This is a genomic window from Streptomyces sp. NBC_01261 (genome assembly GCF_036226385.1).
In the GTDB taxonomy this organism is placed as follows: Bacteria; Actinomycetota; Actinomycetes; order Streptomycetales; family Streptomycetaceae; genus Streptomyces.
Map to the genome: position 1 here is coordinate 10,840,695 of NZ_CP108463.1, position 461,373 is coordinate 11,302,067.

Below are 461,373 nucleotides of genomic sequence, written 5' to 3' on the forward strand. Positions count from 1 at the left end.
ATAGCGATCTCCAATCGGTTTTCGGATTCGTTCTGCCGGTCGAACCGGCGATGAAAATTGAATCAGAGCCGAGACAGTCCGTGCAAGACATTCCCGCGAGATTTGCGGCCACTTTTTCGGTCTGCTATTCAAAGCGAATCAGGGCATGTCTGTGCACCGGCTCCGAATTTTTATCGCCAATATTGCGGGCATGGAGCAGCAGGGCATTCGGTGCCGGTGTCACGCCTCGGGTGAGGCGGGTGATCAGGACACGCCGATGCCGGTCTCCACTCCGTCCAGGGCGTGGCCGCAAGGGCATGAGCGCGTGCTGGGGAGTCGCTTCACGGCGCCGAACAGCACGGGGCGCAGCCGGTCGATGTTCTCGGAGAAGACCCGTAGCACTTCGTCGTGGGTGACGCCCTCGCCCACCTCCACGCCGGCGTCGAGGTCCGTGACGAGGGCGATCGACGTGTAGCAGAGGCCGAGTTCGCGTGCGAGCGAGGCTTCGGGCAGGCCGGTCATGCCGACGATCGAGCCGCCGGCGGCGGCATTCCACCGGGACTCGGCGCGCGTGGAGAAGCGCGGACCCTGGATGACCACGAGCGTCGCGTCCGTACGCGGTTCCCACCCCTCCGCGCGGGCCGCCGCGAGCACGGTCTCGCGGCCCGCAGGGCAGTACGGGTCGGCCATCGGGACGTGCACCACCTGCGGAAGTGCGCCGTCCGGCCGCTCGTGGCCGTCGTAGAAGGTGTGCTCCCGGCCGTAGGTGCGATCCACGACCTGATCGGGCAGGACGAGGGTGCCGGGACCGAAGTCGGGGCGCAGGCCTCCCACGGCGCAGGGCGCCAGGATCTGGCGTACGCCCAGGGAGCGCAGCGCCCAGAGGTTGGCGCGGTAGTTGATGCGGTGGGGCGGGAGGGAGTGCCCGCGGCCGTGCCGGGGGAGGAAGGCGATGGTCCGTCCCGAGTACTCGCCGACGAGCAGCGCGTCACTGGGCGGACCGTAGGGGGTTTCGACTGTCACCTCGGTGACGCCGTCGAGGAAGGAATACAAGCCTGAACCACCGATGACGCCGATCTCGGCGTCGGGCAGATCGGTCATTTCTCGCTCCTAGCGGCAGGGGGTGTCATCGACGACGAACGGCGCCGTCAGGGAGACGTGAATGGCGTGAGGGGTTACGCGGCACGTGACGGTTGAGTCAGCTCGCTCATCACGTCCATCCAATGTCCAAGCACATGGGGAATTCAACCCTGTTCCGTGTTCGAGGTGCAGGCTTCTCGGAATCGGTCAGGTGGGGAATACTCCTACTTAAGGCTGAAGTTGCTGGATCGATGCGCTGGGAGAAGTACTCGGTTGAACGCTCGGCAGTTGAACGTCATGTGGCTCGCCCACAACGAATTGGCCTTCTACGGGATTCCCGCACTGCTCGACCAGGTGCCCGCGATCGGCGGTTATGTGGTCTGCCAGGGCAGCGGAGACGCCGAACGCCGGCTCACCGACGGCGCTGACTTCGACGTGTGCGTCCTGCCACTGAGCAGCTACGGGCCCGCTCTGGGCACGCTGACCCGCAAGAGCGGCGCGCGACTCGTGCTGAGCCTGTCCGACACGGCGGCCCTGCACCCCGGGCTCGCCCACGGTCGCCGCGTGGACGCGTGGCTGTTGGAGCAGTGCATCACCCTGGACGTCCTCAAGGAAACGTTCCGGCAGATGTCGCTACCGACCACGGGGACCGCAGCTCCGCTGCGCACGGAGGCGGAGACCGGCGGCAGGTCGGCGCGCCGCAGCAGCCGGCTCACCGCCAGGGAACTGTCCGTGCTGCGGCTCCTGGTGCAAGGGCTGACCAACCAGCAGATTGCCCGTGCGCTGGGTATCTCCATCCACGGCGTCAAACGGCACCTGTCCAACCTGATGCTGAAGTTCGACTGCTCCAACCGCACCGAGGTCGCGCTGGCCGCGTCCAGGATCTGGGAGTGATCACACCACCCGGCGTCAGACTTTGATCGCCGCGTCGACGTGGTCCCCGCCGAGCGGGCCATGGAGACGTTTCCGGCCCGCGAGGAACGTCAGTTCCATCAGGACGGCCACACCCGTGACCTGGGCACCGCCGGACCGGATCAGGTCGATGGCCGCCTCCGCGGTCCCACCGGTGGCCAGGACGTCGTCGATCACGACCACGCGGTCCTCCGGGGCGAAGGCGTCCTGCTGGATCTCAAGTTCCGCCGTGCCGTACTCCAGCTCGTAGCTCCGTCTGAAGGTGGCGCCCGGCAGCTTGCCGGCCTTGCGCACCGGAACACACCCGATGCCGCACTGCACGGCCACCGGAGCGGCGAGCAGGAACCCGCGCGCCTCCAGTCCGGCCACCTTCGTGGCGCCACGCCTGCGACACATCGCGGACAGCACGTCGACCAGCAGGGACAGCGCCTGCGGATCGGCCAGCAAAGGTGCGATGTCCTTGAAGACGACACCCGGGCGCGGGTAGTCGGGGACATCGCGGATGAAACCCGCCAGCCGGCGGCCGAGCAGGATCTCGGCCGCCTGCCCGTCGACGATCTCGACCGAGCCGGTCGCGGACGGCACCTCTTGTGAGCTCATGTGTTCCTCCGTCAGATCCAGTGAGCGGGGTCGGCGTAGCCGAGACGGTCGGCCACGTGAAGGGTCGCCTTGTCCAGCGCCTGCCCGATCAGGTCGGCGCGGCTCTGCCAGCGGCCCGCACGAGGCTCAGCGGTGGCGACGACAGGGGCGATGCCCCGGTGGACGGCCCGCCGGAAAGCGTTCCGCAGCGGGATGCCGAGCCATCGACTCAACCGCTCGAAGGCCGCGACACGGCGCTCGGCACCACCGATGAAGTCCTCGAACCGCAGGGTCAGACTCTCCGACTTGCCGGACTCGAGGTCGTCGAGCACGGCCTGATGACTGCTGCGCCACTGGAAGGCGCACACGTTGAGCAGAGGGGCATCGGTGAACTGCTGCCAGCCGGGCGGCAGATCGAACTTCCACCACCACCGGTTGTCCTCGCACCGCTCCACATAGTCCGCGATGCCCAGAGGGGTGTTGACGCGGTGTGCGTGGAAGCCGTTGTGCAGCCACCCGTCGTACAGGCCGTTCACCGCGGCCGCCGGATTGCGGGTCAGGTGCAGTATCCGCACACGGGCGTTGGGGAACAGTGCCCGCAGGAATTCCAGCCGGTAGACGTTGCTGGGTGTCTTGATCACCAAGGTGCGCTCGCGCAGGTCGGCCGGCGTCGCTCTGCGCCACGGGCGGGCCAGTACGAAAGGCGGCTCCTCGACCAGCACCGGCCCGGGTGCCTGCGGCGAGGGCGCACCGAACCCCTCCCGGCGCAACAGGTCACGCGGCAGGTCGTAGTACCAGGGGCTGACTGCCAGCCCCTGTCGATGCAGATGCCGCAGCGTCGACAGGGTCACCTCACCTGGGTCCGGCGTCGGAACCCGGCCCAGCAGTTTTCTGGACTGCGCGGCGATCTCCAGCGGATCGATCGGCAGGTGCGGCCACTGGACGGTGAGCCGCCAGGCGACATCCAGCGCCAGCTGCTCGGGGTCCGTCTCGGCGGACGCGGTGCCGGCGTCACAGGCCAGCTCCTGATCGAGCAGCTGCCGCGCGGCCGGCACCAGCGAGTCGAGATGCCTGGCGTCGAGCCTGTCGGAGCCGGTGCCGCTGGCCGGGTGGACGAGGTCCACCAGACGCAGGAACGGATTGATCTCGGCCTGGAGATGGAGCAGGTCCTGCGAGGCGCGCAGTGTCTCGGTGAGCATGCTGGAGCCGCCGCGCGAGCTGGAGGCGATGACCAGCACGGACCTCACCTGGCTGGTGAAGTCCTCCACGGAATGGGCCCGTTCCTGCCTGAGCTGCTTCAGCCGGTCGTGCAACGCCGGCAGGACATCGGGCGCGGGAGCGCCGAGGTGCTCGTCCGTCGCCCGGATCACAGGGGCTTCCTGAGCGAATACACACACCATCGCCATTGGTCCCGGATCGATCCGTCGGGCAGCACCTCGAACGGATGGACGGCGCGGACCTCGGGAGGTGCGTCGTAGAACAACTGCTGGATCTCGCGCCGGTGCGCGGGGGTCGTCTCGTGGGTGTCGATCCACTGGTCGATGGACTCCCACAACAGATGCTCCGTCATCCGCACATCTGTGAAACCCGCTCCGGTCAGCAGGGAGCGGAACTCCTCCTCGCGGAACATCTGGTAGAGCAGCGGCTGCTTCTTCTTGAAGACGCGGTACATCCAGAAGGCGTCCTCGTCGGCGAAGGGCACGATCTGGCCGACGATGAACTGCCCGCCGGGGCGCAGGACCCGGAAGATCTCCGACACGGGACGCTCGGGCTGCGGCAGCAGGTGCAGCACTTCGCGGGTGACCACCAGATCGAAGGAGCCCTCCGGGTACGGCAGGTCGTAGACGGTCCCGCGGTCCACACGATCCAGCCGGGTCGACGCCAGTTCGACCATCTCAGGGGTGAGGTCGAGGCCGACCATCTCACCGACCCGACCCCTGAAGGAGCCGCCCACGACACCGCTGCCGCAGCACACGTCGAGCATCCTGGCGTCGGTCGGCACCTCGCACATCTCGACGTGCTTGCTGAGCAGTTCCTCGTCCGTCAGCCAGGTGCACGAGTCGTGCCAGTTCTTGGACCGGATCCCGAACTGCCGCTGGTAGACGGTGTAGTCGATGTCCAGCTCACGACGCTGGTGGCGGGCGGTTCGGCCGGCCAGGCGGGCGGCGAGCCGGGCCCGGGCGGCGTCCAGCACGCGATGCGCCACCACCCGTCCCAGTTGGTCGTCGCTCTCAAGACGTCGTGTGAACTCGGCCTCCACCGCGTCGTGCACCACACGGTCGACCTCGGCGTTCTGAAGGCGCTTCTTGGTCTGCCCGTCGAACCGCGGAGCGGCCATCCGCAGGGATACAACCGCAGTGAGCCCTTCCAGGACGTCCACGGTGGTGATGCGTTCGCCGGTGCGCGAGTCCAGCAGTCCCTGGGCGGTGGCGTAGCGGTTGATCACTTCGGACAATGCCGCCCGGATACCGTCCACATGGGCTCCGCCCTGGTCGGTGCGTACGCCGTTGACGAAGCTGCGCAACTCCTCGGTGTATCCCTCGGTCCATTGGAAGGCGAGGTCGAACGAGACCGAGGCGTCGTCGGCGAACGACACGACCACCGGCTCGGGGTGGACGGTGGTCGCGCCGGCGTTGAGGTGGTCCAGGAAGCCGCGCACCCCGCTGCTGAAGGCGTAGTGCGTCACCCGTCCGGTGTGCTCGTCCACCAGACGGGCGGTCAGTCCGCTGTGCAGGAAGGCGATCTCCTGGAGCCGCTCGCCCAGTGTCGCGGCGGAGAACTCGACGGTGTCGAAGATTTCCGGATCCGGCCGGAAGGTGATGGTGGTGCCGCGCCGTTCGGTCGGCCCCTGGTCGCTCGGCGCGGCCTTCGGCTCACCGCGTTCGTAGTCCTGGCTGTGGTGCCGCCCCTCGCGCCGCACGTCCACGCGCAGCCATGCGGACAGGGCATTCACGCACGACAGGCCCACGCCGTGCAGACCGGCGGAGTGCACGTAGTTTCCCGCGGTGAACTTGCCGCCGGAGTGGAGGGTGGTGAGCACGACCTCGCAGGCAGGGCGGCCCGAATCGGGATGCGGATCCACGGGGATGCCACGGCCGTCGTCCTCGACGACGCAGGTACCGTCGGCGCGCAGGGTCACCGACAGGGTCGTGCAGTAGCCGGCCTTGTGCTCGTCCACGGCGTTGTCCAGCAGCTCGAACACGAGGTGGTGCAGGCCGTCCGCCGTGGTCGACCCGATGTACATGGACGGGTTGCGGCGTACGGCCTGCAGGCCGGAGAACACGACGATCGACGAGGCGTCGTACCGGTCCGCCACCACCGCGGTCTGCGTGAGGAGATCCTCAGTCATCCGTTCCTCCCGGAGAGGTGAGAAGAGCGGGCTGTGCGCCGGACGCGGTGAGCTGGTCCAACGCGGTCTTGAGACGGCCGGTGTGCCGCTTCTTCAGTGCCGTGAGCGTGCTCAGCCAGCTCGCCGCATCGGCGTGTCCTTCTTCATGGGTGGCCGTCGTCAGCCGGGGATAGAGCTCGCCGGAGTCGTGGAGGGCGCCGACCACGCTGGAGGCCAGGTTCAGCCGCGTGTCGCCGACACCGTCCGTGCGCTCGGGGTCTCCGACCTCGCGCAGCACGTCCAGATGGCCGTGCGCGGCGCAGACGAGGCTGTCGGCCAACTCTGTGAACAGCCGCGCGATCTCCCCGTGCCCCTCGATCTCGGCTGTCTGGGCGAAGTAGGTGTAGCGCACCGCGGAGGCCGCCTCGGCGGCCAGCGCCGCACGCAGTTCACCCGCGAGTGCGTCGGACAGATGCGTCATTGCTCTCCTCGGAAGGGGTGGGCCCGGGTTCCGGCTTGGTGCCCGCCGCCAGCACGAACAACATGTGATCGGTGAACCGGCCGTCGGCCTCACGGACGGCGTGCAGGGAACGGAAGTTCAGGGAGGCGGTGCGGTACACCTCGCGGATCGCCTCACGCCGCCCCTCCTCGATGGCGCCGTTGTCCGACCAGATGTCCACGTCCTCCAGCGACACGTAGGAGCGGGTGTCCGTCCGGTCGCATCCCGCCTTGCGCAGCAGGTCCTCCAGGTCGGAGGGGAGGAAGAAGTGACGCCGTACGGGGTTGCGCAGCCGCAGGATCTCGAAGTACTCCTCGCGGTCGGTCTTGTCGTAGGCGCAGAGGTTGACCACGACGACCCGCCCTCCGGGCCGGACCACCCGGACCATTTCTGCCACCGCGTCCGGCAGATCCATGAACTGGATGCCCTGCCGGCATACGACGACGTCGAAGGTGGAGTCCTCGAAGGGGAGGTGCTCGGCCGGACTGATGACCAGACGGTCGAGATGGGGCGCGGCTTGTTCGGCCATCTCCTCGGTGAGGTCGACGCCGACCAGCTCCGCGACCCGTCCGCTGAACAGACGTGACACCAGGCCGGTGCCGCAGGCCACGTCGAGAACGCGGTGGTGCCGCTCGGGCCGGGCGAGTTCGAGCAGCAGATCGCCCAGGTCGGTGTCGGTGCACCAGGAGCTGGAGCGGTCGTAGGTGGGTGCCCGCAGGGAGAAGTGTTCGGCTACGTCCTTGCGACTGATGGTCAAGAAGAACTCCTCGCGGTCGGCCCCGGGTCTGTCGCACCCTGTCGCGAGCGGGCAGGGCGCGGTCGACCGGGTAAGAACGGTCGTCGGTCGTGTGTTGGGCTGCGCGGCGTCAGAGAGCGGTGCGGCGCGCTGGGAGACGGGGCGCTGTCCCTGTCAGCGGGGCGCGACCGCGTCCCAGGGCCGTCCGGAGACGGAGCCACCGCACGTACACGTCGCGGCGGACCCGTGCGTGGTGGTTGGCGTCCTCGCGCAGGGAGTTCCACTCGATGCGCGCGCGCAGCCAGGCCGAGCGTACGGTCACGGCCAGCGGCGACGGATCCGGTTCGGTGCGGGCCGCGGGGTCGACCGCATAGCCGAGTGACCGTTTCATCGGCCCGGTCACCTTGTCTACCAGCAGCCGTTCGCTGTGGGTCAGTCCCTGCCGGCCGGTGCCGATACGGTCGGTGGCGACCGGCCGGCCGGCCTGCTGCCAGGCTTTCGCCAACCGTGCCGTCCGGCGTGCGTCGGCGGACTTGTGGTGCTCGAACATGGCCGGCTCCGGACGCTCGTCCAGGAAGGCGCAGAGCCGGCCGACCTCCTCCGGCGTACGCGACACCAGGTCCTCGTAGCGCAGCAGGTGCACCACCTCGCTGCCGTAGTCCTCCAACGCCGCCTGGGCGCGCTCCTGCTGGGCCCGCCACAGCTGTGCCATGCGGTACGGGTGGCTGGGGCCGAACACCGCGTGCTTGGCGGAGGAGGCCACGTCGCACGGGTCGCGTACCAGCCACACGAACCGTGCGTCCGGATGGACGGCCAGCACCTCGGCCACGTGATCCACCATGAAGGTGCTCTTGCATCCCCAGCGGGCCTTTCCCGTGGCGATGCGCTGTTCCTCGTAGATGGCAGCCACGATCCCGAACAGCCCCGGTGCGGTGCTGGCCGCGGCCAGCACCCGGTCGGACGCGACCGGGTGCTGCCACGGATGGATGTGCCGACGCAGCAGACCGAGGGCATCGCCCACCGCTCTCGCACGCCCGGCCGGGTCCGACAGGTCTCCGTAGGACCCGGCGACGGGCGTGAGGAACCGCATGAAATGCGGGGGATGAGGGACGGTGATCCGCGAATGGGCGTTGAGGATCAGCCTCAGCAGGTTGGAGCCGGAACGTTCGGTCCCGATGATCAGGATGGGACCGTCTTGGTCGGTCATGCCTCGCCGACACCGGCCAGCGTCGGTGACGTCATCGTCTTGGCGCCGCAGTCCATCAGGCTGCTGCCGGCCTGGGCCACCTCGGGCGTGGCGCACTTGTCGAGGGTGAAGCGGTCCGAGCCGGGCGCCAGCGGGCCGGCCGCCGAGCTGAACTCGCTGCGCCACTGTCGGCCCGCGTAGCTGGTCGAGCGCTCCTGCCCGTCCTCCGGCTGCGGGTGGAAGTACTGGAAGTGCTCGGGGAAGTGACGGAAGTTCATCACCGGGCCCGGCTGGTAGGCGTCGTAGACCCGCTTGTAGGAGTCCCGGCACACCTGCTCCGGCAGTCCGGAGACGTTGAGGAACTCGTCCTCGTGCAGAGCCTGTTCGACCGACAGCCAATTCAGGTGGTCGATCTCGGAGCGGATCGTGCCCGAGGCGATGGCCTGCTTGTAGATCGTGGTGCCGGGCATGGCCGACAGGTACTTCACCCGTGTGACGTGGTTGTACGTCTCGGCGAACTCGACCATGTGGTTGAGCGATTCCTCGCTCTCGTTGGGCAGACCCACGATGAGCAGGGAACCGAAACGCACACCGGCGTCGAAGGTGGTTCGCATCGCGCGCACGGTCAGGTTCTCGCTGCTGCCCTTGCGCGCCTCGCGCAGCACCTCGCTGCCGAGCGACTCCACGCCGTAGAGGATGATGTCGCAGCCGGAGTCGCGCATGGCGTTGATGCGGGGCTCGTCCATGTCGGCGCACCGGGTCAGGCACGTCCAGCGGATGTCGTGGTCCTTGATGACGTCGCAGATCTCAAGCGTCTGTTTGCGGTGCGAGCTGAACGTCAGGTCGACGAAGAACGAGAACTCGATGCCGTACTGGCTCTTCAGCCAGGCCATGTCCCGGTCCATCTTCTCCGGCGATTTCGCCCTGACCTGCGGCGTCGTGCGGTAGCAGAAGGAACAGTCCATCTTGCAGCCGCGGCTGTAGGAAGAGATGATCTGCGGCTGGAGGCCCATCGGGCTGTGGTACTGGGGCCACAGGTCCAGGCGCATGCGGGGCAGCGCGTCGAGGTCCATCATCTGACCGCGGGCCCGGGTGCGTTTGGCCTGGCCCTCCGGGGTGCGGTAGCAGATGCCCCGGATGTTGGGCAGGTCCCGGGACCAGTTGCCGGAGGCGTAGCTCTCCATCAGTTCGAGGATGGTGATCTCGCCCTCGCTGATGACGACGACGTCCGCCGCGGTGTGCTCCATGAAGATGTGCGGCACCGACGTGCACAGGGAGCCGCCCACGATGATGGGCACGTCCGGCTCGGACTCGCGGACCTTCTCCAGCAGCTCCTGGCAGAAGGGAAAGTTGTCCTCGAAGGTGCACAGACCCAGCACGTCGGTCTGCCCGACGATCTGGTCGTAGGCCGATTTCAGCGGGTCGAGGTCGTAGCGGACGTCGACGATGCGTACCGGATAGCCGGCGTTGTGCAGGACGGTCGATATGTAGGTCGCGCCCTCGTACGGCGAGGTGAGGAAGAATTCCCAGCCGCGCGGCATGGTGAACGGGGACGGACCTACGACGAGGGTGAAACGTGGCAGTGACGGGTCCGTGGAGACCGGGGTGGCGTCCTGCTCGCGCATCTGGTTCATGAACTGGTGGTCCACCAGTTCATCGGCGTTCGCGTACAACTCCAGGGCGAGGGATTTGGGTGCCATGAAGCGCTCCTTTGCCAGTCGACTAGAGAGATCTCTCAGCTACTGATGCGTTGGGTGCGGTCGGTTTCGGCCGTGGCGGTGCGCAGATGTGCAGCAATGTGTTGCCAGTACGTGGCGTAGGTGTCGGCGAGGTCGATGATCATGTCGGCGCAGTGCTGCGGGAAGCTGTCGACGAGCCGGTCCCACTGTGGCACGAGCTGTGCTTGAGCGTCGAACAGCCGCAGGAGGGCCCGTCCGGTGTCGGTGAGGCGCAGGGAAGGGTCCTTGCGCAGCACGTGCAGCAGGGTGGCGGGGGTGCGGGGACGCTCGGGCAGACGCAGGACGCGGGATGGTGGGGTGTCCTCCGCGGGGACGGTCCGCGCTGGTGGGGGGTGGGGGGTGTCGGCGAGGTGAGGGGTGGGGAGCGGCTGGGGTTCGGGCGCACGGGGGCCGGTCCGGCGGACACGTTCCGGGAGGGGGTCGCGTCCCGTGCGTAAGCGTTCACTCACGTCGTGGGCGGTGCCCAGGGAGATGCCGGCTTTCGTGGCGACCTCGCGAAGAGGCATGGTGGGGTGGGCGGTGATGAGGTGGCTGGCACGGCGGCGGCCTTCGCCTGCGTCGATGGGACGACTCCGTCCGTCTTGGCCGACGCGGGTGTTCGAGGGGGGAATTTCCGCGGATGAACGCCGGCGGATGGCGGCGACGGTCTTCGGGGACAGCCCGCTGGTGCGGGCTATGGTCCGGTCCGACCAGTGGGGGTGGGAGCGGGCGATACGGGTGGCGGCGGCGGTGCGATCGGCCAGGGACAGGGGAAGTCCGTGGCGGACGTTGTTCTGCACGGACAGGACGAAGGCGTCCTCCTCGGCGCCGTCGAAGTAGCGCACGGCGATCTGGGACTGTCCGCGCAGCCGGGCCACACTGAGTCGGTGCATGCCGTCGATGACCCGCATGGTGGGCCGGTGGACGAGTATGGGGGGCAGTTCGTTCGGGGTCTCCAGCAGTATCCGGAGATGGTCCGGGTCCTCTCCCGACAGTCTGGGACAGGCATCGACGGACAGAGCGTCGACCGGGACCAAGTGCACAGGTTCTTGAGGGATGTGGCGTAGCCGATCTTCCTCAGCTGACATGAGACCTCCGTCCTGAGGGATCCAACGGAACACCCGCTTCCGTCAGGAAGCCTACGAAGCCTCGATCAGTGATCCATCAACGCTCCATCAGCAACCCTGAAGGGAACAGGACGTGCCCAATGTGCTGCTCGTCTCCCTGGACACCGTCCGGGCCGATGTCGCCTACTCCGGGAAGATGCCGGGCATCGAAGGCCTCCGCCGCCGGGGCACCACATTCCGGCAGGCCATCTCCTCTGCGCCGTTGACACCGATAAGCCACGCCAGCGTCTTCACCGGCCTCCAGCCGGCCCGGCACGGCATCCGCCATCTGCTGCGCGAGCAACTTGCCCCGGACGCCGTCCCGTTGGCCGAAAGGCTGCGTGACGCCGGGTACGCCACGGGCGCGGTCGTCTCCTGCCCCGGACTCAACAAGTGGTACGGGATGGACCGGGGATTCGACTTCTACGACGACGAGATCCCCCGGCTGCCGGACGGCAGCGATCCGTTGACCGTGCCGGACGTGAAGATGCGCGGACTGGCCCTGAAGCGGGCCCCCGTGGTGGTGGATCGCGCCATGGACTGGCTGTCGCGGCAAGAGCAGCCGTTCTTCCTCTTCGCCCACTTCTTCGACGCGCACTGGCCCTACGAGCCTCCTGAGGACGTCTGCCCCACGGCCGACAACCCCTACGAGGGCGAGGTCGCCTACAGCGACCACTATCTGGGGAAGATGCTGGCCCGCATGGAGGAGATGGGGCACGACCTCGATGACACGTTGATCGTGTGCTTCTCCGACCACGGCGAGGACCTCGCCGGCTGGTACCCCAACGACCACGCGGGCCCGCTGGGACATCCCTACGAGGAGGGACACGGCTGTCTGCTGTTCGACACCACCCAGCACGTGCCGTTGATCTTCTCCGGCCCGGGACTGCCGCGCGGCGCGGAGACGGACCGGCAGGTCCGTCTGGTGGACATCGCTCCGACCGTGCTGGACATTCTCGGCCTCGACTGTGGAAGCGTGGACGGTGCGTCGCTGACGGAGTTTCTGCGGCCGGAGCCGACCGCTAACTCCCGTCCTGCCTACAGCGAGACCTACTACCCGGAGGAGCGCAGGGCGGACGGGAAGTATCCCGATCTGCTGCCCTTGTCGTCGGTCCGGCTGGACGACGCGCAGGGCGGGCGCCGGAAGGTGATCTGGCAGGTCGGTGGTGACGCCGTGGAGAGCTACGACCTGCGGACCGATCCGTGGGAGCTGGACGGGCACACGCTGGCGACGGGCACGGACGAGACCGTACCCGCCGCGCCGTCGGACTGACACGGGGTCGGCCCGCCGCCGGACGTCAGTCCGACCGCGGCGGGCCGACCGCCGTGTCGTCGCGCCGCAGGATGCCGGTCAGACAGCCGAGCGCGCCGGCCGCCTTGACGTACTCGCCGACCTCGACGTCGAAGACCTCCAGGCCGGCCGACTCCAGCCGACGGCGGGTCGCCGGGCAGCTGGCGGGCATCAGGACTCGGCCGGGTCCAAGCGTCACCAGATTCATCGCGCGCCGCCCGACCACCTCGTCGTCGGGCGGCAGCTCCACCAACTCATAGCCGCGAAGGGTCAGTTGTGTACGCAGCGACGGGCTCAGGGCGGCACTGTGGACCACCGCACGCCTGTGGTCCACGAAGACGACCGAGCCCAGCAGATGCTGCACACCCTCGCCCACCGCCACCACCACGGTGTCGATGCCCTGCGCGGCGAGCACTTCGCGCACGATGCCGATGCCCGTATCGTCGGTGCGCAGTCCTCTGCCCAGCAGGACGGTGTGCTCGTCCACCCAGAGAGCGTCGGCCCCTTCGAAGGCGGCGGTGCCGGTCATCGTGCGCAGCAGGGGAACGCCCAGGGCGGCCAGCGCCGCCGCCGCGTGCCGCTCCTCGCCGGCCCGCTGGGCCGACGCGGGACGGGCCAGGATCGCGCCCTGGGGCGTGGCCATGAAGAGGTCCCGCACGAAGACGATGTTCGGGTCCGCCGTGACAGGCGGGGCGAAGGTGTGCACGCTCACGCCCCGCGCCCGGTAGGCCTCGACCACCGCCGCGAACTGTTCGCGCATACGTCCCGGATCGACGGGTGAGCGCATCAACTGACCGGCGGGGTCCGTGACCGAGGCGATGCTGGCGGGCGGCTCGGACAGCAGGACGTCACGCAACGGCCCCCACTCCGATCGGTAGCCGCAGCCGGTCCACAGAACACCGGCGGCCACCTCCTCCTCGTGGGTGGCCGTGCGCGGGTTCCAGCCGGGGCCGCCGAGGTCGCTCGTGAGACCGGTCCGGGTGACGTCGGGCGAGGCGGCGTCGGCGGCCCCGGTGCGATGTGACGTCATGTCAGACCGAGTAGCCGAGCGCACGCAGCTGACCGCGGATCTCATCGGTGAAGGACACCTGGTCCGGCTCGCGCAGTGCGGTTCGGTAGTCGTCGAGCGCGGCCAGCAGATCGGCCCCGTCGTCCGCGGGGTCGCGACGGGGCACCGACGACTCGTCGAACCGTTCGACCCATGCCATCTCCGTCGACTGCATCTGCTGGAACCACTCGCTGTACTGGCGGGTGAGCCGCACCACGCGCCGGTCCTCCAGATAGGCGGTGTGCCCGACGAGGTAGTGCCGCAGGGCACCCGGCTGCTGCCCGGCGAGCTGCCGCTGCTGGAAGGTGACGAACTCGTTGAGCTCCGAGGTGTACGCCTCGGCGATGGCGGGCGCGTCGCCGCTCAGCTTCTCCGCGCCGCGGACCACCGGGGCCAGGGAGCGGCCGTCGAAGACGCCCGTGGCGGGAGCGGGGATACCCGCCAGGTCCAGGACGGTGGGCGCGATGTCGATGGTGCGGACACGGTTGCGGTGGACTGCGGGGGCGACATCGTCGCCCACGATGATCAACGGTACGCGCAGTACGGCTTCGGCCATCGAGTTGAAGTGGCCGTTGGTGCGCTCGTCGAACTCCTCGCCGTGATCGGCGAAGACCACCAGCAGCATGCGCCGGTCCGCCGCCGCCATCCGCTCGCGCAACCGCTCGACGAAGTGGGCGAAGCGCGACTCCAGGAAGTGCTGCACGCCGTCCAGATAGATCTGGAACAGCCGGTCGTACTGGCCTTCCGCGTGCAGATAGGCGATCGCCCGCTTATAGCGCACGAGCAGTTCGGTGTCCTCGGGGTCGCGGTAGCTCTCCACCAGCAGATCGGTGAAGGGCAGCGACTTGGGCAGCTCGGCCGTCAGCTCGGCGACCTTCTCGCGGTAGGCGTCACCGCCGAAGGCCAGGTTGTGGAAGCCGTACGGTGAGTGGACCGCACCGAAGTGGGCGCAGGCCACGGACTGGTCGGCCTCGATGACGGCCTCGATGAAGGAGTCGTCGTCCTCCACGATGTAGGTGTCGATGTCGCGCGTGTAGCCCAGCTGCGATCCCAGGATGATGGGGAAGTCGGTCTTGAGGACCGTGGCCCGGCCCGCGCGGCGCCCGTAGGTGAAGACGGTGGGGGCGCGCAGCGAGCCGTTGTAGAACTCGTGCAGGCCGTTGTGCAGGGGGTACTGACCGCTGAAGATGGCACCGTGGGCAGCCGCCGTGTAGGGAGCCGCGCTGATCACGTTCGGGAAGTAGGCTCCGCTGCCCGCCAGTTCGTCCAGCACGGTGGTGCGCACCGGCCGAACCCCGCTGTATTTGTGCGGCCACAGCTTCATCGGATTGCACGAGAGCGCGTCACTGCGCAATGTGTCGATGGAAATCAGTACGACGTGGTCGTAAGGGGCGTTCAGTTCCACGGGCATTTTCCTCGACTCCAGTGGGTCCGTGTTGCGGAATGACGCGGAGGTCGTGTTCGACTAGGGAACTTCCTCGGCTGAACACCGTGGCGGCGGATCAATCGTGCTGGGCCGGGTAAACCTCAGGACGGTCCAGCGGGATCTTCAGCCAGGAAATCATCTGACGGAGTTGGTGATACGCCGCGAGCCGCTTCTCGTCGCTGTCGGCCTCCTCGGCCGCGGCGATCGGCTCCCACAGCCGGGGCACCATCACGGGCCCGAGTTCCAGGAGGCCGCCGCTACCGCCCGTAGCCCATTTCGCCAGGACGTAGCGGGCGATGGCGCCCACCGGAATGTCGAGGTTGCGGGACATGCCCCGCACCGTGACCAGCGGGTCCAGCAGGCCGTACGAGGCCACCTCCGTCTTGAAGTTGGCGTGCGGGTCGTCGGCGGGCCAGGTGTCCTTCCAACGCCGCAGGCACACCACTTCGTGCCCTTGGTCGTCGAGCCACACGTCGTGTCCGCCGTTTTCCTCGTCCATGGTCTGCCTCCTCGCAGGGCGTGGGCTTTCCGTCGCTGATTTTCACGGCAGGCTCCATGTCGGGCAACTTCCGTGCGCAGGCGTCGAACGATCTGGACGCGTCGTCGTCGGGCCGAGTAGAACGAGTGCCCGTGGCGCGGTGCCATTCCCACGAGCTTGCTGCGCCAGGTCCCCGCCGAATGCGCCTGCGACGGGCCGGCCGAGAAGGGAACAATTCCTATGACGAGCCGTCACGAATGCGCCGGAGGATCCCGATGACAGCGGCCGTGGACAATTCCAGCGGGCCGACGGACCTCGCCCCTGCCGCTCCGGCGCGCGCGGTGTCCCGCCGGGTCCTGCTCGCCAGCACGGTCGGGAGCGCCATCGAGTGGTACGACTTCTATTTGTACTCGACGGCCTCGGCGCTCGTGCTCGGCCCGTTGTTCTTCCCGAGTCACTCCGCGACCGCGGGCACGCTCGCCTCCTTCGCCACCTATGCCGCGGGGTTCGTCGCCCGGCCGTTCGGCGGGATCATCTTCGGGCACCTCGGCGACCGGATCGGGCGCAAGGCGATGCTGGTGTGCACCCTTCTCATCATGGGAGTGGCCACGTTCCTCGTCGGCGTGCTGCCCACCTATGAACAGGCAGGCATCCTCGCGCCGATCCTGCTGGTGACGCTGCGGGTCGTCCAGGGCATCGGGATCGGCGGCGAATGGGGCGGGGGCGTCCTGATGAGCGGAGAGCACGCGCCCGCCGGACGCCGCGGCCTGTTCGCGAGCTATCCCGCGAGCGGCTTCCCCATCGGCCTGTGCGCCAGCACCGCGATGTTCCAGGCGGTCTCCCGCATGCCGTCCGACGAACTGCTCAGCTGGGGCTGGCGGTTGCCCTTCCTCGCCTCGATCGTCCTCGTGGTGGTGGGCCTGCTCGTCCGCCTCGGAGTCGCCGAGTCCCCGGAGTTCGCACGCCTGCGCAGTGAGGGGAAACAACCCCGTCTCCCGTTGTCCGACGCCGTGCGCCAGGGGCCGTTGCAGGTGGTGCGCGGTGTGTTCGCGGCCCTGGGACTGGCCATGGTCGTCAGCGTCTACACGGTGTATCTGCTGTCCTACGCCTCCTCCGGACCGGTCGCCGACCATCGCTCGGACGTACTCGACGCCCTGCTTGTCGGTGCCCTGGTGGAGGCCTGCGTGCTGCCGGCCGCCGGATGGCTGTCCGACCGCGTGGGGCGCCGTCCGGTCATGCTGTGCGGGTACGGGGTCTGCGCGGTGGTCGGTATCGTCGCCCCGCGCTGGCTGACCAGCGGTGACAGCGTGCTGATGACCCTGACATTCGTCTTGGCCATGGGCCTGGGACACGCTCTCATCTACGGTGCCTTCTCCGCGTTCCTGATCGACATGTTCCCCGTCGGCCACCGCTACTCCGCACTTGCTGTCACATACCAACTCGGCGCCACCATTGCGAGTTTCGGCCCACTGGCGGCCGCGGCCATCGCGGGTTCGCACCGTACGGCGGCGCCGGGCGTGTTCCTGCTGTGGGGGTGCCTGCTGGCCGCGGCCGTGGCAGTGGCCGCCGGCAGGACCCGCCGGGCGGACGCGGACCCGCGCGAACCCATGGGACCCGGCCACGGTGAAGCTTCGCCGCACGCCGGCACGCCGGACGACCAGATACCGGCCCCCGCTCCCGTGGACTAGGTCGTGTCCGCGAAGTCCCGTCTGCCTTTCGAGCTGACAAGAGCACCTCGCGGACACGACCTGGCGAGCGGACTCAAGGGCCCGCCGTCCTCGAACTCCGGCTCACTGTCATCACGCCCAACCGTGGAAAGTAGCGCCGATGTCCCGACCCGTTCTGCGCCTTGCCCTGGAGATCGACGGGGAAGGAGGGCATCCGGCCGCCTGGCGACGGGCCCTCCACCCGCCCGGCGCGCTGCTGACCGGCCGGCGGCTCGTGTCCGTCGCCCGGGCCGCCGAGGCCGCGGGATTCCCGCTGGTCACCCTCGACGACACCCTTGTGCCACCCGGCGAGGGGACCGATGTCGTCGGCCGGCTCGGGGCGGTGGAACGAGCCGCGTACATCGCGGCGTCCACGAGCCTTGTCGGCGTCGTGGCCACGGTCTCCACCACCTACGTGGAACCCTCCTCCCTCGCCTCCCAGCTGGCGTCCGTCGACCATCTCTCCCTGGGCCGGGCCGGATGGCTGGTGAGCACCGAGCGCGACGCCGACGCCGCCCGGACCTGGGGGCTCGTGCGTGTCAGGGGAGAGGCGAACCTGCGCCAGGAGGCGCGGGACGTCGTCCAGGTGGTCCGGGACCTCTGGGACTCGTGGGAGGACGGGGCGGTCGTCCGCGACGCGGCGACCGGCCGCTACCTGGACCGCGAGCGAGTCCACTACGTCGACTTCGAGGGGACGACCTTCAGCGTCAAGGGCCCCTCCATCACCCCTCGGCCACCCCAGGGGCAGCTTGTGGTGATGGCACCCGCACACCTGGCCGACGTCGTGCGACCGGACATCGTCCTGGTCGACGGCCCCACGCCCGCAGACGCCGCGACCGCAGCCCGCGTCGCCCGCGCGCCGCTGGCCTTCGCCGAACTGGACGTGGCCCTGGACACCGACGAGGCGACAGCCGTCGAACGCCGAGCCGATCTGGAGTTCCATGCGCCGTGGCCGGAGCACGGCCGCCTGCGCCACACCGGATCCGCCGACGGCCTGGTCAGGCTGCTGAGCGAGCTCGCCCCCGAGGTGGCCGGCGTCAGGATCCACCCCCTGGTCCTCGACGAGGACCTGCCCGTCCTGGCCGGCCGCGTCGTGCCGGCCCTGGTAGGAGCGGGCATCGCCCACCGGCCGTTGCCCGGCGCCTCCTTGCGCGGCCTGCTGGGTCTGCCCAGGCCCGCCAGCCGATTCGCCGCCCTCCGATCGGAGCCCTCATGACCCGCACCGATCCCACCGACGTCCCACGCCCCGACGCCACCCTGCATTTCGGCGTCTTCTTCGGCGGCCCCAAGCTGGGCGCCGCACCCGGCAGCGGTCCTCCTTCCTCCTGGCGTGCCCACTGGACCGTCTGGACCTTGCCGCAGGGCGCCCCGCCGCTGGACCCGATGACCTTCCGGCACACGGCGGAGCTGGCCGAGCGCGGAATGTTCGACGCCTTCTTCCTCCCCGAAGGACTGCGACTGAGAGAGGTCGACGGGGCGATCCAGGACCTGGAGATGGCCGGACGGCCCGACGCCATCACCCAGTTGTGCGCACTGGCCGCCCACACCAAGCACATCGGCCTGGTCACCACCTCCAACACGACCTTCAGCGAGCCGGCCGACCTCGCCCGCCGGCTGTCCGGCCTCGACCTGCTGTCCGGCGGCCGGGCCGGATGGAACGTCGTCACCAGCGACAGCGCCTGGATCGGCGAGAACTTCCGGCGCGGTGGCTACCTCGACCACGCGGACCGCTACCGTCGTGCCGAGGAATTCCTCGCGGTGTGCCGGGAGTTGTGGGACGCCTGGCCTGACGATGTGCTCTCCCCGAGTCGTGACGCGCCCTCCTGGTCCCGCCGGGACGCCATCGGCCGGGTGCGGTACCGCGGGCAGCACATCGATGTCGACGCGCGTGCGACACTTCCGCGCAGTCCCCAGGGCCACCCGGTCATCTACCAGGCGGGGGCGTCGTCGTCGGGACGTGACTTCGCAGCAAGAAACGCCGATGTGATCTTCTCGCCCTTCGGAACCGACTTCGACGCGGCACTCGACTTCGCACAGGACATCAGGAGCCGTCTGCGCACCGTGGGGCGCTCCGCGGACGACGTGCGCATCATGCCCGGCGTCGAGGTCATCATCGGTGCCACGCCCAAGGAGGCCGAGGAGAAGGCCCGTTGGGTGCGCACGCAGCAAATCACCCCGGCCCTCGCACTACAGATGGCCGGTGCGCTCTGGGGCATGGACCTATCCGACCGTGACCCGGACGGACCGCTGCCCCCAGAAGAGCCCGCAGCCGTGCGGAACCAGGAGCACGTCGCCGAGTGGCGGGCCCTGGCCGAGCGCCACCGCTGGTCCCTGCGCGACACGGCCATCCATCTCGGGCCGCGGACCGACCATGTCGGCACTCCCGCCCAACTCGCCGACCGCTTCGTGCACTTCGCACGGCACGGAGCCGTCGACGGGTTCAACTTCAACCCGTACATGATTCCCGACGGGCTCGACGACATCGTGGAGTTGCTGGTGCCCGAACTCCAGGAGCGCGGTGCCTACCGCAGCGCTTACACCGCCACGACGCTTCGAGGGCATCTGGGGCTCGGGGAGTGAGCGGGCGGGTGTTCGTCTTTGCCAACCCCGACCCCGATGGAGAGGATGACCTTCATGACGACGTCACCCCGTGCCGACGCGGCCCCGGTGCCCACGGCCACGAACGACCGCCTCCCGTGGGAAGAAGTGCCCGAGCGCGTAAGGAGCGCTGTCGAGGACCGGCTCGGTTCACGCGTGGTCACAGCACGCACCCAGTCCGGCGGGTTCTCGCCGGGCGTCGCGGCGCGGGTGCAACTCGCCGACGGCCGACGCGCCTTCATCAAGGCCGTCTCCGCGGACCTCAATCCCGACAGCCCCCGTTTCCACCGTTCCGAAGCCCTGGTCGCCCGGCGTATCCCGCCGCAGGCACCGGTCCCGCAGTTACTGGCCGACGAGGATCTGGACGGATGGGTGGTGCTGGTCTTCGAGGACATCGACGGCGTCATGCCGAGCGAACCATGGCATCTTCCCGATCTGCGCCGCGTGCTGGACGCCACCCTCGACCTGGCCGCCACGCTGGACCCCGCCCCGATCGAGTCACCCACCATCGAGGGACGTTACGGGGACATGTTCGCCGGATTCCGGGCGATGGCCGACGACCCGTGGCCGGACCCGTGGACCCGGCGCCACGCGCGCCGCCTGGCGGAGACGGAAGCCGAGTGGGCACGTGCCTGCGCCGGCAGTGCGCTGGTCCACGCGGACCTCAGGGCCGACAACATCCTGCTGACCGAGGACCGGGTCGTCTTCGTGGACTGGGCCCACGGCGCGGTCGGCGCCTCCTGGTTCGACGTGGTGTTCCTCGCCGGCAGCGTCATCATGCACAACGGCCGCGAGGGTATCGACGTACTCGACGAACACCTCGCCGAACGCGCGGTGGATCCGGAGGCGGTGAACTGTGTGCTCACCGCAGCGACGGGTTTCTTCCTGTACCAGTCCCTCCAGCCTATTCCGCCCAACCTGGCCGGTCTGCGTGACTTCCAGCGGGTCCAGGGCGAAGCGACACTCGGCTGGCTCCGTGAACGCACGGGGTGGTCCTAGACCGGCGCCGCACGCGGGCGGGTGCGCCGGGTTCCGGCTCGGTGCTCAGTCGTAGTAGCGCAGCAGGGTGGGGCTGCTGCGGCGCGCGTACGCCTCCAACAGCCCCTGCTGGCGCGCGATCCGGGCCCGTTCGGCCCGCCGGATCGAGAGCAGGGTCTCCCGTGTCTCCGTCAGGTCGTCATTGATGACGTGGTAGTCGTGCTGGTCGACGAAGTCGAAGTCACGTGCCGCCATCGCACTCCGGAAAGCGAGTTGCTGCTCGTCCTCCGTCCCGCGTGCCGACAGTCTGCGTGCCATCTCGCGGACGCTGGGAGCCATGACGAAGACGCCCACGGTGTGCGCCGGGTAGCGGCGTCGGAGATTGAGGTAGCCCTCCGGCGAGTAGTCCAGGACGACGTCGCGGCCCGCTGCCAGCGCCGCGTCCAGCGGCTCGCGCGGGGTGCCGTAGTACACGCCGGTCGTGGGGTGGATCCACTGCGCGAACCGTCCCTGGTCCGCCATCCGCCTGAAGTCGGCCTCGCTGACGAACTCGTAGACCGTGGTCTCGCCGGTCCGGCGTGCGGCACGCGTGGTCACGGAGGGGACCTGGACCAGATCCGGGTCGGCATCGAGCAGGGCCCGTGCCAGCGTGGTCTTCCCGGTGCCGGACGGTCCCGACAGCACCAACAGGGAACCGGTGACGGGGGTTTGCAACGGCTCGGCGTCATCCACGTACGATCCTCCTTCGACCCGGGCGGCCCGTCTGTGACCGCCGGCGACGCTCAGCCTGGCACGCACGGCAGGATGCAACCACCGCCCTCCGTACCTTGATCGAACATCCGCGGGCTCATCAGGATTGGCCGGTAGCCGTGGTGGCCGCGTGCCCACCGGTCCCGGCCATCGCCGCCGTGGGACGAGACGCCTTCCGCCTATCCGCGACGGGACGAACACTCACATGGACAGCAAGTTCGAAGTTCAGGACGGCGTACTGCTCGGCGGAGCCTGTGACACCGACCGGCTGGTGGAGAGCCTGGCCGATCTGGGTCTGCCGCTGACCGCACACCGGCTGGAGGCGCACCGCACGCTGCTCGTCGGCACCGGACTGTCCGTGCGCCTGGACATGGCCGAGGCAGGCGAATGCGACCCCGTCTGGTGGGCGGCGTCCGCCCTGCGCAGGCGCCTGCGTGAGGTTCCCGACCGCGGGGCGTGCCGGTCGCCCGGTCTGTCCCGGGTCCTGCGCGACGGCGGCTGGCGCAACCCGCGACTCGTCGCGGGCACCGTGCCGGATCCGGCGGGCGTGATGCTGTTCAAGCCCGGTATGGCGATCACGCCGGGACTGCTGAGCGAGATCGCCGAACGGCTGGCTGAGAGTGGTTACGTGGCCGATCGGGCCCGCGTGGTGACCAGTTCCGAGATCCGCAGCCGCGGACTGGCGTCCCGGCACTACCGGCCCGGCATGCGGTTCGCCCGCGACGCGGCCCTCACGTCGCACGAGCGGGCCCGGTTCCTCGCCGTCTACGACAGACCGGGCTCGACCGCGCTGTACGGAGTGCCCGGCCGCGAACTGCCGGTGGCAGCCGCGTACGACGTGATCGAGCGTCGGGGGCTCGCACCGGAGGCACTGGACGACTGGGCGACCCGAAGCGCGCTCCACCACGGGCTCGACAGCGGCAGGTTGGACGGTCCCAACTGCGTCGGCGACTGCCTCCACGTGAACGTCCTGCACGGCGTCGACGGCTGGGCGGGTGGCCCGGTCGCCGTACTCAACCCGCACGTGCCTGGTCTGGTGGCGAGGATGGAGGCACGGGAGACCACCGCCGTCGCGATCCTCGTGCGTGCGCGGTCGGCGACCCCGCTGCCTTGGTGGCGGGTGCGCCGGGAGGTGTGCGGAGTCACCGATCCGGCCAAGGCGCTCCCCGGCAGTCTCCGCGGTGACGCGGCGGCCGGCCTGCTGCCGCTCGCCCGCTTCGACGGGGCTCCTGTCACCAAGGTCAACAACGGCGTGCATCTGAGCAACGGGGCCATGGAGGCCCTGCACGACGCATGGACCTGGTTCGACATCGCACCCGACACGACCGTCGGTGGCCGGGTCCTTTCGGCCGCCGGTCTGTCTGCGCAGGAGTTGCTCACCGAGGCGTTCGTGACGGACACCGACGGCCGACGGCGGGCCGTCAGCGTCCTCACCGACGGCCTGGACCTCACCGATGCCCGGGACGTCCTGGTCGGCGCAGAGTTCGCGCCGAAGTCCTCGTAGGACCTGCTCAGGAGGCTACGACGGTAGAGGAGACGGTGCCGTCGTCGTGCAGCGTCACCTGCCGCACACCCACGATGTGTCCCTCGCCGATCACCGTGTCGTCGCCTGTGTGCCGAAACCCGATGAGGGTGGACGGACACCCCAGGATCTGGACACCGGTGTCCGTCCGCAGCTCGAACGGATCGTGCAGATGGCCGGTCAACAGGGCTTTGACGTAAGGCCGTTCGCGCAGCGCTGCCACCAGTTCCCCGCCACCGACGAGTTGGAAGGCGGGGATGGCGGAAGGGCTCAGCGGGGGGTGGTGCAGGACCAGCACGGTCGGCCGCTCGTCCAGGGCGTCGAGGCGGTTCGTCTCGGCCGCGGTGTCGATGGTGCCGTGGATGTCGCCGGGCCGTGAGGTGTCGATTCCCAAGATCCTCCAGCCTTGTGTTTCGAGCAGGTCGGAGGGAAAGGTCTCGGCCACCGTGTCGGGAACGTCGTGGTTGCCGGGCACAGCCAGGACGGGTGTCCGCAACGGGGCGAGTGCCGCCGCCAGCCGACGACAGGCCGGGGCACTGCCGTCGTCGGCGAGATCGCCACTGACCACGGTGACGTCGGCGTGCACTCCGGTGCGCCGATGCGCTTCCAGGGCTGATCGCAACAGGTGGTCCGGGTCGGTGCGGGCGTTCCCGCTGTGGGCAGCCGTGAGATGTGTGTCGCTGAGCTGAAGCACACGGACGGGCAAGAGGGCTCCTCGGGCGGGGGCGGGATATCAGAGAGGTTGGTGGACCGTGATTATTGGGCCGGCCGGAGCCCGAGCACAATGCGCGTCACATGTGGCCGGATACCGATTGCTCCGGCCGTCGCGCCGCCTTGCTTTGCCTGGAATGGGTCGGTCTTCCCATTCGCATGTGACGCGAACCCGGCGGACGACATGGATTGCCCGCCGGATGAACGCTGCCAAGGCCGGGGCTGCATGTGGTACTTAATTCATCGCACAATCGTGAGTGTTGCGCCTATCGATCTGAGGTGGATTGCGATGCACACCGTCTGTCCTGGTACCGCACACATAATTTACGGGGTAAAAAAATCAGCCTTCTCGCTGTCGATTTCCTCACCAGCCGGCGCACGGAAACAAAATGGATCGGACGATGACGACGACTGGAACAGCACCGGTTCGCGCGGTGCCCGGCGCGGCTCAGGCGCCGGGTAGCTGCGGCAGGGTGTCCAGCAGTCGCGCGATCTGTGCCGCTTCCGGCAGATCTCGTTCGGCGAAGAGCGCTTGGGCTCGTTCCAGATGACGGCGTGCCACGCCGACGTGCCCAAGATCGGCCAGCGTACGGCCGAGCACCGTCAGGGCCTGGGCGAGATCCCGGGCCGCGTCGAGCTCCTCGCACTGGGTGACGGCCCGGGTCGCGAAGTGGACGGCCTCCTGAAGTCTGCCGGTCATTCGCAGGGTTTCGGCCATCCGGTAGAGCGCGTACGTCTCCCGGTCGCGGAGGTCGATGGAACGGCTGACTGTCAGACACTCCCGGTATCGCGCCAGGGCTTCGTCGTAGCGGCGCAGCTCGTGCAGGGCCAGACCCAGCACGTACAGCGCGTAGGCGGTTCCGGCCGCGTCGCCGATGTCATTCAGCAGTTCGAGCGTCGTCTCACAGGCGGTCACCGCGTGGTCGGCCCGCCCGCAAAGGACCTGGGTCAGGGCGGCGTTGACAGTGGTGGCGGCCTCTCCGGAGCGGTGGCCGATGTGACGAGCCAGCGCGATGGCTTCGTTGTAACAGGTCAAAGCCTCGTCGTAGCGCTGTGTGTACTGCATCGCCAGTCCGAGGTCGTTGAGCGCCTGGCGGATGATAACGATGTCGTCAGCTTGCCGCGATGCTTCCACGGCCGCGCGGGCGTGCTGCTCGACTGCGGGTATCCGCCCGTTCTCCAGCGCCAGCGAACTGCACAGCAGTTGGGCGCGGCCGATAGTGCGGGCGTCCGCGGTCGTCTCGGCGGCTCCCAGCAGGGCGAGCGCTGCTTCCTGGAGCTGTCCTGGGGGCAGGTCGCGGTTGAACGGGCTGAGCGCGATGAGCAGATCGACGGCCGTACGCAAGGCGAAAGTGTCGCTGCCCGGAGCCCGTTCGACCAGATGCAGGGCGGCCGTGATGGTCGGGGTCTCGGTGTGGACCCACACACGCGCCGTGTGCACGTTATGGAAACGTTGCCCCACGGTGGTCGAAGGGGCCAGTGTGTCGGCGACCGGGTCGCCCGGGACCGCGTGGAGGAACGCGTTGCACGCTGTGCTCAGCAGGAACTCCAGCAGGCGGTGCAGTGCCTGGTCCCGCTGGTCGTGTTCGTGCAGCTCGTCGGCCAGCCGCTGGGCGAAGACCTGGAGCAGACCGTGGTAGTTGTAGACACCCGGCCGGGGAGACTCCAGCATCGCCGCGTCGACCAGGGATTCGAGGAGGTCCTCGGCGCGCTCGTCCGCCAGTCCCAGCATCGCCGCGGCCGTCGAGAGTCTGATGTCGGGGGCGCCGAGCATCGCCAACAGGCGGAAGGCCTGGGCCTGTTCGGGCGTCAGCTGGCGGTACCCCATCTCGAAGACGGCCCTGACGGCGACACCGCCGACGTGCAGTTCCGCGATTCTGCGCTGCTCGTCGCCGAGACGGGCGGTCAGCGCGGAGACGGTCCATCGTGGCCGGCCCGCGAGCCGAGCGGCCACGATACGGACGGCGAGCGGCAGATAGCCGCAGGCTTCCACGAGTTCCCTCGCCTGTGCGCGTTCCCTGTCCAGACGTTGCTCACCGATGACGGTGCCCAGGAGTTCCAGGGCCTCGGCGGGGGAGAAGGCGTCCAGGTTGAGCTGGAAGCTCAACGGGGCGCCGAAAAGGCGGGGCTGGCTGGTGACGATCACCCCGCACTCCGCGCTCCCCGGCAGCAGGTCCAGCAAATGCCGCGCGTCATGGGCGTTGTCCAGCAGGAACAGCAGCCGCCGGTTGTTGACGACGGATCTGAACAGCTTGCTTCGTTCGTCGAGCGCCTCGGGTATCGCCTCGTTCGGTACCCCGAGGGCCTGGAGGAATCCGCTGAGGACCACGGACGGGTCCGCGGGATCCTCGTGGCTGCCGTGCAGGTCGACGTAGAGCTGTCCGTCGGGATAGGCCTGGCGCACCTGGTGAGCGACGTGCAAGGCCAGCGCCGTCTTGCCGACACCTGCCATGCCGGTGATCGCCACCAGGGGCGGTGTCGGACGGCCCTGTGTCGTGAGCAGGTTGTTCAGCAGGGCCATGTGAACGGACCGGCCGGTGAAGTCCGGCAGATCCGGCGGTAGTTGCGCAGGTACGGGCAGGACGCGGGTCTCGTCCTCGCCGTCGGGGTCCCGTGGGTCGGTGACATCGTCCTCGGGCGTGCCGTGAGCGATGACTTCAAGGGGGCCTTCCCCCTCGGACGCCTGGCCCCGCCGCACCCCGTGAGCCGGCGAGGGCGCGGAACCCAGCAGGGTCGGGTCCGCGTCGAGGATGCGGCGATGGATGGCCAGCAGGTCGGCCCCCGGGTCGACGCCCTGCTCCTCCACCAGACGGCGGCGCAGTTCGGTGAAGACGGCCAGCGCGTCGGTCTGCCTGCCGCCCGCGTACAGCGCTCGCATCAGCAGGCCCTGCGGCTGCTCGCGCAGCGGGTGGGAGGCGATGAGTTCCGTGAGCCCGGGAATGATCATGTGGTGCCGCCCACGTGCGAGCGCCAGGTCGTAACGCTCCTCCAGGATGACCAGCCGCAGCTCCTCCAGCCGTTCGCGCTGGCGCTCGGCGAACGGGCCGGGAACTCCGGTCAGCGGATCGCCGCGCCACATCCGTAACGCGGCACCGAGCAGGTGGTCGGCCTGCTGGTTGTGTCCCTCCGTGCGGGCCCGCAATGCCTCGTTCAGCAGTGACTCGGCCCTTCGCACGTCCAGTGCGGAGCGGGGGACCGTCATCTGGTAGCCGCCTCCGACGGACATCAGCACCCGGGGTCCGACCGGGTCGGGCTCCAGCAGCTTGCGCAATTGCCAGGCGTAGGTGCGTATCGTCGTCACGGCGCGATTGGGCGGTCTATCTCCCCACAGTGCTTCGACCAGTTTGGCCATGGATACGGCGTGCTCGGAATTGAGCAGCAGCATCGACAGCACGGCTTGCTGCTGAGGTGGACCCACGCGGATCTCGACATCGTCTCGGAAAGCTCGAACCGCTCCCAACAGGACAAAGTGAAAATCGTCCGTCAACCCGCTGGCCCTTCTCTGTTCCCCGTTGTTCTGCGGATGTGCTCTTGATCGGAAGGCGGGTGTCTGAGTCGGTTGCGGTCTGGATTGGTCGTCGTTCGTCTACCGGCACGGCCGGCTGGCGGGATGATGTTGCTGAACCCGTCGATCTCCACACGGAAGAGTAGCGTCGAGAATGGCCGTGGCAAATATCCTTGCTGCGATCTATTAAAGGTTCGGTCATCTGTCCTGCGCCAGGCTCGTTGGGGCAAACCTAAGGGCTGGCCTAGGACCGCGCGGGACAATCCGCTCATAGTCTGGCCCGGACAGGAAGATCTTGCGCCGCTGATGCCGAAGGCGAGCAAGGCCCGCCAACTGGTGCGTGGAGCGTGATTGGTGACGGTGGCGTCGAGGCGGGAGAGCCGCCCGAGGCGGGTCGGCGAGGTTGTCTGGCCCTGCGGGATGACGAAAGAGCCCCGGGTCTTCGGGCAGTCGGAGGCGTCGGCTGCCCGTCGTTGATGCCAATTCGAGAGACACCTCTGCCACGTCCTTGGTCGGTGATCCATGGTCGATCGGTTCGCCGAGGCGTCAGACGCCTGGTGCCGATGGTTCGGTTCCGTCGGATGAGGACGGCTGTTTCCGCCGTTTCCAGCCCGGTGCGATCACCGCGTCGGAGGCCTCCTGGAGCCCTGTTCACCGGGCTGAGTACGCGTCAGTTCCGCGGGCTCGTATCCGCGTTGCAGCCTGGAGGCGCGGACCTGGTGCGCAAGGACCGGCCGTGGAGCCGACTGCCGACGAGTGGCTGTGACCGGCACCCGTGGCCAGGGCGGGATTCGCGGATTGGGTCGATGCCGACTCGTCTGGAAGGAGGCGAGGGGGCCCCGGCCGTGCGGGATGGAGTGGGCACGGCTCGGGGATCGTCGCATCGCGATGCGAACCGTGCGGAGACGAAGCACAGGTGGCGAGAGAGCGTCTTGCGTCCGTTGCCGAACGACTGATCGGCTTCACAGCGTGCGCATGCGGGGCGGCAGATGGTCCCAGAGGTTTACGTGCACCACGTGCCATCGGCCGTCCCTCCAATCGACGGCCGTGATACCGCAGTTGTAGAGCGTGGCGCTGAAGGCGTCGCTTCCGGCGATGGTTCTGAGGGCGGTCTTGATGACGCCACCATGGGTGACGGCGAGGACCGGTCGGTGACTTTCCGTGGCCAACCGCACCAGCTCGGTCAGTGCGTCGCCCACCTGCTGCTGAAACGACCGGTATCTTTCGGACGACTCGCCGGTGGGCAGGGTCAACGGACCTGTGGTCCGTGGCAGTTCGTCGGCCACGCGGAACGGAGCCTCGGCGAGTGCCGGCAGTGTGTCCACGGGCAGACCCAGGTCCCGGACAAGGTGATCGGCCGTCTGCCGGGCCCGCTTCAGGGGACTGACCAGTATCGGTCCGACGTCGAACCGGCTTGAGGCGTCGAGCAGTTCACCGCGGGCGCACCAGTCCGCCAAGCGCTGAGACTGCTCCTGTCCGAGCGGGCTGAGGGGCATGTCCAGATCGGCTCCCGGGGCCAGCTGCCACTCGGACTGGCCATGGCGGACGAGATAGATCCGCAGCGCCCGGCCGCCGGTCCGGCTGGTTCCCGCCACTGTCAACGGCCGCCCATCCCCAACGCGGTCCCCGCGCGCTGGTACTTGATGTCCGACGTGATCCGCGTGTCGAAACGGTCACACAATTCGGTGGAGAGCACCTTGATCAGCTGAACCACACGGGGGTCTTGAGCGATCTCCTCGCTGATCCGCGGGTAGATCGCCAACTCCACCTCGCTGACGGGCCGGCGATCACGCTCCTCGGACGGCAGCCGCAGATTCGTGACGAACGCACGGTCGATGCTGCACCGCAGGGCGTCCTGCTGGTCGAGCCAGACGAAGAACGTGTACCGGTAGTCGTCCAGACGCACGGTCGGCACCAGTTCGTTGCGTGGGATGCCGTACTCCCGCTCCAGGAACAGTCCGGGATGGTCGATGTCGGTGCGGGCGAGCAGCCGCCGTACGATCGCCACCGCCTCGGGGGAGTCCGGCGCCGCCTGGATGGTGACCTTCTCCTCGCCGTCGAAGACATAGCGGTGGTCACGCCTGACGTTGTGATCGTCCTGCGCGGCCTTGAAGGCGCAGAACGCGTGGGTGATCTTGTTGCAGGACGTTCGCAGCAGAGCGCCGGTGCGCAGGATCCGGAAGTCCTCGGTGTCGTAGTAGATGGCGGTATTGAGCGGGGGAGCGGTGCGCGCCTCGGCCTTCTCCGCGATCCGCGCTCCGGGGACCAGGTCGCCGATCCTCGCCGTCATGTCGTCGAGCCAGCCGTAGTAGTCGTCGTTGGAGACGGAGTCCATCTCGATCTTCACCGCGAGCTGGTTGAAGACGACGAAGTCTCCGGAGCGCTGGTAGACGGCCTTGTCCTCGGGCATTTTCGGATCGATCACGGCTGGTGCTCCTTCGGATGGGGGGCCGTCGTCGGCCGGTGACCGGGGTGCGATGCGTCGTCCGGCGTCAACTGCTGGGCTGTGGACGGGTCTTGCGCGTCCCTGTCGGTCAGTTCCAGGCCGCGGGCCACTGCCCGGCCCAGCCACTGGCCCGCCACATAGGAGGTGATGACGGACAGCAGGACGAGTACGGTGAAGAAGTTCTGGTCGATGACGCCGGCGGCATAGGTGACCGAGGCCAGGACGATGCCGGGCCCCCCGCGTGCGTTCATCACCACGGCCAGGTTCACGGCTGTGGCCTGCCGTTCACCTGCCAGGCGTGCGCCCAGCCACACACTGAAGGACTTCGCCACGCATGCCAGGGCCAGGAACCAGCAGAAGAACAGCGCGTCGAAGTGGTGGGACAGGTCGAGCTGGAGGCCCACCCGGGCGAAGTAGAGCGGAACGAACACCGCCAGCGCGAAGGAGCGCAGTGTGTCCGTCGCCTCCTGCTCGTCCGTGGCCGCGGTGGACGCCGCACCGGGAGTGATGTCCCCATGGGGGACCGGGATGTTCGCCCGCGAGACGCACATTCCTGATGCCAGGGCACCGAAGACCGGATCGATGCCGAGCCCGCAGCACACGGAGCACAGGACCAGGACGAACACCAGCCGGTGGGCCGGAGAGCTGCGTCGTGCGACGGGGTTCGCGCGGGCGGCCGCCAGACGGGAGTACAGCCCAGGACCCCACCGGCACACGACGGCGAGGAAGACCACGGGAACGACGGCGTAGTACGCGTAGGTCACAGCGGGTGGTGCCGTCCCGTCGCCGACCAGTCGCCACACCGGGACGCCGGAGCCGTCGGACTGCGCGAAACCGAGGACGACGGCCAGCACGGTGTACAGGACGACGTCCTCGGCGATGGCGACCGCCAGCACGATCCGGGCGAACAGTGAACCGAGGATGCCCAGGTCGAGCATGATGCGGGAGATCACGGGCACGCTGGTGACCGCGATCGCCATCCCGAAGACCAGCGTCAGGGTGGCGGGGGAGCCGTTGGGGCCGGACAGACCCGCCAGGTCGGCCATGTGCGCCATGCCCAGCCCGACGGCGAAAGGCAGGGCCAGACCGGTGACGGTGACCATGGTGACCGTGCGCCGTTCGCTGCCGCCGTCCGTGCGGCGGAGATCCGTCCCGGTGAAATGGACGAGGAGCAGCAGGCCGAGGGTGGAGAGACCGCCCAGTGTGTCGGCGACCGGTCCGCGCGTGGGCAGCAGCCAGCGCTGCGCGTCGGGTGCTGCCAGGCCCAGGGCCATCGGGCCGAGGAGCACGCCACCGAGGATCTCTCCGATCACCTGGGGCTGCCGTAGGCGCGCGAAGATCCAGCCGACGGTGTGCGCCGCGATCAGGAGCGCTGCCAGCGCGCACAGCAGGTGGGCGGTGGCGCTGGTCGTGGCCGGCACGCTCACGCCTCGTTCCGGAGCGTGGCCACCGCGAGAGCGGCATGAGCCGTGCGCAGGGCCAGGAGCCCGTCGTCGAACGTCGCTCTGGTGTTGCTGCGGTCATCGTCGTCGAGCCCTGTGTAGGGGTTCATCCTGTCGGGCGCTGCCAGCCGCTGCACCGACCTCGATCCGGTCTTCAACGTCAGTGTCGCCGATCCGTCGGTGGGGTCGGCCGTGACCCGCAGGATTCCCTTGCCGCCGGTGAAGACCAGTTGAAGGGAGCGTTCGGGACAGACCCGGGATGCCATCACCCGGACGCGCGTCGCCCGGCCGAACGCCGTCAGTTCCACCTGTGCCATATCGTCCACCTCGACGACGCTCCGACCGTGCGGGCCGTGCCGTATGTCCGACAACCTGTGCGTCCAGGCCGAACTGACGTCCCATGCGGACACCCCTGTCATCCAGCGCAGCAGATCGAAGAGGTGAGGGGCCAGCTCCATGAGAGCACCGCCCTCGCCGAGGCGCTGCCGCCACGACCAGCGGGTGCCGGGACCGAGATGGGAGTCGTCATGGAGCGCCATGTCCACGGCGAGGATCTCGCCGATGTCCGCGCGCAGGATCCAGGACCGGGCCTCGCGCAGTGCGTCGTTGTGCCGCCACGGGAACGAGGCGTAGGCGCGGGCGCCGCGGAGCTTTGCCAGCTCGGACAGTCGCAGCGCCGTGGTCCGGTCGGCGGCGAGCGGTGTCTCGCAGACCACCCGTAGGTCCCGGTGCAGTGCCAGGGCGACGACCTCTTCATGGGCGCGGGGCGGCGTGGCCACCACGACCATGTCGACGTCCTCCCGCTTGACCAGGGAAAGCGCGTCCGCGGTGACTTCGGCACCGGGATGGTCGGAGGCCAACCGGACGGCGGCCTGCTCATCCGTGTCGTAGGCGACGCCGACGAGGGTGAGGCCGGGGGCCGCCGCGAGCCAGTGGGCGTGCGTCGCCGCTCGCCGGGTACCGATGAGTGCGACGTTCATCGGGCTTGGTCCTCCAGGGTCTGTTCGGTTGCCGCGGCTCGCGGTGGGGATACGCCGGGCCGGTGTCCGACGAGCTGTTCGAGAAAGCGGGCCACGCCGTCCTCGTCGTGGGAAGCGGTCGTCTCGTGCGCCATCGCGAGCACGTCCGGATGCGCGTTGGCCACTGCCACGGACCGTCCGGCCCAGGCGAGCATGGACAGGTCGTTGGGCATGTCACCGAAGGCGATGGTGTCTCGCGCCGCCACACCGAGCCGTCGCGCGAGCCGGCGCAGTGCAGTGGCCTTCGTGACACCGGCCCGGTTCACCTGGCAGAAGGCGGGTGTGGACACCGTCACGGCGCATGCGCGCGGAAGGATCTCTGCCACGGTGGGGCAGTACTCCAGTGCGCTGCCGTCGGCCTGGACGATCAGCTTGGCGAAGCCGCGTCCGTCGAGTTCGTCCAGGAGGGACACGGCGCGCCGGGCACCCACACACAGTTCGGGCGCCAGGACGAAGTCGTCCTCCAGCAGCAGTTCCAATTCGCGCTCGGCGCCCAGCCGGTGGCCGGGCAGGCCATCCCTGAGCGCCGCCACCGCGGCGCGCACGTCACCGCTCGCGATGGGACGGTAGTCGACGACGGTCTCGTGTATGAAGTCGTAGCAGATCGAACCGTCACCGCACACGGCGATGTCCGCGGAGCCCAGGGTCTGGGCGATCCGCCACACATCGCGCACCGGCCGTCCGGTGGCGATGATGAAGATGTGGCCCGCCGCGCGCACGGCGGAGACGGCCGCCCGGGTGCGGGCCGAGACGCGGCCACGCGAGTCGAGCAGGGTGCCGTCGAGGTCGGAGACGATGAGGAGAGGCGTCACCGGGTGGGCTCCTTTGCGGTCCCTGGCACTTCTCCTGCGTCAGGAGTCGGGCGGACGGGGAGATCAACGTCCACGGCGGTCAGTTCTTCATGGCTGTAGGAGAACCGGACGTGGGCGCGGCGGTTCTGCCGTTGCCCGTGCCGGTCTTCGCGCAGGTGGAGCCAGAGCCACCCGGCGTCAGGGTCGAGGGAGATGCCGGCCGTGGGCGAGAACTCGTCGACGGGCGCGAGGGCGTATCCGACGAGCCGCCCTGCGGCGGACGGAGGCAGGTCCTTGATGACGACGTCGGTCACCCAGTCCCGGACGTCGGTGTTCACCTCGATTGTGGTGAGGAGGTCGTCGTACTCCTCAGGCTGCCCGGTGCTCCGCGCACAACGGACGTGCAGGACGCCTGCGTCGTGGTGCCAGTCGACTCTGGGAGATGACGCGGGCGACGCTGCCGGTGTGTGGGGGGAAGGGTGTGTCATGTCCACCTGTTCTCACGTGTGCCGAGTCCATGTCCCGACGTGTCTGTCGCGACCACCGCGTGAAAGGCCTGCCTGTCAGTCGCACAGCCGCTGTGCCTGCGCGTGCAGCAGCAGGAGCAGCGTCTTGGCGTCCGCTGTCTCCTCCCGCTGCACGAGTTCGAGTGCGTGCTCCAGTGCGACCTCGATCACGCGAAGGTCCTCTCCCTCGGCCGCCACTCCGCCCCCGGGGCCGACCCGGTCGCCCGGGTCGTAGCCGGCGACGTACAAGTGCGTGCGTTCTTTGCTGAGTTGGGGTGCCAGGTAGACGCGGAAGACAGGCCTCAGCGCACCAACACGGAAGCCGGTCTCCTCCTCGGCCTCGCGCCGCACGGCTTCGGCCGCGCCCTGGCCGTCCAGCAAGCCCCCTGGGACCTCCAGGAGTTGGCCGTCAGGACGGCCGTGCAGCAGTACGGGAAGCCGGAACTGACTGGTGAGTACGACCGTGCCGCGACGTCGGGAGCACAGCAGGACTCCCGCCCGGTCGCCGCGATGAGCGCTCAGCCTGGTCAGTTGCCGTGGTTCGCCGTCCGAACCTGCTATATCGAGGTGGTACTTGGCAAGGGTCAGCCAGTCGTCGGTCATCGTCTCGACGGCACGCAGGCCCACCCGGGGAGGCTCGGGCGAGCCGTGCGTACCGTCAGGAAGGCCGGGCACCGGCGCGGACGTACAGGGCCTGGCGGATGGCGCGCAGCTTGTCCGCCAGTTCGTCGGGCGTGAACATCACGTTCGCGGACTGGGTGTCGGTCGACGGATAAGCCGTGTTGTAGACATTGGAGAATTCCCGCTCGCGCGGCCCGCGCAGCACGAGCGTGCACGTCATCGATTCCGTGGGCAGCACCACCCGGTGGATTCGGTGATACCGCAGGTGATAGGCGTTGCCCTGCTCCTCCACGGACTCGCCGGTCATTTCCAGCGCCGCCTCGTCGACGAACCGATAGAAATTGGCCTGCGTGGAGACACCTGCCTTCTCCGGGCTGTATCGGTACTGCCGCATGTGTGTCACCGCACCGCCGACCGAAGCGGCGTGCTCCGTGCCGTCGGGCCGGCGTGAGAAGTTCTGCGACACCAGGCGACCCGTCAGAATCGTCGACCAGAAGCTGAAACGGTGGTCGTGTATCAGCTCGCCGCGCAGTTCCTCCTCCGTATAGGGAGGGCGCCACGCGTGCAGAGTGAGCCGATATCCGCCGGGAATTCCCGAGTCGACGAGGACGATCTTGTCGAAGTGATTGACGTGCCGGTAGGAGCGTGCCGCGATCTGTTTCAGCGACTCGTCGTCGTCGAGGTAGCCGGACAGTAGATCACCCATGTACGACGGAGCGCCGAGGCGGCGGACGAGGTCGAGGTTCTCGTCCTTTTGCCGGTCGTCGACGGCCTGCGGCAATGCCTTGAGCAGGTTCTCCAGTCCGCGCGGCCCCAGTCCGTCGAGATCTTTTTCTGAGGTGGCTCGCATACCCATCGCACCTTCTCCTGTCGCAGACCCATCCATGAGGGGTCGTTCGTTCGCGGACGCGCATTCGATTGCCGCAGAGCCCCGGAGATTCCGGCCAGGTAGCGAAATCATCAACCCCGGCGTGAATCGTCAACAAGTGCGCCATGGGTCGGACCGTTGGAGGTGCTCGATCGGCTACCCCTGAAAGAGGCGGCACTTTGGTGTATCTGGCGGGGGTCGGAGCCGAAGCCGATCATTGGCACGCCGCCGGGCGATACGGCCTGGGCAAGCGAAAGGATCCGAGCCTCGTGCCCACCGAGATAGAGCGGAAGTTCACAGCACCGGCCGACGGACCCTTCACGGACGTACCGGCGATCCCGGTCGAACAGGGATATCTGGTGCGGGCGGACGGTGCGCACGTACGGATCAGGAAGAGTGGGGGTGCCCACACGCTCACGGTCAAGAAGGGGCGCGGACTCACGAGGCAGGAATTCGAGATCGATATCAGCACGGACGATTTCGACCTACTGTGGCCCGCGACCGAGGGAGCGCGGGTCACCAAGACCCGTCGCCTCGTCCCTCTGTCCGACGGACGGACCGCCTGTGTCGACGAGTTCGCCGCGCAGTTGGCCGGACTGGTCATGGTGGAGGTCGAGTTCAGCACGGAGGACGAGGCGCGACGGTTTCGCCCGCCGGCCTGGTTCGGCACCGAGGTGACCGAGGACGTCCGGTACTCCAACTCCGTTCTCGTCACCGCCGGACGTCCGGTCACGGACCGCTGACGACCGTTTCCTGCTGTCGCCGACGAGCGGACACAGCGGTTGACCCCTCAATGAAAGGAAGACTCATGCCTGCACCAGGTGTGATCACCCGCGTCACCCGTTCCCGGAGGACAAGGACGGCGTCGCGGCATCTGACTTCACTGGCCGTTGCCGTCGTGACGACCTGCCTGATCTCGGCCGCGCCGGCCTCGGCCCCGACCCCTGGTGCTCCGGGCGTCGGCGACCCCTACTTCCCGGGGCTGGGCAACGGCGGGTACGACGTCGCCCACTACGGGCTGGACATCTCCTTCAACCCTTCCAGCGGCCGTCTCGACGGCCGTGCCACCGTCACCGCCCGCGCTGAACAGGACCTGTCCGCCTTCGACTTGGACCTCCAGCAACTCGACGTCACGTCCGTCACGGTCTCCGACCATCGTGCCGGGTTCACCCGAAACGGCGATGAACTCGTCGTGACCCCGGCGCAACCGCTGCGCGCCGGGCACGACTTCACCGTTGCCGTCGTGTACGGCGGCGTCCCGCAGCCGCGGACGGGCCCGATTCTGAGCGGCTCCGACTACGGCTGGCTCAGAACCTCGGACGGCGTTCTGGTGGCGGGCGAGCCCGACTCCGCGTCCACCTGGTTCCCCGGCAGTGACCACCCCTCGGACAAGGCGACGTTCGACCTGCGGATCACCGCTCCGAAGGCTCTGACCGCCGTGTCCAACGGCCGACTGGTGTCCACCACCCGACACGGCGCCACCACGACCACGCACTGGCGTGAGTCCAAGCCCATGGCGACCTACCTCGCCACCGCGGCCATTGGCAACTTCGACGTCCGCACCGGCCGCACACCGGGGGGCATCCCCGAATACGTGGCCATCGACCCGTCCCTGCCCAACACCAACGGCGTGGACGTGTACGGGCTCACCGCAGCCGTCACGGACTACTGGACCTCGCTCTTCGGCCCCTACCCGTTCGAGGAGACGGGAGCCATCGTCGACAACGTGCCACAGGTCAGCTTCTCCCTGGAACTCCAGACGAAGCCCGCCTACTCGCACGAGCTCTACGACACGACTGTTGTGCACGAACTGGCCCACCAGTGGTTCGGCGACGCGGTCTCGGTCAAGCAGTGGAAGGACATCTGGCTCAACGAGGGCTTCGCGACCTACGCGACCTGGCTCTGGGCCGAGCACCAGGGAACCGCCTCGGCGCACGAGTCCTTCCTGGCCGACTACAACTCCCGCCCCGCCGACTCGGCCTTCTGGCAGACCAAGGTCACCGACCCCCAGCGCGACACCCTCTTCAGCTCGCCCGTCTACCATCGCGGTGCGATGACGTTGCAGGTCCTGCGCGAACGGATCGGGGACCACGCCTTCTTCGCCCTGCTGCGCACCTGGTACCTGACACACCGTTACGGAAACGCGAACACCGCACAGTTCGTGTCGCTGGCCGAGAAGATCTCGGGACAGCGGCTGGACGACCTCTTCAGCACCTGGCTGGACACGCCAGGACGGCCACAACTGGGCTGACCGGCAAACGGGTTGGCGTATCGTACCTGGCCATGCCTATCAGACGCCTCATGTTCATTCTCCGTTCGTGATGTGTTCAAGATCTGTTTACCCTGCGGCGGGGCTCGTGGGAGTTTCCCCGGATGAAAACACCACGCAATGGCATCGAGGATCGGCTCGCCGCAGGCATGACCATGGCCGAACAGCACGAGTACCTCCGCACGAAACTGACCCGCCGCAGCCTGGTCCGCGGGGGTGCGGCGGTGGCCGGCGCCCTGGCCGGACCGGGGCTCGGCCTGGCGCCCGCCGCCGCACACGGGCGGCGGGCCGCCGCCATGCCGCTGCTGTACTCCCCGACCGTGGACGGCGCACTGGTCGCCCCCTTCGGCCGCCACCTCGCCTTCGGTTCCGACGCCCGCACCCAGATGCGGATCTCCTGGCAGGTACCGCTTGCCGTGAAACGTCCGTACATCCGCGTCGGCACCGAACCATGGGAACTGAGCCGCAAGATCGAGGCCGAGGTCCGCGTTCTCCACACCCCCGTACTGACCTCGAAGGCGCCGGCCGTGGACCAGTACTACCTGCACGCGGCGCTGGACGGGCTGCGTCCCGGCACCACGTACTACTACGGCGTCGGCCACGACGGCTTCGACCCCGCCTCGCCCCGCGCCTTCGCCACCATCGGCTCCTTCACCACGGCGCCCCCGGACGGACGCCGGGAGAGGTTCGTCTTCACCGCCTTCGGGGACCAGGGCGTCAGCTATCACGCACTGGCCAACGACAGCCTCATCCTCGCCCAGAACCCGGCCTTCCACCTGCACGCCGGTGACATCTGCTACGCCGACACCTCCGGGTCCGGCAGCACGGAGGACACGTACGACGCCCGTGTGTGGGATCAGTTCCTGGCACAGACCGAGAGCGTCGCCTCCCGAGTGCCCTGGATGGTCACCATGGGGAACCACGATATGGAGGCCTGGTACTCACCCAACGGATACGGCGGCCACGAAGCGCGCTTCAGCATGCCCGACAACGGCGCGCGCGGCGCCGACACTCCCGGCTGCTACTCCTTCGTGTACGGCAACGTCGGCGTCGTCGCGCTGGACGCCAACGACGTCGGCGTGGAGATCCCCGCCAACCGCGGCCTCAGCGGCGGAAGCCAGACCGCCTGGCTGGACCGGCGGTTGAGGTCCTTGCGCGCCCGTCCCGAAGTGGACTTCGTCGTCGCCTTCTTCCACTACTGCGCCTACTGCACGACCGCGCACGCCTCCGACGCCGGCATCCGCGACGAGTGGGTCCCCCTGTTCGAACGGCACGAGGTGGACCTGGTCATCAACGGACACAATCACGTGTACGAGCGCACCGACGCCATCAGGCGGGGCGCGGTCTCGCGGCCTGCCCCTGTCGGCTCCACCGTCAGCCCCGAGCGGGACGGCATCGTGTACGTCACCGCGGGCGGTGCGGGCGCCGGCATCTACACCTTCACGGCACCCGAAAGCTACGAGGGACACGTCCATGACGTGGACAGCATCGACACCTACTGCTGGGTGAGTGAGGACTCCAAGGTGGACGAAACGGTGGAGTGGTCACGCGTGCGCTACTCCGGCTATTGCTTCCTGGCGGTGGAGAGCCGTCCGGCACCCACCGGGGGCGAGGCGGAACTCGTGGTCTCGGCACTGGCGGAGAACGGTGAACGCATCGACCACGTCACCCTGGTACGCACCGTCTCCTGACCGTACGACCCGGTCGACGTCCCCTGGACGGAACCGAGTCGCCGGGGCGCCGACCGTACGGGCGCGGCGCCCCGGCAAGCGTCAACGCAGTGCTTCCTGCACCGCGGGTACCTCCGCGAGAGAACCCCGGCGCGCTGCTCGGCCCAAGGTCAGCGCGATGAGCGCGGCGGTGAGTCCCGCCAGCACGGGAAGGCCGAAGCAGGCGCGCAGACCGCCCTGTTGTACGGCCCAGCCGGCCAAGTAGGCGCCCAGGGCGTTGCCTGCCGTGACGGCGGTGGCCATCCAGGCGAACGCCTCCGTGGCCGTGCCGCTCGGCACGCAGTCGCTTATCACGGTGAAGCCGCACGCCATGATGGGCGACAGGAACAGCCCGGCCCAGGCCGTCAGTACCAGCGCCATGACCGGGTGGGGGATGCTGATGAGGAGGGCGAAGCCCAACGTGCCGCCGGACATCAGCCAGGGCAGCCGCCGCGTCGGGGGAATCCGCCAGCGCAGCAGGCCGTAGCACAGGCCGCCCACCATCGACCCGCCGGCGAAGGTGCCCAGAAGGATGCCGGACAGCCCCGGCCGCCCGACGTGCTCTTCGTAGGCGACCATGCCGATGTTCATCGCTCCGAGTCCGACCCCGACCCCGACCATGGCCAGTACGAAGCGCCGCAGCACGTTCGACCTCAACGGACCTGCCCAGTCGGGCTGTTGAGGTCGCCCGCGCCAGTTGCGCACCACCTGGTGGGGCAGGGCGTACGTCGCGGTTCCGGTGAGCATGAGCACCGCTGTCAGCAGCAACGCCACGCCCCGGCCCGCCAGTTCGCCCACCAGCACGATCAGCAGGGGACCCGCGATGAAGATGATCTCCTGTAGGGCCGCGTCGAGCGCGTAGGCGGTGGCGATCATTTCGGGACCGCTCAGCACCTTGGGCCACAGACTGCGCAGGCACGGTTCCAGTGGCGGTGCCAGCACTCCCGCGAGCGCTACGGCCGCGAGCGCGCCCTGGCGGTTCTCGGCGCCCACGCCGACGAGCAGGGCATACCCGGTGCCGGAGCCCAACGCGCCCGCGCACAGCACCGGCACCTGCCCGAACCGGTCGACGGCCCGGCCCAGCAGCGGCCCGCCGACGGCGAGGGAGAGTTGGAAGACGGCCACCACCAGTCCGATGAAGCCGAATCCGTGGTGATGCGACCTCAGGAAGAGGGTGATACCCAGCGGAGCCATCCCGTTCGGCACTCGGCCGAGGAAATTGGCGGCGAACAGGGACGGCACCCGGGACTGGGCGAAGAATGTCCGATAAGCGGCGAGCATGAGCGCAACTCCTTTCGACGTCATGGAGCTGGACGAGGCAGCAGAAAACGTCGGGTCACCATGTCGGCCCGACGTCCGTGAGAAAAACGTGTGTAGCCGCTGCCCTGTACGTACGGCGGCATTGCTTCAAAGGGAGAGTAAAAGGGAGGGCGGAGAGGAAAGGAAGCTTTCGGCTTTCTCGGGACCGCTGATCGGCTGTTGATGAATTACTGATCGATGCTTCGTACGCTGCTTGACGGAAGCGGGTGTCCGTTGGACGACTCAGGACGGAGGACTTTGTGTCATCTGAGGAAAGCCGGCGACGGTTCGTCCCGTACGAACCGCTTCACGCGGGAGCGGACGAAGTGGTGGTCCACCGGAGCGCGAGCCCGGAAGTCCCTTGCTGTTCGTCCGTGGAGATTCCCCCCTCGAACACCCGCACCGGCCAAGACCCTGGCCCGTCGAAGCCGGTGCGGGGTACGACCTGGACCGGCACCGAACTCTTCTACGGACCGGTGCGCTGATGGACCGCCGGCTGGCCGTACTCGGCCTCGGCGGCAGCACCCGCGAGGGCTCCGGGGCGGAGATGCTGCTGAGCAGGACGCTCGGCGTCGCGCGCGAAGCGGGGATGAGGGCCGAACTGTTCTCCCTCGGCCGCCATGACGTGCCGGTCTTCCGCGAGTCCCTGCTGGTCGATCCGCCTCCGGTGGTGGCGGATCTGCTGGCTGCGGTCCGGGAGGCGGACGCGATCGTCTTCTGTAGCCCCGTCTACCACGGCACACTCACCGGGGCCATGAAGAACGCCGTCGACCACCTCCAGGCACTTGCGGGCGACGAGCGGCCCTGGCTCACCGGGAAGGTCGCCGGACTGATGGCCGTCGGCGGCAATGCCATAGGCGGTGCCAACGCCATCAGCGCGATGGACCACTTCTGCCGCGCCCTTTACGCGACCACCGTGCCGACGGCAGTGGTCGCCGCAGGCGAACCACTGGCTCCCGGCGATCCGCGCTCGGACGGGACGCTGGAGGAGCGAGTGGGACGCATGGTCCGTGAACTCGCCGTACACGCACGGGCGTCGGCGGCCGCGATGGCGGACAGCCTCCGCGGGACGTGACGACTCACCTCGGGGCAGACACGGTCTTGAGCACGTCGGACTCGGTGACCTCCATCGCGCCGGCTCTGAGGATGGCGTCCGTGACCGTCACCAGTTCGGTCACCGGTGCCAGGCCCTGGAGCACGATGATGTCGGCGTCGACCAGGTCCACTCCCGCCCGCCATGACCCGACGGGCATGAGGGGCGCCACTGCGGACAGCTTCTGAACCGGGACCCGCGACGTGATCAGGACACGGGATTTGCCGGGGCCCGCCGCGCTCAACCGGTGCACCACACTGCGGATGTGTTCGCGCTTGCCCTCGTCGGAGAGGGACGCGGGGCAGGCGATGACCTGGGGCGCGCAGGTGCGGATGGTTTGCAGGATTCGAAGCCCGTTGCGCCGTAGGGAGTCACCTGTCTCCACGACGTCTATCACCGCGTCGGCCAGCTCGGGGATCTTGGCCTCGGTGGCCCCGTAGGACCTCACCATGTGTACGGTCAGGCCGATGTCGAGGAAGAACTTCCGCCCCAGGTTGACGTACTCCGACGCCACCCGTGTACCGCTCGCCAACTCCCCGGCGTGCGTTGCCGGGTGCCCCGCCGGAACGGCGAGGACGATCCGCCAGGGCGCGTCCGTCAGCTTGGAGTAGGTGAACGACTCCAGCGTCTCGACCTTCGCCGCCGCCTCCTCGATCCAGTCCGCGCCGGTCAGACCGAAGTCGAATGATCCGCTCTCCACCACGAGTGGGATCTCGCGCGGCTTGTAGAAGGCCACCTCGATGCCGCCGCCGTACTCGATGCTGCCGCGGTAGGTGTGGGGCGAGCTGCGCCGTACCTCCAGACCTGCCGTGGCGAACAGGTCCAGTGTGCGCTCCTCCAGGGAAGAGCCCTTGGGCAGAGCTAGGGAGAGCATGCGTTCTCCTCAGACGTAAAGCAGCCGGTCGATGCCGGTGACGGAAGCCCGCAGCGGGCTGGCGGGCCTGATCTCGATCTGTCCCACGGTCATGTCGTGCGGAAGGTCGATGACCGATGCGACGCAGCGGGCGATCGAGTCGACGGACATCTTGTGCGCGGAGTTGTCGCCGTCCAGGTTGGCGATGGCACCGGGGGAGACCAGACAGGCGCGGACGCCGTGCGGGCGTTCCTCCAGGAGAAGGGTCTCGACGAAGGCGCCCAGTGCCGCCTTGGCCGCGCTGTACGCGGCGCCCCCTTCGAAATAGTGCGTCCCGGCGTGGCTCCCCATGAAGACGAACTGACCGCGGCTGGCTCGTACGGCCGGCAGCAGAAGGCGCGTGAGGTGGAAGTGGGAGCTGAGATTGACTGCCAGGGTGCGTTCCCAGTCGTCGGCGTCCATCGAGGAGATCGGCTCCAGCGCGCGGTCGACGGCGTTGAATACGCAGACGTCCACGCGGCCGGCCTCCGCGAGTACCCGATCGACGGCGAGGCGGATCTGATCGGCGTCCGCGAGGTCGCAGGAGACCTCGTTGAGCCAGCCCTCGCCGAGGGCCGTGCGGTTGAGGCCGAAGACGCGGTATCCACGGGCTTTGAGCTCGGCGGCGATGCTTCTGCCGCTGCCTCGGTTCGCCCCGGTCACCACGGCGACGGGGGCGTCAGCCGAGTTCATCGAGCAGCCTCCGCCAAGCACTGATGATCTCCCCGTGTCCGGCTCCCCTGCGGAAGAGGTCCTTGTCGAGGGAGGAGCCATCGGAATGCCGTAGCCGCATGCAGTCCTGGGACACCTCGGAAATGAGGACGAGTTCCCCATCGGGCGACATGCCGAAGATGAGGCAGAAGTCCCAGACCTCCACGGGACGCAGCCATGAACCGAGCGACTTGTTCACCCTGAGAGCCAGCTGGGCCATCTCGTCCACGGGCAGCTCCAGCGCGCGCAGATAGTCCTCCGCGATCGGCTGGTCCTCAGGGTCGGTCCGGTAGTCGAACTTCACGACGGGCCGTGGCAGCACCTGTTCCGGCGTGAACAGACCGGGGTACTTGACGAGGGTGGATCCCACCGCGCGGTTCTTCACGATCACCTCGAACGGCGGCGCGGGGCAGTACTCGGCCAGATAGCAGATGGGTGACACCCGCCTGGAGAACGCCGTTCGCACACCGTCCGCGGCCAGTCGGGCAGCCGCCCGTTCGTAGAAATCGAGACGTAACGGCCCGGTGTCGGCCACCATTTCATCCCGGTTGAAGGTGAAACTGCGGATGCTCGGAATGATCTCGATCAGGCACAGATCGTCGGGCAGCAGCCACAGTTTCTTGCTCTTGCCCTCGATGTCGGGCTCCCGCCGCTCGCGCAGAGCCAGAAGTTCGTCGTCCGACATGTCTCCCGAGCGCATTCCGGGAACAATGGCGCTGGACATGATTCTCCTTTGAATCGTGAACGTCATCCGGTCTGTTGCTGGAATCGACCGGGTTCCGTGGGCGCTGATCGGGCCCAGCCTCTGGACAGGCAAGAAGGCTGCGCCCTTTTGACGGTCCACGCACTGTCGCGCGGCGTCAAGAGGGAGGGCAGGCGGACGAAAGTGGTAGCCGTTCGTTTACCTCGCCGTCCGGGGTCGCATGTAATATCGTCCGGTGAGCACGGCGCAATTCGACGACCCTAAGCCTTTTATTTCTCCGGTGTATTCGTCGCCGAATCAAGAGGAAAGGCCGTCCTCGAAATCGAGTCGCCGAGCACGGTCCTGAGAACTCCAGCCTCGCCGGAAGACACCTGTCCACCGACTGGATCGAGATGCTGCTGCGATGCCGAAACAGCTTGAGTTCTTCCCCGCCGTGGACATCCGTGACGGGCTGGCCGTCCGCCTCGTCCGTGGCGAGTCGGGTACCGAAACGTCGTACGGCTCCCCTCTGCGAGCGGCGCTCGCCTGGCAGCAGGCCGGCGCCCGATGGCTGCATCTGGTCGACCTGGACGCCGCGTTCGGCACCGGATCCAACCGTGAGCTCATCGCCGAGATCGTCGAAACCGTCGACATCGCGGTGGAGTTGTGCGGCGGCATCCGAGACGACGCCACCCTCGCGGCGGCCCTGGCCACCGGCTGTCGGCGGGTGAACCTGGGGACCGCCGCTCTGGAGCACCCCGCCTGGATCGCCCGCGTCATCGCCGAGCACGGCGACAGGATCGCCGTCAGCCTGGACGTGAGCGGCGGCATCCTCAAGGGCCGCGGCTGGACCAGTGACGGAGGTGACCTGTATCAGACCCTGGCCCGCCTGGATGCGGCCGGCTGCGCGCGTTACGTCGTCACCGACATCGGCCGGGACGGCACCATGACGGGCCCCAACCTCGAACTTCTGAGCGCGGTGTGTGCCGCCACGGACCGGGCGGTCGTCGCGTCGGGGGGCGTGGCGACCCTCGACGACCTGCGCGCCCTGACCGCCCTCACCGCGGAAGGCGTCGAAGGAGTGGTCGTCGGCAAAGCCCTGTACGCGGGTGCGTTCACCCTGCCGCAGGCGCTGGCGGCCATCGGCCAGGTCCGGCCGCCGCAGGTCGGACGCCCGTCTCCGCAACCCTCGCGCTGAGTATCCCGATCCCGTTCGAAACCCACCCAAGAAGGGAAATCTCCCATGGACGTGACTCCGATGCCGCTGAGCGGCAAGGTCCCAGTCATCAGGATGGAGCAGATCGAGCAGGATGTGCTCGACGCCGGACCGGAGATCGCGGATCAGCTCGCGAACTGGGGGTTCATGGCAGCCGAGGTGCCCGGCATCGGCGAGAAGGTCGAGCGCATGATGAGCGAGTTCGCCTCGGCCTGTCTCTCGCCCGAACCCCGGCTCTCGGACTACGAGTTCTCCCGTGTCCCGCAGTTGGCCGCCGGCGGAACGCACGGCTACTTCTCCTACCTCTCGGAGATACCGCGACTGGCCGAGGGAGTGCCCGACCCCAAGGAGTTCATCCACGTCAGCGGTGCCATGCTGGAGGACAGGCCGCCGCACGCCGGAGATGTCCTGAGCGCATTCCCCACGTTCGGGGACGCCGCACGTGACGTCTTCGGCCTGGCCTTCAGGACCATTTCGGGCTTCGGTGAGGTCGTCCGCGGCATCATGCCGCCCGGCACCCCGGAGTTCGAGCTCTCCCGCGACGCCACCAACCTCCGGGTCATCTACTACCGCGATGTGAACGGCCGGGAGGTCCTGGCCCACGAGCACTCCGGAATCCAGATGCTGGGGCTGCAACTGCCGTCCTCCGACCAGGGGTTGCAGTACATCCTGCACGACGGCACCTGGGTCGAGCCGGTCATAGCCAAGACGGACATCGTCCTGTGCAACATCGGCCGCATGCTGACGCACGCCTCCTCGGGCCAGTTCCGGCCCTCCACCCACCGTGTCCACTGCTCGAACACCGGGGGCGACTACACCCGGCTGTCGTCCGTGATGTTCGCCTATCCGCCGCACAAGGCGCGGCAGTGGCAGATGGTGGACGGCGAGCTGATGACGCTGGACGCCACCTGGGGCGACTTCATCGCCAAGCGCTTCGAGGGGCTGGGTGGGCAGCAGGCACAGGGATCGACGGACTGAGGCCGTGCTCGTCGGGCCGGACTGCGGGGGTGAGCGGATGAAGTGGACCGAGGCGAGTGTCGTACCGGTTCGCGTGTTCTCCACGGACGAGGTCTCGGACCTCGTCCGCCGGGACGGCGCGGCGGTTCTCACCGGCGTACCCGACGAACGGACGGCGCTCTCCGCGGGACTGCGCAGCCTGGGCACCAAGGGGGTGAGGATCGGCAGGCAGATCGAGGCGACCCAGCGCAACGAGGCGGCCCAGGCCCGGGCCGTCGCAGAACAGCCGTCCGACGACAAGGGCCGTAAACGGGCATTCACCCTGGCCACGGAGCGCATGCCACCGCACAACGACGGTTACGCCTTCGGTGACTTCGCACCGGACCACCTGTTCCTCTGGTGTGAACGCCCCGCCGCAGTCGGGGGAGATTCCTTCCTCGTCGACACCTCGCGCCTCCTCGATCTCTTCGCGGCCGACCCCGACAACGCCGACATGATCCCGTTCTGCTGGAACGTCGCCGTCGACCACTCGGAGCCGAACTACCCGCAGGACCGCCTCCAGCCCTTGGTGCGTCTGACTCCACGCGGGCGCTTCCAGGGGCGCTACCACCCCTACCTCTCCGCCGCGGACGGACCGACGCGGGAGCGGGACCGGACCTTCGTCCGTCGTTGGGAGCACGCGGTCCTGTCCGCGCGCGACCACGGGCCGATGTTCCGGCTGGAAGCCGGCGACCTGCTCTGCATCGACAACTACCGCATGCTGCACGGCAGGGACTCGCACAACGACCCCCGACGACGGCTGTGCGCGATCTGGGGCTGGAGCACGGATGCCGTGAGTCTTCCCGAGGGCGCCCTGGACATCAACGACCCCTGGGCGGCGGCAGCTTCGTCGACGGGCGCCTGATGAGCACGCTACGTGAACATGAGCAGCTGCCCCGAATGCGCAGCGCTCGCCCATGGATCCTCTACGCGGCCCTCGTCGTGCTCCCCGTGGCGCTCGCCCCGTTGCTGCTTCACCTGGGCAGCGACGTGCTGGACACGCCGGACGCCACGGGGACCGCGCCACGGTCCGCGTCCCTGTTCGATACCGTGCAACGGCTTCTGGTGACGCTGTCCGTGATCCTGGCGAGCTGCCAGTTGACGGGGCGTCTGATGCGCCGCCTGTCCCAGCCGACGGTGATCGGCGAGATCCTCGCCGGCATCCTGCTCGGTCCGTCCTTCCTCGGTCTGTTGTGGCCGGCGGGCTACGACTGGCTGTTGCCCCAGCCGCTGATCGAGCCGCTCAACGCGCTCGCTCAGCTCGGCCTCGTCTTCTTCATGTTCCTGGTCGGCCAGGAGACCGACTTCCGGGGCATCGGCCGACGCGGCAGGAACGTGCTGGTCATCAGCCACGTCGGGGTGGCGGTGCCCCTGCTCGCGGGCATCGCTCTCGCATTCCTGATGTACCGATCGTATGCTCCGGAGAAGATCGGGTTCACTGCGTTCGCGCTGTTCTTCGGTGTGTCGATGAGCATCACGGCGTTTCCCGTCCTGGCCCGCATCGTGACCCACCGCGGTCTCAACGACACCGCCGTCGGAACCACCGCCCTGGCGGGAGCTGCGATCGGCGACGTCACGGCCTGGTGCCTGCTGGCAGTGGTCGTGGCCGTCGTCGAACACTCGTCGTTCACGGGCGTCGCGGTGACGGTGGTCCTCGCCGCATCCTTCGCGCTGGTCATGTGGCTCGCCGTACGACCGGCACTGCTGCGCTGGTCGTACGGTTCTCGGCTCGACGAAAGTGAGCGGGCCGAGGGCGGATCCCCGGACGGGGCGATCCTCCCGGTCCTGTGCTGCGGCATCATGCTCTGCGCCTTCACCACCCAGTGGATCGGCATCCACTCGATCTTCGGCGCGTTCCTGCTGGGTGCGGTGATGCCACGGGGTTCGGAGAAGGTGGAGCGAGCGACCGTCCGTATGCGCGGGATGACCGAGACGCTGCTGCTGCCTCTCTTCTTCGTCTACTCCGGGCTGCGCACGGACTTCGGTCTCTTCGGCGCGAACTGGCGCACGTGGGTGTGGTGTCTGCTGCTCGTGACCGTGGCCGTCGTCGTCAAGTGGGGCAGTACGACGATCGCCGCACTGGCCACGGGGAGCGTCTGGCAGGAGGCACTGTCGCTCGGTGCGCTGATGAACTGCCGTGGCCTGACCGAACTGATTGTCCTCAACGTCGGTCTCGACCTGGGTGTCATCAGCCCGGCCCTGTTCACCATGTTCGTCTTCATGGCCTTCGTCTCCACCGTGATGACGTCCCCGGCACTGTCGTTGATCGAACTCCGTCGGGGACGTGAACGTCCACCGCGTGTGGCACCGTAGAACCGGTCGGCCCACCGCTTACCCCCGTGACGGTGGGCCGACTCTCGTAAGAGACGAAGTCCCCGTCCCTGTCTGCGTGTTGAGCAGGAGCGCGTCGTCGTTGTGGGACGGCCTGGCGCTGCGTCGCAGGGCCGCTTGAGGTCCTAGCGGTCTGGCCGAGGCCTTGGTCCAGCATGCCGGCGCCACTGTCCGCACCCTCGACTACCACCAGCACGAACAGCCAGACCGCTACCGGGAGTTCGACCGTCATCACGCTCGGCCGCGGCCTTCCGGCGAGCGCGCCTTCACGCAGCTGAAGTCCTGGCGAGTGCTCCGGCGAACCTGATATGTCACCCGGCGTCTTGGCACCACCGTCCAGGCCATCCCCACACGCTGGACCTGCGACTGTTCAGGATGAAAGGGATTCACTGGCGATGCTGATTTCGGTTCGTTGCCCGTGCTCGTCGCTCGTGCTTGGCTTGTCCGATGAACTTTCTGCTGACGGCGAGCGGTCTGCGCAACGAGACGCTGCGGGACGCTCTGCGGGACATGCTGGGCAAGCCGTTCCGTTCGGCGAATGTCGTGTTTGTTCCCACGGCGTCGGTTGCCCAGCCCGGCGATCACGGATGGGTCGTCGAGGACATGAACCGGCTGCACCGTCTCGACTGGCGGGAGTTCGACATCCTGGAACTCAACGGGCTGCCGCGGCAGTTGGTGGTCGACCGTCTGCTCCACGCCGACGTCATCTATGCCGAGGGCGGTAACCCGTACCACCTCGCACGCAGCATCACCGCCAACGGTCTGACGGATGTTTTCCTGGAGGTGCTGGAGAGTCGGGTCTACGTAGGGGCCAGTGCCGGGTCGATGATCCTCAGCCGTCATCTCACGAGGCACTCTGCCGACATCTTCGAGGACGCCGCGGACCTGCGGGCACTCGGCGTGACGACGTTGGAACCGCCGTTCGGCCTCTTCGACTGGTACCTCAAGCCGCATCTGGACTCGCCGTACTTTCACGAGCGTGACGACGCCTGGGCCGACCGAATCGCCGCGCGGGCGGACTTCCCGATCTACTTCATCGACGACGAGACTGCTGTTCGTGTGAAGGACGGCAAGGTGGATGTCGTTTCTGAAGGTCGGTGGCGGTTTCATCCGTGACGGTATGTGCGGTGGTGGCCCGGACGTGACTTAGTCCGTGTCTCCCAAGAAGGAACTCATCGCGAGACTCCTGGCGGACACCTGCGAGATCTGCGGAATCAAGGGCAACGTGCAAGTGCACCCCGTCCGTGCCCTCGCCGACCTCGCACATGCCGGATGGCAGCCGTCCGACTGGGCGCGCGTCATGCTTCACCGACGCCGCGAAACCGTCGTGGCCTGCGACACCTGCCACGACCACATCCACTCAGAACGTCCTGCCAAAACAGACACGCAGTAGTCACTGGAGAGCCGGATGACCGGGAAACCGTCATGTCCGGTTCGGCGGGAGGCCGCGCGGAACAGGACCTGTCACGGCGGGCACCTCGCCGCACGGCCGACCCAACCGCCTGGCTGGCCGGATGCCGCCGCCTGCACCGTCGGTACGAACGCGAAGCAGGACACTTCCTCGCCTTCGCCGGAATCGCCGCTGCTCTGATCTGCTACGGCAGACTTGCATGGAACCGCGCTGAGTCCGCGACTCGGCGCTCAGTCCTCGTCCCCGAACGGCAGCGAGTCGAGATCGCCGGTGAAGTCCACCGTCGTCGGGAACATCAACTCCAAGGCGTCGTCGGGGAGTTCCGGCTGGTCCCCGGGCGTGCCCAGTGTCTGCTCCGTCCAGATGCACTTGCCCGTCGGCGTGTAACGGGTGCCCCAGCGCTGGGAGAGGGCGGTGACCAGTTGCAGGCCGCGACCGCCCTCGTCGGTCTCCGTGGCGCGGCGGATACGGGGCATGGTGAGGCTGCCGTCGAAGACCTCGCAGATCAGCTCGGCGCCGTGCAGCAGGCGCAGGCTGACCGGGCCCTTGGCGTGGCGGACGACGTTGCCGACCAGCTCGCTGGCCAGGAGTTCGGTGGTCGGGGTCAGGTCCTCCAGGCCCCAGGTGCGCAGCTGCTCCCGGACGTGACGGCGGGCCTGGCCGGCCGCCCGTGGGTCCTGGGGGAGCGGCCAGGAGGCGATTCTGTCGCTGGTCAGGGCGTGGAGGCGGGCGACCAGGAGCGCGGCGTCGTCGGCCGTCGAGTGCTCGGCGGGGAGCAGACCCGCGGTGAGGGTGTCGCAGAGCTGCTCCAGGTCCGCCTCCGCACCGGACTCGGTCCGGATCGCCGTACTCAGGAGGCGGGCCAGGTCCGCCATGCCCTCGTCCATCTCGCGCTTCGACGACTCGACCAGGCCGTCGGTGTAGAGCACGAGGAGACTTCCCTCCGGCACCTTCAACTCGACCGTCTCGAAAGGGGGTTTCGCCGCGCCGAGGGGCGGATCGGCCGACAGTTCCGGGAAGTGCACGGTGCCGTCCGGGTGGACCACCGCCGGTGGCGGATGACCGGCCCCGGCGATGGAACAGATCTGGGTCGTCGAGTCGTAGAGCGCGTACAGACACGTCACGTACGACTCCTCGCCCATACCGGAGACGAGTTCGTTGAGGTGGCTCATGATCTCGTCGGGCGGCAGTTCCAGGTCGGCGAGGGTGTGCAGCGCGGTGCGCAGGCGGCCCATCGTCGCCGCCTCCGGGAGGCCGTGGCCCATGACGTCGCCGACCACCAGGGCCACCTGGCCACCGGAGAGCGGGATGATGTCGTACCAGTCGCCGCCCACGTCCATGCCCTGGCCCGCGGGAAGGTAGCGGGCGGCCGCGGTGCACGCCGGCAGCTCGGGCAGCGCCCGGGGGAGCAGGCTCCGCTGGAGTTCGCGGGAACGGGTGTGCTCGGCGTCGTAGAGCCGGGCTCGTTCCAGGGCCTGGGCGACGAGGGCGCTGATCGTGGTCAGCAGGGTGCGTTCCTCGTCGGTGAGCCGGCGGGCGCGGTCGAAGGCGACGACGCAGACGCCGAAGGTCTTGCCGGACGCCGTCAGCGGGAGGAACGCCCACGCCTCCTTCTCCGCCCGTTCCGGTCTGGCGGCCAGCTCGGGGTAGTGGGCCGCGTACTCCTCGGCCGAGGAGAGGAACAGCGGCACACCGGAGGCGATCACGTCCCAGCCCGGCTCACCGGGCGTCCGGACGCGGCCGTCGACGGTGGCCAGGAAGTCGTCCGGGTAGCCGTCCGCTCCCACGGTGTGCAGCCGGTCGCCCTCGACGGCCTGCACCAGGAGCCCGGCGGCGGCGAACGGCGGCAGTACCCGGCGGGCCACCGCGGCCACCACGTCCTTCGAGGTCGTCGCCTTGGCGAGGGCGGCCGTCAGTTCACCCATCCGGACCGCGCGTCGGGCCACCGCCAGCTCGGACGCCCGGCGCTCCTCCTCGTGCTGCCGCTTCTCGGTGACATCGGTGAGGTAGAGGGTGACTCCGTCGGGACCCGGGACCAGCCGCAGGTGGTGGCGGCGGCCGGTGCCCTCCAGCTGGGCGTCGAAGCCGACGGGCGTCTCCTCGGCCGCGGCCCTGCGGCAGCGGTCCTCCAGGCCGGGGACGTTCCGTACCGTGGGCAGCTCCCACAGGAGACGCCCGAACAGCTCCTCCTCGGAGAGGCCCAGCGTGCGCTCCGCCTCCAGGTTGGCGAAGGTGATCCGCCACTCGTCGTCCACCGCGAGGAACCCGTCGCTCATGTGGCGCAGGGCCCGGCTGAGCGCGTCCCGGGCGGTCCGGGACTCGTTGCTCTCCCAGCCCACGCCGATCATCCGGAGGGGCTCGCCGTGCTCGTCGTAGGTCGCCCTGGCGCGGGCCCGCGTCCAGCCGTACGTGCCGTCCAGGCGCCGTACCCGGTACTCGGCCTCGAACACGCCGTGCTCGCGGATCGCCCGGTCCACCGCGTCCAGCGTCGGCGCGAGGTCGTCGGGGTGGACGCACGCCATCCAGTTCTCGACCCTGGCGGTGTAGTCCTCGGGTCTGGTGCCGTAGAGCTCCAGGGCCGCCTCGTCCCAGATCAGCTCGCCGCCCCGGATGTCCCAGTCCCACGAGCCGACGCTGACCTCCTTCAGAGCCTGCCGAAGCCGGTCACGGTGGCCGCTCGGCTCGCTCCGGGAAGGCCCGGAGGGCGGGGGCGCCTGCCGCATCCGCTCCTCGGTCCAGGCGACCAGATCCCGGAGGAAGTCCCACTGTCGGGGGGTGGGCCCGCCCTGCTCGCCCATCAGCACCGTGAGCGCGCCGATGCTGCGGTCCCCGCCGGACACCGGTACGGCGGCCAGCCCGGTGCCGGGCCAGGCGAGCTTCTGACCCGCGGTGGCGGGCCGCACCGGCACCCACACGCCATGGCCCTGGCGCACGGCCCGGGCCGGGGCCGTCGGGCCCTCCTGGTCGATGATCTCCCACGGGCGGGTGAGGGCGGGCGGCAGACCGGTCGACGACACCAGCCGCAGCGCGGACATCGGCCCGCGCAGATGAATCGCCCCACCGAGCGCGCCCAGCTCGCCCACGGCGTGCTGCAGTGCCAGCCGGAACACTTCGCTCTCGGTGACGCCGGGGTCCACGGTGCCGAGCAGAGCCAGACGTGCGTTCATACCGTAAATTTTACCGTTCCCGCCTCACATAACGCGGTGCTGCGCAGGACTCCCACCTTTGACTCCCGCTCTCGCACACGGCTCTCAACAGGCAGCGTTCCAGACCGAGTTGCCCCGGCGTACCACCCGTGTTCGCTCGGGTGACAATACTCGGCATCCGGGGGAACGGGGCGTCGTGAACGGGGTATGGAACCCCTTGATCATGTCCGGACGTTGTCACCCCGTCAGGCTCACCCCCGCCCACCCGTCACACAGGAGCGGCATGGACATCGGCGTATTCATCCCCATCGGCAACAACGGTTGGCTCATATCGAAGAGTTCACCCCAGTACCTGCCGAGCTTCGAGCTGAACAAGGCCATCGTGCAGAAGGCCGAGGAGCATGGGCTCGACTTCGCGCTGTCGATGATCAAACTCAAGGGATTCGGCGGCGAGACCGAGTTCTGGGACCACAACCTGGAGTCGTTCACGCTGATGGCGGGCCTGGCCGCCGTGACCGAGCGGATCAAGCTGTACGCCTCCACCCCGATCCTCGTGCTGCCGCCGGCGATCGTCGCCCGCATGGCCACGACGATCGACTCGATCGCCCCGGGCCGCTTCGGCATCAACATCGTCACCGGCTGGGCACCGGGCGAGTACTCCCAGATGGGCCTGTGGCCCGGCGACGAACACTTCGGCAACCGCTACGCCCGCGCCGCCGAGTACGTCACCGTGATGAAGGAGCTGTGGAGCGAGGGCGTCAGCAACTTCAAGGGCGAGTTCTACGAGATGGACGACTGCGTGCTCTCGCCGCGCCCGGCGGACGGGCACATCGACATCGTCGCGGCCGGACAGAGCCCCACGGGCATCCGGTTCGCCGCCGAGCACGCCGAGTACAACTTCATCCTGGGCAGCGGGGTCAACACCCCCCTTGCCCTGTCGGACACCACGGCCTCGCTCGTGGACGCGGCGGAGGGGACGGGCCGGGACGTCGGCGCGCTCTCCCTCTTCATGATCATCGCCGACGAGACCGACGAGGCGGCCCGGGCGAAGTGGCAGGACTACCACGACAACGCCGACCACGCGGCGCTGGCGTACATGGCCGGCGAATCCGCCACCGACACCACCGCCGACGACACCTCCACCGCCCGCACCATCGTGCTGCCCGAGGGCGCGGTCAACCTCAACATGGGCACGCTGGTCGGGTCGTACGAGTCCGTGGCGAAGATGCTCGACGAGGTCGCGGAGGTCGAGGGCACCAAGGGGATCATGCTCGTCTTCGACGACTTCCTCGTGGGCCTGGAGAACTTCGGCACCCGCATCCAGCCGCTGATGAAGTCACGGTCCCTCGCCGAGTGACCGTCGCTCCGGACGGCCCGGGCCCGCGGTGGTGACCGTCGGACGAGGTCCGTGGCGGGTGTTCGCGGCCACCGCCGTGGGGGTGGTGGCCGTGTTCCTGAACATGAGCGGTCTCGCCGTCGCGCTGCCCACGATCACCCGGGAGCTGGGGGCCGAGCCCGGGCAGGCCGACTGGATCCTGCTCGGCTACATGCTGGTCACCACCGCCCTGATCCTCGTCTTCGGCCGGCTCGCCGACATCGTCGGACGCCGCAGCCTGTATCTCGCCGGGCTCGTGGTCTTCACCGCCGGGACCGGGCTCGCGGCGCTCTCCCCGTCGGCCGGGTTCCTGATCGCGGCCCGGGTCGTGCAGGGCGTCGGTGCCGCCGCCGTGATCACCAACAACACGGCCCTGCTGACCGACGTGTTCCCCGCACGGACGCTGGGCCGGGCCCTCGGCTGGAACGTCACCGTGGCCGCCACGGCCCAGGTCGCCGGACCGGTCGTCGGCGGCGCCGCGACCGAACTGCTCGGCTGGCGTGGGCTGTTCGTCGTCTGCGTGCCGATCGGGCTGGTCGCGATCGGTGCGTCGGTCCTGGCCGTTCCGGCGACCGGAGCGCGGGTCGGCCGGGTCCGCGAGCCGTTCGACCTGCCGGGCGCGCTGTTGTCCACGGCGATGCTGACCGCGCTCGTCCTCACCCTGACCCCCGGTGTCACCTCCACCGTCGCCGACTGGCTGCCGTGGGCCTGCGGCGCCGCGACCGTTGTGCTGTTCACGGCCTTCGTCGCCGTGCAGACGCGGCGCTCGCACCCCCTGGTCGACGTGGCGCTGCTGCGCACCCGCGCGATCGCCCTCGTGCTCGCCGCCGTCCTCGCCAACGCGGTCGGCAGCTACGCCGTCGTCCTCCTGGCGTCCCTGCACGAGCAGGCGGTGGGCGGCGCCACGTCCCTGGAGGCGGGGGTGCTGGTGACACCGGTCGCGGCCGGCACGCTGATCACCTCGGCCGCCGCCGGTTCCCTCTTCGACCGCTTCACCCCGCGCACACTGACGACGACAGGCATGGCGGTCACGGCCTGCGGACTGCTGGGCTTCTCGCTGACGCTCTCGACGACGACCGTGCCGTTCCTGGCCGTGGCCCCGTTCCTCTTCCTCGTCGGGGCCGGCACCGGGCTGTTCATGACGCCGAGCACCAGCGCCCTGATGCTCGGCGTACCGGCCGACCGACGCGGCATGGCCAACGGCCTGCGCTCCACCACACAGAACGTGGGCTACCTCCTCAGCACGGCCCTCGCCCTCGCGTTCACGACGACCGGGCTGAGCGAACCGGCCCGCCAGGCCGCGTACGACGGGACACTGAACACCCTGAACGTGCTCGCGTCCGGCGAGTTGGACCGCTTCGTCGCCAACATCCGCGCCACGGGGTTCGTCCTCACGGGCGTCGTCGCGGTCGGGGGAGTGATCTGCCTGGCCTTTCCCACGTCGCTGCGGGCACCCCGTACCGCTGAGGCAGCGGCCGTCAACACCCCACCGGAGTCCGCCACTTCACGAAGGACGACGCCATGACCGGTTCCGCTTCCGCGCAGGAGGACTACGAACGTGCCGGGTTCGACGGACAACTCACCCCCGGCACGTCCCCGGCCCTGATCCTGGTGGACCCCGCCCGCGCCTACATCGACCCGGACTGCCCGCTCTACGCCGGTGTCGAACCGGCGGCCGACGCGATGCGGCTCCTCCTGGCCGACGCCCGCCGGGCCGGTGTCCCGGTGATCGTCACGCGGGTGCTGCTGCGGGCGGACGGCAGCGACGGCGGCCTCTTCCTACGCAAGGTGCCGGTCCTGGGGGTATTCGCGGAGGGCAACCCCTTCGGCGATTTCATCGACGGCCTGTCCCCGGCGCCGCACGAGCTGACCGTGACGAAGCAGTGCCCGAGCGCCTTCTTCGGCACCGAACTGGCCGCCCACCTCACGGCCAACGGCATCGACACCCTGCTCATCGGCGGACTGTCGACGAGCGGCTGCGTCCGGGCCACCGCCATGGACGCGATGCAGCACGGATTCGTACCGATCGTGGTCGAGGAGGCCGTGGGCGACCGTGACCCGGACATCCACGCGGCGAACCTCTTCGACATCAAGCACAAGATCGGCGAGGTGTGGCCGCTCGCGCGGGCTCAGGAGTACCTCGCGTCTCTCGGCTGACCGGTCGTGCGTGTCGTGTACAGCACGCCGCTCGGGTCACGGACGCGCCTTGGGGACGAGAGGTTCGCGGTCGGCCGTGGGCTGGGTCGGCGGGTGCGGGTCGGCCTCGTGTCCGGCGGGAAGGACGGCGTCGGGGACCAGCGGTGACGGCTCGACGCGCAGCAGCCGGGCGATCCCGGCGGGCAGCCACCAGTTGTACTTGCCGAACAGCGAGACCATCGCGGGCACCAGCAGTGCCCGTACGACGGTGGCGTCCAGCAGGATGCCGGCGCCGAGCGCGGTGGCGAGGACCTTGATGTCGGTGCCCGGGGCGGACGCCAGCGCGGCGAAGGCGAAGAACAGGATCAGCGCGGCCGACGTGACCAGCCGCCCGGTGCGGCCCAGACCGTGCTCCACGGCGTACGCGGTGGAACCGGTGCGGTCGTACTCCTCGCGCATCCGGGCCAGGATGAACACCTCGTAGTCCATGGACAGTCCGAACAGGAACGCGAAGATCAGGACCGGCAGCCAGAACGTCAGCGCACCGGTCGCCGCGATCCCGAACACCGCGTTCGAGCCGTGTCCGTCCTGCCAGAACCAGGTGATCATCCCGAACACCGCGGCCACGCTGACCAGGTTCAGCAGCACCGCCTTGAGCGGCAGCAGCAGCGAACGGAACGTGCGGACCAGCAGCACGAAGGTGACCAGCGCGATCAGACCCAGGACGTACGGGAAGTCGTCGAAGACCGCCCGCTGGTAGTCGAGGACGATGGCACCCCGGCCCGTCACGCCGACATACCCGGGCAGGTCCTTCGTCGCGTTCCGGACCGAACTCACCACCGCCACACTGGTGTTGTCCACCGTCTCGCGGGTGGGTACGACGACGACCTCCGTGACGCCGTCCCGTCCGGGCGGGGCCACGACCGCCATCCGGATGCCCGGTACCCGCCGCGCCGCAGCCGCCACGGTGGACGCGTCCGCACCGGACCGGACCAGCAACGGCATCGGTGTCAGTACCCCGCTGCCCACCCCGCCGCCGCCGAGCGCGGCCAGCGTGTCGTGGGCGACGCCGCTGTGGGCCAGGGAGTCGGAACCGGCCTGGCCGATCTGCAGGCCGAACACCGGGACGATCGCCAGCGCGAGCCCCGCGGTGGCCGCAGCGGCGGCGGCCCAGCGATGGCGGACGACACCGCGCGCCCAGGCCGACCAGGCCCGGGAGACATGTGCCTCCTTGCGGATCCTCGGCCGGTCGACCCGCGGACCGACCAGGCTCAACAGGGCCGGAAGCAGGGTGAGGACGACCAGAGTGCTGATCACCGGGATCACCATGCCGCCGAACCCCATGCTGCGGATGAGCGGCACGTCGACCACGACGAGCGCGACCAGGCTGATCGCGACGGTGATCCCGGAGGCGAGCACCGCGTGCCCGGCGGTCGTCACCGCGGTGATCACGGCCTCGTCGTTCGACCGGCCGCGGGCCCGCTCCTCGCGCCAGCGGGAGACCACCAGCAGCGAGTAGTCGATCGCGATGCCCAGCCCGACCAGCGCGATCAGGAACTGCACGACGAACGAGACGTCGGTGAACGTGGTCAGACCGAGGACGACCAGGAACGTCGCCAGGATCGACACACCCGCGATCAGCAGCGGCACCAGGGCGAGGAACGACGCGAACACGAAGGCGAGGACGAGCAGCGCACCCAGCGCGCCGATCAGTGTCTCGCCCAGCACGCTGAGCCCGCCGTCGTCCCCGGCGTCACTGCCGGCCGAGAGCTGGTTGTATCCGGTGACCTCGGCGGTGAGGCCCTGCTGTCGTGCGGCCGCCTTGACGGTACGGTCCACCGTCGGCGCCAACGGGTCGGCGAAACCGGCCGGTTGAGGGCCGTAGACCAGCAGGAAGGTGCTGTGGCCGCCCTCGGTGAGGAAGCCGGGGTCGCCGGTGGTGCCGTAGTCGAGGACGCGGACGCCGGGGATCGTGCGGAGGCGGTTCGCCACGGCGGTGACGTCCGCGCGGTCGATGGGGCGTCCGGCGGGTGCGGTGAGCACCGGCAGGTAGCCCAGGTCGGCGGACACGCCGTAGGAGCGGGCGAGTTGGGCCTGGGTCTCGGAGCCCTCCTGGCCGGGCAGTGAGAAGTCCGACGAGAGCCGGGACTGCAGATGGCCGGCCGCGGTGCCGCCGGCCAGCAGGACGACCAGCCAGAACGCGATCACCCACCAGCGGTGGCGCAGGACGAAGTGCGCGCCTGTGGACACGAGTTGCTCCTCTGGTTTCTTGTCGGCGGTTCGCTCGGTGGGCGGTTCAGCGGGTGGTCTGGAAAGTGGCCATCATCGCCATGTCCTCGTGTTCGAGGTTGTGGCAGTGCAGGAGGTAGCGGCCGGCGTGGTCGTCGAAGCGGATCGCGACGTCGGCGTACTGCTTGGGCCGGAGATCGATGGTGTCCTTCCACCCGTGGTCGCCGGGACCGAGCGGTCCGCCGTTGCGGGAGAGCACCTGGAAGGGCGAGAGGTGGATGTGCACGGGGTGGTAGGCGTCGGTGGCCAGGCGCCAGATCTCCACCTCCCCGAGGCGGGGGGACGCGTCGACGCGACGAGGGTCGAACGCGCGGCCGTTGACGACCCAACCCGCCGCGTCCGTGCCCATGGTGGCGACCTTGCCCTTGCGGAACATCCACGGCCGGGTCGTCGCGGACTTCGTCGACAGGGCCTCGACGGTGGAGAGTTGGGCCGGGATCCGGCTGTCGTCCGTCGCCTTGCGCGCGACGACGAACCGCATGACCCGTGAAGTGCCGCCGCTGCCCGCCCTGTTGGTGAGCGTCACCCGGGTGCCGACCGGGTAGCGGGAGAAGTCGACGATCACGTCGAACCGTTCGGCCGGTGCGATCGGGAGGGTGTTGTGCCGGACCGGTGCCGCCAACAGCCCCTGGTCCGAGCCTATTTGAGTGAACGACGGGCCGCCCGGGGGTACCGGGTCGAGGGCGAGTTCGTAGCGGCGGGCGTTGGAGGCGTTGAGGAGGCGGAACCGGTGGCGGACCGCGTCGACCTCCAACTCCGGCCAGGGCGCCCCGTTCACGAGGATCACGTCACCGGCCGCGCCCGCCATGTGGTCGGCGTCGACACCGGGCATGCTCTTCAGGTCCGGATCCATGGCGGGGTATCGGAACGCGCCGTCCGCGTCGAAGGCGCGGTCCGCGATCATCAACGGGATGTCCCGGTCCCCGCGCGGCAGCGGCAGGGCCTCCTCCTCGTCGTCGCTCACCAGCATGAACCCGGCCAGCCCGCGCCAGACCTGGGGACCGGTGAAGCCCATCCGGTGGTCGTGGTACCAGAGCGTCGCGGCCCGCTGGTCGAGCGGATAGGTGTAGTCGCGGGTGCCGGTACTGGCGGTACCGCCGACGGCCTGTGCCGCGAAGGCCGCACCGCCGGTGACGGGCAGCACGAGGTCGGTCGGGAAACCGTCGCTCTCCGGCGGGGTGTGCCCGCCGTGCAGGTGCACGACGGTCGGTACGGCGAGCTGGTTGCGGTAGCGCAGCACGGTCCCGCGTCCGCGGCGCGCCGCGATCGTCGGCCCCGGGAAGATCCCGTCGTAGCCCATGATCGTCGTGCGCGGACCGGGCAGGATCTCCACGCTCGCCTCCCGCGCTGTGAGGTCGTAGAAGTCCGTGTCCGCGGTGCTCCGCGAGGGCCGTTTCACCGGGGGGACCGGCAGCGGCGTGGTGAACGGTTTCGGTAACGCGGCGGCGGAGGTGAGCGTTCGGCCGCCGAATTCGGCGCCTGTCGTGCCGGCAGTGGCCGCGTCCGATCCCGGCGACTTGCACCCGGCGGTCGTCCCCAGTGCCACGGCGCCGGTGAGCGCGGCCATGGTGCGGAGAAAGCGTCGGCGCTCGGGTCCAGGTAGTTCGGTCATGGCGCAGACGATGGGGGACACGGTCCGTCGTCCACGTCGTCCGGACGCGGTGGATCCGGCGTACTGCGGACGCGGTACACGGGCACCGGGGCCCGTACCGTGCCTGGACGACGTGGCCGTGGCCGGCCCTCCGATAGCGTGCGGCCCATGGCTGACTACCGGTTGTCCCGCTTCCGAGGCCGCGTCACGTCCCACCCGCAGGCCGCCGATGTGGCCTTGGGCCTCCTGGTCGTCACCGTGATCCTGCTCGCGGTCCGCGCCGGGCGCCCGCTGCGCGCGGAGGATCTGGCCTCCGGTGCGACGGCGTTCGCGCTGATCGCCGCCCGGCGCAGGTGGCCGCTGCCGGTCTTCGGGGCGGTCACATTGGTGAGCGCGGCGTTCAATCTGCACGCCGCCCTCGTCGGTCCGTTGCTCGCCGCGAACGTGATCTGCACGTACACCGTCGCCTCCCGGACCGACCGGAGGACCGCCGCGGTGACGGGCGCCGTCACCATCGTGACCGTGTACGTCGCCGTCGTCATCGGCGCCGGCCGGTCCTGGACCGATCCGCAGAACGCCGCGATCGCCGTGTGGGGCGTCCTGGCCGTCGTCGTCGGCGACGCCACCCGCATCCGCCTGGCCAACCTGGACGCCGTCGAGGTACGGGCCCGGCAGGCCGAGCACAGCCGCGACGAGGAGGCCCGCCGCCGGGTCGTGGAGGAGCGGCTGCGCATCGCCCGTGACCTGCACGACGTCGTCGCCCACCACATCGCCGTCATCAACGTGCAGGTCGGCGTCGCCGCCCATCTGCTGCGCGAGCAGCCCGACGCCGCAGAGGAGGCACTGGCCCACGTGCGGCAGGCCACGCGCACCGTACTCGCCGAACTCTCCACCGTGCTGGACGTGTTGCGCTCCGAGGAGCAGGACGCCGAGCACGCCTCCACGACCGAGCCTCCGCCGGGGCTGAGCCGGCTGGCGGCGATGCTGGACTCGCTGGCCGCGGTCGGACTGCGGGTGGAACACCGGCAGGAGGGCGAGGCCCGCCCCCTGCCCTCCGCGGTCGACCTCGCCGCCTACCGCATCGTCCAGGAATCCCTCACCAACGCCCACAAACACGGCAGCGAACCGGCGGCCCGGCTGCGGCTCGACTACACCCCGGCCGGTCTCGGCATCACGGTCGAGAACGCCGCCGGCCGCCCGGTACCGGACGCCGACGGCTGCGGCCACGGCCTCATCGGCCTGCGCGAGCGGGTCAGTTCGGTCGGCGGGCGCGTCCGCACCGGGCGCGACGACGGCCGGTTCACCGTCGACGCCTTCCTTCCCGCCGCACTCGACCGACAGGACACCCCCACGTGACGATCAGAGTGCTGCTCGCCGACGACCAGACACTCATCCGGGCCGGCTTCCGGGTCCTCGTCGACGGCGCGCCGGACCTGGAGGTCGTGGGCGAGGCGACGACCGGTCGCGAGGCGGTCGAACTCGCCGGCAGCACCCGCGCCGACGTGATCCTCATGGACATCCGGATGCCGGACCTCGACGGCATCGAGGCGACCCGGCTGATCACCGCCGACGAAGACCTCGCCGGGGTACGGGTGTTGATCCTCACCACCTTCGAACTCGACGAGAACGTCCTGCGCGCGCTGCACGCCGGCGCGAGCGGATTCCTCAGCAAGAGCGTCGAACCGGCCGACCTCCAGGAAGCCGTGCGGGTCGTCGCCCGAGGGGAGGCCCTGCTGTCGCCCAAGGCCACCCGCGGCCTCATCGCCCGCTTCCTCTCCCAGCCGAACCCGGGCCCACTGCCCAGCCCGGTCCAGCTCGACGCACTCACCGAGCGGGAGCGCGAGATCATGGCCCTGGTCGCCGCCGGGCTCTCCAACGACGAGATAGGGGAGCGGTTGTACGTCTCTCCCCTGACCGCCAAGACCCACATCAACCGGGCGATGATGAAACTGGGCGCCCGCGACCGCGCCCAACTGGTCGTCCTCGCCTACCGGAGCGGCTTGGTGAGCCCGGGCGACCTTCCTGTCGTGTGACGATGGGGCAGATCCGAGGGGGCCTTGTGCGGTGGAATTTCTCATGGCCGGTGTTCCGGCGCTTCGGCAGCGCCTTCGCGATCGGAGTGGCCCTGGCCGCGACCTCCGGGTGCACGGTGCCCGTCGATGCCGTCGCCGGTATCTCCGTGACCGACGACGGCCATCTGCTCGGCATCATGATGGTCTGCGGGCATCACATCGACGGCGCGACCCTCTACGTGGACAGCAGCGACGCCGACAAAGAGGTGACGGTCGGTTCGTGGACCGCCGACCGCTCCCTCACGGCCGGTCTCGCCACCTGGACGCTCGACTCTCCCTCCGCCGGCTGGACCGCGACCAGACCTCTCGAACCGCTCACCGCCAAGACCACCTATGACCTCTACGGCTGGACCGAGGACAACTCATGGTCATCGGGCAACGTCTCCTTCACTGTGACCGACAGAGACCGGCTCACGCCAGGAACGGTCCGCTACGACGACGTCTCGGACAACGGCGACGAATCCGCTGTCACCGTCCCCGTGGCGGAGTTCAAGGCCAAGGCCTGCGAGAACAACTGACGTCACGGCGCCTCACGCCGGCCGGAAACCCACAAGGGCACGATCGGCAACGGGAGTTGAGGGCCTCGGGCATTCACGAGCGGTGCCGTTCCCCGCTGTCGAAGGTACCGGTGGCGGGCCCGATGCGCGGGCGGGAAAACCCCGCGGCGGCCGGTCCGCTCAGTGGAACCGGGCGTGACAGGGGCGCCAGGGGGCGATGACGCTGGGGCGCTCCTGGTGCCGACTGTGGTGGGAGACGTCGTGGAGATGGGCTTGGAGCCGGTGGAGGAAGTCGTCGGCGTCGACGGTCGGTTCCAGTGGGAGTTCCCGCCGCCGGGCGGTACCGGCCCCGACCCCGGTTCGGGTGCTCGCTCCGACTCGGCCACCCTGTCCGTCTGGTACTTCGCCCTGCCGCTCACCTCCGCCCACCGCGGCGGCCACTCCGGCGGCGGTGCCCTCGTGGACGGCGTCGACGGCCAGGAGCGGTACCGGAACGAGGGGACGGTCTACCCGCACTCCGGTCTGGTCGAGATGATCACCTACCAGGAGCGGTACCTCCCCGAACTCTCCTGGAAATACCTCGACTTGAGCCATGTGCCGTGGGACGACGTACGCGCCGCCATCGCCGCGGATCCCCCGGACGTGGCCGCGTTCACCGTCTACACCGCCACCGCACTGTGGGCTTTCATCGTGGCCGCGGAGATCAAGCGCGTGAACCCGGACGCGGTCGTCGTGTTCGGCAACGACCACGCGGGAATCCTCCACCGCGAAATACTCACCGGACACTACGGCCACCGGCTCGTCGATTTCGTCAGCACCGGCAACAACGGCCCCTTCACCATGCTCGGCCTCCTGTACGCCTTACGCGGCCAACTCGACCTGAAACGCGTCCCTTCCCTCGCCTATCGCGAACACCTCGGGGTCATCAACCAGCCCGCTCCCACCTATCCACTCGACCGCCGCATGCTCCCCGACTACACACTCATCGAAGACCAACTGGAGCGGTACTACGACAAGGCGTTCGACGTCTGGTACGCGCACCACTACGACCTGAAGCGCATGGTCACTCTGCCTCTGGACGCCGGTTGTACCTGGGGAACGCGCCCGGGACGCCGGTGCAAACACTGCTCGATCCAGGGGCTCACCCCGAAATTCGCCCGGATGGACACGATCGTTCCCGCACTCGAAAAGGCGGTCGGCGGCCTCGGCGCCAATGTCTACGCCGCCGGTGACTCCACCCTCGGCTTCTCCCGCGCACAGTGGTCCGGCGACATCGGCTACCTCGACGAACTCGCCGAACGCTGCGCCGCCTCACCGGTACTCCGCGACCACCGGTTCCTCCTCGCCTACGGCCTGGTCTTCGAGTTCCTCCAGTCGGCCAAGCTGTGCCAGGGCTTCGTCCGCACCTGGAACGTCGGCCTGGAGGCCTTCGACCCCAAACTCCTCAAGGGCGACTCCAAGGGCATCAACAAAGGACCCGACCGGGTCTACGAGGCACTCGAACTGGCTCAGGAACTGGACTACAAGATCTACGCCTCGGGAATCCTCGGACTGCCCGGTACCACCCGGAAGCAACTCCACGAAGAGGTCGACTCCTGGCTCTCCCTCGCGGAGACCTATCGGGACACCATCACCACGGTCTCGGTCGCCGCACCCGGTGTCATCCCGGGCTCGCGCATGTACTGGGAAAGCTTCCGCACCCACCCCGAAGTACGCGCCGCGCACGGCGAGATCATTCCGGCCCGGCGCCTCACCGAGTTGTACGTCCACGAGAACACCGAGGTCGAACTCGCGGACGTGGAAGCCGCCATCGCCGACGTCGGCCGGGGCGTGATCGCCCTCGGCCGCGAGCGCGGACACATGAAGTTCGGCGGCTACATGCTCGGCGGAGTCGACGACGACGAGGCGGCCGAGCGACGACTGCTCGACGAGATCTGCGCCCAGCTCTGACACGAGCGACGGGCTCACGAGGGCGACGACACCGGTGAAGGCAGGGAACATGACCGCGAACACGACCGTGAATACGGCTCGGACGACGTCCGTACCCGCAGCCTCGACCCCGCGTGTGATCATCGTCGGCGCCGGTGGCGCGGGCCTGGCCGCCGCCGTCGAGGCCGCAGCCGAGGGCGCACACGTCGTCCTCGTCACGAAGGCCCTCTACGAGCACTCCCGGCACCGCTGGGCCTCGGCCGGCGGCTGCACCTGGAAGACCCACGCCTTCAACGCGGCCGTCGCCCCGGACGACAGCGTCGCGGCCCACATCGCGGACACCCTCGCGGGTGGCGCGTACGCGGGCGACGAGGACATCGTACGGACGCTGTGCGAGGGCGCGTTGGGCCTGGTGGAATGGCTGGAAGGCCTCGGGCTGCGATTCGAGAAGAGCAGGGACGGCCGATTCGCCACCCGCCCGTTCGGCGGCAACGGCGCGCCCCGTGCCGTCCACCTGGAGGACCGGCTCGGCTTCCACATCCAGCGTGTGCTCGGCGAACGACTGGCGGGGCTCGTCCAGGAAGGCCACGTCGAGGTCCATTCCGGACTGCGGGCCACGGACATCCTGCTCGACGCCGACGGAGCCGTACGCGGACTGCAGGTGCTGTCCGTCGAGAGCCTCGAAATCCTGGAGATCGCCGCGGACGCGCTGATCCTCGCGGACGGCGGCGGCACCTCGATGTACGCACCGTCGGCCGCCTCGACGGACAAGACCTGCGACGGTCTCGCTCTCGGGCTGCGGGCCGGCGCCGAGGCCATCGACATGGAATACGTCCAGTTCCATCCCACCGGGCTCGCGTCGGACGTACCGACGTACGACGGAATGCCGGTCGAGGAAGCCGTACGGTTCGACGGGGCGACCCTGCTCAACCGTGACGGAGAGCGGTTCATGCTGCGGTACGACCCCCTGGGTGAACAGGCTACCCGGGACAAGGTGTCGCGCGGTGCCTACCGCGAGATCGTGGAGGGGCGCGGTTTCCCGGACGGCACGGTCCAGCTCGATCTCGGTGCCTGCGCGCATCTGATACCGGAGCGCTATCCGGCCCTGTACGAACGTCTCCGCCTGATCAGGCCGGGATTCGGCTCGGCGGACGCGTCGGTACTCGCCGTCCGCCCCACCGCCCATTTCCTGATGGGCGGACTCCGGACCGACAGCACGGCCCGCACCACGATCCCCGGCCTGTACGCCGCGGGCGAGACCGCGGGCGGCGTCCACGGTGCCAACCGCCTCGGCGGGAACGGCCTGTCGGAGGCCCTCGTCTTCGGCCGGATCGCCGGTCGGCACGCGGCGGCCCGCAGCGCCGGTACGGCACTGACGGAAGAGCGCATCCGGGTCACCGGGCCCTACCGTATGGACGTCTCCCCGAGCGGCGCGTGCCCCGAGGCCCTGCTTCAACTCCTGCGGCGTAACATGTACTTGAAGGCCGGCCCGATCCGTACGGCCCGCGACCTCCTGGCGATGACGGAGACGATCGCGGCGCTGGACGAGCGCCGGGAGAGGCTGGACATCGCCTCCGGGCCGCGGGCCGCGGGCCAGGTACAGACGTGTCTCGACCTGGAGAACCTCCTGCTGGCCTCCCGGCTGATCGTCGAGTCCGCGCTGCTCCGCGAGGAGTCGCGCGGGGCGCACCACCGCGAGGACTTTCCCTCGACGGCCGCTCGCATCACCGGCAACGCGGTCGTGCGGGACTCCGGGAAACTCGTCTGGAAGCCCGTTCGCCGGGGTGGGACACGGCCTTCCGACGCCGGCGCGGAGCACCGACGGTGAACCTGGACAACGGGATCAGCGTGGCCGCGATATCCCTCGGCGTCGTGGTCACTCCCGGGCCGAACATGATGTACATGGTCTCGCGGAGCATCGCTCAGGGCCGTCGCGCCGGGGTGGTGTCGTTGGGCGGGGTCGCGGTCGGCGCCCTGGTCTTCGTGGTGGTGACGAACCTCGGCCTGATGGCCGTGCTGCGAACCGTCCCCGTGCTGTACACGTCCTTCAAGATCGTGGGCGCCGCCTATCTGGGCTGGCTCGCCTGGCAGGCCTTCAGGTCGGACGGGGCGTCCGTCTTCGCTCCGCGCGAGATGGCGGACACCTCCACCCGCCGCCTCTTCGCCATGGGGCTGGTCACGAACCTCCTCAACCCCAAGATCGCCCTGCTGTACCTCTCGCTGATCCCGCAGTTCGTGGACACCCGGGCGGGCCACGTCCTCCTCCAGGGCTTCGCCTTCGGTGGCATCCAGGTCGCCGTGAGCGTGTGCGCGAACCTGGTCATCATCATGGCCGCGGGGACCCTGTCGGATTTCCTCGCCGCGCGGCCCGCCTGGCTGCGGGTACAGCGGTACGTCACGGGATCCGCCCTCGGCGCTCTCGCCCTGCTGCTGGCGACGGACCAGTCGCAGGCATGACGAACCGTCAACACCTTCAGCACGGTACGGGCGTGCAGAAGGGCGCAGGGGCGGCCGCACCCCGTGCGCACACCTCCGAACCACCTCCACACGCCCTCCTGTTGGCGACCGGTCACTGATGTGCTCGTCGTCCGTTCAAAGAGGGGGAGAAGGACATGCGTCATCGTCTCGCGCAACGGTTCGCCGTGCTGTGCGCGTCGGCCACTCTGCTCATCGGGGCGGGTCTGGTTGCCGGACCGGCAGCTCAGGCCTCATCGTCATCGCTCAGTGGATGCAGGCAACCGTACGTCTGTTTGTACGAACGCCACGAGGTCATGGTGGGCGCCTACAAAGACGTCACAGGCTACTGGCAGACCTTCAGTCGTACCGACGTCAGGTACGCCTACAACGCCCGGCACCACGGTGTCGCGTACTTCCTCTACAGCAGTGGCTACACCAGCTGTGTCGAACCGGGGCGCCAGGCCTCTCTGCGCATCCAGGGCTACGGCAACGTGACCGGCATCCGTATCGGCACCCGCTCGCGCTGCTACGTCTGACCCGCATTCGATCCTTCGCGCACAGGCTGAGTGCGGCCGGCGCACCGGATCACGGGCGGCCCGAGGAAGGGGGCCGCAACTCCCGAGGCCGTTTCCGCCCTGCCATCATGTTCTGCGGAAGGGGGTCCGCATGGCACAGGACAAACGGCCTTGGGAGCGATCGCGACAGCCGAAAGAGGCCGCCGATCTGCCCCAGACCGAGGACGTCATCGGTGTGTTCCGCTACAAGGGCGCCGACGTCCTCACCATGAGTGACGCACAGGTCCGCGCCTTCTGCCTGGAGCGAGCCAGGTTCTTCCTCTACGAGGCGCAGGTCAAGGCAGCGGACACTCTTGGCGGGCCCGAACTCAACCTCGCAGCCCAGTATGCGGCGATCGCCGAGGCCTTCAGGTCCTCCTCCGTGCCGCCCGGGGGCCAGGCAGACGGGCCCCTTGAGAACTCCCCCTGACCACTGGCACAGGACAACGGTCAGGAGGAAAGCGGACCCTGCATCACCAGCGCGAGGCCCTCTTCCGCGTCGTCGTTCAGGGCGTTGGTGAAGGCCTTGTCGTAGGCGTCGTCGCCGACCGACTCGCGGGCCTGCGACTCCCACAGGTCGCGGACCTCGGAGAGTTCCGGGGTGCCGTGGTTCGGGTGGCCGAGCATGCGCCAGAACGTGTTCCCCGTACCGGAGGTGCGCGCGGCCGCGATGCCGTTGCCCTGGACCGCGTTCGCCCCGGTGAGGAGGTCGAGCGCGAGGGCGATGCCGAGGTTGTCGTTGAGGTTGTGTTTGCTGGTGAGCATGGCCCGGGCATGGAGTTCGGCGTCGTGCGCGCGGCCCTGGAGGAGGTCTATGAAGGCGAGTTGGTGGAACGCGTACGACCGGGCCCAGTGCTCGCCGTACCGGACGCTGAGCCGGCGCAGGGCGATGGCCGCCTCGTAGGCCTCGGTCAGTCGGCCCAGCGCGGAGTGGGCGAAGGTCCGGATCACCATGCAGCACAGCTGCGGCGCGCCCGACGGCGGCGATGTGCCGTGGCCGATCAGCGCCTGGTCGCACACGTCGTACGCGAGCTCGGGACGGCCGGCCATGAGGTGGGTCAGGCCGAGGGTGTGGGCGGCGAAGAGCTCGGACTGCGGGGTGTCGTCCTCGCACGCCGCCTCTGTGCACTCCTCCCCGATACGCAGGGCGGTCGGGTGGTCGCCCTGGAGGGTGAGCGTGATCCCCAGGGCCCAGAGCGCGCGGGTGCGGGACGGGCCCTTGGGGGTGTCGAGGGCCAGGACACGTTCGAGATAGTCGCGGGATTCGTGGAGGTGCCCGCAACAGGGCCAGAACAGGCCCGTCCGTCCGGCCATCTCGACCGCGGCGTCGGGATCCGCCTCGATGAGGTGGTCCAGTGCGGCGCGTACGTCGGCGTGGGTCGCCGAGATCCGCGCGTACCAGGCGACCTGCCGGTCACTGAGCCAACCGGCCTCCGCCTCGGCCAGCATGGCGGCGAAGTGCTCGGCGTGGAGCCGGGCGAGGGCGCCCTCCTCACCGAGTTCCGCGAGCCACATGGCGCCGTACTCGCACAGCGTGTCGAGCATCCGGTAACGCTCGCCCACCTGTTGGAGAACCGACTGGTCGACCAGCCGCTCCATCAGCCACGGGATGTCGTCGGCGATGAGCGGACCGCCCGCGCAGACGGACTGCGCGTCGGCCAGGTCCAGGGGACCGCGGAAGACGGACAGCCTGGCCCACAGCAACCGCTCCAGCGGGGAGCACAGCTCATGGCTCCAGCCGATCGCCGTACGAAGCGCCCGATGCCGTCTGGGCCACACCGTCTCGTCCACGAGCGTGTCCAGCCGTGAACCGAGACGCTCGGCGATCTCCGTGAGGCTGCTCTCCCGCAGCCGCGCGCAGGCGAGTTCGACGGCGAGGGGGATTCCCTCCAGGCGGTGGCAGATGGCGGAGACGGCTTCGGCCGAGCCGGGGGTGTCCAGGGACAGCGCGGGCGCGGTCGTGGCACAACGCTCGCGGAACAGACGTACGGCGTCGCCGTTTCCGCCGTCGTCACCGTCGTCCATGGAGAGCGGAGCCACCTCGATACGGTGCTCGATCCGGACCCCGATGGCCTGTCTGCTGGTGGCGAGGATGGTCAACTGCGGTGCTGCGGCGAGGAGTTCGCTCATCAGCAGCAGACAGGAGGCCAACACGCGTTCGCAGCAGTCGAAGACGAGCAGGATCTGCCGACCGGTCAGCCACTCGCACAACGCCTCGACCGGGGCGCGCGGATTGTGGTCGAGGAGGTCGACCGCGTCGCAGACCGTCGCGGTGAACAACCTGTCGTCGTAGAGGTTGGACAGGTCGACCCACCAGACCCCGTCGGCGTACTGCCCCCGGATCTGCTCCGCGACGCGCAGCGCCAGTCGGCTCTTCCCGACTCCGCCACCACCGGTGAGCGTGACGCATCGCTGCTGCGCCAACGCCGCTCTGACTGTGTCGAGTTCGCTGTCGCGGCCGACAAAGCTGGTCGTCATCACTGGGAGGTTGCCTAACACGCTCCCATCCTGCACGGCCCGGAGGAGGGGCTAAACCCTCTCATCGGAAACGGTCATAAGTGATCGGAGTTGGCAACTATTCGATCGGACGGTTGCGGTGGTCGACAGGGTGAAGTGCTGTGGCGGGTGTATCGATTCGGCGGGGTCCCGGCGGCCTTCGGAAACGGGCGGTTGCGCAGGGCGGAACGGCTCGGCAGTCGCTGAGGAGTACGGACGCGGGCACGGATTTTCGGAGCGTGATTCCTCCATCTTCCGCTGACCGGCGGGCAGTTCCGGCACCTTCCTGCTCGACCGGATCCAGACAGAAGTTCGCCCGCACGACCCGGTCGCCCTCGGTGCGCGCGACGACCATGCCTCTCACCAGAGAGGAGACGGACGCCTGCGGGGCAGAGCAGGGTGAAACCTCCTGCCGTGACCGAGAGTTGGGCGTTAAGCCGCAGCCTTGCCAGTTGGTGAGAATGACCGCGATTCATGTGAAGCGGGCGTTCAAGTACCGCTTCTATCCGACCGAGGAGCTGGCCTTCCTCTCCGAGGTGTCGTCGGTTCCGCTCCAGCAGTGCCTTCGGCACTCGCGGACCGCGTTCACCGGCTTCTTCGCCAAGCGGGCCAAGTACCCGCACTGCAAGTCGCGGAAGGAGTCGCGGAAGTCCGCCGAGTACACCACCTCCGGCTTCCGCTTCCGTGACGGCCGGCCGACTCTGGCGAAGATGTCCGCTCCGCTGGACATCGTGTGGTCCAGGCCTCTGCCTCAAGGCGTGAGCCCTTCGACGGTGACCGTCTCCCAGGACAGCGCGGGACGCTGGTTCGTCTCGCCGCTGTGCGACGATCCGTCCGTCAGGCCTCTGCCCGCCAGCGGCAACGCGGTGGGCATCGACGTCGGCCTCAACCACCTCCTGACCCTCTCGACAGGTGAGAAGATCGCCAACCCCCGCCACGAGCGAAAGGACCGCGTACGGCTGGCCAGGGCCCAGCGGAACCTGGCGAAGAAGGCGAAGGGCTCGGCGAACCCGGCAAAGGCCCGGCGCGAGGTCGCCAGGGTGCACGCCCGCATCGCCGACCGGCGACACGACCTGCTCCGCCAGCTCACCACTCGGCTCGTGCGTGAAAACCAAACGCTCGTGATCGAGGACCTGACCGTACGCAACATGGTCAAGAACCACTCCCTCGCCGGTGCCATCAGCGACGCCGCATGGCACGAGTTCCGGAGCCTCTTGGAGTACAAGGCAGCGTGGTACGGGCGGGCAGTCGTGGTCGTGGACCGCTTCTTCCCCTCCTCCAGGCTGTGCTCCACCTGCGGCACCCTCCAGGAGAAGATGCCGTTGCACGTCCGTACCCGGACATGCGACTGCGGCACGGTCCACGACCGGGACGTGAACGCAGCGAAGAACCTGCTGGCCGCCGGACGGGCGGTTACAGCCTGCGGAGCTGGTGTAAGACCTCAGCGGAGTTCTCCGGGCGGGCAGTCGGCGATGAAACAGGAAGCCTCACGGCGCGAGCCATAAGAATCTCCTCCCATCAGGGAGCGGAACGTCAAGCTCTACCGCCAGATCCTGCCCCTCGGGATCCCCGGCCTGTACTTCAACGGCTACAACTCCTCCTTGTTCAGCCCGCTCAACGCCGAGATCGCCGCCCTGTGGATCGCCACCGACGCCCACCACTGCCGCGGCACCAAGATCATTCCGCTCTCCATGCACAACGCCGACGAGGTGCTCGGCGACCTGGACCTCAACGTCAACCCGCGCGTCCGTGCCGCCCATTGGCTCGGTCCGGTCGGTCCGGCCGCGTACCGACGACTGACTCCGACGCGGCTCAAGCGCCTGGCGTCGATCGAGCCCGGAGACCGGGACCGGCCGAGCGTTCTTCCCGGCGCGGGCATTTCGGCTTCGGGGATGAGCTGAACCCCGGCGAGAGGAACTCGCCGGGGTTCGACGTCGTGCCGGGTCATGGGGACTTGCTGGAGCCGGTCAACCGCACGTCACGGTGATCGGCGTGTGCGCGCTCCGCGCCGGGAGCGTGACGGTCAACGTGCGGGTCGTACTGTCGAAGTGGTAGGCGTGGGAAGGGAGTTGGGACCCTCCCACTCGGACGGTGCTCGGGGCGGTGACGCCGAGGAGGGAGACGGTCCACTGTCGCGTCTTCACCTGGCCGTGGAAGGTTCCGGTCGGAGGGGTGATCGTCACCGTGTGGCGGGTGCCGTTCTCCCGGTACCGGATCTTCGTGACGGCGCTGTGGCCGCGCCCGGTGCGGGCGGTCCCGTCGTCCTCGTAGAGGGTGGAGGAGCCGGAGGCGCCCGCCGCGACGGTGAGCGTGACCTTGGTCAGCGGGGCCTTGTCGTTGCTGGTGACGTCGTTCGAGCGGGTCGGGATGACGGCGCCCGCGCGGACGAACACCGGCATGGTGTCGAGGCCGTCGGTGATGTTCTGGGTGGTGCCGCCGGCGTAGGTCTGCCCGGTGAAGTAGTCGGTCCACTGGCTGCCGGGCGGGAACCACACCGAGGTCGTCGTCGTGGTGCCGGGCGTGGTGACCGGCGCGACGAGCATGTCGGGTCCGTAGAAGTACTCGCTGCCCGAAGTGGCGTACGCCTGCGGCTCGTTGGGGTATTGCAGGTACATCGGGCGGGTGACCGGGACACCGGTCGTGTTGGCCTGCTGCGCGAGGGAGTAGGTGTAAGGCACCAGGTTCTCGCGGAGGTTGAGGAACTTGTCGGCGGAGGCGCGGGCCGCCGTGCCGTACTGCCAGGGCAGGCGGTCGCTGTGGTTGCTGTGCAGGCGGTCGATGGGCTGGAAGGTGCCGAGCTGGACCCAGCGGGCGTACATGTCGTCGGGAAGCTTGCGCGTGGTGCGGGTCGTGCCGTCGGCGGTGTAGGTCTCCGAACCGGTCAGGTTCGTCGTGTCGTTGTGGCCGCCGATGTCATGGCTGATCGCCGACATGCCGGTGGCGGCCGCCTCACCGGGCGTGTAGCCGACCTCGGCCTTCAGGGTGCCCCAGGTGGAGGAGGTGTCGCCGGTGAAGTGGACGGTGGTGCGCTTGTCGGCCCACGGCCCGGTGGGCAGGCCCTGCTGGCCGCTGTAACCGCCCGCCTGGAGCGAGCCGTAGGCACGGGAGACGGCGAAGCCCCGGCCGATGGTCTTGTCGGCGTCCGTGGCGTACTGCTGGTTGATCCACGCGTCCGGGGTGACACCGGGCAGTGAGGACTGGGAGGCGTCGCAGCACCAGTCCAGCCACCAGAAGTCGTTGCCCTGCTGGTCCATGGTCCGGTGCAGGTCCATGTACGCCTTGAGCTGGTCGGGGTCGCCCCAGTCGAAGGTGTAGCAGTCACCGGCACCGCTGCTCGCGGCGGACGCGCAACCCCCCTTGTGCAGCTTGCCCTTGGCGGTCGCCTGGGCCTGTGCGAACTGCGGGTCGCTGCTCAGGATGCTCGGGTGGATGTTGAGCGTGTTGTGCAGCCCCTGGGAGGCGGCCCAGTCGAAGAACCCCTTCGGATCGGGGAACTTGGACTGGTCGATCTCCCAACCGCTCCACGTGTTGGGCGACTTGAAGTCGGTGTCGGTGACGAGGACGTCGAGCGGCACGCCCTCGGCGCGGAAGGCGGGCAGGATCCGGTTCTCGTAGTCGGCGGCGGTGCGGTCGATGTACTCCGAGTACCAGACGCCGTACGCCCATTGGGGAAGCAGTTCGGGCGGCCCGGTGAGGGTGGCCAGGTCGGTCAGCGCCCGCTGGTAGTCGTGGCCGTAGCCGAAGACATAGCCGTCCTGGTACGGCACCCCGCCGCGGGAGGGGCGTTGAGTGACTTGGTGGGTGCCGGTGTCGTACAGGGCGGAGGCGGTGTCGTCGAGGAGGTACCAGCCGTCCTTGTAGAGCAGGCCGGGCGTGGTGGCCGGCGCCCCGTTGTCCCCGTTGACGCCATCGAGGCTGCGGCGGTAGCCGCCGAGCGCCAAGTGGGGTTGCGGAGCCGGGGAGTTGGCCGCCGTGACGGAGACCGTGTCGAGGTTCACGTGACAGCTCGCGGCGTCCGGGCAGCCGACGGTGATGTCGTTGGCCCCGGCCTTGAGGGTGACGGGGACGGAGGCGGTGCTCCAGGTGTCCCAGTTGGCGGTGACGGGCAGCGACAGGGTCCGCGTGGTGCCGCCGGAGGACACCGTCGCCGTACGGGTCTGGTAGAACCCGTCCCGGCCGGTGGCGTTGGCGTAGCGGACCTGCAACGCGTAGGTGCCGTCGGCTGGTACGCCGACCACATGCATCAACGCGCTTGCGCCCTGGTTCAGTTCGGCGAGGAAACCGCTGCCCGAGTACCCGGCGTGATCGGTGGCGGTGATCGTCGTACCCGAGACGCGACCGTCCTCCGCCTCGCAGTTCACACCGTATCCGCAACTCGTGATCGCGGTCGTGGAGGTGGAGGGGAAGCCGCTGCCCTGGTTCACCAGGGCGACGCTGTCGAGGTTGACGTTCCCGGAGTCGGTGGCGGTTCTCGTCAACGTCAACGTGTGGTGTCCGGCGGCGAGTTGGACCGCGCTGCTCGCGAGGCCCCAGGTGTCCCAGTTGGCGGTCGTCGGCAGGCTGAGCGTGCGGCTCGCGCTGCCGTCCACCGTCAGCGTGAGGGTGCGGGTGGTGTTCTGGCCGTCCCCGCCGACGGAGTTGGCGTAGCGTGCGTCGAACGTGTACGTACCCGCTGCGCTGACGTCGACGTCGGCCGACATGGAGGCGCCCGTCCCCTCGAAACCGGCGAGGAACCCGGACCCGGTGTAGCCGGTGTGGTCCGAGGCGGTACCGGCTCCACTGTGGGGCAGTTGCTCGGCCTCGCACAGGGCACCCAGGCCGCAGGTGAGCCGGTGCCACGGACTGGCGTCGACCGCCGAGCCACCGGCCGACAGGTGCACGGAGAGGTTCTGCGCGTCGAACGGCCCTGAATCCACTTGGTACTTGAGCGTGAGCGCGCTCGTGGTGATGGTCAGCCAGCCGTTGGAGGTACTCGATGTGTACGCGGGCGGTGTGAACGCGGTGCGGCCGATCGCGTTGAACGTCGCGCTGTCGGTGAACTTCCCGTCCTGCGCGTACTCGGTGCGGATCAGGGTGGGGGACAGGACCTGGAAGCGTGCGTTGCCCGAAGTCACCGACGCGGAGCGGTGGTTCGCCGCTACGTGCGCCGAGGCCGCTCCGGTGCCGGTCACGAGCATGGCGGCCAGCGTGCTGATGAGGGCGAGGACCGTGACGTGTCTTCGCGGGGTACGTGTGGTGCCTGACGCCGATCGTCTTCTCACGGGCAACTCCGTCCTGGAGTGGGGCCACTTGGGCCCGTGGTGGAGGTGTGCCGTTTCCCGTTCGCGCCTGGTGGAATCTGCTCCTGGCCGACATCGTTGTCAACCCTCGCGGCTGAGGGTTCCTGTGCGTATTGGTTCACCGGGGCGGGTTTCTGGGCGGGATGGGAGCTGTGTGGACTTCTCTGGATGCCGTAGCGGTGAGTTGACGTGCTGTCAGGTTCGGGTGTTGGCGTGTACCGCGGGCTGTGGTGGCTGTCAGGCCGATCGCCGTGATCAGGAGGTCGCCGGTGGCGCGTATTCACCAGACCGGGTGGCGGGCGGTGGCGAGTCCAGGTCTGCCCGGGGCGCGGGTGCGGGCGGTGATGGTCGAGCCGAGGACCGCGACGCCGAGGTTGTCGCTGATCTGGCGGACGGCGGTGGTGATCGCGGCGGACATCCGGCCTGGGCGTGCGGCATGCCGGCTACGGCGGTGCCGGTGATCGGGGCGTTGACCAGTCCGAATCCGATGCCGAGGAGTACGTAGGCGGCGCGCAGGGTCGTCCATGGCGCGGTCGGGGTGGGTGTGGTCAGCGACAGTGCGGCGACGGCGATCAGTATGCCTGCGGCGACCAGTGGCGGGCAGGGCCCGCGCGAGGCAGTGAGGCGTCTCGACAGCGGTGAGGAGGCCGGCGGGAGGTGACGAGGGGGCCTGGTGGCCGAGGTTCAGCGGGCGGCGGCGGTGACGTCCGTGTCGGTGCTGTTCCAGATCGCGTGGATGACCTGGTCGGGGGTCTCCAACTGCGGGGAGTGGCCGGTTTCGGGGAGCAGTTGGAACTGGGCCTGGGGGATCGCGGCGGCGTAGGCGCGTCCGTAGTCGACGTCGACGATCCCGTCGCTCTCGCCCCAGAGCACGAGGGTGGGGATCTCCAGGGAGCCGAGACGTCCGGGGAGGGTGGGGTCGGCCATGGCGGAGCCCGCGTAGACGGCGATCGCGGCCCGGTTGCCCGCGGCGATCGCCCGCGCGGCCGGAGGCAGGGTCGTGGGGTCGATGCGGAACGGCTCGGGATCGTGGAAGGTGAGCCGGAAGACCTCGTCCATGGTCAGGGAGAAGAAGTCGGCCACCGGACGGCCGGGCACCTCGATCCCGACCGCGTCGATCAGGACGATGCCGCTGACGCGCGGCGACTTCAGCAGCGCGATCTCGGCGGTGATCCAGCCGCCGATGGAGTTGCCGATGACGGTGACGTCGGTGAGCGTCAGTTGGTCCAGGAGTGCGCCGTAGAGGGTCGCGAGGCTGGAGACGGTGGTGAGGGCGTCGGGGCGCTCGGTGCCGCCGAAGCCGGGGTGGGTCGGGACCAGTACGCGGACGTCGTGAGCGGCGGCGAACTTCTCGGCGAACCCTGTCACGGACTGTGGGCCGGCGCCGCCGTGCAGCAGCAGGAACGGCTGTCCGTATCCGTATCCGGCCACGGACACCTCGACCGGGCCGACTCCGTCGAGGCTGACGGTGTACTGAGTGGTGGTTGCCACGGGCTGCTCCTGGATTGGCCTGATCGGTTCGGGTGCCGGGTGGGCCGACGGGTTGTGGGTGCGGATGATCAGGCGAAGTCGGTGGACGGCTCGGTGGCGTAGTGGCTCATCGCCTCGATCGTCGCCTCGGGCGTCAGGGGGCGGCCGGCGGCGATCATGTCGCGCAGGTCCCGGAAGTAGTCGACGTACAGGTCCGGGGTGAACGTGTTGAGCAGGACCGTCGTGCCGTCGGTCGGGTTGGCGAAGGTGTGCGGGGCGCCGGGCGGGACCATGACCAGCGTTCCGGCGGGCGCGTCGTACACGGTCTCGCCGACGGTGAACCTGGCCGCGCCGGACACGACGTAGAAGCCCTCGTCGTGCCGGGCGTGCCGGTGCTGCGGTGGACCGTCGGTGTGCGGGGCGAGCGTGATCTCCCCGATGCCGAGGCGGTGATCGGTCGTGGTGCCGTCCTCCAGGATCCGCATCCGGGTGGGGCCGAGCTGGATCGACTCACCGGCGTCCGGGCCGACCACTGAGACGTCTGTCATCTGAGTCTCCAAGGGTGGTAAGAGAGTTAACTGTGTTCGTTGGGGTTGACTCTCATCAATATAGGCGGGTCGACCTGTTCATGCAAGTTCACTCTCATGATGAGAGTTTGGGTTCGGGTGGTGTCCCGGCGTGAGGGGAGTTGTTGCCTTCGGCTCTGCCGTCATGCGGGGCGGAGCGCGCCGGTGCTGGACCGTTGCCTGCTGGAGTCCCGGTTGCGGGTGCGTCGGCCATCGTGACGAACAGACCGTGCCGGCAGGGCAGTTACTCATCCGCCACCTCGGACGGCCCCTGCACTGCACTTCGAGACGATGCCCGACACGAGGGCGAAGTTCTCGTGCTCCGCGGGCCGGTGGGCTCCGTCGAGGTACGTCTACTGGTGGCCCACTCGGACATGATCTACGAAACGGCCGCCAACCTAGAGCCGGCCGAAGGACAGGCCGCGCACAGCACGCTCATCGAACGGGTCAAGGCGGTCGCCAGGCGACGCGTCAACAACGCGGAACGCCAACTGGGCCTGGCGCTGGCCCAGGCCGCGAAGGACCTCGCGGACATCCACCTGACCGACCCCGAACGCTTCGGCACGATTCTGGCCCGCGGACTCAATGCCTTCCGACGCGGCCTGCAACTGACGTTCGCCGCACGGCCGGACGTCGACCGACTATGCCCGTTCGACCACAGCGGCGCGGAACCCACCCGCACAGGGAGTCTGCCGGCAGTGCTTCCTGGCCACCTCCCATCCGAGGGCTACGAGGACCGTGCTCGGCCTCCGTTGCGGCCTGTTGGCCCGGTCGGCGGCGCAGGGTCATCCGTTTCTGGGATGAGACGGTCCGGCCAGCAGTACGGGTTCGATCGCCTCGTAGCGGTGGCGTTCGCGTGCGGTGGCCCTTCGGCCCGACAGGACAGTGCCGAGGATCCCGCAGAGGAAGCCGACCGGGACCGAGACCAGGGCGGTGGTGGTGAAGGGGAACCAGTTGAAGTCTGACTCGGGGAAGGCGGATTGGGGAGAGCCGGAGACGAGGTTGGTGCCGGTCATCAGGATGAGGACGCTGAGGCTGCCGCCGATGAGCGTGCACAGCAGGCCGGCACGGGTGAAGCGCCGCCAGAAGAGGCCGAGGACGAGCGCGGGGGCGATGGCCGAGGCACCGAGGCAGAAGGAGACGATGGCCAGCGGTTGGAGGCTGCGGTGCTGGGCGAGTACGGCCAGTGCGATCACCGGGATGCCCACGGCCAGGGCGGCCAGGCGTGCCAGTGCCATCTCGCGCAGGGGCGGTGTGTTCGTGCGGGCGAGGACGTCGTGAGCCAGGGAGTTGGCGCAGGCCAGCGTCATGCTGGCCACCGATGCCAGCAGGGTCAGGAAGATGGCGGTGGTGACGGTGGTGAACAGCAGGCTCTCCGCGCGGGAGAGGTTCGGTCCGAACGCGGCGCGCGCCCCGAGCAGATAGGCGGTGCTGCCGTGTGGGTCCGCGGCGGCGATCGTCTTGCCGCCGATGAGGGCGGTGGCGCCGACGGCGACGACGGTCATGACCGCGATGAACAGGGCGACCGCGGAGACCGCCCAGGACATCGCGCGGCGCACCTGACGGGTGCTGCCGGCGGTGTACATGCGCATCGTGACGTGCGGCAGGCAGGCGCCGCCCAGCACGATGGCGCACTGGGTGCTCACCATGTCGAGGGCTGGGTGCTGTCCGCCCGCGAACTGCAGGCCGTAGCGCAGGTAGTTCGGACCGGCCCCGCTGTTCTGCGCGGCGGACTGGAAGAGGGTCTCCGGGCTCCAGCCGAAGGTGTGCAGGATGAGTGCGGCGACGACGAGTCCGGAGCCGAGGAGGATGACCGTCTTGAGGATCTGGATCAGGGCGGTGCCGCGCATCCCGCCGATGGCGGCGTACGTGATCATGAGGGCGCCGGCGCCGACGACGCAGCCGGTGCGCATGGTGCTGTCGTTGAAGCCGAGGACGAACGCCAACAGCTGTCCCACGCCGGCGAGTTGGACGACCATCATGGGCACCAGGGCGGCGAGGGTGACCGCGCACGCGGTGATCCGCACCGCGCGGCCGGGCATACGGCGGGCGAGCACGTCGCCCATCGTGAACCGGCCGGTGTGATGCAGGGGTTCGGCCAGCACGAACATCAGGAGCAGCAGCGAGAGCAGGGTGCTCAGGGCCAGTACGACACCGTCGTAGCCGCACAGCGCGATGATGCCACCGACGGTGAGGACGGTGGCCGCGGAGATGTAGTCGCCGGCGATGGCCAGGCCGTTGCGCAGGGGCGACAGCAAGCGGTAGCCGGTGTAGAACTCGTCGAGGTCGTCACGGTCGGGGCCGGTGACCACGCACAGCAGCAGGGTGAGGGTCACGACACTGAAGAACGCCACGAGGGACCAGGACTGCGCGGCGCCCTTGAAGTCCGTCACGGCCGTACCTGCCCGTCGCGGGCGTGATGGGCCCGTCGTACCCGGCGGGCGAGGGGGTCGACGTATCGACGCGCGATTCCCTCGTAGAAGAGCACGGCCAGCCAGGTGACGGGGAGTTGCACCAGGGCCAGGAACAGTCCGGTGGGCAAGCCGCCCGGGGCGGGGCGGGCCATCACCGAGGGGAATTGGACGGTGAGAGTGAGGAAGGCGGCGAAGTAGCCGAGCGCCGCTAACGCGGCGACACGCCGTTGCCAGCGGCAGGCCCGGCGCAGGAGGCGCAGATCGCGGTGCGGTCCGGTCGTCGAACGGGGCAGGGCCACCGGCCGGCGGTCGCCCTGTGGGGCCGAGGCCCACGTGGGCGTGGTGGAGGAGGCGTGACGTCCGGGCCGGTACTGGAGCGGCTGTAACTCGGAGCTGTCGGAAGACATTCCAAGATCTCCTAGTGGGTCGTGGGCCCCAAGAGGTGCGGACCGCGACAGGGCGGGGAATGGTCCGGGTCCTCGCACGCTATGCGGGTGGCGGACCGCGCGCAGGACTTCCGGTGAACTCCCTGGTGAGGAGGACTGCGACGCTCTGACCTCGGATGTTGTGAGTGTGAAGCGTGTGACGGAGTATCACGGGAGTGCCCTGTGGGCCCTGGACGCGTCGAATCGGCCGGCGAGCGCGTGGTGGTGATGGTTGCCCCGCCGGTCACGACGCGGGGTACTCCTGCATGGAGGTTCGGCCGAGGGACGAGCGGGGCCGGCCGGGCCGCAATCGCGGCCGCCCAGCGCGTCGATGCCCGGCTCACGGACGACGAGTCGTTCAGCGCCTGCATCCGCCGCCGACGCCTGGAGGAAGCGGCCGAGGCGCTCACCGCCTCCGGATCGCAGCTCGGCGTCTCCGAGGCCGCCGCGCTCTGGCAGTTCACCGACGGCAGCCACTTCAGCCGCGCGGGACTCGCGGAGCCGGCGTCAGTGCGGCGCATCGGGCAAGGCGACGAGCAACTGCTTGTCCGTCACCACCGCCAGCGACAGGGTGCGATAGCCGACGGACTCGAACAGGATGGTGATCTTGCCGTCGCCCTCGCTCATGACCTCGCCCCGGCCCCACTGGTCGTGGCTGACGCTGACGCCCGGCAGGTAGGCGTGGTCGTCCGTCTCGGCTTGTGCAACGGTCTCCGCCGCCCGGACGGCACCCGCTGTGGTGTCCGAGCGGGCACCGGCGCGGAGCCATCGGCGTTGCCGTGCGGCCGACTTGTCGGGCCGTCCGCCGTCCCCGGACCGCTCGCGCCTCGGACCGCTCGCAGGCTCGGTCACCGGACCCGTGCAGTTGTCGCACGCCCCGCACGGGACGGGGACGGAGTCGCCGAAGTACCCGAGGAGGAACCGCCGCCGGCAGTCGGTCGTCTCGGCGTACCCGCGCATCATGTCGATCCGGGACTGTTCGAGCTTGAGGTGTGTGGCGTGGACGGCGAGGGCGCTCCGCACAACGGCGTCGACCTCGTCGTCCGCGGAGGCGCCGTCGGCGTCGTCCACGCCGGTGAAGCGGCTGCCGTCCCGTCCGGTGCGGACGGCCCCGGTCTCCTCCAGCAGGTTCAGCACGGCGGACAGCGCCGTCGCGCCGAGTTCGCACTCGGCCCGGAGCCGGGTCGCGCTCACGGCGGTAGCCTCGCCGCGCAGGAATTCGGCGACGCGGCGCAGTGCGTCGGCGTCGGGAGCACCGGTGGCGAAGAAGCGTTGCAGGCCGAGATCCTGCGGGCGGTAGGCGAGGATCGCCCTGGCCGGTGCTCCGTCGCGGCCGGCCCGGCCGATCTCCTGGTAGTAGGCGTCGAGCGAGCCGGGGACCGACGCGTGCAGTACGAACCGTACGTTCGCCTTGTCGATGCCCATCCCGAACGCCGAGGTGGCCACGACCACGTCGAGTTCACCGGAGCTGAACCGGTCCTGGGCCTGGCGGCGTTCGGCGGCGGAGAGGCCCGCGTGATAGCTCGCGGCGGCCAGCCCGAGGTCGCTCAACTGCTCGGCGTAACTGTCCGCCGCCTTCCGCGTCCCCGCGTACAGGATTCCCGGCTTCTCCTCGACAGCCGACCGCTCCAGGACGAACCGCTCCTTGGCGGCCACGTCCTGAAAGGCCGACACCTCCAGGCTGATGTTGGGACGGTCGAAGCCGGCGACTATCTCCACCGGGTCGTTCATGCCGAGACGTTCGGCGATGTCCCGCCGTACCGGAGCCGCCGCGTTCGCGGTCAGGGCGAGCACCGGCGGATTGCCGAGCCGTTCGCGCGCGTGGCGCAGCCGCAGGTAGTCCGGCCGGAAGTCGTGCCCCCAGGACGACACGCAGTGCGCCTCGTCCACCACCAGCAGCCGGGGACGGACAGCGGCGAGCCGGTCCGTGACGTCCGGCTTGGCGAGCTGTTCGGGAGCGAGGAAGACCACATCGACCGAGGAGGCGCTGATGCGGGCCCATGCCGTCTCGTTGTCGCTCTTGCGCTGCGCGGAGTTGATGGCGGCGGTGCGCAGCGCGCCGGATCCGAGCAGGCTCTGCATCTGGTCCCGCTGAAGCGCGATCAGTGGCGAGACGACCACGACGGGACCGCCCAGCAGGACCGCGGGCACCTGGTACACGGCGGACTTGCCCGCGCCGGTCGGCATGACGGCGAGCACGTCACGCCCCTTCATCACGGCCTTCATCGCGCTCAGTTGGGCCGGACGCAGGTGCTGCCAGCCGAAGACCCGACGGGCGGTGCCGCGCAGACGACGGGACGTGAGTGCGAACATGGTTCTCCTTGAAAGGGGGCGTCCAACCGCCGTGTGTCTGGCGGCTACCCCCGTTCGCCGGGATATCGCCTCGCGGTGGGGCCGTGTCTCCCAACTCCGTTGGGCACAAGGGGTGTCGCCGATGCGCGTGGACCTCCGGGCGCCGCTTGAACGGGCTCAGGGTTCGATGACGAGCTGCTCGACGAGGTCGTCGCGCAGGGTGAACCGGTAGTGGAGATCGACGGTGCCGCCGGGGAAGTCGCCTTCGAGGTGGTGGGTGGCGATGTAGTGCGCCGCGTCGGTCTCCTGAGCGTGCGTCAGTTCGGTCGTGTACGTGTACTCGCTGGCGGCACGGTCCAGCCACCGCTCGATCGCGGCGCTCCCTCGGTAGGTGTGGCCGTCGTCGATCACGACGGCGTCGTCGGTGAACGTCGTGACCGCGGTGGCGGTGTCGTGGGCACGATGGGCCGCGAGGTAGCGGGTGATGACCTCCGGCAGGTCGTTCGGGGCGATGGTCCGGGGCTGGGTGTCGTGCATGACGCTCCTGTCGGTGACGGTGGGTTCGGGCGGTTGAGCGATGGTGGGGTCAGACGGTGGGTGTGGTGCCGCCGTCGATGACGTGCTCGGCGCCGACGATGGCCGAGGCGCGGTCGGAGACGAGGAAGGCGACGAGTTCGGCCACCTCCTCGGGCCTGTTGGGGCGACCGAGCGGGATGCCTCCCAGGGACTCCATGAGCCGGCCCAGTGCCGCTTCCTGGCTGATCCCGGCTTCGTGGGCGATCCGGGCGACGAGGTGGTCGGCGGAGGGGGTCTGGATGAAGCCGGGCGAGACCGTGTTGACGCGGACGCCGTGCGGGGCGAGCTGGTTGGCCAGGCCCTTGCTGTAGGTGGACAGGGCGGCCTTGGCGGCGGCGTAGGCCAGGGTGCCGTTCCACAGCGGCCGGCGGCGCTGGATGGAGGTGACATGCACGATCGCACCCCGGCCCGTGACGATCATGTGCGGCACGAGCGCGCGGTCAAGGCGGACGGCGGCCAGCAGGTTCGTGTTCAGCTCCGTCGCCCACTCGTCCTCGCCGAGCGAGGCGAACCCGCCGGCCGGCGCATGGGAGCCACCGAGGGTGTGGACCAGGATGTCCACGCCTCCCACGCGGCCGTCCACCTGGGACGCGACATCGGCGGCGCCCTGGGCGGTGGACAGATCGGCGGGGATGAACGTCTTCGCCTCGATGTCGTCGGGGCGGCCGCGGGCGGTGACCAGCACGGTCGCCCCGGCTGCGGAGAGCCGCCGGGCGATCGCGGCTCCCGTGCCCTTGGTGCCCCCGGTGACCAGGGCACGTCGGCCTTCTAGGGATTCGCTCATGGACGGGGATTCGCTGATGGACGTGGTCACGTCGAGTCCGTTCCCGGGCGCGGGCATGCCAGGCGCCACCCCCGTACTAACTGCTAAAATGGAAGCTACTAACTTCGACTTTAGCAGTAACTGAGAGGATGGCCACCGTGGCAAGTCGGATCAGGCTGGAGGACCGGGAGTGCCCGCTGTCCACGACGGTGGAACACGTCGGCGAGTGGTGGACGCTGCTGATCCTCCACGACGCCTTCGACGGCTATACCCGTTTCGACCAGTTCCAGGAGAACCTGGGCATCTCCTCCAGCATGCTCACCACACGGCTGAAGACCCTGGTCGCGGACGGTCTGCTGGAACGCCGGCCCTACCAGACGAATCCGGTGCGCCACGAATACGTACTCACCGAACTCGGGCACTCCCTGCGCCCGGTGATCGTCGCCCTGGCCGCCTGGGGCAACTCCCGCCTCACGGCGGCGGAGCGCAGCATGATCCTCGTTGACGCGGACAGCGGCGAGGAGGTCGAACCCGTCGTCGTCGACGCGAAGTCCGGCCGCCGGCTCGACGACAGTGCCGCCTACGTCTTCACCGCGGGCCCCGCGGCCAGCGACGCGATGCGCGACCGCTACGCGGGGCGTCCGACTGTTCCCGGAGGAGAGGGGTGACCTCCCGGTGGACGTCGAGATCGCGGTGACGGCTCCGTCCCCGGGGCGGACGGCGACGACTTCCCTGGAGGACGGTCACGAGAGCGACTGAGATCACCGAGATCCTGGACCGGCCGATCGGCCGGGAACTGCCGGCGCGTGACGTGCTCCGGCTGGCCTACGTGGCCAAGGACGGCACGCCCCGGAACGTCCCGATCGCGTTCAGCTGGAACGGCTCGGAGATCGTCATGTGTACGACGAAGAACGCCCCGAAGCTCCCGGCTCTGCGGAAGAACCCGACGGTCGCGCTGACGATCGACACCGAGGTGCATCCGCCCAGGATCCTGCTGATCCGGGGCCGGGCGGAGCTGGATGTCGTGGACGGCATCCCGGAGGAGTACCTGCGGATGAACGGCTCCTACGAGATGACGCCCGAGCAGCGGGTCGAGTGGGAGGCCGAGGTCCGCTCGCTCTACGACGGCACGGTCCGCATCGTGATGAAGCCGGCCTGGGTGAAACTGATCGACTTCGAGACGACCCTGCCGAGCGCGGTGGACGAGCTGGTCGAGCGGCGCGCCGAGCGCGAGAACGCCTGATCGGCGCGGGCCGCTCCGAGCACGTGGATCAGCGGGCGATCGAGATCGCGAAGGGCGCGAACCCGCTGGACCGGATGACATGTGGTACGAACAGGATCGCCCCCTCCGTTGCCCGAGCCGTCTCGATCCCGCCGAGGTCCGTGATCCACTCCTGCCGCCACCCGAGGTCCACGAGAAGCCCGCGGACGACCTCCTTGGCCTCCGGGTCGGCGCCGGAGAGGAAGGCGGTGGGCGGCTGAGCGAGCGAGGAGGGCTCGGTCATCACCGAGTGGAGCATCGTGTTGAGCGTCTTGACGACGAGCGTCTCGGGCAGCGCCTCCTGAAGCTGCTCCGCGAGACTCGAACCGGGGTAGAGCAGGTCGGCGGGCAGTCCGTCCGGTCCGTCGACGGTGGCGTTGGAGACATCCACGAGGATCTTGCCCCGCAGCTCCGAGCGCAGCGCGGCGAGCCGCTCCAGCGAGCCTGCGCCGGGGGTGGCGTTGATGACGATGCGCGCCGTTCGTACGGCGTCCGCGGTGGCGTCCGGGGAGCGGGTCACCACGGTCACCTCGTGTCCGGCCCGGGTGAGGGCGGTGGCCAGGCCGCCGCCGACGCGGCCGCTGCCAAGAACGGTGATGTCACTCATGTCGGTCCGGTCCTTCTGTGTCTCGAAAGTGATCAGTGCTCAGTGGTACGTGGGCTCAGTGGTAAGCGGGTTCAGCGGGAGAGCGTGGCGACCGCGTCGGCGTGCACGTCGGGTGCGGCGGCCAGGAAGCTCTCGCTCTCCGGAGTCCAGGGGCGGCCCTCGACGTCGGAGATCCGTCCGCCGGCCTCGGTGACGAGCAGTGCCCCGGGAAGCAGGTCCGCGCGGGCTCCGGCGAACTGCCAGAAGGCCTCGATCCGGCCGGCGGCGACGTTCACCAGGTGCAGGGTGGCGGGCACGGATGTGCGTACCACGAGGGCGTCGACGAGCATCTCGGTGATCGAGGCGCCGACGCGCCGCACGACCTTCTCGTCCTCGTCCGGCCTGGCCTGGCTCGTCGCCACGATGCTCAGACCGAGTTCCGGGGTCCCGGCCACGTGCAGTGCCCGGCCGTCGAGGTGGGCGCCGGCTCCCACGCGTGCGGTGTACGTCTCGCCGGTCATCGGCAGGTGGACCACGGTGAGCGCCGGCTGGTTGTCGCGTACGAGGGTCGCGGTCACCGCCCAGTCCGGCAGGCCGTGCAGATGGTTGACGTTGCCCTCGGCCGGGTCCACCACCCACCATTCGCCGGCCGGGAGGGCGCCGCCCGCCAACTCCTCCTCCACCCAGCGGGCGTCCGGGCGCAGGGCGGTGAGGCGGGGGCGCAGGATGTCGAGGACCGAGTCGTCGTTGGCGGCGAGCGCGTGCATCAGTTCTTCGAAGGTCCGGTAGGGGACGACATCCCCGAAGCGGTCCCGCAGAGCCGCTCCCGCCGCGCGTACGGCGCTCTCGGTCCCCGCGAGCAGGTCGGCGTCGGAGGTGATGGCGGTGTCCTGGATCGATTCGGGCATGGCGGTACTCCTGTCTGAGCAGGGTGGATTGAGGTCGGCCGGGCGAGAACCTGGGTTCTTCCGTGCCCGCACTTCGAAGGTAGGAGAGGCCATCGTTAACAGCAAGTGCATGTAAAGCACGGCTGGGATGACTCCCATGCAACTGAATCTGCTCGCCGCGCTCGACGCTCTGCTGGAGGAAGGCAGCGTGGCCGGCGCCGCCGACCGCCCGCACGTCACCGCCCCCGCGATGAGCCGCAGCCTCGGCCGGATCCGGCGCACGACGGGGGATCAGATCCTGGTGCGCACCGGACGCACGATGACCCCGACGCCGTACGCGATCGCCGTGCGGGAACCGGTGCACGACCTGCTCCAGCAGGTCCGGGGCGTGCTGGCGCCGAGCCGTGAACTCGACCTCGCGACACTCGAACGCACCTTCACGCTCCGCTGGCACGACGCGCTCGTCGCCCTCGGCGGGCCCGCGCTGCTGACCGCCGTGCGCGAGCAGGCACCCGGCGTGCGGCTGCGATTCATCGCGGAATCGAGCGTCGGCACACCGGAGTTGCGTCGCGGCGAGGTCGACCTCGCCGCGAACGCCGACCGCCCGACCGCACCCGAGATCCACGCCGACCGGGTGGCCGAGACCGAGCAGGTCGTCGTCGTACGGCGGGGGCATCCGCTCACCCGGGTGAAGACCGTCACCGCCGCGCGGTACGCCGCGGCGGAGCACATCAGCGTCTCGCGGCGCGACAGGCTCGGAAACATCCTCGACGACGCTCTCGCGCGCCTCGATCTCACGCGACGCGTGGTGGTCACCGCGCCCACGGAAAGCGCCGCGTTCGAGTTCGCGCGGAACTCCGATCTCGTCGTCACCGCCCCCGGGTCCACGGCGCGTTCGGCTGCCGCGGACCTCGGCATGGTCCTGCTCCGGCTCCCGCTCGACCTTCCACCGGCCCCGGTGTACCTGTCATGGCATCAGCGCTACGACACCGACCCCGCGCACATCTGGCTACGAGAGCTGGCACGGACCGCGCTGACCGACGTGGTCGGAGGGGACATGACCGGTAAACGGGACAGAAACTCCCGACCAATCCGAGGTGAATGATTTACCTGCATCAGGTGTACAACCCTTCACCCCCTCCCTGTGTCGAACTGGCGTGCAACGGCGCCGCCGTCGCGGGAGGTCCTGTGGGGGGATTCCATGTCCATGATGGTCCGCTGGTTGTGTGCTGTCCTGCGCGTGCGCGGGAAGGCCGACCTTCTGCTGGTGTTCCTGTTCGGCGCCGGCTTTGCCGCATTGCCGGTTTTCGCGCTGCTGCCGTCCTTGTGGGGCTTCGCCGTCGCGTCCGCCGTGAGCTACCTCGCGGACGAGGCCCTGCACGTCCGGGCACCCCGGTTCGTCCGCAGGCTCGCCGCACTGCAGCTCGACCGCACCCTGCGGTTCGCCTTCCGGACGCTGATGCTGCTCGCCCTGGCCGAGCGGATGGAAGCCCCGGATCGGGTGCTGGTCGCCGGACTCGCCGTCTTCGGCGCCCACTTCGCGCTGATGATGCTGTTCTCGGCGGTGCATCACGCGATCAGTCGGCGGCGGGTGCTGCCGGTGGCCGTGCGCAACCTCGACATGAGCGGGTCCGGCATCCAGAAGCCGCCGCCCGCGTATCTCTACCGGCGTTTCCTGCGCAAGGTGCTGCACCTGGACCTGCCGGCCCACGCGGGGCTGCTGGTGGCGCTCGCGGCCGGGACCTGGTACCCGGCGGCCATCGGCTACACGCTGACGGCCGTGTCGGCGGTGGCGGCCGTAGCGGCCCTGCTGACGGAGTTCCGACGGGCCCGCCGGATGCCGGGAAGGGGCGAGGTGATCGCCGAGGTCAACCGGCAACTGGCCGGATACCGGCCCGAGGTGGCCCTGTACTTCAGCTTCGCGGCGGTGTCCCGGGACTTCATGTACCAGGTCAACATGTGGATCGAGACGCTGGAGCAGCTCGACCGGCGCCCGCTGATCATCCTGCGTGAGCAGGCCTCGTTCCGGTACCTGAGCCGCACACGGATCCCGGTCGTGTGCGTACCCAAGGCCGATGACCTGGCCGAGCTGGAACTCCCGGACGTCCGGGTCGTCCTGTACCCGGGCAACGCCGGCAAGAACGTGCACATGCTGCGCGTCGCCGAGGCCAAGCACGTCTTCATCGGCCACGGCGACAGCGACAAGCTCGCCAGCAGCAACCGTGTCAGCAAGGTGTACGACGAGATCTGGGTGGCCGGACGGGCCGGGCGGGACCGTTACCAGCGGGTGCGGCACGCCATCAGCGACGAGGCGATCGTCGAAGTGGGGCGCCCGCAACTGTCCTCGATACGGCTGCACGCCGACCACCGGCCGGGCCCGCTGCCCGTCGTGCTGTACGCGCCTACCTGGGAGGGCTGGAGCGACGACGACTGCCACACCTCCCTCATCCCGATGGGCGTGCCCCTGGTCGAGGAGCTCCTCGCACAGAACGTACGGATCATCTACAAGCCGCACCCGCTCACGGGCCGCCGCTCTCCCGAGGCCGCCGCCGCGGACCGTGCCGTCCAGGAGCTGCTCAGCAACGACAACGAGCGGCGCGAGAGACCGGAGGCGCAGGCCGCACTCCCCGCCGGTCCGAGACTGCGGGACATCCAGGCCCGGATCGACGAGCTGGCCGGACGGCACGGCGGCGACTACACGCAGCAGACCCGCGACGCTCGTGTTCCCGACCGCGGCGACACGGTCGAGTGGCACACCCTGCACGCCGAGTGGCACCGGCTCTTCTGGGAGAGCCGCGGGCCGGTCCGGCATCAGGTGATCTCCGGCCAGTTGCCCACGCTGTACGAATGCTTCAACCAGGCGGACCTTCTCGTCAGCGACGTCTCCTCGGTGGTCGCCGACTTCGTCGCCAGCCTCAAACCGTACGTTCTGACCAACGCCCGGAATCTGCCGGACGAGGACTTCCGCGCCGCCTACACCACCGCCGGCGGCGCCTATCTCCTCGACCGCGAGTGCACCCGGCTGCCGGAGATCCTTCGCTCGGTCCGCGAGCCGCGCCACGATCCGATGGCGCCGCACCGCGGTGAGTTCAAGGAGTATGTGCTGGGCGCGGACGTCCCGACCTCGATGGAACGCTTCAACACGGCCGTCAACGCCCTGGGCGACAGGGCCGCGGCGGAACGGGGCGAACACCGGGAGGACGGACACCACGGCACCGTCGGGGCTCTGCTGTAGTCGCACGACGGTCGGTTCGTGACCACGTCCACACACTGAGCGTGTCCCCGACTTGTGCGGGCCGAGGAGAGTCTCGGCCCGCACAAGCCGCTTCGCGCGGGGTCAGCCCGCGTAGGCCGCGAACAGTTTGGAGAACTGGTACGGGGTCTGCGGGATGTTCGTGCACTCGCTCAGGCCACCGGTGCAGGCGTTCCCGTCGCGGGTGACGTCCCAGAAACCCAGCTCGCCCAGGTGGTTCTGGCGGGCGAAGGTGAGCACCTGCTGTGCGTCGGCGACGGTGAACACCTCACTGGCGGTGTCGTTCTGGCCGAGCATCGGGGTGAGACCGACCATGGCCCAGGTCTGGGCGGTGGTGAGGTTCGGCCACACCGAGGCGATCTGGGCGCGGGTCGAGGTCGCGGCCTGGATGGCGTACGTGCCCATCTTCCCGGACGGGCTGGGCGCGGCGCTGTCGCCGTAGTCCATGGCCATCAGGTTGACGGTGTCGACGTTCAGGTTGTGCGACTTGGCGGAGGTGAGGACGTAGAGGCCGTCCGAGGTCAGGCCGCTGGGCAGGACCGGGAGGGTGAGCGTGACCTTGAGGTCGCGGCCCTTGGCGCGCTGTGCGGCCTGGACGGCGGCGACGGCCGTCGAGCGCCGGTCGATCGAGGCGTGGTCGACCGTGGCGGCGCCCTCGATGTCGAAGTCCACGCGGTCCAGGGCGTAGGCGTCCACGACCTTCTGGTACTGCGCCTGGAGCGCGGTCGTGCTGGTGCAGGCGAGGGCCAGTTCGGTGCCCGCCTCGCCGCCGAAGGACGGTCGTACGTCACCGCCCATCGCGCGTAGCGAGTCGAAGTCCGTGCGGTCCCAGGCCGTGCCCGGGTCGAAGGAGTTGAACCAGCTCGCGTTGCAGCCGGTCGACCCGGCGGTGATGAAGCCGAGCGAGAACTGGCGCAGTCCGGTGGTCGTGGCGATCTGCGTGAGGTTCGGCGTCGGGTAGGCGCCGAGGTCGATGAAGGGCGCCGCCACGCCGGGCGTGGTGCCGCTGCCCGCGGTCGCGGTGAGCGTCGCGGAGTGCGCCGACTCGTTGTTGGAGTCGTCGAGCGCGGTCACCGAGAAGCCGTGGCTGCTGCCGGCGAGCAGGCCGGCCACCGTGAAGGTGGTGCCGGTGCCGGAGGTGGTGGCGACGACGTTGCCGCCCTCGTAGACCCGGTAGCCGACCACACCGACGTTGTCGGTCGAGGCGTTCCAGCCCAGCGTGACGCTGCCGGGGCCGGTGGCCCGGACGGCGAGACCGGAGGGGGTCGAGGGCGCGACGGTGTCGGCGGGGACGCCGGCGCAGGGGCCGTTGTTGATCAGACAGGCGCTCGGCGCGACGACCGAGCCGCTGTAGCTGAAGTCCATGCCGACCACGGGCGCGGAGTCACCGGGGGCGAGCGGGGCCTCCCAGGTGGGGGAGGTGATGGTGTACTGCGTCCCGCTGTGGGTGAGCGTGCCGTTCCACGAGCTGGTGACGGCCTCGGTGGCGGGCAGGGTGAAGGTGATCGTCCATGAACTGACCGTGTGGGTCGACTTGTTGGTGACCGTGTAGCCGCCCTCGAAGCCGGCACCCCAGGTGGAGGTGATGCCGAAGGAGGCGATCAGACCGGTGTTGTCGGCCGCGTGGGCGGCCGGGGCGGCGGTCGTGGCCATACCGCCGACCATCAGGGCGGCGGTCAGTGCGGCGCGCAGCGACGCATGTCTCATGCGGATGCTCCTCCGTGGGGCGAGGCCGCGCACGGCGTCGCGCCGGTACGCGGATTGCGGTGCCCTGCACGTCCGTCGCACGGTGGAGAGGTGCGGGTGGGGAGGAGCCGTGCGACGTGATCAGGGCGGGGGGTGGCAGGGGGAAACCGTCGAACGGCGAGTCGTGAAGTTAATCGGAAACTTTCCTTACATCTGCCTGCGTAGCGAAGCGTGGCTGGCCCCGTCGGCCGGCGTCAAGAGATCCGGGGACAATTCGTCTAGACCAATTTCGCTTCCGTGGGCGCGAGTTGCCGCCGGAGGCGGTCGCGGACGATGTTCTCGGCGTCCGCCACGATGGTGCTGACCACCGTCTCGCAGCTCTCCACGCTGTCGATGAGGCCCTGCGCCTGACCGGCCCACCACATGCCGCCCTCGACGTCGCCCTCGCCCAGGACCCGCTGCCTGCCGCGTTTCCCGGAGGCGAGTTCGGCGACGTCGGAGAAGGCGGCCCCGGGGCGCGCGCCGATGCGCGCGATGTCCTGCGAGACCACGTTGCGCGCCACCCGGGCGGTGTTGCCGAACTCCCGGAAGACGATCTGGGTGCCGCGCTCGTCGTTCGCGACGATCCGGGCCTTCACGTTCGGGTGGATCGGCGCCTCGTCGGTCGCCTCGAACCGGGTGCCCATGTTGATCGCGCACGCCCCGAGTGCCAGGGCCGCGACGAGCCCGGCGCCGGTGGCGAAGCCGCCGGACGCGATGATCGGGATGCGCAGTCTGCGGGCGGCGGCCGGGATCAGGACGAGGCCGGGGACGTCGTCCTGACCGGGGTGCCCGGCACACTCGAACCCGTCGATGCTGACAGCGTCGACGCCCAGTGCCTCCGCCTTGAGCGCGTGCCGGACGGCGACGGCCTTGTGCACGACCTTCACCCCGGCCCGCCGGAACGCCGGCAGGTGCGGTGCCGGGTTGCTGCCCGCGGTCTCCACGACCCGCACGCCCGAGTCGATGATGACGGCCCGGTAGTCGTCGTACGGCACCGGCTCGATGGTGGGCAGGATGGTGAGGTTGACGCCGAACGGCCTGTCGGTCAGTTCGCGGCAGCGCGCGATCTCCCGTGCGAGCGCTTCAGGGGTGGGCTGGGTCAGCGCGCTGAGGAACCCCAGCGCGCCGGCGTTCGCGACGGCCGAGATCAGCTCGGCGGTGCCCACCGCGAGCATTCCGCCGCACACGATGGGATGTTCGACCCCGAACATCTCCGTGAACTCGTTCCGAAAGGTCATGTCACTCCTGTTGCCGGGCCACGGTCGAAGACGTCACGGGGGGCGGAGCCGTCAGAGGCGCCGCGAGATGATCAGCCGCATGATGTCCGAGGTGCCCTCCTCGATCTCCTCCAGCTTGGCGTCGCGCATCCACTGCTCGACCGGGAACTCGCGCGAGTAACCCCATCCGCCGAGGGTCTGGACGGCGCCCCAGGTCACCGCCATCGAGGTCTCCGAGGCCTGGAGCTTGGCCATGGCGGCGAGCTTGGTGGCATCCGCCCCGGCGTCCATCCGGCGTGCCGCGTGCAGGGTGAGCAGCCACGCGGACTCGATCCGGGTCGCCATGTCGGCCAGCCGGAACGCGACGGCCTGGTGTTCGACGATCGGCTTGCCGAACTGCTTGCGCTCACGGGCGTACGCGAGCGCGTACTCGTAGGCCGCGCGGGCCGCTCCGGTCGCCGCGGCGGCCAGCACGATCCGCGATATGTCGAAGGTCCTCATCAGACCGCGGAAGCCCTGCCCCTCGTCCCCGAGACGGTCGGACTCGGGCACGAAGACCTCGTCGAGGAAGATCTCGCGGCAGACGATGGCGCGCTGGCCCATCTTCCGCATGGGCTCGCCGAACGTCATCCCCTCGGCCCCCCTGCGGAGCAGGAAGGCGGTGACCCCGGAGGAACCCCGGGTGGGGTCGGTCTTGGCGAAGACGACGTACTGGTCGGCCAGGCCCGCGTTGGAGATCCACACCTTCTGCCCGCTGATCGCGTAGCCGCCCTCGACCCGTACGGCCGTGGTGGCGATGGACGCGGCGTCGGAACCCGACTCCGGTTCGGTCGTCGCCAGTGCGGTGAACAGGGGGTTCGGACCGGCGAGCGGACGCAGCCACTCGGCCTTCTGCTCTTCGGTGCCGAGGGCGAGCAGCGGGTCGGCGAAGAACCCGTTGGAGCAGACGAAGTTGCCGATGCCCGGGTCGCCCCAGCACATCTGCTCCTGGACCAGGCACTGGGTCACGACATCGGTGAACCCACCCCCGCCGTACTCCTCGGGCAGCATGAAGTCGGTGATGCCGACCTTGGCCGCGGCCCGGAAGATGTCCAGTGGCGACTCGATGTCACGCTCGTCGACCTCGCGTCCGCGCGGCCGGATCTCGTTGGCGGCGAACTCCCGGCACAGGCCGACGATCGCCCGCTGCTCATCGCTCAGCGGCCAGGGCTCAGTGGACGTGCTCACGTGGTGTCTCCTGCTCCTCGGTGGTTTCCCGGTGGCGGTGCACCCCGGTTGCCTCTTGTGTGGCTTTCGCTACGGCGTACTCGGCACTCGGGACGACGAGCGCGTCCACGGCCAGGGCGCCCTCGGGCCCGACCCGGATCGGGTTGACCTCGATGTCCGCCACGCCGGGGATGGCCACGATCGCCTCGGACACGGCGACGACAGCGTCGATCAGCGCGTCGAGGTCGACCGCGGGCTGTCCCCGCCAGCCGTCCAGCAGTCGGCGCGATCGCAGGCGGTCGAGCATCCCGGCCGCCGTCCGCCCGTCGACGGGTGCCAGTTCCACGGACACGTCGTGCCAGAGTTCGGCGAGGACTCCGCCGTGTCCCACGGTCACGGTCGGACCGAAGTCGCGGTCCCGGCGGGCGCCGATCAGCAGCTCGACGACGCCCGGCCGGGTGTCCTGCTCCTCGACGACGTACTCGCCGGGCCCGAGCCGTTCGTACATCTCGCGGAACACCGCGGTGGCGGTGTCCGGGCCCAACCCCGTTCTGACGGCCCGGTGTTCGCTCTTGTGCTCGATCCAGCCGGCCTTGAGCACCAGCGGCGGTCGCAGGGACGCGCAGGCCGCCGCGAACCCGGCCGTGTCGGTGACCCGTCTTGCCTCGGGCATCGCGATGCCGAGGTCCGTGAGGAACGTCCGGGCCGCCCAGTAGCCGGGCGCCGGAACGGCCGCCCCGATCCGCTCGGCCGCCGGAGCGGGGCGGGGCCGTCCGCCCAGCCGGGTCACGTGGCCGAGCGCGCTCAGGGCCGCGTCGACGGTGTCGAAGACCGGGACGCGGTGCTTCCGCAGGCGGGCGACCGCGGGCGAGGCGGCGCTCATGCTGTGCACGATCAGGGGCACGCGCGCCGCGTCCGTCGATCGGCGTCGGCCGAGGCGGTCGATCACCGCGGACTCGGCGTCCACGAGGCTCGGCGAGTCCTCGCCGTAGCAGCCGAGATATCCCGTCAGGACGATCGAGTCGACCTCGCCGGAGGCGGCCACCAGTTCGGTGACCCGCGCGTAGACCTGGAGGTCCGCTTCTCCCGCGCCCGCGAGGTCCACCGGATTGGACACCGCCGCGGCGGCGGGGAGCAGATCGCGCAGGCGCGCCTGGAGCGGTTCGGTGAAGACCGGCGCCCGCAGACCCCGGTCGGCGGCGAGGTCGGCGGCGATCCCGCCCTGGCCGCCGCTGTCGCTGATGATGGCGACCCGGCGTCCACCGGGCGGCGCGGTCGCGTCCAACACCCGCGCGGCGTCGACGAGTTCGCGCGGCGTCGCCACCCGGAGGGCTCCGGCGGCGCGGCACGCGGCGTCGACGACGTCGAGGGCCGAGGTCATCGAACCCGTATGGGACCGCGCGAGAAGACGGCTGCCCTCGCTGGCACCGGTGGTGAGCAGCAGCGCGTGTTTGCCGGCGCGGCGGAGGGCTTCGAGAGCGGTGACGATCCGTGCTCCGTCGGCGAAGCTCTCCAGGTAGAGCGCCACGGTGCTGGTGTGTTGGTCGGAGACGAGCGATTCGACTACGTCGACGGCTCCCACGTCGAGCTGGTTGCCGACCGAGTAGAAGCGCGACACACCCAGCCCGGCCCGTGCGCCGAGGCCGGCGATCTCGGAACCGAGCTGACCGCTCTGCGAGACGATCGCCAGCCTGCCGGGGGTGAAGTTCCCCCAGGCGAGCCGGAGTTCCGCCGCGGCGTTGAACAGCCCGAGGCTGTTCGGCCCGATCATTCGCGCGCCGAACTCGCGCAGCAGCGCGGCGAGTTCGGCCTCGTCGGCACCGAGTCCCGCCGTGATCGAGAGGAATGCGCGGCACCCCTTGGCGAGCGCGTCCCGGACGACGGGCAGGACGTGTCGCGGCGGCACGCACAGGGCGACGAGGTCGGGGGCCTGTGGCAGGGCGTCCACCGTCGGACGGCAGGACTGACCGAGGACCTGGGCGGCACGGCGGTTGACCAGCCACACCTGTCGCCGGCCGGCACCCGCGAGGGCGCCGGTGGCGAGCCAGTAGCCCCATTTGGCGCGGTCCTCGGTGGCACCGACGACGGCGACGGACGAGGGGTCGACGAAGGCCTGGGGAAAGGACACGGACGATCTCCCGGATGCGGGGCGCGGATGAGGAAATCCCGGGCGGACGGCGGAAGTTCGGGCAGCTGGCCCGGACTCAGGTGCGGGCCGCGACTGCCGGCCGGCGGGCGAAGAACGCGGGGTACAGGCGCCGACAGACCAGGAGGGCGAGCAGTCCCAGCACGACCGTCCCGGTACCGATCACGAACGTGCCGCCGACGCGGGATCCCGAGGAGAACGGGAGGGTCCAGCTCGTACCGCTGTTGACGGGATCCCACGCCTGCACCAGGCTCCAGGCGCCCGCGCCGAGCAGGACGACCCCGCCGATCGCGGGCAGGACCACGGTCAGCCAGAGGTCCGCCGCCCTGGCGCGCGGCCCGGCGCGGTGCACCCAGGCGGAGGTGAGTCCGGTGAGCCCGTAGTAGAACGCGATCAGCACCCCGCAGGCGGACACCGCGTCACCGAGGACGAGTCCGTGGCCGAGGAAGTTCAGCGCGACGTACACCACCGCGCCGACGACGCCGACCGCGATCGTGCCCACGTGCGGGATACGAAAGCGCGGGTGCACCCGGGCCAGTGCGCGGGGGAGCGCGCCCTGGTCGCCCATCGACAGCATCGTGCGGCTGAGGGTCAGTACGGTCGTCTCCGTCGAGGCGGCGGCCGAGGTGAGGACCATGAGGATCAGCAGGTGCCACAGCACCGAGCCGAAACCGCTCGACCCGAACACCGCGGTGCCGAAGCCGTACAGGACGTCACCGGAGTTGTCCGGGTTGTTCAGGCCGATCCCGGAGTCGCCGATGCCGGCGAAGGAGAGCGCGGCGAACGTGGCGAGGAGGTACAGCGCCACCAGCAGCACCGTGGACCAGGTCGCGGCCCGGCCGGGGACGCGGTGCCGGTCGGTGGTCTCCTCGTTGACGGTGAGTGCCGTCTCCCATCCCCAGTAGATGAACAGCATCAGCACCAGCGCGCTGACGAACGCGCTCAGGGAAGCGCCCTCGAACGGGTTGAGCCAGGACAGGCTCGGCCGCCGGGCCCCGGTCGGCGCGGAGCCGCCGTAGGCCTTGACGAGCGCGACGACCGACAGGGCCACGAGCATGCTGAACTCCAGGAACAGCAGGGCTCGTTGGACCGCGGCCGCGATCTCGATACCGCGGTAGCAGATCAGGGTCATCAGCGCGAGCCAGCCGAGGCCGGCCAGCAGGACCCGCCAGTCCGCCGGTGCGGAACCGATGTCCTCCGCGCCCACCAGGAGGAACACGTACTGCCCGGCGACCTGCGCGAGGCTGCCGATCACGAGGACGAACGAGGCGATGATCGCCCAGCCGCCGAGGAAGCCGAGGGTCGGGTTCAGGGAGCGCGTGGCCCAGGTGAAGATCGTGCCGCAGTCCGGATCGCGCTTGTTGAGCGCGGCGTAGCCGAAGGAGACGAACAGGATCGGGACGAAGGCGAGCACCACCACGGCCGGGGCCTGGAAGCCGACGTAGCCGACCACGAAGGCCAGCGTCGCGGTGAGGCTGTAGGCGGGCGCCGCGGACGCCACGGCGAGGATCAGGCTGGTGGCCATGGAGAGCGCGCCGGAGCGCAGACCTTTGTCTGTCTGGGCCTCGCGCACTTGGAGTTGCGAATCCGAGGTCATTGCCACTCCCGATCTATTGGTCTACGGGTACCGACAAGAAAACGCAATGACTGATTGGCGAGTCAGCCTGACTCCAGCCGGGAGTGCTGTCAAGGCTTCGATCGCAATTTTGTGGAGCATCTTGACTGGCGAGTCAATATTGCGACACGGTGTCGGGGTGATGACACCTGACATTTCTGCCGTGGACACCGATGTCGTGGTCGTGGGCGCCGGATACGCGGGACTGACCACCGCGTGGCGGCTGGCCGAGGCCGGCGTCGATGTGGTCGTACTGGAGGCCGCCGACCGCGTGGGCGGCCGTGTGTTCAGCCAGGTGACCGCGTCCGGGGTGCGCGTCGACCACGGAGGCCAGTGGATCGGGCCGAGCCAGCGACGGTTCCACGCGCTGGCGGCCCGGTTCGGCTGCCGGACGTTCCCGACCTGGGAGGCCGGCCGGCACACCGAGATCCGCGCCGACGGCACCCGCGTCGACTACGCGGGCGGCGCACCGGACGCCGGACCCGGCATCGACGAGTACGAACGCGTCACCGCCCTGCTGGACGACCTCGCCCGTACCGTCGACCTCGAACTGCCTTGGTCCACCCCGCGGTTCGCCGAGTTCGACGCCCTGTCGGCCGAGGACTTCTTCCGCGCGCAGACCGACGACGAAGACGCGCTGGCGCGGCTGGCGCTCGCGATCCAGGGCGTGTGGTGCGCCGAACCGCGCGAGATCTCCTTCTTCCACGTGCTGTTCTACCTGGCCTCGGGCGGCGGCTACGAGCAACTGATGGAAACCCGCGGCTGCGCCCAGGACTCCCGGTTCGCCGACGGAGCCGACGCGGTGGCCCACGCGCTCGCGAAGTCGCTGGGCGACAGGGTCCGGCTGGGCGAGCCGGTGCTCTCCCTGCGGCAGACCGCGCACGGGGTGGAGGCGTACACCGGCCGCACCGTCGTCCGCGCGCGGCGGGCCGTGGTCGCCGTACCCCCGGCGGTGACCGACCGCATCGCGTTCGACCCGGTACTGCCCGCCGCACGGCGCGGCTGGGTGCGCCACTCCCCGATGGGACGCGTCGCCAAGGTGCACGCCGTCTACGAGGAACCCTTCTGGCGCGCGGCGGGACGCTCCGGGATCGCGACGCTCTACGGCGACAGCCCGGCCGGCGTCGTCTTCGACAACTCGCCCGAGGACGCCTCGCGCGGCGTACTTGTCGCGTTCGTCTACGGCGACCGGCTCGACCGCTGGTCCGCCGGCACCGACACCGAGCGCCGCCACGCAGTGCTGGCCGCGCTGACCGAGGTCGCCGGACCCCGGGCCGGACAGCCCGTCGACTACGTCGAGAGGATCTGGCCGCGGACCGGCTGGACCGTCGGAGGCTACGAGTGCTTCCTGACCCCGGGCGGCTGGAGCAGGCACGGCAGGGACGGATGGCGTGAGCCGTCCGGGCTCGTCCACTGGGCGGGGACCGAGACCGCCTCGGTGTGGAACGGCTACATCGACGGGGCGATCTCGTCGGGCGAGCGTGCCGCGGCCGAGGTGATCAGCGCCCTGGCGGCCGTCGTCCACCCGGGGTGAACCGCCTTGCCTGACATACTGATCGGGTTATGACCAGCATCGAGGAGCGACCGGTCGAGGCCGCCGACACTCTGCCGGAACGCGTCCGGACGGCGATCCGCGCCGCCGCCGTCTCCCAGCGCGAGCTCGCCCACCGGATCGGAATGGACCCGACCGCCCTGTCCAAGGCACTGCGCGGAAACCGGCGGCTGCGCGACGGGGAGATCGCCGCCATCGCGAAGGCCTGCGGGGTGTCCACGGCGTATCTCGTCGAGGGCGTCGGTCCGGAGCCCGTGCTCCCGCCCGACACCGGACGGGACCGGGCGCAGCCGGTGACGGGACAGGAACGCCGGGAGCAGATCCTGGAGGCCGCGACCGTCCTCATCGCCCGCCGCGGCTACCACAACGTGCGGGTCTCGGACATCGCCCGCTACTGCGGGACCAGCACGGCGACGGTGCACTACCACTTCCCCAGCAAGGAAGCCACGCTGCACGCGGCGCTGGAGTACTACGCCCAACGGTTCCGCACCCGGCTCGACGAGGAGTTCGGCCGGGCGACGTCCGCCCGTGACAAACTGCGCCGCCTCATCGAGGTGCAACTCCCGCTCACCGCCGGGGACATCGACGAATGGTCGGTGTGGATCCAGTTCTGGAACCAGGCGATGCTCGAACCCGGCCTGCGGTCCGCGCAGCGGCGGATCTACTCGGGCTGGTACCGGGTCGTGGTGGACGTGCTGCACGAGTGCCGCTCCGAGGGCCTCGCGCCGGAAGCCGACATCGAGGCCCTCGCCGATCGGTTCACCGCGATGGTCGACGGCCTGGCGATCCAGATCCTCGCCGGCTCGACCGACATGCGGCCCGACCGCATGCGCTCGCTCCTGCTGCGGGCCTTCGAACCCCACCTCGACCTGACCGGCCACCCGGGCACGGCCGGCTGAGGGGTCGGAGGGCCTCGCGGCCGTCGCTCCGTGGGCGCGTGCGCACCCGGACGTCCCCTCCCACGGGCCGTCACCGCAGTCCGCTGTAGGCGGCCATGATGATCTCCATGCCGCGGTTGTCCTCCTGCCGATCCCGGTCGATCATCTGGTTCATCACGTAGGCCACCGTCATCCGTGCGTCGGGGTCGCTCACGACCAGCGAGCCGCCCCATCCGCCCCAGCCGAAGGTGTTGCCGAACTTCCCGAAGCCCGCGGTCCAGGACATCGGCGTCCGCAGCACCCGGTCCTCGCCCCGGAACACCTCCTGCCACGCGGGCTCGCAGCCCCGGGGAGACAGCAGCCGCACGCCACCGGCCGAACCCCGGTTCGCCAGGACCGACTGCACGAGGGCGACGGACCGGGCGTTGCCGAAGCCGTTCACCGCCGGGATCTGCGCACGGCGCCAGGCAACGGAGTTGGCATCCCTGACCCGGACCGTGACACCGGTGTGCTCCCGACGGGTGCCGTCCGGTCCGAGCGGTGCGCCGGCGGCGAACTCGTCGGTCTCCGACGGCGGCGCGATGAGCGGTGCGACGCGGTGGTCGTCGGCGGCGGAGAGCCCGATGTGGAAGTCCGCGCCCAGCGGTCCGGCCACTTCCTCGGCGAAGAAATCACCGAGGCTACGGCCGGTGACGCGGCGGACGATCTCACCGATCAGGAACCCGAAGGTGAGCGCGTGGTACCCGGCGACCGTTCCCGGTTCCCATTCGGGGGCCTGGGCGGCCAGCCCCGCCGTCACGCTCCGCCAGTCGTAGAGGTCCTCGACCGCGGTCGGCCCGGACAGGTCCGGCAGCCCCGCCGTGTGGGACAGCACATGGCGTACCAGCAGACGCTCCTTGCCCGCCGCGGCGAACTCGGGCCAGTAGGCGGCGACGGGCGCGGACAGATCGAGCAGGCCGCGGTCGGCGAGGACGAGCGCGCAGAGGGCGGTCATGTTCTTGGTCGTCGAGTTGACGCCCGTGAGGGTGTCGCGTTCCCAGTCGAGAGTGCGGTCCGCGTCGGCGTACCCGCCCCAGAGGTCGACCACCGGCTCGCCGTCGAGGCGCACGGCGACCGAGGCACCCACGTCGTCCTTGCCGAGCGAAGCCGCGAGGGACTCCTCGATCGCGGCGAACCGCGGCTCGCACAGCCCTTTAACATCAGTCATGTACGCAAGCCTCAGACAACGCCGGGGCCACCCGCCCGACAATTACCGCACGGCTTCTGTCGGGCAGGGTGCGAAGGAATCACCTACACCTGAAGACGGCCCGGCCGCAGCAGCTGCCGCATCGGGGTGCGCATTCCCGCGGGGGAGACTCAGGGAAGTGCGGGGGAGACCCGAGGAAGAGGGACGGATACACGTGCTGGACCGGCTGAACCAGGCGCTGGACCACCTGGAGGCCTGCCTCGACCGGGAGGCCGACGTGGCCGGGGCGGCCCGGATCGCCGCGGTGTCGGAGTACCACTTCCGGCGGATGTTCTCCGCCCTCGCCGGGATGCCCCTCCCCGTCTACGTGCGGCGCCGCAGGATGACGCTCGCCGCGGCCGAGGTGCTGGCCGGTGAACGCACGCTGCTCGATGTCGCGGTGCGCTACGGCTACGGCTCCGGCGAGGCCTTCGCCCGGGCGTTCCGGTCGGTGCACGGAGTAGGCCCGGGCGAGGCCCGGCGCACGGGCGCGCTGCTCACGGCTCAGCCCCGCATGTCCTTCCGCGTCGTCGTCGAAGGCAGTACGACGATGCGGTACCGGATCGTGGGGAAGGACGCGTTCCGGCTCGTCGGCAGGAAGGCCCGGGTCCCGCTGGTGCACGAGGGGGTCAACCCGGCCGCCGCTGCGCATCTGGAAGACCTGGACGAGCGGGCGATCGTACGGATGAAGGAGCTGGCCGGCCGGGAACCGGAGGGGATCCTGTCGGCAGCGGTGTACCTGACCGACAGCCGGGAGGAGGGCGCCGAGGCGGACTACTGGATCGGGGTGGCCACCGGCCCGGAGACGGCCGTAGGGGATCTCGACGCCCTCGACGTGCCGGCCGGCACCTGGGCGGTCTTCGACAACGACGGGCCCTATCCGGGCGCGCTCCAGGAACTGTGGCGCGACGTGTTCACCCAGTGGTTCCCCTCGAACCCGTACACGAGCCGGCCGGGTCCGGAACTCCTGCGGACGCACCTGGTGGAGGTCGGCGAGGAGACCCACTCCCAGCTGTGGATCCCGGTCGAGCGGAACAGCGGCAACGCCACCGCGTGAACACCGGTCCGCCGACCGGCGGGCCGACTGTGACGCAGGCCATGATTCTCGTCGCCCGATCCTGGAATGCGTGTGTGCGTGCCGCGGCTGAAGCACCCGTAGACCCTCTCTGCCCTGAGGGGCGCATCGGGCAACGGTGGTCGGCGCGACGGGCTACAGAAACAGGGCGAACGGGACGCATCACGGTCCTGCCCCCTTCCCCGCTTCCCCCGCATCCGCACCCAAATCGCCGCCCGTGAAAGGTACTTGCGCTCCATGCCACTGGCCCTGCTGGCCCTCGCCCTCGTCGCGTTCGGAATCGGTACGACCGAGTTCGCCACGATGGGACTGCTGCCCCAGATCGCCCACGGCGTCGGCGTGTCCGTGCCGCACGCCGGCAACCTCGTCTCCGCCTACGCGCTCGGTGTCGTCGTCGGGGCGCCCGTCCTGACCGGCATCGGCGCGCGCATCTCCCACAAACGGCTCCTGCTCCTGCTGTCCGCGCTGTTCGTGGTCGGCAACGTGGCCTCCGCTCTCGCCCCGAACTTCGGCCTGCTGTTCGCCGCACGGTTCCTGGCGGGCCTGCCGCACGGAGCGCTGTTCGGGGTGGGCGCCGTCGTGGCCTCCCGGCTGGTCGCCCCGGAGCGGGCTGGGTGGGCCGTGTCGAGGATGTTCCTGGGACTGACCGTCGCCAACATCGTGGGCGTCCCGGCCGGTACCGCCCTGGGGCAGCACCTCGGCTGGCGGTACGCCTACTGCGCGGTCGCCGTCATCGGTCTTGTCGCGCTGGCGGCGCTGGCCGCTTTCGTCCCCCACCAGCCGCGTGGCGGCCAGGCCGGTATCCGGCACGAGCTGCGGGCGATGGGCAACCGGCAGGTCGCCCTGGGCCTGGCCACCGCCGTCGTGGGATTCGGCGGCTTCTTCGCCGTCTACAGCTATCTGGTGCCGATCCTGACCCACGTGACCGGTCTCTCCGACGCCTCCACGACGTGGGTCCTCGCGCTCTACGGCATCGGAATGACGCTGGGCACACTGATCGCGGGCCCGCTCACCGACCGGGCGCTGCGCCCGACGCTGTACGGGGGTCTCTTCCTGCTCGGTGCGACGCTCGTGGCGTTCTACTTCACCGTCCACAGCACCGTGCCCGCCCTGGTGACCCTCGCCTTCATGGGCGCGATGGGCGCCCTGGTCACCACCCCTGTGCAGATGCTGCTCATGGCCAAGGCGAAGAACGCCCCGACGATGGCCGCGGCCTCCAACCACTCCGCCTTCAACCTGGCCAACGCCGGCGGCGCCTGGCTCGGCGGCCTGGCCATCTCCGCCGGCTGGGGCTGGGCCTCACCGGCCCTGGTCGGCGCGACGCTCGCCGCGGCCGGCCTCGGCCTCGCCCTCCTCGCGGGCCTCATGGACCGCGATACCGGCAGCTCCACACTGATCACGTCCTCACCGGTACAGACCCCGTCGGAGCCGGTGTCGACGACGTCCCAAGCGCAGACCGGTAGCGACGCCTGACAGGTGATGCCGGCCTCACCGGACCGAGCGGAGCCGGAGGCGGCGGGGCGGGCAGGTGGGTGGCGACGGCGATTGCTATCTCCCGGTGCTCACCGCGGTGGCGGGCTGCGCGGGCTGGGGCGCGATCAGATCCAACAGCGCCTCTGTGCCGCCCTTCGCGAGCGCGGCACGTTGCCGTGCGGCTCCCGTCCCTTGGTCGAGCAGCTGCTGAACGCCCGAGGTCACCCGGTCGACGTCCCCGAGTTCCTTGAGCGCGGGTGTGAGGCGATCGAGCATGGCGCCCACCACCGAGGCTGCCGGTGAGGACGTGGCGGTACGGGGGTCGACCAGATCCGCGCCCAGGCCGCGGCGCGCCGCGTGCCATCCGGCGGCCTGGAGTATCTCGGGCGAGGGGGTCAGGGCGAGCAGGCTGCGGCGGTCCTCGCGCAGCGCGGTCACCACCAGCGCGCGGGTGAGCCCAGCGAGGGTGACGGCACTCTCGACGTCCAACTGGACATCGGGCGCGCGTACTTCCAACGTCGGGTAGTCGTCGGAGAGTCGGGCATGCCAGTACAGCTGGCCCCGGTCGGACACGACGCCGGTGGCCAGCAGCGCGGTCACCAGCTCTTCGTAGTGCGCGGCGCCGGTGAAGAACGGTGGCGAGCCGCTGATCGGCCAGCGGCCGAAGACCACGGTGCGCCAGCTCGCGAAGCCGGTGTCCCGCCCTTCCCAGAACGGGGAGTTGGCGCCCAGGGCCACCAGCACCGGCAGCCAGGGTCTCAACCGGCCCAGCGCGGCGGCACCGGCCTGCCGGTCGGGCACGGCGACATGGACGTGCATACCGCAGATCAGCTGCTCGTCGACCAGCCGAGCCGCCTCGGCCCGCATGGTCCGGTAGCGCTCCTGTGCGGTGACAGGCACCAGCGGAGCGCCGGCCCGCGGCGCGCCGCCGGTCGCCGCGAGCCGACAGTTCGCGCGGCGGGCGGCGCCGCCCACCGCGCGCCGGAACCGGGTGAGGTGCCCGGCGACCTCATCGAGGTCGGAACACACCGGCGTGGCGACCTCCAGCTGCGCCTGGAGCAGTTCGGTGTCGATGTCCTCCCGCCGCACCCCGGGCTCGTGTCCCGCGGCGGCACGGACCTCGCCGATGCGCGGCGTCGGCAAGCCCGTCGCGCGATCGAGCAGCAGGAACTCTTCTTCGACGCCGAGCGTCACACCTGTCGTCATAGTGGTGGGGTGCCCCCGATCCGCCCCGTCACGTCAGAATCGCGCTCCTGACAGCTCGCTCGTCTTCTACGGCGACGACTCGCCGCGCCGTGCCCATCGGTGTCGAGGCGGGTACGCCGACCCACCCGCGCGCCGCGAAGCCGGTGTCGGCCCGGCGCCGAGGGGAACACCATGCGGCCGCGGTGTCACAGCCCCGTCCGCTTGGGCCCGGCCGCGCCGCCGGGCAGGCGCACACCCTGGGGGACCGTGGCGCGAAGTTCCCTCACCAGGGCGCGTACGACCGCGGATCCTGCCAGTTCGGCGGTGGTGACATAGCCGACCTGCCGTGTCGGGCGGTCGGGACCGAGATCGGCGACGCTGACCGAGGCCGGCGCTCCGGCCAGGGAGAGCGCGGGCATGATCGCCATTCCGTGGCCCGCGCTCACCAAGGACAGCACCGCTCCGTCGTCCTCGGCCTCGACGGTGGCCTTGGGGATCCACTCCTGCGCGGCCCACCAGCCTCGGGTGTGGGAGCCGCAGTTCTCGGCCCAGTCGACCAGCGGCAGCGAACGCGGTGCGGCGTGACCGGGTGCGTGCACCAGGGCATACGGCTCCTCGAAGAGTCCGCTCGCGACCAGTCCCGGTGGAAGCGGCGCGGAGCCGCCCAGCGTGGCGATGGCGATGTCGGCTTTCCCGTCGGCCACTTCGCCGGCGGTACCGCGCCCCACCTCGCGTACGATCCGCACCCGCGGTTCGACGGCGGGATGGCGGGCGCGCAGCCGCTGGAGCACGGGCGGCAGCAGATGGAGAGCCGCGCTGCGGAAGGCCGCGATCCGCAGCGGCCCTTCCGCGGCCTCGGACCGGGCCGCACCGCGCGCCTCGGCGGTCAGGACGTCCAGCAGGCGCAGGATGCGGCGGGCGTGCGCGACGGCCTTCTCTCCGGCGGGAGTCGGGCGGGCGCCCGTCCGGCCGCGCTCGAAGAGGACCGCACCGATCTTGCGTTCACTGCCGCGCACCGAGTGGGAGACCGCGGACTGCGTCAGGCCGAGTGTCCCGGCCGCGGCCGAGAAGCCGCCGGTGTCCGCGACCGCCACCAGGACGCGCAGTTCGTGCGGGGCCGGATCGGAGTCGGTCGTACGGGCCACGGGGTGCTCACCTCGGAGTATGAGAACTGCTCATGGAACGGGCTGTCACATGAGCGCAACCGGCTGCCCACCAGGCACATTCCCGGCCTACGGTCCGGCCATGAACGAGACCGCGCTCACCGTGCACCAGACCGCCCGCCCGCACGGATTCCCCACCGCCGGGCACTTCGCCTTCGTCGAGTCCGCGCTCCCCGAACCGCCGGCAGGCAGCGCGCTTGTGGAGAACCTCTACTGGTCCGTCGACCCCTACCACCGCGAGATGATGGACGACGTACCCGACGGCTTCACGCTCGGCGCACCGCTGGAGGGGCGCGCGATCGGGCGGATCATCGCCTCGCGCACGCCCCGGCTGGCCGAGGGCGAGATCGTGTTCCACCGACGCGGCTGGCGCACGCACGCGGTGGTCACCCCCGAGGAGATCCGGCACCTGCCCCGCTTCGACGGAGTACCGCTGACCGCCTACCTGAGCATCCTCGGCGGAACCGGCCTGACCGCCTATGTGGGCCTGACCAGGATCGCCCGGCTCCAGGAGGGCGAGGACCTGTTCGTGTCGGCCGCCGCGGGCGGGGTCGGTACCGCGACCGGACGGTTCGCCCGGCTGCTCGGCGCCGGACGGCTGGTGGGCAGCGCCGGTTCTGCGGCGAAGGCGGACCATCTCACGCGCGTGGTCGGCTACGACGCCGTCTTCGATTACCACGAGGGGCCGGCCGCCGACCTGCTCCGCAAGGCCGCGCCGGACGGCATCGACGTGTTCGTCGACAACGTCGGCGGCGAGCAACTGGCGGCGGCGATAGGAGAGTTGCGCGAATTCGGACGCGTCGTCCGCATCGGAACGATCAGTCAGTACAACAACCCCGACGCGTCGCCGCCACGGTTCGACCACGCGGACATCGTGGAGAAGAGCCTCCGCATGGAGGGCTTCCTGGTGAGCAACTACCGTGACGTGCAGGACGAGTTGTACGACTTCGCGGTACCGCATCTGCAGAGCGGCCGGCTCGCTCCGGACGAGACGGTCGTCGACGGGTTCGAGCACATCGTGGACGCGTTCCTGGGGATGTTGCGCGGCGGGAACACCGGCAAGATCATCGTGCGGGACCGCACGCAGGTCCCGTCCGTGGGCTGAGGACCCGGTCCGGCGCCGATTTCCTGCATCAGTCCATCGACCTGGCGGCAGCGGACGCGGCGTCATGAGGCGTTCCGCTGTTCCGTGAGCCTGCCCTTGCGCAGATGGAGGACGCGGTCGGACTGCGTGGCCAGTTGCTGGGAGTGGGTGACGACGATGACGCACTTTCCCTGTTCGTGGGCGAGCTCGCGGAAGGTGTCGATGATGCCCTGGGCCGTGTCCTCGTCGAGGTTCCCGGTGGGTTCGTCGGCGAAGAGGATGTCCACGTCGCAGGCCAGGGCGCGGGCGATGGCGACACGCTGCTGCTGGCCGCCGGAGAGCTGCATCACGTTGCGGGTCGCCGTCGCCTTGTCCAGGCCGATCGCTTCCAGCAGGAGCAGGGCACGGCTCCTGCGGCTGCCGGTGGCGGGTTTGGTGCCGGTGATCTCCATGGCGCAGGTGACGTTCTGGAGGGCGGTCATGTAGGTGAGGAGGTTGTACTGCTGGAAGATCGTGGCGGCGTGCTGGTTGCGGTAGCGCCCGAGGCCGAGTGCGGTGAGGTCGCGGCCGTCGAACCTGATGGCGCCCTTCGTGGGGGTGTCGAGGCCGCTGGCGAGGCTGAGCAGAGTGGTCTTGCCGCTGCCGGAGGGTCCCAGGATGGTGTAGAAGGTGCTGCGCTCGAAGTCGTAGTCGATGCTCTTGAGCACGGTGGTCCTGCGGCGCTGGCTGGAGTACGTGTGGCTGACGTCGGTGAGGCGCAGCACGGGCGGGGTGGCGGTGGGGGTGGTCATGGCGGGTCACTTGCCTTTCGTGAGGATGGTGCGGGGGCTCAGCCGCAGCACGGCGCTTGCCGGGATGGCGGTGGCGAGCAGGGCGATGCCGAGGCCGACGAAACCGACCGTGGCGAGGTCCGCCGGATCGAGTGCCACCGTGATCCTGCTGATGGGATCGGCGTTCTCCACGGGCTTGTCGTTCGGGTCGATGCCCTGATCGAGACCGGTGCTGCCGGGGGCCGGGGGCTGCCAGGAGTTCAGTTTCTTCTCGGCGGCCGAGGCTTCCCTGCCGAGCAGCGACTGTCCGGCGCTCTGGGTCAGGGCCGGGGCGAAGAGTGAGCTGACGCCGATGGCGACGGCGGCGACCACAACGATCTCCAGGGCCTGCTGGGTGATGAGCTTGGTCTTCTTCTCGCCCATGGCCAGCAGGACGCCGTACTCCCTGCGGCGCTGCTTGACCGCGAGATTGACCAGGAGGGCCAGGACGGCCGCGCCGGCGACGCCCATGAGCCACATGGCCACGGTGGCCGTGGAGCGGATGCTCTTGAGCGGGCCCGTCATCTGCTGGACGGCCTTGTCGTTCGCGTCGAGCTTGAAACCGTCGAGCGCCGAACCCGCGACCTGCTTCGCCTTGTCCTTGAACGCGCTCTGTTCGTCGGCGTCCTGGAGGAGGAAGCTCGCCTTGCCCACCTGGAGCGTTCCCTTGCCTCCGGACTCAAGTGCGGAGACACCACCCACGGTGCCGTACAGCAGGTTGGCCGGGCTGAGGAAGTTCTCGGGCTCCGGTTCGGTGCTGGGGCGCGGGTCGCGGTAGATGCCGGCCACCGTGAAGCCGACCGTCGTCTTCTCGTCGTTCGACGTCAGAGGGATCGTGTCCCCGACCTTGAGACCGTTCTTGCTGGCCAAACGCTCCTCGATCAGGAGCTTCTTCTTGTCCCGGTCGGCGGCCGTGAGGTGCCGGCCGGACAGGAGGGTGAACTTGCCGCTGCGGAAATCGGGCAGCAGCGAGGAGTCGAGCACACCCGTGGCCGAAGTGGCGCCGGGGCCCATGGTCTGGGTCTTCGGCCCGCCGTCGACCAGCTTGTACCTGCCCTTGAGGAAGGCGCGGTCCCACATCGAGTAGGTGTACTTCTGGACCTGGGGCAGCGCACCGATTTTGTCCACGGTCGCGGCGTCGATGCTCGGCGCCCGCATGCCACCGCCACCGCCCAACCGGCCCATGTCCATCTCCATGGTGATCTCCGCGCCCACGGAGCGTTCGGCCTTCTGCTCGGCCTGGGCCGTCGCGTCGTTGATCAGGACGCCCGCCAGCACCATCACGGAGATGACGAGAAAGGTGGCGAGGGCGATCAGGGTGCGGCCCTTGCGGGCCCACAGGCTGAGCCCGGCGCGTTTGACGAAGTTCATGGGTATCGCTCTCTCGGTCCCTGTCGGTGGATGGAAATGCGGTGAACGGCACGGCTATTCGGGGTCGGTGAGGATGGAGCGGGGATGCAGGCGGAGGATCCCGATGCCCGGGACGACGGTGGAGACCAGGGAGATGCCGAGCCCGATGCCGGCGACCTTGCCGATGGCGGCCGGCTCGACCCGGACCACGACCGGGGCGATCTCGGCGCCCCGTGCCCCGGCCGCCGCGAGCGGCTTGCCGGTCTGGCGGCCGAGAAACGTGTCGCCCACGTGCTGTCCGGCGAGTGAGCCGGCCACGGCGGCGAGCGCTACGGCGGGCAGCGCGACGGCCGCCACCTCCACGGCGTGCTGGCCGACGAGCTTCCACTTCCTCTCGCCCATCGAGAGCAGCACCCCGAGTTCGGCGCGCCGCTCGCGGATCTGCAGCGCCACGACGAGCCCGAGGATCAGTGCCCCGGCGAGGGCGATCACCCAGACGATCAGGCCGGCGAAGGTGCCGACCCGCTGGATCGGGCGGACCTGGTCGCGGTACGCCTTGTCGTTGACGCGGAAGTCGAACCCGCCCTTGCCCAGGAGCCGTTCGGCCTCGGCGTGCAGCTGCTCGGCACGGTCCGGTGAGCCGATCTTGAACACTGTCTCGCTGAGGGTTGCGGTGCCGGTGGTGAGCCGCTGCGCGGCGCGCACCGGCACGTACAGCGTGTTGCCGGGCAGTTCGTGCGGACGCGCCCAACTCGTCGGATCCGGAGTCGGGTCCTGGAAGACACCGACGACCGTGAGCGGCACCGTGCGTCCGCCGTCCTGGGACCGCACCCGGATGGTGTCGCCGGCCTTGAGGTGGTTCCTGTCGGCCAGGCGCTGTTCGATCAGCGCGACGTCGTGGCCCGCGTCCGCGGGGGTGATGCCACGGCCCGCCGTGATCTTCGTCGAGCCGTACGAGAAGGGCAGCAGAAGGTCCGAGTCGCGGACGCCGTTCACGGACAGCGGATCCTTGTCCGCCCCGAGCTTCTTCTTCCCGGCTCCGCCGCCGCCCGGCCGCGGCGCCTTCGACGTCAGCGGTGTGAAGCCTCGCGCACCGGCTCCCACCGGCAGCTCCGGGTTGTAGCGGTGCACCAGGTCCGAGGCGCCGAGCCGGTCGGCCAGGGCCGGAGTGAACCCCTTCTCCCTGACCGTGACGTCGACGCCGACGGTGCGTTGCGCGTCGGCCTCCTGGCGGGCCGCGGCGGCCTTCAGCAGGAAGCCGCCGAGGAGCAGGACGCAGATGACGACGAAGATCGCCAGCAGGGCCGCGGTCCTGGACTTTCTGGCACCAAGGCTCATCCCGGCGCGCTTGACGAAGTTCATGCCGCAGACAGAAGCAGCTCGCCGTTCGCAGCAGGATAAGCGTGTTACAGCGGCATAAGGGCAGGCCCCGCTCCCTGTCCTTATCCGGCTGCGATCGTGACCTTGGTTTCATGAGGACATGAGAGTTCTGGTTGCCGAGGACCACCGTGTGCTCGCCCGCACCATCGCCACCGGTCTGCGCCGCCAGGCCATGGCCGTCGACGTCGCCGCCACCGGCGACGCGGCCGAGCGGATGTGTCTGCTCACCGCCTACGACGTACTGATCCTCGACCGCGATCTGCCTGTCATGAGCGGTGACGAGGTGTGCAGACGGCTGCGCGAACTCCAGGACCCACCGCGGATCATCATGCTGACCGCGGCCGGTGAACTCACCGACAGGATCCACGGCCTCACCGAGCTCGGCGCCGACGACTACCTCGCCAAGCCCTTCGACTTCGCCGAACTCGTAGCCCGTGTACGCGCCTTGAGCCGTCGCGCATCGAAGCCGCCCTCCGCCCTGCTGTGCTTCGGGAGCATCTCCCTGGACAAGGCGCGACGCGAAGTGTCCGTGGACGGCCGCCCGCTGGAACTGACTCCGAAGGAGTTCGCGGTCCTGCACCTGCTGCTCGTGTCCGGCGGTGCGCCGGTGGCGCACGACGAGCTGGTCCGCACCGTCTGGGACGAGCACCTCGACCCGCGCACCAGCGCGGTTCGCGCCACCGTCAGCCGGTTGCGCGGCAAGCTCGGCGACCCGGGCCTGATCGCCGCCGACACGGGGGAGGGGTACCGGCTGTGCGACTGAACCCGCGGGCCCTGTTGAGCGGACTGCCCTTCCGCAGTCGCCTGGCCGCAGCCTTCTCCGGACTCTTCCTGCTCGCCGGCACGGCCCTGCTCGCTTTCGTGGTGCTGCTCGCGCGCTACGGAACGGATCAACAGGTCCAGGGACTGTCGATCACCTACGCCGATGTGCCGAGCAGTCCTACGACGTCCTTCGCGCCGTCGCACCGCACTCGGCCGGATCCCCTCTCCTCGCCCCAGAGCGACAGCGCCATGATCAAGAAGATCGACCAGACCGTGCGGGCCGTACAGAACACCGCGCTGCGGCAGATGGTGCTCTGGTCCGCCGTCGGTCTCCTCGTCATGGCGTTGCTGGCCGGACTGCTCGGCCGGTGGCTCGCGGGACGGGCCCTGCGTCCCGTCGCCTCCATGACCGAAGCCGCCCGCCGCATCAGCGAACAGAACCTGCATCAGCGCCTGGCGCTCAGCGGCCCCGACGACGAACTGCTCCGCCTCGCCGACACCTTCGACACCATGCTCGACCGGCTGGAGAAGGCCTTCGAGAGCCAACGCCGTTTCGTCGCCAACGCCTCCCACGAACTCAAGACGCCTCTCGCCGCCCAGCGCGCCACCCTCCAGGTCGGCCTCGCCGATCCGCTCCCCGAGGGCCTCGCCGAGGTGCGTGAGGACCTGCTCACCACCAACCGGGAAGCCGAGCAGCTGATCAACGCGCTCCTGCTGCTGGCCCGGAGCGACCGAGGGCCGGACGCGACCGAAAGCGTGGATCTGGCGGAAGTAGCCCGGCTGGTGACGGCCGAACTCTCCCTGCAGGCAGCCCAGAACGGTGTGCACCTCGACCTGAGTGCCGACACGCGGCCGGTCGTTCCCGGAGACCCCGTCCTGCTGCGCCACCTGCTGATGAACCTGATCCGCAACGCCATCCAGTACAACCACCCCGACGGCACCGTCCGCGTACGGCTCGACACGGCGACCGTCACGGTGACCAACACGGGCCCCCACGTGTCCGCCCAACGGATCCCCGGCCTGTTCGAACCCTTCCGCCGCCTCGACGCGGACCGCACCGCCACCACCGGCCACGGCCTGGGGCTGTCCATCGCCGCCTCCATCGCCGAGGCACACCACGCCACGCTGACGGCGCGCCCCGGTCCCGAGGGCGGACTCGTTCTCACCGTGCGCTTCCCCTGAGCGTCGCGGGGGAAGTCGTTGAAACGCCGGGCTGCTCCAGTGCGTTGGTACTCTCCGCGACCAGGGCGAGGCGGGGGAGACGATCGTGGGAGCGGAGCTGTCGAGTCCTCCGGGCCGCCGGTTCACCGGAATCGGTTTCGGTGTCCTCTTCGGTGGCCTGACCACAGCGGTGACCATTGCCGCGATCGGGCGGGCATGGGCTACTTGTGACGTCGGCGTCAACGCAGGAGCCAACGGCCTGACCTTGCTGTTTCTTGCGCCTCCCATATGGATCGCCACCACGGTTCCGTGGGTGATCCTGCACAGCACCCTCGGAAGACGTCATCGCAGGGCAGCCCTGATGACGGGGCTCATCCTCACCTTGTGGTTCAGCTGGTTCCTCGTCACGTGGCTCGGGATGCCGGACTCCTACCCCGACCCGTACTGCCCGGGCAACGTCCCGCCCTGGTGGCCGGGCTTCATCCCGGCGTGATCGGCGTGCGCCACGAGAACCCGCTGTGCATGACCGAGAACGTGGGCGCGGACTCTCAGGGCGTCCAGACGCGGTCGGCGTAGTCGAGGAAGTTGCGGCCGAGGATCTTCTCGATGCGTCCGGAGCGGTAGCCGCGCTTCTCCAGGAGGCGGATCAGGTCGCGGAACTGGTCGACGCCCCGCAGGTCCACGACGAAGGGGTAGGTGTCGGCCCGTTCGCCCGCGGCGCCGACGCCGGCCGCGTGCCTGGCGGCGACGTGTTCGGCGAGAGCCGCCCGATAGGCGTCGAGGTCGTCCACGGCGGTGACGCTGCCGTCGGTGCCGATGCCGACGTGGTCCTCGCCGCAGACGTCGACCGCGTGCGCGATGTGGTCCACGACGTCGGTGGCGGTGGCGTGGCCGGTCGGATTGAGGAACGGCATGAAGTAGATGCCGACGAACCCGCCCCGTTCGGCGACCAGGCGGAGTTCCTCGTCCGTCTTGTTGCGCGGGAGGTCGGCCAGGGCACGGCACCCGGTGTGGTTGATCGACACGGGCTGCCGGGAGTGCCGAGCCGCGTCCAGGCAGGTGTTCTCCCCGCTGTGCGAGAGATCGACCATCAGGTGGTGGTCGTTGAGGGCCTCGACGACCTGGTGGCCGAACGGGGTCAGGCCCCGGTTGGCGGTGGCCATGGAGCCGTCGCCGAGGTGGTTGGCCTGGTTGTAGGTGAGCTGGACGACCCGTACGCCCGCCTCCGCGAACCCGGCGACGCGGCTGTCGACGAGGGCGGGGTCCGCACCGACGGCGACGGCGTTCTGGAAGCCGTAGATGACGCCGATCCGCCGCTCGCGGTGGGCGCGCCGGATGTCGTCGGCCGTACGGACCTTGAGCAGGTCGGCCGGGTGTGCGCCGATGATGCCGTCCCAGACCGCGATCTCGTCCAGCGTGTGTTCGTACGGCGGGAGGTCGCCCATGGTGTAGCCGAGGGTGATGTTGACGGCGGTCAGGCCGGAGGCGCGGGCCTCGGCGATCGCCCTTGCGTCGACCGCGAGTTGGGCGCTGTCGGGGTTGAGCTGCGTGGCGGCGGCCTGGGCGGCGGGTGTGTTGGGGTTGTCGAGCTGCCCCAGCGCGTTGACGATCATCGGGTGGGCGGCTCTGGTCACGGGGTGTCCTTGTCGAAGTCGGCGCGGTCGAAGCGGCGGCCGCGTTTCACGGTGAGGGTGATGGAGCGCAGGTTGGCGATGTCCCAGAGCGGGTCCTCGTCCAGGACGGCGAAGTTCGCGAGCTTTCCGGCTTCGACGCTGCCCATGTCCGCCTCGGTGCCGGCGGCCCTGGCGCCGACCAGGGTCGCCGAGCGCAGGACGTCGGCGGCGGACATGCCGCAACGGTCGACGAGGAACGCGAGTTCGCCGTAGAGCGCGGGGAACGGGTCGTCCGGGTCGGTCTCGAAATCCGTGCCGGTGCAGACGCCGACTCCGGCGCGGTGTGCCTGGGCGGTGAGGGTGGCGGCCAACTCGGTGTTGCGGCGGGCTCGTTCGGCGGATTCGGCGGTGTCGCCCCGGAGTTCGTCGCTGGTCCACAGGGACGCGGTGGCGTCGAGGACGGTGCCCCGGCGGCGCATCTCGGCGAAGAGCGCGGCCAGTCGCGGGTCGTCGCCCGCGGCGAAACGGTCGTGGTCCACGGGAGGCTTGGTCTTGTAGCTGCTCAGCGGCTCGGTGGGGTTCTCGAAGGCGAGCAGGGTGACATGGGAGACGCTGTCCACGCCCGCGGCGACCACCTCGCCGGGCGCGGCCGGGAAGACGGTGGCGTGCGCCCAGACGGCGATGCCCTGGCGGTGCGCCTCGGCGGTGACGGCGGCGACGGTCGCGGCGTCCAGGTCGGCGTAGACCTTGATCGCGGCCGCGTGGGTACCACGGGCCAGGGCGACGGCGACGGTGAGGTCGGTGTCGGGGGTGACGGCCTGCATCCAGGGGACGGCACCGGGCGTGGCGCCCCGGGAGACCTCGTGGGTGCGCGGGTCGTCGAAGAAGGACGGTCCGGCCATGAGCGCCGCGTAACGGATGTCGGGTCCGGGGATCTCGCCGACCAGGGTGGCCCGGGCGAGGTCGCCGATCTGCCGCAGGTCGTCGGCCATGTCACGGACGGCGGTGACCCCGCTGTGCACCAGACGCCGGAGCACCGCCTCGGCGACGGGCCGGTCGGGCGGGGTGGCCAGGTGCTGGTGGGTGTCGATCAGGCCGGGGACCACGAACCTGCCGTCGAGGTCGACGCACGGCGCGTCGGCGGCGAGCGGGGGCAACGGATCGCCGTCGGCGACGACGGTATGGATCCGGGCGCCGTCCGTGACGATCGTGGTGTCCGCCCGGGGCCGGTCGCCGGTGCCGTCGAAGAGGGTGGCGCCGCGGTAGACCGTGACGGTTCCGGAGGGCGGTGCGGCCCAGGGGGTCGGGGCACCCGGGGGCAGATCGGTCATGGTCACCTTCAGTCCGCGAGATTCAGTGTTGTTACGCTCTATGTAACATCTGTATCGTGTGATGAAAACGCGGATACTGTACTCCGTGACCGGTGGATCACCGCAAGGACCCGAACCGGACAGGCCGTCACGCCCGGACGCCGTGGTCCGTGGCCGCACCGTGGACGAAAGGGAAGAACCGCTGCCATGCCCGTCGCTCCCCGTACCCCGGCGCCGCCCAGGTCCGCCGTCGACAAGGCGCTGGACCTGGTCGAGGCCGTCTCGCGCGCACCGCACCCGGTGCGGCTGACCGATCTCGCCGCCGAGGTGGGCCTGCACCGTGCCACCGCCTACCGGATCCTGCTGGACCTGGTCCGACGGGGCTGGGTGCTGCGGGCCGGTGACCGTTATCTGCCCGGTGCCGCCGTGCTCCGGATGTCGGCCTCGGCCGCGGGCAACTCACTGACCGCACTGGCCCGTCCGGTGCTGGAACGGCTGTCCGCCGCGACCTCGATGATGGTCAACCTCCAGGTGCTGGAGGAGGGCGGCGCCCGGGTGATCGACGTGGTCAGGCCCGAACGGCTCGCCATGATCAGCCACTTGCGGGGCGAACTGCTGCCGGTACGACGGTTCGCCGGGCCGCTGGCCCTGGTCGCCGCCCTCGAACCGGACGCGAGGACACGGTGGTTGGCCGGACTCGGCGATGAAGCCGCCGACGTGGCACGGGAGTTGGCCGAGGTGGAACGGACCGGTGTCGCCGTGGAGCGCGGTCGTAACGACAAGCTGGTGGCCTCCGTCAGCCGGGCGGTGGTGCCCGACCCCGGGGCCCCGGTGTGCGCACTGACGGTCGTGGGACCGGACGCCGAGTTCGACGGGCCGGAACTGGCCTCAGTGGAGCGGGAGTTGCGCGCGGCGGCGGACGAGCTGGGGACGGCCCTGACCGCCGGTACGGCGGAGGCCGGCCGGTGAGCGGCCTGCTGGTGCTGGACCGTCGGCAGACGGCCGCCGCCCTGCGACCCGACGCCGTCCTCGACGCGGTGGGCCGGGCCCTGGTCTCCGTCGCCCGCGACGAGGTCTCCGTCCCGCCGCGGATCGCCGCACTGACCCCGACCGGCCTGCTGGGCGCGATGCCCGGCTACGTCCCCGGGCTCGGGCTGGCGGCGAAGCTGGTGACCGTGACCGCCGATCCGCGGCACCCCGGACGCGGATTCCACCGGGGACTGGTGGCACTGTTCGACGAACACGACGGGCGGGCACTGGCGCTCGTGGACGGCGAGTCGCTGACCGAGGTCCGCACGGCGGCGGTCGCCACCCGTAGCGCGCTGGCCCTGGCCGTCCGCCCCGGTCTAGGCCGGGTGGCGGTGGTGGGGACAGGTGCCCAGGCCCGCGCCCAGTTGGCGCTGCTCGCGACGGTGCGGCCGGAGGCCGAGGTGACGGTGGCCGGCCGCGATCCGGTACGGGCCGGCGCGGCGGCCTCGTTGTATCCCGGCGCGCGGGTCGCCGCCGGAGTCGAGGAGGCGGTACGCGAGGCCGATGTGGTGTTCTGCTGTACCGGCGCCACCGCCCCCGTCGTCCGACGCGAGTGGCTCGGTCCCGGCGTCCATGTCTCGTCGGTCGGCGGTTCCCAGGGGCCCGAACTGGACCCCGGCACCGTCCGGGACGCGGTCCTGTTCGCCGAGTGGACCGGCGCGGCCACCGCGCCACCACCGGCGGGCGCCCACGAACTCCAGAACCTCGCCCCCGGCAGGACGGTGACCCTCCTCGGGTCCGTCCTCGACGGCGGCCATCCGGGCCGGGGCGGTAACCCCGACGCCCTCACCGTCTTCAAGTCCACCGGCCACGCCGCCCTCGACGTCGCGGCGGTCCGGGTCGCCTATGACGTGGCGCTCGAACGTGGCTGGGGCGTGCACGTGGACCTGTGAGGGACGAGGACCCCGCCCGAAGAACGGCAAGGCCATCCTGTCCCCACGGTCGGGCCGTCGCCGGGTCTCCCTCCGCGGTCGCGCCGCCACTTCAAGTCGCCCTGGTACAGGCGAAGTCAATGCGGATACGGATCTTCATCCCTTGCACGTCATGTGCCGTTGGGGCGGACGTCAACCAGCCCGGCCATGATCGGACGTCTGCGGGCCCGAGCCGCGCGCGTCCTGTCCCAGGGCGAGTGATACGGGCCCCCGGGTGCGTACGGACGGGACCTCCGGTGCGCGCCGACGTGACCGCCGCCGGTACGTGTCCGTGCTGCCGACGTGGCCCTCGCCGGTACGCGCTGCGGCCACCTCCGGTGAGTGGAGTACGAGGAAGATGGAGACCGGATGACCCAGGAGCCCGAGTCCGGCCCGGACGGCTACGAGGAGCAGCTGGAGCGACGCCTCGCCCGGGCCAGGGTCGAACTGGCGGCAGCCGAGCGGGACGCGGCACGCGCGGAGGCCGACATGGCCGGCTTCTCCTCGGCCACGGTCTCCGAGGACGGTTCCGTCGAGGTCACCGTCGGACCCCGGGGCGAACTGAGCGACCTGCGGTTCCTGGGTGACAAGTTCCGTGAGATGTCGAGCGCGGAACTGGGCGCGGCGATCATCGAGGCGGTCGAAACGGGCCGCGCGCAGGCACGACGCGAGGCGGCCCGCCACTTACGGCCGCTCGACACCCCCGGCCCGCAGGTGCCCGAACTTGCCGGACTCGACATCGACTGGGCCCGGTTCGCCGGCCCGTCCGCCCCCGCCCGGAGCAGATCCGCCAGATCCGCCGCACGCAATCGGCTGCACGACGAGATCGCCGACGACGAGGAAGACGGAGGCACCCGATGACCGGCCCGTCCTACACATCGAACCCGGCGGCCATCATCGGTGGCACCCGTGTCATCGAGGACCTCGGCAGGTATGCCGACGAGGTCGGCGCGTCCGCCCATGCCGCCCTGGCCGACACCAGCTGGACCGGCGACGACAGCTACGGGCAGCAGCTCAGGCAGGAGTTCGTCCAGACCCGCGACTCCGTCCTCGCCACCATCGACGCCATCGCCGCGGGCATCTCGGCCGTGGGCGACGGCACGCTCGACAACCTGCGCTCGATCCGCGGCAACCAGGGCGGGATCCTCGACGCCATCCACGAACAACAAGGGCGGACCGGGAGCCGGCCGTAACGTGGCCATCGTCGTCCCGCCCAAGCTCAACTGGCTGTTCTTCATCCTCATCGGGGAAAAGTTCCTGGAGGCCAACGAGGACCACGCCTACGACACCAGCCAGTCGTTCGACCAGCTCCGCCAGCACGTCGGCGCGCTCAAGTCACGGGCGAAACAAGCGGTACTGGCCGTGGGGGAGGGACTCCCCAAGGGAACCGCCGACCAGTTCATCGGGGCGATCAACCAAGTACTGCCCTATCTCGACCAGTTCGAGGCCGACCTGGACAAGGTGACCAAGAACCAGGTCGGCATCGCCATGCAGATCCGCGAGGCGAAGTGGAACATCATCGCCGAACTGGTCCGCCTGTTCATCGAACTCGCGATCCTCGCGGTGATGTCGTTCTTCACCGGCGGCGCCAGCGCCAGCCAGGCGGCGGTGGCACGTGCCCGCAGCCGCGTGTTCATCCTGGAGGTCCTGCTCGAACTCTCGCGCCGCACGCACCTGTTGCCCAGCTTCCTGGAGGCCGCCGAGGAGGCCTTCATGACGCTCGCGGTCCGGCTGGCCATGATGACGGGCGCCCCCAAGGGGCAACGGCCGAAGTCGATCGACTGGGGCGACATCGGTCTCAGCGCCGCGTTCGGCGCCGTCGCGGGGTTCCTCGCGCCGATCTTCGCGAAGACGATGAAGAACGTCACGAACAACCTCAAGAACATCGGTGACCTGGGGAAGAAGTTCGACGACATCAACCTGGTCGGGCCGAAGGCACCGAAGCCGAACACCACCGACCTGAACCTGAAGAACAGGCCGAAGCCCGGTCCCACGCCGAGACCCGGGGCCCACGTCCCCAAATCGACCTCCGTTCCCACGCCCACGCCCACTCCCACCCCCACTCCCCACGGTGACGAGAGCCTCTTCGGCAAGGGGCTCGATCAGAGCGGCGAGTTCATCGCGGACGGCGCTTCGGAGACGTTGGCCGAGTCCCTCGTGATGGGCGCGTTCTTCGGTGACTTCACGCCCAGTTGGCAGACGTTCGTCGGGTCGGGCCTGAGCGAGCGGTTCGAGGCGGGAGCGGAGCACGCGGTCACCAACAGTGCCGACTGGCTCAGAACCTTCGGAAACCCGCCGACGATCTCCACATCGGTCTCCGATACCGGCACCGGCACCGGAGACGCCGCCCACATCGGTCAGAACTCCGGCCCGGGCAAGAGCGGCGACACCAAGTCCGGTGCGGGAAGCGGCCCGCACACGCCCGTGGACGCGGACACCGGCAACCACATCGACACGGACACCGGTACACCTACGAAGGCGCCCCCGGTCCATGTCATCGACCCACCGCCCCACACGTCCGTCCCGGTCGTTCCACCTGTGGTGGGGTCTTCAACGCCGGTCATTCCGCCGGAGGTTGGGGCGTCCACGCCGTCGACAGGCCCCGTGACGGTCACGCCGTCCGCCCCGCCGTCCGTCACCGGTGACAGTGTCACTCCCGCAGCGCCCGTCGCCACGCACGGAAGCAACGGCAACGGCAACGGCACCGAACCTCCGCCGCTGACGCACGACTTGAACACCCCGGAGATTGAGCCGGTCGGAACGACGCGGATCGACCCGCCCACCATCGGGCCCACCGTCCCATCCGCCGTCACCCACAACAACGTTCCCGAGCAGGGGAGTTCGAGCAACGACACGGGCAGCGGCGATCCGACCCCGCACCCTGTCCGAGCCCCGACTCCGACCCGCACCCCGACGACGGACACCGGAACGGATAGCGGCACCGGCAAGGGAAAAGCACTGGCCCCACCAACAACGGACGCCCCGGGACCAGACCCCGGCACCCACCCCGCCCCGCTCGTAGGCGCGGCCCACGACGACCACGCCGACGCCGTACGGTCGTTGCGGCACGCGGTCGACACCGCCGAACGGCTCCGCGTGCGGGTCGAGGCCGGCGAGGGAACGAGCCGCGACGTCACCGCGCTGCACGACGCGGACGACAGGGTGCGGCAGGCGCAGGCGGACCTCTCGCGGACGGAGACGCGGCTGCGCGCATTGGGCGAGGCGCCGCGTTCTCACGCCGACGCCGCGCTGGACCTCGGCTCCGACGCCTCGGCGCAGCCCTCCGCCATCGTCCCCGTGGTGAACCGCTCCGACACCCAACGCCACTGGATCGCCTCGCAGTTGACCGAGGACGACCTGCCCCACGACTTCTCCGCCGCCGGTCTCCCGACCGGCGATGCCGACGTGGACGTAGCCGACCTGTCCGCCACCGGAACAGCCCTCACCGTCGAGCAGCGGACCCAGGCAGTCATGGCGGGCGGCAGACTGTCCCTGCGGGAGGCCGGACTCACCCCCTTGCAGCAGGCCAAGGCGCTGATGCTGGGACCCGGTCCGTGGTCCGGGCACCTCGACACCGCCGCCGCCACGGCCAGCAGGCGTCTGTGGGACGACGCGTTCACGGACTTCGCGCTGAACACGCCAGGGTCGGCTCCTGACACCGCACGCCAGTCGTGGGACACCGCCACCGTGCTCGTGCTGCCCCTGGAACTGCATCCCGTGCTCGCGGACTCGCGGCACGCGATCGAGTCGTACCGAAGCGCGGTACGTCAGGTCGCCGACCTGCTCGCCGCGGGCGGGACGCGTGCGGAGGCGACCTCGCTCGCCGACGGTCTCCGCAGGGGCCTCGGGCTGCCGCAGCGGTTGCGGGGCGGTGCCCCCAAGCCCGGGGAGTCCTCCGACGTTCCGCAGCCAGTGGTCACCGTGAGCGGCGGGACCCCCCTCGTCGCGACGCCGTCCACCACGACCGACTCGACGACCGACGCGACGACCACGATCACGGAGATGCCGTTCGACGGGCGGCTCAAGTCCGGGGACGACAGGTCGACTTCGGTATCTCCGCGCGGTCCGGACGACCCGCCGGAGAAGCCCCGTCGGCAGCGCCCGCCCCGCAAGGGCGCCCCGCCGAACGGCCGTACCCCCCTGCTCGAACCCATCGACGAGGACACCGAGGCCAGATTCACCGCCCCGCCGGTCAAGAAGCCCGCCACGCCGGGGCCGACCTGGGTGGTGCACGACCTGGACTCCCGTCGCCCGCCGCGGGTCGACCTCGACCTGCCCCCCGCGCCGTACAGCGGCGGCGGACCCGCGTCGTTCACCGACGGTGCCCAACTGCCCGTCTACATGGGCGGCATCGGCGGGTTGCTGCGCGGGCTGCCGCGGAACCTGCTGCGCCGGTCCTACGCCCTGGGCCAGGGGGACCGTGTCCTGCGCGGCGCCGACCGCGTGGTCGAGCAGCTCGACCTCAACCTCCGGCAGCCGCCCGGCGTCCGCCCCCGTCCCGCGCGCCCCGGCGGCAACCGCGCCGGCGACGGGCTCCTCGACGACGTACGACACACCCTCGTCCACAACCCGAGCGGCTTCTTCGGCGACGGACAGCAGTTCAACTACCGCACGGTGGACGGCAAGTCGCGGGTTCTCACGGTCACGGCCCGACCGTACGGGCAGTGGGAGAGGTTCACCTTCGGCTACGCCAACCCCGTGAAGATCGACACGATGCAGCGCAACACCGCCCTCACCGGCCGGGTCGCCGTGAACAGCACGTCGGCGTCCCTCGCGCCCACCGCACCGCTCGGACCGGTGAAGACGCTGTTCGCGCCCTGGGGACGGGTCTTCGCGCAGTTCTCCTGGACCAAGCGGGTCGAGTACAACCTGCAGAACCTCGTCGTGAACCAGAACGAGACCCGCACGACCGACGGCTCGCACGCCCATCTCGACGACGTCTGGTACGAGTTCAAGGTCACCGATCCGGCCGGACGCCCCGTGGACCGGACCGGCAAGGCGATCCGGTCCACGTCCGGCACGCGTGGTCAGGTCGCCTTCGGTTTCGCCGTCAGGGACGGGCTGTTCGTGCGCATCGCCGACAGCCTCACCCGGCCCAAGCCCCCCGCCGACCGGCTGCCCCCGCGGATGCGGCTCGACCGCGGCTCCAACTACCGCATGATGAACACGGAGAGCTTCGGCCCCGTCGCACACATCCGGGACTGGGCGCTCCAGCAGATCGGCACCGACACCGACAGCATGGCCGGCAAGCAGATCAACTCGTTCTTCTCCACCGACGGGTTCCACCGCATGAGCCGGGTCATGGCGGCCGGGACGGTCACGTCACCGCCGCTGTTCAAGGACGACGCGGGGCGCGAACCGCTCGGTGTCTTCTCGGTCCGGGTACAGCCCGGCGAGGCCGTCCTCATCAGCGAGACCACCGCCGCCGAACTCCGGGACATCTCCCAGACGACGGTCCGCAACGAGCGCACCACCGGCAGGTCCTCGGGCGTCGACATCGGCGGTGCCCTCGGCCCCGCCTTCCAGCTTCTGGGCATCGACCACGGCAAGTTCGACCTGCGGCTCCTCGCCGGTCTCAACTTCCGCTACGGCGCCTCCCGCAACCGCGCCTCCGTCACGGGCGGAACCGGCGCCGTGAAGTCGGCCGGGCAGGCGAAGGGCGACCCCACGGGCCTCTACCTGGTCCAGAAGACCGTCACGGTCACCGCACCGCCCGACACCAAGGCACCGCTGCCCGACCGCAGGCGCGACGACGCGAGCTCGACACCCGGCAAGCTGCGCAAGAACCCCCCGCGGACCTGGAGCGAGGCACCGCGGACCCGTACGTTCCAGACATGGGCCGTGGAACGGCTCACCCGCACCGAGGCACGCCGCCTCGCCGGGGAGGCGAGCCCCGCGCCGGGCACGCCGCCCAGGGTGCCGCCGTACCTCACGCAGGACTCGCCGGCCACCCTCGGCATGAGCAGGGTCGAGGAGTTCACGTTCGCCGACGGCTCCTACGTACGGGACATCGACGGCGAGGACCGCACGTTCCTCGACCACTTCGGCGACCAGGTCCTCGAAGAGGTCGCGCGCGCCTATCCGGACCTCGTCGCGCCCCTGTCCGAACTCGATCCCGCCCATCCCCGCTGGCGCAACGCCGACCACTTCCAGATGGCGGTCTCCAACACCCTGGAGGTGCTCAACACCCTCGCCTTCCACAGCATGGCGGGCAACCTGGAGACGATGATGACCTCGGGGCTGCGGATCTCCCTGGTCGACTCCCGCCGAGCCACCCGCGCGCACCGCTACGTGTGGGTGGACGCCGCCCTGACCGACCGGCGTTTCGAGGGCACGCAGAAGGACCTGCGGCTGCGGTTCAGCGCACCCGGCAGCGAGAACCTCGGCGGGCGGCAGAACAGCGCGCGCGGCGCGCACATCGGCGCGGAGGGGCTGCTGTCGCTGCGGGACGCGACGACCGACAGCGCGGGCGGCCCACTGCACGCGGGCACCGGTTCCCTGGGCGTGCGCTGGGGCGGCCGTACCGACTCGGAGAGCGGTTACGGGGCCGCCGCCACGCACGAGGCCATGTCGATCGGCACCAAGGGCACCCACCTTTACAGCTACGAGGTCACCCTCACCGCACGGCGCGGCGGCTTCCGCCGGTTCCGCGGCCTGCTGCGCGGTGTCCTCTTCCTCAACCTGCTCGGCACGCGGCCGTTCGTCTTCACCGAGCGGGAGAAGAACCTCATCGGCCCGACCGGTGCGCCGACGCCGGGCGCCAAGGGACCTTCCGTCGGACGGGTGCTGCTCGGCGTGCCCGTCGAGCACACGCCCGCCCGCGACACCGCACGCCCGCACCACCCCCTGCACGGAGTGCCCCTCGCGAGCACCGCGCAGACCGCACGGGACCTGGCGCTCGCCACCCGCGGCCTGTTCGAGCGGGCAGGGCGTCGGGGCCGCGAGGAGTACCGGCGCCACCCGTACCTGACCCTCGCGGTCGTCGCGGACCCTGCCCTCGGCCGGGCCGCCGAGGACGTCCTCAAGGAGTCGTCGGGCAACTCCTGGATGCTGACCCACCAGGGCGCCCCCGTCCACGACGCGGCACTGCGCGTGTTCCAGAGCCAGTTCCTGACCGCGAACTTCGACCAGTCGTCCGCCCCGACCGGCTGGCGCGCCTCCGGGCTGTGGGCGAAGGCCCCCTACCTGGACCGCTCCTCCGTCCTCGCCCACCGCAGCCGCCTGCGCCCCGGGAGCCTCACCGCCGTGACGGGCGCCATCCCGATCGAGGCGGAGACGACCGTCGGCGGTGCCACCCAGGCCTCGGGACGCACCACCAGCACCAGCACGCTGTTCTTCGGCGGCCAGCTCGTCTACCTCCACTCGCACGACACCGGTACCGGGACCACCGGCAACTACGGTCTCGTCGCCAGCCCCTACCGCCTCGACAAGTCCCGCTTCCGGGCCGTCTCCCGGACCGCGCTCGCCGAGATCAACCGCAAGGACCAGGGCCGCCAGGTACTCGTCACCGCCGACGTCGACCACGAGATCGCCGCCACCTCCACCCTCGTCGGTGAACGCGCGACGGGCGTACGGCGGCTGCCCCGTTGGCTCGCCGGCGCGTCCGGACGGCGGGTCCTCGTCAACGACGGCTGGGTCGGGCACGTCCCGGAGAAGAGCGCCTACCGGATGGGACTGCTCCGGGACCGCTGGGGCGACGTACCGCTCTACACCCGGCGCCGGTGGTCGCCCCAACCCTGGCTCCTGGACCATCCGTTCGGCAGTTTCCCGCTCACCGCGCTCGACACCGCGGCCGTACTCAACGACTTCGACCGGCAGTTGAGGCCGCTCGGGCTGACGTCCAGCGACCGGGACACGGTGCACCGGCTGATGTCGGAACGTGTCGTGCGCGCCCTCGGCAAGGAGATGACGGGCGGCAGCTCCTCCGTGCCCGCCCGCGTGGGCCGTTGGGGCTCGTCCTCCGCCAACCTGTGGATCGGCAGTCGCAAGGTACGGGCGCGCGCCGAGCTGATCCCGGTGAAGGTGCCCGTCGGCAGGCCCGCACCGGACGGCAGCGGCTTCGGCGGCCTCGGCCACAGCGTGGAGTTCGAGGAGCACCGGCACGCGGTGGAGACCACGCAGGAGGGCCGCGGTCGCGCCTCCGGCGCCAGCGTCGGCACCACCGTCGCCCAGGGCGCCCACACCGGCAACGACACCGTGCGGATGGCCGGGCCGACGTACGCGGAGGTCGGCTCCACCCAGCAGACCACCGCCCAGAACCAGTCCGAGGGCAGCGTGCGGATCGCCACCGCGACGACGACCCAGGGACACGCCGAGTACGTCACCCGCTACCGGATGCGGCTCACCCTGGAGGTCAGCGACACCCGCGAGCCGAGGACCGGCACCGGCGCCTCCGCCCGGGTGAAGCGGGCCGCGCACCGCACCTGGCGCGGTGTCTCCGGCCGACGCCTGCTGCGCGTCAGCTCCGAGGGCGACGTCGGAGAACTCGTCGAGCACTACCCACTCAGCCTCATGCGCCCCGACCCCGTCGACCCCACCGCCGAACGCGATGACCCGCTGGTCCCGGCCACCCTCGACGCCCCCGGCCCCTCCCGCCGCGTCGCACCGCCCGCCACGACCGGCCCCGGCGGCTGGCTCGACACGCTCCACCCGGACGACAGCATGAAGCCGTTCACCATGCCGCCGGACGGCTTCAAGGTCCGCCGGATCGTCGGCGTCGACCAGCTCCACACAGCCAACTCCCTTGTCCTCGCCTCCGCCTACGACACGTCCTTCCCGCTCACCGACACGGTCGACGACGACCTGATCGCCCGCGCCCAGGACACCCCGCTCACCCGCGCCGGCACCGGGCCCGCCCAGAACCTGGAGGACGGCACCGGCAACGGCGCCCTCAGCGCCTTCTACGACCGCACCCTCGACCCCGGCGGCTACGAGGTGGCCGGCCTGACCGAACGCGGCTTCTTCGGCGGCGCCGACGCCGACCTCCGGCTCTACTCCCGGCCGCGGTTCCGGCAGGCGCGGCTGCTCGCCGTCACCGACGGCATGAAGCACGAGGCACCCAAGCGCCATGTGCAGGGCGGTGGCGCGAGCGCCGGGCGCGTCGGGCAGACCGAGTCGTCGATCGGCGGCGGTCCCGCCACGTCGTCCTCCGCCACCGGCACCAACCAGATGGGCGCCTCGGGACCGGGCGACGTCTCGACCGAGTCCGACACCCTCGCCTCGGCCGGCGACCGCCTCGCGTCGGTGAACGTCAAGCCGAACACCACCCGTACGTTCCTGTTCGCCATCCCCACGACCTGGCTGAGCGTCGCCGCGGTCCACCACCACGTCAAGGACTCCGCGCCGGTGCGGGCGATGCGCAGCCCCTTCGGCAACCCGCAGCGCGCGCCGCAGGCACGCGAGACCGAGACCACCGTCCTGGCCTGGGTCCGCGAGGACGTCGCACGTGAACTGGGCCTCGTAGCGGACGAGGGGTTCCCGCCGGTGGCCGCCAAGGCGTGGGACGCGGTCACCAAGGCCGACAAGGAGTGGACGGCCGCCGACAAGAAGTACTGGGAGCTGCGCCGCGACGAGGGCCCGCGCCGCGAGACCGCGCTCACGGACGCCGAGACCCTGCTGACCACCCTCACCGCCCGCGACCCCGAGACCCTGCCCCAGGTGATCGCCGCACGGGGCGAACTCGCCCGTGTGGAACAGGAGAACGACGGCGCGGAACCCGCGCACGACGGCTGGGCGGAACTCCACGACGCGGAGCGCGACGCCGCACACGACCGTGTGACGGCCCTGCTGCGGGCGGCCGAGGACGAGGTCACCACCGCCCGTACGGCCCGCGACACGGCACTCGGCCAACTGGACGCCTTCACAGCGGAGTTGGGCGAACGACGTGCCTTCGCCGAGGCGCTCGCCGACGAGTACGCACGCGTCCGGGAAGCAGCCGACCGCCTGACCCGCTGGCACCAACTCGCGGCCACACCGGCGGGACGCGCCCAGCTCGGCACCACCCCGGAACCGGACGAGGTCGTCTTCCGGTCCCCACCGGCACCGGGCACCGCGAAGGCACCGGAGACGGAGAAGAAGACCACCGAGACGACCGACAAGACGGCCAGTGACAAGGACGCGGAGAAGAAGGACGCGGAGAAGAAGACCAGCGACACGGACGCGGAGAAGAAGGACGCCGAGAAGAAGACCAGCGACAGGGACGGCGACAAGAAGGACGGCGAGAAGAAGAACGGTGGGGAGCAGGACGAGGCGGCAGGCAACGCCGACCTGCGCCCCGCGTTCAGCCGCCCGCCGTGGGAGACGGACGGCACCCCGGACCCGGCGCTGCGCCGCTTCGACGCGGCCCAGGACCACCGCACCCTCACCGCCACCGATCCCGACGGCCGGAGCTGGGTCTACGACCTGCACGAACCGGACGGCGACGGCAACGGGTTCTTCACGGCGATCCTCGGTGTCGGGGATCGCGACGGGCCGACGGCGGTGTCGGAGACCCGACGCGCCGGACTGGCCGGTCGCGTGGCCCGGAGCGTCGACATGCCCCGGGACGTGGCACTCGACCCGCAAGCGGTGTTCCGTATGGCCGAACTGACCAGCAGGCTCGGCGAGCACTTCCGGCGCGATCCCGCTCTGTCCGGCACCGTCGAGGAGCACGGCGGCCGGCTGCCCGACGCCCTGCTCACCGCCCTCACCCCCGCCCAGCGGCAGAGTCTCGTACGGCTGCACGTGCAGCGGGCCCGCCGTTGGGACGACGCGACGGCGGACCTCGCCGCGGATCTGACGGCGCGTTCCCTCGGGGTGGACATCACGGTCGTGGGGGAGGACGGCAGTTACCGGTTCTTCCCGGGCTCCGCCGATCCGACGGCTGGCCCGCTCCGGCAGGTGACCGTCTACCGGCGCGGTGACAGCTACCTGTCCGCCCGTCCCCGGTCCTCAACACCGGTGCCGGCGCCGCCCGTTCGGGGTGCTGAGCTGCCGGGGGACAAGGACGCCGAGGACACGAAAGGCAAGGGCAGCGACGACAAGGGAGCCAAGGGCGACCAGGACACGAAGAGCAAGGAGAGCCAGGGCAAGGAGACGACGACCAAGGAGACGCAGAGCAAGGACAAGGCCGACTCGGAGACACAGGCCAAGTCGGACACGCAGGCCAAGTCCGTCGGCGACAAGCAGCCGCCGCCCGGCCGGACCGTCCGCGTGGACGGCCGACAGATGACCCTCCAGAACGTCCGCCCCGACGGCAACTGCCTGTTCACCGCCATCATCGCCGGCATCGGCGCCCAGCATCCCGGCCACACCGTGCGGGGCAGAACCGTACGCACGATGACGGTCACCGATCTGCGCAACGACACCGCCGCCTGGTACGGGACGTCCGCCGCCGCCCAACAGCACGCCACGCGGGACCCGTTGGAGACGATCGTCCACGACAGGTACCCGGACCTGCGCAGCCTTCAGCCCCCGCTCGCGCAGCTGGGCCTGCGCAGGAACATCCCGCTGACCTCCGCGCAACAGGCGGGAATCCAGGCGCAGTTGAAGGCCGAGGGGCTGGAGAACGTCACGGGTCCGGTGGCGAACGCCCGAAGCCGCGCGCTGACCGACCAGGCGCACGCGAACAACGTGCGCCAACTGGTCCTGCGTACCCTGCACGGCCCCGCAACGTCGCGGTCGCGGGCGCTGTGGCGGGAGATCCGCAGCCACCTGCCGACCGTCGTGCCCGCCACCCCGGCGCAGACCGTCACGCTGGGGGAGCGTGGGTTGGTCGACCGCGCGATCCGCTCGCCCGAACTGTGGCACACGCCCTTCTACGACGACGTACCCCTGCTGCTCACCCAGTCGCTGGGCATCGACCTCGTCGTCGTCCAGCCCGACGGCCGCGGCGGATCCATCCTGCACCGTCTCTCCGAGGACGCCAACGGGCCTACCGTGTACGTCGCTTACAACGGCGTCGACCACTACGAGACGTTGCTGCCGACGGCCCCGCGGCCCGGTCCGAGCGGTGACCTCACCGCCGGTTTCGGTGACCCCGTGATGCCGAAGCGCGTGAAGGACGAGGAGCGCGACGACGCGGGCGACGTACGGACGAACCCGCTGTGGATCCCTCTCGAAGAGATGGACCCCGACCTGCTCATCACCGGCAACCGCGACGCGGTGTGGCTGTACACGGTGACCGACGACGGCCGTGTGCTGCTCGGCAGCGAGGTCCCTTCGCAGGTGATGGCGCAGGACCGGTTCGACGCACTGCTCGCCGGTGTCCGCACCCGACGCCCCGAGGTGACGGTGGAGTCGCTGCGGGCGGAGATCGACGGCCTCGGGCACACCGGCATCGCCGCCGTGTTCGAGGAGGGCGGTCGTACGCGGCCCGGCGCGAGCCGGGTGTCGGGCGAGTTCCGCTGGAGCGAGAGCCTGCGGTCGTGGACCGTGAACGACAAGTCCGGCCGCTACATGAGCAAGTCGGTACGGCCGGACGTCGACCCCGTGGTCGCGGCCGGCTGGCTGGACAACGTCGCCGCACTCTTCACCGACCGTGTCGGCGTCCAAGTCGCCCCGGACCAGGTGAAGTCGAGCGCCACCAAGGCTCCCGAGCCGAAGCCCGGAGACACCGAAAACCGGTCCGCTTTCGCGTCCTTGCCCATGATGCTGCGTCAGCCCGCAGGCGGCGGCGACTGGTTGCCGTCCGCGCTGGTCGACGCCTTGAAGAAGAAGGGATCCGACCCGTTCGGCCGACCGGGACTCGGGGGTCTTCTCGGGGGACCGGACCCGTCCGACGCGCTGCACCGCTGGACCGAGTTCCGGCTCGCGGCCCCGGACGCCGCGACGAGGGTGCCACGTCTGGCCGCCGCCGACTGGGCTGGTCCGGCGCACACGAGGGTGTCGCTCGACGACCTCGCCGCGGTGGGTGTGACCCCGACACCCGACCAGGCCGCGTTCGCGGCGCTGACCGGCGCGCTCCCGCTCGGCGACCTGACCTTGACGCTCGCACAGCGCTACCGACTGCTGCGCCGCTGGGCGGACCGCGACGACCTTCTCACCGAGATTGCCGCGGGCACGGCAGCGCGGGACCTGGGAATCGTCCTGACGCTGGTGACCGACGACGGGACGGTACGCCGCTTCGAGCCGTGAGGGTCGGCCCCGCCCCGGCCCTGAGCTCACCACGAACTTCCCGGGTCCCGCCGTGCTGACCGGTGCCGGCTACTCGCCGAAATCGGCGATGACCGCACACAGTTCGACGTTCGACGGCGTGGTCGGTGAGCCGTACTGCGAGTCGTTCCGAGGCGGGCAGGACCGCTGTACAGCCGACGAGAACCGTTCGGCGGTGGCTCCGCCAGGTTCGCGGACGTTGGACGGGGTCAGGTCCTCAACGAGGCAAGTGCCGCCGTCACCCGTGCACACGCCTCCGGCGGAGTCGAGGCGTGCGGGGAGAACCGGAGGGAGTCGGCACGGACGGTCGGTGTGACCCCCTCGCCGTGCAGCGCCTTCGCGACGACGGACGGATCGTGCCCCGGCATCGCGAAGGAGAGGACGCCCGCGCGCCGCGCCGGGTCGGCGGGGGACAGGACGCGACCGCCGTGCTCCTCGACGACCTCGGTCAACTCGGCGACCCGCAGGGCGATCGCGGCCTCGATCGCCGCGACCGTGTACCGCTCGACGAGTCCGAGGGCGGCAGCGAACGCGGCGGCCGTCACCGGGCTGAGATTGGTGATCGACCACCGCCGCGCGTCCAGGGCAGGCGCGTGCTCGGTCCCGTCGAAGACACCGACGTCCTCGACACCTGTCCAGCCGGTGAGGACCGGCTCCAGGAACTCCAGGGCACGGTCGGACAGTGCCGCGAAGCCGGTGGCCCATCCCGCGCGCAGCCACTTCTGGCCGCCCGCGATCACCACGTCGGCCGCGTCCCAGGCCATCCGCGCCACCCCGAACGCCTGGATGGCGTCCACGATCAGTAGCCGGTCCGGTCCGATCGCCTCGCGCAGTGCGGCGAGGTCGGCACGGAAGCCGGTGCGGAAGTCGACGGCACTGACGGACACACCGACGACGTCATCGGTCAGCGCGGCGCGGACGAGGTCGGGGGTGACTCCCGCACCGGGCGTGGGATCGAGCCAGCGCGGTGTGGCCCGGCCGAGTTCGGCGCTGCGCCGCCACGGATAGTGGTTGGCCGGGAAGTCGGTGCGCGGTGCGAGGACCACGCCCGCACGGATTCCGAGAGCGGCGTGGAACAGTCCGGTGGACGCGTTCGGGAGCAGCACCGTGTGGCGGCCGTCGGTACCGGCCAGGCGGGCGGCCGTGTCGCGTGCCACTGCTTCCGCGTCCATCAGGCCGTCGACGGTGGTGTGGTCGGCACGAGCGGACTCCTCCATGGCCCGTGCCGTCGCGGCCACCACGTCCCGCGACGGCGGACCGAACCGCGCGAAGTCGAGATATCCCGCAGGCGTGTCGAAGTGGTCTGCGTACGACGTGAGCACGGGGCTCGTCCTTCCGGGAGGGTGCGGGGTCCGCGGGGTTACGGCGGGTGTGTCCGGCGAGGGGCGCCCACTTCCGGTCGGCGCGCACGCGTACCTGCCTGCCCGCACGGTACGTGGCGCGCCTCGCTCGGGCCTGACCGGGGTGAACGGCATCGTCCCCGCATGGCGTGCCGGCGACCGAGCACCTCGGGGACGAGCGGCCGTCGTGGCGAACCGGCTCCCGACGGACGGGGCTGCCCGGCGGACTGCGGCCGGTGAATGGTCTGCGTGAGTCTCGCGTGCTCTCCGCTGCCGACAGGGGACGGGCGGCTGGCTGTGACCGCCGAGTTCGTGTCAGGGAGTGAGCACTTGGATGCGTGCCTGTTGCCGCGGCACCCGGACCTCGGACCGTACAGCGCAGAACCCAGCCCGGACCGCGCGCCGCAGTCCCGACCGACCGCTTGCCGTGTCGGCACAGAACACGGGGCGGTCGTAGCTCCCCGAAAGGGTCTACGACCGCCCCGCGCGCTGGTTGTCGGCCGGGACTCAGTGGCCGGCGGACTCCTCGGGGCGGGCACGGCGCGGCAGGAGGAAGGCGAGCAGGAAGGTCAGCGCGAGCAAGCCGTCGACGATCCAGAGCACGGTCTGCATGACCGAACCGAAACCGCTGCGGAAGGCCGACGAGGCGGTGGCCTCCAGAACGGCGGGTATCCGTGCGCCTGCCTCGGACGCGGTCACCGCGGACCGGGTGTCCTTCGCCAGGAGCGCGCAGGACGCCGGGGTCGCGGCGGGGTCCTTGGCGGTGGCGCGGTCCGAGGCGCACCGGCGCAGGTCGGCGACGACGCGGTCCTGTGTCGCCGGAGCGACGTGTGCCGCGGTCAGCCGGCCGCGCAGATCGTCCGAGCGGTGGTCGACCGCGCCGGCGATCCCGCCGCCCAGCAGACCGAAGAACACGGTGCCGAGGATGGCCACGCCGAAGGCGCCGCCGAGCTGCTGCACCGCGGTCATCGTGCCCGACGCCGAACCGGTCTCGTGCGGCTCGACGCTGGCGAGGACGATGTCGAAGAAGGGCGCCATCAGCAGGCCCATGCCGATGCCGGTGACGAGGAGCGACGGCAGGAGCTGCCAGGGGCCGACGCCGGACCCCACCTGGTCGAGGGTCAGCCAGATGCCGAACACTCCGAGCGCCATGACCACCGTGCCCGCCTGGAGCACGGCGCGTCCGAAGCGGACGACCCCCTGGGCTATCCCGAAGCCGACGATCATGCCGCCGGACCAGGGCACCATCACCAGGCCCGCTTTGAGCGGCGAGTAGCCGAGGCCGATCTGGGTGTAGAGGTTGAACACGAGCATGAAGCCCTGCATGGTCGAGAAGAAGACCAGCCCGAGGACCATGCCGCCGCTGAAGCCGCGCTTGCGGAAGAGGCTCGGGACGACGAGCGGGTCCTGGCCGTTCCTGCTGCGGAACGACTCGTACCGGGCGAAGACGGCGAAGACGGCGATCGACGCGGCCATCATCACGAACGTCCACACGGGCCAGTCGTACTCACGCCCCTGGACCAGCGGGAAGATGAGGAGCAGCGCCGCCAGCGAGACCAGGAGCATGCCGGGGATGTCGAGGCGCGGCTTGGCCTCGGAGCGGGTCTTCGGCAGGTAGCGCAGGGCGCCGAGGATCGCTGCGGCACCCAGCGGCAGGTTGATCAGGAAGATCATGCGCCAGCCGGTGCCGAAGTAGTCCGCGTCCACGAGCCAGCCCGCCAGGATCGGCCCGCACACCGCGGACAGCCCCATGACCGGCCCGAACATGCCGAACGCCTTCTGCGACTCCTTCGGAGGGAACATCTCCTTGATCATGCCGAGGCCCTGCGGCAGCATCACCGCGCCGAACAGGCCCTGCACGATCCGCGCGCCGATCAGCATCTGGGGCGACATGGATATCGCGCAGAGCAGTGAACCCAGCGTGAATCCGGCGGCTCCCACCAGGAACATCCGGCGGCGGCCGTGGATGTCGCCGAGCCGTCCGCCGGTGACGAGCCCGACCGCCATCGACAGGGTGTAGGCGGCGGCCAGCCATTGCAGCGTGGAGGCGCCGCCGCCGAGGTCGGCCCGCATGGAGGGGCCGGCGATGTTCGTGACGACGGCGTCGAGGAGGTCCATCACCTCGGCCGCAAGGATCACGAAGAGCGCGGCCCAGCGCCACCGGTAGGGCGCTGGCGAGTCGATGGGCGTCTCGGTGGACGCGACACCGGTGGTGGACATCGGAACTCCTCGGAAGGGGTCCGCGCGCGGCGAGGATCCGCGAGCGCGGTGGGACGGATGGATGCGACTGCCCGGCTCCCTCTATGGGGGCGGGGGACGCGACCGCACGCCGGAGAACACCGTTCACCCTAACAGAACAGTGCTCACCGCGAGAACGGCGTTCATCAAGATATAGCGCAACTGGGCGCCGCGGACAAGATATATCGCGTTTCTCCGGGTGAACGCTGCTCACCCCGAGAGAACACCGCTCTCCCGGCGCCTAGACTGTCCCCATGACTGACGCGGACGCCGACACCCCCGCACCGCCCCCGCCCTCCCCCTGGGAGCGCGAGCGCCCGGCGCCTGCACGTGTCACCCCGGCCCGAACCCCCCTGTCACGCGAACGGGTCGTCGACGCCGCCTTCACCGTGCTCGACCGTCAGGGGCTCGACGGCCTGTCGATGCGTCAGGTCGCGGCCGAACTCGGAGTCACCGTCTCCGCCCTCTACGCCCACGTCAGCTCCAAGGACGACGTCCTGGAGCTCATGTACGCCCGCCTCTTCGACGACTTCAAGCCGCCCGAGACCGACCCGGAGCGCTGGCAGGAGGAGGTGCGCGAGTACGCCCTCGAAGGGCGGCGGCGCCTTCTGGCGCACCGGGACATGGCCAGGATCTCCATGGCCCACGTCCCCTTCACCGCGGAACTTCTGCCACATGTCGAGGCGCTGCTCGGGGTGTTCCGTACCGCGGGACTGCCCGACCGCATCGCGGCGGAGGCCAGCGACCTCATCTCGACGTACATCGACGGGTTCGTCCTGGAGGAGGGCATGTGGCGGGACCGGGCCGCCCAGCAGAACGCGGACGCCTCCTCGCTCGCCCGCCCCGACTGGCGTGAGATGGCCGACGAGATGCAGAACTACTTCGCGTCCCTTCCCGCCGCGGACTACCCTCACCTGCGCGCCCTGGCCGGAGTCATGGTGACGGACTCCTCCGACGAGCGGTTCGACATCGGCCTGGAGATCATCCTGCGCGGCCTCGCGAGCTATCTGCCGTCCGACCCGGCCTGACCCAACAGGCCGCGTGTCCAGGCCGGTTGGGTCAGGTCTCGTCGTCCGGTACGGATCACGCGGGGCCCGGACCGCGGCTGTGTGGTGCCCTGTCGTGACCGGTGGTCGGTCACCGGTCACGGCAGGGGGGTGGGGGTGGTGGTCAGACGATGATGCGGTCGAGGTTGGGTGCTCCGGCGGTGGGGTTGGAGAACTGGATGGTGTTGGTTCCGGCCTTGAGCTGGACGGTGACGTCCTTGGTGACGACGGTGTTGTAGTCGGGGGTTTCGGGGAAGCTGACGGTCTGCTTGACGCCGTTGACCGTGACGACCGCGGTGCGGGCCTGGCCGACGCTCATGAACGAGACGCTCATGGTGTAGCTGCCCGCCGCCGGCTCGGAGATGTTGCTGAAGGTGGCGGTGCCGCCGTTGCCGAGGTAGCTGAGTTTCTGGCCGCCCGAGCAGTGCGCGCAGTTGGTGACGGTGGTGCCACCGGCCAGGGTTGCCGCCTCGGCCTCGTACGACACGTTCCCGCCACTGGGCGGAGGCGACGTGGGCGGCGGACTCGTCGGAGGAGTCGTACCACCGTTCATGCTCGCCCCGAGGCTGTCCAGGGCCGTCTGGACCAGGGCCTGTGTGTTGGTGTTGAGGTTGGTGTTGGTGCCGTTGACGACCCACTTCGAACCGGAGAACATCACCACGGTCACGCCGTTGTCGACACCGCCGGTGGTTCCGCTGCTGGGTATGCCGAGCAGCTGGGCCGCCTTCACGGACGCCTCGCCCAGCTCGCGGGAGTCGTTGTCCGAGGTGGTCTGACTGTTCGCGGTCTGGGTGTCGCCGAAGATCGAGCCGATGACCTTGCCGTTGTAGAACATCAGCGCGAACTGTCGGCCCGACATGCCACGCTCTTTGTAGTAGAAGTGCGGGCAGGGGGTCTTGCGGTCCCAGCAGTCGTCACCCAGCACATAGAACGGCACGTGATGAGCGCCCAGGGCCTGGCCGTTACTGTCTTCCCAGGTCGTCTCACCCTGATGGTCGGGGTCGGGATCGGAGTCGCTGCCGTCGGTGTCGATGGCCATGCCGGAGGTGTAGGAGTACACGCCCGGGGCGACTTGGTACACGTTCACGTTCTGAGCCCGCGTCATGGTGTTGATGTGGGGCTTGGAGTTGACCTGGTTCGCGGCCGTCGAGTTCTGCTGGACGCCCGCCAGGACCTGGGCGGCGGTGTACGAGGTGGCGGCCGGGGCCGCCTTGGCTGCTGTGGGGGTCGTCGCGGCGTCGGCGTTGCCGACGGCGAACGGGGCGGCGAGCGCGATGGCTGAGGCGGCTGCCACAGCGAGGCGCGTACGGATCGATGACATGGCGGTGTGGGGCCTCCATCGTTCGTTAGTAACGTTTCCTAACAGACGGAAGCAGTAGTGACCGCAGTCACACAATCGTCTCGTTAAGTAGCTTTACTAAGTCCATACCAACAAAGAGGCGCCCGGCTCGCGGTGCCGACGGCGAGTCAATCTTTAGATGTGCAGGTCAAGTAAGGCTTGCGGTAGCGGCGACGACGGCAATCAGGGTGGATGTCGCCCCGGTCCCGATCCAGGCGTCGGTAGTCGGTCAAGTGGCTCTCAGGGGAGGCCGCTTGTCCGCCTCCGGCCACCTCGGCGCGTCCCTGACGGAATCGGTTCCGCACCGAACGACTCTGTTAGGAAACTTTCCATTCCATTGTATTGACGGGTCCCGCCACGGAGAGATTGACTGCGGGCGCTGCCGACGCAACGCCACCACATCCCCCACACCACCGCTTGCGTACGCATCACCTCGACACGGCTCACGGCACTCGAACTGTCCCTGAAAGCTCAGTAGTTGCTGTCGAGCGTCGGCTCCCGCAGCTCTCCCGCGCCGGCGCCCTGCTTCGCGCCGCCCTCCCAGAACACCTGCATGTCACAGCTCCGGTCCTCGACCGGGACCAAGAGCCGGCTTCTCGGGCATGCCCTGTCTCGAACCCAACTGGAGGACATACGTGACATGGTCACGACTTACCAAGGGGCTTGTTGCTTCCGCACTTCCGATTGCAGTGGTGGCGATGGGCATCAACGCGACCGCCAGCGCCAGTCCGCAGGCGGCGAATGCGTTCCCGGCCCACTACGCCGCGCCCTACCTTGAGCTCTCCAGCGGCACTGCCGGTGACATGGCAGCCGACATGAGAGCCACCGGGCTCAACAACTACACGCTGGCCTTCCTCATCCCCAAGTCCGGCTGTACTCCGCAGTGGGAGGCCGGCAACAGCGCACTGGGCGCCTTCACCTCGCAGGTCGGCACCCTCAAGGCGGCTGGCGGCAACGTCATCATCTCCTTCGGCGGAGCGGAAGGCGGGGAACTGGCGCAGACCTGCACGTCCGTCTCGGCACTCACCGCCGCCTACGCCAGCGTGGTCAATACGTACGGCATCACCCGGCTCGACTTCGACATCGAGGGCGACACCCTGGGCAACACCGCGGCCAACACCCGGCGCAACCAGGCCCTCGCCGCCCTCCAGGCCCAGAACCCCAACGTCGAAGTCGACTACACCCTCGCCGTCGACCCGTCCGGCCTGGAGTCCGACACCCTCAACCTGCTCAAGGACGCCAAGAGCAAGGGCGTCAAGGTCAATCTGGTCAACATCATGACCATGGACTTCGGCGACGGCGAGAACGCCCTCAACGACGCGCTGTCCGCGGCCAAGGGCACGGCTGCACAGCTCGCGAGCCTCTACGGCATCTCGACCGCCCAGGCCTACGGACGCATGGGCCTGACCCCGATCGCCGGCAAGAACGACGACGACGAGAACTTCACGCAGGCCAACGCCACCACACTGGAATCCTTCGCCGCCACGAACGGCGTCCAGGAGCTGTCCTTCTGGGAAGTCGACGGCTACGACAAGGGGACCGGGTACGCCTACTCCCGGATCTTCAACAAGATCACCGGTGGTACGACTCCTCCGACGAGTCCGCCGCCCACGTCGCCTCCGCCCAGTGGCGGGAACGTGTCGTACGAGGCCGAGGCGGCAACCCTGGCCGGTGGCACCACCGTCACCAACTGCGCGCACTGCTCGGGCGGCCAGAAACTCAGCTACCTCGGCAACGGCGGCACCGCCACCTTCAGCAACATCTCCGAGCCGGCGGCGGGCAGCTACACCATGAGCGTCTCGTTCATGAGCGTCGGCCAGGCCCGCACCGCGGTCGTCACGGTCAACGGCGTCAAGCAGACCGTCAGCTTCCCCGAAACCCCCGACTACAACACCGTCGTCACCAAGGACGTCACCGTCCAGCTCAAGGCCGGAACCAACACCATCCAGTTCTCCAACCCCACCGCCGGAGCACCCAACCTCGACCGCATCATCGTCTGACCACCACCCCCACCCCCCTGCCGTGACCGGTGACCGACCACCGGTCACGACAGACCACCAGACAAATCCCCACGGTGCCGCTGTCGCGCCGCCGCCCGGCGGTCAGCGGGACTGCAGGACGAAGTCGTACTCGGCGTGCAGGTAGGGGACTTCGAGGGGGCTGCCGTCGGGCGCGGTACCGGCCGGGCGTTCCGTGAACGGGATGATCAGCGCGTCCTTGGTGCCGAAGACGACGTCGGAGTCGAGATAGTCGCTGTCCGCCTGGAACAGATGAGTGATCAGTTTCCGGTAGTCCGGCTCGTCGATCAGGAAGTGGACGTGGGCCGGCCGGTAGTGGCTGATGTCCGTCCGGCGCATCAGGTCGCCGACGGGGCCGTCCATGGGGATGGCGTACCCGCGCGGCGCGATGGTGCGGATGCAGTACGTGCCGTCCTCGCGGGTGCGGTACTTGGCCCGCAGACGTGCCTCGTCGATCTCGGGGATCTGGGCCTCGTAGGCGCCTTCCGCGTCGGCCTGCCACACGTCGAGCACGGCGTCCGCGAGTGGTTTGCCCTCGGTGTCGGTCACCCTGCCGGTGAAGAACAGCGGTGTGCCCGGGATGCCGTCCGACATGTCGAAGCCGTGGGGCGCGGTCGGCGAACCGTCGATGTGGAAGGGGCCGAGCACCGTGGCCGGGGTCGCCTGAGGCGTGAACTCGTTGTTCAACTGGACGACCAGCGTGCTCAGTCCGAGCACGTCGGAGGTGAGGATCAGTTCCTGGCGCTTGTCGTCACTGATCCCGCCGGCCGCGGTCAGCCACTCGATCGCGGTCATCCACTCGTCCTCGGTGAGCCGCACCTCACGCGAGAAGGCGTGCAGATGACGGACCAGCGCGGTCATCAGCTCGGCCAGCCGCGGGGAGTGAGCGGTGGCCCACCGCTCGACGGCCAGCTCGGTGATGTTGTCCTCGTCGACGAACACGGTTGCGGCTCCTTGGTCTGTGTGCGGGTGGATGATCGGACGACGGGCGCGGGGTCAGTCCTCGCGCCGGTCCTTCGTGAGCGGGTCCGGGGTGTACGGCTCGGGCGGCACCGGGGTGTTGTTGAGGTCGACGGACAGGAAGACGTCCTGTGCGACGGGATGGCGCAGTTCCTCGGCGAGTTGGCCGATCAGACCCGCGGTGCGGGCCAACAGCGCGAAGCCGCGCAGCAGTTGGAGGGGCAGGCCGAGGTCCGCGAGGGCGGCGCCGCACACCCCCGCTCCGTTCAGGGGGAGCGTCCGGTGCAGCACCTTCGGGTGCACCCGGCCGATGGCGGCGAACAGGCTCAGGTGCGGGCCGAAAACGCCTTCCTCCTGAGCGATCCGGATCAGTCTCGGCGTACGGGGGTCGCCCTCCTTGTGCACGTGGTGACCCAGTCCGGGGACGAACTCCCCGGCAGCGCGCCGCCGTTCGACCGTGCGCAGCGCGACCGCGTCCCAGCCGGCCTCGTCGGTGGGCAGACCTCCGTCGAGGGACTCCAGTACGTCGTGCAGGAAGCGGCCGGTGTCCTCGGTGACGCCGAGGAAGCGGGAGCCGCCGCCGAGGAGTCCGGCGGCGAGTGCGCCCTGGACCGAGTCCGGAGCGGAGAGGTAGGTCAGGCGGGTGACGATGGCCGTGGGGGTGAAGCCGTGGTCGGCCAGTGCCGCGAGCACGGCCTCGAAGACACGGGTCTCGCCGGGGGAGGGCCGTCGCTGGGTGGCGAGCCAGAACGCGAGTTCACCGAAGCCGACCGAGCCCATGATGTCCTCGGCCAGGTCGTGCCCGAGCAGGGTGATGCTCCGCAGGTCGGAGGCGCCGAGGGCCGTGGGGTAGGCGGGGCGCGGTGTCGGCTCAGACACGGTCGGCCTCCTCCGGTCCGGACAGCCAGGTGCGCAACTCCGCGCCGTGCTCGTCGAGTTCGGGCGGCGGCAGCCGGTACGAGGCGGGGGTGGCCGAGAAGCGGATCGGATGCCGGGTGGTGGGCACCGCGCGGTCCCCCTCGCCCACGGTGACGACCGGGTCGAGTCCGAAGCGGTCGGCCATGGCGAAGCCGCCGTCGATGGTGTTGATCGGTCCACTCGGCACACCGGCCTCCACCAGTGCCTCGAACCACTCGGTGGCGCCGCGTGTCTTCAGCCTCTCGGCCAGCAACGGCCGCAGCAGGTCACGGTGGGCGGTGCGGTCGGCATTGCGTGCGAACCGCGGGTCGTCGGCCACCTCGGGTATGCCGAGGACCTCGCACAGCTTGCGGAACTGGCCGTCGTTGGCGGCCGTCACGATGAGGTCGTTGTCGGCGGTGGGCAGTGGTTCGTAGGGGAAGACGCTGGGGTGGGCGTTGCCCATGCGGTAGGGCACGGTGTCGCCGGCGACGTAGGCCGAGCTGTGGTTGACCAGTCCGGTCAGGGCCGAGGACAGCAGGTTCACCTCGACGAGCTGGCCCGTCCCGGTGGCGTCTCGGTGGCGCAGTGCGGCGAGGATGCCGATCGTGGCGTGGTTGCCGGCCATCACGTCGAACACGGAGATCCCGGCCCGGTAGGGCGGCCCGTCGGGGTCGCCCGTCAGGCTCATGAGCCCCGAGATGGCCTGCACCATGAGGTCGTAGCCGGGGACGTGCCGGCCGGGTCCGGTGCCGAAGCCGGTGATCGACGTGTAGATCAGACCGGGGTTGTCCCGCCGGACCGAGTCGAAGTCCAGTCCGTACTTCGCCATGCCGCCGGGCTTGAGGTTCTCGATCAGGACGTCCGCCCGGCGGGCGAGGTTCCGGGCGACCTCGGCGTCCTCCTCGTCCCGCAGGTCCAGGACGATCGAACGCTTCCCCCGGTTGATCCCGAGGTAGTAGGTCGAGACCTCGTCGCGGGTCGGCGGCACCCAGGCGCGGGTGTCGTCGCCGCCCGGTCCCTCGACCTTGACGACGTCGGCCCCCAGGTCGGCGAGCAGCATCGTGGCGTACGGTCCGGCAAGGATCCGTGAGAAGTCCGCGACCAGCACCCCGGAGAGCGGGCCCGCGGTGCCCGGCGGAGTGGGCTTGGCGCTCTGCGACATGAACCTTGCCTTTCTGTCCGTACACCGGACGAGTGTCCGGACAGTGATTCTCTGTCCCGGGCGACGGAGGCGTCAAGACACGATCGCGCCGGACGGCAGGACCGCGTGGGGTGCGGACTCCAGCCGGGCGAAGTCCAGGCTGATCTCGCCGGCGGCCTGGAGGAGGAGTGGCAGGTGGTCGTCGAGCAGCACCTCCATCGAGGTCTCGGCGGCGTGCGCGTTCACGTTCACGCTCGCGACGACGCGGCCCGAGCCGTCCCGCAGCGGAGCCGCCACCGAACGGATGCCCCTGGCCAGTTGCTCGTCGGTCACCGCCCAGCCCCGCGCGCGCACCTCCCGCAGCTCCGCCTCCCATTCGGCCCGGCCGGGGTGCCACACCGACTCCAGTCCCGAGCGGCTGGGCTCGGCGACGACCCGGGCCGCCTCGTCGGGCGGCAGCGCGGCCAGCAGGACCTTGCCCAGGGAGGTGGGCAGTGCGGGGAATCGGGTGCCGATCTGCACGGCGAGGGTCACGATCTTGGGCACCGAGACCCGGGCGACGTAGACGATGTCCGAGCCGTCGAGCTGCGCGATCGAGCAGGACTCGTTCGTGCGCTCCACCAGCCACTCCAGGTGCGGGCGGGCCACGTCCCACAGTCCCGTCGAACGGACGTAGGCGACGCCGAGGTCCAGTACGCGCGGGGTCAGCACGAAACCGCCGGCCTGCTGGCGTACGTAGCCCAGCTCGGTCAGGGTGAGCAGGATCCGGCGTGCGGTCGGCCTGGCCAGCCCGGTCGCGGTCGCCACGTCGGACAGTGACATCACCGGTTGCCGGGGCCGGAAGGCGGTGATGACCTCCAGCCCCCGGGCCAGCGCCTCGATGAAATCGGGTCCGGTTCCTTCGCGCGGCATGGTGGCTCCTTCTGGTCGCCGTCGGCTTCGCTCACGCGTGTCCGCCCTACGGACACACGTCGAGGGCACTCTACGCAGCAGAACAGGCCTCCGTCGCGATGGCTCGGACGCGGCATCCCGGGGCCGACCGCAGAGCGGACGGCTGGGGGCATTACCGGGCGGAATTCGGAAACCGCGGAGTATTGACACCGGACAACACCCTGACGACGATCGGTCACCTACCGAGAGCCGTCATGCGGACAGTCGTCCGATGTCGAGTGGGAGATTCAGTGATGAGCCAGTCCACGCCATTCCAGCCGGGGCGACCCGTCGTCCTGCGCGGCGGTACCGTCCTGCCCATGGACCGCACACGGCGGGTGCTGAGCGACACCGACGTGCTCGTGACGGGCGACCGGATCGCCGCGGTCGGCCCGCGGCTCGCCGTACCGGAGGGGACCGCCGAGATCGACGCGTCCGACGGCATCGTGATGCCCGGCATGATCGACACGCACCGGCACATGTGGCAGACGGCGATGCGCGGCTACGGCGCCGACTGGACCCTGACCCAGTACTTCGTCTGGTACTACCTCGAACACGGCACAGCCTTCCGGCCCGAGGACGTGCACGCCGGGAACCTCCTGGCCGCCGTCGAGGCGCTGGACGCCGGGGTGACCACGGTCGTCGACTGGTCGCACGGGCTGCAGACGGTCGACCACGCGGACGCGGCGGTGGACGCGCTGCGGGCCGTGCCCGGCCGGTTCGTCCTCGCCTACGGCAACATCCAGCAGGCTCCGGCGGAATGGACCGCGGCACCCCAGTTCCGGGACTTCGTGCGCCGCCGCATCACCGGCGACGACATGCTCGGCTTCCAGATCGCCTTCGACGTCACCGGTGATCCCGCCTTCCCCGAGAAGCCCGCCTTCGAGGTCGCCCGCGACCTGGGTGTCGCCGTCACCACCCACGCCGGAGTCTGGGGCGCCACCAACGACGACGGCATCCGGCTCATGCACGAGCACGGATTCATGACCCCCGAGACGGTCTACGTCCACGCCTCCACCCTGTCGGCCGACTCCTACCACCGCATCGCGGCCACGGGCGGCTCGGTCTCGGTGTCCACGGAGAGCGAGCAGAGCGCCGGCCAGGGCTACCCGACGACCTGGGCGGTCCGCTCCCACGACATCCCCGTCTCCCTGTCGATGGACACGAGCGTGTGGTGGAGCGGAGACCTGTTCTCCGCCATGCGCACCACCCTCGGCGCCGACCGCGCCCGCGAGCACCTGGAGGCCCACGCCCAGGGCGAGACCGTCACCCATTCCGCGCTGCGTGCCGACCAGGTGGTGGAGTGGGCAACGCGCGGCGGTGCCAGGGCACTTGGCCGTGAACACGACCTGGGGAGCATCGAGGAGGGCAAGAAGGCCGACCTCGTCCTGCTGAAGAACGACCACTCACCGGTCTCCTTCCCGCTGCTCAATCCGTACGGCCATGTGGCCTTCCAGGCGCAGCGGGGCGACGTGCACACCGTCATCGTCGACGGCCGGGTGGTCAAGCACGAGCACCGTCTCCTCGACACCGACCTGGCCGCGGTGCGGCGCACCGTCGAGCGGACCGTGGACCATCTGCGGTCGACGATGGGCGAGGAAGCCTGGGCGAAGGGCATGAACCCGGATGTTCCCGAGGCCAAGGTCCTCGACAACCCCTACACGTACACCGACTACCGCAGCACCTCGACCCACGGCAGCTGAGGAGGCGTAGAGGTTCTGCACCGATGAGTTCCGGGCCGGCGGACGGTCCCTAGGGACGTATCCGCCGTCGGCCGTGACACGAGAGGCAGAACCTGATGAGCGATCTGACCGCGCTGCTGGAGAAGTACGTCGCCGAGGGGGCCTTCCCCGGAGCGGTCGCCCTGGTGGACCGCTCCGGTGAGGTGGAGGTCGCGGCCGTGGGATCGACGGAGCCCGCGGGCTCGGCGCCGATGCGGGCCGACACCCTCTTCCGGCTCTCCTCGGTCACCAAGCCCGTGACCGCCGCCGCGGTGCTGGCGCTCGTCGACGACGGCGTGCTCACCCTGGACGCGCCGATCGCGCGCTGGCTGCCGGAACTGGCGTTCCCGAAGGTCGTCCGCACTCCCGCGAGCGAACTGGACGACGTGGTGCCGGCCGCCCGTCCCATCACCGTCGAGGACGTCCTGTCGTCGCGCTCCGGATGGGGCTTCGGGGCCGACTTCACCGCACCCGCCCTTCAGCCCCTGTTCGCGGACGTGGCCGTGTACAACGGAGGTCCGCGGTCGCCGCTGAACCCGGACGAGTGGGTCGCCGCCCTCGCCGACATCCCCTTGCTGCGACAGCCCGGAGAGGCGTTCCTGTACAACGCCGGCTCCGACCTGCAGGGCGTGCTGGTGGCACGTGCCGCCGGGCGCGGGCTGCCGGAGTTCCTGGCCGAGCGGATCTTCGAGCCGCTCGGGATGAAGGACACGGCCTTCTCCGTACCGGCATCGGAACGCGACCGCCTCACCCCCTACTACCTGACAGCCTCTGACGGCACCCACACCTTCGCCGACGCGGCCGACGGCGCATGGTCCACCCCGCCCGCCTTCGCCTCGGGCGCGGGAGGCCTGGTGTCCACCGTCGCCGACTGGCACGCCTTCGGCCGCATGCTGCTGGCCGGCGGCGGCACCGTCCTCTCCCCGGAGTCCGTACGCCTCATGACGACGGATCACCTCACCGCGGACCAGCGCGCCGAGGGCGACCTCTTCCTCCAGGGCCAGGGATGGGGGTACGGCGGTTCGGTCGACGTCACCTCCGCGGAGCGGTGGAACACCCCCGGCCGCTACGGCTGGGTGGGCGGCACCGGCACCGCCGCGCACATCGACCCCTCGACCGACACGGTCACCGTCCTCTTCACCCCCTGCGGCCTGTCCGGTCCCGCCTTCCCCGCGTGGATGTGCGCCGTCTGGACGTACGCCGTGACTGTCTGAGCGTCCCTTCGGATCCTCCTCGGGCCGTTGCGGAGCGGTGTTCGTCCTGCCGTACGGGATCACCATGCCCTTTCAAGACAGGCCGGCCGGACATGCGGGCCGGCCGAGCAGGCAGGTGTGGGGGACGGCCGGGCAGGAGTCCGTGCACATGTCGCGGTCGCCGCGGTCCGGCGGCGAAGATCTCTTTCAAGATCACGACCGTCCGGGGTGCCCGTACGGGGTCCGTGGCATCAGCGACAGAGAGGCCGACCAGTGAACCGACCCCCGTTCTCCCCGGACACCGCCAGGTCGGCCAGGCAGGACCTGGGACTGTCGCCCCATCAGGTGGCGGAACAGATGAACGCCTGCGGAGTGGTCGTGGACATCCCACTGGTCCACGCATGGGAGGCCGGTGAGTACCGCCCCACGGAGGACGAGCTGTTCGCCATCGCGGACGTCCTCTGGTGCCGGACCAAGGACCTGATGGGGATCGAGTCTCCGCGCACCCTGGCGGAACACCGACTGGTACGGCAGTTCAGTACGGACAGACTTGCCCGGTCGATCGGGATGGACACCGCGCGGTACGAGCGCGCCGAGGAGACGAACAGCTGGAGCGGTGACGGACAGCAGACGTCAGCCCTGCTGCGCGTGCTGGACCTCACTCCCCTCCGGCTGGCCCAGGCCACCGGGCGACCCGTTGCACCGCAGCCGGCCGTCCCGAGACAGTCGAGGTCGACATGGAGTCGTGGCGGACCACGCTGACTCCGCCCACCCTGGGGCCAGTTGGAGGGAGCCGTCGTACCGTGCACGAATCCTGGGCTCCGGACCGCGACTGCTCCGGCACCCCCGTCCCCGCCGGAACGGTGACGCAGGCGCTCCGCGCGATGGACATGCCGCTCGACGGCGACGGCGAGGGCTCCTCACCGGCGGACAGTACGACGCCTGTCCGGACGCGGACACCGTGCCCCTGACCGAGGCGCTCAGGATCGCGAGCCACATCGTGCGGACGGGGAACCGGCCGTCCGACGCGACTGGGGTGACGGACCGCTGACGGGGGCGCGGCCCGGACGGAGCCACCGGGACCGCGTCCCCTCGGGCCGGCCTGCGGACTCACGCGTCACGCGAGCCGTGCGAACGCCCTTGGTCGCGCCCGCGGTTCGGGCTACGCGTCGTCCGATCCATGCCCTCCACCGTGCCCCGACTCGTCGTCAGATCCCCGCCCACGGCCGTGACCCGAGCCGTCGTCCGTCCCGTGGCGGGACGGGGTGTCCTCGTCCGCGTGGCGGTCGGGACGGTCCTCGGGCGTGGAGTGGCGGGCTCCGTCGTCGTCCGTGGTCCGGCCGGTCAGGTCGTCGTCGGAGCCGTGACGGCCCCGGTCGTCGTCCGTCCCGTCGGTGGAGCGGCCGTGGTGGTCGACGTCGTCGGCGCGTACGGCGGTGACCTTCCCGGAGGCGGCGGCGACCGTCACCTCGTGCCCGGTGCCGTCCGCGCCCGCGATCTCCACCTCCCAGACGGCCGACCGGCCCATGTCGTCGACCTCGACGGACGTGGCCGTGCCGGGGACCCGGGTCAGTGCGCTGCGTACCGCCGCTGCCAGACCCGTACGGGCCGAGCGTGCGAGCGCGGCCTCGCCGTCGTCGTCGGGCCTGCTGCCGACGACCGTGCCGTCGGCCGTGTCCACGGTGACCTCGTGCCGATCGCCGCCGGCGGCGACGATCTCGACCTTCCAGACGGTCCGCCCGCGATGCTCGTCGAGTTCGACGGCGGTGACCGTACCCGGCAGCGACGCCACCCCCGCGTCGGTGGCCCGCACGAGGCCGATCGCCGTGCCTGTCACGGTGCTCCGGCGGGAGGGGGACGGGGAGTCGTCCGCGCCCTCGGGGTGACGGGTGCCGGAGGTGCCCGGCGAAGTGCCGTGGCGACCGCCGTCGTCGGCGACGGCCACCGCCGTGACGGCCCCCGCGCCACCGAGCACCGCGGTCGCCGCGAGCACGGCCGCCACGGTGCGCCGACGGCCGGTCGGGGAGCCCTGGGAAGCGTTCATCATGCGTGGTCCTTTCCCTCGGTCGCGGCCGGAACGTGCCCCGGAGGAGCACGGCCGGCCCGATGTCGACCACCCTGCGGGAGCGACCCTGAAGCCACGCTGAAGCTTCCTGAAGATCGCTTCAGGGACGGTCTGCGACCCTGTGCCCATGCGCCTGCTGATCGTGGAGGACGAAAGACGCCTCGCCGCCGCCCTCGCCCGCGGCCTGTCCGCCGAGGGGTTCGTCGTCGACGTGGCCCACGACGGGCTCGCCGGTCTCCGTCTGGCGCAGGACCGGGACTACGACCTGATCGTGCTCGACATCATGCTGCCCGGCCTCAACGGCTACCGGATCTGCGCCCGGTTGAGGGCGGAGGGCGACGAGACCCCGATCCTGGTGCTCACCGCGAAGGACGGCGAGTACGACGAGGCGGAGGGCCTCGACACCGGGGCCGACGACTACCTCACCAAACCGTTCTCCTACGTCGTCCTCCAGGCCCGCATCCGCGCACTGCTGCGCCGCCGAAACCGCGCGGGCACCGCCCCCGTCCTGCGCTTCGGGGACCTCTCCGTCGACCAGGCGGCCCGCCGCGTCGAGCGGGCGGGGACCGACATAGCCCTGACCGCGCGGGAGTTCGCGGTTCTGGAGCACCTCGCCCTGCACGCCGGACAGGTGGTGTCGAAGACGGACATCCTCGCCCAGGTCTGGGACTTCGCCTACGACGGCGACCCCAACGTCGTCGAGGTCCACGTGAGCGCCCTGCGCCGCAAGCTCGACACACCCTTCGGCCGACGCACCATCACGACCGTACGGGGCGCCGGATACCGGCTGGAGACCGACGGCGGTCTCCTTGCCTAGGCCGCTCGCCTCCGTCCGCGCCCGTGCCGCGCTCGCCGCGACCCTGGTCGTCTCCTTCGCCCTCGTCGTCACCGGCATCGCCGTGATCGCCGTACTGCGCCACAACCTCACCGACCGGGCGGCCCTGGAGTCCGAGGTCACCGCCCGTACGGTGGCGGGCGCCCAAGCGGCGCTCACCGGGGACTTCACCGCCCTCGATCTTCCCGACGACCGGGACAGACTCGTCCAGGTCGTCGACTCCGGCGGCCGGGTCCTCGCCGCGGGCGACGCGCTGCACGGACGTGGCGCACTCACCGACTTCGCGCCCGCCCCCGCCCCGACCGGCACACCGAGCACCACGCCCACCGGCTCCGGCGTCCCCACCGCCACGGCCACCACCTCGGACGACGACGATGACGACGACAGCGGCGACGACCACGGCGGTGGCCGGGGGAGCGGCAGGGGCAGCGGTCGCGGAGGCGACGAGTCCGACGACACCGGCACCGAGGACACCACGACCGACGACACCGCCACCGGCGCTCCGGCGCGCGGCAAGGTGAGCACCGCCGTGGACCGCGAGACGCTGCCCGTGCGGTTCGACGACCGCAGCCGCGACTACGGCTTCGCCGCCGTCCAGGGAACGACGTACGACGGCCGTACCTACACCGTCTACGCAGGCACCTCGCTCGCCGACGAACAGGCCACTCTCGGCCAGGTCACCCGCACCATGCTCGTCGCCCTGCCGTTCCTCCTGCTCGTCGTGGCGGCCGTGACCTGGCTGGCCACCCGGCGCGCCCTGCGTCCGGTGGAGGGCATCCGCGCCGAGATGGCCGCGATCACCGGCAGCGGCGATCTGACCCGGCGGGTCCCGGTGCCGCGCGCCCGCGACGAGATCGGCCGCCTAGCCCGCACCACCAACCAGACGCTGGCCGCCCTGGAGCAGTCCGTCGAACGCCAGCACCGCTTCGTCGCCGACGCCTCCCACGAACTCCGCAGCCCCATCGCCTCGTTGCGCACCCAGATAGAGGTAGCCGACCAGCACCCCGGGCTCCTGGACACCGGGGACCTCCACCACGACGTCGTACGCCTCCAGCACCTCGCCGCCGACCTGCTGCTGCTCGCCAGGCTCGACGCGGGCGAGCAACCCGCTCACTCCCTCCTCGACCTGACGGCACTGGTAAGGGAGGAGGTCGCCCGGCGCGCCCCGACGGACCGGGTGACGCCCGAGGTGGTGGCCGACGACGAGGCCGTGCCCCAAGTCCTGGGCAGCCGCGGTCAATTGGCCCGCGTCCTCGGCAACCTCCTGGACAACGCCCAGCGGCACACCGCCACCGCGATCACCGTGACGCTGGCCCGCGCGGGCGACGACGTCGTGCTCACCGTCGCCGACGACGGCCACGGCATCGCGCCCGCCGACCGCCCCCGGGTCCTCGAACGCTTCGTCCGCCTCGACGAGGCCCGCAGCCGCGACGACGGCGGGGCCGGCCTCGGACTGGCCATCGCACGGGACGTCGTACGCAACCACAGCGGCGACCTCACCGTCGCCGAGGCCCCGTCGGGCGGCGCGGCCTTCCTGGTCACCCTGCCGCGCGCACCGCACAGCAGCGGCGGCGCCCACACCTGACCCCACCCCCGTACTCCCCACTCCCGTCAGCAGTCGTCCTCTCCGCGTTCGTGCGGGGTGGCGGTGAGCGCGGCACCGGTCGTGGTCAGGTGCCGGGTGAGGAGGTCGGCGGCGGTGTCGGCGTCGCGGGCGAGCGTCGCGTCCTCCAGTCGGGCGTGCTCGGTCGGAGCGTCGCGGTCCGGGTCGCGCTGGGCGGCCCAGCGACGGGCGAGTTCGCTCGCGGTCCACAGCCGGTCGAAAGTCTCCAGCAGGACGGGGTTGCCGCAGCCTTCCAGCAGGGTGCGGTGGAAGACCCGGTGCGCCTCGGCCCAGGCGGCGCTGTAGTGCTCGCCCTCCTCGGGCGCATGCGTAGGGGTGCGGGCCAGTCGGTGGTGTGCGGCTCGCACGCGGCTCTCCCAGTCGAGGTCGCCGTGCTCGATCGACAGGCGCAGTACGACCGGTTCGACGGTCCGGCGGGCCTGGGTGATGTCCTGCCAGCGTTGGTCGGAGAAGGAGGGGACGGCGAAGCCCCGGTTGGGCAGCCGGTCGGCCAGGCCCTCGCCGACCACGCGTACCAGCGCTTCGCGCACTACCGCCAGGCTCACGCCCTGCTCCCGGGCGAGGTCCTGGGGCTTGAGAGCGGCACCGGGGGCGTACCGGCCTCTCATGATCGCGTCCCGCAGGTGTGCGTAGACCTGCTCGGAGAGCATCTGCTTCCCGTGCGGGGCCGGGCTGTGGATCGTCTCGGTCATGGCCTCATCATAGATGAACATCGTAATAATCGATTCTTGGTGTTACTGTCGATTATGTGGTCGGCGAGGCAACACCTCCGGTGTTCGTCCAGCACGTTCGGCTCTGCCCCGACATCGACCGCCATCACCAGCCATCCGACAGCACTGTCCGAGAGGAACGACGCGATGAGCGCCAACAACCCCTTTGCCCGCCTGCCCGAGGCGAAGTCCTTCACGGTCACCAGCACCACCGTCACCGACAGCGCCCCGTTGCCGCCCGAGCAGTACTCCGGCATCTTCGGCGTCCCCGGCGGCCGGGACGCCTCACCGCAGCTGTCCTGGAGCGGCGCCCCCGAAGGCACCAAGAGCTACGCGGTCACCGTCTACGACGCCGATGCCCCCACCGGGTCCGGGTTCTGGCACTGGGCGGTCGCCGACATCCCCGCCACCGTCACCGACCTGGCCGAGGGCGTCGGCGACGACACCGGCTCGGGTCTGCCCGCAGGCGCCTTCCAACTGCCCAACGACGCGCGTGCCGCCCGCTACATCGGCGCCGCCCCGCCGGCCGGCCACGGCCCGCACCGCTACTTCACCGTCGTGCACGCCCTGGACGTCGAGTCCATCGGCGTACCCGCCGACGCCACCCCGGCCTTCCTCGGCTTCACCATGGCCGGCCACATCCTGGGCCGCGCGGTGCTGGTCCCCACCGGCGAAAACCCCGCCTAGACCAGCGGCGCGTGCCAGGTCCATCGGGCTTCGCCGCCTTCAGCCCGGTCGCGTTCACCGTCGACGCGCCGGCCCTGCGCCTCACCCGCGACAGAGCTCCCCGGACCTCTGACGCGCGACCGGATCGCCCGGGGGCCGCGGTGTTCAGCGGTGGGCGCGGAAGAACTCGGTGATGTCGTCGGCGAGGAGTCCGGGCTCCTCGTGGGCGGCGAAGTGTCCGCCGCGGGGCATGCGGGTGTACCGGGCGATGTTGTAGGTGCGCTCGGCCCAACTGCGGGGCGGAAGCGTGAGATCGGCCGGGAACAGGGCCAGCGCGGTGGGCACGTCGACCCGCTCCACTCGCCGGGTCAGCCCTTGGGCGTATTCGTAATAGGGCCGGAAAGACGTGGAGACGGTGTCGGTGAACCAGTACAGCGACGCCTGGGTCAGGAGGAAGTCGTCGCTGAACCGGGACGAGACGTCGCCCCCGCAGTCGCTCCACGCCCGGTACTTCTCCAGAATCCAGCCGAGCAGGCCGGTCGGTGAGTCGGCCAGCCCATAGCTCAACGTCATCGGGCGCGTGCCCTGTTGGTGCAGGTAGCCGCCTTCATGGGCGGACCACGCGGCGACGGAGTCGAGGTACTCCTGCTCCTGTGGGGTGACGCCTGCCTGGTCGTAGGTGACCGGGCTCGCGACGGCCATCAGGTGGATGCCCACGACGGCTTCGGGGTGGGCTTCCGCCAGCCGCGAGGTGATGCCGGCCCCGAGGTCGCCGCCGTGCGCGGCGTAGCGGGTGAAGCCCAGTTCCTCGTGCATGAGCCGGTGCCAGATCTCGTGGGTCTGCGGTGACCGCGTGAGTGAGGGCCGCTGCGGTGAGAAGGCGAAGCCGGGCAGCGAGGGGACGATCACGGTGAACGCGTCGGCGCTGTCGCCGCCGTACCGCGAGGGCGTGGCGAGTCGTCGGGCGAGGGCGGTCAGTTCGAGGAAGGTGCTGGGCCAGCCGTTGGTCAGCACGATGGGCAGCGAGCCGGGGCTTTCGCCGTCGAAGCGCAGGTAGTGGACGGGCGTGCCGTCGATGTCCGCGTGGTGGGAGGGAAGGGCGTTGATGGAGGCTTCCTGGGCACGCCAGTCGTAGTCGTTGGCCCAGTACGTGACGAGGCGTCGCAGCTCGTCGACGTCGGTGCCGGCCTCCCATCCGCCCATGGGCCAAGGCGTGGGCCAGCGAGTGTTGAGGAGCCGTGAGCGCAGGTCGTTCAGCTCGGCTTCGGTGATTGCGAGCGCGGGCGGGGGTGTGCGGTGGGTCATGGGAGCCTCCAGGGTCTGCGGTCTCACAGCGCGGTGCTGCGTGCCGGAGTGCCGGCGCTGGTCTGCGGGGGTGCTCCGGCGGACCGGCGGGTGGCGCCGGCGAGGGCAGCGGCCGACGCCATGAGGATCGTGATGACGAGGAGCGCGTGCCCGATGGTGGACCGGTTGGGGACGAACCCGATGAGCGGCGGTCCGCCGAGGAACCCGCAGTAGCCGATCGAGGTGATGACGCTGACCCGGCCGGCGGCCCGGGCGGGCTCGTCGGCCCCGGCACTCATGCCGACGGGAAAGCCGAGTGCCGCGCCCGCGCCCCACAGGAGCGTTCCGGCGAAGGCCAGGCCGGTGGAGGGCCCGAGCGCGAAGACCGTGACTCCGCAGGCCGTCAGGGCCGCGGCGGCGCGCAGGGCGGTGACCCGTCCGAACCGGTCGAGGACCACCGGCCCGAGCCAGCGGCCGACCGTCAGCGCGGCCAGGAACGAGGTGTACGCCAGCGTGCCGATCGTGGCGGTGGTGTGGTGGCGGTCGATGACCGAGACACCCGCCCAGTTGCTGCCCGCCCCTTCCGCGACCGCGAAGCCCAGCGCGAGGAGCCCCACCGTCACCGTGCGGGGCTCGCTCCACGCGCTCCGGCCCGGCCGGTGGGCCTCGGCTGTCGGTGCCACCGGGCCGGTGTGTGCGCTCGGCTCGGGAAGGAATCTTCGTGCGGCCACGGGAACGGTCCCGGCGATCGCGGCGGCCACGGCGCCCATGTGCACGCTCACCGGGACGTGCAGGGCGACCATCAGGACGCCGACCGCGGCGCCGGCGAACGTACCGAGGCTGAACGCGGCAAAGAAGCGGGACATGACGGGACGGCCGAGGTGCCGCTCGACGGACGCGGCGTGCACGGTCATCGCCACATCCCAGAAACCCGTCGCCGCGCCGAGCAGGAAGAGCCCGGCCACCAGCAAGGGGGTGGAGAGGATGTATCCGACGGCGATGACGCCCAGGCTCGCGCTGACGATCAGGGCCACGCCGGTCACGGCCCGGCGCGGGCCGACGCGAGTGACGACCACCCCCGACAGCGGCAGCACGACCACACCTCCGACGGCGATGGTCAGCAGCAGCAGTGCCAGGGAGGCCGGGTCCAGGTGCAGGTGAGCGCGGACCTGAGGGAGGCGACAGGACCACGTCGCCCCAGCGAGCCCCAGACCGGCGAAGACCGCGTAGGTCGCCTTGGCGCCGACCGCCACTTCACGTGCCGTGGGCGCCTTCCCTACGACAGCAGGCGTGCTCGTCATGCTTCCCACTGGCGGCTCGGACCGAGGGTGCGCGTGATCGCGTCGCGCGTCGTCGCCCGTGACTCCGGCGCGGTCGCCAGCAGGGCGTGCATGATCATTCCCTCAAGGAGGGCGTCCAGGCGGGCGGCACCGGCCGGGTCGGTGAAGCGAGCCAGGACCGTGCGGCTGTCCTGCGTCCATGCCTGGGTCAGGGCGCGCAGTGAGGGGTCACGGAGCGCCGCCAGATGCAGTTCGAAGCCGAGGACCGCACCGCGATGCCGAGAGGGCCCTCCGTGTACGAGTTCGACCAGGGTCTCCACGAAGTCCTCGTGGGTGTCGACTCCGTCGAAGAGCTCCCCGAACACCACGGACTGCTGTTCGGTGTGGCGGGCGAACGCCTGGGCCTGGAGGTCGGCAAGCGTGGTGAAGTGATAGGTGATCGAGCCGAGCGGCACGCCGGCCCGGGCGGCGATGCGCCGGTGCGTCGTGCCGGCCACCCCGTGCTCCGCGATGACATCGAGGGTGGCGTCCAGGATGAGCGCCTTGCGATCGGGATCGTGGCGTCGGGTCCGCCGCCCCCCGGCGCGAGCCTCGTGCCCGCCATCGGCCGGCGCGACTACGGGAGGGCGCACCGACGGGGGTTCTTTGGGCTGCATGCGACGACGGTACAACCGTTAAGAACAGATGTACAAATAGATGTCGACCGGCTCCGGCCCACTGTGGCGCCGAAGCCCGCGACGGCCTTGCGCACAACCGCCGCGTGTCCGCCGGGCAGTTGTTGGCCGTCACCGAGCTGGGCTCGATGGGCGCCGTGGTTCTGGTCGAACGCGGTAGTGGGGGAGTGCTGCCGGGGCGAGCCGGTGGTGGACGTCTCCTCCACCGCCGGCCGGGTCTGCTCCGGGAACGCGTGTGTCCCCAGGGCTCTTTGGCCCCGTGACACTCGCTGACCTGGCCCTGAGGCGGCACAAATCGGTCGCGACGTCTTTGGTATCGTCACGGCACCGGACCACCCAGCACCCCCACGGTCCGCACAACCAAGGCATTCCCAGCCGGTAACACGGGCCTTCGAGCCGTCAGTCCGGCCCCAGTCGCCAGGAGCGAGCGCGTCCGAGGCGGGGCATGCTCTCTCATCCAGAGGCAGACCGTCATGCGCAAGTCCCGGGCCGGCTCCCGCCGCGTCACCGTGCCCCTCTTCGCCGTCCTCACCGCGACGGTTCTCACCGCCGTCGGCTGCGTCGGCTCCGCCGGCCATGCCGACAGCTCGCCGAAGACCCCCGCGGCGAAGGTGTCCACACCGCCCGTCCACGCCGGCGTCGACTACCAGCTCGGTGGCGCCTACACCCCGCCGAAGGGCGTCTCCGTGGTCTCCCGCGACCACACGGCCTCGCCCGCCCCGGGCGCCTACAACATCTGCTACGTCAACGCGTTCCAGGCCCAGCCGGACGCCCAGGGGGACTGGGACGCCGACCTCCTGCTGCGCGACCGCTCCAGGAAGGTCGTCATGGACAAGGACTGGGGCGAGGCGATGCTGGACATCGGCACCCCGGCCAAGCGCGCGCGGATCGCGGCGAAGGTGGACGACTGGATCGACTCGTGCGCCGACAAGGGATTCGACGCCGTCGAGCCGGACAACTACGACAGCTACACCCGCGCCCCGCACGGACTGCTCACCGCGGCCGACGCCGAGGCCTTCCAGACCCTGCTCGCCCGCCACGCGCACGCCCGGCACCTCGCCATCGCGCAGAAGAACACCCTCGAACTCGCCAAGGACCGCAAGCGGGTCGGCCTGGACTTCGCGGTGGTGGAGGAGTGCGGACAGTACGACGAATGCGGGGCCTACGTCGACGCGTTCGGTGACCACGTCATCGTCGTCGAGTACACCGAGAAGGGCATGAGGAAGGCCTGCGCGGGCTGGGGCGACCGGATCAGCATCGTACGGCGGGACCTCGACGTCACCCCGGCCGGCCGCGACGGCTACGTCCGCGAGACCTGCGACCGCTACTGACGGCCGGGCCGGACCGGGAGGCTCACCGGGTGCAGGCACTCACGCGGTGAGCATCAGATGCGCGAGGAAGAAGTCCCAGACGGACGACCCTTCGCCGGGTCTGTGAACTCAACGAACGCGATCCGTTGTATCGGTACCTCTGTGTACGCCACGCTCGCGGAATCGGTCCGGTCGAGGGCCTCGTCATCCGACCGTGAGCCGAACTGCCGGACTCCGCCCCCGCCCCTAGGCCGACTCGCGTACGACCAGTTCCGGTTCGAAGACGACCGACGTCGGCTCGGTGCGTACGCCGTGGATGTGTTCGTCCAGCAGGCGGGCCATCTCCGCCGCCATTTCCTCGACCGGCTGGCGGATCGTGGTCAGCCGGGGGTGGCAGGTCACGGCGATGCTGGAGTCGTCGAAGCCGACCACCGCGACGTCCTCGGGCACCCGGAGTCCGCGCTCCTGAGCGGCCTGGCAGGCGCCCTGCGCCATGAGGTCGTTGGCGGCGAAGACGCCGTCCGTGTCGGGCCGGCGGTCCAGCAGGTCCGACATCGCCGCGAGACCGCTGTCCAGGGTGAACGCGCCCTCGGCGACCGGGACATAAGGGTGGCCGTGGCGGGCGAGCGTGTCACGGAACCCGGCCAGCCGTTCCTGGCTCGCCGCCACGTCCAGGGGGCCGCAGACCGTGGCGGGCCGGCGGCAGCCGCGCGCGAGGAGGTGCTCGGCGGCGAGGCGCCCGCCGTCCCGGTGCGCCAGATCGACGTAACTGAGCGGGACCGGACGGGAGGGTCGGGCGAAGAGCACCGCGGGCAGGCGGGCGTCGGCGAGGAGGGCGGGCAGTGGGTCGTCGGAGTGGGTGGAGACCACCAGGGCGCCGTCGGCGCGGCCCTGGCGCAGATAGGTCAGCACCTCCTCCCGTGCCTCGGTCGACTCGGCGAACATCAGGACCGGGTGCATCGAGCGGGGGCGCAGGAAGCCGACGATCCCGCCGACGACCCGTCCGAAGAAGGGATCGGCGAACACCCGTGTGGCGAAGGTGTCCTGGCCGGCCTCCGTGATGTCCCCGGCGCCGGACACCACCAGGGCCACGGTCTCGGCCCGCCGGGTCACCAGGGAGCGGGCGGCCCTGTTGGGCGCGTACCCCGTCCGCTCGATGGCCCGGCGGACCACTTCCTGTATCTCCGGGTCCACGTTGCGGATGCCGTTGACGACCCGGGACACGGTCGCCCGGGAGACGCCGGCCTCTCGGGCGACGTCCTCCAGCGTCGGGGTCTGTCTGCTCATGCGGGCACCCTAACGGACGTGCGGTGCAGGGCAATAGAGCGCTCTCCCGGAGCGTTCGGTGCGCTCCGGGAGAGGCTTGTCCCTCAGGCGTAGACGCCGAACTCGTACAGCGAATACCCCCAACCCGTGCCCCGCGCCGTGCCGTTGACGCGGACGTAGCGGCCGGTTCCGGTGACGTCGAAGTCGTCGATCCCTCCGTTGCCGTCGGAAACGGTGCGTACGGTCTGCCAGTTCTGGCCGTCGTCGGAGGTCTGGATCGTGTAGGCCTTGGCGTACGAGGCCTCCCAGGACAACTGGACGTGCCGGAACGTGGTGCGGGTGCCGAGATCGACCTGGACCCACTGGGGGTCGCTCCAGTCACTGGCCCACCGCGTGGCCTGGTTGCCGTCCACCGCGTTGGCCGCGGTGCAGGGGCAGTCGCCGTAACTCGCCTGGTAGGACGAGGCGGTGGCGGGTTTGCCGCGGGCCACATCGGTGCCGGACGGCACCGGCGGGACGACCCGGATCGAACGGGTCTCGACGCCGACGTTGCCCCGGCCGTCCGTCGCCTTGACGTACACCTTCCAGACTCCCGGACGGTCCGGTGCGGTGACCTTGAGACGGCCGCCGCCCAGGTTGGTGGACGGCAGTGAGACCAGGTTCTTGCTCTGGTCGATGTAGTTGCTGTTGTCGAGGACCTCGTACGAGATCGGGTCGCCGTCGGGGTCGGTGGCCCTTACGGACAGCACCAGGTCGCGTCCCGCCTGCACCTGGCCGGCGCCGCCCTCGACGGTCAGGTCGGAGATGACCGGCGGGGTGTTGTCGTGGCTGGTGTCGCCGCCGTAGGCCCGCTTCACCGCGTAGTACGACAGCCGTTTCTGGCCCGCGGGCAGCAGGTTGAACCAGATGCCGCCGAAGTCGTACTCGGTGCCGTAGTGGAACATCGTGGCGCCGAGCGCGACCCCCTTGTGCCCGGTGACGCAGTTCCAGGCACGGGTGTATCCGTCGGCCTTGGCCTGGTCGGAGGGCTCCAGCGGAACGCCGTTGGCGTCGTTCGGGACCTCCCACTCGCCGGCCGGACCGGTCTCGGTGACGATGTAGGGCTTGGTGTAACCCCCTTGCTGCCAGGCGGACTTGACGTCGCAGACCGCGTTGTAGGAGTTGACGGCGTACAGGTCGAGATCCGGCGCGTTCTTCTTGAAGTAGGGCCAGGCCCCGACCCACGCGTCGGTGGACGTGACCGGGTGGTTGGGGTCGACGGCGTGGATCTTCTTGGTGATGTCGTTGACGAGGGTGGTGTACGCGTCGCGCTGTCGCTCCAACTCGTCGCCGCTGTAGCAGTTCTGGAGCCCGAGGACCGACTCGTTGCCGACGTCCCACATGAGCACGCCGGGGTTGTCCTTGTAGGTCTGGACCCACTGGGGGAACTCGGTGAGGACCTGGTTCTTGTAGGCGGTGTCGGTGAGGTAGTTGACGCAGCCGCCGCTGCCGGGTCCGCCGCCGGGCTGGAGCCAGAAGCCCGCGACGACCTTGATCCCGTGGGCCGCCGCCGAGTCGAAGAGCGGCTTGCTGGAGGCGTCGGTGCCCCAGGTGCGGATGGTGTTGACGCCCATGGACTGCAGGTCCGGCATGTACTTCTCGGCGTCGGCGACGCTCGGGCCCCAGGTCAGTCCCTTGACCTGGTAGGGCTGCCCGTTCGCCGTCAGTTGCCAGGCGCCCTGGCTGCCGGTGACCTTGACGACGCTGCCCGCGGCGTGGGCCTGGACGGCGGGGAGCGCGGCGAGGAGTCCGGCCGTCAGCACGCCGGCGGTGAGGGGTGCCGCGATACGGCGTGTTCGGGTTCGCGTTCGGGTACGGATGCGGGTGCGTGGGGGCATGGGCGGGCTCCTTACGGCAGTCGGTAGTTCGCGTCGAGCGCGGCGCCCGCCTCCGGGTGGGTCTGGTCGTAGCCGCGCGCGTCGCACTGCAGTCCGCCGACGACGCAGTGGTCGACCAGTGCCTTCAGCGTGCGGTCGTCCCAGGCGTTGAAGAAGTCGTAGTGGAAGCTGTGGCCCGTTCCGCTGGCGAGCCGGACCTGCGACATGTCGCCGTTCACGGGGAAGGCCATCTTGAACTCGATCATCGGCAGTGCCACCGGGTGGTCGGCCGGGCACATGTTGTCGTTCGTGCCGGGCTTGACCACGGGGTAGGCCATGTGGCTCTTGTGGTCGGGGGTGTCGAGGTACTTGCCGTCCCAGCAACTGGGCGCCTGGAAGCGGATGTTGAGCTGGACGTCCGCGCGGTTCGGGCAGGTCGAGGGGAACTCGGTGTTGAAGAAGCTGTCACCGCACTCCCAGCCCTCGACGAAACCGGGGTGGTGCCGGAAGTCGTCGGCGCTCTGTGTGGGGCTGCCGACGACGAAGCGCAGGCCCTTGGGGAACGGCCGGACGCTCGTGTAGTCGGTGACCCCGGCCTTGTAGTAGATGACCTGCGGGCCGACGGGAAGGATCTGCTGGTTGCCGTTGTAGAGCGTGGGCATCCAGTAGCCGGACAGGTCGCCGGGAGCCTTGCACGTGGTGCCGCCGGCCGACAGCGAGGCGGTGGTGCTGTTGGCGTCGGTCGTCGTGTTGCCCATGAAGGTGTGGTCGTGGGACTTGCCCGGCTGCTGCGGATAGACGATGGGGTCGTCCGGCCTGGTGTGCGTGACCGAACAGTTGGCCTGGAACTCGTGGAAGTAGGCGTGCGGCGGATTCTGCGTGGACGGTGTCACGCCGGTGACCGGCGGGTTGGCGGGGATGTAGCCGTCGCCGTCCGGGTCCTCCGGGGAGTTGGCCGTGGACGCGGCCATCGCGTGACCGGAGTGGGTGGCCGCGAACGACCGCGCGGCGACGGTGTGCGGTGCGGGTGCCCCGGCGCTGATGGCGACGCCGCCGAGGCCGAGCGAGGTCAGCAGGAGCGCGCCGGTGATCAGCGTGGCTGACAGGCCTTTCGATCTCCTGGACATGGAGACCTCCTCCTGAACGGTGGGGGTGTCAGAGGTGGTTGCCCGGTGCCCTCATGACGTGATGCCGGACGAGACGACGTGACGTCGGACGTGCCGGTGCGAGGGGATACCGGGAGACGATGGGAGAGCGCTCTCCCGCCGAGGAGTGTTGAGGCCATGTCATCAAGGTGTCAAGGGATCCGGCAGAAGTGGCCCCGGACGGATTTCAACTCCCGTAGCCCCGCCGCGAGTTGGGGATCATGGGTTAAGTGAAGCCGTGAACTAAGCTCCACGGCTGAGGTTTTGGTCGATCGCCCCGCCTGGCATGGGTTCGTGCGTGTTGCAGGTGGCCGCGCCGGCCGCATCCGTGAGGTCTGGAAGTCGCCTTCAAGGCTTGACGGGATCCCCGGCGTGTCCGGTTCGTCCGGCGTGCCGCCGTCCAGGTCGCGCCGTTCGTGACGGTGTGCCGACTCGGCCCAGATGAAAGGAAGTTAAAGAAACTCGCGTCACGACTCTTGCCACCCCAATGGTTCATTACTTAAATCAAACCGTGAACTAAGCATGGCGTAAGGCCAGTTCGTGTACATCGAACGCTGGGCAGAGGCTGCCCCCGCGTTCCGGTTCCGTGTGTCCGCTTCGCTCGTCACCCCACCCGCATGGAGTCACGGCATGAAACTCAGATCCTTGGGTGTCGCGCTGGCCGCAATGGCCGCGCTCGTCACCCTGCCCCTGCACAGCAGCCCGGCCGCCGCGGCAGACCTGCCGCTGTCCCAGGGCAAGACGGCCACGTCGTCCTCCGACGAGAACGCGGGCACCGTCGCCGCCAACGCGGTAGACGGCAACACCGCCACCCGCTGGTCCTCCGGCGCCACCGACACCCAGTGGCTCCAGGTCGACCTCGGCTCCACGGCCACCATCACCCAGGTCGTCCTCAACTGGGAGACCGCGTACGGCAGCGACTACAAGATCCAGACGTCCGCCGACGGGAACACCTGGACCGACGTCAAGTCCGTGACCGGCGGTGACGGCGGCACCGACACGCTCGACGTCTCCGGCCAGGGCCGCTACGTCCGGATGTACGGCGTCCACCGAGCCACCCAGTACGGCTACTCCCTCTGGGAGTTCCAGGTCTTCGGCAGCACGGACGGCGGCACCACCCCGCCCGCGGGCTGCGACACGGCCAACGCCGCCCAGGGCAAGACGGCGACCGCCTCCTCCACCGAGAACGCCGGCACCCCGGCGTCGGCCGCTTTCGACGGCAACACCGGCACCCGCTGGTCCAGCGCGGCCTCCGACCCGCAGTGGCTCCAGGTCGACCTCGGGTCGTCCCAGAGCCTGTGCCGGGTCGACCTCAACTGGGAGACGGCGTACGGCAAGTCCTTCCAGATCCAGGCCTCGGCCGACGGCCAGACCTGGACCACGCTCAAGTCCGTCACCGACGGCACCGCCGGCTCGACGTCCTACGACGTCTCCGGCCAGGGCCGCTACGTGCGGATCAACGGCACGACCCGTGGCACCGTCTACGGCTACTCGCTGTGGGAGGTGGCCGTCCACACCGGCTCGGGCGGCGGCAGCGGTCCCGTGCAGGGCGGCGGCGACCTCGGCCCCAACGTGATCGTCGTCGACCCCTCGACGCCCAACCTCCAGGCGAAGTTCGACCAGGTCTTCGCACAGCAGGAGTCGAACCAGTTCGGCACCGGCCGCTACCAGTTCCTGATGAAGCCCGGCACCTACAACGGGATCAACGCCCAGGTGGGCTTCTACACCTCGATCTCGGGCCTCGGCCTCAACCCCGACGACGTCCACATCAACGGCGACATCACCGTCGACGCGGGCTGGTTCAACGGCAACGCGACCCAGAACTTCTGGCGTTCGGCGGAGAACCTGTCGATCACGCCCTCCAACGGCACCGACCGCTGGGCCGTGGCCCAGGCGGCCCCCTTCCGCCGCATCCACGTGCAGGGCGGCCTCAACCTCGCCCCGAACGGCTACGGTTGGGCCTCCGGCGGCTACATCGCCGACTCCAAGATCGACGGTACGGTCGGCCCGTACTCCCAGCAGCAGTGGTACACCCGGGACAGCTCCGTCGGCGGCTGGACCAACGGCGTCTGGAACATGACGTTCTCCGGCGTGCAGGGCGCCCCGGCCACCAACTTCGACTCCGGCCCGTACACCACCCTGGACAACACCCCCGTATCGCGCGAGAAGCCGTACCTCTACCTGGACGGCAGCACGTACAAGGTGTTCGTGCCCGCCAAGCGCACCAACGCACGCGGCGTCTCCTGGCCCAACACGCCTGGTACCTCGCTCCCGTTGGACCAGTTCTACGTGGTCAAGCCCGGCGCGACCGCGGCGACCATCAACACCGCCCTCGCCCAGGGCCTGAACCTGCTCTTCACCCCGGGCGTGTACCACCTCGACCAGACCATCAACGTGACCCGGGCGAACACCGTCGTCCTCGGTCTCGGCCTGGCGACCATCATTCCGGACAACGGCGTCGACGCCATGCACGTGGCGGACGTCGACGGAGTCAAGCTCGCCGGCTTCCTGATCGACGCCGGCAGCTCCAACTCCAACACGCTGCTGCAGATCGGCCCGGCCGGCAGCTCCGCCGACCACTCCGCCAACCCGACCACCATGCAGGACGTGTTCGTGCGCATCGGCGGCGCGGGCCCCGGCCTCGCCACCAACTCCGTCGTGGTCAACAGCGACGACGTCATCATCGACCACACCTGGCTCTGGCGCGCCGACCACGGCGAAGGCGTCGGCTGGGAGACCAACAGAGCCGACTACGGCCTCGTGGTCAACGGCGACGACGTCCTCACCACCGGCCTGTTCGTCGAGCACTTCAACAAGTACGACGTGCTGTGGAACGGCGAACGCGGACGCACGATCTTCTTCCAGAACGAGAAGGCCTACGACGTTCCGAACGCCGCCGCCATCACCCATGACGGCATCGTCGGATACGCGGCCTACAAGGTCGCCGACTCCGTCGACGTGCACGAGGCATGGGGCCTGGGAAGCTACTGCAACTTCACCTCGGACCCGTCGATCGTGCAGGCCCACGGCTTCCAGGTGCCGGTCAAGACAGGGATCAAACTCCACGACATCCTGGTGATCTCCCTGGGCGGCAAGGGCCAGTACGCCCACGTCGTCAACAACACCGGCGCACCCACGTCGGGCACGGACACCGTTCCCTCGAAGATCACGTCGTTCCCCTGACGGTGACCGTGCCGGCGGTCTGACCGCCGGCGCCGCTCACCGACGGGACGCTGGTGCCGGGTCCTCCTCCGAGGAGGCCCGGCACCCGCATGTCGCGAGCGGGGGAGCCGTGCGGGTTCGTCGTCGACGGCGTCTCGTACGGCAACCGCTGGTGCGTCACCCCGCAGTGAGCGGGCCGCACATGAGGTTGCCGGGTTCGGTGGGGTCGTCGCTGGTCCAGAACTGGGTCCACAGTGTGGCGAACTCGGGGCGGCTGAGGTAGCCGTCGGCGTCCTGGTCGAGCCGGTCGAAGGCGCCGCCGGTCTCCACGGGCCGCCCGTGCCAGGTGTCGACGAGACGCTGGTGCTCGCCGCGCGAGATGCGCCCGTCGGCGTTCTCGTCGACCGCGTCGAAGATGGTGTCGGCGGTGGCGGTGACGGCCTCGGGGATGGTCGGCAGCATGTCCACCATGGCGAGGATGTCGTCCATGTCGATCCGGCCGTCCCGGTCCGTGTCCACGGTCGCCGACAGCTGCTGCCACCAGCCCTTCAGTACGCCGTCGACGCGCGCCGCCAGTTCCGATCCCTCTCTCACCCGCGGCAGCCGGCCCCAGCGCTCCGCCAGGGCCACGAAGTCCGCCTCCTCCAGATAGCCGTTGCCGTCCGCGTCGAACGCCTCGAACATGGACCGGAGCTTGGTCCGCTGGAACTCGCTGGACATCACATGTCTCCTCGGTCGCGGTACTTCAGTACTGAGGACATGCTGTCCGCGACCGACCGCCCCGCAACGGCGCTTGCGCTCACCACGGCGGGCACCCGCGCGCCCACGCGCCCGCCCGGTGCGCCGGGCGCCGGTTTGCCCGCGGCGGACGCGGGACGGTTCCCCGGCAACCGTCGACGCCCGTCGGTGCCCGCCGTAGGCTGCCGCCGATTCCGTACCCTGGCGGCATGCGCATGCGCCCCACCCTGAGCTGGACCCCCACGACAGCGGACCTGTTGCCGGGCACCACCGACCTGGAGCCGGTCGTCGACGCGCTGAGCACGGGCGGTGTGCTGGTGCTCAGCGGGGCGGGCATCTCCACGGAGTCGGGCATCCCCGATTACCGGGGCGAGGGCGGGAGTCTGAGCCGGCACACCCCGATGACCTACCAGGACTTCACCGCAAGCGCGCACGCGCGGCGCCGGTACTGGGCGCGCAGCCACCTCGGCTGGCGCACCTTCGGGCGGGCCCGCCCGAACGCGGGACACCTCGCGGTGGCCGCCCTCGCCAGGGGCGCACGCGTCTCCGGCGTGATCACCCAGAACGTCGACGGTCTGCACCAGGCCGCCGGCAGCGAGGACGTCGTGGAACTCCACGGCAGCCTGGACCGCGTCGTGTGCCTCTCCTGCCGCACCTTCAGCCCGCGCCACGAACTCGCCCGGCGCCTGGAGGCCGAGAACCCGGGCTTCGCCCCGGTCGCCGCCGGAATCAACCCGGACGGAGACGCGGACCTCACCGACGCCCAGGTCGGGGACTTCCGCGTCGTCCCCTGCGCCGACTGCGGGGGCGTCCTCAAACCGGACGTGGTGTTCTTCGGCGAGGCGGTTCCACCGCAGCGCGTCGAACACTGCCGACGGCTGGTCCGCGAATCGACCGCGCTGCTGGTCCTCGGCTCCTCGCTGACCGTGATGTCCGGGCTGCGGTTCGTCCGTCAGGCGTCGAAGGAGGGCAAGGCGGTACTGATCGTCAACCGCGACCCCACCCGCGGCGACCCACACGCCCGCACCCGGGTCGCGCTGCCGCTGGGAGCGGCCCTGACGACCGTCGCCGACCGACTCGGCATCGCGATCGACGGGCCGGCGGACTGACCCGTCGGGGCAGCCGAGGTGAACTCCGCAAGGATCACGGGTCAGGCTCCGGGACGACGACGAGACAAGGATCGTGACGTCGGCATCATCAGGGCATCCGAAGCCCTGTCCGCCACCTTCGACCCCTGCTCCGACCTGTACCAACTCCGATGCGCACTTCTCGGCAGTCACCGGCCGCCGGCGCTCCGTCGTCCCTCACGGACGAACGCGGATGATCGTTTTTCCTTTGCGTCGCTCGGTCGGATTGAGTGCGGCGACGGCGTCGTCGAGAGTCGAGACGTTGTCGATGTTCGTCCGTAGTCGTCCGTCCCGAACCCGCTGCACGATCTCACCCAGTGCGGCACGATCGGCCTCGACGACGAAGTCGACCGCCAGGCCGGCAGCGGGCCGCGCCTCGACCGGGCCGACGATGGACACCAGCGTTCCACCAGTCTTGATCAGGGCAGCGGACCGCTTCTGAATGTCGCCGCCGATGACGTCGAGGACGAGATCGACGCCACCGACGTCCTCCAGCGCGTCCTTTTCCAGGTCGACGAACTCATGCGCGCCGAAGTCGATTGCCTTCTCGCGGTCGGTGGCGCGTCCGGTGCCGATGACGTAGGCGCCGGCTTCACGTGCGAGCTGGGTCACCATCGTCCCTACCGCCCCGGCCGCGCCATGGGCGAGGACGGTCTGGCCGGCCTGAAGGCGGCCGTGCTGGAACAGCCCCTGCCACGCGGTCAGACCGGAGATGGGCAGGGACGCGCCTACCGTGAAGTCGACGTCGCCGGGCAGGGGTGCGAGGTTGCGTGCCTCGATCGCCACGTACTCGGCCAGGGTGCCGTCGCGGTGCCAGTCGGCGAGGCCGAACACCCGCTGTCCGACCGACAGCCCCGTCGTGCCGTAGCCGAGGTCGGCGACCACTCCGGCCAGCTCGTGGCCGGGGATCGACGGTGTCTTGTCACGGCCGGCGCGATCGGTCCAGGTCGACGGCCACTCCATCTCGGTCGGGACGAAGCCCGACGCGTGAATCCGAACGACGACGTCGTTGATCGCTGCCTGCGGCTCAGGGCGCTCTACCAGCGTCATCCCGGCCGTTCCCGCAGCCTGGTCCGTCACCACGATCGCTTTCATGGGAGTCACTTCCTCGATCAGCTGTCTCTTCGGTGTAAATCTCGCAGGGATGGAAAGCCCGTGCGGCTATGCGCTCGTCGTCATGTCTCCGACCCTAGGAGCGAAGCAGCCCAGGAGTGTGGTCCATTTCCATGGCAAATCCTTGGGCCACTCTGAGATTCGACCGCACGTCGAACCGACCAGACGAGGCCTGCACAAAGGGCCGGCGAAGGAACAGTGAGAAGCGGTCCGCTCCGGTCGGACACGGAGCATGGGGTGAAGAGCGGGGGATGTGACAGAGGTCGGTCAGGCCGTGCCGGCGGTGAAGCGCAGCAGGTTCCCTGAGGGGTCGTGCACCTGCAGCGTGGCTCCGGCCACTACATGGGGATACGAGGCCACGGCGAGCCGTTCGGCCGGCGCACGCACCTGCTGTGCCGTGGGCAGCAGGTCGACCCCGATCAGGTGCGCTCAGGCCTCGGGGACGGGTTCGGGTCCGGTGCTGAAGCGGTTGGTCAGCACGAGCAGGGCGCGATGCCGAGTGGCGCCGGCGGCGAGGAACATCTTCCCCGGCCGACCCTGGACATCGAGCCCGAGCAGTTCGGTGTAGAAGGGTTCGCTGTCCTCCAACTCCGCGTCCGTCACCTTGAGTTGCACGTGCCCCAGCTCGGTGTCCGCCGGTTGCCCTTCGAACGGGGCGTCGGCGCCGGGTTCGCCGGTGAAGTCCTCCAGCGTCAGCCGTTCGGCGACGACGGCCGGGCTTTCTCCCTGCCGGCGCCATTCCTGGCGCGGCCGGGCGCAGGTGATCTCCACACAGTGGCCGTCGGGGTGCGTGACGTAGCGGGAGCGGGCGACGCTGTGGTCGGTCAGTTCGGCATCGGTGTGTGCGGCGGTGCAGTGCTTCACGAACCGCGACAGGTCCGCGGGCGTGGGGACCTGTCGCGAAGTGGCTCAGACCCGGCCCCGAAGCAGGCGCAGGAGAGACACCCGGGCGCTCCCGCAACTGGGCGAGCACGCGCCCGGGCACACCCACCGATGCGCCGGCCGCGTCGCGGTCGAGTATGTGAAGGCCGGTGGAGCGCGTGTAGGAGTCCAGGCTGCGTTCGATGTCTGCGACGGTCAACTCGACGGCGTCGAGCTCCAGTTGGGCGTCCATCCGGGCGGCCGGTTCGGAGAGCGTCATGGTCGTTCTCCCTTTCCGGAAGCGGGGATGCGCGCGAACGGCTTGGCGACCTTCGCCACGACCCCCATGGCTTTGAAGAACGGAATCAGCTTCCGCGGCGGGCTCTTGACGAACATCATGTCCAGGCCCCGCTGCGACGCGGCGGCCGACTTGGCCCCGCGCTCGCACATCGTCTTCTCGTAACGGGACAGGGCTGCCTCCGCATCGGGGCCGGAGACGGTCTCGCGTGCGAGGTCGGCATCGTCGATGAGCGCCAGATTGGCGCCCTCGCCCGATGTCCTTCTCGAACTCCTTGCCGACGCCGGTGTCGACCAGGCGGACGCGGCCTGGGCCATCGACCTGCTGGCCATGTTTGTGACCGCCACCGTGGCGGAACACGCCCAGGACCCTTGAGCCGCCAAGCCCGGCGGCCCGATCGAGCAGGCCCCCGCCCGGACGTCAGCCGGCCAATACCCGCGCGTCCATGCCGCCCGCGACGACATCCTCTCCGGTACCGGTGAAGAGCGATTCGACTGGGGAATCGACATCCTCATCCGTGGCATCCTCGCGCGCTCCCAGTCGCAGTGAGCACATCCGCCGACAGCCGGTCGGTGAGCGGACGAGCGGTGAACCGTCGACAGTCACCATCCGGCGATTGAATCTCCTGGCAGGGACTCTCGGCGAATGTCAGGCCACCGGTCCGGCCGAGGTCTCCCGCGATGGGTGAGGGCTCGGGCAGGCCAGCTGCGCGGCGTCGAAGGCGGGCCTCAGCGGCCTCGCGCGTTCCCTCGCCAGGGAGCCAGGGAGCCAGGGAGCCAGGGAGCCAGGGAGCTGGGGCACCGGGGCATCACGGCGAACGTCGCGCGCTTCCTCGACGGCTCGGAATCGTCCTGTCCCGTCGGCGCGGTCGTGCCGGTGAGCGGCGGCCTCGGGATGGGCGTATCGGCATTCCGGGCGGACCCAAGGAGGACTGGACAGGCTGCTTGCCGGGAAGCGGCTGCTGGTCACCGGCGTGCGTGTTCCTCCCCGGCGGCTCCCAGGCCATCCAGTACACCCAGGGGGAAGCCGATGTCGCGGCCGAGCAGGCCCGCGAATCGGGCGTCTGGCTCAACTGTCACGCCCAATTCGCCGAAGTGGTCAAGTCGGCCGCCCGCAACGGCTTCCGGGCCGGCTACCACTGCACGTACTCCGACGAGAAGGCCCTCGACCTGCTGGAGGCCCGCAAGGACGACGACCTCTATGTCGCCTCTATGCCGCCCAATAGCCCGCGCAGCCGTTCGCGATGGTGGACGGACCGGGGTGCGTTCGTGCCGTTTCCCCGGCCTGGACGGGATCTAGCGAGCCGCGGGGCGGTTCCGGGAGACCAGGCGGGTCTCGATGTTACGCAGGGTCGAGATCGTGGCGTCGATGTCGTCGGCATCGGTCACGGCCTCGTCCAATAGGCCGCTCCAGAGTTCCCGTAGGCGCTGCAGGTTCTCGTGGGCCTTCGCGGTGGGATACAGGCGAACCCGCCGCGCATCGTGCTCATCGGCGTCGCGCCGTACCAGGCCCGCCTCCTCCAGGCCCCGCACGGCTCGGCTGAAGTTGCTCGAAATCATCTGGGTGGCCTCGGCGGCCTCCCTGGCCGTCGTGCCCGGGTGGCGGTCGATGTAGCGCATGACCGCGCCCTGCAGCGGTGTCCCCGACACGACCTCGCCTTCCTTCGCTGCCCCGATATGGCGGCCCACCGCCAGGATCCGGTCTGCGAGCTCGAACAGTCTCGAAGTCTGCTCCGCGTCCATGCGTCAGGACTCCTGTCGCCGCTCGTCGATTGCTGTCAGTTGACAGCTAAATTAGGCCGCGTTAGCTTTGCTGTCAACTGACAGGTAAAACGGAAACGGCATCACCGGCGTGCCCCCGATCGAAGGACGCCCCCATGACGCTCATCGCCATCGAAGAACACTGGATCGCTCCGGTCCTCACGTCCGCTCTCCAAGCCCTGCCGCGGCCGGATCAGAGCCTCGCTTTCAATGAGATGGGCGACCATCAGCAACGCCTGGAGGACCTGGGCGCGGGCCGGATCGCCGCGATGGATGCCCAGGGCATCGACATCGCGGTCCTCGCCCTGACTCCGCCCGGAACTCACCCGCTCTCCCCGGAACAGGCCAGGCATCTGAGCCGCGCCGCGAACGACACGGCCATTGCTGCCGTCGACCAGCACCCGACGCGGTTCCGGGCGCTGTCGACCCTGCCCATGTCCTCCCCGGAGCACGTCGTCGACGAACTCGTGCGCGCCAAGGGCCTGGGGCACGTCGGCACGATGGTCTACGGCCGCTCCGGCGACCGCTTCCTCGACGACCCGGCCTACGACCCCTTCTTCGCCGCTGCGGCGGATCTCGGCCAGCCGGTCTTCCTGCACCCGCAGATCCCCTCGGACGCGGTGCGCGACGCCTCCTACCGCGGCCTCGGTGAACTGACCGACCTCGGCCTGGCCACCTTCGGATGGGGCTGGCACCTCGACACCGCGACCGCGGCCCTGCGGCTCATCCTGCGCGGCACCTTCGACCGCCACCCCGATCTGCAGATCGTGCTTGGTCACTGGGGCGAGATGCTGCTGTTCTGGCTCGACCGGGCCGACAGCCTCGCTCGTCTCGCCGGCCTGCAACGGCCCGTCTCGGAGTACATCCGGACGAACTTCCACATCACCGCCTCCGGCATGCTCAACCCCGCACTGCTTCACCACGCCCTGTCCGTCACCACCGTCGACCGGCTGATCTTCTCCACCGACTATCCGTTCCAGCACCCGACCCAGGAAGCGATCAGCGCGTTCCTGGGCCACTTCACGTCCGATGAGGACCGGCAGAAGTTCTCTTCTGCCAACGCGGCAGCGCTCTTTGGCCTCGCCCTCTGACCAGACCAACCACCAGCCACCAGCCTTCGCCGCGGGCCGCTTGACGCCCCCAGGCCGGTGAGCGCGAAGACTGGCGAATATTACGTCTGTCAGTAATTCGTTCATAGAGAATCCTGGAAGAGCCGTCCCCTTCACAGTCCCGGTTCCGTCGGACAGATGGAGTCGTCTGACGGAACCGGGTGGCCGGGGTGATTGGTTCAGTGGTGGCCGGTGACGGTGAACTTCCACTGGCCGGAGCCGACTGTGTAGACGGTCTCGTCAGCGCCGCTGTGCGCCGGTCGCGCACCGGAAGTGGCTTGGACTCTCACGTGGGTCTGTCCGAGGTGCGGGACATGAACGGTCGCGGTGCTGCCGACCGGGACAGTGACGTCGAGGGTGATGTGGTCGCCGTCGTTCGTCCAAGAGCTGGCGATGCGGCCGCGGACGGTCGCGATGGATGCTGCCGCGTGGTGCAGGCCCGTCGGGATCTGCGGGTCGATGGTCACGGTGCTGTAGCCGGGGCCGGTCGGCTGGATACCGCCCAACTGCGTATAGAAGGAGGCGTTGATACCGGCGAACATCGCGTGGTCGTGGCTCTCCATGCTTGAGGCGTAGGTCCACTCCTCCCACGGAGTCGTCGCCCCCTTCGCGATCTCATAGCCGAAACCGGGATAGCTCCGCTTGTCCAGTACCTTCATCGCCACATCGGTCCGGCCGATGCCGGCGAGGGCGTCCATGAGGTACCGGGTTCCGAAGATGCCGGTGTCTAGGTGACCGGCGTCCTTGGTGAGGATGGTGTTGACGAACTGGGCACCGACCTTGCCGACGTTCTGTGCGGGCACCATGCCGAAGGCCAGCGGCAGAACGCTCGTCGTCTGGCGGCCGTCGCCGTAGGTGTCCCCGGCCGCGTTGAGGAACTGGGTGTTGAACGCCTGCTTGATGGCATCGGCAAGCTGGGTGAAGTGAGCGACATCGTCGCTGTGACCCAGTGCTTCCGCAGCCTTGGCAACGTCCACGGCCTGCAGGTACGACAAGGCGGTGTTCACCACCGACACCTCGCTGGTGCAGTTGCCGGCGCTCGGGTTGCCGAGGCCACCGTTGGCGTTGGAGCTGCGGTCGGGCGGGCACCAGTCGCCGAATCCCCTGTTGGCCGGCCAGATGTGCCCGGGCACGTCGGTGGCGTTGGTGTCGACGAACTCCTTCATCCCCGGGTACGCGGTGGCGAGGGTGGCACGGTCGCCGTACTGCTCGTACAGGGTCCAGGCGAGCGTGATCTGGTCGCCGTCCATGTCGGGCTGTTGGGCGTTCCCGCCGTCGTTGGGGAGCGGAACCCCGGGCGGCATGTCCTGGAGGTAGTTGGCGTAGTAGCCGTCCATGCCGAACTCGCGGACGGAGGCGTCGTGATAGGCCTGTACGTCCATGCCGGGCGGAGTCCGCTCGTCACGGACCGGGTTGTCGGTGGGAGTGGTCATCGAGTTGTTCAGGATGGTCCACCGGTTGTTCTGCCAGATCTGGTTGAGCAGCGCGTCGGAGGAGGAGAACGCGCCGGTGGACGTCACGTCGGTGTGCACCACCCGGGCGTCGAGGCTCTTGGCTGTCGGCGTGCCCGGGTAGCCGGTGACCTCCGCATATCGGAACCCGTGGTAGGTGAACCGAGGTTCGTACGTCTCGGTGCCGCCGGAGCCGGCCAGGGTGAAGGTGTCGGTGGCCGCCGCGGACCGGTTGGTGGTGGTGTCGAGCGTGCCGTCGGCGCCGACCTCCTCGGCGGTCCGCATCCGTACGGTGGCGCCCGCCGCGCCCTTGACATGCAGGCGCTCCCAGCCGGCGATGTTCTGGCCGAAGTCGTAGACGTAGACTCCCGGCTTCGGCTGGGTGAGCTTCACCGGAGCGAGTGTGTCGGTGACGCGGACCGGCGGTGCAGCGGCGGCTGTCAGAGTTCCGGTCGGTGCCTGCACGGTCCGCACGGGCTGCCAGCCGGCCGCGTCGAAGCCAGGCTTGTCCCAACCGGGCTTCTCCAGCTTGGCGTTGTAGGACTCGCCGGCGTAGATGCCGTTGCTGGTGATCGGGCCGGTGGACCAACTCCACTTGTTGTCGGTGGTGATGGTCTGACGGTGGCCGTCGGTGTAGGTGACGTCGAGCAGCATCACGGCCTGCTGAGGGCCGCTCCAGCGGAAGCCGTAGGGGCTGAACCGTTCGTCGTAGCCGTTGCCGAGCCACAGCCCGACGGTGTTCGCGCCGCTCTTGAGGTCGTCGGTGACGTCGTAGGTCGTGTAGAGGTCGCGTTTGTCGTAGGGAGTGGAGGCGGGGGCGAGAACCTGGTCGCCGACCTTGGCCCCGTTGAGGTGCAACTCGTAGAAGCCCAGGCCGAACACGTAGGCGCGGGCGGTGGCGACGTGTTTTCCGTCGAGGGAGAAGTCGCGGCGGAGCATCGGCGCATCGGGCTCCGCGTCCAGGAGCGTTGGGTCGCCCCGGGGTTCGAGCTGGCCGTCGCTGATCGCGGTGTCGGGGAAGAGCGGGTCGGGTGAGGTGGTGAAGTCGTCGGAGAAGAGAGCGGCGCCGCCCAGGCTGTGGACCGCGATGTTGTCGTACAGGGCGTCCTCGGAGACGCCGTTGGTGACCGAACTACGGAAGCCCACGGTGCCCGCGGTCAGGGTGGTGTCGGTGCGGGTGTCGACCTGGATGCCGTCGATCGCGGTGGTGATGCGGCTGCCCTCGGCCCTGATGGTGAGGTGGTGCGTGGCGTTGGCGTTCGCAGTGGTGACGACCGGACTGAGATCGACCTCACCGAGGTTGGTGAACTGGCCGCCCGACTGGACGTGCGGGCGCAGCAGCACCTTGCCGGCCGTCTGTGCCGCGTTGATCTGCCACATGTAGTAGTCCTGCGCGTCCTTCACCCGGAACAGGACACTCGCCGCACCGGACTTGATGGTGAAGTCCGTGTCGAGGGTGAAGTCCGACCAGGAGTCGCTGCTGCCGGTGTCCGGGCTGATCCACTGGGCGCGCTGCCAGTCCGCCGCGTTCAGCAGGCCCGTCTCCCAGTGCGCGGGAGAACTCCACCGGGAGGCCCGGCCCTGGGCGTCCCACACCTGCACGGTCCAGTAGTAGGCACGCGATGAGGTCAACTTCGGCCCGCCGTAGGGCACTCCGACCGAGTCCGCGGTACGCACCCGGCCGCTGTCCCAGACGTCGGCGTCCCTCGTGTTCAGGCGCTTCGGGCCGCTTGCCACCAGAATGCGGTACGCGGTCTGCCGGTCGCCGCGGGTCGAGGAACGCAACTGCCAGCCGAGGCTGGGCCGGGTGTCGTCGGTTCCGAGCGGGTTCGCGGTGCCGTCCACGGTCAGTTGTCCCACGGCGATGCGGCCGGACGAAGCGACCGCGATTCCGGGGCCGCCCGGCGATGCCCCAAGGGTCACCGCCGCTATCAGAGTCACGACCGTTGTCCATCGCGATGACTTCCAGCGCCAACGATTGTGCACGGGCTTCCCTCCGAGTGCGGCAAACCATCACCACGACTTGAAACGATTCATTTCATCGAGGCGTTGGCAATGTATGAGGGCAACCCATCGGGGTCAATGGATCGGACGAGACTTCCTTCCTGTCACCACGGTCTCAGCTGCGGCGTAGGTGGGTCGGTCGATCGTGTTGGCAGGCGTGGAGGTCTTCCTGAGTCCAGCGCGCGGAGTTGGAGAGGGCTCGCCAGGTGATCGTGTGTGTATCGGTTCAATTGGTCGAAGTCGAAGTCGCAGTCGCAGTCGGATGGGGTGGCGTGGCGTGGATACGGCCTCCCTGCGTGTGGCGACCTTGTCCTGGTGATCGCCTGCCGTGACCTGGACGGTCCCACTCGGTTTTGGACCGCTGTGCTCGGCTTCGGGCCGATCGGCGGGAGGCGCAGCGGCCCATGTGCACGCGATGTGGACCGAGTTCACGGACGACGGATGGGCCCCGCCCGCCTCCGCCCAGTTCGCTGGCGTCCGCCACTCTCGCCCAGACGGCCGGCTGGACCCTCGAAGGTCCTCCGGTGCTGTCGACCACGGGGCGGCGCCACTACCCGTCCGACACCACGGCCCGGGAACGGGCGCCGATAGAACCGCTGTTCCCTCTGCCGGCATGCCAGCCAGAGGCTGGTGGCCGACGGGACAAGAGGGCTCGGCGTGACATCGTCGACGCGATTCGCCATCTCGTCGACAATGGCGTCAAGTGGCGTGCCCTGCCCGCGGGCCTCCCGCTCTGGCGGACCGTCTCCTACCACTTCGCGGCCTGGCGCCGCCGCGGCGTCATCGCGTTGCTGCGGGGCCGGTTCCGCCGCCGGGTCCGCGCGGGCCGGGGGTAATGCCCATGGCCCGGGACGCTGATCGTGGTCAGCCGGCCGTCAAAGGTGCCGAGACTGTCTCCAAGGACGTCTGTTCCCCAGCGGCTCGGCTGCAGTGGATCTGTACGCGGTCGACGTGCCTTGGGCCTTTGGCGATGCTGATGCCGCCTGTGAGTGGGAAGGGTCCTGCGCCCCGCCCGGTCCCGACTGCTGAACGGCGGACTCTGTCGGGCGTCGACAGGGTGCGAGCCCGGTGGGCACGGCAACAGCCCGAGCAGGCCACGCAGGTGCTGTCGGCTGCATAGCGAGCCGGCCCGGCAGAGGTCGGGACCGGTCGGCAGTCCGCAGCATCGTCTGCGAACTGACAGAGCGGCCCCGTCTCGGCATTGTGAGCGGCCCGGCGGTGTGGCCGAGAGCCATCGCGGATGGCGTGCCCTGTGCCTGACTTGCTGTCAGGGGCGCGAGTGCGGCGCCTGGACGCCGTGGAATCAGGGCAGCTCGGTCCACTCACACCTCCGCGCCGGCCTTGCCCGGTGTGCGGTTCCACCGCGGCCCGGGGTCGCCGTGCTCGCTGGGCCCGGGGTGTCGGTGATGGTGTCGGCGGGCGGGTCGGGGCACCGCGACCGTGCCATGCCGTGAGGCGCGCAGCGCGTATGGCGAATGCCGAGTTGTGCGCAATGGGTTGACGCACTCACAGCTACTGCATAACTTGCCTTTTGCGGAATTGAAATGAAACGTTTCAAAAAGGATTCGAACCGTCAACCGCCCCTCCTGACCTGCGCGTTCTTCGGCGAACGCCGCTGGCCCGAGAGTCGTCAAGGCAGCATTCGCACCTCGGAGTCCCTATGATCATTTCTGGCAGAAGACGTCCGCCCCGCAGACACGGTTGGGCCGGCGCGACGTTCACCCTGGGCCTAGCCCTCATCGTGGCCATGCTCACCCAGCCTGTGGCCGTGTCCGCCGCGGAACACGCCACCGGGACCAGGACACCCCGGGTCCCGACTGACTGGCGGCAGTACGTCCAGACCCCGAAGCACTCCGACGTCTGCCCGGTATCCGTGGTCAGCGCGACAGGCTCGGTCGAAGGTGCCCGGAACCTTCTGTGTGGCGGCACCGGCAGCACGACGCTGACCTACACCGCCGGGGGAGAAGCGCCCACCATCCTTCTCGACTACGGCCAAGAGACGGGCGGCCTGCCCTACTTCACCGTCTCCGCCAAGTCCGGGTCCCCGACTCTGAAGGCCGCGTACAGCGAAGGCCTGGAGTACATGAGCCCGTCGGGTGACGGGGCGGCGCCGTGGGCGGACGGCGACAGCTCACGGTTCAACACCTACCAGGTCTCCGGGCCGGGCACGATCACCAACCGCTCCGCGCAAGGAGGCGAGCGGTACGAGCGGATAACACTCTCCGACCCAGGTCGCCTCACGCTCAGCAAGGTCGGAATCAAGTACATCGCCGACCGAACTCAGGCGAGTGGATACCAGGGTCACTTCCTGTCGAGTTCGGACGAGCTGAACAAGATCTGGTACGCCGGTGCTTACACCTTGCAGACCGATCTCGTCCCGGCCAACTCACTTCCCGGGAGCTGGTCGATCCAGGACGGTGCTTTGAGTGCCGGTGGTTCGAGAGTGAACGACGGTGCCGGCATCCTGAATCGCGGCTCGGCCTGGACGGACTACACGACGACCTTCCGGACCAGGATTCTCCACGACCAGGCCGGGTGGACGGTTCGTGCGCAGAACTCGCAGAACGGCTACCTGTTCATCCTCGATGACAGCACTGACACAGGCGGCGCTCCGAACACCCTGCAGAAACTCAGCGTCCACGACGGTGCCTACACGAGCCTCGGCTCGGTGGCCCTGCCGTCGCCTCTGACCGAGGGCACCTGGCACACAGTGGCCACCACGGTGTCCGGAACCAGCATCTCGATCCTGCTGGACGGCCAGCCGATCGATCATGTCGACACCTCTGCGCTGCCCGCCGACGCCGTCGCCTATCCGAGCGGAACCGTCGGCTTTCGTGAGTTCGGCGACGAGGAAGCGTCCTTCAAGGACCTCACTGTCGTCAGCGGCAACGGCAAGACGCTCTACAGCAATCCGCTGACCGCGTCCGCCTCTCTCGCCGACTTCACTCCGCCCGGATCCAACGCGGTGGCATCGGTTCTCGACGGCGCCCGGCGCGACCGAGCGATCTGGAGCGGCGACATCCTGGTCGAGGGCCTCACCGACTACTACTCCGTGAACAATCCGGAGTACATCAAACAGTCGCTGGACCTGCTGGGCAGCCGTCAGCTTTCCAGCGGATTCGTACCCGGCGCCCTCCACCCGGCAAGCGTGGCGCACCTCGGCCCCCTCACACCGGGCGAGACGGCCAGCTACTCCGCCACGTATTCCATGTACTTCGTCGCGGATCTGGCCAGTTACTACCTCCACACCGGCGACAAGGACTTCGTCACCAAGCAATGGCCCGTCGTCAAGCGTGAACTCGCCTGGAACGCGACCAGGGTGGACGGGAACGGCCTGTTCTCGACCCGCGCCGGGGTCGACGGCGCGGACTGGGACTTCTACGACGGCGACAAGGGCGGCGAGGTCTCGGCCTACAACATCCTTTACTACAAGGCACTGTTGGACGGCGCGGCACTGGCCACAGCGGCCGGAGACACCTCGCAAGCCGCTGCCTACCGTGCCGATGCCGGCGCGCTGCAGAAGCGGATCAACGAGCGTCTCTACGACGCGACGAGCGGCCTCTACAAGATCAGCGACACCCAGTCCGGTGTCGCGCAGGACGCCAACGCCCTGGCAGTCCTGTACGGAGTCGCCCCGGCCGCGAAGCAGGCGGAGATCCTCTCCAAGCTCAAGTCGTCGCTGTGGAGCACCCCTTACGGACCGCTTCCCTTCTCCTCCGACGCCGGCAACAGGGACCTGGTCAGCCCCTTCGTCAGCGGGTTCGAACTCCAAGCGCGCCTGGCGGCCGGGGATACCGCCAACGCACAAGAGCTCCTGCACAACGTGTGGGGTCACATGATCGCTCCCGGCCCAAACCAGACCGGGACCATGTGGGAGAACATCGCCGGCCAGGACGGCACACCCGGCCTAGGGTCGGGAGCGAGCCTGTCCCACGGTTGGTCAACGGCCCCGACGTCCGCACTGTCCAGCTACGTCCTGGGTATTCGGCCGGACACGGCGGGCTACAGCACCTGGACGGTGCAGCCCCATCCCGGAGACCTCACCTGGACCCGGGGAAATGTTCCCACCCCGCACGGAGACCTCAGCGTCAACTGGACCGCGAACAAGGGCAAGAACCAGTTCAGCCTGACTGTCAACGCACCCAAGGGGACCGGCGGCACCATCGCCATCCCGGTCTCCGGCCGGACCGGAACCGTTGCGGTCAACGGTGAGGTGGTCTGGCGCCACGGATCCTTCGCCGCAGCGGCGGGAGTCACCCAAGGGCAGTTCGAATCCGGCTATGTCTACTTGAAGGTGAAGGGCCATGGCACCTTCGAGGTGACCTCGCACTAGGGCTACGCAGCCGGCGGCACCCAGCGACATGTGCAGCCCGAGGACGTGTGACCTGCACCGGCCAACGGTGCAGGTCACAACGTCTACACCTCATCTGCCGGTATCCCTCCGGAGGGCGAGGGCGAGGGCGAGGGCGAGGGCGAGGGCGGTGGCGAGGGCGAGGGCGGTGGCGGTGGCGCTGGTGAGGTCCCCGACGTAGGCCCCGACGATTTCGAGACGGCCGCCGGTGATCGAGGACGTCACAGCGGGCTTGCCCCAGAGTTTGCCGTCGATGACGATGGCGCGTTCGTTGCGCGGGGACGGATCCGCCGCGATGGAAGCGGTCAGGGCGGCGAAACGGGTCCGGTCGTCGGGGCTGAGGGTCACCTCGACCCGCCAGGTGCCGTCGACTCTGCTTTTGCCGGCCTTCGCAGAGGCGGCACGGACGTCGGTCATGCCGCTGGCGCTGTCGACGCGGACGCAGAACGCCCGGTAGGTCGCGCTCGCGTGCGCGATGTAGCCGCCGCTGCCGTGGGTGCATGCGTGCTCCGTGGACGAGGTGACCGGAAGGATGGAGCTCAACGCTGCTCTAGGTGTTCTTCGTGCCTCTGCGGCGGGTTGAACCACCTGCGGGCGCTGGGCCGCGCCGCCCGCGACGGTCACCAGGCGCTGCCGACCACAGCGGCGGCGGCGAGAGCGACCCCGACGCGGGTCACCCGCTGACGCCGCCGGGCGGCCCGCAGTGCACCGTCGGCCAGGCCGACAAGACAGGGACCGGCGACACTGCCGCCGCTCTCTTGGACATGGGCGTGCAACGCGTCGTGCAGCGGGTGTTGGGTCGAGTTCTTCATGCGATGACACCCCTTTTCTTCCGGTGGCAGCAGCAGCGGAGGAGGAGGCCGACGGCTCTGCCACGGCCAAGACGGCGCGGACGGAGGTGAGGGCTTTGTGGGTCTGGCTGCGGACCGTCCCCTGGGTGACGCCCTGAATCGCGGCGATCTCGGCGTCCGGTCGGTCCTCGAAGTAGTCGGGACGGAGCCGGTGCCAGGAGGGCTGGCGCAGATAGCGGGCCCGGGTGCGTCGTGGTGAAGGGGCAGGAGGTGACCGCGGCGAAGGTCAACAGGCGGGCGAGGCCGTCCCGTTCACGCTTACTCCACCCGGTGCCGACGCTGCCGATGTAGCGCAGCCGACCGCCGGTCCGCTGTCCGAGAAGGAGTGCTCCGGGCAGGCCGGACAGACGGCCCCGGCCCGGGACACACCCGCCGATGACCGCGACGGTGGTGACCATGTCGCTGATCTTGATTTGCACACGATCTCCGCCAGCCCTGTGGCCGGGTGAGTGGCTGCCGGCCGTCAGGCCCTGACGGAGTCCCAGGTCCACCGGGTCGAGGACTTCGCGGTGGACGCGTCCTTCCAGGCCCGCCTGATCGACAGCCAGAGCATCAAGACCTCCACCACCGTCCCCTGACCAGCGAAGGCATCGATCCCGCCAAGAAGATTATCGGCCGCAAACGACACACCGTCACCGGTACGCTCGTCTCGGTACCCGCTGATCGGGGCCGTCAAATACCCGGCGACGATCACCGAGCACACGACGATGAAACTGAGCCCGGCGTAGGGGTGTTCCCATGTCCCGCCGTCCGGCTTCTCCTGGTGTGCCTCGGCGATGGAGCCCTGGACGGGCGGGGTCTCGCCTTGGGATACGGGTTGATGTGTCCCACCTCAACGGTCCGTTCGATGGATGGGCGCCGCATCGTCGTGGCGGAATCCCGGAGCGGCCCCTTGCGTAAGTCGTTGACATGGCCCTGTCGTGTAGCTAGCTTCACGAACAGTTCTCGTACGCGCCCTCAGGTGCTCGCGGCCCAGGGGACCCGTCCGTGCGTTCGCATCGCCAGGTGCCTCATCTCGACGATGTGACAACGTTGTCCAACCCGCCTGCTGCTCATGCGAATGCCGTGCTTCAAGTGAAGACAACGTTGTCAGATCTCAGGTTCCAGGTTCAGCTCCAGCGCCGGCTCCCGCTTCCGAGTAGAGGAGAAACCTCCGTGACACGACTGTCGAGACCCCCCGGAACGGCCACGATCGGTTTATTCGCGGCTGCGGCGCTGGCGATGGCCGGGCTGTGCGCACCCGCGTGGGCGGCCGAAAAGGCGGCGCTCGTCGCGTCGCCCGCCACCGTGGTCAACCCGTTCATCGGCACGTCGAACGACGCCAACGACTTCCCCGGGGCCGACGTGCCGTTCGGCATGGTGCAGTGGAGCCCCGACACGACGTCGCGGCCCGCCGGTGGCGGCTACGAGTACAACGACTCGTCCATCACCGGCTTCAGCCTCACCCACATCGCCGGGCCGGGCTGCGGAGCGGCGGGAGACGTACCGGTGCTGCCCACGGTCGGCACGGTCAACACCGGCGCCACGGTGGCGTTCTCGCACGCCAACGAATCGGCGTCCGCCGGGTCGTACAAGGTCGGGCTGAACAACCAGGTGACCACCGAACTGACCACCACGACCCGCAGCGGGATGGCGCGCTTCACCTTCCCCTCGACCAGCCAGGCCAATCTGATCTTCAAGCTCACGGGCAGTCAGAACGGAGCCTCGTCGACGCAGTTCACCAAGGTCTCGAACACCGAGGTGAGCGGTCAGGTCACCAGCGGTCGCTTCTGCGGCGCCGGGAACACGTACTCCGTGTACTTCGACATGGTCTTCGACCAGCCGTTCGCCTCCCAGGGAAGCTCGGTCGCCAAGACGTCGGCCGCCACCCCCGCGAAGCCCCGCACGGCGTCCAAGAACGCGGCCGAGCAGCCCAACAAGCCCGTGCTCCACGGAAAGACGCCCACCGGCGCGGCCCCGAACACCACCAAGGACAACGCCTCGCCGGAGGCCGCCGCCTCGAACGGCTACGTCACCTTCAACACCACGAGCAACCCGGTGGTGCAGGCCAAGGTCGGCGTCTCCTACGTCTCGGTGGCCAACGCGACCGCCAACCGGGCCGCGGAGAACACCGGTTGGGACTTCAACGCGACCCGTACCGCCGCCCAGGACGCCTGGAACAGCGCACTGGGCAAGATACAGATCGCGGGCGGAACGGCCGCGCAGCAGCAGACCTTCTACACCGCGCTGTACCACTCACTCCTGCACCCGAACGTCATCAGTGACACCAACGGCCAGTACTACGGCTTCGACGGCAGGACCCACACCGTGGACGCCGGCCACAAGGCCGCCTACGCCAACTACTCCGGCTGGGACATCTACCGCTCGCAGGCGCAACTCGAAGCCCTGGTCGCACCCCAGGTCGCCTCGGACACGGCACAGTCGATGGTCGACGACTACGCCCAGACCGGGATCTTCCCCAAGTGGTCCGAGAACAACGGCGAGTCGTACGTGATGGTCGGAGACCCGGCGGACGGCATCATCGCCGACTACTACGCCTTCGGCGCCCGGGACTTCGACACCACGACCGCCCTCGCCGACATGGTCAAGCAGGCGAGCACGACCAACAACGACCGGCCGGGCCTCAACTACCTGAACTCACCCGGATACATGCCGCACGACGGCAGCTACGGCTGCTGCAACTTCTACGGCCCCGTGGCCACCACGCTGGAGTACGACACCGCCGACTTCGCGCTCTCCGCGATGGCCGGGGGGCTCGGCGACACCGGCAACCAGAAGACGTACGCCAACCGCGCCCAGGACTGGCGCAACGTGCTCAACCCCGCTTCCGGTTTCGTGGAGCCGCGCAACGCGAGCGGCTCCTGGACCGGTGGCTTCGACCCCACCAGCGGAACCGACATGGTCGAGGCCGACTCCTGGATCTACACCGGGATGATCCCCTTCAACGTCGCGGGCCTCGCGCGCGCCAAGGGCGGCAACACGGCGATGAGTCACTACCTGGACACCGTGCTGCGCAGTTACACGGGCGACAGTGGGTACGCGTGGGTCGGCAACGAACCCAGCATCGAACTGCCGTGGGAGTACGACTACATCGGGCAGCCCTACAAGACCCAGGGCACCGTACGGGCCATCCAGCAGCAGATCTGGGCGAACACCCCTGGCGGGCTGGCCGACGGCAACGACGACCTCGGCGCGATGAGCGCGTGGTACGTGTGGTCCGCGCTCGGCATGTTCCCCGAGACCCCCGGGACCGCCGATCTCGCCCTGGGATCCCCTGTGTTCACGCAGGCCGTGATCACCCTGCCGTCCGGAAGGACGCTGACGATCAACGGCAACGGAGCCGCCGACAACGCCCCCTATGTCCAGTCCGCGACATGGAACGACTCCGCCTGGAACAACGCCTACGCCCCCACGTCGGCGATCACCGCGGGCGGCACCCTGACCTACACGCTCGGCACCACCGCCAACACCTCCTGGGCGACGGCCTCGTCCGCCGCTCCGCCCTCCTACGCCGGTGACACCACGGCTCCGGCCTCACCGCGTATCGGCCCCATCACCTCGGCGGTGGCGTCCAACCTGTGTGTGGACGACGCGAATTCCTCCACCACCGACGGCAGCCACGTCCAGATCTGGACCTGCAACAGCACCTACGCCCAGGACTGGATCGTCGCCGGCGACGGGACGGTCCGGAGTCTGGGCAAATGCCTGGACGCCGACCACAGCGGGACCACCAACGGGACCCTGATCCAGCTCTGGACGTGCAACGGCAGCGGCGCCCAGCAGTGGACCGCGGGCGCGAACGGCTCCTTGATCAACCCTCAGTCCAAGCTGTGCCTGGACGACCCCAACTCCTCGACGACGACCGGTGCCCAACTCCAGCTCTACACCTGCAACGGCACGGCGGCCCAGAACTGGAAGCTGCCGGCCTGAGCCACAGGTCCGGATCGCTCGGCAGCACCGCCCGTATGCCCCGGCCGCTCGGCCGGGGCATACGGGCGCGTACACGATGAATCCATCTCATGGGCGGGTCCGAGTCGGTGTCTCACCGTCTTGGCGTTGCGAATCCCCGGGCATGCACAGAGGTTCACGGACGGTCGATCGACCCGCTCACGGCGCCCAGCGCGGTGGACGTCTCCGACCTGTTCGCCAACTCCGCCCGGAGGCCTCTCACTTGAGTTGCTCACGCGCCGAAGTCTGTTCGCGGGGCGGCGCCGTCGAGGCCCGAATCACGAGTTCGGTGGCGAGTTCTATGTGGTGGGACTCGACCTTCTGGCCGTTGGCCAGTCGGAGGGCGGTGCGGAGGGCGGCACCGCCCATCTCCCGGAGTGGCTGGCGCACGGTGGTCAGTGGCGGTGAGGTCATCTGGGCGAGGCTCGTGTCGTCGAAGCCGACCACGCTCAGGTCTTCGGGGACGCGCAGACCTCGGGCGCGGGCGGTCTCGATGACCCCGAGGGCGATCTCGTCGTTGCCTGCGAAGATCGCGGTCGGTGACTCTTCCAGGTCCAGGAGCACCGTGGCGCCGAGCAACCCGGTCTCGTACGTGAACTCTCCGGGCCGGACGTAGGCGGGGGGTACCTGTACTCCTTCCGCCTCCATGGCGGCGCGGTAGCCGTGCATGCGTGCCTGGTTGCATACGGCCATGGCCGGTCCGCCGAGATAGGCGACGCGGCGGTGGCCGAGGGAGAGCAGGTGCCGGGTCGCGGCCAGGCCACCGGCGAAGTTGGTCGCCCCGACGCTGTTGACCCGGCTGTCCGGCAGGTGCAGGGGGTCCAGCACGACCAGCGGCAGCCCGGCCCGGGCCAGTTCGTTCAGGTGCCCCGCGGTGTACACGCTGGTGACCGCGATGACGGCGCGGCGCCCGGCCGAGACGAGGTCCCGGGCCCAGTGCGGGGCGCGGGACGCCTTGCTGATCACCACCGAGGCTCCCAGTTCGGCGGCGGAGTCGATGATGCCTTCCAGGGTCTCGGCCACGTACGACTTGAGGCCGCCCTGGAACTGGACCTCGATGGTGGGGCTTTCGACGGCCTCGGTGTGACGGAACACCGGCGCGAGGTAATCGTGCTGATGCAGCAGCTCTTGCACCCGGGTGCGGGTGTCCGGTGCGACGTCACCGCGGCCGTTGACCACTTTGGACACGGTCGCGACGGAGACCCCGGCCGCTTGGGCGATGTCCGCCAAGGTGGTGCGCCTGGCGTTCGGTCGCATCGGTTCCTCCCAGCTGTTCGCGTCCACCGGTGTGGTGAGCCGCCGGTCGGACCGGCAACGCGGGTGGAACCGGTCAACCCTACGGCAGCCCGGCACCGAGATCGTCCGGGAAGGTGTCGACCGTTTCCTCGATCCGGACACGTCCGACGATCTGCGGGAGACCGCGTCCGGTGAACACGGTCCGATCGGCACACCCGCCGACCTGTCCGCGTACGGCTGTTTCCGGCTCCAGCCGCACCGGGGCGCAGGGGCCGACTCCCGTAGTGTCCCGCCCGACCCCCGGAGGATCTGCACCCGCAGGCCGGCCGGCGGGATGCCCCGGCCGGGGTGATTGCCTCCGCGCACGCGTGGCCGGGCATGAACTCCCGGGCCAGGCAGGCAGCATGGGGACCGCCGGGTCGGGACTCCGCCGGGACCGTGTGCTGCGACCCGGCAATCACCGCGGCCCTCTCCAGCGCGGTCTCCGGCGGCTGCCGTACACCCGGCCGGGGTGACCGGGACCATGTCGGGCAGTCTCGGCCGGCGGAGGGCTCCCGGATGCCCGAGACCGCATCCTCCGTCGCCGACCCCTGCTGACTTTCGACCCGTCCGGCGCCGTCTTCGGACGCGCGTCCCGGGCGGTTGCCGGCCCGGCGGCTGCCTAGCTGCGGGACGTTGTCCACGACCGTCCGTTGGGCCCGGAGGGCGTCGACCGGGTCCCGCATCGGCCGCACCGAGCCCTGCCCGCCTGGCATGACCTGCACCGACAGTGAGTCAGCCGCAGCCATCGAGCCCCCTTGTCATCGAACAGTCGTTTTCGAAATAGTTTCGGTCGCTGCGAAACCCTTGCGGAGACGGTCGTCGCTCGATGCTGCGCAGCTGAATGGGGTGGATTACGCGTACCTGCACGTGTCTTGACAGGGCTTCAGATCGAAACCTAGCTTGCACGGACAGAGCTCGAAGAAGGTTGTTTCGAAAACCTTTCACCATGACTCACGAGAAGCCTGTGGCTCTCGAGTGCGGAGAAAAGACATGGCGCTCTCCCGACGTACCCTCCTCGGCCTGGCCGTCGGCGTGCCGGCCTCCGCGGCGCTGGCGGCCTGCGGCTCGTCCGGACCCGGCAAGGGCGGCGGTGCCACGTACTGGTACCTGAACGGTCAGCCGCAGGAAGGCGTCCGGGCCGGCGCGGTGGACGCGTTCAACAAGGCCCACCCCAAGGAGCAGATCAAGGACACCACCTACCAGAACGACGCGTACAAGACGAAGATCAAGACCTCCATCGGTGCCGGAAAGGCGCCCACCATCATCTGGGGCTGGGGCGGCGGGACGCTGCGCACCTACGTGGAGGCGGGCCAGGTCGAGGACCTCACCCCGTGGTTCGACGAGCACTCCGAGGTCAAGAAGGGGCTGTTCCCGTCCTCGTTCGGCGCGGCGACGGTGGACGGCAAGATCTACGCGATGCCGGTCGAGACCGTGCAGCCGATCATCCTCTACTACAACAAGAAGGTCTTCGACCAGGTCGGTGTGCAACCGCCGAAGTCCTGGGACGACATCATGGCGCTGGTGCCCCGGTTCAACGCGAAGGGCATAGCGCCGTTCTCCCTCGGTGGCCAGTCCCGGTGGACGAACATGATGTGGCTGGAGTTCCTGTTCGACCGCATCGGCGGTTCCGAGGTGTTCCAGGCCATCATCGAAGGCGAGAAGAACGCCTGGTCCAACCCGGACGCCATCACCGCGCTGACCAAGGTGCAGGACCTCGTCAAGGCCCGCGGGTTCGTGAAGGGCTTCTCCTCGATCACCGCGGACTCCAACGCCGACCAGGCGCTGCTGTACACCGGCAGGGCCGCGATGATGCTGCACGGGGCCTGGTCGTACGGCATCCAGCAGGCGGATGGTGGGGACTTCGTCTCCAGCGGCTCGCTGGGCTACATGACCTTCCCGCCCGTGGAAGGCGGCAAGGGCGATCCGAGCGACACCGTCGGCAACCCCGCCCAGTACCTCTCGATCTCCTCGAAGGCCAGCGCCGAGCAGAAGAAGGTCGCCAAGGACTTCTTCGCCACAGGCGTCCTCCGGGACGCGGAGGTGAAGGCGTGGATCGACAACGGGTCGGTCCCGATCCGGCTGGGCACGGAGAAGCTGCTGGCCGCCTCCAAGAGCGCCGATTTCCTGCAGTTCACCTACGACATCGCCAGCAAGGCCAAGGTGTTCGGCCAGTCCTGGGACCAGGCGCTCAGTCCGACGGCCGCCGAGACCCTGCTGGACAACATCGTCAAGTTGTTCCAACTGTCCGTCTCGCCGAAGCAGTTCGCCGACAATCTCAACGCGGTCACCGGCACATGAGTTCACTCACCGGCCATCGGCCGCAGCGCGAACCGCGCAGCATCCTGCCGTGGCTGGCGGCGCCGGCGCTGGTGGTCTTCGTCGGCTTCGCCGTGGTTCCGCTCGTCGGTGTCTTCGCGTTGAGCTTCACCACATGGGACGGGATCGGCGCCATCCACTCGTCGGGACTGACCAGTTGGCGTGCGGTGCTCACCGATCCCGGGCTGCCGCACGCCCTCGGGGTGACGTTTCTGGTGATGGCCGTGTCCTGGGCCGTTCAGACGCCGCTGAGTATTCTGCTCGGCACGTTCATGGCAGGCCGCCAGCGCTACCGCGCGGTGCTGGGCGTGGTGTACTTCGTCCCGCTGATGCTGAGCTCCGCGGCCATCGCGATCGCGTACAAGGCTCTGCTGGACCCCAACTTCGGGCTCGGTGCCGGACTGAAGATCCAGGCGTTGAGCAAGGACTGGCTGGGGCGGCCCGGGCTCGCGTTCGGAGTCGTCATCTTCGTCGTCTCCTGGCAGTTCGTCCCGTTCCACTCCCTGATCTACCAGGGTGGTGTCCAGCAGATCCCGAAATCCCTGTACGAGGCGGCGCAGTTGGACGGTGCCGGACGGATCCGGCAGTTCTTCAGCATCACGCTGCCCCAGCTGAAGTACACCGTCATCACCTCGTCCACGCTGATGGTGGTCGGCTCGCTGACCTTCTTCGACCTCATCTTCGTCCTCACCGAGGGCGGCCCCGGCGACGCCACCCGGGTCCTCGCGCTGGACATGTACAAGCGGGGGTTCCAGGCCAGTCTGATGGGACCGGCCAGCGCCATCGCGGTCATCCTGGTCCTGGTGGGGCTGGCCCTCGCCCTGCTGCTGCGCCGGCTCGGTGGCCGGGACGCCGGCGCGAGCCAACTTGAGGGGGCCTGACGTGACCACCACCCTGACCGAGTCGCGACAACCCCAGAAGGCCACCCACCGCGAGCGGCGACGCCGCACGCGTCAGAAGGCCCGCCGCCACAACTGGGTCGGCGGCCTGGCCGGTTGGCTCTGGCTCGTCGTCGTCGCCGTACCCCTGTACTGGACCCTCATCACCAGCCTCAAGGTCCAGAGCCGCTACTACGCGAGCAACCCGCTGGTGCCGTCGAGCGACCCGACACTGGACAACTACCGGTTGGTCATCCAGTCCGACTTCCTCCGCTACTTCGTGAACAGCGTCGTGGTCACCGCCGGCGCCGTGGTGCCGGCGGTCCTGGTCTCCTTCATGGCCGCCTACGCGATCGTTCGCGGTTGGCGCATGCGTGTCCTTCGCGCGGTGAACGGGCTCTTCCTCATGGGCCTGGCCATCCCGCTGCAGGCCACGGTGATCCCGGTCTACCTGATCATCATCAGAATGCACCTCTACGACAATCTGCTGGCGCTGATCCTCCCGTCGATCGCCTTCGCGATCCCGCTGTCCGTGCTGGTGCTCACCAACTTCATCCGCGACGTACCCAAAGAGCTGTTCGACTCGATGAAGGTCGACGGCGCCACCGAATGGACGACGCTGTGGCGGCTGGCGGCACCGCTGACCCGACCGGCCATCCTCACCGTGACCATCTTCAACTCGCTGACCATCTGGAACGGATTCCTGCTGCCGCTGATCCTGACCCAGAGCCCTGAGCGCCGCACCCTGCCGCTCGCGCTGTGGACCTTCCAGGGCCAGTACGGCGTCAATGTCCCCGCCGTTCTCGCCGCCGTCGTCCTCACCACACTGCCCGTCCTGGTGCTGTACGCGTTCGGCCGCCGCCAGCTGCTGAGCGGACTGACCGCGGGATTCAGCCGTTGACCGACGCTGACACCGTGTCCGGCCACGGGTCGATGCCGGAGCCCGGACGCGATCTGTCCCGCCCTGAGTCCTGCTCGTCTACCTGTTCGCCCGTCGCGGCCCGCCCAAGGGTCTGACGTACGTGGGAGGAAAGTGAACGCCAACGTGGCTGTAGAGAACATCCCCGGAATCGCCCTCTGGAACGACCCCACCGTGCCCGTCGCCGCGCGGGTCGATGCGCTGATCGCCGCGATGACCCTCCAGGAGAAGACCGCCCAGCTGTACGGAGTGTGGGTGGGCGCCTCGGACCAGGGCGGTGAAGTGGCCCCCCATCAGCACGACATGGAGGAGGCCGTCGATCTCGACGCGCTCCTGCCCGCCGGACTGGGCCAGCTGACCCGGCCCTTCGGCACGGTCCCGGTCGACCCCGCCCTGGGCGCGCTGTCCCTGGCCCGCACCCAGACCCGTATCGCCGCCACCAACCGCTTCGGCATCCCCGCTCTCGCGCATGACGAATGTCTGGCCGGATTCGCGGCCTGGGGGGCGACGGCCTACCCCGTTCCCCTGTCCTGGGGGGCCACCTTCGATCCGGACACGGTACGGCGCATGGCCGCCGTCATCGGTCGCGACATGCGTGCCGTCGGCGTCCACCAGGGACTCGCGCCCGTCCTGGATGTGGTGCGCGACGCCCGCTGGGGCCGGGTCGAGGAGACCATCGGCGAGGACCCGTACCTCGTCGGCACCATCGCGACGGCATATGTGCAGGGCCTTGAGTCGGCCGGGATCGTCGCCACCCTCAAGCACTTCGTCGGATACTCGGCCTCTCGCGCCGGCCGTAACCTCGCCCCCTCCTCCATGGGGCCGCGTGAGCGCGCCGACGTTCTGCTGCCTCCCTTCGAGATGGCGATCCGTGAAAGCGGCGCCCGGTCGGTGATGAGCGCCTACACCGACACCGACGGCATGCCCTCCGCGGCCGACGAGGATCTGCTCACCGGGCTGCTGCGCGACACGTGGGGCTTCGACGGCACCGTCGTCGCCGACTACTTCGCCATCGCCTTCCTCAAGACCCTGCACGGCATCGCGGCCGACTGGGCCGGCGCCGCCGGAACGGCGCTGTGTGCGGGCATTGACGTCGAACTGCCCAACGTCAAGACATACGGCGCGCCCCTGACCGAGGCCGTCGCCGACGGCCGCGTCCCGGAGGCGCTGGTCGATCGAGCCCTGCGCCGGACACTCACCCAGAAGGCGATGCTCGGCCTGCTCGACCCGGACTGGAACCCCATGCCGGCCGCGCTCGACGGGGCGGACCTGGCCGATCCGGCCGCCCTGCGCGGCCGTATCGACCTGGACGGCCCGGAGAACCGTGCGCTGGCCCGCACGGTCGCCGAGAAAGCGGTCGTGCTGCTGAGCAACGACGGCACCCTGCCGCTCGGGAGGCCGCGCCGCATCGCGCTGCTCGGCCCCAACGCCGACGAACCCGTCGCCGTACTGGGCTGCTACTCCTTCCCCCAGCACATCGGCGTCCGCCACCCCGGTACCCCACTCGGCATCGAACTGCCCACGCTGCGCGACACACTCGCCGCCGAGTTCCCCGACGCCGAGATCACGGTCGCCCGCGGCACCGGAATCGACGACGGAGATCTCTCCGGCATCGGCGAGGCCGTCCGGGCGGCACGTGAGGCCGACGTCGCCCTGGTGGTACTCGGCGACCGCGCCGGGCTCTTCGGGCGGGGCACCAGTGGCGAGGGATGCGACGTCGAGGCGCTGGTGCTGCCCGGCGCGCAGCAGCACCTGCTCGACACCCTGCTCGACCTGGAGACCCCCGTGGTCACCGTCCTGCTCGCGGGACGGCCCTACGCCCTCGGCCGCGCCGTGGAGGAGTCCGCCGCGATCGTGCAGTCCTTCTTCCCGGGCGAGGAGGGGACCCACGCGATCGCCGGGGTGCTCAGCGGCCGTACCAATCCCTCCGGACGCCTCCCGGTCAGCGTGCCGCGCGGGCCGGGCTCCCAGCCGGCCACGTACCTCGGGGCGCGGCTCGCTCAGGCCAACGAGGTCTCCAGCATCGACCCGACCCCCGCGTACGCCTTCGGCCACGGCCTGTCCTATACGCGGTTCGACTGGACGGACCTGGCCGTGGACGTCCAGGAGGCCCCCACGGACGGCGAGTTCGCCCTCGCCTTCACCGTCCGCAACACGGGCGGACGGTCCGGAACCGAGGTCGTCCAGCTCTATCTGCACGACCCGGTCGCCTCCGTCGTCCAGCCGGTGCAGCGTCTGGTCGGCTACACCCGGGTCGAACTGGAGCCGGGCGAGGCCCGCCGCATCCACGTCACGGTCCCGGCCGATCTCGCCTCCTTCACCGGACGCGACGGCCGACGGGTCGTCGAACCGGGCGAACTGGAAGTCCGGCTGGCCGCCTCCAGCGCGGACCCGCGTCTGACGGCCAGGGTCACGTTGACCGGAGCCGAGCGCCACGTGGATCACACGCGGCGCCTGCACGCCACGGTCGGACAGGAGCCGGTCGACCGGGTATGAACCGTGCCTGCGCAGCGCCCGGTCGCGACAGGGGCGGCGCTGCGCACGCGGGCCCGCGCGGCCGGAGACGGGGTCAACTCACAGCACGCCGCGCCGGGCGAGATTGCGCATCAGGGCTCCCGCTCCGAACGTCCACGGTGCGGCCTGCTCGCTGGGCACGACGGTGTTGACCAGAGCGCCGAGCCGTGGGCTGGAGATGCGCACGACGTCGCCGTACTCGTGGGTGAAGCCCGCGCCAGGTGCCTGTCGGTCCTCGGTGGGGGCGAACAGCGTTCCGGTGAACAGCACGAAGCCGTCCGGGTATTGGTGATGCGGACCGTGTGTGGCAGTCACCAGGTCCAGTACGTCGCGGCTGATCTCACGCATGGAGCTGCTGCCGTGCAGTACGTAGCCGTCCGTGCCGTCGATCCGCAGGTCGATGTCGAGCCCGCGAACGGTGTCGAGGTCGAAGCCCTCGTCGAGCAGGCGCAGGAACGGGCCGATCGCGCAGGAGGCGTTGTTGTCCTTCGCGCGCGACAGCAGCAGGGCGCTGCGGCCCTCGATGTCGCGGAGGTTGACGTCGTTGCCGAGCGTCGCGCCGCGTACCCGGCCGCGCGAGTCCACGACGAGGACGACTTCGGGCTCGGGGTTGTTCCACACCGAGGCGCCGAGCACCCCGATGTCGGCGCCGGTGCCGACCGCGGACAGGACGGGGGCTTTGGTGAACACTTCCGGGTCCGGTCCGATCCCGACCTCCAGGTACTGCGACCACAGCCCTTCGGAGACCAGCAGTTCCTTGGCCTTGTCCGCTTCCGGCGATCCGGGACGGATGCCGGCGAGGGTACCGCCCACCACCTGTCCGACGCGGGCCCGCACCCGCGCGGCCTGCGCCGGATCGCCGCCCGTGCGCTCTTCGATGACACGCTCCAGCAGACTCCGGGCGAAGGTGACCCCAGCGGCCTTGATCACCTGCAGGTCGATGGGGGCCAGCAGATGCGGAACGTCACCGCGGCCGGTCGGCGCGCCGAGGAGTTGGTCCAGACGCCAGACCTGTCCGCCGTCGGCCTCGCGGACGACTGCCGCGGCGTCCTCGCGTTCCATGAGGTCGGAGACGGTCGGTACGACGGCCGTCAGGTCGACGACCTGCTCGCCGCGGACCGCGGCGACGCACGGTCCGTCGCATTCCGGGTCGTGGACGCGCGCGACGAGCGCGGCCCGGTCGGCGTCCTGCGGCAGGACGGAGCCGGCTGTGAGGACCGGACGAGGGCGCGCTGCTGCCGATTCCACGATCGATGCTCTCCTGGATCAAAGGGATACGGTCGCCCGGGAGCGGGCTCAGTGGGAGTCGCGAGGGACCTCGTGTCCACGGCTTCCGCGCAGGAAACCGAAGTCGGCGCCCTGGTCGGCCTGTTCCACGTTCTGGGTGTAGAGCCAGGAGTAGCCGCTGGTGTGCCGCTCGGCCGGTGCCCTCCATGCCTGCCGGCGTCGCGTGAGTTCGGTGTCGTCCACGTCCAGGCGCAGGGTGCGGTTGGGGACGTCGAGGACGACGGGGTCCCCGTCGCGCACTAGGGCGAGAGGTCCACCGACGGCGGCCTCGGGCGCCACGTGCAGGACCACCGTCCCGTACCCGGTGCCGCTCATCCGGCCGTCGCAGACGCGCACCATGTCCTTGACGCCGGCCTTCAGCAGCTTGCCGGGCAGCGGGACGTTGGCGACCTCGGGCATGCCGGGGTAGCCCTTGGGTCCGGCGTTGCGGATGACGATGACGGTGTTCTCGTCGATGTCGAGTTCCGGGTCGTCGACCACCTCGTGATAGGCCTCGGGGGAGTCGAAGACGCGCGCGGGGCCGCGGTGGGTGAGCAGGTGCGGTGAGGCGGCGGACTGCTTGATCACGGCGCCGTCGGGGCACAGGTTGCCGCGCAGTACGGCGATTCCGGTGCCGGCCGGCTGGAAGGGGGCGTCGAGGCGGGTGATGACGTCGGAGTCGACGCGTTCGGCGTTCTCGTTGTTCTCGGCGATGGTGCGTCCGGTGACCGTGATCTGGCCGCCGTGCAGCAACCCGCCGCCGAGCAGCTCGGCCATGACGGCGGGCAGGCCGCCCGCGTAGCAGAAGTCCTCCATGAGGTATTTGCCGCTCGGCATCAGGTTGACCAGGGTCGGCACCGCACGGGCCAGGCCGTCGAAGTCCCGCAGGTCCAGCTCGACACCGACGCGTCCGGCGATGGCGATGAGATGGATGACGGCGTTCGTGGAGCCGCCGATGGCCGCGTTGACGCGGACGGCGTTCTCGAACGCCTCCCGGGTCAGGATCTGCGAGGGGCGCAGCTCCTCCTCCACCATCCGGACGATGCGCTGCCCCGCCGCCTGCGCGACCTCCATCCGCCGGGAGTCGACTGCGGGCCAGGCCGCCGACCCGGGCAGCTGCATACCCAGCGCCTCGGCCATGCAGGCCATCGTCGAGGCGGTCCCCATCGTCATGCAGTGCCCGTTGGAACGGGCCATGCACCCCTCCGCGAAGAAGCACTCCTCCTCGGTCATCCGGCCGGTCTTGAGGTCCTCCTCGAACTTCCACACCTGGGTACCGGATCCCACGTCCTGGCCCCGGTACTTGCCGTTGAGCATCGGGCCGCCGGTGACCATGACGGCGGGCAGGTCGACGCTGGCGGCGCCCATGAGCATGGCGGGGGTCGTCTTGTCGCAGCCGGACAGCAGCACGACACCGTCGAGCGGATTGGCCCGGATCAGCTCCTCGACCTCCATGGCCATGAGGTTGCGGTACAGCATCGCGGTGGGGCGCATCAGGGTCTCGCCGGTGGCCATGGTGGGGAACTGGAGCGGCAGGCCGCCCGCCTGCCAGACACCGCGCTTGACGGCTTCCGCGACACGTGTCAGATGCGCGTTGCACGGGGCGAGTTCGGAGGCACTGGTCGCGATGCCGATGACGGGACGCCCGTCGAAGACCTCGTGTCCGAATCCCTGGTTCCGCATCCAGGAGCGGTACACCATCCCGCTGCGGCCCTGTGCGCCGAACCATGCCTGGCTGCGGCGGCTCGTCTTCTGAGCGTCGGTCATGTACGCACTCCCGTGGCTCTCGCGTCGTCCGCTTCGCGGTGGGGCGATGTCGGGTGAGGACCCGCAGGCCGTACCCTGGAACTCAATCATTAAATGATTCGATGAATGGCGTCCAGGGGGTGAGCGGAGATCGTGGCGCACTTCCCGACCATGCACCAGCGGGTGGTCGACGAGCTCGGGCGACGCATCGTCGGCGGGGCGTGGGAGCCGGGGGATCCGTTGCCGGTCGAGGACACGCTCGCGGCCGAGATCGGCGTCAGCCGCGGCCTGTTGAGGGAGGCGGTCAAGGGACTGGTGGCCAAGGGGATGCTGCACGTACGCCCGCGCACCGGCACGCGCGTGCTGCCCCCGGAGCACTGGAACCACCTCGACCCGGACGTACTGCGCTGGAAACAGGCCGAGGACGCCACGGCTCTGCTGCGGGACACGGGTGAACTGCGCCGGATCGTCGAGCCCGAGGCGGCCCGGCTCGCCGCCGACAGAGCCGGCCCCGACGAGGTACGAGCCCTGTACGAGGCCCTGTCGGCCATGGAGGCCGCGGCGGCGGATCCTGCCCGCAGCGGCTACATCGAGGCCGACATCGCCTTCCACCGGGCCCTGCTCGACGCCGGCGGCAACCGCCTCCTCGGATCACTGGGCCGCGCTGTCGGCATCGCGCTGGAACACAGCTTCCTCCTCAGCACGCAGACCCCCGGCGCGGTGGAAGCCTCCTTGCCGGGGCACCGAGCCGTCGTGGAAGCCGTCGAGGCTCGCGACCCCGCAGCGGCGGCCGCCGCCGTCCTGGCCATCATCGAAGCCGCCGAACAAGAGATCGCCCAGTCACCCGGACTGCCGAGCGACGCTGTATGACCTGCCACGGCTGCGACCTTGCGGGCCCACGGAAGCGGCCGACGTCCGCGGGATCTCGCACCTGAGGTGGGCGAAGACGAGCAGGGCGTCACGGTCTTTGGCAACGCGCGGCCCATGGGCGGCGCGCTGCCGGTGTTGGTTCCGCAGCAGGGCCGACGGAAAGAACAGGGCGGAGCCGGACGCTCCATGGGGCGTCGCCGATGGATCCGGAGCAGGGGAGCCGCGCAAGCCGAGGCCGAGCTGACGAGGACTTCCGGCCTGGTCGGGTGTGTCACAGCCACGTATGCGTCGCGCGCTCGCGGGGTGACACTGCATTGCCCTCCACATCGGACCGAACGCCCAACTTCCGCCCCGCATACGGCCATCAGGATCGACGCACCTCCCTATGTCAGCCGGGGATACCGCTTTGAGCTCCGGGTGCTGCACCTGGTGAAGGCCTGACCGCGAACACCATGCCGATGTCGCCGGCCCGCTGCACCGAGTCCTGCTCGGCGCTGACGGCCAAGCCGTGTGCGCGGAGGACCTCGCAGACCGTGTCGCGGTTCTGCTGCCAGCCCTCCACCTCGACGACGGCCTGGCGCACCAGCGGCCAATGCCGTTCCTCGATGCCTCTGAGTACCTCAAGTTCGGCGCCTTCCACATCGACCTTGAGCAGGTCGACGTGGTCGATGCCCAACTCGTCGAGCACCGATGACAGGGGCCTGACCTTCACTCGGTGCGTCTCAAGTTGCCGCAGCACCCGCAGTTTGCGGCCGATGAGAAGAGTGAGGAGGGGGGAGGGTATGCGGCGCAGGACCGGTCCCAGGCCACCTTGGCGGATCATTTCGACAACGCTGGCGGTGACCCGGCGCCGCTCGTCCTCGATGTTGCCCTGGTCCCGTGAGGAGGACGAGAAGATCGTGGCGGCCGGAATGTAGCTGAAGTCGAGCTCGTCGTCGCGGGACGCCAGGCCGTAGGGGAGCGCGGTCAGTCGTCCGTTGAAGAACTCGCGGGCATTGCGTTCGAGTGTCGCGTGGAGTGGCGGCAACGGCTCGAAGGCGTAGATCCGCACGTCTCCGTCCAGCCGTTCATAGACGGCGGCCGAGAACACACCGATGTTGGCGCCCACGTCGAGTACCGTCGCGCCCGGCGTGCACTCGATGCCGTGGGCGAAGTAGCCGTCCACCTCTTCGCGGAGGAAGGACGCCTCCCAACGATTGATGCTGTGCAGTTCGATCGCGCTCATGGCCATGACAAGCTGATTTACCAGGGTTGGAGCCAACAATCCAGCTCCGGAGGTCGAGACGACCATGAGGTCCTGACTGATCGTCACCGCATCGGCGCCGACATGGAACCGGTGCCCCGCAGGGCACCGCACGGGGGAGAGCGCAGCGAGCTGCCCCGAGTGTCTTGAGCCGGCCGTCCAGCCGCCGGCCACCGAGATGGCCCGCAAGGAGATCGCTTCTCCTGCACCTCCACGCCGCGCAAATTCGGAAGGCGGCCCTGCGAGAGGGCGCTGGAGAAGGAAGCAGCGCTCCGCGTCCGAGGAGAGCGGCGACCTCGGCCGTGCCGAGCGGCTCGTCGGGGTCCCGGTCCACTGTCACTTCGGGCAGCCGTCCACGGTCGCCGCGCTCGTGTACCCGAGCAGTTCCCCGGCGTAGTCCTGTGGTGTCTTGCGGCTCGTCGGAGGACTCGCCCCCTTGGCGTACAGGTTTCTCAAGAACGTCTGTCCGGGAACCGATGCATCCACAGCAAGCACGATCATGAACCCGAGGAAAGGCTGGTCGCTGTGACGTCAGCATCGGTACCGCAGTCGCTGGACCCGCTCGCGCTCGCCGTCGACGATCTGCGGGCCGGACGACCGGTCATCGTCGTCGACGACGCGGACCGGGAGAACGAGGGGGACCTGGTCATGGCGGCCGAGTTCGCGACCGCCGAGGCCCTGGCATTCTTCGTCCGCTGGACCAGCGGGCTGATCTGCGCGCCGATGGCCCCCGAGATCGCCGACCGGCTGGAGCTGCCGCTGATGGTCCCGCCCGCCCCCGGAACGGACACCATCGAGAGCACCGCCTACACGGTCTCCGTGGACGCGGTCGGCGTCGGCTCGGGGATCTCGGCAGCGGACCGGGCCCTGACCGTACGCACCCTGGCAGACCCCGCCACCCGGCCCGAGGAACTGGTCCGGCCCGGGCACGTGCTCCCGCTGCGGGCCCGGCCCGGCGGGATCGCCGAGCGCCGCGGACACACCGAGGCAGGTGTCGATCTGCTGCGCCTGGCCGGGCTGTCACCGGTCGCGGTGATCAGCGAGGTCTGCGAGGACGACGGCTCCACCGCCGACTTCGACCGGCTGCGCGCCTTCGCCGACGAACACGGCCTGGCACTGGTCTCCGTCGAGCAGTTGTCGCACGCGCTGCGGCTCGTGGACACGGCGACGGTATGACCCTGGTGCTGCGGGCGACGGTCTTCGACCTGGACGACACCCTGATCGACACAGCGGCGGCCTGGCCGCGGGTGTGCGCCGACTTCACCGCCCGTCACGGTCACCCCTGGCGGCCCCAGGACTCCGCCGCGCTGCACGGCAACGGCAGCTGGGCCTCGTACGTCGCCGGCCTGTGCGGCGGCGCGGCCACCGCCGTCGAGGTCGTCGAAACCTGCACCACCGCGATGGTCGACGCCTGCGCCGCGGGAGAGATCCGGGCCCTGCCCGGCGCGATCGAGCTGGTCCTCGAAGCCGAACGCCACGGGCCCGTCGGCGTGGCCACCGCCAGCCCCCGTCGTTTCGTCCGGGCCGTCCTCGAACACCTGGGCCTGGCCGAGAGGCTGCGAGCCGTCGTGTGCGGCGAGGATGTGACCCGGGCCAAACCCGCACCCGACCCCTACCTGCGCGCGGCGGCCGAGATCGGCGTCCCGTCGTCCTGGTGCCTGGCCGTGGAGGACTCCCCGGCCGGCATCCGGTCGGCCGTGGCCGCCGACATGCGCGTCCTCGCCATCCCCCGCGCGGCCACGACCCTGCCCGAGGGTGTCGCCCACCTGCCCGCGGCGCAAGCCCGCACCGCGACCGAAGCACTGCCACTGCTGACCCGGCTGCTCACCTCCCGGCCCGCATCCCTCATCCGCGAAGAAACCACCATGTGAACAACGAAAACGTGGCTCCTGAAGTGGTGGCGGATCCAAGCGAAGTTCGTGGGAACGCGAGGGGCGCGGCCTCCCTGGTCGGTCATGGCGAGACGGATCATCGGCGCAGACCACGACCCGCCGCACGAGCGGTGGAACTCATCGGTGGCCGGGGGCCACGCGGCGGCCGAGAACAGGTACCCCTTGGGCGCGGGTAGCGGGCTACTCGCCGGTTCCCAGGCGGAGGGCCAGGTTGTGGGCGGTTTCGCTGGTGAGGCCGCCGGCGATGGCGAAGTGGCCCTTGGTGAGGGGGGCGGCGATGTAGGTGACGTCCTGGAGCTCGCCGTCGATGACGACGGCCACTTCGTTGCGTGGGACAGGGGCCTTGGCGAGGGCGCTGGTGAGGTCGGCCAGGTGGGTCCGGTCGGCAGGGCTGAGGGTCAGGTCGACCTCCCAGCCGCCGGCGCTGTTGTGGGCCTTCGCGGAGACGGCTCGGATGCTGGTCATGCCCTTGGCGGGGTCGATCTGGACGCAGGATGCCGGGCTGGTCGCGGTCGCGCGTACGGGGTAGCCGTCGCTGCCGGGGGCGCAGGTCTGTTCCTTGACCGAGGTGACCGGCAGGAGGGAGAACCGGGTCGCCTTCTCGGCGTTCCCCGTTCCTCCTACGGAGGGCCGCAACGGGTGCGCGTGCAAGGTCGCCCCGTCCGCGACGGCGACCCCGGCGGTGGCGAGCACGGCGGCGGCGATGACGCCGGCCCCGGAGCGGGCCAGCCGCTGTCGTCGCCGGGCGACCCGCAACGCGTCGTCGGCCAGGCTCACCAGGCAGGGACCGGCGGCGTCGCCCCCGCTCTCTTGGACATGGGCGTGCAGGGCGTGGTGCAGGGGGTGTTCGGTCGGGTCGTTCATGTGAGGGTGCTCCTGCCGGAGGCGGGGGAGGGGAGGGCCGTAGCCGATGGCTGCGTCTCGGCGAAGGCGGCGCGGAGAGAGGCCAGGGCCTTGTGGGTCTGGCTGCGGACGGTGCCCTGGGCGATGCCCAGGATCTCGGCGATCTCGGGGTCCGGCAGGTCCTCGAAGTAGCGCAGCACGATCACCGCGCGCTGGCGTTTGGGCAGTTGCCGCAGCGCGGTCATGATGTCGTGGCGCTGGACCACGGTGTCGGCCCAGTCGGCGGCCTGCGTCGGCGGGTCCGGGAGCGTATCGGTGACCGTCTCCTTGCCCCAACTGAGCAGTCGGAAGCGGTCTATCTGGGCGTGGTAGATCGCCCGGCGGACATAGGTCTCCGGTTGCTGCCGGTCGCGGAGCCGCGACCAGCGGCGGGCGGTGGACGCGAGCGCGGTCTGGAGCAGGTCGCGGCCCTGCTCCCAGTCTCCGGTCAGCAGGTAGGCCGTGTGCAGCAGCGATCTCGACCGTGCCGCCACGAACTCGCGGAACTCACGTTCGTCGTCGGCGTTCAAAGTTCCCTCCCTTGTTCCCCCGTAAAGACGGGTGCGGAAGGGGATTCGACTGCCCGGGCGGCCCGACTTTCTCAACCACGGCGTAACCGGCGGCCGGCGGCGCCGTGATGGCGAGCGCCGACCGCGCCACCGACACCAGCCGGCTCTGGTGTGCCGGCGCGCGAACCCCGGTTCGCATGGCGCTTCGGCGAGTTGAGGAGTGGCCGGGTTGGCGGGGGCAGGGGGATGTACGGGCGGAACAGGTGTGCGTACCGATGGGCCGCACAGGGAGTACAGGTTCCACGGAAGCAGAGCCGGGGGCCGACACGCTTCGGCGGCCCGCCGTCGATCCGGCCGCGGGGGCCGTGTTTTCGGGGGAGCGCAGATGATGCGAACTCGCGGTGGGCACGGTCCGTCCCGGAGACCTACGAACGTCGCCTGACGCCGGTCCTCTCCGCTGCCGGTGAATAGCTCTGCGTCCGTGCAGGGTCCCGGAGCAGGCGCTCGCGTCGTCCGGTGCGCGGCTGACTCCGAGAACCTGCCGGCCAGGCACGAAGCGACGATGCGGTGGTCGATGACCGTACTCATGGGCGGCTGCTTGGCCGGACGACGCCCGGTCGGCTTCCGACGGCGTCACTGCGGGAGCGGTGAACGCTTCCGACCGCATCCGCAGGCCTCACCTCCGCTCCACCGGCCGTCTCGCTTTCGACCGCAGTTCCTCGACCGTCGTCGGGACGGCGTCCAGTCCCGGCGTGAGGTCCAACTGCCGCCAGCGGATGCCCTCCCGGCCCGCTTCAGACTCCGGCACCGCCAGAATCCGCCGGCGGTCCGGTATGAGGGTTGTCGCCGCCATGCCCGTCTCCCGCCGGGGCACCGGAGAGCCTGCTACCGCGCTGCCTGAGGGAGTTCATGCCCACCCACCCGAACTGAACGATCACGTTCGAAAGGCGGATGGTGTCTGAGTGATCTCCTTCGACACCTGTGGCGCCGGGAGGTTGTGGCAAGAATGCGCCGACGTAGGCGCGTTGTCGTGCTGTCGGGCGGCTTTGCGACGGCGGGGCGTCGGGCGCGCGTGACGGCGCGTCCCTCCGGGGCACTGCCTGGGGTTCCCGGCTCTCCATGTCCTCGGACGGAGACCGCGGCTGCGACGGCGCGCAGTGACCCGGTGCGCGGACGGCGAACCTGGGCGCCGCCGCAACGTCCGTACCCGTCGAGGTCACGGCCACCCGGTGGTGTTCTCGGTTCGCCCGGTCAACTCGGCCGGATCGAGCCGGTGATGGGTCACAACCCTGCCTGGACGGCACGTGTCTGACCTGTCAGGAGTAAGGCACTCCTAAGATCATAAGGGGGAAATATGAGATTCGGTCATTCTGTTCTCGCGGGTGCCGCGATGGCGGCCCTGGCGGTCGGCACCACGACGGTTCTGGCCGGCCCCGCCTCCGCAGCGCCGAACACCACCGCGCAGAAGGTCTGCGGGAGCACCTACAAGACCGTCAACTCCGCGCCCGTCGGCACGCAGGGCACTGTCTACCTGACCTACAACGCCTCCAACGGCAAGAACTGCGTCGCGACCATCCGCACCAACCCTGGCGCCGCGCGCGCCATGGGGGCGTGGATCTACGTCTCCGACACCGACGAGTACGCCCAGGACGAGGGCGTGTACACGTCGTACGCCGGACCGGCCTATGTCCAGGGCAGGGCCCACTGCGTGGACTGGGGCGGCCACATCGACAACGTGTACGTCTACGTCACGGGCTCCAACTGTGCCGCGCTGAAGGAGCATCGGGTCACCACGGTCCGCTGACCTGCGGGGCGCTGCCACGGTCCGGCCCACTTCCGTCGGCTGGAGGTGGGCCGGATCCCGTTGCCCGCCCGGATGCCCGTCGTCGCCGCGCAGCGAAGCCGACCCCTTGGCCGGAGGCGGCGCAACCGTGCGTGTGACGCGTGTTTCCCGCGCTCGCTGCTCCGCTTCCGCGACAGTGTCCGCGCCCTGCGCACTCCACAGCACGCGCTGTCCCCTGAGCCCACTTCGGACCGAGGATGGGCAACCGCGCGCGGCGCTCGGGGGCTCCTCTGCTCGATGGGTTCTGCGTCAGTGCCGTCAGCCGTGGGCGCGTACGGGGATGAGGGGATCGCCTCGGTCGCCGTCTGTGAGGTGTCCGACGCCGAGTCTGCGCAGGCGGAAGGTGTGGCCGTCGGGGCAGCAGGCCTTCGTAGCGTCCGGTGCCGACCTGTCGGAACGCGCCAATCGCACGTCGTCCACGTCGAGTTCGAGCAGTCGTCGCCTCAACTGCAGCGTGAGCGTGACGAGTTCCTCGGCATCCACATCGGGTGCACCTGACACAACCAGTCGCACAGTCCCGCCGCAGCCATCCCGTACGCTCCCACGGCCGACGGAGGTAGCGCCCCGCTCGGCTCGTTGTGAACTTCCCGGTGCCGACGTGTGTCCGAGCGCCACGGTCGGCGACCGTGGCGCTCAACGGCGACGACGGCTCGCGTCGGCCGGCATCGTGTCGGTGGCAGGTCAGTCGGTGTACACCTCGGCCCGGTCCACGCTCACGAAGGACGCCGTCGACTGGGCGTTGTGCTCGCCCGTCACCCGGATCCGCAGGGTGTGTCGACCGGCGGCGAGTTCGGGGCCGACGTACTGGACGGTCTCGCCCGTGCGGATGGCTCCGTAGAAGTCGACCCGGGTCTCCGCCCCGCCGTCGATGCTGAGGGCGGCGATGCCGTTTCCGGTGTCGCGGACCGACAGCAGGGCGATGCGGGTGCCGGTGAAGGTGAAGGTCGCCGTGTTGCCGACATGGTCGCTCCAGTGGTCGTCGCCCCAGAAGCACTGAGTGGCGCATCCCGTACCGGAGTTCCAGGATCCAGTGTAGGAGAGGGTGCCGTCCGCGCTGGAGCGGCCGTCGTCGTTGATCCAGTGGTTGCCCGAACCGGGGTCTCCGGAGGGCAGGTTCTGGGTGGCGCCCATGGCGAGCGGGGTGCCCAGGTTCGGGCTGCCGTCGGCGTTCCAGCCGATCTTCTGGGCGCGGCTGGTGCGGTCGGTGTAGGTGTACTGCGAGGTCGACTTGGCGTGGTAGACCATCCAGTCCTCCGTGCCGTCCGGGGACTTGAAGAAGGCGTGGTGGCCGGGACCGTAGACCCCCACCGCGTCGTTGCGCGCGAACATCGCCCCGGCGCGCTGCTGCCAGTTGGACGCCACCAGCGGGTCGGCGCCGTCGGCCAGGGACATCATCCACAGCTGGTAGTCGGGCTTTCCGGTATCGCATGTCGAATACGTCATCCAGGTACGGCCGTTGCGGCTGAGGAACTCCGGTCCCTCGCGCACCTCAGCGCAGCCGCCCGCCGCGTCGATCGCGACCGCGTCGTCGGAGACGGTGTACGGGTTCGACAGGGGTGCGATGTTCAGGCCGTTGTGCTGGTAGGCGTTGATGCCGCTGTAGGCCAGGTACAGGCGGCCGTTGTGGGTGAAGACGCTGGGGTCGATCGCGAAGTCGTTCGTGTGGTTGGGCGGGATCAGCGCCGACTTGAAGTGGTAGGGGCCGGTGGGGGAGTCGGCGTCGGACTCCAGGACGTAGACGCGGTGGTGGTCGTCGACGCCGTCGTCGGCCGTGTAGTAGAGGTACCAGCGGTTGCCGAAGCGGTAGAACTCCGATGCCCAGATGTTCTGGTTGCGGGAGGAGTCGGTGTCCGTCCAGACGGTGACCGGGTCCGACCCCAGGAGGGTGGCCAGGGACGCCGAGCGCCACATGCGGATGCTGCCGCCCTGGGTCGTGGTCATGTAGTACGAGCCGTTCCAGTACGTCAGGTACGGGTCGGGCCCGGTGTTGAGGGGATTGCGGAACGTCGTGCTGGTGACGGCCGCGGCCTGGGGCGCCGCGGTCGACGTGGGTGTGGAGACGAGCGAGAACACCACGGTCAGCAGCAGGGCGACCAGCGCCGCCGTGCGTGCCGTGCGGGGGGACGAACTCATGTGCGACTCCAGCGATTGTGGTGGTGAGTGGGGTGGTTGCGCCTTTCAGGAAGGAGGTCGGCTCACTGGCCGCCGAGGCCCGTCGTGGCGACGGACTTGACGATGTGCCGCTGGAAGAACAGGAAGACGACCACCAGCGGGAGCGCGGCCAGTACGGCCGACGCCATCGACTGCGCGTACTGGACGCCGTAGGCGTCCTTCACCGACGTGATGCCGACGGGCAGGGTCATCAGGTCGGGGTCCGAGGTGGAGACGAAGGGCCACAGGAAGTTGTTCCAGGCCCCGATGAACACGAAGATCGCCACCGCCGACAGCATCGGACGGGACAGCGGCAGCAGCACGGACCAGAAGATCCGGAGGTGTCCCGCGCCGTCGATGCGGGCCGCCTCCTCCAACTCCTTGGGCAGGGAGTCGAAGTGCTTCTTCAGGATGAACACCATCACCGGCGCCACCGTCTGCGGGAGGATCACCGCCGCGTAGGTGTCGAGCAGGTTCAGGGTGAGCATCTGCTGGAACCACGGCACGATCAGCATCTGCGGCGGCACCAGGACGGCCGCCACCGTGATCGTGAACAGCCACCTGCGGCCCGCGAACCGGGTCCGGGAGAAGGCGTAGCCGGCCATCGCGGACACCGCCACCGTGATCACCGTGACGACGGCCGCCACCAGGAAGCTGTTGAACATCCACAGCGGCAGCTCACCGCGGTCCCACACGCTGCGGAACCCGGCCAGGGTGAACCCGTGCTTCGGCCACAGCCAGTGCACCGGATCGCTCGCGTCCTGCTCCGACTTGAACGCGGTCAGCAGACCCCAGGCCATCGGCAGCAGCCACAGCAGCGCCAGCACGGTCAGCACCCCGAACGTGAGCACCCGCGCGGTGCGGCTCTCGCCGAGGGAGAGATGGGTGCGGCGGGCCTCGGCGCGGTACCGGCGGGCCGCCACCTCGCGGATCACCGGGGAGCGGGGCGCGGACTTCGGCCGCGGGAGGGGCAGTTCGGTGGTCGAGGTCATGGTCACTTCTCCCGGCGGCGGAGGGCGGCGTACTGCGCCGCGGAGGCGAGGATGACGAGGGCGAAGAACACGTAGCTGATCGCCGAGGCGTAGCCGAGCCGGTAACCGGTGAAGCCGACGTCGTACATGTACTCGATGACCGGGCGCGTGGAGTTGTCAGGACCGCCCTTGGTCAGCAGGTAGATCTGGTCGAAGACCTTCAGCGAGGCCAGGATCTGGAGCACGGTGACCACCACGGTGATCCGGCTCAGCTGCGGCAGCGTGATGGAGAACAGCCGCCTCCAGGCGCCCGCGCCGTCGATCGCCGCCGCCTCGTAGAGGTGGTCCGGCACCGACTGGAGGGCCGCCAGGTACAGCAGGAAGTTGAAGCCGACCGTCCACCACAGGGTGGTCAGCACGATCGCCCACATCGCGACCGACTTGTCGCTCAGCCAGGCCACCGAGTCGAGGCCCACCGCGTTCAACACCTGGTTGTACAGGCCGAGATCACCCTGGAACAGCCAGACCCACAGCAGGCTCACCACACCGACGGGCAACAGGTACGGCGCGAAGAACGCCAGCCGCCACACCCACTGACCGGGCAGCCCCGTGTGGACCAGCAGCGCCATGCCGAGCGCCACCACGACCAGCGGGACGGTCGACAGCACGGTGAACCACACGGTGTGGCCGAGCGCCCGCCACATCTCGGCGTCCCGCAGCGCCTCCGAGAAGTTGTCCAGGCCGACGAAGCCCGGCGTGTGGGCCGACAGCGAGGTGTCGGTGAGGCTCATCCACAGCCCCTGGACCAGCGGCCAGACCACGAAGAGCGCGAACAGGACGAGGAAGGGCAGGGCGAACAGCAGGCCGGGGGAGAGGATCCGGCGCGCCGGGAGCGTCCCGGTGCGGGACGGGGGGAGGGGAGAGGACATCGTTGTGCCTCCTGCGCGGATGGTTCGCGGCCGGATCAGGCCGGGCTGGGCTTGGAGAGGAAGGTGTTGAGGCGCCGGGTCATCGCGCGGGCCGCGCGCTCCGGGCTGGTGGCGCCGAGCAGGGCCTGCTGGAGGACCTGGCACATGGCGTTCTGGAAGTCGGAGCCCGCCCCGGCGAACCACACCGGCGGGTCGAGTACGACATGGCCGGCGGCCTGCGCGTAGTGCGCCTGCGGTTCGAGTGCCGCGTAGGCGGCGGTCCGGGTCACCGGCTGGTAGGCGGGGATGTGGCCCGCGGTGGCCCAGATCTGACCGGCCTTCAGCAGCGCGGCCACCGCCCGGTGGGTGCGTCGGCGGTGCTCCTCGTCCGGGTGGTCGCGGTGGGGGAGGACCAAGGAGTGCGAGTCGGCGTAGACGGCCGGGGTGCCGAACACCGTGGGGAAGGGCGCCGCGCCGACGTCCTTGTCGGTCGTGCGGAAGGTGCCCAGCTCCCACTCGCCGGAGAGGATCATCGCCGTCTGGTTGTTGACGAAGGAGGCGATGGCGGACGCGTAGTCGAGGCGCTTCGGGTTGACCTTGCCGTCGACGACCTTGGCCATGAAGGCGATCACCTCGGCCATCCGGTCCTCGTCCACCTCGGCCGGTCCGCCCGCGGGCAGGTCGAACCCGCCGCCGGTCTGCCGGTACAGGCCGTAGAACAGCCGCCAGCACTGCGCGGTGTCGGTGACATAGCCGAACGCGATGCCCTGCTTGCCGGATGCCCTGGCCAGTTCCCTGCCCGCGGCCAGGAAGCTGTCCGGGGAGGAGAACGCGTCCGCGTCCAGCGTGCCGTCGGCGGTCAGCAGGCCCGCCTTCTTCGCCGGTCCCTGGTGGTAGAAGACGATGAAGGGGTGGGTGTCCAGCGGGACGGCGTAGGTCCGGCCGGCGAACTGGGTGCGTGACCACACCGCGTCCGCGAAGTCGTCCGGGGCGACGCCGTACTCGGCCAGGACGTCCATGTCCCACGGGTCCAGCAGCCCGGTGGGCGCGTACCCGGCGAGCCGGGACATGTGCGAGACGGCCACGTCGGGCCCGCGACCGCCGGCGGAGGCCATCGCGAGCTTGGTGTAGTAGGGCGTGCCCCACTCCAGGACGGTGCGCTCGATGTGCGTGCCCGGCATGGCGGGCCGTGCCTTGGCCACCATCTCGTTGAGGAGACCGCCGTCGGCGCCGCTGAACAGGTCCCACAGCCGGACCGTCGATCCGTCGTCGGCCGCGAGCGCCGATCCGCAGCCGCTGAGCGCCCCGGCGCCGAGGGCCGCGGCGCCGGCGGCGAGGGCTGTCGTCAGGACACGGCGTCTGGTCGGTCCGTGGCGGGGGACCCGGTCGGGTGTGCCGGTCATGTGCTTCCTTCCCGGTGGGCGGCGACGCGGGGGACACTCCGGTCCGTGCGGCGATGCTGCCCACCATGCGTTTTTACATCGATGTAAATCTTGTGCGGCGTGCGGTGCGTCCGCTCACTCGGAGCGGGGACTGGGGTGCTACGACGGCTCCTCGTACGCCGCGGGGCGCAGCTGGGCGGCGCGCAACTGCTCGGTGTCGGCCTTCTCGGAACGGTCGAAGCGGTAGACGCCGTTGCGTTCCTGGAAGACGTCGGTGAGCTGCGTGTAGCAGTAGCCGAACATCCCGGGGTCACCGAGCAGCACGCCGGTCAGACCGCGGAACCGCTCCACGAACTCGTCCTCGGTGCGCGGCCGTTCGCCGTACCCCCAGGAACTGCCGGTGTCGTCGCCGGCCGCGGCGACGGTCTCCGGGTCCCACCAGATCCCGCCGAACTCGCTGCAGAAGTACGGCTGCCCCCGGTACGGCACCGACCAGGCGCGGCCCTCGGGGCCGGTGTTGACGTACGGCCGGTTCTCGGCGAGCCCGGCCATGATCTTGGCGAACGCCACCGGGTCCTGCTCGTAGCAGTGCGAGTCGTAGACGTCCGTCTCCGGCACCCGGTGCGCGTAGCCGGACGCGTCGACGACCGGCCGGGTCGGATCGGCCTGCTTGGTGGCGAGGAACATGCCCCGGGTGACGTCGTCCAGCACGGTGATGCGGTCGTGCAGGTTCTGGTACGTCTCGTTCAGCGGGCACCAGCCGACGATCGAGGGGTGCGAGTGGTCCCGCTCCAGGGCCTCCAGCCACTGCGTGACGAACGAGGCGTCGGGGCGCTGGTTGTCGTCCCGGACCCCGGTCTCGCAGCCCCAGTCGCCGAACTCGCCCCACACCAGGTAGCCGAGCCGGTCGGCGTGGTAGAGGTAGCGCTCCTCGAAGACCTTCTGGTGCAGCCGGGCCCCGTTGAACCCGGCCGCGATCCCCAGCTCGATGTCCCGCAGCAGCGCGGAGTCGGTGGGCGCGGTCATCAGTCCGTCCGGGTAGTAGCCCTGGTCCAGGACCAGCCGCTGGAAGACGCGTTCGCCGTTGAGCAGCAGTTCCTTGCCGCGTACGGAGACCGAGCGCAGGCCGGCGTAGGACCGGGCGGTGTCGACCACCTCGCCGTCCGGGCCGAGGATCTCCAGGACGAGGTCGTACAGATGCGGGTCGGCAGGCGACCAGGTCCGCCGCCGGTCCGCGGGGACGGTGAGCACGAGGCGCGGGCACAGATCCAGATCCGCCCGCCCCTCGGCGGTGACGACCGTGTCGTCGGCGCCGCTCAGCGTGGCGCGCACCCGGTGCCCGGCGGCGTTCGCCGACAGCGGCAGCTCCACCAGGAAGGATCCGGTGGCCAGGTCGGGCGTGACGCGGGGGCGGCGCAGGGCTACGGCGCGGGGGACCGGCTCCAGCCACACGGTCTGCCAGATGCCGGTGGTCCGGGTGTAATGGCAGTGCGAGTTGGCGTACCAGGTGGCCTGTTTGCCGCGGGCCTGCACGGTGTGCCGGCTGTCCCGGGCGCGCACCACGAGGGTCAGTTCCTCGCCGGCCACGGCCACCTCGCCGAGATCGGCGGTGAACGGGGTGAACCCGCCGCGATGCCGCGCGACCTCCTGGCCGCCCGCCCACACGGTGGTGTCGTGGTCAACGGCCCCGAAGTGCAGGAGGACCCGGCTGCCGGCCCACTCGGCGGGGACGGTCACCGTGCGCCGGTACCAGACGGCCTCAAGGAAGTCCGTCTCCGCGATGCCGGACAGCTCGGACTCCGGGCAGAACGGGACGAGGATGCGGCCGGTCAGTTCGCGGTCGGCCAGGCCGCGCTCCAGGCCGGTGTCGGACCGGTCGGTCTCGAACTGCCACTCGCCGTTGAGATTCAGCCAGGCGTCCCGCGTGAACTGTGGCCTGGGGTACTCGGGGCGGGGCGGCGCGTCCGGGAGATACGGGTCGAGCATGGGGCTCCTCGTGACGAGAGTGCAGGTCGGTGCGGTGTGAAGGTCGTGCGGGGCCATGGCACCATGTCGATTACATCGATGTAAATACCTCGGTCGCAGTTTGTGTGCGACCGACTGGCCGGAACATGACGCACAACGGTCGGTACGATCAAGCAAGTTCGGAAGGAAGGGCAGCGTGGCGGCCAGACCGAGGATCAAGGACGTGGCGGAGTACGCCGGCGTCTCGCCCAAGACCGTCTCCAACGTGATCAACGACTACGAGCACGTCTCGGAGCAGACCCGCTCGGTCGTCCGCGAGGCGATCGACGCCCTCGGCTACCGCGTCAACATCGCCGGCCGACAACTGCGCCAGGGCCGCACGGGCATGATCACCCTCGCCGTGCCCGAGCTCGACGTCGCCTACTTCTCCGAGCTGGCCAGACACGTCATGGAGGCTGCCGGGAGCAACGGCCGGACCGTGCTGATCCACCAGACCGGAGCGGAACGCGACCGCGAACTGGCCGCGCTGCACGGCTTCGACACCCAGTTCTGCGACGGCGTCATCCTCAGCCCGCTCTCCCTGCTGCCCCGCGACCTCGCCACCCGCGACCGCCGGATGCCCGTGGTGCTGCTCGGCGAACGCTCCGCCGAGGGCCACACCGACCACGTCGGCATCGACAACGTACGCGCCGCCCGCGAGGCCACCGAGCACCTCCTCTCCCGCGGCCGCCGCCGCATCGCGGTGGTCGGCGGCGCCGTCCGCGGCCAACAGGGCACCGACCGCCTGCGCACCGACGGCTACCGCCAGGCTCTCGCGGCGGCGGGCCTGCCCTTCGACGCCGGCCTGGTGGTGCCGGTGGAGGCCTATCACTGGCGGGACGGCGCGGAGGCGGCTGCCCGGCTGATGCGGGACGGCTCCCGCCCCGACGCGCTCCTGTGCCTGAACGACAACATGGCGCTCGGCGCGCTGCGGGCCCTGCACGAGAGCGGGATCAGGGTGCCCGACGAGGTGGACGTGGTCGGCTTCGACGGCATCGAGGCCGCCGGCTTCAGCGTGCCCAGCCTCACCTCGGTCTCGCCCGACAAACGGGAGATCGCCCGCACAGCGGTGTCCCTGCTGCTGAACCGCATCGACGCCCCCGACTCGGGAGTCCCCTGCCGGGACGTGGTGATCGGGCACCGGATCGTGGTGCGGGAGAGCAGCGGAGGCTGAGGCCGCCGCTGGGGCCACCGGCTCTCCGTGATGGACGAGCGGGCAGACGCTGGTGTCGACGGTCTCGTCCGTCGGCGTCAGCGACCGGCGACCAGCGGCCCGTCCCGGACACCCTGCCACCTGGGGCTTTTCACGGTGGACCGTCCGCCGCCGTCTCGGCCTCCGGCGGGTCGTCATCGTGCGGTTCTACCGCGTGCGGGATCGGACGCCGCTGCACGGTCAAGTTCTCGACGCGGTACGACAGTTCGGTGGTCTGGGTGTCGGGGAGAGGGTGGTAGCGGCCGGCGCAGACGGAGAGGTTGACGATGAGGTAGGCGTGCCAGTTGGAGCCGACGCCCCGGCCGTCGGCGAAGACCCGGGTGCCGTTGAGTGTCCAGACGACACTGCGGCGGCCGAAGGTCACTCCGAGGTCGACGACGGCACCGGGACCCACCGCCGGGTGGCGGAGGTAGGTGTGTCCTTCGCGGACGTGGTTACTGAGTTCGAGCAGGTCGGGGTTGTCGGGGTGGTACTCGAAGACGTCGACCTCGTTGCCTCCGTCGCGCCAGGTCCAGATCGCCGGCCAGGCGCCGAGCCCGCTGGGCAGGTGGACGCGGGCCCGGAGCTGGTCGCCGGTGCGGACCGTGAAGGCCTCGTCGCTTCCCTCGGTGGTCAGCAGTCCGGTGTCCCACCAGCCGTCGGTCCTGCGGGTGGCGCGGAAAGTACCGGTGCGCGAGTAGGCCGGGTCGGGGGTGAGGTGGTCCAGCTTGTCGTCGCCGGGGTTGGTCGGGCCGCCGTCGGGATAGGCCCAGGAACGGCCGGCCACCCATTGGCTGGTGGAGGTGAAATCGGCTGTGAAGACGACATCGCTCACATACGGCTCCCTCGATGGGGTGGAGGTGGAGGGCAAGGCGTAGCGTGCCGCAGTGCTGCCCGGCACGGCGGTCGACCATGCGGGGGCCGCCCGAGCTCGGGGAATCCTCGCACTCGCGGGTGACGGGCACGCTGTCCGTACCCGAACGCCTACGTGGGACACGAACACGTTCTCCCGGCATATGCGCGAGTGGCGTGGCCCTTCGACCGGCCTCGCCCCGCGGCGTCACGGCCGGGTCCGCATCGTTGGAAAAGACCTCCCCGGTCCGCATCCAAAAGGGCGTCCGGCATGGAAAGAAGAGCGGAAGGCGCGCTTGTGGTCCTCCTGCACCGGGACCGACGGACGGCGCTTCCCCCGGGACCCTTCGGCACCGGCGACGGAGGGTCCCGGCAGAATGGAAGACAGGTCGGCGGAAGGCCACAAATCATGAAATCCACCATCGCCGGGTGTCCAGGCCCACGGGAGCGGTTGGGCGCCGCCGTGTTCGCCCGTGTCGCCGGACCGGACGGCCCGCGCAACCGCGCCCGCATCCACGACACCCCCGGCCCGCGCTGGTTCGGCCCAGAACAGCCCGTCCGCCGCGTGCACGGCGACGCCTCGATGTTCATCGGCGGGCTGTCCGCCCTGCTCCTCCAGTCGCTGCATCCGTTGGCCATGGCGGCCGTGTCCGCCCACTCCGGATTCCGCGGTGACCCCTGGGGCCGACTGCAACGGACCAGCACCTTCCTGGCCATGACGACATACGGCACCGCCGACCAGGCACAGCGGGCCTGCGACCAGGTCCGAGCCGTGCACGAGAGGGTGTGGGGCGAGACCGACCGGGGGGAGGCCTACCACGCCTCCGATCCGCACCTGCTCTGCTGGGTCCACATCGCCGAGGTGGACAGCTTCCTGCGGGCCCACCAGCGCTACGGAGCGCGGCCCCTGACGGACGCGGAGTGCGACGGCTACGTGGAGAACACCGCCAGGGTCGCCGTCGCGCTCGGGGTGCTCGATCCGCCGCGCAGCCGCGCCGAGTTGGCCGAGCGCCTTTCCGCCTACCGCCCGGAGCTGGAAGCGACCCCGCAGGCACGCGACACCGCCCGCTTCCTCCTCCTGAACCCGCCGCTGCCTCTCGCGACCCGTCTCCCTTACGGCGCGCTCGCCGCCAACGCCGTCTCGCTCCTGCAGCGTTGGGCCGCGCAGGAACTACGACTGCCCCGGCTCGCGGCGGTGGACACGCTGTGTGTACGCCCGCTCGGCTCCGCCCTGACCTCGATGATCCGGTGGGCGCTGACACCCGCGCCGCGTCCGACGAACGCATGAGGCAGCGGCCGGCTTCGCCGGACGCGGAGCGGACCCGGCGTGTGCGTTTCCGCGGGCCCGGCTGCTGACCCGGTTTCTTCTTGGCCGGATCGCCGTCGTAGGCGGCACGCAGTTGCGGGAGCGCCTGGACGGCGTCGTAGAGGAAGAGGCTCGCCGCCGAGATGGGATCGGCGGGCCGGTTGTTGTCCGCGACGGGCAACGTGGAGGTGCACCGCACCAGTTCCGCGCCGGTGGACTCGACGAGGTCGGCCACGAACGGGTCGTTGGCGAAGGTGACCCGGTGCCCACGGGCCACCAGTTCACGGATGACCGCGAGGCTGGGCAGGACATGGCTGACGATGGGGACGCCGACCATCGCGATGTGGGCGCGGCGACGGGAGATGGCGATCACCCGTTTTTTGTGCGGGACGCGTGCGGGGGTGTGGCGAGGAGACGCTGTCAGTGCTGGTCGAGCTGTGCGGCGGCCTCCTCCAGGTCCGCGACGGTCCCCGACATGATCGTCCGTACGTGCTCGGTGATGTGCCGCACCGGCCAGTCCCACCACGCCACGGCGAGGAGGCGGGCGATGTCGGCCGTGTCGTGGCGGATGCGGATGAGCCGGGCCGGGTTGCCGCCGACGATGCCGTAGTCGGGGACGTCGCCGGTGACCACGGCGCCTGCGGCGATGATCGCGCCGTGTCCGATGCGTACCCCGGGCATGACAGTGGCGCCGTGGCCGAACCACACGTCGTTGCCGACGGCCGTGTCGCCCCGGCCGGGCAGGTCGGTGATCAGGTCGAAGTGCTCCGCCCAGGAGCCGCCCATGGTGGGGAAGGGGAAGGTGGAAGGGCCGTCCATGCGGTGGTTGGCGCCGTTCATGATGAACCGGGTGCCCGTCCCCAGCGCGCAGTACTTGCCGATGACGAGCCGCTCGGGGCCGTAGTGGTAGAGGACGTTGCGCGTCTCGAACGCGGTCGGGTCGTCGGGATCGTCGTAGTAGGAGAAGTCGCCGACCTCGATCAGCGGCGACGTCACCAACGGCTTGAGCAGTACCACGCGCGGGTGCTGGGGCATGGGGTGGAGCACGGTGGGATCAGCGGGAACGGGCGGCATTGCGGATGCGGTTCCTCTCCAGCGACACTAGAGCGACAACTGTCGCGTTAAGATGCTGGCACAGCCGTGCCACCGTGCTCAACCGGATAGTGAGTGCCGATGACAGACCCACTCGACACGGCGTCGGACCGCCGCCCGGGCGGTCGCAGCGCCCGCGTCCGCGCCCGGGTTCTCGACGCGGTGCGCGCCGAACTCGCCGAAGGCGGCCATGAGGGGCTCACGATGGAGGCCGTCGCGACGCGCGCCGGGGTGCATCGCGCCACGGTCTACCGGCGTTGGCGCGATGTCGGCGGGCTGCTCGTCGACGTCATCGAGGCCGCCGGCGAGATGGACTGGCAGCCGCCGGACACCGGCTCGCTGCGCGGCGATCTGACGGCCCTCAATCAGGAGATCCAGGAGTCCCTGGTCATGCGGCCGTCGTTCGCCGTCGCGTTGATGGCCGCGTCGTTCCACTCCGAACAGGCCGCGCGGGCCCAGACGCAGTTGTGGGCGGACCGGTACGCCCAGTGCGAGGTCCTCGTCGAGCGCGCCGTCGAACGCGGTGAACTCCCCGCACGGAGCCAGGACGCCCGGAGCCTGCTGATCGCGGCCACGGCGCCGCTCTACCACCAACTGGTGCTCATGCGCGCCGATCCGGACCCCCGACTCCCGGAACGGGCCGCGGAGGTGGCAGTTCTGGCGGCTGCCGCGGGTGCCTTCTCCGTACGTCGGGAAGGGGCTGTGTGATCAGCCCACTCCACCGGACGCAGGCAGGGCAGGGCGCTGCTGCACCTCAAGTGGAACGAACGGCCGTCCGGCTCTGAGCGAACCGGACGGCCGTAGCCGACCGAATGACGTTTGACGGTGTGTCTCCGCAGGGCGGTCGTACAGGGATTGCTTGGTGGATCAGGCGGTGACGAGTGTCAGGCCGTAGGTGCTGAGGATCTCGTTGACCGGCTGGAACCAGGTCTGGCCGCCGCTGGTGCAGTTGCCCCAGCCGCCGGAGGTCACGCCCTGGGCCTGGTCGCCGGTGATGAACGAGCCGCCGGAGTCGCCGGGTTCGGCGCAGACGCTGGTGCCGGTCAGCTGGTAGACCGATCCCTGGCTGTAGTTGACGGTCTCGTTCTGGGTGAGGACGGTGCCGCAGTGCCAGTGGGTCGTCGAGCCGGAACGGCAGACCGACGAGCCGACCGGTGCCACCGCGGAGCCGCGGACCAGGACGTCGCTGACGGTTCCCCAGCCGAGCACGACCGGAACGGTCCACCAGCCGTTGCCGATCCGGATGTACGAGTAGTCGTTGCCCGGGAACGACGAGCCGGCGAAGGTGCCCATCGCCGAGCCGTCCCAGCCGGCCACCGAACTGCCGGGCGTTCCGCAGTGTCCGGCGCTGACGAAGCCGCCGACCACGGAGAAACCTATGGAGCAGCGGGTGTTGCCGTTGATGTAGTACGGGTCGCCGCCGACGGTGCCCGCGGCGAAGGTCTGCGGCTTCCGCGCCGTGGTGACGCTGTTGATGGTGAGCAGCCCGGTCCTGCGCGCGGAAGCGAGGAACTTCGTTACGGCCGCGCTGTGTTCGGCTCCCTTGCTGACCTCTGCCACGACCGCGCTGGTGCGGGGGTCGACGTGCCAGCTGCGGACGGCCGAAGGGGCGCCGTCCGTCCTGGCAGTGTTGTCGAGTGCCGTTTTCGTGGCGTCGAGAGTGTGTGCGCTGTGCGCGACCCGTACGACGGTGGCGCCGGTGGACCGTACGGAATCGGCCGCTGCGCCACGAGTGTTGGTGAGCCCGACGACGAGGGTGCCGTGCGCCGCGTCGTACCAGGAGCCGCCGAAGGTCTGTCCCGCCGCTTGTTCGGCGCGGGGTGCGATCTTCGTGGCGGCTGCTTCCTGTGCCAGCCGGGCGCGGGCCTGCGAGGCGGTCAGTCCGAGGTCCCGTTGGAGGGCGGTGGTCAGGCCGGGGGAGAGGGCCTGGGCCGACGTGGGCTGCGACGGCGACGCGGCGGCGGGTGTCAGACCCAGGGTTCCTGTGCCCAGGGCCAGCAGGGCGGACAGGCCCAGGCAGAGTTTCGTGGGGGTTCTCATGGAGCGCTCCTTCATTTCCGTGTGGGGCGGGAAAGGCGTGGATCGGTCGGGCGACGGTCTCCGGATTGCGGTCTATGGTGTGCTCATGTCAGTCGTGGGGGTGGGTCAGACGAGCCGCCAGAGGTGGTCGGAGGTGCCGTTGTCGTTCCACTGCGTCACCTGGGCGTTGTTGGCCTGGGATGCGCCGTCGACGGCCATGAGCTTGCCGCTGTGCACGTTGACGATCTTCATCCAGCCGTCGCCGTTGTCGACGAAGCGCCAGAGATGGTCCTGGGTGCCGTTGTCGTTGTACTGCTGGACGTGGGCGCCGTCGTCGGGGCTCTGGTTGTGGACGGCGAGCAGCTTGCCGCTGTTGCGGTTGTAGATCTTCACGGTGCCGTCGCCGTTGTCGACCACGGTCCACAGGTGGTCGGCGCTGCCGTTGTCCTCGTACTGGGTGACCTCGGCGCTGTCGGCCAGGGACATGCCGCTGACGGCGAGCAGCTTGCCGGAGTTCTTGTTCTGGATACGTTTCCAGGAGACGGAGTCGGCCGCCGGGGCGTTCAGCAGGGCGAGGACGCCGCCGATGACGGGCCGGTCGGCGAAGCCCCGTTGGGCGCCGGTGGCGACGACGTACCAGTCGGTGAACGGCACCCGCGAGGGTGTGGTGTCGGCGAAGCCGTAGACCCCGTTGATCAGCATGGTGCGGGTGTCGGGGTGGTCGGCGAGCCAGGCCGCGGTCCACACCTCCCAGTCGGTCTTGGTGTAGTCGTTGCGCGGGTCCAGGAGCACGCCGTGGGCGCCCGCCTTGGACAGGTACCAGGCGGCCTCCTGCGCGGCCACCCCGGTGGGCACCAGGTCAACGCCCAGCAGGCAGCCGGCGTAGCCGTTGTACTTCAGGCTCCAGGTGCCGTCCTGGTCGTAGGCGAGTTTGAGGTGGGTGCCGGAGGAGTCCTGGGCCAGGGTGACCCACCGGCTGATGTAGCCACGGGCGAGGGCCTCGTAGTGCGTGGCGTCGGCGGAGTTGGACGCCGTCTGGGCGATCACGCTCATCGCGCCGATGCCGATGATGCCCTTGAGCGCGAGGTTGGCGCTGTGCGCGATCCAGCCGGTGAAGTCGTCGGTCTGGTTCTGGTTCTCCGGGTCGAGGGCGTTGGCGACCAGGTACTCGGCCCACTGGTGGAGGATCGCGTAGTGCGTGGTGGCGAAGGAGGCCGCGTCGGCCGCCGGGAGGCGCTGGGCCACCGCCGCCGCCATGATCAGCATGTTGGCGGACTCCTCGATCGGCATGGCCTCCTCGTTGCCGTCGAGGTGCCCGGTCGCGTTCGGGTAGCTGGAGCCGAGGTCGTGCTCGGCATACGGCTTGGGCCAGCCGTCCTGCTCGGCGTAGTGGAAGTGCGGCTCCAGCAGCAGCCGCAGATACGCGGGCGAGAGGTGCAGGTAGGCGGGGGACGCCGGGTAAGTGACGTCCACGGTCGAGAAGTTGCCGTTGGAGGAGATCTCCTTGAGCATCGCCCACGGCGCCCCGCCTCGGTCGACGAGTTCCGTCCCGGCCACGGCCTGACGCACCGCCAGGGCGCAGACGGCCGCATAGTGTTCACCGGTGTCACCGCCGCCGGCCGCGTTCGCGGCATCGTCGTGGATCGCCTTGTCGAAGGCGACGGCGGCGGCCAGGGCGGCGGCGCGGTCGCCGTTGAACCAGTCGAGCATGGCGGTCCACGAACCCCAGTAGTGCGTCCACCACGGATTCAGGTTCGTGCCGAGGTAGCTCACCGCCGGGGTGCGGACGTGGCCGACGACGACCTGGAACACCGCCGAGGGCGCGGACGCGGTGACGGTGCCCAGGTTCTGGTTGAGGCCCAGTACGGGCCAGCGGTCGTTGATCGCGCGGGGCTGGGCGGTGTCGGAGGTGCCGGCCAACGTCCCGTTCCCGGCGGACGCCGCCCGGACGACGGTGTCCTGGCCGATCTGCCAGGTCAGCCCGCTCGCGGTGGGGGCGGCCAGCACCAGCGAACCCCACGACGCCTGGTCGTTGTTCTCGGCCAGCACCCCCGGGGAGGCCGGCTGGCAGGTCAGCGCGGTCATGCTGCCGGTCGCCTGCTTCGCCCAGGTGACCTGGGTGGAACTGTCGCCGTGCACCCACTCCGCGGAGGCGTCGACATGCACGTCCACGGTGTGGCTCGCCCCGTCGCCGCTCGCGGCCTGGACACTGATGTAGCTCAGCGGCACGCACTGGCGCTGCAGATTGCCCAGGTCGACGGGGGAGAAGAAGGTGACCGTCAGCGTGACGCCGCCCCCGGTCAGCGTGAAGATCGACCGGGTGGCCGTGAGCTGCAACGACGTCTGCGTCATCGTCCCGAGTGCCGGACCGGCGGGCAGCGCCGGGGCACCGAGGAACACGTACGGTGTGCCGTCGATCCGGGCGATACCGGCAAGCGCGGTGATCCGCCCGTTCCAGAAGGTGGGCCAGGTACCGGCCAAATTGTCCCCGGCCAGCCAGGTGGTCAGATACGGGGACCGTACGGCGAGCGGGGTGGCGGGCGGGCGCAGCGGGCTGAACGTCGAGGCCGCGGCTGCGGAACCGGCTGCGGAGGTGGCGTAGGCGGGTGAACCGGCGATGCCGAGACCGCCCAGGACACCCGCGGCGGCCACTCCTCCCCAGCGCAACAGGTCACGTCTGGACGGTGGGGTGAGTCCGGGGGCGGGGAGCGGGTGGTTGTCGTCCTCGGGGCGGGGCGTGGGGGGCATGAGGGCTCCTTCGACGGGCAACGAGCGTTCGACATCGTTGTCAGCGCGCCATGCTGACGGGGTGTCACGGCAGAACATGCTTCGTGCCAACAGCGCCGGGGGCAGCGGACGGCCCGGTGTGTGGGGCGGGGCGCCGCATGCGAGTGCCTGGCCAACTCGCTTTCCGTTGAGGGAAAGTGCGCTACTGAGGGATGACAGCATTCCCCGCGACCGCTGTCCAGCCCTCGCGCAACACCCGTCCCTGGCGGCGGAGTTCAGGACGGGACGTATTTCGGCCGGGGCGGGGGCAAGACTGAACGTTTCAATACGAGCTGGTGGGGCGCTCGGTGTCGGGATGTGCCGTGGGCGAGCCGCCACGAGTGGTCACCGATCGGTGGACGACCGTCCTGCCGCGTCCTGCGCGTCGGCTGCCGCGGGCACGGTGTCGGCCGGTTCGGTGGCGGACTGTGAGCTACCGGCGTCGACGTGATCCAGGCCCGGCCTGTCGACGGCATCGATGATGAGTGTCTGGTGGCGCTCGGTGCGGGCCAGGAGCTTGTCCATCAGGAACTACGCCTCGTCCGTGGCTGATTCATAGCGGCCCGCCGCGTGAACGCGGCGCGATCGCTCGGTCAGGGGCTCGACGGCCTCGCGATCCCCTAAACGGCGGTTTCCTGAGCGGGATTCAAAGGCGCCTGGTGCTCTGGGGTGTCGGTCTGCGCGGCGGCTTGCAGTGCTGCCTGGACGCGGCGGTTGCTGGTCATGGTCGCGGTGATGGCGGTCATGGTCAGCAGGAGGCCGGCGGCGGTGTAGAGGGGTGTGCGCACGTCGTAGGTGGTGGCCAGCCAGCCGCCGAGGAAGGCGCCGAACGGGGCGGCGCACATGGCGAGCATGCGGGAGGTGGAGGCGACCCGGCCCATCAGGTGGGCGGGGACGATCGACTGGCGGAGGGAGGGACCGAGGACCATCGTGGCGCCCATGCCCGCTCCGCAGACGGCGAGGGAGAGACCGGCGACGTACGGGTTCGGGGCGGCGGCGAGGCCCAGGATGGCGAGTCCCTCGGCTGCGGCCGTGCAGGTCAGCGCGGTGCCGGTGCCGAGCCGTCGGCCGAGGTAGGAGGCGATGCCCGCGCCGAGCAGGCCGCCGGTCGCCTCTGCCGTGAGGAGGAGGCCGAAGCCGTAGGTGTCGATGCCGAGGCGGTCGTGCGCGAAGAGGGCGAGGACGGTCTCCACGGCGAGGAACGCGATGTTCCCGACCGCGGGGCGCAGGGCGAGCCCGAGCAGCAACCGGTCCCGGAACACGTACGACGCACCGGCCCGCGCCTGCCGGAGCAGTGACTCGTGGGCCTGCGGCACGGGCCGGGGTGCGGCGGGCAGCGATCGTACGAGCAGTGCGGAGACCGCGAACGACGCCGCGTCGGTGAGCAGCGGGACCGCCCGCCCGAGCGCCAGCAGCGCACTGCCCGCGGGCGGTCCCGCGAAGCCGGACATGGCGGTCTGGGCGCCCCGCAGGCGGGAGTTGGCGCGTTCCAGGAGTGCGGGGTCGCGGCCGAGGAGATCCGGTAGATAGGCCGTGGCGGCCGTGTCGAAGAAGAGGCTGCCGAGGCCGAGCAGGAAGGCGACGGCCGCGAGCAGCGGAATGCTGAGCATGTCGAGTGCGGCGGCTGCCGCCGGTATCGCGAGCAGCAGCGCACGTGCCGCGTCCGTGACCCACATCGTGCGCCTGCGGTCCCAGCGGTCCACCAGCGCGCCGCCGAGCACTCCGAAGAGCAGCCACGGCAGGGTCCCGGCGGCCGTGACGACGGCGAGCGCCATCGGGTCCCGTGTCAGCGTCAGCGCGATCAGCGGCAGGGCGGCATGCGACACGCCGTCACCGAGTGAGGACACGGTCTGCGCGGTCCACAGCCGTCCGAACCCGGTCGACAACTTGCTAACGTCCGCGGTCACTTGGCGTCCCCCTCGGCCTGCTCGCGCGGCGCCGGGTGGAACAGCGCGAAGACGAGGGAGGCGTCGGGCAGCGACGGGTCTGACAGTTCCCGGTACTCGTCCGCCAGCGCCCGCATCCGCGCTCCCAGTTGCGCGAACTGCTCATCGGTGAGCCGGAGATGCGCCATGCGCACGTGCCGCTCGCCGTCGGCCGGCGACGCCTCCAGGTCCGCGACCGCATGCCGCATCAGCAGATCGGGCTGCCCCACCCCGGGGTCCGGCAGCTCGATCGACCGCGCGGCCATCGCGTAGTACCGCTCGGTGACTCCCCGGACCTTCCGTGTCCGTACGACCTTCACCAGGCCGGCCCGCTCCAGCAGCCGCACGTGATAGCTGGAACTTCCCTTCGCGAGGCCCACTCGTACGGCGATCTGGGTGATTGTCGCCGGCTCGAAGCGGAGCACGGCCATGATCCGGTGGCGCGTGAGATTGGAGACCGCGCGCAGTTGGTCGTCCGTGGTGACGTGAAAGGTCTCGGGGAGATCGTCCGTAGGCATGCGAGCAATGGTCAACGTTTCTTGACCATTCGGCAAGGGGTTTGGCTCGATGTGCCGAAATCGACTGTCCGGCAGGGGACTTGGGTTTCCGGGCGCTGCAGGAGGGCCTGGGCGTCATGCGGCCGACGATCGGCTCGCTGTCCAGTTCTTCGCCGCGTTCTCCGACCTGGGTGTGAGTGGCGAGCGGCATCGACCGCACGTACTTCAACCTGCCGACCCTGGGTCCGAGCGCGCGGCCGAGGCCACCTGGGGGAAGAAGTCGCACCCTTCGAGGCTGGTGCTGGTGTCGTGCGTCGGGCCGACCAGGTCAAGCGCCGCCGTGTCGACCGCAGGGTCGGTAGAAATCATCCGGACCGGCCATGGCGAGGGTGATTGCCTCCTGGCTGAGAACCGGCAACACGGCGCGCGCCATGGTGACCTGGGCCGGCCGGTCGTACATTTCCTGAGACCGGCCGGCGACCCCCATACGGCGGCCGCCCTTCACCGCAGAGCTCACCACCCACACGCGCCGCACGCTTCTCGCGCTCGTGTGATCACCGAACGGACGTCACCTGGGCACGGCGAAGCCCTCGCGGTGAGGCGGTGAGGGGTCCTCCGGACTTGGGGCCCGGTAACGAGTAAGTAGGTTCCCGGCGCGACGGTTGACACATGCATTCGGGGTACCCGAGCTCCCTCCTGCCGCGTTTCCCTGTGACAGAAAACGGCTGCGTGGCCTGCCCTCCCTGCTCGACGCCGTCCGCGCCGCCACGGTCATCGTGCTGCACGACCTGTGGATCACCGCCCAGCACACGGCGTTGATACGCGCACACAGCCCCCGGACCACGGTCCTCGCCTACTGCCCGCTCGACGGCCCCGTCACCCGGCCGGAGTTGATCGCGGGCCTGTCCGACGCGGATGCCGTCATCGCCTGCACCCCTTTTCGGCAGCGCCCAGTTGAGCCGCCTGACCGGCCTCCCCTCACCTGTCGTCCCGCACGGCGTCGACCACAGGGCCTTCCACCCACCACGACGCCCACGACGTCACGTCCGGCGACTCTCTTCCCCGACCGGGACGATCTGGACGACGCCTTCGTCGTCCTCGACGCCAACCGGCACAACCTCCGCAAGCGCCTGACCTCACCCTGGACGGCTTCGCCCGCTTCTCCCAAGACAAGCCGCCCCACGTCAAGCTGTACCTGCACGCCGACCCGAACCCCAACAGCCTGCCGGATCCGTCCAGTTACCTCGCCCTGCGCAAAGCCGGACGACTCCTCATGACGGATCAGGACGTCGGCGAGTTCCCTCATCTCGCGGACCGGCAACTCAACCTGATCTACGGCGCGTGCGATGTGGGCCTGAACACCGCGACCGCCGAGGGCTTCGGACTCGTCCCCTTCGAACACGTCGCCACGGGTGCGGCTCAGGTCATGCCGGCCCACCCGACGTGCACCGAACTCTGGCCTGCTGGGGCCGTGTTGCTCCCGGTGGGCGCGCCCGTCGCCTACCCCGGTGGCTGCGTCGAGCACCGGGCGGTCGCCCCGTCCGACGTGGCCGAGGCGCTGGACCGCCTGTACGAGGACCGGGATTCGCTCGCCGAACACTCCCGAGCGGCGATGGGCAACGCGGCCGACCCCCGATACGGCTGGGGCACCGTCCTCGACGAGTGGTGCCGCCTGCTCGACGGCGGGAGAGGGGTCTGACACCGCCGTACAGGTCGATGGCGGCCGGCGTTGAGATGCGGACATGCGATCGCCTCGACCGGGTCACCGAGCAGGGGTGTTCGGCCTTTCAGGCGCGGTCGTGGAGCGTGACGTGGTAGCCGTCGGGGTCGGCGAAGGTGAACGTCCGGCCGAAGGGGCCGTCGATCGGTGCGGAGACGATGGTGTGTCCGTCGGCGACGAGGGCGTCGTGGATGGCCTGGACGTCGGTGGCGTGGAGCCAGATCGCGGCACCGATGCCGGGCTGGGCGACGGACGCGAGATCGGTGCCGGGAACGATGTCGCGGAGTGCGAACGCGATCGGCTTGGTCTCGAAGACGACGGCGTGCGGAGGTCCGGCCTGCGAACGGACGAGGCCGAGGTAGTGCTCGTAGAACGCCTGCGAAACGTTGAGGTCGCTCGCCTGGAGCGAGATGAAGTCGGGGCCGGTGACGGGCATGAGGATGCTCCTTGCCTTCGTGTCAGATTCCTGACACAGGTCAATGTATGTCAGAATGCTGACATGAGTCAAAACGGTTCCGGCGTCGACCTGGACACATCACTGGGCTACCTGCTGAAAGAGGCTTCGAGCGCCCTGCGCGTCGCCATGGAGGAGGTGCTGAGGCCGCTCGGGATGAGCGTTACGCACTACTCCTGCCTTGAGTTGCTGGCTCAACGGCCGGGCTTGTCGAACTCCGAGCTCGCGCGTGGCGCGTTCGTGACACGGCAGTCGATGAACGTGCTGCTCCAGGCCCTGGAACGAGACGGCTACGTGACCAGGCCCGCGGAGGCGCCCGTCGGGAAGGTTCTTCCCGCGCGGCTCACCCCCCGCGGCCGACGGAGCCTTGAGAAGGCGACCGTGGCCGTCCGGTCGGTCGAGGTCAGAATGCTGGCCGGTATGACCGAGGCCGAGCGGTCGAGCGCGTTCCGGAGCCTGCGGAGCATGATCCACTCCCTGCGCGACGGCAACGACGGTCCATAGCCCGGCCCGCGGCAGGTTGTGGGTTCCCCCCCGGACCTGGAACTCGTCGTCAACTGGTGCACCTGCGTGGCCTGTTACGGCGCCGCCATGCGGTCGGGTGTGCGATGTCCCGCAGGCGCACGGCGAGGGCGAGGGCGCGGTCGTCGTGGTCGTTGCGCGGGACGCGCTCGGGTCGGGCGCATGAGGGTCGTTCCCTTCCTGAGGCGTAGCGGTGCACATGCGTGGGGCGCGGACGCCGGCCTCGTGGCGCCGGCCCTGTGCCCGGCGGTGCTGATGCAGTCGAGCGCCGACTGGAGTGCGCTCGGCCGGGGGCTGCTGGCGGGCTTCGACGTGGTGTCCGGAGCGGCCCTTGTGCTGCGCCGCAGAGCGCCGTTGGCCGTCTTTCTGGTCGTCACCTGCGCCTTGGGTGACAGTCGTCGTCATCGGTGGCGTGATCGTCGTCGCGGCCGGTACCTGGACCAACCACCTCACCGCCGCCCCCGAGTACCGGGGCGGCTCGGACGTGCTCGCCCCGCTGCCGTTGGCCTGGGCGCTCGGCAACGCGGCCCGCACCCACCACGTCAACCTCGCCGCGGCGGCACGGCGGGCGGACGCCATGAGCCGCGAGCGCGAACTGCGTGAGCAGCAGGCCGCCAGCAGGAGAGGGTGCGGACCGCCGGAGAGACGCACGAGTGGTCGCGTACTCCCTCACCCCGCTCGTGGTGCGTGCGGAGACCCTGCGCGCCCGTGGCGGTGAACTCCCCGACTGGGCCCGCCCCCAGATCGACGGGCTCGCGGTGGCGGGCCGGCAGGCGTGCGGTGAACTGCGCGACCAGGCGGTGGCCAGGGGCATCACCGGTTCGGCGGGGACGGTCACCAGTGCCGCCGCCGTCATGGTCGCCGTGTTCGCGATCTTCTCGACCCTGACCACGCTCGACAGCAAGCAGTTCGGCGTAGGCCTCGCCGCGGCGATCCTCCTGGACGCGGCGGTCATCCGCGCGGTGGTTCTGCCGTCCGCGACGATCCTCCTCGGCCAGGGGAACTGGTGGACACCCCGCGTCCTCGCCCGCGCCGAGATGTCCACGGCCCGCCCGGACCACGAGCCCACTCTCGTCCGACCCGCGCCCCGCGATCCTCGCCACCGGATGGCATCCCGTCCGTGAGCGCCCCAACTCGGCCCGCCCCGGCCGCCGTTGTCACGGAGCGATGCTCCCGATCGCGTCCCGCAGGTCACGCAGCACACTCCCGAGCAGGTCCCGGGGAGGTGTCGCCAGGGCCAGCCGCAGAGCCCGGAACCGGTGAGGACCGGTGGCGAAGGCGTCCGCGGTGGAGACGAGGATGCCGCGCTCCGCGAGCACGGCCGCGACGTGATCGGGACGCTGGTGGGGCTCCAGGCCGAGCCACACGATGTAGGAACGCGGGTGTGCCGTGACGTCCAGCCCGGCGAGCGCGGCGCGGGCGATGTCCTGCCGGGCGGCCGCGTCCGCACGGCGTTCCCGCTCCAGGCGGGTGACCGTTCCGTCGGCGATCCAGCCGGTGGCGAGAGCGGTGACGATCCCGGGTGCTCCCCAGGCGGCGCTCCGGAGACCGGTCGTGGCCGCCGTGAGGTGACGGCCGGGCAGGACGGCGAAGCCGAAGCGGAGGCCGGGCGCCACGTTCTTGGACAGCCCTGCGACATAGCAGGTGCGCTCCGGCGCCAGGGCCTGCAACGGCGGGGGAGGGGACGGTTCGAGGAAGGCATAGGTGCCGTCCTCGACGATCAGGCAGTCGTGTGCGCGGGCGAGGGCGGCCAGCCGCTCGCGTTGCTCCCGGGTGAGGACCCAGCCGAGCGGATTGTGGACGGTGGGCATCGTGTAGATCGCGCGGACGGACCGGGACCGGCACAGCCGGTCGAGCGCGGCGAGGTCCGGTCCCGCGACCGCGCACGGCACGGGAACCAGGTCGAGGCCGTGCGCCGAGGCGATGAGTTTGATGCCCGGGTAGCTGAGCTCGTCGACCGCGAGGGCGTCACCGGGGCGGGTGAGAGTGCGCAGTACGGTGTCGAGCGCCTGCTGGGCCCCGCTGGTCAGCAGGACATTGTCCGGCACGGTGTCGATCCCCCGCCCCAGCAGATAGGTCGCCACCACAGCCCTGTCGTGCCGGTGTCCGCCCGGCGGCTGCTGGTACAGCAGTTCCTCCACGTTTCCCGACACCGCCATCGTGTGCAGGGCCCGGCGCAGCAGGTCGCTCTGACCAGGTGCCAGGGGCTGGTTGAACGACAGGTCCGCCACCCGGGGGACCGGAAGCGAGCGGGACGGTTCGAGGCCGTCGTACCCGGAGCGCACCCGGACGAAAGTGCCCCGGCCCGGCTCTCCCACGACCAGGCCGAAGGCCGCCAGTTCGGCGTAGACGCGGGTTGCCGTGGCCAGTGCCATCCGTCGCTGACGGGCCAGCGCGCGATGGGTCGGCAGGCGGCTGCCCGCCGGGATCGCGCCGGAGCGGATGGCCGCGGCGAACTCCTGGACGACGACCTTGTAGGAGGACGATCCCATGCGACACCTGCCGTCCGTCACGGAGAGGGGAGCCACCAGCAAGCGTATCCAGGACAATTCCTGGATCGTCCTGAGGTGCCGAACCTAGTCTCGGTGGCACGGAGCCCAGGCGAAACGGAGCGACCCGGCATGACTGTGCGCATCGAGCAGGACGACCAGGTGGCGGTCATCACCATCGACCGGGAGCGGAAACTCAACGCGCTCGACTACCCGACGATCGACGCACTGCTCGACCGGCTCGACCTCGTCGAATCGGACGACAGCCTCCGTGCGGTCATCCTGACCGGCGCCGGACAGCGGGCGTTCAGCGCCGGCGCGGACATCCCGTCCCTGGAAGCCAGCATCGCCGGCGGAACCGAACGCGCGCTGCGCGAGGTCGTCGGCCGCGGCCACACGCTGACCCGGCGCATCGAGAACTTCCCCAAGCCGGTGATCGTCGCCGTCAACGGCCTTGCCTACGGCGGCGGTTGCGAGCTCACCGAGGCCGCGCCCCTCGCGATCGCCGCCGAACACGCGACCTTCGCCAAACCCGAGATCACCTTGGGCTTTCCGCCCCCCTTCGGCGGCTCCCAACGCCTGCCCCGGCACATCGGCCGCAAGCGGGCCCTGGAGCTGATCCTGACCGGCGATCCGATCCCCGCCACCCGGGCCGTCGAACTGGGCCTCGTCAACACCGTCGTACCGGCCGACGAGCTCATGGACGCCGCACGGGACCTGGCCCACCGAATCGTCCGACACGCACCGACGGCCGTGACCGCCTGCCTCCGCGCCGTCACCCGGGGTATCGACCTGCCGATCGACGAAGGCCTGGCCATCGAGGCGGAGTGCTTCGCCACCACCGTCACCACGGACGGCGTACGGACCGGCCTGCGACGGTTCCTGACCCGCGGCACAGACACCTTTGACTGACTCGCAGGGCGGTGATCCGTCGGCCGGGAACACCCTCAGCAGGGCGACGGGGCAGGCGTCGTGGCGCTGGCCCGGGCTCGCCGGGCGCCGTCTCACATGTGCGGCGGCGGAGAAGTGATCAGGAGGTGCAGGAGGGCGGTCCAGGCGGCTGCCGCGGTCGCGGTGGCGTGCAGTCTGCGGCGGCGTGCTGGTGCGACCGGGTCAGGTCCTGTCCCGACGGGAAGCGGGGTCGCGGCCGGGGGACGCCGAGGCAGGGCCCCGGGTGTCGCGGATACCGGCGCAGGACACGGTCGGATTTCCGGACGGGGTTGCGGACGGTCAACCGGCTGTTCCGGGCGGCGCCTTGTGGCTCGCCGGGGTGCGTGTACCGCTGACCGTGCGCCCCCGGTATCGGCGGCCGATGGGGTCAGTCCGTGGGCCAGGCCGTGCAGGAACGCGGCGTAGGCGGCCCGCCGCAGGCCGGTCGGTGTGGTGCGACCGCTTTCCCACGAGCGCACCGTCGCCGCCGTCACGCCGAAGGCCGCGGCGACCTGGTCGTCGGTGAGCTGCCATGCGCGGCGCAGCCGGGTGCGGTCCTCGGGCGCGGGCAGGGGTGTCTTCGTGTCTCGGCGGCGCGGGTGGGAGGGCATGGGGTGCGGGGGCAGAAGGTTGGTCGTCATGACTGTAGGACAACCGGTAGACGTGTCTTGTGATCAAGGGATTCTGATTGCACTCGTATGTCGTAGTGCACGGGGCCGCTCAGGACGTGTGGGTTGTTTCAACCCGGTTCGAGGGATGGTCGGTTCAGGTCAAGCGGGGCTCGCGACGGTCCGCCCCGGGATTCCAGCGCCTCGGCCGGTGGCGCGCACGGGAGTTCCCCGAGACATCGGAGGCCGAGATCGAGTCCCGCCGTGCTCCACCAAGGGTCCGACACCGGCTCCCTGAGCGCTTCGGGAGCCGGTGTCGGACCGTGGGAGGGCTTCCTGTCCGGTGGTTGCCGGGGCTACCGGCTCGCGTGGTTGAACGAGAAGTGGTCGAGGTTGCCGAATCCGGGCTGTCCGCCGGGGGCGACGAGGTAGACCTTGTGGTGTCCGTTCGTGGGGGTGATCGACGTGGACTGGACGGAGAGGGTGTCGAAACCGCCGGTGCCCGCGACGTGCAGCACACCGATCCGGGGCCCTGTGACGGAGTCGAGGTGGATCTCGATGCCCTTGTCGGCGTAGGCGTCGTCCACGCCGACGAACGCGGTGAACAGGTCCGCGCCGGTGCCGAAGTCGACGTTGTCGTAGCCGATCCAGTCCCCGCCGTCGAAGCTGCCGACGACGGTCCCCGTGCCGGCGGCGTGGGTGCTCACGCCGCTGCTGGAGGAGTAGGACTCGGCCTCGGTCCGCGGGCCGACCCGGGTGGCTCCGCCGATCCACTTCGGTGCGCCGTACTGGTAGGCGCCGAGGCTCGGCTGCGGGTCGGTGGAGCCGTCCGTCGCCGGTGGGTGGACCACTCCCGCGTTGCGGGCGGGGGAGTCGGCCGCGAGCGTGAAGTCGTCCGCGGCGGGGTTGGTGAACCGCGCGGCGCTGACCGGGGTGAAGTTGTTGGAGTTCGTGATCCCCGGATCGTTCCCGGTGACACCGATGTTGTTGACGATCTCGGTGTCGGAGAAGGTGCCGCCGAAGGTGCTGGCCACGTTGGTGTCGGTGCCGGAGGTGTTGTTGTAGATCCGGTTGCCCGAGGTGCTCTGCCCGTTGGGGTTGATCAGCACGGCCCCGTAGGTGGTGCGGTTCCAGGCGACGTTGTTGTACACGGTCGCGTTGTAGGTGCTGTTGTCGAGATAGACGCCCGGTGCCGGCGCGGTGTGCGCGAACGGGGACGGGTCGTGGAGCTGGTTGTGGTGGATCACCGTGGTCGCGAGGTTCACCGAGCAGCAGACGTAGATGGCACCGCCGTCGACGACCAGGTTGCCGTAGTCGGAGATGTCGTTGTAGGCGATGGTGTGGCCCGCGGAGGTGAATCCGGCGACCTTGTTGTCGATGTTGATGCCGCTGCGGCCCGAACTCTGGATCGTGTTGTGGACGATGCGCTGGCCCGAGCCGAGGACGTTGATGCCCGCCGCGTAGCTGCCCAGTGTGTCGACGTGCAGGATCGTGGTGTTCTCCACGGTGTTGCCGGTGCCGGACATGACCACGCCGTTGCCGGTGCTGCCGTCGATCAGGCTGTTGCGGATCACGTTGCCGTGGCCCTTGAGCAGGATGCCGGACGTGGTCTCGCCGGCGGTCAGGACGGCGCAGCCGTCGGGGGCGGTGACCATGTCGGGGTCGGGGTTCAGCGCCGCGTCGGAGGAGATGTCGTGCGCGACGATGCCGTCGAGGACGACGCCGGTGGAGGCGGCGGAGGTCTGGGCGGTGGCGCCGCGGATTCCCAGGCCCTTGACGGTTATGTGCGAGCGGCCGTTGAGGTCGATGGCGACGGCGCGTTGCTTCGCCGCCACGGAACCGTCGGTCGGCTTCGAGCCGTCGGGTGAGTACAGGTACAGCGTGTGATCCGAGGCCTGGTAGAACCACTGGCCGGGTCGGGTGAGGAGTTCGAGCTTGCCCTTGAGTGAGTAGTTGGTGCTCTGGTTCGGGCTCAGCCCGACACAGGTGGGCAGGCCCGCCGCGGTGATGGTGCCGACCTGAGAGTCGGTGACGGTACCCGTCTCGCTGACGAACCAGTTGTGTGCCGTCAGCTGTGCTCCCTTCCAGAAGCCGGCGGGCTGCGTGAGGGCGGTGTCGGAGAGACTGTCGGTGCTGCCGGACTGCGCGGAGGCGAGCGTCGGCACGCTCACGTTGTCTCCGGGATAGGGCCACTGGGCCTCGATCTGCGCCGCGCCCTTCCAGAACACCTGATCGCCGGTGAGGTGAGGGTTGATCGTGACGTGCGCCCGATAGACCTCGCCGGTCGCGACCGCTGCCGCGAAGTCGGAGCCGGCCATGAAGGGGTCGTCGCGTTCGAGGGAGTTCAGGTCCTTGCCGGAGACGGACCGCCATCCGGTCACCGGGTCGGCGCCGTCGACGACGACCCGCGCGCCCGGAGCCGCTGTGTAGGTGATCGGTGCCACGGCGGTCCCGCTCCGCGCCGGGGTGATCGTCTCGTGGTAGGTGCCGGAGTCGATGACGCAGCGGTCACCCGGGGACATCACGGCGGAACAGCGGTGGATCGTCTTGAAGGGCGACCGGTCGGTACCCGCGTGCCGGTCCGAGCCGCTGGGGGAGACGTGAAAGGTGTGCGGCCGTGCCGAGGCCTGCGCGCTGGTGGCGAGGGCGCCCGAGCCGAGTGAGAGGAAGACCGCGGCCACCGTGAGGGTGGCAGCGCGGGATCTGGAGCGGTTCGACATCGAACTCCAATCGGTTATCGATAGGCGAGAAACTAGAGTCCGTCCCGGATCCCGTCAATCGTTTCGTCCGCCCCCGGAGGCTGCCGCGCCTCGGGGCGGCTCGATGATGCGGGGGAGCGGAGTCCGTCCAACTGCTGGTCAAGCGCACTGTGGCCGGTCACGGGAGGGGCATCGGATGCCGAACGGCATCTGCGAGCGGCAGGCGGCGGCTCGTGCCTTCCGCCGAGGCGCCCGGGGCCGGGGCGGGGGTGAAAGGTCTGCCGGGCCGGTGCCGTCCAGCAGGCGGGGGAGAGGTCGGCGCAGACGCGGCAGGGCCCCGCCGGATCTCTCCGGCGGGGCCCTGCCGTCGTTGGGTGTGCTCAGTGGTCCGGGGTTATCCCGTCGTCCCCTCGCGCGTGGGCGGCGAACTTGACTCCCGCCCGGTCCGGATCCGCCGACTTCAGAGCATCCAGCAGTTCGGCATGGTCCTCGGCCATGGCGGTCCAACTGCCGGTGAACAGCGGGTCGGAGACGACACGCAGGGCCCGCAGGTTGGGCTCCATCACCCCCCACAGCTTGGGGAGGAAGGGGTTTCCGCTGACTTCGCAGACCGTGCGGTGGAAGGTGATGTCGGCATCGCGGAAACCTCCGACGTCACGCTGGAGCGCGGCCCGCCGCATGGCCTCCACCTGGACTTCCAGCGCCTCGAAGGCCGTGTCCGAGGACTGCGCGGCCACAGTGCGGGCAGCGAGTTCCTCGATCACCACGCGCACGGCGCGGGCGTGGTGGGCGTCCTCCTGCGACACCACCGCCACGAAGCTGCCCCGGCGCGGGATGTGGTCGGCGAGGCCTTCGTGCACCAGGCGCCGCACCGCCTCACGTACCGGTGCCTGGCTGACGTTGAACTGGCGTGCGATCTCGGACTCGACCAGCCGGGCGCCGGGTGCCAGCGCGCCCTCGATGATCAGGCTCCGCACCCGCGCGTACACCTGGTCGGACAGCAGGACCCGGGTCAGCGGCTCCCCGATGGCGTCTGACATCAAGCCTCCTTGGTTTATACCACTTGGCATCTTATCGATAGTCGCCTCGATGTTGTGACAAACCCTTGACATGGAGGTAACGAGAGCCGTCAGATGTTCTATCGATAGACGAGAATCGAATTGAGGTCATCATGGGACACCGCAGATTCGTCAGCACCGCCGTGGGGGCGGCCCCCGCCGGCCAGGCAAGACCGGTGAGCACGCGCAGGGCAACAGTCACCGTCACGGCGGGGCTCGCTGCGTCCGTCCTCTTCATGGCCGGATGTTCGTCATCATCCTCGTCCGCGGCTTCGGGCGGTGGTGGCATGACCGGCGACATCCGCATGCTGGCCAACATCACCCCGGTGCTGACCAAGTCGTACTACCAGGGACTGGTCGCTCCGTTCGTCAAGAGCCACCCGGGCGTCAAGGTCACCATCGAGTCGCCCTCCGGCAAGGACGTCCAGTCCACGCTCCAGCAGGAGCTGGTCTCGGGATCGGCCCCGGACATCGTCGCGAGCAGCCTCGACCCCGTGGTCGCCCAGCAGATGGCCGCCTTCCCGAACGAACCCTGGGTCGCCTCGACCCCGCTCTCGGACTCCACCAAGGTGGACGGCAAGACCTGGCAGGTCGCCACCGGTCTGCAGAACCAGTCACTCGTCTACTACAACGAGACCGCGTTCGCGAAGGCCGGCATCTCCACGGCACCGAAGTCGCTGGCGGAGTTCACGGCAGCCCTCGGCAAGCTGAAGAGCGCCGGATACACCCCGCTGCAGACGGCGGGTGAGTGGGTCACGGGCGCGCAGTTCGCCATGATGGCCAACCCGGCCCTGCTCGGCGACGACCCGCAGTGGTACGCCCAGCGCAACGACAAGAAGGCCACGTTCGGGAAGAGCGCCTACACCACCTACCTCAAGGCCTACGCGGGATGGATCGCGAGCGGAGCGGTCCCCAAGAACTCGCTGGGCGAGAAGTACCAGGCCTCGATCGACAACTTCCTCGCCGGCAAGTCGGGCATGTACATCATGGGCAACTGGCTCAACGCCAGCGTCAACTCGGCGAAGAACCTGCCGTTCAAGGTGGGCGTGTTCCCGACACCGACGCCGGACGGATCCACACCGAAGCAGATGAGCGGCCAGGCCCAGCCGTACTCGATCCTCAAGTCCTCCAAGCACCAGGCCCTCGCCCTCGCGCTGGTCAAGTACCTCGTGACGGACAAGGGCGCGGTCACGACATCGCTCAAGTCGGAGGGCAACTTCAGGTCCGGGTACAGCTACCCGGGAACCGCGCTCGACGAGGCCGTCGGAAAGATCGTCGACACCACGCCCGGCACGGTGGGCGGTACCTCCGGCCCCGGAGTGAACGCGGGGTTCGGCAATGAGCTGAACACCGTCGTCCAGTCGCTGTACACGGGACAGTCCGCCGATCAGGCGGCCGCCAAGCTCGACTCCTGGTGGAACGACAATGCAGGCCAGTAGCACCAAAGCCGTTCCGGCCGCTCCGGTGGCGGTCGTCCCCCGACCGCCTTCGAGGCCCGGCCGGTCCCGCGCGAAGCGCCGCGAGTCCGCCATCGACATCGTGATGATGGCCCCGCCACTGATCCTGGTCGTCGGCCTCGTCGTCGTCCCGATCGGGATCGCGGTGTACCTCAGCTTCACGGACTGGAACGGCTTCACGACACCGCCGCATCCGGTCGGGTTCCGCAACTACGTCCGTCTCACCGAGGACTCCGCCGTCCGGCACGCGGCGTTCGTGACGCTGCTCATCACCCTCGTCGGCACCGTCGTGTGCAACGTGCTGGGGCTGGGGGTCGCGCTGCTGCTCAACCGCAACAGCCGGCTCAACGCGATCCTGCGCGTGCTCGTCTTCTACCCCTACGTCGTGGGTCCGGTCATCCTGGGCTTCCTGTGGTCGTCCATCCTGGGCACCGACGGCGCCGTCAACGCGGTGGTCGGAGCCAAGCACTCGCTGCCCTTCCTGTCGGACCCGACCTGGGCGCTCGCGACGGTGATCTGCGTGATCGTGTGGTCCAGCTTCGGGGTGAACGTGGTCCTGTACCTCGCCGGTCTGCAGACCGTGCCGGACAGCGTCATCGAGGCCGCGAAGATCGACGGCGCCTCCCCGTGGCAGACCTTCTGGCGCGTGAAGCTCCCCATGCTCGCGCCCACCGTGACCGTGAACGTGGTCCTCGTCGTCATCGGTCTCCTACGCGTCTACGAGCTGATCCTCGCTCTGACCGCCGGAGGCCCCGCTGGAGAGACGCAGAGTTTTGTGTACAACATCCTCACGTCGTCGTTCGACAACACCCAACTCGGCTACGGAGCCGCCCAGTCGGTCGTGCTGATGATCGTCATCATCGTGGTGACCGTCGGGATCACCTCGGCCCGCCGGCGCAGCGAGCAGGCGGTGTCCACATGACGGCCCGCCGGGTGGGACGCGCCGTGGCCGTGCTTGTCCTCGTGCTCGTCATGGTCGGCCCGCTCTACCTGATGCTGACCAACGCGTTCAAGTCGCAGCACGACATCCTGACGAAGCCCTTCGGCTGGCCCGCGGGCGGCTTCTCGCTGACGTATCTCCACCGCGCGCTGACCTCACCGGACTTCAACGTGGTGTCCGCCTACGGTGTGACACTGCTGTTCGTCGTGGCGATCAACGCACTGAACCTGCTGGTCGTGGGCCCCGCCTCGTACGCCATCGCGCGTGGAACCCGGGCCTACCACCGGGTCGTCATGCTCGTGCTGCTGGCCGGCCTGTTCATTCCGGGCCAGACCCTCGTCATTCCGGTGATCTACGTGCTCAAGGCACTGGGACTGATCGGAACGATCCCGGGCTTCCTGCTGTTCGAGACGACCCTCACCGTGCCCACCACGGTCTTCCTGTTCGTCGCGTTCGTACAGACGGTTCCCCGCGAGCTGGACGAGGCCGCACGGATCGACGGCGCGAGCCGCTACGGCACCTTCTGGCGGGTGATCTTCCCGCTCATGCGCCCCGTCGTCGCGACCGCGATGGTCCTCAACTCGGTCGGGGTGTGGACGGACTTCGTCAATCCGCAGTTCATCCTCGGCCCTCAGTCCGGGGTCTACACCGTCACGACGGGCGTCTACGCGGCCATCAGCCGCCTCTCCACGGACTACACGGTCGTCTATCCCAACATGCTGCTCGCCACCGCTCCGGTGATCGTGTTCTACGTGTTCATGCAGCGGCGCATCATCGGCGGGCTGACCGCGGGCGCGATCAAGGGATAGGGGCGATGGACGATTCACAAGGTGACCTGACACGCGTCGAGGCGACGGTCCCGGTGCGCGAGACCCTGCTGTGGGCGGTGCTGGAACGACGGCTGTTCTCCGTGCTCGACTCCGCGTGGCGCGAGTTCGAGGCGACCTACTGCGGCCCGGACGGACGCCTGACCTACGGCGGTCGCATGCATCACCGGGACGGCGTCGACGACTTCTACGAACCCTTCTTCAACTGGCCCGTGCTGTACCGGCTCGGCGGCGCGGACGACCTTCTCGCGTCGGCCAAGGAGCACTGGGCCGGAGTGACCGCGCAGATGACGGAGTTCGGCTTCGTCCGCGACGAGTACGAGGTCGGCTACGACTGGTTCCATCAGGGCGAGTCACTGAACTTCTTCTACGCCCTGTGCGCGGCCGACCCGGACGACGTCGCCTTCCGGGAGCGGGCCCTACGGTTCGCGCGTCTGTACTCGGACCCGGCCAGGGGCAACTACGACCCCGCCGCGCGGATCATCGTCGCCCCGCACACCGGATCGGGTGGTCCGCGGCCGGGGCTCGGGACCGAGTGGACCGCGTACAGCGCGCACCAGGCCGTCATGAAGCCGTACGGTCTGCCGCTCGACGACCTTCCCGGGATCACCGGCTGGGACGACCTGTACGTGGAGGGGAACGCCCGGCGCATGGGCGACGCCATGCAGGAGCGACTCGGCCGGGGAGACACGGCGATCAACCTCGCGGCCACCTCGCTGGTGACCAATGCCTGGCTCTACGGCCACGACCCGGAGTTCGGGGACTGGGTCGTCGACTACGTCGGCGCGTGGCGTGAGCGCGCGGCGGCGAACGGCGGCCTGATCCCGGACAACGTGGGCCCGTCGGGAGTCGTCGGCGAACTGCACGACGGGCACTGGTACGGCGGCCACTACGGCTGGGCTTGGCCGCACGGGCTGCACTCGGTCGAGGCCGCCGCCATGATCGCCGCCGTCAACGAGACCCTCGTGACGGGCGGCACCGCCGGGCTGGACCTCGCCCGCGTGCCCCTCGACACCGTCATCGCGCGGAGCGTGGTGCGCACCGACGCGGCCACTGCCGGAAGCATGGGCTGGGGCTGGGCGCAGAAGATGGACATCGCGCCCGACGTGCCGGTCCGGCTCGTGCCCTACCGGCACGGCTCGAACGGCTGGTTCGACCTGCACCCCGTGCCTCTCGTCTATCCGGTCTGGCTGTGGTGGCTGACCTCGGAGCCGGCCGACCGCGAGCGACTGGAGTCGCTGGAGCGGGACGCCGGCTTCGACTGGCGCGACACCAAGTGGTTCCAGGACAAGGAGGAGCAGGGACACGAGGCACCGTGGGTGTCCTTCCTGCTCGGCCGAAACGCCGGATATCCCGAGGCCGCCCTCGAACTCGCACTGGGCCAGGTGGCGCGGCGGCTGGCCCTGATGCGGGCGACTCCGTACGGGCCGCCGGACGACGACATCCACTGGTGGCAGCGGCTCAACCCGGTCGTCACCGAGGTGCTCACCCAGCTGATCACCGGCGCGCCCCCCGCGCTCTACAACGGAGGGCTCGCGCTGGCCCGTGTCACGTTCGGTGACGCGCTGCGCGGTCGCCCGGGCCTGCCTGACGGCGTGGCCGCGCTGGTGCGCGAAGCCGATGCCGACGGCGTGCGCCTTGAGTTGGTCAACCTCGACCCCGACACCCGGCGGGAGGTCGTCGTCCAGGCCGGTGCCTTCGGCGAGGACCGCATCGACCGGGTGGTCTTCGACGAGTCCGGAGACGGCTGCGCCGGCGACTCCCGCAGCTATCTCATCCCCGCCCCGGAAACACGGCAGGTGAGCACCTCCGTCGGGTCGTCCCGGCTCGTGGTCGCGCTTCCCGCGCTGCATCGCGTAACGCTACGGCTGGAGGTCACCCGGCGCGCCCGGACCCCGGCCCACACCAGCTTCACCCGCATCACACCCCGGAGAGAAATTTGATGGACACCGAGAACTCGCCGTCGGCAGTGTGGCCGCTGCCCGTTCGGGGCGAGCCCTTCGAGCGCGCCGACGCCGATCACATCCGCCGCATGGACGCGATAAGCGCCGCGACCGCGTGCGCGAAACTCCACTCCATGGGCGTCACCCGCACCGCCGTCCAGGGACCGACACCGCTGGAGACCGGAAGCCGCGTCGTCGGATCGGCCCTCACCCTGCAGTTCATGCCACAGCGCGAGGACGTCGCGAGCGGCCTGGGCCAGGAGTACGTCGAGCGCGACACGGCGCTCTGGGCTGTCCTGGAGACCGTTCAGCCCGGCGACGTGCTCGTCGTCCAGGCGTGGGGCAGCGCCTTCACCGGCTGCTTCGGCGACATGCTCGTGCGCTACTTCAAGCGCCGCGGCGGCGCCGGGATCGTCATCGACGGCCGGATCCGGGATGCCGCCCGGGTGCGTCAGCTCGGCGTGCCGATCTGGTGCACCGGCACCACCCCGCACTACGCGTCCCAGACCGACCTCTTCCCCTGGGCCTACGACGTGCCCGTCGCGGCGGGCGGCGTGCTCTGCCTGCCGGGTGACGTGGTCGTCGCCGACGACGACGGGGCCGTGATCGTGCCGTCGGGCAAGGCGCTGGAACTCATCCAGGACGCCGAGGACCACGAGGACTGGGAGTCGTTCAGCCGCATGCGCCTGGAACAGGGCGCCCGACTCTCCGACTACTACCCGCTCAGCCCCAACAGTCGCGCCGAATACGAACTGTGGCGCGACAACCGGACGAAGGCACCCACCCGGTGACCGAGGTGATCATGGAACTGGAACTCGATCTCGCGGACGCCGTACACGTGTCGCTGGACCACTTCTGGAGCCGCGTCGTCGGCGCGGGGCGGGCCAACGAGGGGCTCCGGGCCCACTGGCAGAGCCAGCTGACGCAGGCGCACCGGCTCGGTGGCTTCGACTACGTCCGCTTCCACGGCCTGTTCCACGGAGACATGTTCGTCTACCGCGAGATCGACGGTGAGGTGATGCCCTCCTTCCACTACGTCGACCTGCTGTTCGACGCGATCCTCGCCGCCGGGATGCGGCCGTTCGTCGAGTTCGGGTTCTCCCCGGCGGAACTCGCCCGCGAGACCGGGACGGTCTTCTGGTGGGGCGCCAACGGGGCGCCGCCCACGGACAACGAGAAGTGGGCGGCGCTCGTCCGCGCCACGGTCGAGCACTGGGTCGCGCGGTACGGGATCGACGAGGTGCGCGCGTGGTACTTCGAGGTGTGGAACGAACCGAACCTCGGCCCGTTCTTCCGCGGCACCCGCAGCGAGTACTTCGAGCTGTACCGGGTGACAGTCCGGGCAGTGAAGGCGGTCGACCCCGCACTTCGGGTCGGAGGCCCGGCGACGAGCAACTTCGTGCCGGACGCCCGCTTCGACGGCGAGGTCGAGGACGTCGCGCAGCACGAGGCCGTGCTGACCGCCCCCGACCTGGACGCTCTCGACTGGCAGCCGGTGTGGCTGGAGGAGTTCCTGCGGTTCTGTGCCGACAACCGGCTTCCCGTCGACTTCGTCTCCTGCCACCCGTATCCCACCGACTGGGCGCTGGACGGGCACGGCAACGGTCGCAAGCTCACCCGTGGCGTCGAGGCCACGCCGACCGACCTGCGCCGGGTGCGTGAGATCGTCGACGCCGGCCCGTACCCGCGGGCCGAGATCCACCTCACCGAGTGGAGCTCCAGCTCCAGTTCGCGCGACTTCACCCACGACTACCCCCAGGCCGCCGCGTTCGTGGTCCGCACGGTGCTCGCGTCGATCGGCCTGGTCGACAGCCTCGCCTACTGGACCTTCACGGACGTCTTCGAGGAGGAGGGGGCCGGCCGCGACCCGTTCCACGGCGGATTCGGCATGCTCAACCAGGACGGCATCCCCAAGCCGACCATGCACGCCTACCGCATGTTGAACGCGCTGGGCGACCACCTCGTCCACCGCGAAGAGGGCCTCGTGGTCACCCGCCGCGGCAACGATGTGACGGCTCTGGCCGTCCACTATCCGGAGGAGGTCACCCTGTCGGTCCCCGCATCGTTCGGCACACGGGACGTCGCCGACCGCACTCTGGCGACGGGGCAGCCGAAGAGGCTGAGCCTGCGCATCGCCGGACTGATGGCCAGTGAGTGCTACACCCTGGAGGTGGTCGATGACCGAAACGGCTGGGCGATGACGGAATGGACCGGGCAGGGCCGCAACGGCAATCCGTCCAGGGCCGACATCGACGCGATCCGCACGAGTGCCGAGCACGGCGCGATCACCCGGCACACCGTCTCCGAGGACGGCGTGCTCGAAGTCGACGCGCCGTTGCGGCCCTGGGCGATCGCGCTGCTGAGCCGGGCCCGTTAGACGGAACAGCGTGCGGATCAGAGGCGGATGCTCCGGCGCCGTACGCGGGCGAGGACGGCGCGGGAGGGGTACTCATGGGGCGGTGTCGGCCGGGGGAGTGGTGGACCCCTGGCCGTCGCTGCCTCCATCGCGAAACCGACCGTGTCGTCGATGCCCGCCTGGCGGCGGCCGTCCTGGTCGGCCCTCAACGAGGGCCGTTCATCCTGTACCAGCGCGCCGCCGTTCCCCCGTGGACCTGGGCCTGTTCATACGGACTCAGCCGCGCGGTCAACGATGCGGCGACGGCGACCGTCTGGTCGTAGGAGGCGGCGAGCAGGCAGACCGGCCAGTCGGAGCCGAACATCACCCGTTCTGGACCCAGCCGGTCCAGGAGCACGTCCGCATAGGCGGCGAGGAAGGGCGTGTGGGGTGCGGGGGAACGGGTGACCAGTCCGGAGAGCTTGACGGCCACATTGGGGCGACGGCCCAGTCGGCCCATGAAGGCAGCCCACGGGGCCAGGGCGTCCGGCGTGACCTCAGGATTACCCGCGTGGTCGAGTACGAACGACACCTCGGGCAGGTCCTCCACGACCTTCACCGCCATGGGCAACTGGTCCGGTCGGACCAGCAGTTCGTAGACGAGGCCGGCCGCGCCGATTGCCCTCAGGCCCCGGTGCACCTCCTCGCGGTGCAGCCACTGGAGATCCGGCTCGTCCTGTACCGCGTGGCGGATGCCCGCCAACGCCGCACCCCCGGGACCTTCCCGCAGTCGGTCCAGCGCCTCACCGATCGTCGGATCGGTCACGTCCGTCCACCCGACGACGGCACGAACGTGCTCATCCCGAGCAGCCAGGGCGAGCAGGTCCGTGGTCTCCTCGGCCACGGTCGAGGTCTGCACCACCACGGAGGCGCCGATTCCGGCCCTCCGTAGGTGGGGACGCAGGTCGGCCATGCTGAAACTGCGGTTCAGGACGGGGATGTCCCGGGTCCAAGGTTGACCTCGGACAGTCAGGTCCCACACATGGTGGTGGGCGTCGACGCGCCAGGACGTGTCCGGCTGCGAGTCCATCGGTTCAGCCCTTCGGGCGCAGCCGCAGGCCGGCCATGCCTCCGTCGACCGCGAGCGCGGTTCCGGTGACGGAACCGGCCGCCGGTGAGGCGAGGTAGCAAATGGCCTCGGCCACTTCCTCGGCGTCGACCAGGCGTCCGTGGGGTTGCCGCGCCGCCAGTGCGGCATGCTCCCCCTCGGGATCGTCGGACCCGTTCAACAACCGCCCCACCCAAGGGGTGTTCACCGTCCCAGGATTCACGGCGTTCACGCGGATGCCGTCGGCCAGGAGGTCGGCGGCCATGGCCAGGGTCAGCGACAGGACGGCGCCCTTGGAGGCCGAGTACAGGGCGCGGTCGGGCAGACCTGCGGTCGCCGCGACGGAGGCGACGTTCACGATGGCCGCGCACGAGGAGGCACGCAGGCTCGGCAGGACGGACCGTGTCACTCGGACGTGCCCCATGACGTTGATGTTCAGGACGCGGTGCCACTCCGCGTCCGTGTTGTCCTCCACCCGTCCCTGGGCGCCGACTCCGGCGTTGTTGACCAGGATGTCCAGCCCGCCGAGTGTCTCCAACGCCGCGTGCGAGGCCGCCGTGACGGAGGGCGTGTCGCCTATGTCTCCCTGTACGTAGAAGAGTTCGTCGCCGGGCGGTGGCTTTAGGTCCAGCACTGCCACCTGCGCGCCTTGGAGCGCCAGTTGGCGTGCGGTGGCCAGTCCGATGCCGGATGCCCCTCCGGTGACCAGCGCTCTTGTTCCAGCGAACGGACCCATGTCACAACCGTCCCGACATGCTGCGGGGGTGGATGGCGGGACAGGTTCTCGGCTGCACGGTAGCTCCTGCGCAAGAGGGTGGACTTGAGGGCGTGGCGGAACGGATCAGGACGGAAGCGTGGCCGTCACGGCACAGGTGATTCGGCGTCGACGAGCCCGGCCTCACGCAGTTCGCTCCACAGGGCGGACGGCAGTTGCCTTTCGGCCAGGGCCACGTTGTCCGCGACCTCGTCGGGATGGGCCGCGCCGATGAGGACGGTACGCACGGCGGGGTGCGCGGCCGGGAACTGGAGCGCGGCGGCCCGCAGGGGTACTTCGTGGCGGGCGCAGATCTCCTTCAACCGAAGTGCTCTGGCGAGGATCTCGTCGGGTACGGGCCGGTAGTTGTACGGCGCTCCGGGCCGCGGATCGGCCAGCAGGCCGGAGTTGAAGACACCGGCCGCGATCACCTCGATGCCTCGTTCGAGACAGAGAGGCAGCAGGGCGGACCGCGCGCCCTGCTCCAGCAGCGTGTAGCGGCCCGCGATGAGCACGCGATCCAGATCAGTGCGGCGTACCAGCTCCGCCAGGAGCCGGTCACTGTTCATGCCGGCCCCGATGGTGCCGATCACCCCCTCGTCGCGCAGGCGCTCCAGCGCGGGCATGGTCTCGGCGACGGCCTGGTCCAGGTGGTCGTCGGGATCGTGCACGTGGACGATGTCGAACCGGTCCGTGCCAAGGCGCCGCATGCTGCCTTCCAAGCTGCGCAGCACGCCGTCCGCGCTGAACGCCGGCACCGGTGGACGGTTTTCGCCGACGCTCCAGCCCACCTTGGTCGCGAGCTGGTAGGAGTTCCGGTCGAGCGACGCGAGCGCCTGTCCGAGGCGCTGCTCGGACAGGCCGTTGCCGTATTTCGGTGCGGTGTCCAGCAGTGTGGAGCCCAGCGCGAGTGCGGTGTGCACGGTGGCCACCGCGACCTCGGGGTCGACCGCCGCGTAGAGGTCGCCGATGGGCGCACAGCCGAGTCCCAGGTCCGGGAGCGGGAATCCGCCGTCACGGACAGAGCCGTCCGCGACACTTCTGTGCTTCATGTCGTCCTCTCAACACATTCGATAAAGTTCTATCGATAGACGATGGGAACGCCTACCTACTTCCCGCGTCAAGAGCGGCATCGAAAATGAGTCGATCACCTCATGATCTGATCCGTGAGGGCAGCGGAGCCTCCACTATCGATTTTCGATAGATGACGGCGAACCTCTAGACGCTCCGGCCGCCGGTGGCTATATATACCTCCGATGTATTGGCGTCAGCAGCTGTAGCCAGTCGCGCCTGAGCCCTGTAGCGGCGGACCTCGCCGACCACACCGATGCCATAAGGAAGTCCTGTGCTCCTACGAATCACGGCATGGCGTGCCGTCGCAGTGGCGGCCGTCCTCGGCCTGTCCGCGGCTGTGACGCTCACGGTCGGCCCGGCGCCGGCCGCGCACGCTGCCACCCTCACCACCGCCTGGCGCCACGGCACGTTCGCGCAGGACACCGCAGGTGTCGTCAGCCGGGCCAACGTCGTCCTGGACCGGCCGAACACCGCGGCCAACCAGTACCTGCCGCTCGGTAACGGCACCCTCGGCGTCGCCGTATGGTCCGCGGACGGTTTCACCGCGCAGCTCAACCGCGGCGACACCATGCCCGACCGCAAGTCCCCCGGCCAGATCCGGATACCCGCGCTGGGCGCGATGACCTCGGCGCCCGACTTCAAGGCGACACTCGACGTCTACGGCGGCGTGCTCACCGAGTCGGGGGGCGGTATGACCGCGACCGTATGGGTCTCCTCGGCGAAGGACGAGCTGGTCGTCGACGTGACGGGCGCCGACCCGACCACGGCACAGACCGCCACCGTCGGCCTGTGGTCCGGGCGCAGTCCGATCGCCGCGGTCTCCGGCCGGACCGGCACCCTCGCCGAGACCTGGAAGGACGACACGGCCCAGGGTGCTTCCGGCCGGACCTTCGGATCCCTCGCGGCGATCACGGCCGGTGGACGGGACGTGACCGCCTCCGTGGCCGACCCGACGTCGGTCAAGGTGGCTTTCCGGCCCAAGGCCGACGGCTCCTTCCGGGTCGTGGCCGGCGCTCCCCGGTGGACCGGGGGCAACGCCGCGCGGACCGCGGAGCGGCTGATCGGCAAGGACGCCGCCCTGTCCCGGTCCTCGCTCCTGGCGACCCAAGCCGCACACTGGCACTCCTACTGGCGCGCTGCCGGGCTCATGAAGATCTCCTCCGCCGACGACTCAGGTGAGTACATGGAGGCCCTGCGGACTCTCTACCTCTACAACGAGGAGGCTTCCAGCGGCGGGGAGTTCGGCGGCAGTCAGGCCGGTGTGGCCAATCTGTTCAACTTCAGCCAGGACCACCAGGACTGGTTCCCGGCCGGCTACTGGCTGTGGAACCTGCGGGCCGAGTTCGCCACGAACATGAGCGCGGGCAACTTCTCGGCGAACCTTCCCCTCTTCAACCTGTACCTGCACGACCTTCCCGGCATCGAGGCCTGGACCAAGGACCAGATGGGCGGCGAGCCCGGTGCCTGCGTGCCGGAGACAATGCGCTTCAACGGCAACGGCTGGTACGCCGGCGGCACTACCAACGCCTCGTGCAGCCTGGCCTCGGCACCGAGCTACAACGCAGAGACCATCACCTCGGGCGCCGAGATCGCCCTCTGGATATGGCAGCAGTACCAGTACACCGGCGACGTCTCCTTCCTGCGAACCTACTATCCGCTGATGAAGGCCGCCTCGACCTTCCTCCTCGCTTACCAGAGCGTCGGCTCCGACGGCTTCCTCCACGCGACCGCGAATGCCCATGAGTCGCAGTGGCATGTCCTCGACCCGACCACCGACCTCGCGGCCGACGCCGCGCTCTTCCCCGCCACCGCCGCCGCGGCCAAGCTCCTCCACAAGGACTCTGCGCTGGTCAAGCAACTGGGCAAGGCGCAGACACAGATCCGGCCCTATCCCCGGACGGACGCCGCGACGCACAGCAGGTTGCTCACGCCCGAGGACGACGCCTCCGGCACCGACGTCATCGCCAACTCCTACGAGCCGTCGGCGCCCTTGCAGAACGGCGAGAACCTCGGGCTCGAACCGGTCTGGCCCTACGGGCTGATCGGTGACGACTCCCCGCTCACCGCGCTGGCCAGGCGCACCTACACCGCCCGGCAGAGCGTCGGCGGCTCGGACTGGAGCATGGACGCCGTCCACGCGGCCCGCCTCGGCCTCGGAGACGAGGTCCGCACCGGTCTGATCGCCAACGCCCAGCGCTACCAGGCGTACATCTCGGGGGCGGCCAACCTGTTCGGTTCCGCGCCCGGATCCGAGCCGTACCTGGAGCACTCCGCGACCGTCGGCACCGCGCTGGACGAGGCGCTGGCCACCGACTACGACGGCACCCTGCGATTCGCCCCGGCCTGGCCGTCCGGCTGGGACGTGTCCGGCACGGTGTACGTGCACAACCACGCGAAGGTCTTCGTGCAGGTCCAGAACGGCACCCTCACCACGGCCGCCCTGTCCGCGGGCCGGACGGGCACAGTGACGGTCCGCAATCCATGGGCGGGCAACGCCGGTCACGCGGCGAAGGTCGTCGACGGATCGACCGACGCCCTCGTGGTACGCCCCACGACCGCACGCACCTTCACGGTCCCGGCCAAGGCGGGACGGTCCTACCTGATCGAGGACACCGCCGCGCCCACCACGTCGTACACCTTCGCGCTGGTCACGGGCGAAGCCGCGACCAGCGCGAAGCACCTGGGCCCGCAACAGATCGGCCTGGACCCGGCCGTGCACTACCCGACGCTGGCCGCCTCCTTCGACAACGTGGCCGTCAGCGCCGACGACAACACCGGTGCCGGCAACTTCGACGGCGGCAGCGCCAGCTACTCGCAGTCCGCCCTCACCACCGCCGGAGCGGGACCCGGCGCGAGCGTCTCCGCCTCGGGCAAGACCTTCACCATGCCGGACGTCGCAGCGGGCACACCTGACAACATCGTCGCCAACGGCCAGTACGTCACCCTGCACGGATCCGCCGACTCGCTCGGCTTCCTCGTCTCCGCCAGCTACGGCCCAGCGACCGGGGCAGGCACCATCAACTACACCGACGGGACCACCCAGAACTACACCCTCACGGCACCGGACTGGTTCGCCACCGACGCACCACCCGGGGGCGAAGTCGCCGTCACGTCGACGTATCAGAACCGTCCGGGCAACACCACCTTCCAGCACACCGCCGCGCTCTTCTCCGTCACCGCACCCCTCGACCCGACCAAGACCGTGGCCTCGGTCGTACTCCCCTCCGTAGGCGCCCTCGGTTCGGGAAGCCCGGCACTCCACATCTGGGCCGTCTCGCTGAACTGAAGCAAGCTCCGGCCGCACAGTGGAACCGGGTTGCATGACGTCACGGCCCGGCAGAAGTGCCGCGGGTGGCACGGGAAAGCGACCGGTTCAGTTTCCCCAAGGCATGTGCCGCCGTGCGACGGCCGACTCGCAGGAAGTCGAAACAGTGTTCCATTCCGGGGATGTCGCAGGTTAGGGTCACGGTCTGAGAGATCTTGTACGGAGGTGCCCGGATGGACAACAACATGTCGGCCCGCCGGGGCCGTCCGCCGGGCCCCCGGGCGGCCGAGGGGCAGTTGACGCCCCGCCAGTCGGCGATCGTCAGCTACATCCGGGAGGCCGTCGGCCGGCAGGGTTATCCGCCGTCGATGCGTGAGATCGGCGAGGCCGTGCACCTGGCCAGTACCTCGTCCGTCGCGCACCAGCTCATGGCCCTGGAGAGCAAAGGCGTCCTCTACCGGGACCCGCACCGTCCCCGCGCCTACCAGGTCCGGCCCACGTGGGCGCCCGAGCTGGACGGCAGAACCGGGACGCAGGTCGACGTCCCCCTGGTCGGGCGTATCGCGGCCGGTGCGCCCCTGCTGGCCGAGGAGATGATCGAGGACGTCTACCCGCTGCCGCGCCAAGTCGTGGGCGACGGGGATCTGTTCGCCCTGACCGTCGTCGGGGACTCCATGCTGGGCGCCGCGATCTGCGACGGCGACATCGTGACCGTACGACGCCAGGACAGTGCCGACCACGGCGACATCGTCGCCGCGCTCCTGGACGACGAGGCCACCGTGAAGGTGCTGCGCCGCGAGGACGGGCAGGTGTGGCTGATGCCACGCAACCCCGCCTACGAGCCGATCCCCGGCGACCACGCACAGATCCTCGGCAAGGTCGTCGGGGTCCTGCGCCTGCTGTAGGTGCGCGCCGGTGGAGTCCGTAGCCGGCACGGTCGGCACGGCTCAGCCTCAAAGGGGTCTGTCGTCACCTGCGTAGAAGCCTGCACTGGCGCAACGGCCACGTCCGTCGCTCCGACATGCTCGCTGCGCAGCGCCGCGGGCGCGTATATCCGTAACGGGTAGTCCATCTGTTGGGGCAGCAGCGCTCGCAAGGGCGGCAGCCTGATCACCGGATTGATGGCCGGATGCCCCGCTGATCCTGGAGGTTGGCGGGGCGGCGTAGTTGATGGGCCTCCGGTTGGTGTGGCGTGCGTGGCGAGCTGAGTGTTGTCTGGTGGATGGAACACCCCGATGTACTGACGGTACGGCTGACGAGTTTCCTTGAGGAGTACTCCATGACGCAGAAGATCTGGTTCATCACCGGTGCCTCACGCGGCTTCGGCAGGGAGTGGGCCATCGCCGCCCTCGAACGCGGCGACTCGGTTGCCGCGACAGCGCGTGACCTCTCCACGCTGGAGGACCTTCGCGTGGAGTACGGAGAGCGGCTGCTGCCCTTGCGCCTCGACGTGACGGACCGTGAAGCCGACTTCGACGCCGTACGGCAGGCGCACGAGCGGTTCGGACGGCTCGATGTGGTGGTCAACAACGCTGGTTACGGCCACTTCGGCATGGTCGAGGAACTCACCGAGTCCGAAGCGCGTGCGCAACTGGAGACCAACCTGTTCGGTGCCCTGTGGATCACGCAGGCGGCACTGCCGTTCCTGCGCGAGCAGGGCAGCGGCCACATCCTCCAGGTGTCATCCATCGGAGGAATCAGCGCCTTCCCGCTGGTCGGGATCTACCACGCGTCGAAGTGGGCGCTCGAAGGCATGAGCCAGGCATTGGCCCAGGAAGTGGCACCGTTCGGCATCAAGGTCACGCTGATCGAGCCCGGTGGGTTCGCCACCGACTGGGCGGGCTCCTCGTCGAGCACCTCCGAGCCGTTGCCCGCATACGCCGAATTCCACAAGCAAGTGCAGGAGCAGCGCCGCAAGCGCGTCGGCACGCCGGGCGATCCGTCCGCGTCCGCCGCTGCCGTGCTGGAGATCGTCGACGCCGACGAGCCGCCGCTGCGCTGCTTCTTCGGCTCGGCACCGCTGGGCATCGCCAAGGCCGACTATGAGCAGCGCCTCGTGGAGTGGGAGAAATGGCAGCCCGTGGCGGAGCTGGCGCAGGGCTGAGCCGGACGGGGAAACCCGGTGCACGGAGGTGGCAGCCGTGCGCGCGGGCAAGTCCGTCCGCGATGAAGGGGTCGACTGGAGTGCATCCGGTCGGCCCCTTCCGGGACGGCACCCTGGGATCAAAAGGTGTGTTCCCGCAATGTCGCGCCTGGCCGGCCCGTTCTTCGAACCGCTGAGCTGAAGCGTCGCGCTACCGCTTCGACCAGTTCGTCCTCGCCCTGGGAAGCCCTCGCGTGGGTCACCGTCCTTGTGAGTGACCAGCGCTGTTCGCCGTCGACTGGAGCGTGCCGCCGCTGCAGCCTGGTCTTCGGGAGGGAGGCGGGTGGGCAGAAGGCTTTGCCATGTCCTCGTTGCCGGGGTGCCATGCGGGCAGGGTTCGTAGGGCGTGTTAGGCGGTTGCCGGTGCTGTGGCCGTGCGCAGGAGACCTTCGACGCCGTGGAGGAACGTCTCGCAGATCAGCGACGGATCGAAGAGGCAGCCGGCTGCCATGGCGCCGTCACGGAGCATGACGAAGTGCCGGCCCGCGGCGTCGGAGGGCGTGCAGCCGGCGTCCTTGAGCAGTTGCGTGGCGGTGTCCAGGAACCACTGCCGGTGGGCCAGCACGACCTGGTGGACGGGGTGTGCCGGGTCGGGGTACTCGGCCGCCGCGTTCAGGAAGGCGCACCCGCGGAAACCGGGGGACTGGATGCCTTCGCCGATGTACCGGCTCACGGCCCGGACCGTGTCAGCCGGCGAAAGGTTCTCTGCCCGGACGGCTTCCACCTGTGCCCGGATGGCGTGGTCGGCCGCTTCGAGGTAGGAGACGATCAGTTCCTCCTTGCCCTTGAAATGCCGGTACAGGGTGGCGCGGGTGACTTGGGCCTCCGCGATGATCCGGTCCACGCCGACGGAGTGGATCCCCTCGGTGTAGAAGATCCGGGTCGCCGTGTTGAGCAGCCGCTCCCGCGCCCCGGACGTGCCCCCGGCCTCTGTACTCGCGCTCATGCCGTCACCGTACCAGCCGATGAGGGAGAACGTTCGGTCTTGACAGCTGAAGGCCGGAGCCCCTTGGATGAGGCACGAGACCGAACGTTCTCCCTCGTGGTGGACCATCCGCCGTTCGCTGCTTCATCCGCCTTCGCCGAAAGGACCCTGATGAACACCTCCACCCACGCCTCTGCCCCTGCCTCCGCCCCCGTCGTGAGTGACACCGCGGTGCTGCGCCGCCTGTACTTCACGCGCTTCGCGTTCGCCGCGGTGTGGGCCGCCCTGCTGTTCGCCTCCTCCGGCGACCTGGGGCCACTCGACGCAACCTTGTTGGTGATCTATCCCCTGTTCGACGCGGCGTGTGCGGTAGTCGACGTCAGGTCCGCCACCGCGAACCGCGGGCCGGTACGCGGCCTGTACGTGAACATCGCGCTCAGCATCCTCACCGCCGCGGGTCTGGCCGCCGCCGCGACATCCGGTGTACCGGCCGTCCTCCGGGTCTGGGGTGCATGGGCCGTCACGGCGGGGCTCGTTCAGCTGCTCGTCGGTGTCCTGCGTCGTGCCACGGGAGGGCAGTGGCCGATGATCGTCAGCGGCGCCATCTCCGTTCTCGCCGGTGGGTCCTTCATCGCCCAGGCCGCCAAGAACGATCCCTCGTTGAGCGCCCTGGCCGGGTATGCCTTCCTCGGTGGGGTCTTCTTCCTCATCTCCGCGCTTCGCCTGGGGCGGGCCAGCAGGACCACCCGATTTCCTGGGTCTGCCGGGCGAACGGTGTAGGCGGAGAGGTTGCTGAGGTGTTGGTGGGTTGCAGCGGCTGCTTTGTCGGCTGCCGCAACCCGTCATGGCGGGTAGGGGGAGGGCCCACGGCTCGGGGAGGCTCGGGGCGAGTGCGTCGATCGGCTGGTCCTCCTGCCCTGTCGGTTGGTCCGGAATCGGTGGAGCGTCCGGCGTATGCGCGTGGTTGGGTGTCGTCATCCGTCGGAAAGACGGACCGCTACGGTCACTTGGGCCTTTACGTCGGTCCTGGCTCGGCTCCGGACGGCTCGCAGTCCGACACGGACGTGCTGGTGCTCTCGGGTCCTTGGCCCGCCCGAGGTGCGGAAAGTCGTCCCGGGCGTACCGTCCGCCGCGCACCCCGTGTGATCGCCGACTGGCGCGGCCTCGCTGTCAAAGTCCTCCGGGCGGCCGGAGTGAAGACCGTAGCGGTCGCCCTCCGCCGGGACGCACCCGCCGCCTCCGTCTCGTACTCCTCGGCTCGGATGACCATGAACCGGACGTCGTGCGACCGCGCCTGGGGACTGCGCCGGTTTACGTGACCACGCGAGGGCATTCCACCGGGCTCTGCCCACCGGCCTACTCGCCCGCTGGAATTCGTACGAAGCCCTCGATCCAATCGTCCTCATCGAGTTCACGGGCCTCGAAGGAGAGGCATTCGGGTTCGTCACGGAGGCCTGGTCGCAGAAGGGCCTGACGCAGACGCTCTTCGACCCGTTCGAGGGTCGAGTAGATATCCAGCAGTTTTACGTCGTCGCCGTCAGCCTCGTCGCAGAACACACCGCCCTCGTCGATGCGCACGGTCGAGCCGTCCCTGCCGGCCAAATCTTCGATGCCCATCACCTCTTGGACATCACGAACAACGACCCGGGTTCACGCGACGTCGCCGAAGCTCTGGCTTGGCGGATCTTCGGAGGTCGCGAGGTTCTGCGTAATCGCGAAGACCTCTGAACGCGAATGGAGAGCCGTCTCGCGCCCGGCCCGCTGGGAAGTGACGTCTCGATCCGGTAGCCGTCGGGGGCGGTGAGCCACGACGTTTTCGGGTCGTGAGGGCCGCCCGGGTGCTCGACGGGCTCCAGTTCCAAGTCGGCGTCGGTCAGCTGCTCCAGGGGGGCGGCCAGGGCGTCCACCTGGATCGCGAGATGGTCGGAGCCGCTGCCCACGTCGACTCGGCCGTCGGCGGGACGGTGGACGACTACGAGTGCGGCCGGCGGCTCGCCGGGAAAGGCGAGGATCAGGAGGTGGCTTGTGTTGCCGCCGTCGACCGGTCGGCTCGCCGAATGCCCTCACGATGGGTCAGGAGGTGACACGCGAGCCGCGTGGATGTGCCCTCGTCACTCGATCCACCGGGCAGCGGCCTCGTAGGTGGTGTCCGGGGTGCTGTTGAACGCGATGGCCGCACCGGGTGCATGCCGCCGAATCAGGTTGATGATGCGCTCAAGGAACTCAACTTGGTCGTCCGAGTGCCGCAGACCACCGCCGACGGTGACGCACTCCCAAGGATGGGCCCGCAGGGCATTGCCGACGACCACGTCGACGTCGTCACTTCCGTCAAGACCGAACAGGCAGGTCTCCACGCCCACGCCATGTTCGGCGAACTTGGCCAGCCCCGCCTTGATCGCCTCGGCTACTGGGGCAGGGTCCCACGGCCCGGGCACCCGATACGGATCAAGCCCGATGACGAGGACGCGGGGTGGGGCAGTGGTGTCCATGTTTGGACCATACGCGTCGAGAGGACTCGCCTCTCGGAAAGTGATGGCGTGCTGTGTACGTGACTTCGATCAGCTGCTCGGCGATCCGTCGTCGCACCGGCCTTCACCGTCAGTCCTGCTTCCAGTCTCAACTCCGTTGTGTCGAGGTGAGGTTGGATGGCTGAGTGTGTCAACGGCCTTGTGTTCGGGGTGGAATGACGCGTTGTCAGTGGCGGCGGATACGTTGTGCGTGCACCTCAGGGACCCCGGGCGTTGGGGGGTGCCTGGTGGTGCGGTACACGTCGCGGCCGGTGGGACCGGTCCGCCCCGGATCACACAAGGACATTCATGGATCCTGTATTTGCTGACTTCTCGACGCACCCGGCCCAGTTGTCGAATGCCGTGGTCGTTCACCACCGTTGCGGGGTCGCTCCGTCGCATCTCGCGCTGGCCGCGGGTGGTTACATCAGGGTGGACTTCACGGTGGGGGAGCGGGAGGAGAGCGCGGAGGCCGTCGTCAGGGTGACCACGCTGGACGCGGGCGCCCCGGTGGACGTCCTGCTCAATGGCAAGGTCCTGGCGGAGGACCTGGCGATATCGGGGGTCGGGGTGGCCGGCGAACCCCAGGCCACTGTGCTGACCGTGCCCGGTGAACTCCTGTCGGTGGGGGACAACGTCCTGGAGATACGCAACCCGGAGGGCGCGGAGGGTCTGCTGCGGCTGCGGGCCTTCACCGTTGACCCGTCGCACGACCAGGAACGGTCTGAGCGCGCGCTGGCGGAACGGTCCGCGAGACGGTCCGTCGTCGCTTTCAACACCGAGGTCCGCGCCCTGGGCACTGCGGTCTGGCAGAGCGGTCCGCGCCTGCTGTTCCATGTCGACTGCGGCGAGCGGTCCCTGCCCGCGCACCTGGCCTGGCGCGGGGCGGACGGTTCGGAGGCCGACATCGGGCTGCCGGCGGACGTGTCCGGGTTCCTGGGCCACCGTAGGTCTGCCGATGGCACCGTCGCCGAATACCGGGGCAGGCAGGCCGACCGCTGGACGTACCCCGAGGGCACGGCCGGAGCTCGGCTGCACCGCTTCTCGACGGAAGAGGGACACGACGACACCTGGACCCCCTCCGGCGAGCTGCGACTGCTGCTCGACGACGGCGGGGCGCCCGTGGAGCGGGTGACCTGGACCGACCGGCAGGGCACCACGGTCTCCCTCACGCTGGGCCGGCCCGCTGCCGTACCCGGACCGGAGGACGCCGGTGCCGAATGGGAGGACATCACGCGTTCGGTCGTCGGTGTCGAGGCGAGCGACGAGTTCGACCTGGCGGGCGAGGTCGCCGAGAACCTGCTGAGCAGGTCGCGGAGCAAGTGGCTGGCGAACGACGACACCGCCGAGGTGGACTTCACCCTCGATTCCCCTGCCGCCGTCGTCCTCTACCGGCTGACGTCGGCGAACGACGCCCCCGACCGCGACCCGGAGGACTGGCAACTGCAGGGATCGCACGACGGCCGGCACTGGACGACGGTGGACACCCGCACCGGTGAACGGTTCAAGCAGCGCCACGAGACGAAGGAGTACTCCGTTTCCTCCCCCGCCGCGTATGCCCGATACCGGCTGGACATCACGGGCAACCAGGGTTCCGACCAGACTCAGCTCTCCCGGATCCAGTTCCTCACCGCAGGTGCCCCGACCGCCGCGTCGAACCCGGTCGCCGCGGACTTCACCGGCTACCGGATCGCGCGCGGGGGTGCCCCCGTCGGCTACCGGGGCACGTCGGTTCCCGGTCCCTGGTCCGAGACCCAGGGCCAGGGCCAGGCAGGAACACCCGAGGCCGGTGCGGCACTTCACACCCTGCTTGCAGGCGACCTGGGTGCAACGGCCCGAGGGCTGGACGACGCCGCCCGGCTCATCGGAAAGCTGGCGGCGTATCTGAACAACGCCTGATCCGACGTCCCTGGAGGGTGCGCCGGGGGCTGGGCGCGGCACAGGGAAGGGACATGCCGGACCAGGATCGCCGCCAGCAGCCCTCCAGGCCCGGGCCCAGGCGCCCGGCCCCAGGCTGGGCCGGGCGTGTGGCACGCGTGCATGTTTGCCAGGTTCGTCGGTGAACGAGACCGGCCGTACATCGGTCCGGCCCGTGCTCTGGATTCCTAGCGGCCCCATCGGGTGCGGCGGAATGAGGGGCAAGGCGCCGGGTCGCACCTTCCCGGCCGGTGCTGGGAACCCGATGCGGTGTCCGGCGGGTCGGCCCGTCGGACACCCCCGTCAGGTGCCGAGGCGGACGCGCAGTCCCGGCTGGAGCAGGTCGCCGTGGGCGGTGACCATGTCGTCGCACAGGCGCCAGATGTCCTCGACGGGCAGGGTCGCGGCGGTGGCCGGGTCGGTCATCGCCGCATGCCTGATGTGCCGCGGGTCGTCTTCGAGCGCCGCCCGCACCACCAGGTCGTTCGCACTCAGGTAAGTGCGGTTGAGGGCCGAGAGCTGGGGCGGGAGGGCGCCCACGCGGGTGGGCTGGACACCCAGTGAGTCCACCAAGCACGGGACTTCGACCACGCCGTGCGCGGGGAGGTTGTCGATCAGACCGCGGTTGGGGACGTTGCCGTAGATCGTGCGCGGGGTGCCGGTGACCATGCTGTGGATGATCTGCGGCGCGTACTCCATCGTGCCCTCGACGGTGATCGGGGCGCCGGCGGCCAACGCGTCGCGGGTCCTCTCGTACTCGGCCGTGTTCTCGTCGACGATCTTGAGGTACTCGCCGACGGGCAGCCGTAGCCGCTCGATCTCGCTGGTGTGGTGCAGGTACCAGGGGACGTACTCGGAGGAGTGCTCGCTGGTCTCGGTCGGGTAGTGGCCGAGCCTGCGGTACATGTCGACGCGGACCCGGCGGCGCAACTGCTCGTCCCCGGCGATCAGTTCGTCGAGCCTCGGGTAGAGGTCCTGCCCCTGGTGCTCGAAGCGCAGTACCCACGCCTGGTGGTTGACACCGGCCGCGTGGTAACTGACTTCTTCGTAGGGCACTTTGACCAGGTCGGCGAGGTCGCGCATCGTCCAGTAGACCGAGTGGCAAAGGCCCACCACCCGGGTCAGGCCGGTGGCCTCGGTGAGGTATTGGACGTTCATGGCCATGGGGTTGGTGTAGTTGAGCAGCCAGGCCTGCGGGCAGAGTTCGGCGATGTCGCGGCCCAGTTCCCGGAGGAAGGGGAAGGTGCGCAGGGCGCGGAAGATGCCGCCGATGCCGAGGGTGTCGCCGATGGTCTGGCGCAGTCCGTAGCGCGCGGGTATCTCGAAGTCGGTGCGGGTGGCCTCCACCATGCCGATCTGAACGATGTTGATGACGAAGTCGGCGTCGGCCAGGGCTTCGCGGCGGTCGGCGTGGGCGGTGACCGTGGGGGCGGCGCCGAGGGTGTCGGCGATGCGGAGGGCGGCGGCGTGCGCGGTGGCCAGGCGTTCGGTGTCGATGTCGTGGAGCGCGATGTGCGCGGATCCCAGTTCGTCGAAGGCGAGGAGATCCGCGAGCAGACCCTGGGTGAAGACGACGCTGCCGGCGCCGACGAAGACGATCTTCGGGGTGGTCATACGGTGGTTTCCTCGGTCTCGGGGAGGCGGGTGAGGGCTTCGTCCCAGGTGGGCTGGGCGGCGGTGCCGCCGGGGGCCCGGGTGGACAGGGCGCCGCAGACCGCGGCGAGGCGCAGCGCGTCGGGCAGCGGCATGCCGTGCAGCAGTCCGGCGATGAAACCGGCGTCGAAGCTGTCGCCCGCGCCCACGGCGTCCACCGGATCGACCCGTATGCCCCGGGTGGTGAGGAGGCGTTCGCCGTCGTGGCACAGTGCGCCGTCGGCGCCGTTCTTGACGACGGTGACCGGTCCCCGGGCGGCGAGCCGGGCGGCGTCCTCGGCCGGGTCCGTGACGTCGGTCGGCCCCGCGGTGTCGGTGGGGGCGGCCAGTCGGCGGGCCTCGGCGGCGTTGGGCAGCAGGAAGTCGGTGTGGGCCAGGACGGCGGCGAGTCCGGCGGGTTCCCAGCGGCCCGCCGGATCGTCGTTGGTGTCCACGGAGGTGGTGGCGCCGTGCCGGCGTGCGGTGCGCAGGAGGTCCGGGAGCGCGGCGGCGAGGTGGGGCATGAGGAAGTAGGAGGCGGAATGGACGTGCCGGGCGGCGGCCGGCAGGGCGGCCGGAACGTCGCTGGCGGTGGTCGCGGCCAGGGTGCCGGGGGCGGTGAGGATGGCCCGGTCGTCGCCGCGGGTGAGGACGACGGTCAGCGGGGTGGGCCGTTGGGGGTCCAGAGTCAGCGCCTCGGTGTCGACGCCGTGGGCGTCGAGACGGTCGCGCATGTATCGGCCCGCGTCGTCGTCGCCCACCCGGCCGGCGAACGCGACGCGCAGGCCGAGCCGTGCGGCACCGCAGGCGACGATCGCGCCGGAGCCCCCAACCGTGAGGGTGCCGGAGGACACCAGCTGTTCACGCTGGCCGAAGGCGAGCGGGGTGTCGAGGGGGCCGATGACGACGTCCGGGTTGGCGTCGCCGATGACGAGCAGGTCGAAGGCGTGCGGCATTGCGGAGGTTCCTGCCTGAGTGGTGTGTGCCGGGGTGGCCCGCGGGCTCAGCCCTTGAGCCCGGTGGAGGTGATGGACTGGATGAACGCCTTCTGTGCGCCGAGGAAGGCGAGCAGGACGGGCAGCACGGTGATGACGTTCCCGGCCATCACGGCGGCCCACTGGGTGTGGTGCTGTCCCTGGAAGGTCGTCAGCCCGAGCTGGAGCGTGTACTGGGTGTCGTGATTGATGGCGATCAGGGGCCAGGTGAGGTCGTTCCAGGTGCTCAGAAAGGTGAGGACGGCGACGGTGCTGAGGGCGGGCCGGGACAGCGGCAGCACGATCCGCCACAGCACGCGCAGCCGCGAACAGCCGTCGATCCAGGCAGCCTCCTCCAGCTCGCGGGGCAGCGAGAGGAAGAACTGGCGGAGCAGGAACACCGAGAACGGGGTGACCAGGGACGGCACGATCAGCGCGCCGAGGGTGTCGATGAGGCCGAGCTGCTTCATCACCAGAAAGGTGGGGATCATGGTCAGCTGGAACGGGATCGCCATCGTCGCCAGCATCAGACCCAGCAGCAGCCTGGAGCCGGCGAACCGCATCCGGGCGAAGGCGTAGCCGCCGAGGGTGCCGAGCACCAGGTTGGCGGTGACGGTGACCAGGCTGACGATGAGGGAGTTGGCGAACCAGCGCGGGAACATGGCGTTGCCCAGCACGTAGCGGTAGCCGCCCAGGTCGAGATGGGAGGGCCACAGGGCGGGTGGGAAGCGGTTGATCTCGGCGTTGCTCATCACCGAGCTGAGGGCCAGCCAGATCAGCGGCACCGCGAAGAGCAGGGCGGACGGGGCGAGCAGCAGGTGCCAGGGGCTGAACGGCAGCCGGGTCCGGCGGGGCCGGGAGTCGGGGCGGGCGGCGGACGGCGTCGTGTGCGCGGTCTCGGGCGGGGCGTCGAGGGCGGTCATGCGGAGGCTCCCTGGAGGCGGCGGCGGGCGACCTGGAAGATCAGGCCGATCACGCCGAGGGCGACGGCCAGGACGTAGGCGGAGGCGGCTCCGTAACCGGCGGTGGCGTTCTTGAAGGCCTGTTCCCAGATGAAGTAGACGATCACCGTGGTGGATCCGAGCGGGCCGCCCTTGGTGGTGACGTAGACGAGGTCGAACGTCTGGAGGGACTGGATGGTCTGCCACAGCAGGAGGAACACCGTCACGGGCCGCAGTGCGGGAAGGGTGATGTGGCGCAGCAGGCGGCGGCGGTCGGCGCCGTCCAGGCGGGCCGCCTCGATCAGCGAGACGGGCACGTCCTGGAGGGCGGCGAGATAGATGACCAGGCAGAATCCGGTTCCGCTCCACAGGCTGACGGCGACCAGCACGGGCAGCGCCTGGGAGGGGTCGCTGAGGAAGCCCTGGGAGGGGATGCCGAAGCGGTGGAGCACGGCGTTGGCGGCGCCGAACTCGGGGTCGAGGATGAAGGAGAACAGCACGCCCTGCGCGGTCGCGGAGACCACGAACGGGACGAAGAACAGGGTGCGGTAGAGGCCCACGAAGCGGATGCGCCGGTTGAGGGCGAGGGCCAGGGCGAGGCCGATCACCATGGACGCCGGCACGTACAGCGCGGTGTAGAGCAGGGTGTTGCGCAGGGCCTGGCTGAAGTGCGGGTCCTGGGCGAGGGCGCGGTAGTTGTCCAGGCCGACCCACCGGCTGGGGGTGACCAGGTCGTCGGCCTGGAAGGACAGCAGCAGCGACCAGATGATCGGTACGACGCTCAGCCCGAGGATGATGAGGATGGCCGGTGAGACGAACGACCAGGCCATGGCGGCCTCGCCGGCGCGTCTGCGGCGCAGGGCACGGCGGTTGTCCGGGGGCCGGGACACGGTGATCGGGGTGGGCAGTCGCGACATGTCGGGGCTCCTCAACGCGGGATGAGCAGTGCGGCGTTGGCGTCGTCGGCGCAGGCGCGCATGGCCTGGGCGGGGCTGCTCCGGCCGAGCAGTACGGCGACGACGGCCTGTCCGAGGGCCTGGGAGATCTGCGGGTAGGCGGCGTGCACAGGGCGCACGCGGGCGGAGTCGAGGGCCTTGGTGAAGACCTCCAGGCCTTCGGTGGTGCGCTCCTTGTGCTGCCATTCGGTCAGGTCGCGCGTGGCGTGGCTGAGCGGCAGGCTGCCCGCGCGGATGTCCCAGCGGACGTCCTGGGCGGGCTGCATGAGCCAGCTGAGGAACGTCTTGGCGGCCTTCCCGCGGGCTTCGCCGTTGTCGAAGACCGTCCAGGTGTCGGGGCCGCTGATGGTCATCGGGCGGCCGGAGAAAGTGGGCAGCGGGACGACGTGGTAGTCGACCTTCGCCTGCTGGATGTCGGGGAGCTGCCAGGGTCCGGTGACGGCCATGGCCATGCGGTTAGACATGAAGACCTGGTACATCTGCTCGCTGCCGGGCTTCGGGTCGACGTAGACGCTCTTGTCGCGGGCGAGTCGGGCGACCACCTCCAGGGCCCGGGTGCCGGCGTCGCCGAAGCCGATGTGCTTGCCGTCGGCGGCGACGACGTCGCCGCCGAGGTCCCAGATCAGGGGCCACAGCCGCCAGACGGTGTCCTCGTCGCCGACGCCCGGCCAGCCGGTGCCGAAGCGTCCGCCGCCGGTGTCGGTGAGTGCCTTGGCGGTGGCGACGAAGTCGTCCCACCGCCAGCCCGCCTCGGGCAGGGGCAGGCCGGCCTCGCGGAAGAGCTTCTTGTTGCAGACGACGGCGAGGGAGTCCAGTACGGCGGGCGCGGCGCGCACCCGGCCGTTGACGGTGACGGCCTTGCGGGCGGGTACCCAGTAGCTGGTCCAGGGGGTGGGGGAGCTGTTGACCATGTCGGTGAGGTCGACGGCCTGGGGACTGCGGGCGACGCTGGCCAGGTCGGAGCCGAAGACGTAGGCGATGTCGGGGTAGGAGCCAGCGGCCAGGGCGGCCGTCACCTTCTGGAGCATCGCGTCGGCGAGTACGCCGCCGCCGAGTTGGACGTGGATGTGGGGATGGCTGCTTGTGAAGGAGGCGACCAGGGACTCCAGGACCTTCTTGCCGGTGTCGGTCTGGCCGTGCCACATCTCGATCGTCACGGTGCCGTCGGCGGCGACGCCGTCGTCGCGGCCCGCCGCGCAGCCGGTGGCCGCCGTGCCCGCGGCCACCGCCGTGGCCAGGCCGGCGCCGGTGCGCAGCACGTCGCGGCGGGCGGGCCGCGCGCTGCGGGGGACCGCTTGCATGGATACCTCCGGTGGGAGCTGTGGGACAGGCGATGTGTGCAGAGGGAGGAGAACGGCGTGCGCCGTGGTGGCCGCGTTCCGGGTCCCGGCGCGGCTGGGAGAAGGGTGGGCCGGTCGGTCCCCGAGGCCCGGTGGAGTTGCTCAGTTCCGAGGCCGGGAAGGCGGTCGTAACGCCGCGGGTCTCGTGGTTGCCGGAGCTTCGGCGGTGCCCGGCCGGCCGCGGCGGGGCACGCGGGTTCGGTTCATCGCCGCGCTCCAGAGCGTGGTGGGCACGTCCCCGCCTCGGATGCCCGAGGGCTCCTGGCGACTCAGTCCGGGCTTCTGGCGCGTGGTCAGCTACCGGCTGGGCGTACCTCTGTCGCCGCGTCCTGCGTGTGCGGCGTTGGCCAGGATTTAAACGACGGGCACCGGCGCCTGTCAAGAGTTCAGGTGCTCGGAGTTGCGTGAAACTCCCGCGAAACACGCATCATTGAGCATTGCGGAGAGAGTGTCCGAGAGGAGATCCGGGCCTCGTGAAGCGGTCCGTGGCGGCTCGCGCGAGCCGCCACGGACCGTTGTCGGATCCCGGAGGGTCCGGTCAGCAGGTCTTGCGGACGTACCCGCTGCTGCCGGCGGGGGAGACGTCGACGTCACGCTGGACGATGCTCAGCGTGCTGCCCCACGACCGGCACGCCTTCGAACGCCCGGAGTCGGTGTACTCGATCACGATGACGTTGGCGCCGAAGGCGCTGGTGTAGTCGCCGCACTCGTCGTACGCGCCGCACTCCTCCGCCACGGCGAAGTCCAGACCGTTGGCCGTGCGGTTCGCGGCCAGCTCGGAGGTGTTCTTCTGGGCGATGGCCAGCCCGTCGGTGTGGGCGCGGGCGGACAGCAGCTTGATGAACGCCTGGGCGTTGTTCGCGGTCAGGCGGTTTCCCGAGCGCGTGTAGCTGTCGTAGTTGTCCGGCTCGACGGCTTGGAAGCCCTTCGTGTGGCAGCTGTCGATCAGGGCCCCGATCTTGTCGGCGATCCGCTTGCGCTTGGCGTCGGTGCCGACGTCGAGGAGCGCCTCGCCCCAGTTCTCGTCGTAGACGACCTTGCCCGCGGAGTCGCGCAGCAGCAGGTCCGAGGCCCAGTCGCCCTCGGCGCCGGGCTGGGCCTGGAAGGCGTTCACGTAGCAGATGTTGTACAGCCCGGCCGCCGGGGTGGCGTCGTGGTCGCGGGTGACGATCTTGACGCCGGACGGCGGGGTGTAGGCGCCTCCGATCTGATAGTCGAAGCCGACGTGGGTGGGGGGCAGGGTCACGGCCGCGGCCTGCGACGTGTTCGCCTGCACGAGCAGCGCGCCCGCCAGGGCGGCGACGCCGACGGCTGTGCCGACGACCTTTCGGGGAGTGGTGCTCATCAGGTGGCTCATGTATCGAGCTCCATGGGAGGAGGGCACGTCCCCGCCTCGGACGCGTGGGGCGTCCTGGCGACTTGGGCCGGACTCGCGGCGCGGGGCCTGCATACCGGCTGGGCGTACCTCTGACGCGGAGCGGGGCTCCTGCGTAGTCCGGGAGTAAAGCGATCGCCGGAGCGGATGTCAACGAGCGCGTCGGGTCCCGTGGGGCGAGATGTGCCGAGGCGTCAAATGCCGGATGGAGAAACCGAGTTGACGGTCACCGTGCCGAGCAGGGCGCGGCGGACCGAGGGGTCGAAGTCCCCGGCGAGGGGCGCGGCCACGGCGGCGGCCGACAGCGCGACGGCCTCCACGAGCCGCTCTGGCCAGGGGAGTTCGGCGGTCAGTCCGAGGGCGAGAGCGGCGACCGCCGCGTCCCCCGCGCCCGTGGGGTTGCCCGCGACGGGAGCGGGCGGGCGGGCCCGCCACACACCGTCCGGGGTGTGGGCGAACAGCCCGTCGGGGCCGAGTGAGACGACCACCGCCCGGGCGCCCGCGGCGGTCAGAATGGCCGCGCCCACCGCCGGGTCGTCGCCGCCGGTGGCCGCGGCGAGTTCGTGGATGTTCGGCTTGACGACGTCGGGACCCTCGGCGAGCGCCGCCAGCAGGGCCTCGCCGTCCGCGTCCAGGAGGGCGGGCACGCCCGCGGCGCGGGCCAGGGCGACGAGCGCGGCGTAGGCGTCCGCGGGTACGCCCGGCGGCAGGCTGCCGGAGAGGACGACGGCCCGTGCGACGCCCAACAGTTCGCGGTACCGGAGGGTGAACCGCGTCCACTCGGCAGGGGTCACCCACGGTCCGGGCTCCAGCAGGATCGTGGTGTCCCGGTCGTCGACGACCGCGACGGTACGGCGGCTTTCCCCGTCGATCGGGACGAGGCGGTCGGCGATACCGGCAGCGGCGAGGTCGGCACGCACGGCGGCGCCGGTCGGGCCCCCGGCGAGTCCGGTGACGGCCGTCCGCTCGCCGAGGGCGCGCAGGACCCGGGCCACGTTGACCCCCTTTCCGCCGGCCCGCTGGGTGACGGAGGAGACGCGGTTGCTCGCGTGCGGACGGAGCCGGTCGACGCGGTGGGTGATGTCGAGGGCGGCGTTGAGGGTGACGGTGAGAATCACTGCTGCTCCCTGGGTGTGTGGCCGGAATCCTAGCCAGAATGCTTGAAGTTGCTCGATAGAAGCATTGATAGAGCAGTTTCGAGCATCTATTGTCATGGGCGTCACGGCGGAACCCGGAGCAGGTCCAGTCCGAAGACCTGCCATGACGTCAGGCCACCGCCCGGGACCGACAACCCACGGCCCTCCGGCCGCCGCGCCGTCGCGGCGCCGAGCGACTTCTTCCCCGCCGCGACGAAGACGAAGGGAACCCGCATGACCGACCAGCCGCCGCCCGAACTACGCCTGGGAGTGGTCGGCGTCGGCCAGCGCGCCGGACTGGCCACCCTGGCCGACCGGCCCGGAACGGCCCGGGTGGTCTCCTGTGCCGACCCGGCCGAGCGGGGACGCGCCGACGCCCGCACGCTGTTCGGCCCCGGCGTTCGGCTCCACGAGCGCTACGAGGACATGCTCGCGGACGACCTCGACGCCGTCTTCGTCCTGACCCCCGACGACCTGCACACCGCACCCGCGCTGTTCTTCCTCGAAGCGGGCGTCGCCGTGTTCGCCGAGAAGCCGCTTGCCATCGCCCTCGACGACTGCGACCGGGTGCTGGCCACCGCCGCCCGCACCCGCACCCGTCTCTACGTCGGCCACAACCTGCGGCACCTGCCGGTCCTGCGCACCATGCGCCGTCTCGTGACCGAGGGCGTCATCGGGACCGTACGGGCCGTGTGGTGCCGGCACTTCGTCGGCCACGGCGGCGACTACTACTTCAAGGACTGGCACGCCGAACGGGCCCGGACCACCGGCTTGTTGCTTCAGAAGGGCGCCCACGACCTGGACGCGATCCACTGGTTGGCCGGCGGCAGCGCCCGTACCGTCACCGCGCTGGGCGACCTGGCCGTCTACGGTGCCGACACGCACCGGCGCTCCGCACCTCAGGGTTCCAGGCGGGTGCAGGACTGGTTCGACGAGGGTGTCTGGCCGCCGTCCGAACTGCGTGACCTCAACCCGGTCGTCGACGTCGAGGACATCAGCATGGTGCTGACCCGCCTCGACAACGGCGTCCTCACCAGCTACCAGCAGTGCCACTTCACCCCCGACTACTGGCGCAACTACACCGTCATCGGCGACGAGGGCCGCATCGAGAACCTCGGCGACGGCATCGAGGGAGACCCGCCGGTCGTCAAGGTCTGGAACCGGCGCCGCTCCGGATACCGGCCCGAGGCCGACCTCACCCTCGGGGCCGAGAACACGGAGAGCGCGGACGCCGCCCACGGCGGCGCGGACCAGGCCCTCGTCGACGAGTTCCTGCGCTTCGTCGGACACGGCGACGCCACCGACACCTCGCCCGTCGCCGCCCGGGAAGCCGTCGCCACGGGCATCGCGGCCACCGTCTCCCTGCGCTCGGGCGGCACCCCCGTCCACGTGCCCGCCCTCGCCCCGGACCTCGCCGACTACTTCGCGCGCCACCAGCCCGGTTCACGCGGCCCGGCCGCCCGGACCCCCTGACCCGCCCTCCCGATCCAGCCATCCACCCCCGCCCACCCAAGGGCGTCGAAGCGCCCTTGCGCACACCGAGGAGCACCAGCATGTCGTTCATAGGCGAGGAGATCGCCCGCCAGCCCCAGGCCTGGCTCAAGGCCGGGGCCGCGGCGGCCGGGTCCGCGGATCTGCTGCCCCGGCCGGGCGAGCGGGTCGCCGTCGTCGGCTGCGGCACCTCCTGGTTCATGGCCGAGGCCTACGCCGCCCTGCGCGAGAGCCGCGGCCTGGGCGAGACGGACCACTTCGCGGCCTCCGAGTTCCCCCACGAGCGCACCTACGACCGGCTGGTGGCGATCTCCCGGTCCGGCACCACCACCGAGATCCTGGAACTGCTCGACCGGCGGCGCGGCCGCTACCCCGCGCTCGCCCTGACAGCCGACACCTCCACACCGATCGTCGACGTCGCCGACCACGTCCTCGACCTGTCCTTCGCCGATGAGAAGTCCGTCGTGCAGACCGTCTTCGCGACCACCGCGCTCACCGCCCTGCGCGCCGGACTCGGCGAGCCGGTGGAACCGCTGGCGGAGGCCGCGCGCACGGCACTCGACGCGCCGCTGCCCGAGGAGTGGGTGACCGCGGAGCAGATCACCTTCCTCGGCCGCGGCTGGGCGCACGGCATCGCACGTGAGGCATCCCTGAAGATGCGCGAGGCCACCCAGAGCTGGACGGAGTCCTACCCGTCCCTGGAATACCGGCACGGCCCGATCGCCATCGCCGCTCCCGGCCGGCTGGTGTGGCACTTCGGCCCGGACACGGCCGGGCTGCGAGGGGACGCAGAGCCCACCGGCGCGCTGTTCGTGGACCACCCCGAGGACCCGCAGGCCGACCTGGTGCGTGTACAGCGGCTCGCCGAGGCAGCCGCCGTCCGCAAGGGACTGGACCCCGACCGCCCACGTGCCCTGACGCGCTCCGTGATCCTGGACCGCCCCGCCTCCTGACGGCACGCCCTGTGCACAACGGTCCCGCGCGGCCGTCCGGGATCCCTCCCTCTGATCACTCCGAAAGGACGTCATGCTCTGCCGCAGCGCGGACCTGATCGCCGAGGCCCATGCGTCGGGTTTTGGGATAGCCGCCTTCAACGTCATCACCTTGGAACACGTACAGGCCGTCGCCGAGGCCGCGCGGCGCACCGGCCGGCCGGTGATCGTTCAGATCAGCCAGAACGCCGTGCGCCACCACGGGGGCGACGTCATGCCCCTCGCCGCCGCCACGACCGCCACCGCGCGCAGCGGCGACACGCGGCTCGCCCTGCACCTCGACCATGTCGAGGACATCGCCCTGCTGCACCGCACCGCCGAGTGCGGGGCCAGTTCGGTGATGTTCGACGCCTCCAGGCTGCCGGACGAGGAGAACATCGCCGCGACCCGCGAGGCTGCCCGTTGGGCACACGGCCAGGGCCTGTTCGTGGAGGCGGAGTTGGGCGAGATCGGAGGCAAGGGCTCGGCGCACACCCCAGGGGTGCGCACCGACCCCGCGGACGCGGCCCGGTTCGTCGCCGAGACCGGCGTCGACGCCCTGGCCGTCGCCGTGGGCAGCAGCCACGCGATGGTCTCCCGGACCGCGGCGCTCGACCTGCAACTGATCGCACGGATCAGCGACGAGGTGCCCGTACCGCTGGTTCTGCACGGCTCCTCGGGCGTACCGCACACGGCGCTGCGGGCCGCCGTGAAGCACGGCATGACGAAGGTCAACATCGGGACGCTGCTCAACGTCTCCTTCACCCGGGCCGTTCGGACCACCCTGGCCCAGGACCCGGAAGTGGTCGATCCGCGCCGTTATCTGGGCCCGGCCCGGGATGCCATGACGGATGCGGTCTCCGACTGCCTCATGGCGCTGAGCACCTCCGACTCGCCTTGACGGCAAGGCAGTTCACTGTCGAACGGACCGGTCCGGTCGATGCCGAACGGAAGAGCAGGTGGGGGAGACCCTGTCCGGACCGAACCGATGCGGTGCGTGCGGTGGGGGAAGTGTCCGATGCTGTTCCCCGTTCGTGGCTTCAGGGTGAACGCATGTCCATCATGACAGGTCAGCGCCGTTTTTCGTAGGACGGAACGCACAGTTCGCGAGGCTTGTCCGGTCCGTTCCTCGTCTCTCAGAATCTCCTTTGTGCGTCATCCGGGGACAAGGGGGAATGGTGACGATCGATCACGACGCGGTGCTTGCGGCCCGTGTGCTGTTGCTGGGGTCCGGCCGGCCGAGTCACGCCGAACTGGCCGGTGCGTGCCGGGTTCTGGCCGAGGTGAGTCCGAAGGTGTACATGCCGAAGCTGGTCGATGCCGTGCTCGCGCTGTACTACCAGAGCCGGGATCCGAAGACGGACCTCGTGCTGGCCGAGGAGGCATCCCGGGCCGCTCGCAGGATGGAGGCCGACGCGCCGAACCGAACCGAGCGGTTGCGCCGGGCCCTGGACGCCTACCAGGCTTCCCTGTTCGCCGTCGGGCGCAGGGCGGAAGGGCGCGTTGTCTGTGAGGAGTTGGCCGAAGCCGGTGGAAGCGAACGCCTGGCGAGCGTTCTGGCCGAGGAGGGACGCTTCAAGGAGGCCGCCGAGCTCGACGAGGAGTCCGCCCGGAACGGGGGATCGGAGCACTCCTTCTGGGACAGGGTGCGGTGGGCGGCGAACCTGGAGGGCGCCGGGCTGCACGACGCCGCGTCGGCCGTCTTCCATGAGCTCCTTGAGGAATCCCGGCACGGGACAGCCGAACGGCGCACCTCTCTGGCGATATTCACCTGGGAGCTGGTCCACTTCTCCCGGATGCGGGACACCGCCGGGGACGGGGCGAGTGGCACCGGCGCCCGTCGGGAGGCCCTGGGCGTTCTGGAGGAACTCGCGACCACGGGCGAGCCCGAGAACTGGAGTTGCATCCTCTCCTGGTGGAGCACGCTCTTCGTCCTGTCGGGGCGGGCGGCCGAACCCGCCGCGAGCCCCGAGTTCCCGATGCCGCCGTTCGGCACGGAACGCGGATGGTCACGCGACGTGCGGGACAGGTTTCACGGCATGCTGCCGGACCTCGAAGCGGAGGCGACGAGACTGCGCGAGGCCGGCCGGCTGCCCGAGCTGGCCGACGTCCAGCGCAGGATCAGCGTCCGCGCGGTCGTCCGCGACGGTGGCCACCCCTACCTGTTCAAGGAGCGGTTCACCCCGTATTTCGACAACGCCGTGACGCTCGCCCGCCGCCTGCCCCACGACAACGCCCGCCTCGCCCGCGCCCTCACCGATCGGTCGATGTTCCTCGTCGCGGCGCGAACCTTCGAACCCGCACACACCGACCTCGCCGAAGCGGTCGCCCTCCTCCACGACCACTGATCACGCCGGGCACGAGGGACAGGAGGACGGGCTCTCTCGGTGCCACCGATATCGGGCCCTACGACAAGCAGCCCGTCCCAGCCCTGTTGAGGCTGGGACGGGCTGCTTGTCCTCCGAATCAGATTGCCCCGGCCGACTTACCAGCGGCCACCGGTGACGTGTGCGGGCCTCCAATAGACGGCGGCCCAGATTCCGTGGTTCGACGCGGATCCCCAGCCCCGGCTCCAAGAAGTCAGCAGGTTGCCCGCGTTGGTGCAGAGCCAGGCCGGGACCTTGAGGGAACAGGCGCGCACAGCGCCTGCGATCAATCCCCTGGCGACGTCACTGTACGAAGCGATAATCCAGAAGTGGTCTCCGGTCACACCCGTCGCCAGTGCTTGGACAACGTGCCCTTTGCCGGTGGATGTTGAGGAGACGACGGTGTCGGTGTTCTGTTCCGGCATGTCCGTGCGGACCGTGGCTACACCGGCGAAGGCTTCCTGGACTTCGGAAATGAGGTGTGTCCGGCTTTCCGGAGTTGCCGTCAGGCGCTCCCACTCCGCCGACTCCGCAGGGGTGAGTTCTTGTGGGTTCGCCGCGAACTGGCGGGCCGCGATGATGCCGGTCGCCTTCGCGGAGTCTTCCGAGGGACTGCCTGCCAGCAGACCGCCGGCCAGCGTGGCCACGACTGCGGCGCTCAGCCCGGCAGCAATCCAGCGGCGCGGCGGGATGGGGAGTACCACGGAGAGTTGTGCTTCACGCGTTATCACCAGGTGTGCTCCTCTTCGCGATTGTTACTGGTGCCGCGTGATATTTCCATGTGATTCAACGTTAAGCGTGACATCTCTTGATTTGATGATCGATTGATCAGCCGTGATCATCCTTGGCTTTTTGTGTGGTTGCCCATTGCTTCGTTTCGTGTCGGCTGATGTGGCGGAGGGTGCTGGAAGTCAACTCAACGAGGGCTGAGGTTTTGCGAGTTCCGGCTCAAGCGCCGGGACCCGAACGTGCTCGGCCGCTGGAGCCACACCGCCGGTGACCGTCGATTCGCGGAGATCATTCCAGGTGCTGCCCGGCGTGCTCGACGATGGTCTGGACCGCGGTCCAGAAGGCCTCCCGGCCCGCCGTGGCGGGGGGAGAGCAGGGCGCGGCGCACGGCGCGTGCGTGGGCACGGCCCCGCTCCGCAGACCCCGGCTGCCGTACGCGCCGCTGAAGCCGGCGGCTCGGCGCGAAGCCGAAGGGAGTGGATGGGCGTCTCCGCGGTGGCGAGGCTTCCGCCCACATCATGACGCTCTGCGGAACGGCGGTTCTTCGCGCCCGCCGGCCCCTCGCCCGATTCGCCTTCCGGAGATCCGTGGCCGACGGCTCGTCGTGGGTGTTCGCGGACGGACGTTGCCCGGCCAGTGGGCCCAGGAGAGGGCCCGCAGTGCGCCGTCCGTGCAACAGACGCCTTCGTTGTCACCGCCATGTCCGTCCGGCAGACAACCCTGGAGAGAGGGAATTCCCTCCCCCCAGGGGATGCGGAGTATGTCAGGCCAGGGAGAATTTCTGGGCGCCGGAGCTGTTGCAGTCCCAGATCTGGAGGCGGGTTCCGTTGGCGGTGGCACCCGACGGTGAGTCGACGCAGCGGCCGGTGGTCGGGTTGGACATCGAGCCGTCGGCGTTGACCACCCAGTTCTGGTAGCCGCCACCGTTGCACGTGGCGAGCTGGAGCTGTGTCCCGTTCGCGTTCACGCCGCCCGCGATGTCCAGGCACTTACCCAGCGTGCGCAGGGTCTGGCCGCTCCAGGTCCACTTCTGGTCGAGGGAGGTGGACTGCTGGCAGTCCCACAGTTGTACGGCCGTACCGTCACCGCCGGTGTCGTCACCCGCCACGTCCACGCACTTGCCGCCCGGTCCGTAGATCGGGGTGCCGATGGCGAACTTCTGGGCGTCGGCACCGTTGCAGTCCCAGATCTGGAGGCGGGTTCCGTTCGCGGTGGCACCCGACGGCGAGTCGACGCACCGGCCGCTGGTCGGATTGCGGAGCGAGCCGTCGGGCTGCCGCACCCAGTTCTGGTAGCCGCCGCTGTTGCACGTGGCGAGCTGCAACTTCGTACCCGCGGCGCTGTTCCCGCCGGCGATGTCCAGGCACTTGCCGAGGGTCTGCAGGGTCTGGCCGCTCCAGGTCCAGTGCTGGTCCTTGGCCGCCGACTGGCAGTCCCACAGTTGTACGGCGGTGCCGTCGCCGCCGGTGTCGTCACCCGATACGTCCACGCACTTGCCGCCGGGACCGGTGATCGTCTGGCCGGTCGCCGAACCGCCGCCGCCTCCGGTGCCGGGCGCCTTGTTGTAGACGGCCACCGAGTCGACGACCAGTTTTCCGCCGGAGACCGTGGCCGCGTTCGGACCGCCGCCGAAGGCGTCCGGGAAGCCGCCGCCGATCGCCAGGTCGTAGATGATGAAGAAGGGATGGTCGACCGCGTCGGCCCAGGTCGTCGCGTCCACCTGGTTCGCGTTGACGGTGAAGAAGTTGTTGCCGTCGAGGTAGAACCTGATCTGTTCCGGCGAGACCGAGCGGTCGATCTCCGCCGCGTAGTCGTGGAAACCGGTCTGGCAGCCGGAACAGGCGCGTTCACCCGAGCCGATACCGGTCGACTCGTTGCACGGTCCGCCCGGGTTCACCCCGCAGTGCAGGGTGCTGAAGTCGGAACTGCGGCCGTTGATGTCCTCCATGATGTCGACCTCGCCGGACTTCGGCCAGGTCACACCGTCACGCAGCGGCGCACCGAGCATCCAGAACGCCGGCCAGTAACCCGCGCCGTTGGCGGTGGTGACGTTGGGCTGCTGGAGGACGGACTCGATACGCACGACGCCGCCGGCCGGGGCGCCGAAGCCAGCCGACTGGGTCTCCACGCGGCCGGAGGTCCATCCGCTGCGCGCGTCGGAACCCGAGTGCAGGGCCTGGAGCACCAGGTGGCTCTGACCGTCGTGGTAGACGTTCGAGGTACTGCTGGTCATGGTCTCGATCTCACCGGTGCCGAAATTGCTGCCCGGTCCGGTGTCGTACTTCCACAGGCCCTGGTCGATGCCGGTGCCGGACGCGCCGTTGAAGTCGTCGCTCCACGTGAGTGTGAAACCCGACGGCGTGGGGGGCACCGCCGCCTGAGCGGCCGGCGCCGTCGCGGTCACGGTGGCCGCCACGGTCGCCACGACGACGGGAATCAGAGTCAGAGCTCTCTTCCATCCGCCGCGCCGTGACCTTGCAGAGAGCGATTGCATAAGTCTTACCTCCGAGGAGCGAACTGGATCTGGAGGGCGACGAACGGGGCAGGGCCGGCACCTGGACAGCCGTCGACAGGCGGGCCCGCAGCACGCGAGCGGGCTCTCGTCAACACAGGTGACGATTGGTGGTGTTGAGCCGTGTGGGGTTCTGTGCGGGGCAGACGTTATTGGACCAGACCAACACCGTCAAGGCTGTGCGCCGGACCATGGCCAGGCAGGACGGGTCGCCATGATCCGGTGAACGAGCCGGGCGGATGGTGATGGAGTGTCAGTCGCACCGACACCACTGGCAGTGGGCCTCGTTGCGGCTGAACCGGACGCGACACGGAGGCATGGGTGGCAACCGCCGGCCCGTTGCGCTCAGGCGACGGTGCGGATGAGCTTCTTGTTGACGAACTCCTCGATGCCCGGCCGGCCCAACTCGCGGCCGAAGCCGGAGCGCTTGATGCCGCCGAAGGGGAGCTCGGCGCCTTCCGCGCCGACGCCGTTGATGAAGACCATGCCGGCCTCGATACGGTCGGCGACACGCCGGGCCTGGTCGGCGTCGGTGGTGAAGACGTAGGAGCCCAGGCCGTACGGCGTGTCGTTGGCGATGCGGACGGCGTCGTCCTCGTCGGTGGCGGGGAAGACCATGGCGACGGGGCCGAAGAGTTCCTGGCGTGCGGCCGGCAGGTCGGTGGTGAGCCCGGTGAGCACGCCGGCCGGGAAGCGGGCGCCCTCGCGGCGGCCCTCGGTGTGCAGGGTGGCGCCCTGGGCGACGGCTTCGTCGACCTGGCGGCCCAGGGTCTCGGCGGCGGCCTCCGACGACAGCGGGGCACCTGTCTGGGCGGCGAGCAGCCGCGCGGTGAACTTCTCCACGAACGCGTCGTGCAGGGTCGTATGGACGATGAAGCGCTTGGCGGCGTTGCAGGCCTGCCCGGTGTTGTCGAGCCGGGCCGCGACGGCGGCCTCCACGACCGAGTCGAGGTCGTCGGCGGACAGCACGACGAACGGGTCGGAGCCGCCCAGTTCGAGGACGACCTTCTTCAGGTGGCGTCCGGCGATCTCCGCGACGGCCGCACCGGCGCGCTCCGACCCGGTGAGGGACACGCCCTGGACGCGCGGGTCGGCGATCACGTCGGCGATCTGGTCGTTGGTGGCGTAGATGTTGACGTACGCGCCGGCGGGGAAGCCCGCCTCGTGGAAGAGGCGTTCCAGCAGGGCGGCGGTGGCGGGGCACTGCGGGGCGTGTTTGAGCAGGACGGTGTTGCCCGCGGCGAGGTTGGGGGCGGCGAACCGGGCGACCTGATAGGTCGGGAAGTTCCACGGCATGATGCCGAGGAGGACGCCCACGGGGCTGCGGCGGATGAGGGCGGTGCCGGGTCCGGAGGTGACGTCGAGCGGTTCGTCGGCGAGGAATCCCTGCGCGTGGTCGGCGTAGTAGCGGTAGATGTCGGCGCTGAAGTCGACCTCGCCCTCGGCCTCTTCGAGCGGCTTGCCCATCTCCCGCACGATGGTCGCGGCGAGTTCGGCACGGTGTGTGCCGTGCAGGTCGCCGAGTCGCCGCAGCAGGGCAGCGCGGTCGGCGACGGAACTGGTGCGGCCCCAGGCGGTGGCGGCGTGCGCGGTGTCGAGCGCGGCGGCGATGTCCGCGGCGGTGGCGGTCGGGTAGACCTCGGTGACCTGTCCGGTGGCCGGGTCGGTGACGGCGTACATCTGCTCTCCAAAAGGCTTACGTGCAGGGGCGGTTCGGCCGCTGCGCGGAGGTGGGAACGGTGGGGGAGGGCGGGTCAGGGCCGCAGGATCGTGCGGACTCCGGTGTTGTTGCGGAGGTCGTCGAAGGCCGCGGCGGCTTCGGTGAGCGGCCTGACGGTGCCGATCAGTTCGTCGACAGGCAGTCGGCCGGAGAGGTAGAGGCGAGCGAGTCTGGGGATGTCCGTCTCTCCCACGCTGGAGCCGTAGTTGCAGCCGAGGATTCGTTTGCCCTGGTCGGCGAGGTCGAAGAGGTCGAAGGCGCCGGTGGCACCGGTGGGGGTCATGCCGACCAGTACGGCGGCGCCGCCCGAGGTGAGCATGGCGGGCAGTGTCTCGATCACCTTGGGGCTGCCGATGGCCTCGAAGGCGTAGTCGACTCCTCCGAGTTGTTCCTGGCACCAGCGGGCGACGTCGGTGTTCGCGCCGTCGAGGGTGTGGGTGGCCCCGAACTGCCTTGCCACGTCGAGGCGTTCGGGCGAGAGGTCGACGGCGACGATCGGGTCGGCGCCCACCAGGCGCAGCCCCATGACCACGGACAGGCCGACCCCGCCGGTGCCGATGACGACGGCGGACTCGCCGGGGCGCACACCGGCGGTGTTGACGACGGCGCCGACGCCGGTGGTGATGGAGCAGCCGAGTAGCGCGCCGACCTCGAAGGGCAGTTCCTCGGAGACCTTCACCGCGGCGGACTCCGGTACGACCAGACGGCTGGTGAAGGCCCCGAGCCCGAGGTAGGGCCACACCTCCGTGCCGTCGGTGTCGGTGAAGGGGGTGCTGCCGTCGGGCAGCGTGTTGGCGACGGCGGTCGTACCGGTGCACAGCCAGGCCTGGCCGGCCACGCACTTGCGGCAGCGTCGGCAGGGGGCGAACCAGGACAGCACGACGTGGTCGCCGGGCCGGACGGTGGTGACGCCGGGGCCGACGGCGGTGACCACGCCGGCCGCTTCGTGGCCGAGCACGAGGGGACGGTCGCTGGGCCAGTCGCCGGTCAGGATGTGCAGGTCCGAGTGGCACACGCCGGCGGCGCGCACGTCGATCTCCACCTCGCCCGGTCCGGCCGGCCGCAGCGCGACCTCGCGCTCGGTGAGGCCGGTGGCGGGGTCGAAGACGATCGCGGGGGCGAACTGGGGGGACATCAGACCGTTTCCATCTTTTCGGGGGCCGGGCTCGGGGCGAGTTTGGTGTGGGGCTTGGCGAGGGCGACGTAACCGAGGCCGATCACGAACAGCGCGGAGAAGACGAGGACGACGGCCCACACCTGGATCCAGCTGCCGCCGACCGGAGCGAGTTCGGTACGGGGCCACGCGATGTTGACGGACTCGAACAGCAGCCAGACCACGGCGAGCACGTTGACGGCCAACCCGGTTCTACCGAGGCGCAGTTGGCCCGCGGACGGCTGCCAGCGGCCGGTGAGGCGGGCGGTGAGGGCCACGACGGCGACGGCGAGGAAGATGAAGTAGAAGCCGCCGGAGCCGAAGGAGATCAGGGTGGCGGCCGCGTTGCCGTTCAGGCCGAGCAGCAGTCCGAGCGCCGCGAGCACGGCTGTCACGACCAGCGAGACCCAGGGAATCTGGCGGGGGCCGACGGTGGCGAGGGCGGCGGAGAAGGGCAGTTGCCGGTCTCGGGCGAAGGCGTACACGGCCCGTCCGATGTACGTCTGGATCGAGACGGCGCAGGCGAAGAAGGCCACCAGGACGACAAGGATGAAGGGCTTCTCGGCCCAGCCGCCCAGGCCGCTCGTCACAGCGGTGAAGACGGGGTCGGCGATCTCCCCGGAGACGGCTCGCTCGGGCTGTTCCAGGGCCAGGGTGACGGCCACGCCGGTGAGCAGGACGGTGAAGGCGACGAACAGGTAGGCCCGCATCAGGGCCCTGGGCACGCTGCGCCGTGGCTGCTCGGTCTCCTCGGCGACCTGTGTGGTGGCGTCGAAGCCCAGGAAGGCCCAGCCCGCGACCGCCAGGCAGGTCAGGAACCCCGCGGTGACCGAGTCGCCGGAGGCCGCGCCGGAGTTCAGGGTGTCGAAGAGGATGCCGAAGCCGTTGTGCCGCGCGAAGACCAGCAGGACGAGGCTGACCGCGATGGAGGCGACCGACTCGGCGATGATGCCCGCGTCCAGGAAGCGCTTGACGGGGTTGACGCCGAGCAGGTTGATGCCGAGTGCGACGGCGACGAAGACCACGCCGAGCAGTACATGGGTGGCGGCCGACATCGTGCCGTCGCTGAAGAGCATGTACAGCCAGGCGGCGCCGAGGTAGGCCACGGTGGTCAGGGAGGCGACGGCCGAGGCGAGGTAGAGCCATCCCACCAGCCAGCCCTGGCGCGGCCCGGCGAGCCGTCGCACCCACTGGTAGACCCCGCCCGTGACGGGGAACTGGGACGACAGTTCGGCGTAGACGGACGCCACCAGCAGCTGCCCGAGGAAGGCCACCACGACGGCCCAGATCCACGCGGGCCCGGAGAACATGAACCCGAGCTGGACGACGGCGTAGATGCCGACGACGGGCGAGATGGTGGCGAAGCCGATGGCGAACACGGACCAGGCGGACAGGCTGCGTCTCAGCTCCTGCTTGTAGCCGTATTCGGCCAGTTCACCGGCGTCGTTGGGGACGTCGTCCACGGGTTTCTCCTGACGGTCGTGCGGGCCTGTCCGGCGCCGGGGGAGGTGGGGCGCGGGCTGTGGCCGGGCGTTGGCGGCGGCTCGGCCGGGGCGACGGCCCGGCTCGGCGAGGGCGCACGCGCCTTATTGGTCGCATGAACAATTGCTTATTGTCTGCACACTCAATAACATCCGCCCCATGACGTCAAGAGCCACGGCCAAGCGAGTACGCAAAGCACCCGCCGAGCGACGCGGCGAGATCGTCGCCACGGCGGCACGGCTCGGGCTGACCGAAGGACTGGAGTGCATCACCCTGCGCCGGGTCGCCGACGAACTCGGCGTGCGTCCCGGACTCGTCAGCCACTACTTCCCCGTCGCGGAAGAGCTCGTGACCGAGGCCTTCACCGACGCCACCACCAGCGAACTCGACGCACTGCTCCCGCCCGACCTCCAGGCACACGGCGGTACGGACGTGCTGGGAGCCCTGCGCCGCTTCCTCGCCCTGACGTCCGGTGACACCTTCGACGACATAAGCCGCCTGTGGCTCAACGCCCGCCACCTCGCCCGCTACCGCCCCGTCCTCCACGACCAGGTCGTCCGACAGGAACTGCTGTGGTGCAAGCGGATCGAGGAACTGATCAACGAGGGGGTGCGGGCAAAGCTGTTCACCTGCGCGGATCCCTGGGCCGCCGCCGTACGCATTCTCGTCGCCGTCGACGGCACCAGCGCGTACATCAACACCAGCCTCCAGCAACGCCTGGCACCGATCGGCGACCTGGTCCGTACGGTCACGGAAACCGAACTCGCGCTGCCGGCGGGCACGTTGCTGCCACCGGCCTGAAGCGGGGGTGCCGCGTCACCGGGAACGGGCCGGGGGAACTGGGCGGCGCGGGCCGACGTTCTCCCCCACGCCGATGCCCCCGGGGCTCAGGACCAGACCGATCGCGACAGCCGACCTACGACGACGGTTGCGTGGGCCGTCCGGCCCGGCGGGTGAAACGTCGCAGTCCGCGGCGGGTGGGCTTGAGGGGCTTGTCCTCGGGAGCGATCGGTTCCTGTCCTGGGGGGAGGGCCGGCAGCGCCGGGCCGCGTCGTTCCAGGGCGTGTTGTTCCAGGCGGTTGCGGACGGCGCGGGCCATGGCCTGGTGAGCCGGCTCCAGCGGTACGCCCTCCTCGGACAGGCGCTCCCACATGTGCAGCAACTCCTGTCCCCGGGTGGCCACTTGGCTCTCGTCCAGCAGCCGCTGCCACGCCGCGGTGGCGCGGGCCACCTCCGGCGCCGCCCGGGCGAGGTCCGTACGGCAGCGGATGCGCGCCACGGTCAGCGCGAGGACGGTGGCGAGTGTGTAGTCACCCCGTCGGAAGGCGAGGTACGCCTCGATCGCCCGTGCTTCCAGGGCGAGTTCGTCCTCCGCGCCCCTGCGCAGGGTGAGGTGTTCCCGTAGCGCGCTGGCAAGGACGAACGCGGCGTGCAGTTCCTCGCGCTGGGCGTGCCGGATGATCCGCTCGACCCGGGCGAGCGGTGGGAAGGCCGCCTCCTCCGCGGTCGTACGCTCGCGTCCCGGCGGCAGGTCCTCGTCCTCGGCGATCGTGCGGCTCGACCCGTCGGGGTGCACCCGCAGGCGGGCCACCTGCATCACCGTACGGTCGATGACGGTGGCCGCCACCGGGGCACCCAGCGTGCGGGCGAACATGGCGATGGCGTCGAGGATGGCCTCGTTGGGCTGCTGCACGCCGCCCATCTCCAGCAGATGGCCGTTGACCACCGTCGAGCCGTCCTCGGCCACGAAGGCGTCGAGCCGGATCAGCGGTGGCGCGCTGAGTACCGGCAGCTTCGCGTCGTCGCGGGGGGTCGGTGACTGGTTCATCCGCTCAGGCTCCGGGTCGGACCACGCCGAGGACGGGCATGGAGGCGGCCGGCGCCACCGTGACCGAACGTCCCGGCCTCGGTGCGTGCACGATCCGCCCCTGGCCGATGTACAGGCCCACGTGGGTGGCGTCGTTGAAGTAGATGATCAGGTCCCCGGGTCGCGCGGACGCCAGGCCGACGTGCCGCAGCCCCTGCCATTGCGCCTGCGACGTACGGGGGATGGGGTGCCCGGCCGCCGCCCACGCGCTGGACGTGAGCCCCGAGCAGTCGTACGACGAAGGGCCGACCGCTCCCCACACGTACGGCTTGCCCATCTGCGCCATCGCGAAGTCGACGGCCCTCTCCGCCGCACCGGTCGCCTTCGCGCCACCGCCGGAATCCGAGCCGGTCCACCGGGACTTGGCCTTCTGCGCCTCGGCAGTGTCCAGCTGGGCGAGTTTGCGCGTCTGGTCCTGTCGCAGCCCGTCCTCGATCTGCTCGGCCCGGGCGATCTTCCCTTCGATCCTCTGCTTCGCCGCGGCCTTGGCCGCACGGCTGCTCCTCAGCTCGCGCAGCTTCTTCGCGGCCGCATCTGTCTGCCGGCCCACCTGGTCGCGGGCGCTCTTCTGGCTGTCGGACACGGTGACCAGGCTCCGCAAGGCCTGGCGTGCCTGGGACGCCTCGTCCAGAGCCTGGTCCGGGTGTTCACCCAGCAGCAACTGGATGCCGGTGGAAGCGAGTTCACCACCGCGGTACTGAGTGCGGGCGGCTGCGCCCGCGAGATCGCGCAGGTCGCGCACCCGGCCCTCGGTCCGCGCCAGGTCCTCGCGCAGCGAGGCCAGCCGCTTCTTCTGCTTGACCGCCTTCACGTCCGCCGTGTTGTACGCCTCGGTGGCTATTTCCGCCTCGCGGTACAGGCCGTTCAGCTCGGCACGGATGTCTTCGATCGACTTGTCGTCCTGTGGGGCGGGTTCTGTCGGCGCCGCGTAACCGGGGGTGGGTAACAGGGTGATCGCACAGACGAGGGCGGCTAAGTAGGTCCGGCTCCATGGCCGTCTGCCGCCGGTCGACACGTTCATCAACTCAACTTTCAGAGGTCGTGCGCAGGGCGGCTCGGACGGGCGACACATCCCAGACATCGCCAGTACAGAACATGCGAAGAGGTGTTCGAGACTTGAACACACTATCGCGCGCCTCCCGCACGGCGGATCTCGGCATCCCTCTCCGGCGTGTCAAGTGGGCTGCGGGCAGAGCTGTTTGCTTCGCCCGCCCGGCCTTGGCGAGGATGAGCTCCGCATCCGCCCTGCCGCGCAGGGAAGTTGCGGCACCTCCACAGCCGCAACATGCTGTCGGCCGCCAGACCCTGATGGGCCGCGAACCCGCTGATCAACGGTGAGGTCAGCTACCCGGCCACCGGCACGGTCCCCGCCTCCACCGCCACAGCCCACCCCCGATGTCGTTTCCAGCTCCCACTCAGTGCGGTGCTGGTGATGAGGAGGCTGAGGTGGTCGGTGAACCGGCCGGACGCCCGCGATCGACACCTGGACCGGGGCACCCGCCCCAGGCACTGCGCCGGGCCCACCACCTGGCCCTCCCGACGTGTCAGGTGCGCGTGCGGTGCCCGCGCTCGGACGGGGACGCCGGAGCGGTCGGGGTCGCCTCGGTCTCGCCGTCCGTGACCGCCGGGGTGCCCTTGCCCCCGGGGTGGCGCAGGGCGACGAGGTATCCGATGCCGAGCGCGATGGCCATGCCGTAGAGGACCCACTGGTTGGCCTCGGCGAAGTCCATCCGCACGCTCGACATGGCGTCACGCGTGGCACTCGCGGCAGGACCGCTGCCGGTGGGCTGGCGGGCGTCTCCGTTGCCCGTGACCGCCTCGGCGATGTCCTTCGCCACGCCGTTCGCGGTGCCCGACGACACCCCGCGGGAGGTGAGCGTCGACACGACGTTCTGGGTCATCTGGTGGGTGAGGATCGTCCCGAGGACGGCCAGGCCCACACTCGCCGCGTAGTTGCGCACGGTCTGCGTGATGCCGGTGACCTCGCCGTAGGAGGCCCCGATCGCCCGGTTGACGGCATCCGTGGAGGCGGGCGCCAGGATGAAGCCGATGCCGGCGCCGGCGAGGGCCACGTAGGGCCACTGATCGTGCATGGACAGGTCGGTCAGCTTGTTGGCCCACAGGGCGAATCCGGCGGCGCCCAGGGCGGTGCCGATTCTCATCGGCCCCCGGGCTCCCTGTTTGTCCAGCATGCGCCCGCCCCACTGGGAGGCGATCGCGAAGCCGGCGAAGAAGTACAGCAGATACAACGCGGCCTGGTCGGGGGAGGCGCTGAGCGAGACCTGGGCGTAGACCGAGGCGAAGAAGAACACCGGGACGAAGGCCAGCATGGCGAAGAACAGGACCAGCACGTCCACGGTGAACGCTCTGTCACGGAACACCGCCAAGTTGACCAGCGGGTGCCGCCTGCCCCGTTCGTAGCGCCAGAACAGCACGAGCACCGCCAGACCGCCCACGATGCAGGCCCAGGTCGCCGCGCTGTCCCAGCCCCAGGACGCGGCCTGCTGGAAACCGAGCACGCTGACGCCCATGCCGACCGCGATGAGGACGGCACCGACGACGTCCAGCGACTCCTCGCGCCGTCGGTCCTGGACGCGCGCCATCATCGTCAGGACGAGGGCCACGACGGCGACGGGCACGTTCACCCAGAAGATCGCCCGCCAGGTCCAGGCCGTGAGCCAGCCGCCCAGCAGCGGTCCGATGGCCGTCAGCGCCCCGGACAGGCCGAAGAACAACGCCAGGGCCCGGCCGCGCCGCTCCACCGGGAACACGGCCACCACCACGGCCAGGGCCGCCGGGAACAGGAGCGCCGCTCCCAGGCCCTGCGTCCCCCGGAAGATGATCAGCCAGGTCTGGGCGAAGTCCCCTTTGGGGACGCAGCCGCAGAGCACGGAGGAGATGACGAAGACGAGGGTGCCGACGATGACGACCCGGCGTGGCCCGAAGAGATCCGCCAGCCGACCGCCGAGGGCGAAGAACGCCGCCAGCGACAGCAGATAGGCGTTCACCACCCACTGCATGCCCGAGGCGGTCAGGCCCAGCTCGTTGACGATGTCCGGAGCCGCGATGGAGACGATCGTCTGATCGATGAACGTCATCGACACCGCGAAGAGCATGGCCGCGAGGGTCAGCGTCTGGTTCGGGGTCCTGGGCGCCGGTTCAGCGGCTGCGCCCTGCGCCGCATCAGTGCCACTCACCCGTTCATTCTCAGCGGCTTTCCCGGGCATCGCATCCCCAGGACGATCACTGCCCCTCTGGGGGCCCCGGGTCTGGTGGCGGCCCGAGAGAGCGCTGACTCAGTCGCTCCCGCATCTCCATGGGCGCGAAGTCGAACAGGTTCCCTCGGACGAGGACGGTGAACCCGCTGCCGTGGCGCCCTCGGGGGAGTGGTGGGGGCCGGTGATGCCGGCCCTGGTTGCGCTGCTGTCGTCGGCGCACCCGATCGAGCGAGTCTCAGGGTCGTCTTCAGGGGCGTCGGCCTCGGCGAATCGCCCCCGTGCCTGCTGCTGGGCAGCGACGCCGATGGACGCGCGTCCCCAGCGGGGCGCCTCGCAGGGGACGGGGAAGGGCGGTCGTTCAACCTGTGCACCGGCCGCGACGAGGCGATGGTCCGGAACGCCGGGCGTGGCTTGTGTACGGATTCCTCGGCGGTGTGCGCTGCGGGGTCAGCCGGCCGCCCACGGCTGCACCGTGGTTGTCACGGGCGTCCCGGTGCGGGCCGATTCCTCGCAGGCCAGCGCCAGCAGGTGATCCTGGCAGCCGTCGGCCAGCGGGTACGGTTCCGGGCCGGTGTCGCGTACCCACGCGCCTGTCCGGCACAGCAGGTCCACGACGGCGAGGTCGTCCTCGGACAGGCTCGCGCCCACGTACTCGTTGCGCCACACCACGTCGCCGTCGAAGGAGATGTGGTGGATCTCGGACCCCTCCAGGTTGAGGTCGGTGCCGGTACGGCGCCGCGTCAGCGCGGACTCCACCGGTGTGCGCGGGTCGGCCATCCGTACCACCGTGTCGTCGACGATCTCGCCGAGCGAGCCCCGGACCACGATCCGGCGGGCGCGCAGCGGGTTCCACCACTGGTTGTCCGTGAAGTCGTAGAGCGCTGTACGGGCCGTGCCGAAGTCGAGCAGGGCGAGGGTGGTGACGGCGTCCTTCGGAGTCAGGTCGTCCGTCCACCCGGCCGGCGTCAGCGGGTCGGCCAGCGGAGCGGTGAAGGCCCGCGCGGTGACGGTCGCGGGTCCGAAACCGACGCCCAGCGTGTGCCGGATCAGCGACATCGCGTGGTACATGTGCGTCGAGGACACCTGTACGGAGCTGACCTCCCCGATCACGCCTCGCCGTACGAGGGCGAGGCGGGCGGAGTGGCCCGGCATGAGGGTGTACTGCTCCGCGACCTGGACGAGGGCGCCGCCCCCTGGACGTTTCGCGGCGCCCACGGCGTCCCACAGCCGGCCGAGTCGCTGCACGTCGGGTGCGGGCGGGGTCTCGGCGAGCACCGGTGTCCCGCGCTCGACGAGTTCCTGTACGACCTGCGGCGAGACCTCCCACGGCACCGAGGGGATCACGAACTCCGGTGCGGCGGCGCACAGTTCGTCGACGGTACGGAAAGCCGGCACCCCCCATTCCGCCGCCACGCGGGCGGCGCGGTCGGCGGAGCGGGTCACCACGCCGACGACCGCGAGTCGTTCGGGCAGTGCCCGTGCCAGCCGTACGAAGAACTCGGCCCGCCAGCCGCTTCCCACGATGCCGAACCGTATGGGTGCTGCGCTCACTGCCCACTCCTCCCGCATCCGGGCGGCGAGTCTAGGCCATGTCAGACGGCAGGTTCACGCACCCCATAGGTCTATCGGTCGGAAGGTCATCGACGGGGCCGGACGCCGGTGGGAGCCCGCAAAATGATCGACAAGGTGCGGTCCGTGGGGCAAGGAGGTCGACCACCACGGGAAAGCGCACCGGTCAGGTCAACGATCTCGGTGCCTACGTCGCCAACGACCGCGTGTCCTCGGCCTCCTTCCGCGCGCTTCTCGGGAATGGCAGGTCTCGCTCGCCATCAGCTTCTGTCAGTTTGTGTTCGGCCAGGGGCAGGGACGGCGCGCGGTCCCCAGGGCGCCGCCGCCGTGGCCGTTCAGAGCCAGCCGCGGCGGGCCGCCTGCCAGGCGAGTTGCATGCGGGTCGTGGCGCCGGCGAGGGTCATCATCCGCTGGATGTGACGCTGGATGGTGCGCCGGCTGAGCCCCATCTGACTGGCGATGGCCTTGTCCGCTATTCCCGCCACCAGCAGGGAGAGGATGCGGCGGTCGGTGCCGGAGAGCGGGTCGCCCGCCGGTGCGTCGGCGCCGTCCGCGAGGGTGCCCGCCGCGCTGACGTCCAGGGGGACCGCTGTCTCCCAGTAGCGTTCGAAGAGCGAGGTGAGCGCCTCAAGGAGACTGCTCTCGCGGACCAGGGCCGCGGTGGGCTCGCCGGGGGAACCCTGGGGGCCGCCGGGCACCAGCGGACAGATGGCGATGGCACGGTCGGCGACGGCCAGGCGTAACGGCAGATGGGGCACGCTGCGGGCGATCTCCCCGGCCTGCACCCCTTCGATAACGTTGTCCACGGCGTGGTCGTCGTCGAAGAACGCCTGCTCGTACAGGACGCGGTAGCGCACCCCGCGGGCCAGGGCGTCGTACTCCGCGCGGTTGCTGCCCGACGGCATCGCGACGTACTGGGCCTTGCAGAACCAGAGCATCTCGTGGTCGGCGTTGTCCTGCATCTGCCGGAGGTGCTGCCGCAGCGACTCGGCGCCCGTGATCACCTCGATCAGCTGGCCGGCGTCCTGGCGGCGCCGGGTGCTGCGGTACAGGTCGAGCAGATCGGTGACCGTGCCGCGGGCCTTGTCCAGTTCGTCGGTACGACGTTGCAGCCGGGGCAGCAGCGCCACGTCCGGTGGCACGGCGGAGTACTGGGGCGGCACATGGTCGGTGGGGCTGGCGAGGCCCTTGCCGGTGAGGCCTGCCAGTACCGCTTCCAGCGTGGCGCGCGGCAGTTCGCTCTGTTCCGCCAGCTCGTGTGCCGACGCCGTGACCGCTCCGACCAGGAGGCGGTACACCGTCTCCTCGACGACCGTCAGCCCTGCCGCCTCCAGCATCGCCGGGTCCCCTTCCGTACCTCGTGCGGCGGCGGCCACCGGTGCCGTGCGCACCGACGGCCGCCGCTTTCCGGTCCGCTGTCCCACCGGGTCAGTGCCGTGTGGCGGAGCCCCTGTGGAGGAAGGCGCGGTCGATCGTCTGCCGGACGCTGTGCCCGGCGTCGTCCGTCGCTGTGACCCGCAGTGTGACATAGGCGTCGCCTCGGGCCCCGGACGGCCGTTCGAGGGTCGCCGTGAAGCGTCCGCCCGTTCCCTTTCCGGGAGTTGAGGAGGTACGGGCCGTCACCCAGGTCCTGCCGTCGTCGTAGGAGGTCTCCACTTTGAGCTTCGTGCCGTGCGGGGCGGGCAGGCCGTCGGGCATGCGGACGCCGAAGCCGAGCGTGTGGGTGTGCTGCGGGCCCACGGCGTTCTCCGCGTCCACGGGAACCGAGTAGTCCACCTGGAGCAGCGGAAGCAGTGCGGGGCTCGCGGTGGTGTCCGAGGCGAAGGACCACGACGTCTCGGTGCGGGTGCCGAAGCGCCAGTCGTCCGAGTCGCGTCCCGTCGTCAGGTCCAGGCGGTAGCCCGCCCGCCCCGTCGGCACCTCGTACGTGCCCCACGCGCCGGTGTCGGAGTGGGCGACCCGCTTCCCGTCCCGGTAGAGGTCGGCGACGGCCGTGTCGCCCGTACCGGACGCGCGGGTTCCGATACCGCCGAGGCTGTCGCTCTCCGCGAAGGACCAGTGGCCCGCGGCGTCGGTGAAGTCGGGCACGTACAGGGAGAGGGTGTTGCCGTACCTGGTGGAGGCGGGCCAGTCGGCGACGCCGTGCGGGAGGGCGGGGCGGACCGGGGCGGTGAACCAGCGCTCCGTGGCCTGCTGTCCGGCCCGGTAGGTGTGGGTGGCCTCCCGCATGCCGACCTGGAGCGGAAAGTCCTGGTCCAGGATGGTGTCGTGGTGGACGACGTGGTTCCAGAGGGTGTCGCCGGCCGTCACGTACTCGACGCGCTCCCGGCCCACGGGTACGTTGCGCGTGTACTGGTTCCACGCGGTGTCCTGGTAGGGCCGCCAGGCGAAGCGCTGTTCACTGGCCCAGTCGGAGGCACCGGTGCGCGCGTAGGTGGCATGGACGACCGCGCTCTCGTCTCCGGAGACGGTGTGCACGAGGTGCTGCGGGACGCGCTGACGGGACACCTGCATGACGTCGTAGAGGTAGGGGCTGCGCACCGTGCCGGTGAATCGGACCTGGGTGGCGGTCCGCGCGCTCCGCTTCAGGAGCGCGGTGCCCTCGGCGTTGCCCGCGCGCATGACGGGCAGGGCGAGGCGTGTTCCGTCCGGGCTCCAGCGGGTCCACGGGTAGAAGTCCTTCGGCACGACGAACATCAGGGCCTTGGCTCCGGCGTCGGCGGCGGCCCGCGCGAGGGCGGTGTCGTCACCGAAGTCGTAGCGGATCACGGCGAGTCTGCCGCGTACGTGGGCGGCCTTGAGTTCGGCGGCGGTGCCTGTGCCGGCGTCCACGGCGGTCAGCCGGGTGCCCTTGTCGTCGAACACCGGTGACGTCGGCAGGTAGTAGGGGGTGAAGGGCCGCGAACTGCCCTGTGGTGTGGCGGCCAGTTGCGGGGCCGTCAGCTGCCAGCGGGAGGCGAACTCGAAGGTGCCGTCCGTGACCTGCGCGGTGGGGCTGACGTAGATCCGCTTGGCGAGGTCGAAGTACATGACCCCCTGGATGAGACCGTTCCCTTCGATCTGGCGGTATGTCTGATAGCTGAGGATTCCACGCTGTTCGGAAGGGCGCGGGGTACGGATCTTCACTTCCGTCACCTTCGAGGCGTCCAGGATGACGGTCGAGTCCTTGGTGACCCGCACCTGAGGGTTGATCACCTCGCGCAGTTCCTGGCCGTCGGCCGCGTTGTCCAGGGTGCCGAAGCTGACCTGGTAGGTGCCCTCCTCGACGACGGCGACGGCCGGGTCGAGGCTGGTGTACTGGGCGAAGCCGTCGGCACCCCAGATCGTCGGGGCGGCCTGCTGGATCACCTTGCCGTCGCGGTCCTTGGCGATCACGGTCATCCGGTGCAGGGGTGCGTGGACGATGAGGGAGAGCGTGGTGTGGGCGAGTGCGGTGCCGTCCGGTCCGGTCGCGGTGACGTAGCCGTAGTAGGAGCCGCGCGCGGCGTGCGCGCCGTCCGCGAGGACCGGGACGTCGACCGAGGCCCCGGGGGTGAGACGGAGGGTGCCGGAGCCCAGGGCGATCACCCCGTCGGCGAGGGTGACACCGTTGTCACGAGACAGTGAGGCGGACAGCTTGAGGTCGAGCTGGTGGTCGCTCTCGTTGGCGTAGTGCAAGGTAGCCACCCGCCGCGGTCCACCCGCGTCGGCGGTCTGGAGCGGGGGCAGGGTGACGGAGCCGGTGGCGGTCAGGGCCCCCATGGCCGCGCCGATGTCGATGCGCCCGCCGCCCTGTTCGGTCACCTTGGTCCCGGACACGAGGTGGGCGGTGCTGATGAGCGCGTCCTTGAGCTGCGGACCGCTCCACTCGGGGTGTTTCTGGGCCAGGAGGGCGGCGGCACCGGCGACGTGCGGTGTCGCCATCGACGTACCGGACGCGGCCGTGTAGTAGGTGTCCACCGGGGTGCCCATGGCCGTCCCCGAGGCGCGGGCGGCGACGATGCCGACACCGGGCGCGGTCACGTCCGGCTTCACGGCCTGGTCACCCGGCCGCGGGCCGCGGCTGGAGAAGGGCGCCAGGGAATCGTCCCGGTCGACGGCACCCACGGTGAGCGCGGCGTCGGCCGCACCCGGGGAGCCGATGGTCGACGCGCCCTGGTCCCCTGCGTTGCCCGCCGCGACGACGAACAGCGTCTGCCCGGAGGCGGACAGGGTGTCGACGGCCTGGCTCATCGGATCGGTGCCGTCCGTGGGCGCGTCCGAACCCAGGCTCATGTTGACGACCTTGGCGTGCTCGGTGGCCGCCCACTCCATGCCGGCGATGACCTGCGACTCGGAGCCGTACCCGTCGTCGCCCAGCACCTTGCCGATCAGCAGGTCCGCCCGCGGCGCGACCCCGCGCCGGCTGCCGCCGGACGCCGCTCCGCTGCCGCCGACGATCGACGCGACGTGGGTGCCGTGCCCGAAGTGGTCGGTCACGTTGCCGCTGTCCGAGAAGTCCCTGGACTCGGCGATCCGGCCCGTCAGGTCCGGGTGGCCGGCGTCCACACCGGTGTCCAGGACGGCCACCTTGACGCCCTGCCCCTCGAAACCGGCCTTCCAGGCGCTGGGTGCGCCGATCTGCGCCGTGCTGCGGTCCAGCGCCGGTGCCACCCGCCCGTCGAGCCACACCCGGGGGATCTGGGCGAGCCGGGCCGTACCCACGGGGCGCAGGGCCTTCCAGAACGCGCCGAGATCGTCGTCGTCCACGCGCAGGGCCGTCGCGTCGATGCTCTCCAGGCGGCGCTCGGGCACGGATGCCGTGTTGAAAGCGGAGAGCCGGTCCGCGGTCGTTGCCGCGGCCTTGCGGCTGGACACCGTCCCGGCTGCCGCACCGCCCGGCTCCGGGGAGACGATGAGCGGGAGCGCCGAGGTACCGGCCTCGTCGTATCCCTGGGCGATGAGGGCGGTGACGTCGAACAGGCGCCGGTCCAGCGTCCCGGCGGCCACCAACTCCGCGGCGTCGGACGGGAGTACGGTCATCGTGCCGTCGTCCTGCTCGTACGTGCGGAAGACGATGCCCCGGCGGCCGGGCCCGGGTACCACCGAGGCGGTGCGCCGACCGCCGTCGCCCGGGGTCACCGTGACCCGGTCACCGGTCACCAGCCGTACGGTGGACGCCGACTCGGCGACGCCCTCCGTCGTGGCCGTACCGGAGGAGGACGCCCGCACGGAGGCGGACGACAGGCCTCCCGTGGTCAGCACCAATGCCGTTGATATCGCCGCCGTCAGACGGATCCATGCCATCAGCCACACACCTTTCGTGCAACGCGCGATCACGCGCTGTTCGAAAGAATCGGCCGAGCGGATGACCATGTCACGAGCGCACGATGTCGCGACTGCGACATGTCCCAACTGCGCCACCCGCACCGCGCGGCACGGCGCTGACCCTGGCGCGCTGCCGGGCGTGGTGGGAAGGCCGGTACGAGTGGGTGGGCCCGATGTACATCGGGTTGGGCCAGGACCCCAACTTCCTTATGTACCTCCAGCAGTTCCGGGAGGGCATCTACGTTGATGCGGTCCGGGCCGCTGTCGGCTTCTGCGTGTCACTGCGAGTCCGTGGCCGTCAGGGTGGCGGTGATGGGCCGGAGTTCGGTGATCAGTTCGTCGAGCTCGGTGGGGGACAGGGCGTCGTAGGGCGGGGCGGCGAGTTCGTCGGTGACGGTCTCGACGCGTTGTTTGGTCGCGCGGCCGGTGTCGGTGAAGTGGCCGTCGGCGTCGATGAGTCCGCGTTCGCGCATGCCGTCCATGACCGCGGCCAGGCGTTCCTTGGGCAGGTGATGGATGCGTCCGAACGACTCCGGGGGGTGGATGTTCTGTTCCAGAGCGGAGAGCACGTGGGCTTCCGTGCCGCCGATGTGCGCGCCGAGGAGAGCGGCGATGTGTCCGTCGCCGCGGTGTTCGCGCAGCATGGTCGCGGAATGCCACAGCCGGGCGACGGGGTCGCCGGGAATGTCGAGGGTGCGCATGCCGGCGTACATCACCCGGCCCTCGGTGGGGGCGCTCGTCGCGGCCTTGGTGGTCAGGTCCGCGGCACGGACCAGGCCCGGGGAGCCGGCCAGTTCCTCGCCGAGGATGCGCCGCAGGGAGGCAGCGCTGCCCCGCTCCCGCGCGGCGACGGAGGCCTCGGGCGGGATCGTTTCCCAGGCGCTGGGGATGTGCCGTGCGGCTTCTCCGTCGGCGAAGTTGTAGAAGGCCGCGTGCACGACGTGGGCCGGCACCCGTCCCAGTGGTGCCGCGCGGCTGGCGAAGTAGCCGTCCCAGTAGGTGCGGTGGCCGAGTGCGGCCAGCTCCTCGTTGCACTCGTCGGCGGCGAAGGTGACCATGCAGATCGGCTCCAGGAGCTCGAACATGCGACGGGCGATGTGAGTCGTCGGACGCAAGCGCGTCGTGTCCATCGGGTTCTCCCTTTGTTCGGTGGGGCGATTGTTCGGTGTGCCGACTTGGACCGTGCGGCACACCGAAACTCATCGGCGACCGAAGGGAGAGCGGGTTCTGGTCCGGTTTCTGGGCTCTGTCGCGGATGTGGTGGTGCGTGAGGAGCACGAGCGGGTGGGCATGGCCGTCGGGCTCGCCGGCCGGGGTCCCTCTTCTCTGTCGGGCCCCGGCCGCGTGCGGGTGGGCCAGCCGGGTAGCGGTCTGTCGCTCCGTGCCGTGGGAAGCCGTCCCGATGAACCGCCCGCCGGCCCGACGACCTGGGAGGACTGTGTACCCGTGTCGCTGCGATGGCGGCTCAGGCCGGCCGAGCCGTGAGCCGGAGACCGTCCGTCAGGAGGTTCAGCAGGCGGCCGGCCTGAGCTTCGCGCTCGGGCCGGGGCGCCACGGTGAAGATGCCGATGAGGGAGGCGGCGATGTCCTCGGCCGTGACGTCGGAGCGGAGGTCACCGGCCGTGCGGCCGGCGTCGAGGAGCGTGGTGATGGCCGTCAGCAGCTCGGTGCGAGTCTGCGCGTGGGCGATCTCGCCCGCTTCGATCATCGCCAGGAGGGTGTCGAGCATGCCGTTCTTGGTCGCGATCCAGTCCCCGAACAGGTCCATCCAGCGTCGCAGCGCCGCAGCCGGGGTCATCTGGCCGAGCAGCTCGCGGGCGCCGGTCGTCAGGCGTACGACCTGGTCCCGGTAGACCGCGTCGACCAGTGACTCACGGGTCGGGAAGTGCCGGTAGAGCGTGGCGATGCCGACCCCGGCCTCGCGGGCGATCGCGCGCATGGACGGTTCGGTGTCGGCCGACGCGAATACGCGGGTCGCCACCGCCAGCAACTGGTCGTGGTTGCGGGCCGCGTCCGCCCTGGGCGCGCGTATCTCCGACGCAGCCAAAGCGGATCGCGCTCCGTTTGTGTTACGGTCATCCATGTAAACGGAGCATAGTCCGTTTCGGTGCGTTCGCAGAGCCTGAGGAGAGACACGTACATGGAGGAACGGAGCAGTCAGCCGCCGGCGGGTCAGGGCAGGGCGGTCCGCCTCGACTCGTTCGGCGGTCCCGACGTTCTGGCCGTCCGCGAGGTGCCCGCGCCGCAGGCCGGCCCGGGACAGGTCCGTGTGCGGGTCGCCGCGGCCGGCCTGAATCCGATGGACTGGTTCATGACCGCCGACGAGGACGTTGCCGCCCGGTTCGGACTGACCCTGCCCGCCGGGTTCGGGACCGACTACGCGGGAGTGATCGACCAGGTCGGCGACGGGGTGAGCGGCTTCGCGCCCGGCGACCGGGTGTTCGGAGGTGCCCTGTCCCGTGCGGTGGCCGACTTCGTGGTGGTCGACCCGGGCGGGGAGAGCGCGGCGAACGAGGCCCACCACACGCCTGACGGTGTCGACGACCGCATCGCCGCCACCCTGACGATCGCGGGCCGCACGGCATCCGCCGCCCTCGCCGCGGTCGTCCTCGGTCCGGACGACACCGTGCTGATCGGCGGCGCGGGCGGCGGGGTCGGGGTGTTCGCCGTCCAGCTGGCCCGGATCGCGGGAGCGCGCGTGATCGGGACGGGGTCGGCGTCATCGGCCGACTACCTGCGCGCGCTCGGAGCCGAGCCGGTCGCCTACGGCGATGGCCTGGCCGACCGGGTCCGAGCCCTCGCGCCCGGCGGTGTCACCGCCGCCATGGACCTGCACGGGGTGGAGACAGTGCACGCCGCACGGGAGCTGGGCGTCCCGGACGACCGCATCTGTACCATCGCCGCGCAGGTCGACGGCGTGGCGGCGGCCAACGGCGCGAACGCGGCCTCCGGCGCCCTCGAAGAGATCGCCCGCCTGGTCGCGACGGGCCAACTCCACGTGCCTGTCGCGGAGACCTTCCCGGTCGAACAGATCCGCCACGCGGTCGAGATCCAGGCTGGTCGACATGTGCGCGGCAAGATCGTCATCGACCTCTCATGACCCCGGGCGGATCATGACCGCAGCCATGAACTGATCGCCGCCGTGGCGACGGTGCCGCGGAACACGCAGGCCCTCTTGTCATGCCGGGTGTCGACGGTCCGGTAGTTGCTGAGTCGGCTGATTGCCCACTCGACCTTGTTCGACAGGACCGAAGCATGCTCATGCGTTTGCGGGCGAACGGGCTGCGGGGCGGGGATGGTCCGGGCAGCGACGATTTTGTCTGTGCGGATCAACGCTCCTGGGCAACGCAGATGTGCAGGCGTCGGGTGTGGGTGGGCCTTGCCGCATCCGCGGCTGACGCGTGGGCGGGACAGGCGTACGTGTCGTCGTATCGCCTCCAGGCTGCCGTCCGTGGCCATGGGAGCGGCGGCCCTGCTTGCCGGGGCCCGATGGCCAGGAGACATGGTCGAACTCGCAGGTCAGAAGGGGAACTTGCTGACCTGGAGAAAACCCACCTACCTCGCCCCAACCACCGGCCACGAGATTCCGACCCCCGACTGCCCGGCCGCTGCCCAGGAGATCGACACCAGAATCGTGGCCGCTGCTTCCCTCCTGCACACCCGCGTACGACAGTCCGAGGGCGCCCGCCTCCACGACTGCCTCGCGCACGGCCGCGGGCCCGGCGGGATCGTGTTCGGCTCGCAGGACGACGGACGTCCCGGTCCACGGCACTCCTCACAGCTTCATGCCGACGCTGTCCGAAGTGAACACGTGTCCCCCGCGGGCGGCGTGAGGGCGGGCGGCGTATGGGCACGGCATGACGATGGCACCCATGTCGTGTCGGCGAGTGAACCTCGTCGGCCGTTCCGGGTCTTTGAAAGAGCGAGGCGATGCTGTCTCGGGATGTCGGGTGCATACCCCGTGTTCCTGTCGGATTGACGCTCACCCGCAGCGCCGACGCCGTCTCGGCGACGTCGGACGGCTCCGGTCTGAGGTGGCAACGGGATGGTGGTGGCGCGTGAAGACCTGGTTGCCCGTGAGCGCCGTGCCTCGCCTTGCCGGAGCGGTGGTCCTCGGAGCCGTGGTCGGCGCGGCTGTCGGACTGCCGACCGACACGGCACTGGGTGTGCTGGCCGGGATCGCTGCGATGGAACTGTCCTTCGTGGTGGCGGGCCGGGCGGCGAAGGCCGAGGCCGCTCCCGAGGCCACCGCCACGATCCTGGCGTCGAGGGGCTCACTCGGGTCGACCCGTGCGCGAAGCGGTTCGTCCGCATCGTCCAGGAACTCGCGGGCGCTCTCCTCAAGGAGGTCGAGGAGCACGGCCTCGCGTGATGCGAAGTAGCGCAGCACGTTGGACTTCGCGAGGCCGACACGGCGGCTCAGCTCGTTCAGGCACAGTGCTGAGAGGGGCATCTCGGCGAGCATCTCCGCGGCGGTCCGCAGGATGTTCTGCCTGCGTACCAGGCGCTGTTCGTCACTGCGGGCACGCTGGAAGGTCGTCACGTCCGCAGTTGTACGGCTTACGGACTGGTGGTCTCTTGATGACGGACCACCGTCCCCCTGATTGAAGACCGTCGGTCTCTTGTGTTGTCGGTGGGCGGTGGAAGCCGCTCACCCCCGGCGAGCGGTCCCTCCGCCGGGCCCGGCACGAACAGAGGCAGAGGTCATGACGAACAAGGTCGCACTGGTCACAGGCGCCTCCTCCGGCATCGGTGAGTCCACCGCGCTGCGGCTGAAGGAAGCGGGATTCACCGTCTACGGCGCCGCCCGCCGCGTGGACCGGATGGCCGGGCTGGCCGCCGCGGGCGTCCACACGCTGGCACTCGACATCACCGACGACACCCCCGTGAAGCACGCTGTCGACCGGATCGTGGCAGAGTAGGGCCGCATCGACGTCCTGGTCAACAACGCCGGATACGGCTCCTACGGCGCGCTGGAGGACGTTCCCCTGGACGAGGCCCGCGCCCAGATCGAGGTGAACGTCTTCGGCCTGGCCCACGTCACCCAGCTCGTGCTGCCGCACATGCGCGCCCGGCGCAGCGGCACGATCGTCACCATCAGCTCCATGGGCGGGCGTTTCGCCACGCCGCTCGGCTCCTGGTACCACGCCGGCAAGTTCGCCGTCGAAGGCCTCAGCGACGTGCTCCGCCTGGAGTTGAAGCGCTTCGGCATCGACGTCGTCCTCATCCAACCGGGCTCCACCCGGACCGAGTGGGGCGCGATCGCCGCCGACAGGGTCCGCGCCACCTCCGGCCACGGCCCCTACGCCGAGCAGGCCGGCGCCGTGGCGAAGTCCCCTGCGGACAGCTCCCGGGAGGGCGTTCGGATGACCTCGGCCCCCTCAGTGATCGCCGCCGCGGTCACCAAGGCCGCCACCGCGCGCCGCCCCCGTACCCGCTACAGCGTCGGTTTCGGCGCCCGTCCGCTCATCTTCCTCAGCCGCCACCTGCCCGACCGCGCTTTCGACGCCCGCATCAAGCGAGCCTCCGGAGTGCCGGCCTGAGCCCTGGACGCGAGTCGCCCTTCCAACGCCCCCCACGGCGCGCACCAAACGCCGCGCGGAACACCGCCCTCTGAGCATCACACCCCGAACGCCACGCGCGGAACGCCTCGCTCCGCACTCGCGTGGCAGGCACATACGTCGCAACCCCCACACCCTCACCGTCGCGTCCGGCATGCTTGCCGGACGCGGAGTACTCAAGGAGGAACCGGTTGGACAGCCAGTTGAGGTTCAGCGTGCTGGGCCCCGTGAGAGCGTGGCGCGGCCCCACGGAAGCTGAACTCGGCACACCTCAGCAGCGGGCTGTGCTCGCCGCCCTGCTTCTCGCCGAGGGGGCGCAGGTGTGCACGGCCGAACTCATCGACGCGGTGTGGGGGATCAAGCCACCCGCCTCGGCGCCCGGCATCCTGCGCACCTATGTCCACCGGCTGCGCAAGGCCCTCGAACCAGACCAGGACACCGCGGCGTCCGTGATCCGTTCCGTCGGGGACGGCTATCAACTGCCCATAGGTGAAAGGGAGATGGACTTCACCGCCTTCCGGCAGCTGCTTGCCGGGGCCGAGCGGGCGCGGCAGACGGGCGACGACAAGGGCGCCGTACGGCAGTTGGACGAGGCACTCCGGCTGTGGCAGGGGACCGCGCTGGCCGGTATCCGGAGCGAGTACGCGCGGATCCAGCGGCAGCGCCTCGACGAACTGCGGCTATCCGCACAGGCGACACGTATCGCCGCCGAACTGGACCTCGGCTCGCACACCGACGCCGTGGCCGATCTCACCGAACTCGTCGCGGACAACCCCCTGGACGAGCGCTTCAGGGAGTTGATGATGCTTGCCCTGTACCGCTCGGGCCGACAGGCCGCGGCGCTCGAAAGCTACCGTGAGGCACAGTTGTTGCTCGCGGAGGAACTGGGACTTGACCCCGGCCCGGCCCTGCAGACGATGTACCAGCGGGTCCTGCGGGCAGATCCCGGCCTGCTGTCCGGTCCCGGCCGGCCGGCACCCGCACTCGTACTCGCGTCCGACATGCCCGCGCCCACCGACCCCTCAGCCGTGTCCGCACCCTCCATACCCTCCGCAGTCCCCGCATCCGAATCCCGCTCCGCCGCCACCCCATCCACAGCCATCCGAACCACATCCCCCCGACCGGAGTCCCCCCGACCCACACCCACGCGCAAACCGCCCGAGCACACGCCCGCCCAACTCCCGCCCGGCCTCGCCGCGTTCGTCGGCCGCGAGGCTCAACTGGCCGCGGTCCGGGACCTGTCGACCGGCGGCGCTGCCGTCGTCAGTGCCGTCGCCGGTACGGCCGGCGTCGGCAAGACCGCCTTCGCGGTGCAGTGGGCACGGCAGGTGGCCCACCACTTCCCCGACGGACAGCTCTATCTGAACCTCCGCGGCTTCGACCCCGTCGCCCTGCCCGTTCCACCGGAACACGCACTGCGCACCCTGCTCGAATCCCTGGGTGTCGACCCGAGGGCGCTGCCCCAGGGCGCCGACGCGCTCGCGGCCCGCTACCGCACCCTCCTCGCCGGCAAGCGCATGCTCGTACTGCTCGACAACGCCCGCGACGCCGCGCAGGTGCGGCCTCTCCTGCCCGGAGCGGCCGACTGTCTGGCCATCGTCACCAGCCGTGACCGGCTCTCCGGCCTGGTCGCCCTCGACGGCGCCGTGCCCGTCCATCTCGACGTGCTCCCCGTCTCCGAGGCCCGCGCCCTGCTGGCCCGGCGGCTCGGCGCCGCCCGGACGGCCGCCGAACCGGAAGCGGTCGACGAGATCATCGCCCTCTGCGCCCGGCTGCCGCTGGCCCTCGCGGTCGCCGCCGCTCGCGCCGCCATCCGGTCCGCCTTCCCGCTGGCCGTGATCGCCGCCGAACTACGCGACCACGCGGGCGGGTTGTGGGCCTTCGAGGACGGCGACGCCGCAGCCGACGTACGGGCCGTGTTCTCGTGGTCCTACCACGCGCTCACCCCCGACGCGGCCCGCCTCTTCCGGCTGCTCGCGCTGCACCCGGGGCCCGATGTCACCCTGCCCGCCGCCGCGGCCATCGCCGGACTCAGCCTCCCGCACACCCGGCAGCTGCTCTCCGAACTCCTGCACGCCCACCTCGTGACCGAATCCGCACCGGGCCGCCACACCTCCCACGACCTGCTGCGCGCCTATGCCACCGAACTGGCCGACTCCCTCGAATCACCCGAGGAACTCCGCGCGGCCCGCAGGCGACAGCTGGACCACTACCTGCACAGCGCGCACCGTGCCGTCGCCCTGCTCAACCCCGCCCGACGGCTCATCGAACTGGAGCCCCCGGCCGAGGGCGTACGCCCCGAGGAGTTCGGTGCCGACGCGGGCAGGGCCAAGGCATGGGTCGCCGCCGAGTTCCTGGTCCTGACCGCGGCTGTCGAGGCTGCCGCAGCCCACCAGTTCGACGCCCACGCCTGGAAACTGGTCTGGGCCGTGTCCAACCACGCGCACGAGCGCGGACGTTGGCAGGACCTCCGGTCCCTGCGGCAGGTCGCCCTCGACGCCGCACGCCGTCTCGGGGACCGGGCCGCCGAGGCCGACGCGCTCCACGGCCTCTGCGTCGCCCTCGCGGGACTGGGCCGTTTCCAGGAGGCGCGGGCCCACTGTGAACAGGCCATCGAGCTCTTCGCCCTGGTGGACGGGAGGAACGACCGTCCCGAGTGCCACCTCACCATGGCCTGGGTGGCGGATCAGCAGGGGGACCTGGAGGCGGCTCTCGACGCCTCGCGGCAGGCACTGCTGCTCTACCGGGCTCGCGAGGGCCGTGAGCCGGGCGGCACGCAGGCCGTGGCGGCCTCGCTCAACGCGGTCGGCTGGGCCCTGTCCAGACTCGGCCGTCACCGCGAGGCGCTCGACCACTGCCGGCAGGCGCTGGCCGTGTGGCTTGAGCACGGCGAGAACGTCCACGTGGCGCACACCTGGGACAGCGTCGGGCACGCCCATCACCGCCTCGGCGAGTACGGCGAGGCTGCCGCCGCCTTCCACAGCGCGCTGGACCTGTACCGCGCTCACCAGCACCTGCCGTGGTTCGTCGCGGGCACCCTCGACCGCCTGGCCGACACCCACCTGAGCGCGGGCAACCCGGAGGACGCCAGACGCACGTGGACGGAGGCGCTGGAGATCTACGAACTCCTCAACCACAACGACGCGGAGTCCATCCGTGTCAAACTGCGCCGGCTGGCCCCTTCCACAGCCGTGTGAACCGCGTGCGGGGCCGCAGCCGTAGGTGGTTCCCGTGGAGATCACACGAACGCCGTCACCGGACACACCATCAGAAGCGCCGCACCGCACCGGGCAGAACACGGCGCCGGCCACCGGGGGGTGGGTGCGCACCGCCCCGGTGGCGGACGCGGAGGAGCCGGGCGACCCGATGGGCCCGGGGGCCTCGGGCGACCCGGCGGGCCCGTGGGACGAGGCCGCCGTAGCCGTCGACGTCCCGACCGTCACGTCGGCCGACCCGACCGGGGCGGAGCCGGGCGCCGAGCCCCCGGACGACCCACCCTTCGTCCTCTACAAGGCGGGGGAGGACTTCGGTGAGGCCGTCGCGGGCCTCGCGCTCTGGGTGCACGGTCTGCTCCTGCCGGTCTACGGCCGCGAGATCTCCTCCAGCGCCCCCTGGTGCCCGCGCTGGTACGACCACATGGAAGCCGTCGCGCAGCTCTACGGCCTCTGGATGGCTTGGCAGGACCTCACCGGAACCCGCGCGCCGCTGACCGGCCCCGCCATGTGGCACAGGGACTTCCTGACACCGGCGATGAACACACTGCGCGACCCCTCGGGCGTCTTCGCGGGATGCAAGCCCGGCCAGCACCGGCCCAAGGAGTCACCCCCGATCGAGGAACCGGCCCCGGACACGACGCCGACCACGTGACACCCGGATCCGTCCCCCCTCGGCACCGTCCCGCGCGCCCAAGAAAGCACCTCAACCATGTTCCCTGACAGGGGAGTTCAGCCCGCCCGCGTCCCCCGGCTCCTGGATGTCGACGCGTTGCGCGGGTTCGCGCTGCTCGGCATCTGACTGGTCAACGCCCCAGTGATCGCCGGGGCTTGGAGCCTGGTGGAGGGAGCGGGCGCGGCCCCGTGGGACCGTACGGCCGCCTGGCTGGTGACGGCCCTGGTCACCACGAAGTTCTACCTGCTCTTCGCGTTCCTCTTCGGTCACGGCTTCGTCTTCCAGGAAGCGGCGGCACGACGCGACGGAGTGCCCTTCGCCCGCCGCCACGCCCGTCGTCTCCTGGGACTGTTCCTGCTGGGCCTGGCCCACGCGCTGCTGCTCTACGCGGGCGACATCCTCATGACGTACGCCGTTCTCGGCCTGGTCCTCTTCGCCGTACGCAAGGCGGACCCACGGGCCTTGCTGGGCATGGCAGTTGCCCTGGTCGTCCTCCTGACCGCGGTGTTTGTCGTCATCGGCCTGGTGGCCTCGGGGACGGAGGGCGCCGGTCAGGTCTCCGCCCACGCGCTGAAGGAGATGCAGGCGCGGCAGAGCGCGTGGTTCCGGGGTGGCGCCGGCGGGGTCGTCCACGCCAACATCTCCGCCTACCGGCAGGCGTTCGCCGGCGCGCTCCTCTACGGCCCCCATCTCCTCGCCGCCATGCTGACCGGCCTCGCCGCGGCCCGGCTCGGGTGGCTGGACCCCGCGCGCTCGACGCCCCCGTCCGCAGCGGGCAGACGCCTGCTCCGCCTCGGCCTCCTCATCGGCCTGCCCGGTGGTGTGTTGACGGCGATGTGTTCCTACGGCCCCCTGGACGCGCGCTACTACTACCTCGGCCAGGCGGTCGACATCCTCACGGCGCCCGCGCTCTCCGCCGCCTACGCGACCGTACTGCTGTCGCTGCTGCACGGCAGGTTCGGCCCGAGGATCGCCGGAGCACTGGCACCGGCCGGCCGGATGTCCCTGTCGAACTACCTGTTCCAGTCCGCCGCTCTGGCCTTCGTCTTCACCGGCTACGGCCTCGCGCGCTACGGCACCCTCGGCCCGGCCGCACTGGCCTGCGGCTGCGTCGTCCTCTGGGCGGCCCAACTCGCCGTCTCCGCACGCTGGATGCCCCATGTCCGTTACGGCCCCGTGGAGAACGTGCTCCGACGTGTCACCGGCGGACGGCGCCGGCATCGCTCGGCCGACGTCCTGGCGGCCTCCTCGAAGGCGCGCCCGCGGTAGTACACGGCGAACGGGGCCTGACGGTGGTCGGGATACGGCGCCGTCACGGCCGTCCCTCCAGGGGCTTCCGGGCTCTGACGGCCTGCCTCGCCGCGGAATCGACGCACGACAGTGAGCCGGCCGGACCGCGTCCAGCGGGGAGTTGGGACGGTGGCCGCCTGTGCGCCCGCCGGGCGGCGAGGGAGGGGAGCGGCGAGCGGGGACAGGGGGAGGTCCGGCCCTGCGATCAGCGGACGAGCTTCGCCGCGCTCTCCCGCACCGCCGAGAGGTCCAGATACGCGGCCGACCCCGGGCATTCGGTGGACGTCCAGTCGCGATGGCCGCCGAGGGCGGGGCCGGGGGTGGACTTGCCGCTGGTGGGACTGGTGTAGGTGATGCCGGTCAGTGGGTCCAGCTTGTGCAGCGCCGCGAGGGAGGCCGTCAGTCCGACCAGGGAGGCACGCATCGGGGTTGACGGCTTCTCCTTGCTGAAGTCCCCCAGCAGGGCGATCCCGATGTTCCCGGGGTTGAAGGCGAAGGTGTGGAAACCGGTGACGACCTCGTCGCGCGCGTTGTGCGCGGGAATGCCGTCCGTACCGCTGAACCGCCCCTCGTAGACAACGCCCTGACGGTCGATCAGGAAGTTGTAGCCGATGTCACCCCAGTCGTTGGAGACGGCGTGCTGCTCGTAGATCGCGCGTACGGTGGCGGCGGGGTCGGGGTCGTCCAGAGGCGTGGCCGTGTGGTGGACGGTGATCGCCTGGGCCCGGGTGAAGCGGGTGGGTGACGACTCGCTGCTGTCTGCGGTGAACCGCTTCGTCTCGTCGGCACCCCAGTCCGCCCTGAGGGCCACGCCGGCCGGCGGGAACGCCGGGGCGCCCCCGGTCCCGGACGCGGCGCTGTTCGAGGGCGTGGCCGCCGTGGCGGGGCGCCCCTTCGTCCCGGAGGTCCCGGCATCGATGGCGATCGCGTCGATGACCTTCACTCCGGAGTCGACGTCGACCTGGTAGCCGTAGCTCCCATGGGCCGGTACGAGTGCCCGGTTCGGTGGTGTGGTCGACTTCGTGCGCGCGGTCTCGGGGTCCTTGGCACACGGGCATCCGGCGGTGACCTTCTGCCAGGCGCCGGGCTTGCCGTTCCGGTCGATCAGCCGCAGCCGCACACCCCGTGGCGAGCCGGTCCAGGTGAGGCCGACCGCGGTGATCGGGAACGAGGTCCGCTTCACCTCTCTCCCCGGAGAAGCCGCCTGCGACGCCTGGACCCGGGGCTGTGCGCCACCCATCGGACCCTTGCGGTCCGCGGCCACCGCCGGGCGGTCCGGGACCGCCCCACATGCTCCGAGCAGCGGCATTCCCACGGCTGCGGTGCCGAAGACGGTGAGGAAGCGCCGGCGTGACGCGCGACGTCCGCGCTCCGCGGGGGGCTGGTGCAGGGGATGTGCGTTGTTCGCGTTGTTCACCATGAGCTCCGTCAAGATCGGCTGCCTTCTACCGACACCTACGGCGCGCCGTGGAAGGTGAGTTCACTCCTCTTCGGAGGCTTCCTCGGCGGGTTGGGCGAAGCGAGGTGGAGCGCGCGTCGGCCAGTGATCCATGTCACGAACACCGGTTGAACCCCGGGGCGCCACAGCTCGGTGTGTCTTGCAAATCAACGGGGACACATGGGAGACAGTGAATGGCGATCCTGCGGCCACGCGCCACAAAAGCCACAAGTCACGAAGCGGTCATCAGGGCTCTCTACCTGGAGCACGGCAAGGCCCTGTTGGCGTACGCGACACGTCTGACCGGTGATCGGCTGATCGCGGAGGACGTGGTCCAGGAGACCCTGATCCGTGCCTGGCGCCATCCGGAGGTGGTCTCCAACCCCGAAGGTTCACTGCGGGGTTGGCTGATCACTGTGACGCGTAACCTGGTGGCGGACCGCTATCGCGCCAAGGCCGCCCGCCCGACGGAGGTGGGGGAGAGTGAGGCGACGGTGCCGGTCCAGCAGGACCATGCGGAGAACGTCGTCGAGTCGGTCGTCCTGATGGAGGCTCTCGCCCAACTCAAGGCGGATCACCGGGATGTACTGATGGAGGTCTACTACCACGGACGCAGCGCGGCCGAGGCCGCCGTACGGCTCGGTATCCCGGAAGGTACCGTCAAGTCCCGTGCTCATCATGCCCTGAAGGCTCTCCGCAAGGTGTATGTGGGTAAGCCCGGCAGCGACGTTCAGCTTCGAAAGGTGGCAGTGTGACCACGCGGGAGCACTCTCATGACGGACTCCTCGGTGCCCAGGCGCTGGGCCTTCTCGATGCCGACGAGCGAGCCAGGCTTGAGCAACAGATAGAGGCGTGCGAGGTATGCCGAGTGGAGCTGGCTGATCTGAGGGCATTGGAGGCCGAACTTGGCGAGGTGCCGCCCGAGTTCTTCCTGGACGGCCCTCCGGAGGACGGTGAACTGATGCTCCGCCGCACGCTGCGGCAGGCCCAGGAGGAGCACTCGGTCATCCAGCGGCGCAGGAACCTCGTGGTCGGTCTCGCCGTCGCGGCCCTGGCCTGCGTGCTGCTCGGCGGCGGCTTTGCCGCGGGCCGGGCGCAGACCGCGACCGAGGCAAGCGCTCCAGCGGCCGGGGACGGCGTGGAGACCGCTTCGGCGAAGGACTCGACCACCAAGGCGGCGATGGCGGTCAGCTTGACCCCTGCCGCCGGATGGGTGCGTGTCAACGCTGAGGTCAGTGGCCTTCAGCCCGGCGAGAAGTGCCGGCTGATCGTCCTCTCCAAGTCGGGTGAGCGGGAGACCGCGGGCAGCTGGGTGGTGGGGGAGCCGCAACAGGGGGCCAAGGGCGAGGGCATGCGACTCGCGGGCTTCGCGGCCGTACCCATGGACCAGGTGAAGTCGGTGTCCGTGGAGAGCGAACAGGGCAAGCGGTACGTCGACGTAACGCTCTGAGGCGACGACACACGATTGGCCTGGCCCGTGCTTTCGGGGCCAGGCCGTCGTCATGTGTCCGACCAGCGGTCGCCGCTCAGCGGTCCGAGGCGTCGGTCATCAGCCCGCGGTGCGCGGCGATCCGTTCCCTGAGGACCAGCGAGGCCAGGTGGGCCGGCAGGTGGAGCATGAACTGCTCCTCGGCTTGGCGCACCACGTCCGAGACCAGGACCACGCGTTCATGGCCCCGCACCGCGTGCCGGACGGCGGCCTCGGCAGCGGCCCGGGCCCGCTGCCAGTCGTGCGCCGACGCGGCACCCGCGCGGCGTTTCTCCCGATGGGCTGCCACCTGGCGGCGGAGCAGCAGTTCCACAAGTGCGGTCCATTCCATGCGATACATATAAGAACCAACGGTTCCGGAGCCGATTCGGGTCATCGCGGCGCGCACCTTTTCAGCACCGCTGCTTTTCCTCCTCGGAAAGTCTCGACCTGAGAGAGTTGAGCGCGTAGTGGTGTCGGGATTTCACGGTGCCGACCGGAATGCCGATCAGTCCGGCGGTTTCCCGCACGCTGTGCTCGAACACATAGAGATGCAGCACGACTTCCCGGTGGTCGGGGGAGAGACCGTGCAGCAGCGCGAGGGTCTCCATGGAGGTGGCGACGGAATCGGCGTGGTCCGGCAGCGTCATCTCCCGGTCGCTCGCCCCGAGCATTTCGCCGGCTCCCACCACTTCCCTGCGGGCCACGGAACTGCGTGACCGGTCGATGATCAGGTTGCGGGTGACGGTCAGCAGCCAGCCGCGGATGGAGCCGGCGCTGGAGCAGAGCCGCTCCGTGTGCGGCCAGGCCCGGATGAACGCTTCTTGGGCGATGTCCTCCGCCAGATGCCGGTCCCGGAGAATCTTCTCCGCATAGGCGATGACGGCGGGTGAGTGTTCGGCCATCAAGCTGTCCAACTGGCCGGAACCGGCTGCGGAGGAACCGAGTTCGCGGGGGCCGGGCGCGGGGTGTTCGAGGGCCGTGTCAGGCGTGCTCATGGTGACCGGATTTCTGGTGCGGAACGTCGGCGTCGTCCGCCGAGTCCGGTGTGGGTCCATTGCCAGATCAAGGCAACCAGCCGCTTGTATACGTGCCGTTGACGGCTTGTCTATGGGCTGTACACGCCACCACCTTGAACCCGCCGGGTCCGTGCGGCGTAGCACCTCATGAGCCCCGGGACCGCCGGGGACGAAGAGTTCCCTCCGGGGACCAGGAGGTTCCCTCCGAGGGGAAGGAGACCGATGGCCACCGAAGCCGAAGTCATCGACGCCGTGTACGCCCACAGTCGCCGTCCTGACCGACACTCCGCCCCGGCGCTGTTCGCGAGCAAATTCGTGATCCCGGACGACAGGATGTTGTACGTGGCGCAGGGATTGGCTGCCCGCATGAACAAGGAGAACGGCACCTCGTCCCTTTGGAAGAGGATGACGTCCCGCACGGACAAGGCCCCTTCGCGCTTTTATGCACAAGCGGGTGCGTTTCTTCGGGACTATGTCGCACAGCAGCGGTTCGCCACCGCCCATCAGGAATGCGTGAGCATGATCACCGAGAGTCGCAACGAGGTGGGTGCAGCGGGGCGGGAACGAGACGACCAGCTTCAGCGGGTGGCAGGAAATCGCCTGACGGGCGGCCCGGGAGATGCCGCAAGACGGGAGTTCGCAGAATCCTTGGGGTCTTCCATCAATGTGTTGGACTCGCTGCACGAGGGTGCCCGGAGAAAATTGGATGACATCCAGGATCGCGTAGTCGGGACCGTGCAGGCGAACCTTGGATCCACGGTCATTGATGATCTGACCGCTGAACTGAAGCAGCAGACACAGGAACTGGGGAGTGCCGTGCGGGCGATGCGCTCCTCGGTGGCGGAGGCCCGCGGTCGACTTTCCGGGACGAGAATCCGCGTGCACGAACTCGCACGCCTCCTGCCGCCGGGAAAGCCTGCGGCGCCACGAAGCTCCTCGCCGACGGGAACCCCGGCGGCTGACGCCGGCCGCCGTTCCGCGGAAGGGCTTCCGTCGGCATACACCGCCCGACCCGCGCCCCACGATCCGCGCGGCATGGGAAGGCGCTGACAGCGATCCTTGCCGGAACCTCGGATGCCGTTGGCGCCACGTAGTCCAATCCAGCCACCCCGATGTCGAATCCCTTCGCGTGAGGCTGAACCCGGATGGCGCTCCCCGCCGTAGAAGCAATTGACCACGCAGGTCATCGAATTCACGAAGGGGTACCTGGTGACAGAGGAAGAAAAACAGGAGAACGCCAGAATCGTGGCCGCCTTGGCCCGGTTCTACGACCGTCTCATCGACAAGGGCGGACTAGTCGACGGGAACGGGCGACCTCTCAGTGACGCCACAGTAACTGCCGTACTGGCGGAGGCCGGTCTGGCCGAGGAGCACAGGGTCGCTCCACTTCTGGGGCAGATCAAAGCACGCGTGAGCAACGGGGGGAGTCAGGACCTCACCTATCATCGCGAGAGGCTGTTTTTGGCAGAGTATTACGAGAAGGGTGCTCCTTCCGCCGAAAAGCAGCGGGAAGCGGATTCCGTCCGCCGGTATGCCCAGCATTACGACCTCGGAATCGCGCGGGCCCGCACCATGCACGTCGACCCCCGGCCCGCGACCCGTTACCCGACGGCCGAACAACTGGCGACGGTGAACAACTCGCGGTACCGGCAGGTGAGGACGCTGGGGCTGACGGAGTTCGCGCAGCCACAGGTGGCCGAGGCACGTGACCCGGAGTTGGCGCGACAGCGCGCCGAGGTGGATGCGGCGTACCAGCGGCAGGCGGTCGAGGCCTATCACCAGGAGGCAGCCGTCTTCCGGCAGCAGGAGGCGGCCCGGCGGCAGGCGGAGGCATTCCAGCAACAGGCGGAGGCTGCTCGTCGACAGCAGGCCCTCGCGGCGTACCAGCAGGCCCCCGCTCCGGCGGCGTACCAGCACATTCCTGCCGCCTATTGTCCGGGCGGTGCCTATCCCACTGACGGTGTCTTCGCCGCCCCCGCGCCCGCCGCCGCTTCACATGCGACGACGTCACACCTGCCGCCACAGGCCTTCGCCCGCTCGGCGGCTCCCGTCCCTGTGCCTGTCCCGCGTGCGACGACGTCGCACCTGCCGCCGCAAGCTTTCGCCCGTTCTGCGGCCCATGTTCCTTCGGGTGTTCGTGCCCCCGGGCCGGCAGTTTCGCAGGTAGTGCCGTACGGAACGGCGTACGGCACCCAGTACGTTCCCGCGCCGAACCAACGGTACGGATCGCGCCCGACCCAGTAACGCCCGCCCACCGTCGAGGAGTTACTCCTCGACGGTGGGCTTCTGTTGCACTGATCCGGCTCATGAGGTCATGCGGCGCCCCGGGTTCTTGACGGGGACGACAGGCCGGGTGACCGAGTCCCGCGACGCGTCGGTGGCGACGGACGGGATCCGGTCGGTGCCCGAGGCACGCAGCGCGGCGACGGCCGCGACCTCGTCACTCGCCCGGAGTGTCGTCCGGCTGGCGTCGGAGCGCGCGGGGCCTTCGAACTGCCGGGAGCGCGCCCGGTCCGTGCCTGCGGACGCTGTCCGAGTGCGGGTGGGTCCCTGAAGAGAGGGTGACATGCTCGGGGTTTCCCGGCTCACCCGCGCATGACTCCGCGACAGGCCCTGCGCGGCGAGAGATCGTTCCGTGGACTCACGCGTGGCCCGTTGCACATAGGCGCCCCCTGCGGCCCCCAGTCCGGCGCCGACCAGCAGACCTGCGGGCCCGGCCAGGACGGCACCCCCGACCACCCCGACAGCTATCCCGGCCATGATCCAGGGATTCTCCTTGGCGAACCGCACGGCGCGGTCGACATAGGGCTTCACCACCTGCCATCCGCGGTTGGCCCGGTCCACCAGACGGTTGAAGGCCGACGGGCGGGCCGGCATGGGGGCGCGCAGGGGTGCCGACTGGGAACTGCTCCGGGCCGTAAGGGGATCAGGGTCTACGACGGTCGTCGGAGCGGAGCGCCTGAAGTCTTCGACAAACCTTGAGCGCGGCGGAACCACGGACGGGGCCGTGGACAGGTGCTCCGGCGTGGGAGCCGCCGAAGGTGCCGCCCCGGCACGTGGCGCGTCGCTTCCTCCCGACAGACGGGACAGGGACGCCGCGCGCTGCCGCTCGATCCACTCCGCGTCAGGGAGGGGTTCCTGAGACGCGCGCCGTTCCTGTCCACTCGCACGGGTGCCATCTTCCATTTCGGTCCTCCGGTGGTGAGAGCTGCTTCGAACAATCGAAGAAGGGCGTCTATGCCTTCTATTGAGGGCTACGCACCCGCCGCGTCACTCAGTTTATCCATTGCGCGGTCCCCGGTAGCAGTAGTGAACGGCGGGGACCGCGCCGACGTTGTACGCAAGGACCGACCGATTCCGACGTGAACAGGCGCATCGACCATGACCACCGCACAGGCCCGCGATGACGCCTCCGACTTCTGGAAAGCGGCCGGAGAGACAGCCGTCCGGGAGTTCGTCTCCGCTCCCGAGGAGTTTCTGCGAAGCAACGTGGTCCTGCTGCGTATGGCGGACGGCATGCGCGCCAGGAGCCCCGAGCCGGCGATGGACCATGCGGCCTTTCTGTACTGGATGGACAAGCAGGACCGCCACTGGTTCACGTTGGCGAGACACCCGGCAGCGACGACGGCCGATGCGGACCGCGCCGTATACGTGTTGACACCGGCGGTCGAGAAGTACGCGCAGGCGTACGGCACCGATCCGAGTCTGAGCGCACTGATCACCGGACGGGCCCTGCCCGAGGTCGGAACCGCCGAGACGTACATCCAGGCGCACTACATTCCGTATCTGCGGGGCGGGACATCGAACCCCGAACAGAACGTGGGCCATACGACGGTTCCGGTGGCGCCGTCGGTCGATTTCCGGGCTGACTTCGTGTTCACGGCAGCCATGAACGGATGCGCCCTCGCCATTACCAAGGAGGACGGGCGGGACGACTTCACCGCCTGGCACTACCAGTCACCTTCGTCGAACCGGGAGGAGTCGGAGCGGTTCCGGGTGGAAGCGAAGCCCGTCGACTGGTTCGGCGACGCCGAGTACCAGAGTCTGGGCCCGAGCTCGATCCCCGAGTCGACCAACCTGCTCTGGCGGGGAAGCCAAGGGTGGGAGTTCATCGGCCAGGAGAACCACGCGAGTTTCGACAACTACGACAACGTCCGGACCAACGCGGTGACCAGCCGTCCGGTCCGGCTCGAACCGGGCCAGGAGTGGCGGTACGTGGCCCGGCACTATCTGCGCTCGGTCGAGGACCGTCTGGAGAAGCTGCGACGAGTGGAGGCGACACATGTCCGGCGCCTCGGTGTCAGCGCGCCCGACATGCTCCTCAAGTCCTCGTTCTCCATGGTGAAGATGCAGGCGGAGCGCGACAGGGAGGCGCTGAGCGGGGTGGGCGGCGCACATCAACTGGCCGAAGCCGCCAGGAAGATGGAGACCGGTCATGGGTCCACCAGGGAGATCGTCGCGAAGTTCGACGAACAACGTCTGTCGGCGGAGCGGGAGGTGGCGGTGGGTGCCCGGTTCTGGAGGCGGAACCCCCAGAACGCGGGCCAAGCCCTGCGTGAGCAAGTAGGGCGCTTCACCGCTGACCTGGGCGGCGACGCGTGGACAACGGGACTGAGGCGCGAGGCCCGGAGCCTCGCCGCCCGACACACATCGCCGCCAACCCAAGCTGCCTGGGCGGCCGTCCCGCCGGCCATCTCCGCCGCCGCCCGCCTCCAGGCCAACGGCACCCCCACCACGCACACCCCGCCCACTTTCCCGACACCTTGGACCGACGGCCTCGCGCCGGCCAGGCGGAGCAGCGCCGTCGGACAGTGAGGTCACCGATGTCGGGAGAGGTGTTCCGGGGGTGCGTAGCGGGGGTGATGGTCTCAGCCGCGGTGCGGTTTGGTCGACGTGGAGGCCGTCGACCCGGCCGAGTATGCGGCAGGGGCCGCCGTCGATCGGGCATGCGCCTCCGCACGGGTCAGTTCTGTTGTGGCTGCCGCCAAGTACTGACGTGCGCTCTCTCGCCCTCTTTCCATCTCTGCCACTTTGACCTTGGCTTCCGCCACTGGACGGTCGAACACCTTGATCTGGTCCGCGGCAGTTTTGGAAACGCGCTGCTGGTATTGAGCTTGGCTTTCCCTGGCCCCCGGGGCAGTGGCCCGGCGGATTTCGTTGTACTTCCTAGTGTGCTGGTCTTGGTATGCCTTCTCCGCAGCGCTCTGGTTGCTCTTCGCCGATGTCACGGCGATATCCCACTTCGACAGTGCGTTGGCTGCCTGCTGCACGGCGTTGCGAGCGCTTCTGACCGCCTCTTCGGCGGTCGGGCTGCTGTTGGGCGGAGAAGGGGTGACGTGCGGCGAGTCCGCGTCCGAGTGCCACGTGGCGCTGGTCCCGGGAGCCTTGGCCCTCGCGGCCCGCTGGGGGGCGACGGATCCGAAGCCCTCGTCCGTAGCCCTGTGGGTGGCCTGGAAGAAGTGATTGGTGGCAGCACCCGGGTTGGTCTGCTGCCCCGCCGCGCTGGACTTGAGCTGGGCACCCGCGTATCCGTAGGACGTGGTACCGCCACGCCCCGGTACCACGTCCTGCGAGGCCGGGTAGTTCGCGATAACCTTCGCCCTGCTGCCGGGAAAGAGGGCTTCCAGATCCTTCACGAGAGCCGACTGCCGCTCCTTGCACCCGTTGCAGGTGCCATTGTTCACGGTGAGATCGACCCCGATTTTCCCCACTGCCTGCCCCCTCAACTTGGAGACCTCGGCGTAGGCCCAGTCCAGGGCCTTGACCTCTGCGTCATTCTTGGAGATACTCAGCTCTTCCCTGGTGCTCTGCGCCCAGGAATACCTGCTGTTGCGACCGGCCCGGGTGCCGCTCAGGAAAAGCTGAGAAGTCATGTTCGGCTGCGTACTTCCGTTGAGATATATGCTCGCTATGACGCCCGTCTGTCCCGTCGGGGTCTGCGTGTAAACGGCTTGCATGGACTGCATGCGTTGCTGTGATCCCGGGCCGTACATTTCGTTCGGAGTGGACATTCTTCCTCGTTCGTCGATTTCTGTGGAGTGTTTCCCTGTCATTTGGAACGACGGCCCGGACCCCCATCGAGTTCAACATTTTTTGCGCAGGGCACGGGACCTCAGGGTGTGGCGAGCTGCCGGAGTTTGGTGCTGGTCTTCTCGGCGTCGGGGTGGCCCAGCGACTCCATGGTGCTCAGTGCTTCCGTCCACACGGTGCGCGCCGAGTCCGGGTCGCCGACGCTCGCATACGAGTCACCGAGGCGTTCAAGCGTGCCGACGGCGTACCACGGTGGGCTGCCATGTGCCTGGTCGAGGGCGATGGCGTTGCGGTATTCGGCGATGGCCTCGGCGTACCGTCCGAGGCAGTGGTGGGCGTAGGCGATGCTGTCCCAGGTGTGTGCCGCGTTGATGTGATCGTCGAGTTCCTCGCACAGGGCCAGCGCCTCGTGGCAGTGGACGAGGGCCTCCTCGTGCCGGTCGAGTTGGCTCAGTTCCCAGCCGACCGCGTTGAGCGCCGAGGCCAGCGCCACCCGAGGACGTTTTCCGCCGTCCCGCGCGGTCGCCTGGCGGAGAAGAGCGAGCGCCTCCCGTGCCGCGCTCAGCGAGGTCTCCAGATCGCCGCTCCGCTCGGCCGTTTCGTTCAGCCTGCGATAGCTCTCCGCACGTACCGCCTCATCGCTGAACTGGTTGAAGAGCGCGATGGCTTGCTCGGCGTGCGACAGCGCCTCGCCGAAGTGTCCCAGGCCCGTCATGGCGGTGCTCAGCCCGCGGTGGGCGTACGCCTCCGCGACCGGATCGTCCGACCGGCGTGCCGCTTCCATGGCGGAGCGGTGGACGATTTCCTCCTCCCGCCACAGACCGCGGCCGTGCAGGTAGTTGGCCATGCTCCAGGCGAGCTGCCAGGTGTGCACGTCGTGCCGGTGCCGAGCCGCTTCCTCGGTGACCGCCAGGAGTACCGCCAACTCGGTGGCGAACCAGGCTTTGGCTTCGGCGGGATCCTCGTGCGGATCCTCCACGTCCACGCCCTCGGCGGGCGGCGGCAAGGAGATCATCGGCCGCCCGGGGGAGGCCAGGGCGCAGGCGGCGTACGCGGTGTGCAGGTAGTGGTCGAACATGCGGTTCCGGGCGGCCCGGACCTCCTGGGGAGGGTCCTCGGCCTCGGCCAGTTCGCTCGCGTAGACGCGGAGGAGGTCGTGGAACGCGTAACGGCCGGGGACGAGTTCGTTGAGCAGGTGTGCTTCGGTGAGATGGAGGAGGAGTTGGCGCGTGCGGGCGGCGGGCAGTCCTGCCAGGCCGGCCGCGGCGGGCAGTGATATGTCGGGTCCGGGATGCAGGGCGAGCAGGCGCAGCAGTCGTCCTGCATCCGCAGGCAGAGCGCGGTAGGACCAGGAGAACACCGCGCGCACGTCGGCGGCGTCGTCTCCGTCCTGGAACGCGTCCAACCCGTGCGCGCTGGCCCGTAGTTCGTCCGCGATGGCCGTGAGGTGGAAGGACGGACGGAGCGCCGCGCGAGCGGCGATGACGGCCAGGGCCAGCGGGAGTCGCGCGCACCGGGCGATGATCTCCTCGACCGCCTCCGGCTCGGCGGCCACCTGCCGGTACCCGAGACGGCGGGCGAGCAACGCCCGGGCCTCAGGGGAAGAGAGCACGTCGAGGTGGAGGGGAACCGCTCCGTCCACGGCCACCAGTCCCGAGAGCCCGCTGCGACTCGTGACGATGACCAGGCAGCCCGGTGCTCCGGGCAGCAGGGGCCGGACCTGTGCCGCGCTGCGGGCGTTGTCCAGCAGGACGAGGACCCGCCTCCCACTGAGCAGGGTGCGGTAACGGCTGGTCAGGGTGTCGATGTCGTGGGGGAGTCCGTGCGGGTCCGCGCCGAGCGACTCCAGGAAGAAGCGCAGCGCGTGCTCCGTCGGCATCGGCGTACCGTTCGGGTCGAAGCCCCGCAGATTCAGGTACAGCTGACCGTCGGGGTAGCGGTGAGCCATCCGCCGGGCCCAGTGCACCGCGAACGTGGTCTTCCCGACGCCCGCCATGCCCGCGATGGCGCTCACCACCACGGTGGAATCCACCGGTAGACCCTCGGTGTCCGCGAGTTCGGCCTCCCTTCCGACGAACGAAGGCAGGTTCGCCGGGAGTTGGGCCGGTATCGGATGCGGTCGGACCGGGGCCTCCGGTCGGGCAGGGGTCTCCGGTTCCCCAGGAGTCGGGGGCAGGTGCAGTTCGGGATCGGCGCGCAGGATTCGCTGGTACAGCGTCTGCAGGGCCTGACCGGGATCGACGCCCAGTTCCTCCGCGAGCAGCGCCCGCGTATCCCGATAGGTCTCCAGGGCTGCGGCCTGGCGCCCCGACCGGTACAGGGCGAGCATCAACAGTTCCCGGAACCGCTCGTCGAACGGATACTGGGCGACCAACTCAGCCAGTTCGGCGCCTACTTCGCCGTGCGCGCCGAGGTCGATGTCGACCGTGAGCCTGAACGTGTGCGCGGACAGGCGGAGTTCGCCCAGGCGGTGGCGGTGGATCTGGGCGTAGTCGCTTCGGATGTCGGCCAGGGCCGGACCCTGCCACAGGCCGAGGGCCTCGCGGAGGTGCTGTGCCGCGGACCGCACGTCCCCCGTGTGCCGGGTTCGGTCGGCACGCGCGAGCAGCTGCCGGAACGCGCCGAGATCCGTGGCGTCCGCGGGGACTTGGAGCTGGTACCCGTCCCCTACGGAACGGATGACGGACGTCGCGGCGGCCCCGCCGGGATCCAGTGCCCTGCGCAGGTGGTGGACGTATGTCCGCATGATGCCGAGGGCCGAGGCGGGTTCCCCGTCGGTTCCCCACAGGGCCTGGATCAGTGTGCTTCTCGGAACCGGCGAGCCCTCGGCCAGCAGAAGCACCGCCAGCACCGTGCGCCGTTGCGGTGTGCCGAGGTCGATCTCCTCAGCGCCCCGCCAAGCCCGGACCGGGCCCAACACCGCGAAACGCAGACCCTCTTCCACAGGCCGATCCTCCCCGGACAACCCCCGTGTGCCTGGCCCGGGTGCGGGGCGATCGGCGATCGGTGGCGCTCGTATACGTCGATCATGGCGCCCTGGCTGTCTGGACGGAGGCGCCGCGGTTTTTACTCCTCGGTGACTCCTCGCGCGAGAGTGGCTGTCGTCGCGGTCGCCTCCTCGATCTTCAGCCGGATGGGATCCGCGTTCGGATGGCCCAGCGCGTCGAGGCTGTCGGCCGCTTCACGCCACGCTTCCAGCGCGTCCTCTCGATGGCCGAGGCGCAGTTGGATGTCACCGAGTTCATCGAGCGCGACGGCGGCGTTGAACGTGGCGCCGGTGGCTCGGAGATGGGGGAGAGCCTCCTCGTACAGCGAGGCAGCCGATGCGTGGGCGCCCGTCATCCGATGGACGTAGCCGATGCTCAGGAGCGTGTCCGCGAAGCCCATGACGTCACCGCCCTCCTTGAGCAGGGGCAGTGCCTCCTGGCAATGGGTCAGGGCCTGTTCGTACTGTCCGAGACGGGCGAGGTACCAGCCGACAGAGTTGAGGATGCGGCCCGTCGTGACGTTCTTGACCCCGGCCGAGCGGTGCAGGTCCAGCGCTTGTCGTGAGTGGTCCAGCGCGCCGTGCATGTCGCCGGCACGCTCGACCACCCAACTGGCCTGGCTGTGGGCCTTGCCGAGCAGGACGGGATCGCCGAGCGCGGTGAAGAGTTCCAGCGCCCGCGTCATGTGTGCCGAGACCTCCTCCATGGAGTCCGTCGTCACGGCCGCCTGCGCGAGCGCTCCGTGCACGTACCCCTCGGCGAACAGGTCACCGAGCCGCTGGGCCGCCTCCCGGGCCTGGTGGAACGCCGTTTTCACCTCATTCCACCGGAACCGGCGTTCCAGATAGGGGCCGAGGGCCCAGGCGAGGCACCAGCTGTAGGTGTCGAGGTGCTTCGCGGCGGTGAGTTCGACACAGGCGAGCAGCACGTTGTGTTCGGCGTCGAACCACTCGCGCGCGGTGGTCGCGGTGGTGTGCTCGCCGTCGAACTCCGCGATGTGCGCGCCGGGCGAAGCGGCCGGGATCTTGACGTTGGCCGGCGTGGGCACGGACGAGAGGTACAGCCGGGCGTTCGTGGCACTGTGCAGGTAGTGGTCCAGCATGCGCCGCCGCGCCGCCGCCCGCTCCTCCTCGGTGTCCTCCTCGTCGAGGAGTTCGGAGGCGTAGGCGGCCAGCAGGTCGTGGGTGGAGTACCGGCCGGGGGACAGCTCGTCCACCAGGTGGGTCCGGAGCAACTCGTCCAGCAGCCGCCGTGCGCGTGCGACGGAGAGACCCACGAGGCTCGACAGGGCCCCGAGTCCGGCATCAGGGCCGGGATGGAGGGAGAACAGCCGGAACAGCCGCGCCGCCTCGGTGCCGAGGGCACGGTAGGAGTAGGAGAAGACGGCCCGCACGTCGGCCGCCGCGTCACCGCTGTCGAACGCGTCCAACCTGCCCGCGCTCTCCCGCAGTTCCGCCACGACGGCGGACAGGGGCAGGGCAGGACGCGTCGCCGCGCGGCCCGCGACGACCGCCAGGGCGAGCGGGAGCCGTCGGCACAACTCGACGATCTCCGCCGCCGCCGCGGGCTCGGCCGCCGTACGGTCCTCGCCAAGCCGGCGGGCGAGGAGACCGCGGCTGTCCGCGTCGCTGAGGACGCCCAGCTGGATCGGATGGGCACCCTCGACGGCCACGAGACCGGCCATCCGGTCGCGGCTCGTGACGATGACCTGACACCCCGGCGCCCCCGGGAGGAGCGGACGGACCTGGGCGGCGTCCCGGGCGTTGTCCAGCAGCAGGAGCACCCGCTTGCCGCTGAGCCAGGTGCGGTAGTACGACGCCCGCGCGTCCGTGTCCTGCGGCACGTCGCTCGGGCTCGCCCCCAGGGCCTCCAGAGCCGTACCGATCGCCTGTCCGGGTGCCAGGGGTGGGGCCGCGTGGTCGAAGCCGCGCAGATTGAGATAGATCTGCCCGTCGGGAAAGTCGTCGGCGCTGCGGCGCGCCCAGCGGACGGCGAAGGACGTCTTGCCGATCCCCGCCATGCCGGTGACGACGGCGATCGCCGCCTCGGAGCGGCGGGCGAGGCGGGAGGCCTTCGCGAGTTCGGCCTCGCGGCCGACGAACACCGCCAGGCCGGACGGGAGTTGGGCGGGCGACACCCTGTCGACGGTGGCCGCGGCCCGGGGCCGTACTTCCACCGGCTCCTTGCGTGCCGTCGGCGCTTCCGGGCGCGCCGTGGGCGAGGGAGTGACGAGACCGGAGTCCGCGCGCAGGACACGCTGGAACATCGCCTGCAGACCCGGTCCGGGGTCCACTCCGAGTTCCCGCGCGAGCAGTTCCTGGACGTCCCGGTAGGTGGCGAGGGCGGCGGCCTGCCGCCCCGACCGGTAGAGGGCGAGCATGAGGAGTTCCCGGAAGCGCTCGTCGAGCGGGTTCTCACTCACCAGACCGGTGAGTCTGCCGACCGCCAGGGCGTGGGAACCGAGTTCGATCTCGGCCGTCGTGAGCAGGGCCTCCGCGGACAGCCGCTGGTCGTCGAGGCTGTGCCGCCGGGCATCGGCGTACTCGCCGCGGATCCCCGACAGGGCCGGCCCCTGCCACAGGCCGAGCGCTTCGCGCAGAATCTCCGCCCCCTCCTTGGAGTCCCCGGCGAGCAGGACGCGTTCGGCCCGGGTGACCAGACCTCGGAAGACATCGGTGTCGAGTACGGCGTCCCGTGCGACGACGAACTGATAGCCGTGTCCGGCCGACGCGATCGCGGGCGGGGCCGTGGGGGTGTCCAGTGCCTTGCGCAACCGGTGGATGTAGGTGCGCAGGATGCCGCGTGCCGAGGAGGGGACGGCCGTTCCCCATACCGCGTCGATCAGTTCGTCCACCGGGACGATCGCGCCCCCGGCGAGGAGCAGCGCGACCAGCACGGTCCGCTGCTGTGGTGACCCCAGATCGACTTCGTCGGATCCTCGCCACGCTCTGACCGGCCCCAGCAGGGTGAACCGCAACTGTTCCGTCACTTCGCTACTCTTCGAGCCCCTCGACCCCGAAGCGGGCATCGCATGGATGCCTGATACGAGGCGAGGAGTTCTGTTCCGTGTCGTGGGAACACGGATCATAACGGTCCGCCGCCCCAACTGCGTTGTGATGCAGTGGGGTTGGCGCCGCCATCCGCCCGGGGGCCTCAGCCCGTGGCCCCTCCCGTACCGATCGTGTCGAGCAACTCCCGTGCCTCCGCGCCGAGTCGGGGGCCCGCCAGCCACTGGGCCTCGCTCGGGCCGATCGACGTGTTGCTGATGAGTTCGAGGCTGCCGTCGGCCCGGGCCATGAACCAACCCCCGCCCGACGCACCGCCGTTCATCGTGCAGCCGATCCGGTAGAGCGTGGGGTCCGACGCGTCGACGGAGAACCGACCGGGCCGGTCCTGGCACGAGAACAGGAGGTTCCCGTCGAACGGTGCCTCCGCCGGGTAACCCCAGATCTTCAGAGTGGGGATCCCGGCGATCGCCGGCGCGTCGAAGGCCACCGGGATCGCGTAGCCGATCGCCCGCTCCAGCGAGGCCGAGGGGTCCCCCGAGCGACGGACATGCAGGACGGCGTAGTCGAAGGGCGCGCCCGCGCCGCCGATCTCCTCGCCCTCCCGGGCCCAGCCGGAGGAGACCCCCGCCCGGTCGGCCCACCAGACGCCCAGGGGGGAGATCCGCTGCTCACTCGTGTCGGCGGAACTCACCCCGGACAGTGCCTCGTTGTTGTACGACGGCACGAACACGATGTTCCGGTGCCAGACGCCGGTCCGGCCGGAGTGCACACAGTGCCCCGCGGTCCATACGAGGCTCGAAGCGCCGGGGTCCGCGGGATCCGTCACCGCGGTTCCGGAACAGACGCGGGGGCCGTCGGGGGTGTCGAAGAACACCTTTCCCAAGACGGCCGCGTTCTCGACATAGGGCGCCTTCTCCGGCTGCGCCGGCACGGCTTTCGGCTCCGAGTCGGAGACGCGCGGATCGACCTTGGTGTCGTCCGGCATCGCCATGTCGTAGGGGGTCGCCTTCGACATGTCCGACGACGACCAGGCTCTGGGTTCGGTGAACTTCCCCACCGCCTGCGATTCCGCGTCGGCGGGCCGGCTCTGGCATCCGGAGAGCGTGAGCAGTACCGCCGCGATCCCGTACAACAGGATCGCGAGCGGTCTCCGCGCGCTGCCCCTGCGTCGGTTCATCTCATCCGCCATCCCTCGTCGCCGTCCTTTCCTGTGCTGTACAGCCGTCCACGGTGGCCCGGTGCGCGGGAAACCGTTGGAGAGGCGAGGGCTATCGGGTACCGGAGGCGAACTCACCGATGAAGACGGAGCGGGTCCTGTTGTCGAAGTCCTGCGCGGCGAGGTTCCTGGACACACCGCTCTCCAGCAGGAGGGACTTACCAGTGCAGTTCCGGCCGTCCCACAGCTTGATCGGCTTGTTGACCGACTCGTCGTCGTCCGCGCTGATCGCGGAGATGGCGGCGCCCAGGGAGGTGTTCCGGCAACCCCGGCCGGACACGGTGCCGGCCGCGCTCTCGGAGTCGCTGGGGTCGTCGACGAACTTGTAGAGGCCGTCCTCGGAGCGCTCGACGAACTCGGTGTTCCTGACGCCCCCGGTGCCGACGCCCTGGGAACTCGCGTCGTCCTGGCCGCCGGTCCCCTCCTCCACCGTGGGCTCGGCGACGTCGCCGTCCTGGCCGGACCGCTTGCCGTCGGGCGTCACGCCGAACCAAGTGCCGCCGACACCCTGTCCCTTGGTGTCACCGGGCTCCACGTCCTTGCTGAACAGGTACAGCGGCGCCCCACCGATGGTCAGCTGGAATCCCTTGCCCCGCCGGACGAAACCGACGTCCGCCTTCTTGATGCCGTCGATGAACACCTTGCCGCCCGGCTTCACCAGATACGGCGGCCAGGTCTTCTCGCACGCGTCGAAGCAGTTGGACTTCGACGGCGCGTCCTTGTCGAACCGGTAGAGCACGAAACCGGCGGCGTTCGTCACCACGGGGTCCAGTTCGCCCACCGAGGCGGCCGAGAGCTGAACCCAGGTGCGGATGACAGGGTTCGACTGCTGGGCCTGCTTGGCGGGGGCCGCGTTGGCGGCGAAGTCGCCGGTGTTCGGATCGGCCTTGTTCTGCTTGGCCGTGCCGTTCTTGAAACTGACCTGATCGGCCGGGACCGTCGTTGCCGAATCCCTCACGCCCTCCGCGCCCCCACCGCCACAGGCGCCGAGGAGCAGGGTGCCGGCCATGGCGATCGCCGCGAGTGCGGCTGTGCGAGTGCGATACATCGGAGCCCCCGTGAAAAGGTGGTAAACCCGTTCTGGCTGTTCCAGACCGGTTGACACCCGCAACACGGCTCACGGCCGGTGGGGGGTTCTAGAAAATACGCGCGTTACCCAAACGTGATCAGAGGATGCGGGGCCCTCAGAGACGCACTCCATGGGCGGCCAGATAGGCGACCGGGTCGACGTCCGAACCGAAGACCGGTTCCGTCCGGGCCTCGAAATGAAGATGAGGTCCGGTCACATTCCCGGTGGCCCCGGAGAACCCGATCCGCTGCCCGTCCGACACGACGGCCCCCTGCTTCACACCCAGTTGGGAGAGGTGGGCATACAGGGTGTACTCGTGCTCGGCGTGTTTGATCAGTACGTAGTTGCCGTAACTGGCGTCGGTCGCCGACATCAGCACCATTCCCGGCCGTACCGCCACGACCGGAGTCCCGACGGGCACGGCCAGGTCGACACCGGTGTGATGACCGGTGGACCAGTTGCCCGACTGGGCGTAGGCGGCGGTGATCACGTAACCCTGGACCGGGGCGGTCGCCGTACCGGCCGTCCGTTGTCGCGCGGCCGGTGAGGAGGCCGGCGCGTCGGGCTGCTCCGTGGTCGGGTCCTCCTCCGGCGGCGCCGAGGCCGCGTCGGCTCCGGAGTCCGTGTCCCCCTCCTCACCCGTCGGCAGGTCCGGCGCCACGATCACTCCGCCGTCCGGCTCCTCGTCGGCGTTCGCGGGGGGCATCACACTGGCGGTCGGAAACGCGGGAAAGGTGGTGACCGTCGACGCCGGAGGCAGACCGTCGGTGACGGTCCGGTCCCCACCCGACAGCGCGAACGCCGTCACCGTTCCGGTGACGAGGGCGATCGCCACGGCTACCGCCGTCAAGGACTTGTTGTCCAGCCCGAGTCGGCGATGGAGCGGTGGCCGGGAAAGGCTCGGTGCGCGGGAGGAGAACGGAGCGCCCGGAGCCCGCGAGGCGCGCGGAATGCGCAGGCGCGCGCGAAGACTTGAGCGGCTCGTTTCACCGAAGTCCGCGTCGGCCAGGAAATCCTCGTCCGGGTCGAGGTCCGGGTCGAGGTTCGGATCGTCGGCTTCCGGCGACGTGGAACTGTGGTGGTCGGGACGGAGATCGGGGCGTATCGGCTGTTTGAAGTAGTCCACGGGAGTCTCTCGGGGCCGCAAGCTCAGTTGGGGTATGTCGGTACGACGTCGTCGCTCTCACCGCATGTTCGTCAGGGACACCGCGAAAGCAGGTGGGGTCACCTGGGCCAGCGTGGCCAGGCGCCGTTCGGCCGCCGTGTAGCGCTCGGTCTCCTCGGCCGGGCCGATCAGGTTCCACAGCGCCAGCAGCCGCTTGCCCAGCGGTACGGCATTGAACGGGGAGGCGATCAACTCCCAGCAGACGACGGCACGTTCGACGTCCTCGCGGGCGCGCGGATCGTCCTGCTGATGCCGTAGCTCGGCCACCTGGAGCCAGAGCGTGGTCGCCGTGGCGTGATCGCCCATCAGATGGGCCACATACGCTTCGAGGGCGCGCGCCTCCAGCGTGTAGAGGTGCTCCGGCCCGAAACGGCGGGCCGACTGCCGTGCCAGCGCGGCTGCTTGGGCCTTGGCCGAAGTCAACTCGCCGCTGGTGATGGTCTCGCAGACGAGCGCCGCCGCGGCGCGGAACTCGTCCGGCACGGCAAGCGGCTCGGGACGAGCGGGGACAGGTGTTCCGACCGCTGTCAGCACGGCGGTGTCCTGATCCCGGCGCGTGTCCTGCCGCGCGGCACCCGCGCTCTCCGGCTCCGGAGCCGGCGGCATGGCCGGCGCCCCGGGGTCGTCGAAGGAGAGCGGGTCCTCAAGGAGTTCACTGGCTCCGTCCTCCCGCACCCGGATCCGCAGAACGGTGCGCCGCTGCTGGTCCAGGACCGACGCCTCGACGGGCGCTCCCTGGGTCATCGCCCGCTGTTGCAGATGGTCGAGTACGACGGTCTGGGCGGCGTCGCCCGACGTGGCTCTCGCGATGATCTCGCCGTCGACCGCCACGGTGCCGTCGGAGGTGATGAAGACGGGGTACGGCCCGTCCCCGGTACGGTCTGCCCGCGCGGCATCGTCCCCGGCCCGGGCGGCGGGCTCGATGCCGGCGGCGGAACCGGTCGGTACGGGTTTCGCATCACGCTGTTCCAGCTGGAACATGGTCCTCACTGTCCTTCGGTGTCTTGGGTGGGCGGGGACGCGGGTACCGCGCCCTCGTAGATCGCGAACTTGGCCCGGACCGCGAGGACGTACTGCTGGGAGGCATTGGTCCGCGGGACGCGGCCGGCCTCGCGCACGGCGTCCGGTCCGGCGTCGTAGGCCGCCAGGGTCAGGCTCAGCAGATCGCCGAGCGGCTCCGCGCTCACCAACGGCCGCAGCTGGTCCGCCAGCTCACACATGAAGCGGCCCTGGGCCAGGATCGAGTCGGCGGCGTCGAGCGCCGAGGTCTTGCCGTTGTCGTCGTCGTCCTTGCCGAGGCGGGTGAACACGTCGGGCGGCAGCTGGGACACTCCCTGCTCGCCGTCGGGGCCGGTCTTGTCGCTCCGGAAGCCGGATTCCTGGTCGATCTGGGCGGCGATGACGACCGGACCGATGTCGGGGCAGAGCGCGCCGGCCTCGGTGATGGGGTCGGCCATGCCCTCCGGCACGGACTTCGGGTCGAACTCGCCGCTCCCGTCGCCCTGGATGATCCCGGCGATCCGGTCGGGGTCGGGCGCATCGGCGCCGCCGTCACCCCCGCCTCCACCTCCGCCGAAGAAGAGGATCAGTGCGATCAGCGGGGCGAACAGGACTCCGAAGCCGCCGATCACGAACACCGAGGAGATCGCCACGGTCATGGCGACGGGCGACATCAGACACCCCAGCCCGCCCACCGCCATACCGGTCTTCACGGCAGTTCCCATGCCCTCGGCGCTCGCCCCTCCTCCGGAGTCGCCCGAGTCTTCGCTCACCGCTCCCACCTCCTCCTTCGGCCGTGACCACACGGCCTCTCCCGGCTGGATCCGGCAGGCTCCCCGGGGCCCGGGGGCGGTGCGTGGATCTTTTTCGTGCTCGGCAACGGCTCGGACCGCTTGCGCAGTTCAATTTCGATGAATCGGAACGAGGAGTGAACTGTCGGCGGGGGTCCGGCCGTAGGTGGCTGTCGTAGGGAGCGCAGGGAGGCGAACGGCCCTTCGCGGGCCACCTCCGAACCCATGTCCTCGGGCTCCCTGACCGCCGCCGTCGACCTGGTGTGCGGCATGTCCGAAACCATCCGTGCGGAAGTAAGGAAGAGGGACACGATGAGCGTCTCGGCCGCGAATCCCCCGTCGGACCCGTGGGTCCGCGGCCCGGTGACGGCGCGTCAGCCAAGCGCGGCGTCAGGCCCGTTCGAGAGGCCCGCGCCGAACCCGCCCGCTTCTACGGCACCGGCTTCCGCGCCCGTCCCTGTGGACCGGCCCGACCCACCCACCTCGGTCGAGCGGAGTCCATCGACCCCGGATCCGTCCGCGACGACGACATTCCGGCTTCCACCCATCACCGCCCAGCCCTCGGCTGCTGGCGTCGAGATACCGCTCGCAGGTGACCAACTGCCCTCGATTGGCGCTCAGTACCCGCTCGCCGGCAGCCCTGCGGCAGCTGCCGAGCCGACACGGTCCGCCGTCGATCAGTTCCGGGCCGCTGCCGTCGAGGTTCCCGCTGTGGTCGGTCAACTCCCTTCTGCTGGGGCTGAGTTGCCGCTCGCCGGCAGCCCTGTGGCGGCTGCCGGGCCGACACGGTTCGCCGTCGATCAGTTCCCGGGCGCTGCCGTCGAGGTTCCCGCTGTGGTCGGTCAACTCCCTTCCGCTGGTGCTGAGTTGCCGCTCGCCGGCAGCCCTGCGGCGGCTGCCGGGCCGACACGGTTCGCCGTCGATCAGTTCCCGGACGCTGCCGTCGAGGTTCCCGCCGTGGTCGGCCAACTCCCTTCCGCTCACGCTCAGTTGCTGCTCTCCGGAGGTTCTGCGGCAGCCGCTGAGCCGACCCCGCTCGCTGTCGACGAGCTCCCGGCTGCTGTCGGTCAACTCCCGCTCGCCGTAAGCCAGTCCGTGGCAGGTGGGGAGCGGAACCCGGCGGTCGGTGTCCGGGCACGGCCCGTCCTGATCCGGAAGGGGGCGGCCGCCGCTCTTCAGGACGTCCCTCCGCCCACACCAGCCCCCGGCATCAGCTGGGTCGGCGCGCACGGCGGTGCCGGGGCGACCACGTTCGCGGGGGCGCTCGGCGGGGTGGACATCGGGCACGCCTGGCCGGACGTCCCGCAGGGCGAACCCGGTGACATCCTTTTGCTCGCCCGGACCCATCTGGCCGGTCTCCAGGCCGCCTCCAAGGCGCTGGACTCACTGCGTACCGGTCGGCACCCCGCCGGGCTGCGGCTGGTTGCGCTGGTCCTGGTGGCCGACGCGCCCGCTCGTCTTCCGCCCGAACTGTGGCGCCGGGTGCGGGTGTTGCGCGCCGCCGTACGCACCTTCAGCGTGCCGTGGATCGCCCAGTGGCGGGTGGGCAAGCCCGCGCCCAAGGCGCCACGGTCCGTCGTCGAACTCGCGGCACTCGTACCGGCACGCACCGAGTCCCCGGCCGGCCCCTGAAGGCCGTCCCGTACTTCCCGGCGCGTGCACGACGGCACCCGCGGCATCTCCACGCGTCGTCGGACCGCCCGAATGCGCCCGGTGCGGCGACGCCCGCAACCTTGCGACGCGACGCGACGCACTCGCACCCGCATCCGACGCCGAGCCGCCGATCCACCGGGAGGCGCGGGGCGGCCCTCAGCCCCACCAGGCCCTGAGTGCGGACCAGGCTTCCCGCCCTACCGACCCATTTCTCGACCCGTACCCAAGGACGGACCATGATCCGCGACACCGCCGCCCACGAGGTCCTCGCCGCCACCTTCGACCCGGGGGCCGACGCCGACTTCCTCCTCGGCGTTCTTGCCTGGTGCGCCTCCGCGGCCGGTGTCGCGGGCGTCCTCTTCACCGGCATCCTCATGGCCGTTCAGCTGCACCGCGGCGAACACGGCGAGGGCGCCTCGTACTTGCGCGGCCTGTTCTTCGTGCTCGCCGGGTGCGTGCTCGCCTCGACCGCCGGCCCGATCGTGCAGTTCCTCGGTCCCCTGGGGCTGTGAACACGGCCGCTCCGGCCCTCGGTCCTCTTCGACTCAAGACCTCAACTCCGTTCCGACACACAGTCCTTCAGCGCTCACCAGGAGATTCGTCATGTCCACCTTCCTCGCCGCCGCCGTCCCCGACCCCCAGCGCCAGGCCCCCGCCGCCCTCACCGAAAAGATCGACCTCGTGCTCGGCATCGCCGCCTGGGCGGGCACCGCCGCCGGTGTGGCCGGGGTGCTGGTGACCGGCGCCATGATGGCCATCTCCGTGAAGCGGGGCGAGAGTTCGGAGCACATGAGCCGCCTCGGCATGGTGCTGGGCGGCTGTGTCCTGGTCGCCACCGCGGGCCCCCTCGTCCAGTTCGTCTTCAACTGAACCGGCGGAGAACCAGCCCATGTCCACCTCGGCCGACCCCGACCGGCACTCGCCGGAGCCCGGGGGACCCCTTCCCGCACCCTCCCCGCCCCAGGGCGACGACCCCTTCGCGGTTCCCTTCTGGCGCCAACGGGGGTGGCGGTTCGCCGCGGGATTCCTCGCGGCCGCCCTCGTCCTGTCGCTGTTGTCCCTAGCCACCCGGGACGACACCCCTCCGCTCCTCGAAACCGCCTCCGCACCAGGGCCGTTGACCCGGGCCGCCTCGGACACCACCGGCCGGCCCGCGGGCTGCGCCACCGACGACGGCGACCGAGCGACTCCCGAAGCACCGCCCCCCGACGTCCGCTGGCGCACGATCGGCGGCACCCGCGTGCCCGTGTCGAAGGTCGCCGGGCCCACCCAGACGACCGGGCCGGTGCTGTGGTGCTTCGCCCGCACTCCGATGGGCGCGGTGCTGGCGGCCCACGTCATCCCCGCCCAGATGACCTCGACCGGCTGGCGCGCGGTGGCCCGGGACCAGGTGGTGGCCGGGTTCGGACGCGACCTGTTCGTCTCGCAGCGCGATTCGCTCTCCGACGCCCGCCTCAAGACCCACAAGAACGGCACCTACGCCGGATTCCTGCTCGCGGACTACAGCCCTGACGCGGCGACGGTCGACGAGCTGATCAGGAGCCCGGAGGGGCCCTACTACAGCACGTCGGTCCGGCTGGAGTGGAGCGGCGGCGACTGGAAGATCAAGCCCGCCAACGACGGGGGACTGCACACCGAACTGTCCTCCGAGAGCGGCACCGACGGCTTCGTGCTCTGGAAGGTGTGACATGGCCTGCGAAACAGGAAGCGGCCCCGGCGACGTCATCAAGGGCTTCTTCGACTTCCTCGGGGACCCCATCGGCACGATCCTGGAGGTCATCGCCAACAAGGTGCTCGCCGGTGCCATCGCGGTCTTCGGCGACCTCACGACCGGCATCCCCACCCTGGTCACCGACGGCACCGCGAACAAGGTCAACCAGCAGACCCAGTGGATCGTCGTCTACACGGCCGTAGGGTCGCTGATCTTCGCGGCCGGACGGATGGCGCTCGAACGGCGCGGCGAGGCGGGCGGGACAGCGCTCAAGGGCCTGATGCGGGTGGTGCTCGTGTCCGGCGGCGCGACCGCTGTCGTCACCGCGCTCGCGAGCCTCTCCGACCGGTACGCCGACCATCTGTTCGCCACCGGCGCGCAGCAGCAGCTCACCACCATCGGGTGCGGCGGCGCCGACGGCATTCCCGCCGTGCTGCTGCTGGTCCTCGCGTTCCTGCTGCTGATCGCCGCGATCGTGCAGACCGTGCTGCTCTACATCAGGCTCGGCGTCATGATCATCCTGCTGGGCACGCTGCCGGTGGCCGCTTCCGCGTCCATGACCAATTGGGGCAGCGGCTGGTGGCGCAAGCACATCGGCTGGATGATCGCCTGGCTGCTGTACAAGCCCGCTGCCGGCCTCGTCATCTTCGCCGGTGCGGCGATGCTCTCCAACGACGGCGACAGCGGCATCCACGAGAAGATCGCCGGCATCGGGGTGCTGCTGCTCTCGGCGCTCGCCCTGCCCGCGCTGTTGAAGCTCATCGTCCCGGCCACGGCCGGTCTCGGCAGTGGCGCCCAGGGCAGTACGGGTGCCGTGGTGGGCTCGCTCGCGTCGGGCGCCAAGTCCATCGGCGGCGGGCCGAGTTCCGCCGGCGGAGCCGGTGGGATGCCCGGCGCCGCGGGACCTTCCGGTGCGAGCGGATCAGCCGGTGGTTCCGGGGCCGGGGGTGCCGCAGGGGCGCGGGCCGCCGCCGCGGCCGGACCGGTGGGCGCCGCCGCGGCCGCCGCGATGACCGCCGGCCAGATGGTCGGCCGCATGGCCGCGGGAGCGATCGACGGGGCCGACGGCGACCGCGGACACAACCAGTGAGGGCGCCACGGCCCCGCACCGACAGGTCCTCCGGCTGCTCGAAGCGGCGCGGACCGGCCGCGGGTCCGGCGCCACCGCCCCGGGCACCCGGTCGGCGCCGCGCACGCCGCCGCCGTAGCGAAGGACTCCCGCGGCGCACGGTACGGCCGGACGGCCCCCACGCGGCGCCGAAGGACCGCCCTCGTCCACTGACAACCCGGCAATTCTTCATCAACTCCCCATCACAGGAACCCTCATGTCGACGGAAACGGTCGTTCCCACCTACGGGAACTGGCGCCGCCCCCGCCGCCCCGGACTCGGCCCGCTCGGGCTGCTCGGCACCTTCGGGGTGTTCGGCGGGCTGGTGCTCACCCTGCTCGTCTCCCTGGTCTCCCTCGTGGCGGCCCTGTTCCTCCTGCTGCCGCTCGCCGCGGTCCTCGTGCCACTCATGGTGCGCACTCAGGACGGCCGCAATCTCTACCAGTTGCTCGGCCTGCGGGTCGGCTGGCTGCGCCGCCGCGCCAAGGGCGCCCACCTCTACGCCGGCGGACCGCTGTCGACCCGCCCCGGCGGCCGCTTCGGCCCGCCCGGCCTGCTCAGCCGCCTCACCATGAGCGAGGGCCGCGACGCCTACGACCGCCCCTTCGGCGTCCTGCACCACCCCGGCCGCAACACGTACACCATCGTGCTGGGGTGTGAGCCCGACGGCGGCTCGCTGGTCGACCCCGACCAGACCGACGTCTGGGTCGCCGCCTGGGGGCACTGGCTTGCGCGGCTGTCGCAGGAGCCCCAACTGCGCGGCGCCTGCGTGGTGGTGGAGACCGCGCCCGACTCCGGCACGCGGCTGGCCAACGAGGTGCTGCCCAGGATCAAGGCCGACGCGCCCGCCGCCGCCCAGGCCGTGATGCGCGAGGTCGTCGAACGCTACCCCTCAGCTTCCTCCGAGATGAACACCTACATCGCCCTCACCTACGGCGTCGCCCCCGGCCAGAAGCGCCAACAGACCGAGATCGTCACCGAGTTGGCGATGCGCATCCCCGGGCTGCTCAGCGGCCTGGTCGGCGCCGGCGGTGGCTCCGCCGCACCGCTGTCGGCCGAGCGCATCGCCGAGATGGTCCGGGTCGCCTACGATCCGGACGTCGCCGGAGACGTCCTCGACGCCCGCGCCCGCTTCGGTGAGACCGGCCTCGTCTGGGAGGACGCCGGCCCGGCCGCGGCCGTCGAGACCGTGGGCTCCTACGAGCACGACTCCGGGATCTCCCGCACCTGGCTGCTGACGCTCGCGCCGCGCGGCACGGTGCGCTCCAGCGTGCTGCGCGGCCTGCTGGAGGCCGCCCCGAACACCCGCCGCAAACGGGTCGCTCTGCTGTACCGGCCCATCGATCCGGCGACCTCGGCCCGGATCGTCGAGGCCGACCGCCGCGCAGCCCAGTTCATGGCCACCTCGGGCAAGGGCATGGTCCAGGCCCGGGCGGCCTCCGAGATGCGTGCCGCCGAGCAGACCGCCGCCGAGGAGGCGGCGGGCGCCGGGCTCGTGGAGTTCTCCCTCATGGTCACCGTGACCGTCGACACCCGGGAGCAACTCGCCGACGCGGCCGTCACGGTACGCAACCTCCAGGCCGCCGCCCGTCTTTCCCTGCGCCCCGCCGACCGGATGCAGGCCGCGGCGTTCACCTGCACCCTCCCTCTCGGCGTCCTGCCGTGGGAGCACACCCTCGTCCCGCAGGCACTCCAGGAGGCACTGTGAGCAGCACCGGTTCCCGGTCCGGGGCCCTCAAGACGTCGTCGCCCGGCGCACGTGGCTGGCCGGGTCCCGGCGGCGGCGAGATCGGACACCTCGACCCGCCGACCATGTGGCGCGCCACGACCGTGCAGGCCTGCGGGCTCTGGCCGTTCGCCGCCGGCTCGGGCTCACCCATGACGGGTGTGCCGCTGGGCCAGCACATGGGCACGGGTGCCACCGTGTGCGGGGACCCCATCTCCTGGTTCACCAGGGCCCGTTACATCTCCAACCCGTCGCTGTTCATGCTGGGGATGCCGGGTCTGGGCAAGTCGACACTCGTCAACCGCATGCTGATCGGGCTCGCCGCCACGGGAGTCGTGCCCCTCGTCCTCGGCGACCTCAAACCGGACTACGCCGACACCGTGCGCGCACTGGGCGGGCAGGTGATCTCCATCGGGCGCGGAGTCGGCGGCATCAACATCCTCGACCCCGGAGCGATGGGCGCCGCCGCCGAGCGCCTGGGCGGATCGGCCGGCCAGAGCCTGGCCGCCGAGGCGCACGGCCGTGTCCTCAACATGGTGGCCGCGCTCATCTCCGTCGTCCGCAGCCGTCCCATGGACGACCACGAACAGGCCGTGGTCGCCGCCGCCCTGCACCACCTGAGGGAAAGGACACCGGCGGGTCGGGCACCCCTGCTGCCCGACCTGCTCGCCGTCCTCCAGGAGGGACCCGACCGCGTCCGCGCCGTCACACTCGACCGCGGCGACGACACCCGGTACCGGGACGCGGTCGACCCGTTGCACCGCTCCCTCCTCGGCATCCTCGACGGCCCGCTCGGCGGCACCTTCGCCTCGCCGACCTCCACCCGAATCGACCCGGCCGCGCCCGCCGTGTGCATCGACATCTCCCGCATCGGCGAGTCGGACACCCAGCTCACCGCCGCCGCCATGCTCGCCGCCTGGTCCGACGGGCTCGGAACGGTCGCCGCGGCGCACGCCCTCGCGGATGCCGGACTCGCGCCCCGCCGTTGGTACTTCACCGTGCTCGACGAACTCTGGCGCCCGCTGCGCGCCGCCTCCGGCATCGTGGACCGCATCGACGCCCTGACCCGCCTCAACCGTTCCCTGGGCCTGGGCGACGCGAAGATCACCCACACCCTGAAGGACGCCGAGGCCCTCGGCAGCGAGTCCGACCGGGCGAAGGCGCGCGGCTTCGTGGAGCGTGCGGGCATGGTCGTCTGCGCCGGTCTGCCTCGCACGGAGATGGAGGAACTCGGCCGTGTCGTAGGGCTGTCGGAGCGGGAGATCGACCTCGTCTCCTCCTGGTCCTCGCCGCCCGGTTGGGCGGTCACCGGCGGGCATGAGGAACCCCCGGGACGCGGCCGGTTCCTCATCAAGGTCGGTGGCCGTCCCGGTATCCCCATCAAGGTCGCCATCACGCAGACCGAACGCGACCTGCACAACACCAACAGCCGCTGGGCCGCCGGAGAGACGGCCCGCCCCGCCGGCCCGGACCACGGGCGGACGGCATGACCACCCGCCCGCGCCTGACGGGCAATGAACTCGCCCCCTGGGCGCTGGTCACCGTCGCCGCCACCGCCCTGCTGCTCGCCGGCACCGTCTGGCTCGGTGGCACCGCCGCCGCGGCCCTGACCGGTGCCGGCTGGCACCCACCGCCGTTCGCCGTGTCCACCTTCGCCCAACTCGCCGCCCACGGACCGGAGAAGACCTGGCCCGGCGCCTCCCCGCTCGCCGTGTACGGCGGCATCGCGGGCGCCTTCGCCACGGTCGTCGTCCTCACCGTGGCACTGCTGACCCGGATCCGGAGCGGCCGTAGTCCCGCCTCCGGACTGGCCGGCGTGCGGGAACTCGCCTCGCTGGCCCCCGCGGGCATCGCCGCCCGCGCCCGTGACCTGCGTCCCTCCCTCAAGGGGATCGCCCAGCTGCACGGCGACGACACCGGTAACCTGCTGGGCGACCTCGCGCCCGACGGCCCCGAACTGCGCTCCTCCTTCGAGGACGTCGAACTCGACCTCATGGCCCCACGCGCCGGGAAGTCCACCGGCATCGCCATTCCCCGCGTCCTGCGGGCACGTGGCGCCGTCCTGCTGACCTCCAACAAGTCCGACGTCTACGCCGTCACCCGCGCCGCCCGTGCCGAGGCCGGCCGGGTGTGGACCTTCGACCCGCAGGGCATCGCCCACGCTCCCCGCGCGATGTGGTGGGACATGCTCGCCGACTGCGCCACCATCGAAGGCGCCCGCCGCCTCGCCGGACACTTCGTCGCCTCGGTCAACGACGACTCCTCCAAGAAGGACTTCTGGATCTCCGCCGCCCAGAACACGCTCACCGCGCTGTTCCACGCGGCCGCGGGCGGGAAACGGGAGGTCACCGACCTGCTCGCCTGGCTCGCCGACCCCGCCGACCGCACCCCCATCGACCTGCTGCGCGACATGGGCATGCACGCCTTCGCCGAACAGCTCCAGGGCACGGTCCGCGGCGCGGTCGAGACCCGGGACGGCATCTACGAGACCGCCCGCCAGTGCGTGTCCTGTCTCCTGGACCCGGAGATCGTCGCCTGGGTCACTCCGCAGCCCGACCTCCCCGAGTTCCGGCCGCACGAGCACGTCCTCACCCGCGACACCCTCTACCTCCTGTCCAAGGACGGGGGAGGCTCGGCGGCCGGTGTCGTCGCCGGGATCGCCGACGGCACCATGCGTGCCGGGGTGATGGCCGCAGAACGCATGGGCGGCCGCCTCGATCCGCCCATGACCGCCGTCCTCGACGAAGCCGCCAACGTCTGCCGTATCTCCGATCTCCCCGACCTCTACAGCCACTTGGGCTCCCGGGGCATCAACGTCGTGACCCTGCTGCAGAGTTACCGCCAGGGCAGCCGCGTCTGGGGCGAGGCGGGCATGGATGCCCTGTGGAGTGCCGCGACCATCAAACTCCTCGGCGCGGGCCTGGACGACGCCGACTTCGTCGACAAGGTCTCCCGGCTGGTGGGCCAGCACGAAGTGGCCACCGTGAGCATCTCCCGCAGCAAGGACGGCACGTCACGCTCCACGTCCTACCGCCTCGACCCGATCCTGCCGCCCGACCGCATCCGTGCCTTGCCCAAGGGCACCGCGCTCCTGCTGGCCACCGGCGTCAAACCGGCGATGATCCGGCTGCGCCCCTGGTTCAAGGAACCCGGCGCCGACGCTATCTCCGCCGCCGCCAAAGCCGAGGCGGATGCCATCACCCGACGCGCCGCGCTGAAGTGGACTGGGCACGGGATCGAACACTGAGGTGCGGCGAGGAGCGCTTCTGTCCGACGGGGCGTCGCTCGTCGGACAGGCCGGTACAGGCCCTGCGCCGTGGGCGGCGCCCTCGCGCCATTGAGCCAGGGCAGGGGCTTAAACTCCGGGTGATTCGAACGGCGCGGCCCGGAGGCGGCCCCGTCCGTCGGATGCGGGTCGCCCGAGGGGGAGTTGGTTGGACGCGGGACTACGGTTCGCGGTGCTGGGACCCGTCAGGGCGTGGCGCGGCTCGGACGAGATCGACCTCGGGCCGCCCCAGCAGCGGGCGGTGCTGGCCGTGCTGCTGCTGGCCGAGGGATCACAGGTCCTGTCGAGCGGGCTGGTCGCCGCGGTGTGGGGGACCAGGACACCGAGGTCCGCGCCCGGCGTTCTGCGGACGTATGTCCACCGGTTGCGCAAAGCGCTGGAGCCAACAGGGGAAACCGCGAAGTCCGTGCTTCGTTCCACCGGGGACGGCTACCAACTCCGCATCTCGCCAAAGGAGTTGGACCTCGCCGCTTTCCGGGAGCTGATCGCTCAGGGGGACCGGGCACGGCGTGCGGGAGACGCCCGGGGCGCCGCGGAGTGTCTGCGCGAGGGGCTGACGCTGTGGCGGGGGCCGGCGCTGGCCGGTGTCCCGGGTGAGTACGCGCGGAACCAGCGACAGCGGCTCGAAGAGCTGCGCCTGTCCGCGGAAGAGGCCCGCATCACGGCCGAACTCGACCTCGGCGCAGCCGTCGAGGTGACCGCCGAGCTGACCGCACTGGTTGCCGAGCACCCGTTGGACGAGCGGTTCCGGGAACTGTTCATGCTCGCCCTCTACCGGTCCGGACGCCAGGCTGCGGCCCTCGCCACCTACCACGAGGCGCGGACGTACCTCGCGGGCGAGCTGGGGGTCGATCCCGGCCCGGAGCTGCGGTCGATGTACCAGCGCGTGCTGCGCGCCGACGACGACCTCCTCGCCCCGCCGAGCCCGGCCGAGGCCGAATCGACACCCGACCGGGCCTCGGCAGCCGCGGCCGTCCCGGTCTCCGCCGTCCCGGCCCAACTGCCCCCATCGTTGCCGGTCTTCGTCGGCCGGGAGGCCGAACTGGCCGAGGTGCTAGGGCTGCCGCGGGGACGTACCGTGGTGATCAGTGCCATCGCGGGCACGGCGGGTGTCGGCAAGACCGCATTCGCGGTGAACTGGGCGCGGAAAGTCGCCGATTCCTTCCCCGACGGACAGCTGTATCTGAACCTGCGCGGGTTCGACCCGGCCGGCCCGCCGATCACACCGGACCATGCCCTGCGCACACTGCTGGAGTCGATGGGCGCCGACGGACGCGGACTGCCGCGGGACACCGATGCGCTCGCAGCCCTGTATCGCACCCTGCTCAACGGCAAGCGCGTGCTCGTGCTGCTGGACAACGCCCGCGACGCCGCACAGGTACGGCCACTGCTCCCCGGGGCACCCGGCTGCCTCGTGATCGTCACCAGCCGTGACCGGCTCTCCGGGCTGATCGCCGTGGACGGCGCCCACACCCTCCAGCTCGACGTCCTGTCCGTGCCCGAAGCCCGCGCCCTGCTAGCCCGGCGCCTGGGGCCCGAGCGTATCGATGCCGAACCGGCCGCGGTCGAGGAGATCATCGCCCGCTGCGCCCGCCTGCCGCTCGCCCTCGCCGTCACCGCCGCCCGCGCCGCGACCCGGCCCACCTTCCCCCTCTCAGCCATCGCCACCGAACTCCGCGACAGCCTCGACGCGTTCCACGACGGGGACACGGCAGCCGACGTACGTGCCGTCTTCTCCGTCTCCTACCACTCCCTCACCCCCGACGCCGCCCGTCTCTTCCGACTGCTCGGCCTGCACCCCGGCCCCGACCTCACCCTGTCCGCGGCGGCCGGACTCGCCGCACTCACCCTCCCGAACACCCGTCGGCTGCTTGCCGAACTCGTCGGGGCCAACCTCCTGGAGGAACCCCTTCCGGGCCGTTACGCCTCCCACGACCTGCTGCGTGCCTACGCCGCCGAACTGGCGGAAGAGGTCGTGCCGCCGCCGGAAGCACGGGCGGCACGGCACCGGATGTTCGACCACTACCTGCACACCGCCCGCGAGGCGCTCGCACTGACCGTCCAGGCTCAGGCACTGATCTCCCTGTCTCCGCCGGCCTGGGGCGTGTGCACCGAGGAATTCTCCGGAGACATCGCGCAGGCGACGGCCTGGTTCGCCTCGGAACAGGCGGTACTCCTCGCAGCCGTCGAGCAGGCTGCCGCCCACGGCTACGACGTCCACGCCTGGCAACTCGCCTGGGCCATGGCCGGCCATCTGCACCGGTCCGGCCTGTGGCGGGAGCAGGAGGCCGTGCACCACACCGCCATGCGGGCGGTGCGCCGGCTCGGGGACCGGGCCGCGCAGGCGCATGTCCACCGCGGCCTCGCCTGGGCCCTGGGCAATCTGGAACGTCACGAGGAAGCACGCGTCCATGCCGAGCATGCCGTCGAACTCTTCCTGGAATCAGGCGACATGGAAGCCTGCGCCGACGGCTACTGCACGCTGTCCTGGGTGGCGGAGCAGCAGGGTGATCTCGTGACCTCACTGGACATCGCGCAGCGTCGGTTGGCGCTGATCCGGACCTTTGACGGTCCGGAGACCCACGGTCAACGCCACCGGAGGTCGTTGGCGTCCGCGCTCAACGCGGTCGGCTGGTTCAACACCCTGCTGGGGCAGCCCGAGCAGGCCCTCACCCACTGCGGACAAGCGCTCGCCCTGCAACAGGGGCTCGGAGACGACGTCAACGAGGCACACACCTACGACAGCATCGGTCTTGCCCACTGTCGCCTCGGCCGGTACGAACAGGCCGTCGCCGCCTACCGCGAGGCAGTCGATGGCTACCGGCGTGGCCATGTCCCTTCGTTCGTGGCCCGCGCCCTCGTGAGTCTCGGGGACACGCACCTGGAGGCAGGACAGCCGGAAGCGGCGCGCGCCGCCTGGGCCGAGGGCCTGGCCATCATGGACCAACTCGGCCACGCCGAAGCCGAGCCCCTCCGGGACCGGTTGAACCGAGTGGCCGCCTCGCACAGCCGTGAGGGTGATGGCAGACCGTCACCAGCCGGTCCCGCGGCCCGGCACCCGGCGTCGACGGCGACGTAGACCGGCACGTCGGTGTGCCCGTGTGTCCGGCCCTCATCTGCGGGACCGTGCCAACGACCGGGCGGATCGCCATAGTCACCACTCCGGGCGACGGGTACAAGCGGAGGCCGCCGCGCCGTCGATCCGGGTTGCCGAAGCGGGCGTGGGTGCGACGAACCACCGGACCCAGCCGGGTCCTGGTCCCACGCCACCGCCCCGCCTGCGCCCCTCCAGCAACGGCGATGCGCCCACTCCGAGGGCCACTTGGCCACGGCGCCCGGCAGCCCGCGTGAACTCCTCGTGCCGGTCCGGGTCCTCGCCCTGCCAGGACCCCGCACCACGCCCTGCGCCCGTCGAACCGGCTTCACCGACACCAGCATCGTGCGGCGGCCTGTCACCGCCCCTGGAACAACGTCACATCAGCGGCCGTCGAATGACAGGAACTTCACGTGTCACGAACCGCAGCCGTGCTGACGGCCGGAGGGAATGTCACGGTCGTGTATCGGAGAGTCGTTCTTAGAACTGTCGGGTGGGGACGGCCCGTGTCTGGGGTGTCGGCGTTCCGGAATGGCCGGGACGACAATCCGGCGGAACTTCTCATGGGGGTTAGCGTGTCTCGCACTCGTAGTTCAGTCTTTACGGCGGTCGCTCTTTCGGGGGCCCTCCTGCTTACCGCGTGCGGTGGCGGAGGCGATAAGTCGTCCGCGGCATCGGATACCGCTGCCGCAGCCTCCAGTCAGCTGACATTCAAGGACGGCACCGCGAAGCAGAACAATGCCGACCTGAGCGCCGGCGATCTGGCTTCCAACGCGACACCTGTGAATCAGTCCAAGGCGGCCAGTCCCGTCGTCCGGAAGTGGGTGCAGCTGTCGTCCAGCGAGGTGGGCGATCTGAATCCGGTGGTCGCGAACGGTGCCGGGTTCGTCCTTTACCGTTTCGACAAGGACAAGCCGAACCCTTCGACGTCGAACTGCGCCGGCGACTGTGAGAAGACGTGGCCTCCGCTCGTGGTGGCGGCGAATGGCAAGGTCTTCATCGACGGCATCAAGAAGTCCGCCGTCGGATTCATCAAGCGGGGCAATGGATTCCAGGTGACACTGGGCGGCTGGCCGATCTACCTGTTCAGCAAGGACGAGGCACCGGGTGACACCAACGGCCAGGGCGTGGGCGGAACCTGGTTCGGTGTCACGCCCGACGGTGGCAAGGCCGGTCAGGACTCTGGCGGGTCCGAGCCCGAAGTCGATCCTGCCGGCAGCGGCCAGGCCAGCGACGACAGCGGCCAGCAGAGCGGTGACCAGACGAAGAAGGAGCTCGACCCGCGTACCGAGGAGGGCCGTTACAAGATCTTCGAGGACGCCAACGACTCGGAGGGCGCGACGGGTGTGGTGGCGGGCAAGGGATGCGTGAACACCCCGAGCTTCGGCACGTCCATCGGCCAGGACGACGCCGCCGACAACGGTCAGCCGATCAAGATCTGGTCGGGATCGAACTGCACCGGTAAGTCGGCCGTACTGACCAATGGCAGTGGGAAGTTCGCGGACTTCGGAATCGACAAGGTCAACTCGATCTTCATCGGACAGTTCGCCAAGTAATGCGGAACACGAGCCGCCGCCCTGACGCAGAAGTCCACCGCGCGACTTCGAGGCCTCTCCTGGCGGTCTGCTCGAACTGTGAGCCTCGTGTTCTCACGGTCCGCGATTCCTGCCCGGATACGGCTGCACCGGCACCGTTCCAGCCGTGGCTCAGGTGCCGGCGGCGCGCGATCCGGGCAGGATCCTGCCGCACGCCGCCCTCGCGGTGGCACTCGCCGGGACTGCCCAGCCGACCGTTGGCATGAATGCGTCCTCGTCCTCGCGCAATCCAAGGAACACCAGCCGCTGACAAGGCTCGTCGACCACGGCCCGGGCAGCTCCGGCGGCCCGGGCGTGGGCCCGCGGCAGCCACGTGGGCTCCTACATCGCCGCAAGCCGCATCGAGGTCGCCGGGCCGCCCCCACGCACCTGCCGAGGTGCCTCCGGCGAGGGCGCCACACGCAGGCCGCACCGGCTCCGGACCTGAAGATCCCGTGCTCGGTGCGGCTGCTGTCCGGCCGTCGAGTCGGACGTCGAGGCGCGGGAGGGGCCCGGGTCGCCGAACACGTCAGCGAGCACCCGGCCGACCGGCCGAGGGACTGTGGCTGATCGTCCGCGAGCAACGGACGTACTCCGGGGCCCGGTTGCGCCGCATCGACGCCGACGGCACGCGGTGTCCTGCTTCGCCACCGACGTGGCTGGCGCGTCGATCTCCGCCCACGAACCGCGCCACTGTTCATGCGAGATGGCCTCCCGCCCCCTTGCCGACCAGGGTCTCGCCAGGTCGGCCGAGGAAATAGGCAAATTCCGTGAACTGAACTCGCACGGCCGCCGTCTGCCTCAGCGAAGGCAATCGCACGAAAGTGCCTTCCTGGGAACCTCGTTCGGTACGCAGGGAAATCTGTTGAACTCCGTCGGCGTGCCAGTCGTAGTACACAGCACAGACGAAGCGGTAAATCGGCGGCGATTCGACACGGATAGGGTCGATCGAAATTCATCGGTACAGGGCCGCGTAACTCGCCGAAAACGCTTTGTATGACGTCAAGGTTTCGTGCAATCCACGCATCTATTCAAGGAGTATTTCATGTCGCGTGCACGCATTACGGTTTGTGCCACTCTCTCCACGCTCGTCCTTCTGGGTCTGAGCGCTTGCGGGGCTTCGGACGCCGACGACAGCGCCAAGCAGGCCGGAAAGGGCAGCAACGTCAAGCAGGTCGACAAGGGAAAGATCGTAACCCAGAGCGGCGGCGATTCGGGAGCGGAAACGGTACTGGTCTGCACCGACGCCAATCTGCAGGGCCTCTGCTCGAACCTGCCGGCCACGACTGAGAACCTGGTGACGAGCCTTTTCTCGGCCAACGACATCAGCAGCGGAGTGACGACCTCCTCCACCTTCAATGACAACATCTCCTACATCAGCAATACCGCCGATCACACGATCTGCTTCTACGAGGACACGGGTTTTTCCGGGAAGAGCCTGAGGGTTGCCCCCGGCGAGATCGTGAACGACGTGAATCCTGCCGGGAAGGGGAACGGGCTCAACGACAGGATCTCTTCTTTTCGGCCGTGCTAGATCGTCCGATCTCGTCCCCGAACCATCGGCATGACGTCGAAGCGATCGTTTGGTTTCGGCTTGTGTGAGGGTCCGCCGACCACGTCGGCGGACCCTCACGCGTCGTGTGGCCGAGGACGGGCAGCGCCCTCCGAACGGGGGTGGTGCGACGTCGGCGATGCGGGTACGGGGCTGTAGCGAACTCGGACAGGCCGGGCCTCCGCGGCTGCTGAACGGTCAATCGTCCAGCCACCCGACGCCATCGGAACCGGGATACACCACCTCCATCAGTCTCGGAGTGGTTCACCACGTCCCGCTGACCTTCGCCTGACAGTCGTATGACATTGGCTTGAGACGGTCAGGTCATGCTCACGAACGCAGACGAAGAACGACACCCGGGCCGTGGACCGTTCGTCAGGACGGGTTCCTCGTTCGGTGGCCGCTTGCGGCGCTTTACGGCATTGAGGCACCCGGACCCGCGAGTGGTCCTCGGGAGTCTTCATGGCTGAGCACGCCACGTCCCGTAAGCCGCGTGGTGGTCGTCGCGTCGGCCTGGCGACAGCGCTGGTGGCGACGGCGGGCGTCGGCATGATCGGTGTCGCCGCCGTGGCGCAGCGCTCCTCCGACGAGACCGGTCCCCAGGCCCACGCCGCGCCTTCCGTGCAGTCCGCCAAGGTGGTCCGCCGGGATCTGAGCAACAGCCTCACCGAGCCGGGCAACCTGGGGTTCGGGCCTGCGAAGCAGCTCAAGGGAAACGGGCCGGGCACGTTGACCAAGCTCCCGTCGAACGGCACGGAGACGGCGCGCGGCAAGGCGTTGTACCGCGTGGACGACAAGCCCGTACCGGTGTTCTACGGAGACACCCCCTTCTTCCGCGACCTGAAGAAGATCGGCCTGGTCGGCAACGACGTGAGCGTGCTGCGAACCAATCTCGCAGCCCTCGGCTACGACGTGGGTGAGGAGCCGGTGGTGCGGCGCTCAGCCGGCCGGAACCTCGAACCGGGAGCGACGTTCACCGTGTCCCTGGCCGCGGCGCTGAAGAAGTGGCAGCAGCAGATGGGGGTCGAGCCGACCGGCACGCTCAAGGTGGGTGCGGTGATCGTGCTTCCCGGGCCGGTGCGGGTGAGCGAGCTGAAGGCACAGGTCGGTGACCCGGTCGCCGAGGACATCCTCAGCTACGTCTCCCCGAAGAAGGTGATCACCGTGCCCGTCGACGCGCAGCAGGTGTCCTCGATCAAACCCGGTGACGCTGTGACGATCACGCTGCCCGGCGCGAAGGCCCCCGGAATGGTGACGTCGATCAGCCACGCGCCTTCGGACGAGTCCGGTCAGTCCGACGCGGGCGACACCTCCAAGATCGATGTGACGGTCCTGCCGAAGCGCGCGGCGGACGTCGCGAGCCTCGACGAGGCGGACCTGCCGGTCGAGTTCGTCTCCGAGATCCACAAGAACGTGCTCACCGTGCCCATCGGAGCGCTGGTCGCGCTCAGCGGCGGTGGATTCGCCGTACAGCCTGTGAGCGGGGAGTTCCTGAGGGTGCGGACCGGCATGTTCGCCATCGGGCTGGTCGAGATCAGCGGCCCCGGCCTCACTGAAGGGCTCGCCGTGGTGGTCGCCTCGTGACCTCGCAACAGTCGGACGAGGGCACCCCTCGGCCGGTTCTGCTCGTCGAACGGGTCAGCCGTGTCTTTCCGGGCGGGATCGCCGCGCTCCAGGATGTTTCCCTGTCGATCGAGGCGGGGGAACTCCTCGCCATCGTCGGACCATCGGGGTCCGGGAAGTCCACCCTGCTCAACCTCATGGGCACGCTGGACCTGCCTACCAGCGGCCGGGTGGAGATCGGCGGCACCGACGTCACCTCGCTGAACGACAGGCAACTCTCCACACTGCGGGGCCGCATGCTCGGTTTCGTCTTCCAGCAGTTCCATCTCACCGACGGGTTGACCGCGTCGGAGAACGTGTCGACCGGGCTGTTGTACGCCGGTGTCCCGCGCCGTGACCGCCGAGCCCTCGCCGAAGAGGCGCTGAACCGGGTGGGATTGGCGCATCGCACAGGTCATCTGCCGGCGCAACTCTCCGGCGGCGAACGGCAACGCGTCGCCATCGCGCGTGCCCTCGTCCACGATCCGGCACTGATCCTCGCCGACGAGCCGACGGGCGCGCTCGACACCGCCACCGGGGAGTCAGTGATGGACCTTCTGGCCGATCTCAACGAGGAGGGAACGACCATCGCCGTCATCACCCACGACCGTGACATCGCGGCCCGGCTCCCACGCCGTGTGGAGATTCGCGACGGACACCTGAACAGCGACACGCGGAGCGGAGCACGCCATGCGTTCGGATAGAGCGGAAACGTCGGTTCGGGGCGTGAGCGGAGAACGGGACGACGTGACGGCCGGACAGATCGTCCGCCTCGGTCCCGCCGACCTGATCAGGGTCGGCATCACGGGGCTTCGTATGCGCAAGGTCCGCGCGGCCCTGTCGGCCCTCGGCATCTCCGTGGGTATCGCCACCATGGTCCTCGTCACCGGCATTCCCGCCTCCAGCCAGCAGGCACTCCTCGACAGGCTGACCGCACTCGGCACCGACCGGCTCAAGGCGCAGCCCCTCGTCCCCGAGGGGCAGGAGCCCATCAAGCTGCCGCCACAGGCTGCCACCATGGTCGCCAGGATCGGACCCGTCACCGCCACCAGCGAGGTCGCCAACACCCACCAGCCCATCCGCCGCATCTCTGGCGGCGACTCCGACGACACCGCCGCGCTGACCGTGCTGGCGACCCGGCCCAACCTCCTCCGCCTGGTCGGAGGCTCCGTTCACACCGGACACTTCATCGACGCGAGAACCGCGGGCCTTCCCACAGTGGTACTCGGATACAAGGCCGCCGGAACCCTCGGCTTCGATCATCTGCCCGTCGGCAAGGACGCACCGCTGCTCCAGCTGGGAGACGGCTGGTTCACGATCAGGGGCATCCTCGACCCGATGCCGCTGGACCCCGATCTGGAACTGTCCGTGTTCGTCGGATGGAGCGCGGCTCAGCACTACCTGGGCTTCGACGGACATCCCACGGTGATCTACGCCAAGGCACCGGACGAGGCGATCGACTCCGTCAAGTCGGTGCTCGCCGCGACGGTCTACCCCCCGCTGCCGAGCTTCGTACGGGTCACCAATCCGTCCGACGTCCTCACGGCCAGACGCGCCACCCAGAACGCGTACTCGACGCTGTTCGTCGCCCTGGCCGGTATCGCGCTCGCGGTCGGCGGGATCGGCGTGGCCAACACCATGTACATCTCGGTCCTCGAACGACGTCGAGAGATCGGCCTGCGCCGCGCGCTCGGCGCCAGCCGCGGGCACATCCGAGGCCAGTTCCTCACCGAGTCGGTCGTGCTGTCGTTGCTCGGCGCCTTCGCGGGTGCCGTCATCGGGACACTGTCCACCGCCGGTTACGCGCTGACCCAGAACTGGCCCGTCGTCATCCCGTTCAACACGATCCTCCTGGGCATTGCCGCCTCCCTCGCGCTCGGTGTGCTGGCCGGCGTCTATCCGTCGGTCAGCGCCTCACGGTTGACCCCGACCGAAGCGCTCGCCACGCCATGAGCCATCGGCCCACTGACCGCCGCATTTCCTCGTCCGTTCCCGAAATCACCCTCCGCAGCGAAGGAAACAAGAAGATGCAGGGGTACACGAAGCGATCCAAGCCGACGCTGCCGTATGTCGCGATTGCCGCTATCAGCGCGAGCCTGCTGCTGACCGGGTGCTCCGGTCAGGAACGACAGGCGGAGAAGGGGAAGGACGTGGCCTCGCTGCCGCCTTCCACGAGTTCGCGGAATTCTTCGGCAGAGCCCGGTACGGAAGAGTCCACTCCCGCGGATTCCTCCGGCGGCACGCCCGGGGTGCAGCTCCGGCTCGACGACACCTCCGAGAAGCGGTTGCAGATCCGAAAGACGTACGCCGGCTGCCTGGCCGAGAACGGGATGGGTGAGAACGCCAACGGGCAGGTGAGCGACGGTGTTCGCAGGAAGGCGGAAGAAGCCTGCAAGGACAAGGCGCCGATCAATCCGCCCGAGCTCGACCCCGCCAAGAACCCGCACTACGGCGAGGACGTGGTAGCCGTGGTGAAGTGCCTCACCAGCCATGGCGTCCCGGCGGTGATCGTGCCGGCCACCGACAGCGGCCCGGTGGGGTGGACACTGACGTCGGCCGATGTACCCGACGACTACGAGCAGGTCAACTTGGCCTGCATGGTCAAGTCCTTCGGCTCGCCGTCCTGACCGCCTCGCCAAGTGCAGGGCGCGTCGGCATCTTTCCGCACCCGCCGACAGATCCGCCACGGTCGGGGACCTCGCAGCCGCTAGGCCGTAGCGACCTCTTCTTTGTTGCACCGACCGGGGCGACATTGTCAGCACATCGTCATGATCCGATGGTCAACTCGTCGTCGAGCGACGAGGACCTCCTCGTCCTTCCTAGAATCGATCGCATGTGCGCACATGTACTGGTGGCGGAGGACGATGCCGACCAGGCCGAACTGATACGCCGTTACCTGGAGCACGAGGGCCATACCGTGACGGTGACCGGTGACGGCCGCTCCGCTCTGGACCAGTTGCGCCGTCGCCCGCCGGACCTCGTGATCCTCGACGTGATGATGCCCGGTGTCGACGGACTCGACGTGTGCCGCGTCATCCGGGCCGATTCCGCTCTGGTCCACCTGCCGGTGCTTGTGCTGACGGCGCGTTCCTCGGAGGACGATCTCCTGCTGGGCCTGGATGTCGGCGCCGACGACTACATGACGAAGCCGTTCAGCCCACGCGAGCTGACCGCACGTGCCCGCTCACTGCTACGGCGCGTCCAGCGGAACTCGCCACCTCCTCCCGAGACCCTCGAACCCGCTCGTGTCCTGCGCGTGGGTCCCGTCTCTGTCGATCCCTCGCGGCACGAGGTTCACGCCTACGGGCAGTCGATCACCTGCACACCAGGCGAGTTCACGGTCATGGAGATGTTGACCGAGTATCCAGGCCATGTCCTGACCCGTGGTCAACTGCTGGAACGGCTGCATGGCTACGAGCCCTTCATCACGCCAAGGACGGTCGACGTCCACGTGATGAACCTGCGCCGCAAGATCAAGCAGGCCGCGGGCGACACGGCACGGCCGACGCCGCTGGTCACGGTGTACGGCGTGGGTTACAAACTGGTGGACGATCGTTTCAGAGAAGCCCCGAGTGACTAGTACCGTGCCGGGTACCGATGCCGACGCGGGCAGCGGAAGCCGCTCGGTACGGCGATCCCGTTTCGTCGCCACCCTGCGGCAGCGGAGCCTGCTGATCCGTCTGCTCGCCGTGTCCGCGCTCGTGTCCGTCTGCTCGATCACGGCCACGGCGTGGGTGGTGCTCAACACCACAGCCGTCGTACTCGGCGAGGAACGCGGCCAGGCCCTCGCCGACGACGCACGGATCTACGACACTCTCGTGGGCTGGGCCGCGACGCACCCCGACTGGAGCGGGGTCGGCTCCACCGTCGAACAACTGGGCCGCCGGGCAGGGCACCGAGTCGTCCTGACAACCGAGGACGGACGGACGCTGGCGGACTCCGACGGCGCCGGCACCCACGCGTTTCAGCGTCCGAGGGACGCCACAGCGACGGTGAATCCGCTCGCCACCGACATCGAACTGAGCGAGGGCACAACGTCCGGTACGCGGACCGGGGAGACGATCTCCATCGACCCCAGAGCGGTCGGTCCGTTCAGACTCTCCGCCAAGGACGGCCGGGATCTGAACGGCATCGCCCACCGGTTGACCGGTTGCCTCCAGCGAGAGGGAGTCCTTTCGCGCATCGAGGTGCTGCCCAGCGGCCGCCCGCGCCTCGTGGCGGCCGGTGCGAGCGATGGGGGATCACTGGGCGTGTCCCTGTGTCCAGTGAACGTCCTCGACGCCCCGATGCCGTCGGAGAAGGCCGCCCTGTCCGCTCTGAACTCACTTGTCGACTCCTGCCTGCGCAGTCGCGGTGTCGGTCTCGTCCGGCTGACGATCACCGGCGGCTGGACCTCGCGCACGCGGACGGCGCCCCCGGCGTCCTCCGTCGCTTCGTGTCTCACGACGAGCCGTGCCCAGCAGCTGGCTCCGTACGTCGCCCCGGCGGCTCTGTTGTTCGTGGCGGGACACGGACGCACCGCCACCACCTTCTTCGACCTCTCCACCGCCAACCGCCTTCGCATCTCCGAATGGGCGGCGGCCGTCCTCGTGATCACGGTGACCGTCACCAGTCTGGCGGGAATCCGCCTGGCGAAGCCGCTGCGTGTCCTCACTTCAGCCGCGATCCGGATGGAGGGCGGTGAGCTGTCCACCCGGGTGCCGGTGCGGGGACAGGACGAGATCGCCCGATTGTCGGCCGCGTTCAACGCCATGTCGGAACGGCGTGAGCAGTCGGAGACGATGCGCCGAGCCATGACCAATGACATCGCTCACGAGCTGCGTACCCCCGTCAGTAATCTGCGGGGCTGGCTGGAAGCGGTGGAGGACGGCATCGCCCGGCCCGACGCCGACCTGGTTGCCTTACTACTGGGACAGGCAATGCAGTTGCAGCACATCATCGACGACCTGCGCGACCTCGCGGCGGCCGAGGCCGGAGAACTGCGACTCGCTCCCGTTCCGGTGCGGGTCGCCGACCTGCTGTCGACCGCTGCGCGTGCCGCGAGGGCGACTGCTGACGCACAGGATGTGACCCTGAGCGTGACGGCGGACCCATCGACGGTGATCGACGCCGACCCCGTTCGCCTGCGGCAGACAGTGGACAACCTGGTGTCGAACGCCGTGCGTCACACACTGGCCGGCGGGACGATCACGCTGCGCGCGACCGTGGAACACGGTAAGGATTCCCTGGCGAGGGCCCCTGGCGTGACGGCTGATGGGCAGGACCGGCGAAGTGCCTTCGTTCTCCTGACAGTCTCGGACACGGGCTGCGGAATTCCGGCGGAGGAGCTTCCCCACATCTTCGACCGCTTCTGGCGATCGGAGAAGTCCCGCAATCGTCAGAGCGGCGGCAGCGGCCTCGGGCTCGCCATCGTACGGCGCCTGGTCGAGGCACACGGGGGCACGGTCACGGTCGTCAGTACGGTGGGCGAGGGGACCACGATCACTCTTCGCCTGCCCTCGAAGGCAAGGCACGTCGGATGAGACGCGATGATCGTGGAGGGCGACAGCCCGATGAGCAACGTGTCGCTGTGCTCGGTCCAGCAGATGGACCTGCGCCCTGACTCGCCTCCTACGCCGCCCAGCGCCGCCTGACAGCCACCTCACGGACAGTACGCACATGATCCACGTCCTGCCCGTCGGCGCCGTACGCTCCCCACGACGGGGTCCCGGTTGGGCCGGTAGGGCAGGGCGGGGGAAGCGTCGAGGGGGATGACACGGTGTCGTTTCCGGGTGCGCGGTCTCGCACGGTGGCAGGTTGCCTCTCAGCATTCATCCGGAACGCATCGTCGGCGAGGCTGGCCGGCGCATCATGTGCCGAGTGGTTGTGGTCGGGGGTGCGGGTGGGAGTGTCGACGTACGGCTGTGTCCTCCCGGTGAGGTGGTCGGTCACACGGCTGCGGGCAACGGCGCGTCGAGGATGGCGAGTTCGGCGGGTGTGGCCTGACCTCTCCAGTCGGGGCCGAGGCGGGGTAGGTGGTCACGTCGTGCCAGCGGCCGTAGGTGTGGAAGAGGTGGCGCGACGTGGCTTCGCGGATCGGTCCCGCCGCGTGCATCACCGGAGGCATGTGGTCGTGGTCGGTGCGGTGCCCGGCCCAGATGTACTGCCGGAGCGCCCGCGGCCGGATCGGGCAACTCGTCGTCCGGCGCGAACAACTGCGCAAGACGGGCCTGCGCACTCTTTGTGTCGTCGACGCTGCGGCGCAGCCGCGCGCCGACGAACAGTTACGCAGAGCCGCCCGGGGCGGCGGCCGGCTCAGTGCGCACGGAGATGGACATGGTCGAGGGTACGCAGCGCGCCGACGGTGGCTGGGCAGTACGCCGACGAGAACGTTCCATGCAGCCGACGGATCCCAGATCTCCTACCGACCGCGTAGCCGAGTTGAAGTCACTGAGTTCCTGAGCTCATAAGTCCCTGCCGGCCTGCTCCCCTACGCTTCCGAGCCATCGCCTTCACGAAAGTCTCGGAGGTAGACCCTCGGGGTGACTCCGTACACCGACTTGAAACGCCGGGTGAAGTGACTGGCGTCCGAGAAGTGCCAGCGGGTCGCTATCTCCGTGATCCCCAGCCCGCGCCCGGGAGAGACCAGGTCGTTGCGGGCCCGATGCAGGCGGGTATCGCGGATGAACGCCATAACAGTGTCGTCGGACGCGGAGAACGCGCGATGGAGCGTCCGCGCCGAGACTCCGATCAGGTCGGCGACGACACCGGGCGACAGGCCGGCGTCGCCGATGTTCCGCTCGATGGCCGCCTTCGCCAAACCCAACGTCCCCATCGGCTCGTCCGGCGGGCGGCGGACGCAGCTGTCCACCAGGATATTGGTGAGGATCAGCGCGCAGACATCGAGGACCGAGGCGCGTAGGGGGGCCGGTAGGTCGCTGTTCCACCCCAATGTTCCCACCCGCTCCAGGAACTTCTCCAGGACCCGGCCCCGGGGGTCATCGGCTTCCAGGACACACACGTCATCGAGGATGGCGGGCGATCCCAGATACGAGAAGACGAGATGCTGCGGAACCGAGAGCAGCCGGAGCCCCACGTCCGGTGCGCAGGAGAAGGTCCACGCGGATCCCGAGTCCCGGACGCACACCTGCCCCGGCGTCAGGCAGTGTCGGCGCCCCGCGTGAGTGAATTCCAGCCGGCCGGACGTGACGACATAGGCGACGACCGGCGCGGCGGACCCGGCCCAGCCTAAGTCCCCGCCGCCGCCCTCCAGCGCGTCGCTGCGGACCCGCGCGGCCTGCAGGCCGTCGAGCGACTGAATCGTGGCGTCGAGGCGGAATCCGTGCGGCACCTGCGTCGAGGGGATGGCGAAGCTGGTGAGATCGGGAAACGGACCGTTCCGCAGTTCGGAGAGGAACGCTTCCGGTCTCCGGGCCTGATCCGGAGTCAGAGCAAGCGAGATACGGCGGAGACTTCCGGAAGGGCAGCCCGAGGGCTGCTCCTGCTGACAGAACATCAACCATCCTTCTTTCCAGCGCTGTTCATGACGGGGCGTGGACGAGCCCTGCCGTGCACACACCGCCCGGCGTGACCTCCTCACGATCACCGACGGCCGCATACGTTCCGTTCACGTTCGGTTGACGCCGTGGGCCCGGCGGATACGCGGATCCCGGGCGCCTCTCATCCGCGAGCGCCACACGGCTTACCAAGCTGGCGCTCTCGCTCTATCCGCCGTACGCGGCGCTCCCCGAGACTGCTGCGGCAACCGACCGGCACCTCCTCGAATTCCACGGAGCGACGCGAAGAGATGGCACACACATGATCAAGGTCAGCCAGGTCACGGAGAGGATCGGAGCACTGGTCGAGGGCGTCCGCCTCGGTGGGGACATGGACGACGGGTCGGTCGCCGACCTGCGTGCCGCGCTCCTGCTGCACAAGGTGGTGTTCGTGCGGGACCAGCACGGGCTGGACGACGTCGGCCAGGTCGCATTCGCCTCCCGGCTGGGCAAGGTCACCCTGGCGCACCCCCTGTCGCCGCAGGAGGAGGGCCCGAGGGTTCTCTCGGTCGACTCCCGGTACGGGAAGGCGAGCAGTTGGCACACCGACGTCACCTACGTCGACAGGGTGCCCGCGATCAGCGTCCTGCGAGCGGTCCACCTCACCCCGTACGGCGGTGAGACGACATGGGCGAACACCGCCGCCGCCTACTCCGCACTGCCCGGTCCCCTGCGGGCGCTGGCGGGTCGCCTACGGGCCGTCCACACGAACATCCACGACTACGCGGAACTCGACGAGGTCGGGACAAACGTCATGGTGTGCGAGCACCCGGTGGTTCGGGTGCATCCGGAGACCGAGGAGCACTGCCTCCTCCTCGGAAGCTATGCCAAGCGGTTCATCGACCTGACGAACGGGGACTCGCGTGTTCTTCATCAGATGTTCCAGGAACGTGTCACACAGCTGGAGAACACTGTCCGGTGGCAGTGGCGGGAGGGTGACGTGGCCATCTGGGACAACCGGGCTACCCAGCACTACGCCCTCGCCAACTACGGGGATCACCCACGGCTCATGCATCGTGTGACGGTCGCCGGTGATGTGCCGCTCGGGCTGGATGGCAGGCGGAGCACGGTACACAGGGGCGACTCCTCCGTGTACTCCCCTCTGGCGTGAAGGGAGTTCGTCTCCCTTCCCCTCTCCGGAATCACGGACAGTGCGGCTGGCGCGGACGTTCAAGAAATTGGCACAGGTGTGCAGTACCAGGTACTCGATGCGCCTCTATGGTTTTACACAAGCCGCTCTGAGCGGACAGAGGGAATTCAAGGAGTTGATGAAATGGGACTCGGTGATGTTCACATTGAGTGCGTTTCCACCGCCTCGGGTGAGTATCAGGTCAAGCTGACGGAGAGCGAGCACGCGTCGCTTGCCATTCTCCTCGGCACCGGTTTCGACGACGAGGTCGGCGAAGCCGCGCTCGCCATCGACAAGGTCTGACAGCAAAGGCTGTCGGACGAAGCCGCAGGCGTGCTTTCGGGGCGCCTGCGGCGCTTTCCGTCACTAGGGAGGAGTCACCCATCGTGGGCAATGCAGAGGCGGACGCCGAGCGCATCGTGAAGAATTCGCAGGCCGGTGAGAGGGAACGAAGCCTCGAAGACGCGTTCCGGCAGGGCATGACCGCTGCGCACGATCTGGGGTTCGAGGTCCGGCTGCGTGCGGTGGTGGACGCCGATCCAGGAGTTTGGCGGTGTGAGCTCTGGCAGGCCGGAAAGGCGAGGGAGGACGGTCTGGGATTCGGGAAGGGGTCGAGAGACGCAGCCCAGGTTGGCGCCGTATTCGAGGCACTGGAACATTATGTGAGTGGAATCCAGTATCTCGACCGCGCGTCGGTGCGAAATGTCCGGACCGAGGAAGTCGCGGACCCCAAGAGTCTGTTGTACCGCGACCAGGCCGTCCGTCTGGTCGGTGAACTCGACAGTGCCTCCATCGGGTGTCTGGAGTACGAAAACCTCTCGTCGAAGGCGACGGCGGAAGTCCCGATCTTTCTCTCCGTTCCCGATTACGTGAGCCCACACTCCACGTCGTTCCGCGCCGACCTCGGAGACACCTGTGACTACTCCGCGCTGCGGCGGTATTCCTGCAACAACGGGTGGGCCGCGGGGGTCACCGTCGTCGAGGCGACGGTGCACGCGCTGAACGAGGTGGTGGAGCGTGACGCCCTGTCGCTGCTGCTGATCGGGCAGTTCCTCCGTGCGCGGCCCCGGCCGCTGCGGGTCGTGGAGAGGACGACGCTGCCAGCGGAACTCGCCACTCTGGCGCAACGCGCCGACGACGCCACCGGTCGTACCGTCCACCTCATCGACATGACCACGGATGTCCCGGTACCCGCGTTCATCGCCTACCTGCCGCCCGAGAACGGGGAACCCGCCCGCATACGAGGCTGCGGGGCGTCCCTGTCGTCCGAGTACGCGGCGTACCGGGCACTGACCGAGATCGTGCAGGTCCAGGGTGTCGTGTCGGACAGTGGGAATCCGGGGAAGATCTTCCGGAATCTCGACACCACACGGTCCTACCCTCCCCTGCATGCCTGCCGGCGCATGGATCTGACGGCGCGCCTCGCGGACGCCGAGACGATCTCCTTCCGGTCGACGAACCCGCCGGAACATCCCCAGGCACACCTGGAGGAGCAGATGCGTCTGCTGTCGGAGGGCGGCTACTCGGTGCTGCGTCACCAGGCGGCGACACCGGAGGGCCTCGCCGTCGTCAACGTCTTCGTCCCCGGCATGGAGCGCTTCATGCTGGTGACCGACGGCCTCTTGGTCCTCCCTGGTCCGCGCGGGGACCAGGTCATGACCGCTTGAACCGCTCTCGCGCGGACGGCTCGGAAGCTGTCGGCGCCGTCCCACGTACGTACCGAATCCGGAGATGCGATGACCGGTCGTGATGCCTCTCCTCTTGTCTGCGATCACACGCCCGATCCCGGGTTCGTCAGCGAGTTCGTGTGTCTTCACCCGCAGGCGCGTGTCGTCCGGGACTCCTCGGGCGTGACCCGGGTCTACGCCGGTCGCCGCGGTACGCTCCTCGGCGCGCTGTCCGGAGACCAGACCTCGGCCCTGGAAGTGCTGGGGTCCCGATCCGTCGGTTTCCGGGCACTTGTCGACTCGGTCCGGGGTGACGACGAGGAGATCTCCGAGTTGCTGCGCAAGATGCGGGCGGGTGGCTGGCTGTCGGTGACGCTGGCGGCAGAGGAGGTCCCGCTGCTGACCTTCCGGCCGCTCGCTCCAGCGGTGCCACCCGTGCTTGAAGTCACCGGTGATCCGGCTGAACTGCGCCTGTCTCGCTTCGCGGTGCTGCGCGCGGAGCAGTCGGGAATGGTCCTGGAATCGCCCTTGGCGCATGTGGCGGTGGAGTTCCACGACGCCACGCTCGTCGGCCTGTTGGCCTCACTGTCGGGGCGGTCGCCGCGGGAGTCGTCGGAGGCGATCGGGTACGCCTCGGCCGTCTCGTCGACCTGCCCCGCGGCACGGTCCGAGGTGGTGTCGGAGGTGCTGAGGGCTCTGGCCCGCCACGGTTTCCTGGTCTCCCGCGGCAGTGGCACGGAGCGCGAGTTCCGTCTCGCCCAGTGGTCGCCGCACGAACTCCTCTTCCACAGCCGTACCCGCCTCGGGCGACATGACCTGGAGCACGGCGGCACCTACTGGGCCAAGGATGTTGCCGCCCCGCTGCCAGCGGTTCGACGGCCGTTCGGCGGCCCCGTGGTCCAACTGCCCACGCCAGATCTGGACGTTCTGCGCACCAACGACCGGACGCTCACTGAAGTGCTGGAGGACCGGCGGTCGTTGCGCGTCCACAACGACTCGGCACCACTCACGCTCGCCCAACTCGGCGAGTTCCTGTACCGCAGTGCGCGCAACCGCCGGCGTCCAGGGGGCGGACCGGAGGAACTGGGCGACCGGCCCTACCCGTCTGGCGGCTCTGCCTACGAACTGGAGATCTACCCCCTGGTCACCAGAGTCGATGGCGTAGCAGCCGGCCTCTACCACTATGACCCCGAGGAGCATCGGCTGGAGTTGCTGGCCCGGCCGGGACCGGCGTTGACGCGACTGGCCGAGGCGGCCCGCCTCTCCGCGCAGGTGTCCTCCCGTCCGCAGGTGACGTTGCTCGTCACGGCCCGGTTCGGGAGAGTCCTGTGGAAGTACTCCACCATTGGTTACGCGCTGGTCCTCAAGCACGTCGGAGTGCTGTACCAGGTGATGTACAGCGTGGCCACGGCGATGGGCCTCGCGGGCTGCGCTCTGGGAGGAGGCGACTCCGACGCCTTCGCCGCGGCGTCGGGTCTGCCGTGGGAGTCGGAATCGAGCGTGGGTGAATTCCTCCTCGGCAGCAGGGGAGCGGAGGACTGAGCGAGCGTTTCTGGCTGACGGATTCACCCGTCCGACGGGACCGGCTCCCCTCTCCCTCCACGCATGTGCGGGGGTTCCGACGGCGAGCCTGAATCGGACGGACAGAGGCCCCCCGACCGGTTCGTCGCCACATTCCGGAACGCCTGGAGACGTTCGTGGTTCAGTCGTCATCGCCGGCGGCCCGAACGATCCTCAAGCGAACCGGTCTCGTGGGCCGCACCGCGCAGGAACTCCGGGACACTGCGAGAAGTCCCGGGGGCCACAGATTCAGTCGAACTCCGGGGAGTCCTTGATCTGCTGCTTGGCGAGGCCGACGAAGACCTTCGTGCGGGTCGATACTGTCGACCGTGCCGGCCGGGAGCATGACCTCCTTGCCGAAGATCCACACACGGGTGTAGACCACCAGACTGGCGTCACCGACCTCGTCGGAGTGCTTGTCGACCTTGCCGATACTCGGCGCGGCAGGACTGGACCTCGGCGACGGCGCGCAGAACGCCACCGTCACCGCCTGCGTGTTCACCGACATCTCCGGCAACGGCCTGGACCTGAGAGGCATGGACATGCCCCAGCCCGACAGTGCCGCCCAGCACACCAGCGGGATCACCGTCAAAGAACCACCGTTGGGATACCTCCGCCGCGAAGGTCACCGTCATCAGCGAGACGAAGGGCTGCTGGAACGAGGGAGTGAGCACTGCCCAACGTACTCCGCTCGCCGACCGATACCTGACGAGGCACCGCACGGCCGCCGGGATCCATCAGGACGCGGAGCTGCACGCGTTCGTTCTCCACTGCCGTCCCGATCCCGTTGACGCCGGTATCAAACAGGCCAGGAGACCTCCTGACCGCACCCACACCGCCGGGTTCACGCGAGGACACCGCTGGCACCGGACGACGACCGACCGGACGCTGCGCCAACGAGTGACACCGATGGCTCTCCTCCTGCAGTGGGCCGGCCCGAGTTCGGCATGAGGCGCGCCGCCGGGGGACGGATGTCGGCCGGCCGACACCGTTCATCTCTCTCGGCCCAGCCACGGACAACTTGTCCCCTGATGAAGTGGGCCTTCATCCGCTCTCCCGTCCGCGCCAGGATCGGTGTGTCGAACAAGGGAGGTCGGACGATGGACCGGGCGTTGCTGGCAGATACGGCCCAGTCGTTCCCGCCGAGCGAAGCGCGTAGGAATCCGCACCCGAGGGCGGCTTCCCGTGACCTCCAGTTCCGACGATCAGCTCGGACACGATCCCCGAGGTCCAGTCCACGCTGCACGACACTCGCGGCAGGGCCGGAAAGAGCACCACAGCACTGATGGACACCCCGGCCCGGGATTGCACGAGGTGAACATGCCCATTGCCTCCAAGCACCGGCGGCATCCCGAGGTGGCCGTGCTGAAGCTGCACTGACAGTGACTGGCAGAGCCCGATCAGACCCGAAGGCCGCCGAACCGTCCCGGGCGCGGGCGGGCGGCCCGAAGTCTGCGGCTCCGGCCCGCGAAGTAACCCGTCCAACAACCACTTGGCTGACCACATAACTGGTTTCGCCGGATTGACTTATCGAAGGAGTCACAGCTGTGAAGGCCATCGTTTTCGACACGTTCGGCGGCACCGAGGTCCTGCACGAGACGGAGACCGACATTCCTGAGCCCGGCCCCGGCCAGGTCCGCGTCCGTGTCCGGGCGGCGGGGGTCAACCCGGTGGACGGCAAGATCCGCTCCGGCACCATGGAGGCCATCTTCCCCACCACCCTGCCCGCCATCCCGGGTGGGGAGATCGCCGGCGTCGTCGACGCCCTCGGTACAGGCGTCGACACGTTGAAGGTGGGCGACGAGGTGCTGGGCTGGTCCGACACCGGCTCCTACGCCCAGTACGCGGTGGCCACCGCCGCCGTTCTCGCCCCCAAGCCGACCGGCCTGGACTGGGCCCGCGCGGTGGCGCTGCCGGTGGCGAGCGACGGCGCCGAACGGGTCCTGGACCTGCTCGACGTCGAGGCCGGCGAAACCCTGCTGATCCACGGCGCGTCCGGCGCGCTCGGCACCGTCGCCGTCCAACTCGCCGTAGCCCGCGGCGCGCACGTCATCGGCACCGCCGGCCCGGCCAACCAGGAGTACGTGACCTCGCTCGGCGCCACCGCGCTGGTCTACGGACCTGACCTGGTCGAACGGGTCCACGTGGTTGCTCCCAAGGGCGTGGACGCCGTGTTCGACGCAGCGGGCAAGGGCGCGCTGGAGGACTCCATCGCCCTGCGCGGCGGCACCGAGCGGATCGTCACCACCGCCGACTTCAGGGCCCGCGAACTCGGCGTCGTCTTCGCAGAGGGTCCGCAGCGCCGCTCGGCCGCCCGACTGGCCGAACTGGCCCAACAGGCGGCCGACGGCGCGCTGTTGCTCATGGTCTGCGCCACCTACCCGCTTGCCGACGCGGCCAAGGCCCAGCAGGCTAGTGACGCCGGACACAGCCGCGGCAAGCTCGTCCTCACCGTCGACTGACCACCTCCCGCGGGGGGCCGGCCCCCAACCTGCGGGGCCCCCACGGTCGCCTGCAACCAGCCGGTCGTCTTCTGTCAGTCGGCATCCACGCGATATGCGGAGAGGACACAGTGCTGGTCCCCGTGGCGGACACGGCCAGAGCCTCGACGAGCTCTTTCCGCGCGATCACCCGCCGATCCAGCTCGGGCTCCGCCGCCTCCAGCACTGCAGCCGCCCGGGCCGCTTCCTTGCGCAGATCCTTCTCCCGCACGCGAGCAGCCGCCTCCAGCAACCCGAACACAGACGCCACCGCACACCCCTCAGTGACCAGGCCGAACAGAACGCCCGAACTCGCCCTCGCCTCAACCGAAGCCATGCTTGACCAGCGGAACTAAGACCTTCACATGCGGTCGAGACACGGTTTCCAAAGCCTCTTCCGATAACATGACCTGCCCCGAACTGCCGGTTCTTGGCATGGGTCTTGTTCGCGGAGGTTGAGATGGACCGGGTGTTGCTGGCCGACTTTCTCCGGGCGCGCCGGGAGGTGCTACAGCCGGAGGATGTAGGGCTTCCCCGAGGTTCTCGGCGCCGTACGGGTGGGCTGCGGCGCGAGGAGGTGGCCGCGCTGGCTGGTATGTCGGTCGACTACTACAGCCGGATCGAGCAGCAGCGTGGTCCGGTGCCGTCCGAGCAGGTGCTCGCTGGACTCGCCCGGGGGCTGCACCTCAGCCTGAGTGAGCGGGACTACCTCTTCGACCTCGGCGGGCACCCCGCGCCACGGCGGGTACTGCGTGATGATCACGTCAGCCCCACCATGATGCGCATCATCGAACGGCTCGCGGACACGCCCGCGTTGGTGATGTCCCGGTTCAACGAGACATTGCTGCAGACCCGTCCGGCGGTTGCTCTGCTGGGCGATTACACCCGGTTCAGCGGAATGTCACGCTACTTGGTCTACCGCTGGTTCACCGATCCGGCGCAACGCGACCTCTATCCCGTCGAGGACCACGCCCTGCGGGGCAGGGTTTTCACTGTGGATCTCCGGGCGGCGTACACGGCGGACCCTCACGGGAGGGCCGGCGAGATTGTCGCGGCACTGCTGGAGGTCAGTCCGGAATTCGCCGAGGTCTGGCAGTTGCACGAGGTGGACGTCACCCATCACAACGACCTCAAACGCTATAGGCATCCCGAGCTGGGTGATCTGGAGTTGTACTGCCAGCGTCTGGTGGACCCCGATCAGGCGCAGGAACTGCTGATCTTCTCCGCCACGCCCGGCTCGCCGAGCCACGGAAAACTTCAACTCCTGTCTGCTGCGGGCGTTTGAAGGGCGTTTTGTCCTGGCGATGGTGTCTGGTTCGAAGTCGGGTATCGCACGCAGCCCTTGCTCCATGACGAAGTCGTAGAACTGACGCACCGACACCAGGCGCCGCTGGACCGTCGGGTTCGTCAGCCCCGCCCCGGCAGTGATCGGGACGACGTTCGCCCCGCGCCGGTCGGGCGCGACGTCAACTCGTGAACGAACACCCCATGTTGAGCCCTTGAGTGAGTCACCGTGGCGGGCCGGTTTCACCGCGGAGGTCAGCAGGATGAGAGCTGGGGCAGGGCATCGCGGCGGCCATCCCGACCCCCGTGACCATCGGCCCTTTACGCACCCGGCCCGAGCCCGGTGCGGACTTCCACCCGCTGCTTGAGGCCGGTGTTGAACGCGGCGTACCCGTCTTTTTTGGGTGTTCTGAGGAAGGGCCGGATCAGGGTGACCAGGGCTCCGGAAAATTCCTCGTGGTTGGTCAGGCGGGTGGTGCCGTCGTGGTTGGGGGAAAGGACGAAGGAGTGCCGGCCATGGAACAGCTGCTTGATGCCGAGCGTGCCGACCCACCGCAGTTCCTGGCCAGGTGTCGCGACGGTGACCGTGGGCCTGAAGGTCATGCCCGGCATGCGCATCGTGAGCCGGCTTCCCACTTCAGCGGTTCCCTCCGCTGCGGAGAAGGTGCTCCACTCGCCGTAGGCGGCGAAGTCGGTGAGGACGTCCCACACCGCTTGCGGGGTGGCGTCGATGTCAATAACGGCGGTGAGGACCGGCTTCATGGTGGTTTCCACTTCTGGCTGGTGCGGAAGGGAGGGGCGGGGGTTCGGCGAGCGGGTGGTCCACCGGTGCTCGGTGGGGCCGGGGACTGGCGTGGAGCGCGGTCCTCGGCGGTCAGAGCGTCCCGCCCGGCGCGGCCCTGTGGGAGAGGGCGCTGTTGGTGCTGGTGGTCGTGGTCTCCCGCAGGCCGTGGTCGATGAAGTCGATCATCCAGGTGAAGCTGTCGTCGATGTCGGTGGCGAACTGGAACCCGCCGGCTGCTTCCAGGGATGCGTATCCGTGCAGGACGGTGCGCAGCATCCGCAGCGCGTGGATCTGCTGGTCGGGGTCGATGTGGTAGCCGTGGAGCATGGCGGCCCAGGAGTCGACCACCCGGTTGAGGGCGTCGATGAGGGGGTCGTCGGGCCCGGTGGGGCGGGCGGCGTTGGCAGCGGCGTATCGGCCGTGGTGGTCCTTGACGAAGGTCCGCATCGCCTGTGCGCCGCGGGCCAGGGCTTCGGTGCCGGACCGGCCCTGGATGGCGTCGCGGATGGCGTCGGCGCACTGGTTCATGGCCAGGATGGCGATGCGGTGGGTGAGGTCGGTCTGGCCGGTGACGTGCTTGTACAGCGAGGGTGTTTTGACCCCGAGCCGTTCGGCGACCAGGCCCATGCCGAGCTGGTCGAACCCGACCTCGTCGATAAGGGCGGCGGCGGCTTCGGTGACCGCCGTGGCGGTGAGTCCGGCCCTAGGCACGGCCGGCCGCCTTGGCCAGGAACGGCAGGGCCAGCGCGAGGACCTGGTCGGGGGTCTGGGCGTGCGGGTAGTGGCCGGCGCCGTCGATCACGGCCAGCTCGCCGAGGCCGGCGGGCAGGTCGGCGATGATCTTCGCCCCTTCGGCGCGGGGGTCGGCCCAGTCGGGGTCCAGGCTGCCCTCGACGATCAGGACCGGGCAGGTGACGTGGGCGAGCTGGGCGCCGGCGTCGGTGGGCTTGGACTTGCACATGTCCTGCAGGGCCTTCATCCGGCCGGGCTCACTCAGCGTGGCCTCGATGCGGGCCAGTTCGCTGTCCCAGTCGGCGGGCTTGGCCGGGTAGGCCACGTCGAGGTACTTCTTCCAGTCCGCCAGACGTCCCCGGACGATGACCTGCGCCATCCGCGTGTACCCGGTCCGGAAGCGCTTGACCCGGATCAGCCCGCCCAGGTCGAGCGGCTGCGCACGGGTGAACGGAGCCAGCTCGATCACTCCGCTGATCACGTCGGGCGCGGTGGCGGCGGCGATGGTCGCGGCGCCGCCGCTTATCGACTGCCCGATGATCACGGCCGGGCCGCCGAGGTGACGCACGACGGCGACCAGATCTCCGGCGATGTCGGTGCGGCTGTAACCGTCCCAACCGAGGCTGGACTCACCGCACCCGCGGATGTCGACGTTCGCGACCCGGTAACCGGCGGCCACCAGTCCGGGAACGAGGAAGCGGTAGGAGTGCCGGCTGTCGCCGATACCGTGCGCCAGCACGACCAGGGGGCCTTCCCCGGTCACGTCGAAGGCGATGGTGTTCTTGCCGATTCTCAGGTGCTCGGTCATGTCGTCCTCCACAGAATGGCTAACGTGATTAGCCATAGACTAGTCACATTAGCTACGAAGGTCAACGCTGCGCCCAGCGGCGCTCGATCGGGGGCCACAGGCCCAGGGCAATGGGCTGCCGCACGGCGCAGAGCGGTATTTTCCGCGAGAACTACTGAGACCCTCGTTACCGCAACGTTCCAGGTCGGAGTACACAGGCACCTCACATGCCTACAGCTCGTGCTGCTCAGGACATGATCGGGTCGCTCTGGCTGCGGTGCGGGTGCGCGTCGTGGATGTATTTCATGGCGGTGCGGGGGGAGAGGCCGAAGAGGCGGATGAGGTGGAGGGGGTCGTCGGTGTGCTGGGCCTCGTTGAGGATGCGGTCCACGCGTAGGCGGCCGGCCTGGTGGCCGTGGGTGCGTAGGGGCTTGTTGATCGCCTGGATCGACACCGGGGGGCGGGTGTCGTCGGTGGCGGTACGGGCGGTGACCAGCAGATAGGGGCTGGTGGTAGCGGGCCGGCGTCGGAGGCGTTCGGCGAGCCACTGCCGTGCCGGGCGGTGGGTGAGTTCGTCCAGGTAGACGGTGTGGACGGGTTTGCCGGTGCGGCGCACGCGGAGGGTGGCGCGGCTGTGGTCGAGGTCGTCCAGCAGCAGGTGGGACTGGTCGTGGGTGCTCAGGGCGTGCATGGCGGCGAGCACGAAGCTGAGCCGGTCGCGGGGGTTGGGGAGGCGTTCGAGAGTGCCGTGCAGCATGTCGTCGGCCAGCGGTCGCGGTAGCACGACGGCGGTGGTCAGGGAGATGGTGCGGGCCGGGTCGCGGAAGATGAGCCTTTCCCGTTTGAGGGCGCGGAACAGCGAGCGCAGGGCGGTGGCCCGGGACTTGGCGGCTTCTCCCTGGACCGGTTCGAGGGCCTGCTCGATGTGGGTCTGGGCGACGGCCCGCAGATCGGTGACGCCGTCCTCGTACAAGGTGCGCGGCGGGGGCGCGCACAGGCGCAGGTAGGAGTGGATGGTCGATGGGGCGAGGGGTCGGCTGGGTCGTGGAGTCGTGCCGTACGGGACATCGATCCACCGGTTGGGCGGGCGGCGGAACGCGGCCGGGGCGGTGTCAGCGAGGTGCCGGGCCCGGGCCAGAGCCGCATCCGAGTGCCGGTCGGGGGCGAGGCGTCCGCTCACGCGCAGGTAGTTGATGACGCGGGCGCCGTGAAAGTGCTCGCGGCGGGCGATCAGCCGCACGTCCTCCTCCGGCAGCGGGGCGTCGGCGCCGAGGTGGGCGAGCAGGACGCGCAGGGTGGGGATGCTCCCGCTCATGCGGCAGGCGTCCCGGCCGCGGCTCTTGATGTGGGCGACGAAGTCGTTGAGCAGGATCCGGGCGGCTGAGGTCAGGGCCGGGAGGTGCCGGTCGTCCAGGCGTGTCCAGTCCCGCGGCAGGTGGAAGAGCTCCAACTGGCCCGGCAGTGCGCGGTGTTGGGAAACAGGGCGGGCGGCCCGCGAGGCACGGATGGCTTCACGGCGCTTGCGCTGGAGACGGCGGCGCCCGTACAGCCCGCCTTCCCTGCTGCGCGGAGCAAGAGGCCCGCCGAACCGAGCTGGTCGCCGCCGTCCAGACGGATGCCGTCGAGGTTGTAGTCGGTCTCCGCGACGGTGAGCACGCATCGCCGGCAGTGGTCGTCGCGCAACGGCAGCCACCGGCCGCACCGGTGGCACGGGGCCGCCCGGCGCCCCAGTCCAGACAGGGCACACACCGCTGGTCCCGCTCGTTCGTCCAGGCCAGGCACTCGCGACAACTGCCCAGGCCGGCGGACATCCAGGAGGGCACCAGGCGCGGCCGCGCCCGGACATCCTGGGGCGGGCAACGTGCCCCGGGAACGGGAGAAGGGCTCTACGTCACCAACGCGTCAGTGGCTGGGCCAGCCCCTGGGAGAAGAGGTCCGTCGTGGCCTTCGACCTGGGGGACTGCGACGGCGTCCGGACCTACCGGAAGATCAGCACCTTCTTTCCACAGCACGGCGAACGCTTCGACCCGAGCCTGTACATCGACTTGTGTACAGGGGAGTACTCAAATGCCCCCTGGACCGAAGAGCGGCTCCACGACGAGTTGCGGCTTGATGACGTGGATGGGGCAAGTAGCGGTGCCGGGCTGAGGTCCTGATCGCTGGAGGCCATCGTCGGCGGTCACGTCCACGGGAGTGGTGAAGCGACGCCCGCTCGGTGAACTCCTCTTTGAGGAAACCTGGTTCAGCAGATTCCGGGCGTCATGGGATGAGACCAAGAGCCGAATATCAGGTCTCATCCCGTCCTCGCGCAGCGGCCGGTTCGACGATGCTGACGTCCAGTCACCTCAGCCCTCTCCGTACGAGTAACGGCTCGACGCTGACCTCCAGCAGCAGCCGCCTGATGATGAGGGAGGGGCTGGTCGGCGTGGGTTCCTCGCCGCGGACCGAGGTGTGCCGAGCCGGTGACCCTGTTTCCTGCCCCACGTCCTCCCGTGCGGCGTTCATTTCCGCGGGTATCCCGCATTCCGCTCCTCCCACTTCCAGAAGAGCGACGCATGGGGCATCCGCAGTCGTGCGCCGCGCCGCACTGCGACCTGGTGTCAGGCTGTCGCCTCTGCCGTGAACTGGATGATCGCGTCGCGCAGCAGCGCGCCGAATCGGTCGGCCAGACCGTCGGGATAGCGTCCCGCGGCCGTGTTCACACCGATCGAGAGGTCGTCCCCGTCCCGCTCGACCTGGATGCTGGGCCCGGGGAAGAAGGTGACGGAGGCGTTCTCGTCCAGGAGTCGGGCCCGCGCGGTACCGAACCGGGTGCCGACCGGCGAATCGCTCGTGTGATGGACGTAGATGTGCGGCTTGTACGGGGTGCGGCCGTCGACGGTGCCCTGGTAGCGCTGGACCAGCACGTTGAACGGCACCGGGTTGCGGTACGCGAACATCAGCTGTTCCTGCGTACGTCGGACGAGTTCGAGTGCCGATACGCCGAGGCCGCCGTCCTGCCCGCCGATGCGGACGATCACACTGTCCGAGAGCCAGCCGACCAGGTCGTCCTGGACGTCCGTCCGGCCGGACTGGGAGGAGCACACCACGGCGTCCTGTCTGCCGTCGAGGGCGTGCAGAGCGTGGAAGACCAGGCCCATGACCGCCGTGTGGCGAGTCACCCGGGCGGCCAGGCAGGCCGACTCGAAGTCGGCGGCGGCCGGAGCGGACAGTGTGAACCGGGTGAACTCGGCGGGCTGTGGGGGCCGGAACTCCTCCGCTGTGTCGACCGGCGCCAGATCGTCCTGAGGGGCGTGCGGAAACCCGGCCAGGGCCATGTCCCATGAATCCAGCATGCGTGTCTCGCCGACCCGCCATTGCGCTTCCCGTGCGCCGAGGACCTGTCGGGCGGTCGTGCGCAGCGGCGGAAGTCCGGGCCGGCGGTTTTCGAGCGACGCCTCGTAGAACTCGGCCAGATCGCGCCAGAGCAGGCCTGCGGAGGTGGCATCGCTGACCAGGTGATCGACGGTCAGGGTGAACAGATGTCGATCCCCGCTCAGCAGGGTGAGGTGCGCGGACAGCAGCGGTGGCTCGCGGAAGTCGAACGGGGTGCTCACCTGTTCCTGGGCCAGGGCCAGCGCTTCGGACCAGGCTGTGTCGAAGGGGCGATGGCGCAGGTCGTGGATGGTCAGGTTCGGCCCGTCGAGGAGTTCCGGCGGCACCTCCCTGAGATGGATCTCGCCGTCCGCGGTGAGGAACGCGGTCCGCAGGCCGACATGACGAACGAGGAGGTCGCGCACGGCCGCTTCGAGTGCGGGGACGTCGACAGGGCCGAGGAGTTCGACCGCGAGCTGGATGGCGAGCGGGGGCGCGCCGCCTTCGCCGGCGAGCAGTCGCTCCCGGGCCATCGCCACCCGGTTGCGCTGTCCGTGCGAGAGGTCCGGCGGAGCCGTCGACGCGGTCGTGGGCGTACGGGGCGCGGAGCGGTCACGATCGCCCTGCGCGGCCACCAGCGCGAGTTGTCTCGCGAACGAGCGGTGTTCCAGCACATCGACAAGGCCGATATGAGGGAAACCCGCCTGCCGTATCCGGGACGCGAGAATCGTCGCCTGTAAGGAACTGCCGCCCAGGGCGAAGAAATCGGCGTCGTCCTGCGGCTGCGAGCCGAGCAGTTCCGCCCACTGTCCCGCGAGCCAGGTCTTCAATTGACCTGGTGCCGGCGGCCGTTCGACTGCCGCTTCGGTTACTGACTTCATGCTCATAGGCGCACCGCCTGAGCGGAACAAACGAAAATCCCCGTGATCACGCTTGTTTTCCTTCCAGCCCGTCGTCGCACTGCGTCCGGTCGCGGCTTTCCAGCCGATGGGCAACCGGAACTGCAGGGGGCAGAAACCGAGCACGCGCACTCTGGGATCGAGGCCTGAGGTGGCCGTGTCTCGATCCTGCGCCGTGCGTCTCACGATCTGTTCGAGCGGCAATGCCCCCGTTGAATGCTCGAATGGCGGCGAGCATAGGTGAGTTCGGTGCGGCCCGCAAGCCTGAATTCGCTCCCACAGGGGAGTCCGGTATATCGGGCATAGGTCACTATCGATGAGAGATGTCCTCTTTAGCTATAACAAGTGCTTCCCGTGTCCCTGCGATGCCTCCCCTGTGCAGAAATGATTCCTCAGATCTCGGATCGCATTCGGAATGAATCCCTCCGATCAGTGGATCGTCCGGCCCCGTCGCCGCTTCCGTGTGTCCCGCGTCTACGAGTGGTCCAGATGAATAAAAAACTCCACCCTCATGCCCCGCGGCACGCATGATGTGCGGATGCCTATTTCCGAAACCCGCCTCAGGAACCTGCTGGCCTCCCTCGATCTGCCGCCGCACGACTACGTCGTCGCCGGCAGCGGACCCTTGCTGGCGCACGGGCTCAAGCCGGTGATCGGCGATCTGGACCTGGTGGCGCGCGGGGCCGCCTGGGCCCGCGCCGCCGAGCTGGGCAGGCCCGGCCCGACGGCGTCCGGGTTCGGACTGCGGGTCGGCCTGGCCGACAGGCAGGTCGAGATATTCGACCGGTGGCACCCGATACGCGAGCGCGGTGTGCTCCTGGACACCGACCGGCTGATCGACGAGGCCGAGATCGTTCGCGGTACCCGGTTCCTCTCGCTGTCCCACACGCTCGCCTGGAAGTTCGCCCTCGGCCGGGTGAAAGACCTGGGCGACATCGCGCTGATCCAGCGTCACCTCGCACGGACCGCCGGAAGCCGACCGCAGGTGAGACCCAGTCACCGCTGACGATCCGTGAGGGGCGAGACCCGCCGTCCAGCGCGCTTCCCCGGCGCCGCCGCTCCGGGACGAGGGCCGGATCGGCGACCTGCCTCGTGCCGTGTGGCCGCGTCCGAACCCCCGGAGGAACGGTCCGCCTCGGGCGGCCGGCGCCGCATCCCAGCGCGTCCGGTGCCATGGCCGGTGTCCGGCTGAGCGTCGTCCCGGTGCGCGGACGACTCGCGCGGCGGCTCGCGTCCGATGCCCGACGTCGGCGCGGGGGAGGCCGCGACGGGGCAGCGAGAACACCCGCGGTGGACGACTCGAAGAAGCCCCCGCACCTTCCCGCGCATTGACCTCTCCGCAGCTCAGCGCCGACGCGGGAGCCGAGATCCGCCACCGTTCTCCAAGCGAACTCGTGTCAGTTGCCGATGAGTTGCCGCACAGTGAACCTCAGGTTTTCCCAAAATGACTGACACTGAAGATCGGACGTGCGCTACATTCCCTGCCACCGACGGCGAGAGTGAATCGGCTGGGCCCTGACCGCGGACTGACGGCGGCAGCGGCAACCACCTCACGCGCTGTCTCTGCCGGAATTCTCCGCCAACTCCATGTTCACCACGGGGGTAAGTTTGTGGTGCGTATCAGCGGTTTACTGCCGCCTCCCGGACCCATACGGGTCCTTCAGATCAACAACCTCATCGCGACGATCGGATATGGCCTCTACACATCGGGCAGCGCCGTCTTCTTCGTGAAAGCGGGTGGAATGTCCCAGTCGAAAGTCGGACTGGGATTCTCGCTGGCAGGTCTGGCCGGCGTACTGCTGGGTGTTCCCATCGGCAGACTGGCCGACCGCTGGAACTCCCGCGACGTGTCGATCGGTTGCTCGGCGCTGCTTTCCCTGCTGCTGGTCGCGGCCGTCTTCGTCCATTCGTTCCGGCAGTACCTTCCGGTGATCACCGCCATCGGAATCGTCGAGGCAGGCGGCAATGTGTCGCGTGGATCCCTCCTCGCCGAGCTGGTACCGAAGGAAAAGCGTGTGCGCATCGCCGCGTACAGCAGAGTGGTCACCAACATCGGTTTCTCGGTGGGTGTGCTCTGCGCCGGCGTGGTGATCGGCATCAACACCCGAGCGGCCTACGCCTCCCTGATCCTGGGCATGGCGCTCGCCGCTGCGGCTGCCGCGGTCCTCAGCCTGCGGCTGCCGCGCCCCCGTCCCGACGGGACGGCCAAGGCGAAGGGGGACAGCGGGCGACGCGGATACGATCTCCCCTACATCGCAGTGTCCGTGGTCAGTAGCACCACCCTGATCGGCAACACCATCCTGACCGTCGGACTCCCGCTGTGGGTCATCGGCCACACCCGGGTCCCCACACCGCTGGCAGCATGGATGATCCTCGGGAACACCCTGTTGGTGATCGCCCTCCAGGTCAGGCTGTCCCGGGGGAGCGACACCGTCCCCGGCGCCCGGCGCATGCAACGCGGCGCGTTCGCCGCCCTCGCCTGTGCCTGCCTAGGCGCCGCGGCCGTACCGCGGTTCGGCACCCTGGCCGCCACCGGCGTCCTGCTGGTCACCGTCGCTCTGCTTACCCTGGGCGAACTGTGGGGCGAGAGCGCCAACTGGTCGTTCCGCTACGGGCTCGCACCGGCCGGCGCCCACGGCGCCTACGGCGGGATGTACGCGCTGGGCGGCTCGCTGCCGAACATCGCCGGCCCGGTGCTCGTCACCTTCTGCACCGCCCGGTTCGTGCCCGGCGGATGGTTGATCCTCGCCCTGGTCTTCGTGGCCGGCCTGCTCGCCAACGGGCCCGTCATCGCGTGGGCCGAGCGCACTCGCGGGCCCGAGGCCGAACCACCGCGCGACGGCTTGCCGCAGACGCAACAGACTCCAACAGCACTCTGATCACGCAGGATCGGAAGACTCCATGAGCACGTATGCCCAAGCACCCACGCGACCCTCGTTGACCGTAGCGGCCGCACAGATCCTCGGACGCGAACCGGACACCCTGCCGGCCGAGGCACACCATTCTTCCTTCGTCACCCTGGGAGGCACCTCGCTCAGCGCGGTCGACCTCGTCGCACGGGCCGAACGCCTCGGCCTGGCCATCGACCTGGCCGCCCTGCTGGGAGGCGAGCCCCTCGCCGAGACCCTCGCGGCGGCCCGCCCGGTCCCCGCCCCGGACGCCGGCCGGGACCACGCGCCGTCACCGCGCGCCGACCGCGCCGCCACCGCGGGCGAGAGCGCCATGCTGGTGAGCGAGGACCTGGGCGCGGGCCACCCCTGGCGCCTGCTCTTCAGCGCGGACCTGCACGGTGAACTCGACCGGGACGCACTGCTCGACGCCGTCCAGGGACTGACGGATCGTCACGAAGCGCTCCGCACCGTCTACTTCCAGGGACCTGACGGACCGCGCGCCCGAGTCGTCCCCCAATGGCGGGCCCGCGTGCGTCTCCAGGAACTGGCGCTCGCCGACGGCGAGGCCGGTGTGGACACCGTCCATGCCATGCTCGCGGCGGCCGCGCCCTCCCTGCTGCGCCCCTTCACCCGCCCGCCCGTCGTCTTCACCCTGACCAAGGGCGGCGACAGCCGACATGTGTTGAGTCTGCTTATCCACCACGTGGTCGCCGACGGCTGGAGCATCGGGCTGCTGTGGCGCGAGTTGTTCGCCCGCTATCAAGGTCGCGGACCGACCGGACCTGCCCCGGGACTCGCGAGTTGGAGCCGACCCGACGCGGAACACCTCGCCGCCCGCCGGATCGGCGAACTGTCAGCGACGCCGACCGTGCTGGAACTGCCCGGCGACCTGCGCCGCCCCGACGTCTTCGACGGCCGGGGGGTACGCATCCCCGTCCCGCTGTCCGCCGAACTCGGCGACTCCTGTGCCGAGTTGGCGCACACCTGCGGTGTCACCCGCAATGTGGTGCTGCTCGCCGCATGGTCGCTGGCCGTCGCCCGCCGGGCCGGCGTCCCGCGGCTGATCACCGGACTGTCCTGGGTCGGCCGGTCGACCCAGTCCCAGCAGTCGACGGTCGCCCTGGGTACCTCACTCCTGCCGGTGCGCTGCGAGCCCGACACCACCGCGACCGTCCGCGCCTATGTCCAGGACGTCGGCCGGGACGTCCGCGCCGCCATCGACGCCCGGGACGTCCCCGTCCAACGACTCGCCAAGGGCCTCGGCGCCGGCACCGACCCCCGCCGCAACCCCCTCGTCCAGGTGGGCTTCGCCGCGCACGACGAGATGGTGCCGGAACACTTCGCCCTTCCGGGACTGGACGCCCGGCTGTACGAGGGGCACTGCGGCGGTGCGACCCTCGACGCCCTGCTCTACGTACAGCGATGGGGCAGCCGGCCGCTCCTGAGCATGGAGTACGCGTCCTCGGTTCTCGCACCGGGCGAGGCCGCGCTCCTGGTCTCGGACTTCCTGACGGTGCTACGGCGGATGACCGGCCACCCGGAGCAGGAGGTCCGGACCGTCACCGCCGCGCGGAGCGAAGCCCCGCCCGCCGAAGCGTTCGAGGCCGCCGCGCCGCCGACGGACAGTCCCGACCTGTCCTCGGTCCCGGTCACCGATGTGTGGCAACTCGTCGCGCGGGCCGCGACCCGCGACCCGCACGCGCCGGCGGTGACCGTACCCGGCCGCCCGGCCTTGTCCTATGCCGACCTGGTACGTGCCGTGGAGGCGCAGTCCGCAGCCCTGCACACGGCGGGCGTCCGTGACGGCGACCGCGTCGTCGTCGCCGTGCCCCGGTCGGCGGAGGAGATCGTCGCCGTACTGGCCGCGCTGCGGATCGGCGCAGCGTACATCGGCATGGAACCCCGGCTCCCCGCCGCCGTCGTGCAGCGCGTCGCCGAAGTGGTGCGCCCCGCGGCCGTGCTGGCGCTCCCGGCACGGGCTGCCGAACTCGTCGCCACGGGGCTCACCGCCATCCCGGTCGAACCGGTCGATCCCTGGGGACCCCCGGATCCAGCCGCGGACGTGCCGCCCCCGGCCGCGCCCGACCCGGAGCGGGTCGCCTACATCGCCTTCACCTCGGGTTCCACCGGCCGTCCGAAGGCGGTCCGCATACCCCACCGTGCCGTACTACGACTGGTCCTCGACCCGCAGGTGGTGCGGCCGAAGGCACTGGCACGCTTCCTCCGGCTCGCCCCGCTGTCCTTCGACGCGTCGACTCTGGAACTGTTCACCCCGCTGGCGGCGGGTGGGTCGATCGTGGTCCATCCCGACCGGCAGCCGACGACCGCCGCGCTGGCCCGGTTCCTGGACGAACAGGCGGTGACCGGGCTGTGGCTGACCGCCGGACTGTTCCGGTTGGTGGCGGACCATGAACCAGAGGCCTTCGGCGGGGTCGACCAGGTACTGACCGGTGGTGACGTCGTGCCTGCGGCCCAGGTGCGCCGGGTACTGGAGTGCTGCCCCGGCCTGCGGATCAGCAACGGCTACGGGCCGACGGAGAACACCACCTTCACCACGGTCCACCACCTCGACGACGCCGCCGCCGTCGGCGACACGGTACCGATCGGCCGACCGATCGCCGGAACCGACGTCCTGGTCGTCGACGAACACGAGCGGCCCGTCCCCCGAGGCGCCGTCGGCGAGCTGTACACGTCGGGACGAGGACTTGCCCTCGACTACCTCGATGACGCCGACGAGACGGCGCGCCGCTTCGTGCGGGGGCCCGACCGACGACGCCACTACCGCACCGGCGACCTCGTGCGCTGGGACGGGGAGGGCGATCTGCGGATCCTGGGCCGACGCGACCACCAGGTCAAGATCCGTGGATTCCGGGTGGAACTGGAGGAGGTGGCCGCGGTCCTACGGGACCTTCCGGACGTGGCGGACGCCGTCGCGGTCCCCACCACGAGCGGCGGGGGCGAGACCCGCATCGTCGCGGGCATCGTCGCCGCCCGCGAAGCCCTCGACCCGCTGCGGCTGCGCGCCCTGGCCGCCGAGCAACTGCCCGAACACGCCGTCCCCTCCCTCTGGGCCGTCACCGACGGTCTCCCGCTCACCGCGAACGGCAAGGTGGACGTAGGGGAGTTGACCGCACGGGCGCTCGCCGCCTCCAGCCCCGGCCGGCCCGCAGGCGACACTGCCGCCCCGGCCGAAGGCAACGGGACCCGACGGAGCGGGCCCGACACGGCCGAGGACGAGAGCGGCCAGGTCGATCCGGGCGAGTCCGTCGAGGAGATCGAGGACCGGGTCGCCGACATCTGGGAGCGGATCCTTGGGACGACCGACTTCGGTTACGCCGACCGGTTCTTCGACGTGGGCGGAGACTCCCTCCAAGTGCCCCAGGTCCGCACCCAGTTGGCCGCCGCCTATCCCGGCTGCGAGCTGAGACTCGCCGACATGTTCCGCTACTCGACGGTGGAGCAGTTGGCCGCCTTCCTGCACAGGAAGGTGAACGCCGGATGAGCGACGGAACCGTCCCCGGACCCGACAGCGACACGGCCGTCGCCGTCATCGGCCTCGCGGGCCGCTTCCCCGGCTCCGACTCCGTCGACGAGCTGTGGTCCAGCCTTCAGGCCGGCGAGGAGTCCCTGACCCGCTTCAGCACCGAACAGCTCATCGCCGCCGGGGTGCCCCCGCACGAGTACGAGAACCCCGACTACGTACCGGTACGCGGTGTCCTCAACGACGTGGAACTCTTCGACGCCGCACTCTTCGGATACTCGGCACGCGAAGCGGAACTCACGGATCCGCAACAGCGGCTGCTCCTGGAGTGCGGGTGGCAGGCGTTGGAGGCGGCCGGATACGGCGGATTCGACGGCAGGGGAGGAGTGTTCGTCGGCACCGGAATGAACACCTATCTCCTGCGCCACCTGCTCACCAACCCGCGAGGAGCACAGGACGCGGACCTTCTCCAGCTCATGCTGGGCAACGAGAAGGACCACGCCGCCACCCGCCTCGCCTACCGGCTCGGCCTGCGCGGACCCGCGCTGGCCGTCCAGACCGCTTGCTCCACCTCACTGGTCGCGGTCCACCTCGCCCGCCAGAGCCTCCTCCAGGGCGACTGCGACCTCGCCCTCGCCGGCGGAGCCTCCGTCCAGCCGCCCCAGCACACCGGCTACGTCTACGCCCGCAACGGAATCCTTTCCCCCGACGGCCACTGCCGCCCCTTCGACCGGGACGCACACGGCACGGTCGTAGGCCAGGGAGCCGCGCTGGTCGTCCTCAAACGGGCCCGGGACGCCTACGCCGACGGCGACACCGTGCACGCGCTGATCCGCGGCTCGGCCATCAACAACGACGGTGGCCGCAAGGTCGGTTACACGGCACCGAGCGCCGAGGGCCAGACCGAGGTGATCGACGCGGCCCTGCGCTCCGCGGGAATCACCGCGGACACCATCGGATACGTCGAAGCACACGGAACCGGCACCGAAGTCGGCGACGGAATCGAGATCGCCGCTCTCACCGAGGCGTACCGGAAGCACACGGACAAGACCGGGTTCTGCGCCGTCGGCAGCATCAAGGCGAACCTGGGGCACCTCGATGCCGCCGCCGGCGTGAGCGGCCTCATCAAGGCCGTGCTCGCCGTACGCGAAGGCGTGATCCCACCGGCGGTCAACTGCCCCGAGCCCAACCCGGAGATCGGCTGGGACGCCACACCGTTCTACGTCACCACCCGCGCCCGCACCTGGCCGGCCGAGGGCGGACCGCGTCGCGCCGGGGTCAGCGCGTTCGGCATCGGCGGCACCAACGCTCATGTGATCGTCGAACAGGCGGCGCCACGGCCCGCGCCACCCGCGGCACGCCCGCGGCCCTCCCTCCTCGTGCTGTCCGCCCACGAACGGCAGGCCGCCCTGTCCTCGGCGGACCGGCTCGCACATCACCTCGGCACGGCCGTCGCGGCGGAGGTCCCGGACATCGCCCGCACCCTCCGGGTCGGCAGGGCCACCCGGACCTGGCGCACCGCCGTCGTGGGTGCCGCACCGCACACCCTGCGCGACCGGCTGCGGTCGGCGCAGCCCCGCCACGCCCACCGCGCGGTCACCCTCGGGTTCATGTTCCCAGGCCAGGGAGCCCAACGCCCGGGCATGGCGACGGGCCTCTACGACGAACTGCCCCGGTTCCGGGAGGTGCTGGACGAGTGCTGCGAGCGGCTGGCCGGCCATCTCGGCCTGGATCTGCGCACCTTGCTGCTGAAGCAGAGCGCAGACACAGACGCCGAGACGGCTCTGCGCGGCACACGGCTGGCCCAGCCGGCCCTGTTCGCCACCGAGTACGCGCTGGCCGCCCAGCTCCTCGACTGGGGTATCAGACCCAGGGTCCTCATCGGCCACAGCATCGGCGAGTACACCGCCGCCTGCCTGGCCCAGGCGCTCGACCTTCCGGACGCCCTGGACCTGGTCGCCGTACGCGGACGCCTCATGGACGCGGCGCCGCCCGGGGCGATGCTCGCCGTGCACGCGGCGGAGGAGAAGATCGAACCGCTGCTGCCCGAGGGCGTGTCGGTCGCGGCCCGCAACGGACCCGAGGCGGTCGTGCTCTCGGGACCGCCCGACGCCGTCGCGTCCACCGCCGCGACACTCGCCGAACACGGCGTGTCCGCGCGGCCGTTGCGGGTGTCGCACGGATTCCACAGCATGCTGATGGACCCGGTCCTCGACGAGTTCCGTGAACACGCCTCCGCCGTACGCCACCACCGGCCCCGGCTGCGGGTGATGTCGAACCTCACCGGAGAACCGGTCAGGGAGTACTCCGCCGAGTACTGGACCAGACACCTGCGGGAACCGGTCGCCTTCTCCGCCGGGCTGGCTCGGGTGCGCGCGATGACCGGTCCCGTCCTTCTGGAGGTCGGCCCGGGACGGGCCCTGACCAGCCTCGCCCGCTCACAGGGAGAGGACGCGCCGCCGCTGTGCCTGGCCGCGATGCCGGGTGCCGAGGCGGGTGAGGACCCCTACGCGGCGCTCCTGTCCGCGGTCGGCACGCTGTGGACCGCGGGCGCCGACGTCGACTGGACGGCGTTCGGCGACGGACCGGGCCGACGGGTCGTCCTGCCGCCCTACCCGTTCCAGCGCCGCCGGCACTGGCTGGACGCCGGGCCGTCCGCGACACCCCGAGCCGAGCCCCTGGCCGAGAACGGCGCGACACCGGCTCCGGAGAGCCCCGGGACTCCGGCACCCGAACCGGCCACGGCACCCGAACCCGCCGGCCACGCATCGCGGCTCCGGATCATCTGGCAGCGGCTCCTGGGCGACCAACCGGTCGGCGCCGACGCCGACTTCTTCGCCCTCGGCGGCGACTCCCTGCTCGCCGTGCGCCTGATCGCGCTGATCCGGCGCGAGTTCGACGTGACGCTGCACCTGGACGCCGTACTCGACCACCCGGGCTTCGCGGCACAGCTGGGACTTCTTCCTCCACCGGCGGCACCAGCCCACACCCCTGGCGTCGACGAAGCACGAAAGGACGCGGACACCCCATGAGTTCCGAAGTGAAGCCCTCGGCGAGGATCACAACCCTGCGCGAGAGCACCCAACGACCCGTGGTGGTCGTGGACTTCAACGAGTTCACCCCCAAGACGACGCTGGCCGACGTCGCGGACACGATCACCACCGACCAGGGCCTCTATCGCGTCGACGCCGTGACCGCCCCGCTCACCGACCCGGCGGACATCGCCGAACTCGCCCGGGCCTGCGCCCTGGAGCTGGATCGCCTGGGCGTGCGGCCGGAGACCGTGATCGGCTACTGCGGCGCGGCGACCCTCAGCCTGCACCTGGCCGCCCGACTCACCACCCCCGGCTTGCCCGGACCGCGCCTCGTCCTGGTGGAGCCGTCCTGGCCGACACCGCGATCGGTACGCGCCGACGCAGACGGCATCCGTGCGAGCCTGGGCCTCGCCACGCCGGAGACGTACGACGGAGAACTGACCCTCGAAGGGGTCATCGACTGGCTGCGCCCGGCCGTGGCCGCCAAGCTGCGTGCCGAGGGGCTCCCCGAGGACGAACTCGACCTGTGCGTCGGCATGCTGAGCGAGCGCTACCGCGCCTGGTTCACCTTTCTCCTGCACACACTCGCCACCCCCGTCCCGGCCGGCCTGCGGCCCGACGCGGTCGTCGTCGGCAACGACGGACTGCGGTTCGCCCACCCGGACTGGGCTGCCGACACCGTCCGCCTGGAGCAACTGCCCCTGCCGACAGGCGCGTTGCTGGGCGATCCGCAGACCGCCCGACTGCTCACCAGGCTCATCGACCCGGCACCGGCCGCCGCCCTGTTGCCGGAACACGGTGAGCCCGCCTGGGACGACGGAGCCCGCACCGCGGACCTGCTGTGGAGCGGACTGACCGTCGACGGCGACGCACCGGCCGTCTCCGACGAGTCGGAATCCATCACCTACCGCGAACTCGCCCTGAGAGCAGGGGATTTGGCGCAGCGCCTGCGTGACCGCGGGGTCGGACCCGACACCACCGTCGCCGTCTGCGCGCAGCGGTCGGTCGCCCTCGCCGTCGCCGTCGTCGCCATCCTCCTCGCCGACGGCGCGTTCCTGCCGCTGGACCCGACCTGGCCCGCGGGCCGTGTCGAGCATGTCGTCGACGAGGCAGGGCCGTTGATGATCCTGAGCGACGACACCTGTCGGCCGGCACTGCCGGCGGACCTGCGTGCTCCGGTACTCGCGCTCGACGCCACCACCGACGGCCCGGCGCACGCCGTCGTCGACCGGAAACAGGACCGGTCCCGTGAGCCCGACGACCAGGACCTCGCCTACGTGATCTACACCTCCGGCTCCACCGGCCGGCCCAAGGGTGTCGCGGTCCCGCACCAGGGGCTGGTCAACCGGCTGCGCTGGATGCAGGAGTGGTTCCCGATCGGCCCGGGGGACGCCGTCCTGCAGAAGACCCCCTACACCTTCGACGTGGCGGTCTGGGAGTTCCTGTGGCCGCTGACCGCCGGGGCCCGGCTGGTCATGGCCCGGCCGGACGGTCACCGCGACCCCGAGTACCTGGCCGAGACGATCCGCCGGGAACACATCACCGTCGTCCACTTCGTGCCCACGATGCTCGACGCCTTCCTGAACGAGACCGCCACCGCGCCATGCCCCTCGCTGCGCCATGTCATCGCCAGCGGCGAGGCGTTGAGCCACGGACTAGCCAACCGCTTCACCTCGTCGTACGGTGCGAGACTGCACAACCTCTACGGCCCGACCGAGGCGTCGATCGACGTGACCTGGTGGACCTGCCGGACCTCCGAACCCGGACCCGGCGTCCCGATCGGCCGACCGATCCGGGGCATCGACGTGTCCGTACGCGACGACAAGGGCCTGCGGGTCGCGGCCGGTGAGCCGGGCGAGCTGTACCTCGGCGGCGTGGGACTTGCCCGTGGATACGTCGGCCGGCCCGATCTGACCGCGGCGAGCTTCGTCGACGACCCCGAGGCCCCCGGCGAACGCCTCTACCGAACGGGAGACGTCGTCAGCTGGTCGCCGGACGGACTCCTCATCTACCACGGCCGCCGCGACCACCAGGTCAAGTTGCGCGGTCTGCGGATCGAACCCGGCGAGATCGAGGCCGTCGCCTGTGAGCACCCCTCGGTCGGCGCGGCCGTCGCGATGGTGCGCACCGACATCGCCGCCGGCGCCAAGCTCGTCCTCTACGTGACCCCCGCCCTGGACCCGGAGCAGACCGCCTCCGTGCGCGGCCATCTCGCCACTATGCTCCCGGAGTTGCTGCTCCCCGCCGCGATCGTCTCCCTGCCGTCCTTCCCCGTCACCGCCAACGGGAAGTGCGACCGGGCCGCACTTCCCGCCCCCGCCACGACGGGCGCGGGCCGTGGTGGCACCCGCAGGCGCCGCACGGCGGACGTCCCACCCGCGGGCACGCGCCGCACCGACGGACCCACCGCATGACCGCCCAGCGGGAAGAGACGACACGTATGGGCCTGGCATCACAGCTGGCGCACATCGTCGAGGAAAGCTTCGACACCCCTCACCTCCTGCGCCCGCCCGACCCCAGGCACCTCTCGGAGGGCCCCCGGACCCGCCAGGACGCGGTCGTGTTCGACGCCGTGTGCCTGTACATCGACGTCAATGGGTCGAGCGACATCCTCAACGCCCTGGGCAGACAGGACGGAGCCAGGTTCTTCCGGGCCCTCGCCCTGGGCGCCGCGGCGGTCACGACCGCCAACGGGGGACACGTCTGCGGGGTGCACGGTGACGCCGTACTCGCGTTCTTCACCGGCCCGCACCGCGCCCTCAGGGCCGCGTCCACCGCCAGACAGGTCGACACCTACGCCTCGGACACCCTGGATCCACGGCTGCGCGCCCGACTCGGCCGCAACCGGACCGCGTTGCGCCGCGGACTCGGATTCAGCGTCGGCTGCGGCATGGACATCGGCCCGGTCTTCGCCGTTCCCGTGGACGCGGGCGGGGTCAGGGACAGGATCTGGTCGGGACGCTGTGTGAACACGGCCGCCAAACTCTCCAAAGTGCCCAGGCAACGAAGACCCCTGGCCGTGACGGCAGAAGTACTGGACTCCATCGAGGCGGAGTCGGAACACCACAGCGACCGGCCGCCGCCCGACTACTGGTCACCCGAGACCACCGTCCACACGGCCGGAGCGATGCGCCGGGTGCGGTTCGGCGGGCAGCCTCCGGGAGAGCGGAAGGAAGCGCCGGTGGGCCTGGAACGACGGGTGCCGACGCCGGTCGTCCCCTAGCCGGCCGGGGTGGACACGTGGGCGCCGATTGGCCCGCCGTCGGCGACTGGGATCGCGTCACCATCGAGCCGCTGCGGCTTGTCCACTGCGGGGACCGCGACGCCCTCGGCCTGGGCCTGTCGGATGACGAGCGGACCCTCGTGCATGTCGGCCCGCACAGCCATGTGCGGGTCTACGACGCCGCATCCGACGACTTCATCGCCTGCGGACCTCAAGCAAGGGCCGCCGCGCCGGCCGGAGTCGGCACGTGCCTCGCCGGTCTCGTGCCCGACGAGGATGCGTGGTCAGGTCACGATCCGCTCACCCCACGCCGCGGGCCCGCGACCGACCGTTCCCCTCGGACACCGCGACCGGTGCGGGGCAGGTGGCAGCGGACGGTGTCGCGGGATCATCGTGCCCCCGGTCCACTGGACCACAGGGCAGGGCTCCGTACAATTTGATCCCGAACGATCCGTGTCCGTGAGTGAGGGAGGGCCCGTGCCCGGCCATCGATCCATTACCGAAGCCGAGAAGCTCGCCGCGCAGAGGCTCGGTGGTTTCCCGATACGCCGGGATCAGATGGCGGCGGTCGCCAACATCCACCGGGCCGCGGCGGCGGTGCGCCAGCATCTGGAGAACTCCGTGCTGCGGGGCTCCGACCTGACCTGGACCGCCTTCGTCGTGCTGTGGGTCGTCTGGGTCTGGGACGAGTCGGAGACCCGGCACGTCGCGGAGGAGGCGGGGATCTCCAAGGGGACGTTGACGGGCGTGGCCCGCACGCTGGAGTCGCGTGGGTTGCTGAAGCGGGCCGGTCATCCGACGGACGGACGGCTGGTCCTGCTCAGTCTCACGGACGAGGGCGAGCAGTTGATGCAGCAGCTGTTCCCGAAGTTCAACGAGGAGGAGGCCTTCGTCACCGGGCAGCTCACCGACGACGAGTGCCGGAGCCTCGCGGACATGCTGCGCCGCGTCGTGCTCCAGGTGGAGGACCATGGTGAGGAGCGTCGGCAGTCCCTGCTGGACGGAGCGGAGCCGGCGCCCCGCCGCAGCGGGCGCCGGCCCAGGGCCTGAGTCTCAGCGGGCCCGCCGAGCCGCCTCGACGAGTGTGTCGAACAGGCCCTGCTGCACCGCCTGTTCGTGCGCGGTGTCCTCGGGATGCCACTGCACGGCCGTGAACCAGCCGCGGGCGCCGGGGAGTTCGAGCCCTTCGACGGTGCCGTCGGCCGCCCGCGCGGTCACGCGCAGACCGCTCCCCGGCCGGTCGACGCGCTGGTGGTGATAGCAGGACGCGTCCACTTTCTCCGCGCCCGTCGCCCGCGCGAGGAGCGACCCCGGCTCCAGGGCCACGGGGTGCACGACGTGCCGGTGTTCGCGCTCCGGTCCGCCCATGTCCTGTTCCAGGGTGCCGCCGAGGGCCACGTTGACGACCTGGAGTCCGCGGCAGACGGCCAGCAGAGGCAGCCCCGACTCCAGTGCCTGCCGGGCGACTTGGAGGTCGAAGCCGTCCTGCCGGTCGTCGACGTCGTACACGCTCTCGTGGGTCCCCTCCGCTCCGTAGCGGTACGGTGCGAGGTCCCCGCCGCCGGGCAGCAGTACCCCGTCGAACCGGGCGAGACGGGCGGCGACCTCCGCAGGGTCGGCCGTGCCGTCGGGGGCGTACGGGTGGATGGTCGCCGGTTCGCCGCCCGCCCGCCACACCGCCTCGACGAGCGCCAGGGAGTTGACCTCGGCGGCGTACCGCAGCGCGGAGGCGGTGGCCGAGAAGCGGGCGGGCAGGGCGATCAGCGGGCGCGGCGGGACGGTCACAACTGGATCCAGGTCGTCTTGAGCTCGGTGTACTTCTCCAGGGCATGGGCGGACTTGTCGCGGCCGTTGCCCGACTGCTTCATCCCGCCGAAGGGCACGGTCAGATCGCCCTCCTCGTAGCAGTTCACCCACACCGTTCCCGCCTTCAGGGCGCGGGAGACCCGGTGGGCGGTGCTCAGGTCCGAGGTCCACAGGCCGGCGGCCAGACCGTACTGGGTGGCGTTGGCCAACTCCACCGCTTCCTCAAGGGTGTTGAAGGAGATGACGGACAGGACGGGGCCGAAGATCTCCTCGCGGGCCAGCCCGGCGCCGGCCTCGACCCGGTCGAACACGGTCGGTTCGACGAAGCTGCCGCCGCTGTCCGTGCGGGTGCGTGAGCCTCCCGTACGCAGCCTGGAGCCCTCGTCGACACCGCGCCGCACATGGCCGAGTACGCGCTCCAGATGCCCTTCGCCGACCAGCGCGCCCATCTCGGTCGCCGGGTCCAGGGGGTCGCCCACCCGCAGCTCCCGGGCTCGTGCGACGACTGCCTCGGTGACCTGCTCGGCGACGGAGGCGTGTACGAGCAGGCGGGACGGGGCGGTGCACATCTCGCCCTGGTTGAAGAAGATGCCCCAGGCGGCCGTCGCGGCGGCCTTCTCCAGGTCGGGGGCGTCCGGGAGGACGATGTTGGGCGACTTCCCGCCCAGCTCCAGCCAGACCCGCTTGAGGTTGGAGTCGGCGGAGTAGCGCAGGAAGTGCCGGCCGACGGCGGTGGAGCCGGTGAAGGCGAGCACGTCGACGTCGGGGTGAACCCCCAGCGCCCGACCGGCGGTCGGGCCGTCCCCGGTGACCACGTTGAGGACCCCCGGGGGCAACCCGGCCTCGGTGGCGAGCCGGCCCAGCAGCAGTGCGGACAGCGGTGAGTTCTCGGACGGCTTCAGTACGACCGCGCAGCCGGCCGCGAGTGCCGGGGCCACCTTCCAACTCGCCAGCGTCAGCGGGAAGTTCCAGGGGACGACGGCGCCCACGACTCCGGCCGGTTCGCGGGTGACGAGGGCGAGCGCGTCCGGTGCGGTGTGCGGGGACTCGTCCGTCAGCTTGTCGGCCAACTGCCCGTACCAGCGGAAGGTGTTGATGGCCGCGCGCAGTTCGATGTCGTGGGCGTCCGTGACCGGCTTGCCCATCTCCAGGGTCACCGCGAGGGCAAGCGCCTCCCGCTGTGTTTCGAGGAGTTCGGCGAGACGAAGCAGGACCCGGCCGCGTTCGGCGGGGGCCAGGCGTGGCCACGGGCCCGTGTCGAAGGCGCGCCGGGCGGCGGCCACGGCCGCGTCCACCTCGGCGGGACCGCCGTCGGCGACTTCGGCGACCACCTGGCCGTCGCGGGGGGAGACGACCCGGAAGGTGCGGCCGGCCCCGGGTTCGTCGGCACCGTCGATGTGGTGGGCGCCGTACACCTGGAACGTCTTGGCGCGACGGAGCCATTCGTCATGGGTGACGGCCGGCATGGGGAACTCCACTTCGTCATCGGGTGGGGGAGAGCGAGGTGTGCCTGGCCCGGTGCGCGCCCGTGTCGTCGGACGCGCACCGAGGGAGGGGAGCCGGTCAGCCGTCGGCGGGCGACGCTCCCCGGCGGCTCAGCCGCGCGGTCACGATGCTCAGCGCCATGACCACCGGGACCGACAGGGCGAGCCAGATCGCCGTGGCGCTGTCGCCGCCGATGAGCGTAGTGAAGTTGGCGAGGATGAGCCAGACCGCGCCCGCGACCGCGATCGTGGCCAGGACCGGGGCGACCAGCGTGTTCCACAGCCGCACCTCCAGGCGCTCGCGGCGGAAGAAGACCACCACGGAGACCGAGGTCAGCAGGTACAGGAGCATCATCGCCAGGACGGCGACGCCGCTGAACCAGGAGAAGAGCGTCAGCACCGGGTCCTTGCCCGCGAGCGCGAACGGCACCACCAGGGCCACCGCGACGAGGGTCTGCACACAGCCGGCCGTCCAGGGCGCGTGGCGGCTGTTGAGGGTGCACAGGCGGCGGGGCAGCAGCCCGTCGCGGCCGAGCGAGAAGAGATAGCGGTTGGCGGAGTTGTGGAAGGTGAGCAGGCCGGCGAAGAGGGAGGTGGCCAGCAGGACGGGCAGTACGTCGTTGACCCAGCCGCCGAACTGCGCGGCGATCGGGGCGAAGACGAACGCTGTGGAGTCCCCGCTCGCCAGCGCCTTGCCCGCCGCCTCGACGGCCTTGGAGGGTCCGTACGCGGCGACCAGCATCCAGGAGGTGAGGGCGAAGAAGCCGACGACCACGACGACCGCCAGGTAGGTGGCGCGAGGGACGGTCTTCTTCGGCTCGCGCGCCTCCTCGCCGTAGATCGCGGTGGCCTCGAAGCCGAACATGGAGGCGACGGCGAACATCACGGCCACGCCCGGTGCGCCCTGGGTCACGGCGCTCGGCGAGAAGGACTGCGTGAAGCCGAGGCCCTCCGGGCCGCCGCCCTTGAAGAGGGTGACGAGGCTGAAGGCCAGCAGGATGCTGAACTCCGCCAGGACGAACACGGCCAGCAGCTTGGCGCCCATGTCGATGCCGGTGGCACCGAGCGCCTGGACGACTGCCATGGTTGCCAGCGACCATGCCCACCATGGCAGGTCGAGTCCCGTGTGGGCGTCGACCAGGCCGCTGACGATGGAGCCGTACAGCCCGTACATCGCGGCCTGGATGGCGCAGTACGCGAAGAGCGCCACGCCCGCGCTGCCGGCCCCGGTGGTGCGGCCGAGCCCGGTGCCGATGTAGGTGTAGAAGGCGCCCGCGTCGACGACGTGCCGGCCCATGGTGACGAAGCCGACCGAGAAGAGCAGGGTCACCACGCCGACCAGGACGTAGGCGCCGGCGGTGCCGGGACCGTTGCCGATGCCGACGGAGATCGGGACCGCTCCGGCGATGCCGGTGAGCGGCGCCTGGGCGGACAGAACGAGGAAGAGGATGCCCAGCACGCCGAGCGCGTTGGGTTTGAGCGTGCCTGCCGTGGGTTCGTCCCGCACGGACCGCTGGGATGCGACCGCCTGACTGTCCACTCGGATCACCTGCCAGTTAAGGGGAGTGTCGTTTCAGGCCAAACGAGTTGCCTCATCGTGGGGCGGAACTATCCGTTTGGCAAGGGGGTGGCACGGAGAATCCGTGTCCGACGCGGATTTCTTACGAGGCCGTAATCAGTGGGGAGAGGGGGCCGGGCGGTCAGTGCCCGTCGCGCTCCCGCGCCAGCAGTCGCAGGACGTTCCGCAGCTCGTCGAGGGCGTCCTCGATGACCTCGCGCTCGCCGAAGACGAGCTGGTGCAGGACCAGGCCCTCCAGGGTGGCGAACACCATCCGGGACAGGCCCTCGTCGACCGGTCCGGGCAGCATCTGGGTCAGTTCGCGCCGGGTGGCGGCGAAGTACTCGTCGTACAGCGCGCGGAGATGGGACAGCAGCTCCGGCCTGCGCCGGGCCTCCAGGAGCAGTTCGTACTGGAAGGCCTGGAGGTCGGGCCCCGAGTCCACCATCTCGGTCAGCCCGTGCGAGAAGTCCTCGGGCCGTCCGGTGCCGGGTTCGAGGTCGCTGCTGCTGAGCGACGAGTGGATGGCGTGGGCGAGCGCCGCCTCGATCAGCGCGTCGCGGGTTCCGAAGTGGTGCACCACGAGTCCGTGGGTGACCCCCGCCTCCTCCGCGACGGCGCGGTAGGTGAGCCCGCGCAGTCCGCCCCGTGCCACCACGCGCACCGCGGCGTCCAGCAGGGCCTCGCGGCCCGCGCCGTAGGTGACGCGCTTGCGGGGGCGGCGGCCGGCGGGCTCGGTCATGCAGGCGACCCTACCTGCGCCGTCGCCGTCAGCGGCGCGGTGGACGAATGCCACGGAACTCCCAGTCGCCGCCGAGCGCGGTGGACAGCACCTCTTCCGACTCGGTCGGCTGGGCGCCGACGTCGGTGCGGATCGGGGTGGGGCCGTCGACGACGTGATTGGTGAGTCTGCCGAGGCCCTCGACCTCGACCTCGACGACGTCTCCGGGTCGGACGGGACGGGAGTTGGCGGGCGTGCCGGACAGCAGCACGTCCCCCGGATACAGGGTGATGGTGCGGGCGATGTCGGCGACGAGGTAGTGCATGTCCCACTTCATCTCGTCGGTCGAACCGTCCTGTACGACCTCGCCGTTGACGTAGGTGCGCAGCCGCTTGCCGTGGAAGTCCCAGTCGGTGACCAGGCCCGGGCCGAGCGGGCAGAGGGTGTCGGAGCCCTTGACCCGCAGCATGGAACCGGCGTCGGTGTCGCGGAAGTCGTGCAGGCCGTAGTCGTTGGCGACGGTGTAGCCGGCGATGTACTCGCCCGCCTCGGCCGGGGAGATGTTCCGCGCGGTCCTTGCGATGACGATGGCGACCTCGCCCTCGTAGTTGAGCCACTTGCAGCCCCCGGGGCGGACGATCGCGCCCTTGTGGGCGTTGAGGGAGGAGGTGGGCTTGTGGAAGTAGGTCGGGGTGTCCGGGAGATCGATCCGGAACTCGTCGACGCGGCTGCGGTGGTTGAGATGGACGGCGATCACCTTGGACGGAACCACCGGAGGCAGATGCAGCGCCTCGTCGGTCTTGACGCGGCGGCCGTCCCCGGCGACGAGTTCGTCGCCGTCGACGGTGACCTCGACGGTGGAGCCGTCCAGCAGAACGCGGCGGTACTCGGGCATGTCGCTCTCCTAGGCGCGGCTGTGCGGGGTGCGGGGGGAGGGGGGTACGGGCGGGCCGTCACCGGTCCAGCCGGTGGCCGGGCGGTCGAACCAGAGGTGGACCTGGCCGGTGCCGACGGAGTTCTCGTACGCGCCGTACTGGCGGGCCCTGGCGGTGCAGGCCTGTTCGCCGAGGGCGCCGGCCATCATCAGGTAGTGGAAGAACTTCGCCTCGGGCTTGTACTTCCAGAACTCGTCCATGGTGTCGAGGACCTTGTCGTGCCGGCCCTCCTTGAACCAGGCGATCCGCTCGTAGTCGGCCTCGCGGGCCTCGGGCGTACGGATGTGCGCGGGGTCGCTGGCCTCGTGGTCGCGGATCTCGCGCAGCGGCCAGAAGGTGTGCGACAGAGCGCCGGAGGCGATGAGCAGCACCCGGCGGCCGGGGGTGGCCGCGATGCCGTCGGCGAGCGCGCGGCCCAGGCGCAGATGGTCCTCCATGTCGCCGGTCTGGCAGACGCCGATGGTCACCCACCGCTTGTCCGGCAGTCCCTCGCCGAGGAACTTCCAGAGGTTGATGGTGGCGTAGTACACCGGCAGGTGGTCGTCGTCGATCGGGGTGATCCAGGTGCCGTGCCGGTCGGCGAACTCGGCGATGTTCTGGGCGAGTTCGGGGTCGCCGGGGTAGTCGTAGGGCATCCGGCACATGCCGCGCGGCAGCTCCTCGGAGGTGAAGAGCCCGGCCCGGCGCCGCTGGGCGGCGATCACGAACTCGACGGTGGTGGCCCAGTGGGAGTCGAGGACGACGACGGTGTCGTAGTCGTCCCGGTCGAAGACGTCCTCGCGGAGTTGGCGGAGGCCGGTGACGAGGGTGATCTCCTCGCCCTCGTTGAGTTCGAGGCGGTCGGCCTCGGGCAGCACGATGGTGGGGACATGGGCCAGCAGGCCGGCCCCGACGATCTCACCCATGGTTGTTCCATCCGTTCGGGGCGGTGACGGTGTTCTTGAGGTCGCAGTAGAAGTCGAAGCTCCAGGTGCCGCCCTCGCGTCCGACACCGGAGAGGCGGGAACCGCCGAAGGGTGCCTGGAGGTCGCGCACGAAGAAGCAGTTGACCCAGACCGTGCCCGCGACGAGCCGGGCGGTGACGCGGTCGGCGCGTTCGCGGTCGCCGGTGGCCAGGGTGGCGGCGAGGCCGAAGCGGGTGTCGTTGGCGAGATGTACCGCTTCCTCCTCGTCGGCGAAGGTCTGGAGGGTCAGGACCGGCCCGAAGACCTCCTCCTGCACGATCTCCGAGTCCTGGGCGACGCCGGTGAGGAGGGTCGGCGCGTAGTACTGGCCGTCCTTGCGCTGTCCGCCGATGACGGCTCGGGCCCCGGCTGCGATCGCGCGCCGCACGAACCCGTCGACCTTCTCCAGTTGGCGGGGGTGGATGGTGGGTCCGATGTCGGTGGTCTCCTCGCGCGGGTCTCCCTGGACCAGGGCCGAGGCCTTCTCCGTGAAGCGTCGCGTGAACTCCTCGACGACCGACTCCTCGACGAGGACGCGGGTGGCGGCCAGGCACACCTGGCCGGCGTTGTCGTACTGCTCGACGGCGAGGTCGACGGCGAGGTCGAGGTCCGCGTCGGCGAACACCAACAGCGGCGACTTGCCGCCGAGTTCGAGGCTGAGCGGGGTGAGGTGGGCGGCGGCCGACGCGGCGATCCGGGTGGCCGTGGGCACCGAGCCGGTGAAGCTGATCCGGCGTACGTCCGGGTGCGAGGTGAGCGCGTCGCCGATCTCCGCGCCGTAGCCCTGGACGACGTTGAGGACCCCGGCGGGCAGTCCGGCCTCGGTGGCGATGTCGGCGAGCAGCGAGGCGGTGAGCGGTGACCATTCGGCCGGCTTGAGGACGACGGTGTTGCCGGCCGCGAGGGCCGGGGCGACCTTCCAAGTGGCCAGCATCAGCGGGGCGTTCCACGGGGTGATCAGGACGCAGGGGCCGGCCGGGTCCCAGGTGACGTGGTTGGTGTGGCCGCGCGTCTCGAAGTCCTCGTGGCCGAGGGTGAGCAACCAGTCGGCGAAGAAGCGGAAGTTGTGCGCGACGCGGGGCATGACGCCACGGCGGTGCGAGCGGAGCAGGGCGCCGTTGTCGTGGGTCTCGACGAGCGCGAGTTCCTCGATGCGCTTCTCGACGCCGTCGGCTATGGCGTGCAGGACGCGGGCGCGTTCGGCGCGCGGGGTGGCGGCCCAGCCGGGGAACGCCTCGCGGGCCGCGGCGACCGCGGCATCGGCCTCGGCGGGGCCGCCGCGGGCGATCGGGCCGAGGACCTCGCCGTCGATGGGGGAGACGTCGTCGAAGGTGTCGGCGGAGGCGACGCGTCGGCCGCCGATGAAGTGACGGGTGTCGACGGGGACTCCGGCGACGATGATCTTCTCGGGCATGGGAAGGGCTCCTGACGCAGGCGGGCAAGGGGCGGAGAGGGGGCCTAGTCGGCAGTTGCGGAGGACGTTCCGGACTCCAGCAGCCGGCCGCCGTCCCAGACGACCCCGACCTGTCGGTAGTAGGCGGCGATCGGCTCGCGGACCTCCAGCCGGGCCAGCTCCTCCGTGGGGGCCTCGAACAACGTCAACTCGGCTTCCCCGAGCCAGGGTTGGCCGCCCTCGAAGTCGGCCGCGCCGGTCTCGACCAGCTCGTCCAGTGCCAGCCCCTTGCCCTTCTCGACGGAGGGGAGCCAGCGGTGGTGAGCCATGGGGTGTCCGTTCACGAACCCGTTCGTCTCCGTCGGCTCGCGCAGGGTCACCACGGTCTCGGCGAGGCGCCGGTCGGCCGCGGCGAGGGTCGCGCCGAAGCGGGCCCCCGCCTCGATCCGCGGAGCGGGCCCGTAGGGATGCGGCCGGGTCTGGTGGATGGAGCCGAGCTTCTTCGGATAGCCCTGGTGCAGCCCCCGTGCGATCGCGAAGTCCTTGTCGACCCAGATGTAGACGCAGCGCGAGTACGTCCGGCCCCGGAACGAGCAGCGCACGACCGCGAACGCCTCCTTGTACTGCGCGCGTACGGGGTCGAGCAGTTCCTCCCCGGCCTGCGAGCAGGACTGCCAGTCGGCCCAGATCAGCGCGACCGCGCCCGGGTCCTCGTCGGCCAACTCCAGTGGCTCGGGCAGCAGTTCACGGACCCGTGCGGGATCCGTGCGGTACTCGACGGTGAGCAGGTCGCCCGAGTAGCGCCAGGGCGGCGCGGGGATCAGCGACGACGATCCGGTCGCGGTCTTGGGGTGGAAGTAACCACGGACGCTGGCCATGACGTTGGTTCCTTACGCGGTGAGGGCGGGCTGCTGGAGGAGCGCGGTGCGGTAGCGGGCGGCCCGCGCGGCCGTTGTGGGAACACCGAGCGCCACGACACCGACGAGCAGGCCCTCGCGGTGGTAGCCGGCGATGACGTCGCCGTCCGGGTCGCCGTCCAGGACCCGGACGTCGTCGAGGCCGAGCAGGGGCGAGCCGAAGGACTGCAACCGGAAGTCGTGCTGGTCGCTCCAGAAGGTGGGCAGTGGCGCGAAGGCCGCCGACTCGCCCTGGTGTCCCGTGAGATGGGCGACGAGACTTCTGGCCGCGTGTCTGGCGCTGTCCGTCGGGATCGACCAGTGCTCGACCCGGCGCGGCACTCCGTCGTAGCGGGCGTTGGGGAAGCGGGCCACGTCACCGACCGCGACGACGGACGGCAGCCCTCCGACCCGCAGCAGCTCATCGGTGAGCACACCGTCGCTCAGGTCGAGTCCGTTGCCCTCCAGCCATTCGGTGTTGGCGAGCGAGCCGACCGACTCCACCACCACGTCGGCGGGCAGGACGGTGCCGTCGCTCAGTAGGACTCCCGTCACCCGGTCGTCGCCCTCGAAGCCGGCGACCCCGGTGCCGAGCGCGAACCGCACCCCGCGCTGTTCGTGCCGTCGTAGCAGCGCACCGGCGAGCAGCCTGCCGAGCGGACCCACCATGGGCAGTGGCAGCGGGTCGACGACGGTCACCTCGGCCACGCCGAGGCCCACGGCGGTGGCGGCCACCTCGCAGCCGATGAACCCGGCGCCGACCACGACCACGCGGACGCCCGGCCGGGTCAGTTCGGCGTGCAGGCCCTGTGCGTCGGTGAGGGTGCGCACGGTGTGGCGGCCGGTGAGCGGTCCGGGGCAGCGCAGCCGGCGGGGGCGCATACCGGTGGCGACGACCAGGCCGTCGTAGGAGAGCGTGGTGCTGTCGTCGAGGGTGAGGGTGCGCGCGGCGAGGTCGGCCGTGACGGCCTTCCGGCCGAGCCGCCACTTCACGTCGGCGGTGTTCGCCTTGGGGGCGAAGGCGAGGGAGTCGAAGGACGCCTTGCCGGCGAGGACGTCCTTGGAGAGTGGGGGCCGGTTGTAGGGCATGTGCGGTTCGTCGCCGACGACCGTCACGGAGCCGGTCCAGCCGGCCGTCCGCAGTTGTTCGGCGGCGCGCAGGCCGCCCATCGAGGCGCCGACGACGACCACGCTTCCCCCGGCCATCACTCCTCGATCCGGATGGCCTGGAGCGGGCAGACGTCCGCGGCTTCCTCGACCTCGTCGCGCAGGGCGTCGTCGGGGTCGGGGACGTAGCCGAGGTGTCCGTCGTCGTCCAGCTGGAAGACGTCGGGTGCCGCGAAGACGCACTGGCCGTGGTCCTGGCACTTGTTCATGTCGACGACGACCTTCATGGCCGGCCTCCTGGGGTGAGGGCGTCGGAGAGGTGGTGGGGAGAGGGGCCCGGCACGGTGGCCGGGCCCCGGCCAAAGGGGCTCGAAGACCGGCCCCTGACTCGTTTGGCTTCAAACAAGATAGGAAGCCGCCGGGGTGGGGTCAATACCTATCCGGATGGATAATTTTCTTGTCGTCGCCTCTTGCGGGACGCGGCGACCGCTCTTACCGTTTGGCGTCAAACAACGTTGCCGGGGTCGCCCGTGACCGCCGTGTCCCGGCCCCTCATTTCCCCATCGGCCGCCTCAGGACCTCGCGTCCCAGAGGTGCCCCACCGTCCGCCCGAGGAGACAACGGTGAGCGTTCAAGACATCCCGGAAGTCCGCCGCCACATGGAGCGACTCGCCGCCGACGGCATCGACGTGGTCCGGGTGACCTATCCCGACCTCATCGGCACCGACCGCGCCCGCGACGTCCTGCTGGAGGAACTGCCCCGGGCCGTGGAACACGGGCTCGCCTTCTGCCGGGCCGTCTACCACACCAGTCCGCAGGGCGACGTCGTCCCGGTCCGCGGCGGCCTGGACGCCGGACTGCCCGACATCTGCGTACGCCCCGACCTGGACACCCTCCTGCCCCTCCCGTGGGAGCCCGGCGTGGCCACCTGCCTCGGCGAGGTCCTGGACCCGGCGACCGGGGCGCCCGCCCCCGAATCGCCCCGCGACCTCCTCCAGGCCGTCCTCGACCGGTGCGCGGAGCACGGACTGCGGCCCGTCGTCGGCCCCGAGCTGGAGTACTTCCTCTGCGAACGCGACGCCGTCGGCGGCTGGCGCCGGTACGCGTCCGACGCCGGTGTCGTCTACACGGCGGGGCTGCGCGCCGACCCCGACAACCACCTCCTGCGCACCCTGCGGCAGGTCCGCGACCTGAACATCGGCGTGCTCAGCGGCAACCACGAGTTCGACGGCGGACAGTTCGAGATCAACCTGGTCCACTCGGAGGCGATGTCGGCCGCCGACCGCGCCTTTCGCTTCAAGGCCGCGATCAAGGAACTCGCCCGCAAGGAAGGCAGACTCGCCACCTTCATGGCGAAGCCGTTCAACGACGCCGGGGGATCCGGCTTCCACCTCCATCTGTCGAGCCACGACACCGAAGGCCGCAACGCCTTCGACGACCCGTCCGGGCCCTACGGCCTCTCCGCCACCGCACGGCACTCCGTCGCCGGCGTGATGGCGCACGCACCCGCCCTGGCCGCGCTGCTCAACCCGACCGTCAACTCCTACAAACGCTTCGGACCCGACACGCTCGCGCCCTGGCTGATCGACTGGGGGCTCGACAACCGCAGCGCCATGGTCCGCATCCCGCCCGAGCGCGGGTCCGCAGCCCGGCTCGAACTGCGGCTGGGCGACGCCGGCGCCAACCCCTACCTCGCGATCGCCGGCACCATCGCCGCAGCCCTGCTGGGCGTGGTGGCCGCAGAGGAGCCGCCCGCCCCGCTGGAGGGCTACGGCTACGACCCGGCCCGCTCCACCGTGCTGCCCGGCACCCTGTCCGAGGCCCTCGACGCGCTGGAGGCGGACACCGCCCTGGCCGAGGTGCTCGGCAAGGACTTCACCACGTCCTTCCTCTCCTACAAGCGGAACGAGGTCGAGCGCTTCCAACGGCACGTCACCGACTGGGAGTTCACCGAGTACGCCTACCACCTGTGACAGCCCGTACGACCCCCAGGAGCCACCGATGACCGAGACGACCCTGCCCGCCGCCGCGAACGAACCACTGCCCCTCGCGGACGTGAACCTCGCCGACCTCGACAACTTCACCGACGGCGTGACCCCGTGGCGCATGTTCCACACCCTGCGCCACGAGGACCCCGTCCACTGGCAGCCCGAGGAGGCCCCCAACTCCGGCTTCTGGTCGGTGACCCGGCACGCCGACATCGCCCGGGTGGACCGGGACGCCGAGACGTTCACCTCCACCCGGTTCGTCAACCTCGAAGAGGTCGACGACGACCAGATCAAGAAACGCGCCTCCATCCTGGAACTCGACGGCGTCCGCCACCGGGCCCTGCGCAGCCTGATCCAGCGGCAGTTCGGCGCAGGGGTGATCAACAGCTACGCCGACTTCCTGCGCGGCCTGACCGCGAAGACCCTGGACGCGGCGCTGGCCAAGGGCAGCTTCGACTTCGTGAAGGAGATCTCCGCAGACTTCCCCATCAACGTGCTCGCCCGGCTGCTCGACGTGCCGCCGGAGGACAACCAGCAGCTCATCGACTGGGGCAACCGCATCATCGGCAACACCGACCCCGACTACGCCGACGTACTCCTGCACAGCGGGGAGAGCGAGAAGTACCGCGACCTGCCGTTCCGTTCACCCGCCTCGCTCGAAGTCTTCGAGTACGGAAGGGAGTTGGCCAGGCAGCGGCGCGGTGGCCAGGGCACGGACCTGGTCTCCAAACTGGTCAACACCACCCCGCGCGACGGCGTCCCGCTCTCCGCGCGGGACTTCGACAACTACTTCCTGCTCCTGGTCGTCGCCGGCAACGAGACAACCCGGCACACGATCACCCACTCCATGCTGGCACTGCTCCAGCACCCGGAGCAGCTCGCCCGCCTCCAGGCCGACCCCTCCCTGATCCCCACGGCGGTCGAGGAGTTCCTGCGCTGGGCCTCTCCCGTCTACCACTTCCGCCGGACCGCCACCCGCGAGGTCGAACTCGGCGGCAAACGCATCAAGGAGGGCGACAAGGTCGTCATGTGGTACGCCTCCGGCAACCGCGACGAGGAGGTCTTCACCAACCCCTACGACCTCGACGTGGCCCGGCAGCACAACGACCACGTGACCTTCGGGAAGGGCAGTCCCCACCTGTGCCTGGGCAACCTGCTGGCCCGCACCGAGATCCGCATCATGTTCGAGGAGCTGATACCCCGCCTCGCGGACATCCGCCTGGCCGGCGAGGTGCCGCGCGTGCGCTCGAACTTCGTCAACGGCATCAAGAGGCTGCCGGTGGAGGTGACCCTGGCGTGAGGAGCTGAGCCGCCGTTTTGCCGGAGCAGCAACAAGATTGGTGTCACCAGGACCTGGTGGGTGACCGTGGGCCGGTGACTGACAACATCGCAGGATCGTCCGCGCCCGACACGTCCTTGCCTGCCGACGGATACGTCGGAGACCCCGAGGTCCGGGCGGAGTGGGACAACCGATACGCGGACAGACAGCAACTGTGGAGCGGCCGGCCCAATGGCGCGCTCGTGGCCGAGGTCGCCGGGCTCACGCGCGGACGGGTGCTCGACGTCGGCTGCGGTGAGGGCGCCGATGCCGTCTGGCTCGCGCGCGGCGGTTGGGAGGTGACCGCGCTCGAAGTCTCGGGCGTGGCGCTGGAGCGGGCCGCGGGGCACGCGAGGGACGCCGGTGTCACCGTCCGCTGGGTACACGCCGGACTGGCGGAAGCGGCGCTTCCCCCGGCCTCCTTCGACCTGGTCTCCGCGCAGTACCCGGCTCTGCTGCGGACACCCGACGCCGCAGCCGAGCGAGCGCTCCTCGCGGCCGTCGCGCCCGGCGGCGTGCTGCTGCTCGTGCACCACGCGGGGATGGACACCCGGCACGAACACGACGCCGGGTTCGACCCGGCCGACTACGTCTGGCCTTCCATGGTGGCCGCTCTGCTCGACGACGACTGGACGGTGGAGGTGGACGAGCAGCGGCCACGCGTGGCACCTGACGGCGGCGCCGGTGCGCACCACACCGATGACGTGGTGTTGCGGGCGCGTCGACTGCGCTGACGGCCCTCCGACGAAGGCGGACCCGGCGCCTGAGGGAAGTAGTCCTGCTGTCGTCGGTCGCGACGCCGACGTCGCGATCGGCGCCATCAGGATCGACGCTCTCGGCCTTTGGCGCGCCCTTACCTACCAGGCGCGAATCGGCCGGCCAGTGTTCCCGCTCGATGCGGGCTTCGCCGCGCCGTATGCCACCGGCTTACAGGTCGAGGACGGCGCGGAGGGCGTTGTCGACGAGTTCCTGCTGTTCGGGGCCGATGTTCCCGTGCGGTGTGCCGGTCTCGAAGCGGAGTGTGGAGAGCTGGAGGAGGTTGACGGCGACGGCGGAGGCGTCGACCGGGGCGGTCAAGCGCACGCTCATCGCCGTGTCGGGGTGCTGGGCCGGGGCGTGCAGGACCAGGACGACGACGGCGCCGTAGGCGTCGGCAAGTCCGTCGAGGCTGACGACCAGAACGGTACGGGTGCCTTTGCCGGTGTCCACATCCCAGACATCGCCCTTGCGGATGGTCACAGGGCGTCGCCTTCGCCTGCCAGGTCGAGGGGGGCGACGGAGGCGAGCCTGCGCGCGGCGTCGAGGGTCATCTGACGGCGTACCGCTCGCACGATGTAGTCGTTGAGGGACGAGGAGCCGGCGGCGGCGTCGCGCAGTTGTTTGTCCATGGCGTCGGGAATGCGCAGCGTGATGGCAGTCATGACACCAATTCTAGTGGCAAGGGTGGCATCGTGTGTGTCGTTGAGCCGTTCCGGAGTGGGCGACACGGCGCCATCGGGTTGAGCCGGGCCGTTGGTCGCCTGGGTGCGTTCGCCTTTGCCGGGCTCGGCGATCCGCGCGCGCCCGGCTCGGCGACGACCGATCCGTCACCGCGCTCGCCTCCCGGCAGCCGTTCGCCTCTACGGCCGCCGGGATCCGTGCCGGTGCCGGGAGCTAGGCCACCGGCTGCTGTATGTACGGCGTGAGTTGGACCGGTCCGACCAGGCCGTAGTTCTGCCTGGCGGACGTGCCGAACACCGCGGGGTTGCTGATCCGCAGCCGGTTGAACAACGGGGTGGCCACCTCGACCTCGATGGTGTTGGCGCCGCGGCGCAGCCGACCGCCGAGGTCCACGACCGGGTTGATCCGGTCGACGGGGTCGAGGCGTGTCCCGTTGACGGTGACCCGGCAGGTGTCGGTCACGCTGCCCAGCTTCAGCACGGCTCCCGTGCCGGAGGTCCAGGTGCTGGGAAGCGTGACCGTCGTCCGGTAGCGGCCGATGCCGCCCACGTCGGCCAGTTCGGGGATCTGCGACCAGGGCAGCAGGGCGTCGAGGACGAGGCTGTGCTGGACGATCGTGGTGGTGGTCGCGGTGGCGCCGGGCTGCCAGTCGTCGACGGAAAGGGTCCAGCGGTCGAGGGTGAGGGCGGCCGGCACCTCGGGGATCTTCGTGGTGACCTTGCGGCCGTTCGACAGGGTGGTGGTGCGCGTCCCGGCCGTGGAGGCGCGGATCGCCAATGATCCGTCCGCGAAGAGCACGCTGTCCGCGTCGGTGGCGACCGCGTGCGGACGGCTGCCGCAGCGGTCCCCGAACAGTCCCGCGCCGCCGAGCGCGACGACGAGGGTCTCGCCCGGCTGGAGGGTGACCCGGAAGGTGAACGCGTCGCCGTCCTGGGTGTATTGGGCGAGCCGGGTGACCCGCCTGCTCCACGGGTCCAGCAGGTAGGGGACCGCGCCGGAGCCCTTGCGACGGGTCGCGTGCAGCGTGACGTCATGGTCGATGAGGGCGACGGCGGGCTTGACGGTCTCGGCGTGCTTGCCGTTGCACAGGTAGTAGAAGTCGGCGTCGTCGGTGACCCGGTGGGCGTTGAGCAGGGTCGAGGACACGGAGTAGACGGCGTCGGAGGTCACGCCGAGTTCCGCGAACGCCGCGCCGACCAGGGTCTTGTCGGTGATCCGGCGGACGTTCGGCAGCGCGAGCAACTGTGCGGTCAGGGACCGCAGTTCATCCTGCTCCCCGTCGTCGGGGAGCCCCGGTGTGAGGGGCTGGTCGAAGGCGCCGAGGAGCACGGTGGGCAGGCCTGCGCGGGCGAACGTCAGGAGTCTGCGGGCGTCGGCGACGGCGAGCGTGGGCGTGGAGCCGTAGAAGAAGTCGCCTTCCAGGAACAGGGCCTTGTAAGCGGGCCCGTCGGGTGCCAGGCGCTTTCCGGAGACCTTGGCCGTGGGCAGGTCGAGCAGGGGGCCGCTCAGGAACTGGTGGGTCCAGCCGAGCGGGATGCCCGTCGAGGTGAGCCAGGACGCCCCGATGCCGGTCGCCGTGTAGCCCGTCTGCCGGAAGACGGCGATGTCCGCGCGGGCGGTGCCCGATTGGAGCACCTCGTGCACGCGGCCGAGATAGCCGGTGATGTCGGGGACGTGGTGCCAGGTGGGTTGTCTCGGCCCCCACGACTCGCCGTATCCGGGTGCTCCGCTGTACGGGCTGAACGCGGCGAAGCCGGGCCAGCTGACGCCGGGCACGGTGGCATAGGAGAAGCCGTGGATCACGGTCTGGTTGACGCCCGCCGCGTACGCGCCGCCCATGGTGCGCAGGAACTTGTCCCAGGTGGTGTTGTAGGCGCCGCCCGCGTACGCGCCCGCCTCGCAGGACAGGACGCGGTGGCCGGCCATGTCCCGTCCGCCGGCGAGACAGCGGTAGTCGTCGAGGTTCTTGAAACCGAGCGACTCGCCCTCGGGGACGTCGAGAACGGCCGCCGAGGCGATCGCGTCGGTCTGGAGTCCGTACGGCTGCGAGCGCAGTTTCATGCCGTGCCCGTGCGCCCAGGACTTGAGCGCCCCGAGGTGGTGCTCGTTGAACAGGCCGGAGACGGTCTCCCAGAAGTCGTGCCGGACCTCCTGGGTGAGCCGCGCCTCGAAGGCGAAGATCTGGTTGCCGTTGTCGAGGACGACGGCCGGCAGGTACGGCAGCAGGTCCCGTCCGGTGTGCTCGCGGAAGGCGGCAGGCAGGCCGGGCGTCCACTGGAGTCCCTTGGTCTCCAGCTCCACGGAGTCCTCGAAGAAGGTGTTGCCCGCCGTTCTGAGGAGTTGGCGGAGCGTGGAGTCCAGGATCGTGGAGTCCCAGTAGCGGGTGACGGCCGCCGTGCCGGTCCCGCTGAAGTGGTCGACGACGTACGCGGCGGGCGAGGAGTGCGGTCCCGCCTCAGGCTGCTGGCCCGAGCCGCGCTGCCAGTACGACAGGATCACCCAGGTCGCCGCGTCGGGCGGGGTCCAGCTGAGGTTCCCGCCCCTGACCCGGTCGGTCAGGTCGGTGACGCTGTCGGCGTCCAGACCGGTCGCCTTGCCGCTGGAGTAGGTGGTGTTGACGCGGGCGGCCTGGACGGCGAAGAGCTTCTGCACGGCCACACCGGAGGCGGCCGGGTAGACGGAGGCCGGCACCGGTCCGTCGTAGGCCGCGCCGCCGGTCAACGTGGCCTTGCCGTAAGCGAGTTCCTTCACCGCGGCGTCGTCATCGGGTGTCACACCGGGCACGGCGACGGGCCAACTCGGCCCGAGCGTCAGGTCGATGGTGAGCCCGCGGCGGGCGGCCTGCCGCAGAGCGGCCTTCACGCCGTCACGCCAGGCCGGGCTGCCCCAACCGTGACGGGCGGTGTCCAGGACGGAGGTGTCGGTGATGCTGTGGTGGACGGCCGCGATCTCGGCGCCGCCGAATCCCGCGTCGGCCATCTGGTCGATCTCCCGCGCGATCTCCACCGGGTCCACCAGCCCGTCCGGCCACCACCAACGGAACCTGGGCCGGACCGCCTTGGCAGGACCGGCGAACCAACTCACCGTAGGGACAGCCTCGTTGGAGCGAGCCGTCCCGGAGGCGGCGGCGCTCGCTGCCGGACCGAGTGCCGCGAGAACGCCCGTCGTCAGACCGGCGCCCAGTACCGACCGACGTGTCGCACCGCCACGCTGCGGGTGGGTTTCGTGCATGGTTCAGCCCCAACTCGTCACGGGTGAGCAGCTGTTGAATCGTTTCAAATCGCTGCAAGTGCCGGAACCGTAATTCGCCCTCCGAGCTGAGGTCAATAGAGACGACAACGATTCAAGGCGATGAGGAATGGGGCAAGTTGGTGAGCGGTGGGCCCTGGGGCTGCTCCCTGTGGGCGGCCTGTGCGGCCGCGCGCGTTCGGCGACCGGCGTGGGGTGCGCGGGGTCGTCGATCCGCAACTCCTGCAAGGCGGAGCTGACTTGGCTCGCCGACTTCTCTCCCGGCTTCGAACCCGTACCTCTGGAGCGGATGGTCCAGTCCGACGTCCGCTCGATCGAAGGAGCGGAAACGGGCCGCGTCTTCGAGCTGGGCTGATCGTCCGGAACGAGGCACGAGACCGGTGGCGACCGGATGGGTCCCGCTCGCCGCGCTCTGTATCTCCGCTCGCTCGTAATTCCCTGTCGGATACGGCCGGATGGCGTACGGTAAGCACAGCGACGCGGGGTGGAGCAGCTCGGTAGCTCGCTGGGCTCATAACCCAGAGGTCGTTGGTTCAAATCCGACTCCCGCTACCAATTACGGCCCCTCAGCCTGGTGTTGAGGGGCCGGACCCGTTGGACTGCCGAGAGCCGGATCGGCCTACGACGCCGAGTGTTCTGAGCTCCTCCTGAGCGCGGACGGCGCGTCACATCCGAGGCCCATGAGGCGCGGTGACACAGGTGCGCTCTCCGATGCCACCGGCCGGCCGGTCGATTCGCACGAGCACGTACCGGCAGGGATGGCCGTCGCTGACGTCGCTGGCCGGAGGCGCAAGCTCGCGACCCGGCCGGGCCGGATCCCGCCGCGGAGCCGATGACAACGACCGGTGCCTGGCGCGAAGGTGTTCTCATGACGCTGCGCTATCGGACCAACGGCCCGGAGTTCGACTTCCCTCACTTCCCCGGTCTGCCGCCCGTCCGCTATGTGCTCGCGTCGACGCCTCGGTGCGGCAGCAACATGCTCGCCCGTGCCCTGTGGCACACCGGGCTGGCCGGCTTCGCCGAGGACTACTTCGCCGACGCCTTCGTGCTGGACTTCTTCGAGCGGTGGGGATTCGACTCCGACGATCCGCAGGAGTTGGCGGCGGGCTATGTGCGGCGGTTGATGACATGCAGGACCAGCCCCAACGGCGTCTTCGGGCTGCGGATCCACGCGGGGCACCTCGGGAGCCTGGAGGCCGACCCGTACGACATCCTCCAGGCACCCCGCTACATCTGGATCCAACGCAGGGACCGGTTACGGCAGGCCGTGTCGTACACGATGGCCGAGCAGACCGGTGTCTGGATCCTGGACGGGACCTTTCTGCCGGAGGGGCGCACGCGCGCCGCTCCCCGGTACGGCTATGAGGGGATCCGCCGGCATCTGCGGATGCTCGACCGCGACGCGGCGGCCTGGGAGGACTACTTCGGCCGGCACGGGGTCCTCCCGCACACCGTCGTCTACGAGGACCTGGTCGCCGACTATGAAGCAGGACTGCGCGGCTGTCTGGACTTCCTCGGCGTCGGCGCGTCCGCGTCGCTGCCGGCTCCCGGTATCAGGCGTCAGGCCGACGAGCTGACGGAACAGTGGGTCGAGAGGTTCCTACGGGATCGTCGTGCTGAGCGGCCAGCGTCGTAGCCGGTACGGCGTCCACCACACGTAACGCCCGGCGCGATGGACCAGGTTCTCGCGCAGGTGACGCTCCAGAACCCGCTCCGTCGACGCCGACGCCACCGCCGGCACGCCGTCCAGCAGCCTCTGGAAAGCCGTGCTGCGGGGGGCGTTGACGACCAGGCGTCGGAAGGAGCCCCAGCGATGGTCGCGGATCTCCAGGAAACCGGGACCACGGCGGTAACCGCACTTCGCGATGTGGAACGAGCCGCGCCACGCGGTGACCACGCCTGCGTCGATCTCCTCTCCCGTGGAGCCGCGGAGGACGGCTGCCGGAGGGTGCAGATGGCTCAGCGCCTGCCACTGGGCCGGGTCGGCCATACGCAGTGTCCAGTCCACCGCGATGCCGTGGCTGGTGAGTTCCCGGACGAGGAGGAGGACGGCGACCGCGGACGCGCCGTCCGGATCGGTGAGGTCCACGGGTTCGGGAACCCGGACGAACTGGACGCCCTCGGAGGCGAGTTGTCCGACGGCGTGCACCGGGTTGTCGGGCGGCCCGTCGAGGGCGCCGTGGTAGATGCCCGGCAGGCGCATGGCCGCTGGGTCGCGGTCCTTCCACAGCGTCAGTTCCGTGGTCATCGGGTGCCTCCCGCGGCGGCTGCGGCTGCGATTGCCAGGGCGGGGACCAGCGACGTGTCGTCCGCGTGCAGTCCGGCGCCGTCGAGGCGCAGCAGGTCCTGGTTGGCCACGGCGGGCGCGACGTGCACGTACTGGCCGCCCTCGGCGAAGACGAGGCCGAGGCGGAGCCAGTGGGCCAGCAGGTCGCTGACGCGCTCCTGCGTCACCTCTCCGGGCGACTCCCGCATGTCCGCGCACCGGGCAGCGGCCTTGCGCAGCAGGGCCGGCAGGCTGTGCGGCGTGTCGAGCAGCCGGAACACCGTCACCTCGAACGGGTCGGTGAGGTCGAGAAGCCGCCAGGAGAAGCCCGGCCGGGTGTCGACCAGGACGATGTGCGTGCCGAGGTCGCAGTGGGTCAGGCGGCTGCGCGGGTACGCCCGTGTCCAGTCGGCGACGGCCGTGCGCAGCCGGTCCAGACAGGCGCCGGCGATGCCCTGGTTCGGTGAGTCGAAGATGTACACCAGGTCGGCGAGTTCGTCCTGCGGCAGGTCGTAGATGTGGTGGTAGTGCGAGGCCGGGCGAAGGTCGCCGAAGCCCAGTTCCGGCCGGTCGAAGTAGGGGCTGAACCGTTCGACCTTCAGGCGGGTGGAGTTGGCCGGCGGTCCGAGGTGGTGCAGCGCGGGCAGCTGGTCGACGATCTCGGCGTAGTCCTGCTCGGTCTCCCCGGGGAAGCCGTAGAGGTAGTTCCAGCTGAGGTTGACACCGACGGTCTCCGCGTCCCGCAGCAGCCGTACGTTCTGGCAGCCGGTCACTCCCTTGTCCATCAGCTTCAGCACCCGGCTGCTGAGGCTCTCCACGCCGGGCTGCACATAGCTGACCCCCGCCGCGTACAGCGTCGCCAGCTGCTCGCGCCGCAGGTTCGACTTGATCTCGTAGCACAGCCGCAGGTCGTACCCGGACTCCTGGAGAAGCGGGGCCATGGAGTTGAGGTAGGCCATGTCGAGGATGTTGTCGGTGACCCAGACGTCGAGCACGCGGTGGCGCTCGACCAGGCCGAGGATCTCCTCCACGAACCGCCGCGGGTCCTTGCTGCGGAACTCCATGAACGAGCCGTTGAGACCGCAGAAGGTGCAGTGGTGCTTCTCGCCCCACCAACAACCGCGCGACGCCTCCACCACCAGCCGTGGCTCCACCCAGCCGCCCGCGGTGGACCGCGCGTGCCGCTCGAAGTAGTCGCCGTAGTCGGGCGTGACCAGTGCTCCCGGGGGCAGCGGCGCGGCGTTCATGGGATGGGCCACGGACCGGCCCCGCACATCGCGGCGGCACAGGCCGGGGATGGCGGCCAGGTCGTCGGCGTCACCGTCGCGGAGCGCGGCGAGCAGTCGGGGGAACGCGATCTCGCCCTCGCCGCGCACCACGAAGTCGACGTACTCGAAGTTGCGGTGCAGCGCGGCGCCCTGCGGGCCGTCGCAGTTCGCGCCGCCGAAGACGGTGGTGGTGCCGGGCGCCAGTTCCTTGACCACGCGGGCCGCGGCCAGAGCCGCCGCGTTCTGCGCGAACGTGGTGGTGAAGCCGACCACGTCCGGTGCCGTCGCGGCGATCTTGGCGGCGGTCTCCCGGACGAACAGCGGCGCGAGTTCGTGCAGTTCCCGCGCCTTCGCCAGCATGTGCTCCGGCATCTTCTCGCCGAAGTGTTCCGTGAACTCGGCCACCCGCCAACGGGGTTGGTTGTTGAGCGCGCCTGAGAAGATCCACTCGCTGTGTCCGGAGAAGTACGAGGTCGAGCAGAACTCGTACTCCTCGAAGCCGTATTCCGTGCGAGCGGACACCCAGTCGGCGAAGTCGAGGTTGGCGTGCACCACTTCGACGTCCGCCGCGCCGTCGGGGAAGACGTCGAGGATGCGGCGTTTGAGAATGCCGAGGGCGAGGGACGGCGCGTCGAGCGACGACCACGGCATGTCCACCAACACGATGTGCAAGGCGCATCCTCTCCCCGTCACCACAGTCCGCGGCGGGCCAGCGCCCGCCGCGCGGTCTCGCGCCGGTCCGACGCTTCGGCCTCGAAGGCCTCCGCCACCCGCCCGGACACCACGCCGTGAGCCAGCCCGGCGGACGTGGTGAAGTACGCGTAGTGCGCTTCGTCCGCGCCCTGGACCTCCGCGGAGGGACGCCCGCCGGTGGTGGCTCCCCACGTGGCCACGGACGACACCGCATACGTACGCACGGCCGCGTGGCCCCGCTCCGTGGGGAGGATCCCCTCCGCCTCGATCACGAACGACAGCGGCTGCTCACACGTCAGCGCGGTGAACAGGGCGATCATCAGCTCGTGCGTCACGGTGTCGCGCAGCGCCCGTTCCTCGACGCCCTCCAGCAGGTAGGACGCGAACGCCTCCTCCGCCGACAGCCCGGGCGCGGTGTAAGGGATCAGCCGGAACCGGGCGAAGTGCGGTGAGCCGAGGAAACCGGTGAGCAGGTCGGACTCCGTGGTGCCGGTGCCCTGGAGCACCCGCAGGCTGCGCGGGAACGTGGTCGCGAGACTGCCGCCGCTGCCGGGCCGCCAGACCTGGGAGCGCAACCGGCGTGCGGTGGTGTCCAGTTCGGCCAGGTCGACGGAGGCCAGACACTCCAGCTCACCGGCATCCGCCGCCACGGCCTCGGCGCCATCGTCGGCGAGCCGGGCCCGCAGGTCCGCGTCCAGCAGCAGCCGCAGGAACAGGTCGGTCAGCTGCTCGCCGTCCAGCGACGCGCCCGGCTCCAGCGTGGTCACTCGGCCTCCTCGCGCCGCCAGGCGGCGACCAGGTTCCGCAGCCGTGCGTAGTTCCGCCGGGACTTCTCGACCAGCTGCCCGTCCTCGCGGTACATCGGGTCCTCGTAGGACACCCCTAGGAGGTTCGGGCAGCGCGGCAGCAGGTACTCGGTGAGCTCCAACTGCTCGTCCAGCAGGACGCCGTGGTGCAGGTCGCGGAACCTGCCGCCCACTATCTGGCAGCCGGACAGGTGCAGTTCGCGGCAACGGGACAGGGGCAGGGCCTCGATCCCGTCGTACATGCTCTTTCCGGTACGTCCTCGCAGCCACTGGTAGCTGAGCAGATGGCCGACGTCGAGCGTCACCCGCACCTCGGCGTCCTCCGCGAGCCGGGCGAAGTACTCGAAGGCGTCCATGTGGCCGAGGACGAAGGAGCCGCCTTCCGTGAAGCCGGGGAACTCGACGTGCAGCGGCGGTTCGAGCAGCCGGGCCGCCTCCGCCACGTTCCGGGTGGCGATCTCCAGGCCCGGCTCGGTCAGCGGCGGCGGGAGCGGATAGGGCATCGGTATGCCGCGCAGGCTCCAGATGCCCAGGTCCTCGACGACCCAGGAGAAGCCGTAGCGGGCGGCCAGTTCGTTGGTGAACTCGGCGGCAGGGCGGCGGTCGTAGCGCTCGGGCGTGCCCATGTTCAGCTCGGTCTGGTGGAAGGCGCGGGCCGACCCGGCGGGCACCGCCTCGAAGAAGCGGTCGTACGCGCGCGTGTAGTCGGCCGGCTGTACGCGGGCGCGTGAGCGTGGCTGGAAGGCGAGGGCGGAGTACGCGAAGTCGCCGCCGTGGCGGTGCAGGAAGGCGCGGACCCGGTCGGTGACGTCTCCGCCGCCGTCGTCGCTCTCCACGAATCCGATGCCGCGTCTGCCGAGACGTCCGCCGCCCCACGGCATGTCCATCAGGACCCCCAGGCCCATCCGGCGCGGGGCTTCGGCGACGGCGGCTGCGTGGGCGCCGCCGGGTGTGGTGCGCGGCGGTTGCGTCATGACGAGCTCCTGGCTGAGGGGGCCGGGCTTGCTGAACGTTCCGGGTCGGCGGTGCCCGCCGCCGCGTCGGCCAGGCGGGCCAGCAGCCGGCCGCCGCGGTCGGTGCGGGCCGTGAGCAGGCCGTCGGGGCGCTGTTCGATGTCGGCGCGGGGGAGTGCGTAGAACCGCTCCTGGACGAGGTCGGCGAGGGTGACGCGGTCTGCCGCGCGGTCGTCGGCGGACGTGGGCACGATGCGTACCCACGTGTGCGGGCGCAGGTCCGCGACGGCGGGTCCGCGACGGTCGGTCGGGGCGGGGTGCGACGACATCGAGGCTTTCGCACGGCCCGGTCTGACGGTGCGGAAGATCCGCACCAGGCGATCCAGTGCCTCGGTGCGTGTCGGGCCGCCGCGGACGGACAAGGGGTGGCCGACCCGGCCGGCCAGGTAGCTCAGCTCGGGGTTGCCCGCGAGGCGGTCCGTGGTGTCGAGGGCGAGACCGTACTCCTCCGGGCTGCCCACGAGTCTGCTGCCGGGCTCCGCGACCATCAGCTCCAGCGCGTCGATGCCGATCCGCCGCTCGTTGTCGACGAGGAAGCGAAGGGAGGCCTCGAACTCGTCCGGCGTCTCGTCCAGGACCTGGCCCATCACGGTGAACCGGACGGTGATGCCCGCCGCGTCGAGGTTGTCGAGGATCCGCTGGTAGTCGGCCGCGCGCACACCCCGGTCCATGCGGTCCAGCAGGCGCTGCGAGGTGCCCTCGTAGCCGACCGAGATCATCGCGCAGCCGACCGCGGCGAGTTCGAAGCAGAACTCCGGGTCGGTCAGGGCGGATTCAAGTCGGCTGCGCACACCGAACCGGACCCGGATGCCGCGTTCGCGTACCGTGCGCATCGCTCTCTGGATCAACCGCAGGTTGGTGTTCTCGTCCGCGACCGACACGTACCGAGTACCCGTGGCGCGGACCGCCGCTTCCACGGCGTCGGCAATCTGAGACGCGGTGCCCTGCTGGTAACTCCCTTGCGGGAGCGCCCTGTTGCCGTACGAGCAGAACGCGCACCGCCCCCAATAGCAGCCGACGCACGAGACGATCGCCAGCTCCAGGGCGTCGTTGAGGTAGGAGCGGAACGGCAGTCCGGTGAAGTCGGGTGGTCCGAGGTCACGGAAGCGCAGGGTCACCGGGGGCCCCATGCGCGGCTCGGCCCCGGAGCGTGCCAGCCAGGTCATGCCGGGTACGGCGGTGAGCGGCACCGTCCCGTCCAGCGCGTCCAGCCAGCGTTCGAGCGGTTCTTCCCCCGCGGTCGGGCACAGGGCGTCGACCGTTTCCAGGACGCCGGGCAGCCGGGCGAGGCTGTCGTGGCGGAGCATCACCTGCTGACCGCCCAGACAGATCAGGGTGTCCGGTGCCAGCCGCCGGATCCAGGCGGCGATCAGCAGGGCGGGCGCGAGCTGGCTGAAGAACGCCACGGACAGGCCGACCACCCGGGGGCGATGGCCGCGGAGCAGCCCGGTCACCAGGCGGTGCAGCGATGCGACCGGTACGTCGGACGCGGCCGGCGGCTGGGCCGCGGCCCGGCGTACGGCATCGTCGAGCCGGCCGAGGTTCTCCCACGTCCGCACCAAGAGGGTGTCGCGGACCAGGAGTTCGAGGGCCAGGCCGGCGAGCCGGACCGCGCGGTCGGGGCCCAGTTCGCCGGCCGGCTCCTTGCGCAGGACGTGGGCACGCAGGTCGCCGATGTGCGCGGCGAACACGTCGGCCACCGCTCGGCGGTACCAGTCGCTCACGGCCGTACCGTCGTCGCCCGTGCCCTGGGCACGGACCGCGTCGTCCAGCAGAGCGGGACGGCGCAGCAGCTCGTGGAGCACGGCGATGTTCAGGTCGGCCTGGTGCACCCGCCGACCCCGGCGGCGCAGGTGGCCGGTCAGGTAGGGCAGGCTCAGATACGGGAAGAACCTGGCCTCGGTCTGCGGCGGGAAGATCAACAGGACGTCGGTGCGGGTACGGTCCGCCGACTTGCTGGACGGCACGACCCACCTCCTCGTCCCACCGGGCCCGTCCGTCGGAGAGTTGCCTTGGCTCCCGCGCGTCCTAGCCGGGGATGTCCTCGGTGCTCTCCGCCGCGATGTAGGTGTACGTGTGGTACGCCGCGCCGAGCTTCAGCTCGCTGGAGTCGATCACCTGGAGTTCTTCGAGCTCCCCGAATTCCTCATCGACGAGTTTCTCAGGAGATGCAGCAGTCATGATTTTCTCCCCTTCGTGAAGGTGATGGGAATGTGCTGCTTGCTGTGTAGGCCCTCACGCTAGCCACACCGCGCGCGCATCAACAGCCCATACGTCGTCGTTTGGGCGGGACGACATTCAGCCAGGTCAGTGGCTCATGAACGCGCTACCACAGTGGGGTGGCGCAGCAGCCGTCCACATGACCATGGCTCATAATCGCCCTCGCCGCCGGGCGGTTCGGAAGGATGGCGGACAACACCGCTGTGCTGCTGGAGGACCGTTTGTACCGCCATGTCGACGCGGCCGTGGTCCGGGCGACGGTCCGGCGTCCCGACCACCGGATGGTCTGGCCGGACCTGACCGGCCCGTCCGCGCACCAGGAGTCGTGGCGGGCGTGGCTTCAACAGGTGTGGCAGACGGCCGACTTCGCCGCCGCCGTCGAGTTCTCCAGCCCGGACCTGGCGAGACGGGTGCGGCAGATATGCGCCGGCGAGCCGGTGCCGGAACCAGCCGTGCGGCGGGCGGTGCTCTCGGTGGCGCGCTATCTGCTGCGTGCCCGCTCACGTGCCACCCCGTTCGGCCTGTTCGCCGGTGTCCAGGCCGCTCGCACAGGGCCAACTCCCGTGCTGCGAGCGGGTACCGGGCACCGGACGGTCACCCGGCCGGACGCGGTGTGGACCGTGGCTCTGGTCGACCGGTTGGAGGAACACCGCGCGCTCCGGACGCATGTGGCGCTGCTTGCCTCCGGCCTCGCGTTCGAGCGCGACGGACGCCTGATGATCGACTACCGCTCCAGCAGCACGGATGACGGTGTCCCCGCGCACGTGGGGATACGCGCGACCGGGCCGGTCCGCATGGCCATGGACGGCGCGCGGACACCGGTTCTGTGGACGGTTCTCGCCGAAAGGCTTTCCGCCGGCTTCCCGGACGCCTCGCCCACCGGAATCGAGAATCTGCTCGCCAACCTCCTGCGCCAGCGATTCCTGATCACCAGTCTGCGTCCCGCGGTCATGGCCTCCGACCCGATCGCCACCCTGCTCGGTCAGGCACAGCACCTGCCCGCGGCTGACGTCACCGGACTGCACGAGGTCGCGGCAGCCCTGGCACGGCACGACGACGCGACCGCCACCCCCGAGGGCGCCCGCGCCGAACGCGCACGGGTGACGGCCGCGATGACACGACTGTGTCCCGCCGCGAAACCCGCGCTCGCCCTCGACCTGCGGTTGGACTGGGACCTGGTGATCCCGGACGCGGTGGCCGAGGAGGCGGCGTCGGCCGCCGCGGTGCTCACACGTCTGGCGCCACGGGCCGCGCTGAGTCCCGGCTGGGTCGCCTGGCACGACCGCTTCCTCGACCGCTACGGCCCGGGAGCGGCGGTACCCGTCCTGGACGCCGTCGAACATCTCGGCTACCCCTCCGGCTACCTCGGATCCGCAGCCGAGCCGGCGGGCCCGATACTGACCACCCGCGACAGCCGGCTGCTGAAGCTCGCCTACACCGCCGCGACGAGCCACCGCCACCAGGTGCGACTCGACGACGCCGCGATCGACGAACTGGAGGTGGCGGATCCCGACCGGCCCGTGCAGCCCAGCACCGAGGTGACCGTGCGGATCCACGCCGAGAGTCAATCGGCCCTGGAGAAAGGGGAGTTCACACTGCATGTCGTGGGGGTGGCCCGTGCCGCCGGAACGTCCACCGGGCGCTTCCTCCACCTCTTCGACGCCGCCGACCGCCGCCGGATGACCAACGTCTACGCCGGCCTGCCCGGCGTACAACAGGACGCGCTGATCGCGCAGATCGGGACCACTCCGCTGTACGTCCGCTCGGCGAACGTCGCGCACACCCCGCGGATCGCGGAGTGGGTGATCCCTCTGGGCGACCACCACGGCCCGGACGCGGGCCAGTTGCCCGTGACGGACCTGGCGGTGACCGCCGATGCCGAGCAACTGCACCTGCTCTCGGTCTCCCACCGCCGCCCGGTGCACACGATGCTGCTGAACGCCGTGGATCTGACCGAGCACACCCATCCGCTCGCGCGGTTCCTGATCGAGGCACCGGTGGCACTGACCGTCCCGTGCACCGGGTTCTCGTGGGGAGCGGCCGTGTCCGGCCTGCCGTTCCTCCCCGCACTCCGCTACGGGCGCACCGTACTGTCCCCGGCCCGCTGGACACTCGGCCACGACGACCTCCCCGGCGCGCAGACGCCGTGGCGGCAGTGGGACGAGGCCCTGGCCGCATGGAGACGCGATGTTCGCCTGCCCGAGCACGTGTACCTGGGCGACGGAGACCGGCGCATGAACCTGGACCTGGCGGAGCCCTCGCACCGTGTCCTGCTCCGTACCCAGCTGGAGCGCGACGGCAAGGCGCTGCTCCGTGCCGCACCGAGGCCCGGGGAACTGGGCTGGACCGGCGGCCGCGCCCACGAGATCGTCATACCCCTGGTCGCGGTGGACCGGACCCGCCCGCCGGTCCGTGGCACGGGCCACGTCGTCGGCCGGGAGCACGGCTGTCTCCCCGGCTGCGGCAACCTGCTCTCCGTCCGGTTGCACGGACACCGCGACCGGCAGGATGCGGTCCTGACCCGTCATCTGCCCTCTTTCCTGGGGGAGTTGGGCGATCCTCCCTGGTGGTTCGTCCGCCACCGCGATCCCGAGGACCACCTCCGTCTGCGGCTGACCTGCGAGTCCGGTTCGCTCGGCACCGCTGTCGAGCAGGTCGGCGAGTGGACCCGGCGACTGCGGCACGCGGGCCTGATCACTCACGCGAGCCTGGAGACCTACCATCCGCAGACCGCGCGCCACGGCGGTCCAGCGGCGACGGAAGCGGCCGAGGAGTACTTCGCCGCCGACTCGGTCGCCGTCCTCGCCCAGCTCACCGCGCAGGCCGGTCGAGGCACTCCCGACGTCCGTGCGGTGACCGCCGCGAGCATGGTGGACATCGCCGTCGGTCTGCTGGGGGACGATGAGAAGGCGATGCGCTGGCTGATCGGGCACACCCGGACGGACAGGAGTGCTCCACCCCGAACGGTCTACGACCAGACCGTCGCCCTGACGACAGCCCTCCTCACACCCCGGGCCCCCGGTCCTCCTGCGCCGGATGCGCGCGTCGCAGCGAGTTGGACCGCCCGCCGTGCCGCGCTGGCCGCCTACCGCAGCGCGCTTGACGGCGCGGAAACGCCGCTCCCGCAGGACCTGTTGTCGGACCTGCTGCATCTCCACCACGTCCGCATGCGCGGGCCGGGGCTTCCTGAGGAGCGCGTACACCTGCACCTGGCCAGGGCCGCCGCGCTGAGCTGGACGGCACGGACGAGGTGACGTACTCCGCGCGGCCGGGCAGCGACGTCCCCAGTCGGCGCGGTGCGCGGCGGTGAAGCCGGAACCGGAGGCGAACCGGGACGCCCCGGTCCGCGTCGAAGGGGCATGCGGGTGTGCGGGCGCAGAGGCAGGGAGGTGCTGGGATGCGGTGGTGTGCCGGGGTGTTGACGGCCGTCGGAGCCGCTGTCCTGGTGGCGTGCGGCACGTCGGCGGGAGGGGCGCCGTCGTCCTCCTCGTCCGTGCATCCGACCGGACGAAGCGCGTCCGCAGAGCCTTCCGCGACGCCCTCCGCCTCCGCGGCGAACTGTGCGTCCGGACGGGTCGAGGTCACGGTGAGCCCTGGTCAGACGGTCGTTCGGCGGCTGTGTGTGCGGCCGGGGACCGTGGTGTCCCTCGTCCTTGAACCCCGTGTCGACGACAAGAGGTGGCGGGGGGTGCGGAGTTCCGTACCGGCCTTCGCCGTGGTGTCCGGGTGGAAAGCGAGCGCCGAGGGCACGGCCCGGGCTTCGCTGCGGTGCGCGGGCACCCGGGGCGGTACCGCCAGGATCACGGCAACCGCGAAGGCGCCCGACGTGGCGGGAGCGCCGCGAGTCGTCTTCACACTCGACCTGACCGTGGTGCCGTACACGACGCGGGGGTGATCGTGCGGATGCCACGGCCGTGGGTGGCCGCGTGGTAGACGACGCCGAGGTCGGTGGCGACGGCGAGGCCGCCGTTCGGGTGAGCCGGATCGCCAGGGGATTCACCCCCCCCGGTAACGGAGGCTCGCGCAGGGCTGGGTGGTGCGGTGTGGTCGAAGGGTTGATTCCGGCCATGCGTCCGCGTATAAATAAGCAACTTTCTTTCTTACAGGCTCGAATGCCGAGACGAGGCTCCCGTGACCCGCCGTTATCCAGCAGGCCCGCAGCGGTTGCTGCGCTCGCTCAACGGCCGTGCCGTGCTGGAGGCGATCGACGAGGCGGGCCCGGTCACGACCACCGACCTGGCCGGGCGGATCACCCTCTCCCGGCCCACCGTCGCCGCCGCGGTCGCGCTGCTGCTGGATCGCGGAGTCATCACCGAGGTCGGCCCGGCGATCGGCCGCAAGGGCCCGGCACCTGCCCAGTACCGGGTCAACGCCGACTGCGCCTTCGCGATCGGCGTGGACGTCGGTCACCGCAAGATCCGTGCGGCGGTCGCGGACGTCACCGGCCGCGTGCGTGGACGCGCCGAGTCCGAGCAGCAGGGGCATCGCGGCGCCGACGCGCTCGTCGCTCAGATCCTGGACATGTGCGTGGACCTGGCCGGGCAGGTGGGCCGGCCGCTGGCCGGCATCACCCAGGTCGTGGCGGGACTGCCGGCCGCCGTCGGCCCCGACGGACGGCATCTGTCGTACGCCGCCGGACTTCCCGACGCGGGGCGGGGGCTCGGCGCCGCACTCGGCCGGGCGATCCCGGTGCCGTTGGTCCTGGAGAACGACGTGAACCTCGCGGCGCTGGCCGAGCGCACCCACGGCCTGGGCACCGACACCGACGACTTCGTCCTGGTCAGCCTCGGAGTCGGCCTCGGCCTCGGCCTGGTCGTCGACGGCCGGGTCAGGCGCGGCGCCACCGGCGTCGCAGGAGAGGCCGGTTACCTGCCCAGCGACCGCATGGTCGCCCCGGTCGGACAGCGCCGTGACCTCGTGCAGGAACATCTGGGCGCCCGCTACATCAGCGACCGGGCGCAGCGCCTCGGACTGCCGGGCGACGGCAGCCCGCGCACCGTCTTCGAACTCGCGCGCACCGGGGATCCGGGCGCGCTGGAGATCGTGGACGACACGGCCCGCAGCGTCGCGTACGTGGTGGCTTGCGTGGTACCCCTCATCGACCCGGCACTCATCGTGCTGGGCGGCGCCATCGGCGCCAACGGCGACCTGCTGCTCGAACCGGTCGCCCGTCACCTGGCCGACTTCAGTACGTTCCGGCCACCTGTCGTCGCGTCGGGTCTCGGCCAGGAAGCCGTGCTCACCGGAGCGACCACCATGTCGGCGGAGCTGGCCCGCGAGGCCGCCTTCGCCGCCGCCACCACTCCCGTCCCGCAGACAGGGTCACCGTCGTCTCTGTCCTGACCGCAGTGTGAAACACCGCGGCGACGCCGTCTTGCCGGACAGCGCCGCCGCACACGTCACCGGGCATTGCCGTGCCCGATCGACCGACCGATCCGTCACCCAGGGAATGCCATCTCCGAGGAAGGACGATCAGTGTTCAAAGCTATCACCGGGGCTACGGCCGTCACGGCCGCCGGCGTACTGCTGCTGGCCGGCTGTACTTCGACCGGATCCACCTCGTCACAACCCGACTCGGCGATATCGCCGGGCGCCTCGCACAAGGCCACCACCGTCACGGTGTGGACGTTCAACCACCTCCCCAACGAAGTGGCCGCGTTCAAGGCCACGCTCAGCCGACTGCACGCCAAGTACCCGTGGTTGACCGTGAAGTTCGTGCCCAACAAGGACGACGCCGCCTACGCCAAGGCCGTCGCCGCGGGCGATCCGCCGGACGTGTTCATCAGCTCCACACCCGACAACGTGGCGAAGTTCTGCTACAACGGCACGGTCGCCGACCTGAGCCCGTACCTGTCCTCGGCGAAGATCGACACCGCCAGGACCTTCCCGCCCGCGACCCTCGTCTACACCCGCTACCAGAGCAAGCAGTGCGCACTGCCGCTGCTGACCGACGCCTTCGCCCTCTACTACAACAAGAAGATGTTCGCCGCGGCGGGCATCACCAAGGCGCCCACGACCCTCGCCGAACTCACCGCCGACGCCAAGAAGTTGACCGTCAAGAACGCGGACGGCTCGATCAAGACCTACGGCTTCGTCCCCCGTTCCGACTACGACGTCAACCGGTACCTCTTCGTCGGTGCGCACAGCGGCACCGAGTTCTACGGCAAGGACGGCAGGACGACGTTCGCCGCCGACCCCAAGTGGCGGCAACTGCTGGCGTGGGACCAGGACCTGATCGACTACTACGGCACGGCGAACGTGCAGAAGTTCGTGGGCCGTTACCAGCCGCACGCCGACGACGCGGGCAACCCGCTGCTCTCCGGCGCCGCGGCCATGGAGTACGACGGCGAGTGGCACGTCGGTGAGATCGCCACGGAGAAGAAGAACTTCGACTACGGCGTCGTACCGATGCCCGTCCTCGACGGATCGTCCGGCACCTACGGCGCGGGCAGCACCCTCGGCACCGTCGCCTATCTGTCGGCAGGCTCGAAGCACAAGCAGGAGGCGTTCTTCGCACTTCAGCAACTCACCACCGACACCACGTTCCTGAACACCCTCGCCGACACGGTCTACAACATCCCCACCACGTTCGCCGCGCTCAAGGCCTGGGACAAGCGCGACGACCCGCACTGGAAGCCGTTCGTCGACATATTCGAGAACACGCACTCCTCCTACAAGGCGGTCACTCCGGCCGGCGTCGAGGACATGGACACCTGGCGTGCGTTCCTGCTCGACTACGAGCAGGGCAAGACGAAGGACGCCGCGAGCGGACTGGCCACGGTCGGCAAGAAGATCGACAGCCTCAACTCCGAAAGCGGGCAGTAGAGATGACGACCGTCCTCGCCCCCGTCGGCGAGGCCCCGGGCACGGCGCGCACGCGCCCTGCCCGGGGTGGGCGGCGCAGCCCGAGCCGGGCCCGCTGGTGGGTCGTCCTCGCCTTCCTGTCCCCGTTCGTCATCGGGTTCGCCGTCTTCGTGCTCTACCCGGTGGCGGCCACGCTCTACTACTCGCTCACCGACTTCCAGGCCGGCTCCTACCGGCCCGTCCAGTTCGTCGGACTGCGCAACTACCGCGCCCTGTTCACCCAGTCCGACACCTTCTGGGTGGCGGTGCGCAACACGCTGTGGATGGTCGTCGTCATGGTGCCGCTGCGCACCGGCTGGGCCATGCTCACCGCCTGGGTGATCATCCGCGTCAAGCGCGGCCGGGCCGTCTACCGCACCCTGTTCTTCCTACCGTCGATGGTGCCCGTGGTGGCCTCGGCCCTCTCGTTCATCGTGCTGCTCAACCCGGTCGGACCGCTCAACCGGCTGCTCGGCTGGGTGGGCGTCGACGGCCCCGGCTGGTTCTCCGACCCCGCCTGGTCCAAGCCCAGCCTCGTCCTCATGGCGCTGTGGGCCAGCGGCAACGTGATGGTGATCTTCTCCGCGGCCATGCTCGACGTGCCCCGCGAGCTGTACGAGGCCGCCGAACTCGACGGCGCCGGCCCCCTGCAGAAGTTCCGCAGCATCACCCTCCCGGCGATCTCCCCGGTCATCTTCTTCGCCCTGCTCACCGGGATGATCTACACCTTCCAGTACTTCACCGAGGCGTTCGTGGCCTCCAGTTCGGCCAACGCCACCTCCTCCAGCAACGACCTCATCGGCTACCCCGCCAACTCGCTGCTGTTCTACTCCACCGAGCTGTACCGCCAGGGCTTCTCCTACTTCAAGACCGGCTACGCCTCGGCCATGGCCTGGCTGCTGTTCCTCGTCATCTTCGCGGCGACCGTGGTGTTCATCCGCGTCTCGCGCCGCTTCGTGCACCACGCGGGAGGCGGCCGATGAGCACCCTCGAACTGACGAGGCGTCACCCCCGCACCGGGCGACGCCTGTTGTACCTGCTGGCCGAGCACGCACCGGCCGTGGCGGTCGCACTCTGCTTCCTCCTGCCGCTCACCATCGGCGTACTCACCGCGTTCATGACCCAACACCAGGCGGGCACCGGCTCGTTGTGGCCCTCGCCCTGGGAGTTCGGCAACTTCCACGAGGTCTTCAAGGCCATGCCGTTCGGCCGCGACCTCCTCAACACCATGCTCTACGCCGGCCTGTCCACGATCGGCGTCGTCATCTCCTCGGTACCGGTCGCCTACGCGCTGGCCCGGCTGCGCTGGTGCGGCAGGGAGGGTGTCTTCCTGGTCGTCCTCGCCGCGATGATGATCCCGGCCCAGGTCACCAGCCTGCCCCTGTACGTCATGTACGCGCACATCGGCTGGGTGGGCACGCTGAAACCGCTGATCGTCCCGTCCTTCTTCGGCGACGCGTTCAGCATCTTCCTGCTGCGCCAGTTCTTCCTCACCATCCCCGACGAGTTCACCGAGGCGGCCCGGGTCGACGGCGCGGGCGAACTGCGCATCCTGTGGAGGGTGTTGATCCCCATGGCCAAGCCGGCGATCGCCGCCGTGGGTCTGTTCGCGTTCCTCTACGCGTGGAACGACTTCTACAACCCCCTGCTCTACACGGGGAACAGCGACACCGGCCAGACCCTCGCGGTGGCCCTCAGCCAGCTCGCCAAGAACGGCCACCAGAACGCGTACCAACTTCAGATGGCGGCCTCGCTGATGTTCCTGCTGCCCGTCCTGGTGCTGTTCTTCCTGGCCCAGAAGGTCTTCGTCGAGGGCATCGCACTGACCGGCGTCAAGGGCTGACAGCCGTCGCCGCAACCACAGTTGGTCAAGGAGCACTCTCGTGAAAATCACCGTTGTCGGCGGTGGCAGCACCTACACACCCGAACTGATCGAGGGCTTCGCCCGCCGCGCCCAGGTGCTGCCGGTCGACGAACTCGTCCTGCACGACATCGACGCCGGACGCCTCGCCGTGATCGGCGCCCTGTCCCGCCGTATCCTCGCCCGGCACGGCTTCCCCGGCCGCCTGACCACCACCACGGACCTTGCCGCCGCGGTGGACGGAGCCGCCGCCGTGCTCGTCCAGTTGCGGGTGGGAGGGCAGGCGGCCCGGCTGGTCGACGAGACCCTGCCGAACCGGTTCGGTCTGCTGGGTCAGGAGACCACCGGCCCCGGCGGCTTCGCCAAGGCCCTGCGTACGGTTCCGGTGGTCCTCGACATCGCTGCCGAGGTACGCCGCCGGGCCGAACCCGGAGCCTGGATCGTCGACTTCACCAACCCCGTCGGCATCGTCACCCGCGCACTGCTGAACGCGGGCCATCGCGCGATCGGCCTGTGCAACGTGGCGATCAAGTTCCAGCGGCAACTGGCCGCCCGGTTCGGCACCGACCCCGACCGTGTACGCCTCGGCCACGCCGGCCTCAACCACCTGTCCTGGATCCGCTCGGTCACCGTCGACGGAGTGGAGCGCCTGCCGGAACTCCTGACCGGCGACGCGCTCGACGACCTCGCGGCCCAAGTCCGCGTCCCCGCCGGGGCGTTGCGCGACCTGGGCGCCATCCCCTCCTACTACCTGCACTACTTCTACTGCACGGACGACGAGGTGAGGGCCCAGCAGGCCGGAGCACACCGTGCCGACCAAGTCATCGCCATCGAAAAGGAGTTGCTCACCCTCTATGCCGATCCCGGGCTGGACCGGCAACCCGAACTGCTTCAGCAGCGTGGCGGCGCCCACTACAGCGAGGCCGCGGCGGCACTGGTCACCAGCCTGCTCACCGGTGACGGCGCCCACCACTACGTGAACGTACGCAACAACGGAGTCCTCGCCGGCCTGCCGGACGAGGCGGTGGTCGAGATCCCGGCACAGGTCGACGCGTCCGGTCCCCACCCCGTCCCCGTACCGCCCCTGCCACCAGAGATGCTCGGACTCGTCCAGGCAGTCACCGCCTACGAGACACTCACCGTCGAGGCAGCCCTGACGGGGGACCGTACGGTGGCCCGGCGCGCCCTCATGGCCAACCCGCTCGTCCGCGAATGGGCCCGGGCAGACGCACTGCTGAACGCGCTGCTGGAGGCCAACCGCCCCCATCTGCCCCGGTACTTCGCGAACGAGGCCGCTGATGCCTGACCTCGTGGTGGGCGTCGACGGAGGGAGCTCCAAGACCGACCTCGTCCTCGCGGACACCGAAGGACGGTTGCTGTCCTGGGTACGCGGCGCAGGCACCCGTCCGCACACCGAGGGAATGGAGATCACCACCGAACGACTCGCCCGCCTGGGCCGACACGCGCTGACAGCGGCCGGCCTGCCCGACACGACCCCGGTCTCGGTCGGCTCGTACTTCCTCGCCAACGTGGACCGGCGCGCCGACGAACGCCTGGCGCTGGGGCAGTTGACCCGACTGGACGTGGCCGACCGGATCCTCGTACGCAACGACACGCTCGCCGTCCTCCAGGCCGGCGCACCCGACGGCTGGGGGGTGGCGGTCGTCTCCGGCGCCGGCATCAACGCGGCGGCGATCCATCCAGGCGGCCGCTCCGCCCGTTTTCTCTCCCTCGGGGACATCACCGGGGACTGGGGCGGCGGGCTCGCCGTGGCCAGGGCCGGCCTGGGAGCAGCCGTCCGCGCGGGTGACGGACGGGGTCCGGCGACCCGGCTGCGGCAGGAGCTGCCTGGCCACTTCGGCCTGCGCAGCGTGGAGTCCGTCGCGCTGGCCGTCGGCAGTGGCGACCTGCCGATGACCGCGCTGCACGGTCTGGCACCGCTGGTCTTCGCGACGGCTGCCGGCGGCGACACCGTGGCCCGGGGCATCGTGGAACGCCTCGGCGACGAAATCGTCGCCATGGTCACCGCTCTGCTCCGCCGCCTCCGCCTCCTGCGCACCCCGACACCGGTGGTACTCGGCGGCGGCACCCTGCAGAACGACCAGTTCCTGCTCCGCGACCACATCAGCGGCTGCCTGGCCACGCAAGCTCCGCTGGCCCGGCCCCGGGTCCTCGATGTGCCGCCGGTCGCGGGCGCTTTGAGGGAGGCGCTCCTGACCGCGGGCGCGCCGGCCGCGGCACAACGCCGCCTCCGCGAGGCCGTCGCCGACCGCAAGCCACCGCCGTTGCTGGCGACGCCACCGTAGCGTCGGGTGCGTGACGCCCCGTCGCGGGTCCGCGTCGGCGCTGACGCGCGAAACACGAAGGGGCCCTACCGCGAACCGGCAGGGCCCCTTCCCGGCACCCGGCGTCGGCACAGCTGTCGTGCTTCCGGGGCGGGTTCTGCTCCTGCCTGACCGCCTGTTCGGACGCGCTGTTCGAGCCGGCTGATGCCGTTCTGTGCGGCGACGGGCCGGTGAGGTCTCTGGCCGAGCTGTCGCTGGTGGGTGAACACCGCCGCGGCCATGGTGGGCTCTACGCCACGATGGCCCGTGGCTGCATTGATGCGGGCCGGCTGCGGCGGGCTCTGGCGGAGGTGCCGCTACCGCGGGCTGCCGACGGTTGGCTGGTTCTGGCCGTCGAGGTCACCTGCTGGCTTCGGTCCGACGCCCATACCAGCCCGTGACCAGCAACTTCACGATGCACAGAGTGCTCCGGCAAGGGACTGGCCGACCGCGACGACCGGGCGGGTGCCGCCACGCTTCCGACCTGCGACGACACACCGAACGACGACAGCGACGGTCAAACGGCGCCGATCTCGACGGTCGCCCACGAGATCAAGGAAGTGTGGATCCCGGCAGCGCCATCGCTGTGGAGCAGTCGTCCGACGACGTCACCTCCGTCAACGTCGACTCCGACAAACAGCTGCCCGATGTCAGAAACTGATCCACGGTTCTTGATGCCGAGTGTGGGGCGCCTCCACAGAGTCGGAAGCGCCCTGACTCGTCCACGTGTTCGCGCGATTCGAACCCCCCAGTGCCACGGCGTTTCCGCCACGGTCGTTGTTCCGTGACGGTCCGTTCGGTCTGCCATGGTTCCGAATCCGGCGGATGCATGCTCGCCCCTCCGACCGAACCACGAGAGGGGGAATCATGCTGTCAGCGGTGGTTGTCCGGGCGAAGCGTTACGGGTACGCATTCGGTACGCCGTGCGTCGCGGTGCGCACCGTGAAGGGGGAGCCGTGCAGTCAGGGACCGTGTTGGACGGCCGCTACCGGCTGATCGAGCCTGTCGGTGCGGGCAGGTTCGGTCAGGTCTGGCGCGCACACGACCCGAGCGTTGACCGCCTGGTGGCGGTCAGGGTCCTCACCCGTGACGGCGGCGCGGACCACGACCGGCAGGTGGCCCGGTTCGCCCGTGCGGCGGCGGTCGCTCGCGGTCTGTCCCACGCTCTGGGCGAGGCGGGGGGCCACCGAGCAGGAGCTGTTCGAGTGCCGAAGCGCTTTCGGGGAGGCACGCGCGATGTGCGAGGACCTGCTCCTGCTGGCGTACTTCCATGGCCGGCGGTCAGAGCGCGCAGAGCTTGAGACGTTGCGGGCCAAGGCTGTTTTGGAAAGCATGCCCATGTGCGAGCCGGTCGCCGCGGCCGTCCGCGCGCTCGCCGGGGACGGCGGCTGTGTCGCGGGCACCGGTCATGCGGTTGTGTCGGGCGCTCCGAACCATGTCGAGAGCGCCGTGGTGAGGTCGTCCTGCGGGACGGTTGCGCAAATGTGGCCGTCGGGTCGCACGAGCAGGGCGTCGTATGCGGGCACGGGCAGGGTGTCGACCTGCAGCCCGACTACACGGGAGGCCCATGGCCGCGCCAGCTCCAGGTACTGCGGCTTCCGTGTGAGGAGCACGCCGTGTCCGGTGTGGAATGCCGTGCTGGCCCAGGAGCCGCCAGATTCGAAGTCGCGCAGCCGGGTACCGGCTGGTGCTTCGCCGCCGTAGCTGATGGCGAGGCCGGATGCCGTCTCGGCCATGGCCTGGTTGGCTTCCGGTATCTGGAGCAGCCGTTCCAGGACCTTCCGCAGTGCTTCGTGGTCCGCGTCCTGGATGCGGAGGGTGTTCTGGGCGCGGGTGTTCTCCAGGACTTGGGCTCCGACTGGGTGCCGCTCCGCGTGGTAGGAGTCGAGCAGGGTCTCGGGCATGGTGCCGGTGATCACGGCGGCGAGTTTCCAGCCGAGGTTGAAGGCGTCCTGCACACCGAGGTTGAGTCCCTGGCCGCCGGCCGGGAAGTGGATGTGCGCCGCGTCGCCGGCGAGGAACACGCGTCCTGTGCGGTAGCGCTCGACCTGCCGGGAAGCGTCGCCGAAGCGGCCGGCGTAGAGGACGTCCTGGAGCTCGTAGTCATCACCGTAGAACCGGTGCAGGCCGTCGACGAGCTGCTGCCTGGTCACCTCGTCACGGGTCGTGCGGTGGTCGCTGTAGAGGATCCGGTACAGCCCCGGTTCGGCATAGGGGAGCAGGTTCGCGGTGGATCCATCAGGCTCGGTACGCCGTAGCCGGCGCATGGACCTGCGTTCCCGCTGCTCTTCGGTGAGCTGCGGCAGTTCCTTGGTCCCCGGGCTGAGCCGGACGTCGGCCATGGTGAAGTACTCCGTCGCCGCCGTACCGGGGAAATCGACCCCGAGCAGCTTGCGGATGCTGCTGCGACCGCCGTCGCATGCCGCCACGTAGCGGGCCGTGAGCGTGCCGGGGCCGTGCACGGTGACCGTGTTCTCGTCCTGCTGGATATCGTCCACGGTCCAGCCCCGCCGCAGTTCGCCGCCGAGTTCGAGGAACCGCTGCTCCAGGACCGCTTCCAGCTGGGCCTGCGGGAGCACCATCTGGTAGGGGTAACGGGTGTCGAGGGAAGCGTAGGGCAGGAACGCGACGGTGAAGTGGGAGCCGGGGATGTCCCCCTCGGCCTTGTCCTGGGCCGTCGTGAGCAGGCCGCGCAAGTCAAGCACCTCGGCCGTGCGCGGCTGGATGTTCAGTGCTTTGCCGAACTCACTGCGTTGCGTGAGCTTGTCGACGACGATCGTGGTCACCCCGCGCAGCCGCAGTTCGGTGGCGAGCATGAGTCCGGTCGGGCCAGCGCCCACCACCACGACATCCGCGTCGGGGGCTTGTCCTTCAAACATCGACGGTCACCGTCTCTTCTCTGTACGCATCGCTGCCCACGGCTGTGCGGCAGCGTCTCCATCGGCGGCGACCGTAGCCCGATCCTAAAAAAATTGCAACGGTTACAAGTTTTGTACAACATCAGCTTTGTGATATCATGACGCCCATGACCTTGAGCAATGCGGATCCTGGCCGCCGGGAGCGGAAGAAGGCCGCGACCCGCAGAGCACTGAGCGAGACGGCGTTGCGGCTGTTCCTGGAACGTGGCTTCGACAACGTCACCGTCCGGGAGATCGCCGAGGCGGCCGACGTGTCGACCACGACGCTCATGAACTATTTCCCGGCCAAGGAAGCGCTGGTCTTCGATCTGGACGACGAGCTGGAGCGCTCGCTGGTCGAGGCCGTGACCGGACGCGCGCCGGACCTGTCCGTTCTGGAGTCGTTGCGGCACTACATGCGGGCGCGGGTCGAGCGCGCGGTTTCGGGCCAGCATGTCGACCGGTTCATGAAGCTCGTGCTGGACACACCCGCGCTGAAGGAGCACTGGCGCAAGATCTGGCTGCGCCACGAGCAGGCGCTCGCGGAGGCCGTCGCCGCGGAGCTCGGCCGGCCCGCCGACGACATGGCCTGCGCTGCCTTGGCCCATCTCGTCCTGGAGGCCTTCTCACTCGCGATCCAGTCCGCCGATCCCGTCCGGATGATCGACACGGCATTCGACATCGTCGAGCCCGGCTGGCCGCCCGCGAAACGGGTGGCCACGGACTGAACCCGGCCCGCCGGCGAAGGGCGCGGGCCTGTCCGCACCGCCGTCGGCGACGTACGGCGCTCGGGCCGCTGTGGACAGGCCGAGCAGCAGGGACAGGCCGGCGCGCCGCCGGCCACGACTGGCTCCTCTTCGCGCTCCCACCGTGGTCTGGGTGCTGTGCCCCTGGTGTGGTTGACGGCGAGCGACAGGTAACTGTGGCACTTCCGCCCGCGCTTCGGAGCAGCCCAGCGCCACGATCGACAACGTTGACGGGCGCGGGTGGGCCCGAGCACCGTCACTTGGCCCCTAAGTCCTGGAATCTCGGACCAGGCTCATTTGCTAGGTACGGGTACCGGGACATAGCTAGAGTGTCGGTATGGGAAAGCAGACGAACATCCGACTGGACGACGCCGTCAAAGCGGCCGCCGAGGACCGAGCCAAGCGCCGCGGACTGAGCTTGCAGGGATACGTGGCCGACCTGATCGAGGCTGACGTGAACCAGTCACGCGCCGCCTTCATGGCCGGCGCGGCTGCCTTCCTCGCCGCCTATACAAAGGAGTTCGACGCGGAGGTCGGGGAAGACCGCTACCCCGGCCTCCCGGACACGCTCACGGAAGCGGCGTCGAAGGACGCCGCGTGAACCTTCGCATCGATCTCGCGTGGATCCTGGCAGTAGCACAGCAGATTCCGGGAGACCCCCAGGTCGTCGACTACGGCGTCCCGGTTGCGGCGGAAGCACGTCACCGGGCGGAAATTCTTGACCATGAGATCTACCCCGAGCCACATCACAAGGCGGCGGCGCTGCTGTGCGAGCTGGCGAGAAACCCGAGCCTGGAGATGCGAAACCTGTTGTTCGCGGCCACGGTGACCGCGGCTTACCTGTCGGCGTGCGACCTGTCGGTGAGCCCGGGCCTGGACACCGTTCTCCCACTGGCCCGCGCAGCCCGGGACGGGCTCCCGGTCCGGGAGGTCGCTGCTCAGATCAAGACCTGGACAAGCTGAGCGTTTCGCCGAACCGTGGGGGTACACCGACCGTGACGCAAGTGCGCAGACGCGGGCTGACGGTCGCCGCGCGGAGAGGCTAGCGCGGTCATGGCTGGCTGATCGCCCCCCCGGCGAGGTAGGCGGCGTGGCCGCGCTGGGCCCACTGGGAGGCCAGCTCCCGTGCTTGCCCTCGTCGGTTCAGCCGGGCAGGAGTCGGAGCCTCAGCTTGGCCAGGGAGCCGGCGGCCTCGTCCAGGGGAACGGCGAGCCTGCCCACGGTGATGGAGTGGATGCTGGGCGGCGAGGACCTGCTCGATGTGGCCCCGTTCTGGGCGAGCCCCCCCGTCATGCTCGCGTTCGCCACTGGCGGGCACGTCGGGGGTGTGCCTTGTGATCGCGTGCCCGATGGCTCCGCCCGTCCTGCGGTGTCACCGACTGGCGGGTTCGTCCCCATCACGCCGTCCGTACGCGCCGAGGCCCGGAAGCGCCTGCTTCCGGGCCACGGCGACGAGGAGTGGGTCAGGCGGGCGTGATGTTCTCCGCCTGCGGGCCCTTCTGCCCTTGGGTGACGTCGAAGGTCACTTTCTGACCTTCCTGTAGCTCGCGGAAGCCACCCGCGTTGATGTTGGAGTAGTGCGCGAAGACGTCCGGCCCGCCACCCTCCTGCTCGATGAAGCCGAAGCCCTTTTCGGCGTTGAACCACTTCACGGTCCCGCTGGCCATTCCGGTGCCCTCTCAGTCGCTGTCGGGAACCGCATCGCGCGGCCCCGGAGGTGATCGTCCTGGTCCAGCTCACCGCACAGCAAAACGCCCGCACCACGGCGCGGGCAGGTACTGCGAACCACGACATCTCGCAGTGACGCTACACGGCGGAACCAGCCCCCACCAGGGCAACAGACACACACAGCACTACGGTCGCCAAGGGCTTCGGGGCCGCCGTGCAGGCTCGGGGAGATCAGCACGCAGGCCTGCACCACCGTGATCCGTCCTGCACCATGGTCCCGCCCGGACCGAGCACCTGGGCGGGCCGCGGTGCCGGCGTTAGGCCCACTGCCGCCGTGCTGCCGCATGCGCCCGACCGTAGCCCCGCGTGGGCCACGGGTAGGACGGTCACCCGGAGTTGCGGCAGGGATAAGAACTCTGTCGCCGGACCCACTTGGGAGGCCTTCGGAGAGCTGAGAAGTGCTGGGCTTTTACGTGAGGGCGGCGAGGGCGGCGGTCACGGTGGCAGCCAGGGTGACGACGGTGGCGAAGGCGGTGGCGGCGCGGGTGAGGGCGGCGGGGTAGGTGGTGCCGTCCATGCGGGCGAGCTTGCCCGCGCCGGCCGCGGCGAGCGCCGCGACGACGAGTACGAGTACGAGTACGAGTACGAGTGTCAAAGGGACGCCGGCGATGGCCACGGCAGACTCCCTGCAGACGGGGGATGTTGACGTGGTCGACGGCCCGCGGCGTGAGGCGTACTGGCCACGATGTCCACGTTTCCTCCCCGGCCGCGCCAGTGGCGGCTGGGACCTGTGCGTCAGCGTCCCTTGCGGCAGATCTGGGTGGTCTGGGTGCCTTCCTCAGGGCTTGGTGGCCCGGTCGTGGCTGCGCCGCTCACGCCGAGTGTGGTGGCCGGCACGTGCCCGTGCAGGTCCGGGGCGACCTCGATGAGGCGGGTCTGTCCCGCGGCCGCGGCGCCACGCGGCGATGCCCAGGACCACGGCCACCTCGGCGGAGGGATGCCAGAGCAGTGCGAGCAGGGCGCACGGTCGGCTCTGGTGGTCTCCTCCGGACGGGCCGCCTTGTATTCGATCGTCACGGATCAGCGGTTTTCGCCTCGTGGGTGATGTCCCCGGTGCACCAGTCCGCACTTGACCGGCGAGGGGTGTCACTGCGATCGGCTCCACAGGCGTCCGACGGGGGGACTCGGCGCGGATCTCGGTGGCCTCGAAGGACAGGCGCTTGTCCTGGCCGGCGAGCACGACCGTGTTCCTTGCGAGGGTGGCGGTGGTTGTGGGCCGGCCGGACCAGCCGTCCACCTCGAAGTTCTGCACGCCGGTGCGGACCAGGACGAATTCGACCGCGTTGTGCCCGCGCGCCTGCCACAGGTCTGCGGCGGCGTCGGGGATGGCGAAGGCTGAGAACCTCAAGGTGACCGATGCTGCGCGTTCGTCGATGAGAACGGAGGCCAGGTCGTAGGCACTCAGCGGTGGCGGGGGTGAGCCGAGGATGTCGCGGACCGTCTCGGGGTTGATTACCTCGGCGGACCAGTCGTGGTTCGGATGGTCCGGCCCTCGCCCGTTTCCGTAGCGAACACCCCGAAGGCTCGCTACTCGGGCCGGGGGCTTTGGGTAGGGAGATCGAGTGGTCTCTGCAGTCCGTAGTGCGCCTGCTCGTAGTCGCTGGCTGCGCCGCGGCCCCTGCTGCCCCTGCCGGGCCGGCCCGGCGAGCGGCTTGGTCACGCCGACGGCAGGTGGTCGAAGCCGAAGTCGTTGGCGGGCGGCGGCCGCGTCGCCGTAGTGCGGCTTGAGGAGGCTCACGAAGTAGGCCCGCATGGTGCCCCAGAAGTTCCTGTCGGTGCGGCTGGCCTCGATGAAGGCGCCGATGGGATGCTCTAGACCCGGGTTTCGCACGTGCCTCGTTCGGTTAGAACGGGGCACGAGCGGTGCCCGACGGGCGGTCTGTTCGTCGATGTGATGTGTCGATGATTTCGCGTGCCGAGCGGCCACGGGTGCACCGTCCACGGATGAACGTGGAGATCGCACCGGTGGTGGAGAGGCGTCTGGGCGCTCTGCCTGCCTCTGCCGAGTTTCTGCGCCGGGCTGGATGCGGCCGGGATCATCGACGGGCTGTGCCCGGTGCGTGAGGTCGCGCATCTCACCCACGGGCAGGTCATCGAGGTCCTGGTGGCCAACCGGCTGTTCGCGTCCGCGCCGCTGGTGCGGGTCGGTGACTGGGCCCGGGAGTGGGCGGTGGAGGAGGTCTTCGGGATTGAGGCGGACCTGCTCAACGACGACCGCATCGGCCGAGCACTGGACGCCGTCGCACCCGAGCTGGAGCACATCGTCGGCACCGTCGGCGCGAGCGCCATCGTCGGGTTCGGCATCGACGTCCCGCGCCTGTACTGGGACATGACCAGCATCTCCCTGCACGGCGCCTACGAGAGCCCTGAAGAGGGGTTCCCACAGGTCAAGTACGGTCATCCCAAGGACCGTCGGGCGGATTTGAAGCAGATCCAGGCCGGGATCGCAATCTCGGCAGACGGCGGCATCCCCGTCTTCCATCGTGCTTACGACGGCGGTGCCGGGGAGGTCTCCCAGGTCGTCGGCGCGATGACGGCCCTGCGTGAACTGGCCGCGCCCCGCGACTTCCTGATGGTCGGCGACTCGAAGCTGATCTCCTACGGCAACCTGCTGGCCCTCCGGGAAGCCGGGGTGAGGTTCATCGCCCCGGCGCCTGCGGCCAAGATTCCCGACGGCCCGTTCGCCGCCCTCGACATGGGCCAGGCCCAACCGGTCGACTACATCGCCGGGCGGGACGCAGGAAAGCCACCCGCCAAGCGTGGCCACTACCGTGTGCTGGAGGACACCCAGACACTGTCCGGTCCACGCAAGCGCGACCCGCAGGTCACCGTGCGCCGGATCCTGGTCCACTCCAGCGCCAACGCCGCTGCCCAGCAGGCCGCCCGCACCCGGCGCCTGGAAAAGGCCCGTGAAGAACTGGACAGACTCCGGTCCGCCTGCGGCGGCCGGCACTACGCCACTGTCCAGAAGATCACCGCCCGGATCGGTGTGACCACCAGCAAACGCCGTATCGGCTCCTGCCTGGTCACCTCCATCAGCACCGACGAGGCCGGACGACCCGCCCTGACCTGGCACTACGACCAGGAAGCCCTGGCCGCCGGAGCCGAAGTGGACGGCTGGTACGCGCTGCTGACCATCCTCGCTGCGGCCGACGCCGACGCCGCCGAGGTCCTCATCCGTTACAAAGACCAGCCGGGGATCGAGCGCCGCCACAGCGACTTCAAGGGCCCGCTCGCCGTCGCACCGGTGTTCTTGCACCACAACCAGCGCATCGCCGCCCTGATCACCGTCATCTGCCTGGCCCTGCTCGTGTTCTGCCTCATCGAACGCCAGGTCCGCCAGGCCCTGGGCGGCGACCAGACCGTGCGAGGGCTCTACCCCGACAACCGGCCCCTCCGGCCGACCGGACGCATGGTCCTCCACCACCTCGCCGACCTCCGGATCCGAACCGGAACAGCCACCGACCCGCCAACCATCCAGATCACCCGGGGAGTTCAAGCCCACCTCCTCGAACTACTCGGCATCGACGAAACCCGCCCACGCTGGCTGGAGACCTCAAAGCCCATGTGCGAAACCCGGGTCTAGCGGGTGGTCCCTCGCTGTCGTCAGGGCCGGCATCCCGCACACGGTCCCCGGCGAAGTCGCTGGCAGGACGGATATGTGCTGGTTGCCCTTCACCGAAGCGCCGGGCACGCCGACGGCTCCCGTCCTGTGAGATAGGAGGGAGCCGTTGAGGTGGTGCGGGTGTGTGCTGTCGGTCGGTCAGGCGTGGCGGTGCGAGCGTCGGTTGCCGGTGACAAGGCGGTAGACGAGAAGCAGGATGAAGGAGCCGACGATCGCGGCGATCCAGGTGGAGATGTCGAAGAACCCGTCGATGGAGTCGACGCCGAAGACCACCTTGCCGAGCCAGCCGCCGAGCAGACCGCCCACGATGCCGATGAGCATGGTGACGATGATGCCGCCGGGGTCCTTGCCCGGCATCAGCATCTTGGCGATGGCGCCGGCGAGCAGGCCGATGATGATCCACGCGATGATTCCCATGATGTGTCTCCGCTTCCTCTTCTTCGGGCAAGGGGTGTCTCAGCTCTTCGTATGCGCCGAACGGGCCCGAACAAACGTCTCCCTTCCGGACCGCGGCATCGCCTGTTCCTGATGCGGCCACGGGGGCACCGCTCAGCGCTGTCCTTTGCGGTCGCGGTGGGTCAGTCGGCTCTGGAGGTGGGCGAGGGCACGGGTGCGATGCCCGTGGAGGGCGGCGCGTGCGGCGTTGGCGCCGGGGGCGCCGTGGACGCCTCTGCCCGGGTGCGCGGAGGCGGACGCGAGGTAGAGCCCGGGTACGGGTGTCTCGGGGCGGCCGGTGCCTGGGGTGGGGCGGAGGGCCAGTTGCTGGTGCGGGGCTGTGGTGCCGCCGTTGATGGCGCCGCCGTGGAGGTTGGCGTTCATGCTCTCCAGCGTGGGTGGGGTGAGGATGCGCCGGGCTTTGATGAGGCCGCGGAAGCCGGGCGCGTAGCGTTCGACCTGTGTCTGTTGTGGCGGGTGCCGGCCAACCGTGTCCTGCCCGTCCACAAGCTACTGCGTGACGGGTCATGGCTCTCCGTCCTCCACGCGACCACCGACCCGGCGAAACGAGACCCGGTCCGGGTCCGTGTCCTTGCCTACCGGCTCGAAGGCCCGGCCACGAGCCCCCGAGTTCGCCCTCGCCGGCGCCTTGGTTCCGGCCTCGGACATCGCCGGTGACACCTACGAATACAGCCTCGACCAGGCGACGCTGCACCTGTCCGTCACCGATGCCATGGGCCACGACGTGGACGCTTCACTCATGGCCACCCTCATGGTCAACGCCTCGCGGGGTGCCCGCCGCGCGGGAGCCGACCTTGCCGACCAGGCCCGCCAGACCCATCAGGCCCTCCTGGAGCACGGCAGGCGGACGTTCGCCACCGGCCAGTTGGTGCGGATCGCCCTGGACGGCAGCGGCGCCCAGCTCGTCAACGCCGGTCATCCCTGGCCGCTGCGGCTGCGCGAGGGCAGGGTCGAGGTCCTGCGCCTGGCCGTGAACCTGCCCTTCGGCGTTGTCGCGCAGGGCCGTTATCAGGTGCAGGACCTCGACCTGCGCCCCGGCGACCGCCTCCTGCTCTACACCGACGGCATGCAGGATCGCCAAGCTCAGACAGTTGACCTGCCCGGCCTCCTCCGCACCACCGCGGCCGAGCATCCACGCGAGGTGGTGCGCGCACTGGTCGCCGCGGTCTCCGACGCCTACAACGGCCTGTCGCCGAAGGATGACGCCACCGTCCTGTGCCTGGACTGGCACGGCCCCCAGAGTGCAGGTCCGCGCGGCTCCATCGTGCTCAGCAAGAATCGGGGGGACGGAGCCGGTAAAGAGTTCTCGCATGCACTCGGCTCCCACGCGTCGGTCGAGCGGGCCACCGGTGTTCTCCACGCAGTGCACGGCATGTCACCGGCCGCCGGATTCGAGGTGCTGCGCGAAGTCGCCCAGCACACCGGCCTCACTCTGCACTCGGTCGCGGAATCCGTGATGGCCTGGGCGCTGGGCGGGCCGCTGCCCGAGATGGTGGACCAGGAGCTGAACGCGGCAGTGCGGCGGCGCATGCCGGGAGATGGCACTCAGCAGCCCGGGTAGCGGAGGTCAGGGGGTCAGGGCGTGCTCGACGGTGGGATGGCAGGAAATGAGCGTGTCGAGGCCGACGATGTGCAGCACATGCACGACGGACTCACGGGCTCCGGCGATGCGCAGCCATCCCTGAGCGTCGCTCACGCGTTTGTGGGCGGTGACGAAGACGTTGATCCCGGTGGAGTCCATGAAGGTCACGCCACTGAGGTCCACCACGATCCGCACGGGCGCCAATGCGCCGTCCTTGGGCAGCAGCGCTTCGTGGAAGACGTCCTCGGCATCTTTGTCGATCTCGCCCCACGCGGTGACGACACGGATACCGTCCACCACGCGGTGCCTGACCGACAGTCGTCCCTGCACGCCTGCTTGCTCGATGTCCGTCACCGTTTCCTTGGCTTCCCTTACGCTGTCCCCGGACCGGGGCCGGCACGGATGATTCTGCCCCACCGCCCCGACCGGATGCACTAGGGCGGCTGTGCCGAACAGCCTGGCTCTGCCATGTATGCAGGGACGGTGGGTAGGCGAGTGGTCATGGACGGGAAACGAGGACGAGCCAGTGGGATCCCATGCCGACGGTGACGGCTCCTCCGAGCCTGACGGGCACCTGATGCGCGCCGGCTACGCCCTTGACGGGGGCGGCGGCTGCATCGCCGAAGCCCGCCACCATGCCATCGGCTTTCTGCACCAGGCCCGCACCGGTCACCATCTGCCGGTATCCCAGCGTGCCGTGGACCTCACCCAGCTGGTGGTCAGCGAACTGGTCACCAACGCCCTCACGCACGCCCCCGGCCCCGTGCGGATGGAACTGCGCCTCACCACCGACAGGGTCGACGTCGTCGTGTGGGACAGCGACCCGGCCCTGCCCGCGGCCCGGAAGGCTGATCCCGGCAGGATTGGCCAGCACGGCCTGGAGATCGTCAAGGCCGTCACCGAGGACCTGTTCATCGAGTCGGATCCGGCCGGCAAGCGCATCACCGCCCGCATCGGCCTGTCCGAGGATCTCGGCGCACACGTGACCGGCCGCCGCCACTAGCAGAAGCCGGCGCCCTCCGCCTGCCGACGGATCCGCCAAGACGCCATGGGCCCCAAGGCGCCGGGCAGCCGAACCTGCTCGCTCGGCAGCCCAGCCCCAGCGGCCGACGTTTCGCCGCGGGGTGAACCAGCGTCACCCAGCTCCACAGCGAACTCGTCGCCGGCAACGCGCCCGTCACCTACCAGATGGTTCGCGCCCACATCGCCACCCTCCGCGGCACTCCCGCCGGCACGCCATCCCGACCTCCGACCGTGCGTCAGGTGACCGGCTGGCTCACCCGACACCCCGCTGCGCTGTGCCAGAACCGAGATTTGCAGTCGCTCAGTTGTGCGGATCTGCCGGGTGCCGGTCAGGGATGCCAGTGTCAGGCCGGGCGGGATGCAGCTCGAAGGGCAGCGCCTAGTCACAACCGTCGAGGCATGGTGGCCAGAGATCTTTGCGTTCCTGCACGCTGGGATCACCAACGTCGGCTCCGAAGGCACCAAGCGGGATATCACGACCATCGGCCGCGATGCCTATGGCTTCCGCAACCCCGGCAACCAGCGCTTACGCACCCGCTGCGCGGCCACCCGTCGAGCCCGTGGACACTTCGATGCCCGCTAATTTCGTTGAGTCCGCACCCTGCAGTCGTGTTGGCTAGGGGCACCGAACTGTCAGTACCGCAGGTGTCCGCTTGGCTGTAGCAGGGAGTTGAACGTGCAGGACGGTGTTGTCGACCCCATTGCCCACAATCGGGCAGCCTGGGACAAGTATGTCCAAGAGGGCAACGAGTGGTCGAGGCCGGTGAGTGCTGAGGATGTCGAGCGCGCCCGTAAGGGGGACTGGTCGATCGTTCTCATCGGGCATGAGCCGGTCGACCGCTCCTGGCTGCCGACGGACCTGACCGGCAAGGACGTGTTGTGCCTGGCCTCCGGCGGTGGTCAGCAGGGTCCGATCCTCGCCGCCGCAGGGGCGCGGGTCACCGTATTCGACAACTCGCCCCGCCAACTCGGCCAGGACCAGATGGTGGCGGCCCGCGACGGACTCGAACTGCGCACCGTCCTGGGCGACATGCGCGACCTCGGTGCCTTCGGCGACGCAGCATTCGACGTCGTGTTCCATCCGGTCTCCAACCTGTTCGCACCGGACTTGGCACCGGTGTGGCGTGAGTGCTTCCGTGTCCTGCGACCGGGCGGAACTCTGCTCGTGGGCTTCCTCAACCCTGATGGATACCTGTTCGACCACGAGGCGCTCGACGAGCGCGGCGAGCTGATCGTCGTGCACAAGCTGCCCTACAGCGATGTCACGCAGTACTCCGCAGAGGAACGCGCCACGAAGTTCGGCGCGGATGCCCCTCTCGAATACAGCCACACCCTCACCGCCCAGATCGGCGGGCAACTCGCTGCGGGATTCGTCCTCACCGGCTTCACGGAAGCGCCGCACCAGTCCAATGCGTCCGCTCAGTACATGTCGAACTATTTTGCGACGCTGGCGGTCAAGCCGGGCTGACCCGGCCAGTCCGGGGAGACGCTGGCGGGTGTGCTGCGCTTCTCTGCTTCGCGCGAGCGCACTGTGGACGACCACATGTTCCGTGCGGGGCGCACCTCGTTTCGGCTGTAGTTGTTCACCGCCCCCGGGCAGCGGGCGGTGGCGGTGGTGACTCAGGACCTGGACGAGGCGCCGAGTCTGACCGACACGGCCGAGTCGTGTGCGGAAGCGGTGTGGCAGCAGCACTGCCGTGACCAGGAACTGCCGCCGGTATGGATCGAGCGGCTGTTTCCGGGAGCGTTCTGCAGGGAGCCGGAGTTCAAGCTGGTCACCTTCGGTGAAACCGAGCCGTACCAGGTGCACGATCCGCACTGGGACGCGATCAGCGCGGAGCAGGTCGTGCACCTGGTCGGGGGGCCGGTCGCCGAAGATCGTGGCGAGGGCGGTCTCTATCCCCCTGGTGGCTTCGCTGGGGTGGCCCTCGGTCTTCAGGGTCGTTGTCGACCGCGCCGCCGACGACCTTCTTGGCCTTGCCCTCTACCTGCTCGCCCTTGGCCTGAGTCTTCCCGTCCGCAGCCGCAACTGGTCACACCCTGCCCCAGTTGAAAGAGGTTCTCTATTCGGCTGGCTGCGAATGCGCCGCCCAAAGCCGGGATCCTAGGCGGGAGAATCCGTGTGGATCAGCAGGAGTGGAGTCCGCCGCGCCGGGCACACGTGTGATCGGAGGTTGATAATCATGGTTCCTGTTCTTCTTGTTCTTCTGCTCGCCCTGATCCTCTTCGGTGCGGGTTTCGCACTGAAGGCACTGTGGTGGATTGCCGTCATCGTGCTGATCGTGTGGGTCCTTGGCTTCGTGATCCGCCCGACAGCCAGCGGCGGCAAGCGAGGCCGCTGGTACCGCTGGTAAAGCAGGATGATCAGCTCTTTCGCAGGGGTGGGGCCCGACACGATCGTGTCGGGCCCCACCCCTGCGTTGTGGCGCCACCAATGGGAGAACGGGGTGATTCTCCCGATACGGGGTATGCGGGGGTGACGGCCGGGGGTGGTCGTGACGCCAGGAACCATGGCCCTCCACACGACACCTCCGGCCGTTTCCGGTCACATGAAGAAAACGTGTGTGAACCGGCACGGCAGGGGCAGCCGCCTTATCGAGGAAGCGTCACACGGATTTGCGAAGTGTGACTATCCGGAATTTCTGCTGCGAGAGCAGCGACGCATTTCGATGAGGGAGCCGTTTTATGAGTGACAGCTTATGAGTGACAGCATCTGGGGCTACCAGCCGACCACCGGCCACACCGCGGGCATCGACCTGACCGGATTCAAGGTCGAGGCCACCGACGGCGGCATCGGCAAGGTCGACAAGCACTCGGACGACGTCGACTCCTCCTACATCGTCGTCGACACCGGAGTGTGGATCTTCGGCAAGCACGTGCTGCTGCCGGCCGGGACCGTCAAGACGGTCGACCAGGCCGAAAAGAAGATCTACGTCGACCTCACCAAGGAGCAGATCAAGAACTCCCCTGAGTTCGACAAGGACAAGCACGTCGGTGACGCCGGCTACCACGAGCAGGTCGGGACCTACTACCAGTCCCACCGACGCATCTGACGTCCCAGCGCAGCCCGCGTGTGGGGGCCCGGACAGAGACCGCTCTGTCCGGGCCCCCACACGCGGGTCTCAGTGCTTCAAGGCGGCTTCCAGGGGAGAGGTCCCGAGGAGGCCGCAGCGAGTCTTTAGTTCGAACCCCGCTACCAGCCGAGCAGCCAGGGCTCGGATCGCACTCCTCTGCGGCGCGGGCCGCCGGGCCCGCGGCCCCGGCGGTGACGGTGGTCAGCGGTGCGGGTGCCCCTGCTCCGGGTCGTCCTCGGGCGTCTGCCACCCCTCGCCACGCCGCGCCGGGTCGGCCGCGGGTGCGGCGGTCTGCGTGGGGTGGGGGACCGCGGTGGAGATCTGGCGCCGAGCCGTACGGCGGCTGCCGATAAGGAAGGCGGCCAAGAGGCCGGCCACGACGACGACCCCGGCCACGATCAGCCAGAGGGGGCCGGTCGACGTCGCGGCCATGGTGAACTGCGCTTGGTTAATCATCTGGTGCGAGTACCCCCAATGTCTCCTGTGCGCCGCACTGCACTTTTTTGGTGGCAGTTGGTGCGGCATGAAGCTAATGACCGCGGCCGCGCTTGCCGTCCTCGCCGCGACCGTAGTTCCCGCGTACGCGGACGTGACCGTGAAGGACGGAAAGGTCTGCACGCCCGCTTGTCGAAGTCGCCGCAGCGGGGAAATGCACGTCACCGGTAGACGTCCCTGTCAGGGGTGATCAGGGGGGTGTCGAGGTGCAGTGGCCTGGTCGCTCCCGCTGTTCAAGGTCCCGGTCAGCTGTCGTTTGGCCATCAGGTGCTGCGTCGGTCGTGGGGGGTGTGGCGGAGTTGCTCGGTGTGCCGGGTCAGGTCGTCGATGCGTGCGGCGAGGTCTGTGTCCTGGGGCCGTAGGTGGGCCCGGGTGTCGGTCAGGGGGTGAACAAGGCGGGCGGCGTCGTCGTGGCCGAGGGCCAGGTTCAGGGCGCCGATCGCGTCGGCGGCGTCGGTGGGCAGGGTGGTGAGGGAGGTGACCTCGGCGGCGAGGCGTCGGAGGTCGGCGGCGTTGTCGCGGGCCCAGGCGGTGACGGCGCGGTCGGCGGCGCGGGTGTCGCGGGTGGCCTGGACGCGCTGCTCGCCGGTGGAGCCGGGGGTGCCGGGGCGCAGGCGTAGATAGCGGCGTTCGGCGGCCTGGCGGCTGGCGACGCCGAGGGGTCCGGCGAGTTCGGCCCAGCTGGCGCCTTCGCCGCGGGCGGTTTCGATCAGGCCGCTCTCCCAGCCGGCGAGTTGTTCGCGGATCTCGCGCAGCGTCAGCAGTGCGGCCAGGGCCGGGTGCGGGCCGGAGTCTGCCGGGGGTGGGGCCGGGGCGGGCGGGTGCGCGGTGGGCTGCTGTGCGTCCCTCACGGACTGGTGGATGGCCTCCAATGCGGCCGCGGCGACGGGGAAGGGGACGGGTGTGGCATGCGGGGCGGGTTCGTTCATGGGACTCTCCGTCGTCTCGTCATCCTCCAGATGACACCGTTCTTGTCATCGTTTCGATGACATGTTACAACGGACGCACGTTGAAGCGCATTGGCAGTTTCTGCCTGAACCAACTGGAGGTGTTTCGCGATGTTGATGCGCACTGACCCGTTCCGCGAGATGGACCGGATCGTCCAGCAGCTGTCGGGTAGCTCGGGCACGTGGTCGAAGCCGTCGGTGATGTCGATGGACGCCTACCGTGAGGGCGAGGAGTACGTGATCGCCTTCGACGTCCCCGGGGTGAGCCCCGAGGCGATCGACATCGACGTCGAGCGGAACATGCTGACCGTCAAGGCGGAGCGCCGCCCGGTCGCGAAGGCCGACTCCGTGAAGGTGGAGCTCTCCGAGCGTCCCCTGGGTGTCTTCTCCCGCCAGGTCATGCTGGCCGACACCCTGGAAACCGAGCGCATCCAGGCCGACTACGACGCGGGTGTCCTGACCCTGCGCATCCCGATCGCCGAGCGCGCCAAGCCCCGCAAGATCAGCATCGGCGGCGAGAGCGGCCGCAGGCAGATCTCCGGCTGAACCCTCCAGCCTCAGTCGGCAGCGGAGGGTGGGAGGGAGTCGATTCCCCCTCCGGCACCCCGCCCTCCGCACCCCCTTTGATCCCTTCACCCCTCTTCCCGGAGGTGACGTGATGCCGATGCGCAGGGAAGCGTTCCTGGCCCGCGTCCAGGAACGCGGCGAGTACGAAACCACCGAAGAGGCCGCTCGCGTCGTCCTGGCCCTGCTCGGCGCACACCTGGCCGGCACGGTCCGCGCCGAGTTCGCCGCCCGTCTCCCCGAGACCTACGCCCTGATCCTCCTCAACCCCCTCCAGGCAGCGGAGCCGCTCTCACCGGAGCGGTTCGTCCGCGCGACCGCGGCCTGGATCGAGGGGCGCCACCGAGAAGACGGCCCTGTGGGACATCGGCGCGGTCCTGTCCACCACGGCCGACGCCGCGGGCGACGCACTCACCCGCGAGGTCCTCCCTGCAGCTCCCGCACGGCTACGACCTCCTCTTCGGCCACCCCAGCCCACCTGACCACCACCGGGGCTGCCACACCCGGCACCCCCACGGCTCCATGAAAGGCCTACACCGCAGTGATCTCCGATGCGCGCGTACCGCTTGAGCAGCAGCAGCCGTACACGACGGCGTACGAGCAGATGCTGGAGAAGGTCCGCTACGAGGGCGCCTACCCCACCCGCGAGCGGGCCGACGAGGCCGTCCGCCTGGTCCTCGCCGGATGTGGCCGCCAGCTGACCGGCGACGAACGCGTCGACCTGGCCGCCTGCCTGCCCTTGGAGGCCGCACGCGTGCTGACCGCGCAGGTCCCCGACCCCCAACCGCTGACCGGCTGGGCCTTCGTCAAGGACCTCGCCGCCCGCTCCGGCGCTTCCTTGGCCACCACCCGCTGGGACACCGGCTCCGTTTTCGCCGCCGTCACAGCCCACGCCGGCCCCCACCTGATCACTCGCATCCTCCACCGGCTCCCCACCGGCTACGCACTCCTCTTCGGCCAGGCCGAACTGCGCCGGCCCCAGCGCGCTGCCGCCTGACCCCGGCCGGCGGCGGCCGGACATGCGTGAAGGCCGGGATCGCCCCTGCGGTCCCGGCCTTCACGCGCGGTGATCAGTCCTTGAAGACGTCCTTGACCTTCTCCTTGGCCTCACGCGCGTCACCCGTGGCCTGCTCCGCGCGCCCCTCGGCGGTCAGGTCCTCGTTGCCCGTCACGCGGCCGGCGGTCTCCTTCAGCTTGCCCTTGGCCTGTTCGGTCTTCGCCTCGGCCTTCTGCTCACCAGACACAGCCGATCACTCCCTCTTCGGTGGAAACGTCTTACGCAACCCCGTCTGGCCGCTGAAAGCTCTCGTAAACAAGCCCGGCTGCAACCTGCCTGTCCGTGCCCCGGAACTCGCACCAGTCCATGCCCCCAGCAGCGAGGAAGGTGAACGGCGCCGCAGGTGGTACGCGTACGCACAGATCGTGTGTGGTGAGGAACCCCGGTCGGCCAGATGCTCCAGGCACCGGCACGCCTCCGTGACCTGTTCGCCGTAGCCGTTGACCAACCGGAATCGTCGTACGACGCCGGCATCACGTTCTTTGACCACCCGCACACCGGCCTCCCGGTTCCTGCACTCAGGTGGCCCAACGGACCTCGCACCTGGATCGCCGTGGCGCCGGTTCAGGCGGCACTCGAAGGTGTCCAGACAAGGAGACGTACGTCCGGTTTGAGCTGGACATGAGCACCCGCCTCGGTCTCGACCTGTCCTTCCGGGCGACGCTGCCCGGCCCGCGCATGCCGCGAGGGGAGACAGTCGCAGCCCGGCGCGACACCTGGTGGCCTGCCCGGTGGGGTCCGACGAACCCGGCGAGCAGAGTTCCAGAGCAGTCGGACTTTCTTTCTCGCCGTTACCGGACCCGGCAAGGGCAGCCATTTTCTCCTCTCGCTAATGTGTATCGAGAAAACAATCGGATGAGTGAGCAGAATTTTCTGAGATCGTCAAATCCCCGCCCCTGACCAGGCTTCCACCCGTTCGTCAAGGCCGGACTCGCTATTTTTCCCGGAAATGGCCGGAGGGCATCGATCGGTGAAGAACAGCACATCAGAGGACTGGCATGCTGCTGACGGCGGGATTTCGGTGTACCCTCTAAAGGCACACGAAATTGCTTTCCGGTTGGTAGTCCGGACCACAGGGCACGTGTTTCCCGCTCTGCGTCAACGTCCTCCCCATTGAGGGGAGTCCTGGTGTGCTCCGAGTACGAGAAGAACTCTGCACTGGGAGTACTGTGTCTGGAATGCGTATTGTCATCGCCGGCGGCGGACTCGCCGGGCTGACACTGGCCCACCAACTGAACCGGAACGGCCTGGACGTGGCCGTCTACGAGCGCGACGCCGATATCGCGGCACGCGAGGCCGGGTACCGGATCCACATCAACTCCACCGGCACCTCCGCGCTGCACACGGCGCTGGAACCGCGCCTGTGGGAGCTGTTCCTGGCGACCTGCGGCATGCCGAGCGAGGACATGCTCCTGTTCGACGAGCAGCTCAACCTCCGCCCCGGCCGCGACAGGTCGGCCACCGAGGGCACCGGCGTGCCCACCGGCATCCCCGAACACCTGGTGGTGTGCCGCTCGACCCTGCGCCGCATCCTCTATCTCGGCCTGGAGAAGGCCGTGCACTTCGGCTCCCGGGTCACCGGCTACCGCACCCACCCCGACTCGACGACCACCGTCCTGCTGGAGGACGGTGCCACGGTCGAGGCCGACGTCCTCATCGCCGCGGACGGCATCAACTCCGCTGTCCGCGCCCAGCGCCTGCCCCAGGTCCAGGTCGCCGACCTCGGCTCCCGGCACATCGCCGCAAAAATCCACCTCACCGACGAGGCCAAGGCCAAGCTGCCCGCCGAGTTGTTCAACGCCTTCTCCCTGGCCTACGCCGCCGACTTCACCGGGCTGACCCTCGGCCCACTGGAGCGCACCGACCCCACCTCGCCGCTGATCGCCGAGCAGGACCCCGGTTTCCTGCGCGAGGCCACCGCCGACTACGCGCTGAGCATCTTCAACTCCCTCCCCGACCACATGCTCCCCGACGACGAACTGTTCACCGCCGGCCCCGATACGCTCAAGGCGCACGTCCTCCAGCGCGTCGCCACCTGGCACCCCGCCCTGGTCGACACCGTCCGCCTGTGGGACACCGCCACAGTCCAGGCCCTCAAGTGCCGCAGTTGCGTGCCTGTCGACGCCTGGGAACCCTCCAACATCACCGTCATGGGCGACGCGGTCCACGCCATGAGCCCCGCCCTGGGCATCGGCGCCAACACCGCACTGCGCGACGCACACACCCTGGGCGACCAGTTGCTCGCCGTCTCCCAGGGCGACAAACCACTCCTCGCCGCAATCGCCGCCTACGAGGACGCCATGCGTGACTACGCCTACCACGCCCTGCGGACGTCCGCGTTCGTCGGCCAGAAGGTGATCGGGCACCTCCCGCTGCCTGAATAGTCACCGTGCTGCTCGGGCGGTGCGTACGGACGCCCCGCCCGAGCCCGCCTGTAGCTCCCGGCGGACGGAGCACCACCGCATCGACCACCGAAGACGAAACCGCGCCGCGCGGGCATCCGCGCCCGCCGCCGAGGCGTGCAGGGGCTGTAGCGCGCAGCCGACCGGCAGCGGATGGCGGTAGCGCCCGACCCTGCCGGCGAAACCGAGTCCGGGGCCGCTCTCGCCGAGCACGAGAAGGCCAAGGCGTTCTCCGAAGGCGCCGAGACGGCACACGCCGTCTTCGCCGCCCTTCAGCGGCGAGACCGCAACCCCAAGTAGTTGCTGAGTGCTACACGCCACCTGGCGGTAGCTGTACGAAGAACAGAGCCGTGCCGTCTGGCGCGCCTCGGCGACGGCGGACAAGAACGAAGGACTGTGCGCTCGGCGCTCAACCCTGCCCGGACCCGGTTACTCGGATCCGCACACTCAAAGAATCTATGTTTGTTGGAGTAGACATTGGCCTTGGGGCGTGGTTATGGTTCTCTCGTAGCTCAGAGAGACAGCAGGGCCTGGCAGACACGAACTGCCGGGTGGCAGTACATGCAAGTGCAGTACCCGTAAGAGCAGTTCGCAGGACTCAGCAGTGAAGTAATTGAGCGGTACCTCGGTGAAGGCGTCGGCTGCGGACGCGCGCACCGGGAGGTTCGGCAGTGGGGTTCCAAGCCAGGGCAGACGCAGGACGGGCGACGGGGCTGGCTGCCGGAGAGCGGCGCCGTCACAGGCCGCTGAGTAGTTCGCATCATCAGCGGTACGTATCACCAGCAGTGCGCAGTACCCCACTTGTAAGCAGTTGATCCCAGAGGGAAGAACGGAGGAGCCGAGCGCCATCAGGATCGCCCGGGCCGACATCTTGAACCCGGGTACCGCAGGACATCGATAGTGAGGTGGTCTCCGGTCAAGCAACCGCGATCCCAGCACCCCCGACACCATTCAGGTCGGGGCTGCGGAAACAGAGGGCCGGCGCAGTACGAGGGCCGGCAGATGGTGTAGCAGTTCCTTCGGGGCCCTGGTGCGACGAGCACCAGGGCCCCTCCACGCGTTCCATGGAGAGGTGCAGATGACAGCAGACGACTCGTTCGGCCGTATCGACGACGAGGACTACCCCGCCTACACGATGGGCCGGGCCGCCGAGCTGCTCGGCACCACCCAGGGTTTCTTGCGTGCCATCGGCGAAGCGCGCCTGATCACCCCGCTCCGCTCCGAGGGCGGCCACCGCCGCTACTCCCGCTACCAGCTGCGCATCGCCGCCCGCGCCCGGGAACTCGTCGACCACGGCACTTCCGTCGAGGCCGCCTGCCGCATCATCGTCCTCGAAGACCAGCTCGAAGAAGCCCAGCGCATCAACGCCGAATACCGCCGTGCTGCAACCCCACACCCGGCCGGCGCGTCCGGCCCGCCCTCTTCCGCCGACTTCAAGAATATGAGTGCATGATCGCCGAAGATGCCCAGTCGCCGGTGCGGGGACGGGAGTTGGAGCCTGGTCCCGGCAACCCGAGCACCCCCTCGACCGATGTCCGTGCAGGCGTGGTTGGCCGGTCGGCTGCCGGGCAGGTAGCCGACGGCCTGGAAGCCGGAGTAAAGCGCACCGCGGCTGCGCTGAAGCCGCGGCTGCGCGGCTGGCTGCACGCCGGGGTGTTCCCCCTCGCGCTGGTGGGCGGGATCGTGCTGATCGCCGTTTCGCGCACAGGCGCGGCAGTGACGGCGTGCGCCGTGTACGCGGTGTCGGCCTGCCTGCTGTTCGGCACCAGCGCGGTCTACCACCGCGGAACGTGGGGCCCCCGCGGGGAGGCGATCCTGCGGCGGCTGGACCACGCGAACATCTTTCTGATCATCGCGGGCACGTACACCCCCTTGACGGTACTGCTGCTGCCCGAAGGCCACCAGCGGGTGCTGCTGGCAGTGGTATGGGCGGGCGCGCTGGCCGGGATCGCCTTCCGCACCGTGTGGATCGAGGCTCCCCGGTGGCTGTACACCCCCTGCTACATCGCGCTGGGCTGGGTGGCCGTCTTCAACCTGCCCGACTTCGCCCACGCCGGCGGCACCGCAGTCGTCGTACTCGTCGTAGCCGGCGGTCTTCTCTACACCGCAGGAGCAGTCGTCTACGGACTCAAGCGCCCGGACCCCTCACCGGCCTGGTTCGGCTTCCACGAAGTCTTCCACGCCCTGACCATCGCCGCCTTCGCCGCGCACTACACCGCCATCCTCCTCGCAGCCACCTGACGGTGTTGCGGTGCGGGCACAAGCCGGGTCCGTGGCGAAGTGAAGCTCCTGCCGCGCATCACCGGGAGGCAGGGCCAGCGGCATCCGTCCGCGGGGTGCCGTAAGGGGGAGGAGGCCGGTCTTCCCGCAAGCCGGTCGGCTCAGGTCGGGCTACGGCGTTCGCGTTGCGATGAGGCACCGGGCCACCGCTCGCGTTACCCCCTTGTCCAGCTCCGCTACGTGCGACATTCCGTCCCATTCCAGCAGGGAGGAGTCTCCGTCCCGCCACGCTGCGCGACGTCCCGCGGAAAAGCCGCTGCCACCCGGGGCGCGCCGCTGGGAGACTGCGGGGATGACCACGCAGCGGCTGCCGTTCCCGGTCCCGGACGAACGCGCCCACCTCTTCGTTGACAGCTATGCCGACATGCACGAATTTGTTGAGGACCTGGTCGTGCCCGACGGTGTGCCCGAGGCCGCGGTGACGGTCCTGCGTACGGCGCGCGAGCTGCTGCGCCAGTCGTACTACTGCTACGAGTTCTCCACTGTGGCGGTCATGCACTCCCTGATCGCGGTGGAGATCGTGCTGCGCGACCGCATTCCGGACGCGGGCAAGAAGCCGCTTTACCAGCTCATCAAGCAGGGGGCCGATGATGGGATCCTGACGGCCCGGCAGGCCGAATACCTCGACTACGGCCGGCAGATCCGCAACGGCATGGCGCACGGCCAGACCACGCACGCGGTGATGCCCCCGGCCATGGCAGTGCCGATGGTGACGACCTCGTTCACGATCGTCACCGAGCTCTGTACCTGACCTGTCGCAGTGAAGGTTGAGTGATTCTCATCGAAGGTTGAGCGATGTTGCACTGGGCTTTGACGCCCTATTTGGCATCGCTCGGCTGCTCGGCAGAGCGGGACCGTCGATGGGCTGCGACTCGTTCGCGGGTCGCGCATCGGCGGGAGCAGTAGCGACGCTCCGGGCCGCTGCCCTGGGTGATGAAGACGTTCTGGCAGGTGGGGGATGCGCAGATCCTGCCGGGCGGACGTTGGCGGTCCCAGACGAGAACGGTCAGGGCCATGCAGGACGAGGCGAGGAGCCACTCGTTCCAGGGGGCGTTGTCCTCGCGGTCGAGGTGGGGGTGCCAGGGAGTGCTGCCGCTGTGTGAGGTCAGGCGGAGCGGTCCGGTGTGGTCCGTCAAGAGCCGGTTGAGGGTGGCCGCGGCGTCATCGGCGTGCTCGGCGGCGAAGACTGGCCGCAGCAGGGAGGCAGCTGCCTGCATCTCTGCGATATCGCGGGTGGTGAGGTCGACGGGGTCGGTCTCACCGTATGAGCGGAGCACGTCGGCGACGTCAGCCGGGTCGGGGCAGCCGTCAGCCAGAGCGTTGATCAGGGCGGCGGTGCGCTGGGCTGTGGTCAGCACGGAGTGCCGGGTGGACCAATCGTCGCTGTGGAATGACACCTGTGGAATGTAACGCATCTTGCGAAGGTTTGAGTTACCTCCGTAACGTCCTGTCGATGGGAAAGCGTTACTCACTCCGGTTCTATCTCGTCGGCGCGGTGGCAGCCCGTGCCGGGGACGAGATGTCAGGACCAGCGCTGATGCTGACAGCATTTGCTTTGACCGGATCGACCATCGCCGCGTCGTCGCTACTCGCGGCCATCACGATCTCTGCCGCGGTAGGGGGGCCGATACTCGGGGCGCTCCTCGACAGAACGGATCGGCCGGGACGCCTGCTGGCTGGGGCCCTCGTCCTGTATTCGGTGGGGCTGGGGATGGTTCTTGGGGGACTCGACCGATGGCCGTTCGCTGTCACGATCTTGATCGCAGCGGTGACAGGGCTGCTGGGGCCGGCCCTGTCGGGGGGATGGACGGCCCAACTTCCGCGTGTGGTGCTGGGTGGCCAACTGCCCCGGGCGAATGCGCTCGATGCCATGACGTTCAATCTGGCGAGTCTGGCCGGTCCGGCTCTCGCTGGCGGCGTGGCAGAGGCACTGGGCGCCCCGATGGCCGTGGTGGTCTCTGCGGTGCTCATCGCCTTGGCGCTGCCCGCCGCGTGGATGCTGCCCGCCCGTCCCGGCCGAGTGCTGGGAGTGCAGGCAACTTCGGTGACCAGCGACCTTATTGCCGGAGTACGGGTCATCCTCGGAAGACCCTCCTTGGCCCGAGCCACTCTCACCTCGACCGTCTCCTGCATCGCCCAGGGAATGCTGATGGCATGCATCCCGCTCCTCGGCGAACGTGTTCTGGGCGGGGCCAGCCGCGGCGCGGTGCTGCTCTCCTGCGTGGCGATCGCAGCTTTGGTGGCCAACGTCGTACTCGCTGGGTTCCCGCGTGCAGTCGCCCCCGACACGATCATCTGGGCCAGTGCCCTTGTCCAGGCTGCCGCGCTGGCGTTGGCCGCGTGGGGTCAACCAGTCGTACTCATCGTGGCCGTACTCATCGTGGGGATAGGGGAAGGACCCCAACTGGCCGCCTTGTTCGCAGTCCGCCACCGGGAGGCCCCAGATCACCTGCGAGGCCAGATATTCACCACCGGCGCCAGCCTGAAGATCACCGGATTCGCCCTGGGGGCAGCAGTTGCCGGACCAGTCGCGACTTGGTCTCTTCCAGGCACGTTGGCACTCGCAGCGAGCGTGGCGGCCCTCGCAGCACTGGCCTTCTTCGTGATCCCGTCGGCAACCGCCAACTCGCCCGAATCCAGCAAGATGTCGACTTGAGTGGTCTCCGCGAAAGGATTGATGACCTGTCGAAGTGGGTTGTGCGGTTCTCAGCGAAGGTTGAGTGATTTTTCCCGACTGGTCCGTTCCTTCTTGAGCCGGTTGGAACGTCTGCTGTGGCAGAGGGCTGAGCACGTCAGGCGTATTTGATTCTTGCGTCCCGGTTCCAGGGGCCCAGCACATTCAGTGCAGGCTGTCGGCTGTTGTCGGGGTGAAATGGACCCGTCCGCTCGGCGCCGGAGGTAGGCGATGTGGCAGCAGCGGTCCGAGCACCATCGTCGTCGGCCGGGTTCGAGCGGGGCGTCGCAGACGCCGCAGGTCAGATTCGGGGTGCGGCTGGCCTCCGCCCTGTCGCGTCGGCGCTGACGCTCTGCGACTTGGCGGCAGGAGACCGAGCACCAGCTGCGCGGTGCCCCGCGGGCGACGAAGGTCAGCTTCTCGCCGCAACCTTGGCAGGCCGCGTGCCTTTCCTCCTTCTGCGGTTTCGGGTTCCGTCTTCTGTATGCCGCCTGCCGGCATGCCTGAGAGCAGGTCTGCCGTGGGCTGCCGCCGTGAGGCTGGAACGTGACGGCCCCGCATTCGATGCACCGCCTGCCCAGAAGGATCTCCTTGAGGGAGGAGGGGTCTCGGCCGACCACCGCGGCCAGCCGTTCCCAGCTGGGTGAACCGCTCCATGACCAGGGCGGATCGACTAGGTAGCGGCGCAAATATGAGGCTCTGACGTAGTTGGCGGCGGCGAGACGCTCGATGAAGGACGTGAGTCCTTCGCCGGCAACCGGTCGGATCTGCCTGGGGAGCGGGGCGGGCGAGCGGGACATGGTCATTTCAGGTGGTCTGGCCGACGCTGTCGTGGTTGATGCTGGAGCGCGAGGTGGATGTGGTGGCGTGTCAGCCGGGGGAAGCGGTGACGTAGGACGTTTCTATGGACGCCGTCGTGGAGTGCGTCTCCGAGCGCGAGGAGGAGATCGACCCGGTCGTTGAGGCCTGGGAGTTCGCGGTCGACCCGCTGCGGGAATGGTCCTTTCCGGTTCGGGTCGGTGTTGACGCGTCCTGGTGCGTCGGGGAGAGCGCGTCGCAGGTCGTCAACGGGGCGGTTCGTGAGCTGAGCGAGCACGTGCAGGTCCGGCGTTCGGCCGTGAGGGCGGAGGACGGCGGTGAGCTCGTCTGGCGACAGGTGGTTGGCCTGGGCCAAGCGCTGTATGTAGGAGGCGATCCCTTCACCGAGGTTCGGCCTGACCTGCATGGGCAGGGGAGCTCGCTTCGGGCTCATGTTCGAGGTTGGCATCGTGCGGTGGCTGTCCCTTCCCGCTCGGCGGTCAGCGGGAGTCGGAGCTGTGATCGAGCGGGATCGCCTGAAGGCTCTGCTCGGTGATCTCCTCGCTGCCGGTGAGGATCGCGTCCAGGGCGGCGCCGCGGATCAGGTGCGAGAGCGAGCCGATCATGCCGCCGGTGCGGTCGTGGAGGTAGCGGTCCAGGCCGGTGAGGCTGCCAGGCTTGTGCGCGTGCAGTCGCAGGGAGTTCTCCAGGGTGGCGACCAGTCCCTGCCACTCGCTGTTGTAGGGCAGCGGGGCCGTGGGAATCAGGGTGAAGCGTCCGGCGATCTGCTGTCCGCGGGTGCCGGTGAACAGGTCGCGTTCGACGTTGATCCCGGCATAGACGAACGTCGCGGGGATGCGCTCGGAGAAGTACTTCAGCGTGTCGGCGACCTCGGCGCCGGACCTGGTCGTCAGCGAGATGTTGTGGAGCTCGTCGACGAGGACCAGGCCGACTCGGGCGTCGATCAACACGCCGCAGACCGACTCCAGGATGTCGGTGATGTTCGACTTCGAGCGGGCGGGCAGGCCGAGGAAGCGTGCGAACTCCACCGTCACCATGCGCGGTGTGGCGGCGGGCGGAACGGTGATGTAGACGACCGGGATGCGGTCGCTGACGCCGGGATGGCGGGCCCGGTCCAGGAGTTCGTGCGCGCGCCCGAGCTGGGTGATCGCGGTGGTCTTGCCGGTGCCGGCCGGGCCGGAGACGATCAGCCCGCGGCGGGCGCTGACCGCGTGCCGGTTCAGCAGCACCAGACGGCGCCCGCAGGTGACCGTGTGCTGAACGGTCGAGGTCGCCACCACCAGCAGCCGGGTGTGGTGGTCGATCCGGTCCTCGTCGTAGCGGGTCCGCTCGGCCGGCGTGAGCTTGGCGTATGCGGCGTCACTCAGCAGCCCGGGTATGTCGGGCTGGGCCGCGGCGAAGGCCCGCCAGCCCGCGAGGGCCGTCAGATGCTGGTCCGGCTCCTGCGGGCCGTCTGCCGACGGGTTGAGCAGGCTGTGCGGCTGTGTCATCAGGTCTTCCAGGGGTCGGCGAGCGGATCGAACAGGCCCAGCGGGATCACCTTGGCGAGCGGTTCTTCCTCCTCCGCTCGCTCAGGTTCCGGCGCGGGATGCGGGACCGGTGGCGGGAGCGGGACCGGCGAGGTCGCCTTGGTGCGGGCAGCCACCGTCTTGTCCCGGCGAGTACGCTTCTTCGCCTTCGTGTCCTGGGGGCCGGCGTGTGCGCGGGTCAGCAGGGCAGCGGCCGCCTCCGCGATCTCCGCCTCAGTGCCCTCGGGCAGGCCGCGTGCGGCATGGTCCCAGGCCAGTTCCCCGAACGGAACCGGGGTGTGACGCAGGTGCTTCCAGGTCGCTTCGATCCACTCGCCCTGGCCGTGGTGATTGCGTACCCAGATCCGGGAGATGTCGTAGGGGTCGTGGTGGACCTCCCACAAGCCCTTCTTCTCCGTGACTCCGGAGTGCTGGCGGCGGATCAGGCCCGGGCCGTCGTAGGTGCGGCGCTTGATCCTGATGCCGTAGTCGTTCACTGCCCGCCAGGCCGACGGCAGCAGTTCGATGTAGTCCTCGGCGCTGAGCGCGACCGGGACGTAGCCGCATGCTTCGACCAGGGCGGCGTACTTCTCGTTCGGCGTGAACGAGCGGCCCGGGAGCAACGGGTCGCGCAGGCCGTCGTGTTCGCGATTTTGCCACTTCGCGACAAGCCATTCGTCGAGAAGCTCCTGCAACTCCGGCAGGGACCACAGGGGCTGCTTGTCCAGATGGCGGCCGCGGTGGTCGGTGCTGCGGCCGGTGAAGCCGGCGACGAACTGCGCGAAGAGCGTGCCGACGGAGTCCAGCATCTTCTCCACGTGTCCCTTCTGGAACGGGGACGCCTTGTGCGTGGGCTGGAAGTCGATCTCCAGAAAGCGGCAGGACGCCCTGAAGTTCCGGGAGACGAACACTTTCCCGTGGTCACAGACGATCATCTCCGGCACGATCACCGGCTTCGCCGCCGCGTGCTCAAGGCGCTCGTCGATATCCAGCAGCCGACGGTAGGGCAGCACCGACCGAGACATCCGCAGGGCATCCACCCAGTTCGGCCGCATCACCTCGGGCGTGAGCGCGCGGGCCAGCAGCACGCTCGCGTCGACCGACTTCGTGGTGGGCCGCAGCACCGCCGCCGGCACCGTCCTGGTCGCGACGTCGATCATGCCGGTGAGCTCGACCTTGCCCACCACCCCGTCGTCCAGGCGCACCAGAACATCCAGCGGGGTGGAGTCGATCTGCACCACCTCGCCCGGCGCGAACACCGTCCACTGACCGAACGGCGTCTTCGCCCCGTGGGCGCGTGAGCGGCGGTTTCGGGCTGTCGCGGAGACGGGCTTGCCGTAGGTCAGCTTGGCCAGCAGCCGGTAGAGCGTCGACTGCGAGGGCAGTTCCACCGTCTCGCCGTGCTCCCGCAGGATCTCGCCTGTCCGCCAGATGAGGTAGGTCCCGGTGCGGGTGGAGTCGTCGACTCCCTCCTTGATCGCTTGCCGCATGGCCTCCACCACCACGTCGGCGACCGCCCCGAACTGCGGCTTCTTGCGCACCGGCCGACGGTCGGCGAGCCCCAGGAGCCCTTCGACCTGGTAGCGGCGGCGGAAGTTGCCGACCGTACTCACGCTGACCCGGTAGCCCGCGGCAGTCAGCTCGGCCGCCTTCGCCCGCTCCCGCGCGGTGAGCGAATGACGGGCCGGATCGTACTCAGGCCGCGGTCCGGCATCCTCGTCCGCATTCGGATCGGCGCCGTGCAGGACCTCCAGGATGTGGCCCTCCCACCACAGAGCCTTCTCCCGCGCGTGGACCGGAAGTGCCTCCAGCAGTGACACCGGCGGCAGCGGCAACCGCGCGGGGCTGTTGAGCACCTCGAAGTTCTCACCACCCAGCAGCACGGCCAGCGGCACGGCCAGCGGCGAGTCGCTCTCATCGGCCAGCGTCACCGCATGGGCTGACACCGCGAGCACCGCCCGGACCTGACCGGTGAACCGCACCCGATCGCCCACCCCGACCGTTGCCGGCCTCGACAGCCTGCGCATCTGGCTCCCTTCACCGCGTGTGCCCGCCCTCGGCAGCAGGCCGTGGTCCCGGCCTCTCCGCTGCAGCCCGACGACAGAACCTTCAGACGTGTGGACCACCGTGCCACTACTCAGCAGAGCACCACCAAGGTCAGCGCGGAGGGCCCCCGTCCAGAGCAGGTGGAACAGGACGGGCAGGACACGCAGAACGTCCCCGGCTTTTTCGGCCCCTGCCCGCAGCCCCTGAGGCTGCCGGAAAATCTCCACCAGATGCTCGGCGACATCGATCTCACGGCCGCACCGCCCATGCCGATAGCGGGCCAGCCACCGCAAGTTCGCCATGACCACCGCATCCGGAACACCGACGTGCGCGAACTCCCAGCCCACTGCTGAACAGGCCCGTTCGGTCGCGGCGAACGCATCCGCGGTCCGCTCATCGAGATCGTCCTCGGCACGGACATCGACCACGCGGGCGCCGCCGTCGGCCAGCCGTACGAAGTAGTCGGGCGCGTGCCGCCGCTTCACTTCCGCCTCGCGCCAGTGGAGCCAGAACGGCTGCGAGGCGATCCCCACCACGTCCGGGGCGAAGTCCAGCAGAATCAGCCGGTCCCGCTCCAGCCACGACTCGTAGCCCACATGACCGCCCGTGGTCACCGCGTAGTACCAGCCCGCGAAACTGCGGCCACCCTTGTTCCACCGGAACCCGCGTACGGGCGCTACGTCCTCGAACCGGACATCCCACCCGGTGCCCAACGAGGTGCGACGACGCCGGCCGCTGTCGAAGAAGTCCAGGTCAAAGGCACTCAACGCAGGATCGCCGTACGCGCGTATCGGTTCCCCCACCGTCTCCCCAGACAGTCAGCCCTAAACGATCACTCAACCTTCGGTGAGAAACCTAGCGTCCACCAACCTTCGATGACAACGCTCAACCTTCGCTGCGAGAGATCAGTACCGCGCCCGCCTGATGATCACGGCTGGGTAAAAGCGTCCGATGGAATGTCACACGAGCATGATCATCCGGACCTTTATGAGGGGACAGCGGATCTCTGTCGGGAGAGCAGCGCACCTGATGAGGAGTTCCACCGTGACGTACACCAGCAGCGCCCGGCAGCCCGGACCGGAGCCGCGCCCCACCTCGACAGGGGGTGCTGAGCGCACTGGACGCGGCCCGGAAAGCAGTACCGCGTCCAGTGCCGCGAACGATTCCAACGTCGTTCCCATCACCGCAGCTCACACCGCCCGCCAGGATCTCCGTCGGCACGCCGACACCTCTCTCCCTTCCCCTGAAGACTCAGCGAAGGGGAAGAAGTCCACTCCTGCGGTCGTGAAGGTTCGGGCCGACGCGCTGGGGATGCTGGGGTGCGTGCGGATAGCCACGGTGCAGCAGATGGCTCAGGTGATCACGGCAGAGGACAAGGACGGCCGGTCGTACGTGCGCAGAGCGATGTCGAAACTGGCGGAGCTCGGACTCGCGGAGATGAACGGCAAGGACGGCAAGCACCCGATCTGGAACCTGGCTCCGGCGGGGCAGAAGGCTCTGGCCGACGGCAATGAGTTGCCGTCCCGCCCGAAGGTCGGCACCGGAGCGAAGGCCGTTCGCGCCGGGTTCGGCCCGCACGGCGTCGCGGTGACCGACACGATCCTCGCCTACGGCAACCGGCGCTCCCTGACCGACTGGCAAGTGGAGGTGAACCACGCCATCAAAGGAGATCGGCCTGAGCTTCAACACCGAGGCCGTCCTCGCCCAGCCCACTCCGACCAGCGAGGTCCGCCTCTTCGAACTCGACAACGGCCCCATGTCCCAGGCCCGCCTCGCGAAGGAGGTCTGAGACCACGAGCGCTACGCCGGGCGCCGCGTCTGGGAGGGAGCCCGCGGCACCATCGGCCGCACGTTCCCGTTCTGGCAGTGCCACCGCTACACCCGCTCGGAACGCTTCCCGCGGCTGCACGTCGTCCTTGCGGGCAAGGAGGAGCACCTGCTCGACAACCGCGCCTGGCGCTCACCGCCGACGTCAGGGCATCGCCATCGCGGTCTGGGTGAACAGCCTGCCCCGGCTCCAGCGCGGCGAGCCCTGGTACGAGATCGGCGTCGACGGCCCGGACCGGCGCCGTCAGCGATACCCCGAACCGGCAGGCCGCTGACAGGGCCGGGCAAGCCGCCCGGGAACGGCGGCTTGCCCGACCGGCCGCGCACACTCGCCGCCCTCTTCCTTGAGGAAGCGAAGGACGGCCGGCCGGTCGTGGCCGCCCGCCCGGCGGGGCAGCTCTCGAAGTCGGGACGCCACCGCCCGGGACAGAAGAGGCCGAACACGGCCGCACGTCTGTGCCGGACCGTAGACAGGGCTCATGAAACGCAGCAGAGAAGAAGAACCCGCCCCGGACCTGCCGGGCAGCCTGTGGCACGCCCTGGTCCGGCTCCAGCACACGCACCCCGACCCCGTGGGCCGGACCGCTCGCCCGGCCAGCCGGGCTGCTGCCCTTCACCGCAGCCACCGACACCATCCTCGCGGCCCGCGTCCATCTGTCCGGCGCGGAGACGATGGGCGAACTGCACGCGACGCTCCGCACCCTGACCGCCGGCCTTACCTGCACCCACTTCGCCCGCCCTGACGTTGCGCTGGACGTCACGCTCGGCAGACGACAGGAACTTCCGATCCACGCGGAGCACACCATCGGCCTCACCCGGCTCTTCCAGAACGCCGCTGGCACCATCGGCGGCTGCAACACATCAGGTGGCGGCCGGTGCTTCCACTGCGAGGGGACCGGGCCTGCCCTCCCACTGTGGGAGCCGTAGTCGTCAGCCGGCCACGACGTCGCGTAGTTCCCGTACGGCGCGCTCGCGGTGGTGTTCGGCGGGGATCGCTTCGTACGGGTCCAGGGCGCGGCGGCGGACCAGACCGGTGCGCTAGCCGTCCGGCAATGCGGCCAGTGTCGCGACTGCGCGGTGGCAGGCCTGCTCGGTGTCGCCGTTGTGGTGGAAGCAGGCGGCGGCGTCGATGTTGAGCAGGGTCCGGGTCATGCTGCTGGTGGGCGCGGACAGCTCCAGCGCCCGCTGCTGGCTCTCGAACGCGCGGCGGGTGTCCATGAGGGTGGTGAAGGCGTGGCTGAGGTGGACGTGATGTTTCTGCTCGCCGTACGTCAGCCACGTGTCCGACCGGGAGGCTGAGTATCGCAAGCGGAGCCAACGCATGGCTGCCTCTTCGCCGGTGAGGACGAGGACCTCATCCTGCTGGCGTCCGGAATGCCGAGTTGCCCCGACGGCCCAGCGGCGGTCCCACAGCCTGCCGAGGGAAGCGCCTCGGAGCCGCAAGCCATCGGCAGCGGAAGCGGCACACTCCCACGGTCGGATTGAGAATACTGCGGCGGGAACGTGGAATGGTGCGGCACCGAGTACGGCTCCGTGTGCATCGTCGGAGGGCCTGCTACGGGGCGGGCGGCCCGGTGATGAGGTGGCCGTTCTCGTCGTAGGGCCAGGCGTTGGCCTTGCACCCGACCAGGCCCTTGATCTGCTGCATCATCACGGGGGCCAGTTGTCCGGGGCCCGCGCATGTCTCGTGCGTGTAGCCCAGGAAGTGCCCCATCTCGTGGTTGACGATCAGGGTCCGGTAATCATGGATCGGGCCATCGAACGTCGGCGAGCCGCCGACCCAGCGTCTGAGATTCACCACCACCCCGCCGGGTACCTCGCAGTTGTATTCGCCGTGAGTGTCCTGCTGTATGCCCGTCCAGCACAGGGCATCCGCCGTTCCCGGCGTCGCGATCATCACCTTGAGGTCGTAGGGCTCTCCCGCCCCCACCAGCTGGAACGACGCAACACCGTTCCGGGTCCAGCCCCGGCGAGCGGCGAGTATGTCAGCGATCTCGTTCGCCGCTTGGGCCGCCGAGATGTCGATTCCGGTCTCGACCTGCACCGTGTACCGGAGCAGCTTTGCACCCCGCCCGACTTTCGAGCCGCTGGCCCTCGCAGTGACAAATGTGCCAGGACCCGTCGCGGGGACGTCGATCTTGGTCGCGGTCGGGGTCGGCTTGGGGCCCGGCGTCCGGGCGGGCTTGAGCGTTGGGATGTGAGTGATGTTCACCGTGCTCCGCGGACGCGGCGTAGCGCTCAACGCGTCGCTTCGTGCGCCCGCCTGGTAGTACACGACGGAGCCGAGCAGACCGACGGTCACCAGCGCGCCGATGAGGTAGGTCCGGCCTCGGCTGCGCGGGCGGCCTCGACGGCGGGAGGGGCGATGGCGGCCACTGCCTGGAGGGGCCCGGTGCAGACCGTCATAGTGGTCGGACGCTGTACTGCTGTCATTGCGCGGGGCGGATTCCTGGTTTCGTACCGAATGCATGGCAGCTCAGGCTGGGCGTTCCAGATGATGGCCATGAGCTCGTGTTGTGACGAGTAGGCAACGAACGAACTCGCGATGGGTGGCTCAAGTGCCCTTTTCGGAGGTCGAGTTGTACGCGGCGATCCGCCATGACGCTCGAACCGAAGAGCTGTTCAGCAGGGTCTTGTCGGTGAAGTGCAGGGGCGGCCCGCAGGACGGTGGCTCTCGCGTTGGAGCCGGTGTGGCCGGCGCCGCGCCAGCAGCTTCCGCCCCGGATCTCTCGCCTGTATCCGTTCAAGGCGACGGTCGACGGGATCGTACGGGATGACCTGCATGCGCCGCGCCAGCAACGGCACACCGTCAAGCGGGTCTTCCGACCGGCTGACACTGCGCTGTCAGACCAACTGGCCACCACAAGAACGCGGTTGGAAAAGGCTCAAGGTCTGATCGATGCACTCATGTCCGATCAGAGATGCCGAACAATACGATCGAGAAAGGTCGGGAATGTGACTGAACTGCAGCAGCCTCGATCATGTGATCATCGTGTAACAGTGATGCGGCGGACCGAGGGCCACCGCTGATACTGAGCGCATGCCTTGTGTCCTCCTCATCGAAGACGACCCCGCTGTCCGTGAAGGCACCTGTCTGGCACTGCGCCACCAGGGGCACGATGTTGCGGCGGCTGAGACCGGTGAAGAGGGGCTGCGTCGGCTGCCGGCCTTCCTGCCGGACGTCGTGGTGCTCGATCTGATGCTGCCCGGCATAAGCGGGCTGGAGGTGTGTCGCCGGATTCGCGCGGAGAGCCAGGTGCCGATCATCATGGTGACCGCCAGGGGCGACGACGTGGACATCGTGCTCGGGCTCGAAAGCGGAGCGGACGACTACGTGGTCAAACCCGTCCAGGCACGGGTTTTGGAGGCCAGGATCCGTTCCGTGCTTCGCCGCGTCGAGCAAGGACAGGCCTCTGACGGAGCCATCCCGTCGGCCGAGACGTACGGTGAGCTCCGCATCGACCGCGCGGGGCTCACCGTCACCTGCAGGGGCGCTACGGTCCCGCTGGCTCCGTCCGAACTACGGCTGCTGCTGACCCTGTCCGCCTCTCCCGGTCGGGTGTTCAGCCGCCAGCAACTGCTGGAGACCGTCTGGGAACACAGCTACCACGGAGATGCACGGCTGGTGGACGCCTGTGTCAAACGGCTGAGGACCAAGCTGGCCGAGCCCCCGCGGCAGCCGCGTTACGTCGAGACCGTCCGGGGCTTCGGCTACCGGTTCAACCGCACCTGATGACGGTACGGTTTTCACCTCGCACGTCCTTCCCCCGGCGACGACTTCTCCGCTTCCTGCCCACGGGCGGTCTGCGTGTCAGACTTGTGGTGGCCTTCGGGCTAGTGGCTGTCGTCGCTGCCCTGTCCACCGGGGCCCTGACGTTCCGCCAGGCCCGCAGCGGCATCCTCCAGCAGAGCCAGGACAGTGTCATCCGCCTGCTGCGCGACCGGGTCGACTCCCTCGCACCGTCACTGGTGCTGCCGCCCAGCCGACAGGACCTGACGGCGTTCGCGGGCAAGATCGCCCAGGGTGATCCCTCGCGGAAGTGGCGGGTACTGGTCGTCTATCGGGGGCAGAGCGCCACGTCAGTACCGCAGGACCCGTTCCACGAGCTGACGGCCGCCCTGCGCACCGCGGCGACGACCCAGACGCCGACCGTCTTCCAGCGGGTGACGACCGGTGGCCGCCCGTCCCTGGTCGTGGGCATGCCGGTCATGTCCACCGCCATGGCCAACGAGCGCAGGGCCTCTGGGCTCACGGTCTTCCTGGTGGTTCCCCAAACAGGCGAACTCGGCTCCGTCCAGGCTCTGGTCGCTGCCATGGGGCGGGCCACCGTACCCGCCATGGGCCTGGCCGTGCTCGTCGCGCTGCTGGCCGCCCGGGGAGTGCTGCGACCCGTACGCGAACTGCGCCGCGCCACCCGGCATATCGCCGAGGGCCGGCTCGACACCCGCCTCGCCGTCCACGGCTCGGACGAACTGGCCGACTTGTCCCACACCTTCAACGAGACCGCCGCCGCCCTGGAGGAGTCCATCGCCGAACTACGCCGCATGGAGACCAAAGCCCGCCGCTTCGCCGCGGATGTCTCTCACGAACTGCGCACCCCGCTGGCGGCCATGTCCGTCGTCACCGACATCCTCGACGAGGACGCCACCCAACTTGCCCCGGACACCGCCTCCGCGGTCCGGCTCATCAGTGACGAGACCGCCAACCTCGCACGTCTGGTGGAGGACCTCATGGAGATCACCCGCTTTGATGCCAGCGCCGCCGCCCTGCACCTGGACAAGATCGATCTCGCGGAGTCGGTCCAGCGCACCCTTTCGTCGAGGGGCTGGCAGGACTCTGTGGTCACAGTGATGCCTCCACCAGGGGTGCTGCGGGGGCAAGTCGACCCCCGCCGCCTCGACGTGATCGTTGCCAATCTGATCGGGAACGCCTTGCGTCACGGGGCACCTCCCGTACGGCTCTCCGTATCCGGTTGCCAACGGCCCACCGCAGACGGTGTGCGCCAGTGGGCAGTCATCGAGGTGCTGGACAACGGGTCCGGGATCCCGGATACCGTCCTGCCGCACATATTCGACCGCTTCTACAAGTCCGACACCGCTCGCACCCGGACGGAAGGCAGTGGCCTGGGCCTCGCCATCACCGCCGAGAACGTGCGTCTCCACGGCGGCACGATCCGCGCGGCCAACCACCCCGACGGCGGCGTCGTTTTCACCGTCGAACTCCCGTTGCCGGAATCCGCAGAGGAGGATCGACCATGAGGTGGGGTGTGTTGCTTGCCATGGCTCTGCTGCTGTCAGGCTGCGGCATCCCGCCAACCGGCATCGTCCAGTCCGGCGACCCCGCCAGCGGACTCCGGTCCGGTGTGCTGCTCTACTTCATCGCCGACGACGGACACCTGGTCCCCGTATCCCGTGAGATCGCCGAGCCGGTCGACGTACGCCAAGCCATAGGGCTCCTGTTCGCCGGCCCTGACGACCGGGACCGGATGCTCGGTCTGACGACTGCACTCACCCGTACACCTACTCCGGCCATCAACACGCAGGACGCCCTGGTGACACTTCGTCTGCCCGCGGGTACCGACCCACTGCCGCCGCTCGCCGCCCGGCAACTGATCTGCACAACCGCCGAGGCACGTCTGACCGACGACCGGAACACGGTGACGACAGGGGTGACCGTGGTCGTGATCGAACCCGGCGGGCAGCGCACACGAGGCTCCAGCCATGGCTGCTCCGTTCTCGCCGCCCGTTCCGCCATTTTCGCCGGTACGGCGGCGCCGGAGGTCGTGCGTCCCCGGGGGTCTCTGAGTCAGGGGCGGCCGTAGCGCGCGCACTTCAGATATTTGACGGGAGGGCTCTCCGTGCCGTTGTCGAGGCAGATCCGGACGACGCCGACTCCGGCCACGTAGAAGGTCACGGGGAAACTGAACGACGCGCTGGCGCCGCATACGCCGTGGTCGCTGAAGTTGACCGCCACGTCGTGGTTCTTGGAGTCGACGCCGAACGCGGTGGTGCCGCGGCAGCTCGTCGCGCTGACCGACTTGTGCTCGCCGGACACGAGGACCTGCCGGTTGTACCAAGTGATCGTGCCCCGGGTGTACGTGTTCCCGTAGGTGACGTCGAAGGAGCTGGTCGGATACGCGGCGGTCTGGGCACCGGCGGCGGGAGCGCCGAGGAGCATGCCCGCGGTGAGTGCGGCGGTACTGAGGGCGGCGGCGAGAGGGTTGGGCATGTCGTCTCCGGAGGTGGGGCCTGCAGGGCCGGCGTGAGTATCCGCCTCAGTATTCCTGCCGCAGGGTCAACCGCGTCGTGGACCGGGGAGTTCTGGGGTTGGGCCGGGCGCACCCTGGGTGCCCCGGCCCGCACCGCTTCGGGCGCGCCCGTGTGGCTGCGCCTGGTGTCCTCGCCGGAGGACAAGGCGTCGGGGAAGCTGTGGGATGGTGCCCTCGATGCCCGGCACGCCTTCTGCGATCTCGACGGGCACTGTCCCGCACTACTGGACGTGCACGACATGTTCGACGACACCACCGCCTACCGGGCGGAACTGTCCGTGCGCGTCGAAGAGCCGGTCTTGGCCGGTGACCCGATCCTCCAGCACGAACTTCAGCTTCCGGACTCCTGGTGGGAGAACTTGGCCGCAACTCTGGAGAAGGTGTCGGCTGTCGCCACCGGGCGGGTCGCCGTACGCCGGCAGTACATGGACCGGGCGATCCCGCGGTTCCTCGGGATCCCGGCGCCCACCGTGACCCGCTGGACCACAGCCCACTCGGACGTGCACTGGGCGAACCTCACCGGGACGCCCCCGCGGGCACTCGACTGGGAGGGATGGGGGCAGGCTCCGGAGGGCTTCGACTCCGCCACGCTCTACGGCTACACGTTGCTCCAGCCGGGCACGGCCGCACACGTCCGCGACGCCTTCCCCGTGCTGGGCAGCACGGTCGGCCTCGCCGCCGAAGCGACCGTCCGGTTCAGGACAGACCCCGCCCTCATCCTGACCAAAAGGGAGGCGGACCCGGGCTGCCGCCCTCGTCCCGGGTGGTGGTCTCTCCCTACGACACCTCGGCCCGCCACGCACGGCACGGACACATCACCAGCTGGACGGGGTTCGCCGCTCATCTGACCGAGACCCGTACTCCCGACGGCTCTCACGTGATCACGGACGCGGCCACCACCCACGACGGCGAGGTCCTGCCCGGAGTCCCCACCCGCCCCTCCCGCCGCGGACTCCTGCCCCTGCCCGCCGAGCACCTGTTCGACGCCGGCTACGCCTACCTGCCCCCTGGAACAAGCCGCCCGCGCACACCAGGCCACCGTCTGTGGACCACTGCGGAGCAGCCCCCGTCAGCATCGCCACGACCAGGGCTTCGTCCGGGACGACTTCCCATCGACTACGACCGTGAGCGGGTCACCTGCCCCCAGGGCCAGACCCGCCAGGGCTGGCACGGCGCCTGCCCGACTTCCTCACCCACAGCGGCCGCGCTGATCGTGGCCCGGTTTGCCAAAAGCCGGTGCGGCCCTGCCCGGCGCGCCCGCCCGGCCGGATTCCGTGAGCCGCGCTCAGGAGCCCTGCTCCGGAAAAGTCGTTTCGTTCTGGTGGGCGCCCGACTCGCGATTCGGTGCTGCCTGTTACGACACCGGGTGAGCGCTCAAGAACGCGGGGGAGCGGATGCTGATGTCCGGGACAGTGCCGGGGCCAGCCAGCGGCTGAGGAAAGTGCGCAGCTGGGTTACGTCCTGCGGTGGCTCGCCGGGGTGCTGCAGCAGCGATGTCAGGAGTCGCATGATGATCTCGGCGAGGCCGTTGAGGTCGTCCTCGCCGATGCCGGCGGCGGACCAGTCGACGGGGAAGCGCTGCAGCATCTTGGCGCCGTAGGCGATGGTGTCGCTGGTGGTGGCGCCGCGGCCGAAGGCGCTGGTGTCTCCGAGTTGCAGCAGGAGGCTCAGGCGTGGCTCGGTGGGGATGGTCCGTACGCAGAAGACCATGCCTTCGACCACGGCTTCGGCCGGGTCGGTGATCCCCTGCAGGTGCGCGATCATCAGGTCGACGAACGACTCGGCGCCCTGGGCCGCCACCGCGCCGATGATGTCGCTGATACGGCGGAAGTGGCGGTAGACGGTCTGGCGGGTGACGCCGAGCTCGCCGGCGACGTCGGACAGGGTCGTCTTGGTGACGCCGTGCCTGTCGATGCAGCGGGCGGTCGCGTCGATGATGCGCTGCCGGGCCTCCGCGTCCGATGCGGGAGGCCGGCCTCCCCAGCCGTGATGCCCCATGGTCTCAGGATCGCACAGGCTCGGTGGTCCGTCGGGACATGGTCACGCGGAGTACGGCCGCGATGAGCCCGGTTGCGGCTACGGCGCACAGCATGGCGTACCACAGGCTGCCGATCGGCGTGCCCTGCTCGGTGATGCCGTTGGTTGCCGCGAAGTAGGCCGGCAATGCGACCAGCCAGAGGACGAGGTGCACGCCGAGGTACAGCGCCGGATAGATCCGCGCGAACAGCGGCGACGCCACCGGAACCGGATCCGTCCCCCGCGCACGCCAGGCGTCCGCGAGAAGGTAGAGGCCGACGATCCAGACCACTGCGAGCTCGGCACCGAGGATGGCCTGCTGGATCCCGAGGTGGTCCCCACCACGGAAGAGGTTGCTGGGGATGCCGGCGACCGCCATCGCCAACGGTGTCAGGGCGCCGGCGGCCAGGGTACGCAGGCTGGTCTGCCGGCCGGTGAGCGTGCCCCGGCCGTCCTTCGCGCCGACCAGTCTGACGACCAGGTAGGTCATCGCGCCGAAGGACACCGAGGCGAACAGGAACATGCTGTTCATCGGGACCGAGGCGAGCGCCGGCTTGTTGATCATCTTGTTGCCGGGGTTCCAGGCCCACCATTTCAGCTGAGGTCCGAGCTGATCGAAGATCTCGTAGAACGCCTGGCAGGTGAACGCGACCGCCAGCGAACCGAGAAGGGGCCCACGTCGCGCGAAGACGCCGAGAGTGCGGACCACCTCGTAGGCGAGCTGCGACAGCGCCGGATAGAAGGCCACGATGTAGAGCGGCAGCCGGTCGTACATGAACTGCACGGTGAACACGTTGTGGGAGAAAATGAACCCGACGTGCTTCTCCAGGCCGAACCAGCCCGGGAAGTAGAGCGGCGGCTCGATCACCGCCAGGTAGACGAGCGAGGCGAACCACAGAGAGATGTTGACCGGGTCGTTGTCGCGCCGCCACCGCCGCCACGCATGGACGAGCGCGAACACCGCACCGCCGATGATGAGCAGTTCGAGGAACGGCATGGTGCCGTTCTCGAGACCGAACGGATCGCGGAAGGTGACGATGGGATCGGCCCCGTGGCAGGAGAAGCCGAGCTTTCCAGCGAGGCGCTCGGCCGCTGCATCGCATGAAGAGCTCATTCCTTGCCCCTCGGGTCAGTCATTGACGAGGTCGGTCTCGGCGTACGGCGAGCTGCCGGCGCGGGTGTGGCCGGTGAAGTCGGTGCCGGGCGGATCCTGCTGGTCGTCGAATCCGCCGGGCACGACCGTGCGTCCGAGCAGCTGACGCAGCTTGTAGCGCGCGACGCCGAACCAGAACCGCACGTCGGTGGTCATCTCCCTGAGTGACATGTCGAGGTTGAAGACCTGGGCGAACGTCCGCTCGACGTAGGCGTCCTCGCGGCTCGTGGCGTTGATGGCGTTGAAGACCGGCCAGCTGAGGCGCGCGGCCAGCTTGCGGCGCCAGGGAGCGACGACCTCACTGCCGGTCGCGAAGTCGTATGCCTGGTCACGTGCCATCGCGAGCATCCAGGGCACGTCGAGTGACTTCTTCTGACGGGCGAGGAATTCACGGAAGAAGGCGAGGTCGAGGACGTCGTGGCCGTGCAGCATTTCGGCGAGGATGAGCGAGGAGCGGGCCGCCGAGCTCATCCCCTGGGCGTAGAACGGGTTGAACGCGCAGATCGAGTCACCGACGCAGACCAGCCCGAGCGGGGGCTGGTCGAGCAGGTCGAAGCGGCGCCACTTGTTGCCGGTCGCACGAGTGAGGTGCACCTCGGAGGTCGGAGTGCAGGCACGTGTCGCCTGCCCGAAGGACCTGGCCCGCACGCGGTCCACCGCGGCCTCGAAGGTGTCGACCTCGCGCGGCATCCGGATGCCCCACGCCCCCATGCACACGATGGCGCGGTTCCCCTCGATCGGGAAGAAGTTGCTGAGGAACTCGTGTTCCTCGGGATGGTCGCCGGTGTCCTGGGTCGGGGTGATGACCAGGTGCTTCCACCACCACGACGGTGGACGCAGGTCGGCGGGCGGCAGGTCGTACCACCGCGACGTGTAGGTGACCTTGGCGTCGAGCGTCTTCTCCGGCGCCGCGGGCCATCCCGCCGTGCTCAGCCAGTCGGCGACGGAGGAGCCGCGCCCCAGGGCGTCGACGACCAGGTTGGCTGACAGGTGGCCCGAGTCGTCGCCCGCGCGGTACTCGACTCCCTCGACGCGCCCGCGCGCGGTGCCGCCCCCACTGGCACGAAGTCCGGTGACGGTCACGCCCTCGCGGATCTCGATGGCCGGGAGCTCGCGGACCTTGTCGCGCAGGACCCGCTCGATGAGGACGCGGGAGCTGTAGAGCATCGTCATCGACCCGGCCTTGCGCGGGGCCCAGCCGTTGTTCTCGCAGTAGGCCGCGTCCATCGATGGCATCAGGCGCATCCCGCCCGCGGCGATCAGTGCCTCCTCGATCCCTGGAAAGATCTCGCCCATCGCGCGACGCCCGGAGTTGAGGAGGAAGTGGGGGTGCTTGCTCTGCGGCACGCCCCGCCGATGCTGAGCGTCGGGCGGGAGCCGGTCCCGCTCCAGGACGATCACCTCGTCGAAATGTCTCGCGAGCACTCCCGCTGCGCACAGCCCCGCCACGCTACCGCCGAGCACCACGGCCGTCTTCCCCCGCATATGCGCCCCATTCATACATGGCATGAGTGAATGTATGATCGGAGGGAAGGTAACAGGTACGGTCTGAACGTGCCACCCTTACCGCGAGACGCTTGGTCGGGCAGAGGGACCTCCCACGGTCCAGGCGAGGTACCGACCGGCTGGGGCGCCCGCGTTGCCTTTGATGGTGGACGCCGGTTGTCATGCGGCGGCGGTCAGCGTAGTTGATCGCTGTTCGTGGGTGATGGGGCTGATCTGGCCGAGGCGGGAGTGCCGGCGGCGGGTGTTGTAGCGGGTCGCCCATCGGAAGACCGCGGGGTGGGCCTCGCTGGTGCCGTTCCAGCGTTTGGGGCCCTGGAGCGTCTTCCGCAACCTCCCGGGCAGCGACAACACAACACGCCACCACTGCCACCGAATCACCGACCCTATGCCTGACCAGCGAAAACTCCGCCTTCAGATTCGGAACGACAACAACCACTCTGCCGAGCCGACGCGGTTGCTGCCGCTCGCAGACCGGACGTCGGCCGGGCCGGCATCGACGCGGCAGATCTGTGCGACGGCTGTGCATACCGTCCCGGCGACCGCGCGGGGGAGCGGGTCTGTCCTTTCACCACCGGCTACTGGTCCTTCGCCCACCGGCATCGCGTCCTGCTCGCCGCCGACCGGCGCACCGCCCGTGCCGTCCAGGGACCGGACCGGCTCCGAAATCTGGAGGAGGTGCCGAACGCCGAATAGCGCTGGGACCAAGAGGTGCCGTGAGCCTGGCGCGCGGGCCGTCCCTGCCGGTTCAGCGCAGGTCGGAGGCCACCTCCCGGGCGGCCCGCGCCCCTGAGGCGAGTGCGCCCTGTACCGAGCCGGTGGCCCGGTGGTCGCCGCAGACGTACCGCGCGGCGGCCAGCCGGGTACGGCGGCTGAGGGGGAGCCCTGGTTCCATGGCCGGCAGTGCTCCGGCCACCGTTCGGACGGTGAGCAGGTCCCAGCCCGCCGTGTCGGTCTCGTAGCACTCGGCGAGTGCGGTCCGCGTCGCCTGCTCCCGTCCCTCGCGGTCGTCGCCGAGCACCGAGGTGGCGACCAGCGCGTACCCGCGCGGCGCGTATCCGGCGTGGACCTCGCTCAGCACGACGCTGTTGACGAAGCGCCGTCGGACATCCGTCACGAGGGTCGGCTCGCGCAGTGGTGAGCGGGACGCGAGGTGGTAGTAGGTGGTGACCGTTCGGTACGGCGGCACGGCCAGGCCGGGTCCCAGCCGGGCCGCCGTAAAGGCGTCCGTGGCCACGACCACGGTCCGCGCGGGCACCGTTCGCCCATCCCCGAGGAGAGCACCCTCGTCGGTGAGAGCCGTCACCGGCGACTCCAGTGCGACCGTCCCAGGTGGCAATGTGGACGCCAGCAGTTCGGGTACGGCCGCCACGCCCGTCGCGGGCAGGCAGAGCGTGCCGCGTGCCATGCTCCGCCACACCAGGTGGAAGAACCTGCCGGAGGTCGCCAGGTCCTCCTCCAAGAACACGCCGGACAGGAAGGGACGGAAGAACCGTTCCACGAAACCCCGGCTGAAGCCCGCCGCTGCCAGCGCCTGCCGCGTGGAGGTGTCGCTGGAGCGCCGTACCAGCGCTGCGGGGGCCAGTGCGTCGAAACCGGTCAGTGCCGCCAGCGCGGCCAGATCACGTGGCCTGGCCAGGCCATCGATTACGCTGCGCAGCGCTTGCCGAGGTGCGCGCGTGGGGTCGGCGAACCGCAACCGCCGTCCGCCGTCATGGACCAGGAACCCCGGTGTGAACGCCCGCAGCCGCAGCTCCCGGAGCGGAAGACGGGCGCGCACCTGGGGGTAGGCGGTGTTGAAGACCTGGAACCCCCGGTCCACCACACAGCCTTCCACCCGGTCGGTCCGCATCCGGCCACCTACCCGGTCGCCCGCCTCCAGCACCCGCACCCGCAGCCCCAGCGCGCTCAGATCGTGCGCACAGGCCAGCCCGGCCAGGCCGGCGCCCACCACGACCGCGTCCCACCGCTGAGATGTCCGCCCACCGGTCAACCGTCGCCTCCCGTCCGGCGTGCCTGACAGGGCAGGCACTCCTGATCACATCCATGGTCACCTCTCCTTCCGGCTCACGCAGTGCCGCGGATGCACAGGCGCCCGGGATGGGACCGACCGCCGGCCGTGACCACGCAGGGCCGCCGCCATCTCGGAATCTGTGGTTTCTTGATCCCTCTTACGGCCGTTCCGCCGGTGTCCCGCGCGGGTCGTGCCTCACCCGGCGACGCGGGTCCCGGTTCCGGCGGTGGCTTGTCGCCGAAGCCGAAAAGGCATCGGAATCGTCCTCCCAGCAGCGTTTCCGAAGCCCACGTTCAGCGCCTCGCGGCGACCATCGTCAAGCCCAACGGGATGCTCCCGCGGACGTGCGCGGAACGGTGGCCCGCTGTGTCTGACCCGGTCGAGCGCGTCTCACCGAGAAGGTGGAAAGAAGCCGCACGGTGTGCATCCGTCAGCGCCGTCCGGTGAGAAGACCCAGTGCGGTGCGGTCGAAGAGGACCTGTCCGCGAAGCGAGGAGGCCTCATGCCTGACAGCGCAGCGCCCGAGGCACCGGGATTCGGAGCCGCTTCTCCCGGAGTGTCCCGGACCAGGTGGGTGACAGGCCCGGAAGGTGTGAACGGTGAGCTGACCTGGCGCACCCTGGGACTTGAGACGGTGGCCTGCATGCTGCTCGTCTCGCTGCGCCGGCTGGGAGACCGCTCCTTCGAGGGGCATTGCCAGTGGCCGCGGTTGCACCCGCTGAACGAGCGCGCCAATGTTGTGGAACATCATCCACTGATCGTCGTTGAGTCCACCCGACAGATCGCCGCGGCTGTCCAGCACGGGCATCTCCGCACCGGAGGGGAGCGGCAGTTCGCGGCGGTGTCCGTGAGCCTGGGACTGCATCCGGGCGCGCAGCCCTCGGAGAGCGGCAGCGTCACCCATGTGCGTGTCCGGGTGACACTGAGCGACCTCGTGCCGGGCGGTGGTGCTCTGGCCTCGTTCCGCATCACGGCTGAGTACCTCCATGCGGGGCAGGTGTTCGCGACCTGCACGATGACCTGCGGGCCGCCCGTCCCGGACGGCGGTGAGCCTCTTCTCGCAGCGCCGGGGTTCGGGCTGCTGCATCCCAGCGCGGCGGCGGTGGGCGCGGTCGCCGACGCGGATGTGCTGCTCGCCCGTGGACCACAGGGCCGACTGGTGGTCGTTCCGCGCGACCCGGCTCACCCCGTTCTCCTGCCGGGCCGACCGAGCCGTCTGACCGCGCTGGCTGTACTGGAGGCCGGGCGGCAGGCCGTCCTGCTGTCCTCCGGCATGACGTCCCGCGCTGTGGCGGGGCTGCGGGTGGACATCCGGTCCGCGGTACCGGCCAAGGGAGCGACCGTCGCCGTTGTCTCGGATCACCTGGGAGCACGCTTCGCCCTGACCGCCGTCGGCCGGATCGTGGCGACGGGCACGGTGAGTCTGCGGCGGTCGTGAAGTGCGGAGTCCGGCTCGTGGGCTCGACCCGGGGGCCGGCCGGTCGAAATTCCGGAGGAGCGCAACCGTATGGTCGTTTTGCCGCGAATACCCTTTTGGGTGGTCGGCTCGGAGGCTGCTCCACGGAAGTCCGCGACGCGTTCGCGCATCGGAAAGGATTCGCCATGAAACTGAGCGACGAGCTGCCTGTGGACCATCAGCTGACCACGGTCTACCGGTACGGCGCCGCACTCTGCGGACTCACCCTGCTTGTCTTCGGCATCCTCGGATTCGCCGATGAGCTCAGCCCGTTCAGCACCCACGGGCACCACATCGCCGGCATGTCGACCAACGGACTGCTGAGTGTGATCTCCGTCGTCGTGGGCCTGGCGCTCATCGCCGGCGGCATCGTCGGCGGAAACCTCGCCTCGACACTCAACATGGTGATCGGAACGCTCTTCCTCCTGAGCGGGTTCGTCCACCTCTTCATCCTGGACCGGTCGGCCAACGTCCTGGACTTCGGGATGACCAACGTCCTGTTCAGCTTCATCATGGGGTTGATCATTCTGACCTTCGGCATGTACGGGCGCGTATCGAGCAAGCTGCCGCACGACAACCCGTACTGGCGTCGTCGGCACGCCCGTGAGGCCGCCCGCGAATCCCTTGCGGTCCGCCGCCGGGGCCACGAAGAGAGGCCGTCACTGCCCACGGGCGGCGCGAGTGCGGGGCGGGCGCTTCCCACGACGGACGCGCAGCGCGAGGGCTGATGACGTGAGAGACCCTGCTGGTTCGTCGTCCCCGCCCTGCCGTGCCGCGTCGGGTGGCGACGACGAACCGGTGGAGCCGGATCGTGTCGCGGACAGCGCGCACCCCGGCAGCAGGCTCGGGTGACGCCGATTCAAGGGGTGGGCGATGTCGCGAGGCGTTCGTCATCGAGCATGAGGAGCGCTTCCTGCAGCCCCTGCGGGCGCAGCAGACCGGAGTGCTGCGCCCGCCGCCAACCGGGGCCCGTGAGCAGTACCCGGCTCTGCGTGCGCGCTCCGCGGACGCCCCAGCGGGTGGCGGCGACATGGTGGGCCAGTGGGACGCTCGCCGTCGACGTGGACTGCGACCACAGGACCACGGCACTCGGACCGACCCGCTGCACCGCGGCCACCAGTGCTTCCGCGGGGACATCGCCACCGAGCATCAGGGTGGGGACACCCCGCTCCGCGAGAACGGCGGTGAGTGCTTCCAGTGGGAGCGTGTGCTGTTCGCCGGGCAGACAGGCCAGAATCACGGGCGCCGAGCGCGAGGACTTCTGAGCGGCAACGGCACTCACGTAGAGATGACGGAGGGTCGCGGAGATGTTCCAGGACAGCAGGTGCTCCACCTCCACATAGCGCTCGCCCGCCGACTGCCACTTGCGCCCCACGGCCTGGAGGGCCGGAGCCAGGATCTCCTCCCACGTCACGACCAGTCCGTGCCTGCGCACTGCCGAGGTGAGCTGTTCCTGCACGGCGGCGCCGTCCAGCCTCACGGCCGCGCGGGCGAGGCCCTTGCACTCCTGCCGCACGTTTCCCAACGGCAGGCCGCTGCCGGACCGCGAGGCGTACGGGGACGCAGAGCCGGCCTCCGACGGAGTGATGGCACCACCCGGGGGCCCGGCAGAAGGGGCGACTTCGTTCCCGGCGTCGCGTCCTTCACTGTGGTCCTTGGCCACCTTCGCCGCCTCGCCCGGCGGGATGCCGGAGGCTGTCAGACGGCACATCTCAAGGACCATGGCGACATCGTCGGAGGTCCATCTGCGGTGGCGGCCCTCCGCTCTGGTCGCAGGGCCGAGGCCATAGCGGCGGTCCCAGGAACGAAGCGTGGTGGGAGACACGCCCACCCGTCTCGCGAGGGAACCGGTGCTCACCCCGGCCTCCGGCGGCAGCACCGCATCCGGCTCGGCCACGTCGATGTCGCCGGTCACTGGGGGTGACCTCCACCCGAGGGCGGCACACGCAGGGCACGGTCAACCGCCTGGGGCAGGCGCTCGGACACCTCGTCCCCGAGCCGGTCGAACTCCCGCTTGAGCAGCGGAGTGGCCAGCCGGGCCAGTCCGTTGAATTCGATGCGCGCCCGGTAGGTCAGCCGTGTCCGGCCGTCGTGCTCCTCGAAACGCATGTCGTCGGTCGAGGTGGCGGTCTTGTTGCGTCCTACGAAGGTCAGGTGATCGGCGTCGAAACGGACCAGACGGTAGAGCAGTTCGGTACGGCGGCCCCGGAACTCCGAGACGTTGTGCCACTCGCATCCCACCGACAGACCTCCGGTGCCGACCCGGTCGCAGGTGATGGTGCCCGGATCCCACAGCTCGGCGTTCGAGAAGTCCGCGAGGAAGCCCACCACGTCGCGCAACGGATGGTCCAGTGTCATGACACGCTCGACTTCGATCACAACTGCCTCCGCTTTCGACATCCGGCCGCCGGAACACACGCTGGTTCCGGCATCTTCCCTTCCGTGCCGCCGCAGCCGACGGATGCATCAGTGCGCGATCGTTCAGAATCCGTCCTCCCGGGTTGCACCGGTGTAGATGTCGCCGCCTTCGGATCGGCCGGTGAGGTCGACGACGCGGTGGCCGAGCACGTGACGGCCGTCAACGCATTCACCCCGATGGCGTTTCTGCGTGCCGCTTCGGACCAGGTGTCCGAGGGCGGCGTCCTCGCCGCCGTCACCGGGGTCGCGGCCGAGGATGCACCCGCGGGGATGGCCGACTACGCTGCCGCCAAGGCGGCGCTGGCCACCTGGCTTACGGCGGTCCGCCGCTCGCAGAGGCGCAGGCGTGTGACGGTGCTGGAGATCAACCTGCTCCACATGGACACCGGTTTCGCCGCCCGCGCCGTCGTGGGCGAAGCGCCGCCGCTGCCCGGGGGGCTCCCCGTCCGGTGCGGCGCGTGCTCTTCCGGCAGAGCTGGCGGGACCTGGTGTTCCTGTACTGGGCTGCCGATCCGTTCGAGGTGGCCCGGCTGCTGCCGGCCGGCACCGTGCCCGACCTCCAACAGGGGCGTGCGTATGTCGGCCTGGTCTTCTTCCGCATGGACGACCTCGCGTTCGGACGGACGCCGGCGCTGCCGTATCTGGGGAGCTTCAGCGAGGTCAACGTCCGTCTGTACAGCCGTGATGCCGTGGGTCGGTGAGGTGCCGTGTTCCAGTCCCTCGACTGCGACCGTCTGCTGCCGGTGCTGACGGCGCGATGGGCTTTCGGCCTGCCCTATCGGTGGTCCCGCATCAGCAGCAAGTGGTTCGACAGCCGGTTCCTCTACAGCACGAGGCGCCGCGGTGGCGGCCGTTCGGGGTCACGGGTGTGGATCGACGTGGGGGACAAGGCCCGTGGCGGCCGGGCCGCTGGAGGAGTTCGTCACCCAGCGGTGGGGGCTGCACGAGCAGTTCCTCGGCCGTACCTACTATCTGCCCAACGCGGACCCCGCCTGGTCGTTCCGCGAGTGCGCCCTCCTGGGGTGGAAGGACGGCCTGATCCCGGCTGCGGGCCTGTCGAAACCGCGGGGGAGCCCGTCAGCGTTCTGTACGCCCCTGCTCGGCTCCGGCTCAGCGCTCTCCTGACCCGCCGCGGAGCCTGCCGCGGTGCGACGACACCGGGATCAGCTCTGCGTCGTCCGACGGTTCATGGCGGCCAGCAGTGCACCGGCCGCCCACCGGGGACCGCGCCGTCCAACAGACGCGGCCAAGCTGGAGACGCGTGGCTCCAGGGTGGTCCACACCGTTTCCAGAGCGGCGGGGACACCGGCCGGCGGCAAAGTGTTCGGGTCGAGCACCACACCGGCGCCCGAGCGCTCCGCGTCCCACGCCACGGAGAACTGGTCGCTGGAAAAAGGCAGCACCACCGCGGGTACGCCCGCCCGCAGGCACTCGGTGAAGGAATTGCTGCCACCGTGATGCACCATGGCGTCCACGTGGTCGAGCAGCGCACGCTGCGGTACCGAGCGCGCCAACACGACCCGGTCACCCGCGAGATCGGCCAGTGCCCCAGTCCGCTCGCCCGCCGCCACTACGACAGACACGTCCCGCACTCCTTCCAGCAGTCCGGTGACGATGGTGCGCAGGACATCGTCACGCGCGGACAGGAACGTGCCGAGCGCGACGAGGACGAGTCGCCCACCGCTGGTGCGCAGGCCCTGGAGACGCGCGGCCCATTCCACGTCGAGGGGGTCCGGGTCGGCGGCCATGTGCCCGGCGAACAGGCGAACCGGCCCTTGCGGGGGCGTCGGCAGCCACGGGAAGGGCGGGTAGGCGTAGACGACCGCGAGTGGAGAGCTGAGGGCGAAGGCCCTGCCCGGGGCAGGCCGGGAGGGCGCGTGCCGCCGAGCGAAAGCTGCGAAGAGAGCGGTGAAGGCCTCGTCGTTCCGCCGCGCCGCGGTACGCAGCTTCGACAGACCCCGGGGGTCGGGGCGCAGCACGCTGGGCCAGGCGTAGGGGACACCGAAGTAGGCTTCGGGGCCGGCGAGCACGTAGCTGGGATGCCCGGGGCAGAAACTCGCGTAGGGCAGACCCAGGCAGTGCAGTGCCAGGGTGACCGGGTAGCTGAGCTGGTCCACCACGTACCAGTCGGGACGCAGCGCCCGGTCGATCGAGCGCAGCGCGTCGAGCACGCCGTCCGGGTCCGCGAGCATGTCAGCGCGGCGGTGACGGGCCTGAGTCAGGAGCGCGGATACAGCACCCTCCCTGGTGGAGTCGAGGAACTCCTTCAGCCTGGCAGCCTCCTGAGCGTCCTGCTCAGTCGCCTCGGCCACCCCGGTGTTGGCGTTGCGCGTCACGGACAGCGGCACGAAGCCCACCCCCGCCTGCCGGGCCAGGTGCTCGAACGCCGGCGCACAGGCGAAATACACGTCCGCCCCGTGCAGGCCCAGGGCGCCGGCCAGGACCGACAACGGCCGGGCGTGGGACATGAACGGGGGACTGACGACAACGACACGCGGCATGGGCACCCTTCGGCCAGACGTCTTCCGTCCTCGACCGGTCAGAGCGAGGCGAGCGCATCGTAGGCGACGTCCGGCCAGGCCGCCCCTGTGTCGATGATCACCGGAGAGAGACGCATCCATAAGGCCGACACTCCCGGAACCACATGGGTCAGAGCCGTACCCGAGACAGGAGAGCCCATGGCCGGCGCCGCCTTCGCACCCGCTTCGGTGCCCCACGACCCTCGACGTCCGGCACACGCGGGCCACGGAGACCACGACGCCCTGGTGGCCGCCCGTACCGCGTTCTTCGACGGCTCCGGACGGACCGGACAGGCATCCTCGCCCGGAAGGCGAGGCTCCACCCCCGCCCCGGACGAGCTGGCGCGGCTGTTGAACGCCGAATACGGACGGGGACCACGGGCCCTGTCGCTCGGGAACGATCCCGGAGCCACCCGCCAGGACGCGGCGGTGGCGGAGCTGCGTCGCGCTGCCCGCCTCTGCACACCTCTGACCCCGGAGGCACTGCTTGCGCACCGCGACGGCAGCCCGAGGCTCATCGCGGCTCTCACCGAAGTGTGGCCGGATACGGTTCGCCGGCATGGCTCCCGGCACGCGGAAGGGGTATTGCGCACGGTCCTCACCGATTCAGTGGACGGACCGGCGGCGGGCTGCCTGCTCGACCTAGCGGTGGGCTCCGGGCTGCACCCCCTCACTCCGGCCGAGACCGCCGCGCTCGCGGAGAAGAGCGCCCATCGAGCGGTGCGCCACTCCGCCTGGCGGTATCTGCACCAGACGCCGGAGGGCTCGGCCCACCTGCCCGACCCGGGCCGAGCCGCAGACGCCTACGAGCGGCTGCTGCTGGCGCCGCCGGTGCCCGTGCTCGGCCCGGACGAGGACGGCCCGTCGGGCCAGGTGGTTGCCCAGACCATGCTGCTGGGCCGACTGGACTCTCCGGGGCAGGGGATGAGCGGAGGACTGGCGGTGCTGCTCGGAGATCTCGGCGACAGGCTCGCCGAGACCGACGGGATCGCCGGCGTGGTCACGATCGTGGTGGCCGCGCACGACGACTTGGCGGTGGACTCTCGGCTCGTCCACCAACGCGGTCCGGGCCACTGGGTCCTGCGACTTCCCGTGGACGCGCCCACGCCACCGGCCCAGCAGGACATGCACCATCACCGCCCCGCACTGACCTGGTGGTCGACCCGCCTGCTCGGTGGGATGGCGCGGCCTGTGGACGTCCTGCATGTCAGGTACGCCGATGACGGCAGCCTGGCGCTCGCCGAGGCCGCCGAGCGCCTGGGTGCCGCGCTGATCTTCACGGCCACGCCCGATCCGCACCGCGATCTTGCCGCACGCCACGCCACGAGCGACCCGGCCGACCCCACGGCGGCGGAGGAACTCCGGCACGATCTGCATCGGGTCTTCGTGGCCGATCGCCTGGTGGCCCGTGCAGGCGCGGTCGTCGGCATCCCCGGACGTGGAGGTACGGAGGAACTCGTCCGCCACTTCCCCTGCCTGGTCCGGCTCAACGCGGGAGCCGGACCGAGCGCCCCGCCCGAGGGCATCGCCCCGTACCGGCCGGCGCCCAACGAGGACGAGCGGACGCACCGGGCGCTGGACATGCTCTATCGGGACGGAGCACGCCCGGACTCCCTGGACCCGGAGGACCGCGGTCTGCCCCTCCTGCTGTCCGTGGGCCGACTTCATCCGGTCAAACAGCAGGATCTCCTGGTCCGGGCCTGGCTTGCGACCGGGGGATACCGCACCACGACCCTGGTTCTGGTCGGCGGCAGCCCCGGCGCAGGCACGGCCGCCGAGGAGGAGGTCCGCCACCGCATCGACATGCTGCTGGCCGAAAGCCCTCAGGCGAGCGGCCGACTGGCGCTGCTGCCCGCCCTGCCGAACACTGAGGTACGCCGCCTCCAGCGTGCTCTTGCCCAACGTACGGCGGATGTGTGCTCCTGGTACGTGTGCCCCAGCGCAAAGGAAGAGTTCGGGCTCGCCGTACTGGAGGCGATGGACGCGGGCCTTCCCGTCGCCGGGCCTCGGCGCGGCGGCGTCGCGCACTACCTGCGTGATCAGGTCAACGGAATCCTGATCGACACGTCCGACCAGGCGGGACTGATGCGAGGCCTGAGGCGTGTCGCGGCCACATCCGTCGACGACCGACGTCGTTACGCCGCTGCGGGCAGGAAGCTGGTCGCCGAACGGTTCTCCGTCACACGTATGGCGGACGAGCTGGCCGACGAATACATCGCTCTGCGCAGCCGCTGAGGGGCGGGTCGGGTCGCAGACACCTGGGCGGAATCACGAGACGTGTCGCTCCCGCCGTACGGCGACGAGCGCCCCGCCCGGGCACTCTGCCACCGCACAGGGACACGCGGACGCCTGGGCAGGCGGCTCCGCTAGCCTCCGCACCCGCACGCCGCGCTACTCGGCGCGCTGGTCATGACTCCTGTCCGTGGCATCCAGGACTTTCGCCGGCCGCGCCGCCGCTTCGCTCATTTCGATGCAAAGACGATGCGAGTTGCCCATCTTGCATCGAATCCGCACCGTGGAGGAGACACAGTCGCTCTCGGCGACCATCAGGTCCAGCGAGGAGCCAGCCATGACGACCGCATTGCACATCAACGCGGAGATCGACGACAGTGCCCTCGTGGACGGGTTCCGGAACGGGGACGAGGCCAGCCTCGAAGCCCTTCATCGTCGATGGGGTCCTCTCGTGTACGCCCATGCCAGACGCTCGACGGGAGATGCGAGGGAGGCCGAGGACATCATGCAACTGGTCTTCTTCGCCGCCTGGCGGGGGCGAGCCGGATTCACGCCCGAACGCGGCACTCTTCCCGGCTGGCTCCTGGGTATCACCCGCCGAAAGATCGCCGATGCCCTGGCCGCCCGCACCCGGCGCACCGAGCTGGTCGACGCGGCGGCCGCGCAGCTGCTACTGACGGTGACCGACGAGGCCGTGCGACCGGAGGCCGTGCTCGACCGCGTCCTGCTGACCGACGAGTTGTCCCGGCTTCCCAATCACCAACGTCAGGTGCTGAACCTGGCCTTCTACGACGATCTCACCCAGACCCAGATCGCCGAACTCACCGGTTGGCCCCTGGGGACCGTCAAGAGTCACGCGCGCCGTGGGATGCACCGACTGGCATCCCGCCTCCAGCCGGACACCGGCCGCGAACGCGCTGCCCGATAACACTTGGGTTCAAGACGGATGGCCGGGCGGTGTGTCGCAGGTTCCCCGGTGCGGCGTCAGTGCCACACGGATGACGGGTACCGACGCCGACCGACTGTGGCCCGCATCCATGCCGGCGCCCTGTTGGACGGTGTCCTATGTGGTGAGGCGGATGAACCGCTTGTAGCAGCAGATGGCGGCGGCGAGGCCGAGGAAGGCCGCCAGGTAGTTGCGGGGATGGCGT

At 69.9% G+C, this 461,373-nt stretch carries 375 protein-coding genes, 1 tRNA gene and 13 pseudogenes (1 of these 389 cut by a window edge); 187 read left to right on the forward strand and 202 right to left on the reverse strand.

Going from position 1 to position 461,373, the window contains the following annotated elements:
* Positions 1-243: 243 nt before the first annotated feature.
* The gene (locus OG226_RS48250; RefSeq protein WP_329352801.1) at positions 244-1,080 is read right to left on the reverse strand and encodes an S-methyl-5'-thioadenosine phosphorylase; all 837 of its coding nucleotides are present in this window, start codon (positions 1,078-1,080) and stop codon (positions 244-246) included.
* 276 nt (positions 1,081-1,356) lie between these two features.
* Between OG226_RS48250 and OG226_RS48255 the strand changes: the two genes are divergently transcribed.
* On the forward strand, positions 1,357-1,953 hold the full coding sequence (locus OG226_RS48255) for a helix-turn-helix transcriptional regulator (RefSeq protein WP_329353725.1): 597 nt from the start codon (positions 1,357-1,359) through the stop codon (positions 1,951-1,953).
* 15 nt (positions 1,954-1,968) lie between these two features.
* Here OG226_RS48255 and OG226_RS48260 read toward each other — a convergent pair whose 3' ends face one another.
* From OG226_RS48260 to OG226_RS48295, 8 genes are all read right to left on the reverse strand, one after another.
* A complete protein-coding gene (locus tag OG226_RS48260) occupies positions 1,969-2,571 on the reverse strand; it encodes an adenine phosphoribosyltransferase (protein ID WP_329352802.1) in 603 nt (200 codons plus the stop codon).
* 11 nt (positions 2,572-2,582) lie between these two features.
* On the reverse strand, positions 2,583-3,920 hold the full coding sequence (locus OG226_RS48265) for a sulfotransferase (RefSeq protein WP_329352803.1): 1,338 nt from the start codon (positions 3,918-3,920) through the stop codon (positions 2,583-2,585).
* A complete protein-coding gene (locus OG226_RS48270; protein ID WP_328685868.1) occupies positions 3,917-5,899 on the reverse strand; it encodes a methyltransferase domain-containing protein in 1,983 nt (660 codons plus the stop codon). The genes OG226_RS48265 and OG226_RS48270 overlap by 4 nt, the downstream gene beginning before the upstream one ends.
* A complete protein-coding gene (locus OG226_RS48275; RefSeq protein ID WP_328685869.1) occupies positions 5,892-6,359 on the reverse strand; it encodes a rubrerythrin family protein in 468 nt (155 codons plus the stop codon). The genes OG226_RS48270 and OG226_RS48275 overlap by 8 nt, the downstream gene beginning before the upstream one ends.
* Positions 6,328-7,134, reverse strand: a complete 807-nt coding sequence (locus OG226_RS48280; RefSeq protein WP_329352804.1) for a class I SAM-dependent methyltransferase — start codon at positions 7,132-7,134, stop codon at positions 6,328-6,330. Before OG226_RS48280 ends, OG226_RS48275 begins: the two co-directional genes overlap by 32 nt.
* A 109-nt stretch (positions 7,135-7,243) precedes the next feature.
* Positions 7,244-8,320 carry a sulfotransferase family protein gene (locus OG226_RS48285; protein WP_329352805.1) on the reverse strand — a complete coding sequence of 359 codons (1,077 nt, stop codon included), beginning with the start codon at positions 8,318-8,320 and terminating at the stop codon, positions 7,244-7,246.
* Positions 8,317-9,999: a B12-binding domain-containing radical SAM protein gene (locus OG226_RS48290; protein WP_328685872.1), complete on the reverse strand. Its 1,683-nt coding sequence runs from the start codon at positions 9,997-9,999 to the stop codon at positions 8,317-8,319. The genes OG226_RS48285 and OG226_RS48290 overlap by 4 nt, the downstream gene beginning before the upstream one ends.
* Positions 10,000-10,034: 35 nt before the next feature.
* Positions 10,035-11,105, reverse strand: a complete 1,071-nt coding sequence (locus OG226_RS48295; protein ID WP_328685873.1) for a hypothetical protein — start codon at positions 11,103-11,105, stop codon at positions 10,035-10,037.
* 112 nt (positions 11,106-11,217) lie between these two features.
* On the opposite strand from OG226_RS48295, the gene OG226_RS48300 reads away from it, so the two are divergent.
* Positions 11,218-12,396, forward strand: coding sequence for a sulfatase (locus tag OG226_RS48300; protein ID WP_329352806.1), 1,179 nt, complete (start codon positions 11,218-11,220; stop codon positions 12,394-12,396).
* 25 nt (positions 12,397-12,421) lie between these two features.
* Here OG226_RS48300 and OG226_RS48305 read toward each other — a convergent pair whose 3' ends face one another.
* The 3 genes from OG226_RS48305 to OG226_RS48315 form a co-directional block, all read right to left on the reverse strand.
* Entirely contained in the window at positions 12,422-13,444 is a 1,023-nt protein-coding gene (locus tag OG226_RS48305; RefSeq protein ID WP_329352807.1) for a dimethylarginine dimethylaminohydrolase family protein, read from the reverse strand.
* 1 nt (position 13,445) lies between these two features.
* Entirely contained in the window at positions 13,446-14,873 is a 1,428-nt protein-coding gene (locus tag OG226_RS48310) for a sulfatase-like hydrolase/transferase (protein ID WP_329352808.1), read from the reverse strand.
* A 91-nt stretch (positions 14,874-14,964) separates the two neighbouring features.
* Entirely contained in the window at positions 14,965-15,387 is a 423-nt protein-coding gene (locus OG226_RS48315; RefSeq protein WP_328685877.1) for a DUF6027 family protein, read from the reverse strand.
* Positions 15,388-15,641: 254 nt separating this feature from the next.
* Here OG226_RS48315 and OG226_RS48320 point away from each other — a divergent pair, with 254 nt between their 5' ends.
* The 4 genes from OG226_RS48320 to OG226_RS48335 all read left to right on the forward strand — a co-directional run bounded on the left by OG226_RS48320 (position 15,642) and on the right by OG226_RS48335 (position 20,669).
* Positions 15,642-17,054 (forward strand): MFS transporter, encoded by a 1,413-nt coding sequence (locus OG226_RS48320; protein ID WP_329352809.1) that lies wholly within the window; start codon positions 15,642-15,644, stop codon positions 17,052-17,054.
* A gap of 139 nt (positions 17,055-17,193) precedes the next feature.
* Entirely contained in the window at positions 17,194-18,288 is a 1,095-nt protein-coding gene (locus tag OG226_RS48325; protein ID WP_329352810.1) for an LLM class flavin-dependent oxidoreductase, read from the forward strand.
* The gene (locus OG226_RS48330; RefSeq protein ID WP_328685880.1) at positions 18,285-19,652 is read left to right on the forward strand and encodes an NtaA/DmoA family FMN-dependent monooxygenase; all 1,368 of its coding nucleotides are present in this window, start codon (positions 18,285-18,287) and stop codon (positions 19,650-19,652) included. The genes OG226_RS48325 and OG226_RS48330 overlap by 4 nt, the downstream gene beginning before the upstream one ends.
* A 54-nt stretch (positions 19,653-19,706) precedes the next feature.
* Complete coding sequence (locus tag OG226_RS48335; protein ID WP_328685881.1) at positions 19,707-20,669, forward strand: aminoglycoside phosphotransferase family protein; 963 nt, start codon at positions 19,707-19,709, stop codon at positions 20,667-20,669.
* Positions 20,670-20,714: 45 nt separating this feature from the next.
* Here the strand turns inward: OG226_RS48335 and OG226_RS48340 are convergent, their stop codons facing one another.
* Positions 20,715-21,380 (reverse strand): guanylate kinase, encoded by a 666-nt coding sequence (locus tag OG226_RS48340; protein WP_328685882.1) that lies wholly within the window; start codon positions 21,378-21,380, stop codon positions 20,715-20,717.
* Between the two features lie 223 nt (positions 21,381-21,603).
* On the opposite strand from OG226_RS48340, the gene OG226_RS48345 reads away from it, so the two are divergent.
* On the forward strand, positions 21,604-22,902 hold the full coding sequence (locus tag OG226_RS48345) for a hypothetical protein (RefSeq protein WP_328685883.1): 1,299 nt from the start codon (positions 21,604-21,606) through the stop codon (positions 22,900-22,902).
* A gap of 7 nt (positions 22,903-22,909) precedes the next feature.
* On the opposite strand, the gene OG226_RS48350 is transcribed toward OG226_RS48345, so the two are convergent.
* The 10 genes from OG226_RS48350 to OG226_RS48400 all read right to left on the reverse strand — a co-directional run bounded on the left by OG226_RS48350 (position 22,910) and on the right by OG226_RS48400 (position 34,817).
* A complete protein-coding gene (locus OG226_RS48350; protein WP_329352811.1) occupies positions 22,910-23,626 on the reverse strand; it encodes a metallophosphoesterase in 717 nt (238 codons plus the stop codon).
* A 453-nt stretch (positions 23,627-24,079) separates the two neighbouring features.
* Complete coding sequence (locus tag OG226_RS48355; protein ID WP_329353726.1) at positions 24,080-27,049, reverse strand: AfsR/SARP family transcriptional regulator; 2,970 nt, start codon at positions 27,047-27,049, stop codon at positions 24,080-24,082.
* A 1,049-nt stretch (positions 27,050-28,098) separates the two neighbouring features.
* On the reverse strand, positions 28,099-28,731 hold the full coding sequence (locus OG226_RS48365) for a histidine phosphatase family protein (protein WP_329353727.1): 633 nt from the start codon (positions 28,729-28,731) through the stop codon (positions 28,099-28,101).
* A 2-nt stretch (positions 28,732-28,733) separates the two neighbouring features.
* On the reverse strand, positions 28,734-29,561 hold the full coding sequence (locus OG226_RS48370; protein ID WP_329352812.1) for a hypothetical protein: 828 nt from the start codon (positions 29,559-29,561) through the stop codon (positions 28,734-28,736).
* Positions 29,558-31,009 (reverse strand): cation:proton antiporter, encoded by a 1,452-nt coding sequence (locus OG226_RS48375; RefSeq protein ID WP_329352813.1) that lies wholly within the window; start codon positions 31,007-31,009, stop codon positions 29,558-29,560. The genes OG226_RS48370 and OG226_RS48375 overlap by 4 nt, the downstream gene beginning before the upstream one ends.
* The gene (locus OG226_RS48380; protein WP_329352814.1) at positions 31,006-32,004 is read right to left on the reverse strand and encodes a Gfo/Idh/MocA family protein; all 999 of its coding nucleotides are present in this window, start codon (positions 32,002-32,004) and stop codon (positions 31,006-31,008) included. Before OG226_RS48380 ends, OG226_RS48375 begins: the two co-directional genes overlap by 4 nt.
* Positions 32,001-32,855, reverse strand: coding sequence for an HAD family hydrolase (locus tag OG226_RS48385; protein WP_329352815.1), 855 nt, complete (start codon positions 32,853-32,855; stop codon positions 32,001-32,003). Before OG226_RS48385 ends, OG226_RS48380 begins: the two co-directional genes overlap by 4 nt.
* Complete coding sequence (locus OG226_RS48390; protein WP_329352816.1) at positions 32,852-33,322, reverse strand: hypothetical protein; 471 nt, start codon at positions 33,320-33,322, stop codon at positions 32,852-32,854. Before OG226_RS48390 ends, OG226_RS48385 begins: the two co-directional genes overlap by 4 nt.
* 75 nt (positions 33,323-33,397) lie before the next feature.
* Positions 33,398-33,967, reverse strand: a complete 570-nt coding sequence (locus OG226_RS48395) for an NUDIX domain-containing protein (protein ID WP_329352817.1) — start codon at positions 33,965-33,967, stop codon at positions 33,398-33,400.
* Positions 33,968-33,998: 31 nt separating this feature from the next.
* Positions 33,999-34,817, reverse strand: a complete 819-nt coding sequence (locus tag OG226_RS48400) for a hypothetical protein (protein WP_329352818.1) — start codon at positions 34,815-34,817, stop codon at positions 33,999-34,001.
* A 281-nt stretch (positions 34,818-35,098) separates the two neighbouring features.
* Between OG226_RS48400 and OG226_RS48405 the strand changes: the two genes are divergently transcribed.
* The 3 genes from OG226_RS48405 to OG226_RS48415 all read left to right on the forward strand — a co-directional run bounded on the left by OG226_RS48405 (position 35,099) and on the right by OG226_RS48415 (position 38,789).
* Positions 35,099-35,572 (forward strand): CYTH domain-containing protein, encoded by a 474-nt coding sequence (locus OG226_RS48405; RefSeq protein ID WP_328685893.1) that lies wholly within the window; start codon positions 35,099-35,101, stop codon positions 35,570-35,572.
* Between the two features lie 65 nt (positions 35,573-35,637).
* Positions 35,638-37,080 (forward strand): M1 family metallopeptidase, encoded by a 1,443-nt coding sequence (locus OG226_RS48410; RefSeq protein WP_329352819.1) that lies wholly within the window; start codon positions 35,638-35,640, stop codon positions 37,078-37,080.
* 122 nt (positions 37,081-37,202) lie between these two features.
* Positions 37,203-38,789 carry a purple acid phosphatase family protein gene (locus OG226_RS48415; protein WP_328685895.1) on the forward strand — a complete coding sequence of 529 codons (1,587 nt, stop codon included), beginning with the start codon at positions 37,203-37,205 and terminating at the stop codon, positions 38,787-38,789.
* A gap of 81 nt (positions 38,790-38,870) precedes the next feature.
* Here OG226_RS48415 and OG226_RS48420 read toward each other — a convergent pair whose 3' ends face one another.
* Entirely contained in the window at positions 38,871-40,088 is a 1,218-nt protein-coding gene (locus OG226_RS48420; RefSeq protein ID WP_328685896.1) for an MFS transporter, read from the reverse strand.
* Positions 40,089-40,590: 502 nt separating this feature from the next.
* Between OG226_RS48420 and OG226_RS48425 the strand changes: the two genes are divergently transcribed.
* Positions 40,591-41,181, forward strand: a complete 591-nt coding sequence (locus OG226_RS48425) for an NADPH-dependent FMN reductase (RefSeq protein WP_328685897.1) — start codon at positions 40,591-40,593, stop codon at positions 41,179-41,181.
* Between the two features lie 4 nt (positions 41,182-41,185).
* Here the strand turns inward: OG226_RS48425 and hisG are convergent, their stop codons facing one another.
* The 3 genes from hisG to OG226_RS48440 are packed head-to-tail and all read right to left on the reverse strand — an operon-like array spanning position 41,186 to position 43,526.
* Positions 41,186-42,073, reverse strand: a complete 888-nt coding sequence (hisG, locus tag OG226_RS48430) for an ATP phosphoribosyltransferase (RefSeq protein WP_328685898.1) — start codon at positions 42,071-42,073, stop codon at positions 41,186-41,188.
* Between the two features lie 9 nt (positions 42,074-42,082).
* Entirely contained in the window at positions 42,083-42,784 is a 702-nt protein-coding gene (locus OG226_RS48435; RefSeq protein WP_329352820.1) for an SDR family oxidoreductase, read from the reverse strand.
* On the reverse strand, positions 42,771-43,526 hold the full coding sequence (locus OG226_RS48440) for a phosphoribosylaminoimidazolesuccinocarboxamide synthase (RefSeq protein WP_329352821.1): 756 nt from the start codon (positions 43,524-43,526) through the stop codon (positions 42,771-42,773). The genes OG226_RS48435 and OG226_RS48440 overlap by 14 nt, the downstream gene beginning before the upstream one ends.
* Positions 43,527-43,908: 382 nt before the next feature.
* On the opposite strand from OG226_RS48440, the gene priA reads away from it, so the two are divergent.
* The 7 genes and pseudogenes from priA to OG226_RS48475 all read left to right on the forward strand — a co-directional run.
* Positions 43,909-44,682, forward strand: a complete 774-nt coding sequence (gene priA / locus OG226_RS48445; RefSeq protein ID WP_329352822.1) for a bifunctional 1-(5-phosphoribosyl)-5-((5-phosphoribosylamino)methylideneamino)imidazole-4-carboxamide isomerase/phosphoribosylanthranilate isomerase PriA — start codon at positions 43,909-43,911, stop codon at positions 44,680-44,682.
* Positions 44,683-44,727: 45 nt separating this feature from the next.
* Positions 44,728-45,678 carry a 2OG-Fe(II) oxygenase family protein gene (locus tag OG226_RS48450; RefSeq protein ID WP_329352823.1) on the forward strand — a complete coding sequence of 317 codons (951 nt, stop codon included), beginning with the start codon at positions 44,728-44,730 and terminating at the stop codon, positions 45,676-45,678.
* 37 nt (positions 45,679-45,715) lie between these two features.
* Positions 45,716-46,561: a TauD/TfdA family dioxygenase gene (locus OG226_RS48455; RefSeq protein WP_329352824.1), complete on the forward strand. Its 846-nt coding sequence runs from the start codon at positions 45,716-45,718 to the stop codon at positions 46,559-46,561.
* A 35-nt stretch (positions 46,562-46,596) separates the two neighbouring features.
* Positions 46,597-48,009, forward strand: coding sequence for a cation:proton antiporter (locus OG226_RS48460; RefSeq protein ID WP_329352825.1), 1,413 nt, complete (start codon positions 46,597-46,599; stop codon positions 48,007-48,009).
* Between the two features lie 465 nt (positions 48,010-48,474).
* Entirely contained in the window at positions 48,475-49,143 is a 669-nt protein-coding gene (locus tag OG226_RS48465) for a Type 1 glutamine amidotransferase-like domain-containing protein (protein ID WP_328685906.1), read from the forward strand.
* 37 nt (positions 49,144-49,180) lie between these two features.
* On the forward strand, positions 49,181-49,420 hold the full coding sequence (locus OG226_RS48470) for an HNH endonuclease (protein ID WP_329352826.1): 240 nt from the start codon (positions 49,181-49,183) through the stop codon (positions 49,418-49,420).
* 107 nt (positions 49,421-49,527) lie between these two features.
* Positions 49,528-49,635: pseudogene (locus OG226_RS48475) on the forward strand (IS5/IS1182 family transposase); the annotation flags it as partial.
* Between the two features lie 33 nt (positions 49,636-49,668).
* On the opposite strand, the gene OG226_RS48480 reads toward OG226_RS48475, so the two are convergent.
* The gene (locus OG226_RS48480; protein ID WP_329352827.1) at positions 49,669-52,605 is read right to left on the reverse strand and encodes a SpoIIE family protein phosphatase; all 2,937 of its coding nucleotides are present in this window, start codon (positions 52,603-52,605) and stop codon (positions 49,669-49,671) included.
* Between the two features lie 262 nt (positions 52,606-52,867).
* Here OG226_RS48480 and rutA point away from each other — a divergent pair, with 262 nt between their 5' ends.
* Genes rutA through OG226_RS48495 form a run of 3 tightly spaced genes read left to right on the forward strand, consistent with a single transcriptional unit; the run spans position 52,868 to position 56,116 of the window.
* Positions 52,868-53,941 carry a pyrimidine utilization protein A gene (gene rutA, locus OG226_RS48485; RefSeq protein WP_328685909.1) on the forward strand — a complete coding sequence of 358 codons (1,074 nt, stop codon included), beginning with the start codon at positions 52,868-52,870 and terminating at the stop codon, positions 53,939-53,941.
* Positions 53,942-53,972: 31 nt separating this feature from the next.
* Entirely contained in the window at positions 53,973-55,484 is a 1,512-nt protein-coding gene (locus tag OG226_RS48490; RefSeq protein ID WP_329352828.1) for an MFS transporter, read from the forward strand.
* Positions 55,481-56,116 (forward strand): isochorismatase family protein, encoded by a 636-nt coding sequence (locus OG226_RS48495; RefSeq protein ID WP_329352829.1) that lies wholly within the window; start codon positions 55,481-55,483, stop codon positions 56,114-56,116. The genes OG226_RS48490 and OG226_RS48495 overlap by 4 nt, the downstream gene beginning before the upstream one ends.
* A gap of 36 nt (positions 56,117-56,152) precedes the next feature.
* Here the strand turns inward: OG226_RS48495 and OG226_RS48500 are convergent, their stop codons facing one another.
* Together OG226_RS48500 and OG226_RS48505 are read right to left on the reverse strand one after the other, a co-directional pair.
* The gene (locus OG226_RS48500) at positions 56,153-58,345 is read right to left on the reverse strand and encodes an MMPL family transporter (protein WP_329352830.1); all 2,193 of its coding nucleotides are present in this window, start codon (positions 58,343-58,345) and stop codon (positions 56,153-56,155) included.
* A gap of 46 nt (positions 58,346-58,391) precedes the next feature.
* Positions 58,392-59,996: a multicopper oxidase family protein gene (locus OG226_RS48505; RefSeq protein ID WP_329352831.1), complete on the reverse strand. Its 1,605-nt coding sequence runs from the start codon at positions 59,994-59,996 to the stop codon at positions 58,392-58,394.
* Between the two features lie 147 nt (positions 59,997-60,143).
* Here OG226_RS48505 and OG226_RS48510 point away from each other — a divergent pair, with 147 nt between their 5' ends.
* The 8 genes from OG226_RS48510 to OG226_RS48545 all read left to right on the forward strand — a co-directional run bounded on the left by OG226_RS48510 (position 60,144) and on the right by OG226_RS48545 (position 67,914).
* The gene (locus OG226_RS48510) at positions 60,144-61,331 is read left to right on the forward strand and encodes a sensor histidine kinase (RefSeq protein WP_329352832.1); all 1,188 of its coding nucleotides are present in this window, start codon (positions 60,144-60,146) and stop codon (positions 61,329-61,331) included.
* Positions 61,328-62,008 carry a response regulator transcription factor gene (locus OG226_RS48515; RefSeq protein WP_329352833.1) on the forward strand — a complete coding sequence of 227 codons (681 nt, stop codon included), beginning with the start codon at positions 61,328-61,330 and terminating at the stop codon, positions 62,006-62,008. Before OG226_RS48510 ends, OG226_RS48515 begins: the two co-directional genes overlap by 4 nt.
* A 26-nt stretch (positions 62,009-62,034) precedes the next feature.
* The gene (locus OG226_RS48520; protein ID WP_329352834.1) at positions 62,035-62,565 is read left to right on the forward strand and encodes a hypothetical protein; all 531 of its coding nucleotides are present in this window, start codon (positions 62,035-62,037) and stop codon (positions 62,563-62,565) included.
* A gap of 216 nt (positions 62,566-62,781) precedes the next feature.
* Entirely contained in the window at positions 62,782-64,494 is a 1,713-nt protein-coding gene (locus tag OG226_RS48525; RefSeq protein ID WP_329352835.1) for a B12-binding domain-containing radical SAM protein, read from the forward strand.
* Positions 64,495-64,543: 49 nt separating this feature from the next.
* Entirely contained in the window at positions 64,544-66,301 is a 1,758-nt protein-coding gene (locus OG226_RS48530) for an L-aspartate oxidase (RefSeq protein WP_329352836.1), read from the forward strand.
* Positions 66,298-66,930 carry a LysE family translocator gene (locus tag OG226_RS48535; protein WP_329352837.1) on the forward strand — a complete coding sequence of 211 codons (633 nt, stop codon included), beginning with the start codon at positions 66,298-66,300 and terminating at the stop codon, positions 66,928-66,930. The genes OG226_RS48530 and OG226_RS48535 overlap by 4 nt, the downstream gene beginning before the upstream one ends.
* A 293-nt stretch (positions 66,931-67,223) precedes the next feature.
* Positions 67,224-67,466, forward strand: coding sequence for a hypothetical protein (locus tag OG226_RS48540; RefSeq protein ID WP_329352838.1), 243 nt, complete (start codon positions 67,224-67,226; stop codon positions 67,464-67,466).
* Positions 67,467-67,596: 130 nt separating this feature from the next.
* Positions 67,597-67,914 carry a hypothetical protein gene (locus tag OG226_RS48545; protein WP_329352839.1) on the forward strand — a complete coding sequence of 106 codons (318 nt, stop codon included), beginning with the start codon at positions 67,597-67,599 and terminating at the stop codon, positions 67,912-67,914.
* Positions 67,915-67,934: 20 nt separating this feature from the next.
* Here the strand turns inward: OG226_RS48545 and OG226_RS48550 are convergent, their stop codons facing one another.
* On the reverse strand, positions 67,935-69,962 hold the full coding sequence (locus OG226_RS48550; RefSeq protein WP_329352840.1) for an ATP-binding protein: 2,028 nt from the start codon (positions 69,960-69,962) through the stop codon (positions 67,935-67,937).
* 479 nt (positions 69,963-70,441) lie between these two features.
* On the opposite strand from OG226_RS48550, the gene OG226_RS48555 reads away from it, so the two are divergent.
* Both OG226_RS48555 and OG226_RS48560 read left to right on the forward strand, forming a co-directional pair.
* Entirely contained in the window at positions 70,442-71,485 is a 1,044-nt protein-coding gene (locus OG226_RS48555; RefSeq protein WP_329352841.1) for an RNA-guided endonuclease InsQ/TnpB family protein, read from the forward strand.
* A gap of 96 nt (positions 71,486-71,581) precedes the next feature.
* Positions 71,582-71,881 carry a hypothetical protein gene (locus OG226_RS48560; RefSeq protein WP_329352842.1) on the forward strand — a complete coding sequence of 100 codons (300 nt, stop codon included), beginning with the start codon at positions 71,582-71,584 and terminating at the stop codon, positions 71,879-71,881.
* A gap of 66 nt (positions 71,882-71,947) precedes the next feature.
* On the opposite strand, the gene OG226_RS48565 is transcribed toward OG226_RS48560, so the two are convergent.
* From OG226_RS48565 to OG226_RS48605, 9 genes are all read right to left on the reverse strand, one after another.
* Positions 71,948-75,157: a TIM-barrel domain-containing protein gene (locus tag OG226_RS48565; RefSeq protein WP_329353728.1), complete on the reverse strand. Its 3,210-nt coding sequence runs from the start codon at positions 75,155-75,157 to the stop codon at positions 71,948-71,950.
* Between the two features lie 382 nt (positions 75,158-75,539).
* Complete coding sequence (locus OG226_RS48570) at positions 75,540-75,677, reverse strand: hypothetical protein (protein WP_329352843.1); 138 nt, start codon at positions 75,675-75,677, stop codon at positions 75,540-75,542.
* Between the two features lie 266 nt (positions 75,678-75,943).
* Complete coding sequence (locus tag OG226_RS48575; protein ID WP_329352844.1) at positions 75,944-76,750, reverse strand: alpha/beta fold hydrolase; 807 nt, start codon at positions 76,748-76,750, stop codon at positions 75,944-75,946.
* 68 nt (positions 76,751-76,818) lie between these two features.
* Positions 76,819-77,277: a cupin domain-containing protein gene (locus OG226_RS48580; protein ID WP_328685927.1), complete on the reverse strand. Its 459-nt coding sequence runs from the start codon at positions 77,275-77,277 to the stop codon at positions 76,819-76,821.
* Positions 77,278-78,080: 803 nt separating this feature from the next.
* Positions 78,081-79,688, reverse strand: a complete 1,608-nt coding sequence (locus OG226_RS48585; RefSeq protein WP_329352845.1) for a sodium/solute symporter — start codon at positions 79,686-79,688, stop codon at positions 78,081-78,083.
* Positions 79,685-80,116, reverse strand: coding sequence for a DUF485 domain-containing protein (locus OG226_RS48590; protein ID WP_328685930.1), 432 nt, complete (start codon positions 80,114-80,116; stop codon positions 79,685-79,687). Before OG226_RS48590 ends, OG226_RS48585 begins: the two co-directional genes overlap by 4 nt.
* Positions 80,117-80,641: 525 nt before the next feature.
* On the reverse strand, positions 80,642-82,447 hold the full coding sequence (locus tag OG226_RS48595; RefSeq protein ID WP_329352846.1) for a RecQ family ATP-dependent DNA helicase: 1,806 nt from the start codon (positions 82,445-82,447) through the stop codon (positions 80,642-80,644).
* Positions 82,448-82,603: 156 nt separating this feature from the next.
* Positions 82,604-82,963, reverse strand: coding sequence for a nuclear transport factor 2 family protein (locus tag OG226_RS48600; protein ID WP_328685932.1), 360 nt, complete (start codon positions 82,961-82,963; stop codon positions 82,604-82,606).
* A gap of 49 nt (positions 82,964-83,012) precedes the next feature.
* Positions 83,013-83,786 (reverse strand): SDR family oxidoreductase, encoded by a 774-nt coding sequence (locus OG226_RS48605; RefSeq protein WP_329352847.1) that lies wholly within the window; start codon positions 83,784-83,786, stop codon positions 83,013-83,015.
* Between the two features lie 128 nt (positions 83,787-83,914).
* On the opposite strand from OG226_RS48605, the gene OG226_RS48610 reads away from it, so the two are divergent.
* Positions 83,915-84,433 carry a winged helix-turn-helix transcriptional regulator gene (locus tag OG226_RS48610; protein WP_328685934.1) on the forward strand — a complete coding sequence of 173 codons (519 nt, stop codon included), beginning with the start codon at positions 83,915-83,917 and terminating at the stop codon, positions 84,431-84,433.
* 92 nt (positions 84,434-84,525) lie between these two features.
* Positions 84,526-85,008, forward strand: coding sequence for a pyridoxamine 5'-phosphate oxidase family protein (locus OG226_RS48615; protein ID WP_329353729.1), 483 nt, complete (start codon positions 84,526-84,528; stop codon positions 85,006-85,008).
* 28 nt (positions 85,009-85,036) lie between these two features.
* Here OG226_RS48615 and OG226_RS48620 read toward each other — a convergent pair whose 3' ends face one another.
* On the reverse strand, positions 85,037-85,633 hold the full coding sequence (locus tag OG226_RS48620) for an NADPH-dependent F420 reductase (RefSeq protein ID WP_328685936.1): 597 nt from the start codon (positions 85,631-85,633) through the stop codon (positions 85,037-85,039).
* Between the two features lie 71 nt (positions 85,634-85,704).
* Positions 85,705-86,520: an inositol monophosphatase family protein gene (locus OG226_RS48625; protein WP_328685937.1), complete on the reverse strand. Its 816-nt coding sequence runs from the start codon at positions 86,518-86,520 to the stop codon at positions 85,705-85,707.
* A 136-nt stretch (positions 86,521-86,656) separates the two neighbouring features.
* Here OG226_RS48625 and OG226_RS48630 point away from each other — a divergent pair, with 136 nt between their 5' ends.
* Entirely contained in the window at positions 86,657-87,604 is a 948-nt protein-coding gene (locus OG226_RS48630; protein WP_328685938.1) for a LysR family transcriptional regulator, read from the forward strand.
* Positions 87,605-87,700: 96 nt separating this feature from the next.
* Positions 87,701-89,734, forward strand: a complete 2,034-nt coding sequence (locus OG226_RS48635; protein ID WP_328685939.1) for a hypothetical protein — start codon at positions 87,701-87,703, stop codon at positions 89,732-89,734.
* Positions 89,735-89,836: 102 nt separating this feature from the next.
* Here OG226_RS48635 and OG226_RS48640 read toward each other — a convergent pair whose 3' ends face one another.
* The 5 genes from OG226_RS48640 to OG226_RS48660 form a co-directional block, all read right to left on the reverse strand.
* On the reverse strand, positions 89,837-91,459 hold the full coding sequence (locus OG226_RS48640) for a cellulose binding domain-containing protein (protein ID WP_328685940.1): 1,623 nt from the start codon (positions 91,457-91,459) through the stop codon (positions 89,837-89,839).
* Between the two features lie 257 nt (positions 91,460-91,716).
* The gene (locus OG226_RS48645) at positions 91,717-92,718 is read right to left on the reverse strand and encodes an NAD(P)H-dependent flavin oxidoreductase (protein WP_329352848.1); all 1,002 of its coding nucleotides are present in this window, start codon (positions 92,716-92,718) and stop codon (positions 91,717-91,719) included.
* A gap of 51 nt (positions 92,719-92,769) precedes the next feature.
* Positions 92,770-93,924, reverse strand: coding sequence for an acyl-CoA dehydrogenase family protein (locus OG226_RS48650; RefSeq protein ID WP_328685942.1), 1,155 nt, complete (start codon positions 93,922-93,924; stop codon positions 92,770-92,772).
* On the reverse strand, positions 93,908-96,031 hold the full coding sequence (locus OG226_RS48655; protein WP_329352849.1) for an acetate--CoA ligase family protein: 2,124 nt from the start codon (positions 96,029-96,031) through the stop codon (positions 93,908-93,910). The genes OG226_RS48650 and OG226_RS48655 overlap by 17 nt, the downstream gene beginning before the upstream one ends.
* A gap of 76 nt (positions 96,032-96,107) precedes the next feature.
* Positions 96,108-97,646, reverse strand: a complete 1,539-nt coding sequence (locus OG226_RS48660) for an APC family permease (RefSeq protein WP_328685944.1) — start codon at positions 97,644-97,646, stop codon at positions 96,108-96,110.
* A 181-nt stretch (positions 97,647-97,827) separates the two neighbouring features.
* Here OG226_RS48660 and OG226_RS48665 point away from each other — a divergent pair, with 181 nt between their 5' ends.
* Positions 97,828-99,198, forward strand: a complete 1,371-nt coding sequence (locus OG226_RS48665) for a flavin monoamine oxidase family protein (protein WP_328685945.1) — start codon at positions 97,828-97,830, stop codon at positions 99,196-99,198.
* A 29-nt stretch (positions 99,199-99,227) separates the two neighbouring features.
* Positions 99,228-100,115, forward strand: a complete 888-nt coding sequence (locus OG226_RS48670; protein ID WP_328685946.1) for a TetR/AcrR family transcriptional regulator — start codon at positions 99,228-99,230, stop codon at positions 100,113-100,115.
* Positions 100,116-100,185: 70 nt separating this feature from the next.
* Here the strand turns inward: OG226_RS48670 and OG226_RS48675 are convergent, their stop codons facing one another.
* Positions 100,186-101,301, reverse strand: a complete 1,116-nt coding sequence (locus OG226_RS48675; protein ID WP_328685947.1) for a serine hydrolase domain-containing protein — start codon at positions 101,299-101,301, stop codon at positions 100,186-100,188.
* 193 nt (positions 101,302-101,494) lie between these two features.
* Here OG226_RS48675 and OG226_RS48680 point away from each other — a divergent pair, with 193 nt between their 5' ends.
* Positions 101,495-102,376: an AraC family transcriptional regulator gene (locus tag OG226_RS48680; RefSeq protein WP_329352850.1), complete on the forward strand. Its 882-nt coding sequence runs from the start codon at positions 101,495-101,497 to the stop codon at positions 102,374-102,376.
* A 255-nt stretch (positions 102,377-102,631) separates the two neighbouring features.
* Positions 102,632-103,867 (forward strand): MFS transporter, encoded by a 1,236-nt coding sequence (locus tag OG226_RS48685; protein WP_329352851.1) that lies wholly within the window; start codon positions 102,632-102,634, stop codon positions 103,865-103,867.
* Positions 103,868-103,942: 75 nt separating this feature from the next.
* Here OG226_RS48685 and OG226_RS48690 read toward each other — a convergent pair whose 3' ends face one another.
* Both OG226_RS48690 and OG226_RS48695 read right to left on the reverse strand, forming a co-directional pair.
* Entirely contained in the window at positions 103,943-105,073 is a 1,131-nt protein-coding gene (locus tag OG226_RS48690) for a carboxylate-amine ligase (RefSeq protein WP_329352852.1), read from the reverse strand.
* 185 nt (positions 105,074-105,258) lie between these two features.
* Positions 105,259-106,197, reverse strand: coding sequence for a LysR family transcriptional regulator (locus OG226_RS48695; protein ID WP_329352853.1), 939 nt, complete (start codon positions 106,195-106,197; stop codon positions 105,259-105,261).
* A gap of 100 nt (positions 106,198-106,297) precedes the next feature.
* On the opposite strand from OG226_RS48695, the gene OG226_RS48700 reads away from it, so the two are divergent.
* On the forward strand, positions 106,298-107,320 hold the full coding sequence (locus tag OG226_RS48700; RefSeq protein WP_329352854.1) for an NADP-dependent oxidoreductase: 1,023 nt from the start codon (positions 106,298-106,300) through the stop codon (positions 107,318-107,320).
* Positions 107,321-107,382: 62 nt separating this feature from the next.
* On the opposite strand, the gene OG226_RS48705 is transcribed toward OG226_RS48700, so the two are convergent.
* The 3 genes from OG226_RS48705 to OG226_RS48715 are packed head-to-tail and all read right to left on the reverse strand — an operon-like array spanning position 107,383 to position 110,820.
* Positions 107,383-108,090 (reverse strand): ABC transporter ATP-binding protein, encoded by a 708-nt coding sequence (locus tag OG226_RS48705; protein ID WP_328685953.1) that lies wholly within the window; start codon positions 108,088-108,090, stop codon positions 107,383-107,385.
* Between the two features lie 6 nt (positions 108,091-108,096).
* Positions 108,097-109,479, reverse strand: a complete 1,383-nt coding sequence (locus OG226_RS48710; RefSeq protein ID WP_329352855.1) for an ABC transporter permease — start codon at positions 109,477-109,479, stop codon at positions 108,097-108,099.
* 54 nt (positions 109,480-109,533) lie between these two features.
* A complete protein-coding gene (locus OG226_RS48715) occupies positions 109,534-110,820 on the reverse strand; it encodes an ABC transporter permease (protein ID WP_329352856.1) in 1,287 nt (428 codons plus the stop codon).
* Between the two features lie 118 nt (positions 110,821-110,938).
* On the opposite strand from OG226_RS48715, the gene OG226_RS48720 reads away from it, so the two are divergent.
* The 3 genes from OG226_RS48720 to OG226_RS48730 all read left to right on the forward strand — a co-directional run bounded on the left by OG226_RS48720 (position 110,939) and on the right by OG226_RS48730 (position 113,254).
* A complete protein-coding gene (locus OG226_RS48720; protein ID WP_329352857.1) occupies positions 110,939-111,601 on the forward strand; it encodes a response regulator transcription factor in 663 nt (220 codons plus the stop codon).
* Positions 111,592-112,782, forward strand: coding sequence for a sensor histidine kinase (locus OG226_RS48725; RefSeq protein WP_329352858.1), 1,191 nt, complete (start codon positions 111,592-111,594; stop codon positions 112,780-112,782). The genes OG226_RS48720 and OG226_RS48725 overlap by 10 nt, the downstream gene beginning before the upstream one ends.
* 292 nt (positions 112,783-113,074) lie before the next feature.
* On the forward strand, positions 113,075-113,254 hold the full coding sequence (locus OG226_RS48730) for a hypothetical protein (RefSeq protein WP_329352859.1): 180 nt from the start codon (positions 113,075-113,077) through the stop codon (positions 113,252-113,254).
* 55 nt (positions 113,255-113,309) lie between these two features.
* On the opposite strand, the gene OG226_RS48735 is transcribed toward OG226_RS48730, so the two are convergent.
* A complete protein-coding gene (locus OG226_RS48735; RefSeq protein WP_329352860.1) occupies positions 113,310-114,395 on the reverse strand; it encodes a dipeptidase in 1,086 nt (361 codons plus the stop codon).
* Positions 114,392-115,705, reverse strand: coding sequence for an amidohydrolase family protein (locus OG226_RS48740; RefSeq protein WP_329352861.1), 1,314 nt, complete (start codon positions 115,703-115,705; stop codon positions 114,392-114,394). Before OG226_RS48740 ends, OG226_RS48735 begins: the two co-directional genes overlap by 4 nt.
* Positions 115,706-115,891: 186 nt before the next feature.
* Between OG226_RS48740 and OG226_RS48745 the strand changes: the two genes are divergently transcribed.
* From OG226_RS48745 to OG226_RS48765, 5 genes are all read left to right on the forward strand, one after another.
* On the forward strand, positions 115,892-116,653 hold the full coding sequence (locus OG226_RS48745) for an IclR family transcriptional regulator (protein ID WP_328685960.1): 762 nt from the start codon (positions 115,892-115,894) through the stop codon (positions 116,651-116,653).
* Positions 116,650-117,606 carry an ornithine cyclodeaminase family protein gene (locus OG226_RS48750; RefSeq protein ID WP_329352862.1) on the forward strand — a complete coding sequence of 319 codons (957 nt, stop codon included), beginning with the start codon at positions 116,650-116,652 and terminating at the stop codon, positions 117,604-117,606. The genes OG226_RS48745 and OG226_RS48750 overlap by 4 nt, the downstream gene beginning before the upstream one ends.
* A 387-nt stretch (positions 117,607-117,993) precedes the next feature.
* Entirely contained in the window at positions 117,994-118,485 is a 492-nt protein-coding gene (locus OG226_RS48755) for a YbaB/EbfC family nucleoid-associated protein (RefSeq protein WP_329352863.1), read from the forward strand.
* On the forward strand, positions 118,482-118,817 hold the full coding sequence (locus tag OG226_RS48760) for a hypothetical protein (RefSeq protein WP_328685963.1): 336 nt from the start codon (positions 118,482-118,484) through the stop codon (positions 118,815-118,817). The genes OG226_RS48755 and OG226_RS48760 overlap by 4 nt, the downstream gene beginning before the upstream one ends.
* 1 nt (position 118,818) lies before the next feature.
* On the forward strand, positions 118,819-130,737 hold the full coding sequence (locus OG226_RS48765; protein ID WP_329352864.1) for a WXG100-like domain-containing protein: 11,919 nt from the start codon (positions 118,819-118,821) through the stop codon (positions 130,735-130,737).
* Between the two features lie 227 nt (positions 130,738-130,964).
* Here OG226_RS48765 and OG226_RS48770 read toward each other — a convergent pair whose 3' ends face one another.
* Positions 130,965-132,077 carry an aminotransferase class V-fold PLP-dependent enzyme gene (locus OG226_RS48770; RefSeq protein ID WP_329352865.1) on the reverse strand — a complete coding sequence of 371 codons (1,113 nt, stop codon included), beginning with the start codon at positions 132,075-132,077 and terminating at the stop codon, positions 130,965-130,967.
* Positions 132,078-132,602: 525 nt separating this feature from the next.
* Positions 132,603-134,315, reverse strand: coding sequence for an MFS transporter (locus tag OG226_RS48775; protein ID WP_329352866.1), 1,713 nt, complete (start codon positions 134,313-134,315; stop codon positions 132,603-132,605).
* Between the two features lie 272 nt (positions 134,316-134,587).
* On the opposite strand from OG226_RS48775, the gene OG226_RS48780 reads away from it, so the two are divergent.
* Positions 134,588-135,361 carry a TetR/AcrR family transcriptional regulator gene (locus tag OG226_RS48780; RefSeq protein ID WP_329352867.1) on the forward strand — a complete coding sequence of 258 codons (774 nt, stop codon included), beginning with the start codon at positions 134,588-134,590 and terminating at the stop codon, positions 135,359-135,361.
* Between the two features lie 142 nt (positions 135,362-135,503).
* On the opposite strand, the gene OG226_RS48785 is transcribed toward OG226_RS48780, so the two are convergent.
* A complete protein-coding gene (locus OG226_RS48785) occupies positions 135,504-136,673 on the reverse strand; it encodes a glycoside hydrolase family 75 protein (protein ID WP_328685968.1) in 1,170 nt (389 codons plus the stop codon).
* Positions 136,674-137,416: 743 nt separating this feature from the next.
* Here OG226_RS48785 and OG226_RS48790 point away from each other — a divergent pair.
* Positions 137,417-138,718, forward strand: a complete 1,302-nt coding sequence (locus tag OG226_RS48790) for a CBM35 domain-containing protein (protein ID WP_328685969.1) — start codon at positions 137,417-137,419, stop codon at positions 138,716-138,718.
* Positions 138,719-138,820: 102 nt separating this feature from the next.
* On the opposite strand, the gene OG226_RS48795 is transcribed toward OG226_RS48790, so the two are convergent.
* The 4 genes from OG226_RS48795 to OG226_RS48810 form a co-directional block, all read right to left on the reverse strand.
* On the reverse strand, positions 138,821-139,678 hold the full coding sequence (locus OG226_RS48795; protein ID WP_329352868.1) for a dioxygenase family protein: 858 nt from the start codon (positions 139,676-139,678) through the stop codon (positions 138,821-138,823).
* Between the two features lie 54 nt (positions 139,679-139,732).
* Positions 139,733-140,575, reverse strand: coding sequence for a citryl-CoA lyase (locus tag OG226_RS48800; RefSeq protein WP_329352869.1), 843 nt, complete (start codon positions 140,573-140,575; stop codon positions 139,733-139,735).
* Positions 140,568-141,758 carry a CaiB/BaiF CoA transferase family protein gene (locus OG226_RS48805; RefSeq protein WP_328685972.1) on the reverse strand — a complete coding sequence of 397 codons (1,191 nt, stop codon included), beginning with the start codon at positions 141,756-141,758 and terminating at the stop codon, positions 140,568-140,570. The genes OG226_RS48800 and OG226_RS48805 overlap by 8 nt, the downstream gene beginning before the upstream one ends.
* A 72-nt stretch (positions 141,759-141,830) precedes the next feature.
* A complete protein-coding gene (locus OG226_RS48810) occupies positions 141,831-142,649 on the reverse strand; it encodes an IclR family transcriptional regulator domain-containing protein (protein ID WP_328685973.1) in 819 nt (272 codons plus the stop codon).
* Between the two features lie 338 nt (positions 142,650-142,987).
* On the opposite strand from OG226_RS48810, the gene OG226_RS48815 reads away from it, so the two are divergent.
* The 4 genes from OG226_RS48815 (at position 142,988) to OG226_RS48830 (ending at position 146,552) form a co-directional block, all read left to right on the forward strand.
* The gene (locus tag OG226_RS48815) at positions 142,988-144,370 is read left to right on the forward strand and encodes an amidohydrolase family protein (protein ID WP_329352870.1); all 1,383 of its coding nucleotides are present in this window, start codon (positions 142,988-142,990) and stop codon (positions 144,368-144,370) included.
* 95 nt (positions 144,371-144,465) lie between these two features.
* Positions 144,466-145,602: a serine hydrolase domain-containing protein gene (locus tag OG226_RS48820; protein ID WP_329352871.1), complete on the forward strand. Its 1,137-nt coding sequence runs from the start codon at positions 144,466-144,468 to the stop codon at positions 145,600-145,602.
* Positions 145,603-145,854: 252 nt separating this feature from the next.
* On the forward strand, positions 145,855-146,343 hold the full coding sequence (locus OG226_RS48825) for a helix-turn-helix domain-containing protein (RefSeq protein ID WP_328685976.1): 489 nt from the start codon (positions 145,855-145,857) through the stop codon (positions 146,341-146,343).
* Between the two features lie 41 nt (positions 146,344-146,384).
* Positions 146,385-146,552, forward strand: coding sequence for a hypothetical protein (locus OG226_RS48830; RefSeq protein ID WP_329352872.1), 168 nt, complete (start codon positions 146,385-146,387; stop codon positions 146,550-146,552).
* 191 nt (positions 146,553-146,743) lie between these two features.
* Here the strand turns inward: OG226_RS48830 and OG226_RS48835 are convergent, their stop codons facing one another.
* A complete protein-coding gene (locus tag OG226_RS48835; RefSeq protein WP_329352873.1) occupies positions 146,744-147,628 on the reverse strand; it encodes a PepSY domain-containing protein in 885 nt (294 codons plus the stop codon).
* A 145-nt stretch (positions 147,629-147,773) separates the two neighbouring features.
* Here OG226_RS48835 and OG226_RS48840 point away from each other — a divergent pair, with 145 nt between their 5' ends.
* Both OG226_RS48840 and OG226_RS48845 read left to right on the forward strand, forming a co-directional pair.
* Positions 147,774-148,463, forward strand: a complete 690-nt coding sequence (locus OG226_RS48840) for a response regulator transcription factor (protein WP_329352874.1) — start codon at positions 147,774-147,776, stop codon at positions 148,461-148,463.
* Entirely contained in the window at positions 148,456-150,066 is a 1,611-nt protein-coding gene (locus OG226_RS48845; RefSeq protein ID WP_329352875.1) for a sensor histidine kinase, read from the forward strand. The genes OG226_RS48840 and OG226_RS48845 overlap by 8 nt, the downstream gene beginning before the upstream one ends.
* A gap of 26 nt (positions 150,067-150,092) precedes the next feature.
* Here OG226_RS48845 and OG226_RS48850 read toward each other — a convergent pair whose 3' ends face one another.
* A complete protein-coding gene (locus OG226_RS48850; protein ID WP_329352876.1) occupies positions 150,093-150,797 on the reverse strand; it encodes a GntR family transcriptional regulator in 705 nt (234 codons plus the stop codon).
* A gap of 165 nt (positions 150,798-150,962) precedes the next feature.
* Between OG226_RS48850 and OG226_RS48855 the strand changes: the two genes are divergently transcribed.
* Complete coding sequence (locus OG226_RS48855) at positions 150,963-151,502, forward strand: YbhB/YbcL family Raf kinase inhibitor-like protein (protein WP_329352877.1); 540 nt, start codon at positions 150,963-150,965, stop codon at positions 151,500-151,502.
* A gap of 144 nt (positions 151,503-151,646) precedes the next feature.
* On the opposite strand, the gene OG226_RS48860 is transcribed toward OG226_RS48855, so the two are convergent.
* Genes OG226_RS48860 through OG226_RS48870 form a run of 3 tightly spaced genes read right to left on the reverse strand, consistent with a single transcriptional unit; the run spans position 151,647 to position 154,701 of the window.
* Positions 151,647-152,786: an epoxide hydrolase family protein gene (locus OG226_RS48860; protein WP_329352878.1), complete on the reverse strand. Its 1,140-nt coding sequence runs from the start codon at positions 152,784-152,786 to the stop codon at positions 151,647-151,649.
* A gap of 23 nt (positions 152,787-152,809) precedes the next feature.
* Entirely contained in the window at positions 152,810-154,066 is a 1,257-nt protein-coding gene (locus OG226_RS48865; RefSeq protein WP_329352879.1) for an MFS transporter, read from the reverse strand.
* Positions 154,063-154,701, reverse strand: a complete 639-nt coding sequence (locus tag OG226_RS48870) for a TetR/AcrR family transcriptional regulator (RefSeq protein WP_329352880.1) — start codon at positions 154,699-154,701, stop codon at positions 154,063-154,065. The genes OG226_RS48865 and OG226_RS48870 overlap by 4 nt, the downstream gene beginning before the upstream one ends.
* A 491-nt stretch (positions 154,702-155,192) precedes the next feature.
* On the opposite strand from OG226_RS48870, the gene OG226_RS48875 reads away from it, so the two are divergent.
* On the forward strand, positions 155,193-156,050 hold the full coding sequence (locus OG226_RS48875) for an endo alpha-1,4 polygalactosaminidase (protein WP_329352881.1): 858 nt from the start codon (positions 155,193-155,195) through the stop codon (positions 156,048-156,050).
* Positions 156,051-156,275: 225 nt separating this feature from the next.
* Here OG226_RS48875 and OG226_RS48880 read toward each other — a convergent pair whose 3' ends face one another.
* The 3 genes from OG226_RS48880 to OG226_RS48890 all read right to left on the reverse strand — a co-directional run bounded on the left by OG226_RS48880 (position 156,276) and on the right by OG226_RS48890 (position 160,278).
* Positions 156,276-157,316, reverse strand: coding sequence for a LacI family DNA-binding transcriptional regulator (locus tag OG226_RS48880; RefSeq protein WP_329352882.1), 1,041 nt, complete (start codon positions 157,314-157,316; stop codon positions 156,276-156,278).
* A gap of 83 nt (positions 157,317-157,399) precedes the next feature.
* Positions 157,400-159,172: a discoidin domain-containing protein gene (locus tag OG226_RS48885; protein ID WP_329352883.1), complete on the reverse strand. Its 1,773-nt coding sequence runs from the start codon at positions 159,170-159,172 to the stop codon at positions 157,400-157,402.
* 11 nt (positions 159,173-159,183) lie between these two features.
* Positions 159,184-160,278 carry a DUF1996 domain-containing protein gene (locus OG226_RS48890; RefSeq protein ID WP_329352884.1) on the reverse strand — a complete coding sequence of 365 codons (1,095 nt, stop codon included), beginning with the start codon at positions 160,276-160,278 and terminating at the stop codon, positions 159,184-159,186.
* Between the two features lie 648 nt (positions 160,279-160,926).
* Here OG226_RS48890 and OG226_RS48895 point away from each other — a divergent pair.
* Positions 160,927-163,479 (forward strand): discoidin domain-containing protein, encoded by a 2,553-nt coding sequence (locus OG226_RS48895; RefSeq protein WP_329352885.1) that lies wholly within the window; start codon positions 160,927-160,929, stop codon positions 163,477-163,479.
* 156 nt (positions 163,480-163,635) lie between these two features.
* Here the strand turns inward: OG226_RS48895 and OG226_RS48900 are convergent, their stop codons facing one another.
* Positions 163,636-164,178: an EF-hand domain-containing protein gene (locus tag OG226_RS48900; protein WP_328685992.1), complete on the reverse strand. Its 543-nt coding sequence runs from the start codon at positions 164,176-164,178 to the stop codon at positions 163,636-163,638.
* A gap of 227 nt (positions 164,179-164,405) precedes the next feature.
* On the opposite strand from OG226_RS48900, the gene OG226_RS48905 reads away from it, so the two are divergent.
* Positions 164,406-165,305 (forward strand): NAD-dependent protein deacetylase, encoded by a 900-nt coding sequence (locus tag OG226_RS48905; protein WP_329352886.1) that lies wholly within the window; start codon positions 164,406-164,408, stop codon positions 165,303-165,305.
* Between the two features lie 195 nt (positions 165,306-165,500).
* Here the strand turns inward: OG226_RS48905 and OG226_RS48910 are convergent, their stop codons facing one another.
* The 5 genes from OG226_RS48910 to OG226_RS48930 form a co-directional block, all read right to left on the reverse strand.
* Complete coding sequence (locus OG226_RS48910) at positions 165,501-166,418, reverse strand: NADP-dependent oxidoreductase (RefSeq protein ID WP_328685994.1); 918 nt, start codon at positions 166,416-166,418, stop codon at positions 165,501-165,503.
* A 447-nt stretch (positions 166,419-166,865) separates the two neighbouring features.
* The gene (locus OG226_RS48915) at positions 166,866-167,300 is read right to left on the reverse strand and encodes a hypothetical protein (protein ID WP_328685995.1); all 435 of its coding nucleotides are present in this window, start codon (positions 167,298-167,300) and stop codon (positions 166,866-166,868) included.
* Positions 167,301-167,573: 273 nt separating this feature from the next.
* Positions 167,574-167,927, reverse strand: coding sequence for a hypothetical protein (locus OG226_RS48920; RefSeq protein ID WP_328685996.1), 354 nt, complete (start codon positions 167,925-167,927; stop codon positions 167,574-167,576).
* Positions 167,928-168,015: 88 nt separating this feature from the next.
* Entirely contained in the window at positions 168,016-168,204 is a 189-nt protein-coding gene (locus OG226_RS48925; protein WP_329352887.1) for a hypothetical protein, read from the reverse strand.
* Between the two features lie 686 nt (positions 168,205-168,890).
* Positions 168,891-169,337 carry a MarR family winged helix-turn-helix transcriptional regulator gene (locus OG226_RS48930; RefSeq protein WP_328685997.1) on the reverse strand — a complete coding sequence of 149 codons (447 nt, stop codon included), beginning with the start codon at positions 169,335-169,337 and terminating at the stop codon, positions 168,891-168,893.
* A 134-nt stretch (positions 169,338-169,471) separates the two neighbouring features.
* Between OG226_RS48930 and OG226_RS48935 the strand changes: the two genes are divergently transcribed.
* Positions 169,472-170,446: an amidohydrolase family protein gene (locus OG226_RS48935; RefSeq protein WP_328685998.1), complete on the forward strand. Its 975-nt coding sequence runs from the start codon at positions 169,472-169,474 to the stop codon at positions 170,444-170,446.
* Positions 170,447-170,643: 197 nt separating this feature from the next.
* Here the strand turns inward: OG226_RS48935 and OG226_RS48940 are convergent.
* A pseudogene (locus tag OG226_RS48940) lies at positions 170,644-172,875 on the reverse strand (family 78 glycoside hydrolase catalytic domain); the annotation flags it as partial.
* A gap of 579 nt (positions 172,876-173,454) precedes the next feature.
* A pseudogene (locus OG226_RS51775) lies at positions 173,455-173,901 on the reverse strand (glycoside hydrolase family 78 protein); the annotation flags it as partial.
* A 542-nt stretch (positions 173,902-174,443) separates the two neighbouring features.
* On the opposite strand from OG226_RS51775, the gene OG226_RS48945 reads away from it, so the two are divergent.
* Together OG226_RS48945 and OG226_RS48950 are read left to right on the forward strand one after the other, a co-directional pair.
* Complete coding sequence (locus OG226_RS48945; RefSeq protein ID WP_443044899.1) at positions 174,444-174,755, forward strand: transposase; 312 nt, start codon at positions 174,444-174,446, stop codon at positions 174,753-174,755.
* A 911-nt stretch (positions 174,756-175,666) separates the two neighbouring features.
* The gene (locus tag OG226_RS48950; protein ID WP_329352889.1) at positions 175,667-178,252 is read left to right on the forward strand and encodes an alpha-L-rhamnosidase-related protein; all 2,586 of its coding nucleotides are present in this window, start codon (positions 175,667-175,669) and stop codon (positions 178,250-178,252) included.
* 90 nt (positions 178,253-178,342) lie between these two features.
* Here OG226_RS48950 and OG226_RS48955 read toward each other — a convergent pair whose 3' ends face one another.
* From OG226_RS48955 to OG226_RS48965, 3 genes are all read right to left on the reverse strand, one after another.
* Positions 178,343-178,813 carry a SecDF P1 head subdomain-containing protein gene (locus OG226_RS48955; protein ID WP_329352890.1) on the reverse strand — a complete coding sequence of 157 codons (471 nt, stop codon included), beginning with the start codon at positions 178,811-178,813 and terminating at the stop codon, positions 178,343-178,345.
* 77 nt (positions 178,814-178,890) lie between these two features.
* Complete coding sequence (locus tag OG226_RS48960; protein ID WP_329352891.1) at positions 178,891-179,082, reverse strand: hypothetical protein; 192 nt, start codon at positions 179,080-179,082, stop codon at positions 178,891-178,893.
* Positions 179,079-179,519 carry an ATP dependent DNA ligase gene (locus tag OG226_RS48965; RefSeq protein ID WP_329353730.1) on the reverse strand — a complete coding sequence of 147 codons (441 nt, stop codon included), beginning with the start codon at positions 179,517-179,519 and terminating at the stop codon, positions 179,079-179,081. The genes OG226_RS48960 and OG226_RS48965 overlap by 4 nt, the downstream gene beginning before the upstream one ends.
* Positions 179,520-179,570: 51 nt before the next feature.
* Between OG226_RS48965 and OG226_RS48970 the strand changes: the two genes are divergently transcribed.
* Both OG226_RS48970 and OG226_RS48975 read left to right on the forward strand, forming a co-directional pair.
* Positions 179,571-179,699, forward strand: a complete 129-nt coding sequence (locus OG226_RS48970) for a hypothetical protein (RefSeq protein ID WP_328686003.1) — start codon at positions 179,571-179,573, stop codon at positions 179,697-179,699.
* A 577-nt stretch (positions 179,700-180,276) separates the two neighbouring features.
* On the forward strand, positions 180,277-183,051 hold the full coding sequence (locus tag OG226_RS48975) for a lectin (RefSeq protein ID WP_329352892.1): 2,775 nt from the start codon (positions 180,277-180,279) through the stop codon (positions 183,049-183,051).
* Between the two features lie 237 nt (positions 183,052-183,288).
* Here the strand turns inward: OG226_RS48975 and OG226_RS48980 are convergent, their stop codons facing one another.
* On the reverse strand, positions 183,289-184,326 hold the full coding sequence (locus OG226_RS48980; protein ID WP_329352893.1) for a LacI family DNA-binding transcriptional regulator: 1,038 nt from the start codon (positions 184,324-184,326) through the stop codon (positions 183,289-183,291).
* Between OG226_RS48980 and OG226_RS48985 the strand changes: the two genes are divergently transcribed.
* From OG226_RS48985 to OG226_RS49005, 5 genes are all read left to right on the forward strand, one after another.
* The gene (locus OG226_RS48985; RefSeq protein ID WP_329352894.1) at positions 184,289-184,657 is read left to right on the forward strand and encodes a hypothetical protein; all 369 of its coding nucleotides are present in this window, start codon (positions 184,289-184,291) and stop codon (positions 184,655-184,657) included. The two genes, OG226_RS48980 and OG226_RS48985, sit on opposite strands and share 38 nt — an antisense overlap.
* A gap of 680 nt (positions 184,658-185,337) precedes the next feature.
* Entirely contained in the window at positions 185,338-186,645 is a 1,308-nt protein-coding gene (locus OG226_RS48990; protein ID WP_328686007.1) for an extracellular solute-binding protein, read from the forward strand.
* On the forward strand, positions 186,642-187,544 hold the full coding sequence (locus OG226_RS48995; RefSeq protein WP_328686008.1) for a carbohydrate ABC transporter permease: 903 nt from the start codon (positions 186,642-186,644) through the stop codon (positions 187,542-187,544). The genes OG226_RS48990 and OG226_RS48995 overlap by 4 nt, the downstream gene beginning before the upstream one ends.
* A 1-nt stretch (position 187,545) precedes the next feature.
* Complete coding sequence (locus OG226_RS49000) at positions 187,546-188,442, forward strand: carbohydrate ABC transporter permease (RefSeq protein ID WP_329352895.1); 897 nt, start codon at positions 187,546-187,548, stop codon at positions 188,440-188,442.
* 132 nt (positions 188,443-188,574) lie between these two features.
* Positions 188,575-190,956, forward strand: a complete 2,382-nt coding sequence (locus tag OG226_RS49005; RefSeq protein ID WP_329352896.1) for a glycoside hydrolase family 3 N-terminal domain-containing protein — start codon at positions 188,575-188,577, stop codon at positions 190,954-190,956.
* A gap of 78 nt (positions 190,957-191,034) precedes the next feature.
* Here OG226_RS49005 and OG226_RS49010 read toward each other — a convergent pair whose 3' ends face one another.
* Positions 191,035-192,222, reverse strand: coding sequence for a fumarylacetoacetate hydrolase family protein (locus OG226_RS49010; protein ID WP_329352897.1), 1,188 nt, complete (start codon positions 192,220-192,222; stop codon positions 191,035-191,037).
* Between the two features lie 48 nt (positions 192,223-192,270).
* The gene (locus tag OG226_RS49015; RefSeq protein ID WP_329352898.1) at positions 192,271-194,007 is read right to left on the reverse strand and encodes an IlvD/Edd family dehydratase; all 1,737 of its coding nucleotides are present in this window, start codon (positions 194,005-194,007) and stop codon (positions 192,271-192,273) included.
* A gap of 150 nt (positions 194,008-194,157) precedes the next feature.
* On the opposite strand from OG226_RS49015, the gene OG226_RS49020 reads away from it, so the two are divergent.
* Positions 194,158-194,856 (forward strand): FadR/GntR family transcriptional regulator, encoded by a 699-nt coding sequence (locus OG226_RS49020; RefSeq protein WP_329353731.1) that lies wholly within the window; start codon positions 194,158-194,160, stop codon positions 194,854-194,856.
* Between the two features lie 388 nt (positions 194,857-195,244).
* On the opposite strand, the gene OG226_RS49025 is transcribed toward OG226_RS49020, so the two are convergent.
* Positions 195,245-196,273, reverse strand: coding sequence for an FkbM family methyltransferase (locus OG226_RS49025; RefSeq protein WP_329352899.1), 1,029 nt, complete (start codon positions 196,271-196,273; stop codon positions 195,245-195,247).
* A gap of 351 nt (positions 196,274-196,624) precedes the next feature.
* Between OG226_RS49025 and ribB the strand changes: the two genes are divergently transcribed.
* Together ribB and OG226_RS49035 are read left to right on the forward strand one after the other, a co-directional pair.
* The gene (ribB, locus tag OG226_RS49030; protein ID WP_328686014.1) at positions 196,625-197,275 is read left to right on the forward strand and encodes a 3,4-dihydroxy-2-butanone-4-phosphate synthase; all 651 of its coding nucleotides are present in this window, start codon (positions 196,625-196,627) and stop codon (positions 197,273-197,275) included.
* Complete coding sequence (locus OG226_RS49035; protein WP_329352900.1) at positions 197,272-197,970, forward strand: HAD family hydrolase; 699 nt, start codon at positions 197,272-197,274, stop codon at positions 197,968-197,970. The genes ribB and OG226_RS49035 overlap by 4 nt, the downstream gene beginning before the upstream one ends.
* A gap of 201 nt (positions 197,971-198,171) precedes the next feature.
* Here OG226_RS49035 and OG226_RS49040 read toward each other — a convergent pair whose 3' ends face one another.
* From OG226_RS49040 to OG226_RS49050, 3 genes are all read right to left on the reverse strand, one after another.
* Positions 198,172-198,855 (reverse strand): SecDF P1 head subdomain-containing protein, encoded by a 684-nt coding sequence (locus tag OG226_RS49040; protein ID WP_329352901.1) that lies wholly within the window; start codon positions 198,853-198,855, stop codon positions 198,172-198,174.
* Entirely contained in the window at positions 198,852-199,403 is a 552-nt protein-coding gene (locus tag OG226_RS49045; RefSeq protein ID WP_329352902.1) for a SigE family RNA polymerase sigma factor, read from the reverse strand. The genes OG226_RS49040 and OG226_RS49045 overlap by 4 nt, the downstream gene beginning before the upstream one ends.
* A 655-nt stretch (positions 199,404-200,058) precedes the next feature.
* On the reverse strand, positions 200,059-200,235 hold the full coding sequence (locus tag OG226_RS49050) for a hypothetical protein (RefSeq protein WP_328686018.1): 177 nt from the start codon (positions 200,233-200,235) through the stop codon (positions 200,059-200,061).
* Positions 200,236-200,736: 501 nt separating this feature from the next.
* Here OG226_RS49050 and OG226_RS49055 point away from each other — a divergent pair.
* Complete coding sequence (locus tag OG226_RS49055) at positions 200,737-201,186, forward strand: spore-associated protein (protein ID WP_328686019.1); 450 nt, start codon at positions 200,737-200,739, stop codon at positions 201,184-201,186.
* Positions 201,187-201,483: 297 nt separating this feature from the next.
* On the opposite strand, the gene OG226_RS49060 is transcribed toward OG226_RS49055, so the two are convergent.
* The 6 genes from OG226_RS49060 to OG226_RS49085 form a co-directional block, all read right to left on the reverse strand.
* Positions 201,484-201,708 (reverse strand): hypothetical protein, encoded by a 225-nt coding sequence (locus tag OG226_RS49060; RefSeq protein WP_329352903.1) that lies wholly within the window; start codon positions 201,706-201,708, stop codon positions 201,484-201,486.
* Between the two features lie 198 nt (positions 201,709-201,906).
* The gene (locus OG226_RS49065) at positions 201,907-203,358 is read right to left on the reverse strand and encodes a glycoside hydrolase family 43 protein (protein WP_329352904.1); all 1,452 of its coding nucleotides are present in this window, start codon (positions 203,356-203,358) and stop codon (positions 201,907-201,909) included.
* Between the two features lie 62 nt (positions 203,359-203,420).
* On the reverse strand, positions 203,421-204,368 hold the full coding sequence (locus tag OG226_RS49070; protein WP_329352905.1) for a carbohydrate ABC transporter permease: 948 nt from the start codon (positions 204,366-204,368) through the stop codon (positions 203,421-203,423).
* A 2-nt stretch (positions 204,369-204,370) separates the two neighbouring features.
* Complete coding sequence (locus OG226_RS49075) at positions 204,371-205,276, reverse strand: carbohydrate ABC transporter permease (RefSeq protein ID WP_328686023.1); 906 nt, start codon at positions 205,274-205,276, stop codon at positions 204,371-204,373.
* A 35-nt stretch (positions 205,277-205,311) separates the two neighbouring features.
* Positions 205,312-206,658, reverse strand: coding sequence for an extracellular solute-binding protein (locus OG226_RS49080; RefSeq protein WP_329352906.1), 1,347 nt, complete (start codon positions 206,656-206,658; stop codon positions 205,312-205,314).
* A gap of 138 nt (positions 206,659-206,796) precedes the next feature.
* Positions 206,797-208,623 (reverse strand): glycoside hydrolase family 2 protein, encoded by a 1,827-nt coding sequence (locus OG226_RS49085; RefSeq protein WP_328686025.1) that lies wholly within the window; start codon positions 208,621-208,623, stop codon positions 206,797-206,799.
* Between the two features lie 175 nt (positions 208,624-208,798).
* Between OG226_RS49085 and OG226_RS49090 the strand changes: the two genes are divergently transcribed.
* Positions 208,799-209,815 carry a LacI family DNA-binding transcriptional regulator gene (locus OG226_RS49090; RefSeq protein ID WP_328686026.1) on the forward strand — a complete coding sequence of 339 codons (1,017 nt, stop codon included), beginning with the start codon at positions 208,799-208,801 and terminating at the stop codon, positions 209,813-209,815.
* A gap of 130 nt (positions 209,816-209,945) precedes the next feature.
* Here OG226_RS49090 and OG226_RS49095 read toward each other — a convergent pair whose 3' ends face one another.
* Positions 209,946-210,668: a beta-glucanase gene (locus OG226_RS49095; RefSeq protein ID WP_329352907.1), complete on the reverse strand. Its 723-nt coding sequence runs from the start codon at positions 210,666-210,668 to the stop codon at positions 209,946-209,948.
* Positions 210,669-211,094: 426 nt separating this feature from the next.
* Here OG226_RS49095 and OG226_RS49100 point away from each other — a divergent pair, with 426 nt between their 5' ends.
* Positions 211,095-211,973: an oxygenase MpaB family protein gene (locus OG226_RS49100; RefSeq protein ID WP_329352908.1), complete on the forward strand. Its 879-nt coding sequence runs from the start codon at positions 211,095-211,097 to the stop codon at positions 211,971-211,973.
* 82 nt (positions 211,974-212,055) lie between these two features.
* Here OG226_RS49100 and OG226_RS49105 read toward each other — a convergent pair.
* Together OG226_RS49105 and OG226_RS49110 are read right to left on the reverse strand one after the other, a co-directional pair.
* A pseudogene (locus tag OG226_RS49105) lies at positions 212,056-212,328 on the reverse strand (glycosyl transferase); the annotation flags it as partial.
* An 83-nt stretch (positions 212,329-212,411) separates the two neighbouring features.
* Positions 212,412-213,065, reverse strand: a complete 654-nt coding sequence (locus tag OG226_RS49110) for a CatB-related O-acetyltransferase (RefSeq protein WP_329352909.1) — start codon at positions 213,063-213,065, stop codon at positions 212,412-212,414.
* A 99-nt stretch (positions 213,066-213,164) separates the two neighbouring features.
* On the opposite strand from OG226_RS49110, the gene OG226_RS49115 reads away from it, so the two are divergent.
* On the forward strand, positions 213,165-213,791 hold the full coding sequence (locus OG226_RS49115; RefSeq protein WP_328686030.1) for a TetR/AcrR family transcriptional regulator: 627 nt from the start codon (positions 213,165-213,167) through the stop codon (positions 213,789-213,791).
* Positions 213,792-213,950: 159 nt separating this feature from the next.
* Here the strand turns inward: OG226_RS49115 and OG226_RS49120 are convergent, their stop codons facing one another.
* The 5 genes from OG226_RS49120 to OG226_RS49140 all read right to left on the reverse strand — a co-directional run bounded on the left by OG226_RS49120 (position 213,951) and on the right by OG226_RS49140 (position 220,311).
* Positions 213,951-215,123, reverse strand: a complete 1,173-nt coding sequence (locus OG226_RS49120; protein ID WP_329352910.1) for a S1 family peptidase — start codon at positions 215,121-215,123, stop codon at positions 213,951-213,953.
* Between the two features lie 105 nt (positions 215,124-215,228).
* Positions 215,229-217,850: a glutaminase domain-containing protein gene (locus tag OG226_RS49125; protein ID WP_329352911.1), complete on the reverse strand. Its 2,622-nt coding sequence runs from the start codon at positions 217,848-217,850 to the stop codon at positions 215,229-215,231.
* A 363-nt stretch (positions 217,851-218,213) separates the two neighbouring features.
* A complete protein-coding gene (locus tag OG226_RS49130; RefSeq protein ID WP_329352912.1) occupies positions 218,214-218,393 on the reverse strand; it encodes a hypothetical protein in 180 nt (59 codons plus the stop codon).
* Between the two features lie 95 nt (positions 218,394-218,488).
* Complete coding sequence (locus OG226_RS49135) at positions 218,489-219,775, reverse strand: MFS transporter (protein ID WP_329352913.1); 1,287 nt, start codon at positions 219,773-219,775, stop codon at positions 218,489-218,491.
* A complete protein-coding gene (locus OG226_RS49140) occupies positions 219,772-220,311 on the reverse strand; it encodes an ArsR/SmtB family transcription factor (RefSeq protein ID WP_329352914.1) in 540 nt (179 codons plus the stop codon). Before OG226_RS49140 ends, OG226_RS49135 begins: the two co-directional genes overlap by 4 nt.
* A gap of 1,252 nt (positions 220,312-221,563) precedes the next feature.
* On the opposite strand from OG226_RS49140, the gene OG226_RS49145 reads away from it, so the two are divergent.
* Positions 221,564-221,989: a glycosyltransferase gene (locus OG226_RS49145; protein WP_329352915.1), complete on the forward strand. Its 426-nt coding sequence runs from the start codon at positions 221,564-221,566 to the stop codon at positions 221,987-221,989.
* Positions 221,990-222,077: 88 nt separating this feature from the next.
* Here the strand turns inward: OG226_RS49145 and OG226_RS49150 are convergent, their stop codons facing one another.
* Positions 222,078-222,446, reverse strand: a complete 369-nt coding sequence (locus tag OG226_RS49150) for a VOC family protein (RefSeq protein WP_328686037.1) — start codon at positions 222,444-222,446, stop codon at positions 222,078-222,080.
* A gap of 63 nt (positions 222,447-222,509) precedes the next feature.
* Between OG226_RS49150 and OG226_RS49155 the strand changes: the two genes are divergently transcribed.
* The 3 genes from OG226_RS49155 to OG226_RS49165 all read left to right on the forward strand — a co-directional run bounded on the left by OG226_RS49155 (position 222,510) and on the right by OG226_RS49165 (position 224,110).
* Complete coding sequence (locus OG226_RS49155) at positions 222,510-222,968, forward strand: MarR family winged helix-turn-helix transcriptional regulator (RefSeq protein WP_328686038.1); 459 nt, start codon at positions 222,510-222,512, stop codon at positions 222,966-222,968.
* Positions 222,969-223,374: 406 nt separating this feature from the next.
* A complete protein-coding gene (locus OG226_RS49160; protein WP_329352916.1) occupies positions 223,375-223,704 on the forward strand; it encodes a hypothetical protein in 330 nt (109 codons plus the stop codon).
* Positions 223,670-224,110 (forward strand): MMPL family transporter, encoded by a 441-nt coding sequence (locus OG226_RS49165; protein WP_329352917.1) that lies wholly within the window; start codon positions 223,670-223,672, stop codon positions 224,108-224,110. The genes OG226_RS49160 and OG226_RS49165 overlap by 35 nt, the downstream gene beginning before the upstream one ends.
* Before the next feature lie 33 nt (positions 224,111-224,143).
* On the opposite strand, the gene OG226_RS49170 is transcribed toward OG226_RS49165, so the two are convergent.
* On the reverse strand, positions 224,144-225,478 hold the full coding sequence (locus OG226_RS49170) for an aminotransferase-like domain-containing protein (protein ID WP_329352918.1): 1,335 nt from the start codon (positions 225,476-225,478) through the stop codon (positions 224,144-224,146).
* A 129-nt stretch (positions 225,479-225,607) separates the two neighbouring features.
* Between OG226_RS49170 and OG226_RS49175 the strand changes: the two genes are divergently transcribed.
* Positions 225,608-226,387 (forward strand): crotonase/enoyl-CoA hydratase family protein, encoded by a 780-nt coding sequence (locus tag OG226_RS49175; RefSeq protein WP_329352919.1) that lies wholly within the window; start codon positions 225,608-225,610, stop codon positions 226,385-226,387.
* Positions 226,388-226,479: 92 nt separating this feature from the next.
* Here OG226_RS49175 and OG226_RS49180 read toward each other — a convergent pair whose 3' ends face one another.
* The 3 genes from OG226_RS49180 to OG226_RS49190 all read right to left on the reverse strand — a co-directional run bounded on the left by OG226_RS49180 (position 226,480) and on the right by OG226_RS49190 (position 230,752).
* Positions 226,480-227,046, reverse strand: coding sequence for a helix-turn-helix domain-containing protein (locus OG226_RS49180; protein WP_329352920.1), 567 nt, complete (start codon positions 227,044-227,046; stop codon positions 226,480-226,482).
* Between the two features lie 323 nt (positions 227,047-227,369).
* Positions 227,370-229,733 carry a carbohydrate-binding protein gene (locus tag OG226_RS49185; protein ID WP_329352921.1) on the reverse strand — a complete coding sequence of 788 codons (2,364 nt, stop codon included), beginning with the start codon at positions 229,731-229,733 and terminating at the stop codon, positions 227,370-227,372.
* A 359-nt stretch (positions 229,734-230,092) separates the two neighbouring features.
* The gene (locus tag OG226_RS49190) at positions 230,093-230,752 is read right to left on the reverse strand and encodes a GntR family transcriptional regulator (RefSeq protein WP_329352922.1); all 660 of its coding nucleotides are present in this window, start codon (positions 230,750-230,752) and stop codon (positions 230,093-230,095) included.
* Positions 230,753-231,057: 305 nt separating this feature from the next.
* Between OG226_RS49190 and OG226_RS49195 the strand changes: the two genes are divergently transcribed.
* Genes OG226_RS49195 through OG226_RS49220 form a run of 6 tightly spaced genes read left to right on the forward strand, consistent with a single transcriptional unit; the run spans position 231,058 to position 238,314 of the window.
* A complete protein-coding gene (locus OG226_RS49195) occupies positions 231,058-232,209 on the forward strand; it encodes an ABC transporter substrate-binding protein (protein WP_329352923.1) in 1,152 nt (383 codons plus the stop codon).
* The gene (locus OG226_RS49200; protein WP_329352924.1) at positions 232,196-233,149 is read left to right on the forward strand and encodes a carbohydrate ABC transporter permease; all 954 of its coding nucleotides are present in this window, start codon (positions 232,196-232,198) and stop codon (positions 233,147-233,149) included. The genes OG226_RS49195 and OG226_RS49200 overlap by 14 nt, the downstream gene beginning before the upstream one ends.
* Entirely contained in the window at positions 233,146-233,976 is an 831-nt protein-coding gene (locus OG226_RS49205; protein WP_328686048.1) for a carbohydrate ABC transporter permease, read from the forward strand. The genes OG226_RS49200 and OG226_RS49205 overlap by 4 nt, the downstream gene beginning before the upstream one ends.
* Before the next feature lie 5 nt (positions 233,977-233,981).
* The gene (locus tag OG226_RS49210) at positions 233,982-235,937 is read left to right on the forward strand and encodes a hypothetical protein (protein ID WP_329352925.1); all 1,956 of its coding nucleotides are present in this window, start codon (positions 233,982-233,984) and stop codon (positions 235,935-235,937) included.
* Entirely contained in the window at positions 235,937-236,728 is a 792-nt protein-coding gene (locus OG226_RS49215) for a ribonuclease activity regulator RraA (protein ID WP_329352926.1), read from the forward strand. Before OG226_RS49210 ends, OG226_RS49215 begins: the two co-directional genes overlap by 1 nt.
* Positions 236,725-238,314, forward strand: coding sequence for a GH39 family glycosyl hydrolase (locus OG226_RS49220; RefSeq protein WP_329352927.1), 1,590 nt, complete (start codon positions 236,725-236,727; stop codon positions 238,312-238,314). The genes OG226_RS49215 and OG226_RS49220 overlap by 4 nt, the downstream gene beginning before the upstream one ends.
* Before the next feature lie 17 nt (positions 238,315-238,331).
* On the opposite strand, the gene OG226_RS49225 is transcribed toward OG226_RS49220, so the two are convergent.
* From OG226_RS49225 to OG226_RS49240, 4 genes are all read right to left on the reverse strand, one after another.
* Positions 238,332-238,502 carry a hypothetical protein gene (locus OG226_RS49225; RefSeq protein WP_329352928.1) on the reverse strand — a complete coding sequence of 57 codons (171 nt, stop codon included), beginning with the start codon at positions 238,500-238,502 and terminating at the stop codon, positions 238,332-238,334.
* On the reverse strand, positions 238,499-239,362 hold the full coding sequence (locus OG226_RS49230) for an amidohydrolase family protein (protein WP_328686052.1): 864 nt from the start codon (positions 239,360-239,362) through the stop codon (positions 238,499-238,501). The genes OG226_RS49225 and OG226_RS49230 overlap by 4 nt, the downstream gene beginning before the upstream one ends.
* A 4-nt stretch (positions 239,363-239,366) precedes the next feature.
* A complete protein-coding gene (locus OG226_RS49235; protein WP_328686053.1) occupies positions 239,367-240,116 on the reverse strand; it encodes an SDR family NAD(P)-dependent oxidoreductase in 750 nt (249 codons plus the stop codon).
* Positions 240,117-240,241: 125 nt separating this feature from the next.
* Positions 240,242-241,186 (reverse strand): aldo/keto reductase, encoded by a 945-nt coding sequence (locus OG226_RS49240; protein ID WP_328686054.1) that lies wholly within the window; start codon positions 241,184-241,186, stop codon positions 240,242-240,244.
* Between the two features lie 293 nt (positions 241,187-241,479).
* Between OG226_RS49240 and OG226_RS49245 the strand changes: the two genes are divergently transcribed.
* The 3 genes from OG226_RS49245 (at position 241,480) to OG226_RS49255 (ending at position 246,577) form a co-directional block, all read left to right on the forward strand.
* Entirely contained in the window at positions 241,480-244,494 is a 3,015-nt protein-coding gene (locus tag OG226_RS49245; RefSeq protein ID WP_329352929.1) for a glycosyl hydrolase family 95 catalytic domain-containing protein, read from the forward strand.
* Between the two features lie 212 nt (positions 244,495-244,706).
* The gene (gene lexA, locus OG226_RS49250) at positions 244,707-245,378 is read left to right on the forward strand and encodes a transcriptional repressor LexA (RefSeq protein ID WP_328686056.1); all 672 of its coding nucleotides are present in this window, start codon (positions 244,707-244,709) and stop codon (positions 245,376-245,378) included.
* A 374-nt stretch (positions 245,379-245,752) separates the two neighbouring features.
* Positions 245,753-246,577 carry an SDR family oxidoreductase gene (locus OG226_RS49255; RefSeq protein WP_328686057.1) on the forward strand — a complete coding sequence of 275 codons (825 nt, stop codon included), beginning with the start codon at positions 245,753-245,755 and terminating at the stop codon, positions 246,575-246,577.
* Positions 246,578-246,965: 388 nt separating this feature from the next.
* On the opposite strand, the gene OG226_RS49260 is transcribed toward OG226_RS49255, so the two are convergent.
* A complete protein-coding gene (locus tag OG226_RS49260) occupies positions 246,966-247,562 on the reverse strand; it encodes a TetR/AcrR family transcriptional regulator (RefSeq protein WP_328686058.1) in 597 nt (198 codons plus the stop codon).
* Positions 247,563-247,712: 150 nt separating this feature from the next.
* Between OG226_RS49260 and OG226_RS49265 the strand changes: the two genes are divergently transcribed.
* Positions 247,713-248,321, forward strand: coding sequence for a hypothetical protein (locus tag OG226_RS49265; RefSeq protein ID WP_328686059.1), 609 nt, complete (start codon positions 247,713-247,715; stop codon positions 248,319-248,321).
* A gap of 576 nt (positions 248,322-248,897) precedes the next feature.
* Here OG226_RS49265 and OG226_RS49270 read toward each other — a convergent pair.
* Positions 248,898-249,158, reverse strand: a complete 261-nt coding sequence (locus OG226_RS49270; RefSeq protein WP_328686060.1) for a hypothetical protein — start codon at positions 249,156-249,158, stop codon at positions 248,898-248,900.
* Positions 249,159-249,652: 494 nt separating this feature from the next.
* Entirely contained in the window at positions 249,653-250,030 is a 378-nt protein-coding gene (locus OG226_RS49275; protein WP_328686061.1) for a hypothetical protein, read from the reverse strand.
* Between the two features lie 327 nt (positions 250,031-250,357).
* Here OG226_RS49275 and OG226_RS49280 point away from each other — a divergent pair, with 327 nt between their 5' ends.
* The gene (locus OG226_RS49280; RefSeq protein WP_328686062.1) at positions 250,358-251,947 is read left to right on the forward strand and encodes an alpha-1,2-mannosidase; all 1,590 of its coding nucleotides are present in this window, start codon (positions 250,358-250,360) and stop codon (positions 251,945-251,947) included.
* Positions 251,948-252,268: 321 nt separating this feature from the next.
* On the opposite strand, the gene OG226_RS49285 is transcribed toward OG226_RS49280, so the two are convergent.
* The 8 genes from OG226_RS49285 to OG226_RS49320 all read right to left on the reverse strand — a co-directional run bounded on the left by OG226_RS49285 (position 252,269) and on the right by OG226_RS49320 (position 260,555).
* On the reverse strand, positions 252,269-253,579 hold the full coding sequence (locus tag OG226_RS49285; RefSeq protein WP_329352930.1) for an alpha-glucosidase/alpha-galactosidase: 1,311 nt from the start codon (positions 253,577-253,579) through the stop codon (positions 252,269-252,271).
* Positions 253,576-254,553: a carbohydrate kinase family protein gene (locus OG226_RS49290; protein WP_329352931.1), complete on the reverse strand. Its 978-nt coding sequence runs from the start codon at positions 254,551-254,553 to the stop codon at positions 253,576-253,578. The genes OG226_RS49285 and OG226_RS49290 overlap by 4 nt, the downstream gene beginning before the upstream one ends.
* Before the next feature lie 47 nt (positions 254,554-254,600).
* Complete coding sequence (locus OG226_RS49295; RefSeq protein WP_329352932.1) at positions 254,601-255,494, reverse strand: carbohydrate ABC transporter permease; 894 nt, start codon at positions 255,492-255,494, stop codon at positions 254,601-254,603.
* Positions 255,491-256,429, reverse strand: a complete 939-nt coding sequence (locus tag OG226_RS49300) for a carbohydrate ABC transporter permease (protein ID WP_328686066.1) — start codon at positions 256,427-256,429, stop codon at positions 255,491-255,493. Before OG226_RS49300 ends, OG226_RS49295 begins: the two co-directional genes overlap by 4 nt.
* Before the next feature lie 11 nt (positions 256,430-256,440).
* Entirely contained in the window at positions 256,441-257,769 is a 1,329-nt protein-coding gene (locus OG226_RS49305) for an ABC transporter substrate-binding protein (RefSeq protein WP_328686067.1), read from the reverse strand.
* 577 nt (positions 257,770-258,346) lie between these two features.
* Positions 258,347-259,165, reverse strand: a complete 819-nt coding sequence (locus tag OG226_RS49310; protein WP_328686068.1) for an endo alpha-1,4 polygalactosaminidase — start codon at positions 259,163-259,165, stop codon at positions 258,347-258,349.
* Between the two features lie 212 nt (positions 259,166-259,377).
* Positions 259,378-260,301 carry a 1-phosphofructokinase family hexose kinase gene (locus tag OG226_RS49315; RefSeq protein ID WP_329352933.1) on the reverse strand — a complete coding sequence of 308 codons (924 nt, stop codon included), beginning with the start codon at positions 260,299-260,301 and terminating at the stop codon, positions 259,378-259,380.
* Between the two features lie 101 nt (positions 260,302-260,402).
* Positions 260,403-260,555, reverse strand: coding sequence for a hypothetical protein (locus tag OG226_RS49320; RefSeq protein ID WP_329352934.1), 153 nt, complete (start codon positions 260,553-260,555; stop codon positions 260,403-260,405).
* On the opposite strand from OG226_RS49320, the gene OG226_RS49325 reads away from it, so the two are divergent.
* The 4 genes from OG226_RS49325 to OG226_RS49340 all read left to right on the forward strand — a co-directional run bounded on the left by OG226_RS49325 (position 260,554) and on the right by OG226_RS49340 (position 265,129).
* On the forward strand, positions 260,554-261,792 hold the full coding sequence (locus OG226_RS49325; protein WP_329352935.1) for a Gfo/Idh/MocA family protein: 1,239 nt from the start codon (positions 260,554-260,556) through the stop codon (positions 261,790-261,792). The genes OG226_RS49320 and OG226_RS49325 overlap by 2 nt on opposite strands.
* Before the next feature lie 80 nt (positions 261,793-261,872).
* Positions 261,873-262,763 carry an SIS domain-containing protein gene (locus OG226_RS49330; RefSeq protein WP_329352936.1) on the forward strand — a complete coding sequence of 297 codons (891 nt, stop codon included), beginning with the start codon at positions 261,873-261,875 and terminating at the stop codon, positions 262,761-262,763.
* A gap of 73 nt (positions 262,764-262,836) precedes the next feature.
* The gene (locus tag OG226_RS49335) at positions 262,837-263,682 is read left to right on the forward strand and encodes a class II fructose-bisphosphate aldolase (protein WP_329352937.1); all 846 of its coding nucleotides are present in this window, start codon (positions 262,837-262,839) and stop codon (positions 263,680-263,682) included.
* 274 nt (positions 263,683-263,956) lie between these two features.
* A complete protein-coding gene (locus tag OG226_RS49340; protein WP_329352938.1) occupies positions 263,957-265,129 on the forward strand; it encodes a hypothetical protein in 1,173 nt (390 codons plus the stop codon).
* Positions 265,130-265,266: 137 nt separating this feature from the next.
* Here the strand turns inward: OG226_RS49340 and OG226_RS49345 are convergent, their stop codons facing one another.
* From OG226_RS49345 to OG226_RS49365, 5 genes are all read right to left on the reverse strand, one after another.
* The gene (locus OG226_RS49345; protein WP_329352939.1) at positions 265,267-265,794 is read right to left on the reverse strand and encodes a hypothetical protein; all 528 of its coding nucleotides are present in this window, start codon (positions 265,792-265,794) and stop codon (positions 265,267-265,269) included.
* A gap of 845 nt (positions 265,795-266,639) precedes the next feature.
* Positions 266,640-268,301, reverse strand: coding sequence for a ricin-type beta-trefoil lectin domain protein (locus OG226_RS49350; RefSeq protein ID WP_329352940.1), 1,662 nt, complete (start codon positions 268,299-268,301; stop codon positions 266,640-266,642).
* Positions 268,302-268,733: 432 nt separating this feature from the next.
* Positions 268,734-270,068, reverse strand: a complete 1,335-nt coding sequence (locus tag OG226_RS49355) for an NAD-dependent succinate-semialdehyde dehydrogenase (protein ID WP_329352941.1) — start codon at positions 270,066-270,068, stop codon at positions 268,734-268,736.
* 74 nt (positions 270,069-270,142) lie between these two features.
* Entirely contained in the window at positions 270,143-271,243 is a 1,101-nt protein-coding gene (locus tag OG226_RS49360) for a Zn-dependent alcohol dehydrogenase (protein WP_329352942.1), read from the reverse strand.
* On the reverse strand, positions 271,243-272,724 hold the full coding sequence (locus OG226_RS49365; RefSeq protein WP_329352943.1) for an APC family permease: 1,482 nt from the start codon (positions 272,722-272,724) through the stop codon (positions 271,243-271,245). Before OG226_RS49365 ends, OG226_RS49360 begins: the two co-directional genes overlap by 1 nt.
* A 178-nt stretch (positions 272,725-272,902) precedes the next feature.
* Here OG226_RS49365 and OG226_RS49370 point away from each other — a divergent pair, with 178 nt between their 5' ends.
* Positions 272,903-273,544, forward strand: coding sequence for a TetR/AcrR family transcriptional regulator (locus OG226_RS49370; RefSeq protein WP_328686080.1), 642 nt, complete (start codon positions 272,903-272,905; stop codon positions 273,542-273,544).
* Positions 273,545-273,659: 115 nt separating this feature from the next.
* Here OG226_RS49370 and OG226_RS49375 read toward each other — a convergent pair whose 3' ends face one another.
* From OG226_RS49375 to OG226_RS49410, 8 genes are all read right to left on the reverse strand, one after another.
* Positions 273,660-274,571 carry a hypothetical protein gene (locus OG226_RS49375; RefSeq protein ID WP_329352944.1) on the reverse strand — a complete coding sequence of 304 codons (912 nt, stop codon included), beginning with the start codon at positions 274,569-274,571 and terminating at the stop codon, positions 273,660-273,662.
* 4 nt (positions 274,572-274,575) lie between these two features.
* Positions 274,576-275,631, reverse strand: coding sequence for a C40 family peptidase (locus tag OG226_RS49380; protein WP_329352945.1), 1,056 nt, complete (start codon positions 275,629-275,631; stop codon positions 274,576-274,578).
* Between the two features lie 523 nt (positions 275,632-276,154).
* Positions 276,155-277,837, reverse strand: a complete 1,683-nt coding sequence (locus OG226_RS49385) for an MFS transporter (RefSeq protein WP_443066965.1) — start codon at positions 277,835-277,837, stop codon at positions 276,155-276,157.
* A 438-nt stretch (positions 277,838-278,275) separates the two neighbouring features.
* Positions 278,276-279,379, reverse strand: a complete 1,104-nt coding sequence (locus OG226_RS49390) for a Gfo/Idh/MocA family protein (protein ID WP_328686083.1) — start codon at positions 279,377-279,379, stop codon at positions 278,276-278,278.
* A gap of 353 nt (positions 279,380-279,732) precedes the next feature.
* The gene (locus OG226_RS49395; RefSeq protein WP_328686084.1) at positions 279,733-280,734 is read right to left on the reverse strand and encodes a helix-turn-helix domain-containing protein; all 1,002 of its coding nucleotides are present in this window, start codon (positions 280,732-280,734) and stop codon (positions 279,733-279,735) included.
* Between the two features lie 91 nt (positions 280,735-280,825).
* Positions 280,826-284,662, reverse strand: coding sequence for a S8 family peptidase (locus OG226_RS49400; RefSeq protein ID WP_329352946.1), 3,837 nt, complete (start codon positions 284,660-284,662; stop codon positions 280,826-280,828).
* A 299-nt stretch (positions 284,663-284,961) separates the two neighbouring features.
* Positions 284,962-285,813, reverse strand: a complete 852-nt coding sequence (locus tag OG226_RS49405) for an SCO6745 family protein (protein ID WP_328686086.1) — start codon at positions 285,811-285,813, stop codon at positions 284,962-284,964.
* A gap of 335 nt (positions 285,814-286,148) precedes the next feature.
* Positions 286,149-286,715, reverse strand: a complete 567-nt coding sequence (locus tag OG226_RS49410) for a TetR/AcrR family transcriptional regulator (protein ID WP_443044972.1) — start codon at positions 286,713-286,715, stop codon at positions 286,149-286,151.
* 108 nt (positions 286,716-286,823) lie between these two features.
* Here OG226_RS49410 and OG226_RS49415 point away from each other — a divergent pair, with 108 nt between their 5' ends.
* Positions 286,824-287,783: an NADP-dependent oxidoreductase gene (locus tag OG226_RS49415; protein ID WP_328686088.1), complete on the forward strand. Its 960-nt coding sequence runs from the start codon at positions 286,824-286,826 to the stop codon at positions 287,781-287,783.
* Between the two features lie 11 nt (positions 287,784-287,794).
* Here the strand turns inward: OG226_RS49415 and OG226_RS51780 are convergent, their stop codons facing one another.
* On the reverse strand, positions 287,795-288,016 hold the full coding sequence (locus tag OG226_RS51780; RefSeq protein WP_443044901.1) for a hypothetical protein: 222 nt from the start codon (positions 288,014-288,016) through the stop codon (positions 287,795-287,797).
* Positions 288,017-288,665: 649 nt separating this feature from the next.
* Entirely contained in the window at positions 288,666-289,226 is a 561-nt protein-coding gene (locus OG226_RS49425; RefSeq protein WP_329352947.1) for a TetR/AcrR family transcriptional regulator, read from the reverse strand.
* A 163-nt stretch (positions 289,227-289,389) separates the two neighbouring features.
* Here OG226_RS49425 and OG226_RS49430 point away from each other — a divergent pair.
* The 4 genes and pseudogenes from OG226_RS49430 (at position 289,390) to OG226_RS49445 (ending at position 295,401) form a co-directional block, all read left to right on the forward strand.
* Positions 289,390-290,226, forward strand: a pseudogene (locus OG226_RS49430) (oxidoreductase).
* A gap of 209 nt (positions 290,227-290,435) precedes the next feature.
* Entirely contained in the window at positions 290,436-293,441 is a 3,006-nt protein-coding gene (locus OG226_RS49435; protein ID WP_329352948.1) for an AfsR/SARP family transcriptional regulator, read from the forward strand.
* A gap of 34 nt (positions 293,442-293,475) precedes the next feature.
* Positions 293,476-294,111: a DUF4913 domain-containing protein gene (locus tag OG226_RS49440; RefSeq protein WP_328686092.1), complete on the forward strand. Its 636-nt coding sequence runs from the start codon at positions 293,476-293,478 to the stop codon at positions 294,109-294,111.
* Between the two features lie 186 nt (positions 294,112-294,297).
* Complete coding sequence (locus tag OG226_RS49445; RefSeq protein WP_329352949.1) at positions 294,298-295,401, forward strand: DUF418 domain-containing protein; 1,104 nt, start codon at positions 294,298-294,300, stop codon at positions 295,399-295,401.
* 226 nt (positions 295,402-295,627) lie between these two features.
* Here the strand turns inward: OG226_RS49445 and OG226_RS49450 are convergent, their stop codons facing one another.
* Positions 295,628-296,854, reverse strand: coding sequence for a peptidoglycan recognition protein family protein (locus tag OG226_RS49450; protein ID WP_329352950.1), 1,227 nt, complete (start codon positions 296,852-296,854; stop codon positions 295,628-295,630).
* 200 nt (positions 296,855-297,054) lie between these two features.
* Between OG226_RS49450 and OG226_RS49455 the strand changes: the two genes are divergently transcribed.
* The gene (locus tag OG226_RS49455; protein ID WP_329352951.1) at positions 297,055-297,615 is read left to right on the forward strand and encodes a sigma-70 family RNA polymerase sigma factor; all 561 of its coding nucleotides are present in this window, start codon (positions 297,055-297,057) and stop codon (positions 297,613-297,615) included.
* Positions 297,612-298,310 (forward strand): anti-sigma factor, encoded by a 699-nt coding sequence (locus OG226_RS49460; RefSeq protein ID WP_328686096.1) that lies wholly within the window; start codon positions 297,612-297,614, stop codon positions 298,308-298,310. Before OG226_RS49455 ends, OG226_RS49460 begins: the two co-directional genes overlap by 4 nt.
* Before the next feature lie 76 nt (positions 298,311-298,386).
* Here the strand turns inward: OG226_RS49460 and OG226_RS49465 are convergent, their stop codons facing one another.
* A complete protein-coding gene (locus OG226_RS49465) occupies positions 298,387-298,680 on the reverse strand; it encodes a hypothetical protein (protein WP_328686097.1) in 294 nt (97 codons plus the stop codon).
* 61 nt (positions 298,681-298,741) lie between these two features.
* Positions 298,742-299,326: a sigma-70 family RNA polymerase sigma factor gene (locus tag OG226_RS49470; RefSeq protein ID WP_329352952.1), complete on the reverse strand. Its 585-nt coding sequence runs from the start codon at positions 299,324-299,326 to the stop codon at positions 298,742-298,744.
* A 243-nt stretch (positions 299,327-299,569) separates the two neighbouring features.
* Here OG226_RS49470 and OG226_RS49475 point away from each other — a divergent pair, with 243 nt between their 5' ends.
* Both OG226_RS49475 and OG226_RS49480 read left to right on the forward strand, forming a co-directional pair.
* Positions 299,570-300,397 (forward strand): hypothetical protein, encoded by an 828-nt coding sequence (locus OG226_RS49475; protein ID WP_329352953.1) that lies wholly within the window; start codon positions 299,570-299,572, stop codon positions 300,395-300,397.
* A 120-nt stretch (positions 300,398-300,517) separates the two neighbouring features.
* Entirely contained in the window at positions 300,518-301,591 is a 1,074-nt protein-coding gene (locus tag OG226_RS49480) for a hypothetical protein (RefSeq protein ID WP_329352954.1), read from the forward strand.
* A 60-nt stretch (positions 301,592-301,651) separates the two neighbouring features.
* On the opposite strand, the gene OG226_RS49485 is transcribed toward OG226_RS49480, so the two are convergent.
* Entirely contained in the window at positions 301,652-302,224 is a 573-nt protein-coding gene (locus OG226_RS49485; RefSeq protein ID WP_329352955.1) for a hypothetical protein, read from the reverse strand.
* 504 nt (positions 302,225-302,728) lie between these two features.
* Between OG226_RS49485 and OG226_RS49490 the strand changes: the two genes are divergently transcribed.
* Complete coding sequence (locus tag OG226_RS49490) at positions 302,729-304,162, forward strand: hypothetical protein (RefSeq protein ID WP_329352956.1); 1,434 nt, start codon at positions 302,729-302,731, stop codon at positions 304,160-304,162.
* Positions 304,163-304,215: 53 nt separating this feature from the next.
* On the opposite strand, the gene OG226_RS49495 is transcribed toward OG226_RS49490, so the two are convergent.
* From OG226_RS49495 to OG226_RS49530, 8 genes are all read right to left on the reverse strand, one after another.
* The gene (locus OG226_RS49495; protein ID WP_328686103.1) at positions 304,216-305,358 is read right to left on the reverse strand and encodes a hypothetical protein; all 1,143 of its coding nucleotides are present in this window, start codon (positions 305,356-305,358) and stop codon (positions 304,216-304,218) included.
* 101 nt (positions 305,359-305,459) lie between these two features.
* The gene (locus OG226_RS49500; RefSeq protein WP_329352957.1) at positions 305,460-308,321 is read right to left on the reverse strand and encodes an AfsR/SARP family transcriptional regulator; all 2,862 of its coding nucleotides are present in this window, start codon (positions 308,319-308,321) and stop codon (positions 305,460-305,462) included.
* 122 nt (positions 308,322-308,443) lie between these two features.
* Entirely contained in the window at positions 308,444-311,353 is a 2,910-nt protein-coding gene (locus OG226_RS49505) for an AfsR/SARP family transcriptional regulator (protein WP_329352958.1), read from the reverse strand.
* Positions 311,354-311,517: 164 nt separating this feature from the next.
* Complete coding sequence (locus tag OG226_RS49510) at positions 311,518-312,549, reverse strand: trypsin-like serine peptidase (protein WP_329352959.1); 1,032 nt, start codon at positions 312,547-312,549, stop codon at positions 311,518-311,520.
* Positions 312,550-312,640: 91 nt separating this feature from the next.
* Positions 312,641-313,636 (reverse strand): hypothetical protein, encoded by a 996-nt coding sequence (locus tag OG226_RS49515; RefSeq protein WP_329352960.1) that lies wholly within the window; start codon positions 313,634-313,636, stop codon positions 312,641-312,643.
* A 136-nt stretch (positions 313,637-313,772) separates the two neighbouring features.
* Entirely contained in the window at positions 313,773-314,783 is a 1,011-nt protein-coding gene (locus tag OG226_RS49520) for a M23 family metallopeptidase (protein ID WP_329352961.1), read from the reverse strand.
* Between the two features lie 57 nt (positions 314,784-314,840).
* On the reverse strand, positions 314,841-315,803 hold the full coding sequence (locus OG226_RS49525; protein WP_329352962.1) for a hypothetical protein: 963 nt from the start codon (positions 315,801-315,803) through the stop codon (positions 314,841-314,843).
* A gap of 5 nt (positions 315,804-315,808) precedes the next feature.
* On the reverse strand, positions 315,809-316,594 hold the full coding sequence (locus tag OG226_RS49530; RefSeq protein ID WP_329352963.1) for a transglycosylase SLT domain-containing protein: 786 nt from the start codon (positions 316,592-316,594) through the stop codon (positions 315,809-315,811).
* Positions 316,595-317,479: 885 nt separating this feature from the next.
* On the opposite strand from OG226_RS49530, the gene OG226_RS49535 reads away from it, so the two are divergent.
* The 17 genes from OG226_RS49535 to OG226_RS49615 all read left to right on the forward strand — a co-directional run bounded on the left by OG226_RS49535 (position 317,480) and on the right by OG226_RS49615 (position 339,440).
* The gene (locus OG226_RS49535) at positions 317,480-318,244 is read left to right on the forward strand and encodes a DUF6668 family protein (protein WP_329352964.1); all 765 of its coding nucleotides are present in this window, start codon (positions 317,480-317,482) and stop codon (positions 318,242-318,244) included.
* Between the two features lie 257 nt (positions 318,245-318,501).
* On the forward strand, positions 318,502-318,777 hold the full coding sequence (locus tag OG226_RS49540) for a hypothetical protein (RefSeq protein WP_328686112.1): 276 nt from the start codon (positions 318,502-318,504) through the stop codon (positions 318,775-318,777).
* Positions 318,778-318,868: 91 nt separating this feature from the next.
* On the forward strand, positions 318,869-319,135 hold the full coding sequence (locus OG226_RS49545) for a hypothetical protein (RefSeq protein ID WP_328686113.1): 267 nt from the start codon (positions 318,869-318,871) through the stop codon (positions 319,133-319,135).
* A gap of 19 nt (positions 319,136-319,154) precedes the next feature.
* On the forward strand, positions 319,155-319,952 hold the full coding sequence (locus tag OG226_RS49550; protein WP_329352965.1) for a hypothetical protein: 798 nt from the start codon (positions 319,155-319,157) through the stop codon (positions 319,950-319,952).
* 1 nt (position 319,953) lies between these two features.
* Entirely contained in the window at positions 319,954-321,066 is a 1,113-nt protein-coding gene (locus tag OG226_RS49555) for a hypothetical protein (protein ID WP_328686115.1), read from the forward strand.
* A gap of 235 nt (positions 321,067-321,301) precedes the next feature.
* On the forward strand, positions 321,302-322,792 hold the full coding sequence (locus OG226_RS49560; RefSeq protein WP_328686116.1) for an SCO6880 family protein: 1,491 nt from the start codon (positions 321,302-321,304) through the stop codon (positions 322,790-322,792).
* Positions 322,789-324,300 (forward strand): ATP/GTP-binding protein, encoded by a 1,512-nt coding sequence (locus OG226_RS49565; protein ID WP_328686117.1) that lies wholly within the window; start codon positions 322,789-322,791, stop codon positions 324,298-324,300. Before OG226_RS49560 ends, OG226_RS49565 begins: the two co-directional genes overlap by 4 nt.
* A complete protein-coding gene (locus OG226_RS49570; RefSeq protein ID WP_328686118.1) occupies positions 324,297-326,057 on the forward strand; it encodes a TraM recognition domain-containing protein in 1,761 nt (586 codons plus the stop codon). Before OG226_RS49565 ends, OG226_RS49570 begins: the two co-directional genes overlap by 4 nt.
* 187 nt (positions 326,058-326,244) lie before the next feature.
* Complete coding sequence (locus OG226_RS49575) at positions 326,245-329,175, forward strand: AfsR/SARP family transcriptional regulator (RefSeq protein WP_329352966.1); 2,931 nt, start codon at positions 326,245-326,247, stop codon at positions 329,173-329,175.
* 590 nt (positions 329,176-329,765) lie between these two features.
* A complete protein-coding gene (locus OG226_RS49580) occupies positions 329,766-330,746 on the forward strand; it encodes a hypothetical protein (RefSeq protein WP_329352967.1) in 981 nt (326 codons plus the stop codon).
* A 1,063-nt stretch (positions 330,747-331,809) separates the two neighbouring features.
* A complete protein-coding gene (locus OG226_RS49585) occupies positions 331,810-332,298 on the forward strand; it encodes a hypothetical protein (RefSeq protein ID WP_329352968.1) in 489 nt (162 codons plus the stop codon).
* Positions 332,299-332,778: 480 nt separating this feature from the next.
* The gene (locus tag OG226_RS49590; RefSeq protein WP_329352969.1) at positions 332,779-333,900 is read left to right on the forward strand and encodes a peptidoglycan-binding domain-containing protein; all 1,122 of its coding nucleotides are present in this window, start codon (positions 332,779-332,781) and stop codon (positions 333,898-333,900) included.
* 38 nt (positions 333,901-333,938) lie between these two features.
* Positions 333,939-334,622 carry an ABC transporter ATP-binding protein gene (locus OG226_RS49595; protein WP_443044973.1) on the forward strand — a complete coding sequence of 228 codons (684 nt, stop codon included), beginning with the start codon at positions 333,939-333,941 and terminating at the stop codon, positions 334,620-334,622.
* A gap of 22 nt (positions 334,623-334,644) precedes the next feature.
* Positions 334,645-335,871 carry an ABC transporter permease gene (locus OG226_RS49600; RefSeq protein WP_329352970.1) on the forward strand — a complete coding sequence of 409 codons (1,227 nt, stop codon included), beginning with the start codon at positions 334,645-334,647 and terminating at the stop codon, positions 335,869-335,871.
* Positions 335,872-335,945: 74 nt separating this feature from the next.
* Positions 335,946-336,545, forward strand: coding sequence for a hypothetical protein (locus tag OG226_RS49605; protein WP_329352971.1), 600 nt, complete (start codon positions 335,946-335,948; stop codon positions 336,543-336,545).
* Positions 336,546-336,751: 206 nt separating this feature from the next.
* Positions 336,752-337,498 (forward strand): response regulator transcription factor, encoded by a 747-nt coding sequence (locus OG226_RS49610; protein WP_329353733.1) that lies wholly within the window; start codon positions 336,752-336,754, stop codon positions 337,496-337,498.
* Positions 337,491-339,440, forward strand: coding sequence for a sensor histidine kinase (locus OG226_RS49615; protein WP_329352972.1), 1,950 nt, complete (start codon positions 337,491-337,493; stop codon positions 339,438-339,440). Before OG226_RS49610 ends, OG226_RS49615 begins: the two co-directional genes overlap by 8 nt.
* Before the next feature lie 947 nt (positions 339,441-340,387).
* On the opposite strand, the gene OG226_RS49620 is transcribed toward OG226_RS49615, so the two are convergent.
* Complete coding sequence (locus OG226_RS49620) at positions 340,388-341,515, reverse strand: helix-turn-helix domain-containing protein (RefSeq protein WP_328686127.1); 1,128 nt, start codon at positions 341,513-341,515, stop codon at positions 340,388-340,390.
* A gap of 200 nt (positions 341,516-341,715) precedes the next feature.
* Here OG226_RS49620 and OG226_RS49625 point away from each other — a divergent pair, with 200 nt between their 5' ends.
* From OG226_RS49625 to OG226_RS49640, 4 genes are all read left to right on the forward strand, one after another.
* Positions 341,716-342,564: a TauD/TfdA dioxygenase family protein gene (locus OG226_RS49625; protein WP_328686128.1), complete on the forward strand. Its 849-nt coding sequence runs from the start codon at positions 341,716-341,718 to the stop codon at positions 342,562-342,564.
* 162 nt (positions 342,565-342,726) lie between these two features.
* Complete coding sequence (locus OG226_RS49630; protein ID WP_328686129.1) at positions 342,727-342,885, forward strand: hypothetical protein; 159 nt, start codon at positions 342,727-342,729, stop codon at positions 342,883-342,885.
* Between the two features lie 83 nt (positions 342,886-342,968).
* Positions 342,969-344,249 (forward strand): YcaO-like family protein, encoded by a 1,281-nt coding sequence (locus tag OG226_RS49635; protein ID WP_329352973.1) that lies wholly within the window; start codon positions 342,969-342,971, stop codon positions 344,247-344,249.
* 69 nt (positions 344,250-344,318) lie between these two features.
* On the forward strand, positions 344,319-345,791 hold the full coding sequence (locus OG226_RS49640) for a SagB family peptide dehydrogenase (protein WP_329352974.1): 1,473 nt from the start codon (positions 344,319-344,321) through the stop codon (positions 345,789-345,791).
* A 267-nt stretch (positions 345,792-346,058) separates the two neighbouring features.
* Here the strand turns inward: OG226_RS49640 and OG226_RS49645 are convergent.
* Positions 346,059-346,245: pseudogene (locus tag OG226_RS49645) on the reverse strand (PRC-barrel domain containing protein); the annotation flags it as partial.
* A 1,111-nt stretch (positions 346,246-347,356) separates the two neighbouring features.
* Between OG226_RS49645 and OG226_RS49650 the strand changes: the two are divergent.
* Together OG226_RS49650 and OG226_RS49655 are read left to right on the forward strand one after the other, a co-directional pair.
* On the forward strand, positions 347,357-348,271 hold the full coding sequence (locus OG226_RS49650) for an NADP-dependent oxidoreductase (RefSeq protein ID WP_329352975.1): 915 nt from the start codon (positions 347,357-347,359) through the stop codon (positions 348,269-348,271).
* A gap of 478 nt (positions 348,272-348,749) precedes the next feature.
* Positions 348,750-349,574: a helix-turn-helix transcriptional regulator gene (locus OG226_RS49655; RefSeq protein ID WP_329352976.1), complete on the forward strand. Its 825-nt coding sequence runs from the start codon at positions 348,750-348,752 to the stop codon at positions 349,572-349,574.
* A 320-nt stretch (positions 349,575-349,894) separates the two neighbouring features.
* Here the strand turns inward: OG226_RS49655 and OG226_RS49660 are convergent, their stop codons facing one another.
* From OG226_RS49660 to OG226_RS49675, 4 genes are all read right to left on the reverse strand, one after another.
* A complete protein-coding gene (locus OG226_RS49660) occupies positions 349,895-350,335 on the reverse strand; it encodes an SRPBCC domain-containing protein (RefSeq protein ID WP_329352977.1) in 441 nt (146 codons plus the stop codon).
* Between the two features lie 112 nt (positions 350,336-350,447).
* Positions 350,448-351,068: a TetR-like C-terminal domain-containing protein gene (locus tag OG226_RS49665; protein ID WP_329352978.1), complete on the reverse strand. Its 621-nt coding sequence runs from the start codon at positions 351,066-351,068 to the stop codon at positions 350,448-350,450.
* The gene (locus tag OG226_RS49670; protein WP_329352979.1) at positions 351,061-351,897 is read right to left on the reverse strand and encodes an alpha/beta fold hydrolase; all 837 of its coding nucleotides are present in this window, start codon (positions 351,895-351,897) and stop codon (positions 351,061-351,063) included. The genes OG226_RS49665 and OG226_RS49670 overlap by 8 nt, the downstream gene beginning before the upstream one ends.
* Before the next feature lie 226 nt (positions 351,898-352,123).
* Complete coding sequence (locus OG226_RS49675; protein WP_328686138.1) at positions 352,124-353,326, reverse strand: hypothetical protein; 1,203 nt, start codon at positions 353,324-353,326, stop codon at positions 352,124-352,126.
* 490 nt (positions 353,327-353,816) lie between these two features.
* On the opposite strand from OG226_RS49675, the gene OG226_RS49680 reads away from it, so the two are divergent.
* Entirely contained in the window at positions 353,817-354,032 is a 216-nt protein-coding gene (locus tag OG226_RS49680; RefSeq protein WP_328686139.1) for a hypothetical protein, read from the forward strand.
* 444 nt (positions 354,033-354,476) lie between these two features.
* Here OG226_RS49680 and OG226_RS49685 read toward each other — a convergent pair whose 3' ends face one another.
* Positions 354,477-356,111, reverse strand: coding sequence for a condensation domain-containing protein (locus OG226_RS49685; RefSeq protein WP_328686140.1), 1,635 nt, complete (start codon positions 356,109-356,111; stop codon positions 354,477-354,479).
* Between the two features lie 556 nt (positions 356,112-356,667).
* Here OG226_RS49685 and OG226_RS49690 point away from each other — a divergent pair.
* The 6 genes from OG226_RS49690 to OG226_RS49715 all read left to right on the forward strand — a co-directional run bounded on the left by OG226_RS49690 (position 356,668) and on the right by OG226_RS49715 (position 368,759).
* Complete coding sequence (locus tag OG226_RS49690) at positions 356,668-357,135, forward strand: hypothetical protein (protein WP_329352980.1); 468 nt, start codon at positions 356,668-356,670, stop codon at positions 357,133-357,135.
* Between the two features lie 607 nt (positions 357,136-357,742).
* Positions 357,743-359,008 carry an MFS transporter gene (locus OG226_RS49695; RefSeq protein ID WP_329352981.1) on the forward strand — a complete coding sequence of 422 codons (1,266 nt, stop codon included), beginning with the start codon at positions 357,743-357,745 and terminating at the stop codon, positions 359,006-359,008.
* A gap of 22 nt (positions 359,009-359,030) precedes the next feature.
* Positions 359,031-362,522, forward strand: a complete 3,492-nt coding sequence (locus OG226_RS49700) for an amino acid adenylation domain-containing protein (protein WP_329352982.1) — start codon at positions 359,031-359,033, stop codon at positions 362,520-362,522.
* Complete coding sequence (locus OG226_RS49705) at positions 362,519-365,533, forward strand: type I polyketide synthase (RefSeq protein ID WP_329352983.1); 3,015 nt, start codon at positions 362,519-362,521, stop codon at positions 365,531-365,533. The genes OG226_RS49700 and OG226_RS49705 overlap by 4 nt, the downstream gene beginning before the upstream one ends.
* Positions 365,530-367,950 carry an amino acid adenylation domain-containing protein gene (locus OG226_RS49710; RefSeq protein ID WP_329352984.1) on the forward strand — a complete coding sequence of 807 codons (2,421 nt, stop codon included), beginning with the start codon at positions 365,530-365,532 and terminating at the stop codon, positions 367,948-367,950. The genes OG226_RS49705 and OG226_RS49710 overlap by 4 nt, the downstream gene beginning before the upstream one ends.
* A complete protein-coding gene (locus tag OG226_RS49715; protein WP_329352985.1) occupies positions 367,947-368,759 on the forward strand; it encodes a hypothetical protein in 813 nt (270 codons plus the stop codon). The genes OG226_RS49710 and OG226_RS49715 overlap by 4 nt, the downstream gene beginning before the upstream one ends.
* Here OG226_RS49715 and OG226_RS49720 read toward each other — a convergent pair.
* The gene (locus OG226_RS49720) at positions 368,756-368,923 is read right to left on the reverse strand and encodes a hypothetical protein (protein ID WP_329352986.1); all 168 of its coding nucleotides are present in this window, start codon (positions 368,921-368,923) and stop codon (positions 368,756-368,758) included. The two genes, OG226_RS49715 and OG226_RS49720, sit on opposite strands and share 4 nt — an antisense overlap.
* 313 nt (positions 368,924-369,236) lie before the next feature.
* On the opposite strand from OG226_RS49720, the gene OG226_RS49725 reads away from it, so the two are divergent.
* Positions 369,237-369,809 carry a MarR family winged helix-turn-helix transcriptional regulator gene (locus tag OG226_RS49725; RefSeq protein WP_329352987.1) on the forward strand — a complete coding sequence of 191 codons (573 nt, stop codon included), beginning with the start codon at positions 369,237-369,239 and terminating at the stop codon, positions 369,807-369,809.
* Positions 369,810-369,812: 3 nt separating this feature from the next.
* Here the strand turns inward: OG226_RS49725 and OG226_RS49730 are convergent, their stop codons facing one another.
* From OG226_RS49730 to OG226_RS49775, 10 genes are all read right to left on the reverse strand, one after another.
* Positions 369,813-370,544: a gamma-glutamyl-gamma-aminobutyrate hydrolase family protein gene (locus OG226_RS49730; protein WP_329352988.1), complete on the reverse strand. Its 732-nt coding sequence runs from the start codon at positions 370,542-370,544 to the stop codon at positions 369,813-369,815.
* Complete coding sequence (locus OG226_RS49735; protein ID WP_329352989.1) at positions 370,541-372,031, reverse strand: aldehyde dehydrogenase; 1,491 nt, start codon at positions 372,029-372,031, stop codon at positions 370,541-370,543. Before OG226_RS49735 ends, OG226_RS49730 begins: the two co-directional genes overlap by 4 nt.
* A gap of 97 nt (positions 372,032-372,128) precedes the next feature.
* Positions 372,129-373,589, reverse strand: coding sequence for an APC family permease (locus tag OG226_RS49740; RefSeq protein WP_329352990.1), 1,461 nt, complete (start codon positions 373,587-373,589; stop codon positions 372,129-372,131).
* A gap of 160 nt (positions 373,590-373,749) precedes the next feature.
* On the reverse strand, positions 373,750-374,349 hold the full coding sequence (locus OG226_RS49745; RefSeq protein WP_328686152.1) for a TetR/AcrR family transcriptional regulator: 600 nt from the start codon (positions 374,347-374,349) through the stop codon (positions 373,750-373,752).
* A 28-nt stretch (positions 374,350-374,377) separates the two neighbouring features.
* Complete coding sequence (locus tag OG226_RS49750) at positions 374,378-375,223, reverse strand: fumarylacetoacetate hydrolase family protein (RefSeq protein WP_329352991.1); 846 nt, start codon at positions 375,221-375,223, stop codon at positions 374,378-374,380.
* A 9-nt stretch (positions 375,224-375,232) separates the two neighbouring features.
* Positions 375,233-376,168 carry a 3,4-dihydroxyphenylacetate 2,3-dioxygenase gene (locus tag OG226_RS49755; RefSeq protein WP_328686154.1) on the reverse strand — a complete coding sequence of 312 codons (936 nt, stop codon included), beginning with the start codon at positions 376,166-376,168 and terminating at the stop codon, positions 375,233-375,235.
* Positions 376,161-377,621 (reverse strand): aldehyde dehydrogenase, encoded by a 1,461-nt coding sequence (locus tag OG226_RS49760; protein WP_328686155.1) that lies wholly within the window; start codon positions 377,619-377,621, stop codon positions 376,161-376,163. The genes OG226_RS49755 and OG226_RS49760 overlap by 8 nt, the downstream gene beginning before the upstream one ends.
* A gap of 44 nt (positions 377,622-377,665) precedes the next feature.
* Positions 377,666-378,478, reverse strand: a complete 813-nt coding sequence (locus OG226_RS49765; protein WP_328686156.1) for an acetoacetate decarboxylase family protein — start codon at positions 378,476-378,478, stop codon at positions 377,666-377,668.
* Positions 378,479-378,490: 12 nt separating this feature from the next.
* Positions 378,491-379,702 carry an NAD(P)/FAD-dependent oxidoreductase gene (locus OG226_RS49770; protein ID WP_329352992.1) on the reverse strand — a complete coding sequence of 404 codons (1,212 nt, stop codon included), beginning with the start codon at positions 379,700-379,702 and terminating at the stop codon, positions 378,491-378,493.
* Positions 379,702-379,890 (reverse strand): ferredoxin, encoded by a 189-nt coding sequence (locus OG226_RS49775; protein WP_328686158.1) that lies wholly within the window; start codon positions 379,888-379,890, stop codon positions 379,702-379,704. Before OG226_RS49775 ends, OG226_RS49770 begins: the two co-directional genes overlap by 1 nt.
* Positions 379,891-380,262: 372 nt before the next feature.
* Between OG226_RS49775 and OG226_RS49780 the strand changes: the two genes are divergently transcribed.
* From OG226_RS49780 to OG226_RS49790, 3 genes are all read left to right on the forward strand, one after another.
* Positions 380,263-381,576, forward strand: a complete 1,314-nt coding sequence (locus tag OG226_RS49780) for a glutamine synthetase family protein (protein WP_329353734.1) — start codon at positions 380,263-380,265, stop codon at positions 381,574-381,576.
* A 28-nt stretch (positions 381,577-381,604) separates the two neighbouring features.
* Positions 381,605-382,891, forward strand: a complete 1,287-nt coding sequence (locus tag OG226_RS49785) for a cytochrome P450 (RefSeq protein WP_329352993.1) — start codon at positions 381,605-381,607, stop codon at positions 382,889-382,891.
* Positions 382,892-382,965: 74 nt separating this feature from the next.
* The gene (locus OG226_RS49790) at positions 382,966-383,643 is read left to right on the forward strand and encodes a class I SAM-dependent methyltransferase (protein ID WP_328686160.1); all 678 of its coding nucleotides are present in this window, start codon (positions 382,966-382,968) and stop codon (positions 383,641-383,643) included.
* A 193-nt stretch (positions 383,644-383,836) separates the two neighbouring features.
* On the opposite strand, the gene OG226_RS49795 is transcribed toward OG226_RS49790, so the two are convergent.
* From OG226_RS49795 to OG226_RS49805, 3 genes are all read right to left on the reverse strand, one after another.
* Entirely contained in the window at positions 383,837-384,148 is a 312-nt protein-coding gene (locus OG226_RS49795) for a type II toxin-antitoxin system PemK/MazF family toxin (RefSeq protein WP_328686161.1), read from the reverse strand.
* On the reverse strand, positions 384,145-384,330 hold the full coding sequence (locus tag OG226_RS49800; RefSeq protein WP_328686162.1) for a hypothetical protein: 186 nt from the start codon (positions 384,328-384,330) through the stop codon (positions 384,145-384,147). Before OG226_RS49800 ends, OG226_RS49795 begins: the two co-directional genes overlap by 4 nt.
* A gap of 232 nt (positions 384,331-384,562) precedes the next feature.
* Positions 384,563-387,580 carry a glycosyl hydrolase gene (locus OG226_RS49805; protein WP_329352994.1) on the reverse strand — a complete coding sequence of 1,006 codons (3,018 nt, stop codon included), beginning with the start codon at positions 387,578-387,580 and terminating at the stop codon, positions 384,563-384,565.
* A 127-nt stretch (positions 387,581-387,707) separates the two neighbouring features.
* Between OG226_RS49805 and OG226_RS49810 the strand changes: the two genes are divergently transcribed.
* The 3 genes from OG226_RS49810 (at position 387,708) to OG226_RS49820 (ending at position 389,234) form a co-directional block, all read left to right on the forward strand.
* Positions 387,708-387,953 (forward strand): hypothetical protein, encoded by a 246-nt coding sequence (locus OG226_RS49810; protein ID WP_328686164.1) that lies wholly within the window; start codon positions 387,708-387,710, stop codon positions 387,951-387,953.
* A 123-nt stretch (positions 387,954-388,076) separates the two neighbouring features.
* A tRNA-Met gene (locus tag OG226_RS49815) sits at positions 388,077-388,153 on the forward strand.
* Between the two features lie 313 nt (positions 388,154-388,466).
* Positions 388,467-389,234 (forward strand): Stf0 family sulfotransferase, encoded by a 768-nt coding sequence (locus OG226_RS49820; RefSeq protein WP_329352995.1) that lies wholly within the window; start codon positions 388,467-388,469, stop codon positions 389,232-389,234.
* Here the strand turns inward: OG226_RS49820 and OG226_RS49825 are convergent.
* From OG226_RS49825 to OG226_RS49850, 6 genes are all read right to left on the reverse strand, one after another.
* Positions 389,199-389,846, reverse strand: coding sequence for a DUF5825 family protein (locus OG226_RS49825; RefSeq protein WP_329352996.1), 648 nt, complete (start codon positions 389,844-389,846; stop codon positions 389,199-389,201). The genes OG226_RS49820 and OG226_RS49825 overlap by 36 nt on opposite strands.
* The gene (locus OG226_RS49830) at positions 389,843-391,795 is read right to left on the reverse strand and encodes a RiPP maturation radical SAM C-methyltransferase (protein WP_329353735.1); all 1,953 of its coding nucleotides are present in this window, start codon (positions 391,793-391,795) and stop codon (positions 389,843-389,845) included. The genes OG226_RS49825 and OG226_RS49830 overlap by 4 nt, the downstream gene beginning before the upstream one ends.
* Positions 391,796-391,821: 26 nt before the next feature.
* Positions 391,822-392,592, reverse strand: a complete 771-nt coding sequence (locus OG226_RS49835) for a hypothetical protein (RefSeq protein WP_329352997.1) — start codon at positions 392,590-392,592, stop codon at positions 391,822-391,824.
* Positions 392,589-393,605 carry a multinuclear nonheme iron-dependent oxidase gene (locus OG226_RS49840; protein WP_329352998.1) on the reverse strand — a complete coding sequence of 339 codons (1,017 nt, stop codon included), beginning with the start codon at positions 393,603-393,605 and terminating at the stop codon, positions 392,589-392,591. The genes OG226_RS49835 and OG226_RS49840 overlap by 4 nt, the downstream gene beginning before the upstream one ends.
* Positions 393,602-395,611 (reverse strand): B12-binding domain-containing radical SAM protein, encoded by a 2,010-nt coding sequence (locus tag OG226_RS49845; protein WP_329352999.1) that lies wholly within the window; start codon positions 395,609-395,611, stop codon positions 393,602-393,604. Before OG226_RS49845 ends, OG226_RS49840 begins: the two co-directional genes overlap by 4 nt.
* A 61-nt stretch (positions 395,612-395,672) precedes the next feature.
* Positions 395,673-395,825, reverse strand: a complete 153-nt coding sequence (locus OG226_RS49850; protein WP_328686170.1) for a hypothetical protein — start codon at positions 395,823-395,825, stop codon at positions 395,673-395,675.
* Between the two features lie 224 nt (positions 395,826-396,049).
* Here OG226_RS49850 and OG226_RS49855 point away from each other — a divergent pair, with 224 nt between their 5' ends.
* From OG226_RS49855 to OG226_RS49895, 9 genes and pseudogenes are all read left to right on the forward strand, one after another.
* The gene (locus OG226_RS49855; protein WP_329353000.1) at positions 396,050-399,118 is read left to right on the forward strand and encodes a lantibiotic dehydratase; all 3,069 of its coding nucleotides are present in this window, start codon (positions 396,050-396,052) and stop codon (positions 399,116-399,118) included.
* A 434-nt stretch (positions 399,119-399,552) separates the two neighbouring features.
* On the forward strand, positions 399,553-399,759 hold the full coding sequence (locus OG226_RS49860) for an acetyl-CoA synthetase (protein WP_328686172.1): 207 nt from the start codon (positions 399,553-399,555) through the stop codon (positions 399,757-399,759).
* Positions 399,760-399,995: 236 nt separating this feature from the next.
* Positions 399,996-401,207 carry an ROK family transcriptional regulator gene (locus OG226_RS49865; protein ID WP_328686173.1) on the forward strand — a complete coding sequence of 404 codons (1,212 nt, stop codon included), beginning with the start codon at positions 399,996-399,998 and terminating at the stop codon, positions 401,205-401,207.
* 132 nt (positions 401,208-401,339) lie between these two features.
* Positions 401,340-402,689: an ABC transporter substrate-binding protein gene (locus tag OG226_RS49870; RefSeq protein ID WP_328686174.1), complete on the forward strand. Its 1,350-nt coding sequence runs from the start codon at positions 401,340-401,342 to the stop codon at positions 402,687-402,689.
* Positions 402,690-402,691: 2 nt separating this feature from the next.
* On the forward strand, positions 402,692-403,690 hold the full coding sequence (locus OG226_RS49875) for a carbohydrate ABC transporter permease (protein ID WP_328686175.1): 999 nt from the start codon (positions 402,692-402,694) through the stop codon (positions 403,688-403,690).
* A complete protein-coding gene (locus OG226_RS49880; RefSeq protein ID WP_329353001.1) occupies positions 403,687-404,550 on the forward strand; it encodes a carbohydrate ABC transporter permease in 864 nt (287 codons plus the stop codon). The genes OG226_RS49875 and OG226_RS49880 overlap by 4 nt, the downstream gene beginning before the upstream one ends.
* Positions 404,551-404,590: 40 nt before the next feature.
* On the forward strand, positions 404,591-405,874 hold the full coding sequence (locus tag OG226_RS49885; RefSeq protein WP_329353002.1) for a family 4 glycosyl hydrolase: 1,284 nt from the start codon (positions 404,591-404,593) through the stop codon (positions 405,872-405,874).
* On the forward strand, positions 405,867-406,874 hold the full coding sequence (locus OG226_RS49890) for an N-acetylglucosamine kinase (RefSeq protein WP_329353003.1): 1,008 nt from the start codon (positions 405,867-405,869) through the stop codon (positions 406,872-406,874). The genes OG226_RS49885 and OG226_RS49890 overlap by 8 nt, the downstream gene beginning before the upstream one ends.
* 113 nt (positions 406,875-406,987) lie before the next feature.
* Positions 406,988-407,290 (forward strand): annotated as a pseudogene (locus OG226_RS49895) (transposase); the annotation flags it as partial.
* 1,008 nt (positions 407,291-408,298) lie between these two features.
* Here the strand turns inward: OG226_RS49895 and OG226_RS49900 are convergent.
* Positions 408,299-409,771: an FAD-dependent monooxygenase gene (locus OG226_RS49900; protein WP_328686180.1), complete on the reverse strand. Its 1,473-nt coding sequence runs from the start codon at positions 409,769-409,771 to the stop codon at positions 408,299-408,301.
* Positions 409,772-409,917: 146 nt separating this feature from the next.
* Here OG226_RS49900 and OG226_RS49905 point away from each other — a divergent pair, with 146 nt between their 5' ends.
* The 3 genes from OG226_RS49905 to OG226_RS49915 all read left to right on the forward strand — a co-directional run bounded on the left by OG226_RS49905 (position 409,918) and on the right by OG226_RS49915 (position 411,498).
* Positions 409,918-410,517, forward strand: coding sequence for a TetR family transcriptional regulator (locus OG226_RS49905; RefSeq protein ID WP_328686181.1), 600 nt, complete (start codon positions 409,918-409,920; stop codon positions 410,515-410,517).
* A gap of 355 nt (positions 410,518-410,872) precedes the next feature.
* Complete coding sequence (locus OG226_RS49910; protein ID WP_328686182.1) at positions 410,873-411,136, forward strand: hypothetical protein; 264 nt, start codon at positions 410,873-410,875, stop codon at positions 411,134-411,136.
* Positions 411,133-411,498 (forward strand): hypothetical protein, encoded by a 366-nt coding sequence (locus tag OG226_RS49915; protein WP_328686183.1) that lies wholly within the window; start codon positions 411,133-411,135, stop codon positions 411,496-411,498. Before OG226_RS49910 ends, OG226_RS49915 begins: the two co-directional genes overlap by 4 nt.
* Before the next feature lie 180 nt (positions 411,499-411,678).
* Here the strand turns inward: OG226_RS49915 and OG226_RS49920 are convergent, their stop codons facing one another.
* From OG226_RS49920 to OG226_RS49935, 4 genes are all read right to left on the reverse strand, one after another.
* Complete coding sequence (locus OG226_RS49920) at positions 411,679-411,828, reverse strand: hypothetical protein (protein ID WP_329353004.1); 150 nt, start codon at positions 411,826-411,828, stop codon at positions 411,679-411,681.
* A gap of 170 nt (positions 411,829-411,998) precedes the next feature.
* Complete coding sequence (locus tag OG226_RS49925; RefSeq protein WP_328686185.1) at positions 411,999-412,202, reverse strand: cold-shock protein; 204 nt, start codon at positions 412,200-412,202, stop codon at positions 411,999-412,001.
* A gap of 470 nt (positions 412,203-412,672) precedes the next feature.
* Positions 412,673-412,879 carry a hypothetical protein gene (locus OG226_RS49930; RefSeq protein ID WP_329353005.1) on the reverse strand — a complete coding sequence of 69 codons (207 nt, stop codon included), beginning with the start codon at positions 412,877-412,879 and terminating at the stop codon, positions 412,673-412,675.
* Between the two features lie 162 nt (positions 412,880-413,041).
* A complete protein-coding gene (locus tag OG226_RS49935) occupies positions 413,042-413,923 on the reverse strand; it encodes an Imm50 family immunity protein (protein ID WP_443066966.1) in 882 nt (293 codons plus the stop codon).
* A 396-nt stretch (positions 413,924-414,319) separates the two neighbouring features.
* Between OG226_RS49935 and OG226_RS49940 the strand changes: the two genes are divergently transcribed.
* Entirely contained in the window at positions 414,320-415,849 is a 1,530-nt protein-coding gene (locus tag OG226_RS49940; protein WP_329353007.1) for an IS1634 family transposase, read from the forward strand.
* Positions 415,850-416,026: 177 nt separating this feature from the next.
* On the opposite strand, the gene OG226_RS49945 is transcribed toward OG226_RS49940, so the two are convergent.
* Together OG226_RS49945 and OG226_RS49950 are read right to left on the reverse strand one after the other, a co-directional pair.
* On the reverse strand, positions 416,027-416,305 hold the full coding sequence (locus OG226_RS49945) for a GlsB/YeaQ/YmgE family stress response membrane protein (protein WP_200690864.1): 279 nt from the start codon (positions 416,303-416,305) through the stop codon (positions 416,027-416,029).
* 132 nt (positions 416,306-416,437) lie between these two features.
* Positions 416,438-416,791, reverse strand: a pseudogene (locus tag OG226_RS49950) (NAD(P)/FAD-dependent oxidoreductase); the annotation flags it as partial.
* A 160-nt stretch (positions 416,792-416,951) separates the two neighbouring features.
* Between OG226_RS49950 and OG226_RS49955 the strand changes: the two are divergent.
* Both OG226_RS49955 and OG226_RS49960 read left to right on the forward strand, forming a co-directional pair.
* Positions 416,952-417,584, forward strand: a pseudogene (locus OG226_RS49955) (PP2C family protein-serine/threonine phosphatase); the annotation flags it as partial.
* Between the two features lie 24 nt (positions 417,585-417,608).
* Entirely contained in the window at positions 417,609-417,905 is a 297-nt protein-coding gene (locus OG226_RS49960) for an ANTAR domain-containing protein (RefSeq protein ID WP_329353736.1), read from the forward strand.
* A gap of 6 nt (positions 417,906-417,911) precedes the next feature.
* Here the strand turns inward: OG226_RS49960 and OG226_RS49965 are convergent, their stop codons facing one another.
* A complete protein-coding gene (locus OG226_RS49965) occupies positions 417,912-418,280 on the reverse strand; it encodes an STAS domain-containing protein (RefSeq protein ID WP_329353008.1) in 369 nt (122 codons plus the stop codon).
* Between the two features lie 172 nt (positions 418,281-418,452).
* On the opposite strand from OG226_RS49965, the gene OG226_RS49970 reads away from it, so the two are divergent.
* From OG226_RS49970 to OG226_RS49990, 5 genes are all read left to right on the forward strand, one after another.
* The gene (locus tag OG226_RS49970; RefSeq protein WP_328686191.1) at positions 418,453-418,929 is read left to right on the forward strand and encodes an ATP-binding protein; all 477 of its coding nucleotides are present in this window, start codon (positions 418,453-418,455) and stop codon (positions 418,927-418,929) included.
* Between the two features lie 378 nt (positions 418,930-419,307).
* Positions 419,308-419,532, forward strand: coding sequence for a transposase (locus OG226_RS49975; protein WP_329353009.1), 225 nt, complete (start codon positions 419,308-419,310; stop codon positions 419,530-419,532).
* A gap of 93 nt (positions 419,533-419,625) precedes the next feature.
* Complete coding sequence (locus OG226_RS49980) at positions 419,626-420,417, forward strand: class I SAM-dependent methyltransferase (protein ID WP_329353010.1); 792 nt, start codon at positions 419,626-419,628, stop codon at positions 420,415-420,417.
* Between the two features lie 715 nt (positions 420,418-421,132).
* A complete protein-coding gene (locus tag OG226_RS49985) occupies positions 421,133-421,303 on the forward strand; it encodes a hydrophobic protein (protein ID WP_164369086.1) in 171 nt (56 codons plus the stop codon).
* Positions 421,304-421,648: 345 nt separating this feature from the next.
* The gene (locus tag OG226_RS49990) at positions 421,649-422,002 is read left to right on the forward strand and encodes a PRC-barrel domain-containing protein (protein ID WP_328686194.1); all 354 of its coding nucleotides are present in this window, start codon (positions 421,649-421,651) and stop codon (positions 422,000-422,002) included.
* 222 nt (positions 422,003-422,224) lie between these two features.
* On the opposite strand, the gene OG226_RS49995 is transcribed toward OG226_RS49990, so the two are convergent.
* Together OG226_RS49995 and OG226_RS50000 are read right to left on the reverse strand one after the other, a co-directional pair.
* A complete protein-coding gene (locus tag OG226_RS49995) occupies positions 422,225-422,479 on the reverse strand; it encodes a DUF6479 family protein (RefSeq protein ID WP_329353011.1) in 255 nt (84 codons plus the stop codon).
* 302 nt (positions 422,480-422,781) lie between these two features.
* Positions 422,782-423,447, reverse strand: coding sequence for an HSP18 transcriptional regulator (locus OG226_RS50000; RefSeq protein WP_329353012.1), 666 nt, complete (start codon positions 423,445-423,447; stop codon positions 422,782-422,784).
* Between the two features lie 129 nt (positions 423,448-423,576).
* Between OG226_RS50000 and OG226_RS50005 the strand changes: the two genes are divergently transcribed.
* The 3 genes and pseudogenes from OG226_RS50005 (at position 423,577) to OG226_RS50015 (ending at position 425,026) form a co-directional block, all read left to right on the forward strand.
* Positions 423,577-424,011 carry an Hsp20/alpha crystallin family protein gene (locus OG226_RS50005; RefSeq protein WP_329353013.1) on the forward strand — a complete coding sequence of 145 codons (435 nt, stop codon included), beginning with the start codon at positions 423,577-423,579 and terminating at the stop codon, positions 424,009-424,011.
* Positions 424,012-424,123: 112 nt separating this feature from the next.
* Positions 424,124-424,599 (forward strand): annotated as a pseudogene (locus OG226_RS50010) (DUF2267 domain-containing protein).
* Entirely contained in the window at positions 424,571-425,026 is a 456-nt protein-coding gene (locus OG226_RS50015; protein ID WP_328686198.1) for a DUF2267 domain-containing protein, read from the forward strand. The pseudogene OG226_RS50010 and the gene OG226_RS50015 overlap by 29 nt, the downstream one beginning before the upstream one ends.
* A gap of 73 nt (positions 425,027-425,099) precedes the next feature.
* Here the strand turns inward: OG226_RS50015 and OG226_RS50020 are convergent, their stop codons facing one another.
* Complete coding sequence (locus OG226_RS50020) at positions 425,100-425,273, reverse strand: CsbD family protein (RefSeq protein ID WP_328686199.1); 174 nt, start codon at positions 425,271-425,273, stop codon at positions 425,100-425,102.
* 991 nt (positions 425,274-426,264) lie between these two features.
* On the opposite strand from OG226_RS50020, the gene OG226_RS50025 reads away from it, so the two are divergent.
* The 5 genes from OG226_RS50025 (at position 426,265) to OG226_RS50045 (ending at position 430,519) form a co-directional block, all read left to right on the forward strand.
* Positions 426,265-427,470: an FAD-dependent oxidoreductase gene (locus tag OG226_RS50025; RefSeq protein WP_328686200.1), complete on the forward strand. Its 1,206-nt coding sequence runs from the start codon at positions 426,265-426,267 to the stop codon at positions 427,468-427,470.
* Positions 427,471-427,641: 171 nt separating this feature from the next.
* Positions 427,642-427,788: a hypothetical protein gene (locus tag OG226_RS50030; protein ID WP_328686201.1), complete on the forward strand. Its 147-nt coding sequence runs from the start codon at positions 427,642-427,644 to the stop codon at positions 427,786-427,788.
* Between the two features lie 778 nt (positions 427,789-428,566).
* Complete coding sequence (locus OG226_RS50035) at positions 428,567-428,941, forward strand: MerR family transcriptional regulator (protein WP_328675095.1); 375 nt, start codon at positions 428,567-428,569, stop codon at positions 428,939-428,941.
* Positions 428,938-429,729, forward strand: a complete 792-nt coding sequence (trhA, locus tag OG226_RS50040; protein WP_329353014.1) for a PAQR family membrane homeostasis protein TrhA — start codon at positions 428,938-428,940, stop codon at positions 429,727-429,729. The genes OG226_RS50035 and trhA overlap by 4 nt, the downstream gene beginning before the upstream one ends.
* A gap of 331 nt (positions 429,730-430,060) precedes the next feature.
* On the forward strand, positions 430,061-430,519 hold the full coding sequence (locus tag OG226_RS50045; RefSeq protein ID WP_329353015.1) for a hypothetical protein: 459 nt from the start codon (positions 430,061-430,063) through the stop codon (positions 430,517-430,519).
* A 67-nt stretch (positions 430,520-430,586) separates the two neighbouring features.
* On the opposite strand, the gene OG226_RS50050 is transcribed toward OG226_RS50045, so the two are convergent.
* Positions 430,587-431,183: a CGNR zinc finger domain-containing protein gene (locus OG226_RS50050; RefSeq protein WP_329353016.1), complete on the reverse strand. Its 597-nt coding sequence runs from the start codon at positions 431,181-431,183 to the stop codon at positions 430,587-430,589.
* A gap of 38 nt (positions 431,184-431,221) precedes the next feature.
* Between OG226_RS50050 and OG226_RS50055 the strand changes: the two genes are divergently transcribed.
* On the forward strand, positions 431,222-432,424 hold the full coding sequence (locus OG226_RS50055) for an MFS transporter (RefSeq protein ID WP_329353017.1): 1,203 nt from the start codon (positions 431,222-431,224) through the stop codon (positions 432,422-432,424).
* 1,316 nt (positions 432,425-433,740) lie between these two features.
* On the opposite strand, the gene OG226_RS50060 is transcribed toward OG226_RS50055, so the two are convergent.
* Positions 433,741-434,751, reverse strand: coding sequence for a TniB family NTP-binding protein (locus tag OG226_RS50060; RefSeq protein ID WP_329353019.1), 1,011 nt, complete (start codon positions 434,749-434,751; stop codon positions 433,741-433,743).
* Positions 434,751-437,582 (reverse strand): TnsA-like heteromeric transposase endonuclease subunit, encoded by a 2,832-nt coding sequence (locus OG226_RS50065; protein ID WP_443066967.1) that lies wholly within the window; start codon positions 437,580-437,582, stop codon positions 434,751-434,753. The genes OG226_RS50060 and OG226_RS50065 overlap by 1 nt, the downstream gene beginning before the upstream one ends.
* Positions 437,583-438,162: 580 nt before the next feature.
* On the opposite strand from OG226_RS50065, the gene OG226_RS50075 reads away from it, so the two are divergent.
* Together OG226_RS50075 and OG226_RS50080 are read left to right on the forward strand one after the other, a co-directional pair.
* Positions 438,163-438,816 carry a replication-relaxation family protein gene (locus OG226_RS50075; protein ID WP_329353738.1) on the forward strand — a complete coding sequence of 218 codons (654 nt, stop codon included), beginning with the start codon at positions 438,163-438,165 and terminating at the stop codon, positions 438,814-438,816.
* A 498-nt stretch (positions 438,817-439,314) separates the two neighbouring features.
* Positions 439,315-439,569, forward strand: coding sequence for a hypothetical protein (locus tag OG226_RS50080; protein WP_329353020.1), 255 nt, complete (start codon positions 439,315-439,317; stop codon positions 439,567-439,569).
* A 111-nt stretch (positions 439,570-439,680) separates the two neighbouring features.
* Here the strand turns inward: OG226_RS50080 and OG226_RS50085 are convergent, their stop codons facing one another.
* Positions 439,681-439,950, reverse strand: a complete 270-nt coding sequence (locus OG226_RS50085; protein ID WP_329353021.1) for a hypothetical protein — start codon at positions 439,948-439,950, stop codon at positions 439,681-439,683.
* A gap of 247 nt (positions 439,951-440,197) precedes the next feature.
* Positions 440,198-440,944, reverse strand: coding sequence for a DUF3152 domain-containing protein (locus OG226_RS50090; RefSeq protein ID WP_329353022.1), 747 nt, complete (start codon positions 440,942-440,944; stop codon positions 440,198-440,200).
* A gap of 738 nt (positions 440,945-441,682) precedes the next feature.
* Between OG226_RS50090 and OG226_RS50095 the strand changes: the two genes are divergently transcribed.
* The 3 genes from OG226_RS50095 to OG226_RS50105 all read left to right on the forward strand — a co-directional run bounded on the left by OG226_RS50095 (position 441,683) and on the right by OG226_RS50105 (position 444,464).
* On the forward strand, positions 441,683-442,375 hold the full coding sequence (locus tag OG226_RS50095; RefSeq protein ID WP_329353024.1) for a response regulator transcription factor: 693 nt from the start codon (positions 441,683-441,685) through the stop codon (positions 442,373-442,375).
* 104 nt (positions 442,376-442,479) lie between these two features.
* Positions 442,480-443,901, forward strand: a complete 1,422-nt coding sequence (locus OG226_RS50100; RefSeq protein WP_443066968.1) for a sensor histidine kinase — start codon at positions 442,480-442,482, stop codon at positions 443,899-443,901.
* Positions 443,898-444,464, forward strand: a complete 567-nt coding sequence (locus OG226_RS50105; RefSeq protein ID WP_329353026.1) for a hypothetical protein — start codon at positions 443,898-443,900, stop codon at positions 444,462-444,464. The genes OG226_RS50100 and OG226_RS50105 overlap by 4 nt, the downstream gene beginning before the upstream one ends.
* On the opposite strand, the gene OG226_RS50110 is transcribed toward OG226_RS50105, so the two are convergent.
* On the reverse strand, positions 444,449-444,871 hold the full coding sequence (locus tag OG226_RS50110; protein WP_329353027.1) for a hypothetical protein: 423 nt from the start codon (positions 444,869-444,871) through the stop codon (positions 444,449-444,451). The genes OG226_RS50105 and OG226_RS50110 overlap by 16 nt on opposite strands.
* Before the next feature lie 33 nt (positions 444,872-444,904).
* Between OG226_RS50110 and OG226_RS50115 the strand changes: the two genes are divergently transcribed.
* Complete coding sequence (locus OG226_RS50115) at positions 444,905-445,759, forward strand: hypothetical protein (protein ID WP_329353029.1); 855 nt, start codon at positions 444,905-444,907, stop codon at positions 445,757-445,759.
* Between the two features lie 526 nt (positions 445,760-446,285).
* Here OG226_RS50115 and OG226_RS50120 read toward each other — a convergent pair.
* The 5 genes from OG226_RS50120 to OG226_RS50140 form a co-directional block, all read right to left on the reverse strand.
* A complete protein-coding gene (locus tag OG226_RS50120; protein ID WP_329353031.1) occupies positions 446,286-446,909 on the reverse strand; it encodes a TetR/AcrR family transcriptional regulator in 624 nt (207 codons plus the stop codon).
* A 4-nt stretch (positions 446,910-446,913) separates the two neighbouring features.
* The gene (locus tag OG226_RS50125; protein WP_329353032.1) at positions 446,914-448,041 is read right to left on the reverse strand and encodes a hypothetical protein; all 1,128 of its coding nucleotides are present in this window, start codon (positions 448,039-448,041) and stop codon (positions 446,914-446,916) included.
* 15 nt (positions 448,042-448,056) lie between these two features.
* Entirely contained in the window at positions 448,057-449,565 is a 1,509-nt protein-coding gene (locus OG226_RS50130; protein WP_329353034.1) for an FAD-dependent oxidoreductase, read from the reverse strand.
* A gap of 180 nt (positions 449,566-449,745) precedes the next feature.
* A complete protein-coding gene (locus OG226_RS50135; RefSeq protein WP_329353739.1) occupies positions 449,746-449,973 on the reverse strand; it encodes an integrase core domain-containing protein in 228 nt (75 codons plus the stop codon).
* Between the two features lie 358 nt (positions 449,974-450,331).
* The gene (locus OG226_RS50140) at positions 450,332-451,576 is read right to left on the reverse strand and encodes an NAD(P)/FAD-dependent oxidoreductase (protein WP_329353035.1); all 1,245 of its coding nucleotides are present in this window, start codon (positions 451,574-451,576) and stop codon (positions 450,332-450,334) included.
* Positions 451,577-452,099: 523 nt separating this feature from the next.
* On the opposite strand from OG226_RS50140, the gene OG226_RS50145 reads away from it, so the two are divergent.
* Both OG226_RS50145 and OG226_RS50150 read left to right on the forward strand, forming a co-directional pair.
* The gene (locus OG226_RS50145; RefSeq protein ID WP_329353036.1) at positions 452,100-453,035 is read left to right on the forward strand and encodes an AfsA-related hotdog domain-containing protein; all 936 of its coding nucleotides are present in this window, start codon (positions 452,100-452,102) and stop codon (positions 453,033-453,035) included.
* Positions 453,036-453,199: 164 nt separating this feature from the next.
* On the forward strand, positions 453,200-453,781 hold the full coding sequence (locus OG226_RS50150) for a DUF4383 domain-containing protein (protein ID WP_329353038.1): 582 nt from the start codon (positions 453,200-453,202) through the stop codon (positions 453,779-453,781).
* 131 nt (positions 453,782-453,912) lie between these two features.
* On the opposite strand, the gene OG226_RS50155 is transcribed toward OG226_RS50150, so the two are convergent.
* Entirely contained in the window at positions 453,913-454,968 is a 1,056-nt protein-coding gene (locus OG226_RS50155; RefSeq protein ID WP_329353039.1) for a MerR family transcriptional regulator, read from the reverse strand.
* On the reverse strand, positions 454,965-455,432 hold the full coding sequence (locus OG226_RS50160) for an SRPBCC family protein (protein ID WP_329353041.1): 468 nt from the start codon (positions 455,430-455,432) through the stop codon (positions 454,965-454,967). Before OG226_RS50160 ends, OG226_RS50155 begins: the two co-directional genes overlap by 4 nt.
* On the opposite strand from OG226_RS50160, the pseudogene OG226_RS50165 reads away from it, so the two are divergent.
* The 3 genes and pseudogenes from OG226_RS50165 to OG226_RS50175 form a co-directional block, all read left to right on the forward strand.
* Positions 455,397-455,858 (forward strand): annotated as a pseudogene (locus OG226_RS50165) (SDR family NAD(P)-dependent oxidoreductase); the annotation flags it as partial. The gene OG226_RS50160 and the pseudogene OG226_RS50165 overlap by 36 nt on opposite strands.
* Positions 455,859-455,992: 134 nt before the next feature.
* Positions 455,993-456,268, forward strand: a pseudogene (locus OG226_RS50170) (DUF2071 domain-containing protein); the annotation flags it as partial.
* Between the two features lie 97 nt (positions 456,269-456,365).
* On the forward strand, positions 456,366-456,596 hold the full coding sequence (locus OG226_RS50175; protein ID WP_328675063.1) for a DUF2071 domain-containing protein: 231 nt from the start codon (positions 456,366-456,368) through the stop codon (positions 456,594-456,596).
* 38 nt (positions 456,597-456,634) lie between these two features.
* On the opposite strand, the gene OG226_RS50180 is transcribed toward OG226_RS50175, so the two are convergent.
* Positions 456,635-457,972, reverse strand: a complete 1,338-nt coding sequence (locus OG226_RS50180) for a glycosyltransferase (protein WP_329353043.1) — start codon at positions 457,970-457,972, stop codon at positions 456,635-456,637.
* A 177-nt stretch (positions 457,973-458,149) separates the two neighbouring features.
* Between OG226_RS50180 and OG226_RS50185 the strand changes: the two genes are divergently transcribed.
* Both OG226_RS50185 and OG226_RS50190 read left to right on the forward strand, forming a co-directional pair.
* Positions 458,150-460,225: a glycosyltransferase family 4 protein gene (locus OG226_RS50185; RefSeq protein ID WP_329353044.1), complete on the forward strand. Its 2,076-nt coding sequence runs from the start codon at positions 458,150-458,152 to the stop codon at positions 460,223-460,225.
* Positions 460,226-460,559: 334 nt separating this feature from the next.
* Positions 460,560-461,150: an RNA polymerase sigma factor gene (locus tag OG226_RS50190; RefSeq protein WP_329353046.1), complete on the forward strand. Its 591-nt coding sequence runs from the start codon at positions 460,560-460,562 to the stop codon at positions 461,148-461,150.
* Positions 461,151-461,285: 135 nt separating this feature from the next.
* Here OG226_RS50190 and OG226_RS50195 read toward each other — a convergent pair.
* Positions 461,286-461,373, reverse strand: a pseudogene (locus tag OG226_RS50195) (IS5 family transposase); its annotated part runs 622 nt beyond the window's last position; the annotation flags it as partial.

What these genes read in the sequence shown, in the direction of transcription:
- OG226_RS49335 (WP_329352937.1), top strand. Translation starts at nt 262,837, where the DNA reads ATGCTCTGCCGCAGCGCGGACCTGATCGCCGAGGCCCATGCGTCGGGT.
- OG226_RS50095 (WP_329353024.1), top strand. Translation starts at nt 441,683, where the DNA reads ATGCCTTGTGTCCTCCTCATCGAAGACGACCCCGCTGTCCGTGAAGGC.
- OG226_RS49670 (WP_329352979.1), bottom strand. Translation starts at nt 351,897, where the DNA reads ATGACCGAGCACCTGAGAATCGGCAAGAACACCATCGCCTTCGACGTG.
- OG226_RS49705 (WP_329352983.1), top strand. Translation starts at nt 362,519, where the DNA reads ATGAGCGACGGAACCGTCCCCGGACCCGACAGCGACACGGCCGTCGCC.
- OG226_RS48880 (WP_329352882.1), bottom strand. Translation starts at nt 157,316, where the DNA reads ATGAGCAGACAGACCCCGACGCTGGAGGACGTCGCCCGAGAGGCCGGC.
- OG226_RS49280 (WP_328686062.1), top strand. Translation starts at nt 250,358, where the DNA reads ATGGATCCTGTATTTGCTGACTTCTCGACGCACCCGGCCCAGTTGTCG.
- OG226_RS49495 (WP_328686103.1), bottom strand. Translation starts at nt 305,358, where the DNA reads ATGTCCACTCCGAACGAAATGTACGGCCCGGGATCACAGCAACGCATG.
- OG226_RS49850 (WP_328686170.1), bottom strand. Translation starts at nt 395,825, where the DNA reads ATGACTGCTGCATCTCCTGAGAAACTCGTCGATGAGGAATTCGGGGAG.
- OG226_RS48555 (WP_329352841.1), top strand. Translation starts at nt 70,442, where the DNA reads ATGACCGCGATTCATGTGAAGCGGGCGTTCAAGTACCGCTTCTATCCG.
- OG226_RS48905 (WP_329352886.1), top strand. Translation starts at nt 164,406, where the DNA reads ATGCGCATGCGCCCCACCCTGAGCTGGACCCCCACGACAGCGGACCTG.
- OG226_RS49360 (WP_329352942.1), bottom strand. Translation starts at nt 271,243, where the DNA reads ATGTCCCCCCAGTTCGCCCCCGCGATCGTCTTCGACCCCGCCACCGGC.
- OG226_RS48455 (WP_329352824.1), top strand. Translation starts at nt 45,716, where the DNA reads ATGAAGTGGACCGAGGCGAGTGTCGTACCGGTTCGCGTGTTCTCCACG.
- OG226_RS49015 (WP_329352898.1), bottom strand. Translation starts at nt 194,007, where the DNA reads ATGACCGACGCTCAGAAGACGAGCCGCCGCAGCCAGGCATGGTTCGGC.
- OG226_RS48870 (WP_329352880.1), bottom strand. Translation starts at nt 154,701, where the DNA reads ATGCAGCCCAAAGAACCCCCGTCGGTGCGCCCTCCCGTAGTCGCGCCG.
- OG226_RS48335 (WP_328685881.1), top strand. Translation starts at nt 19,707, where the DNA reads ATGACGACGTCACCCCGTGCCGACGCGGCCCCGGTGCCCACGGCCACG.
- OG226_RS48645 (WP_329352848.1), bottom strand. Translation starts at nt 92,718, where the DNA reads ATGACCTTTCGGAACGAGTTCACGGAGATGTTCGGGGTCGAACATCCC.
- OG226_RS48895 (WP_329352885.1), top strand. Translation starts at nt 160,927, where the DNA reads ATGAAACTCAGATCCTTGGGTGTCGCGCTGGCCGCAATGGCCGCGCTC.
- OG226_RS49985 (WP_164369086.1), top strand. Translation starts at nt 421,133, where the DNA reads ATGGTTCCTGTTCTTCTTGTTCTTCTGCTCGCCCTGATCCTCTTCGGT.
- OG226_RS49760 (WP_328686155.1), bottom strand. Translation starts at nt 377,621, where the DNA reads ATGCCCGAGAAGATCATCGTCGCCGGAGTCCCCGTCGACACCCGTCAC.
- OG226_RS48775 (WP_329352866.1), bottom strand. Translation starts at nt 134,315, where the DNA reads ATGTCCACCACCGGTGTCGCGTCCACCGAGACGCCCATCGACTCGCCA.
- trhA (WP_329353014.1), top strand. Translation starts at nt 428,938, where the DNA reads ATGATCGCCGAAGATGCCCAGTCGCCGGTGCGGGGACGGGAGTTGGAG.
- OG226_RS49810 (WP_328686164.1), top strand. Translation starts at nt 387,708, where the DNA reads ATGGGGCAAGTTGGTGAGCGGTGGGCCCTGGGGCTGCTCCCTGTGGGC.
- OG226_RS49755 (WP_328686154.1), bottom strand. Translation starts at nt 376,168, where the DNA reads ATGGGTGAGATCGTCGGGGCCGGCCTGCTGGCCCATGTCCCCACCATC.
- OG226_RS49150 (WP_328686037.1), bottom strand. Translation starts at nt 222,446, where the DNA reads ATGCCCGTCACCGGCCCCGACTTCATCTCGCTCCAGGCGAGCGACCTC.
- OG226_RS48425 (WP_328685897.1), top strand. Translation starts at nt 40,591, where the DNA reads ATGGACCGCCGGCTGGCCGTACTCGGCCTCGGCGGCAGCACCCGCGAG.
- hisG (WP_328685898.1), bottom strand. Translation starts at nt 42,073, where the DNA reads ATGCTCTCCCTAGCTCTGCCCAAGGGCTCTTCCCTGGAGGAGCGCACA.
- OG226_RS48815 (WP_329352870.1), top strand. Translation starts at nt 142,988, where the DNA reads ATGGACCGCACACGGCGGGTGCTGAGCGACACCGACGTGCTCGTGACG.
- OG226_RS49805 (WP_329352994.1), bottom strand. Translation starts at nt 387,580, where the DNA reads ATGCACGAAACCCACCCGCAGCGTGGCGGTGCGACACGTCGGTCGGTA.
- OG226_RS48570 (WP_329352843.1), bottom strand. Translation starts at nt 75,677, where the DNA reads ATGTCCGCCGCGATCACCACCGCCGTCCGCCAGATCAGCGACAACCTC.
- OG226_RS49765 (WP_328686156.1), bottom strand. Translation starts at nt 378,478, where the DNA reads ATGGCCAGCGTCCGTGGTTACTTCCACCCCAAGACCGCGACCGGATCG.
- OG226_RS49140 (WP_329352914.1), bottom strand. Translation starts at nt 220,311, where the DNA reads ATGCCTACGGACGATCTCCCCGAGACCTTTCACGTCACCACGGACGAC.
- OG226_RS48345 (WP_328685883.1), top strand. Translation starts at nt 21,604, where the DNA reads ATGGACAGCAAGTTCGAAGTTCAGGACGGCGTACTGCTCGGCGGAGCC.
- OG226_RS49035 (WP_329352900.1), top strand. Translation starts at nt 197,272, where the DNA reads ATGACCCTGGTGCTGCGGGCGACGGTCTTCGACCTGGACGACACCCTG.
- OG226_RS50050 (WP_329353016.1), bottom strand. Translation starts at nt 431,183, where the DNA reads ATGCGTTACATTCCACAGGTGTCATTCCACAGCGACGATTGGTCCACC.
- OG226_RS49205 (WP_328686048.1), top strand. Translation starts at nt 233,146, where the DNA reads ATGACGGCCCGCCGGGTGGGACGCGCCGTGGCCGTGCTTGTCCTCGTG.
- OG226_RS49770 (WP_329352992.1), bottom strand. Translation starts at nt 379,702, where the DNA reads ATGGCCGGGGGAAGCGTGGTCGTCGTCGGCGCCTCGATGGGCGGCCTG.
- OG226_RS48700 (WP_329352854.1), top strand. Translation starts at nt 106,298, where the DNA reads ATGAACGAGACCGCGCTCACCGTGCACCAGACCGCCCGCCCGCACGGA.
- OG226_RS49195 (WP_329352923.1), top strand. Translation starts at nt 231,058, where the DNA reads ATGACCGGCGACATCCGCATGCTGGCCAACATCACCCCGGTGCTGACC.
- OG226_RS48990 (WP_328686007.1), top strand. Translation starts at nt 185,338, where the DNA reads ATGGCGCTCTCCCGACGTACCCTCCTCGGCCTGGCCGTCGGCGTGCCG.
- OG226_RS48760 (WP_328685963.1), top strand. Translation starts at nt 118,482, where the DNA reads ATGACCGGCCCGTCCTACACATCGAACCCGGCGGCCATCATCGGTGGC.
- OG226_RS48745 (WP_328685960.1), top strand. Translation starts at nt 115,892, where the DNA reads ATGCCCGTCGCTCCCCGTACCCCGGCGCCGCCCAGGTCCGCCGTCGAC.
- OG226_RS49735 (WP_329352989.1), bottom strand. Translation starts at nt 372,031, where the DNA reads ATGCCGGCCGTCACCCATGACGAATGGCTCCGTCGCGCCAAGACGTTC.
- OG226_RS48605 (WP_329352847.1), bottom strand. Translation starts at nt 83,786, where the DNA reads ATGAGCGAATCCCTAGAAGGCCGACGTGCCCTGGTCACCGGGGGCACC.
- OG226_RS49475 (WP_329352953.1), top strand. Translation starts at nt 299,570, where the DNA reads ATGGCCACCGAAGCCGAAGTCATCGACGCCGTGTACGCCCACAGTCGC.
- OG226_RS49210 (WP_329352925.1), top strand. Translation starts at nt 233,982, where the DNA reads ATGGACGATTCACAAGGTGACCTGACACGCGTCGAGGCGACGGTCCCG.
- OG226_RS48390 (WP_329352816.1), bottom strand. Translation starts at nt 33,322, where the DNA reads ATGACACACCCTTCCCCCCACACACCGGCAGCGTCGCCCGCGTCATCT.
- OG226_RS49515 (WP_329352960.1), bottom strand. Translation starts at nt 313,636, where the DNA reads ATGTATCGCACTCGCACAGCCGCACTCGCGGCGATCGCCATGGCCGGC.
- OG226_RS49170 (WP_329352918.1), bottom strand. Translation starts at nt 225,478, where the DNA reads ATGGGATCGTCCTCCTACAAGGTCGTCGTCCAGGAGTTCGCCGCGGCC.
- OG226_RS48415 (WP_328685895.1), top strand. Translation starts at nt 37,203, where the DNA reads ATGAAAACACCACGCAATGGCATCGAGGATCGGCTCGCCGCAGGCATG.
- OG226_RS48875 (WP_329352881.1), top strand. Translation starts at nt 155,193, where the DNA reads ATGCGCAAGTCCCGGGCCGGCTCCCGCCGCGTCACCGTGCCCCTCTTC.
- OG226_RS48995 (WP_328686008.1), top strand. Translation starts at nt 186,642, where the DNA reads ATGAGTTCACTCACCGGCCATCGGCCGCAGCGCGAACCGCGCAGCATC.
- OG226_RS49510 (WP_329352959.1), bottom strand. Translation starts at nt 312,549, where the DNA reads ATGAACCGACGCAGGGGCAGCGCGCGGAGACCGCTCGCGATCCTGTTG.
- OG226_RS49190 (WP_329352922.1), bottom strand. Translation starts at nt 230,752, where the DNA reads ATGTCAGACGCCATCGGGGAGCCGCTGACCCGGGTCCTGCTGTCCGAC.
- OG226_RS48590 (WP_328685930.1), bottom strand. Translation starts at nt 80,116, where the DNA reads ATGTCTTCCGACAGCTCCGAGTTACAGCCGCTCCAGTACCGGCCCGGA.
- OG226_RS49040 (WP_329352901.1), bottom strand. Translation starts at nt 198,855, where the DNA reads ATGAACGACCCGACCGAACACCCCCTGCACCACGCCCTGCACGCCCAT.
- OG226_RS49745 (WP_328686152.1), bottom strand. Translation starts at nt 374,349, where the DNA reads ATGACCGAGCCCGCCGGCCGCCGCCCCCGCAAGCGCGTCACCTACGGC.
- lexA (WP_328686056.1), top strand. Translation starts at nt 244,707, where the DNA reads ATGGACAACAACATGTCGGCCCGCCGGGGCCGTCCGCCGGGCCCCCGG.
- OG226_RS48380 (WP_329352814.1), bottom strand. Translation starts at nt 32,004, where the DNA reads ATGAACGTCGCACTCATCGGTACCCGGCGAGCGGCGACGCACGCCCAC.
- OG226_RS49215 (WP_329352926.1), top strand. Translation starts at nt 235,937, where the DNA reads ATGGACACCGAGAACTCGCCGTCGGCAGTGTGGCCGCTGCCCGTTCGG.
- OG226_RS49065 (WP_329352904.1), bottom strand. Translation starts at nt 203,358, where the DNA reads ATGAGTTCGTCCCCCCGCACGGCACGCACGGCGGCGCTGGTCGCCCTG.
- OG226_RS49585 (WP_329352968.1), top strand. Translation starts at nt 331,810, where the DNA reads ATGTCGCGTGCACGCATTACGGTTTGTGCCACTCTCTCCACGCTCGTC.
- OG226_RS49485 (WP_329352955.1), bottom strand. Translation starts at nt 302,224, where the DNA reads ATGCCGGCCCGCCCGTCGGCCTTCAACCGTCTGGTGGACCGGGCCAAC.
- OG226_RS49630 (WP_328686129.1), top strand. Translation starts at nt 342,727, where the DNA reads ATGGGACTCGGTGATGTTCACATTGAGTGCGTTTCCACCGCCTCGGGT.
- OG226_RS49540 (WP_328686112.1), top strand. Translation starts at nt 318,502, where the DNA reads ATGATCCGCGACACCGCCGCCCACGAGGTCCTCGCCGCCACCTTCGAC.
- OG226_RS48545 (WP_329352839.1), top strand. Translation starts at nt 67,597, where the DNA reads ATGGCACAGGACAAACGGCCTTGGGAGCGATCGCGACAGCCGAAAGAG.
- OG226_RS50190 (WP_329353046.1), top strand. Translation starts at nt 460,560, where the DNA reads ATGACGACCGCATTGCACATCAACGCGGAGATCGACGACAGTGCCCTC.
- OG226_RS49240 (WP_328686054.1), bottom strand. Translation starts at nt 241,186, where the DNA reads ATGAAGCACAGAAGTGTCGCGGACGGCTCTGTCCGTGACGGCGGATTC.
- OG226_RS48950 (WP_329352889.1), top strand. Translation starts at nt 175,667, where the DNA reads ATGCTCACCCAGCCTGTGGCCGTGTCCGCCGCGGAACACGCCACCGGG.
- OG226_RS49700 (WP_329352982.1), top strand. Translation starts at nt 359,031, where the DNA reads ATGAGCACGTATGCCCAAGCACCCACGCGACCCTCGTTGACCGTAGCG.
- OG226_RS49720 (WP_329352986.1), bottom strand. Translation starts at nt 368,923, where the DNA reads ATGGCTGTGCGGGCCGACATGCACGAGGGTCCGCTCGTCATCCGACAG.
- OG226_RS50180 (WP_329353043.1), bottom strand. Translation starts at nt 457,972, where the DNA reads ATGCCGCGTGTCGTTGTCGTCAGTCCCCCGTTCATGTCCCACGCCCGG.
- OG226_RS50030 (WP_328686201.1), top strand. Translation starts at nt 427,642, where the DNA reads ATGGCGGTAGCGCCCGACCCTGCCGGCGAAACCGAGTCCGGGGCCGCT.
- OG226_RS49100 (WP_329352908.1), top strand. Translation starts at nt 211,095, where the DNA reads ATGAAATCCACCATCGCCGGGTGTCCAGGCCCACGGGAGCGGTTGGGC.
- OG226_RS49355 (WP_329352941.1), bottom strand. Translation starts at nt 270,068, where the DNA reads ATGTACGCCGTCACCGACCCGGCCACCGGACAGGTCACCGAGGTCTAC.
- OG226_RS49020 (WP_329353731.1), top strand. Translation starts at nt 194,158, where the DNA reads ATGCACCAGCGGGTGGTCGACGAGCTCGGGCGACGCATCGTCGGCGGG.
- OG226_RS49125 (WP_329352911.1), bottom strand. Translation starts at nt 217,850, where the DNA reads ATGCCCCCCACGCCCCGCCCCGAGGACGACAACCACCCGCTCCCCGCC.
- OG226_RS48635 (WP_328685939.1), top strand. Translation starts at nt 87,701, where the DNA reads ATGTCCATGATGGTCCGCTGGTTGTGTGCTGTCCTGCGCGTGCGCGGG.
- OG226_RS49110 (WP_329352909.1), bottom strand. Translation starts at nt 213,065, where the DNA reads ATGCCGCCCGTTCCCGCTGATCCCACCGTGCTCCACCCCATGCCCCAG.
- OG226_RS48805 (WP_328685972.1), bottom strand. Translation starts at nt 141,758, where the DNA reads ATGTCGCAGAGCGCCAAGCCCACTCCGCCGGGCACCGCGGGCCCGCTC.
- OG226_RS48850 (WP_329352876.1), bottom strand. Translation starts at nt 150,797, where the DNA reads ATGACCGAGACGATCCACAGCCCGGCCCCGCACGGGAAGCAGATGCTC.
- OG226_RS49305 (WP_328686067.1), bottom strand. Translation starts at nt 257,769, where the DNA reads ATGCAAGCGGTCCCCCGCAGCGCGCGGCCCGCCCGCCGCGACGTGCTG.
- OG226_RS49840 (WP_329352998.1), bottom strand. Translation starts at nt 393,605, where the DNA reads ATGACGCAACCGCCGCGCACCACACCCGGCGGCGCCCACGCAGCCGCC.
- OG226_RS49085 (WP_328686025.1), bottom strand. Translation starts at nt 208,623, where the DNA reads ATGCTCGACCCGTATCTCCCGGACGCGCCGCCCCGCCCCGAGTACCCC.
- OG226_RS49080 (WP_329352906.1), bottom strand. Translation starts at nt 206,658, where the DNA reads ATGACCGGCACACCCGACCGGGTCCCCCGCCACGGACCGACCAGACGC.
- OG226_RS50000 (WP_329353012.1), bottom strand. Translation starts at nt 423,447, where the DNA reads ATGAACGAACCCGCCCCGCATGCCACACCCGTCCCCTTCCCCGTCGCC.
- OG226_RS48620 (WP_328685936.1), bottom strand. Translation starts at nt 85,633, where the DNA reads ATGAGTGACATCACCGTTCTTGGCAGCGGCCGCGTCGGCGGCGGCCTG.
- OG226_RS49270 (WP_328686060.1), bottom strand. Translation starts at nt 249,158, where the DNA reads ATGGGCATCGAAGATTTGGCCGGCAGGGACGGCTCGACCGTGCGCATC.
- OG226_RS49945 (WP_200690864.1), bottom strand. Translation starts at nt 416,305, where the DNA reads ATGGGAATCATCGCGTGGATCATCATCGGCCTGCTCGCCGGCGCCATC.
- OG226_RS48420 (WP_328685896.1), bottom strand. Translation starts at nt 40,088, where the DNA reads ATGCTCGCCGCTTATCGGACATTCTTCGCCCAGTCCCGGGTGCCGTCC.
- OG226_RS48885 (WP_329352883.1), bottom strand. Translation starts at nt 159,172, where the DNA reads ATGCCCCCACGCACCCGCATCCGTACCCGAACGCGAACCCGAACACGC.
- OG226_RS48705 (WP_328685953.1), bottom strand. Translation starts at nt 108,090, where the DNA reads ATGACCACCCCCACCGCCACCCCGCCCGTGCTGCGCCTCACCGACGTC.
- OG226_RS48820 (WP_329352871.1), top strand. Translation starts at nt 144,466, where the DNA reads ATGAGCGATCTGACCGCGCTGCTGGAGAAGTACGTCGCCGAGGGGGCC.
- OG226_RS48325 (WP_329352810.1), top strand. Translation starts at nt 17,194, where the DNA reads ATGTCCCGACCCGTTCTGCGCCTTGCCCTGGAGATCGACGGGGAAGGA.
- OG226_RS49925 (WP_328686185.1), bottom strand. Translation starts at nt 412,202, where the DNA reads ATGGCCAGCGGGACCGTGAAGTGGTTCAACGCCGAAAAGGGCTTCGGC.
- OG226_RS48835 (WP_329352873.1), bottom strand. Translation starts at nt 147,628, where the DNA reads ATGATGAACGCTTCCCAGGGCTCCCCGACCGGCCGTCGGCGCACCGTG.
- OG226_RS48450 (WP_329352823.1), top strand. Translation starts at nt 44,728, where the DNA reads ATGGACGTGACTCCGATGCCGCTGAGCGGCAAGGTCCCAGTCATCAGG.
- OG226_RS48660 (WP_328685944.1), bottom strand. Translation starts at nt 97,646, where the DNA reads ATGACCTCGGATTCGCAACTCCAAGTGCGCGAGGCCCAGACAGACAAA.
- OG226_RS49920 (WP_329353004.1), bottom strand. Translation starts at nt 411,828, where the DNA reads ATGACGGGGGGGCTCGCCCAGAACGGGGCCACATCGAGCAGGTCCTCG.
- OG226_RS49400 (WP_329352946.1), bottom strand. Translation starts at nt 284,662, where the DNA reads ATGGCATGGATCCGTCTGACGGCGGCGATATCAACGGCATTGGTGCTG.
- OG226_RS49750 (WP_329352991.1), bottom strand. Translation starts at nt 375,223, where the DNA reads ATGCCCGAGTACCGCCGCGTTCTGCTGGACGGCTCCACCGTCGAGGTC.
- OG226_RS49235 (WP_328686053.1), bottom strand. Translation starts at nt 240,116, where the DNA reads ATGGGTCCGTTCGCTGGAACAAGAGCGCTGGTCACCGGAGGGGCATCC.
- OG226_RS48720 (WP_329352857.1), top strand. Translation starts at nt 110,939, where the DNA reads ATGAGAGTTCTGGTTGCCGAGGACCACCGTGTGCTCGCCCGCACCATC.
- OG226_RS48755 (WP_329352863.1), top strand. Translation starts at nt 117,994, where the DNA reads ATGACCCAGGAGCCCGAGTCCGGCCCGGACGGCTACGAGGAGCAGCTG.
- OG226_RS48840 (WP_329352874.1), top strand. Translation starts at nt 147,774, where the DNA reads ATGCGCCTGCTGATCGTGGAGGACGAAAGACGCCTCGCCGCCGCCCTC.
- OG226_RS48900 (WP_328685992.1), bottom strand. Translation starts at nt 164,178, where the DNA reads ATGTCCAGCGAGTTCCAGCGGACCAAGCTCCGGTCCATGTTCGAGGCG.
- OG226_RS49775 (WP_328686158.1), bottom strand. Translation starts at nt 379,890, where the DNA reads ATGAAGGTCGTCGTCGACATGAACAAGTGCCAGGACCACGGCCAGTGC.
- OG226_RS49975 (WP_329353009.1), top strand. Translation starts at nt 419,308, where the DNA reads ATGCAGCTCGAAGGGCAGCGCCTAGTCACAACCGTCGAGGCATGGTGG.
- OG226_RS49260 (WP_328686058.1), bottom strand. Translation starts at nt 247,562, where the DNA reads ATGAGCGCGAGTACAGAGGCCGGGGGCACGTCCGGGGCGCGGGAGCGG.
- OG226_RS49655 (WP_329352976.1), top strand. Translation starts at nt 348,750, where the DNA reads ATGGACCGGGTGTTGCTGGCCGACTTTCTCCGGGCGCGCCGGGAGGTG.
- OG226_RS49525 (WP_329352962.1), bottom strand. Translation starts at nt 315,803, where the DNA reads ATGTTCCAGCTGGAACAGCGTGATGCGAAACCCGTACCGACCGGTTCC.
- OG226_RS49685 (WP_328686140.1), bottom strand. Translation starts at nt 356,111, where the DNA reads ATGAAGTCAGTAACCGAAGCGGCAGTCGAACGGCCGCCGGCACCAGGT.
- OG226_RS49325 (WP_329352935.1), top strand. Translation starts at nt 260,554, where the DNA reads ATGACCGACCAGCCGCCGCCCGAACTACGCCTGGGAGTGGTCGGCGTC.
- OG226_RS49570 (WP_328686118.1), top strand. Translation starts at nt 324,297, where the DNA reads ATGACCACCCGCCCGCGCCTGACGGGCAATGAACTCGCCCCCTGGGCG.
- OG226_RS49455 (WP_329352951.1), top strand. Translation starts at nt 297,055, where the DNA reads ATGGCGATCCTGCGGCCACGCGCCACAAAAGCCACAAGTCACGAAGCG.
- OG226_RS49800 (WP_328686162.1), bottom strand. Translation starts at nt 384,330, where the DNA reads ATGACTGCCATCACGCTGCGCATTCCCGACGCCATGGACAAACAACTG.
- OG226_RS49620 (WP_328686127.1), bottom strand. Translation starts at nt 341,515, where the DNA reads ATGCGGCCGTCGGTGATCGTGAGGAGGTCACGCCGGGCGGTGTGTGCA.
- OG226_RS49910 (WP_328686182.1), top strand. Translation starts at nt 410,873, where the DNA reads ATGGGAAAGCAGACGAACATCCGACTGGACGACGCCGTCAAAGCGGCC.
- OG226_RS49875 (WP_328686175.1), top strand. Translation starts at nt 402,692, where the DNA reads ATGACGACCGTCCTCGCCCCCGTCGGCGAGGCCCCGGGCACGGCGCGC.
- OG226_RS49560 (WP_328686116.1), top strand. Translation starts at nt 321,302, where the DNA reads ATGTCGACGGAAACGGTCGTTCCCACCTACGGGAACTGGCGCCGCCCC.
- OG226_RS48910 (WP_328685994.1), bottom strand. Translation starts at nt 166,418, where the DNA reads ATGAAAGCGATCGTGGTGACGGACCAGGCTGCGGGAACGGCCGGGATG.
- OG226_RS50025 (WP_328686200.1), top strand. Translation starts at nt 426,265, where the DNA reads ATGCGTATTGTCATCGCCGGCGGCGGACTCGCCGGGCTGACACTGGCC.
- OG226_RS49145 (WP_329352915.1), top strand. Translation starts at nt 221,564, where the DNA reads ATGACGGATCAGGACGTCGGCGAGTTCCCTCATCTCGCGGACCGGCAA.
- OG226_RS49470 (WP_329352952.1), bottom strand. Translation starts at nt 299,326, where the DNA reads ATGAGCACGCCTGACACGGCCCTCGAACACCCCGCGCCCGGCCCCCGC.
- OG226_RS48580 (WP_328685927.1), bottom strand. Translation starts at nt 77,277, where the DNA reads ATGACAGACGTCTCAGTGGTCGGCCCGGACGCCGGTGAGTCGATCCAG.
- OG226_RS49330 (WP_329352936.1), top strand. Translation starts at nt 261,873, where the DNA reads ATGTCGTTCATAGGCGAGGAGATCGCCCGCCAGCCCCAGGCCTGGCTC.
- OG226_RS50105 (WP_329353026.1), top strand. Translation starts at nt 443,898, where the DNA reads ATGAGGTGGGGTGTGTTGCTTGCCATGGCTCTGCTGCTGTCAGGCTGC.
- OG226_RS49120 (WP_329352910.1), bottom strand. Translation starts at nt 215,123, where the DNA reads ATGAGAACCCCCACGAAACTCTGCCTGGGCCTGTCCGCCCTGCTGGCC.
- OG226_RS49825 (WP_329352996.1), bottom strand. Translation starts at nt 389,846, where the DNA reads ATGACCACGGAACTGACGCTGTGGAAGGACCGCGACCCAGCGGCCATG.
- OG226_RS48315 (WP_328685877.1), bottom strand. Translation starts at nt 15,387, where the DNA reads ATGGACGAGGAAAACGGCGGACACGACGTGTGGCTCGACGACCAAGGG.
- OG226_RS49855 (WP_329353000.1), top strand. Translation starts at nt 396,050, where the DNA reads ATGGCGGACAACACCGCTGTGCTGCTGGAGGACCGTTTGTACCGCCAT.
- OG226_RS49905 (WP_328686181.1), top strand. Translation starts at nt 409,918, where the DNA reads ATGACCTTGAGCAATGCGGATCCTGGCCGCCGGGAGCGGAAGAAGGCC.
- OG226_RS49605 (WP_329352971.1), top strand. Translation starts at nt 335,946, where the DNA reads ATGCAGGGGTACACGAAGCGATCCAAGCCGACGCTGCCGTATGTCGCG.
- OG226_RS48460 (WP_329352825.1), top strand. Translation starts at nt 46,597, where the DNA reads ATGCGCAGCGCTCGCCCATGGATCCTCTACGCGGCCCTCGTCGTGCTC.
- OG226_RS49880 (WP_329353001.1), top strand. Translation starts at nt 403,687, where the DNA reads ATGAGCACCCTCGAACTGACGAGGCGTCACCCCCGCACCGGGCGACGC.
- OG226_RS49375 (WP_329352944.1), bottom strand. Translation starts at nt 274,571, where the DNA reads ATGAACCAGTCACCGACCCCCCGCGACGACGCGAAGCTGCCGGTACTC.
- OG226_RS49275 (WP_328686061.1), bottom strand. Translation starts at nt 250,030, where the DNA reads ATGGACACCACTGCCCCACCCCGCGTCCTCGTCATCGGGCTTGATCCG.
- OG226_RS48685 (WP_329352851.1), top strand. Translation starts at nt 102,632, where the DNA reads ATGCCACTGGCCCTGCTGGCCCTCGCCCTCGTCGCGTTCGGAATCGGT.
- OG226_RS49625 (WP_328686128.1), top strand. Translation starts at nt 341,716, where the DNA reads ATGATCAAGGTCAGCCAGGTCACGGAGAGGATCGGAGCACTGGTCGAG.
- OG226_RS48410 (WP_329352819.1), top strand. Translation starts at nt 35,638, where the DNA reads ATGCCTGCACCAGGTGTGATCACCCGCGTCACCCGTTCCCGGAGGACA.
- OG226_RS50130 (WP_329353034.1), bottom strand. Translation starts at nt 449,565, where the DNA reads ATGCGGGGGAAGACGGCCGTGGTGCTCGGCGGTAGCGTGGCGGGGCTG.
- OG226_RS49285 (WP_329352930.1), bottom strand. Translation starts at nt 253,579, where the DNA reads ATGACCACCCCGAAGATCGTCTTCGTCGGCGCCGGCAGCGTCGTCTTC.
- OG226_RS48600 (WP_328685932.1), bottom strand. Translation starts at nt 82,963, where the DNA reads ATGCACGACACCCAGCCCCGGACCATCGCCCCGAACGACCTGCCGGAG.
- OG226_RS48435 (WP_329352820.1), bottom strand. Translation starts at nt 42,784, where the DNA reads ATGAACTCGGCTGACGCCCCCGTCGCCGTGGTGACCGGGGCGAACCGA.
- OG226_RS48625 (WP_328685937.1), bottom strand. Translation starts at nt 86,520, where the DNA reads ATGCCCGAATCGATCCAGGACACCGCCATCACCTCCGACGCCGACCTG.
- OG226_RS48810 (WP_328685973.1), bottom strand. Translation starts at nt 142,649, where the DNA reads ATGCCGCGCGAAGGAACCGGACCCGATTTCATCGAGGCGCTGGCCCGG.
- OG226_RS49155 (WP_328686038.1), top strand. Translation starts at nt 222,510, where the DNA reads ATGAGTCAAAACGGTTCCGGCGTCGACCTGGACACATCACTGGGCTAC.
- OG226_RS48495 (WP_329352829.1), top strand. Translation starts at nt 55,481, where the DNA reads ATGACCGGTTCCGCTTCCGCGCAGGAGGACTACGAACGTGCCGGGTTC.
- OG226_RS49710 (WP_329352984.1), top strand. Translation starts at nt 365,530, where the DNA reads ATGAGTTCCGAAGTGAAGCCCTCGGCGAGGATCACAACCCTGCGCGAG.
- OG226_RS49405 (WP_328686086.1), bottom strand. Translation starts at nt 285,813, where the DNA reads ATGGACACGACGCGCTTGCGTCCGACGACTCACATCGCCCGTCGCATG.
- OG226_RS49310 (WP_328686068.1), bottom strand. Translation starts at nt 259,165, where the DNA reads ATGAGCCACCTGATGAGCACCACTCCCCGAAAGGTCGTCGGCACAGCC.
- OG226_RS49370 (WP_328686080.1), top strand. Translation starts at nt 272,903, where the DNA reads ATGACGTCAAGAGCCACGGCCAAGCGAGTACGCAAAGCACCCGCCGAG.
- OG226_RS48320 (WP_329352809.1), top strand. Translation starts at nt 15,642, where the DNA reads ATGACAGCGGCCGTGGACAATTCCAGCGGGCCGACGGACCTCGCCCCT.
- OG226_RS49300 (WP_328686066.1), bottom strand. Translation starts at nt 256,429, where the DNA reads ATGTCGCGACTGCCCACCCCGATCACCGTGTCCCGGCCCCCGGACAAC.
- OG226_RS48960 (WP_329352891.1), bottom strand. Translation starts at nt 179,082, where the DNA reads ATGAAGAACTCGACCCAACACCCGCTGCACGACGCGTTGCACGCCCAT.
- OG226_RS48865 (WP_329352879.1), bottom strand. Translation starts at nt 154,066, where the DNA reads ATGACGAGCACGCCTGCTGTCGTAGGGAAGGCGCCCACGGCACGTGAA.
- OG226_RS50045 (WP_329353015.1), top strand. Translation starts at nt 430,061, where the DNA reads ATGACCACGCAGCGGCTGCCGTTCCCGGTCCCGGACGAACGCGCCCAC.
- OG226_RS48860 (WP_329352878.1), bottom strand. Translation starts at nt 152,786, where the DNA reads ATGACCCACCGCACACCCCCGCCCGCGCTCGCAATCACCGAAGCCGAG.
- OG226_RS49995 (WP_329353011.1), bottom strand. Translation starts at nt 422,479, where the DNA reads ATGATTAACCAAGCGCAGTTCACCATGGCCGCGACGTCGACCGGCCCC.
- OG226_RS48440 (WP_329352821.1), bottom strand. Translation starts at nt 43,526, where the DNA reads ATGTCCAGCGCCATTGTTCCCGGAATGCGCTCGGGAGACATGTCGGAC.
- OG226_RS48465 (WP_328685906.1), top strand. Translation starts at nt 48,475, where the DNA reads ATGAACTTTCTGCTGACGGCGAGCGGTCTGCGCAACGAGACGCTGCGG.
- OG226_RS49175 (WP_329352919.1), top strand. Translation starts at nt 225,608, where the DNA reads ATGACTGTGCGCATCGAGCAGGACGACCAGGTGGCGGTCATCACCATC.
- OG226_RS49385 (WP_443066965.1), bottom strand. Translation starts at nt 277,837, where the DNA reads ATGCCCGGGAAAGCCGCTGAGAATGAACGGGTGAGTGGCACTGATGCG.
- OG226_RS48330 (WP_328685880.1), top strand. Translation starts at nt 18,285, where the DNA reads ATGACCCGCACCGATCCCACCGACGTCCCACGCCCCGACGCCACCCTG.
- OG226_RS49545 (WP_328686113.1), top strand. Translation starts at nt 318,869, where the DNA reads ATGTCCACCTTCCTCGCCGCCGCCGTCCCCGACCCCCAGCGCCAGGCC.
- OG226_RS50150 (WP_329353038.1), top strand. Translation starts at nt 453,200, where the DNA reads ATGAAACTGAGCGACGAGCTGCCTGTGGACCATCAGCTGACCACGGTC.
- OG226_RS50125 (WP_329353032.1), bottom strand. Translation starts at nt 448,041, where the DNA reads ATGAGCTCTTCATGCGATGCAGCGGCCGAGCGCCTCGCTGGAAAGCTC.
- OG226_RS49200 (WP_329352924.1), top strand. Translation starts at nt 232,196, where the DNA reads ATGCAGGCCAGTAGCACCAAAGCCGTTCCGGCCGCTCCGGTGGCGGTC.
- OG226_RS48715 (WP_329352856.1), bottom strand. Translation starts at nt 110,820, where the DNA reads ATGAACTTCGTCAAGCGCGCCGGGATGAGCCTTGGTGCCAGAAAGTCC.
- OG226_RS48640 (WP_328685940.1), bottom strand. Translation starts at nt 91,459, where the DNA reads ATGAGACATGCGTCGCTGCGCGCCGCACTGACCGCCGCCCTGATGGTC.
- OG226_RS48565 (WP_329353728.1), bottom strand. Translation starts at nt 75,157, where the DNA reads ATGCTCGTGACCGGCACCGGAGCGGCCTCGGCGCACGTAGCGGCGAAC.
- OG226_RS49340 (WP_329352938.1), top strand. Translation starts at nt 263,957, where the DNA reads ATGGTGACGATCGATCACGACGCGGTGCTTGCGGCCCGTGTGCTGTTG.
- OG226_RS49130 (WP_329352912.1), bottom strand. Translation starts at nt 218,393, where the DNA reads ATGGACAAGCTCCTGGCCCGCACCGAGCGCCACCAGACACTCATCATC.
- OG226_RS49900 (WP_328686180.1), bottom strand. Translation starts at nt 409,771, where the DNA reads ATGTTTGAAGGACAAGCCCCCGACGCGGATGTCGTGGTGGTGGGCGCT.
- OG226_RS48965 (WP_329353730.1), bottom strand. Translation starts at nt 179,519, where the DNA reads ATGGTCACCACCGTCGCGGTCATCGGCGGGTGTGTCCCGGGCCGGGGC.
- OG226_RS49115 (WP_328686030.1), top strand. Translation starts at nt 213,165, where the DNA reads ATGACAGACCCACTCGACACGGCGTCGGACCGCCGCCCGGGCGGTCGC.
- OG226_RS48985 (WP_329352894.1), top strand. Translation starts at nt 184,289, where the DNA reads ATGTCCGCCAAGGTGGTGCGCCTGGCGTTCGGTCGCATCGGTTCCTCC.
- OG226_RS48670 (WP_328685946.1), top strand. Translation starts at nt 99,228, where the DNA reads ATGACCAGCATCGAGGAGCGACCGGTCGAGGCCGCCGACACTCTGCCG.
- OG226_RS48890 (WP_329352884.1), bottom strand. Translation starts at nt 160,278, where the DNA reads ATGTCCAGGAGATCGAAAGGCCTGTCAGCCACGCTGATCACCGGCGCG.
- OG226_RS49490 (WP_329352956.1), top strand. Translation starts at nt 302,729, where the DNA reads ATGACCACCGCACAGGCCCGCGATGACGCCTCCGACTTCTGGAAAGCG.
- OG226_RS49290 (WP_329352931.1), bottom strand. Translation starts at nt 254,553, where the DNA reads ATGCCGCACGCCTTCGACCTGCTCGTCATCGGCGACGCCAACCCGGAC.
- OG226_RS48855 (WP_329352877.1), top strand. Translation starts at nt 150,963, where the DNA reads ATGAGCGCCAACAACCCCTTTGCCCGCCTGCCCGAGGCGAAGTCCTTC.
- OG226_RS48930 (WP_328685997.1), bottom strand. Translation starts at nt 169,337, where the DNA reads ATGGACGCGGAGCAGACTTCGAGACTGTTCGAGCTCGCAGACCGGATC.
- OG226_RS50055 (WP_329353017.1), top strand. Translation starts at nt 431,222, where the DNA reads ATGGGAAAGCGTTACTCACTCCGGTTCTATCTCGTCGGCGCGGTGGCA.
- OG226_RS48790 (WP_328685969.1), top strand. Translation starts at nt 137,417, where the DNA reads ATGGGCATCAACGCGACCGCCAGCGCCAGTCCGCAGGCGGCGAATGCG.
- priA (WP_329352822.1), top strand. Translation starts at nt 43,909, where the DNA reads ATGCCGAAACAGCTTGAGTTCTTCCCCGCCGTGGACATCCGTGACGGG.
- OG226_RS49550 (WP_329352965.1), top strand. Translation starts at nt 319,155, where the DNA reads ATGTCCACCTCGGCCGACCCCGACCGGCACTCGCCGGAGCCCGGGGGA.
- OG226_RS50060 (WP_329353019.1), bottom strand. Translation starts at nt 434,751, where the DNA reads ATGACACAGCCGCACAGCCTGCTCAACCCGTCGGCAGACGGCCCGCAG.
- OG226_RS48630 (WP_328685938.1), top strand. Translation starts at nt 86,657, where the DNA reads ATGCAACTGAATCTGCTCGCCGCGCTCGACGCTCTGCTGGAGGAAGGC.
- OG226_RS49185 (WP_329352921.1), bottom strand. Translation starts at nt 229,733, where the DNA reads ATGTCGAACCGCTCCAGATCCCGCGCTGCCACCCTCACGGTGGCCGCG.
- OG226_RS48690 (WP_329352852.1), bottom strand. Translation starts at nt 105,073, where the DNA reads ATGACGACAGGTGTGACGCTCGGCGTCGAAGAAGAGTTCCTGCTGCTC.
- OG226_RS49690 (WP_329352980.1), top strand. Translation starts at nt 356,668, where the DNA reads ATGCCTATTTCCGAAACCCGCCTCAGGAACCTGCTGGCCTCCCTCGAT.
- OG226_RS48510 (WP_329352832.1), top strand. Translation starts at nt 60,144, where the DNA reads ATGGCTGACTACCGGTTGTCCCGCTTCCGAGGCCGCGTCACGTCCCAC.
- OG226_RS49180 (WP_329352920.1), bottom strand. Translation starts at nt 227,046, where the DNA reads ATGACGACCAACCTTCTGCCCCCGCACCCCATGCCCTCCCACCCGCGC.
- rutA (WP_328685909.1), top strand. Translation starts at nt 52,868, where the DNA reads ATGGACATCGGCGTATTCATCCCCATCGGCAACAACGGTTGGCTCATA.
- OG226_RS49890 (WP_329353003.1), top strand. Translation starts at nt 405,867, where the DNA reads ATGCCTGACCTCGTGGTGGGCGTCGACGGAGGGAGCTCCAAGACCGAC.
- OG226_RS48270 (WP_328685868.1), bottom strand. Translation starts at nt 5,899, where the DNA reads ATGACTGAGGATCTCCTCACGCAGACCGCGGTGGTGGCGGACCGGTAC.
- OG226_RS50120 (WP_329353031.1), bottom strand. Translation starts at nt 446,909, where the DNA reads ATGGGGCATCACGGCTGGGGAGGCCGGCCTCCCGCATCGGACGCGGAG.
- OG226_RS48530 (WP_329352836.1), top strand. Translation starts at nt 64,544, where the DNA reads ATGACCGCGAACACGACCGTGAATACGGCTCGGACGACGTCCGTACCC.
- OG226_RS49295 (WP_329352932.1), bottom strand. Translation starts at nt 255,494, where the DNA reads ATGACCGCCCTCGACGCCCCGCCCGAGACCGCGCACACGACGCCGTCC.
- OG226_RS49660 (WP_329352977.1), bottom strand. Translation starts at nt 350,335, where the DNA reads ATGAAGCCGGTCCTCACCGCCGTTATTGACATCGACGCCACCCCGCAA.
- OG226_RS49320 (WP_329352934.1), bottom strand. Translation starts at nt 260,555, where the DNA reads ATGCGGGTTCCCTTCGTCTTCGTCGCGGCGGGGAAGAAGTCGCTCGGC.
- OG226_RS49070 (WP_329352905.1), bottom strand. Translation starts at nt 204,368, where the DNA reads ATGACCTCGACCACCGAACTGCCCCTCCCGCGGCCGAAGTCCGCGCCC.
- OG226_RS49610 (WP_329353733.1), top strand. Translation starts at nt 336,752, where the DNA reads ATGTGCGCACATGTACTGGTGGCGGAGGACGATGCCGACCAGGCCGAA.
- OG226_RS48505 (WP_329352831.1), bottom strand. Translation starts at nt 59,996, where the DNA reads ATGACCGAACTACCTGGACCCGAGCGCCGACGCTTTCTCCGCACCATG.
- OG226_RS48310 (WP_329352808.1), bottom strand. Translation starts at nt 14,873, where the DNA reads ATGCCCGTGGAACTGAACGCCCCTTACGACCACGTCGTACTGATTTCC.
- OG226_RS48295 (WP_328685873.1), bottom strand. Translation starts at nt 11,105, where the DNA reads ATGTCAGCTGAGGAAGATCGGCTACGCCACATCCCTCAAGAACCTGTG.
- OG226_RS48740 (WP_329352861.1), bottom strand. Translation starts at nt 115,705, where the DNA reads ATGACCGATCTGCCCCCGGGTGCCCCGACCCCCTGGGCCGCACCGCCC.
- OG226_RS48285 (WP_329352805.1), bottom strand. Translation starts at nt 8,320, where the DNA reads ATGACCGACCAAGACGGTCCCATCCTGATCATCGGGACCGAACGTTCC.
- OG226_RS49415 (WP_328686088.1), top strand. Translation starts at nt 286,824, where the DNA reads ATGGAGGAACGGAGCAGTCAGCCGCCGGCGGGTCAGGGCAGGGCGGTC.
- OG226_RS48275 (WP_328685869.1), bottom strand. Translation starts at nt 6,359, where the DNA reads ATGACGCATCTGTCCGACGCACTCGCGGGTGAACTGCGTGCGGCGCTG.
- OG226_RS50035 (WP_328675095.1), top strand. Translation starts at nt 428,567, where the DNA reads ATGACAGCAGACGACTCGTTCGGCCGTATCGACGACGAGGACTACCCC.
- OG226_RS48595 (WP_329352846.1), bottom strand. Translation starts at nt 82,447, where the DNA reads ATGTTCGCACTCACGTCCCGTCGTCTGCGCGGCACCGCCCGTCGGGTC.
- OG226_RS49990 (WP_328686194.1), top strand. Translation starts at nt 421,649, where the DNA reads ATGAGTGACAGCATCTGGGGCTACCAGCCGACCACCGGCCACACCGCG.
- OG226_RS49050 (WP_328686018.1), bottom strand. Translation starts at nt 200,235, where the DNA reads ATGGCGGCGACAACCCTCATACCGGACCGCCGGCGGATTCTGGCGGTG.
- OG226_RS49715 (WP_329352985.1), top strand. Translation starts at nt 367,947, where the DNA reads ATGACCGCCCAGCGGGAAGAGACGACACGTATGGGCCTGGCATCACAG.
- OG226_RS48710 (WP_329352855.1), bottom strand. Translation starts at nt 109,479, where the DNA reads ATGAACTTCGTCAAACGCGCCGGGCTCAGCCTGTGGGCCCGCAAGGGC.
- OG226_RS50080 (WP_329353020.1), top strand. Translation starts at nt 439,315, where the DNA reads ATGGGCGAACTGCACGCGACGCTCCGCACCCTGACCGCCGGCCTTACC.
- OG226_RS50185 (WP_329353044.1), top strand. Translation starts at nt 458,150, where the DNA reads ATGGCCGGCGCCGCCTTCGCACCCGCTTCGGTGCCCCACGACCCTCGA.
- OG226_RS49075 (WP_328686023.1), bottom strand. Translation starts at nt 205,276, where the DNA reads ATGTCCTCTCCCCTCCCCCCGTCCCGCACCGGGACGCTCCCGGCGCGC.
- OG226_RS49255 (WP_328686057.1), top strand. Translation starts at nt 245,753, where the DNA reads ATGACGCAGAAGATCTGGTTCATCACCGGTGCCTCACGCGGCTTCGGC.
- OG226_RS48305 (WP_329352807.1), bottom strand. Translation starts at nt 13,444, where the DNA reads ATGACGTCACATCGCACCGGGGCCGCCGACGCCGCCTCGCCCGACGTC.
- OG226_RS49380 (WP_329352945.1), bottom strand. Translation starts at nt 275,631, where the DNA reads ATGAACGTGTCGACCGGCGGCAGACGGCCATGGAGCCGGACCTACTTA.
- OG226_RS48550 (WP_329352840.1), bottom strand. Translation starts at nt 69,962, where the DNA reads ATGACGACCAGCTTTGTCGGCCGCGACAGCGAACTCGACACAGTCAGA.
- OG226_RS49265 (WP_328686059.1), top strand. Translation starts at nt 247,713, where the DNA reads ATGAACACCTCCACCCACGCCTCTGCCCCTGCCTCCGCCCCCGTCGTG.
- OG226_RS50005 (WP_329353013.1), top strand. Translation starts at nt 423,577, where the DNA reads ATGTTGATGCGCACTGACCCGTTCCGCGAGATGGACCGGATCGTCCAG.
- OG226_RS48400 (WP_329352818.1), bottom strand. Translation starts at nt 34,817, where the DNA reads ATGGGTATGCGAGCCACCTCAGAAAAAGATCTCGACGGACTGGGGCCG.
- OG226_RS48920 (WP_328685996.1), bottom strand. Translation starts at nt 167,927, where the DNA reads ATGGCCAGCAGGTCGATGGCCCAGGCCGCGTCCGCCTGGTCGACACCG.
- OG226_RS49230 (WP_328686052.1), bottom strand. Translation starts at nt 239,362, where the DNA reads ATGGACTCGCAGCCGGACACGTCCTGGCGCGTCGACGCCCACCACCAT.
- OG226_RS49555 (WP_328686115.1), top strand. Translation starts at nt 319,954, where the DNA reads ATGGCCTGCGAAACAGGAAGCGGCCCCGGCGACGTCATCAAGGGCTTC.
- OG226_RS48610 (WP_328685934.1), top strand. Translation starts at nt 83,915, where the DNA reads ATGGCCACCGTGGCAAGTCGGATCAGGCTGGAGGACCGGGAGTGCCCG.
- OG226_RS48780 (WP_329352867.1), top strand. Translation starts at nt 134,588, where the DNA reads ATGACTGACGCGGACGCCGACACCCCCGCACCGCCCCCGCCCTCCCCC.
- OG226_RS49055 (WP_328686019.1), top strand. Translation starts at nt 200,737, where the DNA reads ATGAGATTCGGTCATTCTGTTCTCGCGGGTGCCGCGATGGCGGCCCTG.
- OG226_RS49640 (WP_329352974.1), top strand. Translation starts at nt 344,319, where the DNA reads ATGACCGGTCGTGATGCCTCTCCTCTTGTCTGCGATCACACGCCCGAT.
- OG226_RS48980 (WP_329352893.1), bottom strand. Translation starts at nt 184,326, where the DNA reads ATGCGACCGAACGCCAGGCGCACCACCTTGGCGGACATCGCCCAAGCG.
- OG226_RS50145 (WP_329353036.1), top strand. Translation starts at nt 452,100, where the DNA reads ATGCCTGACAGCGCAGCGCCCGAGGCACCGGGATTCGGAGCCGCTTCT.
- OG226_RS48250 (WP_329352801.1), bottom strand. Translation starts at nt 1,080, where the DNA reads ATGACCGATCTGCCCGACGCCGAGATCGGCGTCATCGGTGGTTCAGGC.
- OG226_RS49465 (WP_328686097.1), bottom strand. Translation starts at nt 298,680, where the DNA reads ATGGAATGGACCGCACTTGTGGAACTGCTGCTCCGCCGCCAGGTGGCA.
- OG226_RS50110 (WP_329353027.1), bottom strand. Translation starts at nt 444,871, where the DNA reads ATGCCCAACCCTCTCGCCGCCGCCCTCAGTACCGCCGCACTCACCGCG.
- OG226_RS48480 (WP_329352827.1), bottom strand. Translation starts at nt 52,605, where the DNA reads ATGAACGCACGTCTGGCTCTGCTCGGCACCGTGGACCCCGGCGTCACC.
- OG226_RS49785 (WP_329352993.1), top strand. Translation starts at nt 381,605, where the DNA reads ATGACCGAGACGACCCTGCCCGCCGCCGCGAACGAACCACTGCCCCTC.
- OG226_RS48290 (WP_328685872.1), bottom strand. Translation starts at nt 9,999, where the DNA reads ATGGCACCCAAATCCCTCGCCCTGGAGTTGTACGCGAACGCCGATGAA.
- OG226_RS48675 (WP_328685947.1), bottom strand. Translation starts at nt 101,301, where the DNA reads ATGACTGATGTTAAAGGGCTGTGCGAGCCGCGGTTCGCCGCGATCGAG.
- OG226_RS49820 (WP_329352995.1), top strand. Translation starts at nt 388,467, where the DNA reads ATGACGCTGCGCTATCGGACCAACGGCCCGGAGTTCGACTTCCCTCAC.
- OG226_RS50075 (WP_329353738.1), top strand. Translation starts at nt 438,163, where the DNA reads ATGGCTCAGGTGATCACGGCAGAGGACAAGGACGGCCGGTCGTACGTG.
- OG226_RS48260 (WP_329352802.1), bottom strand. Translation starts at nt 2,571, where the DNA reads ATGAGCTCACAAGAGGTGCCGTCCGCGACCGGCTCGGTCGAGATCGTC.
- OG226_RS49780 (WP_329353734.1), top strand. Translation starts at nt 380,263, where the DNA reads ATGGAGCGACTCGCCGCCGACGGCATCGACGTGGTCCGGGTGACCTAT.
- OG226_RS49590 (WP_329352969.1), top strand. Translation starts at nt 332,779, where the DNA reads ATGGCTGAGCACGCCACGTCCCGTAAGCCGCGTGGTGGTCGTCGCGTC.
- OG226_RS49395 (WP_328686084.1), bottom strand. Translation starts at nt 280,734, where the DNA reads ATGCTGGAGGCGGCAGGGCTGACGGTCGTCGAGGAGACGGTGTACCGC.
- OG226_RS48925 (WP_329352887.1), bottom strand. Translation starts at nt 168,204, where the DNA reads ATGGTGACTGTCGACGGTTCACCGCTCGTCCGCTCACCGACCGGCTGT.
- OG226_RS48935 (WP_328685998.1), top strand. Translation starts at nt 169,472, where the DNA reads ATGACGCTCATCGCCATCGAAGAACACTGGATCGCTCCGGTCCTCACG.
- OG226_RS48255 (WP_329353725.1), top strand. Translation starts at nt 1,357, where the DNA reads ATGTGGCTCGCCCACAACGAATTGGCCTTCTACGGGATTCCCGCACTG.